This window comes from Gilliamella sp. CG25 (assembly GCF_046635705.1).
Classification (GTDB): Bacteria; Pseudomonadota; Gammaproteobacteria; order Enterobacterales; family Orbaceae; genus Gilliamella; species Gilliamella apicola_I.
Genome location: NZ_JBIDFJ010000001.1, coordinates 1 through 332,624, shown reverse-complemented (window position 1 = coordinate 332,624; position 332,624 = coordinate 1). Strand labels below are relative to the sequence as shown.

The window sequence follows — 332,624 nt, the reverse complement described above, 5'->3', positions numbered from 1 at the left end:
TTGGGATTGATATAGACTAAACACTTTGCGTTGTTGATAAGCTTCTTTTCGAGCCCAATTACCCCAACGGGTTAATACTTGAGTGATATCATAATCAGCATTCAAACTCACTTTATTAAGCCATTGTGTCGGGTTTTGATATTGTTCAACATTGATTTGTTTTGCTAGCATTATTCACCTCAAGTAGTTTCATTTTATTAACGTTAAATTAATAACTAGTAAAAGAATTAATTATCAACATGTTTTCATTCATGTTTTATCTCTCTTTCAGTATTAAAGTTATTTTTTATATCTCTATTAGCACTGATCATGACAAAGATATTCTTGAAATACTCCTTTAAAATAACTATTATTATTAATAATAACAATAGTTATCATAAAAATCAATAACCAATGTTATTTGAATGATGATAACTTGAGTTATACAATAAAGTACTTCATTACAATGGGATAAAAAAATGACGACATTTACAGAAAGATTAAATTCAGCATTGAAACAATCTGGTATGTCTCAACATCAATTAGCTGAAAAGGTTAAAATTAGTCAGCCCGCCATTCAAAAATTACTGTCAGGAAAATCCAATACATCAAGAAAAATTGTTGAAATAGCCAACGCGTTAAATGTTGATTTATTGTGGCTGACAAAAGGTGTTGGCAAATCGAAATTAACTAAAAATAGTGCCAATGCAACAATGCTAGGTGCTATCGATGAATGGGATAGCAAAACACCACTTGATGAGGATGAAGTTGAAGTGCCATTTTACAAAGATGTTAGGCTTTCTGCAGGTAACGGATTTGCTGATGATATTGAAGATTATAACGGATACAAACTGCGATTATCACGGTCAACAATGCGAAAATACGGAATTGATAAAGACTGTGCCGTATGTTTAACTGTTTATGGAGATAGTATGGAACCTGTTTTTAGAGACGGGTCAACTGTCGGTATCAATCAAGCAGACACTAATATTCGAGATGGAAAAATATACGCAATTAATCATGACGGGTTATTAAGAATAAAAATATTGGAAAGATTGCCTGGTAATCAAGTCAAAATCCGAAGTTACAATTCAGATTATGATGATGAAACTGTTTCTTTGGATGATATCACCATTCTAGGAAGAGTCTGGTGGCAATCATCGATATTGGATTGATCGACACATAACATTTACCGCTTCGGCGGTTTATGTTCCTACCATTATGCCCTAACATTTTAATTTTTTATCGTAACCTCATTTTTTATTACTTTTGTTATTGACTTTTTTGATAACTTATATTATCATTATGGTTATCAAAACTAATCAACTTACCATAAAGTTAGCAATACCACGAGTTACTAATGGGGTAACAAGATTCAAGTAGCTAGCAGGGGCTTACGAACATACTGCGGTTTTGATGAGATATTCAATACAAGTTTGTGTAAACCAATTTATTGAATATCTGACAACTGGAAAGACAGTAATATTCTACACCCTTTTGCCCCGAAATCGGGGCTTTTTTAGAGGTTAATATGACGAATAGAGATTTTGTTAAGATGAAAATAAAAGATCGTTTTCATCCTGATTATCAATTAACGAATACCGAGATCAAATTTTCATTATTTGGTATTTTTATTTTAATCTTGTTTGGATTATTGCTTTTTTAGTTGGAATAGATAAACAGCAACGAGGTACGTGATGCATCAATTACACCGATTAGTTGAAAACGCCTATGAAGCTAATTTTTGCAAAATGCTTGATAGAATTGAAAAACAAGATGCAAGAGATGAGTGGATCGATAAACGGGCTAGCGAACTTATAAAAAACTTTAGCAATGAGAATGACTGGCAACTTCTAGAATTAATTAAACTGAAACTTGATAATCACGCAGTTGATGCTGAGATTTATGATCAGTTCGTTTCGGATATTTGCTATTCTCAAGCAAGAGAAGAATCAAAAGCACAATTTAGTAACGTATAGATAATAAAAATTGATACTTTATAATCAATATTCTAAAAACTAAAATGTTGGATAACGCTGTTTTAAACGTAAAGTCCAGCAAAAATCGGGAAGAGATGGCGGTGAGGAAGGGATTCGAACCCTTGATACGTTGCCGTATACACACTTTCCAGGCGTGCTCCTTCAACCACTCGGACACCTCACCTAAATTATAAAGCCTGCTTTTCAAAAGCAGGCGCATACTATAATCGTCACAAAACAATTTTTCAAGTATTTTTAATTCATACAAACAATCACGCCAAATGCAGCAATTAAACCGAGTATGGCTACTGTACTAAATAATGCATATTTTAAATTTGAACACATATTTTTATCTCCAATTTTAATTATTCTATTGATCAACCGAAATGTTTAATGGAATGACATTACTGTTTACTTGTTCTTTCGCAATTTTGGAATATTTAGGCGCAAAATCAAGCAATATTTCAACAGCTTCATCTAAATAAGCATCGGGGCGTTTATAATCTTTTGGTAAGTCTTCTAATTTCGCAATTGGAGCCAAACCTGCGCGACTCAAACGTTCATTCATGCGTTTCAAATCTCGGTCATCATCGCTCTTTTGTTCATCTTCACGATATTGTTTATTCAAAGAAACAATATAACGACTATCCTTTTTATCATTGAACCGTTTAATATCATCTTGAATGTAGATAAATTCAGGATTTTTGGCAATTCGGGCTAAATGGTTAGATTTAAGTTCCGACAATAATGGCTCGATATTTGCAACTTTTGAATATTGCGCTGAAGGAATTTTATCCCACGGCAATGCATTATCTAAATATCTTTCACCGGTTTCGTCAACATATTTCTCATTGATCATGTCAATGTCAGGGTCAACCCCTTTAAGTTGCGTACTCCCACCATTGATTCGATAAAATTTTTGAACAGTATATTGCACACCGCCTAATTCAGGCCAATCCGGATGTAATCTTGCATCTACCGGATAAGCTATATTTCGTGAGGTTTGCACCGTACCTTTACCATATGTCGTTTCTCCAACAATCAACGCTCGACCATAATCTTGCATTGCGGCAGAAAAAATTTCAGAGGCAGAAGCACTGTAGCGATTTATCATCACCACGATTGGCCCTGAATATTTGATACTTTCATTTTTATCATCATAAACATTGATTTTTTGTAGATTGTCACGCACTTGAACCACAGGCCCTGTATCAATAAATAGCCCAGTTAATGCAATAACTTCTGCTAAAGAACCACCGCCATTATCGCGTAAGTCGATAACAAGCCCTTGCAGATTATCTTGATTAGCTTGCGTTAATAGTGAATTGACTTTTTGAGTTAATCCTATATAAAAACTCGGAATTTCGATAACACCAACCTTCCCTCGTTGATTGTCGATAATTTTTAGTTTAGCTTCCCTGTCTTCAAAATGAATTTTATCACGTGTTAGTTCAACAATTTTAGGTTTGCTACTATTGCCTGCCGGTAAAATTTCGAGTCGGACAACAGTTCCTTTTCGCCCACGAATTTTTTCAACAACATCATCGAGACGCCAGCCAATAACATCTTCAATGGCTGAATTACCTTGTCCGACACCAATAATTTTATCACCAATGGTTAGTTGTTTACTTTTTTCAGCCGGTCCACCCGTTACAAAAGACATAATCTCGGTGTAATCATCTTTTTGACTTAAAGTGGCTCCAATACCTTCCATTGATAAATTCATCTCAGCATCGAAGTCTCGTTTCTTTCGTGGCGCCAAATAGCTGGTATGAGGATCAATTTCGCGTGCAAAAGCATTCATAAACACTTGGAACGCATCTTCAGTTTTAGATTGTAACAATGTTTTTAACACACGATTGTAACGTTTAGTTAAAACCTCACGTATCTCTTTCTCATTTTTACCGGATAATGAAAGACTTAACTCATCATATTTGACTCGTTTATCCCAATAATTATCAAGCTCTTCTTCGGTGCTTGCCCATGAAATATCTTCTCTTTTAAAATCAATATTTTCATTAGTTGAAAAATCCATAGGGCGTTGTAAAACTTTTAAAGCATATTGAAATCGGTTATATCTTTTTTGAATAGAAAGATTATAAATATCATAGGCCATTTTCAAATCGCCATCTAAAAGCTCTTGACCTAACGACGCTTGTTTATCTCTAAAGCTATCAATATCACGCTGAATAAAAAAAGATTTATTGCCATCTAATAGTTTAAAATAGCGGTCAAAGATTTTGGCTGAAAATGCGCCATCTAAATCAAAATTACGGTAATGGGCTTGAGTAAAATAGTTAGTTACCCTATTTGCCACAATTTGATGAATTTGATCTTGTTTAAGCGTAGGTAATTGTTCTGTAACTGACGAATTAGTCTGAACTGCTTGGCAAACGATACTTGGACTAATAACACAAAGAACAAGTAACGATTTTCTTATACCTTTAAATAAATTACTCATTGCCATTCTCTATTGATTAATTATGTGCTCTGGTTTAACTGTTAGTTGCATACCTGAACCAACCTTTACTTTGATATGTTCTTTTTCAATATCAATGATCTGCACTTTTAATGGTTTATTGCCCATCGTAACCTTAACAAAATCACCAATTTTTAAAACTCTATTTTTTTTAGGTGGAGTATAAGCTCTTTTAGGTTTCGATTTGTTTTGTTTTTTAAAGTGCTCTTTAGCTTTACTTTTGCTCTCTTTAAGCTGTTGTTGTGCATAATCCATCTGTTCTTGGGTAATGACTTCATTGAGATTACCATCTAAATCAACACGATGCGAGCCAACTTTTATACTATATAAGTAACGCCAATTATTGGTATAAACACGTAAGGCAACACGTAGTTTCGTTTTGCTTAATTCTTGGTTTCCATCAAGACGTGAAAGTATGTCCTGAAATATGCCGATTTTCAAGGGTTTTGCTTCGCCCTCAATAGTAAAACAATTAGGAAATTGTTGGGCTAAATATACAATAATTTCTTTACTATTTGTCAATTGAAACTGTTTTTCCATCTGTTCTGCCGTAATAATTAAACTGTTGGGTTGTGAATGAATTGCGTTATTGTTTACTTTGGGTTGTTCTTTAAAGGATTCTATCGTTTTTTCTTTACTTTCTATTAGTTGTTGCTTAGCAAGATCCATCTGTTCCTGAGTTATGATTTCATGGGGATTACCGTCTAAATCGATCCGATAAACCCCAATTTTTATATTTTCTAAATAATGCTGACTATTCATGTAGAAATCTAACGCATCATTGAGTTTAGCTAAGCTTAATTTAGGGTTTTCATTTAATCGGGAAATAATGTCGTGAACAATGCCCTTTTTTAAAGGTTTGACATTACTCCCGAACGCAAAAGAATCTGGAAATTGCTTAACTAAATAAGCAATAATTTCGTCATTTGTTGTTAATTGAAATTGTTTTCCCATTTACTTTTCCGTAATAACTAAATTTTATAAGCGCTAAAGTATATATCAGCTAAATTAATAACACTAATCTTCTTTATTTTGTTTATTGATGAAACTGATGAAATCTTTTATACCATTTCGCATTAGCCATGAAGAGACAATCGATTGCTCATCGGGTGTCAATTGTTCAAAAGCAGTCATCCAAAGTTGAAGAGGTTCAATGGGTGAAATTACATAGCTTGCACTCTCTTCCTCAATATATAATGCTTTTTTGACATCTGACGGTAAACTTCCAATATGATATTCGACAGCTTTACCTCGAACACCTGAACGTTTACGCGCAGTCCATTTTTCAGCTCTTGCTTTTCGATTAATACCTTGTATTGTTGTAGGCATCCCTGCAATGCTTGACAGCTCTTTAGATGAGAACCATTCTTTCATTTTAACCATCCTAATTTTAAATAACCAGAAAAAAATACAGAAATTAAAGAAATCTTGTTATACTAAATAAGAAACGAGTTATTATTGCAAATTAACTTGAATAATGAAATTACTCGTTTCAGTAATTTTAGAGCATAGCATAGATAAAATAAGTTATAAACTAAGAGGGAACAAAAAATGGAAATAAAATTCAGCGATTGGCATCACGCTGATATTATAGCTGCACTAAAAAAGAAAGGGACAACACTATCTGAATTATCACGCCGATCGGGTTTTAGTTCGTCAACTCTTGGTAATGCGCTTGTTCGACCATGGACAAAAGGGGAATTTATCATTGCTAAAGCCCTTGATTTAGATCCGGCCGAAATTTGGCCTAGTCGTTATATTGATGCAAAAACAAATCAGCCAATTAAGCGTGTTGTTTATGAAAAAAAATTAAATTTTGAATCATCCGGTTTAAATCAAGAAATGATTGAAGAAATGATAGAAAAAATAAATAAAAATAATCAGGAAACTTAAGAAATATTTCAATGAAATATATAAAGATTAAGTTCATTTGTTTCTAAATTTTATGTATTGACTGATATTTTCAACAAAATTAAAGTATTAAACTATATTAATTTTAAGTGACTTCTTATTTTGTTTAAAAATAGTTTTTTAGTTTAATTAGTGAATGAATTAGGGAGTATATGATGACTCAATCTTTTATTGTGACTTCGCAAGTTGCATCATTATTTTTAATTTAGTAAAACTAGAGATAAAAAATAGTTTAATTGAGTTTAAAAACCATTCTTTTAAACAGATATTCTTATCAGTGATGCTAAAATCATGATGCTGTGCTAGACAAAATGATACTTTACGCTATACTAATCTGCGAAATTAACCAGACAATCGCTGCTTTGTTGTAGTCCTTGTAAAAGAGGAGACAAACAGAGGGGAGGAAAGTCCGGGCTCCATAGGGCAGAGTGCCAGGTAACGCCTGGGGAATTTTGGCGTGAGCTAAAATTTACGACTAGTGCAACAGAGAGTATACCGCCGATGGCTTATAGTTAAGATCAGGTAAGGGTGAAAGGGTGCGGTAAGAGCGCACCGCGCAACTGGTAACAGTTGTGGCACGGTAAACTCCACTCGGAGCAAGGTCAAATAGGGATTCATTGGCGCGGCCCGCGTTGAATCCGGGTAGACTGCTTGAGCTAATGCGTGAGTATTAGCCTAGAGGAATGATTGTCCACGACAGAACCCGGCTTATCGGTTAATTTCAATTTTCTTCTTTTTGATTCTCAATTTCAGCGACATGCACTTGTTTCTTTTTGTTTAACCAACGTTTTAACGCCAGCCAAATAGAGAAGATCAAACCTAAAAGCAATAACAATACAGGAATTAACATCAAAAGAGACATGATCTGCTTCTCATAGGTTTTAAAAATCGGCGACAAACCGAATAGATAACCTAAAGTCACAATCAAGAAAATCCATAATGTTGCACTAATCCAATTATAAATATGAAATTTTCTACTATGTAGATTGGATAATCCAGCCATCATCGGTAATAATGTTCGTACAAAAGCAATAAATCGACCGATAAACAACGCTTGTAATCCATATTTATGGAATAAAACTTCGGATTTACGGTGATATTTTTCAGGCAGGTGTTCCATCCAACCTTTTACAATTTTGGTATTACCAAGCCAAAGCCCTTGTAAATAACCTAACCAAGTTCCCAGGGCTGCTGCTGCAATTAAGATGACATTGATTAACCCGAAATGGAAAACATCAAGACTAATTAGCACACCAGTTAAAAAGAGCAAGCTGTCACCCGGTAAAAAAGCTGCCGGTAAGACGCCATTTTCTAACAATATGATGACAAATAACATACCATATAATGTCCATAAGACATTAGGGTTTGATAGTGTTGCAACATCCATATTAATAAAAGCTTGATAAAGAGTAATGATTGTTTCCATCTATTTTAAAATCCTATTCATCTAAGTTATTGGTGATTAATAGTACCACCTACAGTTAAATTATTCACTTTCAATGTTGGTTGCCCAACACCTACCGGTACACTCTGCCCTGCTTTACCACAAGCACCCACACCAGAATCTAATTCAAGATTATTCCCGACCATTGATATTTGTTGCATGGTTTCGATACCGGAACCAATTAATGTTGCCCCTTTTACCGGCGTCGTTATTTTGCCTTTTTCGATTAAATATGCTTCTGATGTGGAGAAAACAAATTTACCAGAGGTTATATCAACTTGACCGCCAGCAAAATTTGGTGCATATAAACCATAATCAACACTACTGATAATTTCATCGAACGTTGAATTGCCTGATAACATATAGGTATTCGTCATTCGAGGCATCGGAAGACAATCATAGCTTTCACGGCGTCCATTACCTGTAGATTGAGTATTCATCAATTTTGCATTGAGTTTATCAAACATATAGCCTTTTAAGATGCCATTTTCTATCAGTACTGTTTTTTGACTTGGCGTTCCTTCGTCATCAATAGAAAGTGAACCGCGTCGATTTTCCATTGTACCGTCATCCACTATAGTACAAAGTTCTGAAGTGACTTTTTCACCTATTTTTCCTGAAAATACAGAGCTATTTTTACGATTAAAGTCACCTTCTAAGCCATGCCCCACGGCTTCATGTAATAAGACACCTGGCCAACCTGCGCCAAGAACAACTGGCATTGTTCCTGCTGGTGCTGGTTTAGCAGATAGTGAAACTAATGCTTGGCGTACGGCTTCACGTGTGTAGCTATCGGCAATGCTTTCCCCTGTTTTAGGGTGAATAGTTAAAAAGTAGTCATAACCAAAACGACCACCACCACCACTACTACCACGTTCACGCTTGCCATCTTGCTCGACAAGAACAGAAACGGATAATCTGACTAATGGTCTGATATCGGCACAATAAGTCCCATCAGTAGCCGCAATAAGGATATCTTCATAACTGCCAGTCAAACTCGCCGAGACTTCTGTAACTCGTGAATCAAGCGCACGTGCTAACTGATCGACTTGCCTTAATAAGGCTATCTTTTGATCTTGATAAAAGCCATTAATTGGATTAATTGACGGATATCTTAAGCTATTTTCCAATGTTTTAAGGGGAGTAATTTTAATTGGCGTTTGTAAAGTTGTAATAGAATTTGCTGCCAAAACACTCTGCTCTAAGCGATTTAAAGCAAGTTGATCGGTATAGGCAAACCCTGTTTTTTCACCAATGATAGCTCTAACCCCCACACCTTGATCACGATGATAAGAAGCATTTTTGATAATACCATCTTCGATTGCCCAACTTTCATAAAAGCCCGATAAAAAGTACAAATCGCCATAATCAATTTTTCTTGAACCTAACATATCCAATAAACGCATAATATCTGAATGATTTAGGTTATTTGGACAAAGTAGTCGTTCACTTACTTCAGTTACAATCATAGATTCCTTAATTAATATTTCAACTTTAATAATTTTTAAAGTTCACTTATTATCAATATATTGTTAATTTTTAATATCTCAAGGCTTTGAAGCTTTACATTAATACCACATCATATTGTTCTTGAATATAAAGCGGTTCAACTTTGACTTCAACACGTTTACCAACAAACACTTTCACTTCAGCTAAAGCATGTGATTCATCATTATTTAAAGCATTGGCAACCGCTGCAGACGCATAAACCAATAAGTATTCAGAACGATGTGCTTTATGAACACGGACAATTTCACGCAATATTTCATTGCATACGGTTTCTACGGATTTGACGATACCGCGACCTTTACAGGCTGGACACTCTTCACATAAAATGTGCCCCAAACTTTCACGAGTACGTTTACGCGTCATTTCTACTAAGCCTAAAGTCGAAAATGAATTTACGGTCGTTCTTGCTCTATCTTTGGCTAAAAAATCTTGTAGTGATTGGAGCACTCGTTCTCGATGGACATCTTCTTGCATATCGATAAAATCGATAATAATAATACCACCTAAATTACGTAATCGTAATTGACGCGCAATAGCAATAGTTGCTTCGATATTCGTATTAAAAATTGTCTCTTCAAGATTGCGATGCCCAACAAATGCGCCTGTATTAATATCAATTGTCGTCATGGCTTCGGTTTGATCGATAATTAAATAACCACCTGATTTTAATTTAACTTTACGATCCAGTGCTCGTTGAATTTCGTTTTCTGTATCATAGAGATCAAATATTGGCGCACTACCTCGATAGTGCGTTAGTTTATCAGTAACTTCAGGCATGAATTCTTGCGTAAATTCAACTAATAAATCATACGTTAATTTTGAATCAACCAAAATGCGCTCAATAGGATCGCCAACAAAATCACGTAATACACGCTGAGAAAGTTGTAATTCTCCGTAAACCAGATTTTTACTGATTGGCCTAGCCATACGCTCTTGTATTTTTGACCACAGTCGTTTTAGAAAATTAGCATCTTGTTCTAATTCATGCGCACTTGCACCTTCAGCTGCCGTACGAACAATAAAACCACCTTGATCGGTAACATACTGTTCAACAATTTTTTTAAGTCTATCTCGTTCTTCTTCACTTTCAATACGTTGAGAAGTCGCCACGTGAGCTGAGTTTGGACCGGGCATTAATACTAAATAACGAGAAGGCAATGTAATATCTGTAGTTAACCTTGCCCCTTTAGTTCCCAACGGATCTTTAACGACTTGTACCATCAAGTCTTGTCCTTGGCGAACAAGTTCAGAAATATCTTTAACTTGAAATTGCTCTTGCTCAGTATCCGATACACATTCCGTATGAGGCATAATGTCTGAAGCATGTAAAAAGGCTGCTTTTTCAAGACCAATATCAACAAATGCTGCTTGCATGCCAGGTAAAATGCGGATCACTTTACCTTTGTAGATATTTCCAACAATACCACGCCGAGATTCACGATCGACATGAATTTCTTGTAATACACCATCTTCAATATAAGCGACACGAGTTTCAGAAGGTGTTACGTTCATTAATAGTTCAACTGACATAAAGATTCCTGTTAAATAGATCGCTAATTAATTGATCGCAAAGCTCCGTCTCACTAGTCGTAAAAATAGGTAAATTACTATCCATAATACTCCGTCAACAAAGCTTGATAGTAAATTTAATGGGGACATTGTTATAGTATGATAAATACTGACCTGAAATAAAAACATCAATAAATTATAACAAATTGATATGCCAAAAATAATAAAGCATTGTTGCCATAATGCTAAATTACGTATCAACTGGTATTTAAAAATCAGTAAATAAGCAATAATAGAAAAAATAAATGCATGGATACCGATTATCGTACCGGAAAAGAGATCCATAATAATGCCTAGAATAAATGCTGTCCCTATACCAACACGATGCGGAAGCGCAATTAACCAATAAGCTAAAAAGAGCATTAGTACATGTGGCTTGTATATATTATAAGATGGCGTCCAAGGTATAATTTGTAAACATAAACCTAAAAATAACGTTATCCAAATAACCAGTATTCCTCTAGGGTTTTTCATGTTGTTCTCCTTGATCGCCCCATAATAGTAATAGATAACGTAGTCGTTTTAAATCAGCAGTCGGAGTAGCTGAAATAATGGGTGATGAATCACTGATATCAATTTTAACTGAACTTACTACCGCAACAGGATAGCCTTCTGGAAATCGACCATCTAGCCCCGATGTGACAAGAACATCACCAACTTTAATATCAACATTATTCGGTAAAAAATCGAGTGTTAAATCATTATTACATCCATTACCGACAGCAACCATAGCAATATCATTTCTTTGCACTTGAACAGGTATGGCATGTTGAAAATCACAAACTAAAATAGCTCGACTCGTGTTTTGAGCTGTCTCATAAATCTGTCCAACAATACCTTTTTCATCAATCACAGGTTGCCCAACATATACTCCTTCATGTTGCCCTTTATTGATAACGATCTGATAAGCGTAAGGATTAGTATCAGCTAATAAAACTTGAGCAGCCATTTTATGCTCTTCATGCCATAAAGGTGCTTTCAATAATTCCCGTAATCGATTATTTTCGTGTCTTAAATGTGCAAGTAGTAGCAGATCAGCTTTTTTATTTAATAATTCTTCAGATAATCTTTCGTTTTCATTGACTAATTCTTCTCTGGATTTCGACATTTCATAGAGTGAATCATACGATGCTGCCGGTGAATTAGAAATGTAATAAAGTGGCGAAATAATAGTATCAAGATAATATCGAATTTCTTTAAATGGACGATAATTAACATCAAAAACTATTAAAATTAAAGCAAGTGCCATAGAAATAAATAGTTGCACACTAAGCGGTGAACGATTAGAAAAAAGTAATTTCATTGTTCAATACTTACCTGTTATATACTTAAGCGCTATTGATACAAAGATGTGACTCCGTCGACAATGTCGACGGATAAGAAAGTATGATATTGAATAATTTACCACTTTATTGCACTAAATGAAATGGTAACTAAGACAAATCTTAATCTTCACTGAAAAGATCACCACCATGCATGTCAACCATATCCAGTGCTTTTCCTCCGCCTCGTGCTACACAAGTAAGCGGATCTTCAGCGACAACAACATGGATACCCGTTTCAGCGGCTAACAATTTATCGATATTACGTAATAACGCACCACCACCTGTTAATACCATACCATGTTCAGAAATATCAGAAGCAAGCTCTGGCGGACACTGCTCTAAAGCGACCTTGACAGCACTCACGATACCACTTAATGGTTCTTGTAACGCTTCTAAAATTTCATTCGAGTTCAACGTAAAGCTACGAGGAACACCTTCTGCTAAATTTCGACCACGAACTTCAATCTCAAGAACTTCATCGCCCGGATAAGCGCTACCAATGAAATGTTTAATTTTTTCGGCTGTTGCTTCTCCAATGAGAGCACCATAATTACGACGAACATAGTTGATAATAGCTTCATCAAATCGGTCACCACCTATTCGAGCAGAAGCAGAATAAACCACACCATTAAGGGAAATCACCGCAACTTCTGTTGTTCCGCCGCCGATATCAACCACCATCGATCCCGTTGGTGACGAGACGGGTAAGTCTGCACCGATAGCGGCTGCCATTGGTTCTTCAATTAAATAGACTTCACGGGCACCTGCCCCTAATGCCGATTCCCGAATAGCACGACGTTCAACCTGTGTTGCCCCAACAGGCACACAAACAAGAACACGCGGGCTAGGTCTTAAAAAACTATGGCTGTGCACTTGGCGAATAAAATACTGTAACATTTTTTCTGTGACAGAAAAGTCAGCGATAACACCATCTTTCATTGGTCTAATAGCTGCAATATTACCTGGAGTACGCCCTAACATCTGTTTCGCAGCCTGTCCGACAGCAGCAACACTTTTCGGTGTTCCAGAACGATCTTGTCGAATGGCAACAACGGAAGGTTCGTTTAATACGATCCCTTGCCCTTTTACATAAATAAGTGTATTGGCTGTACCTAAATCAATAGATAAATCATTTGAAAACAAGCCGCGAACTTTTTTGAACATAATAAAAACTTTTCCTAGAATTAATCTTGTTTAAGTATATTTAGAGTTTGAAGCAAGCTAATTATAAAATATAATTTTCTTGTAAAATCGGTCAAAATAATATCTTATTTAGTCTGTCAATTCCATAGCAAGCCTCAATAATAATTGAGTTATAATATTGTATCGCAATTATAAAATAATACCTAGAAAATAGTATAGCAATAGATTGTAAAGGAGATATATAATGACAAATTATATTTTACAGTGTATCCTGCGGCGTTAATGTTGAGTTACTGCCTTATTATCACGTTAAAAGATTTCTTTTAAGATATTAAGGATGCATTAATTAATTGTTACTTATATCAAATAAACACGGTGTAATTCATGGATATACGCAAAATTAAAAAATTAATTGAGTTAGTTGAAGAGTCAGGTATTTCAGAACTTGAAATCTCTGAAGGTGAAGAATCAGTACGTATTAGCCGTTCAGTGGCAACAACAAGCTATTCTGCGCCTGTACAAAATATTCAAATTCCTCAAGCTGCTCCTGTTGTAGTAACATCAGCTTCTTCTAATGGAGAAGTGGCTAATGAAGTCGAGCCTGTTGCTGTTTCTGGAACAACAATAAAATCCCCAATGGTTGGTACTTTTTATCGTACACCTAGCCCTGAATCAAAAGCGTTTGTTGAAGTTGGGCAAACAGTGAATGTGGGCGATGTACTTTGCATTGTCGAAGCGATGAAAATGATGAATCAAATTGAATCAGAAAAAGCTGGGACTATTAAAGCTATTTTAGTTGAAAATGGTCAACCCGTTGAATTTGATCAACCATTATTCATTATTGAATAATCAGAATTTATTAATTAATTTTTACGATTAAGAGATTGAATATGCTTGATAAAATTCTTATTGCTAATCGCGGTGAAATTGCGCTACGTATATTACGTGCATGTAAAGAACTTGGCATTAAAACTGTTGCTGTTCATTCTTTGGCAGATAAAGATTTAAAACATGTCTTACTTGCAGACGAAACTGTCTGTATCGGTCCTGCAGCGTCTGCCAAAAGCTATCTTAATATACCGGCATTAATTTCAGCGGCCGAAGTTACCGGTGCAGCTGCGATTCATCCTGGATATGGATTCTTATCAGAAAATGCTGATTTTGCAGAGCAAGTTGAACGTTCTGGTTTTATTTTTGTCGGTCCAAAACCAGACACGATTCGTTTAATGGGTGATAAAGTATCTGCGATTGAAGCCATGAAAAAAGCAGGTGTGCCTTGTGTACCTGGTTCTGATGGTCCATTGAGCAATAATATTGATACAAATAAACAGATAGCCAAAAAAATAGGTTATCCCGTCATTATTAAAGCCTCAGGTGGCGGTGGTGGTCGTGGTATGCGTATTGTTCGTGATGAGAAAGATCTAGAACAATCCATTAAAATGACCAAATTAGAAGCCAAAACTGCCTTCAATAATGATATGGTTTATATGGAAAAATTCCTTGAAAATCCACGTCATATTGAAATACAAGTGCTTTCTGATGGTCAAGGTAATGCAGTTTATTTAGGTGAGCGCGATTGTTCAATGCAAAGACGTCACCAAAAAGTGGTAGAAGAAGCTCCTGCTGTTGGTATTACGCCTAAAATGCGTAAATTTATCGGGGAACGTTGCGTTAATGCTTGTATTGAGATTGGTTATCGTGGCGCAGGTACATTTGAGTTTTTATTTGAAGATGGCGAGTTTTACTTCATTGAAATGAACACGCGTATTCAAGTAGAACATCCTGTAACTGAAATGATAACTGGCGTTGATTTGATTCGAGAACAAATTTTAATTGCCGCTGGCAAACCACTTTCAATCAAACAGAGTGATATTCATATTAAAGGTCACGCGATTGAGTGTAGAATTAACGCAGAAGATCCAAAAACATTTATGCCATCACCGGGTAAAATTACTCGTTTTCATGCGCCGGGTGGGTTTGGTATTCGTTGGGAATCTCATATCTACGCTGGTTATACCGTACCACCATATTATGATTCAATGATTGGTAAATTAATTGCCTATGGTGAAACTCGTGAAGTGGCGATCGCTCGTATGAAAAATGCGTTAGCTGAACTCGTTATCGATGGTATCAAAACCAATATTGATCTTCACATTGAAATTATGAATGATAAAAACTTCCAAAAAGGTGGAACAAATATCCATTACTTAGAGAAAAAACTAGGTATTTATGAGTAGTCCATTAATGTCTAATCTCGACAATAATATTGTTATTTTAGCGTGTTAATTGCTTGATTTGTCCAATCATTAACATAAACTTAACGGTTATACTTATCCGCCGACTTATGTCGGCGGTGTTATTTTTACTGCTTAACTTCTTAATCCTTTACCACTCTCAATCAAACGCCACACAGCGATATATAAAATCACCACAAACAAGATAAGCATTGAAAAAGTGATCCATAGTGAAACATCTGTGGTACCAAGAAAACCATAACGAAAACCATTAATCATATAGACAATAGGATTTAATTTAGATACCCATTGCCAAAATGTTGGCAGTAACGTGATTGAATAAAATACCCCCCCAAGATAAGTTAACGGCGTTAACACAAATGTTGGCACAATACTAATATCATCAAATGTTTTAGCATAAACTGCATTTAACAGTCCAGCTAACGAGAATAGTATTGAAGTTAATAGTAGTGTGAAAATAACGAATACCCAAGAATGAACTTCATAAGTCACAAAAAAAAGGGATACCATTGTCACTAAAGCACCAGTTAAAATACCTCGAATAACGCCACCACCAACAAATCCCCAAATTAAGATATGTGTTGGTACAGGTGCAACTAAAAGTTCTTCGATATTACGTTGAAATTTAGCACTAAAAAATGATGAACAAACATTTGTATAAGAGTTGGTAATTACCGACATCATAATTAATCCCGGTACAATAAATGCCATATAACTATGACCACCCATATTGCCAACTCGTGACCCAATTAAATTGCCAAAGATAATAAAGTAAAGTGACATAGTTATAACAGGAGGAATTAAGGTTTGAATCCAAATTCTTAAAAATCGTATCACCTCTTTACGCCAGATACTTTTTAGGGCTATCCAGTATAAGTTATTCATTATCGGCTCCTTTTGTTTGAGTATCATTACGCACTAAATCAACAAATAACTCTTCAAGTCGATTGGTTTTATTGCGCATACTGATAACTTTGATTTGTTGTTGATTAAGTTGCTCAAACAATTGATTTAATCCATGCTGTTTATCGACTTTAACTTCCAACACGCCTGGCTCTACATTGGTAAATGCATAATCGTTTAAAACTATAGGCTGACTGGTTGGTAAATAATCGATAATAATCGTTTCAGATTGACTATTCGCCAGTAAATCACGCATAGAGGAATTAGCAATGAGTTCACCATGTTGAATAATACCAATATGCCGACATAACATTTCTGCTTCTTCTAAATAATGTGTGGTCAAAATAATCGTAATACCCTGACGATTGATTTCTCTTAAAAAATCCCACATAGAACGTCGTAATTCAATATCAACCCCTGCCGTTGGTTCATCAAGAATTAATAATTTAGGTTCATGAACTAATGCTCTTGCTATCATGAGTCGTCTTTTCATGCCACCTGATAACATACCTGCTCGGCTATTACGCTTATCCCAAAGATCTAAAATACGTAAATATTTTTCAGCACGTTCAAGTGCTAATTTACGGGGTAATCCGTAATATCCACCTTGGTTTGCAACAATTTGCAGTACTTCTTCAAACTGATTGAAATTAAATTCTTGAGGCACTAACCCTAACTGCCTTTTGGCGTTGACAATATCTTTATCTAAATCAAATCCAAAAATTTTAACTTGACCCGATGTTTTGGTAACCAAAGAACTTATGATTCCAATCGTAGTGGATTTTCCAGCACCATTAGGCCCAAGCAGTGCATAAAAATCACCAGCTTGTACAGTTAAATTAATACCTTTTAATGCTTCTACACCATTTTTATAAATTTTTTTGAGTTCAATTAACTCAAGTGCAGGAATAGATGACATGGATGTATCCTAATTGAATATTTTATAATTAAATTGCTATAAAATCCTATTTGATGTGAATTAATATTGACAATATAATTATTCATTGTAAAGCGCTTTTTAGCATTATTTGAATTGATTATATGGCACCCCATTAACAAAACATAAAAAAGATTAATGTTTGTTTAAATCAACTCACTTACGCTTAAACTAAATTAAGTTAAAATAAATCATTAAGTAAGGAAAGAATATTATGATTAAGATTGGGTTGGTTTCGGTATCAGACCGTGCATTTAATGGTGTATATGAAGATGAAGGAATTCCATCTTTAATTACCTGGTTAACAAAAACATTAAAAACCCCGTTTGAAACCCTACCGCGTATTATCCCTGATGAACAACCGTTAATTGAACAAACCTTATGCGATTTGGTGGATAAATTACATTGTGATTTAATACTGACAACTGGCGGAACAGGGCCAGCTTTAAGAGACGTCACACCCGATGCAACAATAGCGATAGCCGATCGTATTTTACCTGGCTTTGGTGAACAAATGCGTCAAATTGGTTTGCATTTTGTGCCCACTGCAATTCTATCCAGACAAATCGGTGCAATACGAAACAAATGTTTAATTCTGAATCTACCTGGCAGACCTAAATCTATTCAAGAAACATTAGAAGGTGTGAAAGATAATGCTGGAAATGTGATTGTAAATGGTATTTTTGCCAGTGTGCCTTACTGTATTGAGCTATTAGAAGGACCATACATCGAAACACATGAACATGTTGTTAAAGCTTTTCGACCGAATAAACCTGTAAAATAGAAACTTTAGTTTTATGCAACTTTGATGCATAATTATCTAATAAAATAAACTGCTTTTATTTCTCCATTCGATAAAAGTTTTTGTGCAATAAAAGATAACTTCTGAGTTCTATATTGTTATATCTGATTGATTTTAAACTTTTAAGCAATGTTTATAAATAAAATTGAATGTCAAAACAGTAAAACATTTAATCCAAAGGAACACTATGAAACAAGATGATTTCACTCGCGTATTTAAAGAGATGCTAAGTCAAGAAAAATTCAGTTCACAAGTTGAAATTGTTCAAGCTCTTCAAGAGCAAGGTTTTGACAATATTAATCAATCTAAAGTATCAAGAATGTTAACTAAATTTGGCGCCGTGAGAACACGAAATGCCAAATCGGAAATGGTTTATTGTTTACCCGCTGAAATCAGTGTTCCAACGACAAGCAGCCCATTAAAAAATTTGGTTTTAGACATTGATTATAATAGTTCAATGGTCGTCATTCGAACTAGCCCAGGCGCTGCGCAACTTATCGCAAGATTACTTGATTCAATCGGAAAATCAGAAGGTATTTTAGGTTCCATTGCTGGCGATGATACAATTTTCAGTACACCAACGAAAGGATGTACGGTGAAAAAATTATATCAAATTATTCTTGAGCTATTTGAACAGGAATTATAAAAACTGATCAGTTAACTTTTTTGTTATTATTTGAATTTTTAATATTTAACCTATTGACACAATTAACAGAATCGTTAATTCTATACATACTGATTTTGTAATTTAAATCACAAGAACGAAGAGGCGCATTACTCAGGTAGATTATTTTAGGGGCTGGAACCGTTAATAAATGATTGAGGGGATGTAATGCCGAGATTTAATTGATAATCCAGAACTCAGTTAGATCGACTGCAAGGGCTGAATCCCTTGGGTTGTCACCCTAACAGGTGGAGCGCTTCAGGGTTTTACTCATTTTCCTTAACGGTAAATAAGTCATGACCTCGCTCTAACTCTGTTAAAAATAATAATTTTTAATATGAGGAATTCATGGAAACATCATTTGTAATTGCTAAATTTGGTGGTACCAGTGTTGCCGATTACCAATCTATGGTAAACAGTGCAAATATCGTTGTCACCAATCCGAATGTCAAAGTTGTGGTATTATCTGCCTCTGCAGGTATTACAAATTTATTAGTAGCTTTAGCTGAAGGGCGAGATGCTGAAGTAAGAGCACAACACATCGCGAAAATTCAATCTATTCAATATAGTATTTTAGAACAACTTCCTCAAAATCCTACATTACGTGCTGAGATAGATCAGATAATTGCTAATATTGCCTCTTTATCAGAAGCCGCTAGTCTCGCTACATCATCCGCCCTAACCGACGAACTTGTCAGTCATGGCGAAATTATGTCTTCTAAACTTTTTGTAGAAATATTGAAAGAAAAACAGAAAAATGTGTTATGGTTCGATGTGCGTAAAGTCATGCGGACGGATAATAAGTTTGGTAAAGCCACACCAATAATTGAAGACATTAAACAACTCTGTTGTGCACATTTAAAATCATTGTATGCCAATAACATTATTGTTACACAAGGATTTATTGGTTCTGAAAGCACCGGTAAAACCACTACCTTAGGTCGAGGAGGTAGCGATTATACTGCCGCTTTGCTTGGTGAAGCATTAAATGCAACACAAATCGATATTTGGACAGATGTTGCAGGTATCTATACTACTGATCCTCGAATTGCGCCATCCGCTAAACGCATTGACGAAATTTCTTTTGCTGAAGCGGCTGAAATGGCAACATTTGGCGCTAAAGTGTTACATCCTGCAACACTGGTGCCAGCTGTTCGAAGCAATATCCCTGTATTTGTCGGGTCGAGTAAAGCGCCACAAGCAGGCGGAACAATTGTTTATAATACCAACAGTATCAAATCCGAACTGCCATCATTTAGAGCATTAGCATTGCGCCGCAAACAAACCTTACTTACGTTAACTAGTTTAAATATGTTACATGCACAAGGCTTTTTAGCGAATGTGTTTACAATACTGGCTAAACATAATATTTCGGTTGATTTAGTCACAACGTCAGAAGTCAGCATTGCATTAACCATTGATACGACAGGAACCAACACCAATGGCACCAGTTTATTAACTAAAGCACTATTTGATGAGCTTTCCACACTTTGCCATGTCGATGTTGAAGAAGATTTAGCTCTAATTGCCATTATTGGTAATAAACTGACATCAACCAAAGGTATAGCCAAAGAAGTATTTGGTGTCTTAGATGATTTTATCATTCGACTTTGCTGTTACGGTGCTAGCACGCATAACCTTTGTTTATTATCAAGAAGTAATGATGCGGAAGACATCATTAAAATTCTCCACAAAACAATTTTTGAATAATACTCTCTATGAGGAAGATAATCTCTTCCTCTTTATCTGCTAAGTTCAAGATAAAATCCATACTAAGCTAAAAAATAAATTGTAAAGCTTAATAAAATATCTAAACATTTAATAAAAAAAATTATAGAATATAGCTAAATTATTTTATGCCGTACGTTCATAAAACTGTTCTCTATTTATCAATTGTCATCAATCTTCATCTAGTTTTGTTATTAGTAATTTATACGTTTAAAAAGTGTATTACTTTTTTTAATTCAATTTACTACATCTGTAAACTAACATTAAATACAACAAAATAAGGGTAAATTATCATGGGTATTATAAGTTGGATTATTCTAGGATTAATTGCCGGTTGGATTGCTAAATTTTTCATGCCTCTAGGCAGTGTTGGGGTGGTGAAAACCATTCTACTCGGTATCGCGGGAGCCTTGGTAGGAGGATATATAAGTACTTTCTTCGGCTGGGGCAGCGTCACTGGATTCAATTTCCCAAGTTTGTTTATCTCAGTATTAGGGGCGATTTTATTAATCTATCTTTATCGTCTTTTCAGATAAAAAATTCGCTTCAAATCAAAATTGGCGGATTGCTTCCGCCAATTAATTAATGCAATTATCAAAATAATTCTTATCGATAATTCAATGAATTTTATTTTTTGGTTTAGCATCAGTTACCATACTCACCGCTTTTAAACCTACGCTTGTAGCATCAAAAAACCGAATGGCATAAATTAGATTCCTTTCATTTTCGTTGTAAAGATGTTAATAAGTAATTTCGTCGTATGGCGATTTTTGTTATATTAATCTCCAAAATCACTTATAAATAAATAGTAAACTAGAATGCTTAAAATATTCAATACATTATCTCGAGAAAAAGAAGTATTTCAATCCATTACCCCCAATAAAATCGGACTTTATGTCTGTGGTGTGACGATTTACGATCTTTGTCATATTGGTCATGGGCGCACTTTTGTCGCATTTGATGTTGTTTCTCGTTATCTGCGTTTTTTAGGTTATGACTTAACTTATGTCCGTAACATTACCGATATTGATGATAAGATCATTAAAAGAGCCCTTGAAAATGGCGAAACCTGTGAACAATTGACCGAACGTATGTTACAAGAGATGTATGCTGATTTTGATGCATTGAATATTAAACGTCCTGACGTTGAACCTCGTGCAACTCAACATATGCAACAAATTATTGAATTGGTTGAAGAGTTGATAAAAAAAGACCATGCTTATATTGCTGATAATGGCGATGTAATGTTTTCCGTCGATAGTGATCCTAATTATGGTATTTTATCTCGTCAAAATTTAGAACAACTACAAGCGGGTGCCCGTGTTGATGTTGTTGATGTAAAACGCAATCCAATGGACTTTGTGTTATGGAAAATGTCTAAACCAAACGAACCAAGTTGGGATTCACCATGGGGTAAAGGTCGTCCTGGTTGGCATATTGAATGTTCAGCAATGAATAGCTACCAATTGGGTAATCATTTTGATATTCATGGTGGTGGGTCTGATTTGATGTTCCCACACCACGAAAATGAAATTGCTCAATCAACTTGTGCTCATGATGGACAATATGTAAATTATTGGATGCATTCGGGTATGGTAATGATTGACCAAGAAAAAATGTCAAAATCACTAAATAACTTTTTCACGATTCGTGATGTATTAAAGCATTATGATGCAGAAACAGTTCGCTATTTCTTATTGTCAGGTCACTATCGCAGTCAACTCAACTATAGTGAAGAAAATCTAAAACAAGCCAGAATGGCACTAGAGCGTTTATATACAGCTTTACGGGATACCGATCCTAATCATCCTCATACCACACCAGACAGTGATTATTACCGTCAGTTCTGTCAAGCAATGAATGATGACTTTAATACTCCTGAAGCCTATTCCACACTATTTGATCTCGCGCGTGAAATTAATAAAGCAAAAGCGGAAAATGATATGGCGCATGCCAATGAATTGGCAGCCGAATTACGCTATTTATCCGCTGTTCTAGGTTTATTAGAACAAGATCCAGTCAAATTTTTACAAGGCGAATCACAAGACGATGTTGATAGCACCTTAATTGATGCTTTGATTCAACAACGTAATGAAGCCCGCGCCAGTAAAAATTGGGCGTTAGCCGATGAAGCCCGAGATAAACTAAATGCTATGAATATCGTGCTTGAAGATGGTGCGAATGGCACGACTTGGCGCAAAAAAAGTTGATGATATAAGCTAAAACACCCATTTGAAAATGGGTGTTGATAATCATCTATCTTAATTTTTTATCCACTGACGTTAAAATACCCCGTAAAATATTTAACTCTTGTTGCTCAATCCGTGCGCGAGTAAATAACCGACGTAAGCGCCCCATAATTTGACCGGGGTGATTAGCATTAATAAATTCAGTTTTCAACAAAGTTTGTTCTAAATGCTGATAGAAACGTTCGATGTCTTCATCTTTGGGAAACTCAATACTATTTATATCAGCCTCTTGTTCAGTTAAAACAGAACCAATATTTAACATCGACATTCGTATTTCATAACAAAGCACTTGTACTGACATCGCCAAATTCAATGAGCTATAAGCTGGATTTGCAGGAATCCCAACATGATAATGGCACTTTTGCAACTCCTCATTAGTTAATCCCACTCGTTCACGACCAAAAACCAAAGCAACATTTGCATCATTATTAGATGCTTCTTGAATAATTTTATCGCCACACTCTTTTGGTGTTAAATTCGGCCACTGTAAGCTACGAGGACGAGCACTAGTCCCGATCACTAACCGACAATCTGCAATCGCCTCATCCAAAGATGAAAAAATTTGGGCTTGTTTTATAATATCACTCGCTCCAGCTGCTAAAGAAATAGATTGAGAATCTGGTTTTATTACTGGGTTAACCAAACAAAGATGCGTTAATCCCATTGTTTTCATTGCTCTAGCGGCTGAACCCATATTACCAGTATGCGAAGTTTCAACTAAAACAATCTTCACGTTATCTAAATAATTCACAATATCCTCATTAAAAAAGTATCGAGTTCCTATTAGAACCAAATAGTTAACAGTATATAGGAAAAAGATGGCAAAATGCAGATTTGAAATCTGATTGATTAAAATCAGCAGAAATTATTTTGAATGTTAATCACAAAATTTACAGAATAAATAAATAACTGATTGACGAAACTGCAATAATTTGCCAATGTAGAGGTAGAAATCCCCCATTGAGTTAGCTCAATTTGTTAGCGAATTTTTTAGTAAACTTTTTAGTAAACATAGTGGAGGTCAATCATGACGTTAAGTATTACCAGTAAACAAATGGACATTACTCCTGCAATTCGTCGTTATCTTGAAGATAAGTTTTCGAAACTAGATAAATGGAGAGCACTGTTAATCAACCCTCACTTTATATTATCGAAGGAACCTGATGGATTTATTATTGATGCCACCATTGCAACCAAAGGCACACCTTTAGTTGCTTCGGCTAAACACATTGATATGTATGCGGCAATTAATGATCTTATTGGAAAACTCGAAAAACAACTCAATAAGATTCAGCATAAAGGGGAATCTCGCCGAGCCTTTGATAGCATCAAAGGAGACGTACTAGAAAAGCAAGTTTAGAAAATAGATGATCATAAATAAATTAAAAGGCACTTTGATAGTGCCTTTATTTTTTAGCTTGTTATAATATTACACATCTATTTTTTACTTAATTAAGCCAAATGACTGTTAATCCTTTACTACCCTTGCGAGATAAAATTAATGAAATTGATGCGAAATTATTAGAGCTTGTAGCTAAACGTCGCCAAATTTCAACACAAGTCATTCAAACAAAAATTGAAGCCAACATTCCTGTGCGTGATTTAGAACGTGAACGCTCATTAATCAATTCACTTATTCATCAAGGAAAAGCCTATCATCTTGATGATATTTTAATAAAACGTCTATATCAGGTTATTATTGAAGATTCCGTTCTACTACAACAAAAGATCTTACAAGAAAAACTCAATCACAACACCATAGCGACGGCAAAAGTTGCTTTTTTAGGGCCCAAAGGCTCTTACTCCCACTCTGCTGCGCGACGTTATGCGAGTGCTCACTTTGAAGAAATGACGGAATCTAGTTGTTCAACCTTTAAAGATGTTTTTGAGCAAGTCGAAAAAGGAGTGGTGGATTTTGGTATTTTACCTATCGAAAATTCAAGCTCTGGTTCGATTAATGAAGTTTATGATCTTTTACAAAAAACCAATTTACATATCATTGGTGAACTTTCATTACCTATAGATCACTGCGTACTTGCTATTGCTGATGCCAAACTGGAGCAAATTGACACTATTTATAGTCATCCACAACCATTTCAACAATGCAGTAACTTTTTAGAAAAATCACCTCATTGGAAAATTGTCTATTGCGACAGTACCTCGTCAGCTATGGAGATGGTAGCAAGCCTCAATAAGCCAAATGTTGCAGCAATGGGTAACAAAGATGGCGGTGAATTATATGGACTACAAGTACTTGAACATGATTTTGCTAATCAAAAAGAAAATATCACTCGCTTTATTGTGTTAGCTCGACAACCTGTTGACGTTTCAAATCAGATACCTGCTAAAACAACTATCCTAATGAAAACAGGTCAACAAGCTGGGGCTTTAGTTGATGCATTACTAGTATTGCGCAATCACAACATTGTCATGACAAAGCTGGAGTCTCGACCAATCCATGGTACGCCATGGGAAGAGATGTTTTATATCGATCTACAAGGTAATCTAAATTCTCATGAAATGCAAACTGCGCTCAAGGAACTCTCAGCTATTACCTTATACACCAAAGTGCTTGGCTGCTATCCAAGTGATTCCATTTCTTCTCTCATGTAATATATTATTAACACTATGCAAAAATTTTCAAATGCCGTGCTCAAGTGGTATGAACAGTACGGCAGAAAAACGTTACCATGGCAAATTGAAAAAAGTTCTTACCATGTTTGGTTGTCTGAAGTGATGCTCCAACAAACTCAAGTTGCAACTGTCATCCCCTACTTCAATCGTTTTATTGAGCATTTTCCGAAGATAACCGATTTAGCACACGCCCCGATTGATGATGTGTTACATTTGTGGACTGGATTGGGTTACTATGCTCGAGCCCGTAATTTACATAAAGCGGCGAAAATGGTTACTGACAAGTTTAAAGGTCACTTCCCTACTTTATTTGATGATGTCGTTGCCTTACCCGGTGTTGGGCGGTCAACTGCTGGCGCAATTTTGTCGCTATCTCAAAACCAACATTACCCTATTTTAGACGGTAATGTAAAACGGGTTTTAACACGCTTTTTTGCTGTTGAAGGTTGGACTGGCAATAAAAGCATTGAAAACAGACTTTGGCAATTGAGCGAACAGGTCACACCAAAGCATGATGTAGCAAAATTTAATCAAGCGATGATGGATATAGGCGCAATGGTTTGCACTCGCACTAAACCTAAATGTAACTTATGCCCACTACAAAGTGATTGTATCGCTTATCAAACAAACAGTTGGCAACAATATCCTACCAAAAAACCGAAAATAACAACTCCTGAAAAATCGGCTTATTTTTTGATGCTAGAATACAACCAGAGTATATGGCTTGAAAAACGACCGCCATCGGGTATCTGGGGCGGTTTATATTGCCCACCACAATTTGCTACAAAGCAAGCATTAATCAATTGGCTAAACGATTGTGGAATTCAAACAACTCCACCACAACAATTGATTTCTTTTCGCCATACTTTTAGCCATTTTCATTTAGATATCATACCGATTCATTGCATCATGGTTAACAACACGAAATGTTTAGATGAAAGTAATGGCTATTGGTATAACTTAACAACAGAAAATGCGAAAATTGGCTTAGCAACACCCATTTACAATTTATTGAAGCAATTGAATTCATGATTGATTAAATGAGCTTAAAATCGATCGGTTGGTTAACTATCGGTTAAATTAGCGATATTATAGCTTAATTATTCTTCACAAAAAGTTGAGAATCTATTGTTCACCAATAATTTAAGGAATTCTATATGGCTAAAATATCTTATTTAAATACGCCTTTTACGATTAAAAAATTATCATTAAAAAATCGTATTGTTATGCCTCCAATGTGTCAATATCAAGCTAAAGATGGTTTACCAAATGATTGGCATTTTATTCATTATGTTTCAAGAGCTGTTGGGGGCGTTGGTTTAATTATTGTTGAAATGACGAATATTGCACCAAATGGACGAATCTCGCCAAATTGTCTAGGTTTATGGAATGATGAACAACGTGATCAGTTTAAACGCATTGTTGATGCCGTTCACGCCCAAAATGGCAAAATAGCCATTCAAATTGCCCATGCAGGGCGTAAAGCTTTAGGAGCTGATGATGTGGTATCTTGCTCTCCTCTTCTTTATGACGGCACTAACGAGGCCAATAAACAGTGGCAATATCAAATGCCAAGAGAATTATCAAAAAATGAAATCGCTGACATTATTCAAAAATTTAAAGAATCAAGCCAACGGGCCGTTGAAGCTGGTTTCGATGCAATTGAAATCCATGGCGCACATGGTTACTTAATACATCAATTCAGTTCACCTAAAACCAATTTACGAACCGATGAATATGGTCAAGATAAGTTACTCTTTGGAGAACAAGTTATTAAAGCCGCTAAATCGGTTATGCCACCTGACATGCCGTTAATTATTCGGTTTTCAGCGCAAGAATATGGTAAAGATGGATATAGTGTTGATTATGGATGCAAAATAGCTAAACGTTTTGCCGATGCGGGCGCTGACGTTTTAGATGTGAGTGGTGGCGGTGACGGACAACTTGATCCAGCTCACACCCCTGATTTTCATGCCGGTTATCAAGTTTACTTGGCTAGCGCTATCAGACAATCGATAGATTTGCCAATAATAGCTGTTGGTATGCTTGAGGATCATTACTTAGCCGATTACGTTTTAAGCCGAGGTGATGCAGATTTGATAGCTGTTGGTCGAGGCTTATTAAATGATCCATATTGGCCTTTACGTATTCCTTCATCGCCATTTGTTCCGGCATCTTATCAAATCGCCTTTAAATAACTTAAGCTAAAATTTTACTTCCTGTAGCACACGCTACAGGATAATAAACATCAGCAAATTTATATCTTCATGGCATATTTAATTAACTGTTTTTTTAATGGAGAACAATAATCAATAGTATTCATGCCTACCGTTCTTAGTGCCTTCTTAAATAAATTATCCCCATTAAACATATCTTGAATAGTTTGCATTGCAGTTAACATCACCACCGCATCTTTACGACGCGTAAACTGAAATGATTTTAGATTACTGACCAAGCCAATATCCTGATTTGCATCAATTAATTTTTTTATCGTCGACACTAACAATGCCGAATCTTGAAAACCTAAGTTGACTCCTTGCCCGGCTAAAGGATGAATTGTGTGCGCTGCATCGCCTACCAAAACTAAACGATGTTTAACAAACTGCTTGGCAAAGCGTGCTTTTAATGGAAAAATCATTCTTGGGTTAATTAACTGACAGTGGCCTACTTTATCACCTGTTAATTGAAATAATTGATGAGAAAAGTCGGTTTCAGATAACAAAGCTAAATTAGCTGCATTATCAGGTTTAGTTGACCATACTAAACAACTTTTATTAGGATGATAAAGCGGAAGAAAGGCAACAATACCATTGGGATAAAAAATTTGTTTTGCACAAGCATGATGGGGATATTCGGTTTCAACGGTTGTAATTAATGCGTGATGAATATAATTACGTTCTAAAACAGAAATGTTTTCATGCTGACGAATCCATGAATTTGCACCATCTGCACCAATAATAAGTTTCGCTGGTAAAGTAACCTGATCTGCCAAGGTCAAAAAAGCACTATTATCATCGAATACACTATCTATCACTTCTTGACTATAAATCGTTATGTTGTTACTAGCTAAAGCATAGTGATATAAATAATGAGACATAACGTGATTTTCAATGATATAACCTAAATTTTGATAACCATAATCCTTAGCCTGTGCTGATAAATGAGCCTGTCCATTCTTTTCCCACACATCAATTTCAGTAAACTTTTGCACACGACCACTTAAGCAAAGTGCATCCCATACACCAATTTGAGCAAAATAGCGCTGGCTAGCACCATTTAGCGCTGAAGCTCTGACCCCAATCTTATCCTTTGGCAAACTTTCATGTTGGTGAATATTTTTATCAATAATGGCAATTTTCAAATCATAATGACTTAAAGCACAAGCCGTTGCCAAACCTACTAAGCCACCCCCAACAATGGCGACATCAAATTGAATACTCATAGCTCAATTATTTATTATCTAATTTAGGATCATTCTTAGATTCAATATCTTCACTCATCTCCTTTTTAAACCCTTTCAGCGCAGAACCTAAATCAGATCCTAAGTTTCGTAGTTTTTTAGTACCAAATAACAAGACGACAACAGCAAGAAAGACTAAAAGATGTGGGATACTAAATGACATAATAAAATCCTCTTTATTAAATTTTATTAATTCGTCTAACAATAGAATTGTAAACAAATGGTATATATATTTATACATTATACCTTTTAAGGGATGATTTCATAAGAAGTTTAAGCAAAAAAAAAGACCTGCATATAAATATACAGGCCAACATGAAATATAAGGAATATAAGGAAAGAAAACAATGAAAAATCCTTACACTGCTTATTATCCATTTTTTTTCGTTTCAGTCAACGTTTTTATTTGTTTTTTTATTTATTTTAAATTTTAAAAGAAAAAGGTCAAAAACAAGAATTAAATCTTTTAAAATCAATCAATAAATAAATTTAACGTAAGTAACTCATGAAAATAAATTAATTTGACATATATCAAATATAAAATAAAAAACATTTAAAAAGCAGACAAAAATCTTTTTTTCTCGTGGAAATAAACAAAATTCCAACAGAAAAACAAAAATAAAATATTTTTTTAAAAAAACTATATTTTGATTTTTTAATACGCAAATTGATATAATTAACTTGCTATAAAACGAACAATTCAGACAAAATTACAAAAAATTACTTTTTTATATTAGCTTTTCATTTAATGTTGTATGTAAAACTTATAAAATATCTACTATAATTTGAAAAACGGATGTGATAGGAGAAACAAATCAGAAATGAATATGATTAAAAATAAAAATGTAAAAACATTTAAAGAAAGATTACATAGCTCAATGCAAGGTTTATCTGTCTCTGCCTTCGCTAAAAAATGTGATATGTCTGAAACAGTGATCAGAGATTATTTATCAGGAAAAACTTATCCATCTTTGACACGACTGGAAGTGATTGCTGAAAAATGCAATGTTTCATATAACTGGCTGGCAACAGGCTATAAATTAGAAGTTTTAGATCCTAAAGAAGATGAAGCAGATGTCTACAACGAGAATATATACCGTATTCCCGTCTATAAAAAACAGTTACCAACCAAAGAAGAAGCGCAATCACAACGATATATTCGAGAAACACCTCCTGTCATGAACTATCCCGTTGTTGAAGGTTGGGCTTCTCATAGAGGATTAGATATCAAAAAATTAATCATTTATTGGGCTAAAGGGGATCTCATGTCGCCTGAAATCAACAATAATAATGGTTTAATTATTAATACGGAAATCGTTGAAATTATTGATGGAGCAATCTATTTAGTTGAATATGAAGATATTACCTTTTTACGTAAAGTTCGATTAACGCAAAATGGGTGGGTTTTAATTTGTAACAATAACCAATTCCCTACCATTGAAGTCTCTAAAGAAAATTTTGATAAGTACCATTTTGTGGGTCGAGTTGTACAAATTATTAAGGATATTTTTTAGTCAAAAAATAGGCAAATATCGTTATTCAAGATATAATTGAAAAGCAAGAAAGAATATAAAATGAACTCTTTCTTGCTTTAGTTTTTAATATTTTTAGAATCTGCAATAATAGGTAGTAAAATGTTGTTAAATTTCATAACTATCCATCAGTTTTAGGATATCTAACTCTATTCATTCTACTCGCAATGTTAATATCAACGATTCAATTTAATGAAAAATAGCAAATAATTAGGTCAATTATGTATCGATTTTTTGAAAAATTGGTGTCACCTTATCCTAAAAGTGAACCGCAACCAGCAGCTAAAAATTTTCTAGGTTTTATATGGCAATCAACCCAAGGCACTCGAATATTCATGCTGCTTTTAATTATATTTAGTGCTCTCAGTGGCGCATTTGAAGCTTTTCTATTCGCTGCCCTTGGCAAAGTGGTGGATTGGCTTGCGATTGTCGAACCTAATGAGCTTTGGCAAAAAGAAAAAACTTCGCTATTAATCTTAACCTTAATCATTTTATCCAGCACTTTGATTATTGGATTACAAACAATCATCAAGCATCAATGTTTAGCGGGAAATTTTCCAATGCGAATGCGTTGGAATTTACATCGACTAGTGCTTAATCAAAGTATGCGTTTTTTTCAAGATGAGTTTGCCGGAAGAATATCGGCAAAAGTTATGCAAACTGCATTAGCCGTTAGAGATACCTGCTTTCTTGTTGCTGATATCTTAATATTTGTGTTGATTTCGTTTATAACTATGGCTGCGGTAATCGGTCAATTAGCCCCTTGGCTATTGCTGCCATTCTTTGGGTGGTGTGTCCTTTATGGCTTAGCCATGTACTATTTTATTCCTCGCTTAAGTAAAGTTGCAAGTATGCAAGCAGATGCTCGTTCTACCATGACTGGACGTGTAACGGATGCTTATACAAACATTATGACGGTTAAACTGTTTTCTCATGCCGGTAATGAAGCAAAGTATGCCCAAGAGTCTATGGATGAGTTTTTGATTACTGTCAATAAACAAATGCGGCTAGTCAGCAGTTTTGAAATCGTGAATCATTTACTATCTATTCTACTTATTTTATCAACGACTGGTGTTGCCTTGCTGTTATGGACAAATCAATTAGTTGGAATCGGTGCTATTGCAACAACCACAGCATTAGCGCTTCGTTTAAACGGTTTATCACATTGGATTATGTGGGAGCTTGCAGCTTTATTTGAAAATATTGGGGTTGTGAAAGATGGTATGAATACATTTTCAACTGCAACAACCATTGTTGATAAACCCAATGCCAAAAATCTAAATGTGACTGATGGAAAAATCGAGTTTAAAAATATTTATTTCACTTACGATGAAAAGATTCGAAATTCGGTAATTAACGATCTCAATTTAACTATTAAGCCCGGTCAAAAAATAGGGTTAGTTGGACGTTCTGGCGCCGGAAAATCCACATTAATTAATCTGTTATTACGTTTTTATGACTTACAACAAGGTAAAATTCTTATTGACGGACAAGACATTACCGAGATTAATCAAGAAAGCTTACGGGCGCAAATTGGTATGGTTACACAAGACACGTCCTTGTTACATCGAACTGTTCGGGAAAATTTACTTTATGGTAATAATCAAGCTACTGAACAAGAGATGATAGATGCGGCTAAAAAAGCCCATGCAGATAAATTTATTCAAACATTAATCGATGCTAATGGTAGAACCGGTTATGATGCTCATGTTGGTGAACGAGGTATAAAACTATCGGGTGGTCAAAGGCAACGCATTGCCATTGCTAGGGTGATCTTAAAAAATGCACCAATATTATTACTTGATGAAGCAACCAGTGCATTAGATTCAGAAATTGAACAAGCTATTCAAGAAAGTTTATATGCACTAATGGAAGGCAAAACTGTTATCGCTATAGCGCATCGTTTATCAACTATTGCCGCAATGGATAAACTGGTTGTTTTGGATGAAGGAAAAATTATCGAACAAGGTACACATCAAGAATTACTGGATAAAAATGGCTTATACGCTCAACTTTGGAAACATCAAAGCGGTGGTTTTTTACCAGATAGTCTATAAGTGCGTTTAACGGTTTGGCACCTTTGTTCTAGGTGCCAATATCATTTTTTATTCACCAATCACAAATTTTTTATAAAATTCAGATTCGAAACGCATTATTGCACTATTTTTAGGCTCATCCCTTCTTTCAGGATGATACCCCGAAAGTAACTGAACAAAAGCGATAATTTTTCCATCTGACTTCTCAATAAATCCAGCTAAATTATAGCTGCCTTGTATATATCCCGTTTTTGCTCGTATGGTTTCTATAAAAGGCGGTTGATTAAAGCTTTTACGATATTGTAATGTTCCATCCTTCCCTGCAACAGGAAGTTTTTCAATAATTTTGAGATCGCGATCATGAGCTGAAATATATTGCAGAATTTCCATCATTTTGTCTGCACTGACAAGATTCAATCTAGACAAACCTGAACCGTCAACAATCACCAAATTTTCGAGATCAATACCAGCTTTTTTAAGTAAAATTTGTTTAACCGCATCTCCACTATTTCGCCATGTACCTGGAATTTTAAAGTAATGAGCCCCAATTGTTCTAAAGATAGCATCAGCGTACAGATTGTTCGATTTTTTCAACATTACGGTTAACAATTCTGATAGCGGTGCAGACTGGCTTGAAACTAATAATGAAAGTTTGCTATTTATTGGCTCATTACGTGCTGAAATCGCACCATTAAATGAAATTTTCTGTTGTTTTAACTCATTTTTCAAAACACTTGAAAAATAATCCACCCCATTAAGTACAGCAAATTTTAATGCTATTTTATCTGATCCTGACGCAATACATCCGGATAATTGATAGCGATTTTTGTCAGTATAACTGGCATCAAGCTCACAGTATTTATCATTCAGATCTTTACTGTTTTTAGCTATGGTTTTAACATTACCTGTCACCGTGACAGGAATATTTGAGGAAACAGAAATAGAGGCTTTAGCACCGACCTTACCCGGTTTGATTGTCACATAAAAACAATTATCATCGATAATTGCAGCTGACGGCGGTGCATTGTAACAAGCGGTTAAATTATTCCAAGACCAACCTTCTGCTTTATCGTGACTGGTAAATATAGAAGTATCTAAAATGACTTTTCCTGTTATTTTTTCAACCCCTTTCCCACGTAAACTTGCCAGCATATTTTTTAACTGTCCACGCGTAAAAGTTGGATCACCACTCAGTTGAATAATCAAATCACCATTTAATTGTTTATTGGCAATTGAACCATTAGTTAACATTTTAGTTTCAAATCTAAAATCCGCTCCTAATTCAAGTTCTGCTGCAAGTGCAGTGATCACTTTTTGGGTACTGGCTGGCTGTTTAAATTGATCGCTTTTATATTTAGCTAATGTTCTTGGTTTGTCATCAACAGATTGAACTAAAATTGATATATCACTACCTTTGGGTAACGAAGATACATAAGACTCAACTGACTGAGCTTGCAATATAGCGGAAAAAAAAGAAATAATAAAAAAACTTACTACTTTGAAATTTTTCATCAAAATCAGCTCAAAATTATTTTAATTAATGGGAAGGGATATTGAAAACAAATATATCTTTTTTTGTTATTGCTATCAATATATACTCAACTACTTTTATATATATGTTCTGTAAAAATAGTTAAATTTTGTTATTAAAAGATCATGACATAACTACATATTAGGCGATAAATTATGATTCACAACTCATTAGGCTTTCCAATTGAAACGGTCATCGTTTTTATTGTATTAGCATCAACAGCTATTGTTATTGATTTATATGCACATCATAACGATAAACCCATAAATTTAAAAAATGCTGTATTATGGTCACTATTTTGGATTGCTGTAGCTTTAGGATTTACTCTTTATCTATATCTTCATCATGGTAGTGCAATAGCGAGCTTATTTATCACTGGTTATGTACTTGAAAAGGCTCTCTCTGTTGATAATTTATTTGTGATTATGGCTATCTTTTCATGGTTTTCTGTACCTGAAAATTATCGTCATCGCTTGCTTTATTGGGGAGTAATAGGCGCCATCATATTCCGTGCTATTTTTGTTATCATTGGGACAGGTTTATTAGCTTTAGGACCTTGGATGGAGCTCGTTTTTTCCGTTATTGTTGCTTTTACCGGTTTGATGATGTTAAAAAATCAAGGTGAAAATGAAGAAATAAAAGATTATTCAAACCATTTCGCTTATCGAATAGCAAAACGTATTTTTCCCGCTTATCCTAAAATTGTCGGGCATCATTTTTTATTAACCTCTAAACAGTTAGATCAAGAACTTGCAAAACCGGAAAACAGTAACTTAATTGGCAAGTTACCTAAAAGAGCTTTATACGCAACCCCGCTTTTTTTATGTATTACTGTAATTGAACTTAGCGATGTGATGTTTGCCTTTGATTCTGTTCCTGCTGTCATCGCGGTTAGCCAAGAACCACTCATCGTTTATAGTGCCATGATTTTTGCAATTTTAGGTCTCAGAACCATGTATTTTGTTTTAGAAGCCATGAAACAATACTTAGTTCACTTAGGAAAAGCGGTTATTTGTTTACTGTTTTTTATAGCAATCAAATTAGCATTAAATGCAAGTAACCATTTATTTGGGCATGGTATTGATATTAGTCCTATAACAAGCCTTTATATCGTATTAGGCATTTTAGCTATCGGTATTATTGCCAGTATCATTTGGCCTGAAAAAGATCACCACAAAGCAGATTAATCTTCAGACAATGAGTAGGAATTCATCCTACTCATTATAGTAATAATTATTGACGTTTTAGCGAACGTATAAAATAGCTTATCCCTAAAATTACAAACCAAATTGGTGTTGCAATCAATGCTTGACGAGTATCTTTTTCAAAAGTAAGTAAGACAATAACAAATATAAAAAACATCAAGCTAACCAAGCACATCAAATTACCACCTGGCATCTTAAATTGAGATTGTTCGTGCAAATTCACTTTTTTACGTCGATAAGCCATATACGATATCAATATCATTGACCAAATAAACATAAATAATATGGCGGAAATCGTCGTTACTATGGTGAAAGCCTCCATCACATTAGGAACTAAATAAATCAGAACTACACCACCGAATAAACAAGTACATGAAAAGAGTAAACCATTGGCAGGAACTGAACGACGTGATAATTTTCCAAAAGGCTCTGGTGCATCTTGTTTTTTAGCCAAACCAAATAACATTCGGCTGGTAGAATAGATACCACTATTAGCCGACGAAGCAGCCGATGTTAATACCACAAAATTAATAATGCTTGCTGCCGCTGGTAAACCAATTAGGGTAAATAACTCAACAAATGGACTCTTATTTGGTGAAATAAATGACCATGGTGTCACACTCATAATGATAATTAATGCAAACACGTAAAAGAAGATAATACGTGCAGGCACAGAATTAATGGCTCGAGGTAAATTTTTATTCGGATCGACTGTTTCAGCGGCGGTAGTACCAACCAGTTCAATTCCCACAAAAGCAAAAATAGCTATCTGAAAACCGGCAAAGAATCCCATAAAACCATGAGGAAAAAATCCGCCATAATCCCAAAGATTCGAAAATGCAGCTGTGGTATTCGTTTGATCTGAGTGGTATGCTGTGAAAATTAATCCTAATCCAATACCAATCAAAGCTAAAATCGCAATAATTTTAATCATTGAAAACCAAAATTCGGTTTCGCCAAACATTTTTACTGTTAATAAATTAAGTGTTAACAGTAAAACGACGGTTAATAACATCGGGATCCAAGATTGCAAATCAGGAAACCAATGCTGTGCATAACCGGCAATAGCAACCACATCAGCAATACCTGTTACCACCCAACAAAACCAATAAGTCCAACCAGTAAAAAACCCTGCCCAAGGGCCGAGTAGATCATTGGCAAAATCACTAAACGATTTATATTTCAAGTTGGAAAGCAAGATTTCACCCATTGCTCGCATAACAAAAAATAAGATAAAACCAATAATCATGTAAACAAAGATGATCGACGGTCCAGCAAGGCTAATTGTTTTTCCTGATCCCATAAATAAGCCTGTACCAATTGCACCACTGATTGCAATTAACTGAATATGCCGATTAGAAAGGTTTCGTTTTAGGTCATTGTTTGAGGATGTATTGCTCATCACTATTATTACCTTTTATTCCGTAATTTTCGATTTTTTAAGGAATATAGGACTATAAATTCAATATTGCTAAATCGCAAGCTGATTTTTTATGAAAACTTTTTATTGTCCGTTAATAATTATGAGTAGTTTCTTATAATATAATTGTGTAGCATATTCAATACTGTTTATTATTGATAATAACTAATTAGATGAAAAAAAAACTCAATCATTATCTTTTCATTGTTTTTATTGCCTTTTTTACACTTTCGCTGTTAACCAGCTGTCAAGATAAACCCATTAAACAGGGTCAACAATACTCGGACGGGCGATTACCCTTATCACTTAATATCAGCTATCCAAATTTAGATACCCCTGTAAACATAACAGACTACATTATGCAGGTGGAACAAATAAAAACCGCATCGCCCGCATTATACAAACAAAATGAACATATTTATAAAGCTGTTGATGATTGGATTAATGGCTTGCTTGCTTCTAATGAATTTCACAAAGTAGGATTAAATAGTTATGAAATGGCAGGTCAAGATGGATTTGGAAACGTGCACTTAACTGGTTATTATACCCCAATTATTAAAGCCAGACATAAACCTACTAAAGAATTTAAATATCCTATTTATAAAATGCCAGTTAACTATAAAGGTCAATTACCAAGTCGACAACAGATTTATAAAGGTGCATTAGCTGGCAAAGGACTTGAAATTGCTTATAGTAATTCATTAATTGAAAACTTCATTATGGAAGTTCAAGGTAGTGCCTATATCGATTTTGAAGACGGTGAACCTTTGGTCTTTTTCAGCTATGGCGGTAAAAATGGACATGGCTATTCGAGCATTGGAAGAATTTTAATTGAACAAGGTGAAATTGAAAAAGAAAAGATATCGTTACAAGCAATTAGAGATTGGGCAACAACTAAAACTGAAAAACAGCTCAAAGCCTTGCTAACCGAAAACCGTTCCTTTGTTTTTTTTAAGCCCCAATACAATGCTGATGTCAAAGGAGCAGCAACTGTACCTTTGGTTGCTAATGCATCGGTAGCATCAGATAAATTACTTGTCCCTCTTGGTTCGGTGGTGTTAATGGATTTACCATTACTCGATGAAGATGGTCAATATAGTGGTAGACGAGAAACTCGTCTAATGGTTGCGCTCGATGTTGGAGGCGCCATAAAAGGCCATCATTTTGACCTTTATCTTGGCGTTGGAAATGACGCAGGTAAACTTGCTGGATACTACAATCATTATGGTCGGGCATGGGTAATTAAACCTTAATTTACGAACATCGACGGCATAACAAGAAACTGTTAAAATAGCAGGATAGAGGCTCAATTAAGGATAACTCATGAGATTATGCGATCGAGATATTGAAGCATATTTACAAAACGGTAAATTAAAAATAACCCCTCAACCAGCACCAAGTTCAATAAATGGCGCAACAGTTGATGTCAGGTTAGGTAATCAATTTCGGACTTTCCGAGAACATACAACTCCCTATATCGATTTAAGTGGACCCAAAGAAGAAGTTTCCGCAGTATTAGAACGTGTAATGAGTGATGAAATAGTATTATCTGAAGGTCATGTTTTTTACCTTCATCCAGGAGAACTTGCATTAGCCGTTACACTTGAATCTGTGACGATTCCTGATGATTTAGTTGGCTGGCTTGATGGACGTTCTTCATTAGCCAGACTTGGTCTTATGGTGCATGTAACTGCACACCGTATTGATCCAGGTTGGCAAGGACAAATTGTCTTAGAGTTTTTTAATTCTGGAAAAATCCCATTAGCACTTAGACCTGGGATGACTATCGGAGCCCTAAGTTTTGAGACTTTAACAGGGCGAGCGGCGAGACCTTACAATCGTCGACAAGATGCAAAATATAAAGACCAACATGGCGCTGTAGCCAGTCGTATTGATAAAGACTAAATCAGCATATAACCTTACTATAGGAACACTAATATGATAAAAAAAATATTGGTTACTCTTTTTATTTTAATTCTGATTATAGCTATTGGGATCATTTCACTGATTGTTTTTGTCGATCCTAATAATTTCCGAGGATTTATTTCTGATAAAGTAAGAGATAAAACAGGTTATGAATTAACTATTGAGGGTGATTTACGTTGGCATATTTGGCCACAAGTCAGTATATTAACCGATTCGGTAAAACTGAATGATACCGGTGCACAAAAACCTATTTTGACCGCAGACAATATGCGACTAGATGTTGAACTGCTACCACTTTTTTCGAAAAAGTTGGTAGTAAAAAATGTTTTTGTTAAGTCGGCTGTCATCAATATTACCGATGATAGCAAAGGTGAAATGGCACATAAAAAAAACGCCAACAATATACCTCATAAACCTGATGAAGATAAGCAAAAGAATGAAGAGCAAAGCAAATCAAGTTGGCAATTCACATTGAACAAATTTGAAGTTGCAGATAGCACTTTAGTACTACAACAAAAAGATACGCTAATCAATTTTAGGAACATTAACTTAACGGTTGAACAAAAAGCGGATAAAAATCTCAATGTTGATTTCAAAGGAAATGTTGATAAAAATCAACAGGATTTATTTTATGTTGCAAATGCCAATATTGATTTAAGTCAATACCCTGAACAGGCGATAATCGATCTGAAAAATTTTGATTATACGTTAACAGGTATCGGCATCCCTAGTGGCGAAATAAAAGGTAATTTGAAAACTATTTTACATTATCAAAAAAATCCGCAAAGCGTGAACACGCAAGATCTTCTATTATCAGTTAATGGTAATACATTTACAGGCAACGTTAGTCTCAATTTAGCTAATAAGCCTTATTTAGCGTTAGATCTCAATGCTGATAAATTAAATTTAGATCCGTTTATTACGGCCAAAGAGAAGCCTAGCGATAATGAAAGTAGCCCATCACAGCAAACGACACCTGTTGTATCGACAGTTCAAAAAACTAATAATGAACTTGATTTCCTAAATAGTTTCAATGCGAAAGCTAAGTTAAATATTAGGCAAATCATTGCTAATCAAATAACACTTGATAATGTTCATGCTGATATCAGTAATAATGATGGTATTGCAACGTTTAATAACCTGAATTTTGATTTTGCCAAAGGGCATATTACGGCAAATGGTTTTGCCAGCGGCAAACAAAAGAATGCATTAATTAAACTGAGCAGTAAAATCAGTAATATCGATTTAAATGAATTCTTTAATCAAATCAATACACCAAATGATTTAGTAGGCGTATTTAATGCAAACGGAGAATTAGAAGCAAGCACCATTTCCACGGCTAACTTGTTATCCAGTTTACGAGGAAACGTTGCTATCAACATAGCTAATGCTAGATTGGATAATATTAATATTCAAAATATCATTCAAAATGCGGCAGCGAAGTATAGTAAAGATGTGCTGACAACCGAAAATCAACAAAAATTCACCGAGTTTCATCAAATTTCTGCTAATGGTAATATAAATAATGGTAATTTGGATGTCACGACATTAACCGCTAATTCAGAAACATTAGATATTATAAATGGTTCGGGAAGAGTAGGACTAGTTCAAAAAGACCTCGATATCAATTTAAATGTCAAAATGCTAGGTGGTTGGAATGGAAAAAGTGAAACCATTGCCAAATTACAACAATTAACGATTCCACTACGAATTTATGGTGAATTTACAAAACTTCATTATCAAATTGATATTAGCCAAGTCTTTAAAGATGTTCTTAATGATAAACTACAACAAGGATTAGATAAACTTCGAGAAAAACTCGAAAATCGAAATTCAAAAGATGATTCTAAATCAAAATCGAAGCAAAAAGCGGCCGATATCTTAGGTCAGCTATTTAAAAAATAGTGCTTGATCTGCACGTTAAATTGATTGTTGTGACGATCAATGATGTTAATAAAAAAGGTGAGATTAACTCACCTTTTTTTATTCGATAAAGAACATTTATTTATAGAATAAATTTACTTAAATCTTCATCAGCAACCAGTTTATCTAAGTGATCGCCTACATATTTAGCATCAATAGTAATAGTTTGACCACCTAACTCACTTGCATCAAACGAAACTTCTTCCATTAATCGTTCTAACACAGTATGCAAACGACGAGCGCCTATATTTTCATTTTGTTCATTCACCTGCCAAGCAGATTCAGCTATTTTACGGATACCATCAGGCGTAAATTCGATATTGACACCTTCTGTTGCCATTAATGCTTTGTATTGTACTGTAAGCGAGGCATTTGGCTCAGTTAAAATTCGCTCAAAATCTTCAGTTGTTAACGCCTGTAATTCAACCCTTATAGGTAAACGCCCTTGAAGTTCAGGGATTAAATCAGATGGATTAGCTGTTTGGAAAGCCCCCGAAGCAATAAATAAAATATGGTCGGTTTTTACTGCACCATGTTTAGTAGAAACAGTACATCCTTCAACAAGTGGTAATAGATCACGCTGTACACCTTCACGTGAAACATCAGGACCTGACGAATTACCTCGTTTACAGACTTTATCAATTTCATCAATAAATACGATTCCATTTTGTTCCACCGCTTCGATAGCTTCATGTTTAAGATCGTCAGGGTTAACCAATTTAGCAGCTTCTTCTTCAATCAACTGTTTAAATGCATCTTTAATTTTCATCTTACGTGGTTTGGTTTTTTGTCCACCTAGATTTTGAAACATTGATTGTAATTGATTAGTCATCTCTTCCATACCCGGAGGAGCCATAATTTCGACACCAATATTGACACCAGCAACTTCAATCTCTATCTCTTTCTCGTCAAGCGTACCTTCACGTAATTTTTTTCGAAATGCTTGTCTTGCTGTAGAATCATTATTGTTTTCAACTTGTCCCCAGCCATCTTTAGCCGGTGGGACAAGTACATCTAAAATCCGTTCTTCAGCTAATTCTTCAGCACGATTACGATTTCTTTCCATCGCTTCTTGTCGAATCATTTTTACCGCTGAATCCGTCAAATCACGAATAATGGAATCGACTTCCTTACCAACGTAACCTACTTCAGTAAATTTCGTCGCTTCAACTTTGATAAAAGGTGCATGAGCTAATTTCGCTAAGCGCCTTGCAATTTCTGTTTTACCAACACCAGTTGGACCAATCATTAATATATTTTTTGGGGTGACTTCGTGACGGAGTGCTTCATCTAGTTGCATACGACGCCAACGATTACGTAACGCTATTGCAACGGAACGTTTAGCTTTATCTTGTCCAATAATATGTTGGTTTAGTTCGCTTACAATTTCGCGAGGAGTCATTTCAGACATAATATAATTCTCTTAAATCAGTTAAATTAATAATTAAGTTCTTCAATCGTTTGGAAATTATTGGTATACACACAAATATCGCCGGCAATCGATAATGATTTTTGTACAATATCATGTGCAGATAAAGAAGTATTATCCAGCAAAGCTCTTGCCGCAGCTTGAGCATAAGGTCCACCAGAACCAATTGCAATTAAATCATCTTCTGGTTGAATTACATCCCCTGTACCAGTAATAATTAGTGAAGCACTTTCATCAGCAACAGCAAGTAAAGCTTCTAATTTGCGTAACATTCTGTCTGTTCGCCAATCTTTAGCTAGTTCAACAGCGGCCTTCGTCAAATGACCTTGATGCATTTCTAATTTACGCTCAAATAATTCAAAAAGTGTAAAAGCATCAGCAGTACCACCAGCAAAACCTGCAATCACTTTGTTATTATAAAGACGACGAACTTTACGTGCATTTCCTTTCATAATAATACGTTCGCCTAGTGTGACTTGACCGTCTCCACCGATTACAACTTGCCCTTCTCGACGGACACTGACAATTGTTGTCATATTCTGCTCCTTCTCTTACATAAATATCTTAATTTGGAATGAATAGGTTATATATTGGGATGATAAATTGGTTTTCAACATCTTTTATACAAAGATGTTGTCAATTTATTGAATGAATGGATAATCGAGATTCACATCACATTGTAAAATCAATTGAAAATCCATATTTACTATGGTTCAAAGTTGATTATCATCTTTTTAACTTCAGGATAAAGTATTTGAGAAGGTTCCGGAATTACGGCTAACAATGTAGCAGCAACGGCTTCACGGCATAATGCATCATCGCCGCTCAACACTTTATGGTCCAACAATAGACCGTCCGGTGCGATTTGAATTTGTAATTGGCAACGCTGACCTACATAAAGACGATTTGGATTAATAAATTTATTACTTATAGCGGTTTTAACTAAAAATTTATATTTATCTAATTCGCCGTTAGAAACACCTTTTCTTGTTGCTGGTACACTTGATCCACCTGTCGTAAGTTCACCTAATAGATCATTAACAGCTTTATCATTTGCTGCCTTTTGTTGCGCTGCTCGTTTAGCAGCTTCCTTTTTTTCGCGTGCCACTTTTTCTTCAGCAGCTTTTTTTTCTGCTTCTTGCTTTTCTCGTGCTGCTTTTTCTGCAGCAGCTCTTTTTTCTGCTTCTAACTTTTCTCGTGCAGCTTTTTCTTCAGCTACTCGCTTTTCAGCTTCTTTCTTTTCTCGTGCTGCTTTTTCTTCGGCGGCTCGCTTTTCAGCTTCTTGCTTTTCTCGTGCTGCTTTTTCCTCAGCGGCTCGCTTTTCAGCCTCTAGCTTTTCTTCTGCTGCTTTTTTCTCAGCTTCAAGCTGTTCTTGTTTAAGTTTTTCAGCAAGTTTTAAACGCTCTTTTTCTAAATCCTTTAAATACTGTTGCTGTTCCAGTTGCTTTTGCTGCAACAACTGATTCTGTTTTGTAATTTGCTCATCAACCTGTTGCCTTAATTGCTGTTGATTTTTTTGACTTTGTGATTGCCTTTTATATTGTTCAGATATAATAGATGGATCAACCATAATTGCATCAATCGATTGACCATTGACCGTACCGTAATTATCACTATCATCTTGTATAGCTTTATAACATAAAAAAATTATCAATAGCACATGAAACAGGATTGATAAAATTATGGCTAAACTGAATTTTGAATTTGATTTTTTAGACATTGCTGACATTTTAATGTGTTTTATTCTAGTTTACATTGGTTGTGTCATTAAACCAACAGATTTAACACCTGCAGATTGTAATAAGTTTAAAGCTTTTATAATTTCTTCATAAGGTACATTTTTAGCTCCACCGACTAAAAATACCGCCTTTTCATTCAATGCTAATAACTGCTTAACTTCAGCAATGATCTGTTCTTGCTGTAAGCTTTCTTGTGGCACACCATCGATTCTGAGTGTATAAACCCCGACATCTGCCACTTCTAATATTATGGTTTTATTTTCAGAAGCTGAAACCGTCTTAGATTCGGTTGATTCAGGCAGATCGACTTCAACGCTTTGGCTAATAATGGGGGCTGTTGCCATAAAAATAAGTACCAATACTAACAGTACATCAAGCAATGGTACAATGTTAATCTCTGATTTAGTTGAAAAACGTGAACTTCTACGCATAGTTTATTTCCTGACAGCCACAGCTTGACGCTGTAAAATAGCTGAAAATTCATCAATAAAGTTGAGATAACTTTGCTCAATACGGCTGACTTTCAACGATAAACGATTAAATGCCATAACCGCTGGAATTGCAGCAAATAAACCAATTGCTGTTGCAATTAAAGCTTCAGCTATACCTGGCGCAACAAGTTTTAATGTCGCTTGTTTAGCTGCGCCAAGAGAAATGAAAGCATGCATGATTCCCCAAACGGTCCCAAATAACCCAATATAAGGACTAATAGAACCTACCGTACCTAAGAAAGGAATATGCTGTTCAAGATTATCAAGTTCTCGATTCATAGCAAGGCGCATAGAACGAGATGCACCGTCTAAAGCGGCCTCTGGCATATTTGGATTGATTTGATATAAACGGGTAAATTCTTTAAAACCTGAATAAAAAATATGTTCTGTACCTGTAATTTCATCTTTGTTGGATTTTGCTTTCTCAAATAAAACATTCAACTCGTCAGCTGCCCAAAAACGATTATCAAATTGTTCAATTTGCTTTTTAGCTTGCCTTAAAACCTTAGTTCTCTGAAAAATAATTGCCCATGACATAATTGAAAACATCAATAATAACAACATAACACATTGCACTAAAAGACCTGCTTGTAAGAACAGATTAACAATATTCAGATTTTCCACTTATATAAACTCCAAAACTAGTGACTTTGGAAGCCCACATGGCTTCATTTTAGTGATATCAACACAAGCAATAATAACATCAGCACTGCTAATCACTTGATTGTTCTCATTAATAATAGTTTGCTTAAAAATTATAGATGCCTTGCGAATTTGATCAACTTTACTATTAATAGTTAACAGGTCATCCAAACGAGCGGGGAAGTGATAGCTAATATCCATCTTTTTAACAACAAAAGCAATACTTTCTTGTAATAGCTTATGTTGACTGATTCCAAGTTGTCTTAGCAATTCTGTTCTCGCTCGCTCATAAAAAGCAAGATACCTGGCATGATATACGACACCACCAGCATCAGTATCTTCATAATAAACTCTGGCACTCCAATTAAATTCTTTCATATTTGTATTTACATATTTTAAAAGCAATATGTTTTATTATATCTAAATCTTAAATATGCTGCACTATGATATAGAATTACTCAAATGAAAACAATTATCATTTGTAACATATTAATGATTTAAATTAACGATGAATGAAAAAGGTGACGATTGTCACCTTTAAAAATATAGAGATACTTATTAATTGTTATTTTTGGGTTCTTTTTCGCTGTTTGTTTGTTCAACCCAAAGTCCTGTAACAACGGCAAGCATACAAGCTGCAATAAGACCGATAAACCATAAAAAGTAATACATAATTATACCTTAATAAAGTGAATGTTTGTTATTTTCGATATGATTTTTATCAAGTCGTCCGAACATTTTAATATATGACCAAGTAGTATAGAAAAGGATAATGGGTAAAAATATCACTACTACAAAGAACATAATATTAAGTGTTAACTGGCTTGATGTTGAATCCCACATTGTTAAACTCGCATTAGGCATAATGCTTGATGGTATAATGAATGGGAACGTTGCTATGCCATAAGTTAATAACACACACGCAATAGTTAACGTTGATAAAATAAATGATAAAGCATTTTTATTTAACCCAGAACAAACAATGTTGAGTAAAGGTAAAACAACACCGAGTACAGGAACAATCCATAAAATTGGATAATTCATATAATTTCTAAGCCATGTTGATTCGGTGGATACCACTTTATTTAATGGCTGTGACGTGACACTATGATCTATCGTGCTGACCACTTCATAACCATGCATACCAAACATGACCCAAATACCCGCTAAAATAAATGTAATGACTAAAATTAAGCAAGATATTTGAGTTGCTTTTCTGGCTCTTAAATATAATTCTCCAGAGGTCTTCATTTGCAACCAAGTGCCGCCATGAGCAACAAACAACATCAAACTCACCACACCGGTTAATAAAGCAAACGGATTAAGCAAACCAAAGAAGTTTCCATCATAGAAAACACGATAAGAATTATCAAATCTAAATGGAACGCCTTCTAATAAATTACCAAAAGCCACCCCAAAAACAAGAGCAGGCACAAAGCTACCAATAAAGATTGCTATATCCCATAAACCACGCCATTTTGAATTTTCAAGTTTACTTCGATAATCAAAGCCTATTGGTCTAAAAAATAATGCACATAGAACCAAAATCATTGCGATGTAAAAGCCCGAAAACGACACAGCATAAGCAAATGGCCATGCAGCAAAAATCCCAGCTCCAGCCGTAATTAGCCAAACCTGATTACCATCCCAATGAGGCGCAATAGCATTTATCATAATTCGGCGTTCAGTATCTGTTTTACCTATGAAAGGGAGTAAAATACCAACCCCCATATCAAAACCATCAGTGATAACAAAACCAATCAAGATAACACTAATTAGCAACCACCAAATAGCTCGTAGAATTTCGTAATCAATCATTGTGTTTACTCCCTTTGTCCTATTCTGTAGTTGGTTGCGTTTTTTCGTAATGATATTTGCCTGTCCCCAAAGAACTTGGTCCAAGACGTGCAAATTTAAACATTAAGAACATTTCAGCAACTAAGAACAGAGTATAAAGTCCACAAATTAGTATCATAGTAAATAATACTTCACCTGGAGTTAACGACGAATTAGCCATACCTGTTGGTAAAATATCTTGTATTGCCCATGGTTGTCGACCGTATTCAGCAACAAACCAACCACATTCACATGCTATCCATGGAAAAGGTAAGAACACTAATAATAAACGGTGAAGCCAACGTTTTTCACCAATTTTATTTTTATAAGTAGTCCATAATGCAAGACCAGTTCCTAAGATCATTAAAACACCAAGACCTACCATGATTCTAAATGACCAGAATAGTGGCCAAACAGTAGGAATAGAATCTTCTGTGGCAGCTTTAATGTGCGCTTCCGTCGCTTCCGGAATCGTTAAATTATCTCGATCAGTAAAACGTTTGACTAAATAACCATAACCTAAATCAGCTTTATTATTTTCAAACAATTTAAGCACATCGGGATCTTGATTTCCTTGTTGGATTTTTTCAAGATTTGTATAAGCTAAAATACCGTTACGAATTCGCATTTCGTTAGTGGCTAAAATGTCTTTTAACCCTGTTACTTGCTTATCCAATGAACGTGTTGTCATAATGCCCATTGCATAAGGTATTTCAATCGCAAATAAATTTTCTTTATCTTTTTGAGAAGGAAAAGCAATAACATTAAATGATGCAGGGGCGGGTTGAGTTTCCCATTCGGCTTCGATAGCAGCAAGTTTAGCTGGCTGAACGGTTGTCATTTCGTGACCGGCTTCATCCCCCATAATCGCGACAACAATAGATACAATGAAACCAAACATAGCTGCCACGGCAAAAGAGCGTTTAGCAAATTCGCTATCACGTTTTTTAAGTAAGTAATAAGAACTGATACTTAAGACAAAAATCGCACCTGTTAGATAACCCGCTGCGACAGTGTGCACAAATTTGTATTGTGCAACAGAGTTGGTGATCAGATCATAAAAACTTGCCATTTCCATGCGAGAGTTGATTGGATTGAAATCTGAACCGATTGGGAACTGCATCCAACCGTTAGCAACGAGAATCCATAGTGCAGAAAAATTCGACCCAAATGCAACGCACCATGTCACAAGAAGATGTTTACCGCGACTTAATCTATCCCAACCAAAAAAGAATAACCCTACCATTGTTGATTCAAGAAAAAAGGCCATTAACCCTTCTATTGCCAATGGTGCCCCAAAAATATCGCCGACGTAATGCGAATAATAAGACCAGTTAGTACCAAACTGAAATTCCATTGTTAAACCTGTTGCTACACCAACAGCGAAGTTAATAGCAAACAGTTTTCCCCAGAATTTAGTCATATCTTTCCAGACTTGCTTACCACTAACAACATATACCGTTTCCATAATTGCTAGCATAAACGCTAAACCTAGCGTTAATGGTACAAAAATAAAATGATACATTGCCGTGAGTGCAAACTGGAGACGCGATAGTTCTACTATATCTAACATAATTGCTCCCTGTTCCTTTAATATGCCCACAAAGTGTATAAAGATATATCGCAATATTGTACATCAATATTTAAAGAATAAAAATTGATTAATGTCAAAAAAAACACTGTTTAAACTGCTTTTTTTACCGCATTACCAATTTCAGCAAGACTACTAACTACAACTACACCAGCAGCAGTTAATGCTTTTACCTTTTCTTCAGCAGTGCCTTTATTACCCGAGATAATTGCTCCTGCATGCCCCATGCGTTTGCCGGCTGGTGCCGACATACCGGCAATATAGGCTATAACTGGTTTGCTAACATGTTTTTTAATGTATTCAGCAGCTTCTTCTTCTGCACTACCACCAATTTCGCCAATCATCACAATTGCTTTAGTCTTCGGATCTTGCTCAAGTAATGCTAAAATAGAAATAAAATCACTGCCTGGAATGGGATCACCACCAATACCAATACAAACAGATTGACCTAGTCCAATATCAGTAGTTTGTTTGACTGCTTCATAAGTCAAAGTCCCTGATCGAGACACAATACCGATATCACCAGCTAGATGAATATGCGCAGGCATAATGCCAATTTTACATTCATCAGGCACAATAATACCCGGACAATTAGGACCAATCATAATTGTATCACTCTGTTTTAGCTTCTCTTTGACAATAAGCATATCCAAAGTAGGAATACCTTCAGTGATACAAACAATTAATTTAATACCTGCTTCAATTGCTTCGAGTATCGAATCTTTGCCAAATGCCGCAGGAACATAAATCACACTTGCCGTTGCCCCCGTCGCTTCAACAGCTTCTTTGACAGTATTAAAAACCGGCAATCCGAGATGCGTTGTTCCCCCTTTACCGGGTGTAACCCCACCAACCAATTGAGTTCCATATTCAATCGCTTGTTGTGAATGAAAGGTACCTTGGCTACCCGTAAATCCCTGACAAATGACTTTCGTTGCGTTATTGATTAAAATTGACATAATTATTGTTCCCCACTCTTCCTATTATTATGCGACCGCAACAATTTTTTGTGCAGCATCAGTCAAACTTTCGGCTGTAATAACATTTAATTGGCTTTCAATTAAAATTTCTCTGGCAAGCAGAGCATTATTACCTTCAAGACGAACAACAACAGGAACAGTTAGCCCAATTTCTTTAATAGCGCTGATAATACCATCGGCAATTAGATCACATCGAACAATACCACCAAAAATATTGACCAATATCGCTTTGACATTTTTATCTGATAAAATCAATTTGAACGCTTCAGCGACTCGCTCTTTGGTTGTACCGCCACCTACATCGAGAAAATTGGCCGGTTTTCCACCATAAAGTTTGATCATATCCATGGTTGCCATTGCCAAACCTGCCCCATTAACCATACAACCGATATTGCCATCTAACGAAACATAACTAATCCCTTGTTTGGCGGCAATAGATTCACGTTTATCTTCTTGTGTGGTATCTCTTAAAATAGTTAAGTCAGGGTGTCTAAACATTGCGTTATCATCTAAAACGACTTTAGCATCTAAGCAAACGAATTCATCGGCATCGGTAGTTACCAAAGGATTGACTTCTGCTAATGACACATCATTTTTTAAGAAAAACTGCGCAAAATTAACAAATAGTTTGGCAAATTGGTTAATAAGTTTACCCGTTAACCCTAATTTAAAGGCAAGTTCTCTACCTTGAAAAGCACAAGGACCGGTTAAAGGATCAAGTGCAATTTTATGTATTAAATGTGGTGATTTTTCAGCGACACTTTCAATATCAACGCCGCCTTCAGTTGAAGCCATGATGACCACACGTTGAATACTACGATCTATTACTGCCCCTAAATAAAGTTCTTTCTGTATATTGGAAGCTTTTTCAATTAAGATTTGATTAACAAGTTGACCTTCTGATGTGGTTTGATAAGTGACAAGATGCTGACCTAGCCATTTTTCAGCAAAAAGTTTAATTTGATTAAGATCATTAGTACAAATTACACCACCAGTCTTTCCTCTGCCTCCTGCATGAACTTGACATTTAGCAACCCAAGCACCTGAATCAGACTTAGATGCTAATTCAGCTAAAGTATCTTGTACTTCATCCATTGAGTTACATACAAACCCTTCTGGTACGGGTAAGTTGTATTGCTTGAAAAGATATTTGGATTGATATTCATGCAAGTTCATAAACAAATTCCACAACTTAAGTTAATATTAAAAATAGCCTCAATTCTAATCCAAGATTAATCAATTGTGTAGTAAATAATATCTTATAGGTATTGTAATTGAGAATTATTGCTGATAATAAGTGACAATGATATACTCATTAGCTAAATTAATATCGTAATAATTGTAAAGGTAAAAAAATGAAACAAGTTGGTATTTTTTTTGGAAGTGATACAGGCAATACAGAAAATGTTGCCAAACAAATCCAACTCATTTTGGGTAACGATAAAGCCGATCTTTTAGATATTCGAGAAGCCACCAAAGAGCATATCGAACAATATGCTTACCTTATTTTCGGTATTCCAACTTGGTATTATGGTGATCCACAAGCAGATTGGGAAGACTTCTTTCCTAATTTAGAGCAAATCGATTTTAACGGAAAAACTGTTGCTATTTTTGGCTGCGGAGATCAAGAAGACTATTCAGAATTCTTCTGCAGTGCAATGGGAACAATACGCGATATTATCGAACCGAAAGGCGCCAAAATTGTTGGGCATTGGCCAACTGAAGGTTATAACTTTGAAGCATCTAAAGGTTTAGTTGATGATACACATTTTGTTGGTTTGGCAATTGACGAAGATCGTCAACCAGAATTAACAGAAGAACGCATTTCTACTTGGGTTGAACAAGTAAAAACAGAAATGAATATTTAATCTATTTTAATGATTTAATGTATTTTTCGTTCATCATATTTTATAATCATTAATTTATATCAACTATATTGGGATGTAATATGACAAATCATGATAGAGATAATAATGCAGCGCTGAAAAGTGCTGGTTTAAAAGTTACATTACCTCGTTTAAAAATTTTAGAGTTACTACGTGATCCTTCATGCCAACATATTACTGTAGAAGATCTCTATAAAAAACTTCTTGATATGGGAGAAGAAATTGGACTTGCAACAGTTTATCGAGTTTTAAACCAATTTGATGACGCAGGTATCGTAACCCGACACAATTTTGAGGGTGGTAAAGCCGTATTTGAACTTGCAACACAACAACATCATGATCATCTAATTTGTTTAGATTGTGGTGAAGTATTTGAATTTCGTGATGAAATTATTAATACCCGACAAAAAGAAATTGCAGAACAATATGGCGTAAAATTAACTTTCCATAGTTTGTATCTTTATGGTCATTGTGATTCCGGTAATTGCAAAAAACACCCAGAACTTCATACCAAAAAATAAGCCTATTTTATAGGCTTTTTTTACTTTTCAAATTATCGTAATTCTTCTGTTAGGTTAGTAATTAAAATGAAACAGCTTTTAAACTTTGTCCCACTTGTTGTCTTTTTTGTCTTTTTGACAATGTATGATATTTTTGTTGGTGTTCAAGCATTAATGATTGCATCATGTGTATCACTTGTTATTGGAATGATTTTATACAAAAAAATTGATAAAGTAGAATTAATTTCCTTTTTGATGGTGATGATTTTTGGTGGTATTACGCTCGCCACAAAAGAAGCGATATTCATAAAATGGAAAGTAACAATTATTAATTTTTTATTTGCATCTGTTCTATTAATCAGTCAATCTATATTTAAGAAAAACTTAATTCAAAAAATGTTAGGCAAAGAGTTACAATTAGATGACATTATTTGGAATAAACTGAATTTAATATGGATAGTCTTTTTTATACTTTGTGGAACGTTCAGTTTGATTGCAACTTATTATATGTCTGATAACTTTTTTTGGAAATTTAAGGTTTTTATTTTACCCATTGCATCATTGTTATTATCCTTAATTTCTGGTATTTATATCTATAAAAATCTTAATAAAGATTTAGAAAGTAAATAAATAGCATAGGTAGGAGTAATTTTAGTGATGAAACAAACAACTGACAATCCCAAGGGACAACTAGTACTCAGAACGCTTGCTATGCCTTCAGACACCAACCCACATGGACACATATTTGGTGGTTGGATCATGTCTCAAATGGATCTTGCAGGTGGTATTTTATCAAAAGAGATTGCTAAAAACAGAGTCGTAACTGTTAATGCCAGTAGCATTACTTTTCATAAACCCGCTATGGTTGGTGATGTAGTTTGCTGCTATGCTCGTTGTATAAAAACAGGAAGAACCTCAATGACAATTGCTATTGAAGTTTGGATCAAAAAATTAATTGATACTGATGATACAACACAGCGTTTTTGTATTACTGATGCGGTATTTACCTATGTGTCTGTCGATAAGCATAATAATCCAAAACCTTTACCAGAAATATTTCAAAACTTCGATTGCGACAAAGACCCGATTAGCAAATTAAATCTTAACAATAGTTGAGCAATATGCAATTATACTCATTCCATACTCTAATTAGTTCGTTGATCTTTCTAACTTATTGGTTGCTTATTGTAGCAACCTCATTGCGTATTGTTTTCAAACGCAGACCGACAACCTACGTTATTGCATGGATGTTAATAATCTATATTTTACCAATTGTTGGAATCATACTCTACTTTGCCATAGGGGAAGCCCATTTAGGTCAACAACGTGTAAAACGTGCGCAACAAATGCGTCCTACAATTGCTAAATTTATTAATCGACTTGAAGATTTTCCTGATATTTTTACCCGTAATGTTAGTCAAGTCAGTAAACCGATTTTTCAACTTTGTAAGCACCAAACCGGCCTCGATGGTATTAATGGTAACCATATAGAGTTACTTAGCGAAACAGATGAGATATTCGATCGTTTAATCGATGATATCAATCATGCAACATCCAATATTGAAATGGTTTTTTATATCTGGAACGAAGGCGGTAGAGCGGATGATGTTGAGAATGCATTGATTGCCGCAACCAAACGAGGCGTAACCTGTCGTTTAATGGTTGATTCCGCAGGTAGTCGCCATTTTATCAGAACCAAAGCAAGTAAAAGAATGCGTGACGCAGGCATTACAATTATCGAAGCGTTAAAAGTAAATCTGTTACGTTTTATGTTCCGACGTCTTGACCTACGTCAACATCGCAAAGTTGCCATTATTGATAATTATATTTCTTATACTGGCAGTATGAATATCGTGGATCCTCGCTATTTTAAACAAAATAAACACATTGGCGAATGGGTAGATATCATGGTAAGAATGAATGGGCCAGTGACAACGTTAATGGGTGCAATTTATGCAAGTGATTGGGAGCTTGAAACGGGGAAATACTTAGCATTACCGCAAATTACTGAGTTTGCCGAACCGCCCGAAGAGAAAAAACACATAATGCAATTAATTGCTTCAGGGCCGGGTTATACTGAAAATATGATTCATCAAGTGCTGTTAACCGCAATATACTCAGCGCAAGAACAAATTATTTTTACTACCCCTTATTTAGTGCCTAGCGATGATATATTACACGCTGTTGTGACAGCTGCTCAGCGAGGTGTTGAAGTGATTATTATCGTTCCGAAAAAAAATGATTCACTTATGGTCAAATGGGCTAGTCGAGCATTTTTCTCTGAATTACTAGAAGGTGGTGTCAAACTTTATCAATTTAATGATAATTTATTACATACCAAAAGTGTGTTAATTGATAATCAACTTAGTTTAGTGGGTACCGTAAATTTAGACATGCGTAGTTTATGGCTCAATTTTGAAATCACTACAGTTATTGATGATGCTGAATTTGCTAAATCATTATCTCAGCTTTTACATAAATACTTATCTAACTCAGATATCGTAAATATCGATGAATGGAAAAAACGCCCAATTTGGCAACGTGTTATTGAACGACTTTTTTATTTTTTTGCGCCGTTGCTATAAAAAATTAATTTTTTAAAACTAATGTTATAATCGGATCTAATTCAATAGCCATTTTGTGACATATCTGGTTGAAAACAATTGTTAGCAATACGATGAACCTTGGATTGAATTGTTCCATCTATTGAAAGCTTGATTTCTCGCCATCCTGGTGCTTCATAGGATAATTTAAAATTATAAGATTTTGGCATAAATTGTACGCAAGTGGAAGGTGTAGAAAACGCTTTGCAGCCGTGCCAAATATATTCCAGACTTTGATGAATATGTCCCCAAGCTACGCCTTTTATATTGGGTTGATGCTTAATAATTTCTTCTAATTCATGTTTGTTTTTTAATATGTGTTGATCTAACCAGTGACAACCTGACTCAATAGCATGATGATGCAAAAACACAAAAGCATAACGATCATCATGACTTGTTAATATGCATTGCAAAAACTCAAGTTCTGACTGGGGTAAAAAACCATAGGCTTGATCCACAACCTGACTATTAAGCAACACTAAAAGCCATTTATCTCCTAGAAGAACAATTTTATTTTCAGCGAGTTGATAGTCAGCAAAAATTTCATGCATATCATGATAATTGTCATGGTTGCCTGCTAACCAAACACAAGGTAGATTAAATTTCTGTATTTGCTCGGCAAAAAGACGATAAGCTTGTTTTGATCCATCTTGAACAAAATCACCTGTTGCCACTATTAAGTCAAACGGGCTTTTTCTATTTTCTATTTCTCTTATCACTGTTCGAAAACTAGCATTTGAATCAATACCTAATAATTTACTCTGGTCATTAGCAAAAAGATGTGTATCGGTAATATGTAAAATATTACTGTAATTTCTATTTATGATTGGAAGCGTTAAAAATGACCCCAAAATTGACCTCAACATTTTATTAAAATACACGATTAGAGATAATCAAATCCCCAAAATAAGGATAGCAAAGCTGGCTAGACTAAATATTTTTTATTATAAATTCAAGTAGATTTATAAAGTGTAAAATGGATCACATTTTTATGAAAGAAAAACTTAAATGTGATCATTGCCATTGATTATATCCATTCATCTTTTAATGATTTATAGTTGAGCTGTAACCATTGAAGCGCAATAATTGATGCCGCATTATTAATCACGCCTTCTTGAACCCACTGATAAGCTTGCTTGCGGCTAATTACATGCACCTTGATATCTTCGTTTTCTTCTGCCAATCCATGAATTCCCATAGCAGTTGAGGAATCTACTTCACCAACTAATATATGAAGTTTTTCCGTTAATCCCCCCGGTGATGCCAAATAACTTACAATCGGTTTACAACGTCCAATTGTTATACCTGCCTCTTCCATCGCTTCTCGCCTTGCAACCTCTTCATAAGATTCATTTTCATGATCCATCATGCCAGCAATAAGTTCTAATAACCACGGACTATCCTGAGTTTCGATAGCAGCAATACGAATCTGTTCTATCATGACTACGTTATCAAGTTTAACATCGTAAGCTAATAACACGACAGCATGTCCCCGCTCCAGAATTTCTCGCGTTACGACATCGCTTTTGGTGCCGTCAAATTTACGGTATTGAAAACGGTATTCAATTAAAGAAAAAAAGCCTTTATACAAAACACGTTTAGTCAAATTAAACACATCTTTCTTGTTAAACACAACAGGATCATTATTAATTTTCATAGAAACTCTCAATTTTAGTCTTAATTTTAATAAAAAGTGCGAATAGTTAACAAACTATGCTTACTATATCCTATTTATCTGTTAAAATTATGCAAATTAAAAATACTATTATATTTGAATGTTTTAAAGAGAAAATTGATGAAAAAAACTTTAACCTTTCTAATCGGCTTAGCGCTAAGCCACTCTGTATTTGCCGAAAATTTGGTTCAGGTTTATGAACAAGCTAAGGAAACGAATCCTGATTTAAGCAGTTCATTAGCTGAAAAAGAAAAGGCATATTCAGCAATTTCTGGATCACGAGCAAGCTTATTACCACAAATTGGTTTAAGTGCTTCTTATGGTGTAACTCATGGGCGTCGTGATACCAGTGGTGTAAAATCCAAAAGTGGGAACCTTTATCAAGTAAGCTTATCACAAAGTATTTTTAATTATTCTAATTGGAAAGCTTTAGATATCACTAAAAAGCAAGCTAGTATTGCTGATATAGCTTATCAATATCAAGGACAAACGCTTATATTAAATACCTCAGTTGCGTATTTTAATGTACTTAAAGCACTTGAGGCATTAAACTTTATCGATGCACAGAAAAAAGCAATTGGTCGTCAATTACAACAAACCAAACAACAACATCAAGTTGGTTTGGTAGCAATTACCGATGTGCAAAATGCGCAAGCAAATTATGACCTTACGCTTGCTCAACAAGTTAATGCATTGAACGATTTGAATAACGCTATCGAAAACTTACGTCAGGTCAGTGGTCGATTCTATTCAAATTTAGCAACCATTAATACCAAAATGTTTAAAACCGAAGCGCCAATTTCAATTAATTCGTTGTTAAAACAATCTGAAGTGTCTAATCTTAATTTATTAACAATGAAATTAAACCAAGAAATAGCTCGTGATCAAATCAAATTATCACAAGCAGGACACCTACCGACAGCAAGTTTAGATGCATCAACAAATCTAAATAAAACCGATAGATATGGGGATAATTTTGCAACTAATGGGGGTCATAGAGGAAAATCTTATTCGGGTAATAATTATGTTGGATTAAGTTTAAATTTACCTATCTTCTCAGGTGGCGCTACGCAATCTAAAGTTGAGCAAGCTCAACACAACTACGTTAGTTCGAGTGAAAAGCTTGAAAGTACTAATCGCAGTGTAATCAATCAAGTCCGTTCTTCTTATAACAATATTTCTTCGTCAATTAGTGCGATTAAAGCTTATCAACAAGCGGTTGTTTCAGCTGAAAGCTCATTAGAAGCGACGAATTCAGGTTATCAAGTAGGAACTCGAACTATTGTTGATGTATTGAATGCAACTACTCAACTTTATAGCTCTAAACGAAATTTATCAGATGCTAAATATAACTATCTAATAAATTTACTACAACTTAAATATGCTGTTGGTACATTAACCGCAGACGATTTAGTCTATCTAAATAATATGCTTGGTAATGAAGTCAGTACCTTAGCAACAATACAATAATCTTTAAGTATAACTGTTTGACTTTAGGCGATTTTATCGCCTTTTTTTATTGCCTTATAGCAGTTATCTTAAATCAAGTCTGATCATAACATCATTTGATGATTTTCATGACATCGTATCAACCACGAATTCAATAAACATTTTCATTATAGCTAGCGGTTGTCTGTCAGCAGTATAAAGCATATGGACTTCCCGAGCGGGAGGTAAATAATTTTGTAATATCGGTAATAATTTATCTTGTTTTATCGCCTCATTAAGCATCGGTTCGGGTAACATCGTTATCCCCAAACCTTCAATAGCGGCAATCGCTAATGCTGAAGTATCATTTGATTGTAATGAACCAGAAATAGAAAGATTGACGGCTTTGCCATTCATCGTAAATGGCCAAACATAATCATTTTTATTTCGATTCACATATTGATAAATTAAACACTGATGATTTTTTAAATCGTCAGGAACAGCTGGTACACCATTTTGCATCAAATAACTGGGCGAAGCAGCAAATATAAGTTGAAAAGGTTTAAGTTTGCGTCCGATCAGACCGGAATCATTTAATTGACCGATACGAAACACAATATCATAATCCTCTTTTACTATATCAACATAGCGATCACTTAATTGAATATCAATGTTTAATTTAGGATAGCGTTTCATAAAACGGCTAATGACCGGAATTAAATTATAGTGTCCATAACTGACAGGTGCACTAATCCTTAATCGACCTTTTGGCTCTTCAATAAATTGTTGGGCTAATATCTTCGTCTCTTTTATTTCTGCAAGAATTAACAAACACCGTTGATAATACTGTTTGCCAAACACGGTAAGATGTTGCGAGCGTGTTGTTCGATTAAGTAATTTTAATCCTAAGTGTTTTTCTAAAAAAGCAATGTATTTAGTCACCATCTGAGGTGAAGTATTCAATGATACTGACGTAGACACAAACGATCCTGTTTTCACCGTCAATACAAATGCTTCCATACACTTTAATAGATCCAAATTATCAACTCCTAGTTGTTAATAAATCAATTTTTATAATATTTATTATCCCTTATTTTATAAAGATAATAAAACAAAATCATCTTGGGTGTGAAAACATAAAATTTACTACGAGATAAACAGGTATTGTCAATTAAACTTCTATTGAAGATAACGTTATAGATTCAAAACTGAATAATACAACAAATTGAAGATCGCTTGTTATCCTAAATAATGACGTAAAAAGTAAACACCTTTATATTTTAATAATTTGCGCAAAGGGTATTTGGTTCTATCAAAACTAGCTTTATATCCTGAAGTTGGTGATTGGCGTGAACTTAACCAACATAAACTGTGTTTTATTCAAAATCAATTAGTTAAAGCATAGAAATCCAATAAACAGAAAATTACTCCATAGTCTATGGAAAAACCGACATAACAATTACTTTATTAAGAAATTAAAAGGAAAAAAAATGAACAATCATGTTAAAAAATACACTGCAATTACCGGCGCAAGTTCAGGCATTGGTTATGCCACTGCAATTGAATTTGCTAAACGAAATAAAAACCTTATATTGATAGCAAGAAGAGAATCACAACTAGAAACATTGAAACAAAAAATTGCCGAATTAAATCCAAATTTGGAAGTCATCATTAAAATTTGTGATTTGTCGCAAGCCGATAATGTTTTTTCACTCTTCAAACAATTAGATAGCTATTATATTGAAACATGGATAAATAATGCAGGTTTTGGGCATTACGGAAGTGTTAAAGATCAAGATTTAGATAAAATACAATCTATGCTACATTTAAATATCGAAGCCTTAACAATTCTATCAACGCTGTATGTGCATAAATATCACCATCAATCTGGCACACAAATAATTAATATCTCTTCACGAGGTGGATACACAATTGTACCCAATGCTGTCACTTATTGTGCGACTAAATTCTATGTTAATGCTTTTACTGAAGGTTTAGCGCAAGAATTAAGACAAGCAAAAGCGAAATTAACGGCTAAAGTCTTAGCCCCTGCGGCAACCCAAACTGAATTCGGTCAAAAAGCGAATAATGTCAATGAATATGACTATAATAAAAGTTTCAGCCAATATCACACAGCAGAGCAAATGGCTGGTTTTTTAATGGCGCTATATGATAGCGACAACATCATCGGAGAAATTAGCACAAAAGATTTTTCATTTACATTAAAAGATAGCATTTTACCTTATTCTGGCAATGCGGCTGAAAATCAAAAGTCTTAAAACTTTTACAACAAAACACGTTAAAAAAATTAAACATCTTAACAAGCGTTTTAACTTGTTAAGATGTAAAAAAAGAAAACAATTAATTACGAAATTCGCATACCCGGTTTTGCTCCACTATCAGGTGACAATAAGTAAACGCCTTCACTATCATCTTTACCACTTGCACAAAGTACCATGCCTTCAGAGATACCAAAACGCATTTTACGAGGCGCTAAGTTAGCGATCATAATCGTTAATCTGCCCACTAAAACTTGAGGATCAGGATAGAACTCTTTAATGCCTGAAAAGACATTACGAGTTTCGTCTCCAATATCAAGTGTAAGTTGCAATAATTTGTCTGATCCTTCAACAACACATGCATTTTTAATTAATGCAACACGCATATCCACTTTTGCAAAATCATCAAAATTGATCGTATCAGCAATCGGTTCAGCAACTTTTTCTTTAGCTGGCGTCGCTAATGCAGCTTGTTGTTTTGTTTCATCAATCATAGCAGTAATTTTATCCATATCTATACGGTTAAATAGGGCTTTAAATTTGTTAATATTGTGTCCGGTCAAAGGTTGATTAATCGAATCCCACGTTAATTGGCTATTTAAAAATGCTTCAGTGCGTTCTGCTAATGCTGGCACAATAGGTTTTAAATAGGTCATTAAAATACGGAATAGATGAATCCCCATTGAACAAATATCTTGTAATGCTTGATCTTGCCCTTCTTGTTTTGCCACAACCCACGGCGCTTTTTCATCTATATAACGATTTGCTTCGTCAGCCAGTGCCATAATTTCACGTATTGCTTTACCTGATTCACGTTGTTCAAAATAATCAGCAATTACTTTTGATTTTTCAATAAACAAAGCATAAAGTTCTGGCTCAGCAAGATTATCAGACAATTTACCGTCAAAACGTTTGCTGATAAAGCCTGCCGAACGGGAAGCAATATTAACAACTTTATTAACTAAATCACTATTAACACGTTGGACAAAATCTTCCAAATTTAAATCGATATCATCAATATGTGGCGACAATTTCGCTGCATAATAGTAACGCAAGCAGTCTGGATCTAAATGTTTTAAGTAAGTACTTGCCTGAATGAAAGTTCCACGTGATTTTGACATTTTTGCACCATCAACCGTGACATAGCCATGGACAAAAATATTGGAAGGTTTACGATGTTCACTACCGTCTAACATTGCCGGCCAAAATAGACTATGGAAGTAGACAATATCTTTACCGATAAAATGATAAAGTTCAGTCGTTGAGTTTTTATTCCAAAACTCATCAAATATCGCTTTATTATTTTTATTACAGTAATTAAGGAAAGATCCCATATAACCTATTGGCGCATCTAACCAAACATAAAAATATTTACCGGGTGCATCCGGAATTTCAAACCCAAAATAAGGAGCATCACGACTAATATCCCAAGGTTGTAATCCTGCTTCAAACCACTCTTGCATTTTATTCGCAACTTGATCTTGCAATGTGCCCGATCGGATCCATGCTTGTAACATTTCTGAAAAAGCAGGCAAATCAAAAAAGAAATGCTCTGAGTCTTTCATTATTGGGGTTGCACCAGAAATAACCGATTGAGGATTAATGAGATCAATTGGATTATAAGTTGCACCACAAACTTCACAATTATCACCATATTGATCTGGGGCTTTACAACGTGGACACGTGCCTTTCACAAATCGATCAGGTAAAAACATCTGTTTTTCTGGATCAAATAATTGTGATATTACTTTTGTTTTGATATAACCATTGGCTTTTAGCTTTTTATAAATCTGCTCAGATATCTCACGATTTTCTGGACTATGCGTTGAATGGTAATTGTCATAACTGATGTTAAATCCAGCAAAATCACGTTGATGCTCAGTTTTAACTTCTGCAATCATCTGTTCAGGCGTCATCCCTAATTGTTGGGCTTTAAGCATGATTGGCGTACCATGCGCATCATCTGCACAAATAAAGTAAATCTCATTGCCACGCATTCGTTGATAGCGTACCCATACATCAGCCTGAATATGTTCTAGCATATGTCCTAAGTGAATTGAACCATTTGCATAAGGAAGTGCACAAGTCACTAATATTTTGCGTTTTGTTGTCATGTCAATTTAATACCTTTTATTACATAATGTTGGGAATAGTACATCAAACATGGGATTATCGCTAGATTTATGCCATAATTTAATAAAAATTCTTTCCAGATTCAGAAAAATTAGCAAACTAATCACTCACGATATTTTGGAAAGAATAAAATAATTTGCCTGTTCTCAATATTTTACTTAAATAAGAATGGTCACTATACAAATCAGCATAAAAACAGATAAAAATAAAGGCTAATTACCATGGAACCCAAAAAGATTCTTGAAAATTTTGCTCACCCTACTTTGCGAAAAAATTTAATCGAATTAGGTGCAGTTAAAAAGTGTGAAATGGAAAATCAAACTTTGCATATTCATTTAACGATGCCCTTTGCATGGCAAATCACTTTTGAAGAGTTGAAAAAAACTGTTACACCTCAATTACTCGAACTTGACGGTCTAAAACAAGTCAATTGGCAAATTGATTTCAACATTGCCACCCTTAAACGAGCAAACCATCAACAAGCGATAAAAAACATTAAAAACATCATCGCTATTAGCTCTGGTAAAGGTGGAGTCGGTAAATCATCAACCGCGATTAACCTTGCGCTTGCACTGCAAAAACAAGGCTCCAAAGTTGGTATTTTAGACGCCGATATTTATGGCCCGTCTATACCTACCATGTTAGGAACCGAAAAACAACAACCACTTACTCCCGACAATAAACATATGACACCAATTATGGCCTATGAATTAGCCAGTAACTCGATTGGCTATTTAGTCGATTCGGATGGAGCAATGGTATGGCGAGGACCAATGGCAAGTAAAGCATTATTGCAAATTTTGCAAGACACACTTTGGCCTGAACTTGATTATTTAGTGATTGATATGCCACCAGGGACAGGAGATATTCAATTAACACTCGCGCAAAGTATTCCTGTTACTGCCGCGGTGATTGTTACCACGCCTCAAGACATTGCCTTAATTGACGCTAAAAAAGGCATCACAATGTTTAATAAGGTTAATATCCCGACGCTAGGTATTATCGAAAACATGAGCTACCATATCTGTGAAAATTGTGGGCATCATGAGGCAATTTTTGGTGAAGGTGGTGCGGCACAGCTTGCCGAAAAATATCAAACTCAATTACTTGGGCAAATACCGCTACATAAAATGTTGCGACAAGACCTTGATACCGGAGCACCAACAGTTATTAGTCATCCAGACAGTGAATTTACTGAAAATTATTGTCGAATTGCCGGGCTACTTGCCAGTGAATTATATTGGCAAGGTGAAGCGATTTTACCGGATATCTCATTTAAAGCGTTATGATTGTTAAGCTGGATATTGGTTGTTTAACGAAACAGCCAATATCAGCCTTAAATTGATAAACATTGGATTTACAATCCAGTCATAGCCGTTGTTAACTTTTATTACTTTTTACTTTGTTGATTGGTTTGTAAGCGGTTAAACTCCATTTTGGCTTTTGCCAGTTGTTGATTAAACTGGGCATTAGCATGCAGTTGTGCCACCACACTTGCCGCCATCACTCTAGCCGCATCAATATCACTTTGCCAATGGTATCCACAAATAACACGACTTTCACCCACTTCAAGACCACGTTTTAAAATTTCATTTTGACGTTGTGGGTTGATTTCAGCTAACACCAGCGATATAGCAAAACCAATTGTTGTATGTCCTGAGGGATAAGATCCATTAGTAGAAAGCGTTTTTTCGTCTTCCGGTCGGCAAGTGGGCTCATTGAAAAACGAAAATGGTCGGATACGATTGTAATAATTTTTCGCCGAACGAGTAGCCAGATCACCAGCATCTTCTTTCATTGTCGTAATCAATTTATAAATTTCGGGTGTTTTGATAGCAGATATATCAAAACCAAACGACGTTGAAAATTGCTGAGTGACATTTTCCTTGCTAGAGTCAGCATCAATATAAGCTTGTCTTCCTCGTTCGGTATGACGCATCGATTTACCCCAATCATACATAGCTTTATCTCTTAAAAATTCAACACTGGTAAATGAAGGAGGAGGTGGTAACAATTGTAAACTATCAGGAGCTTGATTTTCAGTAAGAAAATAGTCATTGGGATGTGTTGTCACATCTTTTATTTCTACGGCGAATGCTTGAGCACATAATAAAGAATACAGCATAATACTTTTAACTAACATTTTTTGCATAGACGGCCCCTTTTCTTTCTCGATATGGATATTCCTATATCGTTGGTATTTAAAACGATTAAATTGCCTTGTTACAATGTCCATACAATAAAGTTTCCTAAATCTTATTGTCTAATCACATTGATTTATTTGATATTAATCAATCTTAAATTGAATTATTGGATTAATAAATGACATCATTTACATTATGTGACAACTATCACATTTTCATACTGTCACTTTTTATCAATAGTGATATAAAAGATCGAATCACTCTTCAAGCCGTAATGATATTTAAAATAGAGGTATCATAACTGTTTATGATGCAAAAATTTTATCTCGAAACATAAAAAATACTGCACCAAGCAAACAGCAACCAGCCCAAATATAATCAGTTTTAAAAGGTTCTTTTAAGATATAAATTGAGAAGGGTATAAAGACAGACAAACTAATGACTTCTTGAATAATTTTTAATTGACCAGCGGTGGCAACTTGAAAGCCTATACGATTAGCAGGAACTTGCAATAAATACTCAAACAGCGCAATCCCCCAACTAATAAAAACGGCAACAATCCAGACTTGATTATGCAAAAAACGTAAATGGCCATACCAAGCAAACGTCATAAACATATTACTAAAAATTAATAGACATATCGTAATAAAAAGTTGATTCATGATTATCATCACTGCTAGTGGAAAGGTATGAGTATTATATACCTGTTACGAATGAAGGTACAAAATCGATAAAGAATGCCGATTAGTTGTCATCGAAGATGACACCATTATCTTTACTGACTGTTTAATAACGAACATTATTCATGTTATAATGACACTCAATCTATTTATCCCTTCTTTTAAAAACAACATGATAAACAATGCTAATAAACGGTCTCGAATTTGGTCGTCAATTTTATGTTTGGCATTTGCAGCATTTATTTTTAATACCACCGAATTTGTTCCGGTAGGGTTGCTACCCAACATCGCTAAAAGTTTTTCAATGGATGAAGCGCATGCTGGATTATTATTAACTATCTATGCTTGGTCTGTTTCATTATTATCGTTACCCTTAACGGTATTAACTTCAAAAATGGATCGCCGAAAACTTCTTGTTTTCTTATTCTGTTTATTCATTGGTAGCCATATCTTAGCGGGTTTTGCTTGGGACTTTTATAGTTTAATGGTAGCCAGAATTGGAATCGCTTGTGCACACGCTGTATTTTGGGCTATTACTACGCCTTTAGCTGTTCGACTTGCACCCAATGGCAAAAAAGCTAAAGCAATGGGTTTTATTGTTGTCGGTGTTTCAATGGCAACAATTTTAGGTATTCCAATTGGCACGATAATTGGACAAGTTGTTGGTTGGCGGATTACTTTTTTATGTATCGGTTTTATTGCTTTTTGTGTCATGGTTTCATTACTCTATTTATTACCGCCTGTGCCAAGCACAGACACCTTATCTATCCGTGATATTCCGAAAGTGCTTAAACGACCAGTATTACTTAATATCTATCTGTTAACAGCAATTATTATTACTGGTCATTTTTGTGCTTATACCTATATCACCCCTTTTATGATAAATGTCGGTGGTTTTAACGAAAAAGTGGTGGTTAGCATTCTATTAGCTATTGGTTTTTCAGGTATGATCGGCAGTGTTGTCTTTGCTAAATATTCTGATAGACATCCAACAGCAATTCTAATCATTCCGTTGTTATTATTAATGATTTGTTTACTTTCGCTTTATGTTTGCTCATTCAATTTAATCACTGCAATTATACAAGGCATGTTATGGGGACTTGCGATCACCATTATCGGCATGGTTATGCAAAGTAAAGTCATCGATGTTGCTCCAGATGCAGCCGATATTGCAACCTCCGTTTATTCAGGTATTTATAATATCGGCATTGGAGCAGGTGCATTTGTAGGTAGCCAAGTCTTAGTTCGACTATCAACCGAGTATATCGGATTTATTGGTGCAATATTTGTTATTCTTGCATTAGCACTCTTTTTAATATTAACAAAAAGAACATGGTAAATTGCTAACAAGAGCTTGCCAAGCAAGCTCTTAACGCTATTATTGTTGACTTAACGACTCAAGCGCTTCCCAACGTGCAAAAACTGCTTCTAGTTCAGCTTCTTTATTGGCCAAATCAGTTAAAATCGGGCTTGTCACCTCGTGGGGTTGATTAAAAAAGTCACTGTGCCCTATTTGCGCTTGTAAATCAGCTATTGCTAATTCCAATTGCTCTATTTGGCTTGGTAATTGTGCTAATTCACGTTGTTCATGATAACTTAACTTTACTTTCTTTTTCGCTTCAGGCATTTTGGTTTCTGCTGTTACCGCTTTTTCATCGGATTTAACCGGTGCAGTATTTTTATTCACCGACACGGGTTTTGCTTGCTGCTGTTGCTGTAAAGCATCAGTATAACCGCCCGCATAAATACCGATATGACCTTGTTCTTCAAAAAACCAACATTGGGTAACCACATTATCAACAAATTGTCGGTCATGGCTAACCAATAAAACAGTGCCTTGATAATCATTAACTAGTTCTTCTAACAACTCTAAAGTTTCAATATCCAGATCATTAGTGGGTTCATCGAGAACTAATAAATTACTTGGTTTTAAAAATAGTTTAGCTAACAATAAACGATTTCGCTCACCGCCAGATAATGCACGAACAGGAGTTCTGGCGCGTTTTGGTGGAAACAAAAAGTCCTGCAAATAGCCAAGCACGTGACGAGATCGACCATTAACCATCACCTCTTGCTTACCTTCAGCCAAATTATCCATCACAGTCTTTTCAGGATCCAACTCAAGTCGATACTGATCAAAATAAGCGACTTCCAATTTGGTACCACAATGTACGCTACCCGAGGTCGGCTGTAAGTTACCTAACATCAGCTTTAAAAGTGTTGTTTTACCTATACCATTAGGACCAATCAGCGCAATTTTATCGCCACGTAATACTTGTACCGTAAAATCATTAACCAGTAATTTACCTGCGACTTGATAGCTCACATTATCCAATTCAAAAACAATTTTGCCCGAACGCAACGCTTCTTCAATTTGCATTTTTGCACTGCCCATGACTTGGCGACGCTGTGAATGTTCTTGTCTCATCGCCTTTAAAGCGCGTACTCTACCTTCGTTACGTGTACGGCGAGCTTTGATACCTTGACGTATCCACACTTCTTCTTGAGCTAATTTTTTATCAAATTCTGCATTTTGCAACTCTTCGACACGTAGTGCTTCCTCTTTTCCAACAAGATAACTATCATAATCACCACCCCATGAAGCCACTTTACCTCTATCGAGATCAATAATACGCGTTGCCATTTGCCGAATAAAAGAACGATCATGTGAAATAAACACAATGCTACCATTAAAACTTTTTAAAAATTCCTCTAACCATTTTATCGTTTCGATATCTAAATGGTTAGTTGGCTCATCCAGTAACAATACTGTTGGCTGACACACTAATGCTTTAGCCAATGCGGCTTTACGCAACCAACCTCCTGATAAGGATGACAGTAGCGCATCACCATCCAAGGAAAGTGAAGAGATAACATTACGAATACGATTATCAAGTTGCCAACCATTTTGCTGATCTAATTGCTCTTGTAATTTAGCTAATTTAGCCAGATTACTTTCACTGGGATCTTGTTCAATACGATGAGATAAATCATAATAATCCCTCAATAATTGAGCTTGTTCTTTTAAACCTTCTGCAACGAAATCGAACACATTTCCTTGAATATCCCTTGGGGGATCTTGTTGTAAACGTGACACAACAACATTATTCTCATAAATAATTTGACCTTCATCTAACGGTACTTCTTTATTTAACACTTTAAGTAACGTTGATTTACCTGCACCATTACGCCCAACAAGACAGACACGCTCATTAGCTTCAATCGACATATCAATATGGTCGAGTAGTGGCGCATCACTAAAGGAAAGATAAGCATTTGTAAGATTGATTAATGACATAGTTATTTTTTATTTGGATATTAAGTAATATGGCGTTATTCTATCATAAAGTTGTGGTCAGCAACTAAACTCAATTCTTCAAAATTTTTTAAAATTTCACAAGCTTAAAATTACTGTTCTCTTTCATTAAACGACTAATACTGTTATATTTATTTACATAAAGGAAATAAAATAAATTTCAGTATGGAGGTTATCATGAGTCATATGTGGACATTTCAGCGTGTAGGTGGATTAGATCAAGTTGTTTTTAAAAACGCCGACGATATTATTAATCTACCCAATCTTGACCCTAAATTATGGGTCGCACTCAGTTGCCCGACGACAGGGCTAGATTTTGACAAACGAACATTGGCACTTTTGGATGAAGATCAAGACGGTCGCATTCGCATTCCCGATATATTAGATGCTATCGCTTGGACAAGAGGTAAAATTCACTCTTTTGAAACGATCTTACATTCATCAGATATTTTACCTTTGTCACAAATTAATACAGAAACAGAACAAGGTAAAAAATTATTCATCACCGCTCGCAGCATTCTTGTAAATTTAAACAAAAGTGATTGTGATTATTTAACTCAAGATGATGTACAACAATCTATTAAAATTAATGCAGGCAAACTTTACAATGGTGATTTAATTTTTCCTGCATCCGCCGAGCTATCACCAGAAATGCAAACTTTTATCAAATCAGCAATAAAAATTGTTGGGGCTGAAAAAGATATGAGTGGAGAAAATGGAATTAACATAGATATTGCCAAAACATTTGTTCAAAACTTACAAATATGGCAACAATGGCAAAAGGATATAAGTAATACACAAACACCATTTGGCGAAAATAGTGCTGAAATATGGAACCTTGTTCAAACGCTAAAACCCAAAATAGATGACTATTTTTTACGTGTGGAACTTGCACAATATGCACCACAAGCACAAACAGCATTGAACGTTGATGAGAAGTATATTGTCCCAACAGAAAATGGGTTATTATCAGACGAAGCGCTAGCCGAATTACCGTTATCAAAAATCGATACCCATAACTCTCTCGATTTGGTCAATGGGCTCAATCCATTATGGAAAGCAAAAATTACACAATTTAAAACACTCGTTTCGCCGTTATTAGCTAATTCTAATGTACTAACAGAAGAAGAATGGCAAAATATTCAAACCAGTCTGGATCCTTACGCCTCGCTGATTAATTCAAAACCTAGTATGGTTCAAACCAAAGTTTCAGTTCAACCAACCGATAGCATTGAAGATTTATCAAACAAAACGATTAAAAACATGGCAAATAGTGATTTATTGGCTCAATTTCAAGAAATGGTTGATCAAGACAATAAGACACCAATTTCAGCCTCAGATGTATTAGTTTTAGAAAAACTTGTTCTATTTCACAAACATTTGTATCGACTACTCGTCAATTTTACCTCTTTTTCTGATTTCTTTTCACTTGAAAAAAGAGCGGCATTTCAACTTGGAAAACTCTATATTGATGGTCGCTGTGCAACGCTATGTGTTTCGGTAGATAATATTGCCAAACACATTACTATGTCTAACTACTCGGAACTGTGTTTACTTTACTGTGAATGTACCAGACAAGGTGAAAAAAAGGTGATTGCAGCGGCTATTACTGCAGGGCAAGGTGATTTACTTATCGAAGGTCGTAACGGTGTATTTATTGACAATGAAGGTAATGATTGGGATGCTAATGTAGTTAAGATTATTACAAAACCAATCAGTATCCAACAAGCTGTTTGGGCTCCTTATCAACGTATTGGTCGCCTAATTACTGAACAAATTAATAAATGGGCAACCAGCAAAGATGCCGATATCGAAAAAACCGGTACGCAAGTCTTACAAAATCCAGATACCAAATTTGATATTGGTAAAAGCGTGGGTATATTTGCCGCAATTGGCTTAGCACTTGGTGCAATTGGTACTGCTTTAGCGACCATTTTCCAAGCACTATTTTCATTAAGCTGGTGGCAACTTCCTTTGGTTATTATTGGATTATTTGTCATTATATCGGGGCCTTCTGTGATTTTAGCTTGGTTAAAATTAAGACACCGTACACTTGGACCACTTCTTGAAGCATCCGGTTGGGCAATTAATGGGCAAGTGAAAATAAACTTATTATTAGGTGGATTACTCACTAGTAAAGCAGAATTACCGAAGAATGCAAAACGTAATTTACGTGACCCAATGAGAAAACGTCGTAATAAATTTGCTATTGTATTTTGGATAGCTTTAGTATTAGGTATTGGTATAACAGGTGGGTGGTTATGGCATAAAGGTCATATAACACACTTTATAGAACAACAAAAGCAAGAACTTATACAAAAAACCACAGACACAGAAAAACAATAAAAACAAATCTATCATTATCGCCGATAGTGTCGGCGATAATGATGGTATCTTAATGTTGATAAACAGGGAATTGCCGACATATCGCTAATACTTTTTCTTTTACGACTTGGATCGTTTGTTCATCATCAATATTATCTAATACATCGCAAATCCAATTAGCCAATTCACGAGACTCCGACTCTTTAAATCCTCGCCTTGTAATCGCAGGTGAACCAATACGAATACCAGATGTGACAAAAGGACTTTGCGGATCTTTTGGCACACTATTTTTATTCACGGTGATATTTGCACTTCCTAATGCTGCGTCAGCTTCTTTACCTGTAATTTTTTTATCGACTAAATCAATCAAAAATAGATGATTGTGTGTTTCACCAGAAACGACTTTATAGCCCCGTTTTAAAATCACATCAACCATTGCTTGTGCATTTTTAACGACTTGTTGTTGGTATTGTTGATAAGCTGGTTCCATTGCTTCTTTCAATGCCACCGCTTTTGCTGCAATGACATGCATTAAAGGCCCACCTTGCGCACCAGGAAATACCGATGAATTTAATTTTTTATAAAGATCTTCACTACCACCTTTTGCCAAAATTAATCCGCCTCTTGGTCCACCAAGGGTTTTATGGGTTGTTGTGGTAACCACATGCGCATAAGGAACAGGATTTGGATAAACACCTGCTGCCACTAAACCTGCAACATGCGCCATATCCACAAATAAATAAGCACCCACACTATCAGCAATTTCACGCATACGCTTCCAGTCAACAATACCAGAATAAGCAGAAAAACCGCCAATAATCATTTTAGGTTTCGACTCATTAGCAATGGTCGCTAACTGTTCATAATCAATACGACCTGCCTCATCAACACCATAGGCAACCACATGATAAAGCTTGCCTGAAAAACTAACCGGTGCACCATGGGTTAAATGACCACCTTCAGATAAATTCATACCCAGTACTGTATCGCCAGGATTTAATAACGCGGTATAAACAGCAAAGTTAGCTTGCGAACCTGAATGGGGTTGTACATTGGCATAATCAGCACCAAATAACGTTTTTGCTCGTTCAATAGCCAATTTTTCAACAATATCGACATATTCACAACCACCGTAGTAACGTTTACCTGGATACCCTTCTGCATATTTATTGGTTAACTGGGAACCTTGTGCTTGCATTACTCTTGGGCTGGCATAATTTTCGGATGCAATTAATTCAAGATGATCTTCTTGACGTTGTTCTTCACCCTTAATGGCATCCCACAACTCCTTGTCATAATCGGCAATAGTCATTTCTTTACTAAACATTTTGACTCCTTATTTTCAATTACATTGGCTTTTAGGCTGTTGGTTAACTTTACGCTTAAAAATCACGATGAATTATCCTTACCTATCCAACATTTTATTTCAATCTTTTTTATGAGTTATAAATAATATTTATAGAAATAAGATTATAAAAATCTTGATAGGCTAAATATCCGATTAATTCACCAAACGGTTATAATTTAACCTTAACAAAAAAATGTGATTTTTTAATTTATTTGTTGATAAATAACAGATTAATTACACTCAAAATTGTCAGTTAACAGCATTCTATCTAGCTATTGAGATAAAAATACTCGCTGCTTTTTATTTTTCATAATATTAAGTATATACTTATGCAAAAGTTAATCATTGAGTATTTTGTTCTATGCCACTTTCGACATTAATTGTTTTACCTCTTTTAATTATTACCGTTGTGATTGCCTCATTTTTTAAACGAAAAAAGTGGCAACTACTGGTGATCAGTTTGTTGACAGTTTTTGTAGTCATGGAGTTAACCTCAATCTATTTTAGTGGCGGCTTTATAGACTACCAGTTTTACGTCAATTTAAATATCAATGACATTATACAAGGGTTATTCATTTTTAAATTACAAGCACTCTTGGTGATTGTTGTCTTTTTGGGTTTTGTATTTTTACTGTTTAAGTTAGCGAGTTTATTTAAGCGAAAATATCATCCATTACTTCGTGTGGTATTGGCTATGATTGCCATTATTAGCATCAGTTATCACAATGGACCGTTAAGCCGTTTATACGAAATTTATCAAGTGACAAACGCACCTCGTGAATCATTCGAACAAGCACTACAAACGCTCAATATGACTGATTACACTAATAAAAATCAGTTAATTAGTCATAAAGGAAAAAATATTATCGTCATTTCGTTAGAATCGTTTGAACAAGGTTTTTTAGATTTTGCGGATATCACACCGCATTTAAGACAATTACGTCAAACATATACTTTCTTCCCGAATATGCCAATGAGTGTTGGCAGTAGCTGGACAACTGCATCAATGTATACTTATATGACAGGCGTGCCTTTTTTAATTGGTGGGTACTCAACTTCGCCATTGATGAAAAGCAATCAAACCCAATTAATCAGTTTAGGGGATGTCTTGAAACAGGCAGGCTATCAAACACGCTATGTTATGGCTGGCCCTAATTTTGCAGGTATTGGACATACCGCTGAATTACTTGGTTTGAAAGTGATTTCTGAAAAAAACTATATAGGTCAGTATCCCAATGCACCTTTTGGATTATATGACAAAGATATTTTTGATATCGCCAAAAAACAAATTAATGATATGAATGAGGCAAATCAACCTTTTGCTTTATTTATTTCAACTGTTTCAACCCATGCCCCTAATGGATTTTACGATGAACGAATGGCATCGGTTATTACACCTAAAGATGACAATATGTCATTTGTTGCTGCCTCACTGGATTATAGCGTTGGACAATTTATCCAATATTTAGAGCATAATGGATTGCTCGAAGATACGGTCTTTTATATTTTTCCGGATCACTTAATGATGGGTTCGGGTACCCCTACTATTCATCGCCTATCTGAAAAAGAGCGTCAACTTTATTTATTAACCAATGCTAAACCTGAAAATTTACATAAATCACCCGATCAAACAATCTATCAAATTGATTTACCAAGATTGATTTTAAATGGTGCTCAAATTAAAAGTAATGCTAAATTCTTAACTGATTATTTAACCCAAACCGACATGGATAAAAAACAATTTATTGAACAAAATAAATCTAAAATCGCAACGTTAAATCACTCAGCTGAATACGTTAAATAGGTCAAACATGACACTTGATACCATGATCATAGTCACTACCGTCAGTTTTTTGGGAATGATTTCGCCCGGACCTGATTTTTTTCTAGTGTTAAAAAATAGTTTAAGTTATAACCGAAAAATAGCATTACTCACGTGTTTGGGTGTCATTATCGCCATATTAATTCATATGAGTTATTGTGTTGCGGGAATCGCAGTGCTGATTACCGCAACACCCTTGCTTTATAATGCATTACGTTATGTTGGTGCTGTATACCTAATCTGGATAGGCATAAAAGCACTACTTGCCAAAAATAGTGGTACTCGTTATCTAAATTGTGAATCACATGGTAGGATGATCTCATCTGGCACAGCGTTTATTCAAGGCTTTTTATGTAATTTACTTAATCCTAAAGCTACTTTGTTTTTTCTCGCTATATTTACTCAGGTACTTAGTGCTAATTCAACGCTCATTGACAAATTATTAGTGGCACTGATAATTTGGGTAGAAGCGATTTTTTGGTGGCCATTTGTTGTCTTTATTTTTCAAACCCGATCGGTACAACGATGTTACGGTAAAATTCAGTTCATCATTGATAAAATTCTGGGTATCATTATAATCGCACTGGGAATAAAAGTAGCTTTAGGTGGTTAATGCCTCGTTATTTTCCAAATTCTAATACTTAATCGATCATAAATTTATAAGAAACATGATTGACGTAAAAATTAACTCGCTTTCTTTTTGAATATTTCTCTGTTACTTGCTACACTGTTAGCTATCTAATATATATTATTATTTTCAATTTTACTTATTGAAGATCATAAATGGCACAAATACCTTCTAAAAACTCCATAGGTTAATTGAAATGGATAAATTATTAAAATATGGTCGTGAACTTCTTGAATTGGAAATTCATGAAGCTCAAAAGTTACCTAATCGGCTAGGTGAAGACTTTATTACAGCTTGCCAGCTTATTTTAACTGCAAAAGGAAAAATTGTCGTATCGGGTATTGGAAAATCGGGACATATCGGAAAAAAAATTTCTGCTTCTTTAGCCAGTACTGGTAGCCCTTCTTTTTTTATGCATCCCTCCGAAGCGCTACATGGCGATTTAGGAATGGTAAGCGAAAATGATGTAGCAATACTAATTTCTTATTCGGGTCGAGCAAAAGAGTTTAATTTTATACTCCCTATACTTGCTTCGATGAAAGTACCGGTGATTGCCATAACTGGCGGTTTAGACTCACCCTTAGCTAAAGCGGCTCAAGCCGTAATTGATATATCGATCGAAAAAGAAGCGTGTCCTATGGGGCTAGCACCTACTTCGAGTTCGACAAATACATTATTAATGGGTGATGCGCTGGTCATAGCCGTCATGCGAGCCCGAGGTTTTAATGAAGAAGATTTTGCTCGTTCACATCCGGCAGGCAGTTTGGGTGCGAAATTACTTAATCAAGTAAAAGATGTCATGAGAACGGGAGATTTAATTCCAAAAGTTCCCCATACTGCAACAGTACTTGAAGCTATGCTTGAACTCAGCCGTACAGGTGTGGGATTAGTTGCAATATGTCAGGATAATAATAAAATTATTGGCGTATTTACTGACGGGGATTTGCGTCGATTATTATTAAAAAATGGCACATTACAAGACAGTATTGAAGCTGTGATGACAAGTCCTGGTTATAGAATACCCGCAAGTTGGAAAGCAACAGAAGCTTTAAAATCATTTAATTATCACAATATTACTGCTGCACCAGTTGTGAATAACGAAGGTGAATTAGTCGGTGCATTAAATATTCACGATTTGCATCAAGCAGGAATTAGCTAAAACTATTAATAAATACCTATTGCAAAAAGGGGCTTTCTATTGAGATAATTACCAACCTAAATTTTTGTCGTTAGACGGAGATACAAGAAAAGTTACACAATTAACTGCTTGTGAAAAGAAAGATCACGGTCAGTTAATATTGTGTTGTAAATTTTAACCAAAATTAATAGATGATGAAACTACAATGGCAGAAAAGCGAAATATTTTTCTAATTGGCCCAATGGGGGCAGGAAAAAGCACAATAGGTCGACAAATTGCACAACAGTTAGGCATGGAGTTTTTTGACTCTGATCAAGAGATCGAAAAACGAACCGGTGCCGATATTGCTTGGATTTTTGACTTAGAGGGTGAAGACGGATTCCGCGCCAGAGAAGAAAAAGTCATTAATGAATTGACTGAAAAACAAGGTGTAGTACTCGCGACAGGCGGTGGATCGGTTCTATCAAAAGAGACACGTAATCGTTTATCTGCTCGTGGGATAGTGGTCTATCTTGAAACAACCATTGAAAAACAGATGGCAAGAACTCAAAAAGACAAACGGCGTCCATTATTACAAGGAGGAAATACCCCTCGAGAACTCTATGAAGAGCTTGCTGATGAACGTGAACCACTTTATCAAGAAATTGCTGATATCACTATTAAGACAGATGAACAAAGTGCTAAAGGTGTAGCTGGTTATATCATCGATAAAATAGAGCAAATTTAAGCTACTTATTATCAAGATAATGACTGATACTGAAATAGTAATAGTGTAGATGTCAAGTTAAGGAGTAAATATGCGTGTAGATAAAGATGACCGTTATATATCAGAAAAAGCGAATAAAGACTCTACAACTTCATTCAAATTACCAAGTTTTCTTAATTATTTTTCCAAGAAAAAATTAATTATTCTTGGTTCTGCTATGGTAATCTTTTTCTTAACGCTAAGTTTTGTGATATTAAGTTCTTCAACAGAAAATGAACCAACATCATTGACGTCGCCTGACGTCAATGGTTATTCATCAACACATATTGAAAACAGCAACAACTCTCAATCTTTAACTGATGAGTTAAACGCATCAAGTAACACACAAACTACCGATTCAAGTTTATTGCCCAACTCTACAACTGCTTCAAGATCGAATCAATCATTAGACAGTCAAGAGCCACTAACCAGTAATAGTAATATTGTGGATGAAACAAGGAAAGCTCGTAATCAATCAAATGATTCGACTATAAAAAAACCAACAACATCGTCCCTTTCTGAGAAAAATGGAGCGAATAGTCATAATACTATTTCAAGTCATAACGGAAACAGGAATAATAACAATACTATTTATATTAAAGATGATGAATACACTATTCAACTTAGTGCTTCATCATCTATTGAAAACTTAAAAAAATTTGTTGAAAAAAATAATATTACTCATTACCAAATTTACGAAACTAAACGTAATAACAGTAAATGGTTTATTTTGATTAAAGGTATATATAAATCATCAGATGAAGCCAAAAAGGCTATAAAATCTTTACCTAGTGCTTTACAAAAGGATAATCCATGGGTCAAATCTGGTGCATCTGTGAATAAAGAAAAAGCTGAAAAATAAAGGATATGGTTCATTTATCCTACCAAAGACAAAATAGGAGTATCCTTTGAAAAAACAACGAGCCTTTTTAAAATGGGCTGGAGGAAAATATGAGCTTGTGGACACCATTAGGCAGTATCTACCAGAAGGAGATCAACTGATTGAACCTTTTGTTGGTGCAGGTTCGGTCTTCTTAAATACCAATTATAAAAGCTACCTTTTAGCTGATATTAACCATGATTTAATTGAATTATTCAATTTATTGAAATCAAAACCAAATGAGTTTATTAATGATCTAAAAATATTTTTCCAACCTCAGAACAATAAGCCTGAGGCATTTTATCAACTACGAGACGTATTTAATTATAGTAAAGATCAGTATTTACGATCGTTATTATTTATTTACTTAAATCGTCATTGCTATAACGGTCTATGTCGTTATAACAACAGTGGACTTTTTAATGTGCCATTTGGTCGCTATAAAACAATCTATTTTCCTGAGAAAGAGCTAAACTTTTTTGCAAAAAAAGCACAAAATGCGGAATTTATCTGTGCCCCATACCAAGAGGTCATGAAAAAAGCAAAGAAAAATTCTGTAATATACTGTGATCCGCCCTATTTATCGCCAAATGATTCGGCTGGATTTACGGCATATTATTCAAATAATTTTGGCTATGAAGAACATAAAAAACTCTCTAAATTAGCCGAAAAAATGGCTTATAAAAACAATATTCCAGTGCTTGTATCCAATCATGATACTGATTATACAAGAACGTTATATAGTAAAGCTCGCCACCTTTATCGAGCTGAAATGCGACGCTCAATAAGCTGTGATGGTGAAGGTCGAAAAAAAATTGATGAAATATTAGCGCTATACAAATAATCCTAAAAACATTTGAGTATTGGCTTGTATGATTAGAGGTATGTTATGAAAGAGTTTATTATTGCACCGTCAATACTTTCAGCAAATTTTGCTTGTTTAGGTGAAGAAACCCAAAAAGTGATTGAAGCAGGGGCTGATGTAATTCATTTCGATGTCATGGACAATCACTTTGTGCCTAATTTGACAATGGGGTCAATGTTTTGCCAAGCACTACGTGACTACGGAATAAAAACCCCAATCGATGTCCATTTAATGGCATCCCCTGTCGAAGAACTTATTGTCTCTTTTGCAAAAGCTGGAGCTAGCAATATCTCTATTCATCCCGAAGCAACGATTCATCTTGACCGAACGTTGCAACTTGTCAAAGATCATGGTTGTACCGCTGGTTTAGTTTTTAATCCGGCTACTCCGTTAGATCATTTAGATTATGTAATGGATAAAATTGATATTGTGTTATTAATGGGAGTTAATCCTGGTTTTGGTGGGCAATCTTTTATCCCGTCAACATTAAAAAAATTACGACAAGTTAAACAACGTATTATTGAATCAGGTCAAAATATACGACTTGAAATAGATGGGGGCGTCAAAGTCGACAATATTGCAGAAATAGCCCAAGCAGGCGCTGATATGTTTGTTGCAGGGTCTGCCATATTTGGTCAGCCTGATTATAAATCAGTTATTGATGCCATGCGAAAAGCATTAGCAGGAGTAAACTATGCCTAAACTGGATGACATTCAAGCAATAGCATTTGATCTGGATGGCACACTCGTTGATAGTGTACCCGGACTTGCATTAGCAATTCAGCAAATGCTTGCCGACTTACAATTACCTACTGTTAGCAAAGATCAAGTTAAAAATTGGGTAGGTAATGGCATCGATGTTATGTTAGAACGTACCTTTAAAGCAATCGATATTACCCCAACAGCAGAATTGTTTAGTCAAGCTAAAAATTGCTTTAATCAGCATTATGATAAAGTTATCGATGCAGAAACAAAACTCTTTCCACATGTTAAAGAGACCTTAAAAGTGCTTTATGATAATCATTATCCATTAGCACTTGTTACCAATAAACCTGCACAATTTTTACCTGCTTTATTAGAATCATTAGGCATTAAAGAATATTTCAAACTGGTGCTAGGTGGTGGTGATATTATCAAGCTAAAACCTCATCCTGCCCCACTTTATCAGGTTATGGCAACGTTTGGGCTCTTTTGCGATCAATTACTATTTGTTGGTGACTCGAAAAATGATATTACCGCAGCAAAGAATGCTAACTGCCATACTGTTGCGTTAAGTTACGGTTACAACTATGGTGTATCCATAGCGACCAGCGACCCCGATTTTTTGTTTGACGATTTCAAAGATATATTAACCTTGTTACCACTGCCTAAAGCTGAGGCAAAAAAATAAGAATGAATAGATTAGGAATAAATTATGAGTAAACCGATTGTATTTAGTGGCGCTCAGCCATCAGGGGAATTAACACTTGGCAACTATTTGGGTGCCTTAAAAAATTGGGTCGCTTTACAACAAGAATACGATTGCGTTTATTGTATTGTAAATCAACATGCTATCACAGTACGCCAAGATCCACAGAAGCTACGCAAAGCAACGCTCGATACCATGGCGCTTTATTTAGCATGTGGCATTGATCCTCAAAAAAGCACTATATTTGTACAATCTCATGTACCTGCTCATGCTGAATTAGGGTGGGCATTAAACTGTTACACTTATTTTGGTGAACTCAGTCGCATGACCCAATTCAAGGACAAATCATCACGACATGCTGAAAACATTAATGCAGGGCTTTTTGATTATCCTGTATTAATGGCAGCTGACATTTTATTATATCAAGCTAATTTAGTACCGGTGGGTGACGATCAAAAACAACATCTCGAACTATCACGTGATATTGCAATGCGCTTTAATGCCCTGTATGGTGACATTTTTACTGTTCCTGAACCTTTTATCCCTAAAGTTGGTGCAAGAGTGATGTCTTTACAAGACCCAACGAAAAAAATGTCTAAATCTGATGAAAATCGAAACAATGTGATTGGCTTACTTGAAAATCCTAAAGACATCGAGAAAAAAATCAAACGAGCGATGACCGATTCTGATGAACCGCCTGTTGTACGTTATGATTTAAAAAATAAAGCTGGTGTATCAAATTTATTAGATATATTAACTGGCGTAACAGGAAAACCCGTTACCGAACTTGAAAAAGAGTTTGAAGGTAAAATGTATGGACATCTTAAAACGGAAGTGGCGACGCAAGTGATTGATATGATAAGTCACTTACAAGCACAATATCACCAATATCGTGATGATGAAGATTATCTCTTTTCAATCATGAAAGAAGGCGCTGAAAAAGCTCGAGCTAAAGCGGATATCACATTGAAAAAGGTCTATGACGCTATCGGTTTTGTATAGTCTAAAATCAAATAACATAATTATTATTAACACTAAACAGTATTATTTGGCTTAATATAGGCATTTATTATCATCATGACAATAAAAGATATAAAAGCCATTTAATTAAAATAGGTTAGTTATGAAGATTATCATTCTTGGAGCAGGACAAACAGGCAGTGCGCTTGCAGAATATCTTGTTACTGAAAAACAAAACGATGTCACTGTTGTCGATGAAGATCATGATAAATTGCAATCTTTGCAAGAACGCTTTGATTTACAAGTTATTTGTGGAAAATCATCTTATCCACAAGTATTAGAGAGTGCTGGCGCGGAATCGGCTGATATGCTTGTTGCCGTTACCAACTCTGATGAAATCAACATGATGGCATGTCAAATAGGGCATGTCATGTTTAATATTCCGCAAAAAGTGGCGCGTATCCGCGCACCGGAATACAATGATGAAAGATATCCTTTTTTCAATAAAGAGTGTATCAATATCGACCATATCATTGCACCAGAAAACCTTATTACCAACCACATCAGTCATTTAGTTCAATATCCAGGCGCATTACAATTTGCCTCATTCAACGATACCCGTGTATGTCTAGTCGCTGTTATGGCATATTATGGTGGCGCGCTAGTTGGCAGTGAGCTATCAGAGCTTAAAGAACATCTTCCGCATGTTGAAGCCAGAGTCGTTGCTATCTACCGTAAAAATCGCTTTATTCGTCCACTGGGTTCTACCTTAATTGAAGCTGGTGATATGGTGTATTTTATTACTCCGCCAACCAATATCAAAGCCGTGACCAGTGAGCTACAACGTTTAGAAAAACCTTATAAACGAATTATCATTAGTGGCGGTGGCGGCATTGCGCTGGCACTGGCTAAGCGTTTAGAAAATGATTATCAAGTAAAACTAATTGAACGCAATGCCGAACGAGCAGAACTCATTGCTGAACAGTTACTTAATACCACGGTATTACATGGCGAATCATCAGACCAAGAATTGCTATCCCAAGAACAGATTGAACTGACAGATCTTTTTATTGCGGTAACCGGCGATGATGAATCCAATATTATGTCATCGATGCTAGCGAAAAGAATGGGCGCAAAAAAAGTCATCGTTTTAATCCAAAAACAAGCTTACCTAGAACTCATTAATGATAGTGTGATTGATATTGCTATTTCACCTCAACACGCCACTATTTCTGAACTTTTAAGTCATGTCAGACAAACAGGCATCGTCAAAGTTGTATCACTACGACAAGGCGAATCTGAAATTGTGGAAATCGTTGCGCATGGTGATAAAGAAAATTCAAAACTGGTCGGAAAAAACATCAATGGATTAAAGCTACCGTCTGGGGCAACAATCGGCGCAGTTGTACGTGATGAAGATGTTATTATTATCAACACGGATTTAACGATTGAAGAGAATGATCACCTAATTATTTTCTTGCCGGATAGAAGAGCGATTACCGATATCGAAAAATTGTTACAATAACATTTAAATCAAAATTTTCTATTATACAAACTTGTTAAAAGCCAATAGGCAGTTCATAATATAAGCATAATTTTGACTCGGGGTGTTTTTTATTCATTAAAAAACTGAGAGTTTACCCGTTGAACCTGATCTGGATAACACCAGCGTAGGGAAGTCTAGCCATTCAACTTTACAATAGGCAAATTCTTCCCGATAAATCAAATAAGGAATGAACATGTCAGTAACCACATCGCTTCAAATCACTCAAGTTACACCTTTTATTAATCTTGTCAAAACGCAACGACCATTAGTTCATTGTATAACAAATGATGTTGTACAAAATTTTACTGCTAATGTCCTACTTGCTATTGGTGCTTCACCAGCAATGATTATTGCTGAACAAGAAGTGGCTGAATTTGTTAAAATTGCTAATAGTTTACTGATTAACATCGGTACAATTAATCACAATACCGCCAAAAGTATGCTACTTGCAGCAAGCCAAGCTCAACAAAGCCAAACTCCATGGGTACTTGATCCTGTTGCCGTTGGTTCGGCACTTGCTTATCGTACCGAAATTGCGCATCAATTATTATCATTTAAACCCACCGTTATTCGTGGCAATGCTTCGGAAATCTTAGCGCTAAGCGGTCAATTTGCATCATCAAAAGGCCCGGACAGTCAAGACTCGACAAAATCCGCTTTACAATATGCAAAACAATTGGCACAAGACTACCAGACTATCATCGCCATGACTGGTGACATTGATTATATTACTGATGGTCATACGACTTACGCTATAGCAGGCGGTGATATTGCTTTAACCAAAATTACCGGAACAGGCTGTTCCTTATCTGCTATGGTTGCAGCGTTTATTGTAAATTCAACCGATCCACTTTTAGCCACAGCAGCCGCTTGCTTTATGATGAAAAAAGCTGGAGAAAAGGCAAATAAACAGCTTGGATTAGGCAGTTTTGCCGTATCGTTATTAGATCAATTATCACTATTTTATTCATCATACTAATAGGGACGTAGCATGCAGAAAAAGTTGGATCTTACTCTCTATTTAGTGCTCGATCCGACACTATGTGGAGAAATCAGTGGCATGGTCGACACAACCAAAATTGCCGTTGCCAACGGTGTAACCGCCGTACAATTACGATCAGAACAAGAATTGACAGGCAAAGATTGGTATAAAGCTGCTTTAGCCTTAAAAGAAGCACTCAGTCAGACATCGGTACCGCTATTGATTAATGATCATGTTGATATTGCTTTAGCTGTCGATGCAGATGGTGTGCATGTTGGTCAAAATGATTTGCCCGTTGATGTAGCTCGCCGATTGATCGGTAAAAATAAATGGTTAGGGCTATCTGTTTCGAATCAGCAACAACTTGAAACCGTGCCTTGGCAAAACGTCGATTATATTGGAATTGGTCCTATCTATCCTACCTCGACCAAGAAAGATGCATCCTCGGCACTTGGTATTGAGCAGTTAACTCAATTAGTCAAAACCAAACATTGCCCTGCTGTTGCCATTGGCGGTATCGACATAACAAAAGTAACAGAAGTGATGCAAACAGGAATTGAAGGCGTTGCAGTCGTATCGGCTATTTGTGGTCAATCCAATATTGAACAAGCAACCACTTTACTAATCAATAAAATACATCAAGCTAGATAGGAAGCAACATCATGACAATTACAGCCCTAACTATTGCTGGTTCAGATCCCAGTGGGGGAGCTGGCATCCAAGCCGATCTCAAAACGTTTTCGGCACTTGGTGCGTATGGCATGTCTGTCATTACCGCGTTAACCGCACAAAGTACCCAAGGTGTTGATGCGGTATTGGCAATTCCCACCGAATTTATCGAAGCAGAATTTAACACCTTATATCAAGATATCCACATTGATAGTGTGAAGATTGGTATGCTAATGAATAAAGAAATTGTCACAACTGTCTATCAGTTATTAAAAAATCATCCTATACCATCGATTGTACTTGATACTGTTATGATTGCTAAAGGAGGGCATGCTCTTTTAAAACCCGATGCCATCACCGCCATACGAGAGCAATTATTGCCACTGGCAACAATTATTACACCTAACTTACCCGAAGCCTCAGCGCTTTTAGATTGTGATGAAGCGAAAAATGAAGATGAGATGCTAAAACAAGGGCAAGATTTACTTAAACTAGGTTGTAAAGCGGTACTAATGAAGGGCGGGCACTTAGCCAGTCAAGAAAGTCCCGATTATTTAATCACCTCAGACCAAACAATCCGAATGACATCGCAAAGAATTCAAACAAAAAATACGCACGGTACAGGTTGTACCTTATCAGCTGCTATTGCGGCTTTATTACCTAAAAACAGCTTAGAACACGCGGTTAAACAGGCGAAAGAATATCTTCACGGAGCCATACGCCATGCTGATGATTTAAATATTGGTAAAGGGATTGGACCAACACATCACTTTTATCGTTGGTGGTGATTCAAAAACACAATTGACGCATATTTGCGAACACTCTCTTCAAATTTTTCAAAATATGAGTGATTAAAAGAGGATATAAAGTAGGTTTTGGACGTTTTAAACGTGTTAATGAAAACAGATAAATAAAAAAACTAACGTCCAAATTTGTTTGCTTTAATATAGGTTAATTAATATGAAATACCTACAAATTCATACCCAGCTTCATTGATAGCCGCTATAGCGGCTTCTTGTGAAATGGTCCCGCCTTCGATATCAACTTCATGTTTAGCCAAATCAATGGTTACTTTCGCTTTTGGATCAATATCGTTAATCGCTTTAGTAATCGTATTAACACAGTGCTGACAACTCATATTATCGACAATTAATTTCATAGTTGACCTCTCTTTTCAATTAAATCTTATCAGAATTCGGATCGCCTAAATTAGCGTAGGCTTTATAATTGTGTTCGATCCATTGACCCGCATTATTACTCGTTTGAAAATAATCAAACCCAGTAGTTTTCATCATACTTTGTGGGAAACAAAAAAGATTGCGTACAGTAAAAAAATGAAGCTAAATTTTTTGAAACGTCCACAATATTGTTTGCAAAAAGCATGCTTCAGTTACAAAGCCACAATGACATTATTTCTTTTATCATACACAATTTTTTATTCTGATAAAACTGGCTCTGACATATTATCATTTTGCGTATAAGGTATTGGCTTTGACATATCGAATTATTGCGTGAATGTTGCGAATTTTTTTGTTCGACGTTGTCATCGCAATACTTTTTAAAACTAGAATTTGTCAGGCATCTCTTTTATCGTTTCGATTTACTCATTTACGTGATTCACTTTAGCTTCAAATAAACTGGAATTTATAGGACACAAATAAAAACATCTCAATCATCTTTTCATGTTCAACACTTGGAATCAATATCAGATAACAAACTGAACAATCTAGAATTAATAGCGTCATTTTTACAAATAGTGAATGGTTAACAATCTAAGTTTATCCATGGTTATCATAATTTAAAACGCCAAGATAGTTTTTTATTGAAAAACTTTATTCGTGGCTTTAAGTTATTTACTCTCTGAATTAACAACAAAAAATGCTATAAATCCAGAACTTCTTTGACACTATTGTTTGTTAAACGTTATACTAAAGGCGATATTTTGTACATCTGAATAGTTAAGCACTTTTTTCAAAAGCAGTTTAAACATAGGGGGGTGTAATTTGGGTATCTTAAATAATATTTTTTCTAAAATCTTTCCAAGTGCTCAAGCGGCTGTCGGTAATGTCGCTGATGCCGTTAAAAATCAAGTCAACAGCATTACCGGTCATGATAAAGATGCCGCGTCAAATAATCAGAATCAAGACCAAAATCAAACTCAACCACATTCAGACAACCAAACGCCCATTTCGGACGTGGATGTTATGTCAATTCTTAATAATTTAGCGAGCAAATTTCCTGAAAAACTTAATTGGAAAACATCGATTGTTGATCTTTTAAAATTATTAGGAATAGACAATAGTCTAGATGCTCGTAAAAGATTGGCAAAAGAACTTAATTACACGGGTAGTACAGATGATACCGCGGCAATGAATACTTGGTTAATTAAAGAAGTATTTAAACGAATTGCCGAAAAAGGCGGTAATATTACCCATCTATTTTCTTAATCAAAGATTGTTACGTGATTTGTTATCCACCTGGTCTTCGGGTGGATTTTTTATATAGCATATTGTAATTCGTTCGACTCAATCAACGGCATTACGCTTTAAACGAGTGTAATCGATTCATTGCGGCTTCAAAGCTTTGTGATAATAAAATATCCGTGCAACGTGCAGATTCATCAATCGCTTTATCTATTAGTTCTTGCTCGGGCTTAGAAGGTTTATTTAACACAAAACCGACCACTTTATTTTTATCACCCGGATGCCCGATACCGATTCTTAATCGATAAAAATTTGGATTATTGCCTAATTTGCTAGCAATATCTTTCAAACCATTGTGACCACCATGACTTCCGCCAAATTTAAATTTCGCAATACCTGGATTTAAATCAAGTTCATCATGAGCAACTAAAATTTCTTCGGGTTTTATCTGATAAAATGAAGCCATCGCTTGAACAGCTTTACCACTTAAATTCATAAACGTGGTAGGCACTAATAAACGTATGTCATGTCCTGCGATATTGATACGTGAACTATAACCAAAAAATTTAGGATCATTTTTTAACGGTTGTTGATAACGTTGTGCAAGCAAATCAACATACCATGCCCCTGCATTATGTCGAGTTTGGGCATATTCATTTCCAGGATTGGCCAGTCCTACAATAAGTTTTATGGTTGTCATGATGTTTTAATTGTTAGCTGTTGTTACTTGAAGATGTTAAATTAAAAAGCCCCAAAAAACGGGGCATCTTTATCATTAAAAATCAATTATTGATGGAACATTGCAGAAATCGATTCTTCGTTGCTTATGCGACGAATTGCTTCTGCTAACATTCCTGATAATGTTAATTGACGTACATTTTTCAATGCTTTAACTTCAGCTGTTAATGGAATAGTATCACAAACGACTATTTCATCAATGGCTGAGTTTTTAATATTACTGACGGCTTTACCCGAGAAAATCGGATGCGTTGCGTAGGCAAATACTCTTTTAGCACCACGTGCTTTTAATGCATCAGCGGCTTTGCAAAGCGTTCCTGCTGTATCAATCATATCATCGACTAAAATACAATCTCTATCAGCAACATCACCAATAATATTCATCACTTCAGCTTCATTCGCTCGTTGACGACGTTTATCGATGATCGCCATATCGGTGTCATTTAACAGTTTTGCAATAGCACGAGCTCGCACCACCCCACCAATATCCGGAGAGACAACAATTGGGCGTTCAAAATCACGTTGAAGCATATCTTCTAAAATCACAGGGCTACCAAATACATTATCCACTGGCACATCAAAAAAACCTTGGATCTGTTCAGCATGAAGATCAACCGTTAATACTCTATCAACACCGACAGTTGATAAAAAGTCAGCAACCACTTTAGCTGTGATCGGAACCCGTGCAGAACGCACTCGACGATCTTGTCTAGCATAACCAAAATAAGGAATAACAGCGGTAATACGACCTGCAGATGCTCGACGCATTGCATCAATCATAACAAGCAATTCCATTAAATTATCATTGGTTGGTGCACAAGTTGATTGAATGATAAAAACATCCTCACCACGGACATTTTCATTAATTTGAACGTTCACTTCTCCATCGCTAAAACGACCAACAACAATATCACCAAGAGAAGTATAAAGACGATTAGCTATACGCTTTGCTAGCTCAGGTGTAGCATTGCCAGCAAAAAGCTTCATATCAGGCACGAGAAATCCTCAAGCATGTAATCATGATTACGTATCCGTAATCGGTTAAATCGGAGTGACAATTATATAATCATTTGGTGATCATGCTCAACCACATTATAAAAAATTATCAAAATAATTTAACCTGCCTAGCAAAATAGTGTAAGAGTCCATGGGTAATCAATATGTTTTTTGACGTCAACTTAAAATCGAGTAAACTAAGTAATCATCGCTATTTTAGAGTAGCTTTCAATTAGTTTAAATCAATTTTACAACACAAGTAGATAATCTAATGGCAGAACAATTACATACAGATATTGAAGAACAAAAACCGAAACGAACAATACGCAGTTTTGTGCTACGACAAGGTCGTTTGACCAAAGGTCAAGAACAAGCATTACAAAATTTATGGCCCGTCTTTGGTGTCGAATATAATGCGGGATCGCCCATTCACTTTGAACCTAATCAACACGTCGTTTTAGAGATTGGATTTGGTATGGGTGCATCACTCATCGAAATGGCAAAAAATGCCCCCGAGAAATCTTTTTTAGGTATTGAAGTACATAAACCGGGTGTCGGAGCTTGTTTAATGGCGATCGAAGAAAATCAATTATCAAACTTAAATGTGATGTGCCATGATGCAGTCGAAGTTTTAGAAAACATGATTGCAGATAATTCATTAGATAAGGTGCAAATATTCTTCCCTGACCCTTGGCATAAAGCAAGGCACAACAAGCGTCGAATTATTCAGCCTGCTTTTGTCGAACTTATCAGACGTAAATTAAAAGTTAATGGTATTTTACATCTAGCAACAGATTGGCAACATTATGCCGAACATATGCTTGAGGTGTTAAATCAAGCGACAGGTTATAAAAATTTATCATCAACAGGAGATTATATTCCAAGACCAGCAGACCGACCTATTACCAAGTTTGAAAAAAGAGGTCAAAATCTTGGTCATGGTGTTTGGGATTTACAGTTTCAAAAACAATAACGTTATTAAGGAGCCGTTATGGAAAATCAAACTCTTGATTTCATTTATCATCGTCGTTCAATTCGTGCTTATAAACCCACCCCATTGACGCAAAAGCAAATAGCATCGATGATTCAAGCAGCACAATCGGCTCCGAGTTCTAACTTTCTTCAATGTTCAACCATTATTCGTATCACAGACAGTGATAAGCGAAAAAAATTAGCTCACTATTCAGGTGATCAAAATTATATTTATCAAGCTCCCGAATTTTGGGTGTTTTGTGCCGATTTTAATCGACATTTTCAAATTGATGCAACGATTCCTCTTGAACGAGCCGAACAACTTTTAGTCGGTTGTATTGATACCGCCTTGATGGCGCAAAATACGGTTATTGCTGCGCAATCGTTAGGATTAGGTACAGTCTATATTGGTGGTTTACGTAATAATATATCTGAAGTGACACAATTACTAGCCTTGCCAAAATATGTTATCCCCCTTTTTGGTCTCTGTATTGGGTATCCAGATCAAGAACCCGAAATGAAACCAAGATTACCGAGTGAATTAATCTTTTTCGAAAATCAATATCAACCAATCAATCAGACATTATTGGCACAGTATGATGAGCAAATAGAAAATTATTATCAAACTCGTAGTTCTAATCAAAAAGAAGGCGGATGGAGTAACAAAATAGCTGAAACGCTCTACAAAGGACAACGAGAATTTATTCTCAACTATTTACATCAACAAGGCTGGGTGAAACAATAATGAACAATCACTATCAATTGGATAAAGTCGTCATATTAAGCCGACATGGAATCCGTACACCATTACAAAATACACTTGAATTTTTAGAACAAGCCACGCCGTTTAAATGGCCTAAATGGGATCATCCTTATGGTTATCTAACTACCCGAGGCGGTGCGCTAGAAGTTTATTTTGGACGATACTTAGCGACATGGCTTGAAAATCAACATATTCAATACCAAGCAACTTCTTCTGATGTGTTTGTGTATGCAAATAGTTTACAAAGAACGGTTGCTACAGCTCAATTTTTGACAGCAGGTGCTTTTGCCGGATATGACATCCCCATCAATCATAAATACCCTATTGAAAAAATGGATTCCATGTTTGATCCTAGTTTACGTAACGATTCTGACGAATTTAAACAAGTTGTTATTAAGGACATTGATGAAACTGTTACAGCAGAATCAATCTATAAAAATTTAGCGCCTGCTTATGAAATTTTAGCCGATATTTTAGACTATAAACATTCCAAATTTTATGCACAATATCAATGTGATTTAGCCGATATTCCTGTTGAAGTTTATTTGAAAAAGCATGAAGAACCTGCTCTGTTAGGTGCATTAGCGATTGGTGTTAGTGCAGTAGATGCATTTTTATTACAATATTATTCGGGCTTTCCCAAAGAACAGATTGCGTGGGGAAGAATCAACAGCCAAGCACAATGGCAACAACTTATTCAGATACGTAATCAATATCTAAACTTAGTCTGTCGAACTAAAACGCTTGCCAAACATTCTGCTACCGAATTGATTAATATGATAAACAATCTTATGCATCATGATGATCGAAAAATTCATTTACTTGTGGGACATGATAGTACCATTGCTTCATTATTCGGCGCATTAGACTTTGAACATTATCAGTTACCGAATCAATATGAAACAACACCAATCGGTGGTAAGGTAATTTTACAACGTTTTCGTCATTTAGAGTCTGGAACACACTATTTTAAAGCCGAATACGTTTATCAAAGCTTTGAACAACTATTTACCGGTGCTCAAATCAGTATGAATAACCCACCACAACATTTTACGTTGCAGCTTAAAAATGCCATGCAAAATCAAGATGGATTTTATGACTGGCATGATTTTGAGCAGCGTTTAAACATGTTTAAAGGATGATTTAATCAATTCACTTCTCACGTCAGCATTTATCCTACATGGCGTGAGATGATTTTAACATTTAGCTCCCTGTTATGGTTAAATACATCTGTTATATTATCTCACCTAATCACTATTCCCTACCTTATCTTCAAGGAGTGGATAAAATAGATAAAAACGGCTTCTTGTTTGCCAATGTAATCGATACCATAAAAGTTATCTTATTTTCGCTCAACATGTAAACTGCATATTAACGCTATATTTCATTTCGTTATAAGCAGAATCGCCTCATGAATAAATTGATAATATTAAATAGAATAGAGTTATCTTCTTGGATTCTTTGAGTTGAATTAAAACATCGTCATCAACAAAACATCTTACTCATAAACAACAAAATAATGTAATCGATTTCATAAAGTGTTATCTAGATCACTTTTTTCATCATTTTATGGTGATACTATCCACCATAAAAGAGAAACAAGTTCATCCATAAAAAATATGTAAACGATTTCCTAATGAATGCAGGTTCATTCAAATTCGATTAAAGGAAGTAAATTATGAATCAAAATACTAAGTCAGCAAGGCATAATAAGAATTATTGGATTTTCAGTTTTTATTTCTTTTTCTACTTTTTCATCATGGGTGCCTATTGCCCATTCTTTCCCGTTTGGCTGAAAATGAACGGGCTTGATGAAGCAAAAACTGGCTATGTTTTTTCGTTTATTTCATTTTTTGCACTACTCTTCCAACCTTTATTCGGTTTAATTTCAGATAAATTAGGACTGAAAAAACATCTCCTTTGGCTTATTACTCTACTGTTAGTCTTGTTTGGGCCATTTTTTATTTATGTGTTAGGGCCACTTCTACAATTTAATGTTACTGTCGGTGCGATAGCTGGAGGGTTTTATCTTGGCATGGTTTTTAGTGGTGGTGCGCCTGCTATTGAAGCCTTGGTTGAAAAAATAAGCAGACGCAGTGGATTTGAATTTGGGCGTTGCCGTATGTTTGGCTGTTTTGGTTGGGCAATTTGTGCATCATTTGTTGGAATTATGATTTCGAAGAACATTAATGCGGTTTTTTGGCTCTGTTCTGGTTTTGCATTATTTCTACTTATTTTAGTGAAATTAGCCGATCCCGCTAAAACTTCCACCACCGATATCGTTGAACAAATGGGATTAAATAAGCCTGAATCCTTTAATTTTAAACTCGCAGTCGATTTATTAAAAATGCCGAAACTTTGGTGTTTTATGCTTTATATAATTGGCGTCGCCTGTACTTATGATGTTTTTGATCAGCAGTTTGCAAACTTTTTTACGTCGTTTTTTTCCAGTGAACAAGTCGGTCAAGAAGCCTTTGGTTATGTCACAACTCTCGGTGAAATTTTAAATGCAACCGTCATGTTTTTTGCTCCATGGATTGTGAAAAAAATTGGTAGCAAAAATACGTTATTAGTTGCCGGTGCTATTATGTCAATTCGTATAACTGGCTCAGCATTTGCCAGCAATGCAGTTGAAGTTATTATTCTAAAAACCTTACACATGTTTGAAGCGCCACTATTACTTGTCGGGGCATTTAAATATATTACAAAACACTTCCCTCTACGATTATCGGCAACCGTTTATTTGATTGCATTTTGTTTTGCTAAACAACTTTCAACGATGTTTATGTCCACACTTGCAGGTCTAATGTATGTCGAAATTGGATTTACAGGAGCCTATCTGGTGCTTGGTTTGATTGCATTTAGTTTTACATTTATTTCATCTTTCACTTTATCCGGACGAGGGCCTTGGGATCTATTCATACCTAAAAATAAACACCCGTCTGAAATACAACAATAACCAAATTATTAACAATTTAAGATAAATTGAGGTTTCTATATGAAAGTATTCGTTACTGGTGGTTGTGGATATATAGGAAGTCATACCTGTGTTCAATTGATTAAAGCAGGTTATACGCCAATTGTGATAGATAATTTATTCAATAGTAAAGCATCGGTATTAAAAAGAATCCAACAAATTACGCATCAGCCAATCAATTTTTATCAAGGTGATGTACGAGATGCCAATTTATTAGCGCAAATTTTTAATGAACATGATATTCAAGCAGTGATCCATTTTGCGGGTTTAAAAGCCGTCGGTGAGTCGGTATATAAACCACTTGAGTATTATGAAAATAATGTCTATGGCAGCATTGTGTTAATGAAGGCAATGCGTGATGCAGGCGTCAAACAATTAGTTTTTAGTTCATCCGCAACCGTTTACGGTGAATCAGCCCCCGTACCTTATGTTGAAACCTTGCCACAAGGTTTACCAACCAGCCCTTATGGAAAAAGTAAGTTAATGGTCGAACAATGTATTATGGATTTGGCTATTGCCGAACCTGATTGGTCATTGACCCTACTACGCTACTTTAATCCTGTGGGGGCTCATCCTAGTGGATTAATAGGCGAAGATCCTCTTGGTATTCCTAATAATCTTATGCCATTTATTACCCAAGTTGCTGTAGGAAAAAGAGAATCATTGGCGGTGTTTGGAAATGATTATCCGACGCAAGATGGAACGTGTGTTCGTGATTTTATTCATGTTGTTGACTTAGCTGATGGTCATATCGCCGCATTAAAAGCTGATCATAATCAACCCGGTGTCCATATTTACAATCTAGGATCAGGTGTTGGGTATAGTGTTTTACAAGTCATCGAAGCATTTGAGAAAGCGTCAGGAAAACCGTTAAAGTGGCATTACGCACCCCGACGTGCGGGCGACCTACCCGCATTTTGGGCAGATGCAAAAAAAGCAGAACAGATACTCGGGTGGAAAACCCAATTAACGCTTGATGATATGGTCAGAGATTCTTGGAATTGGCAATCGAATAACCCACAAGGTTATCCTCAAGATTAATGAAAAAGATGAATACCAGCAATATGTTAAAAGAGGCAAACATGCAAATATTTAATCCTGTTGATCATCCCCACCGTCGTTATAATCCATTAACGGCTCAATGGGTCTTAGTGTCACCGCATAGAGCCAAGCGACCTTGGCAAGGTCAACAAGAAACACTAAATCAAGAACAAAAACCCAGTTACGATCCTAACTGTTTTTTGTGCCCCAGCAATAAACGGGTCACGGGTGATAAAAATCCGGACTATACAGGTACTTTTGTATTTACTAATGATTTTGCCGCATTAATGGATGATACCCCTGATTCGCCGCCAGCTGATGATCCTCTTTTTCAAATGCAAAGCGCCAAAGGAACCAGTCGAGTAATCTGTTTTTCCCCCGATCATAGTAAAACCTTGCCAGAATTAGACTTAAAGGCAATTGAGGGAGTAATTAAAACTTGGATATCACAGCAAAAAGAACTAAGCCAAAATTATCCTTGGGTGCAAATATTTGAAAACAAAGGTGCAGTAATGGGATGCTCTAATCCTCATCCACACGGACAAATTTGGGCAAATAGCTTTATCCCAAATGAAATCGCTCGTGAAGACCTGAATATGCATCATTATTTTGAAACCTATCACCGCAATTTATTAGTTGATTATGCCCAAAAAGAATTGATCTATCGTGAGCGAATAGTTGTTGAAACAGAGCATTGGCTTGCTGTCGTGCCTTTCTGGGCAACATGGCCATTTGAAACGTTATTATTACCCAAAACACATATTGCACAATTAACCTTATTAACCGACAGCCAACAGATTGATTTAGCGGTGGCGCTGAAAAAATTAACAAGTCGTTATGATAATTTGTTTAATTGCTCTTTCCCCTATTCTATGGGTTGGCATGGCGCACCATTTATGCAAGGTACCACTGACTATTGGCAAGTTCATGCTCACTTTTATCCTCCTTTGCTTCGTTCAGCGACAGTCAAAAAATTTATGGTAGGTTACGAAATGTTAGCTGAAGTACAACGGGATTTAACGCCTGAACAGGCAGCTGAAAGACTCCGCAATGTCAGTGATGTTCATTATAAAGATAAAAAGGATAAATAGATGAAAGCATTAATCGATAAAACTAAACAAGCTTTTGCAACCCTATTTGGTTATCAACCCGATATCACTGTGCAAGCACCAGGGCGAGTCAACTTGATTGGTGAGCATACCGATTATAACGATGGTTTTGTATTACCTTGTGCGATTAATTATGGCACAGTAATAAGCTGCCATAAACGTACCGATAAATTAATACGTGTAATTGCCGTTGACTATGATAATCAACAAGATGAATTTTGGCTAGATTCCCCTATTGAGAAACATTCACAATATCAATGGGCTAATTATGTTCGAGGTGTAGTAAAACATTTAAAAAACTATGCAAATACCCTTTATGGTGTTGATTTAGCAATTAGCGGTAATGTCCCCCAAGGTGCAGGATTGAGTTCATCGGCTTCGCTTGAGGTGACTATCGGCAAAATGTTTCAAGTTCTAAATAATTTACCTTTAGATGGCACTAAATTAGCATTAATCGGTCAGGAAGCGGAAAATCAATTTGTTGGTTGCAATTGTGGAATTATGGATCAATTAATATCGGCACTTGGACAAGATCATCATGCTTTACTTATTGACTGCCGTACGCTCTCTGTTCATCCGGTTTCAATACCCGATGATTTAGCTGTTGTTATTATTAACTCAAATATTAAACGTGGATTAGTCGATAGCGAATATAATACTCGTCGTAGGCAATGTGAAGCAGCAGCAACAGCGCTGGGCGTAAAAGCATTACGAGACGCCACATTATCAGATTTATTGAAAATTAAACCAACGCTTGATCCTAGCGTTTTTAAACGTGCACATCATGTCATTACCGAAAATGAACGGACTTTACTGGCATCTCATGCACTTGCACGTCGTGATTACAAATTACTATCGACATTAATGGCGCAAAGTCACAATTCAATGCGTGATGACTTTGAAATTACAGTACCTGCTATCGATTATCTGGTGAACATTATCAACAATGTTATTGGTGAACAAGGTGGAGTTCGTATGACAGGTGGCGGTTTTGGCGGCTGTGTTGTTGCACTGGTAAATAAAAATAAAGTTGATGCAGTAAAAACCGTTGTAAGCAATAATTATCAGAATAAATTTGGTATTAAAGAAGATATATATATCTGTCAACCAAGTGAAGGAGCGCACGCCATATGTCTTTAACAACGATCATTACACTATCTAATAAGCAAGGGATGCAGATTAAATTATCTAACTGGGGAGCGACTTGGCTTTCTTGCTTAATACCGGTTGATAATAAAAATCGTGAAGTACTTCTTGGTTGTAGTTCGTTAGCGCAATATCAACAACAACAGGCTTATTTAGGTGCAACTATTGGGCGTTATGCTAACCGTATTGCTCATGCATCTATTGAATTAGGCGATAAACGCTATCCGCTTGTGGCCAATGAAGGTAAAAATCAGCTTCATGGCGGAAAGTTAGGCTTTGATAAGCAATTATGGCAAATTGATGATCAATCTAATCAACAAGTCATTTTCAGTTTAATTTCTTGCGATGGTGATCAAGGTTATCCCGGTGAACTGAAAGTTCAAGTGACCTATCAACTTACCGATAATAATCAAGTTATCATCATGTTCAATGCCTCTACCACGCAAACTACTGTGGTAAATTTAACCAATCATGCTTATTTTAATTTAGATGGCGAAACAAGTAACACTATCCTCAATCACACTTTACAAGTCAATGCTAACCAATTTTTGCCCGTTGATAATCATGGCATACCTGATGACAATTTAGCTAGTGTCGCTGAATTTGATATGGACTTACGCCAAGCAAAACGATTATCAGACCGATTACTTGAAAGTTCTGAACGACAAAAAACAGGTGGCTATGATCATGCGTATTTACTGGACAAAACCCAGCCAATTGCCGCGCAATTAACCTCATCCGATAATAAAGTGACCATGAATGTCATAACGACCAAACCAGCGTTACAAGTTTATACCGGTAATTTTCTGCAACATACACCTAACCGTCATAATGGGGAATATGACAATTATGCAGGTATCGCGCTAGAAGCACAATTTCTACCAGATAGCCCACATCACCCCAAATGGCCACAACCTAGTTGTTGGTTAACACCTGATGAAACCTATCAATATCTAACGATCTATCAATTTTTAATTGAATAATATTATATCAATTGAGTATGTAAACGGAAAAATGAACACTTAATGCTATATGAGCTAACACCAATGGAGTTAAGTCCAACTGGATTTAATGGGACTTACTACCACGGTAACACCTCAATTTTATTCAATGCGCGTTTATAACCAACGATGAATATTCCGATAAAACCATCAAAGCTTTTTGTCAAGTTACCCTAACAATTTTGATAAGAATTCGGTATGATAGAGCTATCATGGCAAATGGACATTATGATTGATGAAAAGTAAAAGTTTAACTGCAATTTTTCCGGGAACGTTCGATCCAATTACTAACGGGCACATCGATTTGATTACTCGAGCTTCGCTGTTGTTTCCTCGATTAATTGTTGCAATTGCGGAAAATCCGAATAAAAAAACGTTATTTAGTTTGAAAGAACGGGTCAATTTAGCATCCAGTTCAGTTGAACACTTACTTAATGTACAAGTGATTGGATTTGATAATTTAATGGCAGATTTTGCACAAACTCATAATGCAACGGTCATTGTTCGAGGTGTTCGAACCACTCAAGATTTTGAATACGAAAGACAATTAGCCGAAATGAATCGCGCATTAAAACCGGATTTAGATACTTTATTTTTAATGCCATCAATGACTATTGGTTTTATCTCTTCAACCATTGTGAAAGATGTTGCTTATCATGGTGGCAATATTACCAATTTAGTTCCTTTACATGTCAAAACAGAATTGTTAAAACGGTTAACATAACGTTGAATTTATATGGTTATTTTTTATACTCCACCTTCAAAAAAACAAGCTCCACAAAAATTAACGGTCACCATCTCAGCGATAGATGCCTTCGGACAAGGAATTGCAAATCACAAAGGCAAAACTATTTTTGTTAAATCAGCCTTACCCGATGAAACTGTTGATATCCAGTTGACAGAAAATAAAAAAAATTATGCTAAAGCGAAGGTCATCAAATACCACAATCAAAGTGCCCAACGGGTAAAACCATTATGTGGCTATTATCAAAAATGTGGTGGCTGTGAATTGCAGCATATTTCAACGGATTTGCAGCAAAGTGCAAAGTATCATGCGCTCATTAATCTCATACAAAAAGAAAGTGGGCAATCGTTAACTCATATCACTGACTCAGCACCGCTTATTATTGCTGATCAACCTTATCATTATCGCCGACGAGCCCGACTTTCAATAAATATTGTAAAAGGTGAATTATTTATTGGTTTTCGTCAGGCTGAATCAAATCAAATTATCAATATAGAATACTGTCCTGTATTGGTCGAAAGCTTGGATCAATTACTCGCTCCTTTGCAAAAAATATTACGTCAAATTAAATCAAAAAAATCGCTTGGGCATATTGAATTGGTTGCTGTTGATAGTGGCATTATCATGGTATTAAGGCATACTTTGCCTATGACCAATGAAGACACTCAGTTACTAACAAACTTCGCTGAAAAAAATGGTATTTCACTCTACTTTCATGGCATAGATTTACAGCACATTACCGGCCATACGGAACATTATTATCTAATCAATCAGTTAAAGCTTACTTTTAGTCCTTTGAATTTTATTCAAGTCAATAGCAACGTTAATCAAAAAATGATTGAACAAGCGCTTGATTGGCTAACATTAACATCAACCGATAAAGTGTTAGATCTCTTTTGTGGTATGGGTAATTTTTCATTACCTATGGCTACCTATTGTCAATCATTAACGGGCGTTGAAGGCGTAGAAGAACTAGTTGAAAAAGCGAAATTAAACGTTATATTAAATAGCAACAAGGTTTGTGCCGAAACTCATTTTTTAACGAGTAATTTAGAGGATAATCAACAATTTTTTACATGGAATCAATCACAATTTGATAAAGTTTTATTAGATCCTGCCAGAGCTGGGGCATTTAATGCAACGACAGAAATTGTTAAAATGGCGCCGTCAAAAATTGTTTATATCTCATGTAATCCCGCAACATTAGCGAGAGATAGCAAAGTGTTAACTCAAGCGGGTTATAACATTGCTCAAGTAGCAATTTTAGATATGTTTCCACAAACTAAACATATTGAATCAATGTTGTTGTTAACCAAATCAGGATCATAATTATGGTATCAATTAGAGGAGCACACCAACATAGTGAAGAGCATTACTCTCTTGCACAGTTTGATGTCGAACAATGGGCAAAACAAGAATTACAACTGACTAACGCGGATAGTTATCAGACGTTTAAACAAGTCTGGGATTTTTGCTTTGAAAGCAGTGCCGGTGCAGCTGAGCAAGTCTACTGTTTTCAAAATGCCGTTGAAATGGTTGAAATATTATCCACACTTAATATGGATATCAACAGTTTATGTGCGGCTTTGTTGCTCCCTTTCCTTGAAACTAAGATTATACGTCGAGAAGATATTCCTGAAGATTTTGATCGTGAAATGATGCACATTATTTCTAGCATTGTTCGAATGAAAGAAATTCGTCAACTTCGCGCCATCCGCAATGGCAGTGCAACGTCTGAACAGATTGATAGCATCCGCCGTATGTTATTGGCAATGGTTAATGATTTTCGCAGTGTAGTGATAAAAATTGCCGAACGCATCACTTATTTACGTAATTTGTTAAATGCTCCACAAGAAGAACAAGTACTGGCTGCTAAGGAGTGTTTTAACATTTATGCACCGCTTGCCAACCGTTTAGGAATTGGTCAATTAAAATGGGAGCTGGAAGATTTTTGTTTCCGTTATCTCTATCCGAATGAATATCGCTTTATTGCTAAAAAATTACACGAAAAACGCCTTGATCGTGAATCCTATATCAATCATTTTGTTAAGCATCTACAAGCGTTAATGAATAAAGATCATATTCGTGCAGAAGTTTATGGACGCCCGAAACATATTTACAGTATCTGGCGAAAAATGGAACGCAAACACCTTGAATTTGAAGATCTTTATGATATTCGTGCTGTACGGATTATTTGTGATCGTATTGAAGATTGTTATAACGCATTAGGTATTGTCCATAGTCATTATAAACATATTGCTAAAGAATTTGATGATTATGTTGCCAACCCCAAACCAAATGGTTATCAATCAATTCATACCGTAGTGTATGGCCCCGAAAATAAAACGATTGAAATTCAAATTCGAACTGAGCAAATGCACAATGATGCTGAATTAGGCATTGCTGCGCACTGGAAATATAAAGAAGGCAGTACTGATAAAATGACTGCTTATGATCAGCGAATTACTTGGCTACGAAAATTATTAACATGGCAACAAGAGATGTCTGAAAGCGGTGAAATACAAGAAGCCGTACGTAGCCAGATTTTTGATGATAGAGTCTATGTCTTTACGCCTAAAGGTGATGTGGTTGATTTGCCTACTGGTTCAACACCGCTTGATTTTGCCTATCATATTCACAGTGATGTAGGTCATCGTTGTATTGGTGCAAAAGTTGGAGGACGAATTGTACCATTTACTTATAACCTAAAAATGGGCGATCAAGTTGAAGTAATCACTCAAAAACAACCTAATCCAAGCCGAGATTGGTTGAATCCAAATACCGGATTTGTAAATAGTAGTCGGGCACGAGCTAAAATACAGGCATGGTTTAAAAAACAAGATCGACACAAAAATATAGCAGCTGGTCAACAAATTTTAGAAGATGAGCTGGAACCTTTAAATATCAGTTTGAAAAGCGTTGAAAAAATGCTGATTGATAAATATAACGCCCATTCCTTTAATGAAGTTCTTGCCGGTATTGGTAGTGGTGATGTCAGAATAAATCAATTGGTCAATTTTGTTAATGCCCAAGTCAATAAACCTACCGCTGAAGAAGAAGACGAAGCGGCATTAAAACAAATTGTTCAAAAATCCAATTCACAAACGAAAAATACCAATAAAACCGGTAATAAAAAAGGAAGTGAAATTATTATTGAAGGTGTCGGTAATTTAATGTGCACTATTGCAAATTGCTGTCGTCCTATTCCCGGTGATCCAATTGTCGGTTTTGTAACTCAAGGGCGAGGTATTTCCATTCATCGGGCGGATTGTGAACAGTTACAGGATTTAAAAAATCACGCTCCTGAACGAATCACCAGTGCGGTTTGGAGTAATGAAACCAATTCAAGTTATACCATGGTGATACAGATCATCGCTAACGATCGGAGTGGCTTATTACGTGATATCACAACCATTTTAGCTAACGAAAAAGTCAATGTGCTTGGATTAATAAGTCGAAGTGATATGAAGCAACAATTGGCTAATATTGATGTCGACATGGAAATCTTTGATCAAGACTCGTTAAATCGTATACTCAATAAAATAAAACAGCTACCCGATGTCATTGAAGCAAGACGCCACCAAGGGTGAGCGATTTGCTAGGCTACCCTAAGTCTTGCTCAATAAAACATTATTCCGTTAGAAAGTTGAATTACGTTCTAACACTTCAAAGTAATAATCGTAAGGATTTTTATCATCAGCTTGATGATGTTCTTGGAAAACTGATTGCCAAGTTTCGGGGGCGTAATTAGGAAAATAAGTATCACCTTGTAAATCAGCATCAATATGGGTTAAATAAAGTCTGTCAATAAATGGCAAAACTTGTTGATAAATATTACCCCCACCGATAATAAACGCTTCATCGCAATTAAGCCTTTTGGCAAGAGAAATGGCTTCATCTATAGATGTTACCCAGCTAAGATTTGAAATTTTTTCCGATTCAAAATCTACTTTTGCTTGCCTTGAGATAACAATATTATGTCGATTAGGCAAAGGTTTTCCTATAGATTCAAAAGTTTTTCTGCCCATAATAACAGGCTTATTAAGCGTATTTTTTTTGAACCATGCCAAATCAGCAGGTAAATGCCAAGGCATCTGATTGTTAAAACCAATAACACGATTATGTGCCATGGCAACAATGATACTAAGTGTCATGTGAGTTTGTTTATACATAACCTAAAGCTTTAATTCGTTGATTTACATTTTCGGGAAAAACAGTTTGCGCCCAAAGTCGTTGACTTAAAGAAAGCAAAGACTCTTTTTGCCCATTAACAATCCAATTAGCAAGTTCAGTTGCAACATCAGGATAGACCGTTGGTTTTGGCGAAGGTAAATCTAACCAATACTTAAGTTTAATGCTATTTAAGGTTTCCATCACCGTTGCCATATCTAATGTATGTAAACATTGAGCATTATAGATTTGTTCAAACTGACCCGAGACAGGTTTAGTCAAAATCTTTTTACCCAAAACTAATGCTTCAGATATCAGTGCAAATCCCGTGTTAGAAATAATCCCCGAACAGCTTATTACCGCATCCATAAAACCGTCACGACAAAGAGGGTGCAAAGTAACATTATCGTTTTGTGATAATTGCTTTATATTTGGATGAAAACAGATAAATTGATGTTTAGGAAATTGTTTAAGTAATTCAACAATTTCAGTCATATTTTCAAATGGCAAATAAACAACAATGGAACCATTTTCGGTAGGCGCCACTTGAAATGAATCAATCATGGGTGGCAATAATTTATGTCCAAAATGAAACCAGTGTAAACCAATTGGCTTGGTTACTGGCGCATAATACTTCATGATCACATTTGCAATCAGTCCATATTCTTTGGGTTTTAAATACTGACAAACCGCCTGATTACTGATACCTAAGCATTCTCGATGCTGATGATGAGCAGCCCAAGCGCTTACCGGCTCAAAATCACTAATAATACAATCATACTTTGATAAGTCCAGTTCGCGAACATCTTTAATTAACCGAAAAGCACGGATGCGTTGAACCGTTTTACGAAAATTTATCTTTCCATTGACTGTTGCAAAGGTAACACCCCGAAAAGTCTTATAATGACCAAAAACGTCCATATCAAAATAATCTTTTGGATCACGCCCACTAAAAATATACTCAACATCAGCGCCTGCCTTTTTTAACGCTTTGGCTAAAGTTCGACATCGGCTAATATGACCATTTCCTGTTCCTTGAACACCAAAAAGAATTTTCATATTGTAATGATTAGTCAATTAAAATTACTGCATATCATACCAGAAGCCTAAACAATTATCTTGCTTATTTTAAACAATAAAGGGGAATTTTGAGACAAATTTGAAAATGAGTTTAAGGGTCAATCGCAATACGAATTTCATTAATTCGCCAAACTTAAAAAAAGTCTATAGTTGATTTTTATAATTAATATAGTTATTCAATCTGTTAGCTTTCAATTATACTGTTTAAAAATAAGAAATGTTTAAAAAACGTGCTATATCGTGACGTTTGAAGTACAATATTGCTTATTAGCGATTTGATGCGTTGTGAGATTGTAATATGTCAGTAAGGATCCTCAATATACAATTTAAAGGCATCGTTGTGTTAACAGCGGTTTTGTTGCTGTATGGTTATTCTGTACTACCATTATCAAAAATGGGAAAGTCTTTTGACTCGACTTGTTTTTTAACGACTCATTCCATTTTAACATTCGATCAAAGCTCGGATCCTCATCACGCTAAATCTTTATCATCAAAAATAAATTGTTCATTAATCAATCATTGTGCTGTATGTGGGGCAATCGTTTCAAACTATGCCATTAACCTCGATAGGCAAATCAACTTTACACATTTTTTATCACTTAAATTCATTGCAAATGATAATGAATTTATTCCTGAATTAAGACCACCACGAATTGCTTAATAAGTTATCGCTATTAGATAGTAGTTGTTAATCACTATCAGTTATAAACAAACGTTATCTATCGTTATGTTTGCTCACATCACGATTTCAGCGTTATTGTTAAATCAGTTAATTTATTATGGGAATATTATGAAACGTCGACATTTTTTAATGAATTTTACGGCTGCTGTAGGTGGATTAGTTGCAACCAAAGCCATTGCTAAAATGGAACATACCAAGATGACGGGTATGACCTGCGAACTCAATTCTGATGATTGTAACAAGGGGGATAATATGCACGAACATATGAATATGAATATGAATATGAACATGAATATGAATATGAATCACGATCAAAAACCACAAAAGCTTTTGCCTACTTCCTCACTAAAACAGAACGACAATTTACCCAGCTTGATCAATTTAAAAAATGAAAGTAATCAACCGGGTGTATTTGAAGCGACCTTACACCTCAAACCCGTCAAAATTGCCTTAACACCTGAAATTACGACGGAATTTTGGGCATATAACGGTATGATTCCCGGCCCTAAAATTGAAGTTAACGAGGGTGATCACGTTAAAATCACAGTAAAAAATGATCTGCCACAAGCCACGACCGTGCATTGGCATGGTTTACTTATTCCATCGAATCAAGATGGTAACCCTCAAGATGCCATTCCAGCGGGAAAAAGTCGTGTTTATGAATTTGACGTTCCTAAAGGAAATGCAGGCACATTTTGGTATCATCCTCATGGACATGAAACAGTAGCTGAACAAGTTTATCGAGGTTTAGCTGGAACATTCATCGTTCGAAGCAAAGATGATCCTTTAAATTCTCTTCCTGAACAACACTGGTTCTTTTCAGATTTAAAATTAACGGATAAAGGTGAAATTGCCGATAATACCATGGTTGATTGGATGAACGGTCGTGAAGGTCAATTTGTATTAATTAACGGTAGTTATCGACCTAAAATTAAAGTTGATTCAGCGACACGTGTAAGAATCTGGAACGCTTGTTCAGGTAGATACCTGAACTTATCCATTCCTGATTGTGATGTCTTTTTAGTGGGGACTGACGGTGGATTATTGTCTGAACCTGTATCACTAAATAAACCATTACTGTTATCCCCTGCCGAACGGGCAGAAATTGTTATTCTACCTAAAAAAACGGGGACGGTTTATTTGCAATCTATCGGTTACGATCGAGGCAAAATGGGCAATGTACCACCTGAACAAGATATGTTACTTGCAGAATTAGATTTAACGCAGTCAAACTCAATCACCTTGCCATCAACACTTCGTACCTTACCAAAACTTGGACAAGCCACCGCACACAAAAAACTGGAATATACCGAAGTGATGGACATGAAAGAGCCGCGTGGCGGAATGTTATTTTTAATCAATGGCAAACGCCATGATATGAATCGTATCGATCTTGAAAGTAAAATTCACGAGGTTGAAGAATGGACTATTCATAATAACTCTCATATGGATCATAACTTTCATATTCATGGTGCACAATTTATGGTCGTTTCACATGAATTTAATGGTACCAAAACACTCCCCCAATACGTGGCATTAAAAGATACAGTAAATCTTCGACCCCATGAAACAATCACGATAAAGATTCAACAAAATATGCCCGGATTACGCATGTATCATTGTCATATCATTGAACATGAAACACTGGGTATGATGGGTCAATTGATGGTAAAATAGTTTTTTATCTTTATCTATCTTGTCATTAAACGTTCGACAAGATAGATAAATTTCCTTTTTAACTGAATCTTCATTTTCTTGATAACAATACAAGTAATAAATGTTTTTCATTTTGGCAAATAATGCTAACATATTGCCACTATGATCATGACTAATTTCTGGCAAATACTCAGTAAACGCTTATCAATCAAAACAGCTTTATCGCACTTATTATTAGGTGTAATTGCTACTGGGTTTAGTTTATGCCAACAAGATGCTATTCCTAATGAGTCAACGGTTTCTCACGTTGGGATTATGGCGAACAATGAAATCGTTCAAGATCAACAAGTGTCAATCCGAAAGGTGTCACCATCGTTAACCAACCCCCAAAAATTCAGTACCAATACTGTCTTTATGGCGACTAATTACGATATTTTATCCACCAATAAACCCATTCAAATAACTTCACATAATGCGATAAGAGCAGGTCCTAAAAACACTATTTAATTTAAGAGTTTATTACTTAATTTTTATGTTGTTATCTAAGGTGTCGACCTTACATTCCCTATTAAAAGAAGAAAGAGAAATTTATGTTATTAAAATTATTAACTAAAGTTTTTGGTAGCCGTAATGAACGTGTGCTAAAAACCCTGCGTAAGCGTGTTGAAAGAATTAATGCATTAGAACCTGCAATGGAAGCATTAACTGATGATGAACTTAAAGCAAAAACAGTTGAATTTAAACAAAAATTAGCATCAGGTACCCGTTTAGATGATATTTTAGAAGAAGCTTTTGCCGTTGTCCGTGAAGCCAGTAAACGTGTTTTTGGTATGCGTCATTTTGATGTTCAGTTAATTGGTGGTATGGTTTTAAATGAGCGCTGTATAGCCGAAATGCGTACAGGTGAAGGTAAAACGTTAACCGCAACATTACCCGCTTATTTAAACGCATTAACAGGCAAAGGTGTGCATGTCGTCACGGTCAATGATTATTTAGCACAACGTGATGCTGAAAATAATCGTCCTTTATTTGAATTTTTAGGTTTAACCGTTGGTATTAACCTGCCCAATATGCCGCCAGCAATAAAACGAGAAGCTTACAGCGCTGATATCACTTATGGTACCAACAACGAATATGGATTTGACTACTTACGTGACAATATGGTGTTTAGTAAAGATGCGCGTGTTCAACGACCATTACATTATGCTTTAGTCGATGAGGTTGACTCAATTTTAATTGATGAAGCAAGAACACCGTTGATTATTTCTGGGCAAGCCGAAGACAGCTCAGATAAATATGTGAGTGTTGATAAAATTATCCCTCATCTTATTCGCCAAGAAAAAGAAGACTCAGATCAGTTTCAAGGAGACGGTGACTTTTCAATTGATGAAAAATCACGTCAAGTTAATCTAACTGAACGAGGATTAATTAAGGTAGAAGAACTACTAATTAAACAAGGTATCATGAAAAATGATGAGTCGCTTTATGCGCCAAGTAATATTGTGTTAATGCATCATGTCAATGCGGCACTACGAGCCCATCATTTATTTCATCGTGATGTCGACTACATCGTTAAAAATAACGAAATTATTATTGTCGATGAGCATACTGGACGAACAATGGAAGGACGTCGTTGGTCTGACGGCTTACATCAAGCGGTTGAAGCAAAAGAACATGTTAAAATTCAGAATGAAAACCAGACGTTAGCTTCAATCACTTTCCAAAACTATTTCCGTCTATATGAAAAATTAGCCGGTATGACGGGTACTGCCGATACTGAAGCCTTCGAATTCCATCAGATTTATGGTTTGGATACCATTGTTATACCAACTAACCGCCCAATGCAGCGTAAAGACCAATCCGATTTAGTCTATATGACTGAAAAAGAGAAGATTGCAGCCATTGTCGCTGACGTACAAGATTGTGTAAAACGAGGACAACCAGTACTAGTGGGGACTGCATCGATTGAAAAATCAGAATTGGTATCCAATGCATTTAAAAAAGTTGGCATTAAGCACAACGTATTAAATGCCAAGTTCCATGCCCAAGAAGCAGAAATTATTGCTAATGCAGGGAGTAAAGGCGCTGTCACTATTGCCACCAATATGGCGGGTCGAGGTACCGATATTATGCTTGGCGGTAACTGGCAAAGCGATTTAGCAAAACTTGAAAATCCAACTCAAGAAGATATCGAAAAAGCTAAACAAGCATGGCAAGTTAAACATGAAGAAGTTATTGCTCTGGGCGGGCTTTACATTTTAGGTACAGAACGACATGAATCCCGTCGTATTGATAATCAGTTACGCGGTCGTGCTGGTCGTCAAGGAGATCCGGGCGGTTCACGTTTTTATTTATCGCTTGAAGATCCGCTGATGAGAATCTTTGCGTCAGAACGTGTTGGTAATATGATGCGTAAATTGGGTATGAAAGAAGGCGAAGCGATCGAACACCCATGGGTCAATAAAGCGATTGCGAATGCTCAAAAGAAAGTTGAAAGTCGTAACTTTGATATTCGTAAACAATTGCTTGAATATGATGATGTTGCCAATGAGCAACGTAAAGCAATTTATCGTCAACGAAATGAGATACTGGATAATACTGAAATTAAAGATACCATTACCGTAATCCGTGTTGATGTATTTAATGCGCTCATCGATCGTTATATTCCACGGGAATCAATCGAAGATATGTGGGATGTACCAGGACTTGAATTAGCGCTAAAACGTGATTTTGATTTGGATCTTCCAATTGCTAAATGGTTGGATGAAGAACAAAATCTTTATGAAGAGTCACTTCGAGAACGTATTATTCAAATTGCTCAACAAGCTTATGAAGAAAAAGAGCAAGCAGCAGGTTCAGAAGCATTTAGACATTTTGAAAAAACAGTTATGTTACAGACGCTTGATAACTTGTGGAAAGAACACTTGGCTGCGATGGATTATCTACGTCAAGGTATTCATCTACGAGGTTATGCGCAAAAAGATCCTAAACAAGAATATAAACGTGAATCCTTTAACATGTTTGAAGACATGTTAGAATCACTAAAATATGAAGTTATTGGGATATTAAGTCGTGTTGTTATTCGTTCACAAGAAGAAGTGGAAGAAGCAGAACGTCAACGCATTGCTGAAATGGAAAAACTATCAGCTAAGCAACATGCAAGTCATGAATCAGCTTCTAATATCGAAGGTGAAAGCGAAAACAATACAAGCTCAACTCAACCTAGAGTTCGCACTGAAGCCAAAGTGGGAAGAAATGATCCATGTCCTTGTGGTTCAGGTAAGAAGTATAAACATTGTCATGGTGCTGTTCAATAAGCAAAAAATTTAGTATCATCAAACATTATTGATGATTTAATCAGCGATTATCATCGTCGTTTAAATTCAAGGGAAAGTGTTCACTTTCCCTAATTTTACGGATAGATAAACAGAATTATGAGAAAACATACTGAAATAGCAATAGGAATTATACGTTCGGAAAATTGTCAAATTTTTATTACCCAACGTGGAGAAGACTCTCATTTAGCGGGTTTTTGGGAGTTTCCCGGAGGAAAAATAGAAGTAGGTGAAACACCTTATCAAACTTTGCAACGCGAGATTGCTGAAGAAGTTGATATCCAAATCCATGATGCTCAATTTTTAAAAGTAGTGAAACACAGCTACGATGATCGTGATATTACCATTCACGCTTATTTAGTGGAAGAATGGGACGGCGTTCCATTTGCTAAAGAAGGACAACCCAGCCGATGGGTAGATCAAGAAGAATTGAATGCGGATGAATTTCCTGATGCAAATCGACCTATAATCGAAATGTTAAAGAATCTCGATAAACAAATTTAAGAAGTAATTGCCATAAATTGTTAAAATCACATCATTTTCAAATTAGCTATGCGCTTTTTTAGACTTTTGGTGAATTCTTTGTTCAGCTAACGCTAAAAAAATAATCCCGATGATTATACTTATTGCGCCTATAAAGCGTGTTAATGTAATCTTTTCATTAAACACCATTACCGACACTAACATTACCGTAACAACTTGTAAATGCGAGGCGGCAAAAGCAGGGCCAACCGGTGCTTTTTTTAACAGTACCATCCAGGTCACGAACGCACCAGTATAACCTATCATGACTAAATAAGCCCAACAGTGGCTAAAAATACGTAATAACCAATCGACACTCAATTCGAAAGGTAAAGCCGATATTGCTGTCAGCTTAAAACTGGTTTGACCAAAAGTATCAAAAAAAAGCAGTAATATAAAGCCAATTAAATAAAATTTTTTCATTCCGTGAGTCCTACTAAAACTACTCCTGCTGTAATAAAAAATATCCCTAACAACCGAAAACACGTTAGGTGCTCTTTAAATAAGATCCGTCCTGCTAACATGACCGTTATCATATTAAACGAACCCAATAAAATACCTTGTGACAAAGGCACTTCGCTTAAAAAAGCTAACCAGAAAATAAAACCAACAAAATAAGATCCAAAACCAATCCAAAGCCAAAAATTACCAAATAGTTTATGCCAATAATCTAAACCTTGATTATGCTTTGAGGTAATCGCTGCATATTTAAAGGCGATTTGACCGACCGTGTCACAGCCGATATTCAATAGCCAAAGAAAAATAATTAAGGTTGACACGACTGACACACTCCATGAATTTCCAACACGCTGTGTTTAATCAAAAATTGACTTTGTTGTGCCAGTTGTTTTAGTTGTTGTTCAATATTTGCTGAGTGTTTTTCAAAAATTTGTCGGCATTTATCACAAATAAAGAGAATTGAAAGATGATCGGGGTCTTGAAAATGTGGGCAAACAATATAACTATTGCTTGATTCAACTTTATGTATAAAGCCTTGCTCAAGCAGAAATTCAAGGGCACGATAAATAGTCGGTGGTTTGGCTTGGGGTTCACTGACTTTTAATAAATCTAAAAGATCGTATGCACTCATAGCCTTATTTGCCGTTAACATGATATCTAAAACTGTACGACGTTGGGTTGTCAATTTAATACCGCGTTTTTTGCATAAGGTTTCAATCTTTTCAATTATCAGATTATGCATCGTGTTTCCCTTGCCAGTAATCATTATTTATTTAATGCTGCTCTTCTTCGTCTTATTTCTTTAGGATCGTTGATTAAAGGGCGATAAATTTCAATACGATCACCCTCTTTCACTAGTTCATCAAGCGAACAACGTTTTCCATAAATACCAATTAGATGATCATCTAATTGAATGCGACAAATAGATAAGATATTGGATTTTACTATTGCTTGCAAGATATTCGTCGATTCTTCAACCTGACAATCAATTATTGTCGGATTATTCGGTAACGCATACACAACTTGAACCGTTATCATATTAATAAATCTGCCTTGCTCGATTGGAAAACGCTTTAACCATATTTATCATCACATCTTTAAACATTGGGGTAAAAGTCATGTCTAATAATTTATTTTGAAATTCAAAATCTAAACTAAAACTGATTTTACTTTGGTTGTCAGAAAGTGTAGTAAACTGCCATTTGCCCGAAAGGTGCTTGAATGGGCCTTCTAAAAGGGTTAAATCGATTGAATTAGGTTCATTAATTTGATTTAATGTGGTAAATGATTTTTTGAAACCAAATTTTTCAACTTCAATAAATGCAGCAATAATATTATCCTGTTTTCTAATAATTCCCGTTGCGATACAATCGGGAACAAATTCAGGATATCGCTCAATGTCATTGACTAATGAAAACATTTGTTCAATTGAATACGGTTCAATAACTTCGTGAAATATATGTGCCATAACATTAATTAATTAAAAATAAAATTTGTGGCATATATTAACACGTAACTCTATAATAACGCACATTATGACTAAGAAAAAATCACACAAACCCGGTTCGGCAACCATTGCATTAAATAAACGCGCACGCCATGAGTACCTTATTGAAGAGGAAATTGAGGCGGGATTATCCCTACAAGGTTGGGAAGTTAAATCCCTGCGTGCAGGAAAAGTAAATATTAGCGATAGCTATGTACTGCTTAAAGACGGGGAAGCATGGCTATTTGGTGCAACCATTACACCATTAAATGTGGCTTCAACACATGTTGTCTGCGATCCCATGCGTAACCGTAAATTGCTTTTGAATGAACGTGAATTAAATTCGCTATTTGGTCAAATCAATCAAAAAGGTTACACAGTTGTTGCGCTTTCATTATATTGGAAAAATGCTTGGGCAAAAGTCAAAATTGGTGTGGCTAAAGGCAAGAAAGAGTACGATAAACGAACGGATATCAAAGAACGGCAATGGCAGGTTGATAAAGCGCGTATCATGAAAAACGCTAATCGCTAATCATCTTATTATTACTTTTGTCTCTCATCGTAAAAGCTATGGATGGCGTTTAATTTGTGGTTTGATGAAAATCGCGTTATGCTTTAGCGCTTTAAAATTAAGCAGATCATCTATAGTGTTTACACACGTCAGTGCCATAGTTTGAAAATCTTGTGCAATAGCATCAATCGGATAATAAGAGTAATCCAGATAAATATTATAATCATACGAACATAAGCAAATTTGGTCTGGATTAACTTTAACCTCGACTAAATAGCTCAACACTTCCTGCAATAAATTACCGGACGGAGTAAAAATAGCTTTCGGTAAACGCCCTAATTTTTGATGCAATCGTTTGAGTAAGTCATAACCTTTATTTGGGCAATAACTATCACAAATGATCCAGTCAGAAGCTGGCGTTAAGCCTGCATTCGTTAAACCTTGTTTAAATCCTTGTAACCGAGCACGAATTGAAGTGAGTTGTGCATCACAACCAATAAAATAAAACTCATTTAATTTTTTTGCATAAGGTTCGATTAATTCAGCTACCGATCCTATTGCCTCACTTGTAATAAATGGAAGTGTGGTATGCTCAATATAACGATCAAAAAATAACACCGGAGTATGTTGATTAATACTCATGTAAAACTCATCGCTATCTAGTGATGTGACCACTATCATTGCATCCACTTTTCGTTCAACCAAATTTTGCGCTACATTAATTTCAACCTCTTTATTATAGTGGCTACAAGTAATTAAAAGCTGAATATTTTTTTCCCGAAATGATGCTTCTAAATGGTGTAAAAACATCGAAAAAAACGAGTTCGACATATCAGGAACAATGACACCAATTGTATTGGTACTCTTCGCCTTGACTAAGTATCGACGAATATGCGATTGCTCTTTATACTGCTCAGCTATTGCAAGCACTTTTTGGCGTGTAAGAGATGAGATTCGATATTTTTTATCTCGTTTATTAAAAATATGGCTGACGGTCGTTGCCGAAACGCCAGCCAAACGAGCAATATCATTGATTCTTAATTTATTACTCGCCATATTTCACCTTCCAGACTATCGTGGTGTGCGTTGTTGTTTATTGGGAAAAGTCGGGTTGTGATTTTCCGACGGATTTTGATACCAATACGCCACGCTGGCAATATCATCACAACGTTCATACAATCTTATATCATCATTTCCGATCTGTTGAAAAGCTAACTTAATATTTTTATGGAAAGCAACCGGATCAGGTAAATGCCAACGGTATAAACCATGCATCGGAAGTGCATCATCGCCGAAGCCATGTACCGGATTTGAATCACCTGTTTGAAAAAAATCCCGTGTAGCATCTCGATTAGTTTGATAAGGATAGCCCATAAACAGTGTTTGAAAACATTTTGCTTTAGGCTTACCTTGACTGTCACGATTATGAAATGCCCATGCCCCACCAAAATAGTCTTCTGAGCCAGTTGAATGTTGTGTTGGATACGCACTATCATCATCCAGATAAAATTTGAACTCGCCTTCTCCCCACCAATACCGTTCTAAAGCGGTTAAGGCTAAATACGTCCCCACATAATAGCCATGACCTTGTACGTTATCTAATATGACATAATCTTGTGCATACTGAGTTACACACTGACGACGCCATTGTGCATGAAAATAGAGAGGCTGTTCGAACGGTTTTGGCATGATGGCATAATTAATAGTGAAAAAGAAATGTTGTAAATCTGCTTCATGCTCGTTGTGAATTTCTATTCTGGCTTTTTTATTGAATGGCATTCTAAAATAACAGTTAAATCCCCCTGTTGGATTAACCACAATCGGTAATGAATTGATATCACATCTTGCTCCAAATCCATTACAGAAAAAATCACCAATTGGGCTTTCAACTGACGGTATTGTTTCGTCATCCCAGTAGATACGAATAACCACATCACGCAAGACAAAACTACCACGATGTGTTCTATCGGTTAAGGTAAACCACATATGTCTAATTTCAGCAGGCCCGCTAATTTCTGCAATTGTTATTTTTTCCCCTGCCGGAATCGAGATACACCCTTGTCCTTTACGGCTAGGGCCTAAAGCACTTGCTTTCATACAAGACTTACCCTTTTCGCCTGTCATATTTTCAGGTGAAATAGTTCGAGTTTGTTCAAAGTTAAATTGTGTCACTGAATTGAATATATTCATTTTTAATCCTTAATATGTCTTAATAAATTCTTATTATTACCGTCTAAAAGATATGTGTTTTTATTAATCTTTTTTTTATGTGTTCCCTTTTTGGTCTCGACTTAAGAAGAAAATGGCAAAAATCATAAAACCTAAAACCACCAAACCTAAATTATTAAACGTCGTTGCGGCGCCAGCGGTATCATAAATGTCGCCAACATAAGTTGAGAACAAAATAACCCCAACTGAACCTGCGACTTGATAACCAATCAGAAAAACAGTGGCAGAAAGACGAGCATTAAAATTGTTATCAATATACTTAAATACTGAGACTAAAATGGTTGAAATTTCTAAACAATGCATCAGCTTAATAATGGATATAATGACAATGCTATCAACATGAGCAGTTAAAAATATTCGTGATGCCGATATAAATGCAGCAAAAATAAGTGCATTTTTTGCGCCAACTCGATTAACAACAAAAGGAACACAAAACATGACTGCAGCTTCTAAGAACACTTGAAAAGAATTTAATAAACCATATAAATGATAACCATCATTTACATCGGTAAATTGTTGTGTGAAATAGACAGGAAACAGTTGCTGATCATAAATATTATAAAGGCTATAAGTGCCTAATACATAAATAACAAATATCCAAAACTTTTTGAGCGTAAACACAGAAAGGATTTCATTAAAGGTCAATTTTTCTTTCTTTTGAAATACCACACTTGAGGATTGAGTTAAGTCAGGTTTGAAATTGAGATTTAAAATCATAAAACAGAGACCGACAATTGACGCTGCCCAAAAATTAAGATGGGGATTAATACTTATTAAAATTCCGGCGATAAAAGTCCCTACTGCATAAGCAATACAGCCCCAAGTTCGACATTGTCCAAATTCAAATCCAAACGCCCGACTAATCTTTTCACAATATGAATCAATCAGTCCCATACCTGCCACCCAACCAAATCCTAAAAAGAAACTGCCAAAAATCACACCAACATAAAAGTTATGCTTTAAAAGTGGTTCATAAATATAAATTAATGCAGGTGCTGCGCAGGTGATGATAATACTTTGAAACCAAATAAGGTGTTTTTTTAAGACTAATTTATCTTGATAAACACCATATATAATCATGATAATTAACGAAATAAAGTAGTTAAATGAATAAATGATACCCGTTTGTTTCGCTGTTAAACCAATCTCTTTACTAAGCCAAATTGAGTAAAAAGAGAAAACAAAACTGCCTGCTGCGTAATACATAAAGCTATAACAGGAAGCAAACCAATAAGTTGGTTTTTTATAAAATTCACTTGTCATAATTTATCCTATGAAGAGTTAACCACTGATAAGGAATATAAAGAGCTAAAAATTTAGCTTTAATGGGTTTATTGGATAAATGTGATCCACATCAAAAATTATTTCTAAGACTTGCAATAAACAGCAAAATGCATCATGGTGTTTTGTTAACAATAGGTAAATCTGAAAGTAAGATAATCATTATGCTGATAAATTCAAAAAAATTTGAACGTTGAACTTTAAAACAAGATATCAGACAACTTTTTAATTCATAAATCGCAACAAGGTGGGTTTACCCATTGAATGATTAAAAATGTTTTAATTAGACGCCATTAACTGTGTTTTAAATGATCAAAAAATGAGGAATGTCGATTCAGCAACATGCGTGAGACGATAAAATGTAACACGGTTAAGTATCCCTAAAAAATCTAACTTATAACTGCAAGATAGTTAACCTATATTAGATATATAAATTTAGTGAAAAAGACATCAAATTTAACTCAAACATATATGACAATCTAAAAAGTTGACACACATGATATAGCTAAAATATAACAACAATTTAAGATGGTTTATCGACTTGTCAGTTATGTAAGAATTGATAAAAATAGTATAAAAAAAATTAGAGTTACATTATTTAACTCTAATCAATTAGATGTTATTTTAAGGTTATATTTAAACGACTTAGGTATTTTAAAAAAATAAATTATGACCGAAAAACAAAATGAATATCACAGGCTTTATCAAGTCATCGCATCAGAATTAAAAAATCGGATTATTAGCGGTATTTACCCAATAGGAAGCAAATTACCTTCAGAAAGATTGGTGTGCGAAGAGTTAAAAGTTAGTCGTTCTGTCGTAAGAGAAGCAATAATCATGTTAGAAGTTGAAGGTTTTGTTGAAGCACGTAAAGGATCGGGTATCCACGTTATTGGCAATAGCTCGCTTAAAAACCTTTCATCAACTTCAGGAGGATTAAATTTTGTAAAAAGTGGGCCTTTTGAACTGTTGCAAGCACGCCAACTTATTGAAAGTAATATTGCTGAATTTGCTGCCACACAAATCACCAAGGGAGATATTGTTAAATTATTAGAAATTCAACATAATGCTCAAAAAGAAGATCATCATCGCGATCCCTATTGGGATATTAAATTCCATACTCAGATTGCCATGATTACTCGTAACAGTGCTTTAACTATCATTGTTGAAGAGACATGGCAACAGCGCACGTTAAATCCTTTATGGAAAAAACTTCATGAAAATATGCCAGAACAAACCATTAATAATTGGGCAGATGAACATAACCAAATTTTGGAAGCTTTAATTAATCGAGATCCTAAAGCAGCAAAATTAGCGATGTGGCAGCATTTAGAAAACACTAAAAAAGCACTTTTTGATGCTGCAAATAAAGATTTTGAAACAAGACGTGATCACTATTTATTTTCTGATAATCCCGTCATTAGTATCAATAACAATGAATTAGACTAAACTAAACAAATCATCAAGCTTTAACTCACTCGTAGCTATCAACTAATTAAAAATAAATTTAGCAAAATTAATTGACGCTATCTTGTGTTTAAGGCTCAAAATGATAATCGATAATGACTTTTATTACTTTAAACGCATTGATCACTTATCGTTGATCGTCAATTTGAATGCCTAAAGGCGGTTCAAAATGAAACTTACTGAGTTCTACTTTTCCAAGTTTTTGGTGCGATAGATCATAAAAACTGCGTTGTCCATCTTCCTCAATAATCGTAAAATTGGAAATCATTCCGCTTGGTAACACTGAAATGATAAAATTCTGACTTGAACTGTCTGTTGGCTTTAAAGTGAATGAATCTTGTTTACGTGTAACTTGATAGTGGTTCCAAATAGGATTATGACTATCGGTAATTAAAAGCATTAAACGATTATCAACGGCTTTTTTTAAATCCATCACTGTGACTTGTTCGACTGTTGGCGTATAGACCCACATATTACTTCCATCCGAAATAATAGTTGTTTCCTCTGGCTCTGTCATTCTCCAATTAAAATAGTAAGGTCTTGTTACCCAAAGATCCCCCTTTCCTTCTTGAACTTGCTGATTATCTGCTGTTTTTACATCTTGTGAAAAGCGTGCATAAAATCCGTCAACTTTGTCTAAACGCTGTTGTAAGACCTCTTTATCACCTGCCCAAGCGGATACGCTAACTAATAATCCCATTAATACTAAAAATTGTTTCATAACGAATCCTTACTTTTTTTATCTATAACAAAGCGTTAAATAGTGTTCGTAAATCTGATTAGGTCAAAATATTACCGTTTTTCGTTAAGTTCGAAAAGTTATTTTCTTTTCTTTTTCACTTATCAATTAACAAGTATATAATATAATGAATTTTTCAAACTTGGATACCACCTGTTATGCCTAGCATGTCATTTGATTTTACGACCGATGAATTTCAGCCTTTAGCGGCAAAAATGCGTCCACGTAATTTATCAGAATACATTGGACAAACTCAGCTACTAGGAGCAGGAAAACCATTACCGAAAGCCATTGAAGCCGGAAACCTTCATTCAATGATCTTATGGGGGCCTCCGGGAACTGGGAAAACCACATTAGCTGAAATTATAGCGCATCATGCTCATGCTAAAGTCGAAAGAATTTCGGCAGTCACATCCGGAATCAAAGATATTCGTGAAGCCATTGAACGTGCAAAAATCAATCAGCAAGCGGGTATCCGTACGATCTTATTTGTTGATGAAGTTCATCGTTTTAATAAAAGCCAACAAGATGTATTTTTGCCTTATGTTGAAAATGGTACAGTTACTTTTATTGGGGCGACAACTGAAAATCCGTCATTCGAACTCAATTCAGCGCTGTTATCACGAGCTAGGGTTTATTTACTCAAATCATTAACCAATGCCGATATCGAAAATATTTTACAACAAGCCATTGATGATCCGGTTCGAGGTTATGGCAATAAACATGTCGTGTTACCACCAGAAACAAAAAAACAGATTGCTGAATTTGTCGGGGGGGATGCCAGACGTGCACTGAATACACTTGAATTATTAGTGGATATGTCCGGTGGCAATGAACTAACACCAGCGTTACTCAAAGAAGTCATGGGTGAGCGTAGTGCCAGATTCGATAATCAAGGTGACCGATATTATGATTTGATTTCTGCCGTCCATAAATCAATTCGTGGTTCTGCGCCTGACGCTGCATTATACTGGTATGCAAGAATCATTACTGCCGGTGGTGATCCCCTCTATGTTGCTCGTCGATTACTGGCAATTGCCTCTGAAGATGTCGGCAATGCTGATCCAAGAGCAATGCAAGTTGCATTGGCGGCGTGGGATTGTTTTACACGTGTTGGCCCCGCCGAGGGAGAACGCGCCATTGCGCAAGCTATAGTTTATTTGGCTTGTGCACCGAAAAGTAACGCCGTCTATCTTGCTTTCAAACAAGCTATGAGTGACGCGCAGTCTAAGCCAGACTATGATGTACCTGAACATTTACGTAATGCACCAACCAGTCTAATGAAAAATTTGGGCTATGGAGCACAATACCGTTATGCACATGATGAACCTAATGCTTTTGCAGCAGGTGAAAATTATTTTCCGCCTGAAATGGCTGATAGTAAATATTATCAACCAACTGATCGTGGTGCAGAAAAAAATTATGCCGATAAACTTGCATGGTTAGAAGCCCAAAATAAAGCAAGCGCAATTCAACGTTATAAAAACCAAAAATGATCCATAAGTAAAACCTTTCTAAACCATTTTATTTTATTACAGAAAAAAACGTTTACTAACCGATAGTTAACAAAATAAAAAAATGTTAACTGACTAATAAATACACTATATATAGTAATAAAATGATTAATAGGCACTATATATTGTATATTTTGACAAATATCAATTATGATAAGCTCCACAAAAAACGGGATAAAACTGGATGGAAAATGAATAAATCAATATTTGTGACCAAGCGAGATGGTAAGAAAGAACCTATCAATCTTGATAAAATTCACAAGGTAATTACATGGGCAGCAGAAGGATTAGAAAATGTTTCGGTATCTCAAGTTGAATTACGTTCACATATTCAATTTTATGATGGGATCCGAACATCTGATATTCATGAAACAATTATTCGAGCTGCCGCCGATCTTATATCGCAAGATTCACCAGATTATCAATATTTGGCTGCACGTTTAGCCATTTTTCATTTACGTAAAAAAGCGTATAACCAATTTACTCCTCCACCACTTTATGAACATGTAAAAAAACTAGTGGCAAGTGACCGTTATGACAAACACTTACTTGAAGATTATACGCAAGAAGAGTTTGAACAAATGGATAAAATTATCGATCATTGGCGTGATATGTCTTTTTCGTACGCAGCAGTAAAACAGCTTGAAGGAAAATACTTAGTTCAAAATCGGGTAACAGGCGAGATTTATGAAAGCGCACAGTTTTTATACATTTTAGTCGCAGCTTGTCTTTTTGCTAATTACCCTAAAGATACGCGTCTTAGCTACATCAAACGCTTTTATGATGCAGTCTCAACTTTTAAAATTTCATTACCAACGCCAATTATGGCCGGTGTTCGCACCCCAACACGCCAATTTAGTTCATGTGTACTTATCGAATGTGATGACAGCTTAGATTCTATTAATGCGACGGCAAGCGCAATTGTCAAATATGTGTCACAACGTGCAGGCATTGGGGTTAATGCGGGCAAAATTCGAGCGCTTGGTAGTTCAATTCGTGGTGGTGAAGCTTTCCACACCGGTTGTATCCCATTCTATAAATATTTTCAAACAGCGGTAAAATCCTGTTCACAAGGCGGTGTTCGTGGTGGTGCTGCAACGGTATTTTACCCGCTTTGGCATTTAGAAGTCGAAAGTCTATTGGTTTTACGTAACAATCGAGGTGTTGAAGAAAACCGTGTTCGACATTTGGATTATGGTGTTCAGATTAATAAATTAATGTATCAACGCTTAATCCAAAACGAAAACATTACCCTTTTTAGCCCGTCAGATGTTCCGGGTCTATACGAGGCGTTTTTTGCCGATCAAGCAAAATTCGATGCGTTGTATCATCAATATGAACAAGATGTAAACATTCGAAAACGTGTAGTGAAAGCGGTAGAACTCTTTGCCCTGTTAATGCAAGAACGTGCATCAACTGGACGTATTTATATTCAAAATGTTGACCACTGTAATACTCACAGTCCATTCAATGCTCAGCTTGCGCCTGTACATCAATCTAATTTATGTATGGAAATTGCGTTACCAACTAAACCGCTGAACAATGTCAACGATGAAAAGGGTGAAATAGCACTATGTACACTGTCCGCCTTTAATTTAGGTGAAATTCAATCGTTAGATGATTTTGAAGAGCTTGCCGATTTAACGGTTCGTGCCCTTGATTCACTGCTTGATTATCAGGATTACCCTGTTCCTGCTGCTCGCAATTCATCTATTAATCGCCGTACATTAGGCATTGGTGTCATTAACTATGCCTATTATTTAGCAAAACATGGGGTAAAATATTCAGACGGCAGCGCTAATAATTTAACCCACCGCACGTTTGAAGCGATGCAATATTATCTTTTAAAAGCATCAAATAACCTAGCGAAAGAAAAAGGTGCATGTAACTTATTTAACGAAACGACCTATTCACAAGGGATATTACCGATAGATACCTATAAAAAGGATCTTGATACCATTACAAAAGAGCCATTACATTATGATTGGGAAGCACTGCGTGAATCAATTAAAACTCATGGTCTACGTAATTCAACCTTATCGGCGTTAATGCCTTCTGAAACGTCTTCGCAAATATCTAATGCGACTAATGGTATTGAGCCACCTCGAGGATATGTCAGCGTTAAAGCATCGAAAGATGGCATCTTAAAGCAGGTAGTACCTGACTATAAAGATTTAAAAAACTTCTATGAACTACTTTGGCAAATTCCTAATAACACGGGTTATTTACAATTAGTTGGTATTATGCAGAAATTTATCGATCAATCAATTTCGGCTAACACCAATTATGATCCGACAAAATTCCCGAATGACAAAGTACCGATGAAACAGCTACTTGCTGATTTATTAACCGCATATAAATTTGGTGTCAAAACACTCTACTACCATAACACACGCGATGGGGCTGAAGATATTCAAGGGGATATTGCACTAACTGAAAGTGATGACGGTTGTGAAGGCGGGGCTTGTAAAATTTAATTGCCCTTTTAGACAAAACAAAGCATCACTTTAAAAACATTCAATGGGGGATTTTGATCCCCCAATATTGCCCCTTTTCCGCTGTCGACAGGTAGTGGTAAAAGTAACTAAATTCAGTTAGGAGTACGATTATGAATATGAATTACAGTACCTTTTCGCATGTACATAACGATCAGCTTAAAGAACCCATGTTTCTTGGTCAACCTGTTAATGTGGCGCGTTATGACCAACAAAAATATGAAATGTTCGAAAAATTAATCGAAAAGCAACTTTCTTTTTTTTGGCGTCCGGAAGAAGTCGATATATCTCAAGACCGCATTGACTATGCGGCACTACCCGAACATGAAAAACATATTTTCATCAGTAATTTAAAATACCAAACGTTACTGGATTCGATTCAAGGTCGTAGTCCAAACGTTGCTTTACTCCCTTTAATTTCAATTCCTGAACTTGAAACTTGGGTAGAAACGTGGTCGTTTTCAGAAACAATTCACTCTCGCTCTTACACACACATCATACGTAACATTGTCAATGATCCCTCAGTGGTATTTGATGACATTGTGACAAATAAAGAGATCCAAAAACGTGCGGGTGACATTGCGGGTTATTATGATGATCTGATTAGTTATGCAAGCTATTACAACTTATTGGGTGAAGGGAATCACACGGTTAACAATAAAACCATTACTATAAGCTTACGTGAATTGAAAAAGAAACTGTACCTTTGCTTAATGAGTGTTAATGCCCTTGAGGCCATTCGTTTTTATGTCAGCTTTGCTTGTTCATTTGCTTTCGCTGAACGAGAACTAATGGAAGGAAATGCAAAAATCATCAAACTCATTGCCCGTGATGAAGCCCTACACTTAACGGGAACTCAATTTATGATTAATACGCTTCGTAGTGGTGAAGATGATCCTGAAATGGCTGAAATCGCAAAAGAGTGTGAACAAGACTGCTATGACCTGTTTTTACAAGCAGCGAATCAAGAAAAAGAGTGGGCAACATACTTATTTGAAGGCGGTTCAATGATTGGCTTAAATAAAGATATTTTATGTCAATATGTTGAATACATCACCAATATTCGTATGCAAGCGGTCGGATTGAAATTGCCTTACGAAGTAAAATCTAACCCGATTCCATGGATCAATAACTGGTTAGTATCCGACAATGTACAAGTTGCGCCACAAGAAGCCGAAATGAGCTCTTATCTAGTTGGTCAAATTGATTCTGAAATCAATGAAGATGATTTGAGTGATTTTACTTTATAATTTACGCTGTCATTAAAACTTCCTATCCTGACTTGCACAGGTTTAGTACTAAAGCCTGTGCATGTTTTGCCTTCATTGGTTAACCAAATCCAAATAATTACAATCCAATTTCTTTTTTTAATTTATATTACATTTCTTAATGTTTGATTAATAATCTTTTTAATTGTATTATTTAACCAATATTAGTTAAATAAATCAAAAGGAAGTAAGAAGTAAAATGAATAAATTCATGATAAGTTTAATTGCTATTACGTTACTATCAGGTTGTAAAGTTGAATTAGCACCGACAGTAAACCTTAGCGACGTGCAAAGTGAAACAGCAAAAACCGTACAGTCAAAAATATTGATTGAAGTTTCATCATGTACTGACTTTAAAGATTCACGACAAGAATCATCCACGTTAATAAAAGCAAAAAATGAAATTCAAAAAATTTTTGCGGATGCAAAATATATTGAATGTTATCGAGAAAAAATGGATTCTAAAGCAGTATTTGAAATACCGATTATGGTAGGAGGAAAAACGGGTAATGGTGATATCCAAATACGCAATAACGAGTCAGGTGGTATGGTTGTTGAAATGTCAAAAAAATTAGAACAAAAGATCAGTAATCACCAAAATTCGACATTTCGCAAAATCAATACATCAATCAGTATTAACGTCAATAATGATTTGAATCAAGCACAACAAATTATTGGTTATGCTATCTATCTTGATAACAATGCGATTCCTGTATCTAAGTATGATTTAAAACCAGGTCAGCATACGATAAAATTATCTGATGTTTCGGTATCTGCAATATTAACTAAGGGTTCCGCTTTAGTTTATGAAAATGCTAATGATTCAATCGATACAAAAAATTAGCTATAACTAAAATAAAAGCCTATCAACGCTTTTATTTAGTTTATGATATTTAAAATGTAAGGTAAAAACCATCGAATTGCTATTTAGCTTGACGAAATTATGTTGTTTTTTTGGGGTATAAATCATAATAGATAACAGTAAATGTTTTCGTGTTAATTACTATCAATATTTGAAGCATAATTAAATAAAACTGTGTTATATTGTAGTTGCACTAACGTTTGAAACAGTACTATTCATCGATCTTGAAAAAACTTACTTCATTTTTACTTACATTAATTATAGGTTTTAATATGAAAAAACTTTTATTGAGTAGTCTTGTCGGTTTAGTTTTGGTTGGTTGTGGTGAAAAAAAAGTAACTGAAGAAATGCTTATTGGTGAGTGGGATTGCACATTTTCAGGGCAAGAGGCAAAATGGGAAAATGGTAAATTTTCTGACTATGCACCACTCAAACAAGATAAAGGGATGATTAGGTATTTTATGAAGGACAATACCTTATTTTTCAATTTTGGTACAGATACATCTTATCCATATAATTTAAAAGCTTATTATAATGATTCAATGGATATAAAATCCAATAATGGTGTTACATCAAAAACGCAAAAGACCATGAACTATTTATCACCAGACAAATTCAAAACAACGGAAGTAACTGAAATTCTTATCGATAATGCTCCAAACGCAAATCGAAAAATGAATGTAGAAATAAATTGTGACCGTGTAAAAAATTAAAACAAAAGTTCAAGCAACAAACTAAACTGTTGCTTGACAGTCTGTGAAAATCAGGTGACGATATGATTATTGAATGGTCTTAATTTTATTCCTATGACGCAAGTGCATTTAATTTATCCTATTTCACCACTTGATTTTAGTGATACTGAGATAAATATTAACTTTCTCAAACAACACCTTGACCAATTTCAACAATGGTCGATGAAGCAATTTAAACAAAATGCAGATATTGATGAATTAGTGCATCTACGCAGTCAATTTATCGATAAATTACTTGCACGATTATGGTGCTATTTTCAAATTCCCGATCAAACTTCATCAGCTTTAAAAAATAATCGTATTGCATTAATCGCTGTCGGGGGGTATGGGCGAGCAGAGCTACACCCTTTGTCAGATATTGATATTTTGATATTAAGTGATTACCCGCTTAATTATGACATCGAAAAACAAATCGGCAAGTTAGTACGGCTGCTTTGGGATCTTCATTTGGATATAGGTCATAGTGTCAGAACGCTAAAAACGTGTTTGCAAGAAGCTAAAAACGATATTACTATCATGACCAATTTAATTGAATCAAGATGGGTTGCGGGTAATAATCCATTATTACAAACCCTTCGACAACACATTTTTAGTGATAAAATTTGGCCTTCTCCTGCTTTTTATCGTGCTAAAATTGCCGAACAACAAGCCCGGCATCAGCAATATCACAGTACAACTTATAATCTTGAACCTGATTTAAAAAATAGTCCGGGCGGTCTACGGGATATGCAAATTATTCAATGGATTGCGATTCGTCACTTTGGCGATGAATTTTTGCAAAAAATTGCTGATTTTCATTACCTCACTCCAGAAGAGGTAGACGAATTTAGAACTTGTCGTAAATTTTTATGGCGTATTCGTTTTGCCCTTCACAGTGTCATTACTCGCTATGACAACCGATTGCTTTTTGATCGTCAATTAAGTATCGCCAAGCTTTTAGGCTATCAAGGTCAAGGAAATGCACCTGTTGAACAAATGATGCATGATTACTACCGAATTGCACACAACGTTACTGAACTCAATCAGATGTTACTTCAATTATTTGATGAATCTATTCTTGAAGTTAATCCAAGCAATAAACCCTATGCTATCGATGAACACTTTCAAATCCGAGAAAAATTAATTGATGTAAAAGATGATAGTATCTTTAAAAAAGATCCGACAATGATACTGCAACTGTTTTACACCATTTTGCTCAATCCTCAAATCATCGGTCTCTATTCTAATACCATTCGTCAGTTACGCTCTGCAAGGCGAAAACTTACCACATTATTATGTGAACAGCCTAAAGCCAGAACACTATTTATGTTAATCATTAAGCATCCGGATGCCATTGCAAAAGCAATTTTACCCATGCATCGTTATGGTATTTTAGCGGTCTATATACCTGGTTGGAAACATATCGCTGGTATGATGCAATTTGATCTATTTCATACCTATACAGTTGATGAACATACGGTACGATTATTAATAGAGCTTGATAGTTTAAAATCAGAACAAGGGAAACAAAAGCATCCTAATAGCTCAAACGTTTTTGCTAAATTATCCAAACCTGAACTGTTAATTATTACGGGTTTATTTCATGATATCGGTAAAGGTCGACATGGTGATCATTCTGAAATTGGTGCTAAATTAGTTGAAAAATTTTGTCAATTACATGAGCTTGAAACAAAAGATACTGATCTGATTATTTGGTTAGTACGCTATCATTTACTGATGTCAGTCACGGCACAAAATCGAGACTTACAAGATCTTGCTGTGATTCAAGAATTTGTTCAACAAGTTAAAAGTCGGCGTCGCCTTCAATATTTACTCTGCTTAACCGTTGCTGATGTGTGTGCGACGAACGAAACACTTTGGAACAGTTGGAAACAAAGCTTAATACGTCAACTGTATTTTAATGCCGAACACTTATTTGATATTGGAATAAACCAAATACCGGAACAGCGGAGTATTGCTCGTCAACACAAGCAAGAAGCACTATCCATCTTAATCGCTCAAAATTATGATGAGCAACACATCAAAAACTTTTGGCTAAACTATCGGGTGGATTACTTTTTGCGCTACACTACCGAACAGATTGTGTGGCATGCTCAAAATTTGTTAAACCACGACTTAACGCAAACACTAGTTATGATCAATCCGACGCCGTATCATGGTGGTACAGAAATCGTTATTTACTCACCAGACCGACCTTATTTGTTTGCTACCGTCTGCAACAACTTAAGTATGCACAATTTAAATATACTTGAAGCGCTTATCATCACTAATAAACAAGGATTTGCGCTTGATACCTTTATTGTACTGGAACCTAACGGCAATACCGTTCAATCTGATCGCCATGAAGGTATAATAAATGCACTTGAAAAAACATTACAACAACCGACTTATAAAGGTGTTACGGTAAAACCGCCTAAACAACGATTACGCTATTTTTCAGTGCCGACACAAATTAACTTTTTATCATCCTTTAACGAAAGTCAAACCTATATGGAATTGATTGCTTTAGACAGACCTGGACTTTTAGCTTGTGTTGGAGAAGTTTTTGCGAACTTAGAAATATCTTTAAGGAGTGCCAAAATTGCCACTATCGGCGAACATATCGAGGATCTGTTTATTTTGACCGACAAACATAACCATGCCCTTGATGATGATACTTGCCATAAACTAAAACAATCCATCATTGTTGCGCTCGATGCAATGAATTAATCACATAAATTAAAGATAATAACTATGCAATTTTTTACTATTTTGTTTCCTATTTTTTGTATTTTCGTGGTGGGATTTATTGCGCAGAAAAAATTACATTTTGATGTGGCAAACCTGTCCAAAATGTCACTGTATGTGCTTTCACCCTTTTTGGCATTTAAAACATTTTATACACATACCTTAACAACAGAATACTTATTCTATATTTGCTATATTTTTGGTCTCTGTTTTGCTCTAGTCATCATTATTTCGATTTGGTCTATTTTGATGAAATATTCCAGCAAAGAACGCTGTGCAATGATTTTAAGCGCTTGCTTTATGAACAATGGTAATTATGGCACACCCGTATTGCTTGTCTTTTTTGGCACAATAGGATTTGATCTGGGCGTAATTATGATGGTGCTACAACAATTTGTCATGAGTACTGTTGGTATCTATTATGCGGCAAAAGGTAGCGCACGAGATGATATCGTTACGCAAAAAGATGTCATTAACAAAGTTATTCGCATGCCTGTGGCGTATGGGGCGTTTTTAGGTATCCTTTTTCAACTTTGTAACATTCCTCTATCTAAATCGATTATGACGTCCATTGGGATGATTGGTGACGCATCTATCGTGGTGATTATGATTATATTAGGTATGCAATTAGCAAAAATAAAAATCACCCAACTGGATTATCCTAAATTATCTTTTGCACTCCTCACAAGGATGATTCTATCGCCAATTGTTGCTTGTGCCATGGTCTACTTCATGCCTATTGCACCGGTATATAAGCAAGTGCTAATAGTACTAGCGGCAATGCCAAGTGCGGCAAACACGACATTAATGTCGGTACAATTTGACACGCACCCTGAACTTGTATCAAGTGCCACTTTTTTCAGTACTTTAATCAGTTTAATTACCCTACCGATTGTTCTATCCTTAGTTGGGGCGCCCATTCCTTACTGATTCATGATCTCTCGATAAGAGAGATCTTATCTTTTACCATCAAAAACCATTTTTTTGATAAACGTTATCTGGATTCGGCCCTACGCGTTGATTTTGGTTAAGTCCATTAATCGCTTGTATTTCATCTGAAGTGAGTTCGAAATCAAAAATATTAGCATTCTGCATAATTCGATCCGGATGTGCTGATTTAGGGATCACAATGTAACCATTTTGAATATGCCAGCGTAATGTCACTTGTGATGCTGATTTCTGATATTTATTACCAATTTTAATAAGAAGCGGATCATTAATGACTTTGTTACGAGCCAACGGTGACCAAGCTTCAATAGCAATCTTTTGTTGTCGTAAATATTCCACTAATTCGATTTGAGTTAAATAAGGATGAATCTCGATTTGATTAAGCATGGGTTTAATATTTGCTTTGGTTGAGAGTAATTCTAAATGTGAGATTTGAAAATTACAAACGCCGATTGCCCGCACACGCTTTTCTTCATACAGTTTTTCGAATGCCTTCCATGTATCAAAAAAAGTGTCACTTAATGGCCAGTGAACTAAAAAAAGATCGAGGTAATCAAGCTGTAAATCTTTTAGCGACTGATCAAAACCCGCTAATGTTTTATCATAACCTTGATTGCTATTATTGATTTTAGTGGTAATAAACAATTTATCACGTGCGACATGGCAATCTTTAAGAATTTGCCCGAGTTGCTTTTCGTTCTGGTAAAGCTGAGCGGTATCAAACGCTCGATACCCCGCATTAATAGCCGCATTTACTGCACATGATAATTCATCAAAATCAGTTAATTGATAAGTGCCAAAACCGAGTTGCTGCATTGCTACATGATGACTAAGCATTACTTTACTGTTGATCGAAATCGTCATGATAACCCCTTCTATTTTATTCAGATTATTGATCAATTATATCGATCATATCGATATTATCAATTAATTTAGAGTATTATCTCTTCTTCATCACCATCCCAATCTTTTTCGAATTGATTCACAAACTCAACCAATATAGCGTGACGTTTTAATGCGATTTTTTTAGCAATTTGTGTATTCATCCTATCTTTGAGTAAAAAGAGTTTTTCATAAAAATGGTTTATTACTGTATTAGGTTGTTTATAGTTTTCTTCATTTAATGATGTTCTGGGTAATATAGTGGGATCATACATAATATTGTGCTTGTTACCCCCATAGTAAAACGTCCGAGCGATACCAATAGCACCAATGGCATCTAATCGATCTGCATCTTGTACAATTTGCCCTTCTAACGACAATTCTTTTTTTTGAGTAAGATTTTTTCGATATGACATATTTTCAATAATGTCAAAAATATGTTTAATTTCGCTTTGACTGATCGTTTGTTGAATTAAAAAATCGTGTAACTCACTCATGGCGTGATTCACATCTGATACCACTTTTTCATCGATAACATCATGAAGATAGGCACTTAAAATCACGATAAAGTAATTGGCTGTTGGCTCATGTTTTAAAATTTGTTTTGCCAATTTAACTACTCTTTCAATATGCGCCATATCATGACCAGAAAAATCGTCAGCAAGTTTTTGTTTAACAAAAGTTTGAACATTATTGATAATTTTTTGTTGATCGACCATTTTCTTTGATTCCTGACTCATTCGATTTATCACTTCCTTAATGTGGGACACTATTTTGAGATATGATTAACATTTAGGTCAAATTATGCTTGATGCCATTGATAAGCGAATAAACTAAGATGACCTAAAATTTTAGTTAACAAAAAAGAGGCGATTTTTTTCTACTTTTTTGATTTGATAGAATGATATAAATCAAACTATCTTTTTAATTTAACTTTTCGCTCGGATAATAACACACCACAGAGCGTAAATAATGTGCCAAACGCAGCAAGCCAAGTAAACGGCTCATTCAATATAATTACCGCACCAATAATCGTTAACACAGGGACCAGATAGAGATAAATGCTAATCTTTACAGCCCCCACTAATTTCACCGCATAATTCCAAGATACAAAACAAATTGCAGATGCCCCTACGCCTAAAAACAGGATATTAAATAGATTGGTTGTATTGCTAAATCGGGCTAAATTTAGTTTAAAATCGAATAAATAAAGTGCTGGAAGCATGAGCAATAAACCATAAAAAAAGAATCGTCGGGTTAATAAAATCGTGTTATACCCTCGATGACTACTTTTTTTAGTTAAAATCGAATAACATGCCCAAAATAAACAGGCTAACATAGCGAGCAGATCACCAAGCGGATTCATGGCAAGCACATATTTACCATTAAAACAGATTAATCCAACGCCAATCGAGGCAAATAAACAACCAACGTAAAAACGCTTAGGTGGTGTTTCAGCCTTGAGAAAAAACATAGCTAATAGCGCAGTAAATATGGGGGCTAATGTTGTGATAATTCCTACATTTGAAGCAGTAGTATAGGTTAATGCAATATTTTCACATAAAAAATAACAAGTAATCCCACATAATCCAGCACATAAAAACATGAACTCTTGTTTTACTCCTTGCCAAACTAACAAACGAGGGCATAGAATCCAGAGCGTTACATAACCCAGTAAAAAACGAAAAAATAAAATCTCTATCGGTTTAAACTCAATTAATAATGTTTTGGTGGAAATAAACGTCGTTCCCCAAAAAAACACAGTCATTAATGCAATTAAATGCCCCTGTGTTCTTTTTGTTAATAACATAAAGACCTCAATCTTACAGCAATGTAGCCCTTTCTGAGTAAATTTTTACTCACTTTTTAAAGGCATTGATAAATATATTAGGAATAATACAAAAATTATGTCTAGTGCTTACTTGATTTTGTTAAAAATAATGCTATTTAAGAATATGCACTTATACTAACGCTATGCTCTTTTGTGTGCAAACAATTTCAAGTCGTTATAATGATAGGTAAATATAAAGAAGAAAGATGACAGATAAAAAAAATCCACCCGAAATTCGAGTGGAGGGCAAAAAATGAAAAAACGTAATCTGTTAATATAGACAAGCAAAAACCCAAAAAGTTCAATTTAATTTCAGATATTTTTGAAATTTTATTAAAATAATTTTTAATTATTTGATTTATCTTTATTTGTTTAATTAAATTTTTTTCAAAAAAAGTAAAATTTTTTACTTTTTCAACATCCACTAATTAATCATGTCAGCTTTGTAACCCATCCCCTCTAACGCTAGTTATAAAGTCACATTTACAAATGAAACTATTTAACGCTTTTAATAAGAGCAAAACTATCATAAAACAAACATTTGATTGCCTAACCCAAACTAAGCTAACTTGTATTCATGCTTGATTTCACCTATAATGCCCCGATATTGTATTACGTTACTTATCACAATTGGGGCTGATTCTGGATTCGACGGGATTTGCGAAACCCAAGGTGCATGCCGAGGTGCGGTAGGCCTCGTAAATAAACCGCAAAAAAATAGTCGCAAACGACGAAAACTACGCACTAGCAGCTTAATAACCTGCATAGAGCCTTCTCTCCCTAGCCTCCGCTCGTAGGACGGGGATCAAGAGGAGTCAAACCCAAACGAGATCGTGTGGAAGCCTTGCTTGGGGCGGAAGCATTAAACTTAATCAAGCTAGTCTATCGGTAGCGTGTTTGTCCGCAGCAGGTAGGCGAAATTTAAAGACAAACTACGCATGTAGTACCAAGGATGTAGAAATTTCGGACGCGGGTTCAACTCCCGCCAGCTCCACCACTTATTGTTCCATAGCAGGCTATTAAAACAATTAATTAATTGAAAAATTAATAATTAAAGGTTTGCTGTTTGTAACCCATCCAGATTAACGCAAGTGAATCCAACCCAAATTGGTACATTTTTAGGACACAATTCTATATTACAAAATTTCGTGTAACAATTTCTTTGTGATCTATATAAGGAGTATTGATAGGAAGAGTAACTAAATCCCCTAAGCAATACCGAGATCCACAAGAAACATATCATTGATAAAGAAATCACCTTGCATGATGGGGATCGCTTATTTTAAACAATTACTATCATAACAAATACAGTTGACAGTATTTTTCAATCATAAAGTTAGGACTTTTTATTTCAGATGATTTAATTATGACAATCCGTTATGTCTATTATTAATTTTTTATCAATGATCAACTCTCCTATATTCGATTGAATTTTTCTATTTACCAAATTTTGTTATAATTACTGCTAGAGCTCTCCTTTTAAAGCGACCAACATTGGTAAAAATAATGAAATTTAATGAAGATACTCGTGTAAAGATTCCTGTTATTCTGCATTTAGTCCGTTTGGGATATCAATATCTATCACTTAAAACTCAGCAATGGGATAAAAATACCAACATATTTCCAATTCAATTTCATGAAGCCATGTCTCGAATTAATCCAGATCTAAGTCATGACGATATTAATCGTCTGTTACAAGATATTAGTTTGAGCCTTGACAATGAAGATCTTGGTAAAGCTTTTTATAAAATGCTAATTAATCGTTCTGGTATCAAACTGATTGATTTTGAAAATTTTAATAATAATAGCTTTCATGTTGTGACAGAGTTGACCTATCAAAACGAAGATGAAGAGTTTCGGCCCGATATTACTTTATTGATTAATGGTTTACCACTTATTTTTATTGAAGTAAAAAAACCGAACAATCGCAAGGGAATGCAAGATGAGTATAATCGCATCAATAGACGTTTTCAGAATAAAAAATTTAGGCGTTTTGTTAATATTACACAGTTCATGATTTTTTCTAATAATATGGAATATGATGAAAATGCATTGCAGCCAATTGATGGCGCATTTTATGCTAGCCCATCTTATCATAAACTGAGCTTTAACTACTTCCGAGAAGAAGAGAATTTAAACTTTTCAACGTTACTTAAGCCACTAAAAGAAGAACAAGAGCTGACCATTTTAAAAGACAACAACTTGGAAGTTATTCGTGCCAGTTCGGAATTTGATATTAATAAAGACCCCAATCGACCAACTAATCGAATTTGTACGTCCCTATTAAGTCGGCAACGCTTAACTTTCATCTTACAATATGCTTTAGCTTATGTTTCTGAACGAGATGGTTTGCAAAAACATATCATGCGTTATCCGCAGATCTTTGCTACTAAAGCTATTGAAGAGCGACTTAATAGCAATATTAAAAAGGGTATTGTTTGGCACACTCAAGGTAGTGGAAAAACCGCATTAACCTATTATAATGTACAATTTTTAACCGATTATTTTCAAAAAAAGCAAATTATTCCTAAGTTCTATTTTATTGTAGATAGGATTGATTTGCTGGAACAAGCTCAACGCGAATTTACTAACCGAGGATTAGTCGTCCATGTTATTAATTCTCGAGAACAGTTTAGCCAAGAAATTAAAAATCAAAAAGCGATTCATAATCATAGTGGTCGTCCTGAAATTACGGTTGTTAATATTCAGAAATTTAAAGACGATCCTGATGTTATTTTAAACAACGATTATAACCTTTCAATTCAGCGTATTTATTTTCTAGATGAAGTCCATCGCAGCTACAAACCCACGGGTAGTTTTTTAGCTAATCTTACTGAGTCTGATCGAGATGCCATTCATATTGGTCTAACCGGAACACCACTGTTAGGCGACAATAACTCACGTCGTTTATTTGGTAATTATATTCATAAATACTATTACAATGCCTCTATTTCTGATGGTTATACATTACGTTTAATTCGTGAAGACATTGCAACACGTTATAAATGTTCACTACAAAAAGCGATTGATGAAATTGAAGTTAAGCAAGGTGAAATTAACCGTTCTTTAGTGTATGCCGATCCCCATTTTGTCGAGCCAATGCTTGATTACATTATTACTGACTTTGAAACCAGTCGTCATGCCTATAATGACGCATCAATTGGAGGTATGGTAATTTGTGATAGTGCCGAACAAGCAAAGCAAATGTTTACGATTTTTAATGAAAAATACGCTGGGCAGTCAAGACAAGCACCACTCAAGGCGGCCAATGAAAGTATTTATTCTGTTTTAAAAATCGCGGAACCGAATAGTCATTATGAGACTAAAAAATGGCAAAATTGTCGGGTGAATTCTGCTGCACTAATTTTACATGATGTTGGAACCAAAGAAGATCGTAAAATATTGGTAGAAGAATTTAAAGCAGGAAATATTGATTTTCTATTTGTTTACAATATGTTACTTACTGGTTTTGATGCTAAACGGCTTAAAAAGCTCTATCTTGGACGTATTATTCGCCAACATAACTTGCTACAGGCACTCACACGAGTTAACCGACCTTATAAAGATTTTCGTTATGGCTATGTTGTCGATTTTGCAGATATACGTAAAGAATTCGATGCAACAAATCGCGCTTATTTTAATGAGCTACAAGAAGAGTTGGGTGATGAGATTGAGCATTATTCACACTTATTTAAGTCGTCTGAAGAAATTGCAGCAGAAATCGAGCATATCAAAGATGTATTATTCCGTTTTGATTGTGAAAACGCAGAAATTTTTAGTGATCAAATCAATCAAATTGATGATAAAAAAACGTTAAATATATTAAAAAGAGCGTTAGAGGATGCCAGAAGCCTTTATAATATTATTCGTTTACAACAAGATTATGTTTTTTTAAATCACCTTGATTTTGAAATGCTCAATCATCTTTATCGAATGACGGTCGATAGGTTAACTACTTTAAATTATAAAGAAAGCATTGAACTAGGCAGTGATGATTTCAACTTAATCAATATCGCTCTGGAAGATATTATTTTTGAATTTATCAAAGTCGGGGAAGAAGAACTAATACTTTCCGATGAATTTAAAGAAACACTTCGTAAAACGCGTGAAGCATTAAGTAACAATTTTGACCAAGAAGATCCCAAATTCATCACTCTCAAAGAAGAGTTAGAAAGACTGTTCAAAAAGAAAAATTTACGTGAAATCAAACAAGAAGAGATGAAACAAAATATACCAGTATTAAATCATATCTATCAGCGTATTAAAGAACTTAACCGCCAAAATGAACTACTTCGGAAAAAGTATCAAGGTGATCGAAAGTACACCCGATTACATAAACGTCTGTTAGAAAATCATCAAACTCAAGCATCGGAACGCAATATTTATGAAGCACTATTAAGTGTTAAACAAAATACGGATGATTTGGTTTTGCGTAACTTACAAATATTGGATAACGAAAGTTATTTTAAACGAATGGTTATGCCAAATATTATTGAACATTTTGTGGAATGCCAAAATATCAATCTTAGCATTAACGCATCTAATTACCTCAATCAATTGATTGTAAATGAATATTTAAAAGAATTTAATTATGGAGCCTATTCGTGGTAATAGAAACTAAGTTACAAACTAATACCCTAAAACTTATTGATGATTTAAAAAGCGTTTGTGCTAACTATGGGTTAGGCAACGATGGCAATGAATTTAAAATCATTACTCAAGCATTTTTATACAAATTTTTAAATGATCAATTTATTGCTGAGGCTAAAAAGAAAGATAAAAATCTTGCTAAAGTCAAAGATGCTGAAGAGTTTTATAAGTGTATATCAGCAATGAGTGCAGATGAGTTCGCTCGATTAGAGCGAAAAATGGATGGGAATATTGCTAAATTGGAGCCGATTCATTTTATCCGTTTTTTGTTTCAGCGGCAAAATGAAGGTGACTTTGCTAAATTAGTTGATGATACCTTGCTTAATATAGCGACATTGAATAATGATATTTTTGCAATCAAAACGGAAGGGGAAGCCAAGGTCGTTCTTTTTGATCGTATCAGCCAATTTATTGCTGATCCCGCAAAGCGGGATGAATTTTGTCGAGCCATTATTAATAAACTGGTGAACTTTCAATTTAGTTTTGAAGGTAGTTTTGCAAAAGGCTATGATTTTTATGCCACAATCTTTGAATATCTAATCAAAGACTATAATAGCAATAGTGGTGGTAAATATGCCGAATATTATACACCTCACTCAGTGGCACGTATTATGGCAGCAATATTAGTACCTAAGGAGCAAAAAAATACCTTAACCAATATAAGTTGTTATGACCCAGCGGCAGGATCAGGTACATTATTAATGAATCTTGCTCATGCGATTGGTGAAGATCGCTGTACTATTTATACGCAGGATATTTCGCAAAAATCATCTAACCTTCTACGCCTTAACTTAATTTTGAATAGTTTGGTTCTTTCTATTTCTAATGTGATTCAAGGCAATACACTACTACATCCCTATCATAAAGAAGGCAATCGATTAAAACGATTTGACTATATCGTCTCTAATCCACCGTTTAAGCTCGATTTTAGTGATTTTAGAAAGCAATTGGATTGTGATGAAAATCAACAACGTTTTTTTGCTGGCATTCCAAAAATCAAACCTAAAGACAAAAGTAAGATGGAAATTTATCAGCTCTTTTTGCAGCATATTATTTTTTCACTGAAGCCAGAAGGCAAAGCGGCTGTCGTGGTACCCACTGGATTTATTACCGCCCATTCTGGTATTGATAAAGCGATTCGTCAGTATTTAGTCGAAAATAAAATGCTAGCGGGTGTGGTTTCAATGCCTAGTAATATTTTTGCGACAACGGGAACCAACGTTTCAATTTTATTTATCGATGGCGCTAATAAAAGTGATGTTGTTCTAGTTGATGCCTCCAATTTAGGTGAAAAGATTAAAGATGGGAAGAATCAAAAAACCATTTTAACGACAGCTGAAGAACAACAAATTATTGACTCTTTTAACCAAAAACAAGTAAAAGATGATTTTTCGGTAGTAGTGAGCTATGAGGAGATTGCTAATAAGAACTACTCATTAAGTGCTGGACAATATTTTGATGTCAAAATTGATTATGTTGACATTACCCCAGAAGAGTTTGCCGCAAAAATGAAAGGATTTAGTGATAATTTGGAAAGCTTATTTAGTGAATCTCGCCGCTTAGAAGATGAGATTACAAAGCATTTGGTAAAGGTGCAATATGAGTAAATATCTTCGTATAGATGAAATAGTAGAAAGTATTTCCAAGACACATAAATTTGATATAGATATATTAAAGTTCTTAAACACTTCAGATATCTATTCAGGAAAGATAATAAATATTAATTATTTACCATTATCACAATTAAAAGGGCAAGCCAAAAAAACTATAAAGAAGAACGATATACTATTCAGTGAAATACGTCCTCAAAATAAAAGGTTCGCTTATGTGGATTTTGATGAAACTTACGATTTTGTCGTTTCAACTAAGCTTATGGTATTAAGAAATATCAATCCACTTGTAGATAATAAGTATTTTTATTATTTTTTAACTAATGATCATATGCTTTCAGTATTACAAACCCGAGCTGAAAATAGAATATGTTCTTTCCCTCAAATAACGTTTGATCTGCTAAGTGATTATAAAGTAAGAGTTCCTGATATTAATGAGCAAAAAAGAATTAGTAGCTTATTAAGCAGTTTAGACAAAAAAATCGAGCTCAACAATCAAATCAACGCTGAACTTGAATCAATGGCTAAAACACTATATGACTATTGGTTTGTGCAGTTTGATTTCCCCAATGAAAATGGTAAACCCTATAAATCATCAGGTGGAAAGATGGTCTATAACTCGGTGCTTAAGCGTGAAATTCCTGAGGGGTGGCAGGATAAAAAATTGTCAGATATTGCTAATATCACTATGGGGCAATCACCAAATGGGGGATCATATAATGAGAATGGTGATGGTGTTATTTTTTTTCAAGGTTCAACTGATTTTGGTTGGCTTTTTCCTAGTATTAGACAATTTACAAATCAACCGATTAGATTGGCTAAAAAAGGAGATATTTTATTAAGTGTAAGAGCTCCTGTAGGCGATATGAATATCGCAAATAACGATTGTTGTATAGGAAGAGGTCTGGCTGCAATGAATAGTAAAGAAAGTTTCGATGTTTTTTTATTCTATGTAATGAAATACTTTAAAACAATATTTGAAAGAAGAAACTCTGAAGGAACCACTTTCGGATCTATTACTAAAAATGATCTACATTCTTTACAACTTTCCTATCCATCTTCAAGTATTTTAAAAAAATATGAGGCTATTGTCTCAAATTACAACAAAATGATTTTTGAAAAAAGTCTAGAAACCGAAAAATTAACTAAACTTCGAGATTTCCTTATCCCCATGCTGATGAATGGTCAAGTAACCATAAAAGAGTGATTAATCCTATTAGGCCGTTTTTATGACGGCTTGTTCATTATTTTTTACTAAGCTTATTTTATGTTCTTCAAGTTGAAATCAAAATAGTAATATGTTTAGTTATATTTTAATTTTTAAAAATTAAAAAAAATTTATTAATTATAGTGATATTCAATAAATTCAACTGACGCCAGCTTTTGTTCTATAGTATTCCATTAAATCCCATAATTAACTTAAAAATAAACAATTACTGTTTTTCATATCCATCCCCTATCCAAATTAATCCCCGATGAAGTCTAACTCAAATTAGCATACATAATAGTGATTATACTTTATCAACGTCCTAACATTGGAGAAAGAACTGGTTTTGGATTAGAAAATTATCCTCAAATATCATTCGCCGATTCTCGTAGTATTCTTCATGAATTTCGGTCTTTATTAGCAAAAGGCATAGAGCTACAAGTCTAAATAGCTTAGCAAGAAAAGCAATAAAGTCATTTTCACACTGATTATCGACATAAACGACACTGACACTTATAAAAGAAAAGATTGATTAAAAAACACTCATAATAATTTTTATGATTATAATAATTATTGATGAATTACTAATGATTGTCGATTATTTTGCCATAGTTAAATATTAAATAGAAATGGCGACCGATATCATATATATCCTTGGGGTAATATATTCAATGTTTGATAAGCTCAGTGTGACCATTATTTTGTCATTTATGCTAGTTGAAACTTTTCTTTCAATCTTTTTAAAAGAAGGCTTTCAATGTAAAAATAAAAAGAAATCATTAACTGTTCGAGTGAAATATTATATTCTAATATAATAAAATCCCTTGCATTGAATACATCATTTATTTTTTGTACTACCTTCTCGCCATTACAATCTAAATTAAAAAATGTCTTGTATAAATTATATAAATCTTTTGCGTTTACTGATTCAATTGCAAACACTCTATCTGTATTCTGAGAAACATATGGTAAATTATGAGTTAAAAATAAATCATGTTTATGAGAATTATGTAATCGATTTAGTAATTTTAGAAACAGTGTATGCTCTATATGTTGGTCTTGAAAGTTAATAGTTTCTTCTTTATCTTTATTTTTTTCCCTTATACTTTGAGATTTTAATAACTGTCCTATCGATTCGATCTTAGTGTTGTTATTTCTAATATAACAGTCATACTGAATAATATTATCTATAATTCTTTTCATATTAAAAGTAAGACTCATTAATTCATAATTTAGTGTTTCATCACTAAAAAAGTCGGAAGATAAACTTAGTTGTTGTATATTAGTGTTTATAAACTTAGGATATTTTTCAAAAAATAAATATGAAAATGCATTATAAAATGAATAAAACTTTATAAATTCATAATCTAAATTTCTACTCATTGATAACGTAAATTTATTCTTTATTGAAATATATTCTTCCGTTCCCTTTTTTATTAATTCTAAGGAATAATTTTTTCCATAACCTGTTTGATAACTGACCTCTAAATCGGGGTTAGTTAAGACGGTATCATCACGAGGAAGTGTTAGAATAACGGCTTGAGGAACATCAGTATTTTTAGTCATTATTAAATTCCTTTTATTATTACTTTGAACTAAATTATATTATTTCTACAAAAAATATAAAGATTCTATTTTAAGTGAACTTATTGTTCGCTTTAGTTAAAAGCAATTAAGCGCTAAAGCTATGTATTTTTTAATTAAATCCACAAATTTCTTTCACTTTTTCTAAAAACAACTTACTTACATTTGATAAAACTTGATCTTTTTTCCAGATAATATTCAAACTAGGCCCAAGGTTTGTTGCAAATGGTTTAAAACATATTAGACTTTCATCGCTGGTATTGACTAGTTCATCAAGAGTGAATGCATAACCAGTACCTTAACGCACCAAAATTGGATAACTCTTTATCCTAATAAAGATTCTATACTACTTTCAAAAGATGGTAGTGTCGGCATTGCTTATAAAGTTGAAGAAGATATGAAAATTATTACTTCAGGGGCATTATTGCATTTAAATATAATAGATGATGAGTTCTTACCTGATTATTTAACTTTAGTTTTGAATTCACCAATTGTTCAATTGCAAGCTGAACGAGATGCGGGTGGATCTATTATTCAGCATTGGAAACCATCCGAAATTGAAGAGGTTATTATTCCTAAATTATCATTAGATAGTCAGAAAAAGATATCTGATCTAGTTCTACAATCGTTTAAACTCAAAAAACAATCCGAACAACTTTTAGAGGTTGCTAAAAAAGCGGTAGAAATAGCGATTGAACAAAATGAAGCAACAGCGATTGATTATATCAACTCATACAGTGAGTTAATGCAAGAAGATATAAACTTGCACTAAACTATTTTTGTAATGTAAAAACTCAGCAGACTTGAATTTATCTGCTGAGTTTAATATCCGCATTGATAAGAAACGTACAAACAGTAATTCACTTTGGTCATCAATAAAAGATTATTCAAGATAGTTTTGGCAGATTTAAACGTATTATTAAGTATTTTGCTATTCAAGCAAAATACTTACAACACCTGCTTTACCAAACTCATAATATATTCTAAATTTTTAGTATCAGACACAGTTAATTCATAATCACCCGTCGCCCAATGACCAACATTAGAAACGTCTTTTGTTAATTTTTTAGGATCGTCAAGATTGCCTTTTTTAGCATTAATCCAGATTTTTAATGATTTATTTTGTAAGTGTATAGAGACAATATTATTTTTACCCTGTTTAAAAGCAATATAAAATTTTTTAGGCGAAATTTCTAGATCTGTCGATAACGCTAAAATAGCATTCTTAAAGCTTTCATAAAGCTCTAGAACGTCATCTGATTTATCATTCAAATGGTAGTCTTCATCATATACAACTAACTCTTTGGTTACTTTATCTAATGCCGAATCTTTCGTATGTTGCACTTGTTTAATACTTGGTGCTGATTTAGAACGTTTAATAGGGTTAATCGAAATTAAGTCATTATCAAACCGTTTAATTTCCCATAGTTCTATGGCTAAATCTTTAAAGTTAGTCGACTGTTTTTGATAGTCAGTAAACGCAGGGGAAACAAAAATAATTTTACTTTGCGACCAATCAATTTGATGACGTTTTAAATTTGCTTGGCAAGATTCATTATACTCGACAATAAAATCAGCTTGATAATCCAGCATAAGATTTAAGTAGGTTACACCCTGATCGATAACACTAAAATTACGTTCACGTTTATATTCAATAATGACAAATGCATTTGCTTCGGTATCATAAGCCAAGGTATCAATGCGGTAATCTTTGATTTTGAATTCAGATTTTACAAAGGTTAAATTACCAATAATATCTAAATTATGTTCAAATAATGACTGGATCTCTTTTTCTAGTTTGAACGGCTTTTCTTTTAAGATAGTCAATTTATGGCTTTTATTTGCGAAAATTTGCATTATTACTTCCTAATCAATTACATCACTTTTCATAGAATAAACGATTCCGTATTTTTTTGCATTATTTATAAAAATAAAGATATTATGAATATCAATCCAATGATCCCCCTAAATTGGACTACGATAAAATGAAACTATATCTAATTTCATTAACCAGATAACTATGAAATAGTTCAACGTTCACCAGCTCATCAATGCATCATTTATTGATATTCAATCAACAAAAGAAAAGTGGTAATATCTTTATGATTTTATATTAATCAAGCGTTTTAGTTATATAATTGATATTACACAAATGTATAATTAAATATTGTACTCTCCTCTTCTCTCGGATACTAAAATCAAAACAGTCAAACCACAAGAGAAAGCATATGCCTAACAAGTTGGCATAAGATTATCTTCTGCTCATTAAACCTACTGGTACAAAGATCTGAAAGATTAACTGTTAATGGCTCGTTTCAGAAAAAACGAGCTTTTGTTAGTTTTCCCGAATTAAATTTAGCTCAAGATCGTATAAAACGCATTACAAAAAAAGTTATTATCTAAAGGTAATAATCCTCAAACCTATAAAAATTTGAACAACGTCATTCATTAGAATGAACAATAGAATACTTTTGAGAAGGTCGCCATATCTGCATTAAAAGATGGAAGAAGAATTTGATCCTAATGCTATTGAAGCAGCATTAGCTGATATTGTAGTTAATAAAATAAGACGCAAATATCATCGATCAACTTATCTAAAACAAAATTATAAACAAATCTAACTTTTTGTAAAATTTAGTATTTATTTATAAACGATAACCAATTATAATGTCAAGATTATACAATTAAGGAGATAATGATGGTTAAAAATTCAGACTTAAAAAAAATTATAAACATGGTTGCTGAAGAGCAAAATTATAACGTTAAGGAGGTTAATACAAAAACCCAATTATACTTAGATGGTTGGCATACTGTTGCATTTGAAATTAGAGAAAATAGCACAGGATACTTACAGGCACATCCATGGGAATCTGTTGATGAAAATGGTGATGGTCGATATGGAAGGGCTGTGTATTCGCTACGCTCAGTTAGTGATGTTATTCAATTTTGTTCCATTTTAATTTCTAGTTCAAAAATTCGAGCTAAAAGAAAGGAATAAATTTACTAACTATTTCTTACATCGCATACTTATAAGGTTTAATTAGTAGATTGTTAGAGCAATTTGTATCACACTCTATTAACCAAAACAAATAGTCCATTGAATTACATTTTCTAATACTGGTTAAAAGGTGAATTTAGTTAATATTTTCATTGCGTGCTTCTAAGGTTTCATCAATAAATAACCCAAGGATTTGTGATGATATAATTCACCGTCATCGCCTTTTATAAAGATTATGGTATCAGGGTATGTTCTATTGGGTAGAAGTACGGAATTTCTACCATATAACTCATTAATCTTATCTTGCCCATTTAATGCCCAATCAGGGGTATCCAATACTTGAAAATCGATATCGACATACACATTTGTCTGATTTTTTCGATATAACCCACTTTCATACGTTTTTTCTGTTATATCCGTTACTTTTACTATTTTTTTAGGGCCATAGCAAAATGAACTATTGTAAAAAGGTTTCCTTCCGCTATTCCCTCTATTATCAATAAATTGATGCCAGTATTCACGCCCCAAATCAGTTAAGTCATAGCGATAAATACCTGATTGCCCTTCAACCGGCGTTTGGCTTAATAAGCCTAATTCAGCAAACAGTGGTAAGGTTCGTGTCAGGTCTTCTTTATTCCAAACCGTCCATTGACTGTCACTTTCTAATACCGGTTCATCAGTATACGGAAGTTTTACTGAACCGAGATAATAGCAAAAGTCGCCTTTAGCTTTATTTGTGGCTCGTGATTCATCATATTCTTTTTGAATATGCTCCCTTAGTTTTTCTTTGTTATAACAACCCAATAGTGAACAGGTGATTAATGTCAGTAAGGTGAATTTAGTTAATGTTTTCATTGCATACTTCTAAGGTTTAATCATTAAATGAGTTAAGGGTTCATGATATAATTCACCGTCATCGCCTTTGATAAAAGTGATCTCATCAATATAAGTTTTTCCGGGTACTTTTACCTTTATAGGATCATACAAAGCATTGAGTTTATCTTCCCCATTTAATGCCCAATCAGGGGTATCCAATACTTGATAATCGATATCGACATACACATTTGTCTGATTTTTTCGATATAACCCACTTTCATACGTTTTTTCTGTTATATCCGTTACTTTTACTATTTTTTTGGGGCCATAACAAAAAGAGCTATAGTAAATAGTTTTCTTACCATTATTATTAATATATTGATACCAATATTCACGCCCCAAATCGGTTAAATCATAGCGATAAATGCCTGATTGACCTTCTACTGGCATTTGGTTTAATAAGCCTAATTCAGCAAACAGTGGTAAGGTTCGTGTCAGGTCTTCTTTATTCCAAATCGCCCATTGACTGTCACTTTCTAATACCGGTTCATCGGTATACGGAAATTTAACCGCGCCTAAATAATAACAAAAATTGCCTTTGGTTTTGGTTAACGACATTGACCTTTCATATTGTTTTTGAATGAGCTCCCTTAGTTTTTCTTTGTTGTAGCAACCTAACAGTGAACAGGTGATTAATGTCAGTAAGGTGAATTTAGTTAATGTTTTCATTGTGTGCTTCTAAGGTTTAATTAGTAAATAGGCTAAGGGTTGATGATATAATTCACCGTCATCACCTTTTATAAAGACAACAGTTTCAGGATAATTTTTTCCTGGCAATTTGACTTTTACTGTATATAAGGCATTAAGCTTATCTTGATTATTCAACGCCCAATCAGGGGTATCCAATACCTGATAATCGATTTTTACATTAACTTGTGTTTCCTTTCTTCCTGTAAAACGACCTTTTTCATACGTTTTTTCTGTTATATCCGTTACTTTTACTATTTTTTTAGGGCCATAGCAAAATGAACTATTGTAAAAAGGTTTCCTTCCGCTATTCCCTCTATTATCAATAGATTGAAACCAGTATTCACGTCCCAAATCGGTTAAGTCATAGCGATAAATGCCTGATTGACCTTCTACCGGCGTTTGGCTTAATAACCCTAATTCTGCAAACAGTGGTAAGGTTCGTGTCAGGTCTTCTTTATTCCAAACCGTCCATTGACTGTCACTTTCTAATACCGGTTCATCAGTATACGGAAGTTTTACTGAACCGAGATAATAGCAAAAGTCGCCTTTAGCTTTATTTGTGGCTCGTGATTCATCATATTCTTTTTGAATATGCTCCTTTAGTTTTTCTTTGTTATAACAACCTAACAGTGAACAGGTGATTAATGTCAGTAAGGTGAATTTAGTTAATGTTTTCATTCCGTGCTTCTTGGTTTCATCAAATAATAAGCTAAGGGTTCATGATATAATTCTCCGTCATCGCCTTTGATAAAGGTTATCGTAGCAGGGTAAGTTTTATTGGGTAGAAATACAGAACTTCTACCATATAATTTATTAATCTTATCTTGCCCATTTAATACCCAATCAGGCGTATCTAATACCTGATAATCAATTTTTACATACACATTTGTCTGATTTTTTCGATATAACCCACTTTCATACGTTTTTTCTGTTATATCTTTTACTTTCACTATTTTTTTAGGGCCATAGCAAAATGAACTATTGTAAAAAGGTTTCCTTCCGCTATTCCCTCTATTATCAATAAATTGATGCCAGTATTCACGCCCCAAATCGGTTAAGTCATAGCGATAAATGCCCGATTGACCTTCTACCGGTGTTTGGCTTAATAAGCCTAATTCTGCAAACAGTGGTAAGGTTCGTGTCAGGTCTTCTTTATTCCAAACCGTCCATTGACTGTCACTTTCTAATACTGGTTCATCCGTATACGGTAGTTTTACTGAACCAAGAAAATAGCAAAAGTCGCCTTTAGCTTTATTTGTGGCTCGTGATTCATCATATTCTTTTTGAATATGCTCCCTTAGTTTTTCTTTGTTATAACAACCCAATAATGAACAGGTGATTAATGTCAGTAAGGTGAATTTAGTTAATGTTTTCATTCCGTGCTTCTAAGGTTTAATCAATAAATAACCCAAGGATTTGTGATGATATAATTCACCGTCATCGCCTTTGATAAAAGTGATCTCATCAATATAAGTTTTTCCGGGTACTTTTACTTCAACGCTATATAAGGCATTAAGCTTATCTTGTCCATTTAATGCCCAATCTGGGGTATCCAATACTTGATAATCGATATCGACATTAACTTGTGTTTCTTTTCTTCCTGTAAAACGACCTTTTTCATATGTTTTTTCAGTTATATCCGTTACTTTTACTATTTTTTTAGGGCCATAGCAAAATGAACTATTGTAAAAAGGTTTCTTCCATCTATCATCAATAGATTGATGCCAGTATTCACGTCCCAAATCGGTTAAGTCATAGCGATAAATGCCTGATTGCCCTTCTACCGGTGTTTGGCTTAATAAGCCTAATTCTGCAAACAGTGGTAAGGTTTTCGCTAATTTACCTTTATTCCAACTCGCCCATTGAGTATCACTTTCTAATACCGGTTCACCCGTATACGGTAGTTTTACTGAACCAAGAAAATAGCAAAAGTCGCCTTTAGATTTATTTAGTGAGCGTACTCTGTCATATTCTTTCTGTATATTCTCTTTTAACTTTTCTTTATTATAACAACCCAATAGTGAACAGGTGATTAATGTCAGTAAGGTGAATTTAGTTAATTTTTTCATTGTGTGCTTCTAAGGTTTAATTAGTAAATAGGCTAAAGCTTCATGATATAACTCACCGTCATCGCCTTTTATAAAAGTAACAGTTTCTGGATAATTTTTTCCTGGCAATTTTACTTTTACTGTATATAAGGCATTAAGCTTATCTTGATTATTTAATGCCCAATCAGGCGTATCTAATACCTGATAATCAATTTTTACATCCACATTTGTCTGATTTTTTCGATATAACCCACTTTCATACGTTTTTTCTGTTATATCTTTTACTTTTACTATTTTTTTAGGGCCATAGCAAAATGAACTATTGTAAAAAGGTTTCTTCCATCTATCATCAATAGATTGAAACCAATATTCACGCCCCAAATCGGTTAAGTCATAGCGATAAATGCCTGATTGCCCTTCTACCGGCGTTTGGCTTAATAACCCTAATTCTGCAAACAGTGGTAAGGTTTTCGCTAATTTACCTTTATTCCAACTCGCCCATTGACTGTCACTTTCTAATACCGGTTCATCCGTATACGGTAGTTTTACTGAACCAAGAAAATAGCAAAAGTCACCTTTGGTTTTAGTGATTGATCTTGCCCTATCATATTCTTTTTGAATATGCTCCCTTATTTTTTCTTTGTTATAACAACCCAATAGTGAACAGGTGATTAATGTCAGTAAGGTGAATTTAGTTAATGTTTTCATTGCGTGCTTCTAAGGTTTCATCATAAAGAGGGTTATGGGTTCATGATATAACTCACCGTCATCGCCTTTGATAAAGGTTATGGTATCAGGATAAGTTTTATTGGGTAGAAACACGGAATTTCTACCATATAACTCATTAATCTTATCTTGCCCCTTTAATGCCCAATCAGGCGTATCCAATACTTGAAAATCAATTTTTACATACACATTTGTCTGATTTTTTCGATATAACCCACTTTCATACGTTTTTTCTGTTATATCCGTTACTTTTACTATTTTTTTGGGGCCATAACAAAAAGAGCTATAGTAAATAGGTTCCTTATCGCTATTGTTAATATATTGATACCAATATTCACGCCCTAAATTGGTTAAGTCATAGCGATAAATGCCTGATTGCCCTTCTACTGGCGTTTGGCTTAATAAGCCTAATTCTGCAAACAACGGTAACGTTTTAAATAATCTATTTTTATTCCAAATATCCCACTGAATATCACTTTCTAATACCGGTTCATCGGTATACGGAAATTTAACCGCGCCTAAATAATAACAAAAATTGCCTTTGGTTTTGGTTAACGACATTGACCTTTCATATTCTTTTTGAATGTGCTCTCTTAGTTTTTCTTTGTTATAACAACCTAACAGTGAACAGGTGATTAATGTCAGTAAGGTGAATTTAGTTAATGTTTTCAATGTGGTTCTCCTGATATTCTTAAAATCCGCCCAATTTGGAGTGATGATGTTTGTAACTGTCAATAAACACCAACGGTTTATTGGTGACGGTTTGATTTTTGCTATTTGTCGACGTTTTGCCCTGTGGCCAGTAATTAATTTGTAAATAAAGCTCTTCAATGCCGTCATAACAAAACTCGCCCATTTTATAAACAATTTTAAAATAACCCAGCTCTTGTTGTGTTTCTTCGTCAACCGCATTACTGTAAGCTTCAACTTTACCTATTTGGCTTATTTCTAATTTATTTTTTTTATCAACAGGCTCTAATGGTTTTTCCCGTTTAATTAATAAATCCGTGGCTGAGCTATCGGCAAAGGTTAAAATTGGGTATAGTTTTCCTTTGCTTATATGCAAGGTAATGGGCTCTTGATAGTCATGATTATAAGCGCGAAGCACCCCTTCGTAATGGCTCACTTTTGGTTTGTAATGGGGCAATGCCACCGACAGATATATTTCGCGACTTCTGGCTTTAACACCCATTGCTTGTATTCCTGCAAGGTCAGGACAATCTTTATTTTTATATATGACTTTATATTGGTCTTTATATTTGTCTTTAATTTTGTCAATATTGTTGACACCTTCTAAATATTGACGCATTTTTTTGACATAATAAATCTTCTCTTCTTCTAACTGAATAGCAACATTAGCACCAAACATGGCAACCATAAAGTCATTAATTGCCATTGCCATACTGTCAAACGTAGGTAAATAAGGTAGACCTTTATCCGGGTGTTCATTTAAACCCAATAAACAGCGGTTAAACCAAAGTTGCATTTTATCCCATTTGTCTGATTTATCTTCAAAGATAATGAGTAAAATGACTGATACTATCCCCGCAATTAAACCTAACACAAAAATCCCCACCCCTAGCGGCCCTAAAAAGGCGGTTATTTGTAACCACGTACCTATCGTGCCGGCTAAGCTTAATACACCAGCCAGTACCTGAAGCCCTCCTGCTACACAATACGCTGTTTTGGTTGCTCCACTTTTTTGTTGTCCTTTGGCAATTAAGAAAATACCCTCCATTATCGATATCGCACTACCTAATACACCCACGACACCCGCTACCATGGCAGAGGTTTTAAACACCCCATTGACTAAAAGACTGAGATTGGCTTGTGTTGTAGCAACCTAACAGTGAACAGGTGATTAATGTCAGTAAGGTGAATTTAGTTAATGTTTTCATTCCGTGCTTCTTGGTTTCATCAAATAATAAGCTAAGGGTTCATGATATAATTCTCCGTCATCGCCTTTGATAAAGGTTATCGTAGCAGGGTAAGTTTTATTGGGTAGAAATACAGAACTTCTACCATATAATTTATTAATCTTATCTTGCCCATTTAATACCCATTCAGGGGTATCCAATACTTGATAATCTATTTTTACATACACATTTGTCTGATTTTTTCGATATAACCCACTTTCATACGTTTTTTCTGTTATATCTTTTACTTTTACTATTTTTTTAGGGCCATAGCAAAATGAACTATTGTAAATAGGGTCTTTATCTCTATTATCAATAAATTGATGCCAATATTCACGCCCCAAATCGGTCAAGTCATAACGATAAATGCCTGATTGACCTTCTACTGGCATTTGGTTTAATAAGCCTAATTCAGCAAACAGTGGTAATGTTTTCGCTAATTTACCTTTATTCCAACTCGCCCATTGAGTATCACTTTCTAATACTGGTTCATCCGTATACGGTAGTTTTACTGAACCAAGAAAATAACAAAAGTCACCTTTAGCTTTATTTATGGCTCGTGATTCATCATATTCTTTTTGAATATGCTCCCTTAGTTTTTCTTTGTTATAACAACCCAATAGTGAACAGGTGATTAATGTCAGTAAGGTGAATTTAGTTAATGTTTTCATTGTGTGCTTCTAAGGTTTAATTAGTAAATAGGCTAAGGGTTCATGATATAATTCACCGTCATCGCCTTTGATAAAAGTGATCTCATCAATATAAGTTTTTCCGGGTACTTTTACCTTTATAGGAGCATACAAGGCATTGAGTTTATCTTCCCCATTTAATGCCCAATCGGGAGTGTCCAATACTTGATAATCGATATCGACATACACATTTGTCTGATTTTTTCGATATAACCCACTTTCATACGTTTTTTCTGTTATATCCGTTACTTTTACTATTTTTTTAGGGCCATAGCAAAATGAACTATTGTAAAAAGGTTTCCTTCCGCTATTCCCTCTATTATCAATAAATTGATGCCAGTATTCACGCCCCAAATCGGTTAAGTCATAGCGATAAATGCCTGATTGACCTTCTACCGGTGTTTGGCTCAATAACCCTAATTCTGCAAACAACGGTAACGTTTTAAATAATCTATTTTTATTCCAAATCGCCCATTGAGTATCACTTTCTAATACTGGTTCATCCGTATACGGTAGTTTTACTGAACCAAGAAAATAACAAAAGTCGCCTTTAGCTTTATTTATGGCTCGTGATTCATCATATTCTTTTTGAATATGCTCCCTTAGTTTTTCTTTGTTATAACAACCTAACAGTGAACAGGTGATTAATGTCAGTAAGGTGAATTTAGTTAATGTTTTCAATGTGGTTCTCCTGATATTCTTAAAATCCGCCCAATTTGGAGTGATGATGTTTGTAACTGTCAATAAACACCAACGGTTTATTGGTGACGGTTTGATTTTTGCTATTTGTCGACGTTTTGCCCTGTGGCCAGTAGTTAATTTGTAAATAAAGCTCTTCAATGCCGTCATAACAAAACTCGCCCATTTTATAAACAATTTTAAAATAACCAAGACTTTCTTTGGTTTCTTTATTTATTGCGTCGCCATAGGCTTCAATTTTACCTATTTGGTTAATTTCTAATTCATTTCTTTCTGTTATCGGCTTTAATGGTTTTTCCCGTTTAATTAATAAATCCGTGGCTGAGCTATCGGCAAAGGTTAAAATTGGGTATAAATCTCCTTTGCTTATATGCAAGGTAATGGGCTCTTGATAGTCATAATTATAAGTGCGAAGCACCCCTTCGTAATGGCTCACCTCAGAATCATAATGAGGCAATGCCACCGACAGATATATTTCGCGACTTCTGGCTTTAACACCCATTGCTTTTATTCCTGCAAGGTCAGGACAATCTTTATTTTTATATATGACTTTATATTGGTCTTTATATTTGTCTTTAATTTTGTCAATAATGTTGACACCTTCTAAATATTGACGCATTTTTTTGACATAATAAATCTTCTCTTCTTCTAACTGAATAGCAACATTAGCACCAAACATGGCAACCATAAAGTCATTAATTGCCATTGCCATACTGTCAAACGTAGGTAAATAAGGTAGACCTTTATCCGGGTGTTCATTTAAACCCAATAAACAGCGGTTAAACCAAAGTTGCATTTTATCCCATTTGTCTGATTTATCTTCAAAGATAATGAGTAAAATGACTGATACTACCCCCGCAATTAAACCTAACACAAAAATCCCCACCCCTAGCGGCCCTAAAAAGGCGGTTATTTGTAACCACGCACCTATCGTGCCGGCTAAGCTTAATACACCAGCCAGTACCTGAAGCCCTCCTGCTACACAATACGCTGTTTTGGTTGCTCCACTTTTTTGTTGTCCTTTGGCAATTAAGAAAATACCATCCATTATCGATATCGCACTACCTAATACACCCACGACACCCGCTACCATGGCAGAGGTTTTAAACACACCATTGACTAAAAGACTGAGATTGGCTCGGTTTGCAATAAACGACCCGGCTAAATGAGGTAACCCCATATTGATAAAGGTTAAAACTTCGTTGACTAACAGTGCAAAACTTGCTCCAACTTTATATATGCCAAACTGTAAATCGCGTTTAATTTCATAACGCAGGGTTTCGCTTAAGTTTGCATCTTCCAGTTTTTGCAAGTTTTCTTTGTAGTTGATGTAGGTGGCGGCTGATTGTAATCCGGCTGAAATCGATTTAACAAAAGCTATGCTACCGCCAAATGCCGTCATTTTAGCCGTCGGGTCAAAACCGGCATTTTTTATACTGTCTAAGATTGACTCGCCTTGTAGTTTGGCTATCCGATTATATATTGACACACCGGTATTTTTTAATGTTCGGGCAGGAAATATTGAATTCGAATTTATGCCTGAAAATCTATCGAGTATATAGTTTTCTAATCGTTGAAATAATACCGAGCCATTTCTAAGCACGGTACGGTCATTGATGACATCGACTAGTTTTAAGCCAATATCGATATAGTCGTTGGCTGTTATCACAAAATTCCAATCAACCACCCCATTTTGACTTTCTTCTGTTTGCGAATAAGCCGGATAAGGTGAACTTGTGCTACTGTATCGCAACGGTTCGAAATATTGATTAAATTCACGTAACTCTAACACCGGAATATTTTTCATTTGAAAATGAAAAATCAATTCGCCATTTATCACCAACCCGCTTTCAGCAATCAACCTTGATAATCGTTTTTGAATAATTAGATAGGATGATAGGGCTAGGTCTTTTTCTGTAAAGTTGGAATGCCATGAAAGTACACGTGATATGAGTATCGAATAAAGCTTCAACATAAGCTCGCCTTTTTCACAGAAGAATTTTTTATCTAATTGGTTTGTCTTTGTTTCCGCTTCCAGCTCTTGTAATATCGTTTTGGTTTCCTGCAATCGCTTCGCTTTCGCCTTTAATTCTTTTTCTTCCGCTTCGCCTAGATATTGCGCTATTTGTTCGTCGGATTTGTTTTCTATCGGCGAGTATAAATCACTGTGCGCTTCCAGCTCTTGTTTCATGATATTAAGGCGTTTTTTTATGATTAACTCCCAAAAACTGTTACTTCGTCCATCAAGCAGATGATAAAAAATACCATCGTCATACAGGATTAAGTTCTCCCATAATGCTATTTGTATTGGGTTCGTCACGCCACCTATACATGTAAAATCAATGATTGCTAAAAAATCTGAAAGATAACCTACATGGTTGTTAGAGCAATTTGTATCACACTCTATTAACCAAAATTTGCAATCATTAAATTGACTCATTTTGTCCGGAGTATGTTTTGACAAGATTGGAAATCCCAATAACCATAGCAAATAATACAAATAGTCCTGCGAAAAGTGATTAATCGAACTGATTATAGCGTTATATCTGTTTTTTTCTAAATTGGTAAATTGAGTTTCAGCACCCGGTTTTAATAGCTTTTCATATTTTTCCAAATGTTTGCTGGTTCTCATTAAAGCATCGAGTTCGGCACGACCATTTATTATGCTGTTATGTTTAAAAGCTTTGACATCGAAATACTCAGCTTTTTTAAAAAAACCATCCTTTTTATTAATTTTTTTCAGATGGTTAATTTTTTCTTCAGCTGTCATCGGAACTTCAAAATATCCCTTTGATAGTAAGTATTCTGTTTTTGGCCAAACACTAGTTTGCCTGTTAATTCCTATCCTGGATTCTGATATATAGTCATACTCTAGCTCTTCTCGTGCTTTTGATAATTCTATTGCTTTGATTTGATTGCGATATTCATTTATCAATGATAACGTTTTACGTTTATGCAGTGTTTTTTCTCTAAAATAATCTGCATTTACTCCCGCAGCCAAAGTCGCATTGTAATAGTAATTATAATCTTGGCTTATCATTATGTTATTTGAATTTGGGGTATTTTTGTGTTGATTGACATTTTCATCATTGTCATCTTCATGACTTGGTATATCCACACGTTTAGATCCCAAGATTTTATTGAAATGTTCATCAATTTTTTGGTTATAAATCTCTTCGGATTTGATCACCAGTTGCGCTATGGGCTCAATCCTTAATTGTCGTTGTAAGCTCAGTTCTTCCGCTATACCAAACGTATCTTCTAGAACCACAACAGGGACTTTGTATTCACGCGTTTGTTCTAATTTCTCAATTTGCGCATCTAAGACAAAGCTTGTCGCTAAAAACTCTTTATTATTTGCGTTTGACCTGTCTCGTAATGAGTTAAATTTGTGGGCTGTGATAAAGTTTTTCGAACTTAACAAACGTTTTTTACCGTCATGTGTGATGATAAATCGTGGATCAGCAGCCAGCTCTAATAATGAATTATCGGATTTGAATTTTTGAAACTCAAAACTTCGCTTGCCCCCGTCAGTTAATTTGCTTGGATCTTTGTATGCTTCTTGATTCAGGTTAATTTTAGTAAAACGTTTAATCGCTTTTTCTAAACGAATATCTCTCTCAAAATGTTCTTTTGTCGAAGAATCACCGGTTGTCGAAGAAGATCTTTTTCTAGAAGGTACTTCAATTGTGATCGACGATTCATTCATTAATTTTAGGTATTTTTCTATTGTACTGTTTTTACCTTGAGACCAGGCTCGACGAGTGTAAGCAATGTAGGCTTCGCCTTCATATATTGAGGTGTCAATATTGATAAAAGAACCGGGTATATGGTGATTGCCGTCTTTGGTACAACTTTCTGGGATCTCTTTAATGTTTCGCTCTTTTAAGTCAGTAATGGTTTTATGGCGAAATACGCCTGAAGGCGTCACTTCATATCCTAAAAACTCCCACCCTTTCGTTTTATGTTTGACTAAGATATAAACGTAACCCACGCGTAAGGTTCGATAGACATATTTGTGGGTGACTAAATCAATGGGTGGCTCTCGATTGTCTTCCAATAATTTAATGGTTTCACCCATTTTTTGGGCTAAGTTGAAATTTTTACTAATCGGCGCTTTTCTGACCAGAAAAATGGGAAATCCTTGACGTTCGCAAACGCCACAACCACCATTTGCTAAAGCTGAACGAGAATCTTTGCCATCCTTGTTTGCTTCAGCATAAATAATGCGATCTTCGAGTTCAGCGGCTTGCTCTTCTTTTTGTTTTTGAAGTTGTTCTTCTTTTGTGGTTTTGGTGGTTGTATGCTTTTCCATTTAATTCATTCCAATTTTTTTTAATATTCCTTTTAACTCAACTTGGTGTGAGTTATTTCCGTGTGATAAATATAAAAATATTTATTTTGCGATATTTTGAATAAGATATTGTTAAAATTGAAGCGATGAGTGTGAAGTTTACAATGTGGCAGGTTTTTACCTATTAATATATCTGACCTTAAGGCAAGATATTATGATTTATTTTGTATTCACAAATTAAGCTTAATTGATTTAATATTAGTTAAAAAATCAATAATCTAAAAATTTTTCTAGTTTTTCAGTTACTGCTTTCAAATTTATACAATTTTATATTTTAAATATTCTTTAAAAATTGTTAACAATATCTAAACGTAAAATTACCCTTTTTTTGAACATTTTGCAATAGTTAATTTTAAAGAGTAACACTATGAAAATTCATTAAATTTAAATGCAGTAACCTAGTTAAGTCTTATTTTCCAATACAAAACGAACTGAAGATACGACCTAATAAATCATCTGAAGTGAATTCACCAGTGATTTCGCTTAGCGCTTCTTGGGCAAGTCTGAGTTCTTCGGCAAGAAGTTCACCAGCATGGAAAGCCGTAAGTTGGTACTTACCATTGTTGAGGTGTTCTGACGCTTTTTCGAGTGCTTGCAGGTGTCGTCGACGTGCTAAAAAGCCGCCTTCAGTACTACTGGTAAAACCCATGGCTTGTTTTAAGTGATCACGAAGTAACGTTACCCCTTCCCCTGTTCGTGCAGAAAGTTGGATAAGTGAGTAACCATTGACTTGATTGTAACCTAATGCTTCACCAGTTAAATCTGCTTTGTTGCGTATGACTGTAACAGGCATATTTTTGGGTAGCCGTTCTATAAATTCTGGCCATAACTTTTCGGGATTGGTTTCGGTTGTGGTGGTGCTATCGACCATAAATAGTACCCTATCTGCTTGTTCAATTTCTTGCCAAGCTCGTTCAATACCAATGCGTTCAACTTCGTCACTGGCATCACGTAAACCCGCAGTATCAATAATATGTAGGGGCATACCATCGATATGAATATGTTCACGTAATACGTCACGCGTTGTGCCTGCAATATCGGTAACAATCGCCGCATCACGACCCGCCAACGCATTAAGTAAGCTTGATTTACCGGCATTTGGACGACCAGCTATCACCACTTTCATCCCTTCTCGTAACAGTGAGCCTTGTTTTGCTTCTTGGCGAACTTCGTTTAAGCGAGTAATCACTTCATTAAGTTGTGCTTCTATTTTGCCATCTGATAAAAAGTCGATCTCTTCTTCAGGAAAGTCTATTGCGGCTTCGGTAAAAATGCGTAAATGAATTAATGATTCAACCAATTCATTAATTTTTTTCGAAAACACGCCTTGCAAAGATGAAATCGCTGATTTTGCAGCTTGCTCAGAACTTGCATCAATTAAATCGGCTATGGCTTCGGCTTGGGCTAAATCTAATTTATCATTCAAAAAAGCACGCTCTGAAAATTCACCCGGCTTTGCAATACGGACGTTAGCAATCTCTAATACCCGTTTTAAAAGCAAATCTAAAATGACAGGCCCACCATGCCCTTGTAACTCTAGTACATCTTCGCCCGTAAAAGAGTGAGGATTAGGAAAAAATAGCGCTATTCCTTCGTCTAAGGTTGTGCCGTCAGAAGCTAAAAAAGGAAGATACTCCGCATAGCGAGGTTTTGGTATTTTACCGAGTATCGCTTGCGCAACGGTTTGCGCCTGTGGCCCCGAAATTCGCAAAATGCCCACACCACCTCGACCGGGTGGCGTTGCTTGTGCAACAATGGTATCTGTTTTCATATATGTTTGTAGCTGATTTAAATTTGAATGCCTAATAATAGCATGGACGCACGGCAAAAACAGTAGTGACTATGGGTTTTGCCGTTATTCATTGATTATTTAAGTGATAGAATCAGTCGGCTGATTATTCATCTTTCTTTGGATGATCGAATAACCAAGAATTTGCCAATGCTAGGGGTTCTCGGATTAATGCGACATATTTTTCTTCATTTCCCCACCCTAATGGTGCCGATAAACCTGATATTTCGTTAAAGCCTGAACGTTTAGCCAGCATTAGCGAACGCAGCATATGAAAATCATTAGTTACCACAACTGTCTTGCCTAACGGCAATACACGATTGGCATACACAAATTGTTGAGCTGTTCGCGTCGATTTATCTTCTTGGTATACCCGTTTTGGATCAATACCTTTATTAATTAGATATTGTGCCATCACACTTGCTTCGGTCGCCGACTCATTATTACCTTGTCCCCCACACACAACAACTTTCGTTCGTGGATTACGTTGTAAATAATCGTAGGCAACATCTAATCGTTGGGCTAAGGTGTAATGAGGAACAGCAGGCTTACCTACAACAAGTGCGCCTAATACAACTAAGGTGTCGGCATCTGGCGCTGGCTTTTGTTTAGAATAAAGATAAATAACGATGTTAGTGATAACAAAATAAGTCAATATTAACGCTAAGCCATACTTAAATAATTTGGCGATCATTTCTTTTAACTCCTATTTTTTATAACAATGTTCAAAATGGTCATTGACTAATCCCATTGATTGCATAAAAGCGTAACAAATTGTTGACCCAACAAAAGAAAAGCCTCGTTTTTTTAATGCCTTTGATAGTTTATCAGATATATCGGTACTGACAGGCACTTCACTAAGGTCTTTGTAGTGATTGATAATTGGTTTACCGTCGACAAAAGACCAAATAAATGTCGAAAAATCTTCATTATTACTTTTCATTGTTAGATAAGCTTGTGCATTTTTTATAATACTATTTAGTTTTAATCGATTTCGAATCAGTCCTTTGTTTTCGAGTAAACGTTCAACATCTTTTTGGGTTAATGTAATAATTTTTTCAGGGTTAAAATCAAAAAAACAGCGCCGATATTCTTCACGTTTTTTCAATACCGTGATCCAAGATAATCCCGCTTGTTGTCCTTCTAAGCAGATTTTTTCAAATAATTTTAGACTATCATACTGGGCAATTCCCCATTCGTTGTCGTGATAATTTATGTATAAAGGATCGTTTGAAACCCAGTCACAGCGTATTTTTGTTTTAGTCATCATCCCCAAATTCATCCTTAGTTAAAATAGTTTATTGATAGTACAACATAAAATAATTAAATGTTTTAATTATTATAAATCAAATGTTCAGTTTTACCGCATTCATTAAATTTTTTTATGATGAAATTAAATACAATTTTTTATGGCAGAATGTTATTTTTATAACAAGTTTTAGTTATAAAAGAGTCATTTTCTTTATTTTCTATTTTATATTAACCATACAATTAAGGTTTTTTCATGAGTCAATCTGAAATTAACGCAGAATGGCAGCCTGCTGCAAGGCCATTAAACAGTAAAGATTTAAAAACATTAGTTTTGTCTTCTTTGGGGGGAACGTTAGAATTTTATGATTTTGTCATCTATGCCCTGTATATCGATACGATTGTCAAACCTCTTTTTTTACCTCATACGTTATCACCTTTAACTTTAGATCTTTTTGCATGGGGAATTTTTGCTGCTGGCTACTTGGTTCGCCCTGTTGGCGGTATCATTATGGCTCATTTTGGCGATAAAGTCGGTCGCAAAAAAATGTTCACACTTAGCGTGGCAATGATGGCTTTACCCACATTTATTATTGGTATTTTACCCACCTACGAAACCATTGGAATTTTTGCACCGTTGTTATTATTAGTGATGCGTATGTTGCAAGGAGCAGCCATTGGCGGTGAAATGCCGGGCGCTTGGGTTTTTATTGCTGAACACGTGCCAAAACAACGTTATGGCTTTGGTGTCGGAACCTTAACTTCGGGTATTACTGGGGGTATTTTACTTGGTTTTATTGTGACCATTATTATTGATCTTTGTTTTAGCCACCAAAATATTTTAGATTATGCTTGGCGGATCCCTTTTATTGTTGGTGGTATTTTTGGTGTCATTTCGGTTTATTTGCGTCGGTTTTTATCCGAAACCCCTATTTTCAAAGAATTAGCTGCCCGTAAGGCAATTGAAAAAAATATTCCTGTCATCTCTGTTTTAAAAAATCATAAAACGGCGTGTTTGATTGTAGCACTTTTAACTTGGTCATTATCCACTGCGATTATGGTGGGTATCTTAATAACACCTGGTCGTATTGTTGGTGGGATGTATCATTTTGCTAATCTGGATTGGCGAATCGGTGGTTGTATTGCAGCATTAACCTTAACTATCGGTTGTGTTATTTCTGGTTGGTTAGAAGACAAACTGGGGACAACAAAAACAGTGATCATAACATGGGGTGGTTTAGCTGTGATGAGTATCTATTTTTATAGTACTTTGTCACCAACAATTTCACTTACTGAATTATATTTAACTTGGGCAATATTTGGTTTATTTATTGGCGCTGTCGCCATGACACCAATCATTGGTACAAGAACTTTTCCACCTGCGATTCGTTATTCGGGTTTATCGTTTTCTTATAATTTAGCCTACGCTTTATTTAGTGCCATTACACCCACTTTAACAATTTATCTTTTAAGCCCCGACCATTTACTGGGTCAATATAGTTATCTTGGTGCAGGTATTTATATCTCGTTTGTCGCGTTAATTGCAGTTGCGGTGGGTTTTTATCCGTTAGCAAAAAAAGGTTGGTCAAATAAACCCAATAATAAATAATTCTATCAATAAAAAAGCAGGATGTTTCCTGCTTTTTTATTCTATTTTAAATCCAGACAAATCGACATTTACCGCATGGTGACAAATTCTTCTGCGGCGGTTGGATGAATGGCTATGGTGTTATCAAAATCTTTTTTGGTTGCGCCCATTTTGAGTGCTACCGCAAAACCTTGTAATATTTCATCCATACCATAACCGATACCATGAATACCGATAATTTTTTCTTCATCACCAACACAGACTAATTTCATTCGACAAGGTTGGCGATGCTGTGTTACAGCTGTATACATCGCGGTAAATGTTGATTTATAGACTTTAACGTTTTCTTGTCCATATTGCAAAATCGCTTCAGGTTCTGTTAATCCAACAGTACCAATTGCAGGATGCGTAAAGACAACAGTTGGAATATTGTTATAATCTAGATGTTCATCAGGTTTATTATTAAATAACCGTTCAGATAAACGACGTCCTGCAGCCACAGCAACAGGGGTTAGGGCTGTTGCGCCTGTATCATCGCCAACCGAGTAAACACCGGCAACATTAGTGTTTTGGTACTTGTCTACAACAATAAATCCATTATCGTTAACCTTAATACCTGCCGCTGCTAAATTCATATTTTGTGTTGCGGGTTCACGACCAATTGCCCAAATTAGACAATCAACAGTATAACTTTCTCCATTTTCAAGGTGTAATGTTAACGAGTTATCACTATTTTTAGTCACTGATTTTGGTATCGCAAACGTGTGGAGTTGTTGACCTTCGCTGGCTATGACTTCCATTAAGGTTTCAATGATGAGTGGATCAAAACTGCGTAATGGTGTCGCTTGGCGTATAAATTGATGAGTTTGAGAACCTAATGAATGTAATACGCTGGCTATTTCACAAGCAATATACCCAGCCCCCACGACAGCTACACGTTTAGGTAAAGCTTTGAGTGCAAAAAAACCATCCGATGTAATACCATATTCCGCACCAGGAATATTTGGTATACTCGGTTTTCCACCAACGGCTATTAATATGTGATCGGCGGTATATTGTTCGCCATTAACGTCAATAGTGTGAGAATCAACAAATTTGGCATAACCATAAATGACATCAACTTTATTATTAGTTAGTACACGGTCATAAGATTGATGTATTCGGTCGATGTAGGCGTTTCGGCTAGCCAGTAGTTTATCCCAACTAAATTGATTGATAGTCGTATCGAATCCATAATCAGAACCATAATGATTGATTGCTTCAGCAATTTGAGCGCCATACCACATGATTTTTTTGGGCACACAACCCACGTTCACGCAAGTCCCACCTAAAGATTTTGCTTCGATGATTGCGCATTTTTTGCCATATGAAGCCGCTCGGTTTACCGATGCAATGCCACCACTACCACCACCGATTGCAATATAATCATAATGTTTAGTCATTAAATTTCCTTCGTGCTGATTACTAAAATTAGCTATTAGCTTTGCATAAAGTGAAAAATAAAAAAAGTATTTATTTTAAAATTTAACAATAGTTATTAACGATTAATAATTACAATTAGTAGATTTTTATTTAATAAATCATTTTTCTAATGGGTTAATTTTTAATAATAATTTATTGGTTTTAAATGATTTTTTAACAGCGTTGTTTCCCAGTTATTGTGATAGGATTTTTAGTAATACATAAAAACATCAAAAATTAGGGACTATGTTAAAGCATTCGTTTTTTGTCGGTATTGGTCGATGCCGCCCCCTTAGGATCGGTTTATAGAAGGGACAAGTGTTCCTATTGTTGACGTAATTTTATGCCAGTCTCAATATTTGTACTTTTGTGCTTTCTTTGCTTGCATCAAAGCCCGTATTTATTGTGTTTGTTATTCATTATTTTCGTCTTCATCATGTTTACGGGGTTGATAAAAACGGGCGAAAAAAGTCCCAATTTCGAAAAGTAAACAAATTGGTATCGCTAATAATATTTGCGAAAACACATCAGGTGGGGTAACAAACATAGCAACGGCAAACACAGCCACAATGATGTAAGGTCTTTTTTTCCGTAGACTTTTTGGTGTGGTCACGCCAGTCCAACAGAGTAGTATAATGGCGACAGGGACTTCAAAAGCAAATCCGAATACCACAAATAACGTCATAACAAAATCAAGATATTTGGTGATATCGGTATTGATTGCAACATCAATCGGTGCTGTGTGGATAAAAAAGTAAAATGCAAGTGGGAATACCACAAAATAAGCAAAAGCAATACCTATATAAAATAACACTGTGCTTGATATAATCAGTGGCACGACTAAACGTTTTTCATTTTGATATAACGCGGGTGCAACAAATCCCCACACTTGATAAAGTACATAGGGAATAGAAATAAATATCGCCACCACTGCCGTTAATTTAATCGGTGTAAAAAAAGGGGCTGCGATATCAGTTGCAATCATGCTACTACCTGTAGGTAATTGACTAATTAACGGATTAGCAACGATGTGATAAATATCATTAGAAAAGTAAAGTAGACAAATTAAAACCAATAAAATGCAGATAATACAACGTAAAAGTCGTGTTCTGAGTTCAACAAGGTGTCCAATTAAAGGTTGAGATGCGTCGTCTGTCATGGTTTGTCTTTATTTGGGTTTTCAATATCGGTTTGGGTTGCTGAATCAATCTCTTTTTGTAACGATTCTGTCACACGTTTTAAATCATCAATTGATTCTTGAATTTCAGGTGTTAAGTTGGTTAAACCACTTTGTTCTGCTTTTTTTAAACTATCTTGTAACTCTTGCAGTTTTAGCTCTTTGTTGAGTTCAAGTTGAACCGTTGCCGACATTCGTCGTAATACTTTAATCCAACCTGCAACGGTTTTAATTGCAATAGGCAAACGCTCTGGCCCTAATACAACCAGTCCAATAATTAAAACTAATAATAATTGACCAAAGCTGATATCGAACACAACCTACTCTTTTTTTGTCGTTTGTTCATCGTTAGAGGAGTCTACAGTTTCAACTTTATTTGGTTGTTCTGTTGATGTTTTTTTATCATCATCCTCATTCATTGCTTTTTTAAAGCCTTTAATTGATGCACCAAGATCCGAACCTAATGAGCGTAATTTTTTGGTTCCAAACAGTAATACAATAACTGCAATTAATATGAGTAATTGAGGCCAACTTGGCATCATGATAATTATCTCCGACGTCATTTGTGATTTGATTATACACTTAAATTATCAGATTCCCAAATAACTCATCTAATGAATAATTAGCATAGAGATAAATGATATAATGAGTATTCCTATTGCACTGTATAAAATTCGTTCTCGTTTTTTTCGACACGTTAGTTCGTGATTAATCTGTCTAATTTGATGATTCATCTGTTTTGTCATGCGTGCGTAATCATTAAGTTTTGCAGGCAGTTCGGGCAAGAGCGTTCGCCATTGTGGTAATGAAGCCCATGCTTGCTGAATAATTGTTTTAGCACTATATTTGTCTTCATACCATTTTTCTAAGAATGGTTTAGCGGTTTGCCATAAATCGAGTTCTGGATATAGTTGACGCCCCAAACCTTCAATATAAAATAGCGTTTTTTGCAACAAGATTAATTGTGGTTGAATTTCCATTTCAAATCGTCTGGCAACATCAAATAATTTTAGTAAAATTTGTGAGAATGAGATTTCAGCCAACGGTTTTGCAAATGCAGGTTCACATACGTTGCGCATAGCCATTTCAAAAGCAATCGGATCGGTAGATTCAGGAACCCAACCCGATGCAATATAGGTTTCAGCTATTTTGCGATAATCTTGATTAAAAAAGGCAAGGAAATTTTCAGCAAGATAGTACTGATCATCTTCTGTTAAAATTCCAATAATAGCGCAATCAATTCCAATGTAACGGGGGTTTTGTGGCTCGGTAATGTCAACAAAAATATTGCCCGGATGCATATCAGCATGGAAAAAATTATCTTTGAAAACCTGCGTGAAAAAAGCTTGAACACCTCGTTCAGCAAGTAACTTCATATCAATGTTGTGTTGTTTAAGTGTTTGGCTATCACCAATTGGCACACCTTTAATGCGTTCCTCAACTAAGATGTTTTCTCGACAGAGTTCTTGATAAATGTAAGGTATATATAATATGTTGCTATTAATAAAATTGTCACGTAAGCGTATGGTATTATAAGCTTCTTGTTTTAAGTCTAACTCTTTCATTAAGGTAAGTTCATAATCACGTACGATTTCAATTGCTCGTAACTTTGCACCGAACTTAATGCGTTTAGTAAACTGTTTGGCAAGCCAATACATTAAGCCAATATCCGCTTTTATGACTGGTATAATGTTAGGACGCAATACTTTAATGACAATTTCAGCTTGGCTGCGTTTTAATATGGCTGTATGAACTTGTGCAATCGATGCCGATGCCAATGGTTGTTCATCAAAATCTGAAAAATAATGATCAATTGGCTGACCTAGTGCTTTTTCGATTAATTGTTTTGCCACCTTCCCGTCAAAAGGATCAACTTGGTCTTGTAATTTAGCTAAACTGTCTGCAATATCTTTAGAAAGCACATCTCGACGAGTTGATATCATTTGACCAAATTTTATCCAGACTGGCCCAAGCTCTTGCAATGCTTGACGTAATCGCTCGCCAATTTCTTCATGTTTTGCTTTCGGCCTTATCCAAAATAAACATGATATTAAAATTGGTAACCACTTTGAAAATCGATTAGTTGGCAATAATTCATTTAATTGATATGCACGAAAAACGGTTAATATTTTATAGAGTCTGAAAAATGTCATTAGATTTCATCGCTTAAAATTTAAAACCAGTATGTAACGCCACAATACCACCTGTCATGTTGTGATATTTGACATCTACAAATCCTGCATCTTCCATCATTTTTTTCAATGTTTTTTGATCAGGATGCATCCGAATTGATTCGGCTAAATAACGGTAACTGTCAGCATCATTCGCAATAACTTTGCCCATTAACGGTAACATAGTAAATGAATAAAGATCATAAGCTTTATTTAAAATTGGGTATTGCGGTTTGGAAAATTCAAGAATTAATAAACGACCACCAGGTTTTAATACTCGCCACATGGATTGTAACGCTTTATTTTTGTCAGTCACATTACGTAGACCAAAAGAAATGGTAATACAGTCAAAAAAATTGTCCGCAAAAGGTAACTCTTCAGCGTTAGCTTGCACATATTCAATATTTTTGAATAATCCTTTGTCTCGAAGCTTTTCGCGTCCAACTTTTAACATGGATTCATTGATATCAGCGAGCACCACTAATCCGTCATCGCCGACTAATTGTGAGAATTTTGCAGTTAAATCTCCAGTGCCACCAGCAAGATCTAATACTTTTTGACCTTTACGCACACTGCTATATTCAATGGTAATTTTTTTCCAAATACGATGAATACCAAATGACATTAAATCATTCATTACATCATATTTGTCGGCAACGGAATGAAAGACATCCGCAACACGTTTTACTTTATCTTGTTTTAAAACTTGCGTAAAACCAAAATCTATTTTTTCTTGATTATCGTTATTTTGTTTGTCAGAAGATTGAGACATAAAATTTACCCATCACAAAGATTTAGGCTATTTTAGCATAAGCCAGAATAAAAGTGATGAACTAAATCAACAACCTTTCGACCATATTGGATACGGTTTCAAAATATTCTAATGATGAAAGATTTGGGTCAAAATCTTTTTCATGGATGACCAAATCAAAATGATAATTTTCTTTTAATGCGTTTAAAACTTGATGTTCTTTATCAAACACTTGCTGATAATAATGTGCTAACGTATCAAAATCGATTGAAGCAAACAGTAATTTATTAGCCTGTACTTCAGCACTCGATATCCGTTCAACATGTAACATTGCAATTTTAAGGTAATCAGCCTCACTCAAATAACGCTTATTATGTGAGTTTGTTAATTCCCGCTCGATATAATTAATATAGCCATTTGATACGTATTGCGTGTTATAAATATTAGCGAGCTGTATTGGGAGTTCTTTAAATATTCCTTGTCCTATAATCGCCACTTTTCTGACAAAAAAAGGCTTGGCAGCTTGTGCAATAAAAGACCAATTTTGGTAGGGGTTTTCGCGTATTTGAGTAGCACTAATATTTATAAAGTTGCGATCAGCATCAATAATAATTGCTGGGCAACCGAAATAAAGCTCATGATTTTTTATATCTTGAGGTTCACTGGTAAATATAACCGTTGGTTTGATTTTATATTCATTCAAAATAAGTTTGACACGATCACTCCAGTCTTTCCAGCCATTTGGATAAGACTGGATTCCAGCTTCATCTAAAACATGAATATGAATATTATGACGGTCTTTGAAGGTTTCTTTCAGCCATGTGAATCGATCACTGACTTTAGGTTGTTTTGATAAATGGCTTTTGTCAAACAGTTGTTGATCACGTGATGGTTCACAACCAAGAAAAATATGTAATTCATTGACCTGACTCATCGCTTTTTCAATTAAATATATATGTCCACTATGTAGAGGATAAAACTTACCAAAAATTAAACCAACTTTATGTTTAGACTCCATACCGCTTACCAATGCATTTAAAACTTGTTAACAATCTACAGAAAAAATATTCATTTTCTAACCAATTGATGCTATTTAACATATACTCTATTTTATCAAATCCCATTAACCTTTATAGGTATTAATGTTTTGAGCAAAAATAAAGTAATCATATTTTTTAATTATAATGTTGATAATAAGATACCTGTAGCAACAGAAATATTTAGTGCCGCCATATTATCATTACCGTGTAAATGTACAACTACATCTGCACATTCTACCAGTTTTCGATTAATTTGTTGAAAAATAACGATAGCGACTTTTTTATTGAATTTAATTTGGTGTAATTCACTCGATTTAATTGACTTAACCGGGCATGGTAATAAGGCAACAATCTGATAATCATGTTGTTTTAATCGTTCAAGCGAAGCAACAAAGTCATCACTTTTTATAGACTCAATCGCTTCGATTCCCCCTTCGGCAATACGCATTGCTGCGCCACTATTGAGTAAATTAGTCTGACGCAATATGACCCCGTTTACACCATAAAATGCGGCACTTCGAATAATTCCACCTAAGTTATGGGGATTATTCACATCATCAATTGCTAAAACACAATCTTGGTTTTTGCCACTATTTTTTTCGAGGTAATCGACTAATGTAAGTGGTATACGTTTTTTAACAATTAAACAGATCCCACCATGATGCTCCGTTTGGGTTATTTTCGCAATTTGTTCAACCGATACGACATCATAGCCTAAACGTTGATTGACTAACCAGCTAATTAAATCTTTAAACTGATAGGTCATATCTTGAGTAATAAATAATTTGACGATTGCTGAGCGTCGATGTTTGAAAACAGCTTTACAACTGTTTTCACTATAAACGAGGGTTTCTTCTTTACGTTGACGATATTCATCATAACCATAAGTAGGCGTTTGCTCATTATCACGAACTTTTTTCTGCCATGGGGAATCATGCTCGACAAATTGACCATACTTAAAATTTGATTCTAAATTACGATTCAGTTTTTCTGTCCCGGGTTTATTGGTTTTAGGTTTAAATACTTCTATACGGTCATTTACTGATTGTCTAATTTTGGTTTTAGACTGAAATGAATCTTTTTTAAAATTGTCTTTACGACCCGTCATTTTCTGCTGAGTTGAGCGAGAACGTTTCTGAGGTTCACTGTTCTTCGCATAAAAAATGGTTGGTTTATTTTTTTCAGAATTGTTGTTCATTTCAATCTCACTTTTGGTCAGTTATCGTGTACGAATGGTTGGAGCTATTTTATCTAATACACCGTTAACAAATTTGTGGCTATCAGCAGCACCAAACGTTTTTGTTAGATCGATTGCTTCATTAATCACGACTTTGTACGGTACATCTTGGCGTTTGGTTAATTCATATAGCGCAATTCGCAATATTGCTAATTCAATTAGACCTAGCTCTTCAACTGTACGTTCAGTGAGGTATGGCGCCATTTTATCATCTAACTCTGCTGTATTTTTACCCACCCCATTTAAGAGTTCTCGAAAATACTTGGAGTCAACGCCTTTCATATCTTGTTCTGCAATAAAACTGGTCTCAACATCGGCAAGATCATTTCGGGAAACTTGCCAAGAGTATATTGCTTGTACCGCACACTCTCTTGCTCGACGACGAGGATTGACTGATGCCACTAACTTACTCCTTAATTGCTTTAATAACGTTTAGCATTTCAAGCGCAGTTAATGCTGCTTCAGCACCTTTATTACCCGCTTTTGTGCCTGCACGTTCAATAGCTTGTTCTATAGATTCAGTTGTTAAAATACCAAATCCAACTGGGATCGAATAATCTAGGCTTGCACTTAATAAACCAGAACTTGATTCGCCAGCAACAAAATCAAAATGCGCCGTACTACCTCGAATCACGGTTCCTAATGCAACTATTGCATCATATTTTTTGGATTGTGCTGCAACTTTTGCCGCTAGTGGGATCTCATAAGCACCAGGTACCCAAATGACTGTAATGTTTTTATCATCGACTTGCCCAATACGTTTTAATGCATCGGTAGCGCCATTAACAAGACTATCATTTATAAAATGATTAAAACGTGCCACAATAATGGCAACTTTTGCTTTTGGTGCGATAACTTTAGCTTCAATAGTTTGCATACTAATTCCTTATCAATTGATTTTTAAATGCAATTTCACTATCTTTATTCGTGAAAAAATAACTGCCAAATTGTATCACAAACTGCAGATTTCTCCTATTAGCAAATAGCGCTACGAGCAAGATCTTTACATCAAATATCTAAAAATAAGACTGTACTATTTTTAAAAATAATTTAATTAAGCTCATATTGTAGATAATCAATTTAGAATAATTGATGTTTTAAGACTGATCACTCATTTTAGTTTTTATTTTCAAGACGATGTTTTAATTGACCAGTCATGAAAAATAAAAAAATGAATGAGAATTAAATTTATTTTTTAGTACTTGCAAGCTATTTTGAAAGAATTACAATGGTGGCTAAATTTTTTATGAGGGTAAGATTAATGTATATTGATAATATTCGAAATGAGTTAAATGAAGCAGCTGATGTGTTAAATAAATTTATTTCAGATGATAAAAATTTAGAACATATTCAGCAAGCCGCTATATTATTGGCTGATTCGTTCAAACATGGTGGTAAAGTGCTATCATGTGGGAATGGCGGTTCTCACTGTGATGCTATGCATTTTGCAGAAGAGTTAACAGGACGTTATCGCAACAATCGCCCTGCTTATCCTGCAATAGCGATATCTGATGTTAGTCATATTTCGTGTGTAGGTAATGATTTTGGGTTTGATTCGATTTTTTCTCGGTATATCGAGGGTGTAGGTCAAAAAGGTGATGTACTACTAGGTATTTCTACCTCAGGTAACTCTGCTAATGTGCTAAAAGCAATTGAAGCAGCAAAACAAAAAGGGATGAAAGTGATTACGTTAACCGGTAAAGATGGCGGTAAAATGCATGGTCTTGCTGATGTGGATATTCGAGTTCCCCATTTTGGTTATGCTGATCGTGTTCAAGAAATTCATATTAAAGTGATTCACATTTTAATCATGCTAATCGAAAAAGAGATGAGCAAGTAAATGTGCGAATTATTGGGCATGAGTGCGAATGTGCCAACAGATATCTGTTTTAGTTTCACCAGTTTAGTCAAACGTGGTGGTGATAAGGGCCCGCATAAAGATGGGTGGGGTATTACTTTTTATGAAGGTAAGGGGTGCCGTACATTTAAAGATCCTGAACCTTGCAGTTATTCGCCTATTGCCAAACTTGTTCAACAGTATCCAATAAAGTCAAAAGCAGTCATAGCCCACATTCGCCAAGCAAATCGAGGAGGCGTAGCACTTGAAAATACGCATCCTTTTACGCGTGAGTTATGGGGAAAAAATTGGACTTTTGCCCATAACGGGCAGCTAACAGGTTATGAAGATCTTGATATGGGGATATTTGAACCTGTAGGTCTGACTGATAGTGAATATGCATTTTGTTATCTCATTAATCAACTTCACAAGAAATATCCGCAAAAACCCAGTAATGATCTGGAAGTATTCAGCTATATTAAGCAATGCGCTGACAAACTAAGCCAACTTGGGGTATTTAATATGTTACTCTCTGACGGTCAATATGTTTTTGCTTATTGTTCAACTGACTTACATTGGATAACACGTAAAGCACCTTTCGGAAAAGCAAAACTTCTTGACGAAGATGTTGAAATTGATTTTCAAAAACACACTACGCCTAATGATATCGTCACAATCATTTCAACGTTGCCATTAACTTCTAATGAAACATGGTACAAGCTGAATACTGGAGAAGCGATTTTATTTAATAAAGGGGAAATTAATCCGTTTTCTTCATTTTAACTCACAATATTGAAACTTTATTTTAAATTAATACTGTAGAAAGCCGACAACTGTCAATTCGATTAGTATTAAAATTATTAAAGTTGCATACCAAAATCCGATTTTTATATCGAGCAACTTATATAAATAAACGGCGATAGGTATAAGCCAACAAACTTCGCCATAGCCAATTCGAATTAATTCAATCCCACGCAATAGTTTTACTTTTAAATTACTCTGATTTGTTGTTCAACATTCTCTTACAGGCTTGGCAATAAAAATACCTCATTTAAACAATGCAATTAAAAGTGGTACTACCAATAATGTTTTTGTAATACCAATAATCAGAATCCCAAAAGACATTAACAATAAAGCCGGCATGTTAGACCCTTTTTCTGTGGCAATATTTGCCCTTTCTGTTATGTAGTATTTGGGATTATATTGGCAATTATTTTAATCTTTCAGCTAAATAACCTTGATAGTCAGGAATTTCAATTTCTATTTCTTGCGTAAAAATGGAGGATTGAATCAGTGCATTAGCGGTTGCTTGATTAGTCGCAACCGGAATATTCCAGACCGTTGATAAACGAAGTAAAGCTTTGACATCAGGATCGTGTGGTACCGCATTGAGCGGGTCCCAAAAAAAGATAAGAATATCAATTTTTCCTTCGGCAATTAATGCGCCTATTTGTTGATCGCCACCCATAGGGCCACTAAGCATAGGTGTAATATTTAGACCTGTTTCTTGTTTAATTAATGTTCCCGTAGTTCCTGTACCACATAAATGATGATGAGAAAGCTCTTCTCGATTTTTTTTACACCAATTTAATAATGACTCTTTTAAGTGATCATGTGCGACTAAAGCAATATTTTTTTTGGCAGCTAACTGACGAGTGGTATAACGCATAATGTTGTCCTAATCTATTATTATTGCTGATGTTTTTAACAGAGTATCAATTAAAATTCAAGTTTTATTTGATTAAATTAGGGACAATAAAAAAGGCACCGAAGTGCCTTTCAAAAATATCAAATTGCAATTAATTAGAATTGATAGATTAAACCAAGTGCAACAGTATCTTTTGTTGTCGCTTTAATTTCTGATTTGCTAAATGTGCTGCTATCATATAATGCACGACGTGCACCGATATCATCTTTATCTAACAAGTTGATTTTATAATCTACAATAGCTTGTAAGTTTTTGTTGAATGCATAAGTTAAACCAACATCAACATATTTAACAAGGTCATTACCTTTAAGCCCTGCATCGCTAGAATAGCTAGAAGCATCTTTAACTTTGTGTTGGATATAAGCAACAGATGGAGTTAAACGACCAATATCGAAGTCGATTCCGTATTGAGCAACAATTTCAATACCTTTGGTTTTTAAGTCATCTGCATTGTGGTTAGATGATGCATTATCCCAACCATATTTTTGTTTACCTTGAATATATAGCGCAGCTAAATAAACATTGTCATTGTCGTATTTGATACCTGCTGACCATGCTTTAGCATTTTTGTGACCACTAGTTTGAGTGTAACCAGCACCAACAGATAAACCAGTATCAAGCACATCCCAATCGATAACAGAACCCCATGCTTCCGCACTATCATGACCGTTGTTACGATTCACTGCATTGAAATGGCTAGTTGAGCTGTTATCACCGTTATCAGCATATTGAACAGCAAAGCGTAAACCATCAACTAAACCGAATAGATCAGTATTACGATAAGTTGCTACAGCTTTAGTACGTGCAGATAATGCATAAAGATCATTATTTGAAGCATCACCACCAAATTCTGGTAAAACGTCTGTATAAGAAGTTAAAGTTTTTAGCACACCGTCATTACGACCATAATCGAATGAACCAAAATCACCAAAATTCAAACCAGCAAATGCATAACGAGTTTCGTTGTCAGCATTTTTACCAGTTTTAGCTTCGTATTCCCAACGTCCGTAACCAGATAACCAGTCAGTAACTTGAGTTTGACCTGACATACCTAAACGTGCAGTCGTTTTATCACCTTCGCCTGTTTGGTTGTTTCTGTCAGTAATATAGTTTAATGCATAAACTCGACCATAAAAATCGACTTTATTGCCGTCTTTATTCCACACTTCAATAGAAGCGTTTGCAGTACCTGCAATTAAAAGAGCAGGAATAGCGATTGCTAATAGATTACGTTTCATTTTGTTACCCTCATAGGTATTTATATTTTTAAAGATGCAAATTACTTTGCTCTCGGTTAATAAATAACTGCAAAATTAAGCAATTATATTATTACTGTGATATCTTGTATTAGATATAAGATTTCTGCTTACATTGCAGATAAACAATGCAAATAAGTAAATTTCTACGAAATTTAGTTTATTTTAGTACCTACAATAAATTTTTTTAAGCATAAAATGTTTTTTTGGGCGGGAATAAATTCAAAAGGCGATAAAAAAGACACCTAAGTGCCTTTTTTATAATTTAAGAAGAATTAGAATTGGTAGATTAAACCAACACCTAACACATCTTTTGTACCTGGAGTATTTGCTTTCTTATGACCACGATTATTAGTCGTATTCATCGCTGCACCAATGTCTTTATGGTCAAGTAGATTAAATTTATATTCTACGATAGCGCTGAAATTTTTGTTAAGATCATAAGTTGCACCTAAAGATACGTATTTAGCCATAGGTGAGCTATGAGATCCTGAACGGTAATGCGCTTTATTATCACCATCATAACCACTTGTTAGTTTATGTTGAACATAAGCTAAAGATGGAGTTAAACGACCTACATCTAATTCAATGCCATATTGAGCAACTAATTCGATACCTTTAACTTTTTCATCTGCAATATGACCTTTATGATCGATATAACGATTTTTTAACTTGCTTTGGAAATAGTTAGCAGCTAAATATAAATTATAGTTATCGTATTTAATACCAGTAGCCCAAGTATTGTGACGTTGATCACTTGAAGTTGATTGAGCATAACCAATACCTGCAGTTAAGCCTGTGTCAAAAATGTTCCATTGAACGTTTGTACCCCAAGCTTCTCTTGATTCACCACGAATATTATCTTTAGTAAGTGAGTTATCACCATTATCAGCATATTGTACAGCAAAGCTGATATCATCATTTAAACCAAAGAAGTTATTGTTACGGTAAGTTGCTACAGCTTTAGTACGAGCAGAAAGCACGTTCCAATTGTTGTTTGCAGCGTCACCACCAAATTCTGGTAATACGTCAGTATATGCAGTAATTGCTTTTAATACGCCATCATTACGACCATAATCAAATGAACCGAAGTCACCAAAATTTAATCCAGCAAATGCATAACGAACTTCGTTATCTGAATTTTTACCAGATTTAGCTTCATATTCCCAACGACCATAACCAGATAACCAATCTGTGATTTGAGTTTGACCTGACATACCTAAACGAGCAGAAGTATCGTCACCTTCATCTTTTTGACCACGATCAGTGATGTGGTTAGCTGCTTTTACACGACCGTAAAAGTCTACTTTATTACCATCTTTGTTCCAAACTTCAATAGATGCATTTGCGCTAGCTGCAACTAAAAGTGCAGGAATAGCGATTGCTAATAGATTACGTTTCATTTCTTACCCTCATGGTTATTTATTAAAAGACACTAACTGAAAAGTTTAGTGCCTATTTATGTACAATGATTATTCATCCAAAAATAATATTACTATTATTTTCTTCCACTTTTTACAGTAGTGTAAATTATGTATAAAAATTTTTTAAAAGCAAGTGAACTTTTCGTTAATTTTGATGTCTAACCCCAAAAACGAAACCGTTTGATTATAATTTATACATATTTGCTAATTATCACTAATTTGCGTTTTATCATAAACATCCAAAAATGTTTGTTTATTTATACCAGTTAAAAATTTGCATTTCGTGGCGTTCTTGGGAAAGGAATCACATCCCTTACGTTTTGTACGCCAGTGACATAAACAATTAAGCGCTCAAATCCAAGACCGAATCCAGAATGAGGAACAGTACCATATCGACGTAAATCACGGTACCACCAATAATCTTCTTTTTTAAGCCCCATTTCGTCCATGCGCTTATCTAACATATCTAAACGCTCTTCACGTTGCGATCCGCCAATGATTTCGCCAATGCCTGGCGCTAACACATCCATTGCAGCAACCGTTTTACCATCGTCATTCATACGCATATAAAATGCTTTAATATCTTTTGGATAATTTTTAACAACGACAGGCGCTTTAAAATGCTGTTCAGCTAAATAACGTTCATGCTCTGACGCTAAATCGATTCCCCAACTCACTGGATTTTCAAATTTGGCATCACAGTTTTGTAAAATAGTAATGGCATCGGTGTAATCAACTTGAGCAAAATCGGCATTAATAAAGTTTTCTAAACGATTGATTGCTTCTTTATCAATATGCTGAGCAAAAAATTGCATATCATCAGCACGTTTTTCAAGCACGGTTTTAAAGACATACTTCAACATATCTTCTGCAAGTTTTGCATTATCATTTAAATCAGCAAACGCAACTTCAGGTTCCATCATCCAAAATTCAGCTAAATGGCGTGTTGTATTGGAATTTTCAGCTCTAAAAGTTGGCCCAAAAGTATAAACTTTAGACAATGCACAAGCGTACGTTTCTGCATTTAATTGCCCTGACACCGTTAAAAAAGCTTCTTTTCCGAAGAAATCTTTATCAAAATCGACTTTCCCCTTGTCAGTTTTAGGTAGATTTAACATATCAAGGGTGGATACACGGAACATTTCACCTGCACCTTCAGTATCTGATGCGGTAATAATTGGCGTAGAAAGCCAAAAAAAGCCTCGTTCATCAAAAAATTGGTGAATGGCTTGCGCTAATGTATGACGTACACGAGTAATCGCGCCAACAATGTTGGTTCTTGCTCTTAAATGAGCAACTTCTCGTAAATATTCAATTGAATGACGTTTAGCAGCCATTGGGTAAGTTTCAGGATCATCAACAAATCCATAAACCTCAACTTGTGTTGCTTGTAGCTCGTATTTTTGTCCTTGTCCCGGAGATTCAACAACTTTACCTGTTACTTTAACTGAACAACCTGCCGTTAACCGTAAAATATCTTGTTCATAATTTGGTAGATCTTTTTCTATAACAGCTTGAATGGGATCAAAGCACGAACCATCATAAACAGCTAGAAATGAAATACCGGCTTTCGAATCACGGCGTGTTCTTACCCAGCCTTGAACAGAAATAGTGCTACCAACAGCAATTTTGCCTTGTAACACATCAACAATAGGAGCAACTGAATTCATTTTAATTATCCATCTCTATATTAATTAAGTTAAATAGTATTAAAAATAATACAAGTATATTCTAAATGCCACTTAGTTACCTAACTTTAGTCTCAGTTGGCATTAAATTAAATTTTTAAATAAAACATTTATAATTTGATTTACGTTTTTTATAAAAATAAGTTTAATGATTAACGTTAAACGTTCTTTTTAATTCCTTAATAAAAGCTAAATCTTGCGATATTGTCTTACCTGGACTGTCTGACAATTTTGCAACAGACTGATTATTGCATTGCGTCAATTTCAATACGATATTTAAGGCTTTGGTATTTGCTTCAGTAGACGGAATATCACACGCCAGAAAGCCCCCGATACCAAAAGACAATTTTACTCGATGATGAAAATGTTGATAAATCTTTATCGCTTTGTCAAAAGTTAAACTATCGGAAAATACTAACATTTTTGTTTTAGGATCAATCCCTAATTGTTGGTAATGGGCAATCGCCTTTTCACCCCATTCAATCGAATCACCCGAATCATGGCGTAATCCTTGATAGTGATTAGCAAAGTAAGTATCAAAATCACGCAAAAATGCGTCCATGGTAATACAGTCTGTTAGGGCTACCCCCAAATCTTGAGGATATTCCTCTAACCAAACTTTAAGCGCTGTTTTTTGGCAATCTTGCAAAGTTGGGGTTAATCGCTGATGAGCTTGAAACCATTCATGTGCTTGAGTACCAACAGGGGTAAGTCCTAGTCGATAAGCCAGTAAATAGTTACTGGTACTATGAAAATTGTCAAAATGGTTTTTTAGGTAATCGACAACAGCTGATTGTACGGCAAATGAGTAACGCCTTCGGGTTCCAAAATCCATTAAATTAAAGCCCGACATATCCATATTTGCAGTTTGCTCGTTAAATCTTGTCAATTTATTTTTGAGTTGGGCTATAGCTTCCGACACGCCAATATTAGGAGAACGATCTCTATGTGCTATTTCGCTAATAACTGCCAGTAATGGGACTTCCCATAAAATTACATCCAGCCACTTTCCTTCAATTCTTATATCAAGTCTTCCTTCTTGATTAGTTATCGTCAATAATTGACTATTAAAACGCCAATTCTTGAGCCAGTTTAAATAATCAGATTTAAAAAAGGAGATGCCAGATAGATATTGAAATTCATCATCGGAAAGCGTTAATGATTCCATTAATTTGACTTGATGTTTTATTTCATCAGCATATTGACCTAATAAATCATCACTTCTACAACGAAACTCCGCAACGACAGTGGTATCTGGGTAATGATGAAAAACGGCTTGCTGCATATGCAACTTATAAGCATCAGTATCTAAGATTGATGTAATTATAGCTGGTAACATGTCTTTTTGTTGTTAATACTCTAAAAAAATTCTAGAGATTATAGCAGAATAATATTGAAGATATAGATTAAATATATAATAACCTATCTTCATTAGGCTATAATATTAATAACAAACCAGATTAAATAATATAACTTAACTATACTCAAAAGAATTAATTAAACATCACCAATAACGATAAGTGCAGTTGTGAAAATCATGCAATATTTATCGAATTTTAATTATTTATAAAAATAAAAGGCACAATAACTATGACAACGAATAATACCAAAACACAACCAACTGCAAAGTATCGACTGGACTATAAAGCACCCGATTTTACCATTACGGATATCGATCTTGATTTTAACTTATCCGCAGAAATCACAACAGTCACGGCTCGAAGCCATATTATACAAAAAAATGCTAAAGCCTCAGACTTAGTTTTAGATGGAGAAGACTTAACATTAATCGCTATCAATATCGATGAACAGCCTTGGCAGGATTATCACATTACCAACTCAGGCATTATTATTCATAATGTTCCATCAGATGAATTTACACTAACCATTGTCAATGAAATAAAACCGATTGATAACACTGCACTAGAAGGATTGTATGTTTCTGGAGAAGCACTTTGTACACAATGTGAAGCTGAAGGTTTTCGTCATATCACATACTATTTAGATAGACCCGATGTTTTAGCGCGTTTTTCAACTCGTATTACCGCCAATAAACAACAATACCCATATCTGCTTTCTAATGGTAACCGCATTGCACAAGGAGAACTTTCAGACGGTCGTCATTGGGTACAATGGCAAGATCCATTTCCTAAACCCGCCTACTTGTTTGCATTGGTTGCCGGAGATTTTGATATTCTTAAAGATCAGTTTATAACTCGTTCAAACCGTAAAGTTGATCTGGAGATTTATGTTGATAAAGGCAATTTAGATCGTTCACATTGGGCAATGACCAGTTTAAAAAATGCTATGCGCTGGGATGAAACTCGTTTTGGATTAGAATATGACTTAGATATTTTTATGATTGTTGCCGTTGACTTTTTTAATATGGGCGCAATGGAAAACAAAGGTCTGAATATTTTCAACTCAAAATATGTTCTTGCCAAACCAGAAACGGCTACTGATGATGATTATTTAGGTATCGAAAGTGTTATTGGTCACGAATACTTTCATAATTGGACAGGTAATCGTGTTACTTGTCGTGATTGGTTTCAACTTAGCTTAAAAGAAGGTTTGACGGTTTTTCGTGATCAAGAGTTTAGCGCAGATATGGGCTCTAGAGCCGTTAAGCGAATTGATGATGTTAAAATCTTACGTAGTGTCCAATTTGCTGAAGATGCAAGTCCGATGTCCCATCCTATTCGTCCTGATCAAGTCATAGAAATGAATAATTTCTATACGGTAACTGTGTACGAAAAAGGGGCTGAAGTGATACGAATGATGCATACCTTGTTAGGCGAAGATAAGTTTCAAGCTGGCATGAAACGCTATTTTGAACGTCATGACGGAAGTGCAGCAACTTGCGATGACTTTGTCGCTGCGATGCAAGATGCTTCAGGCATTGATTTAACACAATTCAAATTATGGTACAGCCAATCAGGTACACCAGAATTAACCATTACAGATAGCTATGATGAAAAAAGCAAACACTATTATTTAACTATCGAACAAAACACGCCTGCAACCTTAGATCAAGCTGAAAAGAAAGCTTTGCATATACCTGTTGATATTGAATTATATCAACATAACGGCGAAATCATTAAACTTGAGCATAACCAACTGCCAATTCATCACGTTTTAAATTTAACACAAGCAAAACAACAATTTGTTTTCGATAACGTGAATGAAAAACCGATTATTTCATTATTACGTGATTTTTCTGCACCGGTAAAAATGACCTATGATTATCAAGATAGTGATTTGATTTTTTTGATGCAACATGCAACCAATGCTTTTAGTCGTTATGATGCTGCGCAAATGCTATTAATTAAATATATTCGGGAAAATGTTAGAAATTATCAAGATAATCGACAACTAAGCCTTCCTGATTCAGTTATCGATGCATTTAGAGCAATATTATTATCCGAATCAACAGATCCCTCTCTCATTGCCCAAATCATCACTTTACCTTCGGAAAATGAACTAGCCAATTTATTTAGTGTCGTTGACCCAATAGCCATCTATCAAGTCCGCCTGTTTTTATTAACGTGTTTTGGTAATGCACTTTATGATGAATTAACCGCAGTTTACCGTCACAATAAAATCGAAAATTATCGGATTGAACATGAAGATATTGCTAAACGCTCATTAAAAAATGCCTGTTTAATGCTTTTAGCCCATGCCGATGAGAAATCACAAGCAAATCATCTAGTTCATCAACAATATTATCAAGCAGATAATATGACAGATACCATCGCTGCATTAACAGTTGCTGTTAAAGCTCAGCTTGATTGTCATCAAGAACTTCTAGCCGATTTTGATAATAAATGGCATCAAGACGGATTAGTGATGGATAAGTGGTTAGCTTTAAATGCATCGAGTCCAGAAAAAAATGTACTTTCAACAGTGAAAAAACTTTTAACTCATCGATCCTTTTCGCTCAGTAATCCCAATCGGATTCGCGCTTTAATCGGTGCTTTTGTTAATAATAATCCTGTAGCTTTCCATGCAACTGATGGGAGTGGATATCAATTTTTAGTCGAAATATTAATGGAATTAAATCAAAAAAATCCGCAGGTTGCGGCAAGATTGATCGATCCATTAATCAGATTGAAACGTTATGACCAACAACGTCAACAACAAATGCGTCAAGCACTTGAAACCTTATTAAAACTGGATCATTTATCAAAAGACTTATATGAAAAAATTAGCAAAGCTTTAGCTGCATAATACTCAACACATCATCCTGTTTTCCTCGAACGGGATGATGTTAAAATTATTTGAAACTTGATATGTTTTTGCTTTATATTCAGACACAAATAAAACATCCAACTTTTTAACATTATTTAACAGTATTTGGAATCATGATCAACATAAAATCTATTACACCGACAGAACTTGCAGAAAAATTAAATCAGAAACATCCTCTGTTTTTACTTGATGTACGAGAATCTAATGAAGTAGCAATATGCCGCCTTGAAAATTCCGTCCATATTCCAATGAATCTTATCCCACTTTATTTAGATAAAATACCCGATGAAATCGACATTGTACTTTACTGTCACCACGGAGTACGTAGCCTAAATGTAGCCAACTATTTAGCTGAAAATGGTTTTGATACTGATTATCTTTATAATCTTAGTGGTGGGATTGATGCTTGGGCATTAACCGTTGATACGCAAATGCCAAGATATTAAATACCCACCTTCACAACGGGCACATTTAGGATTTTATTCTTGTGGCATCACCCAATAACCATTTTGATTGTGAGCTTGCATATAATCCTTAAATTGTTGGGATTGATAAATACGTTTGACATCCTGCGCCCATTGACTGTTTTCATTACCTTCATTCACCACAACCATAATTTCTAAATCGGGGACAATGGTTTCCAAAAGCAATGCTTTGCTTGAATCAATGTTGGCCGAATAAACAATACTCCCCGGAATGACAGCAAAATCAAGCTCATTAAGAACTCTTGGAATATTTGCCGAATCCATTTCGATAATATCAATGCCCACTAAGTTTTCAGCGATATCATTTTTACTCGCTAAAATGGGATTAGTATTCGCTTTCAATTTAATCCATCCTGCTTTTTCAAGTAAATTATAAGACCGTGCAGCATTTGAAGCATCTTGAGGAATCGCCACTTTAGCCCCTGAAAAAACCTTATCTAATGATTGATACTTATTAGAGAAAATCGCCGCGGGTACCGATGGCACATGCACAACTGGCTTTAAATTAGCTTTGCGTTGGGCATTAAATACATTCATATAAGCAGTATGCTGTGCAACGGTTAAATCAATGCTTCCTTCACTCAATGCCACATCTGATTCTAATAAATGTGGAAAATTAACCAATTTAACTTTATATCCTTCTGATTCAAGAATAGGTTTTACCGCGTCTCTAAAAAGATCATTATACGGACCAGGTGATACCCCCATACTAATCTCTTTTTTGGTTTGATTATTGGCTGATTGAGAGGAATTATCGCAAGCACTCATTAAACATGCAGAACTAAATAAAGCCACAATAGCAATATGTTGTAAAAATTTATGTTTGATAAAACCATTTTTCATTTGAGTTACCCTTTATCGGCTATCGACATTTGTTTTACTCTAGCACAGAAATAATGGTTTATTTATTCCAAGTTATTCTATCTTATAACTTTTTGGAATAAGATATAAAAAACGATTATTAGGTTGAAAAATTAAGCTGTGCTAACGTTAAAAACATCTCATAATCATTTGGATATATTATGCATCAACCCATTGCACAAACTATTCATCAGCTTTTTGTTACATTACATCAAAATCCTGAGCTTTCAAATCAAGAATTCGAAACGACTAAAATATTGAAAACGTATTTAGAAAAAGCAAACATTAAAATAATAGAATTAGGTGCTAAAACGGGGGTCATTGCCGAAATTGGAACAGGCTCCCCTATTCTGGCTTTACGAGCTGATATTGATGCATTACCCATCCATGAACAAACAAATTGTGATTATCGTTCCCAAAATAAAAATGTTATGCACGCTTGTGGGCATGATGTACATGCATCAATTTTAATGGGAGCGGCTTATCTTTTAAAAGAACACGAAAAAGATTTAACAGGTACCATTCGTTTACTATTCCAACCTGCGGAAGAAAACTTTAGTGGAGCTCTACAGTTTATCAAAATTGGGGCATTAAAAGGGGTCGATGCCATACTCGGTTTACACAACAACCCTAATTTAACCATTAATCAAATGGCATCACGAGCTGGCCCTTTTTCTGCAAATGTCGATCGCATTGAAATTACCATAACCGGTGTTGGAGCACATGCAGCAAGACCTGAATCGGGTATTGATCCTATTGTTATTGGTGCACAAATTGTAAACGCCATACAAACTATTTCAAGTCGTTCTGTAAGTGGTCTTGATGCTGTAATTGTCAGCATTACTAAATTTGAAGGTGGAAATACTTGGAATGTGATACCTGAAAAGGTTGAAATGGAAGGCACGGTAAGGACCCTTACACCGCAAATCAGAGCTAAAGTCAAACAACAGTTAAGGTCTATTATTGAACATATTGCTATTGCAATGGGCGCAAAAGCTGAATTAAAATGGTTCAAAGGCCCTCCATCAATCATAAATGTAGAAAAATGGGTCGAGCTTGCAAAAAATATTGCGAGACAAGAGGGTTATGAAATCATTGATTTTCAACCTCAATTAGGCGGTGAAGATTTTGCCCATTATTTACATCATGTACCGGGCGCATTTATTAATCTTGGTTCTCAAAGCCCTTATGCACTTCACCACCCTAAATTTCAAATTAATCCTGACATGATAATACCTGCAGCAAACTATTTAGCTAAACTTGCCAAACAAGCGCTTATCCAAATAGACCAAAGTTAATAGGGACGCAAGAATGATTAGATTTGAAAATGTATCCAAGCAATATGAGCGAAACGGCATCACCACTCAAGCCTTAGACAAGATCAACTTAACCATTGATAAAGGGGATATTTTTGGCATCATTGGTTATAGTGGTGCAGGCAAAAGCACCTTAGTTCGTTTAATTAATTACCTTGAAAAACCGACACAAGGTCAAGTGATCGTACAAAATCAAATTTTAAATCAACTATCCAGTTCTGATTTACGCCAAGTTAGGCGAAAGATCGGCATGATATTTCAGCACTTTAATTTACTTGAATCAAAAACCGTTTATGAAAATATTGCTATTCCTTTAATTCTAATCAAAAAAGATAAACATACAATTAAACAAAAAGTAAATGAATTATTAGAATTTGTTGGATTAAGTGACAAAGCAGATAGTTATCCTAAAGAGCTGTCTGGCGGACAAAAACAGCGAATCGGCATAGCAAGAGCGTTAGCTAACGATCCGGATATTTTACTTTGTGATGAAGCAACTTCAGCGCTTGATCCTCAAACTACACGAGCAATCTTAGATTTAATCAAAAAAATCAATGAAAAATATAAAATAACGGTAGTGTTAATCACGCACGAAATGCATGTTATTGAACAAATTTGTCATAAGGTAGCCGTAATGGAAAAAGGTAAAATTATTGAACAAGGCAACGTGCTTGATGTATTTGGACACCCACAACACCAAACAACTCGAAATTTTGTCAATTCAGTCATTAGCAATCAAATTCCAAAGGGTGTCGTTGAAAATTTGTTAGAAGTAGAAGGTAAAAAAGACAATATTAAACTATTTAAACTTGAATTTTTAGGACGTTCAGCCTCAGAACCCGTTATCAATTCGCTTATTTTAAAACAAATTATTGTGGTTAACATTTTATTTGCCCATATGTCAGAAATTGAAAAAACAGTTTTAGGCAGTATGTTTATTCAGTTAAAAGGTAACGATAGCAATATCCAAGAAGCCGTACAATTCCTTCGAGAACATGGCGTACAAGTTACTGAAATAAACCGCTGGGAGGAAAACTAAATGCAAATTTTCACCGATATCCTTGAATATTTCAAAGCTAATATTTCAACCACCGTGACAGTTGAGCAATTTATCCAAGCGAGTTATGAAACATTTTATATGGTGTTTTTCGCTTTAATATTGGGTTCATTAATTGGTATTTCACTCGGTGTTTGTTTAGTGACAACTCGCCCAGGAGGATTGCTTGAAAATAATCGAATATATCGGATTATGAATCCTATTATTAATTTAGTTCGTTCGCTACCTTTTATTATTTTACTAGTGGCAATTGTCCCTTTTACTAAATTTATTGTGGGTAGTTCGATTGGTACAACAGCAGCTATCGTGCCTTTAACATTTTATGTCGCCCCTTACATTGCTCGCTTAGTTGAAAATTCTTTACTTGAAGTAAACAGTGGCATTATTGAAGCCGCTGAATCAATGGGGGCAACACCAATCCAGATCATTTGGTACTTTATATTACCTGAAGCATTTAGTTCATTGATTTTAACCCTAACCACTGCCACTATCGGCTTAATTGGAGCGACAGCAATGGCGGGTGCAGTTGGCGCAGGCGGTATTGGTGACTTAGCCATTTCATATGGTTATCAACGTTTTGATACCACAGTTACCTATATTTGCGTGGTCATTTTAGTTATTGTGATTCAATTGGTGCAAAGCACAGGTAATTTTTTAGCTCGCAAAGCAAGGCATGAATAAATCAGAATATGTGATTATTATTTGAACCGATTAGAAACGCAGCTTAATGCCAGACTAAAAAATGATTTAACACGCTAAAAACCTCATTTAGTTTTTTTGACTATTACAAATCAAGATTCAGTGATTTTTAATTAAAAAATGCTTTTTACCTTAAGTATTACCATAATATAAGGATTGACAATATGTTTTATCGATTTCTTTATTTGCCATTATCAAGTAAAATAACGTTAATTTTAATTAATTAAGGTAGTGTAGGAATCATAGTGACTGACTCATTACAGCAAAATTTGGTTGAAATTCATGATATGTCATTTTATCGAGGAACAAGACCAATTTATAAAAATATGAGCTTGAATGTCCCAAAAGGCAAAGTGACAGCGATTATGGGGCCTTCAGGTATTGGTAAAACCACGCTACTGCGTCTAATCGGTGGTCAATTAAAACCTCAATCAGGAAAAATATTATTCGATGGTGAAGATATTCCAAGTATGTCTCGCGCCCGACTCTATGAAGTTAGAAAACGCATGAGCATGCTATTCCAATCTGGCGCACTATTTACCGATCTTTCTGTTTTTGATAATGTTGCCTACCCGATTCGTGAACACCTTGATTTACCTGAGCCTGTATTACATAATTTAGTATTGATGAAACTCCAGTCTGTTGGTCTTCGAGGCGCCGCCCGTATGATGCCGTCAGAATTATCCGGAGGTATGGCAAGGCGAGCTGCGCTAGCCAGAGCCATTGCCCTTGACCCTGACTTAATTATGTTTGATGAACCTTTTGCCGGTCAAGACCCAATCTCAATGGGCGTCATTGTTAAATTAATCTCAGAAATCAATCAATCGCTTGGATTAACCTGTATTGTTGTCAGTCATGATGTGAATGAAGTCCTTAGTATTGCGGACTATGCTTACATCGTTGCTGAACAACACATTATTGCAGGCGGAACATCACAGCAATTACGCGAAAATGACGACTTGCGTGTAAAACAATTTCTAGAAGGCTTAGCTGATGGACCAGTCCCTTTTCATTATCCCGCTGATGACTATAAATTAGACCTAAGCCGAGGTATATAACATATGTTTAATTTACTTGAAAGATTGGGAAAATGGTTAATTAATCTTATCGCTTTAATGGGGCGTTCAGGGATGATGCTTTTTGGAGCACTCATTGGACGTCCACAATTTGCGAAACAGTTCCCATTACTGGTCAAACAATTTTATTTTGTTGGCGTACAATCTTTAACGATTATTATTGTATCCGGACTTTTTATTGGTATGGTGCTTGCACTACAAGGTTATTTTATCTTAACCACATTTGGTGCTGAGGCAAGTTTAGGTATGATGGTTGCGCTCGCTTTATTGCGTGAACTAGGTCCTGTTGTTGCTGGATTATTATTTGCTGGACGTGCCGGCTCGGCGTTAACAGCTGAAATTGGTCTCATGAAAGCTACCGAACAACTATCAAGCATGGAAATGATGGCAGTCGATCCATTACGGCGTATTATTGCACCCCGTTTCTGGGCTGGATTTTTCTCTATGCCGTTTTTAACGGCTATTTTTGTCGCGGTTGGTATTTTAGGTGGTGTATTAGTTGGCGTTGATTGGAAAGGTATTGATGCAGGATTTTTTTGGTCTTCCATTCAAAGTAATGTTGACTGGTGGCATGATTTAGGCAACTGTTTTGTAAAAAGTTTTGCCTTTGCAATTGCCAGTACTTGGATTGCACTTTTTAATGGTTACGATTGCGTACCAACATCTGAAGGAATTAGTCGAGCAACTACCAATACAGTTGTTTATTCATCATTAGTTATTTTGGGGTTAGATTTTATTTTAACCGCATTAATGTTTAGTCATTGAGGTCATTAAACATGAGTCGTAAAGTCGAAATTACAGTTGGATTATTCATGGTACTAGTCATTTGCTCAGTACTATTTTTATGTTTTCGCGTTACCGATCCTACATCTTTTACTAGCCATAATTCATATCGAGTATACGCCGTATTTGACAATATTGGCGGATTAAAAGTTAGATCACCAATCAAAATTGGTGGGGTGGTAATTGGTCGAATAACCAATATTAGCTTAACATCATCAGGAAGTGATATTTATAAACCGTATGTAACAATGGATATCGATAGTCAGTACAATAAAATTCCAAGCTCCAGCTCACTATCAATCAAAACCTCAGGAATTTTAGGTGAACAATTTATTGATATCAATTTGGGGTTAGATCAATCGACCGAATTCGCCATTGACGCATTAGATGCCCCTGATGCCACTAATACAACGGCTCAAAAAAATGACAAACCACCTTATTTTCAAGAAGGATTTGTTGTTAGCAATACTAAACCAGCAATGGTGTTAGAAGATTTAATTGGTCAGTTTCTTTATAGTATGGGTGATTCATCAAATAAAGAAAAGAAACAAAATACGCAAGATACAAATGAACAGTAAGGAGTTGTCATTATGTTAACCAAATTTAAGCAAACTATTTTTTTAATTTTCGCTTTAGCAGTTAGTATGTCAGCTTTTGCTGAAAATAATCCTTATGATGAAATGCAAGTGGCCGCTGACAAAATTTTTAGTACCATGAAAGCACAACAATCAGCAATCAAATCAAATCCTAATTTGCTCAAAGATATTGTGAGATCTGACCTATTGCCTTATGTACAAGTCAAATATGCGGGTGCGCTAATTCTAGGCAACGCCTATAAAGATGCGACCGATGCGCAACGTACAGCCTATTTTAATGCTTTTGAAAACTATCTCGTTCAAGCTTTTGCGCAAGCATTATCTATGTATAATGGGCAATCTTACCAAGTTGAAAAAGCGAAAGATTTAACTGGAAAAACATTAATTTCTATTCGAGTATTATTAAATCAACCAGACAAAGGTCAACAACCATTACGTATTGATTTTCAATGGCGAAAGAACTCGGTGACGGGTGAATGGAAAGCTTACGATTTAATTGCCGAAGGGGTAAGTATGATTACTACCAAGCAAAATGAATGGTCAACTATTTTAAGACAAAATGGTATTGATGCATTAACGAAGCAATTAAATGATCTTTCCAATCGTAAAATAGACCCGAATCAAAAACCTAAAGGTTAACTTAACATGTCACGAATCACAACCGAAAAGCAACAAGATATATTATATCTAAAGGGTGAGCTTGATGCTCACTCCTTAAGTGATATATGGTCAATACAAAATACACTATTAAAAGAGGTGAAAAAAATTGATGTGGCACAGCTGATTCGTGTTGACTCTTCGGGACTTGCCACACTTGTCTATTTTTGTAATAAATATAATGTTACTTTAGACAGTGTGAATCCTCAGTTACTTACTTTAATTGCGCTTTATGATTTACAACCAGTGATACTAAAATAAGTTACGCTCATCTTTAATCAAAAGACAAATTAAGATAATATGAATAATATTCAACATAAAATCACAAAAAATAATGAGTTTTAATAATGGACAAACAGCAAATAATAGATAAATTAAAAAGTTCACTTAATCTTGAGGAAGTGCATGTCATGACTAATGATGGTAGTCATTTTCAGGTCATTGCTATTGGTGAATTATTTGCAGATCTAAGCAGAGTTAAAAAGCAACAAGTTATTTATGCTCCTCTCGCAGAATTTATTAATGATAACCGTATTCATGCCTTATCAATTAAAACTTATACTCCAACAGAATGGCAACGTGAGCGGAAATTAATGGGATTATAGCGCCCTCTTCATCAAAACTAAATGAACGGCTATTTCCATAACCTGATGTTCTATAAAACAACAATATCATTGTACAAAGGTATCGCAACATGACAAACCCATTACTAAAAACTACACCACTTCCTTTATTTTCTCAAATCAAGCCTGAACATGTTTTACCTGCAATTCAAGAGGCTTTGAAAAATTGTCGTCATACGATTGAAACCGTATTAACTAAAAATAGTCAATACACTTGGGATAATTTAATCCAACCCATTGATGAAATGGACGAAAAATTTAGTCGAGCATGGTCTCCAGTAAGCCATCTTAATTCTGTAAAAAATAGCCCTGAACTTAGAGAAGCCTATGAAGCTTGTTTGCCATTATTATCAGAATACAGCACATGGGTTGGACAGCATAAACCGCTTTATCAAGCCTATAAACAGATTAAAGAAAGTGAAGAGTATACCAAACTGACTAAAGCGCAAAAAAAGGTGATCGATAATGCATTACGTGACTTTGAGTTATCCGGAATCGGATTACCGGAAGATAAACAAAAGCGCTATGGTGAAATCGTTGCTAAACTTTCGGAACTCTCCTCTAAATATAGTAACAATGTTTTAGATGCGACCATGGGGTGGACAAAATTAATCACAAATTTAGATGACCTTACAGGCATGCCAGAAAGTGCATTAGCAGCAGCCAAAGAGCAAGCTAAAGCCAAAGAGCAAGCTAAAGCCAAAGGTCAAGAAGGCTGGTTACTCACCCTTGATATCCCAAGTTATTTACCTGTTATGACTTACTGTGATAATCGTGATCTGCGTTTTGAGCTTTATCAAGCTTATAATACAAGAGCATCAGACCAAGGACCCAACGCGGGTAAATGGGATAATACTGAAATAATAAAACAAATTTTATCATTGCGTGATGAGCTAGCACATTTATTAGGCTTTGAGACTTATGCTGATAAATCCTTGGCAACTAAAATGGCTGAATCTACACAGCAAGTCATCGAATTTTTAACTGATTTAGCAAGTAAGGCAAAACCGCAAGGCGAAAAAGAACTAGCCGATTTAAAACGTTATGCTTACGAATTTTTTGGCGCTAGTGATATTAAACCTTGGGACATAGCTTATTACAGTGAAAAACAAAAACAATATCTTTATACCATCAATGATGAAGAGTTGCGCCCTTATTTCCCAGAGCAAACTGTTATAAATGGTCTATTTGAAGTTGTTCATCGTGTATTTGGCATTACGGCAAAACAACGACAAGGCGTCGAAGTTTGGGATCCTGAAGTTAAATTTTATGACCTGTATAATACAGATGGTGAATTAAAAGGTAGCTTTTACCTTGACTTATATGCTCGTGAACATAAACGAGGAGGCGCATGGATGGATGATTGTATTGGTCGTATGCGTTTTGCGGATGGTCACGTGCAAAAACCAGTTGCTTATTTAACCTGCAATTTTAACCGCCCTATTGGCGATAAACCTGCACTATTTACACATAATGAAGTCACAACGCTATTTCATGAGTTTGGACATGGACTTCATCATATGCTGACTGAAATTGATGTCTCTTCAGTTGCAGGAATCAATGGTGTGCCATGGGATGCAGTTGAATTACCAAGCCAATTTTTAGAAAACTGGTGCTGGGAACCCGAAGCATTAGCGTTTATTTCTGGACATTATGAAACAGGTGAACCTTTACCTACTGAAATGCTTGAAAAAATGTTAGATGCTAAAAATTATCAAGCAGCGCTATTTATTTTACGTCAGTTAGAGTTTGGGCTGTTTGATTTTAAACTTCACAGTCAAAAAGATCCTGATATTTTAGAAACATTAAAGCAAGTTCGAGAATTAGTCGCTGTGGTTCCAACTGTTGAATGGGGACGATTCCCTCACGCCTTTAGCCATATTTTTGCAGGGGGCTATGCCGCAGGTTATTACAGCTATCTCTGGGCTGAAATATTATCAGCAGACGCCTTTTCTCGCTTTGAAGAAGAAGGCATTTTTAATACAAAAACGGGAAATGCTTTCCTCGACAATATTTTATCGCAAGGTGGAAGCGATGAACCTATGACACTGTTCAAAAACTTCCGAGGTCGCGAACCCCAACTAGAGGCTTTACTACGTCATTATGGTATCCACTAGTTCTCATTGCGCTCAGCTAAGCCAATTAGCTGAGCAGTGGTTGTCCACACATGGAGATCTTCCGTTTGTCCTACTTAATCAAAATGATCAGCTAGCGCTACAAAAAACAGACGAACCTAAATTAGGTGCCATCGCTGTTGATTTTACTTCTGGCGTCATGGCGCATCGCCGTCAATTTGGTGGAGGACGCGGTGAAGCGATAGCAAAAGCTGTTGGGGTAAAAGGTGATTACTTACCTACCGTCGTGGATGCAACGGCTGGGCTTGGACGTGATGCATTCGTATTAGCGGCTGTAGGTTGTCATGTCACCATGTTTGAAAGACATCCTGTCGTTGCGGCTTTGTTAGACGATGGTCTACAACGTGCCTATCAAGATCCCAATATTGGTAGTTGGCTTCAGCAGCATTTACATCTTATCTATCATTCGAGTATTACTGGACTTGATTCCTATCCAGATAAGCCAGATGTTGTCTATCTTGACCCGATGTTTCCACATCGTCAAAAAAGTGCGCTAGTCAAAAAAGAAATGCGTATTTTTCAACAATTGGTAGGGAGTGATAGTGATGCAGATAGTTTATTAGCACCGGCAAGGCGCTTAGCTAAAAAACGGGTTGTCGTAAAAAGACCGGATACTGCACCTTTTCTCGCCAATGAAAAACCAACCGCTGAAATTAAAACCAAAAATCACCGATTTGATATATATACCCCTGTCAGTGCACTATAGGAATGTTAATATTATGCGATTAGATAAATTTCTCGCTCACCATTTAGGCATCAGCCGTACAATTGTTAATAAAGAATTAAAAGCGAAAAAAGTTACCGTGGATGGTGAAATCATAAAATCAGGAGCTTATCAACTTAGTCCAGAACAACTTGTCGAATACGATGGTTATGAAATCATACCCATCACACAAAACCGCTACTTTATGTTGAATAAACCTCAAGGCTATGTCTGCTCGACGGATGATCCTGATCATCCAACAATTCTCTATTTTATTGATGAACCCATGTCTGAAAAACTTCATGCAGCTGGACGACTGGATCTAGATACGACTGGACTTGTGTTATTAACCGATGATGGTCAGTGGTCACATCGCATTACATCTCCTAAGCACCACTGCGAAAAAGTATATCAAGTGACGGTTGAACACCCATTAACCGATAATTTAATTGAAATATTTCACAATGGCATCCAGTTAAAAAGTGAAAAAACACTGACAAAACCGGCTAAACTGACAATTATCGATGAATTTCATGCGGAATTAATAATTAGTGAAGGACGTTATCATCAAGTTAAACGAATGTTTGCGGCGGTAAATAATCATGTTATTGCATTGCATCGCAAACAAATTGGCAATATTATTCTCGATGTTCCTGAAGGCGAATATCGTCCGCTTACGCAAGATGAGATTGAATCATTTTGTAAATAGCCAATATAAAGCCGTCATTAATAAGTGAATTTAATGATCAAGCTAATTTAATCGAGCCATTATTATCAAAAAATGAAAAGTTAATAATTAATGAAAGCCAACAATCCATGAAGGAATCGCTACGTGCAGCCCTATGACAAATCAATAGAGATCAACATCTCGAAAAAAGCACTTATTTTTATTCTTGGATTATTATCTATGTTAATGCCACTATCCATAGATATGTACTTACCAAGTATGCCAACCATCGCCGAAAATTTTCATGTTTCTGATGCAACTGTGCAGCTCACCATTAGTTGTTATTTATTGGGATTTTCATTTGGTCAACTCATTTTTGGTCCTTTAACTGATAGCTATGGGCGCCGTTATGTCTTAATTTTTGGGTTAATTATTTTCATATTAGCTTCTATAAGTTGTGGAATTGCGGCCAACATTCCTCAATTGATTACGGCTCGATTTTTTCATGGTATAGCAGCTGCTGCAACAGCTATCGTTGTGAACGCATTAATGAAAGACATTTATCGTGATCGTGATGAGTTTTCTAAAATGATGTCTTTTGTTATGTTAATCTCAAATGTCGCTCCGCTACTTGCACCGATTATTGGCGGATTTGTATTATATTGGTTTAATTGGCAAGCCAATTTTTTTGCCCTTGGATTAATTGCATTGTTGTGTTTGGTATTCGTTTTTACGGCTATTCCAGAAACATTAAGTCAATCTAAACGAGATAAATTTAGTTTAACGCGCATTCTCAGTAATTTCATAACGTTATTTCGGCATAGACAAGTATTGTCTTATATGATGATCGGGGCATTTTCAGGGGCTGGATTATTCTCATTTCTTAGTTTAGGGCCATTTGTCTATATGAACTTGCATGGTGTCGAATCAATCCATTTTGGTTATTATTTTGCGCTCAATATTACCGTAATGATTATAATGAATACGATTAATAGCCGTTTTGTTCGCCGTGTCGGTTCAATCAAAATGATGCAATTTGGGCTTTTAATTCAATTTATCATGGCTATCGCACTTACAGTGGTAACTATAACCAATTTAGGGTTTATCTATTTAGTTATCTGTGTAGCGGGTTATATTGGTTGTATATCAACCATTGGCGGAAATAGCATGGCGGTGGTGTTAGATTTTTATTCTCATATCGCAGGCACGGCATCTTCGCTGGCAGGCACGCTTCGATTTGCGGTAGCGGGGGCTATTGGTGTAATACTTTCTACGTTAGTCGCTGCTCATCCCCAGACAACCGTTAATCATAACATGAGCGAATGGCTCATGGTTGGTTCAATGGTAATCTGTAACTTTATTGCGGTCAGTTTATTTTTGCGTATAAAATCTTTCAGAAGGAATGAACAATGATCTATCAATTAGGTGATTTAAAACCACAAATTCATCAACGCTGTTTTATAGCAAATTCGGCGGATATCATTGGTAATGTAGTTTTAGAAGAAGGTGTTTCAATTTGGTTTAATGCCGTTTTACGAGGTGATATCGCACCTATTTTCATTGGTAAAAATAGCAATATACAAGATAATTCAACGATACATATTGAAACGAATATTCCGTGTATCGTAGGTGAAAATGTCACCGTTGGCCATAATGTTATTCTTCATAGCTGTACCATTGACAATAACGTTCTAATTGGCATGGGCAGTACCATATTGAATGGTGCTAAAATTGCCAAAAACTGTTTAGTCGGTGCTAATTCCCTTGTTACGCATAGCTTACCCTATGAAGAAGGTTGCTTAATTCTTGGCTCCCCAGCTAAAATCGTACGTAAATTAACGCAAGCAGAAATCGCAGCCAATATTGAAAATGCACAACATTATGTTCAAAATGGCGAAAGATTCAATAAAACGCTCAATCTTGTCGATTAATCGTAGCCCAATAAATTGTGATTTAAACATATTCACTCTGTGAGAGATTGCAATTTATGGTAAAATACCAACCATTTACTGCGATATTTTTAAGGTACATGTTTGAAAAAGCAAAAAATCACAGGAAAACAGATAATAATTGAACTTATTCTATTAGCGTTAATAGGATTATCCGTTTGCTTGTTTTTATCACTATCGACTTATAACTCATCGGATCCGGGTTGGTCACGTACGGCTTGGCATTATCCTGTCAGTAATTTTGGTGGTTTAATTGGTGCCTATGCTTCCGATATTTTGTTCCAATTTCTAGGCTATATTGCATTTAGTTTACCTGTCATTATTGCATTAATTTGTGTACAGTTAGTTGGTTATTTTTATCGACATGCTAACGAACCGATTAATTATTTCAGTGTCTCTTTTCGGATAATTGGTATTTTAGCCTTTGTTTTTAGTAGTACGGGTTTTTTTGCATTAAATATTAGTGATCCAAGCGAATTTGAAGCTGGTGGTTATCTTGGTTCAATCGTCATAGAAAATCTTTTACCTATGATGAATAACTTTGTTCTTTCTTTGATTCTTCTTGCTGTTTGTTTTGCTTGTGTAACTTTATTAACGGGGCTATCTTGGCTTTACATAATTGAAAAACTTGGTGCTTTTGTTATGGTTTTGCTTACACCAGTAAAATGGTTATTGCTATCCCGTCGTGTCAATCACGTTAATCAAATCGATACTGAACCCAAAAATCAAAAATTATCTCAAGACCAAGAACCTCAAATAACACTGTCAATCAATTCAAATAGTAGTCAATTAGATACTATGGATGATTTTCAAACAAATATAAGCAGTGAAAATAGTGAGACGTCATTAGAAACAAGCATTAATAAAACATCTGATAGTTCAACAACCTCTTTAGCGGCTAACGAGAATGAACAACTCATAAAAACAGCAGCAGAGCTACTACAAACATTAGAAACATCAAAACAAACGCAATCATCCAAAAAAACATCGAGCAAAAAGAATAACACTGAACTTAATCAAAGTGATATCTTAGCTCGTATGGAATTGATTTTGAAAAACATCAATGAACAACAAAATCAAGACCAGATAATTCAAGCTGACGGTCAAGACTTTCAAGCTAAAAAGCTTGAAATAACAGAGCCTTTTGAAGAAGATAAATACACGATCACCGATGCACCGATCAAACCGTTATTTACCTTAACGCATAATGCGAACGAAACAAAACCCGATAGTCAAATCATTGCACCCCACGATGAAGCAACCAAAGAAATATCATCTTTTAAAGAAGTAGTTACACCTTTTACCACAAAAGTTGAAAATCAGAATCAATTTGAAGTTGAAAACCAAATAACACCACAATCCGAAGATGTCGATATTGATGTACTTAAACAAGAAAACCCAATCATCGATGATATATATCCAGAAGAGGTAAGGCTTGAGGAGACTCAAGTGCAAACTTTTGCTTTACGTGAAAATGACAGCGAAGAGGAAGAGAATGATGAGGGTGAAAGTTTGATTCACCCATTATTAAGACGTGATGATAAACCATTACCAAAACCAACCACACCACTGCCGTCATTAAAGTTGCTTACTGCACCACCAACAACACGCATTGAAGTGGATCATGCAGCCTTAAATGCGATGTCAGAATTGATTGAAAAAAGCCTTTCTGACTATAGAGTCAAAGCGAAAGTTGTCGATTACATGCCTGGCCCAGTTATTACTCGCTTTGAAATTGAGCTTGCACCGGGTATCAAAGCTGCTCGTATTTCTACGCTAGATCGGGATTTGGCACGTTCGCTTTCAATGCCATCTGTACGTGTGGTAGAAGTCATTCCAGGCAAACCTTATGTTGGTATAGAGTTACCGAATAAAAATCGACAAACAGTCTATTTTAGAGAAGTCTTAGACAGCCCACAATTTAGAAATGCCCAATCGCCACTTACGGTCGTGTTAGGTAAAGATATCTCAGGGCAATCTGTAGTTGCCGATTTAGCAAAGATGCCACATTTATTGGTTGCCGGTACCACGGGGTCAGGTAAATCCGTTGGTGTCAATGCCATGATTTTAAGCATTTTATATAAATCATCGCCAGAAGATGTCCGGTTTATTATGATTGACCCTAAAATGCTTGAACTGTCAATTTACGAAGGGATCCCGCATCTATTAACACAAGTCGTGACCGATATGAAAGACGCCGCTAACGCCCTTAATTGGTGTGTTAATGAGATGGAAAAGCGTTACCGACTTATGTCAGTTTTAGGTGTACGCAATATTGCTGGTTATAATGAAAAAATTAAACAAGCAGAAGAAATGGGTAGACCGATTCCCGATCCACTTTGGAAACCAACCGACAGTATGGATCTCAATATGCCGACATTGGAAAAATTACCTTATATTGTCGTCATGGTTGATGAATTTGCCGATCTTATCATGGCGGTGGGTAAAAAAGTCGAAGAATTGATTGCAAGGCTTGCTCAAAAAGCACGGGCTGCTGGTATTCACCTTGTATTAGCCACGCAGCGTCCATCCGTAGATGTAATTACAGGTTTAATCAAAGCCAACATCCCTACGCGTATTGCTTTTACAGTTTCGAGTAAAATAGACTCACGCACTATTTTGGATCAAATGGGGGCAGAATCGTTACTTGGTATGGGAGATATGCTATATCTTGCGCCTAATAGTTCAATTCCGATACGTGTTCATGGTGCATTTGTCCGTGATGAAGAAGTCCATGCGGTCGTTCAAGATTGGAAAGCGCGTGGTACGCCAAAATACATTGAAAATGTCACCGTAGCCACCGATGACGGCGAAAGCGGTAGTTCAGATAGTCTTGACGAAGAACTGGATCCCCTATTCGATCAGGTTGTAGAATTTGTTGTTGAAACTCGCCGAGCTTCAATTTCAAGCGTTCAGCGAAAATTTAGAATTGGTTACAACCGAGCAGCAAGAATTGTGGAGCAAATGGAAGTCGAAGGCATTATCAGTGCGCCAAGCCACAATGGAAATCGTGAAGTACTTGCTACATCATCGCATAATGATTACTAGTTATTCAATTACCAATCTATTTTTAAATAGATTGGTAATGTGCCAGTTAAATTCATTCAGTTACATTTTCTAACAATTTCAAAAAGTCAAGCAAGTTTGACATTTCATATAGGTATTAATCAATAATGAACGATTATTCAAAGCAAGTGGCATTCATAGAATCAAAACTGATTAAAGATCAGCAATCTTTACCAGTACAATTTGCCATTAAAGCTTTAATCAGAGAGATATGCTTATCACCCAAACCCGGGCTGGTTGATATGAATAATAACGGTGCGCACCATGATATGAATTTTCAAACTTTTATTGCCAGTATTGAGGCAATATCATGTTGGTTTGAACCCTTCTATCAGTATGGAATAGATTCAGCTAATAAAGATCCTCATCTTTTTTTAACTGATATAAGACCTATCGGGATACAGTGTGAACAAGCGATGTACCATGCTACACATCAAATTAATACCCATAAAGGTGGGATTTTTGCTTTTGGTTTGTTACTTGGCGCTATCGGTAGATTAACGAAACAACAACGACAAATCAATATTCAAAGTATCAACCACGAAGTGTCGACAATTTGCCAAGGCATTGTTGATCATGAGCTTAAACAAAATCATCAAATAAAATCCGTGGGTGAAAAGCTATTTAAACTACACAACCTATCTGGCGCACGAGGAGAAGCAGAATCAGGTTATGCTACAGCAATAAATATCTCACTCCCTATTTACAAACAGATGCAACATAATGGTTATAATGAAGAAGATTCCTTATTACAAGCATTGCTATACTTGCTTGCCTATAATCAGGATACCAATTTGGTATCAAGAGGTGGGCTTGAGGGTTTAAACTTTGTCAAACAACAGGCTAAGCAGATTATTTTGCAAGGTGGCATTACACACCCAGATGGCATTCAGCTATTAACTCAACTTGATGATAAGTTGATTGAACGCAATTTAAGCCCTGGTGGTTCTGCTGATCTTATTGCAATAACCTGGTTTTTATCTCATTACTAGCAAAAAATGATATTGATCAAAAAAAATTAAAAATAATATTGATTATCATTACTAATAATATATTATTTCACCCCCAAAGTATTAAATTAACTTAAAAAAACAATGAAATTGAAATCAATATCTTTATTAGTAATCAGTGCTTTTAGCGCCAATTGTGTACAAGCTTACAATCATGATGTGACTACAGACATCATTTTACCTTTCAACCAAATCGATGAACGTTATTTTTTAACAAATAGCAGCACTACCCCAGTGAATATTATTGCAGAAAATGGTTTAACGATTAAAGATGATGCATCTTTCCATTTGGGTTTTACTGGCAAAACAGCTACCGAACCCGCCTCAAATGCACAAGGTGACATTAACATGTTCATCAAAGGCAATTTTCAAATCTATAATGACACGTGGATTGGTAAATTTGATACCAAATTCTTTACCCAATATTTAGGATTACACAGTGATTTTCCTTTTGATCCTATAGAGCACGATATTAACGTTCATGTTTCGGGTGATATTAATGTTGAGTTAGGTGCAGATAAACAACGAGGTGGTTTGATGATTTTAGCCGGTAACGTAATGCGCACCGGCCCAAATTCTACAGGAAAAACAACGGTTATTGTTGACGGTGATACGAATATTCGTAGTGGCGATAATCATCTAGCTGGCACCGCCTCTGCCCCTGCAAGACTGACCACCCGTACCTTTAATTTAACGGGCGGAGACATTGAAATCATTGGTGCAAAAACAGTATTAGAAACGACAAATAAGGATTCTAATCGTTCTTCTGTTTTAATAGGTAAAACAGGCAAAATGATTGTCATGCGAGAGGGAACGGTTGATGTCAGCCGTGGTGGTAATTTCGATGTTGTAGATCAAGGAATCTTGAGTTCCAGCCGAGGTAATGGTTTTATAAAACTCGCACCAAATGGACAAGTAAATGTTGGTAAAAATGCGACAATCGAATCCTCTAAGGGTTCACTGTCAATTAGTGATCAAACCAATAAAACATCTCAACTCAATATTGATGGTATCGTTAGCTTTGGTATTTCTGATACCAAACAGGTCAATGTGATACGCGGTGATAACATCAATCTTTCATCTAATGCCAAATTTTCAGTAACAGATGACTTTATCAAAAATGGATTGAAATATACGACAACCGATGTAAATGCGACAGTTTTAGCCGCAAATAATAAATTAACGATACACTCTATTCAAGACGGTCAACTAAAACCACTTGTTCAAAATATTTATGGGGACTTGAACTTTAAGCAATCGGGAAATGAACTTGTATTTGTCAATGCGAGCAATGTCACCAATTTCGATGATGTAAAAAATGCACAAAATGCAGCTAAACGCCAAGTCTCACGTTATTATCAACAATCAGGTATTTCTTCAAAAAATGTCGCAAAACGATTGACCGATAATTTGGTAAAAGTCGCTTATGAATCAATGTATAACACAAATAATAATGAAATGATAAGTAAAACTAATACCAAAGCTGGGGAATTAAATTGGCAAATACTCAGCAATATGGCACGTGGTAATTTAGCCATTGAATCAAAAGGAACGACACTATTTTTTAATCAAAATATCGCTGGGCTTTATAATAACAATCATGGTTTACACTTAACTGAAATCGCAATGAATTCACTGAATGATACCAAAGCCATTTTAGATAAACGAGGTCACCAATTTCATCTAAACCAAGGTGAAGAAAATAATTTATGGGTTAACCTGACTCACCATTATGAAAATACCGATAATAATCAGGGCATTTCTGGATATAAATACACCTCTAATGGCTTTATGCTCGGGTTTGATAAAGAAGTTATCGATAATCTTTTAGTGGGTAGTGCCATTGGTTATTCCACAGGGAAATATAAGGATAAAGCGGCTTCATCAAATGATTCTGATATCCATCAATATCAAATTCAGTTATACAGCAGTTATAAATTTCCTAATAATATGCTTGGGTCTACGTTCGCAGGTTATTCCTTTGGAAAAAATGATTTAAAAACTCACGATAGTTTTAATACTATTAAGGAAAAATTTAATAATAGAACGTGGAATTTTGGTGGTGCTGTTGGCTATCATTGGCAAAATACCGAAGAATTTGCAATGATTCCAAGTATTGGTTTAACTTATATTTATACCGAAAATAGTGCTCACAATGTTAGCTATAATCAAATCAACTTGGTTAAATATGGTCAAGCGACAAATTCTGCGGTATTGATGCCACTTGATTTGACCACAACATATTCTTTCTTCAAAAATAAGGATAGTCAATTAACTTTAACGGGTCAAACCGGCTATACTTTTAATTTTAGTCGCAACAAATTTGATAGTGATATTACTCTTAATGGTATCAATGGTTTATCTAAAATGCGTAGCTATTCATCAAACAGGACTAAAAATCAATATAATTTAGGGGCTGGAATCAATTATCAATATCAGTTGATAAATTTAAATCTTGATTATCAATACTTTGGTCAAAGTAAAAAGAATAGTCATTATTTTACAGCAAGTGCTAAGATAGATTTCTAAAATTTCAAACTTGATTGTATTAAAGTTCGCAACATAAAACTATGGTGGTAAAATGTATCACCTTAGTTTTATATTAAATAATATCTTTCAATCGTTCTTGATATTCAGTATCATTCGTAAACTGCCTTTTAATGATAAAAACGTACATTTATCACTGATGTCTTTAATAAAAATTAGCTATTTACTTATTTACTCTTCTGATTTTAGCACTTAACACTATTATCAAATATAAGGAATACGTTATGACAATCTTTGAAGAAAAAGCATTAGCATTAAGTACAAAACTGCAGTGTAAATTTCATCATGCTTTAGATAATCAGCCTCAATATATCACTTTAGCCATGGAAAAGGTTTTATTTCAGATCCAATACTGATGATAACCTTGCTTCTGAATCTATTTTACCGAATGCATTTGAATCCAAGTTTACTAACGTATTGATGAATAAGTCAACAATACAACCCATAGCCAAAAAATCATTAATTAAATCGATAGAGTATGGAGTCTGTAAATAGCGTATTTAATTAATAATTTTTATCTCATCTGCATTCATATTGTTGAACCATCAACTTTATTGCTGAAGAATAAAATATGAAATCTATGATTAATCAATTAACGCTTAAAACTAAGCTTATCAGTTTGATTTGCGCTGTATTTATATTTTCAGTTGTTGTTCAATATATTTATATTATCTATGTGATAAACAAAGAGTATTTTTATCTGTCTTCTCAACGATTTAAAAATATTGCCGAATTAGTATCAACTAATCATAATCTAATTGATCAAGTCAGTAATCCCACGTCAGACAATTTACAAGCAATCCAACATTATACCGAACAAGTTCGCCAACTTTCTTTAGTCGATTTTATTGTCATTTTTAATATGCAAGGTGTACGGTATTCGCATCCCGATATAAATAAAATAAGAGAACCTAGAGTAGGTGGCAATGAACAAAAAACGTTACAAGAAGCGCCCTATCAATCCTCATCAACAAGAACATTTGACGATTCAATTAGCGCAATGAGTCCGATATTCAATGATAAACGTCAACAAATTGGTATGGTTTTAGTTGGACAAACACGCCAAAAAATTAATTATCTGGCTTCAAAGTCAAGCCAACCAATCGGGTTATCATTATTTGTATCCTTTACGTTAGCTGTTATTTTAGCTTGTTTGTTATCGCGTCATATTTCGAAACGATTTTATGGATTTAAACCTACCCAAATGGCTCAACTTTTTGAAGAACATAATGCCATTATTAGAACCGTCAAAGAAGGCATAGTGGTGATTAACCGAAATGGATTAATTTCACAAATTAATGATGAAGCCGTTAGAATATTACATATGGATAAGAGTAAGGAAAACATTATCGGCAAGCCCATTAGCACCCTGATTCCTAATACACGTTTAAATGAAGTTATGAACAAGGGGATTGCTGAATATGATTGTGAGCAAAATATTGATGGTGTGGTAATTTTGATTAATCGTATTCCATTATATGTAAAAAATAAATTAGTTGGAGCCATTGCTTCTTTTCGTGATATAACTGAAATACGCCAGTTAACAGAGAAATTAAAAGACATTAATCGTAATGCCGACACATTACGTTCTCAATCACATGAATTTAGTAATAAATTGCATGTAATTTATGGGCTAGCCTATCAAGATAATAAAAAAGAATTAGTCAATTATCTAGAAGGTATTATTGGCAATAAACAACCAAAATTAGATGAGATTAGTCAGTACATTAAAGACCCCATTATTGCTGGCTTTCTTAATAGTAAATTGAGTCGAATAAAAGAATTAGGGGTATCGTTAACTTTTAACATTAATGGAATGCTCGCCCCTATTTCTAATCACTTAGTCATTCATAGTTTAATCACTATTCTTGGCAATCTAATCGATAATAGTTTAGATGCCGTTCATAGTTTAGCTGATAAAAAAATAGAGATAAATTTTACTGTCCAAAACGGCTATTTTTACATCGAAATCATGGATAACGGGATAGGTATTTCTGAAAAAGAGGTAAAGCATATCTTTCAAAAAGGCTATTCAACCAAAGGAGATAATCGTGGTATGGGATTATATTTGGTTTTATCTTGTGTTAATGAACTTGGCGGTAATATTCAGTTATTCAATCTTGGTAAGAAAAAAGGAACATGCTTTAAAATATCACTGCCATTAGCAGTCCTTTATCGAGAAGTATCATAATTGTAATGACCTGATAATTTATAAATATGTCTCATAAAAATGAAATTAAATAACATATAAGTTACCTAATTGTAGTTAACCGCAATTAGGCTTTAACATTTATTATTTATCTAACGTGATTTCATCCAACGATAAACTAAAACTTGGCACAAATATTTCTAAAAAATAATTCATTTCAGGACTTCCGCGTTCAGATAATGTCTTTTTCAAACGCTGCTCAGCCAATCTAAACTCATTATTACCGGCACTAAGCTCTTCAATCGTCTTAAGATAAGCACATAACGCATCAGCCTGTTTGACAATGTTTTTTTCTGTTTCATCATAAAAGTCATCATCAATGAGCGTTCTAAAATCATCTTGTAACTCTTGCGGTAACATATTAATTAGCTTGTTTTGTGCAATTTTTTCAATCTTTTTGTATTCTGTTGTAATTTGAGGATTATAGTATTTTGTCGGTGTAGGAAGGTCTCCAGTAATCACTTCAGATGCATCATGATACATAGCTAATAAAGCGATTCTTTCAGGATTAACTTTTCCATCAAAATGTTTGTTTTTGATAATTGCTAACGCATGTGCAACAAAAGCAACTTGAAGACTATGCTCAGATACATTTTCTGTTCTGACATTGCGCATTAACGGCCAACGATTAATTAATTTTAATCGTGAAAGATGAGCAAAAAAATGGCTTTTATTCATATCATCATCTCATTAGTTATAAAAACAAAAACGCTCCCATTAAAAAATGGAAGCGTTTAAATTCATTTTTAAAACAAATTGTTAAGCTAAAACAAGCTGTTTTGTACCCAATGCGAGCGGAACAGTTTGATCATCAGCAAATGTAACATATTCCCATGCACTTTGCTTAGCTAACAACGCTTGTAATAATTGATTATTTAATGCGTGTCCTGATTTGTAACAAATCACTTCACCTATCATGTTGTGACCACTCATATACAGATCGCCGATAGTATCTAGCATTTTATGGCGAACAAACTCATCCTCAAATCGTAAACCATCTTCATTGAGAACTTTATAATCATCCACCACAATGGCACAATCTAAACTACCACCTAAGCACAAACCTTTAGATTGTAATGCTTCGATATCTCGCATAAAACCAAACGTTCTTGCACGGCTAATCTGACGAATGAAAGATTCAGATGAAAAATCCAACTGATAACGTTGAGAACTATTATCAATTGCTGGGTGATGGAAATCGATTGTAAAATCCAATCTGAATCCACTATATGGTCTCACTTCAGCCCATTTATCCCCATTTTCAACACGTACCGTCTCTTTGATGCGTAAAAACTTTTTAAGCGCATTTTGTTCAACAATGCCAGCATCAAGCAGCAAATAGACAAACGGGCTTGCGCTACCATCCATAATAGGAATTTCTGGTGCATTAACCTCAATAATAATATTATCAATACCCAGTCCTGCTAATGCTGAATTGATGTGCTCAACCGTCGAAATACGCACATTATCTTCATTAACCAGACAGGTACAAAGCATTGTATCGCGAACCGATTTAGCATCCACAGGAAAATCAACATAAGGATTCAAATCAGTTCGACGATATATAACACCCGTATTTTCAGGAGCAGGACGCAACGTCAAAGTAACTTTTTTGCCAGTATGTAAACCGACACCAGTTGCTTGAATTGTCTTTTTTAATGTTCTTTGTTTCATTAGCACCTACTGTTTTTTTATTTGTTTCTATTGAACTATGACAATAAAAAATCAAATAAGTTCACTTTTAATTCGCTTGTTTACGAATAAAAGCAGGAATATCTAAAATCTTATTTTCTTCAAGCGGAGAAATTGCTTGTTCATTCACTACTTTAGCTAATTTCTCTTCTTGTTGACCCAAATTGTTATTTTGGCTAAACAATGAGTTTTGTTGAATTGGTTTGGTTATTTTCGCTTCAGGACGTTTATCCATACCAATACCCGTTGCAACCACAGTAACACGAATTTCATCTGACATATCTGGATCGAAAGTTGTACCAACAACTACTGTTGCATTATCAGAAGCAAAAGCTCTTACCGTGCTACCCACTGTTTCAAACTCTTCCAAACCAAGATCTAAACCAGCGGTTACATTAACTAATACACCACGCGCACCAGATAAGTCGATGTCTTCAAGTAGTGGACTTGAAATAGCCATTTCAGCCGCCTCTTCAGCTCGATTATCGCCACTTGCACGTCCAGAACCCATCATAGCATATCCCATCTCTGACATCACTGTTCTAACGTCAGCAAAGTCAACATTGATATGTCCTGGTTTGGTGATTAATTCTGCGATACCTTGCACAGCACCTTTTAATACGCCATTTGCTGCGGCAAATGCATCTAATAGTTTAACACCACGACCTAAAACTTTTAACAATTTATCATTTGGTATAGTAATAAGTGAATCGACGTGTTTTGCTAACTCAGCGATGCCTTGTTCAGCAAAAGCCATACGCTTTTTACCTTCAAATCCAAATGGTTTAGTCACAACAGCAACCGTCAAAATACCCAATTCTTTAGCAATTTCGGCAACAACTGGAGCAGCGCCCGTACCTGTGCCACCGCCCATACCAGCGGCAATAAACACCATATCAGCACCTTCAATTGCACTGCGGATGACCTCACGATCTTCCTCGGCAGAGTTCCTACCCACTTCCGGATTAGCACCTGCACCAAGACCTTTAGTCACATTCGTGCCGATTTGGATAGTTTGACCTACCTTAATTCTTTTCAATGCTTGCGCATCAGTATTTGCCGCAAAAAATTCAACACCTTCAATATGCTCAGCAATCATATGTTCGACAGCATTACCACCGCCACCACCGACACCAATAACTTTAATGACTGCTGCTGGTTCATCATCTGCAACCATAGGCTCAAACATAACTTATCTCCAAATATACGATCTAAGGACATTGTACATATAACCGCCAACAATGTCCACGAAGTTCTTGAAATATATTAGCTAAAATTCTTTTTTAAACCAACCGGTCAATCGTTTAGCTATCCCTTTTAATGATGACTTATGATTATCTTTGCCATCATCACTTAATAAACTTTGTTTCCCGTAATGTAATAATCCTACTGTCGTTGAACAATAAGGCTTTTGTACATAATCAGTTAATCCTGAAATATTTAACGGCTGTCCTACACGAACTTGATTTTGAAAAACTTTTTCAGCACACTCCACCATTCCTTTTATTTGTGCTGCACCACCAGTTAATACTATACCTGCAGCTAATTGATATTTTACATTTTGTTTTTTCAATTCATCTTGTAATGATAATAATTCTTTTTGTACTAACGATAATAATTCTGAATAGCGAGGTTCAATTACGTCAGCCAGTGTTTGACGTTGTAAAGAACGGGACGGTCGACCACCGACACTTGGCACATCAATAACTTCATCTTTACCGATTAATGAACCAACAGCACATCCATAACGAATTTTGATATTTTCTGCATCCATTGGAGGAGCACCAAATGCATAAGCGATATCGCTCGTCACGACATTTCCTGCATAGGGGATGACAACTGAATGACGTAATGCTCCGCCTGTGTAAACTGTCACATCCATCGTTCCACCACCAATATCAATGACACAAACCCCTAACTCTTTTTCATCATCAGTTAATACTGCATAGCTTGATGCTAACCCCGAAAAAATAAGCTGATCAACTTTCAATCCACAACGTTCAACTGCTTTTACTATATTCCTTGCCATATCATTATGACAAGTGACTAAATGCACTTTCGCTTTCATCCGAACGCCAGATAATCCTATTGGATTTTTAATTCCTTCTTGCAAGTCAATGGAATATTCTTGCGCAATTACATGTAATATTCTATGTTCATCTAGTATTCTTACTGATTTGGCAGTATGAACAACATTCTCAACATCTTCGGCAGTCACTTCTTCATCGGCAATTGGCACCATGCCTATCTCATTTTGACAACGTATGTGTTTGCCAGAAAGACTTAAATAAACAGAGGAAATCTGGCAATCAGCCATCAATTCAGCTTGATCAATTGCACGTTGGATTGATTTAACTACAGACTCAAGATCGTTTACACCACCTTTATCAACCCCCTTTGATGGGCAATGTCCAACGCCGATGATATTGACAATACCATCGGGAAGAACTTCGCCAACAAGAGCGAGTACTTTTGATGTACCTACTTCTAGTCCAACCACCAATTTTTTTTCTGTTGCTTTCATATTTCAGCCTTAAATTATTCCCTACTGAGCCATTTTTTCTCTTTGTACTGAAATGCCATTCTCATAACGTAAATCAGCGACCGTTATTCTTTCATCAGCTGGTATTCTTGATTGAATTTCAGGAAATAATTTGATAAATCGTTGATAACGTTGTTCGATATGTTCGTTACCTAACATCAATTTTATTTCATGATTTTCTTCACAAAAATCGGCTATACACTGTTTCACCATTAGCTGCCAAGCATTTCGCTCATCAGCTATCGCAGATTGAATATGCAAAGCTAATTGATTACTAGCTAATTTTTTTGAAAGATCATCTAATTTATAATACGTTTCTAATACTGGTTTTGCTTTACCTTCCGGACCATAAAGTCTGGGTAATTTTAACTCGCCAATACGATCTAGCGGCACACTAAATACATTTCCATTTTTATCTAGTAAAAATAAATCATTCCAATAAAAGACCGGTTTGTACTCTTCGACATAAACAATTAATTTATCTGGCCATTGCTTACGTACACTAACCTGCTTTACCCACGGAAATCTTAATATTTCTTGTTGTATATCATTTACATCTTGACCAATATAAGTATTAGGTAACCCTAATCCCAGAATCGCTTGTCTAAGGTCATCTTCGGTCGTATAAGTGTATTCGCCACTAAAATTTAATTGTGACAATACCATCTGCTCTGGATCATCCATCCAATTTTTAACACTTTGAATGACCCAAACGCTAATAACAATAATTGTTAGTAGAAACAAAAAGCCAATCAACTGCTCTTTGCTACTAAAAATAAGCAAGCGCCTAGTTTTTAGGTTTTCCCTTCTATGAGCGGCTTGCCGAATTTGTTTCATAAAATAAGGCCAGTTATATTGTTGCTGAATTCAAGATTCGACTAACAAGCTCTTTAAATGACCAGCCATGTTGTTTTGCAGCCATGGGAACTAAACTATGATCTGTCATTCCTGGTGCGGTATTAACTTCTAACAAATAAGGGATTTGATTAGCATCAAACATAATATCAACTCGTCCCCAACCTCGGCAGCCAACCGCTTTATAAGCATCAAGTGCTAACTTACGGATCTCTTGCTCTTTTTCATCAGATAATCCACTTGGGCAAAAATACTGCGTAGAATCTGACAAATATTTTGCATCGTAATCATAAAACTTTGTCGCCGGTTTGATATGAATTGACGGTAAAACGTCTTCTCCAACAATAGCAACGGTAAATTCTGGGCCAGATAAAAATGATTCAACCATAACAGAATTATCATATTTAAAAGCATGTTCGAGAGCTGTCTTAAGCTCATTAGCGTGATTAACTCGCGTCATTCCTACACTTGAACCTTCATGACTTGGTTTTACAAATAGAGGAAGCCCAAGCTTTTGCACAATGGCATCAGTATCAATTGAGCAGCTCTTTTCTACCATAACATAATCAGCAACTGGTAAACCTAGTGCTTTCCAAACTAATTTAGTTTTTAACTTATCCATAGTTAGTGCAGACGATAAAACATCACTACCGGTATAAGGAATATTTTGATAAGTCAAAATTGCTTGAACAATACCATCTTCACCACCACGGCCATGAAGAATGACAAATGCTTTAGTAAAGCCATCTTCTTTTAAGTTGGTAATTGGTTGATCTTTAGTATCTATAAGATGGGCATCAACTCCACTAGCCAATAATCCTGCTAGTACAGCTTGACCTGATTTAAGCGATACTTCCCGCTCTGCAGATGTTCCACCATACAATACCGCAACTTTATCAATCATTATAGACCTTCTCCTGAAAAAATTTGAGCATCGGCTAACTGACGTGCAATACGACCTACACTACCCGCGCCTTGAGTTAATAACAGATCTCCACCTTTTAAAATTTCTTTCATCATTTCAGGTAAGAGATCTAAATCTGAAACATAAATCGGATCCACTTTGCCCCGATTACGAATTGAACGGCACAAAGAACGACTATCTGCTCCGGCAATCGGTTGCTCACCAGCAGAATAGACGTCTAACATTACAAGCGCATCAACCTGAGATAGCACTTGAGCAAAATCATCAAATAAATCACGAGTACGTGTATATCGATGAGGTTGGAATAGCATAACTAAACGACGATCCGGCCAACCATTTTTAGCCGCTTGTATCGTTGCATTAACTTCACTTGGATGATGACCATAGTCATCAACCATCATAATGTCTTTACCATTAGCATGCGGAAAAACGCCTAGTAAATCAAAACGCCGACTTGTACCAGCAAATTTTGCCAATGCATTAATGATCGATTGATCATCTATGCCATCTTCAGTCGCTGCAATAATTGCGGCCGCTGAATTTAAAGCATTATGTTTACCGGGTGCATTTAATTCGATTTCTAAATCATTACGATCTGGACGACACACAGTGTAGTAACTGACGCCTCGTTCTTGGCGATAATTTTTAATTACCACATCCGCTTCTTCACTAAAACCGTAAGTAATAATTTTACGTCCAACAATCGGTAATAATTCACGATTAATTGGATCGTCATAACACATCACCGCTAGACCATAAAAAGGTAAATTACGCAAAAAAGAGATAAATGTTTGTTTAAGATTTTCCACACTACCTTGATAGGTGTCCATATGGTCTGGTTCAATATTGGTAACAATAGAAACCATAGGTTGTAAGTGTAAAAATGAAGCATCACTTTCATCTGCTTCAGCAATAAAATAACGGCTACTACCTAATTTAGCATGCGTGCCTGCCGCTTTAACTAAACCGCCATTAACGAACGTTGGATCAAGTTTCGCTTCGGCATAAATAGCGGTGACCATGGCGGTTGTCGTTGTTTTACCATGTGTACCCGCAATAGCGATACCATATCGGAAACGCATAAGCTCGGCTAACATTTCAGCCCGCTGAATAACAGGAATACGAGCATCCCGCGCTGCTACAACTTCAATATTATCTTGTGAAATTGCGGAAGAGATTACGACAACGCTTGAATTAATCACATTTTCAGCTGCATGACCAATCACAATTTTCGCACCTAATTTTTTTAGATGCTCAGTAACAGCATTTTCTGCAATATCTGAGCCACTAATTTCGTAACCTTCATTAGCAAGAACTTCAGCAATTCCTCCCATACCTGCGCCACCAATACCCACAAAATGGATATGTTTGACACGTTTCATTTGAGGAATAATTGCTCTTAATTCTGCTAATTCCTTTGTATTCACAATCTAACTCCTAAATATTCTGTAGTTGAGTATTTTGTTTATTTTTTATTGAGCTTTTTTAATTTTGTAAAATTCTAATTATGCATTTAAAGCTATTATTATCTAAACATTGATCTAACCTGCAACATCTTGACACGATTATTACATAAAGTTATATCAAAAACTAATTATTTTATCACTGATTTTATCGTATCCGCCACTCTTTCGGTAGAATTTGTAATAGATAGACTTTTCGCCTTAACCGCCATTTCGATTAATTTATCTCTATTTAAATTTCTTAACACACTCATCAATGATTCGCTATTAAAGTCAGGTTGTTCAATAATCTTTGCAGCATCAATATCTGAAAGCGATTTAGCATTCCAAAATTGTTGGCGATCTTTATGCATAAAAGGGACAAAAATCGCACCAATGCCGACAACTTCGATTTCACTTACCGTTAATGCCCCACTGCGACAAATCACAATATCCGCCCAACGATAGGCTTCTGCTACATCAGTAATAAATTCAGTCACTTTATTTTTTGTCATATCACAATCTTGATAGGCTCGCATAACAGGTTCTAGCATGCCTTTTCCTGTTTGATGCCAAACAACAAATTTATCGGATAATTTTGTCATTACCTGAGGAACAACATCATTGAGTACTTTTGCCCCTTGACTTCCGCCCATTACTAAAACTCTAATTGGTTCTTGACGATTTTCAAAACGTTCGTTAGGTTCAGCAATAGTTAATAAATCGTCACGAACAGGATTTCCTACTACTTCAGCTTTTGGAAAAGCTGTCGGAAATGCTTGTAAAACTTTAGTTGCAATTTTTGCAAGCCACTTATTAGTTAACCCTGCTACACCATTTTGCTCATGTAATACGACAGGAATTCCTAATGTCTTCGCTGCAATGCCACCCGGCCCAGACACATACCCTCCCATACCAAGTACAACATCCGGTTGATAAGTTTTTAAGATTTTTCTGGCTTGTAGAACCGCTTTTAAGATTTTATAAGGTGCTTTTAGCATTGCACCAATTCCTTTACCGCGTAGACCTGATATTTCTATAAAATCAATCTCGATACCATTTTCAGGGACTAAATGCGCTTCCATTCGATCTGCTGTGCCAAGCCATCTGACTTGCCAACCTTGTTTCATTAAATAATGCGCAACGGCAATACCTGGAAAAACATGTCCACCTGTACCACCTGCCATAACTAATAATTTTTTCATTACTTTATTGACCTTATTCTTGCTTGGGCTTGTTGTTGTCTAAATTCAAAATCGATTCTAAGTAGGATTGCCACAGCCACACTCATTACAATTAAACTCGATCCACCATAGCTAATGAAGGGTAACGTTAATCCCTTAGTAGGTAACATTCCAGATGTTACCCCCACATTAACAAAGGTTTGAAAACCAAACCAAATACCGATTTGGCAAGCTAAATAGCCAGAAAATTGTAATCCTTCATTTAATGCTCGATACCCAATCGCCAATCCCTTAAAAGCCAGAGAAAAAAGTAATGTCAGCAGGAAAATGACGCCAAGATAACCAAATTCTTCCGAAATAATAGCGAAAATAAAATCGGTATGGCGTTCAGGTAAATAACCTAATTTCAGAATCGAGTTACCCATTCCTTGCCCAGCAAATCCTCCATTACCAATTGCTATTAATGAATTCACTAACTGGTAACCTACACCATTAGCATCTTCCCAAGGATTAAGAAATGTTAATAACCGTTTTAAACGGTATGACTCAAATAATATTAAACTGACAACCGCTGCAACACCTGTCGATAAAATAGCGATAAATTGCCACAACTTTGCACCAGCGATAAATAGAATTCCTATAGTAACAATAAATAATACAATTACTGTGCCTAGATCGGGTTGAAGTAATAGCAAAATGGAAAGCACAGCCATAACGACCATTGGCTTAAAAAACCCCCAAAATCCGTTTTGTACTTCATCTGACTTTCGAGTCAAATAACTTGCTAAAAAGACAAATAAAGCCAATTTAGCAAGCTCGGCCGGTTGAAAGTTAAAAACGCCTAGCGGAATCCATCTTGCTGCGCCATTAATGGAAGACCCCACGCCTAAAACAGCAACAAGCATGATAATTGTCATAATGAGTAATACTGTTCCAAATTGCTGCCAACGTTTCATTGGGATCGATAAGGTTATACACATTAAAACAAGTGAAATACCCAGCTGTATGAGTTCACGCTGAGTATAGAAAAAAGGATTATTATCATTCGATGACATTGACGCTGATGTCACCATAACTAATCCGAATATCATCAATCCAAATATCGTCCAAAGCAATTGATTATCAAAAGGGACGTGAGGATTAACTTGCTTTTTTATTGCCAACGAGATCATTTTTCACTCCTTTGCGCATATTGTTTAGCCAAAAGTGCAAATTGATTTCCTCGCTCTATATAGTTTTTAAATTGGTCTAAACTTGCACAAGCAGGTGAGAGTAAAACAATATCGTTAGCCTCTACTTTTTGAGCGATTATTTGCATAGCCTCAGCTAATGTCGCAGTCATTGTTGTGATTTTGGGTGCTAATTTTGCTAATAACTCACGATCTCGACCAAAACAAAAAATCTCAAGATGACTATTTTTTAGATATGGAATTAATGGAGAAAAATCAGCTGATTTTCCATCACCACCAAGCAATAAAAATAATTTTCCATGACATACGACACTTTTTAAAGCAGCTTCCGTACTACCTACATTGGTTGCTTTAGAATCATTAATCCATTTGACCCCATTTTGTTCCAAAACTAATTCAAAACGATGAGGTAAACCATGAAAGTTGGCTATTGTTGCTAAACTAGATTGTCGTGATATTGATAATTTATCTGCAATAGCTAATGCTGCTAACGCATTGAGATAATTGTGGCTTCCCGTTAGCTTCATTGTGTTAGTCGATAAAACGGGCTTTTCCTGCGCAATCAAATGTGCATAATCATCATCCAGATGATAATCGCCTGAATGTAAGCCAAATAACACATTATGACTATCTTTTTCTTTTGGAAAAGTTAGTTTATCATCATGATTTACTACACAGTATTTTGCATTCACATAAATTCGTTGTTTAGCCTCTACATATTGTTTGAGTCCTAAAGGATACCTATCCATATGATCTTCTGAGATATTCAAAATCGTTGCAACCGTTGCATGCAAACTGTGCGTGGTTTCAAGCTGAAAGCTAGACAGCTCAAGTACGTACACATCGCAATCTTGAGCCAGTAAAGATAGTGCAGGTTGACCTATATTGCCACCGACACCCACTTTGATACCTGCAGACTTAACAATTTCACCAACTAATGTCGTCACCGTCGTTTTGCCATTAGCGCCTGTGATTGCCACAATCTTTTTATTAGGTAGTTGATTAACTTCACGACAAAAAAGCTCTATATCGCCAATGATTTCGATACCTTTATCGGCAGCTTGTTTGAGTTCAGGGGTTGATAAAGCGATACCAGGGCTAACAATTATTAAATCAGCATCGAATAGCCAATCGACATTTAAATCGCCTAAATGATAGGCAACTCGTTGATCCAGTTGTTCTAATCCTGAAGGTAATAAACGAGTATCAATTACTTTAGGAATAACATTTTGCGCAAGAAAATAGTCAACACAAGAAAGCCCTGTGACACCTAACCCAATGATAACAACATTTTTACCCTGATAGCGAATCATGATTCAATCCTGATTTAATTTAATTAACGTAATTTCAAAGTTAATAAACCAATTAAGACGAGCATTAACGAAATAATCCAAAAACGTACAATAACTCGAGGTTCTGGCCACCCTTTTAATTCATAATGATGATGAATTGGAGCCATTCTAAAAATTCGTTTGCCACGCAATTTAAATGAACCTACTTGTAAAATGACAGATAGGGTTTCAATAACAAATATTCCCCCCATAATGAGTAATAAAAATTCTTGGCGTAAAAGTACGGCGATAATTCCAAGTACTCCACCTAAAGCCAATGAACCGACATCACCCATAAATACCATAGCGGGATAAGTGTTAAACCATAAAAAACCAAGCCCTGCACCAATGATAGCAGTACAGACAATCATTAATTCACCACTAAATTTGATATAAGGTATATGCAAATATTCTGCAATAATTGTATTCCCTGTCGCCCACGATACCAGCGCTAAGCCCGCTGCCACAAATACCGTTGGCATAATTGCAAGTCCATCAAGTCCATCCGTTAAATTAACAGCATTACCTGACCCAACAATCACAACATAAGTGAGTAAAATAAATACTAATCCCAACTGAGGCATGACATCTTTAAAAAAAGGGACAACCAACACGGTTACTGAGCTATCTTTTCCATATACATAAAGGCCAAAGGCAACAATAAATGCAATAACAGATTGCCAAAAATATTTCCATCTAGCGATAAGACCTGCCGTGTTTTTTCGAATAACTTTTAAGTAGTCATCAGTAAAGCCAATAATGGCATAACCAATCAGGACAAATAACGCCACCCAAACATAAGGATTACGTAAATCTGCCCAAAGAAATACTGATAACGAAATCGACGCAACGATTAGCGTCCCGCCCATTGTTGGCGTTCCTTTTTTGCTTAAATGGGATTCCGGTCCATCATTACGTATTACTTGTCCAATTTGTAATTTTTGTAACCAATCAATGACTTTTTGCCCCATTATTAACGATATCGTTAGCGAGGTTAATAGACCCAAAATAGCTCTTACGGTTAAATAAGAAAATACATTAAAAAAGGTAAAATATTTCACTAAATATTCTGATATCCAAACCAACATAATTTTAATCCTAATTTATTTTTTGTTGTTTAATTAGTTCTATAACGTCTTCCATTTTAGCACTGCGAGAACCTTTAACTAGCATGGTTAAGGTTGGATACTGACGCAATAACGTTATAAGGTAATCTGCTGCATCTTGTTTATTATAAAAATGATGACCGACTTCACTTGCTTGGCTAATGAATTGGCTCAATTTACCGACACTGACAACACAATCAAGTTTTTGTTGTTTAGCTAATGTGCCAATTTGTTGATGATATTTTTGAGCGTCTTGCCCTAATTCACCCATATCGCCAACGACGAAAACTTTATAGCCCGATTGTTTTGCCAGAACATTAATTGCAGCAGACATTGAACCCACATTGGCGTTATAAGTGTCATCCAAAATTAATTGATTTTGGTTTAATTTAATCGGGAAAAGCCTTCCTTTAACTGACTTTAATGTTGATAATCCTTGTTGAATGCAATCTAAGCTTGCTCCGACAGAAATCGCTAAAGCTGAAGCTGCAATTGCATTTGAAACATTGTGTAACCCTATTAATGGTAATTGGATTTCGCATTCACCAAACGGTGTATGTAATTTAAATGTGGTCACATCTGCCATTTTAATATGACTTACATAGAAATTGGCTAATGGATTCTCTAATGAAAAAGTCCAAACAGCTTTATCTGTTAATTGATCAAACCATTTATCTGAACAGCTATCTAAATTGATGATAGCAATACCATCTTTAGTCAATCCTTCAAAAATCTCACCTTTCGCTGTAGCGACACCTTCAAGTGAACCAAAACCTTCAATATGCGCTTCTGCAATATTATTAATTAATGCTGTTTGTGGATGAACTAACTGAGTTGTATAAGCAATTTCACCAATATGATTAGCACCTAGTTCTATCACAGCAAATTGATCATCTTTTGTTAATCTCAATAGTGTTAATGGTACGCCAATGTCATTATTGTAATTACCTTGAGTATAAAGCGTTGTTCCACAATTTTGTAGAATGGCTGCCGTCATTTCTTTAACTGACGTTTTACCCGATGAGCCGGTCAAGGCAACAATTTTAGCGGAACTTTGTTGACGAATAAAACCGGCAATTTGCCCCAACGCTTGACGTGTGTCTTTAACCACTATTTGTGGAATAGAATTATCCTCAATTGGGTGATTTACGATTACGGCAACGGCACCATCTTTAATTGCTTGTTCGGCAAAATGATGACCATCAAAATTCTCACCAACAAGTGCAATAAAAAGCGATTGTTTTGTAATTTTACGTGTATCAGTACTAATAACATCAATCGTAAAATTACCGTCATGAATATTTAATAATTCACCGTCTACAATTGTTCTGATTTGCTTAATATTTAATGGAATCATGATTGATTCTCTACCCCTAAAAGCTGTTTCACTGTTTCTTGGTCTGAATAGTGATGTTTCGTGTGACCCACGATTTGGTAATCTTCATGACCTTTACCCGCAATTAATATCACATCATTTGGTTTAGCTTCTGAAAGTGCTTTTTTGATTGCTTGTACTCTGTCAGTAATAATCTGAACATTTGAATTATTGATGATACCTTGCTGAATATCATCAATAATTTTTGTTTCATCTTCTGTTCGTGGGTTATCATTCGTCAAAATAATTTTGTCAGCATATTGCGCAGCGATTTCTCCCATTAAAGGTCTTTTGCCTACATCTCTATCACCACCGCAACCAAAAATAACCCATAATGCACCCTTACAGTGAATACGACTTGCTTGGAGTGCTTTTTGTAAAGCATCTGGCGTGTGAGCATAATCCACAATAAATGTCGGGCTATTATTGGCATGTAAAACCTCCATTCGCCCACAAATAGGTTTGAGAAATGAAGCCATATTCACAACAGCGAAAAATGGGAAATCAAGCGTTAATAGCGTCGCTACACATAATAATAAATTTGAGACATTAAACTCACCCAGTAAACGACTGTGTATAATGGTATCGCCCCAACTAGAATGCATATGAATTTTGGCACCCTTATCATGATATTCAATCATCGACACACCAACATAAGGTATATTTAAGTTTTTTAATTTACTTAACGATTTGGGTTGACACGATACGGCTGTTACCTGAGAAAGCTTTTCAATCCAACGTTTCCCATAATTATCATCATAATTAATAATTGCTTTGCCTGCACTTTCGACTTGTCTTTCTTTATTATTAGGCGTAAATAACGACCATTTTGACTTAGCGTATTTACCCATTGTTTTGTGATAATCAAGATGATCTCGACTTAAATTAGTAAAAACTGTTGCAGCAAACGTAACACCTTTGACACGATTCATCACTAAACCATGCGAAGAAATTTCCATGGAAACCACTTTGACATGTTTTTTAACAAAATCGGCTAAATATGTTTGAATTTCAACGGATGAAGCCGTTGTATTGTTTGACGGTTGAAGATGATTATAGATCCCATTTCCAATCGTTCCTAAAAGTGCAACTTTCTGATTTAACAGATTAACGCATTGGGCAATAAGCTGAGTGACTGTCGTTTTACCATTAGTACCTGTCACACCAATAACAGATAATTTTTTAGAAGGTGAATGGTAAAAATGATCGGCAATGCTAGAAAGTTTTTTAGATAGTTGAAAAACTTTAACCTGAGGAATATTTCTTTTTCCATGCTTGATATAATTGATACGTAAATCATCAGATTTTCTATTTGTTTCAATTAATATAGTCACCGCACCAGCTTCTAAAGCTTGAGGAATGAATGAGTTACCATCAACGACATTTCCCTTGATAGCGACAAACACATCATTTTTATTGACCATACGGCTATCAATACATATATGATTGAGCGAAAAATCTTTGATCGCTTGATCTTTGTTTCCACCTAATAAACTAAATAAAGTTTTAAATGTGCATGTAGCCATTAATACCACCTATCAATAAATAATCATTTGGCCATCAACTTGGCGATCTGGTTTGACATTCATAGTTCTTAAAACTCCCCCCATAATTCGGCTGAAAACAGGTGCTGATACAGAGCCACCGTAATACTGACCCGCTTTAGGATTATCAATCACAACAACCAGAGAATATTTTGGTGCTGTTGCTGGCGCAATGCCTGCTGTATAGGCTAAATATTGATTAACATAGCGCCCACCAGATAATTTTTTTGCCGTACCAGTTTTAACAGCAACACTATAGCCTGGTACAGAAGCTTTTGTACCACCACCAGTGACAGCAACAGCTTCCATTAATTGGACAACCGTTTTAGCAATTTTTTCGGGTACAACTCGTTCACCTTGCACTGGTTCAGTGACTTTTAATATCGAAACAGGTCGATAAATCCCATAATTCCCGATAGTTGCGTACGCTCTTGCTAATTGTAATGGCGTGACACTTAAACCATAACCAAAAGAAAAGGTAGCTCGTTCAATATCCGCCCATTTTCGCGCTCTATCTGCTGCAATTGAACCACTGACTTCACCGCCTAAACCCAGTGATGTGGGTTGTCCCAACCCGAAACGACTATAATATTCAACTAGTTCGGCGGGTTGCATTTGTAATGCGAGTTTACTGACACCAACATTACTTGATTTTTCTAAAATTCCTGCCAAATTCAGGGATTTTTGATATGACACATCTTTGATTTCATAGCGATTGACATAAAAAGGTCTGGTATCAACTATCGTATTAAGATCTGCAATCTTTTTTTCTAAAGCGGCCATTACAACCAGCGGTTTTACGGTCGAACCCGGTTCAAATGCATCAGTAACCGCACGATTTCGCAATGAATTATAATTAATTGATGATCGATTATTTGGGTTATACGATGGACTTGTTGCCATCGCTAAAATCTCCCCTGTATGAACATCAACTAAGACCGCAGTACCACTGTCAGCTTTGTTAAACTCAACAGCCTGACTAAGCTCGCTGTAAACCAAAGACTGTAAGCGTTCATCAATACTCAATACTAGATCCGATGCCTTTTCACTCTCAGTGCGCTCTAATTCCTCAATGACGCGTCCAAATCTATCTCGTCTTATTATTCGTTGACCCGATTCACCGGTTAACCATTTGTTATAACTTTTTTCAATCCCTTCTGAGCCTTTCTCATTACGGTTTTCATCGGTATCCGTTAAACCGATTAATTGGGCAATACTTTCAGCTGCCGGGTAAAAACGCTTCGAGGTCTTAGCAAATGCAACTCCCGGTAACTTTAACTTTTTCAAATAATCCGATATTGTTGGCGTAACTTGTCTGGATAAATAAACAAATCGCATCGATGGATTACTTAATTTTTGCTCCAGTATGGCTATTGGTATATTTAATGCTTTTGCTAATCCTTGCCATCTTGCATCATTCGTATTCACGCCACCTTTTTGAATAACTAATTTTGGATCAGCCCAAACATCATACATCGGTACACTCACGGCCAATGCTCGCCCGTTACGATCAGTTATCATAGCCCTTGGTGCATCCATATCCTGACGACGTAAAGAACGTTTATTACCTTCAGCAATCAGTTTATCAGGATGAATGATTTGTAAAATTGCCATTTGAATAATAAGCGCAATAATGGCAGCAATAATTAAACTGTAGACAACATAAAATCGCCCGGGTGCAAAAAACTGCTTTTTACTATTCAATTTATTAGTTTTAACCGCTTTCTTGTTTTTAGTGAGAATTTTCATTATTTACTCTTTATCACTATCACGGTTTCATTTTCAGGAGTCACGTAAGACATCCCTAGTTGATTTTTAGCTTTAGCTTCTACGCGTTTTGGATCGGCAAGTACATTTTCTTCGATAACTAAATTACGCCATTCACTTTCTAATACATCTTGCTCTAACAAAAGTTGCTCACGTTCAAATAACTGCTTGCGAACTTGTTGCGTTGTAATTAACACTGCACCAGCTGATACGACAATCAGTAACAATAGAAATAAGGACATTTTTTGATGACCAAATAAATCACCAATAATTAAGCCAAACAAGCTTTTATTCGGTTTTCTTTGACTATCTACTTCAACGTAGATATTGTCTTGATAACTTTCACTGTTTGGGTTAGTGTTCATTTTTCTTTTCTGCTATCCTCAGTATTGCGCTTCGAGCACGTGGATTATGATCAATTTCATTAGGACTTGGTTTAACTTTTCCAAGTGACTTTAATTTAGCGCTGCCATATTGTTTTATTTGTTGCTCTGTTAGTGGCAATCCCGCTGGTAAAACAGGACCTTTACTTTGTTTATTTATAAACTGTTTCACAATTCTATCTTCTAAAGAATGAAAGCTAATCACAGCAAGTCTTCCTTCATTCGCAAGAATTGACAGACTATTATTTAACGCATGTTCTACTTCTTCTAATTCGCTATTAATATAGATACGAATTGCCTGAAAGCTACGTGTTGCAGGATGTTTATTTTTATCTTTTCTTGGTGTCGCTTTTTCAATGATATTCGCCAATTCCAATGTTCGGGTTATAGGCGAAAGTTTATTCTGTTCAACAATTGCTTTTGCTATTCGTTTCGCAAATTTTTCTTCGCCAAAAGTTTTTAACACCCAAGCTATATCATCTTCATCACTTTTAAGTAACCATTCACTTGCGGTTAAACCCTGATGAATATTCATACGCATATCGAGAGGGCCATCACGCATAAAAGAAAAACCCCGTTCAGGGTCATCCAGTTGTGGCGAAGATACCCCCAAATCTAATAAAAAACCATCTATCTGACCTAATAGACTTAAATTATCAATGTATTGATATACATTGGAAAATTCTCCTCGAATAAAAGTAAATCTAGGGTCAACAATTTTTTTTGCTGCTAATTCAGCTCGTTCATCACGGTCAATAGCGATTAATCTACCTTGTTCGCTAAGTTGTTCAAGTATGAGACGTGAATGTCCACCTCGTCCAAAGGTCCCATCAACATAGATGCCATCTTTTTTAATATTTAGTGCGTCTATCGCTTCGTTCAATAAAACTGTAGTATGTTGATAATCCATCAATTTTTACTCATATTAAATTGTTAAACTTTTCAAATTACTGGATAAGTTTTCCATATCGGTTGGCAAAGAGGCAATGTCCTCACCAATTTGTTGATACCATATTCCTTCATCCCAGATTTCAAATTTATTGGATTGTCCAACAAACATTGTCAGTTTTTCTAGCTTAGCGTAGGTACGTAACGTTTGTGGTAATAATATTCGACCGGAATTATCCATTGAACACTCGGTTGCATAACCTAATAATAGGCGTTTGATCCTTCGTTCCGCTTCGACAATAGAGGATAAAGTCGAAAGTTGTTGTTCAATCATTTTCCACTCAGTCATCGAATAAAGGGCAAGACAAGGATGATATAAACCAATTGTGCATACCATGCCTTCAGACAATAATTCCCGATAGCGAGTGGGGATAGCCATTCGCCCTTTACTATCGATATTGACTGAAATTGCACCACTAAACATTCAAGCGCCCTTATTCATGAAAATTTTGCTAATTTTTATTTGTTATAAATCAAAATATTAAATAATTTGTACTTTATTACCACTTTATCCCACTTTTTACCACAAAAATTTACAAAATAATAGATATTTAATTAATTAATTTTTTAATAATTGCAGTTGGATTTTTTCATTAGCGTGTTGCGAATTAACTATCGGTTTTATATTAAGTTAATTAAAAAAAGGTCATCACTCTGTAAAATTTAAGATTATTTGAATGTTCAACTAAACTTATCTTTGCTAACCAAGATTATTAACATGTATAAAATGTAAACATTGCAGATATTAAGAAAGGTAAAACAGTATTGATGACAATAAACAGATAACAACTTTGATAAAAAAATTAAATTCACAGCAGCTAGTTGTGTATTAATTTCATTAAAATCAAAGTAATATTAAAGATAGATATTTGCCAACCTGTTGGTTGGCAAACAAAATTTAATTAGCGAGGAGCCCAAAATCCTATCACATTAACGTTGTCTTGCTGTATAACTGCCCTTATTGGCATCTGGTTAAAATCGGTACCTTGTTCAGCTTGTTCTAACACATTAATTTTACTTTCACCGACTAAATGTAAGTAAATATTTTTACTACTTAATATGATAGGCAGTGTTAGAGTGATACGGTCAAGTGGTGCCGTTAAAGGAGTCATACCAATCACTTTTCGATTTGAGTGCATATCCAAGCCCAATTTTAAATTATCAGCTCCCGGAAACAGCGAGGCAGTATGACCATCTTCACCCATTCCCAAAATCAAAACATCAAAAGGCATCGGTACTTTATCTAAAAGCTGTTCTGTAACTTCAGCACCATCAAACGGATTATCACAACTATTTTTTAAACCAACAAAATTAGCAAGTTTTGCTTTATTTTGTAATAAATAAGTCATGACTAATTTTTCATTACTGGCATCATCCGTATCATCGACCCATCTATCATCAACCAAAGTGATATAAACGCGATTCCATGCTAAGTCTTGTTGACTAAGCAAAGTAAATAAAGGAATAGGCGTTTTACCACCCGAAACCGCAATAGATGCATGACCTTTTTGTTCAATAGCCTGCTTAAGATCATTCACTATACGAGCAGTAAGTTCTTCATTTAAAACCTGACTATTTGCATATCTATTAAGTGTAAACATATTGATGTTCCTTTATTCAAATTCGTGCCAAGAATGCCCATCTTTTGTAATTAAAGCAACAGAAGCAACCGGTCCCCAAGTACCAGCTTGGTAAGTTTTCGGCGGCTCTTTTTCCGAATTCCAAGCATTAATAATAGAGTCTACCCATTTCCAAGCCGCTTCTACTTCATCACGATGAACAAACAATGCTTGGCGACCTCGCATTACTTCAAGCAATAGTCGTTCATAAGCATCGGCACTATGCTGTTGAAAAGCCTCATTAAAGCTTAAATCAAGTTTAGTCGTTTGTAAATTATGTGTGCTATCTAAACCCGGTACTTTATTCAAAATTTCAATGTCCAAGCCTTCATCAGGTTGCAAGCGAATGGTTAATTTATTTTGTGGTAATGCAGGATAAGATTCACTAAATATATTCAAAGGCAATGATTTAAAATAAACCACGACTTCCGCACATTTGCTCGCTAAGCGTTTTCCTGTACGTAAATAGAAAGGCACACCAGCCCAACGCCAATTGTCAATATCAACTCGAATAGCAACAAATGTTTCTGTGCTGCTTTCTTTATTAGCGCCATCTTCTTCTAGATAACCTGGTACGTTTATTCCATTAACAAATCCTGATGTATATTGACCACGAACAACTTTATCATGAAGGTTTGTCTTATCAATAGGTCTTAGCGCATTGAGCACCGCTATTTTTTCATTACGCAAACTTTCATCTTTCAAATTAGCCGGTGGAGACATCGCAATCATTGTCAAAATTTGTAACAAATGATTTTGAACCATATCACGCATTTGACCAGCTTTATCAAAGTAACCCCATCGACCTTCAATGCCAACTTGTTCAGCAACGGTAATTTCGACATGATCGATAGAATTACGGTTCCATAAAGAGGCAAAAACCGGATTAGCAAAACGTAAAGCTAAAAGGTTTAAAACCGATTCTTTTCCTAAATAATGGTCGATACGATAAACCTGCGATTCATCGAAAAATTGTGCAACAGAATCATTAATATCACGAGATGATTGCAAATCCGTACCAAGGGGTTTTTCCATTACAATTCGATTGTGTTTTTGGTTTAATCCAGCGTGCGCTAAACCTTTACAAATTGTACCGAAAGTCCCCGGATGCATTGCAAAATAAAAAATTGCTGTACGATTCTGCTCGAGTTTATTTTTTAAATCGTTGAAACCAGCGATATCATTAACATCTAACTTATGAAAATTAAGACGTTGGCTAAATCGTTGCCAAATATCTTCATCTAATGGTTCTGACATAAATGTTGTAAGTGCTTCTTTAGCCACTTCACTGTAAGCAGATTTATCCCAATCTGCACGACCAACCCCTAATATTTTGGTTTCTTCAGGCAGTTTTCCATACTTTTCTAATTGATATAAAGATGGTAATAATTTACGCCTTGTCAAATCCCCTTTAGCGCCAAAAATGACTAAATTGCAAACTGGGACATCAGACATGGTTTTCTCCTAACTAAAATGATATCAATATGTTTTATTCTATTATGTTGAGTTGTCAGTGTCACCCAGTTAATGCTATAAATCATAACAATAGGCATTTGCCTAATTTAATCTAACACAAAAACAAAAAGGTCACCGTCTGGGTGACCTTTTGTTAGAAGCATTATTGGATGATACACCAATGCGTGAATCTAAACGCGCACAAAGTCCATATGAACTAATTTAGGCTTGAATGGATGACGTTGTACAGCTTGTACTTTTGCTTTAACCGCTTTACCGTCAACTTCAATAGTGAGCACTTCAGAATAAAATTCTGGTTTTTCTTGCATATTGAAAATATGGTTGTGATCAAGCACAACAGATATTGCAGGTTCAGTTCCACCATAAATAATAGCTGGGAATTGACCAGCGTGACGCAGGCGGCGGCTCGCACCCTTACCATGCTCTTTTCTAACTTCTGCTTTTAATGTAAACATGTTTATTTCTCTATGTTATTTAAATAAAAAACCAATTACAGGCGACCCAGTAGTTGGTTATGAAATTGGCGCTTTAAAAAGCTTGAGGATTATAAAGCGTTATGCTTGTAAACGCAAACAATTAATCAATTGGTCAATAGAATAGATTGCGTTTAAACATAACTCGCTATGCAATATTAGACCAATTTAATTTTAAAGCCATATGACGTTTTTTGTGTTGGTGATAATTTAAGTGTTTGATTAATACACGCACTTTCAACACACACCATCTTTTTATATTCTTGGTCATCAAAATCAGCCATCGCTTTAGCTTTATCTGTCCATGGATTCCATGTAACAACATCACTAGCATTAATGTTTGTGAGCTCAATTGTTCGACTAGTATCATTTATGGTTAGGGTGTTTTCAGCATGGGTATAAATACGATCGACTTCTTGATTAAAGGTTAATTGTCCATTAATTGTTGGTTTATTTTCAACAGACAAACGATCTTGATAAGTATCACCTAACCCTTTAACAGTCACATCGTCGATATCACTAATACCCAAATAAGTATGTAATGCACTTGTTGCCTCAAAATCACCTTGACAACTTAATGTAACTTCACAGCTCTTGCCGACATGAATCGTTAACCAAATTTTAAAAGGTTTGGCAAAATAGGATTCAGTTTGTGGATTATTCGTTAATGACAAGATGATATCGACACCATTAGCATCTTCCTTGCATGAGTCTAACGTCCATTCAACAATACGAGCAAAACCGTGTGAAGGATTACCTAATTGCCCAAACCAAGGCCAACAAATGGGTACACCGCCACGAATAGCCGTTCCTTTTTTAAAAAAGGTTTTTTCACTTAACCAAATAACTGGGGACGTTTCGGTTGAAGGTTGCCAAAATAATAAATGCGCACCTTGTAGTGATATCGCTGCCGTGCATGTTTTATGGTTAACCGTTAAAATGGGTAATTCACCAAAATGCGATTGTTTTACTGAAGGGCTTATTGACGCTGCTGACAAACCATTATCCAAAATATCGTTAACAATACTCATACTTTCTCCTACAAAAAATAGTCTAATCGATAATTAATATCGAAAATTAATCGTGATTGTACGCTCTTTACACGAAATTTAAAAATACCAAAATAGTAAAAAAAGCTTTTTTTCATGAATTGAAGTAAAATAGTGCAACATTTATATAACCATTCATCAACCGCTATTAAGTTTCAGGATAGGCAGATGTTTTCATATAAAATTCCACTTAGCTTATATATACATATGCCTTGGTGTGTACAAAAATGTCCTTATTGTGATTTCAATTCTCATACCATCAAAAAAACACCTGATTATCGTGCTTATATTGATCATTTGATTAAAGATTTACAGCAAGATATAGCACTTTGTCCTGAACGCTCGATCCATTCGATTTTTATCGGCGGTGGTACGCCAAGTTTATTTTCAGCCGAATTGATTGATCATCTGTTAACCAAAATTAATGAACTAATTCCAATTGAAAAACAGGCCGAAATCACCATCGAAGCTAATCCAAATTCTGTTGATGCAGAAAGATTTACAGGCTATCAACAAGCAGGAATAAATCGTATTTCAATTGGAGTTCAAAGTTTTCAAACTGATAAACTCATCAGATTAGGACGCGTTCACAATCCCCAAGAAGCAATCAATGCCGGGAAATTAGCACATAAACTAAAATTGGACAGTTTTAATTTAGATCTAATGCATGGACTTCCCAATCAAAGTTTAGATGATGCCTTGTTTGATCTTAAACAAGCCATAGCCATTAATCCTCCCCATTTATCTTGGTATCAATTAACCATTGAGCCTAATACACTTTTTGGATCTAAACCACCTGTCCTTCCTGATGATGATAAACTTTGGGAAATTTATCAAGTTGGACACCAATTGTTAACTCAACATGGTTATCAGCAATATGAAACGTCGGCTTATGCAAAACCGGAATTGAAATGCCAGCATAATTTAAATTATTGGCGATTTGGTGACTATTTAGGGATTGGATGTGGTGCACATGGTAAAATAACCCAACCTAATGGGGACATTATTCGTACCGTAAAAACACGTCATCCCAAAGGGTATCTTGAAGGGCGTTATATCAAAAAATCTTATACCGTACCAAAGGAAGATCTTGCATTCGAATTTTTTATGAATCGTTTTAGATTATTTGAAGCAACACCTAAAATTGAATTTGAGCAACGGACTTTTTTACCTTTACAAACAATTGACAGGCAAATTAATTTAGCAATTGAAAAAAATTACCTTACTGAGGATAAAGAATATTGGAAAATAACTGAACAAGGAAAATTATTTTTAAATTCTTTACTTGAGATTTTTTTATAACTATTTATTTGATTTATAATAATTATTTTTAATTTTACGCAAATTTAACATTATAAATACAAACATTTTAGAAAAAAATTTACATCGAGTTACATACATTTACTAAAAAATAGTGCATAATATATCCGACAATGTATTTATTTCATTGTTTTCCTATTCCTTATGTTTTCCCAATAACCTAGTTATTGGGACTTTTTTTATCTGCCACCCGCATTAAAAAAGTTTACGATATTTAATTAACTTTGGAATTAAAAATAAATCTTTCTAATTCTGTTAAGGTAGAGGTGCCTTCCATTGGACCTTTTTGTGAAACGGCTAATGCACCACTTGCATTTGCATATTGCAAAGCTTTTTCAACACTAAATCCCGCAAGCATTAAACTGACAAATGTTGCTGCAAAACAATCTCCTGCGCCTGTTGGATCGATTGATTGCGTTGTAAAACTATCGACATGAATCTTTTTAATCGTATTTTGTTCATCATAACCATAATAAGTTGACCCCTTCGCTCCACATTTCACAACAATATGTTTGATCCCTTTTTGAAGCAATTTTATTATAGTTTCTTGTTCGTTTTCATTATTATGGTCGGCAAAATAATTCACTTCACTTTCACTAGGTAAAAAGATATCAGTATATTCCATGATATAACCAAAAGATTGCTCCATCTCTTGAATATTAAACATTTCTTTGCGTAAATTTGGGTCGAAAGAAATAGTTCCTCCTTTTCGTTTGATGATATCTAATGCTTTGCGCACTGCATCAATTGCTCGAAACGAATACAACGATGAGCCCATAACATGTAAATGAGTACAATCTTTCAACAAGTTTTCGTTGATATGGTTGAATGAAAGAAGACCGCAGGCACTATTAGGAATATTGAAAATAAAATCTCTTTCATTAGAATTGCGGTATGATACGAAGGCGCTACCCGTATTAGCTTTATTATGAAAAGTGATGCCATCCGTAATGACACCATCTTGTTTAAGCCGATTAACACACATTTTGCCAAAGGTATCTTTACCAACACAGCTAAAAAACACGACCGGAAACCCTAACTTTGCCACTTGGTCAGCAAATATAGCTGGCGCACCACTCGGAAAAGGGCCTAGAAATTCGCCTGTTTGATCAAAACGCTGATTTTGTTCCTTTGCTAAAAATTCAACTAGTAGCTCCCCGATAGAACAAATCTTAAAATTCACATTATGCTCCTAATTCATTTTGGTAAATGACACTAAATTTATTTGCGGCAAATTGTTTGAAACTAGAATCTAATAATTGCTGATGATATTCGGTTACAGCCGGTCGGGATAAGATCATCACATCCATATTTTTTAGCTTTCCAATGCTATGATCATCATTATAAACAACACGCTGAGGTAAAATACCAATGATGTGATGAGCTTTTTTGATTAATTGTTGATATATACTGATTTGCTCAGTATCTTCAATTATTATTTGGTTATCATGATTAATGGCGGTTAATTCAACAATAAAATGTGAAATCGAATAATCATCTAAAATTGAATCGCTGATATCATTATGCAAAATATTATTTTTTAATAATACACCACCAGTAAGCACAATATTAGCATCGGTGAACTCTTTCGCTAATTGTGCATTATTAATATCATTCATGATTAATTTTAATGATTTTTTAACATGCAAATAGGGAATAAGCTTTCTTGTAAGTCTGCCATGACTTAAAAAAATGGTATCGCCATCATTAATATAATTTAAGCAATTCTTCACTAAATCAATATCATAAATATCATCAACAAGTAATGAATTATTCGCCGCTACAATATGCGTTTTATTATTTGTACCTTCTGGTGACAAATAAATTGCCCCACCAAAAGAACGCTTTAAATATCCTTGTTGTTCTAAATAGGTTAAATCTTGACGAATAGTAACAGTTGAAACTTGAAGCATGTATGATAACTCTTCAACTTTGATTTCACCTTTTTTTCTTACTATTTCCGCAATATCCAATCTACGTTTCAAAAGGGCTGAAGACACTTTAGCCAATTTTAATGTCCTGTATTACATAAAACGAATTAAGATTAATGATAATAGAATTTATCATACAAGTGGTCAACAATAATTAATAAGTTATGTTTTATCGAAGATACCACATCTTAACATTATCAAAATCACAGGGTTACATGTTAACCATTTAAATTTATCTTTATCAATTTAAATTACTTTTACTGTTGAATAAATGTTCAGTTTTGTGATCCAACTCACGGTAATGACACTGGCATAACTTTCGTTTTGCAATCATAATTTAATAAAAATACTTTCATTTTAAAATTTAGTTCTGGTTGCAAATCAATTTAAGGGGTTGTCATATGTCGATCATTTCAAGTCATAATATGTTAAAAAAAGCACAGCATGAACATTATGCCGTTCCAGCTTTTAACATACATAATTTAGAAACCATGCAAGTTATTGTTGAAACGGTTGCCGAATTACAGTCCCCTGTAATATTAGCCGGTACGCCTGGTACATACTGTTATGCCGGTAGAGAAAATATTATTGCCATTGCCGAAGCGCTATCTAAAAAACACAAAGTACCGTTAGCCATCCATCTCGATCATCATGAAGAATATGATGATATCGTTGAAAAAATTAATTCAGGAATACGCTCAGTCATGATTGATGGCTCTCATTTCTCTTTTGAAGAAAATATTGCGTTAGTAAAACGCGTTGTTGATTATGCTCACCGCTATGATGTGAGTGTTGAAGCTGAATTAGGTAGGCTTGGTGGCGTTGAAGATGATCTTGTGGTGGATGCTAAAGATGCTTTATATACCAATCCTAAACAAGCAGTTGAATTTATTGAACGAACAGGAATTGATTCACTTGCCATTGCAATTGGGACTGCTCACGGTCTGTATAAATCCGAACCTAAATTAGATTTTGATCGACTTTCTGAAATTCGTTCTATGGTTGATATCCCACTGGTATTACATGGCGCTTCAGGTGTTCCAGACAAAGATGTTCGTGAATGCATTCAACGTGGTATTTGCAAAGTCAATGTTGCAACGGAACTCAAAATCGCCTTTTCTGATGCACTAAAACACTATTTTATCGAAAATCCAAATGCCAATGATCCTCGACATTACATGAAACCAGCAAAAGCAGCAATGAAAGAAGTGGTTAAAAAAATCATTACAACATGTGGATGTGCCGGTAAACTCTAAGAGGTCAATCCTATGATCTATACTTTAACACTTAATACGGCAATTGATATGAATATCCGTTGCCAAGGTCTTAATCCCAATGCAGTGAATCGTACTTCACATACAGAATATAGTCCCAATGGTAAAGCTGTTAACGTTTCAATTGTTTTGAAAAAATTTAATAAATCGACATGTGCATTGGGCTTTTTTGGTGGATTTTCAGGAAAATATATTATTGATGAACTCACCAAAATGCAGATTGAAATCAAACCTTGTTTTATCGATGATATCACTCGCATTAACGTTTTTATTAATGATGGACAAAATGAATATAAGTTAGTGGGGAAAGGGCCTTTTGTGCCAGATAAAAAGAAAGCTGAAATGCTAAACATCATTGATTCTCTTGATCACAATAGCTATTTAGTCATCAGTGGTAGCCTACCTAAAAACATCGAGCCTGAATATTATCAATCTGTTTTAGATATATGCCAAACCAAAAATATTCAAGTTATTTTAGATATTAGTCATCCTAAACTCGCTCAATTACTTACTTATAAACCGCTATTAATCAAACCCAATAATGATGAACTGAAAGACATTTTTGGATTAGAAACCCAAACAACGGAACAAATCATTGCATCGTTATCAACGGTACATTCACTTGGTGCTCAAAATATTTTATTAACTATGGGGGAAAAAGGTCTTTACTTTTCAGATGGTCAGCATGTTTGGTTTTGTAATGCCGTACCAATCAATTTGATCAGTTCTGCTTGTGCAGGCGATGCGTCACTTGCTGCATTTCTTAGTGAATGGCTACCAACACAAGAACACGTTGAAAAAGCAATGAAAAAAGCCTCTGCAACAGGGGCTAATGTTGCAGAATCAGATGGATTAGGTCTACTCGATAAAATCAGTACCTATATGGAGAAACTTGTAGTTACCCAAATTAAATAAAGGGGGCATTATGAAGAAGATACTTGCTGTAACAGGCTGCCCAACCGGTATCGCACATACCTATATGGCAGAAGAAGCGCTAAAATCAGCTGCGCAAAAAGCAGGAATTGAAATTAAAGTAGAAACCAATGGTGCAAGTGGTGTTGATAATGCAATTACCGAAGCTGATATGGCAAATGCCATTGGGGTGATTATTGCGGCAGATAAAGATGTTAATCCTGATCGCTTTAATGGTTTACCTGTTATTGAAGTTCCCGTTAAAGAGGGTATACACAAAGCTGTAGCATTAATAGAGCAGATTACTTCAGGGACAGTTCCTATTCGTAAAGGCGTACAGAATAGTGTTAATAATGCGATCTTAAAGCAAGTGGAAGTCAAAGAATCGATTGGACGCCAGCTCTATAAAGACTTAATGAGTGGTGTGTCAAACATGCTGCCTTTCGTTGTCGCTGGTGGTGTACTCATAGCTTTATCATTTTTATGGGGTATTTATTCCGCAGATCCTAATAATGAACAATATAATGAATTTGCAGCAATGCTTAAACAAATCGGTGGAAAAGCATTTGACATTATGGTGCCTATTTTCACCGCTTTTATAGCCAATTCCATTGCAGGTAAGCAAGGGATGGTTGCTGGTTTTGTAGGTGGATTAATGGCTACGGCTACTGGAGCAGGTTTTTTAGGCGGTATTCTCGCTGGATTTGCTGCTGGTTATCTGATGCTGTATCTCAAAAAATGGTTAGATCATCTACCTCGCTCTTTCGAAGGACTGAAATCAATTTTTATTATGCCATTAATCGGTGTATTTGTTATTGGTGCAGGGATGTATTATCTGGGTAAACCCATCGCCATAGCGAATAACACAATGGCTGTATGGCTTGGTTCATTACAACATACTAATCCAATTTTACTCGGTATTGTTATTGGTGCTATGTGTTCCTTTGATTTTGGTGGCCCTATTAATAAAGCAGCTTATGTAACAGGTACTATGTTATTGGGTGAAGGAAATTACTATTTTATGGCTGGGGTTTCAGCTGCTTGCATTGCACCGCCTTTTGTTATCGCCTTCTCGACGACCATTTTCCGTCATAAAGCCTTTACAGAAGAAGAACGTGCTGCAGGTATTGTCAATTATGTTCTCGGTTCCACACATATTACCGAAGGCGCAATTCCATTTGCGGCAAAAGATCCTTTGCGCGTCATTCCAATCATGATGTTATCATCGGCAATTGCATCCGTATTGACATTTCTATGCCAAATTCAAGTGCCTGCTCCACATGGCGGCTTTTTAGTACTGCCACTGGTTAATAAACCATTTTTATGGGTAGCTTGCATTTTTATTGGTGCACTGGTTGGCGCTGTGTTACTGGGTTTACTGCGTATGCATGAGAAAAGAAAATCAAAATCGATAACAATGCGTTAATTAATTAACAATTAGTTAGACATTAAACAATTATTCAGGATAATTTTTAAACAGGAACACCATATGAGTAATTTAACCTTATCAATCAATGATATCTCGATTTTAAATGGTAACTATTCCAAACAAGAAGCCATTAAGTTAGTCGCTGAAAGTATGATAGCATCCAATTTAGTCACCAATGACTATACTCAAGCAATGTATGATAGAGACGCACAAATATCGACTTTTTTAGGTAATGGTATTGCCATTCCTCATGGTACCACCGATAAACGTGATAGCGTATTAAAAACAGGTTTGAAGATTATCTATTTTCCTAAAGGCATTCACTGGGATGAAGATGATAATATTGCTTATGTTGTCGTAGGCATTGCAGCAAAAGCTAATGAGCATCTAAATATACTGCGTCAACTTACTCGAGCGGTGATTGCTGAAAATACCTTAGCACGCATACATGCCGTTCAAACTCCCGAAGAGTTATTGGCTATTTTACAAGGGTAATTAATATTTATCCTCCTATGAGTGTGGATCACCTTAGCTCATAGGAGATAATCACAATCTAGTGGAATTGTGATAACTATTGAGTTCCATAAATTTGCATTTATCAGACTTGCAAATAGTCACTATAACTTGCATCTTTGTAAACATATTTAAATGAATATTGGAAATGAAGACTATTTTCGTTTAAGAATAACTCTCAAATCTTCGTCAATCATTTCAACTGACTCAAAGTGAAATTGTGGTGCGAATGCAAGTTTTTGCAGATTGGGCAATATACACATATTTAACGCATTATGTCCCAATAATTTAGGGGCATAATAGATAACAAGTTCATCCACTAAATCTTGTTCGATTAATGCACCTGCCAGATGAGCACCAGCTTCAACCCAAACCGTATTCATCTGTTTTTCAGCCAATAGCGAAAATAATTTAGATAAATCTATTTGTTTGCAATGCGTTGGTTCAATAATTATTTTGGTATTTGGCTTTTCTATGGGAGTATCGTTTTTTCGTATCACCCATGTTTCACCAGATTGATTAAAAATATTTTCAGTTCCTGTTAACTCATCTTGACTGTCGATAATGACTCGAATTGGTTGTCTGACATCTTCTAATGAATATATTTTTTGTATGTCATCCGGCAATTCATTAAATCTAACCGTTAAACTTGCATTATCTGCTTGTACTGTCGCCCGAGTACTTAAAATACAACTGGCTTGAGCACGAAACTGTTGTACATCTTCTCTTGCCTTGTTTGAGGTTATCCACTTGCTTTCACCCGATGCCATGGCAATTTTTCCGTCTAACGAAGCCGCCAGTTTCAGTTGGACAAAAGGTAAGCCTGTGCGCATGCGTTTTAAAAAACCTTTATTAATCGCTTCTGCTTGGTCAGCTAAAATCCCTAGGGTTACCTCAATACCTGCATCTTGTAAACGTTTAATGCCCTTACCTGCAACATTAGGGTTGGGATCTTGCATGGCGATAACGACACGTTTAACCCCTGATTGAATTAATGCATCTGCACAAGGTGGCGTTCGACCAAAATGACTACAAGGCTCTAAGGTAACATAAGCGGTTGCACCTTTTGCTTGTTGTCCCGCCATTTGTAAGGCATAAACTTCTGCATGGGGTTGACCCGCTTTTTGATGATAACCAGTACCAATAACTTGATTATCTTTAACGATGACACACCCAACATTAGGATTGGGCGTTGCCGTGAAACGACCAAGCTTAGCAAGCTCAATCGCTTGATGCATGTAAACGTGATCTTGATCAGAAATTGTTGTCATATTATTGATTATTTTTGTTGTAATTTAGCAATCTCATTACTAAATTGTTCAATATCATCAAAACTAAAATAGACAGAAGCAAAACGAATATAAGCGATTTTATCTAAATTTTTAAGCTCCTCAATGACATAGTCACCAATTAATTTTGCAGGAACTTCTCGCTCACCCGTTGCTCTCAGTTTAGACTTAATACGTGTAATGGCATCTTCAATAGCATCAAAACTAACAGGACGCTTTTCAAGTGCACGCTTAATGCCATTACGGAGTTTTTCTTCGTTAAATGGTTCACGAACTTTATTGCTTTTGATGACATTAGGCATGATTAATTCAGCAACTTCAAATGTGGTGAAACGTTCATTACACTCCACACATTGACGACGGCGACGGACTTGGTATCCTTCACCAACCAAACGAGAATCAATGACTTTAGTATCTTCAGCATTACAAAACGGACAGTACATAAAACATCTCTATAATGACATAATGTACATTACAATATCTGAAAATGTTAATTTAAACAAGGTTTACCTTAAGAAAGTCAATTTGTTTTTGAAAATTAGCTTGAACACTTAATTACCCAGCCAAATAGACCGTCGCCAATTCAGCGACGGAAAGCGAATTACCAATCTAACTGAATCAAAAAATCACGTAATTTGACAAAATCATCAGGCATATTATGTGAAAGTAACGGCATATCTGCACGCTCAGCTAATGCTTTAGGTAATGGAATGGTTCGCCCCAAAATATCTTCAACCACTTCTTTGAATTTTGCAGGGTGTGCAGTACCTAAAAATAATCCATATTCACCGGTTTGCAGTTGGTCACGAAGCGCACGATAAGCAATAGCGCCATGCGGTTCAGATAAATAACCTTTTTTATCCAGTTCACGAACGGCTTGTTTAGAAACTTCATCGGAAATAGCGGCATGTCCAAGTGTTTTTAAAACCCAACCTTCACGGTGATAAATTTCTTCTATACGTGGCCAGTTATTAGGTTGGCTCACATCCATTGCATTCGATAGCGTGGCAATAGTAGGATGAGGCTCCCATTTACCCGTTTCTAAATAACGAGGAACGGTATCATTAGCATTAGTCGCGGCTATAAAGCGTTTGATCGGTAATCCCATCGTCTTAGCTAATAATCCGGCAGTTAAGTCACCAAAATTACCACTTGGCACCGAAATGACCAACTGTTCTCGTTGCTTTGGCGTGAGCTGGGCATAAGCTTCAAAATAGTAACAAATTTGGGCGAGTAACCGGCTAATATTAATTGAATTTGCTGAATTTAAACCAATTGCTGTCTTTAACTCTTCATCATCAAAGGCTTTTTTAACCAGAGCTTGGCAGGCATCAAAATCACTTTGAATAGCAATAGTATGAATATTATCGCCCAATGTACAAAAGAGTTTTTCTTGTAGCGGGCTAATTTTTCCTTGTGGATATAAAATTACCACCCGAATATTAGGTAGATGATAGAAAGCATGGGCAACCGCAGCACCAGTATCACCTGATGTCGCCGTTAAAATAGTGATTTTATCATCGGCAGCAACTTGAACTAATGCTTGCGCCATAAAGCGCCCACCAAAATCTTTAAAGGCAAGTGTTGGGCCGTGATATAACTCTAAAGTACCAATATCATTTTCAACTGCTTTGACAGGCGCAGGAAATTGAAAGGCATTATTAACTAAACGTTGCATATCTTGATGACTGATTTCATCGCCAATAAATGCGGATAAGATTTTGGCACTTCGCGTGACAAAATCGAGTTTTAATAGCGATTCAATTTCGTTTGCAGAAAATTTTGGCAATTTTTCTGGAAAAAAAAGCCCTTGGTTTCGTCCTAATCCTTGCTTAACAGCCTGAGCAAAGCTAACTTGCTGAGCGTGATCTTTTAAATTATACAATTTCATGATATTTTCCGATAATCTTTATGCTTTAATTGGTTACACTTTTTGACAACCTTTTTAGCGGTTAGTCAGTCATAATTTAGAATAGGTTTAAGTTTACCTAACGTTTCAAAAATGGATAAACTTAAATTACTCTTGCCCCTTGATGATCAATTTTACAAATATGCGTAAACCCATCACTATTTTGTAAATAGCGACTTTTAAGAAGTATTTCGATTTGCTGCGCAGTCTCTAATTTATCCGCAATAACAAACATGGTTGGTCCAGAACCTGAAATGCCTGAAGCTAACGCACCAAGTTGTTTTACACGTTGCTGTGTTTCATCAAAGTTTGGTAACAACTGTTTGCGATAAGGTTCAGCAATATTATCGATCAACATGGCAGCAGCTAATTTAGATTGCTTGGTATAACAGGCATGCACAAAGCCGCCTACATAACGACCATGAGCGACACAATCTGATTTTTGATATTGTGCAGGTAAAATAGCCCGTGCTTCAGCCGTTGAGACTTTGATTCCCGGATAAGCCATAACCCAATACCAATCTTCAAAATGAGGAATAGATTCACTGATTATGCCCATTTCATCCAGAATCAGTTGCATGCCACCTAAATAGCAAGGCGCAACGTTATCATAATGCACACTACCCGAAATTCGTCCTTCCAGTTCACCCATCATTTTAAGCATTTCAATTTGATTAAAAGGTTGACCAAAATACTCATTTAAGGCAACAAACGCCCCCACGACTGAACACGCACTTGACCCTAAACCAGAACCAATAGGCATATTTTTTTCAAGTGTGATACTCACCGGTAACGTTTTACCCATTGCTTTACAAAAACGCTGCCAACATTGATAAACAATGTTGTATTTAGGGTCTCGTGGCAATTTTTTAACAAACTGCCCTTTACTAACCAGTTTAAATTCAGTTGATGATTCAACAGTGATACAATCACCCAGCATCGTTCCACTTATTGGGCTAATTGCTGCACCTAAAATATCAAATCCCACGCTGATATTCGCCATTGATGCAGGAGCATATACTGTTATGGATTGATGTGTCATTTAACCTCCGATTTTTCCTGATGTTGTACGCAAAATATCGGCAAACACACCCGCTGCAGTGACATCATTACCTGCACCATAACCTCGCAAGACTAATGGGATTGGCTGATAGTAGCGAGTATAAAATGCTAATGCATTTTCACCATTTTTAACTTTATAAAGTGGGTCTTCACTATCGACGGCTTCAATTTTAACACTACATTGTCCGCCCTCAATGCTGCCTACATAACGCAATACTTTCCCCTCTTGTATCGCTTTTTCGGATTTTGCTTTAAATTCAGCATCCAGTTGCGGTAATTTTGTCATAAACTCTTCGATACTTCCTTGCGCATATTCTTTGGGTAACACCGATTCCACTTTTATCTGATCTAACTCAAGTTGTAATCCTGCTTCACGGGCTAAGATTAATAGTTTTCGAGCAACATCTGTCCCTGATAAATCATCTCTTGGATCGGGTTCAGTAAAGCCTTTCTCTTTTGCTAGCTTTGTCGCCTCTGATAACGACATGCCTTCATCGAGTTTACCGAAAATAAAAGAAAGCGAACCCGACAAAATACCCGAAAATTTAATGAGTTCATCACCGGCATTGAGTAAATTTTGTAGATTTTCAATAACGGGTAACCCTGCCCCCACATTGGTATCATATTGGAACTTACGTTTACTTTTTTCAGCTTCTTGTCGTAAACGTAAATAATAAGCCATTGAACTGGTATTCGCTTTCTTATTAGGGGTAACCACATGGAAACCATTGGCTAAAAAGTCTGCATATTTATCAGCCACTTCACTACTAGAAGTACAATCAACCAAAATTGGATTGAGAAGACGATTATTTTTAGCAAATTCAATGATGCTTTCTAAGGTATAAGGAATGTCAGATTGTTTAATCTGTTCTCGCCAATTTTTTAGATCAATGCCATCACGATTTAATAAACTGTGTTTAGAATTAAACAGACCGCAGACCCGCAGATCAATCTGTTTATTTTTAAGCCATCTTTGTTGGCGTCCTATCTGATCAACCAGTGCTCCCCCTACACCACCAACACCAACGACAAAGACATCTAACATTTTGTCGGTGCCAAATAGCATTTGATGAGTAACACGCACACCCATTACGGCGACATCATTATCCACAACGACCGAAATTGAGCGTTCAGATGAACCTTGAGCAATAGCCACAATATTAATATTGGCTCGCGCCAAAGCAGTAAAGAAATTAGCTGATAGACCTCGTAGCGTGCGCATACCATCACCAACCACCGAGATAATAGCAAGCTTATCAATTACTTCAATCGGCTCCAGTAATCCATCTTTTAATTCTAAATAAAATTCATCATTTAATGCTTCTTGAGCTCGATATAATTCTGTTTGAGGAATACAAAAGCTAATACTATATTCTGATGAAGATTGCGTAATGAGTACTACCGAAATACCGGCATAAGACATGGCAGCAAAGACCCGTGCCGACATGCCGACCATCCCTTTCAAACCAGGGCCAGATACATTAATCATAGCCATGTTATTGAGATTAGTTATGCCTTTTACTGGTGTTGTTGAGTCAACGACATTGGCACCAATCAATGTTCCCGGCGCATCAGGATTATTGGTATTTTTGATAAGACAAGGTATTTGAAACTGAGCAATAGGTAAAATAGTTCTTGGATGAAGCACTTTGGCACCAAAATAAGATAGCTCCATGGCTTCTTGATAAGACATAGTCTTGAGTAATTTCGCATCCGGTACAATACGAGGATCACAAGTATAAACGCCATCGACATCCGTCCAAATCTCGCAACAACTAGCTTGCAAACAAGCCGCTAACACGGAAGCGGAATAGTCAGAGCCATTACGCCCAAGCACAACGAGTTCCCCTTTATCATTTCCGGCGGTAAAACCAGGCATCAATATTATATGGTCTTCAGGGATATGCATATCACTAATTCGATGTGTGGATTGAGCAATATCAACCGTTGATTCCAAGTAGTCACCTTCTGCAATTAACATTGCCACTGGATCAATAACTGTGACTAAATGCCCTTTTGCTTTAAGCAGTGCTTGCATAATGGCAATAGAGAGTTTTTCACCTCGACAAATGATAGAAGCATTGATGCTATCGGGGCATTGTCCTAATAAACGAATACCTTCAAGTAGCTGTTTGATATGATTTAACTCATTTAATGCAAAATGTTTCATGACTTCGTAAGCAAAATTTGGTTGTGCTTTTGAAAGACCTTCTAACAAATCCGCAAAGATTTTTTCCGCTTCATAAAGGTTATTTTTAATATCTTGCCCATCAACCGTTTTCTCAACCATCGCTACTAAATGGTTAGTGATTTTTGCCGGCGCCGATAATACTGTCGCTGTTTGCTCTTGTTTAGCATTATTCTCAATAATTTCTGCTACTCGCAAAAAACGTTCTGCATTAGCGACAGATGTTCCTCCAAATTTTAATACTTTCATATCACACCCACCCTTACTATCCTAAGTTATGTCATTAACCATCCAAAATACCATTGAGCCAAAACGTCTGATAAAAACTTATTGCAGTTAAATAAGATTTTTTTCTTATCTTGCCTGAAGTCGTTTCATCTTATAAGAAATTTTGAACCTCATATCTTCAATACAAAATAAAAACCCGCCTTTTTTGGCGGGTTTTCTTATATTTTTTAGAAAAATATCAACCCGCCCTAGATCGCATAATGGTGCCTAAGGTGATAATAATGCCTGTGATTGTCATTATTATGTTCATGATATTCCTTACTCTGTTTTTATTGCTATACAAAATAAAACAGCCCGACATTTTCATGTCGGGCTGCTATATCAAAATACTTTTTTGCTATTTTCGTATTCATTGACCACTTTGTTCAATGCTTGATATATGCTTTGTGCATCTTGTTTTTTCAATGCTTCATCAAGGATATTTAAATACGATAACATCAATTTTTGATTATCTTCGGCAAACTGGGGTGATACTTCCTGATCTTCATACAACATGACATAAGTTCGCGCAAACCCAAAAATCAAAAAATACACAGCAGCATTTTTTGGATCGTCTTGAATTAATGAGCGCATAGCTTTACGCAGTTTGACATAACTATCTGTGCCCGGCAAACTTGTCGCAAATGTTTTTGTTACTTCAGAGAAAGTCATTGCCATAAACCTTAATCAAAATTATAGGATAAAAGAATAGCAATCCATTAGCTTAAGTGCAAGTCTATTTTGTTTACTAAACTTAATTTTTTACTATTCTAAAAACAATTAATTTATTTTGTTTTTACTCTTTAAATACTGATAATCCTGCTTGAGCTTGAGCCACAGGCATAATTTCAATCGAAGTCACATTAAAATGTGGTGGTGTATTGACTAACCATGAAATGGTATTGGCAATATCGTCAGGTGTAATATAATCCACACCTTTATAAACAGCAGCGGCTTGTTCATTATTACCATGAAATCGCACATTAGAAAATTCAGTTCCGCCACATAATCCCGGTTCAATATTGGTCACTCTAATTTTTTTACCCAGTAGATCTGTTCGTAAATTGGCACTAAATTGTTTTACAAAAGCTTTAGATGCACCGTACACATTACCACCTTTATAGGCATAACTCCCCGCAACCGATCCAAGATTAATGATATAACCAAAATTACGTTCAACCATTCCCGGTAAGATTTGATGAGTTAAATGCACTAACCCAATAATATTTGTTTCAATCATTGTTTCCCAATCGTCATAATTAGCTTGATAGGCAGGTTCGAGCCCTAACGCCAAGCCAGCATTATTAATGAGGATATCAATGGGTTGAAATTCTTTAGGAAGTTGTAACAATAGGGATTCTACCGCATCATTTTTGGTCACATCTAAAACCAATGGTAAAAAATTGCAACCCAGTTCGCTGGCAAGACTTTTTAATTTATCTTCTCGCCTAGCAGTTCCGATAACTTTGTAACCATCAGCAATCAACTTACGACACGTTGCTTGACCAAAACCTGAAGATGCCCCTGTCACTAATGCAATATTCATCGTAAATCTCCTTATTGATTAATTTATACCTTTGAGTATAGCCCTGAAAACGTCAACATGCCTTATCAAAAAATGGCAAAGTAGTCATGTTACACTCATCTAACTTAAGAAATAAGAATCGGTAGTATTTTATAGTAACGTGTGAAGAATAAAAAACCCGCTATTTAAGCGGGTTGATCATTAACTTTTCCTTTGGCGGTTTGTTCAGCGGGTTCTTCATCTTTTAATGGAACAATCAAAGTATCAATATGCGTATTATTGATAAGTTGACGAGCGGAAGACATTAATTTACTCCAGAAATCTTGATGATGACCACATACAACAAGATCGACGTTGAATTCATGAATAGCTTCAATCAATACCTGACCAAACTCCCCATTACCTGATAATGTATGAGCAATAGGATAACCAGCATCATCGGCTAATTTATTTAAAGCAATATGGGCATCTTCGGTAATTTTATCCTTCATATCATTCATATTAATATCAACTAAACCTGTGTAAAGATCAGAATAATTAATACCAACATGAATCAATGAGACTTGAGCATTATAAGGTCTTGCCATCGATACCGCTTTTTCAACAAGCACTTCACTTTCAGGTGATAAATCCACTGCGACTAATATATGTTTATAAGCCATTGTTCTTTACTCCTTTCTTTTTTGGCGCTCAGATTAAAAGTAAAATTAATATCTTCTTTTTTACTACTAAATTAATTTTTGAGCAAGCCAAAAAAGTGATCCAGATAGCAAAATTGAAATTGGCAATGTTAAAATCCAAGTTAATGCAATATTTTTTATCGTTTTGCTTTGTACCCCACCACCATCAACAATCATGGTACCGGCAACCGATGAAGAAAGAACCTGTGTTGTTGATACAGGCATTCCTGTATAACTGGCGATACCAATTGATAATGCGGTTGTAATTTGCGCTGACACACCTTGTGCATAAGTCATCCCTTTTTTACCAATCTTTTCACCAATAGTGATAGCAACACGTCGCCAACCAATCATAGTGCCTAATGCCAGTGCTGAGGCAACAGCAATAATAATCCAAACAGGTGCATACTCAACGGTTTTGAGTAAATCATTATTTAAAGATTTTAAATATTGTTTATCTTCAGTGGAAACATTAGGTTGTTTTGCAACATGCGATACGGTATCGGATAAACAAAGTAAAATACGTCTTGCTTGTGAACGTTGATCGACCGTTAATGCTTCATAATCATTAAGTTTATTAAATAATGAATTAGCAATACCGATCGTCATAAATGAACGAGAGTAGTCGCAGTGATATTGATTAATATCGGTTGTTGGAATTGTTGAATCGATAGCTGGTTGATGACCAATTACGCTGGTTAAATCTTTTTGATGTGAAACAAAATACTCTTCAATATTGTGAATTGCATTACGCGTATTAGTGATGTCATAAGTAGACGCACTCATATTAACAATAAAGCCTGCTGGTGCAATCCCCATTAAAACTAACATTAACAAACCAATGCCTTTTTGCCCATCATTCGCACCATGTGAAAAACTAACACCTGCTGCTGATATAATTAACATGATACGGATCCAAAAAGGTGGTTTCTTCTTACCATAGAGCTTTTCACGCTGTTCTGGCGTCATAAATATACGTTCTCTTTTTTTACTGCTTTTTTTACTTTGACCTTTACGAGTCCAATATTTACGCAATAAAAATATCATTAAACCCGCAATGATTAACCCAACCAGAGGGGAAACAATTAATGACAGGAAAATTTGAATCATTTTAGGAATATTAAGCGCTTCAATAATTGAAGTATCCATGATAAATGCGTTAGCAAGCGCAACCCCAATAATTGAACCAATTAAGGTGTGCGAACTTGATGCAGGAATACCGACATACCATGTCCCTAAATTCCAAATAATGGCAGCAAATAAAATTGAAAAAACCATTGCCAGTCCATGCGCTGAACTAACATTGAGTAATAAATCGGTTGGTAAAAGGTGAACGATTGCGTAAGCAACACTTAACCCACCCAAAAGCACACCAAAAAAATTAAACACGCCAGCCATAAAAACAGCGAGTTGTTCTTTCAATGCTCTTGTATAAATGACAGTTGCCACAGCATTAGCGGTGTCATGAAATCCATTAATTGCTTCGTAAAAAAGGACAAAAAGCAATGCAAAGACTAATAATATAATTGTTGAAAATTCTAAATCAGCAAATAGATGAAACATAATATATCTTTCTGTAGTTAATGGCGGCTCTATTATCCTTGAGAATAAGGCAATGAGCAAAATAATTTTTATATTTTTCGCTTCGCATAACGAGCGGCTAAAAAGGCACAAATCATCAATTGAATTTGGTGAAAAATCATTAAAGGTAAAATCATCATTCCCATAATCGAGATAGGAAAAATCACACTTGCCATGGGTATACCACTAGCAAGACTCTTTTTTGACCCACAAAATACAATCGTGATTTCATCTTCTTTATTAAACCCTACTAATCTTGCACTATAGGTGGTAAACAATAATACAAGAATTAATAATAAAATAGAAAAAAAGATAACAGTCAATAGTGATAACACGCCAACTTGTGACCAAATTCCATTTACAACCGCATCACTAAATGCCACATAAACCACTAAAAGAATAGATAAACGATCGGTTTTAGAAATAATATTTTTATATTTGTCGACCCATTTGCCAATATAGCGTCTGGATAAATGACCAATAATAAACGGTAACATTAACTTGAGCATAATTGAGCTAATGGCATCCATGATATTCATGGATTCAACAGCCTGTGTATGCATCAATAAACCAACTAATACAGGCGTGATAAAGACACCTAATAAAGTGGATGCTGAAGCACTACAAATGGCCGCAGCGACATTACCTTTTGCAATTGATGTAAAAGCTATAGCGGATTGAACAGTCGCAGGTAGAACGCAAAGGTAGACAAATCCTAAATAAAGATTTTCAGATAGGAAAGTTGGCACCAACAGTTGCATCATGATGCCAAAAACAGGAAAAACCACAAAAGTCGTAATAAAAATCAGCAAATGTAATCGCCAATTTTTAATGCCAACAACGATTGCTTGAAAAGAGAGCTTTGCGCCATGCATAAAAAACAGTAGACCAATAGCAAAGGTGGTGAGGTATTCGAAAGCAGTTTTAGTTTCACCTTTACAAGGAAATACGCTAGCGGTAAGTACAACGCAAATCAGAATTAATAAAAACGGATCTATTTTAAGACGTTGTAATATATTCATAGTTATCAAGTTAAAAAGTTAAAAAAAATCGCCACAATTGTGGCGATATAGTTACAAATAAAAAAGACTATTCTAAAAAGCTACGTAACACGTCTGAACGGCTAGGATGACGCAATTTACGCAGTGCTTTGGCTTCAATTTGACGAATACGTTCACGTGTTACATCAAACTGTTTACCAACTTCTTCAAGCGTATGATCGGTATTCATATCAATACCAAACCGCATACGTAATACTTTTGCTTCACGTGGGGTTAATCCAGAAAGAATATCACGTGTTGCGCTACGTAAACTTTCAGATGTTGCCGCATCTAATGGTTGCTCTAGAGCCGTATCCTCGATAAAGTCCCCTAAATGTGAATCTTCATCATCACCGACTGGGGTTTCCATTGAGATTGGTTCTTTGGCAATCTTAAGTACTTTACGTATTTTGTCTTCAGGCATTTGCATGCGCTCTGACAACTCTTCTGGCGTAGGCTCACGACCGATTTCTTGTAACATTTGACGTGAAATACGATTCAATTTATTAATCGTTTCAATCATATGTACTGGAATACGGATAGTTCTTGCCTGATCCGCAATCGAACGAGTAATCGCTTGTCTGATCCACCAAGTTGCATAGGTTGAAAATTTATAACCACGACGATATTCAAACTTATCAACTGCTTTCATCAAACCAATATTACCTTCTTGGATAAGATCTAAGAACTGTAAACCACGGTTTGTATATTTTTTAGCAATAGAAATCACTAAACGTAAGTTTGCTTCAACCATTTCTTTCTTGGCACGACGAGCTTTTGCCTCACCAATAGACATACGACGATTAATATCTTTAATCTGTTCGATAGAAAGATTAGTTTCCGTTTCAATTTTTTGAAGCGATTCAATTTGTGCAGCAACTTGCTCTTCAAACTCTTTTAAATTAGCGGCAAAAGCCCCTTTTGAGCTTGATGCTTTAGTAAACCAGTTCATGTTATTTTCATTACCCGTAAAATAGGTCATAAACTGTTTTTTCGGCATTTTACTTTGTTCGACACAAATCTTCATAATGACACGTTCATGTGCTCTTACACGATCCATCATGCTTCGCATATTGTTGACTAGAATGTCGAACTGTTTACCAACCAAACGAAATTGCTTAAATATTTCAGATAAATTTTCGATCTCTTTTTGTGCTTTTTTGTGAGCTCGTCCGTATTTTTTGATCGCTTCTGATGTTTTATCGTGTTGCTCTTTTAATTCAGCAAATTTAGCACGTGCAACTTCAGGATCGATAGAGACATCATCGTCTGCTGAAGAATCGCTATCTTCATCTTCGCTTTCATCATCACTGTCATCAAGTTCGATGTCAGCTTCACTATCTTCCAAATCTTCAGGAAGTGCATCACCTGATCCTTCAGCATTAGGATCAACAAAACCAGTGATTAGGTCGGATAATCGTACCTCACCACTTTCGGTTAAATTATATTGTTCTAAAAGATATGTAATTGCTTCTGGATATTCTGATACCGACGTTTGAACTTGGTTAATCCCATCTTCAATACGTTTGGCTATATCAATTTCGCCTTCACGAGTTAGTAGTTCAACTGCCCCCATTTCACGCATATACATACGGACGGGATCGGTTGTTCTACCAATTTCTGACTCAACATTTGATAATACCAATGCCGTTGCTGCTTCAACGGCTTCTTCATCAGGAACATTGTCTGAAAGTAATAAGTCATCAGAATCTGGGGCTTCTTCAAGCACTTGAATCCCCATGTCATTAATCATTTGGATTATATCTTCAATCTGATCTGAATCAATAATCTCTTCAGGCAAGTGATCGTTGACATCAGCATAGGTTAAATATCCTAACTCCTTACCTCGAATGATTAGGAGTTTAAGCTGTGATTGAGAATTTTGCTCCATAAAGGTATCCACATTAAAGTTGTTCGGTCATGTATATTATATATGTAAAACGCGGTAAAATTTGGTTCTACATATACCCAATATTTAGTCTTTTTTCGATAAAACAAGTATAAGTGTCGCTAATTCTTTTTTCTCTGCGGTACTTAAGCCGGAGACTCTCTCTTTTGCGATCAGTTCATCTTGCCGTTGGGCGAGTATATTATCATATAACTCTTTTAACGTATGCGAAAAAATTGACTCTATTTGATTGTCTTGATAATGGTGCTCCCATATTGCTAACCGATTTAGTTGCTTATAAAACGGTTTATCAATATATTCAGTTAAGATCTGTGCAGTAGTTATATTTGGGTAATGTTGGCATAATTCAAGTAGTTCAATAAAAATTTCAATACCCGCCATTTTCACTTGACTGATAGCTTTAATATCGGTGACTAGCTTAGCAAGATAAGGGTACTGAATTAATAAGCCGATTAAAATACGCATAGTAGTAAGTTTTACCTGAGACACAGGCGTATTAACCACCGTGTTTGTATCGTTTTTAGTGCGACTTGCACGCAATAATTGCTCAAGCTGAGACACATCAAGTAAACCCAAATATTTACCTAATTGTTGCAACAAGTTTAAACGGAATGCTTTTGCTTTTACTTGATCAATTAAAGGTAAAGCGAGTGAACTTAATTTAGATTTTCCTTCAGGCGTTTTTAAATCAACTTGTTTCAAAAGTTCATCAAATAAAAACTTAGATAAATTTGGTGCCGTTTGTAAATAGGACTCAAATCCATCTTTACCTATTTTTCGAACCAAACTATCCGGATCTTCATCTTGTGGTAAAAAAGCAAAAGTTATCTCTTTACCGTCAATTAAGCAAGGTAATAAAACATTGAGTGCTCGCCAAGCTGCACTACGCCCAGCATTATCGCCGTCATAACAAAATAGGACAGAATCTGTTGCTCTAAATAACAGCTTAATATGCTCTTCAGATGTCGCTGTACCAAGTGCCGCAACTGCATAATCTATCCCAAATTGGGCAAGCGAGACAACATCCATATATCCTTCAACCACCATCAGTTGTTTAGGATTACGATTCACTTCTTGTGCTTCATAAAGTCCATACAACTGAAACCCTTTATGAAAAATAGGCGTTTCGGGTGAATTGATATATTTCGCATTATCATTGATAATCGTTCGCCCACCAAAGGCAATCACATTACCTTGTCTGTCACGAATCGGGAACATAATTCGACCACGAAAGCGGTCATATTGGTTACCATTATCATTCGTGACTAACATACCAGCTTGATTATAAAGCTCGGCTTCTGCTTTGCTTTTAACCACGTTTTGTAAGGTTAATCGCCACTCATTTGGCGCAAAACCAATTTTATACCGATTGATAATTTCGGCGTTCAATCCGCGTTGTTCAAGGTATTGATTGGCATCTGTTGATGTTGGTTGGGCTAATTGTTGCTGATAAAAATGGGTAATTTTAGCCATTAACGTATATAAATCTCGGCGAATATTTCGAGATTCAATATGTTTGGATTGGTCGATTTGCTTGTTTTCACTATCGACATAAGGGACACGAATCCCTTGCATATTGGCTAGCTCTTCAATAGCTTCTGGAAATGATAAACGTTCATATTGCATCAAGAAAGTGACGACAGAACCCGTCGCGCCACAGCCAAAGCAATAATAGATCTGTTTTTTTTCGTTAAGCGAAAAAGAAGCTGTTTTTTCATCATGAAAAGGACAACAACCAAAATAGTTATTTCCCTGTTTTTTCATTTTAACACGTTTACTGATCACATCTAGAATGCTAGATCGAGCTATCAGTTCTAAAATAAAATCGCGAGGAATTTGACCTTTCATAATGAACGTTCAACCAATATTGGCATTTTAGAAAGACAACAAGCCGTACCTTGTGTACGGCTTGTAAGAATTCTTTATATTAAAAATATAACAAATTGATTTTTATATCAATTTAAATTTTAAGTATAAATAATCGCAAAAATATTAATATAAACGAGTGCGACGAGCGTTTTCTCTTTCTAATTTCTTAGCATGACGTTTAACAGCCGCTGCTTTAGCGCGTTTACGAATTGTCGTTGGTTTTTCGTAAAATTCACGGTTACGAACTTCAGCTAAAACTCCTGCTTTTTCGCAAGAACGTTTAAAACGACGTAATGCTACATCGAAAGGTTCATTTTCACGTACTTTAATTACTGGCATGTGCCTCTCACCTCAAAATTGGTTAATATCACAAAGGACTAAAAATTAGTGCGCAATTTTACCTCTAATCAACGTATGTTGTAAAGTAAAAATTTGATTTATTCTAATACAGCAAATTAATTTGCTAAACAGCTTTTGGCATCAGATAATTACTCTAATTTTAATAAGAAAAAATAAGCAGGAGCTTTTATGTCACCATTTATTACAGGTCAATATCCTAAGCGCCGACTCAGACGTAATCGGGCACAAGATTTTAGCCGACGTCTAATTGCCGAAAATAATTTAAGTGTTAATGACCTGATTTATCCGGTTTTTATTATTGAAGGAAATCAGATTACTCAACCAGTTGCATCTATGCCAGGTGTAAACAGAATGAGCATTGATGTGTTATTGAAAGAAGCCGAACAAATTGTTCGATTAGGCATTCCGGTTTTATCTTTATTTCCCGCTATTGAACCTGAAAAAAAATCGCTTCTTGCACAAGAAGCCTACAATGAAAATGGTTTAGTCCCAAAAGCCGTACGTGCATTAAAAAGAGAATTTCCTGAGCTTGGCATATTAACCGACGTGGCACTTGATCCTTATACTACTCATGGACAAGACGGTATTATTAATGAACATGGTTATGTTCTAAATGATGTTTCTGTCGAAACACTTGTTAAACAAGCCTTGATGCAAGCTCATGCTGGTGTTGATATTATCGCACCAAGCGATATGATGGATGGACGCATTGGCGCAATTCGTGACGAACTCGAAGTCCAAGGTTTTCATAATACGCAAATAATGGCTTATTCCGCCAAATATGCCTCGAGTTTTTATGGCCCTTTCCGAGATGCAGTCGGCTCAGCTAAAAATATAAAAGGTGGAAATAAAAAAACTTATCAACTTGACCCATCGAATAGCAATGAAGCCTTGCAAGAAATTTATCAAGATTTAAGTGAAGGTGCTGATATGGTCATGGTAAAACCCGGCATGCCTTATCTTGATATTATTCGCCGAGTGAAAGACACCTTTGCCGTTCCGACTTTTGCCTATCAAGTATCTGGGGAATATGCCATGTTAAAAGCAGCAATTGAAAATAATTGGTTAGATGAAAAATCAGCAATTATGGAATCATTACTCTGCTTTAAACGCGCTGGTGCAGATGGCATATTAAGCTATTTCTCTAAACAAGTCGCCGAATGGTTAAATAACACTTAACAAAATTAATTTTAGCCATTTATAAAATTGACATGCATAGATTTGCATGTCGATTTTTACCCGCCTCTTTATTTAAGATTTTGATGAACAAAAAATTAGTTAACCAATTATAAAATATCTAGATTTTAAAATCATCTTAATTGTTAATCGTCCATTAATTTAGTTTTCTTAAAATTTCAATATCGAGAAAAAATTTCTTAAAAAAACTTCAAAATTTACAAATCAGAATAATGTAAAAAAGTGTTAGCTCACCTACTTGTTAAGCTAAATATCTGATAATATTTGTGATAGCAAGTGATTAGGGAGTAATAAATGATTTATGAATTAGTTCCATCTGAATTACACAATGATCTTAATAATTTTCTTCATAACTTAAGAAGAATAACTCTGCAACGTTTTGAAGCATGTCCATTTTGTGGTAAAAGCGATTTTTATTTGATTCGGACAAACCCGACCAACACTTATCGTTGTAAAGCATGCAATAAGTATTCTACCGCGGCGACGAATACTCCTTTCAATCGTTTGACACCATTTAATTGGTTAGAAATAATATTCACTTACCGTATAAAAAATAAAAGCTATCAATATATTGCCAAAAAATTAGCATGTTCACTTGAAAAAGTTATACGACGCGATCATGCAATCATTCAATATTTAAAAATAAATTATACTTGTTTATACAGGTGGTATACCGATAATAAACAAGCCAAAATCACCACAACCTTAGAAGAACAACATCAAGTCATGAACACCAAAATAATGGCATTACTCAATGAAAAAACGCCTACTTGTCTCCATTGTGGATCATCAGAAACAATCAAAGTCGGAACACGAACATGCTATCGATGTAAACGTTGCCGACAAAGTTTTAATATTTTAGGTGATACCCAATTAAATAAATTACCTAGAGCAGACTTATGGTTACAATTTATCGATTTATTAGTATCAGGTGAAAATAATTTACAAATCGAAAAAAAGATGAATTTTAGCAGTAACACTGTCAGACGTTGGCGTTCTGCATGGTGTGACATGATGAAAAACTGGGATTGTAATGCATTAGCGGTTTGGTGTAGCCGTCACTAAAATATGAATATTTTTAAGAAAACAAAATGAAAACGTTTAAACTTAAAAATATTCATTAAACCGATAAAACAACTTTAATCTTCACCAAATTTATCGTAATCACGACATAGCGCAATAGTATCTTCGATTAACCGTCTTGCTATTGTGCCATATTCTGGGATTTTAGGCAGATTGGAATAATGATACCAACCAGCATCAACTAATTCGTTTTTATCTATTTGTATCTCTCCGCTGTCATAATCAGCTAAATACGCCATCATTAGCGAATTAGGGAATGGCCACGGTTGTGATGCCACATAACGGATATTTTTTATTTGTATCTTGGATTCTTCGAAAACTTCTCGCTTAACGGCCATTTCCATTGTTTCGCCAATTTCAGTAAATCCCGCCAAGACAGTATATAAATCATCCTGATTATGACGAACATGCTTTGCAAGTAAAATTTTATTTTTGTCTCGAATAGCAACAATGATAGAAGGTGAGATTTGTGGATAATAACGCTCTTTACAGTTATCACACATACAACACCATTCCGTCTTACTGATATACATCTTGCTTCCACAATAGCCACAATACTTGTGAGAACGATAAAATTCAGATAATTGAACTGCTCGCCCTGCCATATGGAATAATGATTGATCGGCTTCATAGGTAAGCAAAGATCGAATAGAACTCATAGAGTTTTTCATTTGCTTGCAAATAAGCCAAGCCGTTTGTCCATTCCATTCACCGATTGGTTGTGCAAGCTCTTGAGTAAAACCCAGTTCGTTTGCTTGTCCAAACGGCACTTTACCATTCGGTAACCATAGACGCCCATTTTGACTAACAAACCAATATCCCTTTTCATCTCCGGTTAAATGTAATTGTTGCTGTATATTCATAATCAATTAATACTCAAAAACAGATACGAAAAAGGAGGATTTTACTCCTCCTTCAAATTCTCATTATTTCTTTTTCTTTTCGTGAAGACCTTTTTTCTCTAATTCCCAATAGATAATACGTTGCTGCGCAATCGTAAATAAATTACTGACAATATAGTATAAAACTAAGCCAGATGGGAACCATAAGAAGAATACTGTAAAGATTAATGGCATATAGGTCATCAATTTTTGTTGTAATGGGTCTGTGACAGGTGTTGGTGACATCTTTTGAATTAAGAACATTGTCCCACCCATTAATAACGGTAAAATATAATATGGATCTTGTGCTGATAAGTCATGAATCCAAAGGGCAAATGGCGCATGACGGAGTTCGACACTATTACCTAACATATAGAATAATGACAAGAAAATTGGCATTTGAATCAATAGTGGTAAACAACCCCCTAACGGATTCACTTTTTCTTGCTTATAAAGCGCCATGGTTTCCATGCCCATTTTTTGTCGGTCATCACCATAACGCTCTTTTAACGCTTGTAAACGAGGTTGTAATAACTTCATTCTAGCCATTGAGCGATATTGCGCACGTGTTAATGGGAATAAAATACCACGAACGATAAACGTGATAGCAATGATTGCAATTCCCCAATTACCAACAAAACTTTGGATAAATTTCAATAAATAAAATAGAGGTTGAGATAAGAACCATAACCAACCATAATCCACAATTAAATCAAGATGTTTTGCTGTTTGCTTTAATTCGCTTTGAATTTCAGGCCCTAACCACAATTTTGCACTAATCGTTTGCGTACTGCCTGCTTGCACTGTCGTGGATTCACCTTTAAAACCAATGGTTGCTTGCGAATTCTTCGCTGCAGCTCGAGAATAGAATAAATTCTTCTGATCCTGTGTTGGAACCCAAGCCGATGCAAAATAGTGTTGCAACATCGCAACCCAGCCTGTTGTTGTTTCGATAGATAACGCTTTATTTTTAATATCATCAAAACTGTATTTGCTATAATTTGTATCAGCGCTAGAGTAAGCCGTACCACGGAAAGCACTTAGCCCTAATCCACCACCGCCTTCAGTCACGGCATCATGAGGTAACTCAATAGTCTGTTTTAACTGCCCATACATCGCAACTTCAACAGACGTTGAACTTTGGTTATCAATTGCGTACTCAACATCAATTGCATAACTGCCACGATGTAACACATAATATTTAGTGTATTTCACGCCATTGATTTGATAACTGAGCGGTACGCGCAGTTCATCTTGCCCGTCAGCTAACGTATATTCGGTCTGCGCTGTTTGATAAACAGGACGTTGAGAGTTTTGCGTCGCATTATCAGGGCCATCTTTACCGGTTAAACCACTTTCGGCAATATAAACATAATCAGGACGTGAGGTTAACAATTGGAAAGGTGTACCTGAATGGAGAGTCTGCTCATATTTTAATAATTGAGCCGCTTGCACATCACCGCCATAAGTATTAATGGTAAGTGAAAGAACATCAGATTTGACAATAATGCTCTTACCAAGCAGTGAAGCATCATTCGAATCATTATCACTAACATGTTGTGTCATTTGATTGGTAATAGGTGGTTTAGGGGCATGATCCTCTTCCCAAGCCTTCCAAATAAAAAACGATACAAAAAGTAAAGCAATAACTAAAATATTACGTTGAGATCCCATTAGTGTTTTTCTCTATTGTTTTTAATATTAGGAGGAACAAGATCTTCTCCTCCCTCATGTAAAGGGTGACATTTTAATACACGTTTCACTGTTAGCCAACCTCCTTTTAATAATCCAAAGCGTCTTAGCGCAATTATTGCATACTGAGAACACGTTGGGGTAAAGCGACATTTTGGACCAAATAAAGGGCTAATGACTTTTTGATAAACACGAATCATTAAAACAAAAATATTTATTATCAATAATTTACAAGCCATTACATGCTGTTTGATAATTAATAAAATTTTGTTTAAATCTGATGTTTGCCGACAATTTTTTGGCATAGTTTATCTAATGTAGCGAAAAGTTGTTGATTATCTAATTCTATAACAGGTTGCTTCGCCATTAAAATAAAATCAATGTTAGGTAATTGATGTTGATGATGACGGAAATACTCTTTAGCAAGTCGTTTGATCCGATTACGCTCATGTGCTCGCTTAACCTGCTTTTTAGCTATAGCAAATCCCAAACGTGGATGCGATAACTGGTTTTTACGAGTAATTAGCGTAAGAAAAGGCGATCCCGCTCGTGTGGATTCTTGAAAAACATAATTGAAATCAAAGGGAGTTAACAAGCGCAACTCCCGAGGAAAAGTGAGTTTAGTCACTCAACTTTAAATTAGCTAGAAACAGTTAAACGAGCACGGCCTTTAGCACGACGGCGAGCAAGAACTTGACGACCGTTTTTAGTAGCCATACGTGCACGGAAACCGTGAGTTCTGTTGCGTTTTAATACTGATGGTTGAAATGTGCGTTTCATGACGATTTATATCCAAATCTAATTTATCAACAAGTTGTAGAGTAAAAACTCCACAGCATTAATTAAAGAGGTCGGAATTATAGAGGCTATTTTATTTTTCGTCAATGAGATTTTAAAAGATAAATGATATAAAAATAACCTAAAATAGCCGTCACTGCCGTAAGTATCAGATATCATGTCACCCTTTAATATCGAATAAATTATTCATTAAAAGTTAGAACTCGCTTACTTTTTTCACCGCCGACTTCACGTGCTAATTTAGGAACTAAATAACCCGATACCTGTTCAGATAACTGCTTCATTAATTGTTTAGCGTGCTTGTCTTCCACCAAAAAATGAGCGGCTCCTTGTACTTTATCTAATAAATGTATGTAATAAGGCAATATACCATTATCAAATAGCTTATTACTCAATTGTGCTAACGTCGTTACATTATCATTAATATTTTTCAATAACACACTTTGATTAAGAACGGTCACATTATGTTGCTTTAATTGATTAACCGCTTGTGACACATCATCATCAATTTCATTAGGATGATTAATATGCGTGACAACAACAATTTGTAAACGACTTTTAGCAAAAAGTCGACAAAGTGTATCAGTAATACGTGAAGGAATCACTACCGCTAAACGGGTATGAATGCGTAGCCGTTTAACATGCTTAATTTTTTCTAATCCACTGATTAAATAATCCAACTCATGATCTTTAGCCATTAATGGATCACCACCAGATAATATGATTTCATCAAGCTCTGGATGATTCGCAATATAATCTAATGCAACCGTTAAATTTTTTTTATTACCTTGATTTTCATGATAAGGAAAATGTCGCCTAAAACAGTAACGACAATTAATTGCACACGCCGTTTTAGTCATCAATAAGGCTCGATTGTGATATTTATGCAATAATCCCGGAATGGCGTTATCTTGTTCTAGTAACGGATCAGCACTAAAACCACTAACTTCAATCATTTCATTATCATTACAAAGCACTTGTAACAATAGCGGATCCGTATAGTCACCCTTCTTCATTCGATGAATAAAAGCCATAGGAACTCGAAGCGGAAACTGTTTTTTCGCTTGTTTCATAGATATAGAAATCGTATCTGGATCCAAATCTAAATAACAATAAAGTTGCTTAATATCGGTCACAACATTAGCAAGATCAAAAATCCAGTCATCTTTATTTGGTAGTTCAACTTTTTGCTGTATAATATGGCTCATTTTTGTAATTCAGAATGATAGTTGGAGCTTTTATGGCATCTTATAGTACTAATGAGTTTAAAGCCGGTCTTAAAATAATGCAAGATGGTGAGCCGTGCGTAATTGTTGAAAACGAATTTTATAAACCCGGAAAAGGGCAAGCAATTAACCGCGTTAAAATTAAAAAATTACTTTCTGGTAAAACCGTTGATAAAACGTTCAAATCAGGTGAATCAGTTGAAGCTGCCGATGTTGTCGATATGAATCTAACTTATTTATATACCGACGGTGAATTTTGGCACTTCATGAATAACGACACATTTGAACAATTATCTGCTGATGCGAAAGCGGTTGGAGACAACGCTAAATGGTTAGTTGATCAAGCAGAATGTATCTTAACATTATGGAACGGACAACCTATCGCCGTTACCCCACCTAATTTTGTTGAACTTGAAGTTATCGAAACAGATCCAGGTTTAAAAGGTGATACAGCAGGAACTGGCGGTAAACCGGCAACATTATCAACTGGTGCTGTTGTCCGTGTACCACTGTTTGTACAAATTGGTGAAGTACTTAAAGTTGATACACGTTCAGGCGAATACGTTTCACGTGTTAAATAAAATCGGTTAAGTATCTTAACGATTGAAAGAATATAGCGAGGCTTAAATAGTCTAGCTATATTCCAAACAACGCTCACAAAGTTACTTGTCAACATTGATAAAATATCTAAACTCTTTTTTATCCTTCATTTCCAGTTTTTCAAACAACGACTAAATAGTTATTTAGCACCGATATAACCTAATTGTCGCCATGATTCATAAACTACCACCGCAACGGAGTTAGATAAATTCATGCTACGGCTATTGGCTAACATAGGAATGCGAATTTTATGATCTTGTGGAAGCACATCAAGTATAGAAGCTGGTAATCCCCGTGTTTCTGGGCCAAACATCAAAAAGTCATTGTGTTTATAACTGACTTCACTATGTGACTTTTGCCCTTTTGTAGTTAATGCATAAACTTGGGTGGCTAACTCAAGTTGGTTTGATTCTAAAAAATGATGAATATTTTTATAACGTTTTACATCGACAAACTCTTGATAATCCAATCCTGCACGCCTAAGTTTTTTATCATCCCAAAAGAATCCCATTGGTTCAATAATATGTAAATTAAAGCCCGTATTTGCACAAAGACGGATAATATTACCTGTATTAGCAGGAATTTCGGGTTCGAACAAAACAATATTTAATGGCGCTTTAGACACAACAATTCTCTTCTATTTTTTATTTTGGATAGGCAATACTATCACAACTCTTAGTCCCCCTAACGGACTTTTCTCTGCTTTAACAGTTCCGTGGTCTCGTGTAATCGCATTACAAACAATAGCTAAACCTAAACCTGTCCCACCTGATTCACGATCTCGTGCTTCGCTGGTACGATAAAAGGGTCTAAAGATCTGTTCTAATTCATTATCTGCCACCCCTAACCCATCATCGTCAATAGTAATAGTTAGGTGTTTATGATGCGCGACAAAATCCACCACAATTTTATGATTTGAATAACGAAAAGCATTGCGTATTACATTTTCAAGCGCACTACATAACGCCGCAGGATAACACAAAATAGTCTGATTGCTGGGTGGATTCATAATTAAGAAATCTTTTCCAATTTGTTCTGCTTCAAATGTGGCATTATCAAGCACTTGCTTAAATAACACATTAATACTATTTAATTCCCGAATCTCATTATTATCATATTGATGTCTGGCTAATGATAATAGATCACCAATCATGGCATCGAGTTTTAAGGCTTCATTATTAATACGAGTGACTTCTGTGCCTTCGCCTTGCTTACGACGCAATAATGATGCAGCAAGCTGTAAACGTGTTAATGGTGTTCGTAATTCATGAGAGATATCGGAAAACAAACGTTGCTGAGATTCTTGCATTCGTTTCAGTTCCCGTAACATATGGTTAAAACTTGCACCTGTTGCTTTATACTCAGAAGAACCAATTGTTTCGAGATCTGGCCACTCTTGTAAATTACCTTTAGCAACCTGATCAGCTGCACTTTTTAAACGTCTTGCTGGTTTTGCGATACTCCAAGATAACCAAAGTAAAAATGGCGAGCTAATTAACATCGTTAATGCTAACAACAAAAAGGGATGATCGAAGATAAGGCTAACAAACTGCGATTGAATATCCGATGCTGGTTGTAAAACATACAATTTATATTGCTCTTTAGCGTAATTAACCAGAAATGGACCGATGATTTCTTGCGAACCATAAATCTTTTTAGCAGGATCATCAACATTATGAGATTTTTCACTAAAGTTTTTTACTAAATCTATGTTTTTAGTATCTGCGGTTATGATTTGCTCATTGGGTGTTAAGATAAATAAGAATTGTTCGGATTTTTGATGATTATCCATAACAACAATAAAACGCATCCACCAACGAAAACTATTTTTAGGAACATTGATTAGCTCTTTTTCGAGCTGATTAGCGAGTATATTGCCAGTTTCTTTTTCTTTATTCGCCAAATAAGTTAAATTTCGGGAATCCAGAGTCGGCAAAACGATAATCAGCATCAAAAAAAAAGCTATTGTCAGTAAGAATATAGTGAATATTCGGATAGTCAGACGATCAAAAATCCACATATCTTCTTACCTTTTTAATAAACAACATCTAACTTTGTAACAGATCATCATTCTGATCTACGACAAATAGATAGCCCTTAGATCGCAATGTTTTAATCCACGGTAAGCCATCACTACGGGGTGGAAGCTTCTTACGTAAATTAGAAACATGAACATCAATTGAACGCGCAAGAGGAATAAACTCTTTACCAAGCACTGTTTCACTCAAGGTATCACGAGAAATTATTTTTCCTGCATTTTCAAGAAGTTTTAATAATATTTGAAATTCGGTGCCTGTTAATTCAATATATTTGTCATCAAAAGAAACAGATTGTTGCTTTCGATTAACGGTTAATTTATCAATCGTATATTGAAGAGACTTCTCACCAAAGCCACCAACTAAATTATCCCAACGTTTACGACGTAATAGTGCGTTAATCCGCGCAACTAACTCCCTATCATTAAATGGTTTCAAGATATAATCATCTGCACCAAGTTCAAGTCCAATAATTTTGTCAAACTCGTTGTCTTTAGCTGTTAAAAAAATAACTGGAACCGTGTATTTATTTCTAAGTTGAGATAAAACACTTAATCCATTCATTTCAGGCATCATAATATCAAGTAATATAAGATCAATGGTATTATCAAACTTATCTAAAGCCTGTACTCCATTATTAGCTGTTACAACTTCAAATCCTTCTAATTCTAATAATTCACACAACAACGAGGCTATCTCTGGATCATCATCAACTACAAGTAATTTGTTCATTACAACCCTCTTAATCCTATTGATTCATAATATTTATATTTTAATTAAAATTAATCCTATTATTGATATAGCTTTTATTTTTTCCTTACCGTTATTATATATGCAAAAAGTGCTAACAATATACAAAATTCTTAGCAATTTTATTCTTTAAATATTTTAACGTTACAAAAACCCTGTTCAATAAGGTATAAAGCCTGTAATTTACTCATTACACCTCGAGCACAATAAAGTAAATATTGCTTAGATTGATCTAAATCGCCGAATTGAGTGGCCAACTTATAAAATGGAATAAGCTTAACTTCAACATCGCTTAATTCAAGAGGCTGATCTTCTTGTTCATCTGGGGAACGAATATCAATAACCACATGTTCATCATTAAGTTTACTAACAGTTTCTACTTGCGTGATAGTTGTATCGGCTTGTTTAGCAATTTCGCGGATATCGATATTTTCAGCTTCGTCAACCGCCTTATCTAAAATAGAAAAATCAAAATTCAACTCTTCGGCTTCAATTTTTTCTTTTACTGCTTTCACGGTTGGACTTTTCGAAATCACACCACAAAATTCTGGCATCGTTTTAGCAATATCTTCCGTTCCAATCTGACGAGCAAGATTAATAATAGTTTCTTTATCATGCGTAATAAGAGGACGTAACACTAAAGTATCACTGACATTATCGATTAAGCGTAAATTGGTTAAAGTTTGACTTGAGACTTGCCCTAAAGCCTCACCAGTCACTAACGCTTCGACCTTATAGCGCTGAGCAATTTTTGAGGCAGCTCGAATCATCATTCGTTTAAGAATAACGCCCATTTGACCGTCATCCACCTTTTCAAGAATCTCACCTACCACGTCGGCAAAATCGATAGCAATAAAACGGACTTTATGCGAACTCCCAAAACGCTCCCATAAATAATGCGCCATCTGTTTAACACCAATTTCATGTGTCTTACCGCCAAGATTAAAAAAGCAATAATGAACACGACAGCCACGTCTAATAAGCATATAGCTTGACACACCAGAATCAAAACCGCCTGAAATTAACGAAATCACATCTTCTTGTGTGCCTGTTGGAAACCCACCAATACCATCATATCGACCTTTAACAAGCAACAACTTATCTTTATCAATTTCTAAATTAACGGTAATGTCAGGGCGAGTTAATTTCACTTTAGATGAAGCAACATATTGATTAAGCCCCCCACCGACATAACGCTCAACATCAATCGAGGTAAAATCATGTTTTCCTCGACGTTTAACCCGTACACAAAATGATTTGTTTTCGATTAACGGCGCATAGTAATTCAATGCTTTTTCGAATATGTCGTGAATATCCACATAAGGCAGCTCATCGACCGCTAAAATATGATGAATACCGGGAATCCGGATTAATAAATTAAGAATTTGCGCTTCACTGTTGGCAACTTTTGGACGGACTTCAATAAAATCCCAATGACGAATAACCGCAACGTCTTCAATATGACGTTTCAAAATGTTACGAATATTACTGGTCAATATTTTTATAAAACGTAAACGAACAGATTCACTTTTAATGGTAATTTCAGGAAACAGCTTAACAATAAATTTCATAAAACAACGATACTATAATAAAAATGGCGACATTATACTGATTTTTACCCCGGAAACATACAATTGATTACGATAAATACAGAAAATAAGAAAATATACTTGCTTGTTTGTCACACTTTCGCTAATATTCCGCATCTATAAATTTTTGTTGTATAACACTTAAAAAGTGACAGGTTAAAATGTACGGAATTTTAATAGCAGGTTATTTGGTTATTGCTTTAGCAATAATTGTACTAGTATTAATACAGCGTGGTAAAGGTGCTGAAATGGGCTCTTCATTTGGGGCAGGTGCATCTGCAACCTTATTTGGTTCATCAGGCAGTGGTAACTTTTTAACACGTACAACTACCGTTTTAGGTGTGCTATTCTTTGCATTAAGCATTGTGTTATCTAACATGGTCGGTACCAGTAAATTCAGTCACATTGATGTGAATGAAAGTACGCCTGTGACAACACAACAAAATACAAGCGAACAAGCAACACAACAAACAACAAATGATAATCCGACATCGGATATTCCAAATTAATTACGGCGCCGTGGTGGTGAAATTGGTAGACACGCTATCTTGAGGGGGTAGTGCTCTAAGGGCATGCGGGTTCAAGTCCCGCCCACGGCACCAATTCAATAATCAGCAACATTCTTCAAAATTCTTTAAAACACATCAAAGCTAGTAAAAAAAGCCTTAAAGCCTAGTTTTCTATTCTTCAAGCGTCCATAAGATACATTTACAACCACATTATTTAGGTATACTTATCTCATATAACTAAAAATCGTATAACGATGGCTTGTATAACTGTCCTATTAACAGTTACTCAAATCAAAACAATTAAATTATAAGATAAAGATTATTCGTTATCAGACAGCAACAATTTAGTTTTGAGTTTAATTTGGTTTGATTATTTTTATTCCTTTGCTTTTGAATAAGGTTAATCTATTGGTTGGTATAGGGCTTAATCACTTAAATTATTCTCTTTTTTTAAATCGCGATTAATATTTGTTAATACTGGTTAATTTTTCTTATGTTATCACTACACTAACAAGAAATGACTACATATTATTTTCTTTTTAAGTTATTCTATTAAGTACGCTATAACTAATTTTTTTGTCATAGCTTTTCTATTAGCCTTTAATCATTTGGCTATATTACTTAATCCAATTTACTAAACGAAACAATGGAATATATCATGAAAAAATTCATTCCTATATTATTCTTATGTAGTTTGTATGGTAGTAATAGTTATGCAGATGAAAGTCAAAATAGTTTCCAAAAACAACCTCAGTCACAAACAAATACCGATTATACTGAATATAAAGCTCATTTAGCCGATAATCTTTCTTTGTCATTTTTTGTTGATAGCCAAGAACAAAAAGCCATACCCGTGTTATTGAAAGATGGAAAAAAATATCAGCCAATTAGTATCAAATACTGTATTAAAAATTCTGATGCTTGCTGGCGACAAATTATTTATCATAATTCACTTTCTCATATTAGTTATAACCTTGATAAACCCGAAAGTAGAAAAAATTTATTGATATGGAAAATAGAGTATCTCGATAATGGTCAATTAGCTGAAACCGATTTTACACAGGCGCCAAAAACAGGAGCTTTACCAGATGGGGATGATGATTATGATCCGTATATCCTTTGGCAATCAGATTTGAGTAATTATTAATTCAAAATAATGATAGCAAATAAGTTAATATAATAAGGATTTGCAAATCGATAATTTGCTTTTTAATTATATTAACTTATATTTTTCTTTAAAAATGAAATTTAATCGGTCACCACAAATTAGAATTTTATTCTTCTAACTCGATTTGTATTGAAAACTCACGTTAGTTTACCAAAAAAGCATTTCTAAAATTATCTTTACAAATCAATGATAATGGCGATAACTAAAATAAGAAATATCCTATGTGAATATCTAAATTTTCCTTAAAACTTAATCAGTTTCAAAAATTTTATAATTAACAACTAGTTGTTAAAATTGTATTTTTATGTTAATTTGCATCATCAATTTAACAATCTTATAGTTAGACATAAGAGTTATTGGATATTTAATAAGGATATGTATGTTATCAACTATTATTATTATTCTAATTTTTATCACCGGTTGGTTATTCTTTGCCTATAATAAACTACGTGGTTTAGCCGAAAATGTTAAGCAGACACAGGCTAATATTTATGCTACGGTCAAAAAGAGACAAGATATAGCACAACGACTTTCTGATATTGCTTCGAGCTATGGGAATCACGAAAAGCTTACACACTTTACCATTACTGAAAGTGACAGCATTAGCAACGCAGCTACCCGCACGTCACAAACTTCTCAGATATTAGGTAATGTTCAAATGTTAGCTAATCGATATCCTGATTTAAAAGCCAATACAACTTACCAACAATTAATGGTTCAATTAGATGAAATTGAAAACTCCGTTCTGATACGAAGAGAAGCTTATAATGCCGCAGTACAAGTATATAATTCCACTCGCGGTAGTGTTCCTCATCTATTCTATGCTAGTAAACTAGGATTTGGTGAAGCGGCCTATTTTGAAATGGATCAAAATGGTACTGAACAACAAGCATCGTTTAAAACCGACGATGGTAAAATATTAAGAGACACAATTGGTAGAATGGCCTCAGTAGCTTCAGGAAGGGTAAAAAAAATTAAAGAAAAAACAAATAATAACTCAGAAGATAATCAGTCCAATCAACAAAATTAGTTAATCCTATTTTTACACCGACAGCCTTGTTGTTTTATCAGAATAACAAGGTAATCTTCATTTATAATAATTTTTTGTTTTTCATCACAATTAATTAAATTTTCAGCATTCTATAGTCATAGGTTTCAAAAATGAAGGTAAAGCACTCTTCTGGATATTGTTAACCCGTACCTAGTCAATTTCGATATTCTTTTTATTAAAAGCTAATTGATGAATTTAATATCAGACAATAACCTCTTTATCGACTTTCATCAATAAAGAGGTGGTATAAATCAATCCAGTATTCCGTTATGCAAAGCCTTTTAATCCAACCACATGAACATGTTCTTGATTGTTGATTACTTTACGTACCAGTTTGTAAGTTGTACCTTTTTCTGGACTAATGTTTTCAGGTGCAGCAATAATAAGCTGCATTTCTAACCGTTCACAAAGTTCAAAGAGTGTAGCAATAGATTTGGCATCAAGTCGAGCGGCTTCATCCAAGAATAATAAACGACATGGCGAGATGTCTTTATTACGTAAGCGTTTGGATTCTTCTTCCCAACTTTGTATAACCATTAATAGTATTGACATACCGGTACCGATTGCTTCACCGGTTGATAATGCACCACTTTCAGCACGTAACCAACCATCTGCCCCCCGATTAACTTCAACATCCATTTCTAGATAGTTGCGGTAATCAAGTAATTCTTCACCAATATTTTGTGCGGTTCGTTGTCCCATATCGATATGAGGATTTAAACGTTGATAAAGTTTTGCTAACGCTTCAGAGAAGGTTATGCGGTTATTGCTGAAGAGATCTTGATGCTCGTTCTGGTCATCTGCTAATGCCGCTAACAGTGATGAGTGAGCTTCACGAATCGTGACATTTAATCGTACGCCATTCACCTGTCCAAATGCCACCGCTTGTAAACCTTGGTTAAGCATACGAATACGGTTTTGTTCACGCTGAATAGTTTTACGGATAATATTTGCTACACTTTTTGAGCTGATCGCTAACTGTTGCTCACGTGAAGTTAATTCTTCGGTCAAGCGTGATAATTCAATTTCCATTTGTTCAATGGCTTCAATTGGGTCATCCGTTTTGACGATATCTTGGCGAATTCGCTCGCGAAGATGTTTATAAACGGCTATATAAAATTGAATTTTGCGTTCTGGTCGTTTTGGATCTTCGGATAGTCTTAATACATCACGTAAGTGCTCGTTGTCATTGACCGCTAAACGTAATGAACCTAACGCTTTATCCGACATTGAACGTAGTTCATCTGCACTCAAATAAGCCAGCTCACGACGATGTAATCGGCGTTCAACGCTGTTTTCTTTAACTAGACGTAATACTAAGCACCACCCTGCTTTAGCTTCAACAACTTGTTCTCTAAGCTGTTTATAATCCCGCAGTGTTTGAGCAAGTCGTTTTTGCATTTGGGTCATTTCGCTTTCACACATAATGAGCTGCTTTTCAAGCGAAGTACAATGTTGACGATTACTATTTAGTTTTTGATGAATTTCATCACGACGAGCTCGAGCACGCTCTTCAGTGATCGCATCCGCTTTCACACCAATTTGATCTATTTCTTTATGCAGTTCATTAAGCATATCTCGTTTAGTTTCAAAGGCGCTTTTTAGTGAAGCTAACGTTTGATTGTATTGATTATACTTATCTTGATATTGCTGCATTTGACTGCGTGCTTCAGTTCTTTGTGCTTCAACAATTTCTAATCGAGCGCGCAATTTTTCGTTCAAATCAGTATTTTCATTCAACATTCCAGCTGAATCTTCGTAACTAAAGTGAGCTCGGCGTTGCATTACTTCCGTTAGTGCAAAGACTTGCTGGCGAATAGTGTGTTGCTGTGCTTTAACGATGTTGTATTGTTCACGTAATGCTTCGTTTTGCTCAGGATCACTTTGTAATACAGCAACTAACGGTTCAAGCTCAGAAACGGTATGGCGATGACGGCTGACGTATTGCGCCGCATCTTGTGCTTCAGCAACCTGTTCACGCAATTCATCTACTCTATCCGCTAAATCATCATCAGCCAGTAAATGCATTTGAGCAACTAATCGGTTTACTGTCACTAATTGCTCTTTACAATTGGCAACTTGCTGTTGATTTTGTTTATCAATCGATTCTTGTGATGTCAATTGACGTTCAATTTCATTGCGTCTTGTCGCTAATTTTTGCGCTTCAGCTTCGGGATCGATATCAAAGGCAACCGATAAATATTCACCAATAAATTGACCAACATTTTGTTCAATACGTTGTAATTTTTGTAAATCAAATGAGAGGTTAGCATAACGTTCATGCAGTTCATCTCGCTCTAATGATAGTTTTTCAAGATGAATTTCACGTGCTGCTCGCCCAAATAACGGAACTTTTGGAAAACTGGAGAAGCGCCATTGGCGTTCACCTGTTTTAACTAATACAGCCTTATTCATCTCTTCACAATCAAAAACACTATCATCAAATGAGGATGGATCACCTTCAATAAAATAGATATCTTCTGGATAATCTTCTTCACTGGTGGTCAGATTTTCAAGTTGTGCTTTAACTTGCGACAAATCCGGCACCACAATTGCTTGACGTGATGGACCATATAACGCTGAGAAGTAAGGTGCATCATCAATGGTGACATCTTCGTAAATTTCAGAAAGTAATACACCATTAAATCGCTCAGCTAATGCCGATAAACGACCATCATCAACCCCACTTGGTTGATTAAGTTGTTCAATTTGAATATCTAATTGATTTCGTTTGAACGTTATCTGATCGCGTTCTGTAACTAATGCACGTTCTTGTTCAAGTAGCTGTTGCATATGTTGCGTGACAGCTTGACTGTGGGTAAAGCTTTGTCCAGTTTGCTCTTGTAGGGCAATTAAGGCATCTTGTGCTTTTATCCACATTGGTGCTTTTTGTCGATAATCCGCTATTTTGGATTGAATTTGTTCAAGTTCTTGTCTGAATTCGATTCGTTTTTCACTTGATTCATTGGCCAATATTGCGTTTTCATCAAGTTGTATTTCAAGTTCTTGTTTTAACTCGTCAAGTTGATCATATTCAATTTGGCGACCAATACGTTTACAGAATTGGGTTAATAGTGATTCGGCTTCTTTTTGTTCAAAAAAGCGTTGTTCTAATTCATCAAGTTGGAGTTGTAAATGTTCAGCTTGTTCAGCTTGATAACATTGTGACGGCCATTGTCTTAATGCTTCTTTCGCTGCACGCCAAGCATCACTACGAACAACATCGCCAACTAATTTCACCACTAATTGATATGCCCGATCAAATTGATTTATCGCCGCATCAGAAACACTGAGTCTTTGCTCCATTTCAAGCACTTGATCAGTTATTTCTTTTTGTTTTTCTTCAAAAATCTCAAAATGATTTTCGATATTGCTTATGCCTAATTTGGGTAATTGACATAAAGATTGAGCATTTTTTAGTGCTTGCAAAGCTTGTTGATATTGAATGGCACGGGTTTGTTGTACATCAAGCGCTTGTTGATAATCTGCTAATTGCGTTTTGATTTCATCCACTTCGTGTTCGGTGTGTTCCACTTGATCTCGATAAGTTTGATACTGTTCATTTGCTTCAAGTACAACTTCATTTTGCTCTTCAAGTTTTAAATTGAGATCATCTAAATCGGCTTGATAACGGTCAATTTTTTCTTGTTGGCGTAGCGCTGTTTGCGCTAAATTAAGGTGATCATTGGCTGCTTGTAAGTCGGTTTCTAAGTCACTTTGTGCATCTTGAAACTCTTTAAGTTCTTTTGCCATTTCAACTTGGCGGAACTGGTTACTGATGAGCAAATCTTGTGTTTTGAACATATCACGACGCAAACCCAGCACCGATTCAATATGTACACGACGCTCGTTAGCATGACGCATATAATCCGCAGCCACGTAATCGGTTGATTCAGTGATAAGATGTTTAAATAGGTCTCGGTCAGATTGAGTCACCCGAATAGCTTCTAGTGTCATTCGGTTTTCACGAAGTGCCGCTTCCATATCCTGAAACGCTTTACGTACACCACTATTTTCAGGAAGTAAGTAATCACGAAGTGAGCGAGTAATCGCACTTGAAATACCACCATATAGTGACGCTTCAATCAATCGGTAATATTTACTACGATCGGATGAGGAACGTAAGCGCTTAGGTAATACACCAAAGTCAAACATAACCGAATGATAATCGGTAATTGAATTAAATTGCTTAAAGATAACGCCTTCTATTGTTTCGACTTTATCTTTTAATTCAGGCAAGGATAAAATTCTTGCTTGTTTATCATTTAAACGTTCGGTTACCAGTTCAGTTGGGCTAATGCCAACAGGTAAACCTTGTAATAGAAAAGGTTTGATGTCGACTTTTTTATCACGCCCAGCCACTTGCTGTAATCGAACACCGCATATAATTCGCTGATTACGTGAATTAATGACATCAAGCATGGAATAACAAACGCCAGGTTTTAATTTACCATGTAAACCTTTATCACGTGATCCTGATGTCGCACCAGCTTCAGTAGTATTTCGAAAGTGTAATAATGTTAAATCAGGAATTAATGCGGTCACAAATGCCGCCATGGTTGTGGATTTACCTGCCCCATTCCCGCCTGAAAGCGTGGTGACAAGTTGATCTAATTCAAATGTTCTGGCAAAAAAACCATTCCAGTTTATTAGGGTTAATGAGTGAAACTTACCGTGTCCAATCATAATTATTCAATCTCCTCATTAACATCTTCTTCTTGTTCTTCGTTATTATCATCGTCTAGGATAAGCGATGACTCGATTTTGATTGCTTCACCGTCTCGAATTAAACGTAATTGTGCTTCTTGTGCATCATCACTACTGCGCACATCGGCCCCAAAACGGAAGATAGATTCGTTGATACGAAAACGGCTACTGTCATTACCCACAATAAAAAATATCATGCCTAAACGACGTAATCGATTAAGTGCCGTTTTGACTTTATCAAATAGCTTTTGCCGATCCAAATCTGATCCAGTCGACCGTTGATTAACTAATTTAAGTAATTTACTTTCATCCGCTAACGAAACAAGTTCATCAAAAAGTTCTTGTAAGGTAAAAATACCTTCATGCGCTAGCCGTTCAGGACTTAAATATAAATAACAAAGGACTTTCCCGACTAACATATCAAGTTCAGATAACACCGAACGGGGGATTAATGTTGTTGAACGAGGACGAAGGTAGAAAAAGCCTTCTGGTGCACGAATTAATTCGACGTTATAACGTTGATAGAATTGTTCCAGTTCAAGTTGAAAATCCATTAAAAAGGCATGATTATCCAGTTCATCTATACCGATATGGCGTCCGGAACGCAATAAACTATCAAGCTCAGGAAAAAGGGGATTGGCAATTGCCTGTGCTAATTTAACGGGCATATATTTATCGATAGATGCTTGGGAACTTGCCGCAATGCGACCCATAACTTCATCAAGATGATGAGCTGTTTGTTCTAATTCTAAATCTTTAGTATCTGTTGATGACATGTGCTTGTACCTTAGCTCCATAATCGTTAATAGGTTTCCATTCGGCTGGGATACCGAGTAAATCATTTTCGGCAATCCCTAAACGAATAGCCTGATCGATAAATAATCTTGCAATATCAAAATGTTGTTCCCGTGGGAACTGTGCTAGATAACTATGAATAGCAATACTCATATCCAGTGGTTTATTTTCTTGTTTGAAGACCAATAAATTTTGTTCGATATGGGCAATAATGTGTTCTTGAATCTCTTCAATCATCTCAAATTCAAGTTCTGACGGTAATTCACCCGTTACTTCTGCTTCGTGTAGTGCAAGTTCTTCATCACGCATATCAAGTAGGCGATCAGCATTGGCAAAAATAAGTGACCAAGGTAAATCGAAATAGCCTTGTATTGATTTACGTAATCGCTGTGAAAAGACTCTATTTTTATCTAAATCAATAGCGGTACGGATAAATTTATGAACATGGCGATCATAACCAATCCAAAGATCAATCGCCTTTTGTCCCCAGCCAATAATGCGATCAAGTTTGCCTTGTAAATCCATAACCACATTATTGATTTTATCGAGATCAGGATTATCCAAGGTTGCATCTTGAATCAAGAGCAGACTTGCTTGGAGTTTATCGCCTGCAGCGGCGAGTGTATCTTGCAATTCTCGTAATGTTTGTGACGTTTCAGTGAGTAAGCCTTCACAACTACTAATTGCTGCTTGCCAATCTTGGCTTAATAATGCCGAAATATTTTGTTTTACATCCGCTTGTTGCTCATCCATTACCCGTTGGGTAATATCAATACTATCAAAAATCTCTGCAACGGAGTATTTCAAGGGTGCAAAAACGTTACGATGCCAGTGAAGATCATCACCACCTTCTAGTGCTGCATCAGCCGCACGTTTTAGCTCTTGAGCAACAATAGAAAGCTGAATTGATAAACGTAACGTAGAAAATTCTCGTTGACGAATATAGTAATCCGAAATGCCAATTCCTAAAGGGGTCAAACGATAAATTGAATAACCATCAGTCATTTCGCTAGCAAAACGCGTAATTAATCGCTGGCGTACTAAATCATTAATGGCATTATTTGCTCGAACAGCAATGGTATCTTCACTCTGTTCAAAAATTTGTGATACATGCCTGAAAGCATCAATTAATTCAGATTCAGTCATTTCACCATCAAAGCGTTCGCTATTTAAGACGGCTATCGCCAATAAAAAAGCGAGCCGTTCAACTGGCAAATTAATTGAAAAATCATTTTTTTTTGCCCAAGAGACCAGTTCTGGCACTGATTGGGAAAAATCCATCATAGTGGTTCCTTAATAATAGATGCTCAATTGTTGAATGCGCCCTAAATATAAATGAGTAAGACAATATATTGCGTTAAGGACAAAATACTTTTGATTATATAACAAATTGTAATAGTTAAAAATAGCAAGTTTAAGATTTGTTATTCATAATATGTTTTTATATATCAAAAAAATAAAAACACAATTTGGTTATTTATATTCAAGAATTGTAATGCAATTATTTTATTACTAAAGCGATCAAAAACGAACAAAACATATTTTATATTTAATTATCATATTAAACATTTTTTGATGATCAATAATTACACAAATAGCATTGACTTTTTTTATATCGATATGATAATGATTATCATTTTCATAAAATATAAGGATTTTTATCATGCGTAAATTATTTGTACTCATCTTATCAGGAAGTGTTACTTGTATGATATCACAATCGCTTTCTGCTCATGGTATTTGGATCGCTAATCGGGTTGATCAAAAGCAAATCGTTTTAGGTGAAGGTCCGTTAGATAATGGTTATCAAACGGAATATGTAAAAAAGATTCATGCTTATAATGGTAATTGGACTTCTTTACCGATTAATCAAAAAAAACATCAAAATTATGTGACCGTTGAACCGACAGAAAATACCGCTGTTGTAACGGTTAGTTTTGATTATGGTTATTGGACTAAAAATGCACAGGGTAAATATGTTAATCTTCCGATGAATAAAGTAGAGGGAGCGAGTAAAGGAACCCATGCCATTAAATACAGTGTCAATTATTTATCATCCGTCAACGCACCTAAACGGGTTGAAGATATTCCGTTACAAATAGTACCAGCAGTTGATCCAACCCAATTAAAACGCGGTGATAATTTACTTGTAACGGTCTATAAAGATAATCAGCCATTAACAAATACTGCTGTTATTATCGATGTCGTTAATAATTTAGATAAAACGGTTATAACTGATGATAAAGGTCAAGCGACCATTACTATTCCTAATCAAGGCTTAAACGTAGTAGGTGTCGAAATAGGTTTTCCCCTAAAAGATAGCCAACTTGCGACTCAAGAAAAATTTTTTACAACATTAGTTTTTACACTCATGCCAGAAGAAGATTAATTTAAACAATAAAAACGGGATTAAAAAATCCCGTTTTTATCTTGATTTTATACTTCAGCTTCGACAGGTCGAGGAATAAAGAAACTACAAACTAAGGCTAAAATTGTAATGATTAATCCTAATAACATTCCATTAAAATAACCCTTAACGGTATAACCACTTATCATTTGTACAGCAGGCAATAAAGCAAAACTTAATCCTGCACCTAAATTAAAAGCCCCTGCATTCATGCCTGGCAGAAAACCTAAGTTTTCTTTAGGCGATAAGACTATACCAAGACCATTTAAAATGATATTCGCCATTCCTGCATAAAAAATACCTAATGCAATAACACCAATAATTAATATCGGTAGTGAATCAATCCCGTAGAACATGATCATTAATTGACTAATGACACATCCTATTAAACCTAATTTAAGTACCTTATTGTAACCTAAACTTGGCGCCAAACGTCCAGAAAATGGCCCTATCAACCACCCAATTAAGGCATAAGGTGTTAATAAAATAAGTGAAGCCCAATCAGCTTCTAAACCAAATCCGATTTCAGTATTTTGCGCTAATGACATCACTAACCCATTAACGACGGCAAAAATCCCTGTCATAGTTAATAGTGTGGTTAACAATATTGCCCAAGTTGCTCTGGTTTTTAAATGTACTATCGTTACTAATGGTTGTTTACTGGTTTTTTCTGTTTTCCAAAATAGAATAAAACAGATACCAGCAAAAATAGTTAATCCTATGACTTTAAACCAGTTGGCAAGGGCTAAATTCCCTGCTTCATTTAGCGCTAGTAACAATGCAGCAACAGTAAGCACAATGAACAGCACACCTAACCAATCCATTTTGGTTCCTTCAGAAGGTTTAGACTCAGGTGCATAACGATGAACAAAATAGGTGGATAGCGCTGCGGCAATCGCAATGACCCAAAACACCGAACGAAAACCGCAATAAGTTGCAAGCAGACCGCCGGCAATTGCATCTATGCCAGCAATACCGCCATTTACAGCGGTCACTATGCCCATTAACATGCCATATTTTTTGACATCTTTAACTTCATGACTGAGCATCAGTAAACAAAGTGGAACGACTGGCCCTGATACACCTTGAATAATTCGCGCAATATATAATACAACGATATTCGGTGCAACCGCTGCAAGCACCGTACCTAATGTCATAATAAACAACATAATCGTTAAGACTTTTTTACGACCTTTTATATCACTTAAACGGGGTAAAAATAATGAAAACAGTGCAGCAGAGGTAAAAAAAGCGGTTTGGGATAATCCGACTTGAGCGTCGTTAGAACCTAATTCTTTAGCAATAGTGACTAATACTGGGCTTAACATACTCGCATTGAGTTGAAATGCTACACAAGCAGCAAGCAATGCAAACATTAATGTTAGCATACTATTTTTTTTCTGGCTTAATTCGGCCATATTTTACCTCGTTAATACTTATTATTGGACAATACTTGGTTTTACCATAACCTCAACAGCAAATTACAGGGCTATTAATTGTTACGTATAAATCAAAACAACACTGTTTTGTGTTTATAAGACTGACACTAAAAATCCCAACGATTTAATATCAATTGGGATAGGTTAACGTTTTATCTCGCCAGCATTATTTACTGATTTTTCCATAAATCTTTTTAATTGAACTATTTTTATTGAATGTTCTGATAAATTCCAAGTTTTATACGATGAATCACAAGCCAACTAAACCTGTTTTCTTTCTAATAAATGCAAAGCTATCAGTAGAAGGAATGATCAATTTTAGGTAAACTAACACATCTATTTCTTCCTTAATTAGTTCACTATCAAAAAGATTTAATCACATTGGTTGCAGGGTAAATATTTTAATTTTAATTCACAGATTTAAAATCCAATTATTATTAAATTTAATATTAATATTTCGATAATAAAAAATAAATTCCCTACTCGCACCGTCGCTAATTTATGCTAAAATCGAGAAACATTTACAAGCTCACTTAACATAAGGACGTAACGCAATGCATATCGGTATACCTAAAGAACGGTTAGCCAATGAAGCAAGAGTTGCTGCTACACCACAAACTGTTGGACAACTGTTAAAACTTGGTTTTACAGTTTCAGTTGAACAAGGTGCTGGACATGCTGCTCATTTCGAAGACCAAGCTTTCATTGATGCTGGAGCCACCATTCAAAATACTCAAGATATTTGGCAAAATGACTTAATTCTTAAATTTCACGCACCAACTGATGAAGAAATCGCGTTGATGAAAGAAGGATCAACTCTCATTAGCTATATTTATCCTGCTCAGCATAAAGAGTTATTGGAAAAACTTGCTGCCAAAAACATAACAGTCATGGCAATGGATTGTGTGCCACGTATTTCACGAGCACAATCACTTGATGCATTAAGTTCAATGTCTAACATCGCTGGTTATCGTTCAGTTATTGAAGCGGCAAATCAATTTGGTCGTTTTTTTACTGGTCAAGTTACCGCTGCAGGTAAAGTCCCACCAGCAAAAGTTTTAGTCATTGGTGCCGGTGTTGCCGGTCTTGCTGCAATCGGTGCAGCGGTGAGTTTAGGTGCAATTGTTCGGGCATTTGATACTCGCCCTGAAGTTGCCGAACAAATTAATAGTATGGGCGCTGATTTTTTAGAATTAGATTTTGAAGAAGAAGCCGGTTCAGGCGACGGCTATGCAAAACAAATGTCAGCAGCTTTTATTGAAGCTGAAATGGCTTTATTTGCTGAACAAGCCAAAGAGGTGGATATCATCATCACAACCGCTCTTATCCCCGGTAAACCTGCGCCGAAGTTGATTTCTAAAGAAATGGTAGAATCAATGAAACCAGGTAGTGTGATTGTAGATTTAGCGGCACTAACAGGTGGTAACTGCGAATTAACCAAACCAGGTAAAGTTTTTGAAACCAATAATAACGTTAAAATCGTTGGTTATACTGATTTAGCTAATCGTATGCCTGCACAAGCCTCACAGCTTTATGGTACGAATATTGTTAATTTACTAAAACTGCTTGCTAAAGAGAAAGACGGCAATATTGATATCAACTTTGATGATGTTGTTATTCGTGGTGTGACAGTGGTTAAAGATAAAGAAATCACTTGGCCTGCACCACCAATACAAGTGTCGGCTCAACCGCAGCAAAAAGCGACAACGCCTGTTGTAAAACCCGAACCGAAACAAATAACACCACAAAAGAAATTTGGAATTCTGGCTCTGTTAATCATCGCCTATTTTTGGATTGCTAATTCAGTTCCGGAAAGCTTTTTAGGGCATTTTACTGTTTTTGCCTTATCCTGTGTTGTGGGTTATTACGTTGTTTGGAATGTCACCCACTCTTTACATACACCGCTTATGTCTGTAACAAATGCGATTTCAGGCATTATTTTAGTCGGTGCCATATTGCAAATTGGTGATGATAATGGTTTAACGACTGCCATTGCCTTTGTAGCTATTTTGATTGCTAGTATCAATATTTTTGGTGGATTCTTTGTTACTCAAAGAATGCTAAAAATGTTCCAACGTGGCAAATAGAGGGGAGTATCAATAATGTTCAGTAATGGAATTATTCAAGCAGCCTATGTGATTGCTGCATTACTTTTTATATTTAGTCTACGTGGACTTTCAAATCAAGAGACAGCTAAATCTGGTAATATTTACGGTATGATCGGCATGGCTATTGCACTTATTGCTGCCGTTGCAAGTATTAAAGGTGGATTGCATTGGATCATTATTGCCATGATTCTGGGTGCTGCTATTGGTTTATACCTAGCCAAAAAAGTCGAAATGACGCAAATGCCTGAACTGGTGGCATTACTTCATAGCTTTGTTGGGATGGCAGCAGTACTTGTTGGTTTAAATAGCTTTTTAGATTTAAATAGTGCAATACTGATATACCATAGTAGTGAAATGACCGTCCATTTAGTCGAGATTTTTGTCGGTGTCTTTATTGGTGCAGTAACATTCTCAGGTTCTATTGTCGCATTTGGCAAACTTAATGGACGCATTAGCTCAAAACCGTTATCTATTCCAAATAAACATTATTGGAATTTAGCTGCAATTGTTGTCTCAATCATTTTAATGTTTACGTTCATTGAGCTAAAAACAGGCGCTGGCGCACTGGTCTGCTTACTTGCCATGACCATTATTGCATTCGTATTTGGCTTCCACCTTGTTGCATCTATCGGTGGTGCAGATATGCCTGTGGTTATTTCGATGTTAAACTCCTATTCAGGTTGGGCTGCCGCCGCTGCCGGATTTATGCTAAGTAATGATTTATTAATTGTTACCGGCGCATTAGTTGGTTCTTCAGGCGCCATTCTTTCTTATATTATGTGTAAAGCAATGAATCGCTCTTTCATTAGCGTTATTGCAGGCGGTTTTGGTACTGACGGTAGCTCAGCTAACACTACTGATGAAGAACAAGGTGAATATCGTGAAATGCAACCTGCTGAAGTTGCACAAACGTTAAAAGAAGCGCGTTCTGTCATTATTGTACCAGGTTATGGTATGGCGGTTGCGCAAGCACAAGGCGCTGTCAGCAATATTACAGAAAAACTACGTGGTATGGGAATTGAAGTAAGATTCGGGATTCACCCCGTTGCAGGACGTTTACCAGGTCACATGAATGTATTATTAGCAGAAGCTAAAGTCCCTTATGATATCGTACTAGAAATGGACGAAATCAATGATGATTTTCCTGATACAGATGTTGTTTGGGTCATTGGTGCAAATGATACGGTTAACCCTGCGGCAGAAGAAGATCCAAATAGCCCTATCGCAGGCATGCCTGTACTTGAAGTTTGGAAAGCGAAAACGGTGATTATTTCTAAACGTTCAATGAATACGGGTTATGCAGGCGTACAAAACCCACTATTTTTTAAAGAAAATAGCTATATGTTATTTGGCGATGCGAAAGATAGTGTTGAAAAAGTATTACAGAATCTGTAATGATTATTGATTAAATCATTTTATTTAACTGCGGTTTAAACCGCAGTTTTTTTATAACCAAATTATAGGTTTTATTAAATAAAAAAATTAAATTAGCGATTTTCGAGTTTAATTTGTTCTTTATGATAAAGATAATAGGCGCCACGTGAAACCATACGAAGTTGAAATATCAGATCTTCGATGAGTTCCTGACGTTGAACGATATCAAAATCAATTGCTTCCGCACCCGCATTAAATGCAATGGTTACCATTGCCTCTGCTTGAGCTTCATTATAGTAATGGGGCATGTTATTGGCATTATCAAGATAATCAACCAGTTCAACAATAAAATGTTGTATTTCGCGAGCGATAGCGGAGCGAAAAGCTGATGAGGTTCCGGCTTTTTCACGTAGTAATAATAAAAAAACTTTCGGATTTTTATCAATAAACTCAATAAAAGTTGTGACAGAGGTGCGTAAGACACTGCCTCCTTTCTCAATACGTTTTCGAGCTTGACGTAATAATTGACGAAGCGTTAGACCACTTTCGTCAACCATTGCTAAACCTAACTCATCCATATCTCGAAAATGACGGTAAAAAGAGGTCGCTGCAATACCTGCTTCACGTGCAACTTCACGCAAACTTAAACTTGCAAAACCTTGCTCTGCGTTAAGTTGATTAAATGCTGCATCGATTAAGCTACGGCGTGTTTTTTCTTTTTGTTTTGCACGCACGCCACCAGATTTGCTATTTTTCATTTTTATTTTTAATAACTTTAAATAAATTGATTTGTTCTAAAATAATTATTTCGCCACGTTAAGTAATTTTTCTTTTTCAGCAAATACTTTTGGCATATGATCACGAATTGTTTTAGCAATGGTTTCATAACGAGACCGTAATGGTGAACCTGGTCGATAAATCAGCTCAATACTTCGTGAAGGAACAGGATCAGTACAAGGGATATAACAAATATTATCACGAGTTCGCTCGTTTGGCGCGGCTAACTCAGGAAATAAAGTAATTCCACGACCGGCTGAAATCATACTGCGTAAAGTCTCAAGACTTGTTGCTTTAAATTGCTTGTCTTCGTCGATTCCAACTTGGAAACAATAACCCATAGCGTGTTCACGTAGACAGTGTCCGTCTTCTAACATGAGGAATTTTTGCCCTTTCAAATCTGAAAGTTTGATGGTTTTTTGATTAGCTAAATCGCTATTTGTAGGTACAGCTAAGAACATTGGTTCATCAAATAAAGGTAATTCAATAAATTGCGCTGTCTCTTTAACTTGAGCAACAATCGCACAATCAAGTTTACCACTTTCAAGTTGTGCAACAATATTGGCCGTTTGAGCTTCGTGCAAATAAAGTTCTAATTGAGGAAAAGATTCATGTAAAACCGTGATGACATGAGGCAATAAATAAGGTGCAATGGTGGGAATTAAACCAATATGCATTGGCCCTGACATCTCTTCACCTTGGCGGCTTGCCATCTCTTTCAAAATTTGGATATTACGTAATATCTCTTTGGCTTGTTCTACAAGCATCATGCCAGTTTGAGTAAATAAAACCTTGCGACTAGTGCGTTCTAACAACATTACGCCAAGTTCATCTTCCAATTTTCTGATCTGTCCACTTAAGGTTGGTTGACTTACATTACAAGCATCAGCTGCTTTACGAAAATGCCGGAATTCAGCTAAAGAAACAAAATATTCTAAATCACGAATATTCATAATGCCCCCGATAAGTTATCAGTTAATAGTATATACTCAAGTGATTTTGGGAACTTAATTGCAGTATAAAAATTAACGGTAAAAATGTCTTGTAATCATGTTTTAACGTTGTGTCTGTTGCTGGAAATTATTGTTTCCCTACAATTAACTCAAAAAAATTCAAGTATAAGTTTAAATAATTATAATCAGTTCCATGATATTACATAGATACAAACGAAATTAAATAAGTCGTTTTGATTGAACGATATTACTATATTGTACTATATAAATAAATGTTATTTTTGATAATTGTATTTAAAAAAATCAGATAGAAAAATCATTGACTGTTTTACGACGACTTATTCAAGGAGTTTAATGATTACTTAATAGTTATTGGTTTGAGCCGTGGAAAGTTAAATTCAATTAGGCTATAATTCGGCATTATATTTGGTTTACAATTTATAACAAATTTTGAGGTGCGCTATTTTTAAACAAGTTTCCCGCTTTTATCGTAAAATGTTTTGCCATGATAAACACCCTGAATCACATTATGTGTCCATTCCTCGTAATGAACATAATATCTCTCGCAAAGAGATAAGTGAAAATGCGCTTAAAGTACTTCATCGATTAAATAAACAAGGGTATGAGGCTTATTTAGTTGGAGGGTGTATTCGGGATCTTCTTTTAGGCAAAAAGCCAAAAGACTTTGATATTACAACCAATGCGACACCAGAACAAATACAAAAGATTTTCCGTAATTGCCGTTTAGTTGGCAGACGTTTTAGACTTGCCCATATTATGTTTGGTAAAGAAATTATTGAAGTGGCAACTTTCCGTGGTGAACATGATAATCAATTGGATCAAACCAATATGTCTAGACGTTCGCAATCCGGAATGTTATTACGCGATAATGTGTACGGAACCATAGAGCAAGATGCTATCCGTCGGGATTTCACCATAAATGCACTGTATTACAGTTTAAAAGACTTTAGCTTACGTGATTATTGTGGCGGTATTGCAGATTTACAAAAAGGTCTAATTCGCTTAATCGGCGATCCTCAAGTACGCTACCGAGAAGATCCGGTCAGGATGTTAAGAACGGTACGCTTTGCCGCTAAATTGGATATGGAAATTGAAGCACAAACAGCAAAACCCATTAAGCACCTAGCACCATTATTGAAAAATATTCCAGCTGCTCGACTTTTTGATGAGTCGCTCAAACTTTTACAAACGGGAAATGGTTACGCAACTTATAAATTATTAAAAGAATATCATCTTTTTGAACAACTTTTTCCAGCTATTAACCGATTGTTCACAAATAATCAAAATAGCTTTTTAGAAAAAATCATTGAGCAAGTTCTTAAAAATACCGATTATCGCATTGCTAATAATAAAAGGGTTAATCCGGCATTTTTGTTTGCTGCATTTTTTTGGTACCCAATTATTGAGCAAACACAATTAACTTGTATTGAAGGTGGTTTGCAATTTCACGACGCTTTTTCTGTTGCTATCAACGATGTTCTTGCTGAACAATGTAAAGTGCTTGCCATCCCTCGACGGTTAACCTCTATTATGGGCGATATATGGCGTTTACAGCTACGCATGAAGAAAAGAGAAGGCAAACGAGCATTTGCAATTTTAGAAAATCCTAAGTTTCGTGCTGCTTATGATCTTCTTGAAATGCGAGCATCAATTGAAAAAGGCGAATTACTTGAACTGGCTAAATGGTGGGATGAATTTCAATTTACATCGCCTGAAAAACGAGTAATCATGGTCAAACAACTCAATAAAACATTTAAACGCAAAGGAAAACGTTAATTTTTCATTCGCACTTTTATAAATAACCGTTATAATGTGTTAATTATAAAAAACATAATTAATTTTAATCATTGATGAAAAAATTAACGCCATCACTAATCACATTAACCATAGTTTTTTCCTTATATAACAATGTTTGTTATGCTATTGCTTTGCCAAAATCTGATAGCAATAACGCTCAATGTCTAAATAATGTGCCTAGATTTGATCGACCATTAGTCAATGGTAATATCAATACATTACCGGTTAATGCTGAATCAAACGAATTTGAAGCTAATTACCCAAATACAGCCACTTATAAGGGTAATGTATCAATTGAACAAGGCAATCGGGTTATAAAAGCCGATAAAGTGACAATAAACTCACAAAATAATACCCAAACAGTCACCCTCGATGGCAGTATCAATTATCAAGATAATTTAATTCAAATGAAAGGCGATCATGCATCGATGAATCTTAATAATAACGATACTGCAATAACATCAAGTAAATACCATTTGGTAAATCGCCTTGGTCGTGGTCAAGCCGATGAAATCAAACTTGAGAATAATCGTTATGTGATCTTGAAAAATGGTAGTTTTACGTCTTGTCCTATTGATAACAATACTTGGAGTATCAAGGGTACAACCGTAATTCATGACAACAAAGAAGAATTGCTTGAAGTTTGGAATGCGGTTTTTCGAGTGGGAAAAGTACCTGTTTTATATTCACCTTATTTACAATTACCTACCGGAAATAAACGACGTTCAGGGTTATTAATGCCGAATCTTAGCTTTAATAACAAAGATGGCGTTGATTTTTCGCTACCTATTTATTGGAATATTGCACCTAACTATGATGCAACTTTTCAACCAAGAATCCTAGTAAAAAGAGGATTTCAATTAAAAACTGAGTTCCGTTATCTTAACGAACTTGGTGCGGGTACGCTTGCCTTTGATTGGCTACAACATGACAGTCAATATAATAAAGACCGTGATAATAAAGCCAATGGTATTAATTATGATGATAATCGTCAACGCTGGTTATTTTATTGGAAAAACGATGAACTGATTAATTACAATTGGCGACTAAAAATTAATGCTACACGTGTCAGTGATAACCAATATCTTTCGGATTTAGATTCCGATTATGTTTCATCAACTGCGGGTTACCTTTCTCAGCTTTATCAGTTGGGTTATAACGACGAAAATTGGGACATTACATTAAGCCAATTAAACTTTCAGACTTTCCGTACTAATTTAAAAGATAATCTTTATCAAACTCAACCTCAGTTAGATATTACCTATTACAATTATGATTTCGGGCCATTTAAATTTAAAAACTATGCGCAAATCAGTCATTTTGTAAGTAAAGGAAAAAATGAACCTAAAACTTGGCGTACTCACATCGAACCAACATTAAACTATACGTTAACTAATTCTTGGTCTTCGATATCAACTGAAGCTGGTTTTATGGCCACTTATTACAATCAAGATTTACCAAGTAATAGTAACCGTTTCAAAAATCTTGATAAAAATGTCAGTCGATTTATACCCAAAATATCGGTTGATGGTAAAATTATTTTTGAACGAGATACAACCCTTATTGAGGGTTATACCCAAACATTAGAGCCACGTGTAAAATACATTTATATACCTTATAAGAAACAATCAAATATATTAAATTATGATTCGACCTTACTCCAATCAGACTATATTGGATTATTTAGGGATCAACCTTATAGCGGTCTAGACCGAATTCCATCTACTAATAAAATTTCAACCGGTATAACAACACGTTTCTATGATATAAATAAAGTTGAACGATTCAATTTTTCGATTGGGCAAACCACGTATTTTACTAAATCAAGAACCAGTGAAAACAATACCAAATTGGATAGAAACTCTGATACGGGTAGTATAACTTGGGCAGCAGACAACTTTTGGCAAATTTCAGATGAAATTGTATTTAGAGGTGGGGTGCAATATGATACTCGCCTTGATGCAATATCATTAGCCAACAGTATTTTTGAATATCGTCCTTCGAGTAATAAATTAATTCAATTATCATACCGTTATGCAAATCATAAATACATCGATACGGTTGATTTAAACTCGATTTATAATAACTATAAGCAAAATATTTCTCAAACTGGTATTATGACTACTTGGCCACTCTCTGAAACAGTTTCAGCAGTTGGATCGTATTATCATGATGTCAAAAAAGGACAAATGGTCGATGGGTTTGTTGGATTACATTACAGCGACTGTTGTTGGGGGATGACAGTGCAATATGGACGAAAACTAACTGATTGGAATATCGATACGCATAAAAGTAAATATGAAAATAAATTGTCTTTAAACTTTGAATTACAAGGATTTGGACGCCGAAGTGACGCAAAAGCAAAAATGTTAAATTACGGCAAACTTCCTTATGTCTCAGCGTTTGAATAAATTGTTCAAAAAAACATAATCAATTAATTTATTACTATAGCAATGACACTATAGCAAAAAAATGAGTTAAAAATATGAAATTATTAAAACTAATTATTGCGTTAAATTTAAGTTTAAGTATTGGTTTGCTTAATCCTTTAACAGCAAATGCTGCGCCACGCGTTATTGAGCAGGTTGCTGCTGTTGTCAATAATAACGTCATTTTAGAAAGTGATGTTCAAGAAATGCTTAAAACCATTAAAGCAAGCACAAATCCTAACAATTTACCGAATGATAAAATACTTCGTCAACAAATCATTGATCGTTTAATTGTTGAAAACTTAATATTACAAAAAGCAGCTAAAGCTAAAATTACAGTCAATGATGATGAAGTAACTAAAGCAATAGCTCAGATTGCAAGTGAAAATGGCATGACCGTCAATCAATTACGCAGTAAGTTATCAACGATGGGAATTAGTTATTCAGCTTATCGTGAACGTATTCATAACGATATGCTAATTGATCAAACCCGTATGAATGAAGTTAGACATCGTATCAATATTTCTGACAAAGAAGTGGAAAATCTATCAAAAAGTTTGACCAAACAACTCACGAATAATTTAAGCGTAAAGATTAGTCACATTTTAATTGCTATTCCTGAGAAAGCGTCTAAACAACAAGTTGATGTTGCAACCGAAAAAGCACGGGATGTAATCAATCGAGCTAAAAAAGGCGAAAATTTTGCTAAACTGGCTGCCTCATATTCAAACGATGATCTTGCCTTAAAAGGCGGTAACATGGGGTGGCGTAAACTCAACGAGCTACCAACGATATTTGAAGAACGTTTAGTTCGTGCACCTAAGGATAGCATCATAGGACCAATTCGTTCTGGGGTAGGATTACATATTTTAAAAGTTGATGATACTCGCACTGAAAAACCAAAAGCAATTACTGTTCAAGAAGTGGATGCTCGTCATATTTTGATTAAAACAAATGTCCTTGTTACAGACCAAATAGCTAAACAGAAATTAACAGACATTCGAAAAGCAATCGTGAGTGGTGCTACCACTTTTGAAGCAGCAGCGAAAGCGTATTCTGAAGATCCCGGTTCAGCCGATAACGGCGGTAATTTAGGTTGGAGTATGCCAGAACGTTATGATACCGGCTTTAAAAATGGATTACTTAAACTTAAAAAAGGTGAAATCAGTCAGCCTGTTCAATCTGCTTATGGTTGGCATTTAATTCAGCTACTCGATACCAGAAAGGCAGACAAAACCGAATCAGCAAAACAAGATCATGCTTATCGACTTATATTTAATCGTAAATTTGCTGAAGAATCTCAAATCTGGATTCAAGAGTTAAAAGGTGACGCATATATCAAAATCAAAGGTGTAGATGATAATGAATAATCGAGTTCACCAAGGACATTTTGCCCGTAAACGTTTTGGGCAAAACTTTTTACATGATGATTATATTATTGAAAGTATTGTTGCCGCAATTCAACCTAATAAAGATCAGGCACTTGTTGAAATTGGGCCTGGTCTTGCAGCACTAACTATACCCGTGAGTAAACTTGTCGATCACCTTACTGTCATAGAAATTGACCGTGATTTGGCGGAAAGACTAAAACAAAATCCTTTATTAACTGACAAGTTGACCGTAATCGAACAAGATGCACTTAATTATGACTTTAATATACTTGCAACTGAATTAGGTAAACCATTACGCGTGTTTGGTAATTTACCTTATAATATTTCCACACCTTTAATGTTTCACCTTTTTGAATTTGCAAATATCATCACTGATATGCATTTTATGCTACAAAAAGAGGTGGTTACACGCTTGGTCGCAGCGCCGAATAGCAAAGATTATGGTAGATTGAGTGTTATGGCACAATACTATTGCCAAATCATTCCCGTTTTAGAAGTTCCTCCGAGTGCTTTTAAACCTGCGCCTAAAGTTGATTCGGCGGTAGTTAAATTAATCCCTTATAAGCAAAAACCTTACTTAGTTAATGATGTTAAGATACTTTCTCGATTAACTACTGAAGCCTTTAACCAAAGGCGTAAAACGATTCGTAATAGCTTATCCAATATGTTCTCTGTAGAACAACTCATTGAATTAGATATTGATCCAACGCTACGAGCTGAAAATTTAACTGTGCAGCAATATTGCCAGCTTGCCAACGCATGGAAATGATGTCATGGCAAACTTACTTATCGGTGATATTCATGGTTGTTATGATGAGTTTATGCGATTGCTTGAAAAAGCTGGATTTTCCTCAACCGATACGTTATGGCTAACAGGTGATCTTGTAGCACGAGGCCCTAAATCATTAGAAGTTTTAAGATTTGTCAAAACGAATACCAGCCAAATTCGGCTGGTATTAGGTAATCATGATCTTCATTTGTTATCAGTTTATGCTAATGTTACGCCGCCTAAAAAGAAAGATAATCTTGAAGAGGTGATCAATGCACCAGACTATGATGAATTGATGAATTGGTTACGTAAACAGCCTTTAGTTCAAATTGATGAAAAGTTAAAAATCATTATGACCCATGCAGGTGTCTCACCGCAGTGGGATATGGAAACATTAAAAAAATGTGCTGATGATCTCAATAAAATATTATCTAGCGATTCTTATCCCCTCTTTCTTGACAAAATGTATGGAAACTTTCCGGATGAATGGTCATCGGATTTACAAGGTTTTGATCGTCTACGTTATGCCACCAATGCGTTAACACGTATGCGATTTTGTTATGATGATGGTCGACTTGATTTTTATTATAAAAAACCACCTGAGCAAGCGCCAACAAAACTTAAACCTTGGTTTTTAATTCCTAGTCAAATACCGCCTGAATATAGTATCGTTTTTGGACATTGGGCGGCACTGAATGGTAAAGGTACGCCAGAAAATATTTTTGCACTTGATACGGGATGTTGTTGGGGTGGAAAATTAACTTGTTTAAGATTTGAAGATAAGAAGTATTTTAAAAAAAGAAATATTGAAGCTAAAAAATTAGATAAATCATTATGAAAGGGTCATTTACTATGTCTGTTTTATCCGTCATTAAATCCATATGGAAAGTTATCAATTTCCTAAGAGAGCTTTTTTTTAACATTATATTCTTGATTGCCATATTACTCATTTCAAGTTTTATTGCATTATTTAAAGAATCACAAAGTTTAGACGACGTTCCACAAAATGGCACATTAGTTTTAGATCTTGAAGGTGTTATTGTTGATAGCACACTTTATAATGATGATATTTATCATTTACAAAACAAGATATATGGAAAACGAGTAAATCTTGCTCGAGAAAACAGTTTATTTGAATTAACACAAAAGATAGATCAAGCTGCCGCAGATCCAAATATTGAAAATATGGTATTAAGATTAGATAATTTTGTTGGGGCAGATTTGAGTTCACTACAATATATAGGTAAATATCTCACTAAATTTAAAAAGGCGAATAAACCCATTTATGCCTCAGGCACAAACTTTAATCAAAGCCAATATTATTTAGCAAGTTATGCTGATAAAATTTCTCTTACCCCGCAAGGTGCCATTAATGTCTATGGGCTTGCTGCTAATAACCTATACTACAAGACTTTACTGGATAATTTAAAAGTGAACACGCATGTTTTCCGTGTTGGTACTTACAAATCAGCTATCGAGCCTTTTATCCGTAATGATATGTCTGCTGAAGCAAAAGCGAATACCACAAGATGGTTAACATTGATGTGGAATAATTATTTAAATGATATTGCTTCCCAACGAAAACAAGCACCATCACAACTGGTTCCTAGTCCGGAAACCATGCTAACTAGATTGCACGAGGCTAATGGCAGCATGAGTCAGTATGCGTTATCAAATGGTTTAGTGGATTTCGTAAAATCGGATTACCTTTTTGAACAAGATTTTTATGAATTTGTTCTAAAAGGTAAAGATTTACCTGAAGTCAGTATTTATGACTACAAATTAAAAGATGATAAAAAACAGGATACTAATTCAGTTTCTAAACCGCTTATTTCTATAGTTTTTGTGAATGGTACGATTTCAGATGGTGAAAATGATAGCAATATCGCCGGCAGTCAAGAAATTGTTGATCAACTCAGAACAATTCGTGAAAATTTAACCGACAATAACATTCAAGCTGTTGTGTTAAGAGTCAATAGTCCTGGTGGCGGTGTAGAAGCATCAGAAGCCATTCGTAGCGAACTTGAAGCATTACATGAATATCAAATTCCTATTGTGGTTTCAATGGGTGGTATGGCTGCGTCAGGAGGATACTGGATTTCAACGGCATCGGATTATATTGTTGCTAGCCCTAATACGATAACTGGATCTATTGGTATTTTTGGTATGATTCCAACTTTTGAAAACTCGCTTTCTCATATAGGGGTTTATAGTGATGGCGTGTCAACTTCTCCATTGGCAAATAATAACTTTGCTAAAAACTTGCCTGAAGAGATGAATCAACTCATACAGATGAATATTGATAATGGTTATAGTACATTCATTTCTTTAGTGGCAAAATCACGTAAAATGACCACAGAAGCAGTGGATAAAATTGGTCAAGGCCAAGTTTGGCTAGGTGAAGAAGCCTTTAAAAATGGGTTAGTAGATAAACTAGGTGATTTTGATGATGCCATTGAAATCGCCGCAACGTTAGCTAATTTAACTGACTATCGAATTGATTGGCAAAAACCGGAAGTCAACTGGTTTAGCGCCTTTTATTCAGATATGATTGCTATGTTACCAAAATCAACGGCGGAAGTTTTATTTGAAAAACTTCCTGAAGTAAAACAAATTCGTGAACAAGTCTCTTTATGGGATAAATTTACCGATAAACAAAATCGCTATATTTATTGTCTGAATTGTGCTGATGTTAAATAACATCATCTTATGCCACCAAAATTTTGGTGGCATAATTTTATTTATTACCTTCCTGATAAAAGTATCGCATTTTATTCATCGCATCTTGAATGTATTGATAGTTTGGCGTTTGATCAACTTCATGATTTCGTGAATCCATATAATGGCTAATACCCATTCGATTAACAAAATAGATATTATCCAACGTTCGTACCGCATAAGAACTGTAATTTGACATTAACAACCAATTTCTATCTGTGATTGGACTAAATAAATCATACCCTGTTGAATAATCAGATATGTCATTTTGAACATGTAAATAATGTTTCATTAACGAAGGTACAACATCTTCATGACTTGTCAAACGTTGACTATTTTCCTGAAGAATTTTTAGATCTTTCGCTCCAATGATAATAAAAGGCACCTTAGTTTGTGCATCGGTATAATTCCCATTATGCCCCCAGAACCCTAGTCCATTATCATTAATTTCTTGAGAATGATCACCCGTAATAATTATTAATGTATTATTGAGTGTTCCCGATTTTTTTAGTTCATCATAAATATTTTGCATCAAATAATCATCATAATAGACACTCTGTTTATAACGATTAAGAATTGGCAGTGGGTTAGTATTATTATTCAAGGTGATATAATTTATATCGCCTACGGGTTTATACTTTACTTCAAAGTCATTCGGAAAATCATAACCATGAGGAGCATCATAAAATAAAAACGAAAAAGTCGGTTTAGAGGTATCCCGATTTTGATACCAAGCTAGCCAATCATTGGTCATCTGTTTATCACGATATGAAGGCGTACCATTTGGACTGCTAATTCTCAAATTTTTAATGGTTACAAATGCTGTGCGGTCAAATTCAGGAGACGAAACTTTAGCAGAGGTAAAAATACCAATATTATAATTTTGTTGCTGTAAAGTAGTAATAAAAAGTGAAGGAATACTATTACGCAAAAATGCATCCCAATAAGTACCAGGGATACCATAAAATAATCCGAAAATTCCAGTACGGGTTGCATTACCTGTTGAATAATGATTATCAAAAATGACACCATTATTTTGTTTAACAAATCGATAGGTATTGGGTGAATTATCTTCATTGAAAGTATCGTAACGCCATGAATCTAAGACAATAAACATAATATTCATTTTTTCTTTATTTTCAGGATCAATCACTAAACTATTTTTAGGATAATAGATATTTGCACTTGATTTGGTGTACTGATTAATCACTTTACGCTCCCCTGCTTTATCAAAAAAACCCATGATTTTTTTTGAAGTAAAGGGACGATAAAGAGGAAGATACTCTTTAACTACCATAATGGGTGAATAAGCATAATAGAAAGCCACCATATGGATTACATGACTAATTAACGCAGAACCCAATAACATGATTGTGGCTATAACAATCATTCGTGTCTTCTTTCGATGATCTTTTGATTTAGTCATCTTTTTATCTAAAAAACACAGAATAAGTAATTCGATACAAAATACTAAAGTGGCAAGTGCTAACATTACAATATAAGTAATAGTTGAAAAGTCTACCACTTGTCCAGAAAAGACTAATGAAAGAACCGATTGATTAATATGAAAGCGATATTGTTGAAAAACAATCGTATCACAAAATAATACTATCTGCGCTAAACTAACCAACAAAGCAGCAATAGTATTAAAATAACATTTTTTTAACCAAATTAAAGAAACGAGAATCAAAAAAATCAGAAGATATAATGAAAAAAAATGCCCTAGCACGGCAAAAAATGAAAAAAAACCACTTTGCCATGAAAACGTGATTCCTGGTATCAAAAAGTATCTGATTGCAATTATGGATGAGATAAAGGTATTGATTAAAATAAATGTATATAATTTTTTCATAATAATTGATTACTTTTAAAAATATTCAGCCATATATCAATTAGATAATACAGTAAGATATAATTAAAATTCCATTTACAGAAAAGTTGATGCTTAAAAGTTGGATTACAACGAGAGCAATAAGGGCTCAAAAGAGCCCTTACTATATGAATAAATTTGAAACTATCGACGATCAGCAAAAATTCTTAACAACAAAATAAACAAGTTGATAAAATCAAGATAAAGCGTTAATGCTCCAAGAATAACATAACGTCTAAACATATTTGGGTCATCTTGTGATATGTTTTCGCCTAATTCTTTTAATTTTTGAGTGTCATACGCTGTTAACCCTGCAAAAACAAAAACACCAATATAGGTTACTGCCCACATTAATGGTTCACTTTGTAAAAATATATTTACGATCGAAGCGATAATAATACCAACTAATCCCATAAATAGGAAACGCCCAAAACCGGATAAATCACGTTTTGTCGTATACCCATAAAATGCAAGTGCACCAAACATACCCGCAGTGATAAAGAAGACGCTTGCTATTGAAGATGAGGTATAAACAAGGAAATAAATAGAAAAAGTACAACCATTTAAGACTGAATATAACATAAATAATGTTGTCGCCGCTGCACCTGATAATCGGTTAATTAAACCAGAGATAACAAATACTAATCCAAGCTCAGCAATCAATAGAATCCACATTATGTTATATAATACTCGCATAAGTTGCACATTCGTTGATGCAAACCACGCGATCATTGCCGTTAAAAGCAAACCTACCGTCATCCAACCATAAACATGACTCATATATGTTTGCACACGGCTACCGGATTGTTCAATAATTGAACCATTAGGAGTATATCCTGCCATTCCTTACCTCTCATTAAAAATAAATTGACATAACATAGCTATTATATAGTAAATAGTAATTAATACCATTTTTTCAATGCATCAACATCAGATTTTTTTGCTTCAACCCAATTATTACCATCAATAGTATTTTCTTTTTTCCAAAATGGCGCTTCATTTTTTAATATATCCATAATAAACTCAGCTGCCGCAAATGCATCTGAACGATGTGCACTACTCACGCCCACAAATACAATTTTTTCATTGGTTTTAATATTACCCACTCGATGAATGACAGCGATTCGACTCAATTGCCAACGTTGTCGAGCTTGTACAATAATATTGCTCAATACCTTTTCTGTCATTCCCGCATAATGCTCCAAATAAAGTCCAATGGTTTTTTTTTCTGTACAACGAACTTTACCAATAAATGTTACCACCGCACCATCTTGTGGTAATTCAGAAAGCCAGCTAATAATGTCATTAGTATTAATCGATTCATCGTCAATTTTAATTATATCCATTTTATCCTCCCGTTACGGGCGGGAAAAATGCAATTTCATCGCCTGATTGAATAATATAGTTAACATCCGCAAATGTTTGATTCACTGCACATAATACTGTTTGTTCTTTTAATGCCAATGCCCACTTATCACCGCGTTGACTAAGATGATCAATAAGTTCGGAAATAGACCAGTGTTCGGCATTCAATTCAATAGTATCTATTCCAACTAACTCTCTGGTTTGAGCAAAAAAAATAATTTTATTCATGATGTTCTTTTTCTATGTTTGTGCAACAAAATCACCAGATTTTCCACCTGTTTTTGATAGCAACCTTACTTGTGTTATTACCATATCTTTTTGTACTGCTTTACACATATCATAAATAGTTAATGCGGCAACCGAGGCAGCAACCAGCGCTTCCATTTCAACGCCGGTTTGCCCATTTAATCGGCAAAAAGATTCAATTCTTATACAACTTCTATCAATATCTGCTTGAATATTGATTTCAATTTTAGTTAATAATAATGGATGACATAAAGGAATCAGTTCCCAAGTTTTTTTTGCTGCTTGAATTCCAGCAATTCGTGCTGTTGCAAACACATCCCCTTTTTGATGCTTTTCTTCTAGAATCATATTTAATGTTTTTTCACTCATTAAAATTATTGACTCTGCTTTCGCTTCTCGCGTTGTTATTTTTTTTTCTGAGACATCAACCATGTGCGCATCACCACGCTGATTAATATGTGAAAATAACTCTGACATCTTTTATCCCTTTCATAGTCATCAAAAATCCGATAAGATCAAGATAGCAAATTTTACAACTTGAAACCACTTTTCACATCTTAAAATTAGATTTCATGGTGTAGCTTTTGCGAGTTCATTTAATTTTACGTACAATACGAGTTTAATTTAACCATTGATGTGATTTTTCATGCTTATCGCTCATGTAGCTTTACCTGTACCATTACACCAACTTTATGATTATCAATTAACTATGCCTGCTCAAATTGGTATGCGGGTGAAGGTTCCTTTTGGTCATCGTGATGCAATAGGCATAATTGTTAATATCGATAAACATACCGATGTTGATATTAGTCATTTGAAATCCATAAAATCAATTGTTGATGAATCACCCATATTTAATGATTCAATATGGCAATTATTAAATTGGGCAGCAAGTTATTATCATTATCCAATAGGTGAGGTGTTATTTCATGCTTTACCCATTTTATTAAGACAAGGACGAGCAGCAAGTAAGGATGAAATTAAAAAATGGCAATTAACTGAGCTTGGTAAGCAGTTCAATATAGACTCAATGCCTCGTGCGACCAAACAAAAACAACTATTATTAGCATTAAAAAATGATACGCTACAAGAAACCGACTTTAATTCAGCTGTCTATCTTGCATTACAGAAAAAACAGTTAATAGAACAAGTCCGTTGTTTACCAGACAGTACTGAATGGCAAACTTGCTATTCAACAAATACAACTGCAATTGAACTCAATGCACAACAATCAAATGCCATTCAAAGCGTCAATAAACAGATTGATAATTTTAATGTGTTTCTTTTAGAGGGAGTGACCGGTTCAGGCAAAACTGAAGTCTATTTAAATATTTTATCTCACGTGTTATCAATGGGAAAACAAGCATTGGTATTAGTACCTGAAATCAGTCTTACACCACAAACCATTACCCGATTTAGACAACGTTTTAATGCACCGATTGACATTTTACACTCAGGATTAACGGTCAAAGAAAGACTGGGGGTATGGTTAAGAAGTCGTAATGGCGAAACAGCTATTGTCGTTGGAACACGCTCTTCACTTTTTACACCATTTAAAGAGTTAGGTATCATTATTATCGATGAAGAACATGATAGCTCTTATAAACAACAAGAAGGTTGGCGCTATCATGCTCGAGATTTAGCAATAATCCGAGCCAAAATTGAAAATGTTCCGATTTTGTTGGGTTCTGCAACGCCTTCACTTGAAACACTCAAAAATGCTATCTATCATAAATATCAGTTGCTCCAGCTTACTGAAAGAGCGGGTAATGCAACGCTGGCTAAACAGTCTATTTTAGATATTCGAGGTTTAACCCTCGATGCAGGATTATCACAGCCATTAATTGAGCAAATCCAGAAACACTTATCTGATAATAATCAAGTCATGCTCTTTTTAAACCGACGGGGTTTTTCACCATTACTGATCTGCCATGACTGTGGTTGGATTGCAGAATGTCCTCGTTGTGACAGACCCTATACTTATCATCACAAACAGCACAAATTGAGTTGTCACCATTGTGATACACCACGAGCTGTTCCTCAACAATGCCCTAAATGTGGATCGACTCACCTCGTGCCAATTGGATTTGGAACTGAACAGCTTGAAAAAAGACTCGAAGTTTTATTCCCCGATATTAAAATTAGTCGCATTGATCGCGATACAGTCAGTAAAAAAGGCGCATTGAATAATTATTTACATGATATTCAACAAGGCGGAGCTCATATCTTAGTTGGCACTCAAATTTTAGCGAAAGGCCATCATTTTCCAGATGTTACTTTAGTTGGAATTATCGATGTAGACGGAGCGCTATTTTCAAGTGATTTTAGAGCAACAGAACGATTTGCACAAATTTATACTCAAGTTTCTGGTCGGGCAGGTCGGGCAACTAAAGCTGGCGAAGTTATTTTGCAAACCTATCATCCAGATCACCCACTTCTTAATATTTTATTAAATGAGGGATATCAAAAATTTGCAAGCGTAACACTACACGAACGTCAATTAACACAGTTACCCCCTTTTAGCTATCAAGTATTGATCCGTGCAGCAGATCGTAATAATCATTATGCTCCCATTTTTTTACAAAAAATTCATGACTGGTTAAGAGCAAACTGTGATTTAGGTTTATGGCAACTTGGCCCGATGCCAGCAAATCAAGCCAAAAAAGCGGACTACCATCGGTGGCAATTACTTTTACAACATACTAATCGCAAATTGTTACAAGAAATATTGGATAAACTTATCCTTAACATTGAAAAGTGGGGAGAAAGTTCACGAGTACGTTGGAATATAGATGTCGATCCGGTAGATTATTAGGGTTAGGCATTTTCCACCAATATGAATTGGTGGAAAATAATATCACAATGCTATTTTCCCGATGTTTTTATCAAGAGTGGCTTGCCCGATACCAGAGACTTCTTTAAGTTGTTCAACCGATACAAATGGTCCAAATTTTTCACGATATTCAACAATTTTTTGAGCTTTACTTAATCCAATTCCTGTTAATATTTTTGTCAGTTCTTGCGCTGACGCAGTATTAATATTAACTTGAATGGTCTGCTTTTGTTCTTGCTTAACGGGTGATATTGGCGTTGGTTCCGCTAAACTGATTGATGAAAAGATAAAAGACGATAGTAAAATACCAAATAATGAAATTCGTTTCATATAATTAACCTCTAAAATAGTTACGCAATTAAATTTGCGTTAGCACTATCTCATTTAATTTAATGAAACGATTTAACTTGTTATAAAAATGAGAAAAGCCACACAAGTGGCTTTTAGTTTTAACAGTGTCTATATCAAATTTTCGATGTATATCACAAATTTGAGTTTGGCATAATTTCAATTTTTGCTTTAGAACGCATATCCGTAGCTAAAGAATTATAGGTATTTTGCAAATAATAACGCAGTAAATAAGATGAAACATCTTGCCACTCACCATCTTTAACTTGTGTTAATACCGTGATATAAGCATCATGTTTATTGATGTGTTCAACCCCATAGACACGTTTATCGGTTGCAGAAGGAACTAAATTAAACACCATATCAACCACTTTCCTATCAGGTTCATTAGAATCTCTTTTCAAGGTATAATTGGTAGAAAATTGTACTTGTTTTGATGTGCCTTTTACATTTAACTCTTTCACAATATCATCCACTGTTGATTTAAAACGACTATCAACAATATCATCATAAAGTTTTTGATGTATTTCGTTTTTTACCTCTTCAAATGAAGCAATTCCTTCAGGTTTATAATCGACAACTTGAATGATAAAATCTGACATGTCTAAATCTCGTCCTACAGGTATTATTTCTGAAATTTTACCCGTCACTTTATCATCAGCAATCATGTCGCTACTAAATATGACATCTCGTACTTCTGGATAACGAGCAATTGAACTTGCATCATTATAATAAGTCCAATCTGTTTCTTTAACGTCTAAACCAGCCTCTTTAGCTATCGCATCGAAATCGTTAGAATGGTTAACTAGCGCTGACTTCATTTTATCTTCAGCATTTTCAAAATGTTGTTGAATTTTATTTTCTTGAAGCTTGGTCTTAATTTGGTATTTTGCATAATCATAATCCATAGATTTAGCTTTTTGTAAATCATCTAGTTTGACAATGACATAACCACCTTCGACTTGTATTGGTTTAGAAACTTCACCAATATTATGTAAATTTGCCTCTTTAAAAGGTTGTGGTAAGTCATCATTATCAGCAAACCAACCTAGTGAACCATTTTTGCCATAAGGAGAAACATCTTCATTCTGATTAATATTCTTCAATACTGTTGAAAATTCGGTTCCCGATGATAGGTCTTTGACGATATCTTCAGCTTGATTATAGTCTTTTACAAAAATCACACTAAACGATTTTTTGGCAGGATAGGTATATTCCTTTAGGTTATCATTAAATTCTTTTTTAATGTCTTTATCATCAATACTGATAGTGTTTAGATAATCTTGCTTAGAATTTGCTATGTATTTAAATTTAACTCTTTCCTTTCTAAAAAAAGAATTTTTATGCTCATCATAGTATTTTTGCTCATCTTCAGTCGTAATATTGACATCATCCATTTTGACAATAGAAGAACTGATTGGCGCGGCATAAATAGTTCTTGTTTGATCAAGTAATTGTGAAAAATCAGAATCATTTGGTACAACAAAATCACTATAGATTAATGAACTGATAAGCTGTTGTCGCTGTGCAGCTGCTCTAATAGACTCCGCATAAGCCTCTGGTGTAAAGTTATTTGCCGCAAGAAGATTTAAATATTTTTGATTACTAAACTTTCCGTTTTCAAAAAATTCCTTTTGCTTGCTAATCATTTCTTTTAAACGATCGTCACTAATATTAAGGTTGAGCTCTTTAGATAATTGGTAAGCGAGATAGTTATTAATTTGATCAGCAAGAACATCTCGACGAATTTGTTTAATAAAAGTGCTATCACCCATCGCTCTTGATGATTCTGCACTAGCCTGAGCCTCAAATTGCGCTCGACTAATCCCTTCACCATCCACTTTCGCTATATATATTTGTTCATCACGTGCACTATTACCGCCACTGAACACGCCGGTAAAAATAAAACTTATAATAATTATAGCGAATATAATTTTAACAGCTACATGGTTTGCAGCTGCTCGGATTGTTTCCATCATTTCTAAAGATTCTCCATAAAACCAATAATTAATTTGGCAAGTATAGCATATTTACTAAAATAGGCTATTGTCAGAATGTTAAGCAAAAAAAAGATCAACATGCGTTGATCTTTTTAAAATTTAGATAATTAATTTAATCGAGCTGGCACTTCAACATTCCCTTTTACTTTTTTAATGGCCTTTTTAGTCGGTTGTTTTAAAGTAACTTTATTGGTAACAGGTTCCATTCCAAATGGGTTATTTTGAAGTGCAACGGTTATCACATCATCAATCCATTTTACAGGTATAATTTCAACTTCAGATTTAACATTGTCTGGGATGTCTTCCAGATCTTTGACATTATCCATTGGAATTAACACAGTTTTAATGCCACCACGATGTGCTGCAAGAAGCTTTTCTTTCAAACCACCAATTGGTAACACTTCTCCACGCAATGTGATCTCGCCTGTCATTGCAACATCAGAACGAACAGGATTACCCGTTAATGTTGATATTAATGAAGTACACATAGCAATGCCTGCACTTGGACCATCTTTTGGTGTCGCACCATCTGGCACGTGCACATGAATATCACGTTTTTCATAAAAATCACTATTGATACCCAATTTCTCCGCTCGAGAACGAACAACTGTTAATGCAGTTTGAATGGACTCTTGCATAACATCACCTAATGATCCAGTATAGGTAAGTTTTCCTTTACCTGGAACACTGACAGATTCAATAGTTAACAAATCACCACCGACCTCTGTCCAGGCAAGTCCAATAACTTGTCCTATTCGGTTTTCATTATCCGTTTTTCCATAATCGAAACGTTGCACGCCTAAGAACTCTGCTAAATTAGCTTGCGTGACTTTCACTTTTTTCAATTTACTATCTAGCGCTAATTGTTTAACAACTTTGCGACAAATTTTGGCTATTTCACGCTCTAAACTTCGCACACCTGCTTCACGAGTATAATAACGAATAATACCGATAATGGCAGAATCTTCAATGTCAATTTCTTTTGATTTTAAGCCATTATTTTCAATCTGTTTAGCAATTAGATGTTGTTTAGCAATATTCAATTTTTCGTCTTCTGTGTAACCAGAAAGTCGAATCACTTCCATTCTATCAAGTAATGGAGCAGGAATATTCATTGAATTTGCCGTTGCAACAAACATCACATCGGATAAATCATAGTCAACTTCCAAATAGTGATCACTAAATGCATTATTTTGCTCTGGGTCAAGAACTTCTAATAAGGCAGAAGCAGGATCTCCACGCATATCAGATGCCATTTTATCAATCTCATCTAATAAGAATAATGGATTTTTCACCCCAACTTTAACCATACGTTGAATTAATTTACCCGGCATAGAACCGATATAAGTACGTCGATGTCCACGTATTTCTGCTTCATCACGTACACCACCTAAAGCCATTCGGACATACTCTCGCCCTGTTGCTTTAGCTATTGACTGACCAAGCGAAGTTTTACCAACACCTGGTGGTCCAACTAAACATAAAATAGGACCTTTTACTTTATTGACTCGTCCTTGCACAGCTAAATACTCTAAAATTCGGTCTTTGACTCTCTCAAGTCCATAATGATCCTTATCTAGAATCTTTTGAGCGGCTTCAATATCTTTTTTCACTTTACTTCGTTTATGCCAAGGAACTTGTAACATCCAATCAATATAACCACGTACCACGGTCGCCTCCGCTGACATTGCTGGCATCATCTTAAGTTTATTAAGTTCAGCAATAGCTTTTTCTGTGGCTTCTTTTGGCATTTTTGCTTTAGTGATTTTGGTTTTTAACTCTTCAAACTCATCAGGTTTATTATCAATATCACCTAATTCTTTATGAATAGCTTTGATTTGTTCATTTAAGTAATATTCTTTCTGCGCTTTTTCCATTTGTTGTTTAACACGCTGACGAATATTTTTTTCAACTTGCAACAAATCGATTTCAGCTTCCATCATTGCAATAAGCAATTCGAAACGTTTTTCTAAATCAGCTGTGACTAGAATTTGTTGTTTCTGATCCACTTTCAAAAATAGCGTTGCCGCAATAGAATCTGATAATTGTGAAGGTTCTTTTATTAAACGAATTGAATCAACCACTTCTTGTGTGATTTTTTTGTTGAGTTTTGAATATTCTTCAAAATTAGATAATACAACGCGGACAAGCGCTTCATTGAGATCTTGAGCGCGTTTTTTCTCACTAAGTGGTTTAATATTAGCAATTAAAAAGTCATCATCATTTTGATCAACAATATCAACTATTTTAGCTCGCTCTACGCCTTCGACTAAAACTTTCACTGTGCCATCTGGCAATTGGAGTAATTGTAGAATATTTGCTATCGTGCCAATTTCATATAAATCTTCAATATCTGGATCATCTTGCGATGGATTTTTTTGGGTAACAAGAAAAACTTGCTTATCCATTTCCATTGCACTTTCAAGGCAACGTATAGATTTATTTCGTCCTACAAAGAGAGGGATCACCATGTGTGGGAACACAACAACATCACGTAATGGTAAAATAGGCATAATCATTGATTTAGTTTGTTTTGTTTTCATATTGTTCTCTCTGGTAATACAAACTTATTAGGTAGATATTGGGATTGTTTTGAGATATTCAAGCCTATTTTATTATTGTTTAAAACATATTATTCCTTAAAAGCCTTGACGAATTCAATCACTCATAATGTTTAGTTTTACTTATACAATTTTTTCATCAGTATACTGCCACTTTCATGGCAGTTTATTTCTATCATTAAGCTAAAAGTTTCGTGTTATCTCGATACACTAGCTTAGGTGGTTGAGATTTTTCAACCGTGTCTTGTTCAACAATCACTTGTTTAATATTTTTTTCTGATGGTAAATCATACATCGTATCTAATAAAATATTTTCAACAATCGAGCGTAAACCACGCGCCCCTGTTTTACGTTGCATCGCTTTGACGGCTATGGCGTCTAAAGCTTCTTTAGAAAACTCAAGATCTACACCATCTAAATCAAACAATGCTTGATATTGTTTAGTTAATGCATTTTTAGGTTCAGTCAATATACTGATTAGCGCATCTTTATCCAGTTCAGATAGTGTACCAATCACAGGTAACCGTCCAATAAATTCTGGAATTAAGCCAAATTTCACTAAATCTTCAGCTTCGATTTGGGCTAACAGTTCAGATTCAGAAGCTTTTTGCTTGGTACTTTTAACATCAGCGCCAAAACCGATTCCTGTATTAGTTGAAACACGATTTTCAATGACTTTATCCAAGCCACTAAATGCGCCACCACAAATAAATAGGATTTTTGATGTATCAACTTGTAAAAATTCTTGTTGAGGATGTTTACGTCCCCCTTTAGGTGGAACGGATGCAACCGTACCTTCAATAATTTTTAACAATGCTTGTTGAACACCTTCGCCCGACACATCCCGTGTGATTGATGGATTATCTGATTTTCGTGAAATTTTATCAATTTCATCTACATAAATAATACCACGTTGCGCTTTTTCAACGTCGTAATCGCAATTTTGTAGTAATTTTTGAATAATATTCTCAACATCTTCGCCCACATAACCCGCTTCCGTTAGCGTTGTGGCATCGGTCATTGCAAAAGGAACATCCAGATATCGAGCCAATGTTTCAGCTAATAATGTCTTTCCACTACCTGTTGGTCCAATTAATAAAATATTACTTTTACCTAATTCAACATCTCTCGGATTAGAATAGTTGCGTAACCTTTTATAATGATTGTAAACCGCTACAGATAATACTTTTTTGGCGCGATCTTGACCAATAACGTACTCATCAAGATGTGCACGAATTTCATGAGGAGTTGGTAAAGGTTTACTGATAAACTCTTCATGGGAAAGAAAGTTTTTAGTTTCCTCTTTCAAGATATCATTACACAAACCAATACATTCGTTGCAAATATAAATAGATGATGGCCCTGCAATGAGTTTACGAACTTCATGCTGACTCTTACCACAAAAAGTACAATAAAGTAATTTTTCGGAATTTGTTTTATTCACTTTAACCACCTACCTAGTCTGTTATTAAGATCGTTTACTGTATATGGCATCCACTAAACCATATTCAACCGCTTTTTCAGCAGACATAAAGTTATCACGATCTGTATCTCTTTCAATCACGCTAATATCTTGACCTGTATGCATCGCCATAATTTTATTTAATCGACTTTTAACCTGTAAAATTTCTTGAGCATGAATTTGTATATCAGAAGCTTGACCTTGAAAACCACCTAATGGTTGATGGATCATCACTCGAGCATTAGGCAAGCAGTAACGTTTTCCTTTTGTACCGGCAGTTAGAAGTAAAGACCCCATTGAACAAGCTTGGCCTAAACAAATAGTGCTAACATCAGGTTTGATAAATTGCATCGTATCATAGATTGCCATTCCTGCTGTTACTACACCACCAGGTGAATTGATATAGAGATGAATATCTTTTTCAGGATTTTCGGCTTCTAAAAATAGCATTTGAGCAATAATTAAATTAGCCATGTTATCTTCAACTTGACCTGTTAAAAATATAATCCGCTCTTTCAATAAACGTGAATATATATCATAAGCCCTCTCTCCACGAGAACTTTGCTCAACCACCATTGGTATAACACTCATAAATGGTTCTAACGGCATTTTTATCTCCTAATTAAACAAAATAGCCCAAACAGATAATCCTTATTTGGGCTTTAAAGTAATTTTTTTAAACTGAATAAAACTGCTAATTAAGCCATTTGCTGATTCATTAATTCAGAAAATGAAGAATTTTTATCAGTTACTTTTGCACTAGCTAATAACAGATCAACAACTTGATCTTCTAGCGCTACAGAACGGATATTGTCCATCGCTTTTTTATCTTTGCGGTAATATTCTATCACTTCTTTAGGATCTTCATAAGCCGTTGCTATTTCATCAATCAATGTTTGCACACGAGCCTCATCAGCTTTGAGTTTATTACTTTCAATAATTTCACTGAATAATAATCCAATACTGACACGTCGTTTTGCTTCAGCTTCAAATAACTCTTTTGGTAGTTCCATTGGTTGTTTCATGTTGCCACCAAAACGTGATAAAGCCTGTTGGCGTAATACATCAACTTCACGATCGATTAACGCAGTTGGAACGTCAATTTCATTATTTTTAACCAATCCATCGATAACTTGTGATTTGATTTTGTTACGAATTGTCGCATTAAGTTCACGTGTCATATTTTTACGAACTTCAGCGCGTAAACTTTCGATTGTTCCATCAGCAATACCAAAACGTTTAATAACATCTTCAGTCAGCTCAGGAAGTTCAAGCTCTTCAACTTTTGTCAATGTTGCAGCAAATACAGCTGGTTTACCTTTCAAGTTTTCAGCGTGATAATCTTCCGGGAAGGTTACATTAATATCAAACGAATCACCTGCTTTATGCCCAATAATCGCATCTTCAAAACCTGGGATCATTCGACCTTGTCCTAAAACTAATGCAAAATCATTAGCTTTTCCACCTTCAAACTCTTCTCCATCTACTTTACCCACAAAATCTAAAGTCACTCGATTTTGTTCGCCTGCAGCTTGTTCTGTTACTTTCCAAGTACCTTGTTGTTTACGTAGTGTTTCAATCATAGTTTCAACATCTGCATCGACAACTTCTGCAACAGGTTTTTCAACTTCAATTTTATCTAAATCTTTAACTTTAACGTCAGGATAAACTTCGAATTCAACGTTAAATGTGTAATCTTCTCCATTTTTATATTCTTTAGGAGTATAAGTTGGAGCACCAGCTGGATTTAATTTTTCTTGAATAATCGCATCAATAAAACTTTTTTGCATTAAATCACTTAATGCTTCTTGTAAAATTGAAGCACCGTAACGCTGTTCAACAAGTTTTAAAGGCACTTTTCCTTTACGGAAACCATCAATACGAACTTTTTTAGCCGTATTAACTAATTCTTTATCAATAGCTTTTTTAATATTTTCAGCTTTAATAGTAATTGACAAACGTCGACCTAAACCTTGTGTTGTTTCTACCGAAACTTGCATCTTTATACCTCGGAATTATTGAATATATTCAGCCCATAAATAAATCATCAATGATATTTGGGCTTAAAAAAATTATAAAATAGGTTGGCATTATACCGACCGAAACTGGCTACGTCGAGCTATTTAATAGTTTCTTCTCAAGTGATTTCAAGCGTTTATTCATTTCATCAATATGTAAAACTAATGAAGCGGTTTTTCGCCATATTTTATTCTCTTGCAATGGAATACCTGATGAATAAACGCCTGGCTTAGTGATCGGGCGCATAACCATACCCATTCCAGTCACTGTGACTTGATCACAAATTTCCATATGTCCATTGATTACACTTGCGCCACCAATTAAACAATGACGTCCTATAGTCAGACTTCCTGCCATTATTACACCACCAGCAACGGCAGTATGGTCACCTATAATATCATTATGGGCAATTTGGCATTGATTATCAATAATCACCCCATTACCAATCACGGTATCATCAAGTGCACCACGATCTATCGTAGTTGATGCCCCAATTTCGACATTATCACCGATAATAACACGTCCAAGTTGAGGGATTTTAATCCATTTACCTTTGTCGTTCGCATAACCAAATCCATCAGAGCCAATAACGGTTCCAGATTGAATCAGGCAGTTTTTACCAATAACACAATTATGATAAACAGTTACATTAGCCCACAATTTAGTGTCGGCACCAATAGTCGTATTTTTTCCTACAAAACAACCCACTCCGATAATACAGCCATCCCCTAAATGTACACCGCTTTCGATAACGGCATTAGCACCGACCGAAACATTAGCGCCTAATTGAGCGGTAGGGTCGATCACAGCAGAAGGCGCGATATCTTTGGCAGGATCGGGGGTTGTATCAAGATATTGTGCTAATTTTGCATAGGCAAGATAAGGATTTTTAACAATCAATGCAGCACCGTGCCAATACTTAAGGCTATCTTCAGTCATCACAATAGCAGAAGCTTTACATTCTGCTAATTTGCTTTGCAATTTTTGATCCGCCAAAAAAGTGATTTGCCCAGATACAGCGCTTTTCATTGAAGCTATACCGGTAATGAGTATATCTGCATTACCGTGTAATTGTGCGTCAAGATAGTTTGCTAGTTGCTCTAAACGACAAGCCAACATTATTTTTTGACCTTTTCCAATACTTTTTCAGTGATATCAACGGCATCAGAGGCAGAAAGTGCTGCTTCGGCTTTCAAAATAAGATCATATTTTTCAGTAGCAACAATCTCTTTAACTGCACTTTGAATTTGTTTCAATAATTTTTCTGCTTCTTCATTTTCACGTTTACGATATTTTATTGAAAAATCTTTTGCTTTACTTTCAAAATCAGCAATTGTTTTATTTAATTTGCTTTTTTCCGATGCAGATAGTGTTGGACCATCTTTTTTCAAACGAGCACTTGCATTCTTCGCTTTTTCTTCTTGATCTTGTAACGATTTGATTTGTGATTCAAATTCCTTATCTAATGCTTTACCAACGGCTTCCCGTTGAGGCATTTGTTGTAATACAGACATCACATCTATAACACCAATTTTTATTTCTGCATTAGCTATACCTGTATAAAGAAGCGCTGCACTAAGACTAATAATAGATATAATTTTTTTCACTTTTTTCACCTATGTGTATTTCATTTAATTACAACATGGTTTTACCATGTTGAACCTATGTTAAACTGGAATTGTTGAGACGAATCGCCGTCATATTTCTTAAGCGGTATTGCGTAAGAAAATACTAATGGTCCAAGTGGTGACATCCACTGTACTGCAACACCTAGCGAAACTCGTATATTTGAAGGAGAACTGTAATCATGCAAATGATTACCTTTTAAGTTCCATTCGGTATCCCAAACCGTACCTGCATCAACAAAGAATGATGTTCGAATACTATCGGAATACTTTTCACTAATAAAAGGCGTTGGAACAATTAATTCAGCACTTGCAAACGCTAATGCATTACCACCTACCGCATCTTTAGACTCTACACATCCTGAAGTATTATTTAAATTACTACAGTTTGCTCTATTAAAATAGACTGCTTTAGGCCCAACAGTATTGGATTTAAATCCTCGAAGCACGGTCGAACCACCTGCATAAAAGTTTTCATAAAATGGTAGCTGTTTTCCACCAAAACCATTTCCATAACCTAATCGACCACGCGTTAAGAATACCCAATTATGATCGTTATCAAGAGGATAATAATAAGATGCATCTGCAACCACTTTATAGAAGCGGTTATCAAATATTGGAGCCGTAATTTTTGCGTTAGCCGATACTTTTAAACCTTCTGTCGGGAAATAACCACGATTTAATGAATTATATGTCCAATTCGCATTTAATAATAAATCATTAGTATCATAGGTCATGGAGTGTTTATTTTTAGTGTTTTCACCCATTGAATGGAAGTAACGCCACATACCATATTGTGGTTTCATATCGGATAATTTCCGATTAGCATACTCGCTACCAAAACGGATAAAATTATTTTCACTAATTGGGAAACCTAAATTAGCTGATGCACCCCATAACTTACTTGAATAAACAGATTCATCATCATCATCATCTGCTTTATAAGTATTGTAATAAATGCTTCCGCCTAAGCTCACCCCATCAATAGTAAAGTAAGGGTTTACAACTGATATCGATGCAGTTTTATCGGTATTTGTCGTATTTACATCGAATGAAACACTATTACCCGTACCTAACCAGTTATCTTGCGAAATACCAGCATTAAAACTAATACCACTATCAGAACCAATACCGACACCAAGTTTGATGCTACCTGTGTTACGCTCCGCGACTTTGTAAGTAATATCAACTTGATCTTCGGCCCCCGGAACACGCTCAGTTTCAACATCTACTGATTCAAAAAATCCTAGTCGACTTAAGCGATCTTTACCTAATTCTACAAGTCCATTACTCAGCCAAGAACCTTCCATTTGACGAAGTTCACGACGGATAACACCTTCACTTGTTATGGTATTACCTTCAATGTTGATATTACGAACATAATAACGCGGCCCTACATCAACAAACATAATTAATTTTACGGTATGCGTTGAATCATCCATTTCAGGTTGAATACTGACTTTTGGATAAGCATAACCAAAATTTGCAAGTAGCTGTTTTACATTATCTTCAATATCAGTAATTTTTTTACCATTATACAGATCACCCGTTGAAACACGCTCTTTTGCTATTTTAGTAATCGCATCCTTATGTCCGGCAAAATCCCCTTTGAAGTCAAAATCAGATAATTTATATTGTTCACCTTCATGAATATTGATAGTGACATAAATACCTTTCTTATCTGGCGTTAAACTGACTTGCGTGGATTCAATATTAAAACGTGCATAACCTCGATTTAAGTAGAAGCTTTGTAATTCATCTAAATCAGAAGCTAATTTTTGTTTTTGATATTTGCGATCGCCAAGCATGTTCCACCACGGCACTTCATCACGCAGTGAAAAGCGTGAAATTAGCTCTTCGGACGAAAATGCCTTAGCCCCAACAATGTTGATTTGATCGATTAACGCTGATTTACCTTCCGCTACAACTAGCTTTAAATCAACGCGGTTACGAGATAATGGTGTGACAACAGCTTTAATTCGAGCATTATATTTACCGACGCTATAATAAAAATCTTCTAGCCCTTTTTCCATGGCAGAAAGCATGGTTCTATCAAGTGCGTCGCCTTCCCGAATACCTGAGCTATCTAAATTCTTTTTCAGCATATCATCTTTAATTGATTTATTACCTGAAAAAGTAATACTCGCAATGGTTGGACGCTCTTCAACATGAATGATTAAGCTATTACCATCTCTAGAAATAGTAATATTATCGAAGTTTCCACTCGAGTAAAGTGATTTAACAATATGCCCCAAATCAGACTCACTAACATAATCACCAACTTGGATTGGCATATCAAGCAATGCTGCCCCTTGAGTTACCCGTTGTAATCCTTCAAATTTGATTTCTTTTACTACAAAATCATCAACACAAAATGCATTGGAACTATATACTGCTGTTGTGCTAAACAGCAAAGATGCTATAAGTAATTTATTTATTTTTTTCATTGTAAATGTTTATAACCTCATTCCATCACAATCGTAAAACATCATTAAATAGTGCAATCCCCATTATTACCAGTAAAAAAGCAAATCCGAAACGATAAAAACGTTCTTTTGCTTTAATTGATAAGCTTTTACCTTTTATTTTTTCAAATAATAAAAAAATTAGGTGCCCACCATCTAGCATTGGTAATGGAACAAGATTGATTACCCCCAAACTTATACTAATAAATGCCAGAAAATATAAGTAAGGTGTGAAACCATAACTTGCTGTTTGCCCTGCGCTTTTTGCTATTGTTATTGGTCCTGATAAATGATTAAGTCCAATAACACCTGTTACTAACTGATAAAAAGAACGAATTGTTAACTGAGTAGTTAACACTGTTTGTTCTAATCCTTTGCCAAACCCTTCTAAACATCCATACTGCTTAATGACTGCTTCCGAGGTAGGATATAGCCCCGCAATACCTTCACCATTTGCCTGTATTGACGGCGTTAAATCAAGGTAAAGATTTTTATTTTCACGCTCAATTTTTAATCTTATTTGATTGCCTTTCTTTATTATAGCTGAAAAATCATTCCAATCTACATAAGGGTGTTCATCATAACTTAGAATCTTATCACCAATTTGTAAACCCGCTTTTTCGGCAGCTGAATTTGGTATAATTTTACTCACAATTGGATAAATTTCCAATGTTTTAGGTACCAACCCAAAGGTCTTTATTGCTGATTCTTTTTCAATATCAAAATGCCAATGACGAATATCAACACGTTGACTAACTTCTTTTTGATGATTATTACCAGCATTAATCAAATAGGTAATCGTCACATCATCTTGTCCTAAAATAGACATTAATGCAAAATTTACATCATTCCAACTTTCAATCTGTATATTATTAATCTTTTTTAACTCTGCCCCTGAAGGGATATTCACAGTAGCAACAGGTGTATCGGGTATTGTACTGCCTATTTTAACCGGATAGGTAACAACACCAAGCATAAAAATTATCCAATAAAGAATGAAAGCTAAAATAAAGTTAGCAAATGGACCTGCAAATATAATTGCTGCTCGTTGCCATATCTTTTTTTTATCAAAAACCAGTTTTTCTTCGTCGGTTGATAAGTTTTTCGCATTTCCGTCCAGCATTCTAACATAACCACCTAGTGGAATCATAGCAATGACAAATTCTGTTCCACCTGAAAACTTATGTGACCATATTTTTTTCCCAAATCCTATGGAAAAACACTCAACCCGAACGCCACATAGCCTTGCCACGAAAAAATGCCCAAATTCGTGTACTGTAACTAATATACTAATGGTAATAATAAATAACAACAGAGACCAAAGCAAAGTTAATTACCTTATTTAAAATAAATTGAAAGATAATGCTGCAAAAATCGGCACTGCAGCAGTCAAACTATCAATACGATCTAAAATACCGCCATGTCCAGGGATTAAATTTCCACTATCTTTGATGCCTGCTTCACGTTTGAACATGCTTTCAGTTAAATCACCTAATGCTGATGCAAAAATAGCGAATAAAGAACTCATAATATAACTAGTCAAATTAATTGAAATAAATCCGGTAAAGTAGGCAATAAAACTAATAACAACGGCAACAATCACACCGCCAATAAAGCCCTCTAAAGTTTTACCGGGTGAAACTTTTGGTGCTAATTTACGTTTCCCCATACTGCGCCCAACAAAATAAGCGCCAGTATCTGTTGCCCAGACTAAAATAAAGACATATAACAGACAATAAGCGCCGGTATAAGTATTCGCACTATAATTAATCATTCTAAGTTCGATCATCCCGATAAAAAAAGGAACGAGAGTAAAAAAAGCAAATATTAATTTAGCAGTGATAGAACCACGCCAATATTTAGCCGTATTTGGATAGGTAAGAACTAAAAATAGTGCAACCAACCACCAACATAACGAAAGTAACAATAACCCTGAATATAGCTTCAATTTTACCACAACCGGAATGGGTAATAGACAGAGTAAACTTAATAAAATAATAACGACTAAAGCAAATATAACTCTTTGCGGTTTTTGGGTTATTGCTAAAAACTGCGACCACTCAAACGCTGCAAGACCACAAATAAAAATCATAATACAGGTGAAGAGTGATAATGGCGCGAAAAAAAGCGTTAGTATAACAACAGGTATTAGAATAATAGCAGCTAAAATACGGTGAATTAACATGATTGCTCCTCCACTAGAATACCGCCAAAACGACGATCCCGGGTATTAAAATCACTGATTGCTTGATCAAATAACGCCTGATCGAAATCTGGCCATAAGGTATCAGTAAAATAAAGTTCAGCATAAGCAATTTGCCATAATAAAAAATTACTTATTCTGTATTCACCACCAGTACGAATAACTAAATCAACATCTGGAAAATCACCCATTGACATTTCTAACCCTAAACGTTCCTCAGTAATATCATCTATCATCAACTCACCATGTTTTACTTGTATTGCTATATTGCGGGCTGATTGTAATATATCCCAGCGTCCGCCATAGTTAGCGGCAATATTTAACACCAGTCCCGAATTATTTTTAGTTAATGCCTCTGCATTAACTATCATAGTTTGAAGTTGCTCATTAAAACGCGAAATATCCCCAATGATATTCAAACGAATATTATTTTTATGTAAACTTTTTGTTTCTCGGTTTAATGCATAAATAAATAGCGAAAGTAAAGATGACACTTCATTGGATGAGCGTTTCCAATTTTCACTACTAAACGCATATAAAGTTAGTACTTTGATACCAATGGTTGCAGCATAACTCACAATTTTACGCACAGCTTTCAAACCGGCACGATGACCAAATGCTCGTAATTGATTTTGTTTTTTTGCCCAGCGACCATTTCCATCCATAATTATAGCCACATGACTTGGAATACATCTTTCTTGTGTCATGTAATATCTCGCGTTATATCAATCATGTTATGACTAAATTTCGTAATATTTTTCAATTATCGTGTACCATAAACGACAATCGTTTTACCGTGTGCAGAGATGAGATGCTGATCTTCAAGCATTTTTAAAATTCGCCCTACTGTTTCTCGTGAACAACCAACTATCTGACCTATTTCTTGACGAGTAATTTTGATTTGCATGCCATCCGGATGCGTCATCGCATCGGGCTGTTTTGCTAAATTTAACAAAGTTTGTGCAATACGACCGGCAACATCAAGAAAAGCTAAATTACTGACTTTTTCTGAAGTCACTTGTAAACGACTTGCCATTTGGCTTGCCAATCGCATCAAAATATCAGGATTAACTTGTACAAGTTGTTTAAATTTTTTGTACGATATTTCAGCCACTTCGCAACTTGTTTTCGCTTTAACCCAAGCACTTCGTTCTGTGCCTTCTTCAAAAAGTCCTAATTCGCCCAAAAACTGACCTTGATTTAAGTAAGACAAAATCATTTCATTGCCTTCATCATCCTTGATTAAAACAGCAACAGAACCTTTAACGATGTAATAGAGAGTTTCGGCTTTTTCTCCTTGGTGAATCAGGGTACTTTTAGCTGGATATTTATGAATATGGCAATGAGACAAAAACCATTCCAACGTTGTATCCGATTGTTGCTTACCGATAATCATTCAGTCCTCTCTATACTATTTTACAATTTACAACTTATACACTATAACAAAATTACATAATAAATTATATACTCACAATTAAGATAATCCGTTTTTTATTATAGATAAATCGTTGTTATATCACTTATTATAGCTATAATATCAGGACTAAATATTTAAGTTTGATTTTTACACAATTTCTGGAAGATAACGATGAAAAATGAATTCGTTAATCTAATTTATATAACAATTAAATATTTATAAAGAATTCAATTAGGCAAAAAGTATATTGATTTAATTCTAATTATACTTTAACAAACGTGATGACCAAGTACGTCATCGTAAGCAATATCAATGACCAATGGAACAACTTCACCGTCAAAAATGCTGTGATTGATCTGTGATTCGCTTTAAATGTTCTGAAATCTCTTTTTGGGTTTTTAGTGTCCTAATCTGACTAAGTAAGTCTGATGCAGGTGCATAGTATTGCCGAAAATAAGCAAGCCACTGTTTAATGCGAGCTGAGTGATATAACGGTTTTACATCTTCTATCGTTGTGGTTGCGTAACGCATTAATATATTTAATACGTTTTGCCAGCTTAAAGGCGCTTCATTAAAACGTATTATATTCGCTAAATTTGGTACAGTTAATATTCCGCGTCCTAGCATAATATCGCTTGTTTGGCTTTGCCTTACACAATCTTGCGCATTTTGTGTAGAAAAAATTTCGCCATTGGCTATGATCGGAATATCGACCCGTTGCTTTATATTTCCAATTGTTTGCCAATCAATTTTATCGGCTTGATAACCATCCGCTTTTGTTCGACCATGAATAACCAACTCATTTGCACCAGCAAGTGCAATGGCGTCAGCAATTTCATAACAATAAGATTTATCTGCCCAACCTAAACGAATCTTAACGGATAATATTTCGGATGTTCCCATTGCCTGTCTGACTTGCTTAACAATATTGAAGATTTGATCTGGATATTGCAATAGATATGCGCCACCATGACTACCAACGACGGTTTTAGCAGGACAGCCAAAATTAATATCTACCCCATGCGAGCCTAATTCAATTGCTTTAACGGCATTTTCAGCCATCCATTCGGGTGATTGTCCAAGAATCTGCACACGGACTGGAGTACCGGATGCCGTATTGCCGCCATGATGCAGCTCGGGACAAAGTCGATAAAAAGTTCGATTGGATAATTTATGATGAGTAATGCGCACAAACTCGGTCACACAGTAATCCAATGCGTTTATTTCAGTCAAAATTTGCCGGACATGATAATCAAGTACCCCTTCCATTGGCGCTAAAATAATACGATCGATGTTCATTGTGTTACCTATATTTTATGACTGTTACCACAAACCTGACAATCTGGCTGTTTCGACAAAGATACGTGGTTAAAATGCATACTTTTTGCATCAATCAGCAGTACACGACCAACCAAAGGTTGACCATAATCAGTCAAAACTTTAATTGCCTCTAATGCCTGCATGGAACCAAACATACCTACTAAAGGCGCCATTACCCCCGCTTCAACACAAGTCAGTTGATCTTGCCCAAACAATCGACTTAAACAGTGATAACAAGGCTCATTTGCTTGATAAGTAAAAGTCGTTAATATGCCTTCCATTCGAATTGCAGCACCAGACACTAACGGTTTTTTTACTTGGAAACAGCAGCGGTTAATCTGCTCTCTGGAGGATAAATTATCGGTACAATCAATGACAAGACTATGTTGTTTTATAAGAGAAGTTAACGAAACATCATCAAGTTTCTGATTAATAGTATCGATTTCAATATCAGAATTCATTTTAATTAATGTTTGTTTCGCCACATCTACTTTCAGTTGGTTAATCTCTTGATTAGTATATAAAATTTGACGATTTAAATTGGATTCTGATACGGTATCAAAATCAACTAGCGTCAATTTACCTATACCTGCACGACTCAAATAAAGCGAAGCTGCGCACCCTAAACCGCCTAGCCCGATGATCAATACCGCACTATTTTTTAACATTTGCTGTTTATCGATATCAAAGCCTAGTAAGGAAATTTGCCTGTCATAACGAAGTAATTCTTGATCGGTTAGTGCTAGCATAGGGAATCATCATCGTGATTAATCATAAAGAATCTATTATAGCAGAAACTTGGCACAGCATTGTGCCAAGTCATAAACATTATTTATCAAAACTCGCTAAGAAGCTTAAATACTCGTCTTTGGTCATCAGTGGTTTATAGTTTGATAATAATGTTTGAGCTGGTTTTGCGTCATCATACAGCAAATCGATAATGGTACATGCCATCATTTGAGCAGGACGAATATAAGCCATCTCTTCATCGAATACCGTATAATCTTTCCCATGTAACACACCTCTAACGGATCCTATCCACGGATGACTAACAGGCATGATATGCGATAAATCGCCCGTATCTGTGCTACCAGTCATATGCGGTGCAACCGACACATTTTCCTCGCCAATTAACGCTTCAGCATTTGACTTCAAAAAAGCATTTAAGGTTGGATTATTTTGCAATGGAAGATAACCCGGTAAATCTTTAATTTCACAAGTTGCCCCTACAGCCATTGCCCCAGCTTTTAATGCCTGATTAATTCGTTCATTAGCATCAATCATTGCCGGAACATTACCCGCTCGAACATAGCTTTCCATTCTGACATCACTTGGCACAACATTTACCAAATCCCCTCCTTGGGTAATGATTGGATGAAAACGAATATAATCTTTTTCCTGAAACGTTTCACGTATAGCATGAACGCCCATCATCCCCATCATTGCTGCATTTAACGCATTAACACCAGCATGAGGAGCCGCCGCCGCATGTGCAGCTTCACCTTTATACTTGATTAATTTACCGATAAATCCATTACTTGTGGTTGAAATCTCAATAAATCCGTCTTGGCGATCGTTTGGTATGCTGGTTAAATGAATTTGAAGTGCCATATCCACATCATCAAATTCACCCCGTGAAATAAGTTCGGGTTTACCGCCAATATACTTAATTTTACCTTCTTCAATCAGACGATTACGATAAGTAATTTCAACGTATTCTTCGGCCGGTACTGCAAAAGGAACGACATCACCGGCTAAAAATTGCATCGCTCCAGAATCGATTAATCCCATGGTGACAGCCATCATATTCGCTATTTGAGCATTATGACCACAGCAATGGGCAGCGCCAGAGGTTTCATCGGCTGCAGGATGGTCAGCACAGATAATGGCATCAAGCTCACCAATAATTGCGACACTGCATTGGCTTCCTTTTCCACCTTTTAAACGCCCTTTGACCCCTGTTAACGCCAATTTATTTTTATAGGGTACACCAAGTTTTTCAAAAGCTTCTTCAACTTTTTTTGCGGTTTTGTGTTCTTTATAGCCCAGTTCAGGTTCAGCCCAAATTGCCTCAGCAATCGCTTTTATATCTGCTTTACGATTAGCAATGGCACTGCAAACTTGTCGTTTTAGTTCTTCTTTTGTCATACATTAAATCCTACCTAATATTAAATCACACCTTCCCACTTTAAGGTAATTTGGGCAATGATGGCGGCAAAAAGGAAAGTACCGGAAAACACCGCTAATGAAACGGGGATAATTCGCCAAGAGATACTTTTGAATAAAGCAAGATCTTTACCAATGGCTAATCCAGCGTAAGCAAGCACTGGTGTACAAACAGCAAGTAAAGAGACATGTTCAGTTATCGCAACAACTTGCTCATGAAATGGAAATATCGGTGAAGAAGCCACAGCCGCCACAACTGACACCCACAAAATAACAGGAAGTTTATTGAATAATGGCACTTTGCTTATAAAAAAACCAACAACCGATATTGCGACAAGCACAGCTAAAGCTTGTAATGACAGCATAAAATCAACATGATAACCGACTGTATTGCCAGCAGCCATGATAATTGCGACTAAAATCAATAAAAAAACTGTTTCGAAAATCTTCATGATAGTGAGCTCCTTTTACTGCTTTGGAAACGAGCAAAAACATTATAGAGAAAAGAAGCAAACGGTAGTGAGAATAATGTATAAATATAAATACCAACTATACTAGACATTAAATTAGCCGTTGTTGCATAAGCTTTGATGTCACTCGCCATATTCGGATAAAGGTCACTTATCGGCGCAAGTGATGCCGCCATCATACTACCACTACCAACCCCTGCCCCCATGGCTAATGCATATGGATGAAGAACGTCTAATTTTGCCATTACACTAGCAAGGATACTCATCCAAATCGCCCCATAGAGCGTACCACAAACATACATTGCCATGACACCACGACCTTCGGGCGAATCCAATCCATATTTATCTGCCACAATGGCAATATTGGGTTCACGTGCAACAGAATAGGTTGCCCCGACCGCTTCACGCTTCATACCTAACATCATTGCCAACGGTAAACCGAGTAAAATAGTACCCGCAAAATGCCCTAATTCTTGGAAAATCAAAGCCAACTTGGCATCATGCAAAATCATATCAATTTTAGGCCCTACCGCAACGCCTAATTTGGCAATCAGTAACATTAACGTCACAATCATCACCGAACTAGCATGAAGCATATTTTTATGTTTTAAGATTTTTAATTTAGGAAGACTGATAAGACCACCAATAATCATGGCAAATAGCATAGGATACAACATGATAATCCAGATAGACTGCCTACCAACAAACTCACATACTAAAACAACTATCAGCGCAAGCAAGTGCACTCTATAGTCTTTTAAAATTTCCATCCTTTCACGCCTCTTTACATAAATTTCCGGTCAATAAAACTATCCATGACAGCTATTATCATAATAATTATTATTTTGCACAGCTAATATACATAACCCAGATTACTTGCGTCAACACGCATCTACCATTAAATACACATAACCAAACAATATATTTCAATGACGCAAAAATAATTAAAGAATAAATCTCAACAAATGCCTTTATAAGGACACTATTTGATTTATAATACCTCATATTTTTTTATAAGATTGGTATTTAAACAGGATATTTTATGCGTTCAATTTATTGTGGTCATTTAACAGCATCTCATATTAATCAAGAAGTCACATTATGCGGTTGGGTCAATAAGCGTCGAGATTTTGGCGGTATGATATTTATTGATATGCGTGATCGCGAAGGGATTGTACAAGTATTTTTTGATCCTGAATATCAACAAGCTTATCAACTTGCCAGTGAACTACGTAATGAATTTTGCATTCAAATTAAAGGAAAAGTAAGAGCAAGACCAGAAGGACAAGCAAATAAAGACATGGCTACGGGTGAAGTTGAAATCTTAGCCACTGAGCTGACAATTTTCAATCGCAGTGATGTGCTGCCACTTGATTTTAACCAAAACAACAGTGAAGAACAGCGTTTAAAATATCGCTATATTGATTTACGTCGTCCTGAAATGACAAACATCTTCAAAACTCGTGCTCAAATTACTGCGTTTGTACGTAACTTTATGAATGAGCATGGTTTTCTTGATATTGAAACCCCTATGTTAACCAAAGCAACGCCAGAAGGTGCGCGTGATTACCTTGTACCAAGTCGAATTCACAATGGTGAGTTTTATGCACTGCCACAATCACCGCAATTATTTAAACAACTATTAATGATGTCTGGCTTTGACCGCTATTATCAAATTGTAAAATGTTTTCGTGATGAAGATTTACGTGCAGATCGCCAACCAGAATTTACACAAATTGATGTTGAAACTTCGTTTATGACCGCAGAGCAAGTCCGTGAAGTTATGGAGCAAATGATCCGTGAACTTTGGTTACATGTTAAAAATGTGGATTTAGGTCAATTCCCTATCATGACGTTTGCCGAAGCGATGCGCCGTTATGGTAGCGATAAACCTGATTTACGAAATCCATTAGAAATAATAGATGTTGCCGATTTAGTAAAAGATGTCAATTTTAACGTATTCTCAACCCCAGCAAATGATCCAAAAGGTCGAGTTGCATTACTTTGCGTACCAAACGGAGCCCAGTTAACCCGTAAACAGTTAGATGATTACACACAATTTATTTCGGTCTATGGCGCTAAAGGTATGGCATGGATTAAAGTCAACGACCGTAATAAAGGTCTTGAAGGGGTACAAAGTCCGGTTGCTAAATTCTTTAATGAAACGCAAATGGAAGCACTGTTGAATCGTGCTAATGCCAAAGATGGTGATATTTTATTATTTGGGGCAGATAGTTATAAAGTTGTCAGTGATGCATTAGGTGCACTACGATTAAAAGTAGGTAAAGATTTAAATCTGACTGATGAAAATAGGTGGGCTGTGCTTTGGGTAGTAGATTTCCCAATGTTTGAAGAAACGGAAGAAGGTCTTAGTGCGATGCACCATCCGTTTACATCACCAAAAGACTTGACGCCAGAACAGCTTAAACAAAATCCTGAAAACGCGATAGCTAACGCTTATGACATGGTTATCAATGGATATGAAGTAGGTGGAGGGTCAGTACGTATTCACCGTAGTGAAATGCAACAAGCTGTGTTTTCTATTTTAGGTATAAATGAACACGATCAACGCGAAAAATTTGGCTTTTTACTTGATGCGCTAAAATATGGTACACCGCCACATGCAGGACTTGCATTTGGTTTAGATAGATTAAGTATGCTATTAACAGGTACCGATAATATCCGGGATGTTATCGCATTTCCTAAAACAACAGCGGCAACTTGTTTAATGACAAATGCACCAAGCCCGGCAAATCCTAATGCATTAGCTGAGCTTGGTATTGAAGTTAGCAAAAAATAGTGATGTCTTAATGCAAAAGTTCAAAAAGCCTGAATCTGTTTTAGTTGTTATTTACTGTCAAAAAACTTTGCGTTGTCTTATGCTACAACGCAAAGATGATCCCAATTTTTGGCAGTCAGTAACAGGTAGCATGGAAGATAACGAATTGCCGGTTGAAACTGCCATTCGTGAAGTTTTTGAAGAAACAGGCATTGATATTTTAGGTAAAAATCTTAATTTAATCGATACTAACCATACGGTTGAATTCAAGATTTTTCCACAATTTAGGCATCGATATGCACCTGAAGTTGAAATAAATAAAGAACATTGGTTTTATTTACCGCTCGAAAATGAAATAACACCAACGCTTACTGAACATTTAGCCTATCAATGGTTGACAATTAGCGATGCAGCTAAAATAACAGCATCGCCAAATAATCAAGAAGCAATTAATGAAATTATTCAATTAAACGAGATTAACTAAGGAGTAGGAAATGAAATTAAGTCAGTATGCCATTATGTTATCAAGCTTATTGTATTTTATACCTAATAGTTATGCTGAAATAAATATTAAAACATGCCAAACCAACAAAACTGATTATATCATTTTCGATGAAATCGATTCGCAAATTGCCGAAAATATTATCGAACACAAATTACATAATCAACCTGAAATAAGAGAAAATACCATCATCAAAGTGTTTGCTAATGAAAACAATGATGATAGAAACTATTGGATTGCTTCTTTTGAGTTTGAAGATCAAACGACCCAATATCTTTTTTATCAAGTAGATGAAAATAAATTTATTGATATCGACCAACAGCAATTTAAAACATTATTACCTAAAATTGTGAAATGCAATCTAAATCAACAAGTGCCTATTTATAGTGAAAATTTTGACGCTGACTAGTTGATGACAAAATAACGTTAACATTTAGGATGTTAGACTACCTTAAATTAGTGTAAACAAAGGCAGATTAATAGGGAGTAATTATTTTTATGAACTTGACCAATTTTCGTGATTTTTTAAATTATCTTGAAGAACAAGGTGAATTAAAACGTATTCCCTATCCTGTTAATCCTTATCTGGAAATGACCGAAATTGCAGATCGTGTTTTACGTTCTAAAGGCCCAGCCTTATTATTCGAAAATCCTATTGGTTATGACATGCCCGTACTTTGTAACCTATTTGGAACACCCAAACGTGTTGCGATGGGAATGGGGTTAGAAGATACATCACAATTACGTGAAATTGGTGAATTATTAGCTTTTTTACGTGAGCCTGAACCACCAAAAGGCATTAAACAATTTTTTAATGTGTTACCCAAATATAAGCAAATATTAAATATGCCTGTTAAGCGACGATCATCTGCGCCTTGTCAGGAATTGATTTTTAAAAATGAAGAAGTTGATTTAACTTGTCTGCCGATCATGCATTGTTGGCCCGATGATGTAGCACCACTTTTAACTTGGGGACTAACGATAACGAAAGGACCTTATAAAGAAAGGCAAAATGTCGGCGTTTATCGCTTACAATTATTGGGTAAAAATAAGTTAATTATGCGCTGGCTATCTCATCGAGGAGGAGCGCTCGATTTTGCAGAATGGCAACAAGCTCATCCTAATGAAAAGTTTCCTGTTAGCGTTGCCATTGGTGCAGATCCAGCAACCATTTTAAGTGCAGTCACTCCCGTACCAGATACCTTACCAGAATACGCCTTTGCAGGTCTGTTACGGAATAGTCGAACTGAAGTAGTAAAATCGCTATCCAATGATTTAGATGTCCCCGCTACCGCCGAAATTATCTTAGAAGGCTATATTGATCCGAATGAATTAGCGCCTGAAGGCCCATATGGTGATCATACAGGTTACTACAACGAAGTTGAAAAATTTGCTGTTTTTACGGTAACTCATCTAACTCGTCGAAAAGATGCGATTTATCACTCTACCTATACGGGTCGTCCACCCGATGAACCGGCCGTAATGGGACTCGCTTTAAATGAAGTCTTTATCCCTATTTTACAAAAACAATTTCCTGAAATTGTCGATTTTTATTTACCACCCGAAGGATGTTCCTACCGAATTGCAATTGTGACCATCAAAAAACAGTATCCAGGTCATGCTAAACGTGTCATGATGGGCGTTTGGTCTTACTTACGCCAATTTATGTATACCAAATTTGTTATTGTATGTGATGATGATATCAATGCCCGAGATTGGAAAGATGTCATGTGGGCTATTTCAACGCGCATGGATCCTCATCGTGATACCACATTTATTGACAATACGCCGATTGATTATTTAGATTTTGCTTCGCCTGTTTCTGGGTTAGGCTCAAAAATGGGATTAGATGCGACCAATAAATGGCAAGGCGAAACTCAGCGAGAATGGGGAAAAATCATCAAAAAAGATCCAAAAGTTGTGGCTTATATCGATGAAATTTGGGATAAACTTGGCTTAGAGTAAACAGACTTAATAAGTTCAATTAAACACTCTACATTGGATCAATAGCATCGATATTTATCGTTGATGACAAATAGGAATAAATAAATAGCCGTTAAAATCATAAGCAAGCTCACATTGAACGGTATTAACTTATTGTAATATCAATGATTTTGCATTGAATATAACTTAAAATTGATAAACACTCAAAACAGATTTAATTATCATCTATAAATTTATTAGTATATAATTAGTCATAATTTATTTTTTCCAATTTTAGAAATAAGGGGTTATAGATGGACAAGGAAAAAAACGCCGCACCATCATTTCAAGATGTATTAGAATATATTCGTTTATCACGTCGTTTAAACAAATTAAAACGTGAAATATCCGATAATGAGAAAAAAATCCGAGATAACCAAAAACGAGTATTATTACTTGAAAATTTGAGTGATTATATAAAACCAGATATGACTTATGACGAACTTCAAGCGATTATTGCTAACATGAAAAGTGATTATGATGATCGTGTAGATGATTATATTATCAAAAATGCTGAAATTTCAAAAGAACGCCGTGAAATCAGCAACAAAATGCGTAGCTATCGTTCTCACTAACATATAGCAGATTTACTCCCATTCAATAATGGGAGTAAAGACAATTACCACAACTCAACCACCGGCTAGCTTTACTTTAAAGCCTTTTTCTTCCAGCAAAGATTTGAGTAAATCACGTTTATCGCCTTGAATTTCAATGCTACCATTTTTAACTGCGCCACCACAACCACAACGTTTTTTGAGTTCCGCAGCTATTTTTTGAAGTTGGGCATTATCAAAATCAAATCCTGAAATGACGCACACACCTTTGCCTTTACGTCCGGATGTTTGGCGTTGAATTCGAATAATCCCATCCCCTTTAGGTCGAGATTCTTTTACTTCAACCGATTTAATACGACCTTGATCGGTAGAATAAACAAGTGGATTATCAGACATCATGAAATTAACTCTTGCTCAAATCAAGGGTTGATAAAATAGTTTGCAATGCTAATGAAGGATCTTCTGCTTGCGTAATCGGACGACCAATAACCAGATAATCCGATCCTGCGGCTTGCGCACGTTGTGGCGTCATAATTCGACGCTGATCATCAGCATTTGAACCGGCGGGTCTGATACCTGGCGTCACTAACTTGAAATCACTCCCTAAGCGAGTTCTAAAACTTTGCACTTCTTTAGCGGAGCATACTACGCCATCAAGCCCACAATTTTTGGCTAACAAAGCTAATTTAGTGGCTTGTTCCAAAGGCGAAACAGGGATACCGATTTCTTGAAGATCTACCGACTCCATGCTTGTTAAAACAGTTACCGCAATTAAAAGAGGCGCATCTTTACCATATGGATAGAGTGCGTCTTTCGCCGCCTGCATCATCCGAGACCCACCACTAGCATGAACATTTGTCATCCAAACACCTAAATCAGCAGCAGCAATTATCGCTTTCGCAACAGTATTTGGAATATCATGAAATTTCAGATCCAAAAAAACATCGAAACCTTTATTCATAATCTGTTTAATAAAATCGGGCCCCGCATGCGTAAAAAGCTCTTTGCCAATTTTTAAACGACAATCTTTTGGCTCAACACGATCAATAAAATTCCAAGCTGATTTAACATCAGCAAAATCAACAGCAACGATAATAGGTGAAGACATAACAGATTTATTCCTTTTATTAATAACTAATCGCTATTTTTTTTAACAAATTCATTTAAATCATTATAAAAGATTTTGGCACTTTCTTTATAGCCTTGCAAGGTTTGATGTACTAAATCTGACCGAGCCAATCCATACTTAGACCAAAGCTTAACCGAATGACTTCCCCCCATAGCGGCCTGCCAATCCCAAAACAGTGTTTTTTCTGATTTAGCCACTTGTTTTTGAATCCTTTTTACTAAATTATAAGACTTTGGAATTTCAGTTTGATTAATCATTGTATCAGGAGGTGAAATCAATAAAATTGCAGCATTCGGCAATAATTTTCGAATTTTACGAATGTTGTAGACTAAATTTTTCCGATATTCATCTGCATCTAAAGTCTCATCGAAACTCTCGTTTGTTCCATACTCCAAAATAACCAAATCGCTTTTGGATAATAATAATTCCTGAAACCACTGAGGACGCCATTTTTGCCAAATTGTTTGCTTAGCCCCATTCGAACCAATCGCAGATACAATAACACCCGACTTGTTGGCTCGAGTTAACCAAAATCCACCAATTTCAGTGCTATCTTTACTTTTAATGGTAATAGGAAGCGTTGAAGTAAACGTTGTCGTTTGCCAACCACCAAATTTATTCTTGAAACTAAAGGTAATTTTATCTTTATTATAGATACTTAATGGATTTTTAGTTATTTTCTTAGTTTTAAAAATAAGGCTAACTTTCCATATATCTCTATCGTCTGCTTTAAGTGCCAACTCAACAGAAGCTTGAGAATTAATAGGTTTAGCGATAAAACCGCCCATAGGAAAATCGAGATTACTTAATACTCGGCTACTTAACAATTCCCAATTAGAATCTTTCAAACTAACTCGAGTATGGTTTTGCCCTTTAACCCAAATAGGAGGAACCCAACCTATACCTGCATCACCATATTTATCTTGCATCAACGCTCTAAATTCGCCTGTAAAAAAATCTGCAGCGGTATGAGAATCACCAAATTGGGTGATATTAACAACTTTATGGGTGTGGTCTTGATTATTGACTAATGAATTTAAGCGTAAAACAAATTGTTTAGCATTTGGATCGCCAAAATCAACAATCACAGACTTAGACGTTGGAATACTTTCAGCCATAGTACTAAAACTGACAGTAAACACCACCAAAAAAACAGCAACCATAGTTTTAATGCATTGATTCAATGTGGGAATCCTCTGATAAAGTGGATGTGATTTGGTTCAAAATTGCTTGAGCTAAAAGCTTTTGTCCAGTTATTGTAAAATGAATACCATCGTCTATTCTTACTTTAATTTTTTGCTTATTAGTCTCAATATAGCTGTTAAATTGATCGTAAGAACAACCTAATAATGTATTGGTTTCCATAAAATGTTGATGCGCTTTTTCAACTTCGGATTCATATAAATGGCTTAAATAATTCATTCCGTCATTCAACTTTGGTTTACGCATACAAGGTGGTGAAAGCCAAAGTACTTTTACATTATGTTGATTTGCGATATCTAATATTGATGCAACACGTAAACGGTACTGTTCTTCCCACAATTGCGATTTAAACTTAGCATATTTAGCATATCCCTTAACAGGAAAATCCCACGGATCATTAGGGCCTAAAAAAATGACGATTAATTTAATGGAGGCATCAGCACTGATTGAATCATTAATTGTTTTTGGCCAATCAAAAGCTTTTGGATAAGCAAGCCCAGTACTTTGTTTACTCAAGTTAATACTTTCTATCTTATATTGTTTAAATAACATTTTTTTAACATATGGTGCAACCCCTTGCATTAATGAATCCCCCGCAAAAAGGACTTTGTCATTTTTAGTTAAAACAATCGGTGAAAGTTCAGTAAAATCGGTATCATTGCTAAGTCTTGGGTTACTTGATTCATCCAATGTTACCGTATTACCTAACGCTGTATTAGTCCGAGTACTGTCTAGTTGACTATCAGAATGAGTTTGACGTTTATTAGTAGCTTGCAGGTTATCACCCTTAATTAACGGTAATTTTTGTTTATTATTTTCAGTTGTGTGATTGGATTTTATTGTTTTGTTTTGCCGGTTATTTTGTTGTAACTGTTTATCTGCAATTGCGTTTGCAGTCACGACATTAGGATGTTTTTGATTATCCTTTTCAATATTCGTGTTTTCTAACTCCTCTGATTCATACGATTCATTAGTCCATTTTGTCTGATCATCCTCAGTGACATTAGCATCATCCACCATTAATGCCATATCAAAAAACTCAAAATGGTAAGATTGCTGGCAATAAACCAATATTGATTTATGAAACAAAACCATTAAAGCAATAGCTGTAACAACTAACACTATAACAATATAAAATGCAGATAAGGTTTTGTTAGTTGGCATTGTTAGCATATTACTTAACTTCATAAAATCCTTCAAATTACTGTTCCTTGTCAAAACTGATCTTAAAAAATTTTAAAACACAATTAAAAACTGGCATAAATAAAATCGGGCATACCTGACGGCGCAAAATAAATGACACACCACAAAATTAATATCATTATCACAGGTAAACATAATTTATTAACTTTAGATAACAGTGCCGTTGCCAAATTTGGAAGATTTTTACACATTGGATAAACTAAATAAGCAACCATGATAATTAAAAAAGCCTGCCAATATTGTGGTTTTATCATCACATTATGCGTTAATGCCATTAAATAATCCAAAGCATCGGATAAATTTTCACAATAAAAAAACAACCAAGTAAAACAGACATAATGCCAAGTTAATAAACGCGCAATAAAAGGTGAGCGTTGACTAATCACATCACGACCAAAAAAGCGATCACCAATATTCAGAGCCACAATACCAATACCATGGCAAATACCCCAAATAATAAAATTGATACCTGCACCATGCCATAATCCAGATAAAAACATTGCCAACAAAACATTGATTTGTGTTCGGGTAAATCCCTTACGATTACCGCCAAGCGGAATATAAATATAATCCCGAATCCATTGAGATAAACTTATGTGCCAACGCGCCCAAAAATGCCTTAAATTTAAAGATAAATAAGGTTGGTTAAAATTAATTGGTAGACGAAACCCTAACAACAAAGCAATACCTGTCACCAAATCCGTATAGCCTGAAAAATTGAGATAAATTTGAATTGCATAAGCATATACACCCACTAATAAATCAATCACACTAAATTCTAATGGATTGGCAAAAATGGGGTTAACCCATGCATCATTTATCCAACCACCTAAACAATAAACTTTAATGATTGACATCATGATTAATATAAAAGCTCGATATGGCTCTAAAATTTGGCGGGGTTGGCAAACTGAAATTTGCGGCAAAAAATCTTTAGCTCGATTGATCGGCCCTGCGACAATACTGGGGAAAAAAGATAAAAAAAGTGCAAAATCCCAAAATTTAGCTACTTCAATCTCTTTTCTTTTAACTGAAACTAAATAACTGACAGAATGGAAAGTATAAAAGGAAATCCCAATAGGGATTAGCACAGAAAATAATGGTAATAAAATAGGAATATGAAAGACGTTAAGTAAAGCTTGTAGTTCTTGTCGAAAAAAATCAAAATATTTGAATAATGCTAAATTACTAATCGATATTATTAAGCCAAAAATCAACCAACTTTTAGCATGATCTTTTGAAACCGATATCATAATGGAAATAAGATAAGTTACACTGGTATAAACACCAAGAATCAACGCAAATTGCCAACTATAACTGCTTACAATTAAATAACTTGAAACGAGTAACAAGGCATTTTGGAATTTAGGTAATAAGTTAAATGCCCAATATATAGCAAAAAAAACGATAAACAACAGACCAAATTCAATTGATAAATAACTCACTATAATCCTTCGTTAAAACATTTACATATAAAATAATATCCCTCAACACTTCCATGAAAATATTTAATCGCAAATCAACTCTGATTGAGAAAGAACATAATAAACCAGTAATTCTTTATTCAACCCAGTTATTGACACTAACTGACGTCTGGCATTCAACCAGAGTTCATAAAGAGCAGTAATTTTTTCATAACTTAATGTTGCCAATAATCTTACCAATGGCACTTGATCACGATTAATAATATACCGCCCAGCTTTTTGTTTTGCTTTCAAAGCATCACTTAATAAAGCACAAAACCAACTAATGCGATCAATAAAATGGTCATGCTCAAATGTTACGCCAAGCGTCCAAAAATCATTATTAGGAATAACACTCAATAAATTTTCACAAAATACTTTACGTTGTTGCCATTTTGTAGGATCCAACAAAGTTTTTGCTGTTAATGGCGCATTTTCGCTTAATAACAAAGCTGACGCAAGTTCATTATCACTATAATGCAAACCCTGTATATTTTTCAACCAATCCATAGACTGTTCAAGCTTAGGTATCGGTAAAAAATAAGAAAAACAACGACTATAAATAGTTGGTAATAAATGACTATTATGATCGTCACTTAAAATAAAATAAGTATTTGCAGGTGGCTCTTCTAACGTTTTCAATAATGCATTTGCGGCGGCTTCGGTCATTAAGGCAGCATGTTTAATCCAAATCACTTTATTACCGCCTTGCTGTGATTTTTCGTAAATTTTAGCGGTAATACTTCGAATCTGATCGATACCGATCGATTGCTTACCCTGTTCGTTAGTTATCTGATAATAATCAGGATGATGATGAGACAAAAATAACTGGCAGCTATGACATTTTAAACAAGGGGCTAGATCACTTGATGCTTGGCATAATAAACGATTTGATAATTGCTCAATTAGCTCATTTTCACCACTACCTTGAATATAATTAATTAATAAAGCATGATGGGCTCGATCATGTAAAATACTTGTCGCTAATTGCTGATATGGCTGCGTGAGCCAACTATATCCATTTTTGATCATGCATTATTAACCTGTATTAATGATAACCATGCAGTTAACACGTCTTCAATTTGCTGTGTTACCACATTCATTGATTGACTGGCATCAATAGTCACAATAGTATCATCTTGCATAGCAAGCTCTAAATAGCGTTGACGAGTACGTTCAAAAAATAGGATAGATTGCTGCTCAATCCTATCTAGCTGACCACGAGATTTTGCTCGCATTAATCCTATTTTTGGATCAACATCCAAATACAAAGTTAAATCGGGTTTAAAATCACCTAACACTTGCTTTTGTAACGTTTCAATCAATACGCTATCAAGTTGGCGTCCCCCACCTTGATATGCCTGCGTGGATAAATCATGACGATCACCTATTACCCATTTTCCTATTTTAAGAGCGGGTTTTATAACATTATCAATAAGTTGAATTCGAGCCGCATATAACATCAATAATTCAGCTTTATCCGTTAATGGCTCATGTTCTAAACCATTTTTAATAATATTACGTAACGCTTCAGCAATCGGTGTTCCACCCGGCTCACGAGTAAATTGTAAATCTTCAATATTAGATTGCTTTAAAATACGCGCAACAGTATTAATTGCTGTGGTTTTTCCTGCACCTTCAAGTCCTTCAATGACAATAAATTTGCCGGTCATACTTATTTCCTAAATTAATTAAGCTGATGTACAAGTAAACATTGCGCTATTGTACGCTATTTTTACCGATTATTTTAGTTCGTATCGTAAATACCATGTTAATACTTATCAAATATGAGAACTTTTTAATAGACCGACAGAGTAGAACATCCTGTTTACTTAGCCGCAATTGGTTTATAACATCCAAATAAATCCGAATAAAAATAATTAGATATTATTCAGTTATAGAAAAGTCATTGTATATGTGAACTTTATATCTATTATCTTGTCAATATAAGATATCGATTGTTTTTTCGCTCGCTTATCATCAGTTTAGTAAGTAATTTATCGTAGTATTAATGAGTAATCAAAGCAGTGTTGAAAAAGAAAATAAAGTTTTTAGATAAGATAGAATCATTAAGCGGACTTTCAATCAAATCTAAACAAGAATATAAAACAAAATTAATCTGGAATAACAAGGAATGAAAAAAATACTTCTACTATTAGTCACATTTATGTCACTAGTAACATTAACCAGTTGCAACAAAACACCTTTAGAAAAGGTTTTAAAAGATGTAAAAAACAATCATCCTAAAACCATAACCTTATCTGATTATACTAATTTTAAATGGGATGAAGTTTGGTTAATCAGTGGCAGTATTAGTGGACGTTATATTACATTAATGCGAGAACAAAATATTGATGTTAAGAAAGTAGAATCTTTTCCAAATTCTAGATATGGAATAGCTCAAGAATTCTCTAATACAGTTGTGTATGTATATAATAACAAAGTAGTTTATTACGAGTTCCCTCCAGATGCCAGAGATTATGTGGCTTTGGCTTCAGAGGGAGCATTAGCTCTTTTAGATTTTAAACTAGAAAGAGGACAGATTATGGTTGTTTCAAGTAATAATTCCGAATGTAAAGTAAAAGATGGAGATCTAGTTCCCATTAAGCCGATTAAGATTTACGAAAACATGGATGAAAAATTGAAATGATCCCTAATGCATTAATCAATGAATTAGCCATACCAAGTATTGGATTATGATCATGAAAAAAGTTCATATAATCAAGCAACCTATTCTCTCACTATTAGAATACATTTCAGCAACAGTTTATCCCTATGTGTATAGGAAACAAAATAATATCTTAATTAGTAACGATGATCCTATCTTGATATTGTTCAGAGCAAATCATTATTAGAATTTACTATGTCTTAATATGATGAAATTACAGAAAAATATGCAGAAAAAAGTTTAAACGCTTCATTATCCGCTAGTAAAAAAACATTAACTAAATATGTTGAAAAATCCACAACTGAAATCAGTGAATTAATAAAAAAGGAAATTTTAGCGGCTAAAATAAATTTAGAAGACGAAAGAAAGAAAATTAATACCCATTCAATGGTAAATTTAGTATTACTTATATTTGTAATATTTCTTATTTTTTTAAATATTTTAATTAAATAATGGTAAAGCCAACTATTGTTGGCTTTTATTAATAGTGATAACGACACGATAAAATAATAATACAATTATTTTCAATTTTATAAACTAACCTATCTTCACTGTTTATGCGTCTTGACCAATATCCTGATAAATTAAATTTTAATGCTTCGGGCTTTCCAACTCCCGAAAAAGGTGTTTTGCTAATATCCTTTAATAGTTCATTAATCCTTTTTATCATTTTCTTATCGGTTGCTTGCCAATAAAGATAGTCATTCCAAGATTCATCGGAAAATAATTTATTCATCATTCAACACACGCTCTTTTAAATTCCCATTATTAATTTGTTCTAATGAATTTAACAAATGTTGAGCATTAGCGGGAGAACGTAGTAAGTATGCAGTTTCTTGTAACGCTGTAAAATCATCATACGACATTAAAATACAGTTATCTCCATTTTGTCTTGTGATAACTGTGGGCATTCTATCATTTACAACTTCGTCCATTGTTGCTGATAAATTAGCTCGAGCAGCTGAATAACTAACATGTCTCATAATTATTATTCCTCTTAAAAGTAATTAACCAATAAACATTGTACAACAAACCTGTACAATGTCAATGATTTTAACCTTCAATTATTGAAATAATTTTTATATTTTTTAGTTCTGTTTCAAATTCTTCATCATCATCTAGGTTTTATATCCATCCTAACCCTTCCCAAGCCGGTTTTTTATTCAAAATTAATTTTGCAGGTTTTCCCCTGAATTCAACCATCACAATAGCTTTTTTTTAACTTGATATTTTCATCAATTTTATCTTTATCTAGGGAATTTTCGTTTTATCCCTGTGTATACAGGGAACACTTAATTCTGTTTTATGTTTCACTAAGAGGGAACGGTTTATCCCTATGTATATAGGGAACACAGCCTCGAATCTCACGTACAGCGACCCAATCGTGGTTTATCCCTATGTGTATAGGGAACACCAATACAGGCGCACGGTGATGGAGAAATTACCCGGTTTATCCCTATGTGTATAGGGAACACGGATAAACACCCGTTTGCAAATTGATTGTTTTCGGTTTATCCCTATGTGTATAGGGAACACGTGTTGAGCTCATCAGCTGAACCCATTGTTTGCGGTTTATCCCTATGTGTATAGGGAACACGTTTATATACCTCTGAACGTTTAAGTATGATCACGGTTTATCCCTATGTGTATAGGGAACACCTCTTTTGTTATATCAAAATATTTAGAATAAGCGGTTTATCCCTATGTGTATAGGGAACACGTAAACAATTCGCGCGTAAATAGAGCGGCTGTCCGGTTTATCCCTATGTGTATAGGGAACACTGTTTTAAACGGGAAAAAATTAATACCCGTAACGGTTTATCCCTATGTGTATAGGGAACACGTTTTTATCATCCTGTGGATTAGTGGTCATGTTCGGTTTATCCCTATGTGTATAGGGAACACACATGGTCTAAAATACTAGTTTTAACAAATACCGGTTTATCCCTATGTGTATAGGGAACACTCTAATTATAACTTATTGTTTATTAATTAAAATAGAGAGGTGTAAAATTCTACCGATTTATTGATGCTTTTTTAGGCGATTGGTTTTAATACGCATCTGGAATGTAATTTTATATTTATCATAATGTTAACTATGTTTAAAAAGATTTTTAAGTAGAGCCTGCTTTTGCAACTCCTCGGCGCACCGACCGATTTTGATAGCAATGGTATATTTTACTTTTCGGTAATTGATTTTGACGAATGGTTAAATGCTGATCTTGCCTTTAATTTAGGCAAGTATTTAGCATCAATTTATGTTTAATCCTATAACTATCAAAACTAACAATCTGTACGCATTATGATTTTAACCATTGCCATAATCAACCAGTTTGCCTGTCTTTTCGTCACGTACGCCCCATTCTAAACGGCTGTCTAATATGGCTTGTTGTACTGTTTCTGGATAGTCCGATAAGGTGGTTTCTTTCGGGACTGGTTTGCCTGTTTTGCCTGCTTGGCGAATCACCTTCGGCCAACGGGGTTGCCAGCATAAACATTCCGAAATAAAGTAGCCCACGGTGTAAAACGGTAATAAAATTAAAAATACTGGGATTAATAAAATATACATCCAAAATGTAGACGCATTTTTTGCTGCATGAATCATCGGGCTTACATGACCACTAAAACCGTGGAAAGGCATGGGTAAATGGGTGCTTAAACGGGGTTTAGGCAGATTGTCCCGTCCGTGCTCCATATAACGGCGGATAAATTCCCATTCGTCTTTATAGTCTTGTGGGTTATAGGTGTTTTTGCCGATGCCGACGGAGTGGGCAATCGGAAAGCCGGTTTTATACGGGTGAAAGGTCATTAAATTAACCATATTAGTGCCACCCATATCCGAGCCAGTCTCGCCAAAGTTCGACGGCATAATATGTTCCCATTTAAACACCACCGTACCACCGCAGTATTTAGGGCGCTGAATATAGACTTGCCGTGTCACCCGATTAAAGCGTACCCGAATATGGCGTATGGTGAAGAGTTCAAAACGGTAAATATAACGGAAATAGCGGATGCATAAATAAATTGAAATTAAAAATATAAATGTAAAAAATATAACAGCCGTTGTGTAACCTGCAACTTTATCTGTTTGATCATTATACAACAAAATAAAACTATATATAGAATTATAAGCAGAACTTATAGGTATCAGAAATATAAGTAAACTAATCCATGTCAAAATACCTCGAAAATTCTCAAACATTCCGCCTCGAATTTCTAAATAGCGATCGTTATACGCGTAGTAAGGCCCTATTGGTCTGGGGTTATCACTGACCGATTCTTGGGTATAGTCTTTTTGCACTTCTTTGAGTATCATATCGGCATGGTTATAGCCCATTTTTAATTTTTTACGGGTTTCGGATTTCATGGCGTTACCAAACCATAATAAAAATTCGCCTACGTACATATTAAAAAGTCTCCTGTAGTGCTTGATGCCATTCTGTGAGTTCTTCGCCTAAATCTTTAAATTTTTTACGTTCAAGGTCTTTACTAAAACAGCAGCGATCAAACCATTTTTGCATGGCATTGTCATCAAAAATAATCATGCAAACACTGACCACAATTATAATTATAGACGCGTAAAAATTAATTGCCGCCAGCCACACCACTGCACCTCGACCAATGGCAAACCGACCGATGACTAACCCGATTTCAGCCATTTTGACCCAAATAGTTCGTTCGATACTGGTCGTGATAATATTATCTAACCATGGCACTAATGCCCCTAAAGCAACTGCAAATTGTGAAATACTTAGTGAAAGAGTTGCTAGACCTCTCACATAATATGCAATTCCTATGATAGGACTATTTCCCATAAGTTTTTTTGTACCATCACAAAAATCCAATACCGCCGATACTCCTCCAGCCATCAACGCAAAACTCGCCGACCATAAAAATAATCGCCCAAACGCATTATAGGTTACGGTAGCAGTTTTTGATGTTGGGTTATTGTCGATACAACTTTTGATTGCACTGGTCAGGATTTGCGTGCCCGCTGCTGCACTTGCCATTAGGGATGCGGTTAATTCGGCTAATTCCCGTGTGCCATTCCATTTACCATCGATTAATTTTTTGAGAGTTTCGTAGCTACTAAATGCAAATACCATCATGGCGATTTTGGTATTGACTAAATCGGCATGATTAAAATTTTCACGCGCAACCCGTGTTATTTGTGGAGCGCCTCGTTTAGGGGTGGCTGTAAAAGAATGTCCGTTGATATTATAGCCCGATTCATACATTTCTAATGCCTTATCACTAATTTTAGCAAAAATTAAGTTGCCTAGGCGGTTTTGAATTGTTTGATTAAATTTTTGAGTCGTGACTCTTAAAAAACTTCTGACAAGATCAGCAAAGGTAACCGATAACAATGCTATTGGAAAACCGCGATCCGCTATCTGATTGATAATCGACCCTGTCCGATTAACATGTTTAGTCAATTTGTTGAGTAAGTTAATCGCTTTATCGACATTTGGCTGATGGCTATTATTATCAGCAGACTCATTAATCGCTATGTTTTGTTGAATATCCAAGTATTCGTTAATATCGGCGATTAACGCTTTGTTGTTAAATAGGTAGGTTCGCATACATAAGTTGGTCGGGGTCACTTGCGGTTCATGCCACCATTCGTCTAACACTTTTCTGACTTTTGAGTATCCACTTGCGCCACACAAGCAAACGCTCATTTGTAGTTGAAACATGATTCCGTCTAAGGTTTAGGGTGAAAATCATCTATCTGATCTCGCCATTTATTATAATTCCATGTGACCACTTTGGTTTTCAGCGTTTCCAAATAGTCTAATGCCACTTGTTTTTCGGCTGGGGTAAGCTGTTGCTCTAAACGATTTTGGATTTCTTTGTTATATTCCCAAACCGGCGGTAGTTGATAAGCATACCACGCTAAATTCCTGCCTATCTCGATAATTTTTTGTTTTGCATAATCACTTAACAGTGACCAGGCATAGGCTTTAACCGGATCTTGCTCCCGTCCTAAACCATATAAATAGGCTTCAGTCATACGCAATATGCCTATTATTGAGCTATGCTCTGCCATTAGCTGGGCATAATCTATCGCCTGTTTTAAATCGTCTGATTTTAATGCTCTGCGGTATTCAGTTAATTTATTCAGCTGTTCATATTTCTGATCTTTATAGTGAGCTGCTTGTTGAAATAACATTCGCGCAATCAAATGTTCGTAACAGTGATAGCCACCTTCAATGGCGTAATTAAAATACTCAATACTTTTTTCTAATTGCTCATCTGGACAGGGGCGTGCCATACCTTGTTCATCATACCCACAAAAACCCATTTGCCAACCTTTTTCATAGGCAAAATAGGGATATTTTAAATCGGCAAACCGATCCCTTAAATACCATTTTATTTGTGAACTTTTAAACACCTCTGGTTCTACTAACGGTTTACCTGTATTATCCACTAGCTGATCCCGATACTTATCCATAAATTCTGTAAATGAGATCATCCCTTCTTCTTTGTAATCTTCATCAAAGAATTTATGCCAATTAAGGAGAGAATAATAATACGGCATGGCATTTTTATCCCATTGCCAGGCATGTTTTAAAAATTTGACTAAGTTGTCCGGACTAACTACCGCATGGAATACTTGATCGTCAAAGGCTGATTCATACAGCTTTTTAGCTTCGTGTATACGTAATAATTGATTTTCAGGAATGGTTGAAGGGTAAATTGTAAAATCCATAATTAAATTTTCCGGTTGATTAAGTTCATGGTTTCGTTTTTTTGAATTATCACTGCTTAAATATATAAGGCCAATACCGATAATAAAACCCAAAATAATGACAAAAATGGGTAATTTTTTCCGTATTGATTTATTTTTTTTAGCTGGATACTTCATTAAAGATACTCCAAATCATTTTGATTAAACACATCTACTTCAACAATACGTTCTTCTAGTTCTCCTTTATTAAAAACTCGGCAAGGTAGTATTTGATTTTTCGGTGCAAGTTTTTTTATTTCTTCATAAATGGGATAGATAGCATTCATTACCTGTTCTTGTTCAATCATTCTATTTTTATACTCCTTCATTCTAGCTAACGTCTTTCGATGTGTTTTACCAGTGAATAAAGCATATCCCCATAAGGCACAAGAAGTAATATACAGAAGTACACTATTTAACTTTCTTTCTGGTCGATATTTATAAGAAGCGCTATCTAGTGAAGGGGTAGGCGCCGGAATCATTCCTTGACTTGAAGTAGCAACTAAAATATTATTACACTCGTCAACATTGGCTGCAAAATTAGCATAAGTCACTTGTCCTAAACAACGAGTTTCTTGTTGCATTGAAATGACATTAGCTAAACACATTTTTGTATTTCTCAGTTCTTTTTTTTCAAGATCTTCATAAGCACCACCCCGACAGGAGTGTAATACCATAATGCCTTCATTTGGATGCCAAGGTAAACGTTCCATATTGTCTTCATCGTTAAAATAGATATCATTTCCGTCACCTTTTAAATTAAGTTTATCAGGTCCACCATGACCAAAATAATGAACTTGCCACAATGCATATTTATAAGCCGTTTCTGAGTTAGTTAATTCATTATATAGTTTTGTCCATTCAGCTTTAAATTCATTTGGATAAAGAAATCCTTTAATAATTCTTACTTCAGCATCTGGATATTTTTTTAATAGCCTCAACCGTTTATGTTTTGCTGCTTTTTCAAAGTCCGATGCGCCAGTGCCACCATAAGCAAATAGCACAAATAGAGGCGTTGGCACATTTTTTAGCACGACTTCTTGAACAGCAATATTTCCACCTTCAGGTTTTGTTGTTTGGGCTGTAAATACAGGTCCACTTTCTGAGTTTCCATTGTTATTAGGCATAATTAACAGCCTGCTTATCATTTCTATGGTTATTGTTTCGTTTTCATTTATAGTATTAAAGGCTTTTGTATATCCTTTTTCATCTGTTTTACCTTGCACTTTTCTACCGTCAGGCAGCGTGGCAATGTAAGGCTCGTTGGCATAGATTTTTCCGGTTTCATCTTTGCAGATAAATTTCACGGCATAATCACCTATCATATCGGGTAACGCTAACAAGGCGCTATTTATCGTTGTTGCCCCCATTTTTTGTAGGACATTACACTTCATGTACACATTATTCGGTGTACCCAGTACAATGCCTTTTTCGCTAATTTCAATATACGAACCGCCACACATTAAGGTGATTTTTTTACTGGCGGTTAACGTCATTTTGCCGTCTACACTGTCAATATTGACATTTTGTTTCGCTGCCATATTCAGGTTGGCATTTTGGGCTTGTATTTCAATATCCCCTTGGTTGGCAAAAACCTTCATCCCCGATTTATGAGCAAATAACCCTATCGCATCGCCCGATGCCAGTGTGATGTTTTTTAATGCCGTGATGTCAGTCTGGTTTTCAGC

General features: G+C 35.4%; 300 protein-coding genes, 2 tRNA genes, 2 other RNA genes, 1 pseudogene, 1 CRISPR repeat array and 2 riboswitches. Of the genes and pseudogenes, 131 read left to right on the top strand and 174 right to left on the bottom strand.

Annotation, left to right across the window (positions count from 1 at the left end; translation table 11 throughout):
- Nucleotides 1-458: 458 nt before the first annotated feature.
- Nucleotides 459-1,154, top strand: coding sequence for an XRE family transcriptional regulator (locus tag ACGH6P_RS01525; protein WP_267359489.1), 696 nt, complete (start codon nucleotides 459-461; stop codon nucleotides 1,152-1,154).
- Between the two features lie 522 nt (nucleotides 1,155-1,676).
- Entirely contained in the window at nucleotides 1,677-1,958 is a 282-nt protein-coding gene (locus ACGH6P_RS01520) for a hypothetical protein (RefSeq protein ID WP_267359487.1), read from the top strand.
- Between the two features lie 96 nt (nucleotides 1,959-2,054).
- On the opposite strand, the gene ACGH6P_RS01515 is transcribed toward ACGH6P_RS01520, so the two are convergent.
- The 5 genes from ACGH6P_RS01515 to ACGH6P_RS01495 form a co-directional block, all read right to left on the bottom strand.
- Nucleotides 2,055-2,142 (bottom strand) — tRNA-Ser (locus tag ACGH6P_RS01515).
- Nucleotides 2,143-2,213: 71 nt separating this feature from the next.
- Nucleotides 2,214-2,303 (bottom strand): YnhF family membrane protein, encoded by a 90-nt coding sequence (locus tag ACGH6P_RS01510; RefSeq protein ID WP_267359485.1) that lies wholly within the window; start codon nucleotides 2,301-2,303, stop codon nucleotides 2,214-2,216.
- A 25-nt stretch (nucleotides 2,304-2,328) separates the two neighbouring features.
- A complete protein-coding gene (gene prc, locus ACGH6P_RS01505) occupies nucleotides 2,329-4,419 on the bottom strand; it encodes a carboxy terminal-processing peptidase (RefSeq protein WP_411596545.1) in 2,091 nt (696 codons plus the stop codon).
- A 9-nt stretch (nucleotides 4,420-4,428) separates the two neighbouring features.
- The gene (gene proQ / locus ACGH6P_RS01500; protein ID WP_267359481.1) at nucleotides 4,429-5,391 is read right to left on the bottom strand and encodes an RNA chaperone ProQ; all 963 of its coding nucleotides are present in this window, start codon (nucleotides 5,389-5,391) and stop codon (nucleotides 4,429-4,431) included.
- Between the two features lie 63 nt (nucleotides 5,392-5,454).
- Nucleotides 5,455-5,811, bottom strand: a complete 357-nt coding sequence (locus ACGH6P_RS01495; RefSeq protein WP_065558735.1) for a DNA-binding protein — start codon at nucleotides 5,809-5,811, stop codon at nucleotides 5,455-5,457.
- A gap of 177 nt (nucleotides 5,812-5,988) precedes the next feature.
- On the opposite strand from ACGH6P_RS01495, the gene ACGH6P_RS01490 reads away from it, so the two are divergent.
- Both ACGH6P_RS01490 and rnpB read left to right on the top strand, forming a co-directional pair.
- Nucleotides 5,989-6,330, top strand: coding sequence for a helix-turn-helix domain-containing protein (locus ACGH6P_RS01490; RefSeq protein WP_411590973.1), 342 nt, complete (start codon nucleotides 5,989-5,991; stop codon nucleotides 6,328-6,330).
- A 356-nt stretch (nucleotides 6,331-6,686) separates the two neighbouring features.
- An RNA gene (gene rnpB / locus ACGH6P_RS01485) (RNase P RNA component class A) lies at nucleotides 6,687-7,075 on the top strand.
- Here rnpB and ACGH6P_RS01480 read toward each other — a convergent pair.
- The 6 genes from ACGH6P_RS01480 to ACGH6P_RS01455 form a co-directional block, all read right to left on the bottom strand.
- Nucleotides 7,070-7,774, bottom strand: coding sequence for a DedA family protein (locus ACGH6P_RS01480; RefSeq protein WP_267349689.1), 705 nt, complete (start codon nucleotides 7,772-7,774; stop codon nucleotides 7,070-7,072). The genes rnpB and ACGH6P_RS01480 overlap by 6 nt on opposite strands.
- A gap of 26 nt (nucleotides 7,775-7,800) precedes the next feature.
- Nucleotides 7,801-9,261, bottom strand: coding sequence for a metalloprotease TldD (gene tldD, locus ACGH6P_RS01475; protein WP_267359479.1), 1,461 nt, complete (start codon nucleotides 9,259-9,261; stop codon nucleotides 7,801-7,803).
- Between the two features lie 94 nt (nucleotides 9,262-9,355).
- Nucleotides 9,356-10,831 carry a ribonuclease G gene (rng, locus tag ACGH6P_RS01470; protein ID WP_267349692.1) on the bottom strand — a complete coding sequence of 492 codons (1,476 nt, stop codon included), beginning with the start codon at nucleotides 10,829-10,831 and terminating at the stop codon, nucleotides 9,356-9,358.
- Between the two features lie 27 nt (nucleotides 10,832-10,858).
- A complete protein-coding gene (gene mreD / locus ACGH6P_RS01465) occupies nucleotides 10,859-11,344 on the bottom strand; it encodes a rod shape-determining protein MreD (protein WP_267349693.1) in 486 nt (161 codons plus the stop codon).
- Nucleotides 11,331-12,173 carry a rod shape-determining protein MreC gene (gene mreC / locus ACGH6P_RS01460; RefSeq protein WP_065558741.1) on the bottom strand — a complete coding sequence of 281 codons (843 nt, stop codon included), beginning with the start codon at nucleotides 12,171-12,173 and terminating at the stop codon, nucleotides 11,331-11,333. The genes mreD and mreC overlap by 14 nt, the downstream gene beginning before the upstream one ends.
- 142 nt (nucleotides 12,174-12,315) lie before the next feature.
- Nucleotides 12,316-13,359: a rod shape-determining protein gene (locus ACGH6P_RS01455; protein ID WP_065558742.1), complete on the bottom strand. Its 1,044-nt coding sequence runs from the start codon at nucleotides 13,357-13,359 to the stop codon at nucleotides 12,316-12,318.
- A 363-nt stretch (nucleotides 13,360-13,722) separates the two neighbouring features.
- Between ACGH6P_RS01455 and accB the strand changes: the two genes are divergently transcribed.
- Together accB and accC are read left to right on the top strand one after the other, a co-directional pair.
- Nucleotides 13,723-14,187, top strand: coding sequence for an acetyl-CoA carboxylase biotin carboxyl carrier protein (gene accB / locus ACGH6P_RS01450; protein WP_065558743.1), 465 nt, complete (start codon nucleotides 13,723-13,725; stop codon nucleotides 14,185-14,187).
- A 41-nt stretch (nucleotides 14,188-14,228) separates the two neighbouring features.
- On the top strand, nucleotides 14,229-15,575 hold the full coding sequence (gene accC / locus ACGH6P_RS01445; protein ID WP_065558744.1) for an acetyl-CoA carboxylase biotin carboxylase subunit: 1,347 nt from the start codon (nucleotides 14,229-14,231) through the stop codon (nucleotides 15,573-15,575).
- Between the two features lie 132 nt (nucleotides 15,576-15,707).
- On the opposite strand, the gene ACGH6P_RS01440 is transcribed toward accC, so the two are convergent.
- Both ACGH6P_RS01440 and ACGH6P_RS01435 read right to left on the bottom strand, forming a co-directional pair.
- Nucleotides 15,708-16,478 carry an ABC transporter permease gene (locus tag ACGH6P_RS01440; RefSeq protein ID WP_267349698.1) on the bottom strand — a complete coding sequence of 257 codons (771 nt, stop codon included), beginning with the start codon at nucleotides 16,476-16,478 and terminating at the stop codon, nucleotides 15,708-15,710.
- Entirely contained in the window at nucleotides 16,471-17,415 is a 945-nt protein-coding gene (locus ACGH6P_RS01435; protein ID WP_267349700.1) for an ABC transporter ATP-binding protein, read from the bottom strand. Before ACGH6P_RS01435 ends, ACGH6P_RS01440 begins: the two co-directional genes overlap by 8 nt.
- Nucleotides 17,416-17,647: 232 nt before the next feature.
- On the opposite strand from ACGH6P_RS01435, the gene mog reads away from it, so the two are divergent.
- The 5 genes from mog (at nucleotide 17,648) to cysS (ending at nucleotide 22,837) form a co-directional block, all read left to right on the top strand.
- Nucleotides 17,648-18,217 carry a molybdopterin adenylyltransferase gene (gene mog, locus ACGH6P_RS01430; RefSeq protein WP_267349701.1) on the top strand — a complete coding sequence of 190 codons (570 nt, stop codon included), beginning with the start codon at nucleotides 17,648-17,650 and terminating at the stop codon, nucleotides 18,215-18,217.
- A gap of 205 nt (nucleotides 18,218-18,422) precedes the next feature.
- On the top strand, nucleotides 18,423-18,881 hold the full coding sequence (argR, locus tag ACGH6P_RS01425; protein WP_065558748.1) for a transcriptional regulator ArgR: 459 nt from the start codon (nucleotides 18,423-18,425) through the stop codon (nucleotides 18,879-18,881).
- Nucleotides 18,882-18,991: 110 nt separating this feature from the next.
- Nucleotides 18,992-19,166, top strand: a riboswitch (Lysine riboswitch).
- A gap of 81 nt (nucleotides 19,167-19,247) precedes the next feature.
- Complete coding sequence (lysC, locus tag ACGH6P_RS01420) at nucleotides 19,248-20,609, top strand: lysine-sensitive aspartokinase 3 (RefSeq protein WP_411596544.1); 1,362 nt, start codon at nucleotides 19,248-19,250, stop codon at nucleotides 20,607-20,609.
- Nucleotides 20,610-20,920: 311 nt separating this feature from the next.
- Nucleotides 20,921-21,163 (top strand): GlsB/YeaQ/YmgE family stress response membrane protein, encoded by a 243-nt coding sequence (locus ACGH6P_RS01415; protein ID WP_065558750.1) that lies wholly within the window; start codon nucleotides 20,921-20,923, stop codon nucleotides 21,161-21,163.
- A 282-nt stretch (nucleotides 21,164-21,445) separates the two neighbouring features.
- On the top strand, nucleotides 21,446-22,837 hold the full coding sequence (gene cysS / locus ACGH6P_RS01410) for a cysteine--tRNA ligase (RefSeq protein WP_267380788.1): 1,392 nt from the start codon (nucleotides 21,446-21,448) through the stop codon (nucleotides 22,835-22,837).
- A 46-nt stretch (nucleotides 22,838-22,883) separates the two neighbouring features.
- On the opposite strand, the gene trmJ is transcribed toward cysS, so the two are convergent.
- Nucleotides 22,884-23,570, bottom strand: coding sequence for a tRNA (cytosine(32)/uridine(32)-2'-O)-methyltransferase TrmJ (trmJ, locus tag ACGH6P_RS01405; RefSeq protein WP_411590978.1), 687 nt, complete (start codon nucleotides 23,568-23,570; stop codon nucleotides 22,884-22,886).
- A 333-nt stretch (nucleotides 23,571-23,903) separates the two neighbouring features.
- Here trmJ and raiA point away from each other — a divergent pair, with 333 nt between their 5' ends.
- The 4 genes from raiA to ACGH6P_RS01385 all read left to right on the top strand — a co-directional run bounded on the left by raiA (nucleotide 23,904) and on the right by ACGH6P_RS01385 (nucleotide 27,708).
- Entirely contained in the window at nucleotides 23,904-24,236 is a 333-nt protein-coding gene (gene raiA / locus ACGH6P_RS01400) for a ribosome-associated translation inhibitor RaiA (protein WP_267359463.1), read from the top strand.
- Nucleotides 24,237-24,337: 101 nt separating this feature from the next.
- The gene (pheA, locus tag ACGH6P_RS01395; RefSeq protein WP_267359462.1) at nucleotides 24,338-25,489 is read left to right on the top strand and encodes a bifunctional chorismate mutase/prephenate dehydratase; all 1,152 of its coding nucleotides are present in this window, start codon (nucleotides 24,338-24,340) and stop codon (nucleotides 25,487-25,489) included.
- A gap of 15 nt (nucleotides 25,490-25,504) precedes the next feature.
- Complete coding sequence (gene mutY / locus ACGH6P_RS01390) at nucleotides 25,505-26,542, top strand: A/G-specific adenine glycosylase (RefSeq protein ID WP_411596543.1); 1,038 nt, start codon at nucleotides 25,505-25,507, stop codon at nucleotides 26,540-26,542.
- Between the two features lie 125 nt (nucleotides 26,543-26,667).
- Nucleotides 26,668-27,708: an NADH:flavin oxidoreductase/NADH oxidase gene (locus ACGH6P_RS01385; RefSeq protein WP_411596542.1), complete on the top strand. Its 1,041-nt coding sequence runs from the start codon at nucleotides 26,668-26,670 to the stop codon at nucleotides 27,706-27,708.
- Between the two features lie 59 nt (nucleotides 27,709-27,767).
- On the opposite strand, the gene ACGH6P_RS01380 is transcribed toward ACGH6P_RS01385, so the two are convergent.
- Together ACGH6P_RS01380 and tatA (ACGH6P_RS01375) are read right to left on the bottom strand one after the other, a co-directional pair.
- The gene (locus tag ACGH6P_RS01380; protein ID WP_411596541.1) at nucleotides 27,768-28,952 is read right to left on the bottom strand and encodes an FAD-dependent monooxygenase; all 1,185 of its coding nucleotides are present in this window, start codon (nucleotides 28,950-28,952) and stop codon (nucleotides 27,768-27,770) included.
- 7 nt (nucleotides 28,953-28,959) lie between these two features.
- On the bottom strand, nucleotides 28,960-29,133 hold the full coding sequence (gene tatA, locus ACGH6P_RS01375) for a twin-arginine translocase TatA/TatE family subunit (RefSeq protein ID WP_411590960.1): 174 nt from the start codon (nucleotides 29,131-29,133) through the stop codon (nucleotides 28,960-28,962).
- 658 nt (nucleotides 29,134-29,791) lie between these two features.
- Here tatA (ACGH6P_RS01375) and ACGH6P_RS01370 point away from each other — a divergent pair.
- Together ACGH6P_RS01370 and ACGH6P_RS01365 are read left to right on the top strand one after the other, a co-directional pair.
- On the top strand, nucleotides 29,792-30,484 hold the full coding sequence (locus tag ACGH6P_RS01370; protein WP_267349713.1) for a helix-turn-helix transcriptional regulator: 693 nt from the start codon (nucleotides 29,792-29,794) through the stop codon (nucleotides 30,482-30,484).
- Between the two features lie 239 nt (nucleotides 30,485-30,723).
- A complete protein-coding gene (locus tag ACGH6P_RS01365) occupies nucleotides 30,724-32,559 on the top strand; it encodes an ABC transporter ATP-binding protein (RefSeq protein WP_411596540.1) in 1,836 nt (611 codons plus the stop codon).
- A 48-nt stretch (nucleotides 32,560-32,607) separates the two neighbouring features.
- Here the strand turns inward: ACGH6P_RS01365 and dacB are convergent, their stop codons facing one another.
- A complete protein-coding gene (gene dacB / locus ACGH6P_RS01360) occupies nucleotides 32,608-34,050 on the bottom strand; it encodes a serine-type D-Ala-D-Ala carboxypeptidase (protein WP_267359453.1) in 1,443 nt (480 codons plus the stop codon).
- A gap of 174 nt (nucleotides 34,051-34,224) precedes the next feature.
- Here dacB and ACGH6P_RS01355 point away from each other — a divergent pair, with 174 nt between their 5' ends.
- The gene (locus ACGH6P_RS01355; RefSeq protein ID WP_267380796.1) at nucleotides 34,225-35,256 is read left to right on the top strand and encodes a TerC/Alx family metal homeostasis membrane protein; all 1,032 of its coding nucleotides are present in this window, start codon (nucleotides 34,225-34,227) and stop codon (nucleotides 35,254-35,256) included.
- A gap of 46 nt (nucleotides 35,257-35,302) precedes the next feature.
- Here the strand turns inward: ACGH6P_RS01355 and cycA are convergent, their stop codons facing one another.
- Nucleotides 35,303-36,676, bottom strand: a complete 1,374-nt coding sequence (gene cycA / locus ACGH6P_RS01350; RefSeq protein ID WP_267349717.1) for a D-serine/D-alanine/glycine transporter — start codon at nucleotides 36,674-36,676, stop codon at nucleotides 35,303-35,305.
- A gap of 191 nt (nucleotides 36,677-36,867) precedes the next feature.
- Between cycA and mltA the strand changes: the two genes are divergently transcribed.
- The 3 genes from mltA (at nucleotide 36,868) to asmA (ending at nucleotide 40,525) form a co-directional block, all read left to right on the top strand.
- On the top strand, nucleotides 36,868-37,947 hold the full coding sequence (gene mltA / locus ACGH6P_RS01345; protein WP_267380797.1) for a murein transglycosylase A: 1,080 nt from the start codon (nucleotides 36,868-36,870) through the stop codon (nucleotides 37,945-37,947).
- 70 nt (nucleotides 37,948-38,017) lie between these two features.
- Nucleotides 38,018-38,599 (top strand): dCTP deaminase, encoded by a 582-nt coding sequence (dcd, locus tag ACGH6P_RS01340; protein ID WP_065558762.1) that lies wholly within the window; start codon nucleotides 38,018-38,020, stop codon nucleotides 38,597-38,599.
- Nucleotides 38,600-38,632: 33 nt separating this feature from the next.
- The gene (gene asmA, locus ACGH6P_RS01335) at nucleotides 38,633-40,525 is read left to right on the top strand and encodes an outer membrane assembly protein AsmA (RefSeq protein ID WP_411596539.1); all 1,893 of its coding nucleotides are present in this window, start codon (nucleotides 38,633-38,635) and stop codon (nucleotides 40,523-40,525) included.
- A gap of 100 nt (nucleotides 40,526-40,625) precedes the next feature.
- Here the strand turns inward: asmA and hslU are convergent, their stop codons facing one another.
- The 11 genes from hslU to sucC all read right to left on the bottom strand — a co-directional run bounded on the left by hslU (nucleotide 40,626) and on the right by sucC (nucleotide 50,427).
- A complete protein-coding gene (gene hslU, locus ACGH6P_RS01330; RefSeq protein ID WP_267349720.1) occupies nucleotides 40,626-41,954 on the bottom strand; it encodes an HslU--HslV peptidase ATPase subunit in 1,329 nt (442 codons plus the stop codon).
- Nucleotides 41,955-41,980: 26 nt separating this feature from the next.
- A complete protein-coding gene (gene hslV, locus ACGH6P_RS01325) occupies nucleotides 41,981-42,508 on the bottom strand; it encodes an ATP-dependent protease subunit HslV (RefSeq protein ID WP_025316169.1) in 528 nt (175 codons plus the stop codon).
- A 170-nt stretch (nucleotides 42,509-42,678) separates the two neighbouring features.
- A complete protein-coding gene (tolA, locus tag ACGH6P_RS01320) occupies nucleotides 42,679-43,692 on the bottom strand; it encodes a cell envelope integrity protein TolA (RefSeq protein WP_411596538.1) in 1,014 nt (337 codons plus the stop codon).
- A 30-nt stretch (nucleotides 43,693-43,722) separates the two neighbouring features.
- Nucleotides 43,723-44,142, bottom strand: a complete 420-nt coding sequence (tolR, locus tag ACGH6P_RS01315) for a colicin uptake protein TolR (protein ID WP_267349722.1) — start codon at nucleotides 44,140-44,142, stop codon at nucleotides 43,723-43,725.
- A 3-nt stretch (nucleotides 44,143-44,145) separates the two neighbouring features.
- Entirely contained in the window at nucleotides 44,146-44,817 is a 672-nt protein-coding gene (gene tolQ, locus ACGH6P_RS01310; RefSeq protein ID WP_218837365.1) for a protein TolQ, read from the bottom strand.
- A 9-nt stretch (nucleotides 44,818-44,826) separates the two neighbouring features.
- A complete protein-coding gene (gene ybgC, locus ACGH6P_RS01305; protein ID WP_267359440.1) occupies nucleotides 44,827-45,222 on the bottom strand; it encodes a tol-pal system-associated acyl-CoA thioesterase in 396 nt (131 codons plus the stop codon).
- Between the two features lie 180 nt (nucleotides 45,223-45,402).
- On the bottom strand, nucleotides 45,403-45,516 hold the full coding sequence (cydX, locus tag ACGH6P_RS01300; RefSeq protein ID WP_065558768.1) for a cytochrome bd-I oxidase subunit CydX: 114 nt from the start codon (nucleotides 45,514-45,516) through the stop codon (nucleotides 45,403-45,405).
- Nucleotides 45,517-45,525: 9 nt separating this feature from the next.
- Nucleotides 45,526-46,662 (bottom strand): cytochrome d ubiquinol oxidase subunit II, encoded by a 1,137-nt coding sequence (gene cydB / locus ACGH6P_RS01295; RefSeq protein ID WP_267349724.1) that lies wholly within the window; start codon nucleotides 46,660-46,662, stop codon nucleotides 45,526-45,528.
- Between the two features lie 19 nt (nucleotides 46,663-46,681).
- The gene (locus ACGH6P_RS01290; RefSeq protein ID WP_411596537.1) at nucleotides 46,682-48,253 is read right to left on the bottom strand and encodes a cytochrome ubiquinol oxidase subunit I; all 1,572 of its coding nucleotides are present in this window, start codon (nucleotides 48,251-48,253) and stop codon (nucleotides 46,682-46,684) included.
- A gap of 110 nt (nucleotides 48,254-48,363) precedes the next feature.
- Nucleotides 48,364-49,230 carry a succinate--CoA ligase subunit alpha gene (sucD, locus tag ACGH6P_RS01285; RefSeq protein WP_267349726.1) on the bottom strand — a complete coding sequence of 289 codons (867 nt, stop codon included), beginning with the start codon at nucleotides 49,228-49,230 and terminating at the stop codon, nucleotides 48,364-48,366.
- 27 nt (nucleotides 49,231-49,257) lie between these two features.
- A complete protein-coding gene (gene sucC / locus ACGH6P_RS01280; protein WP_411596536.1) occupies nucleotides 49,258-50,427 on the bottom strand; it encodes an ADP-forming succinate--CoA ligase subunit beta in 1,170 nt (389 codons plus the stop codon).
- A gap of 179 nt (nucleotides 50,428-50,606) precedes the next feature.
- On the opposite strand from sucC, the gene fldA reads away from it, so the two are divergent.
- From fldA to cls, 5 genes are all read left to right on the top strand, one after another.
- A complete protein-coding gene (fldA, locus tag ACGH6P_RS01275; RefSeq protein ID WP_267349728.1) occupies nucleotides 50,607-51,119 on the top strand; it encodes a flavodoxin FldA in 513 nt (170 codons plus the stop codon).
- Between the two features lie 80 nt (nucleotides 51,120-51,199).
- Entirely contained in the window at nucleotides 51,200-51,658 is a 459-nt protein-coding gene (gene fur / locus ACGH6P_RS01270; protein ID WP_065558774.1) for a ferric iron uptake transcriptional regulator, read from the top strand.
- A gap of 66 nt (nucleotides 51,659-51,724) precedes the next feature.
- The gene (locus ACGH6P_RS01265) at nucleotides 51,725-52,267 is read left to right on the top strand and encodes a septation protein A (protein WP_267380804.1); all 543 of its coding nucleotides are present in this window, start codon (nucleotides 51,725-51,727) and stop codon (nucleotides 52,265-52,267) included.
- 27 nt (nucleotides 52,268-52,294) lie between these two features.
- Nucleotides 52,295-52,753 (top strand): acyl-CoA thioester hydrolase YciA, encoded by a 459-nt coding sequence (gene yciA / locus ACGH6P_RS01260; RefSeq protein ID WP_267359429.1) that lies wholly within the window; start codon nucleotides 52,295-52,297, stop codon nucleotides 52,751-52,753.
- Between the two features lie 5 nt (nucleotides 52,754-52,758).
- Nucleotides 52,759-54,222: a cardiolipin synthase gene (gene cls, locus ACGH6P_RS01255; RefSeq protein ID WP_065558777.1), complete on the top strand. Its 1,464-nt coding sequence runs from the start codon at nucleotides 52,759-52,761 to the stop codon at nucleotides 54,220-54,222.
- Nucleotides 54,223-54,263: 41 nt separating this feature from the next.
- Here the strand turns inward: cls and cpdA are convergent, their stop codons facing one another.
- Nucleotides 54,264-55,091, bottom strand: coding sequence for a 3',5'-cyclic-AMP phosphodiesterase (cpdA, locus tag ACGH6P_RS01250; protein ID WP_411596535.1), 828 nt, complete (start codon nucleotides 55,089-55,091; stop codon nucleotides 54,264-54,266).
- Nucleotides 55,092-55,267: 176 nt separating this feature from the next.
- On the bottom strand, nucleotides 55,268-55,897 hold the full coding sequence (gene nudF, locus ACGH6P_RS01245; protein ID WP_411596534.1) for an ADP-ribose diphosphatase: 630 nt from the start codon (nucleotides 55,895-55,897) through the stop codon (nucleotides 55,268-55,270).
- A gap of 138 nt (nucleotides 55,898-56,035) precedes the next feature.
- Here nudF and tolC point away from each other — a divergent pair, with 138 nt between their 5' ends.
- Complete coding sequence (gene tolC / locus ACGH6P_RS01240) at nucleotides 56,036-57,385, top strand: outer membrane channel protein TolC (RefSeq protein ID WP_267349733.1); 1,350 nt, start codon at nucleotides 56,036-56,038, stop codon at nucleotides 57,383-57,385.
- A gap of 105 nt (nucleotides 57,386-57,490) precedes the next feature.
- Here tolC and ACGH6P_RS01235 read toward each other — a convergent pair whose 3' ends face one another.
- Nucleotides 57,491-58,381: a LysR family transcriptional regulator gene (locus ACGH6P_RS01235; RefSeq protein ID WP_267359423.1), complete on the bottom strand. Its 891-nt coding sequence runs from the start codon at nucleotides 58,379-58,381 to the stop codon at nucleotides 57,491-57,493.
- Nucleotides 58,382-58,833: 452 nt separating this feature from the next.
- Between ACGH6P_RS01235 and ACGH6P_RS01230 the strand changes: the two genes are divergently transcribed.
- Nucleotides 58,834-59,622, top strand: a complete 789-nt coding sequence (locus ACGH6P_RS01230) for an SDR family NAD(P)-dependent oxidoreductase (RefSeq protein WP_267359421.1) — start codon at nucleotides 58,834-58,836, stop codon at nucleotides 59,620-59,622.
- 86 nt (nucleotides 59,623-59,708) lie between these two features.
- Here ACGH6P_RS01230 and metG read toward each other — a convergent pair whose 3' ends face one another.
- The gene (metG, locus tag ACGH6P_RS01225) at nucleotides 59,709-61,736 is read right to left on the bottom strand and encodes a methionine--tRNA ligase (protein ID WP_294827324.1); all 2,028 of its coding nucleotides are present in this window, start codon (nucleotides 61,734-61,736) and stop codon (nucleotides 59,709-59,711) included.
- 240 nt (nucleotides 61,737-61,976) lie between these two features.
- Here metG and apbC point away from each other — a divergent pair, with 240 nt between their 5' ends.
- Nucleotides 61,977-63,044 carry an iron-sulfur cluster carrier protein ApbC gene (apbC, locus tag ACGH6P_RS01220; protein WP_411596532.1) on the top strand — a complete coding sequence of 356 codons (1,068 nt, stop codon included), beginning with the start codon at nucleotides 61,977-61,979 and terminating at the stop codon, nucleotides 63,042-63,044.
- Between the two features lie 101 nt (nucleotides 63,045-63,145).
- On the opposite strand, the gene ACGH6P_RS01215 is transcribed toward apbC, so the two are convergent.
- Nucleotides 63,146-63,907, bottom strand: coding sequence for an acid phosphatase (locus tag ACGH6P_RS01215; RefSeq protein ID WP_411596531.1), 762 nt, complete (start codon nucleotides 63,905-63,907; stop codon nucleotides 63,146-63,148).
- Nucleotides 63,908-64,204: 297 nt separating this feature from the next.
- Complete coding sequence (locus ACGH6P_RS01210; protein WP_267359414.1) at nucleotides 64,205-64,561, bottom strand: DMT family protein; 357 nt, start codon at nucleotides 64,559-64,561, stop codon at nucleotides 64,205-64,207.
- A gap of 190 nt (nucleotides 64,562-64,751) precedes the next feature.
- On the opposite strand from ACGH6P_RS01210, the gene ACGH6P_RS01205 reads away from it, so the two are divergent.
- Entirely contained in the window at nucleotides 64,752-65,918 is a 1,167-nt protein-coding gene (locus ACGH6P_RS01205) for a sugar transporter (protein WP_267349746.1), read from the top strand.
- A gap of 39 nt (nucleotides 65,919-65,957) precedes the next feature.
- Here the strand turns inward: ACGH6P_RS01205 and ACGH6P_RS01200 are convergent, their stop codons facing one another.
- Nucleotides 65,958-67,877 (bottom strand): ABC transporter ATP-binding protein, encoded by a 1,920-nt coding sequence (locus ACGH6P_RS01200; protein ID WP_411596530.1) that lies wholly within the window; start codon nucleotides 67,875-67,877, stop codon nucleotides 65,958-65,960.
- A gap of 195 nt (nucleotides 67,878-68,072) precedes the next feature.
- On the opposite strand from ACGH6P_RS01200, the gene ACGH6P_RS01195 reads away from it, so the two are divergent.
- The gene (locus tag ACGH6P_RS01195) at nucleotides 68,073-70,241 is read left to right on the top strand and encodes a hypothetical protein (RefSeq protein WP_267380811.1); all 2,169 of its coding nucleotides are present in this window, start codon (nucleotides 68,073-68,075) and stop codon (nucleotides 70,239-70,241) included.
- A gap of 49 nt (nucleotides 70,242-70,290) precedes the next feature.
- Here the strand turns inward: ACGH6P_RS01195 and glyA are convergent, their stop codons facing one another.
- A complete protein-coding gene (gene glyA, locus ACGH6P_RS01190; protein ID WP_267349750.1) occupies nucleotides 70,291-71,547 on the bottom strand; it encodes a serine hydroxymethyltransferase in 1,257 nt (418 codons plus the stop codon).
- A 382-nt stretch (nucleotides 71,548-71,929) separates the two neighbouring features.
- Between glyA and ACGH6P_RS01185 the strand changes: the two genes are divergently transcribed.
- The 13 genes from ACGH6P_RS01185 to thiD all read left to right on the top strand — a co-directional run bounded on the left by ACGH6P_RS01185 (nucleotide 71,930) and on the right by thiD (nucleotide 83,999).
- On the top strand, nucleotides 71,930-73,372 hold the full coding sequence (locus ACGH6P_RS01185; protein WP_411596529.1) for an LTA synthase family protein: 1,443 nt from the start codon (nucleotides 71,930-71,932) through the stop codon (nucleotides 73,370-73,372).
- Between the two features lie 7 nt (nucleotides 73,373-73,379).
- Nucleotides 73,380-74,003: a LysE family translocator gene (locus ACGH6P_RS01180; protein WP_267359403.1), complete on the top strand. Its 624-nt coding sequence runs from the start codon at nucleotides 73,380-73,382 to the stop codon at nucleotides 74,001-74,003.
- A gap of 211 nt (nucleotides 74,004-74,214) precedes the next feature.
- On the top strand, nucleotides 74,215-75,177 hold the full coding sequence (gene gutQ / locus ACGH6P_RS01175; protein WP_267349756.1) for an arabinose-5-phosphate isomerase GutQ: 963 nt from the start codon (nucleotides 74,215-74,217) through the stop codon (nucleotides 75,175-75,177).
- Between the two features lie 184 nt (nucleotides 75,178-75,361).
- Nucleotides 75,362-75,883, top strand: coding sequence for a shikimate kinase AroK (aroK, locus tag ACGH6P_RS01170; RefSeq protein WP_065558794.1), 522 nt, complete (start codon nucleotides 75,362-75,364; stop codon nucleotides 75,881-75,883).
- 70 nt (nucleotides 75,884-75,953) lie between these two features.
- Nucleotides 75,954-76,763 carry an SPOR domain-containing protein gene (locus ACGH6P_RS01165; RefSeq protein ID WP_411596528.1) on the top strand — a complete coding sequence of 270 codons (810 nt, stop codon included), beginning with the start codon at nucleotides 75,954-75,956 and terminating at the stop codon, nucleotides 76,761-76,763.
- 46 nt (nucleotides 76,764-76,809) lie between these two features.
- On the top strand, nucleotides 76,810-77,625 hold the full coding sequence (locus ACGH6P_RS01160; protein WP_267349761.1) for a Dam family site-specific DNA-(adenine-N6)-methyltransferase: 816 nt from the start codon (nucleotides 76,810-76,812) through the stop codon (nucleotides 77,623-77,625).
- 45 nt (nucleotides 77,626-77,670) lie between these two features.
- Nucleotides 77,671-78,348: a ribulose-phosphate 3-epimerase gene (gene rpe, locus ACGH6P_RS01155; protein WP_411596527.1), complete on the top strand. Its 678-nt coding sequence runs from the start codon at nucleotides 77,671-77,673 to the stop codon at nucleotides 78,346-78,348.
- A complete protein-coding gene (locus ACGH6P_RS01150; RefSeq protein WP_411596526.1) occupies nucleotides 78,341-79,036 on the top strand; it encodes a phosphoglycolate phosphatase in 696 nt (231 codons plus the stop codon). Before rpe ends, ACGH6P_RS01150 begins: the two co-directional genes overlap by 8 nt.
- A gap of 24 nt (nucleotides 79,037-79,060) precedes the next feature.
- On the top strand, nucleotides 79,061-80,056 hold the full coding sequence (gene trpS, locus ACGH6P_RS01145; RefSeq protein ID WP_411596525.1) for a tryptophan--tRNA ligase: 996 nt from the start codon (nucleotides 79,061-79,063) through the stop codon (nucleotides 80,054-80,056).
- Nucleotides 80,057-80,177: 121 nt separating this feature from the next.
- Nucleotides 80,178-81,539: a Trk system potassium transporter TrkA gene (trkA, locus tag ACGH6P_RS01140; RefSeq protein ID WP_220215588.1), complete on the top strand. Its 1,362-nt coding sequence runs from the start codon at nucleotides 80,178-80,180 to the stop codon at nucleotides 81,537-81,539.
- 68 nt (nucleotides 81,540-81,607) lie between these two features.
- A riboswitch (TPP riboswitch) is annotated at nucleotides 81,608-81,708 on the top strand.
- 45 nt (nucleotides 81,709-81,753) lie between these two features.
- Nucleotides 81,754-82,539, top strand: coding sequence for a hydroxyethylthiazole kinase (gene thiM, locus ACGH6P_RS01135; protein ID WP_411596524.1), 786 nt, complete (start codon nucleotides 81,754-81,756; stop codon nucleotides 82,537-82,539).
- Between the two features lie 12 nt (nucleotides 82,540-82,551).
- The gene (gene thiE, locus ACGH6P_RS01130; protein WP_411596523.1) at nucleotides 82,552-83,193 is read left to right on the top strand and encodes a thiamine phosphate synthase; all 642 of its coding nucleotides are present in this window, start codon (nucleotides 82,552-82,554) and stop codon (nucleotides 83,191-83,193) included.
- An 8-nt stretch (nucleotides 83,194-83,201) separates the two neighbouring features.
- Nucleotides 83,202-83,999 carry a bifunctional hydroxymethylpyrimidine kinase/phosphomethylpyrimidine kinase gene (gene thiD / locus ACGH6P_RS01125; RefSeq protein WP_411596549.1) on the top strand — a complete coding sequence of 266 codons (798 nt, stop codon included), beginning with the start codon at nucleotides 83,202-83,204 and terminating at the stop codon, nucleotides 83,997-83,999.
- Nucleotides 84,000-84,166: 167 nt separating this feature from the next.
- Here thiD and ACGH6P_RS01120 read toward each other — a convergent pair whose 3' ends face one another.
- Nucleotides 84,167-84,370: a heavy-metal-associated domain-containing protein gene (locus tag ACGH6P_RS01120; protein WP_267349770.1), complete on the bottom strand. Its 204-nt coding sequence runs from the start codon at nucleotides 84,368-84,370 to the stop codon at nucleotides 84,167-84,169.
- Nucleotides 84,371-85,214: 844 nt separating this feature from the next.
- Between ACGH6P_RS01120 and ACGH6P_RS01115 the strand changes: the two genes are divergently transcribed.
- Nucleotides 85,215-85,658 (top strand): DUF3597 domain-containing protein, encoded by a 444-nt coding sequence (locus ACGH6P_RS01115; RefSeq protein WP_411590297.1) that lies wholly within the window; start codon nucleotides 85,215-85,217, stop codon nucleotides 85,656-85,658.
- Nucleotides 85,659-85,749: 91 nt separating this feature from the next.
- Here the strand turns inward: ACGH6P_RS01115 and pth are convergent, their stop codons facing one another.
- Entirely contained in the window at nucleotides 85,750-86,334 is a 585-nt protein-coding gene (gene pth, locus ACGH6P_RS01110; RefSeq protein ID WP_324100926.1) for an aminoacyl-tRNA hydrolase, read from the bottom strand.
- Nucleotides 86,335-86,420: 86 nt separating this feature from the next.
- Nucleotides 86,421-87,368: a ribose-phosphate pyrophosphokinase gene (locus tag ACGH6P_RS01105; RefSeq protein ID WP_065558808.1), complete on the bottom strand. Its 948-nt coding sequence runs from the start codon at nucleotides 87,366-87,368 to the stop codon at nucleotides 86,421-86,423.
- Between the two features lie 271 nt (nucleotides 87,369-87,639).
- Between ACGH6P_RS01105 and trmB the strand changes: the two genes are divergently transcribed.
- The 11 genes from trmB (at nucleotide 87,640) to relA (ending at nucleotide 100,712) form a co-directional block, all read left to right on the top strand.
- The gene (gene trmB, locus ACGH6P_RS01100) at nucleotides 87,640-88,341 is read left to right on the top strand and encodes a tRNA (guanosine(46)-N7)-methyltransferase TrmB (RefSeq protein ID WP_267359393.1); all 702 of its coding nucleotides are present in this window, start codon (nucleotides 87,640-87,642) and stop codon (nucleotides 88,339-88,341) included.
- Between the two features lie 18 nt (nucleotides 88,342-88,359).
- Nucleotides 88,360-89,085 (top strand): oxygen-insensitive NADPH nitroreductase, encoded by a 726-nt coding sequence (gene nfsA, locus ACGH6P_RS01095; protein WP_411596522.1) that lies wholly within the window; start codon nucleotides 88,360-88,362, stop codon nucleotides 89,083-89,085.
- A complete protein-coding gene (locus ACGH6P_RS01090; protein ID WP_411596521.1) occupies nucleotides 89,085-90,245 on the top strand; it encodes a histidine-type phosphatase in 1,161 nt (386 codons plus the stop codon). The genes nfsA and ACGH6P_RS01090 overlap by 1 nt, the downstream gene beginning before the upstream one ends.
- A 536-nt stretch (nucleotides 90,246-90,781) precedes the next feature.
- Nucleotides 90,782-92,062 carry an MFS transporter gene (locus ACGH6P_RS01085; RefSeq protein ID WP_411596520.1) on the top strand — a complete coding sequence of 427 codons (1,281 nt, stop codon included), beginning with the start codon at nucleotides 90,782-90,784 and terminating at the stop codon, nucleotides 92,060-92,062.
- Between the two features lie 39 nt (nucleotides 92,063-92,101).
- Nucleotides 92,102-93,121: a UDP-glucose 4-epimerase GalE gene (gene galE, locus ACGH6P_RS01080; protein ID WP_411590292.1), complete on the top strand. Its 1,020-nt coding sequence runs from the start codon at nucleotides 92,102-92,104 to the stop codon at nucleotides 93,119-93,121.
- 41 nt (nucleotides 93,122-93,162) lie between these two features.
- Entirely contained in the window at nucleotides 93,163-94,212 is a 1,050-nt protein-coding gene (gene galT, locus ACGH6P_RS01075; protein WP_411596519.1) for a galactose-1-phosphate uridylyltransferase, read from the top strand.
- Complete coding sequence (gene galK, locus ACGH6P_RS01070) at nucleotides 94,213-95,370, top strand: galactokinase (protein ID WP_267359382.1); 1,158 nt, start codon at nucleotides 94,213-94,215, stop codon at nucleotides 95,368-95,370. It abuts the gene before it with no gap.
- Entirely contained in the window at nucleotides 95,361-96,359 is a 999-nt protein-coding gene (gene galM, locus ACGH6P_RS01065; protein ID WP_411596518.1) for a galactose-1-epimerase, read from the top strand. Before galK ends, galM begins: the two co-directional genes overlap by 10 nt.
- 253 nt (nucleotides 96,360-96,612) lie before the next feature.
- Complete coding sequence (gene coaD / locus ACGH6P_RS01060; protein WP_267359378.1) at nucleotides 96,613-97,101, top strand: pantetheine-phosphate adenylyltransferase; 489 nt, start codon at nucleotides 96,613-96,615, stop codon at nucleotides 97,099-97,101.
- Between the two features lie 12 nt (nucleotides 97,102-97,113).
- Nucleotides 97,114-98,451 carry a 23S rRNA (uracil(1939)-C(5))-methyltransferase RlmD gene (rlmD, locus tag ACGH6P_RS01055; RefSeq protein ID WP_267380828.1) on the top strand — a complete coding sequence of 446 codons (1,338 nt, stop codon included), beginning with the start codon at nucleotides 97,114-97,116 and terminating at the stop codon, nucleotides 98,449-98,451.
- A 2-nt stretch (nucleotides 98,452-98,453) separates the two neighbouring features.
- Complete coding sequence (gene relA / locus ACGH6P_RS01050) at nucleotides 98,454-100,712, top strand: GTP diphosphokinase (RefSeq protein ID WP_411596517.1); 2,259 nt, start codon at nucleotides 98,454-98,456, stop codon at nucleotides 100,710-100,712.
- A gap of 48 nt (nucleotides 100,713-100,760) precedes the next feature.
- Here relA and folA read toward each other — a convergent pair whose 3' ends face one another.
- Nucleotides 100,761-101,276 carry a type 3 dihydrofolate reductase gene (gene folA, locus ACGH6P_RS01045; protein WP_411596548.1) on the bottom strand — a complete coding sequence of 172 codons (516 nt, stop codon included), beginning with the start codon at nucleotides 101,274-101,276 and terminating at the stop codon, nucleotides 100,761-100,763.
- A gap of 10 nt (nucleotides 101,277-101,286) precedes the next feature.
- The gene (locus tag ACGH6P_RS01040) at nucleotides 101,287-102,351 is read right to left on the bottom strand and encodes an MJ1255/VC2487 family glycosyltransferase (RefSeq protein WP_411596516.1); all 1,065 of its coding nucleotides are present in this window, start codon (nucleotides 102,349-102,351) and stop codon (nucleotides 101,287-101,289) included.
- Between the two features lie 319 nt (nucleotides 102,352-102,670).
- Here ACGH6P_RS01040 and ACGH6P_RS01035 point away from each other — a divergent pair, with 319 nt between their 5' ends.
- From ACGH6P_RS01035 to mutT, 5 genes are all read left to right on the top strand, one after another.
- Nucleotides 102,671-103,033 (top strand): hypothetical protein, encoded by a 363-nt coding sequence (locus ACGH6P_RS01035; RefSeq protein WP_411596515.1) that lies wholly within the window; start codon nucleotides 102,671-102,673, stop codon nucleotides 103,031-103,033.
- A gap of 129 nt (nucleotides 103,034-103,162) precedes the next feature.
- Nucleotides 103,163-104,731: a multicopper oxidase family protein gene (locus tag ACGH6P_RS01030; RefSeq protein ID WP_411596514.1), complete on the top strand. Its 1,569-nt coding sequence runs from the start codon at nucleotides 103,163-103,165 to the stop codon at nucleotides 104,729-104,731.
- Nucleotides 104,732-104,878: 147 nt separating this feature from the next.
- Nucleotides 104,879-105,217 (top strand): hypothetical protein, encoded by a 339-nt coding sequence (locus ACGH6P_RS01025; protein WP_411596513.1) that lies wholly within the window; start codon nucleotides 104,879-104,881, stop codon nucleotides 105,215-105,217.
- Between the two features lie 83 nt (nucleotides 105,218-105,300).
- The gene (secA, locus tag ACGH6P_RS01020; RefSeq protein ID WP_267359366.1) at nucleotides 105,301-108,027 is read left to right on the top strand and encodes a preprotein translocase subunit SecA; all 2,727 of its coding nucleotides are present in this window, start codon (nucleotides 105,301-105,303) and stop codon (nucleotides 108,025-108,027) included.
- Between the two features lie 117 nt (nucleotides 108,028-108,144).
- Nucleotides 108,145-108,549 carry an 8-oxo-dGTP diphosphatase MutT gene (gene mutT / locus ACGH6P_RS01015; RefSeq protein ID WP_267349800.1) on the top strand — a complete coding sequence of 135 codons (405 nt, stop codon included), beginning with the start codon at nucleotides 108,145-108,147 and terminating at the stop codon, nucleotides 108,547-108,549.
- Nucleotides 108,550-108,591: 42 nt separating this feature from the next.
- Here mutT and ACGH6P_RS01010 read toward each other — a convergent pair whose 3' ends face one another.
- Genes ACGH6P_RS01010 through ACGH6P_RS00990 form a run of 5 tightly spaced genes read right to left on the bottom strand, consistent with a single transcriptional unit; the run spans nucleotide 108,592 to nucleotide 110,494 of the window.
- Nucleotides 108,592-108,990: an EamA family transporter gene (locus tag ACGH6P_RS01010; protein ID WP_267349802.1), complete on the bottom strand. Its 399-nt coding sequence runs from the start codon at nucleotides 108,988-108,990 to the stop codon at nucleotides 108,592-108,594.
- Nucleotides 108,987-109,346: an EamA family transporter gene (locus ACGH6P_RS01005; RefSeq protein ID WP_267349804.1), complete on the bottom strand. Its 360-nt coding sequence runs from the start codon at nucleotides 109,344-109,346 to the stop codon at nucleotides 108,987-108,989. The genes ACGH6P_RS01010 and ACGH6P_RS01005 overlap by 4 nt, the downstream gene beginning before the upstream one ends.
- A complete protein-coding gene (zur, locus tag ACGH6P_RS01000) occupies nucleotides 109,334-109,768 on the bottom strand; it encodes a zinc uptake transcriptional repressor Zur (RefSeq protein ID WP_065558826.1) in 435 nt (144 codons plus the stop codon). The genes ACGH6P_RS01005 and zur overlap by 13 nt, the downstream gene beginning before the upstream one ends.
- A gap of 23 nt (nucleotides 109,769-109,791) precedes the next feature.
- Complete coding sequence (locus tag ACGH6P_RS00995; RefSeq protein WP_267349808.1) at nucleotides 109,792-110,064, bottom strand: RnfH family protein; 273 nt, start codon at nucleotides 110,062-110,064, stop codon at nucleotides 109,792-109,794.
- Between the two features lies 1 nt (nucleotide 110,065).
- Nucleotides 110,066-110,494, bottom strand: coding sequence for a type II toxin-antitoxin system RatA family toxin (locus ACGH6P_RS00990; RefSeq protein WP_267349810.1), 429 nt, complete (start codon nucleotides 110,492-110,494; stop codon nucleotides 110,066-110,068).
- Between the two features lie 67 nt (nucleotides 110,495-110,561).
- Here ACGH6P_RS00990 and smpB point away from each other — a divergent pair, with 67 nt between their 5' ends.
- Nucleotides 110,562-111,044 (top strand): SsrA-binding protein SmpB, encoded by a 483-nt coding sequence (smpB, locus tag ACGH6P_RS00985; protein ID WP_411596512.1) that lies wholly within the window; start codon nucleotides 110,562-110,564, stop codon nucleotides 111,042-111,044.
- A gap of 36 nt (nucleotides 111,045-111,080) precedes the next feature.
- Here smpB and ACGH6P_RS00980 read toward each other — a convergent pair whose 3' ends face one another.
- The 3 genes from ACGH6P_RS00980 to ACGH6P_RS00970 form a co-directional block, all read right to left on the bottom strand.
- Nucleotides 111,081-112,079, bottom strand: a complete 999-nt coding sequence (locus tag ACGH6P_RS00980; RefSeq protein ID WP_411590278.1) for a substrate-binding domain-containing protein — start codon at nucleotides 112,077-112,079, stop codon at nucleotides 111,081-111,083.
- A 15-nt stretch (nucleotides 112,080-112,094) separates the two neighbouring features.
- Entirely contained in the window at nucleotides 112,095-113,213 is a 1,119-nt protein-coding gene (locus ACGH6P_RS00975) for a glycoside hydrolase family 172 protein (protein ID WP_411596511.1), read from the bottom strand.
- Nucleotides 113,214-113,288: 75 nt separating this feature from the next.
- Nucleotides 113,289-114,515 (bottom strand): oligosaccharide MFS transporter, encoded by a 1,227-nt coding sequence (locus ACGH6P_RS00970; RefSeq protein ID WP_411596510.1) that lies wholly within the window; start codon nucleotides 114,513-114,515, stop codon nucleotides 113,289-113,291.
- Between the two features lie 687 nt (nucleotides 114,516-115,202).
- Here ACGH6P_RS00970 and ACGH6P_RS00965 point away from each other — a divergent pair.
- A complete protein-coding gene (locus tag ACGH6P_RS00965; RefSeq protein ID WP_267349820.1) occupies nucleotides 115,203-115,982 on the top strand; it encodes a GntR family transcriptional regulator in 780 nt (259 codons plus the stop codon).
- Nucleotides 115,983-116,127: 145 nt separating this feature from the next.
- Here ACGH6P_RS00965 and lolA read toward each other — a convergent pair whose 3' ends face one another.
- Nucleotides 116,128-116,721 carry an outer membrane lipoprotein chaperone LolA gene (gene lolA / locus ACGH6P_RS00960; RefSeq protein WP_267349822.1) on the bottom strand — a complete coding sequence of 198 codons (594 nt, stop codon included), beginning with the start codon at nucleotides 116,719-116,721 and terminating at the stop codon, nucleotides 116,128-116,130.
- A gap of 176 nt (nucleotides 116,722-116,897) precedes the next feature.
- Here lolA and ACGH6P_RS00955 point away from each other — a divergent pair, with 176 nt between their 5' ends.
- From ACGH6P_RS00955 to ACGH6P_RS00925, 7 genes are all read left to right on the top strand, one after another.
- Entirely contained in the window at nucleotides 116,898-118,235 is a 1,338-nt protein-coding gene (locus tag ACGH6P_RS00955; protein WP_411596509.1) for a replication-associated recombination protein A, read from the top strand.
- A 209-nt stretch (nucleotides 118,236-118,444) separates the two neighbouring features.
- Nucleotides 118,445-120,730: a class 1a ribonucleoside-diphosphate reductase subunit alpha gene (gene nrdA / locus ACGH6P_RS00950; protein WP_267380837.1), complete on the top strand. Its 2,286-nt coding sequence runs from the start codon at nucleotides 118,445-118,447 to the stop codon at nucleotides 120,728-120,730.
- 137 nt (nucleotides 120,731-120,867) lie between these two features.
- On the top strand, nucleotides 120,868-121,998 hold the full coding sequence (gene nrdB / locus ACGH6P_RS00945; protein ID WP_411596547.1) for a class Ia ribonucleoside-diphosphate reductase subunit beta: 1,131 nt from the start codon (nucleotides 120,868-120,870) through the stop codon (nucleotides 121,996-121,998).
- A gap of 217 nt (nucleotides 121,999-122,215) precedes the next feature.
- Complete coding sequence (locus tag ACGH6P_RS00940) at nucleotides 122,216-122,860, top strand: hypothetical protein (protein WP_411596508.1); 645 nt, start codon at nucleotides 122,216-122,218, stop codon at nucleotides 122,858-122,860.
- A 290-nt stretch (nucleotides 122,861-123,150) separates the two neighbouring features.
- Nucleotides 123,151-123,591, top strand: coding sequence for a hypothetical protein (locus tag ACGH6P_RS00935; RefSeq protein WP_411596507.1), 441 nt, complete (start codon nucleotides 123,151-123,153; stop codon nucleotides 123,589-123,591).
- Between the two features lie 69 nt (nucleotides 123,592-123,660).
- Nucleotides 123,661-126,339 carry a bifunctional uridylyltransferase/uridylyl-removing protein GlnD gene (gene glnD / locus ACGH6P_RS00930; protein WP_411596506.1) on the top strand — a complete coding sequence of 893 codons (2,679 nt, stop codon included), beginning with the start codon at nucleotides 123,661-123,663 and terminating at the stop codon, nucleotides 126,337-126,339.
- 24 nt (nucleotides 126,340-126,363) lie between these two features.
- Entirely contained in the window at nucleotides 126,364-127,287 is a 924-nt protein-coding gene (locus ACGH6P_RS00925; protein ID WP_267349837.1) for an AEC family transporter, read from the top strand.
- 39 nt (nucleotides 127,288-127,326) lie between these two features.
- Here the strand turns inward: ACGH6P_RS00925 and ACGH6P_RS00920 are convergent, their stop codons facing one another.
- The 3 genes from ACGH6P_RS00920 to ACGH6P_RS00910 all read right to left on the bottom strand — a co-directional run bounded on the left by ACGH6P_RS00920 (nucleotide 127,327) and on the right by ACGH6P_RS00910 (nucleotide 129,997).
- On the bottom strand, nucleotides 127,327-128,169 hold the full coding sequence (locus tag ACGH6P_RS00920; protein ID WP_411596505.1) for an aldo/keto reductase: 843 nt from the start codon (nucleotides 128,167-128,169) through the stop codon (nucleotides 127,327-127,329).
- Between the two features lie 68 nt (nucleotides 128,170-128,237).
- Nucleotides 128,238-128,927 (bottom strand): HD domain-containing protein, encoded by a 690-nt coding sequence (locus tag ACGH6P_RS00915; protein WP_267359342.1) that lies wholly within the window; start codon nucleotides 128,925-128,927, stop codon nucleotides 128,238-128,240.
- 176 nt (nucleotides 128,928-129,103) lie between these two features.
- Nucleotides 129,104-129,997, bottom strand: coding sequence for a DMT family transporter (locus tag ACGH6P_RS00910; protein ID WP_267349843.1), 894 nt, complete (start codon nucleotides 129,995-129,997; stop codon nucleotides 129,104-129,106).
- A gap of 653 nt (nucleotides 129,998-130,650) precedes the next feature.
- Between ACGH6P_RS00910 and ssrA the strand changes: the two genes are divergently transcribed.
- The 5 genes from ssrA (at nucleotide 130,651) to ACGH6P_RS00885 (ending at nucleotide 137,932) form a co-directional block, all read left to right on the top strand.
- Nucleotides 130,651-131,015: a transfer-messenger RNA gene (ssrA, locus tag ACGH6P_RS00905) on the top strand.
- Nucleotides 131,016-131,524: 509 nt separating this feature from the next.
- Complete coding sequence (locus ACGH6P_RS00900) at nucleotides 131,525-134,629, top strand: type I restriction endonuclease subunit R (protein WP_411596504.1); 3,105 nt, start codon at nucleotides 131,525-131,527, stop codon at nucleotides 134,627-134,629.
- Nucleotides 134,623-136,275: a class I SAM-dependent DNA methyltransferase gene (locus ACGH6P_RS00895; protein WP_411596503.1), complete on the top strand. Its 1,653-nt coding sequence runs from the start codon at nucleotides 134,623-134,625 to the stop codon at nucleotides 136,273-136,275. The genes ACGH6P_RS00900 and ACGH6P_RS00895 overlap by 7 nt, the downstream gene beginning before the upstream one ends.
- Complete coding sequence (locus tag ACGH6P_RS00890; protein ID WP_411596502.1) at nucleotides 136,268-137,485, top strand: restriction endonuclease subunit S; 1,218 nt, start codon at nucleotides 136,268-136,270, stop codon at nucleotides 137,483-137,485. The genes ACGH6P_RS00895 and ACGH6P_RS00890 overlap by 8 nt, the downstream gene beginning before the upstream one ends.
- Nucleotides 137,486-137,785: 300 nt before the next feature.
- A complete protein-coding gene (locus ACGH6P_RS00885; RefSeq protein ID WP_411596501.1) occupies nucleotides 137,786-137,932 on the top strand; it encodes a hypothetical protein in 147 nt (48 codons plus the stop codon).
- A gap of 261 nt (nucleotides 137,933-138,193) precedes the next feature.
- Here ACGH6P_RS00885 and ACGH6P_RS00880 read toward each other — a convergent pair whose 3' ends face one another.
- Entirely contained in the window at nucleotides 138,194-139,051 is an 858-nt protein-coding gene (locus tag ACGH6P_RS00880) for a hypothetical protein (protein WP_267359332.1), read from the bottom strand.
- A gap of 415 nt (nucleotides 139,052-139,466) precedes the next feature.
- On the opposite strand from ACGH6P_RS00880, the gene ACGH6P_RS00875 reads away from it, so the two are divergent.
- Entirely contained in the window at nucleotides 139,467-139,841 is a 375-nt protein-coding gene (locus ACGH6P_RS00875; protein WP_267359330.1) for a hypothetical protein, read from the top strand.
- A 176-nt stretch (nucleotides 139,842-140,017) separates the two neighbouring features.
- On the opposite strand, the gene ACGH6P_RS00870 is transcribed toward ACGH6P_RS00875, so the two are convergent.
- Nucleotides 140,018-140,926 (bottom strand): DUF5655 domain-containing protein, encoded by a 909-nt coding sequence (locus ACGH6P_RS00870; RefSeq protein ID WP_411596500.1) that lies wholly within the window; start codon nucleotides 140,924-140,926, stop codon nucleotides 140,018-140,020.
- Between the two features lie 841 nt (nucleotides 140,927-141,767).
- Between ACGH6P_RS00870 and ACGH6P_RS00865 the strand changes: the two genes are divergently transcribed.
- The gene (locus ACGH6P_RS00865; RefSeq protein WP_267349863.1) at nucleotides 141,768-142,067 is read left to right on the top strand and encodes a hypothetical protein; all 300 of its coding nucleotides are present in this window, start codon (nucleotides 141,768-141,770) and stop codon (nucleotides 142,065-142,067) included.
- 162 nt (nucleotides 142,068-142,229) lie between these two features.
- Here the strand turns inward: ACGH6P_RS00865 and ACGH6P_RS00860 are convergent, their stop codons facing one another.
- The 14 genes from ACGH6P_RS00860 to ACGH6P_RS00795 form a co-directional block, all read right to left on the bottom strand.
- A complete protein-coding gene (locus tag ACGH6P_RS00860; protein WP_411596499.1) occupies nucleotides 142,230-142,922 on the bottom strand; it encodes a hypothetical protein in 693 nt (230 codons plus the stop codon).
- A gap of 9 nt (nucleotides 142,923-142,931) precedes the next feature.
- Complete coding sequence (locus tag ACGH6P_RS00855; RefSeq protein WP_411596498.1) at nucleotides 142,932-143,612, bottom strand: hypothetical protein; 681 nt, start codon at nucleotides 143,610-143,612, stop codon at nucleotides 142,932-142,934.
- Nucleotides 143,613-143,621: 9 nt separating this feature from the next.
- On the bottom strand, nucleotides 143,622-144,311 hold the full coding sequence (locus ACGH6P_RS00850) for a hypothetical protein (protein WP_411596497.1): 690 nt from the start codon (nucleotides 144,309-144,311) through the stop codon (nucleotides 143,622-143,624).
- Nucleotides 144,308-145,009, bottom strand: coding sequence for a hypothetical protein (locus ACGH6P_RS00845; RefSeq protein WP_411596496.1), 702 nt, complete (start codon nucleotides 145,007-145,009; stop codon nucleotides 144,308-144,310). The genes ACGH6P_RS00850 and ACGH6P_RS00845 overlap by 4 nt, the downstream gene beginning before the upstream one ends.
- 9 nt (nucleotides 145,010-145,018) lie before the next feature.
- The gene (locus ACGH6P_RS00840; protein WP_411596495.1) at nucleotides 145,019-145,702 is read right to left on the bottom strand and encodes a hypothetical protein; all 684 of its coding nucleotides are present in this window, start codon (nucleotides 145,700-145,702) and stop codon (nucleotides 145,019-145,021) included.
- 9 nt (nucleotides 145,703-145,711) lie between these two features.
- The gene (locus ACGH6P_RS00835) at nucleotides 145,712-146,389 is read right to left on the bottom strand and encodes a hypothetical protein (protein WP_411596494.1); all 678 of its coding nucleotides are present in this window, start codon (nucleotides 146,387-146,389) and stop codon (nucleotides 145,712-145,714) included.
- 9 nt (nucleotides 146,390-146,398) lie between these two features.
- Entirely contained in the window at nucleotides 146,399-147,079 is a 681-nt protein-coding gene (locus tag ACGH6P_RS00830; protein WP_411596493.1) for a hypothetical protein, read from the bottom strand.
- A gap of 19 nt (nucleotides 147,080-147,098) precedes the next feature.
- On the bottom strand, nucleotides 147,099-148,208 hold the full coding sequence (locus ACGH6P_RS00825; protein ID WP_411596492.1) for a hypothetical protein: 1,110 nt from the start codon (nucleotides 148,206-148,208) through the stop codon (nucleotides 147,099-147,101).
- 93 nt (nucleotides 148,209-148,301) lie between these two features.
- The gene (locus ACGH6P_RS00820) at nucleotides 148,302-148,994 is read right to left on the bottom strand and encodes a hypothetical protein (RefSeq protein WP_411596491.1); all 693 of its coding nucleotides are present in this window, start codon (nucleotides 148,992-148,994) and stop codon (nucleotides 148,302-148,304) included.
- A 9-nt stretch (nucleotides 148,995-149,003) separates the two neighbouring features.
- Entirely contained in the window at nucleotides 149,004-149,693 is a 690-nt protein-coding gene (locus tag ACGH6P_RS00815) for a hypothetical protein (protein WP_411596490.1), read from the bottom strand.
- A 19-nt stretch (nucleotides 149,694-149,712) separates the two neighbouring features.
- Entirely contained in the window at nucleotides 149,713-154,026 is a 4,314-nt protein-coding gene (locus ACGH6P_RS00810) for a toxin VasX (protein ID WP_411596489.1), read from the bottom strand.
- Between the two features lie 448 nt (nucleotides 154,027-154,474).
- On the bottom strand, nucleotides 154,475-155,836 hold the full coding sequence (gene mnmE, locus ACGH6P_RS00805) for a tRNA uridine-5-carboxymethylaminomethyl(34) synthesis GTPase MnmE (RefSeq protein ID WP_267352301.1): 1,362 nt from the start codon (nucleotides 155,834-155,836) through the stop codon (nucleotides 154,475-154,477).
- A 124-nt stretch (nucleotides 155,837-155,960) separates the two neighbouring features.
- On the bottom strand, nucleotides 155,961-156,548 hold the full coding sequence (locus tag ACGH6P_RS00800) for a YdcF family protein (protein ID WP_267352302.1): 588 nt from the start codon (nucleotides 156,546-156,548) through the stop codon (nucleotides 155,961-155,963).
- Between the two features lie 12 nt (nucleotides 156,549-156,560).
- Nucleotides 156,561-157,124 carry a DNA-3-methyladenine glycosylase I gene (locus ACGH6P_RS00795; protein ID WP_411589896.1) on the bottom strand — a complete coding sequence of 188 codons (564 nt, stop codon included), beginning with the start codon at nucleotides 157,122-157,124 and terminating at the stop codon, nucleotides 156,561-156,563.
- Nucleotides 157,125-157,358: 234 nt separating this feature from the next.
- Here ACGH6P_RS00795 and ACGH6P_RS00790 point away from each other — a divergent pair, with 234 nt between their 5' ends.
- Nucleotides 157,359-158,711, top strand: a complete 1,353-nt coding sequence (locus ACGH6P_RS00790) for an MFS transporter (protein ID WP_267352304.1) — start codon at nucleotides 157,359-157,361, stop codon at nucleotides 158,709-158,711.
- A gap of 68 nt (nucleotides 158,712-158,779) precedes the next feature.
- On the opposite strand, the gene gorA is transcribed toward ACGH6P_RS00790, so the two are convergent.
- The 10 genes and pseudogenes from gorA to ribE all read right to left on the bottom strand — a co-directional run bounded on the left by gorA (nucleotide 158,780) and on the right by ribE (nucleotide 167,404).
- Nucleotides 158,780-160,132 (bottom strand): glutathione-disulfide reductase, encoded by a 1,353-nt coding sequence (gene gorA / locus ACGH6P_RS00785; protein WP_411596488.1) that lies wholly within the window; start codon nucleotides 160,130-160,132, stop codon nucleotides 158,780-158,782.
- Nucleotides 160,133-160,563: 431 nt separating this feature from the next.
- Nucleotides 160,564-161,310 (bottom strand): twin-arginine translocase subunit TatC, encoded by a 747-nt coding sequence (gene tatC / locus ACGH6P_RS00780; protein WP_267352306.1) that lies wholly within the window; start codon nucleotides 161,308-161,310, stop codon nucleotides 160,564-160,566.
- Nucleotides 161,310-161,645: pseudogene (gene tatB, locus ACGH6P_RS00775) on the bottom strand (Sec-independent protein translocase protein TatB); the annotation flags it as partial. The gene tatC and the pseudogene tatB, both read right to left, overlap by 1 nt.
- A 3-nt stretch (nucleotides 161,646-161,648) precedes the next feature.
- Nucleotides 161,649-161,870: a twin-arginine translocase TatA/TatE family subunit gene (gene tatA, locus ACGH6P_RS00770; RefSeq protein WP_267352308.1), complete on the bottom strand. Its 222-nt coding sequence runs from the start codon at nucleotides 161,868-161,870 to the stop codon at nucleotides 161,649-161,651.
- A gap of 69 nt (nucleotides 161,871-161,939) precedes the next feature.
- A complete protein-coding gene (gene ubiB, locus ACGH6P_RS00765) occupies nucleotides 161,940-163,481 on the bottom strand; it encodes a ubiquinone biosynthesis regulatory protein kinase UbiB (protein ID WP_411596487.1) in 1,542 nt (513 codons plus the stop codon).
- Nucleotides 163,482-163,494: 13 nt separating this feature from the next.
- Nucleotides 163,495-164,271, bottom strand: coding sequence for a bifunctional demethylmenaquinone methyltransferase/2-methoxy-6-polyprenyl-1,4-benzoquinol methylase UbiE (ubiE, locus tag ACGH6P_RS00760; RefSeq protein ID WP_220216630.1), 777 nt, complete (start codon nucleotides 164,269-164,271; stop codon nucleotides 163,495-163,497).
- A gap of 61 nt (nucleotides 164,272-164,332) precedes the next feature.
- Nucleotides 164,333-165,268 carry a multifunctional transcriptional regulator/nicotinamide-nucleotide adenylyltransferase/ribosylnicotinamide kinase NadR gene (gene nadR, locus ACGH6P_RS00755; RefSeq protein WP_267352310.1) on the bottom strand — a complete coding sequence of 312 codons (936 nt, stop codon included), beginning with the start codon at nucleotides 165,266-165,268 and terminating at the stop codon, nucleotides 164,333-164,335.
- A 161-nt stretch (nucleotides 165,269-165,429) separates the two neighbouring features.
- Entirely contained in the window at nucleotides 165,430-166,488 is a 1,059-nt protein-coding gene (locus ACGH6P_RS00750) for a TrmH family RNA methyltransferase (RefSeq protein ID WP_267352311.1), read from the bottom strand.
- Between the two features lie 21 nt (nucleotides 166,489-166,509).
- Nucleotides 166,510-166,929: a transcription antitermination factor NusB gene (nusB, locus tag ACGH6P_RS00745; RefSeq protein ID WP_065558858.1), complete on the bottom strand. Its 420-nt coding sequence runs from the start codon at nucleotides 166,927-166,929 to the stop codon at nucleotides 166,510-166,512.
- Nucleotides 166,930-166,933: 4 nt separating this feature from the next.
- Nucleotides 166,934-167,404 (bottom strand): 6,7-dimethyl-8-ribityllumazine synthase, encoded by a 471-nt coding sequence (gene ribE, locus ACGH6P_RS00740; RefSeq protein WP_411589901.1) that lies wholly within the window; start codon nucleotides 167,402-167,404, stop codon nucleotides 166,934-166,936.
- 384 nt (nucleotides 167,405-167,788) lie between these two features.
- On the opposite strand from ribE, the gene lpcA reads away from it, so the two are divergent.
- Nucleotides 167,789-168,367 carry a D-sedoheptulose 7-phosphate isomerase gene (lpcA, locus tag ACGH6P_RS00735; RefSeq protein ID WP_267352312.1) on the top strand — a complete coding sequence of 193 codons (579 nt, stop codon included), beginning with the start codon at nucleotides 167,789-167,791 and terminating at the stop codon, nucleotides 168,365-168,367.
- Nucleotides 168,368-169,147: a class II glutamine amidotransferase gene (locus ACGH6P_RS00730; protein WP_267352313.1), complete on the top strand. Its 780-nt coding sequence runs from the start codon at nucleotides 168,368-168,370 to the stop codon at nucleotides 169,145-169,147.
- Nucleotides 169,148-169,574: 427 nt separating this feature from the next.
- On the opposite strand, the gene ACGH6P_RS00725 is transcribed toward ACGH6P_RS00730, so the two are convergent.
- The 5 genes from ACGH6P_RS00725 to pncB all read right to left on the bottom strand — a co-directional run bounded on the left by ACGH6P_RS00725 (nucleotide 169,575) and on the right by pncB (nucleotide 175,779).
- Nucleotides 169,575-170,033, bottom strand: coding sequence for a methylglyoxal synthase (locus ACGH6P_RS00725; protein WP_267352314.1), 459 nt, complete (start codon nucleotides 170,031-170,033; stop codon nucleotides 169,575-169,577).
- Between the two features lie 134 nt (nucleotides 170,034-170,167).
- On the bottom strand, nucleotides 170,168-171,310 hold the full coding sequence (locus ACGH6P_RS00720) for a porin (RefSeq protein ID WP_267352315.1): 1,143 nt from the start codon (nucleotides 171,308-171,310) through the stop codon (nucleotides 170,168-170,170).
- Between the two features lie 293 nt (nucleotides 171,311-171,603).
- Complete coding sequence (locus ACGH6P_RS00715; RefSeq protein ID WP_267352316.1) at nucleotides 171,604-172,731, bottom strand: porin; 1,128 nt, start codon at nucleotides 172,729-172,731, stop codon at nucleotides 171,604-171,606.
- A gap of 287 nt (nucleotides 172,732-173,018) precedes the next feature.
- A complete protein-coding gene (gene asnS / locus ACGH6P_RS00710) occupies nucleotides 173,019-174,422 on the bottom strand; it encodes an asparagine--tRNA ligase (RefSeq protein WP_065558865.1) in 1,404 nt (467 codons plus the stop codon).
- A 163-nt stretch (nucleotides 174,423-174,585) separates the two neighbouring features.
- The gene (gene pncB, locus ACGH6P_RS00705; RefSeq protein ID WP_411596486.1) at nucleotides 174,586-175,779 is read right to left on the bottom strand and encodes a nicotinate phosphoribosyltransferase; all 1,194 of its coding nucleotides are present in this window, start codon (nucleotides 175,777-175,779) and stop codon (nucleotides 174,586-174,588) included.
- Nucleotides 175,780-176,030: 251 nt separating this feature from the next.
- Between pncB and pepN the strand changes: the two genes are divergently transcribed.
- Together pepN and ACGH6P_RS00695 are read left to right on the top strand one after the other, a co-directional pair.
- Nucleotides 176,031-178,667 carry an aminopeptidase N gene (pepN, locus tag ACGH6P_RS00700; protein ID WP_411596485.1) on the top strand — a complete coding sequence of 879 codons (2,637 nt, stop codon included), beginning with the start codon at nucleotides 176,031-176,033 and terminating at the stop codon, nucleotides 178,665-178,667.
- A gap of 137 nt (nucleotides 178,668-178,804) precedes the next feature.
- Nucleotides 178,805-179,134, top strand: coding sequence for a rhodanese-like domain-containing protein (locus tag ACGH6P_RS00695; RefSeq protein WP_411596546.1), 330 nt, complete (start codon nucleotides 178,805-178,807; stop codon nucleotides 179,132-179,134).
- 33 nt (nucleotides 179,135-179,167) lie between these two features.
- Here ACGH6P_RS00695 and ACGH6P_RS00690 read toward each other — a convergent pair whose 3' ends face one another.
- Complete coding sequence (locus ACGH6P_RS00690; RefSeq protein WP_411596484.1) at nucleotides 179,168-180,016, bottom strand: MetQ/NlpA family ABC transporter substrate-binding protein; 849 nt, start codon at nucleotides 180,014-180,016, stop codon at nucleotides 179,168-179,170.
- 179 nt (nucleotides 180,017-180,195) lie between these two features.
- Between ACGH6P_RS00690 and ACGH6P_RS00685 the strand changes: the two genes are divergently transcribed.
- The 19 genes from ACGH6P_RS00685 to ACGH6P_RS00595 all read left to right on the top strand — a co-directional run bounded on the left by ACGH6P_RS00685 (nucleotide 180,196) and on the right by ACGH6P_RS00595 (nucleotide 201,109).
- On the top strand, nucleotides 180,196-181,332 hold the full coding sequence (locus ACGH6P_RS00685) for an amidohydrolase (RefSeq protein ID WP_411596483.1): 1,137 nt from the start codon (nucleotides 180,196-180,198) through the stop codon (nucleotides 181,330-181,332).
- A 13-nt stretch (nucleotides 181,333-181,345) separates the two neighbouring features.
- Complete coding sequence (locus ACGH6P_RS00680) at nucleotides 181,346-182,389, top strand: methionine ABC transporter ATP-binding protein (RefSeq protein WP_411596482.1); 1,044 nt, start codon at nucleotides 181,346-181,348, stop codon at nucleotides 182,387-182,389.
- Nucleotides 182,390-183,088, top strand: a complete 699-nt coding sequence (locus ACGH6P_RS00675) for a methionine ABC transporter permease (protein WP_267352323.1) — start codon at nucleotides 182,390-182,392, stop codon at nucleotides 183,086-183,088.
- Between the two features lie 263 nt (nucleotides 183,089-183,351).
- A complete protein-coding gene (mlaF, locus tag ACGH6P_RS00670; RefSeq protein ID WP_267352324.1) occupies nucleotides 183,352-184,164 on the top strand; it encodes a phospholipid ABC transporter ATP-binding protein MlaF in 813 nt (270 codons plus the stop codon).
- Nucleotides 184,165-184,167: 3 nt separating this feature from the next.
- The gene (gene mlaE / locus ACGH6P_RS00665) at nucleotides 184,168-184,947 is read left to right on the top strand and encodes a lipid asymmetry maintenance ABC transporter permease subunit MlaE (protein WP_065558871.1); all 780 of its coding nucleotides are present in this window, start codon (nucleotides 184,168-184,170) and stop codon (nucleotides 184,945-184,947) included.
- Nucleotides 184,948-184,958: 11 nt separating this feature from the next.
- Nucleotides 184,959-185,543, top strand: coding sequence for an outer membrane lipid asymmetry maintenance protein MlaD (gene mlaD / locus ACGH6P_RS00660; protein ID WP_267352325.1), 585 nt, complete (start codon nucleotides 184,959-184,961; stop codon nucleotides 185,541-185,543).
- A 12-nt stretch (nucleotides 185,544-185,555) separates the two neighbouring features.
- Nucleotides 185,556-186,200: a phospholipid-binding protein MlaC gene (gene mlaC / locus ACGH6P_RS00655; RefSeq protein ID WP_065558873.1), complete on the top strand. Its 645-nt coding sequence runs from the start codon at nucleotides 185,556-185,558 to the stop codon at nucleotides 186,198-186,200.
- A 6-nt stretch (nucleotides 186,201-186,206) separates the two neighbouring features.
- Nucleotides 186,207-186,479: an STAS domain-containing protein gene (locus ACGH6P_RS00650; RefSeq protein WP_065558874.1), complete on the top strand. Its 273-nt coding sequence runs from the start codon at nucleotides 186,207-186,209 to the stop codon at nucleotides 186,477-186,479.
- An 86-nt stretch (nucleotides 186,480-186,565) separates the two neighbouring features.
- On the top strand, nucleotides 186,566-186,823 hold the full coding sequence (locus ACGH6P_RS00645) for a BolA family protein (protein ID WP_065558875.1): 258 nt from the start codon (nucleotides 186,566-186,568) through the stop codon (nucleotides 186,821-186,823).
- 89 nt (nucleotides 186,824-186,912) lie between these two features.
- Nucleotides 186,913-188,958, top strand: coding sequence for an oligopeptidase A (prlC, locus tag ACGH6P_RS00640; RefSeq protein WP_411596481.1), 2,046 nt, complete (start codon nucleotides 186,913-186,915; stop codon nucleotides 188,956-188,958).
- The gene (locus ACGH6P_RS00635) at nucleotides 188,945-189,682 is read left to right on the top strand and encodes a class I SAM-dependent methyltransferase (protein WP_411596480.1); all 738 of its coding nucleotides are present in this window, start codon (nucleotides 188,945-188,947) and stop codon (nucleotides 189,680-189,682) included. The genes prlC and ACGH6P_RS00635 overlap by 14 nt, the downstream gene beginning before the upstream one ends.
- A gap of 13 nt (nucleotides 189,683-189,695) precedes the next feature.
- The gene (gene rsuA / locus ACGH6P_RS00630) at nucleotides 189,696-190,388 is read left to right on the top strand and encodes a 16S rRNA pseudouridine(516) synthase RsuA (RefSeq protein ID WP_267352329.1); all 693 of its coding nucleotides are present in this window, start codon (nucleotides 189,696-189,698) and stop codon (nucleotides 190,386-190,388) included.
- A gap of 123 nt (nucleotides 190,389-190,511) precedes the next feature.
- Nucleotides 190,512-191,759, top strand: a complete 1,248-nt coding sequence (locus tag ACGH6P_RS00625) for a Bcr/CflA family multidrug efflux MFS transporter (protein ID WP_411596479.1) — start codon at nucleotides 190,512-190,514, stop codon at nucleotides 191,757-191,759.
- Nucleotides 191,756-192,277, top strand: a complete 522-nt coding sequence (locus ACGH6P_RS00620) for a gamma carbonic anhydrase family protein (protein WP_267352331.1) — start codon at nucleotides 191,756-191,758, stop codon at nucleotides 192,275-192,277. The genes ACGH6P_RS00625 and ACGH6P_RS00620 overlap by 4 nt, the downstream gene beginning before the upstream one ends.
- 102 nt (nucleotides 192,278-192,379) lie before the next feature.
- Nucleotides 192,380-195,343 carry a DNA translocase FtsK 4TM domain-containing protein gene (locus tag ACGH6P_RS00615; protein WP_411596478.1) on the top strand — a complete coding sequence of 988 codons (2,964 nt, stop codon included), beginning with the start codon at nucleotides 192,380-192,382 and terminating at the stop codon, nucleotides 195,341-195,343.
- A 125-nt stretch (nucleotides 195,344-195,468) separates the two neighbouring features.
- A complete protein-coding gene (gene citG, locus ACGH6P_RS00610; protein ID WP_267352332.1) occupies nucleotides 195,469-196,353 on the top strand; it encodes a triphosphoribosyl-dephospho-CoA synthase CitG in 885 nt (294 codons plus the stop codon).
- A gap of 102 nt (nucleotides 196,354-196,455) precedes the next feature.
- Nucleotides 196,456-198,900, top strand: a complete 2,445-nt coding sequence (locus ACGH6P_RS00605) for an autotransporter outer membrane beta-barrel domain-containing protein (RefSeq protein ID WP_411596477.1) — start codon at nucleotides 196,456-196,458, stop codon at nucleotides 198,898-198,900.
- A gap of 242 nt (nucleotides 198,901-199,142) precedes the next feature.
- Nucleotides 199,143-199,274 (top strand): hypothetical protein, encoded by a 132-nt coding sequence (locus ACGH6P_RS00600; protein ID WP_267352334.1) that lies wholly within the window; start codon nucleotides 199,143-199,145, stop codon nucleotides 199,272-199,274.
- Nucleotides 199,275-199,489: 215 nt separating this feature from the next.
- The gene (locus ACGH6P_RS00595) at nucleotides 199,490-201,109 is read left to right on the top strand and encodes an ATP-binding protein (RefSeq protein WP_411596476.1); all 1,620 of its coding nucleotides are present in this window, start codon (nucleotides 199,490-199,492) and stop codon (nucleotides 201,107-201,109) included.
- Nucleotides 201,110-201,211: 102 nt separating this feature from the next.
- Here ACGH6P_RS00595 and yfbR read toward each other — a convergent pair whose 3' ends face one another.
- From yfbR to ACGH6P_RS00490, 21 genes are all read right to left on the bottom strand, one after another.
- Nucleotides 201,212-201,805: a 5'-deoxynucleotidase gene (gene yfbR, locus ACGH6P_RS00590; protein WP_267352336.1), complete on the bottom strand. Its 594-nt coding sequence runs from the start codon at nucleotides 201,803-201,805 to the stop codon at nucleotides 201,212-201,214.
- Between the two features lie 81 nt (nucleotides 201,806-201,886).
- Nucleotides 201,887-202,801 (bottom strand): UDP-3-O-acyl-N-acetylglucosamine deacetylase, encoded by a 915-nt coding sequence (lpxC, locus tag ACGH6P_RS00585; RefSeq protein WP_267352337.1) that lies wholly within the window; start codon nucleotides 202,799-202,801, stop codon nucleotides 201,887-201,889.
- Between the two features lie 67 nt (nucleotides 202,802-202,868).
- Entirely contained in the window at nucleotides 202,869-204,008 is a 1,140-nt protein-coding gene (gene ftsZ, locus ACGH6P_RS00580; protein WP_065558885.1) for a cell division protein FtsZ, read from the bottom strand.
- 81 nt (nucleotides 204,009-204,089) lie between these two features.
- Nucleotides 204,090-205,343, bottom strand: a complete 1,254-nt coding sequence (gene ftsA, locus ACGH6P_RS00575) for a cell division protein FtsA (RefSeq protein ID WP_065558886.1) — start codon at nucleotides 205,341-205,343, stop codon at nucleotides 204,090-204,092.
- A 21-nt stretch (nucleotides 205,344-205,364) separates the two neighbouring features.
- Nucleotides 205,365-206,198 carry an FtsQ-type POTRA domain-containing protein gene (locus tag ACGH6P_RS00570; RefSeq protein ID WP_065558887.1) on the bottom strand — a complete coding sequence of 278 codons (834 nt, stop codon included), beginning with the start codon at nucleotides 206,196-206,198 and terminating at the stop codon, nucleotides 205,365-205,367.
- 13 nt (nucleotides 206,199-206,211) lie between these two features.
- Complete coding sequence (locus tag ACGH6P_RS00565) at nucleotides 206,212-207,120, bottom strand: D-alanine--D-alanine ligase (RefSeq protein ID WP_267361443.1); 909 nt, start codon at nucleotides 207,118-207,120, stop codon at nucleotides 206,212-206,214.
- Entirely contained in the window at nucleotides 207,120-208,568 is a 1,449-nt protein-coding gene (gene murC / locus ACGH6P_RS00560) for a UDP-N-acetylmuramate--L-alanine ligase (RefSeq protein WP_411596475.1), read from the bottom strand. The genes ACGH6P_RS00565 and murC overlap by 1 nt, the downstream gene beginning before the upstream one ends.
- Nucleotides 208,569-208,735: 167 nt before the next feature.
- A complete protein-coding gene (murG, locus tag ACGH6P_RS00555; protein ID WP_411589922.1) occupies nucleotides 208,736-209,788 on the bottom strand; it encodes an undecaprenyldiphospho-muramoylpentapeptide beta-N-acetylglucosaminyltransferase in 1,053 nt (350 codons plus the stop codon).
- Nucleotides 209,788-210,939: a cell division protein FtsW gene (gene ftsW, locus ACGH6P_RS00550; RefSeq protein ID WP_411596474.1), complete on the bottom strand. Its 1,152-nt coding sequence runs from the start codon at nucleotides 210,937-210,939 to the stop codon at nucleotides 209,788-209,790. The genes murG and ftsW overlap by 1 nt, the downstream gene beginning before the upstream one ends.
- Nucleotides 210,936-212,270, bottom strand: a complete 1,335-nt coding sequence (gene murD, locus ACGH6P_RS00545; RefSeq protein WP_267352341.1) for a UDP-N-acetylmuramoyl-L-alanine--D-glutamate ligase — start codon at nucleotides 212,268-212,270, stop codon at nucleotides 210,936-210,938. The genes ftsW and murD overlap by 4 nt, the downstream gene beginning before the upstream one ends.
- Before the next feature lie 23 nt (nucleotides 212,271-212,293).
- Nucleotides 212,294-213,376 carry a phospho-N-acetylmuramoyl-pentapeptide-transferase gene (gene mraY / locus ACGH6P_RS00540; RefSeq protein ID WP_267352342.1) on the bottom strand — a complete coding sequence of 361 codons (1,083 nt, stop codon included), beginning with the start codon at nucleotides 213,374-213,376 and terminating at the stop codon, nucleotides 212,294-212,296.
- A 10-nt stretch (nucleotides 213,377-213,386) separates the two neighbouring features.
- Nucleotides 213,387-214,751, bottom strand: coding sequence for a UDP-N-acetylmuramoyl-tripeptide--D-alanyl-D-alanine ligase (gene murF / locus ACGH6P_RS00535; protein ID WP_411596473.1), 1,365 nt, complete (start codon nucleotides 214,749-214,751; stop codon nucleotides 213,387-213,389).
- Nucleotides 214,748-216,295 carry a UDP-N-acetylmuramoyl-L-alanyl-D-glutamate--2,6-diaminopimelate ligase gene (gene murE, locus ACGH6P_RS00530; protein WP_411596472.1) on the bottom strand — a complete coding sequence of 516 codons (1,548 nt, stop codon included), beginning with the start codon at nucleotides 216,293-216,295 and terminating at the stop codon, nucleotides 214,748-214,750. Before murE ends, murF begins: the two co-directional genes overlap by 4 nt.
- Before the next feature lie 12 nt (nucleotides 216,296-216,307).
- Nucleotides 216,308-218,062, bottom strand: a complete 1,755-nt coding sequence (ftsI, locus tag ACGH6P_RS00525) for a peptidoglycan glycosyltransferase FtsI (protein WP_267361433.1) — start codon at nucleotides 218,060-218,062, stop codon at nucleotides 216,308-216,310.
- Nucleotides 218,062-218,445 (bottom strand): cell division protein FtsL, encoded by a 384-nt coding sequence (gene ftsL, locus ACGH6P_RS00520; protein WP_267352346.1) that lies wholly within the window; start codon nucleotides 218,443-218,445, stop codon nucleotides 218,062-218,064. The genes ftsI and ftsL overlap by 1 nt, the downstream gene beginning before the upstream one ends.
- Nucleotides 218,435-219,373, bottom strand: coding sequence for a 16S rRNA (cytosine(1402)-N(4))-methyltransferase RsmH (gene rsmH / locus ACGH6P_RS00515; protein ID WP_411596471.1), 939 nt, complete (start codon nucleotides 219,371-219,373; stop codon nucleotides 218,435-218,437). The genes ftsL and rsmH overlap by 11 nt, the downstream gene beginning before the upstream one ends.
- 15 nt (nucleotides 219,374-219,388) lie before the next feature.
- A complete protein-coding gene (gene mraZ / locus ACGH6P_RS00510; protein ID WP_411596470.1) occupies nucleotides 219,389-219,835 on the bottom strand; it encodes a division/cell wall cluster transcriptional repressor MraZ in 447 nt (148 codons plus the stop codon).
- A gap of 478 nt (nucleotides 219,836-220,313) precedes the next feature.
- A complete protein-coding gene (gene pgl, locus ACGH6P_RS00505) occupies nucleotides 220,314-221,012 on the bottom strand; it encodes a 6-phosphogluconolactonase (RefSeq protein ID WP_267380874.1) in 699 nt (232 codons plus the stop codon).
- A gap of 12 nt (nucleotides 221,013-221,024) precedes the next feature.
- Nucleotides 221,025-222,485 carry a glucose-6-phosphate dehydrogenase gene (gene zwf / locus ACGH6P_RS00500; RefSeq protein WP_267361429.1) on the bottom strand — a complete coding sequence of 487 codons (1,461 nt, stop codon included), beginning with the start codon at nucleotides 222,483-222,485 and terminating at the stop codon, nucleotides 221,025-221,027.
- Nucleotides 222,486-222,676: 191 nt separating this feature from the next.
- Nucleotides 222,677-222,961 carry a 50S ribosomal protein L25 gene (gene rplY, locus ACGH6P_RS00495; protein ID WP_065558900.1) on the bottom strand — a complete coding sequence of 95 codons (285 nt, stop codon included), beginning with the start codon at nucleotides 222,959-222,961 and terminating at the stop codon, nucleotides 222,677-222,679.
- Between the two features lie 176 nt (nucleotides 222,962-223,137).
- Nucleotides 223,138-224,010, bottom strand: a complete 873-nt coding sequence (locus ACGH6P_RS00490; RefSeq protein ID WP_411596469.1) for a D-hexose-6-phosphate mutarotase — start codon at nucleotides 224,008-224,010, stop codon at nucleotides 223,138-223,140.
- 186 nt (nucleotides 224,011-224,196) lie between these two features.
- Between ACGH6P_RS00490 and hemW the strand changes: the two genes are divergently transcribed.
- Nucleotides 224,197-225,330 (top strand): radical SAM family heme chaperone HemW, encoded by a 1,134-nt coding sequence (gene hemW, locus ACGH6P_RS00485; RefSeq protein ID WP_411596468.1) that lies wholly within the window; start codon nucleotides 224,197-224,199, stop codon nucleotides 225,328-225,330.
- Nucleotides 225,331-225,562: 232 nt separating this feature from the next.
- Here the strand turns inward: hemW and ACGH6P_RS00480 are convergent, their stop codons facing one another.
- Together ACGH6P_RS00480 and ACGH6P_RS00475 are read right to left on the bottom strand one after the other, a co-directional pair.
- A complete protein-coding gene (locus ACGH6P_RS00480) occupies nucleotides 225,563-226,531 on the bottom strand; it encodes a sugar kinase (protein WP_411596467.1) in 969 nt (322 codons plus the stop codon).
- Between the two features lies 1 nt (nucleotide 226,532).
- On the bottom strand, nucleotides 226,533-227,348 hold the full coding sequence (locus tag ACGH6P_RS00475) for a DeoR/GlpR family DNA-binding transcription regulator (protein ID WP_267352428.1): 816 nt from the start codon (nucleotides 227,346-227,348) through the stop codon (nucleotides 226,533-226,535).
- Between the two features lie 332 nt (nucleotides 227,349-227,680).
- Between ACGH6P_RS00475 and ACGH6P_RS00470 the strand changes: the two genes are divergently transcribed.
- The 4 genes from ACGH6P_RS00470 to ACGH6P_RS00455 all read left to right on the top strand — a co-directional run bounded on the left by ACGH6P_RS00470 (nucleotide 227,681) and on the right by ACGH6P_RS00455 (nucleotide 231,389).
- Nucleotides 227,681-228,535 (top strand): tagatose bisphosphate family class II aldolase, encoded by an 855-nt coding sequence (locus ACGH6P_RS00470; protein WP_267380878.1) that lies wholly within the window; start codon nucleotides 227,681-227,683, stop codon nucleotides 228,533-228,535.
- A 12-nt stretch (nucleotides 228,536-228,547) separates the two neighbouring features.
- Nucleotides 228,548-229,468 (top strand): 1-phosphofructokinase family hexose kinase, encoded by a 921-nt coding sequence (locus ACGH6P_RS00465; RefSeq protein ID WP_411596466.1) that lies wholly within the window; start codon nucleotides 228,548-228,550, stop codon nucleotides 229,466-229,468.
- 10 nt (nucleotides 229,469-229,478) lie between these two features.
- The gene (locus ACGH6P_RS00460) at nucleotides 229,479-230,891 is read left to right on the top strand and encodes a PTS fructose transporter subunit IIC (protein WP_411596465.1); all 1,413 of its coding nucleotides are present in this window, start codon (nucleotides 229,479-229,481) and stop codon (nucleotides 230,889-230,891) included.
- A 63-nt stretch (nucleotides 230,892-230,954) separates the two neighbouring features.
- Nucleotides 230,955-231,389, top strand: a complete 435-nt coding sequence (locus ACGH6P_RS00455) for a PTS sugar transporter subunit IIA (protein WP_411596464.1) — start codon at nucleotides 230,955-230,957, stop codon at nucleotides 231,387-231,389.
- Nucleotides 231,390-231,562: 173 nt separating this feature from the next.
- Here ACGH6P_RS00455 and ribD read toward each other — a convergent pair whose 3' ends face one another.
- The 13 genes from ribD to rpsU form a co-directional block, all read right to left on the bottom strand.
- Nucleotides 231,563-232,678: a bifunctional diaminohydroxyphosphoribosylaminopyrimidine deaminase/5-amino-6-(5-phosphoribosylamino)uracil reductase RibD gene (ribD, locus tag ACGH6P_RS00450; RefSeq protein WP_411596463.1), complete on the bottom strand. Its 1,116-nt coding sequence runs from the start codon at nucleotides 232,676-232,678 to the stop codon at nucleotides 231,563-231,565.
- A gap of 8 nt (nucleotides 232,679-232,686) precedes the next feature.
- Nucleotides 232,687-233,139 (bottom strand): transcriptional regulator NrdR, encoded by a 453-nt coding sequence (gene nrdR, locus ACGH6P_RS00445; protein WP_065558910.1) that lies wholly within the window; start codon nucleotides 233,137-233,139, stop codon nucleotides 232,687-232,689.
- Between the two features lie 158 nt (nucleotides 233,140-233,297).
- A complete protein-coding gene (gene thrC / locus ACGH6P_RS00440; RefSeq protein ID WP_294825957.1) occupies nucleotides 233,298-234,587 on the bottom strand; it encodes a threonine synthase in 1,290 nt (429 codons plus the stop codon).
- A gap of 121 nt (nucleotides 234,588-234,708) precedes the next feature.
- Nucleotides 234,709-235,647 (bottom strand): homoserine kinase, encoded by a 939-nt coding sequence (gene thrB, locus ACGH6P_RS00435; protein ID WP_267361410.1) that lies wholly within the window; start codon nucleotides 235,645-235,647, stop codon nucleotides 234,709-234,711.
- Nucleotides 235,648-238,104, bottom strand: coding sequence for a bifunctional aspartate kinase/homoserine dehydrogenase I (gene thrA / locus ACGH6P_RS00430; protein ID WP_411596462.1), 2,457 nt, complete (start codon nucleotides 238,102-238,104; stop codon nucleotides 235,648-235,650).
- 360 nt (nucleotides 238,105-238,464) lie between these two features.
- The gene (locus ACGH6P_RS00425) at nucleotides 238,465-238,794 is read right to left on the bottom strand and encodes a hypothetical protein (RefSeq protein WP_065558914.1); all 330 of its coding nucleotides are present in this window, start codon (nucleotides 238,792-238,794) and stop codon (nucleotides 238,465-238,467) included.
- Nucleotides 238,795-238,918: 124 nt separating this feature from the next.
- Nucleotides 238,919-239,668, bottom strand: coding sequence for an SDR family oxidoreductase (locus tag ACGH6P_RS00420; protein ID WP_267352361.1), 750 nt, complete (start codon nucleotides 239,666-239,668; stop codon nucleotides 238,919-238,921).
- Nucleotides 239,669-239,832: 164 nt separating this feature from the next.
- Nucleotides 239,833-240,309: a universal stress protein UspA gene (gene uspA, locus ACGH6P_RS00415; protein ID WP_065558916.1), complete on the bottom strand. Its 477-nt coding sequence runs from the start codon at nucleotides 240,307-240,309 to the stop codon at nucleotides 239,833-239,835.
- Nucleotides 240,310-240,375: 66 nt separating this feature from the next.
- On the bottom strand, nucleotides 240,376-241,890 hold the full coding sequence (gene pitA, locus ACGH6P_RS00410) for an inorganic phosphate transporter PitA (RefSeq protein ID WP_267352362.1): 1,515 nt from the start codon (nucleotides 241,888-241,890) through the stop codon (nucleotides 240,376-240,378).
- 68 nt (nucleotides 241,891-241,958) lie between these two features.
- Nucleotides 241,959-242,930: a bile acid:sodium symporter family protein gene (locus ACGH6P_RS00405; protein WP_411596461.1), complete on the bottom strand. Its 972-nt coding sequence runs from the start codon at nucleotides 242,928-242,930 to the stop codon at nucleotides 241,959-241,961.
- A gap of 67 nt (nucleotides 242,931-242,997) precedes the next feature.
- Nucleotides 242,998-244,839 (bottom strand): RNA polymerase sigma factor RpoD, encoded by a 1,842-nt coding sequence (gene rpoD / locus ACGH6P_RS00400; protein WP_267352364.1) that lies wholly within the window; start codon nucleotides 244,837-244,839, stop codon nucleotides 242,998-243,000.
- Between the two features lie 84 nt (nucleotides 244,840-244,923).
- On the bottom strand, nucleotides 244,924-246,705 hold the full coding sequence (gene dnaG, locus ACGH6P_RS00395) for a DNA primase (RefSeq protein ID WP_267361398.1): 1,782 nt from the start codon (nucleotides 246,703-246,705) through the stop codon (nucleotides 244,924-244,926).
- A gap of 144 nt (nucleotides 246,706-246,849) precedes the next feature.
- Nucleotides 246,850-247,065 carry a 30S ribosomal protein S21 gene (rpsU, locus tag ACGH6P_RS00390; protein ID WP_034882800.1) on the bottom strand — a complete coding sequence of 72 codons (216 nt, stop codon included), beginning with the start codon at nucleotides 247,063-247,065 and terminating at the stop codon, nucleotides 246,850-246,852.
- Nucleotides 247,066-247,254: 189 nt separating this feature from the next.
- Here rpsU and hemB point away from each other — a divergent pair, with 189 nt between their 5' ends.
- Both hemB and ACGH6P_RS00380 read left to right on the top strand, forming a co-directional pair.
- A complete protein-coding gene (hemB, locus tag ACGH6P_RS00385; protein ID WP_411596460.1) occupies nucleotides 247,255-248,265 on the top strand; it encodes a porphobilinogen synthase in 1,011 nt (336 codons plus the stop codon).
- A gap of 312 nt (nucleotides 248,266-248,577) precedes the next feature.
- Nucleotides 248,578-249,348: a hypothetical protein gene (locus tag ACGH6P_RS00380; protein ID WP_267352367.1), complete on the top strand. Its 771-nt coding sequence runs from the start codon at nucleotides 248,578-248,580 to the stop codon at nucleotides 249,346-249,348.
- Between the two features lie 74 nt (nucleotides 249,349-249,422).
- Here the strand turns inward: ACGH6P_RS00380 and nudC are convergent, their stop codons facing one another.
- The 6 genes from nudC to epmB form a co-directional block, all read right to left on the bottom strand.
- On the bottom strand, nucleotides 249,423-250,229 hold the full coding sequence (gene nudC / locus ACGH6P_RS00375; protein ID WP_267352368.1) for an NAD(+) diphosphatase: 807 nt from the start codon (nucleotides 250,227-250,229) through the stop codon (nucleotides 249,423-249,425).
- Between the two features lie 63 nt (nucleotides 250,230-250,292).
- A complete protein-coding gene (gene yidC / locus ACGH6P_RS00370; RefSeq protein WP_267380889.1) occupies nucleotides 250,293-251,921 on the bottom strand; it encodes a membrane protein insertase YidC in 1,629 nt (542 codons plus the stop codon).
- Nucleotides 251,921-252,178 (bottom strand): membrane protein insertion efficiency factor YidD, encoded by a 258-nt coding sequence (yidD, locus tag ACGH6P_RS00365; RefSeq protein ID WP_267352429.1) that lies wholly within the window; start codon nucleotides 252,176-252,178, stop codon nucleotides 251,921-251,923. Before yidD ends, yidC begins: the two co-directional genes overlap by 1 nt.
- A 32-nt stretch (nucleotides 252,179-252,210) precedes the next feature.
- Nucleotides 252,211-252,567 (bottom strand): ribonuclease P protein component, encoded by a 357-nt coding sequence (gene rnpA / locus ACGH6P_RS00360; RefSeq protein WP_411589934.1) that lies wholly within the window; start codon nucleotides 252,565-252,567, stop codon nucleotides 252,211-252,213.
- Between the two features lie 11 nt (nucleotides 252,568-252,578).
- A complete protein-coding gene (rpmH, locus tag ACGH6P_RS00355) occupies nucleotides 252,579-252,719 on the bottom strand; it encodes a 50S ribosomal protein L34 (protein ID WP_039105005.1) in 141 nt (46 codons plus the stop codon).
- Between the two features lie 200 nt (nucleotides 252,720-252,919).
- Entirely contained in the window at nucleotides 252,920-253,945 is a 1,026-nt protein-coding gene (epmB, locus tag ACGH6P_RS00350) for an EF-P beta-lysylation protein EpmB (protein ID WP_411596459.1), read from the bottom strand.
- A 32-nt stretch (nucleotides 253,946-253,977) separates the two neighbouring features.
- Between epmB and efp the strand changes: the two genes are divergently transcribed.
- Nucleotides 253,978-254,544 carry an elongation factor P gene (efp, locus tag ACGH6P_RS00345; RefSeq protein WP_034882790.1) on the top strand — a complete coding sequence of 189 codons (567 nt, stop codon included), beginning with the start codon at nucleotides 253,978-253,980 and terminating at the stop codon, nucleotides 254,542-254,544.
- A 158-nt stretch (nucleotides 254,545-254,702) separates the two neighbouring features.
- Here the strand turns inward: efp and trmL are convergent, their stop codons facing one another.
- From trmL to thiI, 4 genes are all read right to left on the bottom strand, one after another.
- Nucleotides 254,703-255,188 carry a tRNA (uridine(34)/cytosine(34)/5-carboxymethylaminomethyluridine(34)-2'-O)-methyltransferase TrmL gene (gene trmL, locus ACGH6P_RS00340; RefSeq protein WP_411596458.1) on the bottom strand — a complete coding sequence of 162 codons (486 nt, stop codon included), beginning with the start codon at nucleotides 255,186-255,188 and terminating at the stop codon, nucleotides 254,703-254,705.
- Nucleotides 255,189-255,200: 12 nt separating this feature from the next.
- The gene (gene cpxA / locus ACGH6P_RS00335) at nucleotides 255,201-256,583 is read right to left on the bottom strand and encodes an envelope stress sensor histidine kinase CpxA (protein WP_411589936.1); all 1,383 of its coding nucleotides are present in this window, start codon (nucleotides 256,581-256,583) and stop codon (nucleotides 255,201-255,203) included.
- 28 nt (nucleotides 256,584-256,611) lie between these two features.
- Nucleotides 256,612-257,331: a response regulator gene (locus tag ACGH6P_RS00330; RefSeq protein WP_065558927.1), complete on the bottom strand. Its 720-nt coding sequence runs from the start codon at nucleotides 257,329-257,331 to the stop codon at nucleotides 256,612-256,614.
- 140 nt (nucleotides 257,332-257,471) lie between these two features.
- Nucleotides 257,472-258,920: a tRNA uracil 4-sulfurtransferase ThiI gene (thiI, locus tag ACGH6P_RS00325; protein WP_267361388.1), complete on the bottom strand. Its 1,449-nt coding sequence runs from the start codon at nucleotides 258,918-258,920 to the stop codon at nucleotides 257,472-257,474.
- Nucleotides 258,921-259,099: 179 nt separating this feature from the next.
- On the opposite strand from thiI, the gene secG reads away from it, so the two are divergent.
- From secG to ACGH6P_RS00305, 4 genes are all read left to right on the top strand, one after another.
- The gene (gene secG, locus ACGH6P_RS00320; RefSeq protein ID WP_267361386.1) at nucleotides 259,100-259,447 is read left to right on the top strand and encodes a preprotein translocase subunit SecG; all 348 of its coding nucleotides are present in this window, start codon (nucleotides 259,100-259,102) and stop codon (nucleotides 259,445-259,447) included.
- 7 nt (nucleotides 259,448-259,454) lie between these two features.
- Nucleotides 259,455-259,540, top strand: a tRNA-Leu gene (locus ACGH6P_RS00315).
- 565 nt (nucleotides 259,541-260,105) lie between these two features.
- Nucleotides 260,106-260,594: a hypothetical protein gene (locus ACGH6P_RS00310; RefSeq protein ID WP_267352374.1), complete on the top strand. Its 489-nt coding sequence runs from the start codon at nucleotides 260,106-260,108 to the stop codon at nucleotides 260,592-260,594.
- 400 nt (nucleotides 260,595-260,994) lie between these two features.
- Nucleotides 260,995-261,645 carry a LemA family protein gene (locus ACGH6P_RS00305; protein WP_267352375.1) on the top strand — a complete coding sequence of 217 codons (651 nt, stop codon included), beginning with the start codon at nucleotides 260,995-260,997 and terminating at the stop codon, nucleotides 261,643-261,645.
- Between the two features lie 288 nt (nucleotides 261,646-261,933).
- Here ACGH6P_RS00305 and mukB read toward each other — a convergent pair whose 3' ends face one another.
- From mukB to mukF, 3 genes are read right to left on the bottom strand one after another with little or no spacing between them, the layout of a single operon-like run.
- Nucleotides 261,934-266,352, bottom strand: coding sequence for a chromosome partition protein MukB (mukB, locus tag ACGH6P_RS00300; protein WP_411596457.1), 4,419 nt, complete (start codon nucleotides 266,350-266,352; stop codon nucleotides 261,934-261,936).
- A gap of 2 nt (nucleotides 266,353-266,354) precedes the next feature.
- The gene (mukE, locus tag ACGH6P_RS00295) at nucleotides 266,355-267,086 is read right to left on the bottom strand and encodes a chromosome partition protein MukE (RefSeq protein WP_363317426.1); all 732 of its coding nucleotides are present in this window, start codon (nucleotides 267,084-267,086) and stop codon (nucleotides 266,355-266,357) included.
- 43 nt (nucleotides 267,087-267,129) lie between these two features.
- Nucleotides 267,130-268,452 carry a chromosome partition protein MukF gene (mukF, locus tag ACGH6P_RS00290; protein ID WP_267380438.1) on the bottom strand — a complete coding sequence of 441 codons (1,323 nt, stop codon included), beginning with the start codon at nucleotides 268,450-268,452 and terminating at the stop codon, nucleotides 267,130-267,132.
- A gap of 379 nt (nucleotides 268,453-268,831) precedes the next feature.
- Here mukF and ACGH6P_RS00285 point away from each other — a divergent pair, with 379 nt between their 5' ends.
- A complete protein-coding gene (locus tag ACGH6P_RS00285) occupies nucleotides 268,832-269,557 on the top strand; it encodes a DUF4198 domain-containing protein (RefSeq protein WP_411596456.1) in 726 nt (241 codons plus the stop codon).
- A gap of 47 nt (nucleotides 269,558-269,604) precedes the next feature.
- Here the strand turns inward: ACGH6P_RS00285 and ACGH6P_RS00280 are convergent, their stop codons facing one another.
- Complete coding sequence (locus ACGH6P_RS00280; RefSeq protein WP_267380434.1) at nucleotides 269,605-270,993, bottom strand: MFS transporter; 1,389 nt, start codon at nucleotides 270,991-270,993, stop codon at nucleotides 269,605-269,607.
- Between the two features lie 575 nt (nucleotides 270,994-271,568).
- Here ACGH6P_RS00280 and pntA point away from each other — a divergent pair.
- Both pntA and pntB read left to right on the top strand, forming a co-directional pair.
- Nucleotides 271,569-273,101 (top strand): Re/Si-specific NAD(P)(+) transhydrogenase subunit alpha, encoded by a 1,533-nt coding sequence (pntA, locus tag ACGH6P_RS00275; protein WP_267361366.1) that lies wholly within the window; start codon nucleotides 271,569-271,571, stop codon nucleotides 273,099-273,101.
- 15 nt (nucleotides 273,102-273,116) lie between these two features.
- On the top strand, nucleotides 273,117-274,517 hold the full coding sequence (gene pntB, locus ACGH6P_RS00270) for a Re/Si-specific NAD(P)(+) transhydrogenase subunit beta (protein ID WP_267352382.1): 1,401 nt from the start codon (nucleotides 273,117-273,119) through the stop codon (nucleotides 274,515-274,517).
- A gap of 92 nt (nucleotides 274,518-274,609) precedes the next feature.
- On the opposite strand, the gene fabR is transcribed toward pntB, so the two are convergent.
- Together fabR and oxyR are read right to left on the bottom strand one after the other, a co-directional pair.
- A complete protein-coding gene (fabR, locus tag ACGH6P_RS00265; protein ID WP_267352383.1) occupies nucleotides 274,610-275,254 on the bottom strand; it encodes an HTH-type transcriptional repressor FabR in 645 nt (214 codons plus the stop codon).
- 45 nt (nucleotides 275,255-275,299) lie between these two features.
- Nucleotides 275,300-276,226, bottom strand: a complete 927-nt coding sequence (gene oxyR / locus ACGH6P_RS00260; RefSeq protein WP_267361364.1) for a DNA-binding transcriptional regulator OxyR — start codon at nucleotides 276,224-276,226, stop codon at nucleotides 275,300-275,302.
- A 462-nt stretch (nucleotides 276,227-276,688) separates the two neighbouring features.
- On the opposite strand from oxyR, the gene pcnB reads away from it, so the two are divergent.
- The 6 genes from pcnB to sppA all read left to right on the top strand — a co-directional run bounded on the left by pcnB (nucleotide 276,689) and on the right by sppA (nucleotide 285,333).
- Nucleotides 276,689-278,023, top strand: a complete 1,335-nt coding sequence (gene pcnB, locus ACGH6P_RS00255) for a polynucleotide adenylyltransferase PcnB (protein WP_411589972.1) — start codon at nucleotides 276,689-276,691, stop codon at nucleotides 278,021-278,023.
- 74 nt (nucleotides 278,024-278,097) lie between these two features.
- Entirely contained in the window at nucleotides 278,098-280,455 is a 2,358-nt protein-coding gene (gene lptD, locus ACGH6P_RS00250; protein ID WP_267361362.1) for an LPS assembly protein LptD, read from the top strand.
- Between the two features lie 74 nt (nucleotides 280,456-280,529).
- Nucleotides 280,530-281,843 (top strand): peptidylprolyl isomerase SurA, encoded by a 1,314-nt coding sequence (gene surA / locus ACGH6P_RS00245; protein WP_267361360.1) that lies wholly within the window; start codon nucleotides 280,530-280,532, stop codon nucleotides 281,841-281,843.
- Nucleotides 281,836-282,633 carry a 16S rRNA (adenine(1518)-N(6)/adenine(1519)-N(6))-dimethyltransferase RsmA gene (gene rsmA / locus ACGH6P_RS00240; protein WP_267361358.1) on the top strand — a complete coding sequence of 266 codons (798 nt, stop codon included), beginning with the start codon at nucleotides 281,836-281,838 and terminating at the stop codon, nucleotides 282,631-282,633. The genes surA and rsmA overlap by 8 nt, the downstream gene beginning before the upstream one ends.
- A gap of 4 nt (nucleotides 282,634-282,637) precedes the next feature.
- Entirely contained in the window at nucleotides 282,638-283,471 is an 834-nt protein-coding gene (apaH, locus tag ACGH6P_RS00235) for a bis(5'-nucleosyl)-tetraphosphatase (symmetrical) ApaH (protein ID WP_267361356.1), read from the top strand.
- A gap of 14 nt (nucleotides 283,472-283,485) precedes the next feature.
- Complete coding sequence (gene sppA / locus ACGH6P_RS00230; protein WP_267361354.1) at nucleotides 283,486-285,333, top strand: signal peptide peptidase SppA; 1,848 nt, start codon at nucleotides 283,486-283,488, stop codon at nucleotides 285,331-285,333.
- A 37-nt stretch (nucleotides 285,334-285,370) separates the two neighbouring features.
- Here the strand turns inward: sppA and ACGH6P_RS00225 are convergent, their stop codons facing one another.
- From ACGH6P_RS00225 to moaC, 5 genes are all read right to left on the bottom strand, one after another.
- Nucleotides 285,371-287,203: a sulfatase-like hydrolase/transferase gene (locus ACGH6P_RS00225; RefSeq protein WP_267361352.1), complete on the bottom strand. Its 1,833-nt coding sequence runs from the start codon at nucleotides 287,201-287,203 to the stop codon at nucleotides 285,371-285,373.
- A 162-nt stretch (nucleotides 287,204-287,365) separates the two neighbouring features.
- Entirely contained in the window at nucleotides 287,366-288,064 is a 699-nt protein-coding gene (locus ACGH6P_RS00220) for a Bax inhibitor-1/YccA family protein (RefSeq protein ID WP_267361350.1), read from the bottom strand.
- A gap of 59 nt (nucleotides 288,065-288,123) precedes the next feature.
- Nucleotides 288,124-288,567 carry a molybdopterin synthase catalytic subunit MoaE gene (gene moaE, locus ACGH6P_RS00215; RefSeq protein ID WP_267361348.1) on the bottom strand — a complete coding sequence of 148 codons (444 nt, stop codon included), beginning with the start codon at nucleotides 288,565-288,567 and terminating at the stop codon, nucleotides 288,124-288,126.
- A gap of 1 nt (nucleotide 288,568) precedes the next feature.
- Nucleotides 288,569-288,814: a molybdopterin synthase sulfur carrier subunit gene (gene moaD / locus ACGH6P_RS00210; RefSeq protein ID WP_411596455.1), complete on the bottom strand. Its 246-nt coding sequence runs from the start codon at nucleotides 288,812-288,814 to the stop codon at nucleotides 288,569-288,571.
- A gap of 12 nt (nucleotides 288,815-288,826) precedes the next feature.
- The gene (moaC, locus tag ACGH6P_RS00205; RefSeq protein WP_267361344.1) at nucleotides 288,827-289,309 is read right to left on the bottom strand and encodes a cyclic pyranopterin monophosphate synthase MoaC; all 483 of its coding nucleotides are present in this window, start codon (nucleotides 289,307-289,309) and stop codon (nucleotides 288,827-288,829) included.
- Between the two features lie 169 nt (nucleotides 289,310-289,478).
- On the opposite strand from moaC, the gene priA reads away from it, so the two are divergent.
- A complete protein-coding gene (priA, locus tag ACGH6P_RS00200) occupies nucleotides 289,479-291,647 on the top strand; it encodes a primosomal protein N' (protein ID WP_267361342.1) in 2,169 nt (722 codons plus the stop codon).
- A gap of 42 nt (nucleotides 291,648-291,689) precedes the next feature.
- Here priA and ACGH6P_RS00195 read toward each other — a convergent pair whose 3' ends face one another.
- The 18 genes from ACGH6P_RS00195 to ACGH6P_RS00110 form a co-directional block, all read right to left on the bottom strand.
- A complete protein-coding gene (locus tag ACGH6P_RS00195; protein WP_267352397.1) occupies nucleotides 291,690-291,995 on the bottom strand; it encodes a ComEA family DNA-binding protein in 306 nt (101 codons plus the stop codon).
- Nucleotides 291,996-292,147: 152 nt separating this feature from the next.
- Nucleotides 292,148-293,992, bottom strand: coding sequence for a SurA N-terminal domain-containing protein (locus tag ACGH6P_RS00190; protein ID WP_267361338.1), 1,845 nt, complete (start codon nucleotides 293,990-293,992; stop codon nucleotides 292,148-292,150).
- Between the two features lie 128 nt (nucleotides 293,993-294,120).
- Nucleotides 294,121-296,556, bottom strand: a complete 2,436-nt coding sequence (gene lon, locus ACGH6P_RS00185; protein ID WP_267361336.1) for an endopeptidase La — start codon at nucleotides 296,554-296,556, stop codon at nucleotides 294,121-294,123.
- 196 nt (nucleotides 296,557-296,752) lie between these two features.
- Nucleotides 296,753-298,018, bottom strand: coding sequence for an ATP-dependent protease ATP-binding subunit ClpX (clpX, locus tag ACGH6P_RS00180; RefSeq protein WP_267361334.1), 1,266 nt, complete (start codon nucleotides 298,016-298,018; stop codon nucleotides 296,753-296,755).
- A gap of 24 nt (nucleotides 298,019-298,042) precedes the next feature.
- Entirely contained in the window at nucleotides 298,043-298,645 is a 603-nt protein-coding gene (gene clpP / locus ACGH6P_RS00175) for an ATP-dependent Clp endopeptidase proteolytic subunit ClpP (protein ID WP_065558960.1), read from the bottom strand.
- A gap of 89 nt (nucleotides 298,646-298,734) precedes the next feature.
- On the bottom strand, nucleotides 298,735-300,036 hold the full coding sequence (gene tig, locus ACGH6P_RS00170; protein WP_267352401.1) for a trigger factor: 1,302 nt from the start codon (nucleotides 300,034-300,036) through the stop codon (nucleotides 298,735-298,737).
- Nucleotides 300,037-300,145: 109 nt separating this feature from the next.
- Entirely contained in the window at nucleotides 300,146-301,174 is a 1,029-nt protein-coding gene (gene lpxD / locus ACGH6P_RS00165; RefSeq protein WP_267361332.1) for a UDP-3-O-(3-hydroxymyristoyl)glucosamine N-acyltransferase, read from the bottom strand.
- Nucleotides 301,174-301,662 carry an OmpH family outer membrane protein gene (locus ACGH6P_RS00160; protein WP_267352403.1) on the bottom strand — a complete coding sequence of 163 codons (489 nt, stop codon included), beginning with the start codon at nucleotides 301,660-301,662 and terminating at the stop codon, nucleotides 301,174-301,176. The genes lpxD and ACGH6P_RS00160 overlap by 1 nt, the downstream gene beginning before the upstream one ends.
- Before the next feature lie 41 nt (nucleotides 301,663-301,703).
- Entirely contained in the window at nucleotides 301,704-304,127 is a 2,424-nt protein-coding gene (gene bamA / locus ACGH6P_RS00155) for an outer membrane protein assembly factor BamA (protein ID WP_267361331.1), read from the bottom strand.
- Between the two features lie 25 nt (nucleotides 304,128-304,152).
- A complete protein-coding gene (rseP, locus tag ACGH6P_RS00150) occupies nucleotides 304,153-305,472 on the bottom strand; it encodes an RIP metalloprotease RseP (RefSeq protein WP_267361329.1) in 1,320 nt (439 codons plus the stop codon).
- Between the two features lie 15 nt (nucleotides 305,473-305,487).
- Nucleotides 305,488-306,330, bottom strand: coding sequence for a phosphatidate cytidylyltransferase (locus tag ACGH6P_RS00145; RefSeq protein ID WP_267361327.1), 843 nt, complete (start codon nucleotides 306,328-306,330; stop codon nucleotides 305,488-305,490).
- The gene (locus tag ACGH6P_RS00140) at nucleotides 306,324-307,055 is read right to left on the bottom strand and encodes an isoprenyl transferase (RefSeq protein WP_267352407.1); all 732 of its coding nucleotides are present in this window, start codon (nucleotides 307,053-307,055) and stop codon (nucleotides 306,324-306,326) included. Before ACGH6P_RS00140 ends, ACGH6P_RS00145 begins: the two co-directional genes overlap by 7 nt.
- A 56-nt stretch (nucleotides 307,056-307,111) precedes the next feature.
- Complete coding sequence (gene crp, locus ACGH6P_RS00135) at nucleotides 307,112-307,744, bottom strand: cAMP-activated global transcriptional regulator CRP (protein ID WP_267352408.1); 633 nt, start codon at nucleotides 307,742-307,744, stop codon at nucleotides 307,112-307,114.
- 357 nt (nucleotides 307,745-308,101) lie between these two features.
- On the bottom strand, nucleotides 308,102-309,064 hold the full coding sequence (gene dusC, locus ACGH6P_RS00130) for a tRNA dihydrouridine(16) synthase DusC (RefSeq protein WP_267361325.1): 963 nt from the start codon (nucleotides 309,062-309,064) through the stop codon (nucleotides 308,102-308,104).
- An 8-nt stretch (nucleotides 309,065-309,072) separates the two neighbouring features.
- Nucleotides 309,073-309,834, bottom strand: a complete 762-nt coding sequence (locus tag ACGH6P_RS00125) for a molybdopterin-synthase adenylyltransferase MoeB (RefSeq protein WP_267361323.1) — start codon at nucleotides 309,832-309,834, stop codon at nucleotides 309,073-309,075.
- A gap of 79 nt (nucleotides 309,835-309,913) precedes the next feature.
- Nucleotides 309,914-311,233, bottom strand: coding sequence for an amidohydrolase (locus tag ACGH6P_RS00120; protein WP_267361322.1), 1,320 nt, complete (start codon nucleotides 311,231-311,233; stop codon nucleotides 309,914-309,916).
- Between the two features lie 20 nt (nucleotides 311,234-311,253).
- A complete protein-coding gene (locus ACGH6P_RS00115; RefSeq protein ID WP_267352412.1) occupies nucleotides 311,254-311,703 on the bottom strand; it encodes a hypothetical protein in 450 nt (149 codons plus the stop codon).
- The gene (locus tag ACGH6P_RS00110; protein WP_267361320.1) at nucleotides 311,700-312,491 is read right to left on the bottom strand and encodes a DUF3100 domain-containing protein; all 792 of its coding nucleotides are present in this window, start codon (nucleotides 312,489-312,491) and stop codon (nucleotides 311,700-311,702) included. The genes ACGH6P_RS00115 and ACGH6P_RS00110 overlap by 4 nt, the downstream gene beginning before the upstream one ends.
- 272 nt (nucleotides 312,492-312,763) lie before the next feature.
- Here ACGH6P_RS00110 and aspS point away from each other — a divergent pair, with 272 nt between their 5' ends.
- From aspS to tmaR, 5 genes are all read left to right on the top strand, one after another.
- Nucleotides 312,764-314,521, top strand: coding sequence for an aspartate--tRNA ligase (aspS, locus tag ACGH6P_RS00105; RefSeq protein ID WP_411596454.1), 1,758 nt, complete (start codon nucleotides 312,764-312,766; stop codon nucleotides 314,519-314,521).
- Nucleotides 314,522-314,531: 10 nt separating this feature from the next.
- Nucleotides 314,532-314,984, top strand: a complete 453-nt coding sequence (gene nudB / locus ACGH6P_RS00100) for a dihydroneopterin triphosphate diphosphatase (RefSeq protein ID WP_267352415.1) — start codon at nucleotides 314,532-314,534, stop codon at nucleotides 314,982-314,984.
- 10 nt (nucleotides 314,985-314,994) lie between these two features.
- Entirely contained in the window at nucleotides 314,995-315,411 is a 417-nt protein-coding gene (locus ACGH6P_RS00095) for a hypothetical protein (protein WP_411596453.1), read from the top strand.
- 89 nt (nucleotides 315,412-315,500) lie between these two features.
- Nucleotides 315,501-316,967, top strand: coding sequence for a 4-hydroxy-3-polyprenylbenzoate decarboxylase (gene ubiD / locus ACGH6P_RS00090; protein ID WP_411596452.1), 1,467 nt, complete (start codon nucleotides 315,501-315,503; stop codon nucleotides 316,965-316,967).
- 272 nt (nucleotides 316,968-317,239) lie between these two features.
- On the top strand, nucleotides 317,240-317,560 hold the full coding sequence (gene tmaR, locus ACGH6P_RS00085; protein WP_065558977.1) for a PTS system regulator TmaR: 321 nt from the start codon (nucleotides 317,240-317,242) through the stop codon (nucleotides 317,558-317,560).
- A 54-nt stretch (nucleotides 317,561-317,614) separates the two neighbouring features.
- Here the strand turns inward: tmaR and yciH are convergent, their stop codons facing one another.
- The 7 genes from yciH to tmk all read right to left on the bottom strand — a co-directional run bounded on the left by yciH (nucleotide 317,615) and on the right by tmk (nucleotide 324,210).
- Nucleotides 317,615-317,938 (bottom strand): stress response translation initiation inhibitor YciH, encoded by a 324-nt coding sequence (gene yciH, locus ACGH6P_RS00080; protein ID WP_411596451.1) that lies wholly within the window; start codon nucleotides 317,936-317,938, stop codon nucleotides 317,615-317,617.
- A gap of 4 nt (nucleotides 317,939-317,942) precedes the next feature.
- Entirely contained in the window at nucleotides 317,943-318,647 is a 705-nt protein-coding gene (gene pyrF, locus ACGH6P_RS00075) for an orotidine-5'-phosphate decarboxylase (RefSeq protein WP_411596450.1), read from the bottom strand.
- Nucleotides 318,648-318,673: 26 nt separating this feature from the next.
- Entirely contained in the window at nucleotides 318,674-319,852 is a 1,179-nt protein-coding gene (locus tag ACGH6P_RS00070; RefSeq protein WP_411596449.1) for a GDSL-type esterase/lipase family protein, read from the bottom strand.
- Nucleotides 319,836-321,059 carry a DUF459 domain-containing protein gene (locus tag ACGH6P_RS00065; protein WP_411596448.1) on the bottom strand — a complete coding sequence of 408 codons (1,224 nt, stop codon included), beginning with the start codon at nucleotides 321,057-321,059 and terminating at the stop codon, nucleotides 319,836-319,838. The genes ACGH6P_RS00070 and ACGH6P_RS00065 overlap by 17 nt, the downstream gene beginning before the upstream one ends.
- A 59-nt stretch (nucleotides 321,060-321,118) precedes the next feature.
- On the bottom strand, nucleotides 321,119-322,519 hold the full coding sequence (locus ACGH6P_RS00060; RefSeq protein ID WP_411596447.1) for an MBOAT family O-acyltransferase: 1,401 nt from the start codon (nucleotides 322,517-322,519) through the stop codon (nucleotides 321,119-321,121).
- Between the two features lie 63 nt (nucleotides 322,520-322,582).
- A complete protein-coding gene (locus ACGH6P_RS00055; protein ID WP_411596446.1) occupies nucleotides 322,583-323,569 on the bottom strand; it encodes a DNA polymerase III subunit delta' C-terminal domain-containing protein in 987 nt (328 codons plus the stop codon).
- The gene (tmk, locus tag ACGH6P_RS00050) at nucleotides 323,566-324,210 is read right to left on the bottom strand and encodes a dTMP kinase (protein WP_267352423.1); all 645 of its coding nucleotides are present in this window, start codon (nucleotides 324,208-324,210) and stop codon (nucleotides 323,566-323,568) included. The genes ACGH6P_RS00055 and tmk overlap by 4 nt, the downstream gene beginning before the upstream one ends.
- A gap of 461 nt (nucleotides 324,211-324,671) precedes the next feature.
- On the opposite strand from tmk, the gene ACGH6P_RS00045 reads away from it, so the two are divergent.
- Entirely contained in the window at nucleotides 324,672-325,187 is a 516-nt protein-coding gene (locus ACGH6P_RS00045) for a hypothetical protein (RefSeq protein WP_267352424.1), read from the top strand.
- 231 nt (nucleotides 325,188-325,418) lie between these two features.
- Entirely contained in the window at nucleotides 325,419-325,658 is a 240-nt protein-coding gene (locus ACGH6P_RS00040; RefSeq protein WP_411589974.1) for a hypothetical protein, read from the top strand.
- A 28-nt stretch (nucleotides 325,659-325,686) separates the two neighbouring features.
- On the opposite strand, the gene ACGH6P_RS00035 is transcribed toward ACGH6P_RS00040, so the two are convergent.
- Nucleotides 325,687-325,941 (bottom strand): Txe/YoeB family addiction module toxin, encoded by a 255-nt coding sequence (locus ACGH6P_RS00035; RefSeq protein WP_267352432.1) that lies wholly within the window; start codon nucleotides 325,939-325,941, stop codon nucleotides 325,687-325,689.
- On the bottom strand, nucleotides 325,934-326,188 hold the full coding sequence (locus ACGH6P_RS00030) for a type II toxin-antitoxin system prevent-host-death family antitoxin (RefSeq protein WP_267352425.1): 255 nt from the start codon (nucleotides 326,186-326,188) through the stop codon (nucleotides 325,934-325,936). The genes ACGH6P_RS00035 and ACGH6P_RS00030 overlap by 8 nt, the downstream gene beginning before the upstream one ends.
- A gap of 280 nt (nucleotides 326,189-326,468) precedes the next feature.
- Nucleotides 326,469-327,171: a CRISPR direct-repeat array (repeat unit 29 nt; unit sequence CGGTTTATCCCTATGTGTATAGGGAACAC).
- A 165-nt stretch (nucleotides 327,172-327,336) separates the two neighbouring features.
- Here ACGH6P_RS00030 and ACGH6P_RS00025 point away from each other — a divergent pair.
- On the top strand, nucleotides 327,337-327,471 hold the full coding sequence (locus ACGH6P_RS00025; protein ID WP_267369594.1) for a hypothetical protein: 135 nt from the start codon (nucleotides 327,337-327,339) through the stop codon (nucleotides 327,469-327,471).
- A gap of 42 nt (nucleotides 327,472-327,513) precedes the next feature.
- Here ACGH6P_RS00025 and ACGH6P_RS00020 read toward each other — a convergent pair whose 3' ends face one another.
- The 4 genes from ACGH6P_RS00020 to ACGH6P_RS00005 all read right to left on the bottom strand — a co-directional run.
- Complete coding sequence (locus ACGH6P_RS00020; RefSeq protein ID WP_411596445.1) at nucleotides 327,514-328,611, bottom strand: DUF6708 domain-containing protein; 1,098 nt, start codon at nucleotides 328,609-328,611, stop codon at nucleotides 327,514-327,516.
- A gap of 1 nt (nucleotide 328,612) precedes the next feature.
- The gene (locus tag ACGH6P_RS00015; RefSeq protein ID WP_411596444.1) at nucleotides 328,613-329,902 is read right to left on the bottom strand and encodes a hypothetical protein; all 1,290 of its coding nucleotides are present in this window, start codon (nucleotides 329,900-329,902) and stop codon (nucleotides 328,613-328,615) included.
- A gap of 8 nt (nucleotides 329,903-329,910) precedes the next feature.
- Complete coding sequence (locus ACGH6P_RS00010; protein ID WP_411596443.1) at nucleotides 329,911-331,074, bottom strand: hypothetical protein; 1,164 nt, start codon at nucleotides 331,072-331,074, stop codon at nucleotides 329,911-329,913.
- On the bottom strand, nucleotides 331,074-332,624 hold a 1,551-nt coding region (locus tag ACGH6P_RS00005), incomplete at its 5' end, for a DUF2345 domain-containing protein (RefSeq protein WP_411596442.1). The genes ACGH6P_RS00005 and ACGH6P_RS00010, both read right to left, overlap by 1 nt.

Bases quoted from the DNA above. Each gene is read 5' to 3' on its own strand.
- ACGH6P_RS01525 (WP_267359489.1), top strand. From the start codon at position 459: ATGACGACATTTACAGAAAGATTAAATTCAGCATTGAAACAATCTGGT.
- ACGH6P_RS01520 (WP_267359487.1), top strand. From the start codon at position 1,677: ATGCATCAATTACACCGATTAGTTGAAAACGCCTATGAAGCTAATTTT.
- ACGH6P_RS01510 (WP_267359485.1), bottom strand. From the start codon at position 2,303: ATGTGTTCAAATTTAAAATATGCATTATTTAGTACAGTAGCCATACTC.
- prc (WP_411596545.1), bottom strand. From the start codon at position 4,419: ATGAGTAATTTATTTAAAGGTATAAGAAAATCGTTACTTGTTCTTTGT.
- proQ (WP_267359481.1), bottom strand. From the start codon at position 5,391: ATGGGAAAACAATTTCAATTAACAACAAATGACGAAATTATTGCTTAT.
- ACGH6P_RS01495 (WP_065558735.1), bottom strand. From the start codon at position 5,811: ATGAAAGAATGGTTCTCATCTAAAGAGCTGTCAAGCATTGCAGGGATG.
- ACGH6P_RS01490 (WP_411590973.1), top strand. From the start codon at position 5,989: ATGGAAATAAAATTCAGCGATTGGCATCACGCTGATATTATAGCTGCA.
- ACGH6P_RS01480 (WP_267349689.1), bottom strand. From the start codon at position 7,774: ATGGAAACAATCATTACTCTTTATCAAGCTTTTATTAATATGGATGTT.
- tldD (WP_267359479.1), bottom strand. From the start codon at position 9,261: ATGATTGTAACTGAAGTAAGTGAACGACTACTTTGTCCAAATAACCTA.
- rng (WP_267349692.1), bottom strand. From the start codon at position 10,831: ATGTCAGTTGAACTATTAATGAACGTAACACCTTCTGAAACTCGTGTC.
- mreD (WP_267349693.1), bottom strand. From the start codon at position 11,344: ATGAAAAACCCTAGAGGAATACTGGTTATTTGGATAACGTTATTTTTA.
- mreC (WP_065558741.1), bottom strand. From the start codon at position 12,173: ATGAAATTACTTTTTTCTAATCGTTCACCGCTTAGTGTGCAACTATTT.
- ACGH6P_RS01455 (WP_065558742.1), bottom strand. From the start codon at position 13,359: ATGTTCAAAAAAGTTCGCGGCTTGTTTTCAAATGATTTATCTATTGAT.
- accB (WP_065558743.1), top strand. From the start codon at position 13,723: ATGGATATACGCAAAATTAAAAAATTAATTGAGTTAGTTGAAGAGTCA.
- accC (WP_065558744.1), top strand. From the start codon at position 14,229: ATGCTTGATAAAATTCTTATTGCTAATCGCGGTGAAATTGCGCTACGT.
- ACGH6P_RS01440 (WP_267349698.1), bottom strand. From the start codon at position 16,478: ATGAATAACTTATACTGGATAGCCCTAAAAAGTATCTGGCGTAAAGAG.
- ACGH6P_RS01435 (WP_267349700.1), bottom strand. From the start codon at position 17,415: ATGTCATCTATTCCTGCACTTGAGTTAATTGAACTCAAAAAAATTTAT.
- mog (WP_267349701.1), top strand. From the start codon at position 17,648: ATGATTAAGATTGGGTTGGTTTCGGTATCAGACCGTGCATTTAATGGT.
- argR (WP_065558748.1), top strand. From the start codon at position 18,423: ATGAAACAAGATGATTTCACTCGCGTATTTAAAGAGATGCTAAGTCAA.
- lysC (WP_411596544.1), top strand. From the start codon at position 19,248: ATGGAAACATCATTTGTAATTGCTAAATTTGGTGGTACCAGTGTTGCC.
- ACGH6P_RS01415 (WP_065558750.1), top strand. From the start codon at position 20,921: ATGGGTATTATAAGTTGGATTATTCTAGGATTAATTGCCGGTTGGATT.
- cysS (WP_267380788.1), top strand. From the start codon at position 21,446: ATGCTTAAAATATTCAATACATTATCTCGAGAAAAAGAAGTATTTCAA.
- trmJ (WP_411590978.1), bottom strand. From the start codon at position 23,570: ATGGGTTCAGCCGCTAGAGCAATGAAAACAATGGGATTAACGCATCTT.
- raiA (WP_267359463.1), top strand. From the start codon at position 23,904: ATGACGTTAAGTATTACCAGTAAACAAATGGACATTACTCCTGCAATT.
- pheA (WP_267359462.1), top strand. From the start codon at position 24,338: ATGACTGTTAATCCTTTACTACCCTTGCGAGATAAAATTAATGAAATT.
- mutY (WP_411596543.1), top strand. From the start codon at position 25,505: ATGCAAAAATTTTCAAATGCCGTGCTCAAGTGGTATGAACAGTACGGC.
- ACGH6P_RS01385 (WP_411596542.1), top strand. From the start codon at position 26,668: ATGGCTAAAATATCTTATTTAAATACGCCTTTTACGATTAAAAAATTA.
- ACGH6P_RS01380 (WP_411596541.1), bottom strand. From the start codon at position 28,952: ATGAGTATTCAATTTGATGTCGCCATTGTTGGGGGTGGCTTAGTAGGT.
- tatA (WP_411590960.1), bottom strand. From the start codon at position 29,133: ATGTCATTTAGTATCCCACATCTTTTAGTCTTTCTTGCTGTTGTCGTC.
- ACGH6P_RS01370 (WP_267349713.1), top strand. From the start codon at position 29,792: ATGAATATGATTAAAAATAAAAATGTAAAAACATTTAAAGAAAGATTA.
- ACGH6P_RS01365 (WP_411596540.1), top strand. From the start codon at position 30,724: ATGTATCGATTTTTTGAAAAATTGGTGTCACCTTATCCTAAAAGTGAA.
- dacB (WP_267359453.1), bottom strand. From the start codon at position 34,050: ATGAAAAATTTCAAAGTAGTAAGTTTTTTTATTATTTCTTTTTTTTCC.
- ACGH6P_RS01355 (WP_267380796.1), top strand. From the start codon at position 34,225: ATGATTCACAACTCATTAGGCTTTCCAATTGAAACGGTCATCGTTTTT.
- cycA (WP_267349717.1), bottom strand. From the start codon at position 36,676: ATGAGCAATACATCCTCAAACAATGACCTAAAACGAAACCTTTCTAAT.
- mltA (WP_267380797.1), top strand. From the start codon at position 36,868: ATGAAAAAAAAACTCAATCATTATCTTTTCATTGTTTTTATTGCCTTT.
- dcd (WP_065558762.1), top strand. From the start codon at position 38,018: ATGAGATTATGCGATCGAGATATTGAAGCATATTTACAAAACGGTAAA.
- asmA (WP_411596539.1), top strand. From the start codon at position 38,633: ATGATAAAAAAAATATTGGTTACTCTTTTTATTTTAATTCTGATTATA.
- hslU (WP_267349720.1), bottom strand. From the start codon at position 41,954: ATGTCTGAAATGACTCCTCGCGAAATTGTAAGCGAACTAAACCAACAT.
- hslV (WP_025316169.1), bottom strand. From the start codon at position 42,508: ATGACAACAATTGTCAGTGTCCGTCGAGAAGGGCAAGTTGTAATCGGT.
- tolA (WP_411596538.1), bottom strand. From the start codon at position 43,692: ATGTCTAAAAAATCAAATTCAAAATTCAGTTTAGCCATAATTTTATCA.
- tolR (WP_267349722.1), bottom strand. From the start codon at position 44,142: ATGCGTAGAAGTTCACGTTTTTCAACTAAATCAGAGATTAACATTGTA.
- ybgC (WP_267359440.1), bottom strand. From the start codon at position 45,222: ATGAAAGAATTTAATTGGAGTGCCAGAGTTTATTATGAAGATACTGAT.
- cydX (WP_065558768.1), bottom strand. From the start codon at position 45,516: ATGTATTACTTTTTATGGTTTATCGGTCTTATTGCAGCTTGTATGCTT.
- cydB (WP_267349724.1), bottom strand. From the start codon at position 46,662: ATGATTGATTACGAAATTCTACGAGCTATTTGGTGGTTGCTAATTAGT.
- ACGH6P_RS01290 (WP_411596537.1), bottom strand. From the start codon at position 48,253: ATGTTAGATATAGTAGAACTATCGCGTCTCCAGTTTGCACTCACGGCA.
- sucD (WP_267349726.1), bottom strand. From the start codon at position 49,230: ATGTCAATTTTAATCAATAACGCAACGAAAGTCATTTGTCAGGGATTT.
- sucC (WP_411596536.1), bottom strand. From the start codon at position 50,427: ATGAACTTGCATGAATATCAATCCAAATATCTTTTCAAGCAATACAAC.
- fldA (WP_267349728.1), top strand. From the start codon at position 50,607: ATGAAACAAGTTGGTATTTTTTTTGGAAGTGATACAGGCAATACAGAA.
- fur (WP_065558774.1), top strand. From the start codon at position 51,200: ATGACAAATCATGATAGAGATAATAATGCAGCGCTGAAAAGTGCTGGT.
- ACGH6P_RS01265 (WP_267380804.1), top strand. From the start codon at position 51,725: ATGAAACAGCTTTTAAACTTTGTCCCACTTGTTGTCTTTTTTGTCTTT.
- yciA (WP_267359429.1), top strand. From the start codon at position 52,295: ATGAAACAAACAACTGACAATCCCAAGGGACAACTAGTACTCAGAACG.
- cls (WP_065558777.1), top strand. From the start codon at position 52,759: ATGCAATTATACTCATTCCATACTCTAATTAGTTCGTTGATCTTTCTA.
- nudF (WP_411596534.1), bottom strand. From the start codon at position 55,897: ATGAAAATTAATAATGATCCTGTTGTGTTTAACAAGAAAGATGTGTTT.
- tolC (WP_267349733.1), top strand. From the start codon at position 56,036: ATGAAAAAAACTTTAACCTTTCTAATCGGCTTAGCGCTAAGCCACTCT.
- ACGH6P_RS01230 (WP_267359421.1), top strand. From the start codon at position 58,834: ATGAACAATCATGTTAAAAAATACACTGCAATTACCGGCGCAAGTTCA.
- metG (WP_294827324.1), bottom strand. From the start codon at position 61,736: ATGACAACAAAACGCAAAATATTAGTGACTTGTGCACTTCCTTATGCA.
- apbC (WP_411596532.1), top strand. From the start codon at position 61,977: ATGGAACCCAAAAAGATTCTTGAAAATTTTGCTCACCCTACTTTGCGA.
- ACGH6P_RS01215 (WP_411596531.1), bottom strand. From the start codon at position 63,907: ATGCAAAAAATGTTAGTTAAAAGTATTATGCTGTATTCTTTATTATGT.
- ACGH6P_RS01210 (WP_267359414.1), bottom strand. From the start codon at position 64,561: ATGAATCAACTTTTTATTACGATATGTCTATTAATTTTTAGTAATATG.
- ACGH6P_RS01205 (WP_267349746.1), top strand. From the start codon at position 64,752: ATGATAAACAATGCTAATAAACGGTCTCGAATTTGGTCGTCAATTTTA.
- ACGH6P_RS01200 (WP_411596530.1), bottom strand. From the start codon at position 67,877: ATGTCATTAATCAATCTTACAAATGCTTATCTTTCCTTTAGTGATGCG.
- ACGH6P_RS01195 (WP_267380811.1), top strand. From the start codon at position 68,073: ATGAGTCATATGTGGACATTTCAGCGTGTAGGTGGATTAGATCAAGTT.
- glyA (WP_267349750.1), bottom strand. From the start codon at position 71,547: ATGTTTAGTAAAGAAATGACTATTGCCGATTATGACAAGGAGTTGTGG.
- ACGH6P_RS01185 (WP_411596529.1), top strand. From the start codon at position 71,930: ATGCCACTTTCGACATTAATTGTTTTACCTCTTTTAATTATTACCGTT.
- ACGH6P_RS01180 (WP_267359403.1), top strand. From the start codon at position 73,380: ATGACACTTGATACCATGATCATAGTCACTACCGTCAGTTTTTTGGGA.
- gutQ (WP_267349756.1), top strand. From the start codon at position 74,215: ATGGATAAATTATTAAAATATGGTCGTGAACTTCTTGAATTGGAAATT.
- aroK (WP_065558794.1), top strand. From the start codon at position 75,362: ATGGCAGAAAAGCGAAATATTTTTCTAATTGGCCCAATGGGGGCAGGA.
- ACGH6P_RS01165 (WP_411596528.1), top strand. From the start codon at position 75,954: ATGCGTGTAGATAAAGATGACCGTTATATATCAGAAAAAGCGAATAAA.
- rpe (WP_411596527.1), top strand. From the start codon at position 77,671: ATGAAAGAGTTTATTATTGCACCGTCAATACTTTCAGCAAATTTTGCT.
- ACGH6P_RS01150 (WP_411596526.1), top strand. From the start codon at position 78,341: ATGCCTAAACTGGATGACATTCAAGCAATAGCATTTGATCTGGATGGC.
- trpS (WP_411596525.1), top strand. From the start codon at position 79,061: ATGAGTAAACCGATTGTATTTAGTGGCGCTCAGCCATCAGGGGAATTA.
- trkA (WP_220215588.1), top strand. From the start codon at position 80,178: ATGAAGATTATCATTCTTGGAGCAGGACAAACAGGCAGTGCGCTTGCA.
- thiM (WP_411596524.1), top strand. From the start codon at position 81,754: ATGTCAGTAACCACATCGCTTCAAATCACTCAAGTTACACCTTTTATT.
- thiE (WP_411596523.1), top strand. From the start codon at position 82,552: ATGCAGAAAAAGTTGGATCTTACTCTCTATTTAGTGCTCGATCCGACA.
- ACGH6P_RS01120 (WP_267349770.1), bottom strand. From the start codon at position 84,370: ATGAAATTAATTGTCGATAATATGAGTTGTCAGCACTGTGTTAATACG.
- pth (WP_324100926.1), bottom strand. From the start codon at position 86,334: ATGACAACCATAAAACTTATTGTAGGACTGGCCAATCCTGGAAATGAA.
- trmB (WP_267359393.1), top strand. From the start codon at position 87,640: ATGGCAGAACAATTACATACAGATATTGAAGAACAAAAACCGAAACGA.
- nfsA (WP_411596522.1), top strand. From the start codon at position 88,360: ATGGAAAATCAAACTCTTGATTTCATTTATCATCGTCGTTCAATTCGT.
- ACGH6P_RS01090 (WP_411596521.1), top strand. From the start codon at position 89,085: ATGAACAATCACTATCAATTGGATAAAGTCGTCATATTAAGCCGACAT.
- ACGH6P_RS01085 (WP_411596520.1), top strand. From the start codon at position 90,782: ATGAATCAAAATACTAAGTCAGCAAGGCATAATAAGAATTATTGGATT.
- galE (WP_411590292.1), top strand. From the start codon at position 92,102: ATGAAAGTATTCGTTACTGGTGGTTGTGGATATATAGGAAGTCATACC.
- galT (WP_411596519.1), top strand. From the start codon at position 93,163: ATGCAAATATTTAATCCTGTTGATCATCCCCACCGTCGTTATAATCCA.
- galK (WP_267359382.1), top strand. From the start codon at position 94,213: ATGAAAGCATTAATCGATAAAACTAAACAAGCTTTTGCAACCCTATTT.
- galM (WP_411596518.1), top strand. From the start codon at position 95,361: ATGTCTTTAACAACGATCATTACACTATCTAATAAGCAAGGGATGCAG.
- coaD (WP_267359378.1), top strand. From the start codon at position 96,613: ATGAAAAGTAAAAGTTTAACTGCAATTTTTCCGGGAACGTTCGATCCA.
- rlmD (WP_267380828.1), top strand. From the start codon at position 97,114: ATGGTTATTTTTTATACTCCACCTTCAAAAAAACAAGCTCCACAAAAA.
- relA (WP_411596517.1), top strand. From the start codon at position 98,454: ATGGTATCAATTAGAGGAGCACACCAACATAGTGAAGAGCATTACTCT.
- folA (WP_411596548.1), bottom strand. From the start codon at position 101,276: ATGACACTTAGTATCATTGTTGCCATGGCACATAATCGTGTTATTGGT.
- ACGH6P_RS01040 (WP_411596516.1), bottom strand. From the start codon at position 102,351: ATGAAAATTCTTTTTGGTGTTCAAGGAACAGGAAATGGTCATATTAGC.
- ACGH6P_RS01035 (WP_411596515.1), top strand. From the start codon at position 102,671: ATGTCAGTAAGGATCCTCAATATACAATTTAAAGGCATCGTTGTGTTA.
- ACGH6P_RS01030 (WP_411596514.1), top strand. From the start codon at position 103,163: ATGAAACGTCGACATTTTTTAATGAATTTTACGGCTGCTGTAGGTGGA.
- ACGH6P_RS01025 (WP_411596513.1), top strand. From the start codon at position 104,879: ATGACTAATTTCTGGCAAATACTCAGTAAACGCTTATCAATCAAAACA.
- secA (WP_267359366.1), top strand. From the start codon at position 105,301: ATGTTATTAAAATTATTAACTAAAGTTTTTGGTAGCCGTAATGAACGT.
- mutT (WP_267349800.1), top strand. From the start codon at position 108,145: ATGAGAAAACATACTGAAATAGCAATAGGAATTATACGTTCGGAAAAT.
- ACGH6P_RS01010 (WP_267349802.1), bottom strand. From the start codon at position 108,990: ATGAAAAAATTTTATTTAATTGGCTTTATATTACTGCTTTTTTTTGAT.
- zur (WP_065558826.1), bottom strand. From the start codon at position 109,768: ATGCATAATCTGATAATTGAAAAGATTGAAACCTTATGCAAAAAACGC.
- ACGH6P_RS00995 (WP_267349808.1), bottom strand. From the start codon at position 110,064: ATGATAACGGTTCAAGTTGTGTATGCGTTACCGAATAATCCGACAATA.
- ACGH6P_RS00990 (WP_267349810.1), bottom strand. From the start codon at position 110,494: ATGGCACATATATTTCACGAAGTTATTGAACCGTATTCAATTGAACAA.
- smpB (WP_411596512.1), top strand. From the start codon at position 110,562: ATGACTAAGAAAAAATCACACAAACCCGGTTCGGCAACCATTGCATTA.
- ACGH6P_RS00980 (WP_411590278.1), bottom strand. From the start codon at position 112,079: ATGGCGAGTAATAAATTAAGAATCAATGATATTGCTCGTTTGGCTGGC.
- ACGH6P_RS00975 (WP_411596511.1), bottom strand. From the start codon at position 113,213: ATGAATATATTCAATTCAGTGACACAATTTAACTTTGAACAAACTCGA.
- ACGH6P_RS00970 (WP_411596510.1), bottom strand. From the start codon at position 114,515: ATGACAAGTGAATTTTATAAAAAACCAACTTATTGGTTTGCTTCCTGT.
- ACGH6P_RS00965 (WP_267349820.1), top strand. From the start codon at position 115,203: ATGACCGAAAAACAAAATGAATATCACAGGCTTTATCAAGTCATCGCA.
- lolA (WP_267349822.1), bottom strand. From the start codon at position 116,721: ATGAAACAATTTTTAGTATTAATGGGATTATTAGTTAGCGTATCCGCT.
- ACGH6P_RS00955 (WP_411596509.1), top strand. From the start codon at position 116,898: ATGCCTAGCATGTCATTTGATTTTACGACCGATGAATTTCAGCCTTTA.
- nrdA (WP_267380837.1), top strand. From the start codon at position 118,445: ATGAATAAATCAATATTTGTGACCAAGCGAGATGGTAAGAAAGAACCT.
- nrdB (WP_411596547.1), top strand. From the start codon at position 120,868: ATGAATTACAGTACCTTTTCGCATGTACATAACGATCAGCTTAAAGAA.
- ACGH6P_RS00940 (WP_411596508.1), top strand. From the start codon at position 122,216: ATGAATAAATTCATGATAAGTTTAATTGCTATTACGTTACTATCAGGT.
- ACGH6P_RS00935 (WP_411596507.1), top strand. From the start codon at position 123,151: ATGAAAAAACTTTTATTGAGTAGTCTTGTCGGTTTAGTTTTGGTTGGT.
- ACGH6P_RS00925 (WP_267349837.1), top strand. From the start codon at position 126,364: ATGCAATTTTTTACTATTTTGTTTCCTATTTTTTGTATTTTCGTGGTG.
- ACGH6P_RS00920 (WP_411596505.1), bottom strand. From the start codon at position 128,169: ATGACGATTTCGATCAACAGTAAAGTAATGCTTAGTCATCATGTAGCA.
- ACGH6P_RS00915 (WP_267359342.1), bottom strand. From the start codon at position 128,927: ATGAGTCAGGAATCAAAGAAAATGGTCGATCAACAAAAAATTATCAAT.
- ACGH6P_RS00910 (WP_267349843.1), bottom strand. From the start codon at position 129,997: ATGTTATTAACAAAAAGAACACAGGGGCATTTAATTGCATTAATGACT.
- ACGH6P_RS00900 (WP_411596504.1), top strand. From the start codon at position 131,525: ATGAAATTTAATGAAGATACTCGTGTAAAGATTCCTGTTATTCTGCAT.
- ACGH6P_RS00890 (WP_411596502.1), top strand. From the start codon at position 136,268: ATGAGTAAATATCTTCGTATAGATGAAATAGTAGAAAGTATTTCCAAG.
- ACGH6P_RS00880 (WP_267359332.1), bottom strand. From the start codon at position 139,051: ATGACTAAAAATACTGATGTTCCTCAAGCCGTTATTCTAACACTTCCT.
- ACGH6P_RS00875 (WP_267359330.1), top strand. From the start codon at position 139,467: ATGAAAATTATTACTTCAGGGGCATTATTGCATTTAAATATAATAGAT.
- ACGH6P_RS00870 (WP_411596500.1), bottom strand. From the start codon at position 140,926: ATGCAAATTTTCGCAAATAAAAGCCATAAATTGACTATCTTAAAAGAA.
- ACGH6P_RS00865 (WP_267349863.1), top strand. From the start codon at position 141,768: ATGGTTAAAAATTCAGACTTAAAAAAAATTATAAACATGGTTGCTGAA.
- ACGH6P_RS00860 (WP_411596499.1), bottom strand. From the start codon at position 142,922: ATGAAAACATTAACTAAATTCACCTTACTGACATTAATCACCTGTTCA.
- ACGH6P_RS00855 (WP_411596498.1), bottom strand. From the start codon at position 143,612: ATGAAAACATTAACTAAATTCACCTTACTGACATTAATCACCTGTTCA.
- ACGH6P_RS00850 (WP_411596497.1), bottom strand. From the start codon at position 144,311: ATGAAAACATTAACTAAATTCACCTTACTGACATTAATCACCTGTTCA.
- ACGH6P_RS00845 (WP_411596496.1), bottom strand. From the start codon at position 145,009: ATGAAAACATTAACTAAATTCACCTTACTGACATTAATCACCTGTTCA.
- ACGH6P_RS00840 (WP_411596495.1), bottom strand. From the start codon at position 145,702: ATGAAAAAATTAACTAAATTCACCTTACTGACATTAATCACCTGTTCA.
- ACGH6P_RS00835 (WP_411596494.1), bottom strand. From the start codon at position 146,389: ATGAAAACATTAACTAAATTCACCTTACTGACATTAATCACCTGTTCA.
- ACGH6P_RS00820 (WP_411596491.1), bottom strand. From the start codon at position 148,994: ATGAAAACATTAACTAAATTCACCTTACTGACATTAATCACCTGTTCA.
- ACGH6P_RS00810 (WP_411596489.1), bottom strand. From the start codon at position 154,026: ATGGAAAAGCATACAACCACCAAAACCACAAAAGAAGAACAACTTCAA.
- mnmE (WP_267352301.1), bottom strand. From the start codon at position 155,836: ATGAAAACAGATACCATTGTTGCACAAGCAACGCCACCCGGTCGAGGT.
- ACGH6P_RS00800 (WP_267352302.1), bottom strand. From the start codon at position 156,548: ATGATCGCCAAATTATTTAAGTATGGCTTAGCGTTAATATTGACTTAT.
- ACGH6P_RS00795 (WP_411589896.1), bottom strand. From the start codon at position 157,124: ATGATGACTAAAACAAAAATACGCTGTGACTGGGTTTCAAACGATCCT.
- ACGH6P_RS00790 (WP_267352304.1), top strand. From the start codon at position 157,359: ATGAGTCAATCTGAAATTAACGCAGAATGGCAGCCTGCTGCAAGGCCA.
- gorA (WP_411596488.1), bottom strand. From the start codon at position 160,132: ATGACTAAACATTATGATTATATTGCAATCGGTGGTGGTAGTGGTGGC.
- tatC (WP_267352306.1), bottom strand. From the start codon at position 161,310: ATGACAGACGACGCATCTCAACCTTTAATTGGACACCTTGTTGAACTC.
- tatA (WP_267352308.1), bottom strand. From the start codon at position 161,870: ATGATGCCAAGTTGGCCTCAATTACTCATATTAATTGCAGTTATTGTA.
- ubiB (WP_411596487.1), bottom strand. From the start codon at position 163,481: ATGACATTTTTCAGACTCTATAAAATATTAACCGTTTTTCGTGCATAT.
- ubiE (WP_220216630.1), bottom strand. From the start codon at position 164,271: ATGTCTCAATCTTCTGACAAACAAAATAACGATAATCAAGAAAAAATA.
- nadR (WP_267352310.1), bottom strand. From the start codon at position 165,268: ATGGAGTCTAAACATAAAGTTGGTTTAATTTTTGGTAAGTTTTATCCT.
- ACGH6P_RS00750 (WP_267352311.1), bottom strand. From the start codon at position 166,488: ATGAACAACAATTCTGAAAAAAATAAACCAACCATTTTTTATGCGAAG.
- ribE (WP_411589901.1), bottom strand. From the start codon at position 167,404: ATGCAAACTATTGAAGCTAAAGTTATCGCACCAAAAGCAAAAGTTGCC.
- lpcA (WP_267352312.1), top strand. From the start codon at position 167,789: ATGTATATTGATAATATTCGAAATGAGTTAAATGAAGCAGCTGATGTG.
- ACGH6P_RS00730 (WP_267352313.1), top strand. From the start codon at position 168,368: ATGTGCGAATTATTGGGCATGAGTGCGAATGTGCCAACAGATATCTGT.
- ACGH6P_RS00725 (WP_267352314.1), bottom strand. From the start codon at position 170,033: ATGCGTTATACCACTCGTCAGTTAGCTGCCAAAAAAAATATTGCTTTA.
- ACGH6P_RS00720 (WP_267352315.1), bottom strand. From the start codon at position 171,310: ATGAAACGTAATCTATTAGCAATCGCTATTCCTGCTCTTTTAATTGCA.
- ACGH6P_RS00715 (WP_267352316.1), bottom strand. From the start codon at position 172,731: ATGAAACGTAATCTATTAGCAATCGCTATTCCTGCACTTTTAGTTGCA.
- asnS (WP_065558865.1), bottom strand. From the start codon at position 174,422: ATGAATTCAGTTGCTCCTATTGTTGATGTGTTACAAGGCAAAATTGCT.
- pncB (WP_411596486.1), bottom strand. From the start codon at position 175,779: ATGTTACCAGCTATAATTACATCAATCTTAGATACTGATGCTTATAAG.
- pepN (WP_411596485.1), top strand. From the start codon at position 176,031: ATGACAACGAATAATACCAAAACACAACCAACTGCAAAGTATCGACTG.
- ACGH6P_RS00690 (WP_411596484.1), bottom strand. From the start codon at position 180,016: ATGAAAAATGGTTTTATCAAACATAAATTTTTACAACATATTGCTATT.
- ACGH6P_RS00685 (WP_411596483.1), top strand. From the start codon at position 180,196: ATGCATCAACCCATTGCACAAACTATTCATCAGCTTTTTGTTACATTA.
- ACGH6P_RS00680 (WP_411596482.1), top strand. From the start codon at position 181,346: ATGATTAGATTTGAAAATGTATCCAAGCAATATGAGCGAAACGGCATC.
- ACGH6P_RS00675 (WP_267352323.1), top strand. From the start codon at position 182,390: ATGCAAATTTTCACCGATATCCTTGAATATTTCAAAGCTAATATTTCA.
- mlaE (WP_065558871.1), top strand. From the start codon at position 184,168: ATGTTTAATTTACTTGAAAGATTGGGAAAATGGTTAATTAATCTTATC.
- mlaD (WP_267352325.1), top strand. From the start codon at position 184,959: ATGAGTCGTAAAGTCGAAATTACAGTTGGATTATTCATGGTACTAGTC.
- mlaC (WP_065558873.1), top strand. From the start codon at position 185,556: ATGTTAACCAAATTTAAGCAAACTATTTTTTTAATTTTCGCTTTAGCA.
- ACGH6P_RS00650 (WP_065558874.1), top strand. From the start codon at position 186,207: ATGTCACGAATCACAACCGAAAAGCAACAAGATATATTATATCTAAAG.
- ACGH6P_RS00645 (WP_065558875.1), top strand. From the start codon at position 186,566: ATGGACAAACAGCAAATAATAGATAAATTAAAAAGTTCACTTAATCTT.
- prlC (WP_411596481.1), top strand. From the start codon at position 186,913: ATGACAAACCCATTACTAAAAACTACACCACTTCCTTTATTTTCTCAA.
- ACGH6P_RS00635 (WP_411596480.1), top strand. From the start codon at position 188,945: ATGGTATCCACTAGTTCTCATTGCGCTCAGCTAAGCCAATTAGCTGAG.
- rsuA (WP_267352329.1), top strand. From the start codon at position 189,696: ATGCGATTAGATAAATTTCTCGCTCACCATTTAGGCATCAGCCGTACA.
- ACGH6P_RS00620 (WP_267352331.1), top strand. From the start codon at position 191,756: ATGATCTATCAATTAGGTGATTTAAAACCACAAATTCATCAACGCTGT.
- citG (WP_267352332.1), top strand. From the start codon at position 195,469: ATGAACGATTATTCAAAGCAAGTGGCATTCATAGAATCAAAACTGATT.
- ACGH6P_RS00605 (WP_411596477.1), top strand. From the start codon at position 196,456: ATGAAATTGAAATCAATATCTTTATTAGTAATCAGTGCTTTTAGCGCC.
- ACGH6P_RS00600 (WP_267352334.1), top strand. From the start codon at position 199,143: ATGACAATCTTTGAAGAAAAAGCATTAGCATTAAGTACAAAACTGCAG.
- ACGH6P_RS00595 (WP_411596476.1), top strand. From the start codon at position 199,490: ATGAAATCTATGATTAATCAATTAACGCTTAAAACTAAGCTTATCAGT.
- yfbR (WP_267352336.1), bottom strand. From the start codon at position 201,805: ATGAATAAAAGCCATTTTTTTGCTCATCTTTCACGATTAAAATTAATT.
- lpxC (WP_267352337.1), bottom strand. From the start codon at position 202,801: ATGAAACAAAGAACATTAAAAAAGACAATTCAAGCAACTGGTGTCGGT.
- ftsZ (WP_065558885.1), bottom strand. From the start codon at position 204,008: ATGTTTGAGCCTATGGTTGCAGATGATGAACCAGCAGCAGTCATTAAA.
- ftsA (WP_065558886.1), bottom strand. From the start codon at position 205,343: ATGAAAGCAACAGAAAAAAAATTGGTGGTTGGACTAGAAGTAGGTACA.
- ACGH6P_RS00570 (WP_065558887.1), bottom strand. From the start codon at position 206,198: ATGAAACAAATTCGGCAAGCCGCTCATAGAAGGGAAAACCTAAAAACT.
- ACGH6P_RS00565 (WP_267361443.1), bottom strand. From the start codon at position 207,120: ATGATTGATAAAGTTGCGGTATTGTATGGTGGAACATCTGCAGAGCGG.
- murG (WP_411589922.1), bottom strand. From the start codon at position 209,788: ATGAAAAAATTATTAGTTATGGCAGGTGGTACAGGTGGACATGTTTTT.
- ftsW (WP_411596474.1), bottom strand. From the start codon at position 210,939: ATGATCTCGTTGGCAATAAAAAAGCAAGTTAATCCTCACGTCCCTTTT.
- murD (WP_267352341.1), bottom strand. From the start codon at position 212,270: ATGATTCGCTATCAGGGTAAAAATGTTGTTATCATTGGGTTAGGTGTC.
- mraY (WP_267352342.1), bottom strand. From the start codon at position 213,376: ATGTTGGTTTGGATATCAGAATATTTAGTGAAATATTTTACCTTTTTT.
- murF (WP_411596473.1), bottom strand. From the start codon at position 214,751: ATGATTCCATTAAATATTAAGCAAATCAGAACAATTGTAGACGGTGAA.
- murE (WP_411596472.1), bottom strand. From the start codon at position 216,295: ATGGCTACATGCACATTTAAAACTTTATTTAGTTTATTAGGTGGAAAC.
- ftsI (WP_267361433.1), bottom strand. From the start codon at position 218,062: ATGAAAATTCTCACTAAAAACAAGAAAGCGGTTAAAACTAATAAATTG.
- ftsL (WP_267352346.1), bottom strand. From the start codon at position 218,445: ATGAACACTAACCCAAACAGTGAAAGTTATCAAGACAATATCTACGTT.
- rsmH (WP_411596471.1), bottom strand. From the start codon at position 219,373: ATGGATTATCAACATACTACAGTTTTATTGAACGAAGCGATAGACGCA.
- mraZ (WP_411596470.1), bottom strand. From the start codon at position 219,835: ATGTTTAGTGGTGCAATTTCAGTCAATATCGATAGTAAAGGGCGAATG.
- pgl (WP_267380874.1), bottom strand. From the start codon at position 221,012: ATGTTTACACTTAATAGATATGCAAATAGTCAGGTTTTAAATGAAGAA.
- zwf (WP_267361429.1), bottom strand. From the start codon at position 222,485: ATGTCTGATGTCCCAGTTTGCAATTTAGTCATTTTTGGCGCTAAAGGG.
- rplY (WP_065558900.1), bottom strand. From the start codon at position 222,961: ATGTTTACATTAAAAGCAGAAGTTAGAAAAGAGCATGGTAAGGGTGCG.
- ACGH6P_RS00490 (WP_411596469.1), bottom strand. From the start codon at position 224,010: ATGAGTATTGTTAACGATATTTTGGATAATGGTTTGTCAGCAGCGTCA.
- hemW (WP_411596468.1), top strand. From the start codon at position 224,197: ATGTTTTCATATAAAATTCCACTTAGCTTATATATACATATGCCTTGG.
- ACGH6P_RS00470 (WP_267380878.1), top strand. From the start codon at position 227,681: ATGTCGATCATTTCAAGTCATAATATGTTAAAAAAAGCACAGCATGAA.
- ACGH6P_RS00465 (WP_411596466.1), top strand. From the start codon at position 228,548: ATGATCTATACTTTAACACTTAATACGGCAATTGATATGAATATCCGT.
- ACGH6P_RS00460 (WP_411596465.1), top strand. From the start codon at position 229,479: ATGAAGAAGATACTTGCTGTAACAGGCTGCCCAACCGGTATCGCACAT.
- ACGH6P_RS00455 (WP_411596464.1), top strand. From the start codon at position 230,955: ATGAGTAATTTAACCTTATCAATCAATGATATCTCGATTTTAAATGGT.
- ribD (WP_411596463.1), bottom strand. From the start codon at position 232,678: ATGACAACAATTTCTGATCAAGATCACGTTTACATGCATCAAGCGATT.
- nrdR (WP_065558910.1), bottom strand. From the start codon at position 233,139: ATGTACTGTCCGTTTTGTAATGCTGAAGATACTAAAGTCATTGATTCT.
- thrC (WP_294825957.1), bottom strand. From the start codon at position 234,587: ATGAAATTGTATAATTTAAAAGATCACGCTCAGCAAGTTAGCTTTGCT.
- thrB (WP_267361410.1), bottom strand. From the start codon at position 235,647: ATGACACATCAATCCATAACAGTATATGCTCCTGCATCAATGGCGAAT.
- thrA (WP_411596462.1), bottom strand. From the start codon at position 238,104: ATGAAAGTATTAAAATTTGGAGGAACATCTGTCGCTAATGCAGAACGT.
- ACGH6P_RS00425 (WP_065558914.1), bottom strand. From the start codon at position 238,794: ATGACTTTCTCTGAAGTAACAAAAACATTTGCGACAAGTTTGCCGGGC.
- ACGH6P_RS00420 (WP_267352361.1), bottom strand. From the start codon at position 239,668: ATGAATATTGCATTAGTGACAGGGGCATCTTCAGGTTTTGGTCAAGCA.
- uspA (WP_065558916.1), bottom strand. From the start codon at position 240,309: ATGGCTTATAAACATATATTAGTCGCAGTGGATTTATCACCTGAAAGT.
- pitA (WP_267352362.1), bottom strand. From the start codon at position 241,890: ATGTTTCATCTATTTGCTGATTTAGAATTTTCAACAATTATATTATTA.
- ACGH6P_RS00405 (WP_411596461.1), bottom strand. From the start codon at position 242,930: ATGAATATATTACAACGTCTTAAAATAGATCCGTTTTTATTAATTCTG.
- rpoD (WP_267352364.1), bottom strand. From the start codon at position 244,839: ATGGAGCAAAATTCTCAATCACAGCTTAAACTCCTAATCATTCGAGGT.
- dnaG (WP_267361398.1), bottom strand. From the start codon at position 246,705: ATGAAAGGTCAAATTCCTCGCGATTTTATTTTAGAACTGATAGCTCGA.
- rpsU (WP_034882800.1), bottom strand. From the start codon at position 247,065: ATGCCAGTAATTAAAGTACGTGAAAATGAACCTTTCGATGTAGCATTA.
- hemB (WP_411596460.1), top strand. From the start codon at position 247,255: ATGTCACCATTTATTACAGGTCAATATCCTAAGCGCCGACTCAGACGT.
- ACGH6P_RS00380 (WP_267352367.1), top strand. From the start codon at position 248,578: ATGATTTATGAATTAGTTCCATCTGAATTACACAATGATCTTAATAAT.
- nudC (WP_267352368.1), bottom strand. From the start codon at position 250,229: ATGAATATACAGCAACAATTACATTTAACCGGAGATGAAAAGGGATAT.
- yidC (WP_267380889.1), bottom strand. From the start codon at position 251,921: ATGGGATCTCAACGTAATATTTTAGTTATTGCTTTACTTTTTGTATCG.
- yidD (WP_267352429.1), bottom strand. From the start codon at position 252,178: ATGGCTTGTAAATTATTGATAATAAATATTTTTGTTTTAATGATTCGT.
- rpmH (WP_039105005.1), bottom strand. From the start codon at position 252,719: ATGAAACGCACATTTCAACCATCAGTATTAAAACGCAACAGAACTCAC.
- epmB (WP_411596459.1), bottom strand. From the start codon at position 253,945: ATGAGCCATATTATACAGCAAAAAGTTGAACTACCAAATAAAGATGAC.
- efp (WP_034882790.1), top strand. From the start codon at position 253,978: ATGGCATCTTATAGTACTAATGAGTTTAAAGCCGGTCTTAAAATAATG.
- cpxA (WP_411589936.1), bottom strand. From the start codon at position 256,583: ATGTGGATTTTTGATCGTCTGACTATCCGAATATTCACTATATTCTTA.
- ACGH6P_RS00330 (WP_065558927.1), bottom strand. From the start codon at position 257,331: ATGAACAAATTACTTGTAGTTGATGATGATCCAGAGATAGCCTCGTTG.
- thiI (WP_267361388.1), bottom strand. From the start codon at position 258,920: ATGAAATTTATTGTTAAGCTGTTTCCTGAAATTACCATTAAAAGTGAA.
- secG (WP_267361386.1), top strand. From the start codon at position 259,100: ATGTACGGAATTTTAATAGCAGGTTATTTGGTTATTGCTTTAGCAATA.
- ACGH6P_RS00310 (WP_267352374.1), top strand. From the start codon at position 260,106: ATGAAAAAATTCATTCCTATATTATTCTTATGTAGTTTGTATGGTAGT.
- ACGH6P_RS00305 (WP_267352375.1), top strand. From the start codon at position 260,995: ATGTTATCAACTATTATTATTATTCTAATTTTTATCACCGGTTGGTTA.
- mukB (WP_411596457.1), bottom strand. From the start codon at position 266,352: ATGATTGGACACGGTAAGTTTCACTCATTAACCCTAATAAACTGGAAT.
- mukE (WP_363317426.1), bottom strand. From the start codon at position 267,086: ATGGGTCGCATTGCGGCAAGTTCCCAAGCATCTATCGATAAATATATG.
- mukF (WP_267380438.1), bottom strand. From the start codon at position 268,452: ATGATGGATTTTTCCCAATCAGTGCCAGAACTGGTCTCTTGGGCAAAA.
- ACGH6P_RS00285 (WP_411596456.1), top strand. From the start codon at position 268,832: ATGCGTAAATTATTTGTACTCATCTTATCAGGAAGTGTTACTTGTATG.
- ACGH6P_RS00280 (WP_267380434.1), bottom strand. From the start codon at position 270,993: ATGGCCGAATTAAGCCAGAAAAAAAATAGTATGCTAACATTAATGTTT.
- pntA (WP_267361366.1), top strand. From the start codon at position 271,569: ATGCATATCGGTATACCTAAAGAACGGTTAGCCAATGAAGCAAGAGTT.
- pntB (WP_267352382.1), top strand. From the start codon at position 273,117: ATGTTCAGTAATGGAATTATTCAAGCAGCCTATGTGATTGCTGCATTA.
- fabR (WP_267352383.1), bottom strand. From the start codon at position 275,254: ATGAAAAATAGCAAATCTGGTGGCGTGCGTGCAAAACAAAAAGAAAAA.
- oxyR (WP_267361364.1), bottom strand. From the start codon at position 276,226: ATGAATATTCGTGATTTAGAATATTTTGTTTCTTTAGCTGAATTCCGG.
- lptD (WP_267361362.1), top strand. From the start codon at position 278,098: ATGAAAAAATTAACGCCATCACTAATCACATTAACCATAGTTTTTTCC.
- surA (WP_267361360.1), top strand. From the start codon at position 280,530: ATGAAATTATTAAAACTAATTATTGCGTTAAATTTAAGTTTAAGTATT.
- rsmA (WP_267361358.1), top strand. From the start codon at position 281,836: ATGAATAATCGAGTTCACCAAGGACATTTTGCCCGTAAACGTTTTGGG.
- apaH (WP_267361356.1), top strand. From the start codon at position 282,638: ATGGCAAACTTACTTATCGGTGATATTCATGGTTGTTATGATGAGTTT.
- sppA (WP_267361354.1), top strand. From the start codon at position 283,486: ATGTCTGTTTTATCCGTCATTAAATCCATATGGAAAGTTATCAATTTC.
- ACGH6P_RS00225 (WP_267361352.1), bottom strand. From the start codon at position 287,203: ATGAAAAAATTATATACATTTATTTTAATCAATACCTTTATCTCATCC.
- ACGH6P_RS00220 (WP_267361350.1), bottom strand. From the start codon at position 288,064: ATGGCAGGATATACTCCTAATGGTTCAATTATTGAACAATCCGGTAGC.
- moaE (WP_267361348.1), bottom strand. From the start codon at position 288,567: ATGGATATAATTAAAATTGACGATGAATCGATTAATACTAATGACATT.
- moaD (WP_411596455.1), bottom strand. From the start codon at position 288,814: ATGAATAAAATTATTTTTTTTGCTCAAACCAGAGAGTTAGTTGGAATA.
- moaC (WP_267361344.1), bottom strand. From the start codon at position 289,309: ATGTCAGAGTTATTTTCACATATTAATCAGCGTGGTGATGCGCACATG.
- priA (WP_267361342.1), top strand. From the start codon at position 289,479: ATGCTTATCGCTCATGTAGCTTTACCTGTACCATTACACCAACTTTAT.
- ACGH6P_RS00195 (WP_267352397.1), bottom strand. From the start codon at position 291,995: ATGAAACGAATTTCATTATTTGGTATTTTACTATCGTCTTTTATCTTT.
- ACGH6P_RS00190 (WP_267361338.1), bottom strand. From the start codon at position 293,992: ATGATGGAAACAATCCGAGCAGCTGCAAACCATGTAGCTGTTAAAATT.
- lon (WP_267361336.1), bottom strand. From the start codon at position 296,556: ATGAAAACAAAACAAACTAAATCAATGATTATGCCTATTTTACCATTA.
- clpP (WP_065558960.1), bottom strand. From the start codon at position 298,645: ATGCCGTTAGAACCATTTATGAGTGTTATACCAATGGTGGTTGAGCAA.
- tig (WP_267352401.1), bottom strand. From the start codon at position 300,036: ATGCAAGTTTCGGTAGAAACAACACAAGGTTTAGGTCGACGTTTGTCA.
- lpxD (WP_267361332.1), bottom strand. From the start codon at position 301,174: ATGTTGGCTTGTCGTTTAGAGCAACTAGCAAACTATCTTGACGCACAA.
- bamA (WP_267361331.1), bottom strand. From the start codon at position 304,127: ATGAAAAAAATAAATAAATTACTTATAGCATCTTTGCTGTTTAGCACA.
- ACGH6P_RS00145 (WP_267361327.1), bottom strand. From the start codon at position 306,330: ATGTTAATTCACCGTATTTTAGCTGCTATTATTCTAATACCTGTTGTT.
- ACGH6P_RS00140 (WP_267352407.1), bottom strand. From the start codon at position 307,055: ATGACACAAGAAAGATGTATTCCAAGTCATGTGGCTATAATTATGGAT.
- crp (WP_267352408.1), bottom strand. From the start codon at position 307,744: ATGATTATCGGTAAGCAACAATCGGATACAACGTTGGAATGGTTTTTG.
- dusC (WP_267361325.1), bottom strand. From the start codon at position 309,064: ATGAACATCGATCGTATTATTTTAGCGCCAATGGAAGGGGTACTTGAT.
- ACGH6P_RS00125 (WP_267361323.1), bottom strand. From the start codon at position 309,834: ATGCTAGCACTAACCGATCAAGAATTACTTCGTTATGACAGGCAAATT.
- ACGH6P_RS00120 (WP_267361322.1), bottom strand. From the start codon at position 311,233: ATGACAAAAGAAGAACTAAAACGACAAGTTTGCAGTGCCATTGCTAAT.
- ACGH6P_RS00115 (WP_267352412.1), bottom strand. From the start codon at position 311,703: ATGAAGATTTTCGAAACAGTTTTTTTATTGATTTTAGTCGCAATTATC.
- ACGH6P_RS00110 (WP_267361320.1), bottom strand. From the start codon at position 312,491: ATGGAAATTTTAAAAGACTATAGAGTGCACTTGCTTGCGCTGATAGTT.
- aspS (WP_411596454.1), top strand. From the start codon at position 312,764: ATGCGTTCAATTTATTGTGGTCATTTAACAGCATCTCATATTAATCAA.
- nudB (WP_267352415.1), top strand. From the start codon at position 314,532: ATGCAAAAGTTCAAAAAGCCTGAATCTGTTTTAGTTGTTATTTACTGT.
- ACGH6P_RS00095 (WP_411596453.1), top strand. From the start codon at position 314,995: ATGAAATTAAGTCAGTATGCCATTATGTTATCAAGCTTATTGTATTTT.
- ubiD (WP_411596452.1), top strand. From the start codon at position 315,501: ATGAACTTGACCAATTTTCGTGATTTTTTAAATTATCTTGAAGAACAA.
- tmaR (WP_065558977.1), top strand. From the start codon at position 317,240: ATGGACAAGGAAAAAAACGCCGCACCATCATTTCAAGATGTATTAGAA.
- yciH (WP_411596451.1), bottom strand. From the start codon at position 317,938: ATGATGTCTGATAATCCACTTGTTTATTCTACCGATCAAGGTCGTATT.
- pyrF (WP_411596450.1), bottom strand. From the start codon at position 318,647: ATGTCTTCACCTATTATCGTTGCTGTTGATTTTGCTGATGTTAAATCA.
- ACGH6P_RS00065 (WP_411596448.1), bottom strand. From the start codon at position 321,059: ATGAAGTTAAGTAATATGCTAACAATGCCAACTAACAAAACCTTATCT.
- ACGH6P_RS00055 (WP_411596446.1), bottom strand. From the start codon at position 323,569: ATGATCAAAAATGGATATAGTTGGCTCACGCAGCCATATCAGCAATTA.
- tmk (WP_267352423.1), bottom strand. From the start codon at position 324,210: ATGACCGGCAAATTTATTGTCATTGAAGGACTTGAAGGTGCAGGAAAA.
- ACGH6P_RS00045 (WP_267352424.1), top strand. From the start codon at position 324,672: ATGAAAAAAATACTTCTACTATTAGTCACATTTATGTCACTAGTAACA.
- ACGH6P_RS00035 (WP_267352432.1), bottom strand. From the start codon at position 325,941: ATGAATAAATTATTTTCCGATGAATCTTGGAATGACTATCTTTATTGG.
- ACGH6P_RS00030 (WP_267352425.1), bottom strand. From the start codon at position 326,188: ATGAGACATGTTAGTTATTCAGCTGCTCGAGCTAATTTATCAGCAACA.
- ACGH6P_RS00020 (WP_411596445.1), bottom strand. From the start codon at position 328,611: ATGTACGTAGGCGAATTTTTATTATGGTTTGGTAACGCCATGAAATCC.
- ACGH6P_RS00015 (WP_411596444.1), bottom strand. From the start codon at position 329,902: ATGTTTCAACTACAAATGAGCGTTTGCTTGTGTGGCGCAAGTGGATAC.
- ACGH6P_RS00010 (WP_411596443.1), bottom strand. From the start codon at position 331,074: ATGAAGTATCCAGCTAAAAAAAATAAATCAATACGGAAAAAATTACCC.